At 56.8% G+C, this 461373-nt stretch carries 341 protein-coding genes, 7 tRNA genes, 1 other RNA gene and 2 pseudogenes (2 of these 351 only partly in view); 219 read left to right on the top strand and 132 right to left on the bottom strand.

Annotation, left to right across the window (positions count from 1 at the left end; all coding sequences use genetic code 11):
* Positions 1 to 1176: the 5' portion of a DUF262 domain-containing protein gene (locus IPM61_03065; GenBank protein MBK8910285.1), read on the bottom strand. The gene continues 861 nt to the left of window position 1, outside the view; 1176 of the gene's 2037 nt are visible here — the first part of the coding sequence; its start codon is at positions 1174 to 1176; its stop codon lies beyond the left edge, outside the window.
* Between the two features lie 338 nt (positions 1177 to 1514).
* Positions 1515 to 4619 (bottom strand): PKD domain-containing protein, encoded by a 3105-nt coding sequence (locus IPM61_03060; GenBank protein ID MBK8910284.1) that lies wholly within the window; start codon positions 4617 to 4619, stop codon positions 1515 to 1517.
* 312 nt (positions 4620 to 4931) lie between these two features.
* Here IPM61_03060 and IPM61_03055 point away from each other — a divergent pair.
* From IPM61_03055 to speA, 5 genes are all read left to right on the top strand, one after another.
* Positions 4932 to 5005, top strand: a tRNA-Asn gene (locus IPM61_03055).
* 146 nt (positions 5006 to 5151) lie between these two features.
* Positions 5152 to 6648 carry an Asp-tRNA(Asn)/Glu-tRNA(Gln) amidotransferase subunit GatB gene (gene gatB / locus IPM61_03050; GenBank protein MBK8910283.1) on the top strand — a complete coding sequence of 499 codons (1497 nt, stop codon included), beginning with the start codon at positions 5152 to 5154 and terminating at the stop codon, positions 6646 to 6648.
* Between the two features lie 73 nt (positions 6649 to 6721).
* A complete protein-coding gene (locus tag IPM61_03045) occupies positions 6722 to 7393 on the top strand; it encodes a hypothetical protein (GenBank protein ID MBK8910282.1) in 672 nt (223 codons plus the stop codon).
* Between the two features lie 35 nt (positions 7394 to 7428).
* Positions 7429 to 8220, top strand: coding sequence for an outer membrane beta-barrel protein (locus IPM61_03040; GenBank protein MBK8910281.1), 792 nt, complete (start codon positions 7429 to 7431; stop codon positions 8218 to 8220).
* Between the two features lie 153 nt (positions 8221 to 8373).
* Positions 8374 to 10404 (top strand): biosynthetic arginine decarboxylase, encoded by a 2031-nt coding sequence (gene speA / locus IPM61_03035; GenBank protein MBK8910280.1) that lies wholly within the window; start codon positions 8374 to 8376, stop codon positions 10402 to 10404.
* 129 nt (positions 10405 to 10533) lie between these two features.
* Here the strand turns inward: speA and IPM61_03030 are convergent, their stop codons facing one another.
* The 8 genes from IPM61_03030 to IPM61_02995 all read right to left on the bottom strand — a co-directional run bounded on the left by IPM61_03030 (position 10534) and on the right by IPM61_02995 (position 20520).
* Positions 10534 to 12135: a hypothetical protein gene (locus IPM61_03030; GenBank protein MBK8910279.1), complete on the bottom strand. Its 1602-nt coding sequence runs from the start codon at positions 12133 to 12135 to the stop codon at positions 10534 to 10536.
* A gap of 155 nt (positions 12136 to 12290) precedes the next feature.
* Entirely contained in the window at positions 12291 to 14120 is a 1830-nt protein-coding gene (glmS, locus tag IPM61_03025; GenBank protein MBK8910278.1) for a glutamine--fructose-6-phosphate transaminase (isomerizing), read from the bottom strand.
* Between the two features lie 173 nt (positions 14121 to 14293).
* Positions 14294 to 14725, bottom strand: a complete 432-nt coding sequence (arfB, locus tag IPM61_03020) for an aminoacyl-tRNA hydrolase (protein MBK8910277.1) — start codon at positions 14723 to 14725, stop codon at positions 14294 to 14296.
* 95 nt (positions 14726 to 14820) lie between these two features.
* Entirely contained in the window at positions 14821 to 15441 is a 621-nt protein-coding gene (locus tag IPM61_03015) for a hypothetical protein (protein MBK8910276.1), read from the bottom strand.
* A 127-nt stretch (positions 15442 to 15568) separates the two neighbouring features.
* Positions 15569 to 16123, bottom strand: a complete 555-nt coding sequence (locus IPM61_03010) for a sigma-70 family RNA polymerase sigma factor (protein MBK8910275.1) — start codon at positions 16121 to 16123, stop codon at positions 15569 to 15571.
* Between the two features lie 223 nt (positions 16124 to 16346).
* Positions 16347 to 17354: a signal peptidase I gene (gene lepB, locus IPM61_03005; GenBank protein MBK8910274.1), complete on the bottom strand. Its 1008-nt coding sequence runs from the start codon at positions 17352 to 17354 to the stop codon at positions 16347 to 16349.
* A gap of 164 nt (positions 17355 to 17518) precedes the next feature.
* On the bottom strand, positions 17519 to 19333 hold the full coding sequence (gene lepA, locus IPM61_03000; protein ID MBK8910273.1) for an elongation factor 4: 1815 nt from the start codon (positions 19331 to 19333) through the stop codon (positions 17519 to 17521).
* A 254-nt stretch (positions 19334 to 19587) separates the two neighbouring features.
* A complete protein-coding gene (locus IPM61_02995) occupies positions 19588 to 20520 on the bottom strand; it encodes a Ppx/GppA family phosphatase (GenBank protein MBK8910272.1) in 933 nt (310 codons plus the stop codon).
* 373 nt (positions 20521 to 20893) lie between these two features.
* Between IPM61_02995 and asnS the strand changes: the two genes are divergently transcribed.
* The 12 genes from asnS to IPM61_02935 all read left to right on the top strand — a co-directional run bounded on the left by asnS (position 20894) and on the right by IPM61_02935 (position 48824).
* Positions 20894 to 22285, top strand: coding sequence for an asparagine--tRNA ligase (gene asnS / locus IPM61_02990; GenBank protein MBK8910271.1), 1392 nt, complete (start codon positions 20894 to 20896; stop codon positions 22283 to 22285).
* A gap of 208 nt (positions 22286 to 22493) precedes the next feature.
* Positions 22494 to 24455, top strand: a complete 1962-nt coding sequence (locus IPM61_02985; protein MBK8910270.1) for a hypothetical protein — start codon at positions 22494 to 22496, stop codon at positions 24453 to 24455.
* 109 nt (positions 24456 to 24564) lie between these two features.
* Positions 24565 to 26208 carry an ankyrin repeat domain-containing protein gene (locus IPM61_02980; GenBank protein ID MBK8910269.1) on the top strand — a complete coding sequence of 548 codons (1644 nt, stop codon included), beginning with the start codon at positions 24565 to 24567 and terminating at the stop codon, positions 26206 to 26208.
* A gap of 120 nt (positions 26209 to 26328) precedes the next feature.
* On the top strand, positions 26329 to 28122 hold the full coding sequence (locus tag IPM61_02975; GenBank protein MBK8910268.1) for a hypothetical protein: 1794 nt from the start codon (positions 26329 to 26331) through the stop codon (positions 28120 to 28122).
* Positions 28123 to 28164: 42 nt separating this feature from the next.
* Positions 28165 to 29364, top strand: a complete 1200-nt coding sequence (locus IPM61_02970; protein MBK8910267.1) for a restriction endonuclease subunit S — start codon at positions 28165 to 28167, stop codon at positions 29362 to 29364.
* Positions 29365 to 29959: 595 nt separating this feature from the next.
* Complete coding sequence (locus IPM61_02965) at positions 29960 to 30724, top strand: lysophospholipid acyltransferase family protein (GenBank protein ID MBK8910266.1); 765 nt, start codon at positions 29960 to 29962, stop codon at positions 30722 to 30724.
* 721 nt (positions 30725 to 31445) lie between these two features.
* Positions 31446 to 31518: transfer RNA gene (locus IPM61_02960), tRNA-Thr, on the top strand.
* Between the two features lie 104 nt (positions 31519 to 31622).
* On the top strand, positions 31623 to 34052 hold the full coding sequence (locus IPM61_02955) for a hypothetical protein (protein ID MBK8910265.1): 2430 nt from the start codon (positions 31623 to 31625) through the stop codon (positions 34050 to 34052).
* A gap of 673 nt (positions 34053 to 34725) precedes the next feature.
* Complete coding sequence (locus tag IPM61_02950) at positions 34726 to 36795, top strand: hypothetical protein (protein ID MBK8910264.1); 2070 nt, start codon at positions 34726 to 34728, stop codon at positions 36793 to 36795.
* A gap of 136 nt (positions 36796 to 36931) precedes the next feature.
* Positions 36932 to 37975, top strand: coding sequence for a hypothetical protein (locus tag IPM61_02945; GenBank protein MBK8910263.1), 1044 nt, complete (start codon positions 36932 to 36934; stop codon positions 37973 to 37975).
* Between the two features lie 122 nt (positions 37976 to 38097).
* Positions 38098 to 43941, top strand: a complete 5844-nt coding sequence (locus IPM61_02940; GenBank protein MBK8910262.1) for a hypothetical protein — start codon at positions 38098 to 38100, stop codon at positions 43939 to 43941.
* Positions 43942 to 44063: 122 nt separating this feature from the next.
* Positions 44064 to 48824: a hypothetical protein gene (locus IPM61_02935; protein ID MBK8910261.1), complete on the top strand. Its 4761-nt coding sequence runs from the start codon at positions 44064 to 44066 to the stop codon at positions 48822 to 48824.
* A gap of 138 nt (positions 48825 to 48962) precedes the next feature.
* On the opposite strand, the gene IPM61_02930 is transcribed toward IPM61_02935, so the two are convergent.
* Positions 48963 to 49898 carry a hypothetical protein gene (locus IPM61_02930; GenBank protein MBK8910260.1) on the bottom strand — a complete coding sequence of 312 codons (936 nt, stop codon included), beginning with the start codon at positions 49896 to 49898 and terminating at the stop codon, positions 48963 to 48965.
* Positions 49899 to 50155: 257 nt separating this feature from the next.
* Here IPM61_02930 and IPM61_02925 point away from each other — a divergent pair, with 257 nt between their 5' ends.
* The 3 genes from IPM61_02925 (at position 50156) to IPM61_02915 (ending at position 52649) form a co-directional block, all read left to right on the top strand.
* Positions 50156 to 51355, top strand: coding sequence for a helix-turn-helix domain-containing protein (locus IPM61_02925; GenBank protein ID MBK8910259.1), 1200 nt, complete (start codon positions 50156 to 50158; stop codon positions 51353 to 51355).
* 107 nt (positions 51356 to 51462) lie between these two features.
* Entirely contained in the window at positions 51463 to 52095 is a 633-nt protein-coding gene (locus tag IPM61_02920) for a hypothetical protein (GenBank protein ID MBK8910258.1), read from the top strand.
* Between the two features lie 26 nt (positions 52096 to 52121).
* Entirely contained in the window at positions 52122 to 52649 is a 528-nt protein-coding gene (locus IPM61_02915; protein MBK8910257.1) for a hypothetical protein, read from the top strand.
* Between the two features lie 1160 nt (positions 52650 to 53809).
* Here the strand turns inward: IPM61_02915 and IPM61_02910 are convergent.
* Positions 53810 to 54199 (bottom strand): hypothetical protein, encoded by a 390-nt coding sequence (locus IPM61_02910; protein MBK8910256.1) that lies wholly within the window; start codon positions 54197 to 54199, stop codon positions 53810 to 53812.
* Positions 54200 to 54315: 116 nt separating this feature from the next.
* On the opposite strand from IPM61_02910, the gene IPM61_02905 reads away from it, so the two are divergent.
* Positions 54316 to 54678 carry a T9SS type A sorting domain-containing protein gene (locus tag IPM61_02905; GenBank protein ID MBK8910255.1) on the top strand — a complete coding sequence of 121 codons (363 nt, stop codon included), beginning with the start codon at positions 54316 to 54318 and terminating at the stop codon, positions 54676 to 54678.
* Between the two features lie 260 nt (positions 54679 to 54938).
* Entirely contained in the window at positions 54939 to 55748 is an 810-nt protein-coding gene (locus tag IPM61_02900; GenBank protein ID MBK8910254.1) for a hypothetical protein, read from the top strand.
* A 52-nt stretch (positions 55749 to 55800) separates the two neighbouring features.
* On the opposite strand, the gene IPM61_02895 is transcribed toward IPM61_02900, so the two are convergent.
* Positions 55801 to 56127 carry a hypothetical protein gene (locus IPM61_02895; GenBank protein ID MBK8910253.1) on the bottom strand — a complete coding sequence of 109 codons (327 nt, stop codon included), beginning with the start codon at positions 56125 to 56127 and terminating at the stop codon, positions 55801 to 55803.
* 885 nt (positions 56128 to 57012) lie between these two features.
* Here IPM61_02895 and IPM61_02890 point away from each other — a divergent pair.
* The 3 genes from IPM61_02890 (at position 57013) to IPM61_02880 (ending at position 60920) form a co-directional block, all read left to right on the top strand.
* Positions 57013 to 58401, top strand: a complete 1389-nt coding sequence (locus tag IPM61_02890; protein MBK8910252.1) for a hypothetical protein — start codon at positions 57013 to 57015, stop codon at positions 58399 to 58401.
* A gap of 771 nt (positions 58402 to 59172) precedes the next feature.
* A complete protein-coding gene (locus IPM61_02885) occupies positions 59173 to 60024 on the top strand; it encodes an LOG family protein (GenBank protein MBK8910251.1) in 852 nt (283 codons plus the stop codon).
* A gap of 14 nt (positions 60025 to 60038) precedes the next feature.
* A complete protein-coding gene (locus IPM61_02880; GenBank protein ID MBK8910250.1) occupies positions 60039 to 60920 on the top strand; it encodes a transglutaminase family protein in 882 nt (293 codons plus the stop codon).
* Here IPM61_02880 and IPM61_02875 read toward each other — a convergent pair.
* On the bottom strand, positions 60911 to 61627 hold the full coding sequence (locus IPM61_02875; protein ID MBK8910249.1) for a DedA family protein: 717 nt from the start codon (positions 61625 to 61627) through the stop codon (positions 60911 to 60913). The genes IPM61_02880 and IPM61_02875 overlap by 10 nt on opposite strands.
* A gap of 679 nt (positions 61628 to 62306) precedes the next feature.
* Positions 62307 to 62540: a 50S ribosomal protein L28 gene (gene rpmB / locus IPM61_02870; protein MBK8910248.1), complete on the bottom strand. Its 234-nt coding sequence runs from the start codon at positions 62538 to 62540 to the stop codon at positions 62307 to 62309.
* A gap of 173 nt (positions 62541 to 62713) precedes the next feature.
* On the opposite strand from rpmB, the gene IPM61_02865 reads away from it, so the two are divergent.
* The 11 genes from IPM61_02865 to IPM61_02815 all read left to right on the top strand — a co-directional run bounded on the left by IPM61_02865 (position 62714) and on the right by IPM61_02815 (position 87977).
* Entirely contained in the window at positions 62714 to 63682 is a 969-nt protein-coding gene (locus IPM61_02865) for a threonylcarbamoyl-AMP synthase (GenBank protein MBK8910247.1), read from the top strand.
* Positions 63683 to 63982: 300 nt separating this feature from the next.
* Positions 63983 to 65686 carry a DUF885 domain-containing protein gene (locus tag IPM61_02860; GenBank protein MBK8910246.1) on the top strand — a complete coding sequence of 568 codons (1704 nt, stop codon included), beginning with the start codon at positions 63983 to 63985 and terminating at the stop codon, positions 65684 to 65686.
* Between the two features lie 171 nt (positions 65687 to 65857).
* Positions 65858 to 67876: an OmpA family protein gene (locus IPM61_02855; protein MBK8910245.1), complete on the top strand. Its 2019-nt coding sequence runs from the start codon at positions 65858 to 65860 to the stop codon at positions 67874 to 67876.
* On the top strand, positions 67873 to 72951 hold the full coding sequence (locus IPM61_02850) for a choice-of-anchor D domain-containing protein (GenBank protein ID MBK8910244.1): 5079 nt from the start codon (positions 67873 to 67875) through the stop codon (positions 72949 to 72951). The genes IPM61_02855 and IPM61_02850 overlap by 4 nt, the downstream gene beginning before the upstream one ends.
* 226 nt (positions 72952 to 73177) lie before the next feature.
* Positions 73178 to 75028 carry a carboxypeptidase regulatory-like domain-containing protein gene (locus IPM61_02845; protein MBK8910243.1) on the top strand — a complete coding sequence of 617 codons (1851 nt, stop codon included), beginning with the start codon at positions 73178 to 73180 and terminating at the stop codon, positions 75026 to 75028.
* Positions 74974 to 76419, top strand: coding sequence for a TonB-dependent receptor (locus tag IPM61_02840; GenBank protein MBK8910242.1), 1446 nt, complete (start codon positions 74974 to 74976; stop codon positions 76417 to 76419). The genes IPM61_02845 and IPM61_02840 overlap by 55 nt, the downstream gene beginning before the upstream one ends.
* Positions 76420 to 76954: 535 nt before the next feature.
* A complete protein-coding gene (locus IPM61_02835) occupies positions 76955 to 80185 on the top strand; it encodes a TonB-dependent receptor (GenBank protein ID MBK8910241.1) in 3231 nt (1076 codons plus the stop codon).
* A gap of 33 nt (positions 80186 to 80218) precedes the next feature.
* Positions 80219 to 84229 carry a hypothetical protein gene (locus IPM61_02830; GenBank protein ID MBK8910240.1) on the top strand — a complete coding sequence of 1337 codons (4011 nt, stop codon included), beginning with the start codon at positions 80219 to 80221 and terminating at the stop codon, positions 84227 to 84229.
* A 147-nt stretch (positions 84230 to 84376) separates the two neighbouring features.
* On the top strand, positions 84377 to 85423 hold the full coding sequence (locus IPM61_02825) for a PorV/PorQ family protein (GenBank protein ID MBK8910239.1): 1047 nt from the start codon (positions 84377 to 84379) through the stop codon (positions 85421 to 85423).
* Between the two features lie 252 nt (positions 85424 to 85675).
* Positions 85676 to 87091, top strand: coding sequence for a GWxTD domain-containing protein (locus IPM61_02820; GenBank protein MBK8910238.1), 1416 nt, complete (start codon positions 85676 to 85678; stop codon positions 87089 to 87091).
* A 28-nt stretch (positions 87092 to 87119) separates the two neighbouring features.
* Positions 87120 to 87977 (top strand): lysophospholipid acyltransferase family protein, encoded by an 858-nt coding sequence (locus tag IPM61_02815; protein MBK8910237.1) that lies wholly within the window; start codon positions 87120 to 87122, stop codon positions 87975 to 87977.
* Between the two features lie 40 nt (positions 87978 to 88017).
* Here IPM61_02815 and IPM61_02810 read toward each other — a convergent pair whose 3' ends face one another.
* The 4 genes from IPM61_02810 to hrpB all read right to left on the bottom strand — a co-directional run bounded on the left by IPM61_02810 (position 88018) and on the right by hrpB (position 94749).
* Entirely contained in the window at positions 88018 to 89502 is a 1485-nt protein-coding gene (locus tag IPM61_02810) for a PQQ-dependent sugar dehydrogenase (protein ID MBK8910236.1), read from the bottom strand.
* 54 nt (positions 89503 to 89556) lie between these two features.
* On the bottom strand, positions 89557 to 91005 hold the full coding sequence (locus IPM61_02805; GenBank protein ID MBK8910235.1) for a PQQ-dependent sugar dehydrogenase: 1449 nt from the start codon (positions 91003 to 91005) through the stop codon (positions 89557 to 89559).
* Between the two features lie 110 nt (positions 91006 to 91115).
* Positions 91116 to 91904, bottom strand: a complete 789-nt coding sequence (locus tag IPM61_02800) for an enoyl-CoA hydratase/isomerase family protein (protein MBK8910234.1) — start codon at positions 91902 to 91904, stop codon at positions 91116 to 91118.
* Positions 91905 to 92271: 367 nt separating this feature from the next.
* A complete protein-coding gene (gene hrpB, locus IPM61_02795; GenBank protein ID MBK8910233.1) occupies positions 92272 to 94749 on the bottom strand; it encodes an ATP-dependent helicase HrpB in 2478 nt (825 codons plus the stop codon).
* 170 nt (positions 94750 to 94919) lie between these two features.
* On the opposite strand from hrpB, the gene IPM61_02790 reads away from it, so the two are divergent.
* The 3 genes from IPM61_02790 to IPM61_02780 all read left to right on the top strand — a co-directional run bounded on the left by IPM61_02790 (position 94920) and on the right by IPM61_02780 (position 98071).
* Positions 94920 to 95498: a TIGR00730 family Rossman fold protein gene (locus IPM61_02790; GenBank protein MBK8910232.1), complete on the top strand. Its 579-nt coding sequence runs from the start codon at positions 94920 to 94922 to the stop codon at positions 95496 to 95498.
* Between the two features lie 48 nt (positions 95499 to 95546).
* On the top strand, positions 95547 to 96194 hold the full coding sequence (nth, locus tag IPM61_02785) for an endonuclease III (protein MBK8910231.1): 648 nt from the start codon (positions 95547 to 95549) through the stop codon (positions 96192 to 96194).
* A 188-nt stretch (positions 96195 to 96382) separates the two neighbouring features.
* Positions 96383 to 98071, top strand: a complete 1689-nt coding sequence (locus IPM61_02780; protein MBK8910230.1) for a hypothetical protein — start codon at positions 96383 to 96385, stop codon at positions 98069 to 98071.
* 158 nt (positions 98072 to 98229) lie between these two features.
* On the opposite strand, the gene IPM61_02775 is transcribed toward IPM61_02780, so the two are convergent.
* The gene (locus IPM61_02775) at positions 98230 to 98718 is read right to left on the bottom strand and encodes a GNAT family N-acetyltransferase (protein ID MBK8910229.1); all 489 of its coding nucleotides are present in this window, start codon (positions 98716 to 98718) and stop codon (positions 98230 to 98232) included.
* Between the two features lie 240 nt (positions 98719 to 98958).
* Between IPM61_02775 and IPM61_02770 the strand changes: the two genes are divergently transcribed.
* The 9 genes from IPM61_02770 (at position 98959) to IPM61_02730 (ending at position 107722) form a co-directional block, all read left to right on the top strand.
* Positions 98959 to 99381, top strand: a complete 423-nt coding sequence (locus tag IPM61_02770; GenBank protein ID MBK8910228.1) for a CoA-binding protein — start codon at positions 98959 to 98961, stop codon at positions 99379 to 99381.
* A 224-nt stretch (positions 99382 to 99605) separates the two neighbouring features.
* A complete protein-coding gene (locus IPM61_02765; protein MBK8910227.1) occupies positions 99606 to 101228 on the top strand; it encodes a hypothetical protein in 1623 nt (540 codons plus the stop codon).
* 128 nt (positions 101229 to 101356) lie between these two features.
* A complete protein-coding gene (locus IPM61_02760; protein ID MBK8910226.1) occupies positions 101357 to 101776 on the top strand; it encodes a hypothetical protein in 420 nt (139 codons plus the stop codon).
* A gap of 176 nt (positions 101777 to 101952) precedes the next feature.
* Positions 101953 to 102651: a 2-C-methyl-D-erythritol 4-phosphate cytidylyltransferase gene (ispD, locus tag IPM61_02755; GenBank protein ID MBK8910225.1), complete on the top strand. Its 699-nt coding sequence runs from the start codon at positions 101953 to 101955 to the stop codon at positions 102649 to 102651.
* A gap of 75 nt (positions 102652 to 102726) precedes the next feature.
* The gene (locus IPM61_02750; protein ID MBK8910224.1) at positions 102727 to 103623 is read left to right on the top strand and encodes a DUF58 domain-containing protein; all 897 of its coding nucleotides are present in this window, start codon (positions 102727 to 102729) and stop codon (positions 103621 to 103623) included.
* A gap of 97 nt (positions 103624 to 103720) precedes the next feature.
* A complete protein-coding gene (locus tag IPM61_02745) occupies positions 103721 to 104218 on the top strand; it encodes a peptidylprolyl isomerase (GenBank protein ID MBK8910223.1) in 498 nt (165 codons plus the stop codon).
* Positions 104219 to 104269: 51 nt separating this feature from the next.
* Positions 104270 to 105505, top strand: a complete 1236-nt coding sequence (locus IPM61_02740; protein ID MBK8910222.1) for a class I SAM-dependent RNA methyltransferase — start codon at positions 104270 to 104272, stop codon at positions 105503 to 105505.
* 220 nt (positions 105506 to 105725) lie between these two features.
* Positions 105726 to 106271 (top strand): hypothetical protein, encoded by a 546-nt coding sequence (locus IPM61_02735; GenBank protein MBK8910221.1) that lies wholly within the window; start codon positions 105726 to 105728, stop codon positions 106269 to 106271.
* Between the two features lie 176 nt (positions 106272 to 106447).
* The gene (locus IPM61_02730; protein ID MBK8910220.1) at positions 106448 to 107722 is read left to right on the top strand and encodes a PP2C family protein-serine/threonine phosphatase; all 1275 of its coding nucleotides are present in this window, start codon (positions 106448 to 106450) and stop codon (positions 107720 to 107722) included.
* A 58-nt stretch (positions 107723 to 107780) separates the two neighbouring features.
* Here the strand turns inward: IPM61_02730 and IPM61_02725 are convergent, their stop codons facing one another.
* Positions 107781 to 108347 carry a hypothetical protein gene (locus tag IPM61_02725; GenBank protein MBK8910219.1) on the bottom strand — a complete coding sequence of 189 codons (567 nt, stop codon included), beginning with the start codon at positions 108345 to 108347 and terminating at the stop codon, positions 107781 to 107783.
* A 492-nt stretch (positions 108348 to 108839) separates the two neighbouring features.
* Between IPM61_02725 and IPM61_02720 the strand changes: the two genes are divergently transcribed.
* Complete coding sequence (locus IPM61_02720; protein ID MBK8910218.1) at positions 108840 to 111227, top strand: DUF3160 domain-containing protein; 2388 nt, start codon at positions 108840 to 108842, stop codon at positions 111225 to 111227.
* Between the two features lie 180 nt (positions 111228 to 111407).
* Here the strand turns inward: IPM61_02720 and IPM61_02715 are convergent, their stop codons facing one another.
* The 3 genes from IPM61_02715 to IPM61_02705 form a co-directional block, all read right to left on the bottom strand.
* The gene (locus IPM61_02715) at positions 111408 to 112550 is read right to left on the bottom strand and encodes a PrsW family intramembrane metalloprotease (protein ID MBK8910217.1); all 1143 of its coding nucleotides are present in this window, start codon (positions 112548 to 112550) and stop codon (positions 111408 to 111410) included.
* An 89-nt stretch (positions 112551 to 112639) separates the two neighbouring features.
* Entirely contained in the window at positions 112640 to 112894 is a 255-nt protein-coding gene (locus IPM61_02710; GenBank protein ID MBK8910216.1) for a Smr/MutS family protein, read from the bottom strand.
* Between the two features lie 292 nt (positions 112895 to 113186).
* Entirely contained in the window at positions 113187 to 114629 is a 1443-nt protein-coding gene (locus tag IPM61_02705) for a proline--tRNA ligase (protein ID MBK8910215.1), read from the bottom strand.
* Between the two features lie 701 nt (positions 114630 to 115330).
* Here IPM61_02705 and IPM61_02700 point away from each other — a divergent pair.
* Both IPM61_02700 and IPM61_02695 read left to right on the top strand, forming a co-directional pair.
* Positions 115331 to 120448 carry a hypothetical protein gene (locus tag IPM61_02700; protein ID MBK8910214.1) on the top strand — a complete coding sequence of 1706 codons (5118 nt, stop codon included), beginning with the start codon at positions 115331 to 115333 and terminating at the stop codon, positions 120446 to 120448.
* 614 nt (positions 120449 to 121062) lie between these two features.
* Complete coding sequence (locus IPM61_02695; GenBank protein MBK8910213.1) at positions 121063 to 122247, top strand: aminotransferase class I/II-fold pyridoxal phosphate-dependent enzyme; 1185 nt, start codon at positions 121063 to 121065, stop codon at positions 122245 to 122247.
* A 71-nt stretch (positions 122248 to 122318) separates the two neighbouring features.
* Here IPM61_02695 and IPM61_02690 read toward each other — a convergent pair whose 3' ends face one another.
* Genes IPM61_02690 through IPM61_02680 form a run of 3 tightly spaced genes read right to left on the bottom strand, consistent with a single transcriptional unit; the run spans position 122319 to position 125947 of the window.
* A complete protein-coding gene (locus IPM61_02690) occupies positions 122319 to 123536 on the bottom strand; it encodes a hypothetical protein (GenBank protein ID MBK8910212.1) in 1218 nt (405 codons plus the stop codon).
* Between the two features lie 27 nt (positions 123537 to 123563).
* Positions 123564 to 125102, bottom strand: coding sequence for a hypothetical protein (locus tag IPM61_02685; protein MBK8910211.1), 1539 nt, complete (start codon positions 125100 to 125102; stop codon positions 123564 to 123566).
* Positions 125099 to 125947 (bottom strand): hypothetical protein, encoded by an 849-nt coding sequence (locus IPM61_02680; GenBank protein ID MBK8910210.1) that lies wholly within the window; start codon positions 125945 to 125947, stop codon positions 125099 to 125101. Before IPM61_02680 ends, IPM61_02685 begins: the two co-directional genes overlap by 4 nt.
* A 131-nt stretch (positions 125948 to 126078) precedes the next feature.
* Between IPM61_02680 and IPM61_02675 the strand changes: the two genes are divergently transcribed.
* Both IPM61_02675 and IPM61_02670 read left to right on the top strand, forming a co-directional pair.
* A complete protein-coding gene (locus tag IPM61_02675; GenBank protein MBK8910209.1) occupies positions 126079 to 126408 on the top strand; it encodes a DUF2007 domain-containing protein in 330 nt (109 codons plus the stop codon).
* A gap of 183 nt (positions 126409 to 126591) precedes the next feature.
* On the top strand, positions 126592 to 127557 hold the full coding sequence (locus tag IPM61_02670; GenBank protein MBK8910208.1) for a phosphatidate cytidylyltransferase: 966 nt from the start codon (positions 126592 to 126594) through the stop codon (positions 127555 to 127557).
* Positions 127558 to 127648: 91 nt separating this feature from the next.
* Here the strand turns inward: IPM61_02670 and IPM61_02665 are convergent, their stop codons facing one another.
* The 5 genes from IPM61_02665 to IPM61_02645 form a co-directional block, all read right to left on the bottom strand.
* On the bottom strand, positions 127649 to 128485 hold the full coding sequence (locus tag IPM61_02665; protein MBK8910207.1) for a hypothetical protein: 837 nt from the start codon (positions 128483 to 128485) through the stop codon (positions 127649 to 127651).
* A 22-nt stretch (positions 128486 to 128507) separates the two neighbouring features.
* Positions 128508 to 129383 carry a hypothetical protein gene (locus IPM61_02660; GenBank protein ID MBK8910206.1) on the bottom strand — a complete coding sequence of 292 codons (876 nt, stop codon included), beginning with the start codon at positions 129381 to 129383 and terminating at the stop codon, positions 128508 to 128510.
* Positions 129384 to 129452: 69 nt separating this feature from the next.
* Entirely contained in the window at positions 129453 to 130724 is a 1272-nt protein-coding gene (locus IPM61_02655) for a hypothetical protein (GenBank protein MBK8910205.1), read from the bottom strand.
* Positions 130725 to 130813: 89 nt separating this feature from the next.
* Entirely contained in the window at positions 130814 to 132373 is a 1560-nt protein-coding gene (locus IPM61_02650) for an AAA family ATPase (protein MBK8910204.1), read from the bottom strand.
* Complete coding sequence (locus tag IPM61_02645) at positions 132370 to 134685, bottom strand: FAD-dependent oxidoreductase (protein ID MBK8910203.1); 2316 nt, start codon at positions 134683 to 134685, stop codon at positions 132370 to 132372. The genes IPM61_02650 and IPM61_02645 overlap by 4 nt, the downstream gene beginning before the upstream one ends.
* Positions 134686 to 135085: 400 nt before the next feature.
* On the opposite strand from IPM61_02645, the gene IPM61_02640 reads away from it, so the two are divergent.
* From IPM61_02640 to carB, 11 genes are all read left to right on the top strand, one after another.
* Positions 135086 to 135158: transfer RNA gene (locus IPM61_02640), tRNA-Ala, on the top strand.
* A gap of 21 nt (positions 135159 to 135179) precedes the next feature.
* A tRNA-Asp gene (locus IPM61_02635) sits at positions 135180 to 135253 on the top strand.
* Positions 135254 to 135398: 145 nt separating this feature from the next.
* Complete coding sequence (gene def, locus IPM61_02630) at positions 135399 to 135959, top strand: peptide deformylase (protein ID MBK8910202.1); 561 nt, start codon at positions 135399 to 135401, stop codon at positions 135957 to 135959.
* Positions 135960 to 136104: 145 nt separating this feature from the next.
* Positions 136105 to 138696: an alanine--tRNA ligase gene (gene alaS / locus IPM61_02625; GenBank protein ID MBK8910201.1), complete on the top strand. Its 2592-nt coding sequence runs from the start codon at positions 136105 to 136107 to the stop codon at positions 138694 to 138696.
* A 344-nt stretch (positions 138697 to 139040) separates the two neighbouring features.
* Positions 139041 to 142361, top strand: coding sequence for a hypothetical protein (locus IPM61_02620; protein MBK8910200.1), 3321 nt, complete (start codon positions 139041 to 139043; stop codon positions 142359 to 142361).
* Positions 142286 to 143200 (top strand): hypothetical protein, encoded by a 915-nt coding sequence (locus IPM61_02615; protein ID MBK8910199.1) that lies wholly within the window; start codon positions 142286 to 142288, stop codon positions 143198 to 143200. Before IPM61_02620 ends, IPM61_02615 begins: the two co-directional genes overlap by 76 nt.
* A gap of 34 nt (positions 143201 to 143234) precedes the next feature.
* Complete coding sequence (locus IPM61_02610) at positions 143235 to 143870, top strand: hypothetical protein (GenBank protein MBK8910198.1); 636 nt, start codon at positions 143235 to 143237, stop codon at positions 143868 to 143870.
* Between the two features lie 179 nt (positions 143871 to 144049).
* Positions 144050 to 144724 carry a T9SS type A sorting domain-containing protein gene (locus IPM61_02605; protein MBK8910197.1) on the top strand — a complete coding sequence of 225 codons (675 nt, stop codon included), beginning with the start codon at positions 144050 to 144052 and terminating at the stop codon, positions 144722 to 144724.
* 220 nt (positions 144725 to 144944) lie between these two features.
* A complete protein-coding gene (locus IPM61_02600) occupies positions 144945 to 145973 on the top strand; it encodes an aspartate carbamoyltransferase catalytic subunit (protein MBK8910196.1) in 1029 nt (342 codons plus the stop codon).
* A 63-nt stretch (positions 145974 to 146036) separates the two neighbouring features.
* Entirely contained in the window at positions 146037 to 146450 is a 414-nt protein-coding gene (locus IPM61_02595; protein MBK8910195.1) for a hypothetical protein, read from the top strand.
* A gap of 151 nt (positions 146451 to 146601) precedes the next feature.
* Complete coding sequence (gene carB, locus IPM61_02590) at positions 146602 to 149964, top strand: carbamoyl-phosphate synthase large subunit (GenBank protein ID MBK8910194.1); 3363 nt, start codon at positions 146602 to 146604, stop codon at positions 149962 to 149964.
* Here the strand turns inward: carB and IPM61_02585 are convergent.
* Positions 149941 to 150162: a hypothetical protein gene (locus IPM61_02585; protein ID MBK8910193.1), complete on the bottom strand. Its 222-nt coding sequence runs from the start codon at positions 150160 to 150162 to the stop codon at positions 149941 to 149943. The two genes, carB and IPM61_02585, sit on opposite strands and share 24 nt — an antisense overlap.
* Before the next feature lie 29 nt (positions 150163 to 150191).
* Here IPM61_02585 and IPM61_02580 point away from each other — a divergent pair, with 29 nt between their 5' ends.
* The 4 genes from IPM61_02580 to IPM61_02565 all read left to right on the top strand — a co-directional run bounded on the left by IPM61_02580 (position 150192) and on the right by IPM61_02565 (position 156895).
* Positions 150192 to 150596 (top strand): MarR family transcriptional regulator, encoded by a 405-nt coding sequence (locus tag IPM61_02580; GenBank protein ID MBK8910192.1) that lies wholly within the window; start codon positions 150192 to 150194, stop codon positions 150594 to 150596.
* 184 nt (positions 150597 to 150780) lie between these two features.
* On the top strand, positions 150781 to 154779 hold the full coding sequence (locus IPM61_02575; GenBank protein ID MBK8910191.1) for a T9SS type A sorting domain-containing protein: 3999 nt from the start codon (positions 150781 to 150783) through the stop codon (positions 154777 to 154779).
* 215 nt (positions 154780 to 154994) lie between these two features.
* Positions 154995 to 155918, top strand: a complete 924-nt coding sequence (gene mdh, locus IPM61_02570) for a malate dehydrogenase (GenBank protein MBK8910190.1) — start codon at positions 154995 to 154997, stop codon at positions 155916 to 155918.
* Positions 155919 to 155968: 50 nt separating this feature from the next.
* On the top strand, positions 155969 to 156895 hold the full coding sequence (locus tag IPM61_02565; GenBank protein ID MBK8910189.1) for a hypothetical protein: 927 nt from the start codon (positions 155969 to 155971) through the stop codon (positions 156893 to 156895).
* A 115-nt stretch (positions 156896 to 157010) separates the two neighbouring features.
* Here the strand turns inward: IPM61_02565 and IPM61_02560 are convergent, their stop codons facing one another.
* On the bottom strand, positions 157011 to 157562 hold the full coding sequence (locus IPM61_02560; GenBank protein MBK8910188.1) for a hypothetical protein: 552 nt from the start codon (positions 157560 to 157562) through the stop codon (positions 157011 to 157013).
* A 77-nt stretch (positions 157563 to 157639) separates the two neighbouring features.
* Entirely contained in the window at positions 157640 to 158071 is a 432-nt protein-coding gene (locus IPM61_02555; GenBank protein ID MBK8910187.1) for a lycopene cyclase domain-containing protein, read from the bottom strand.
* Between IPM61_02555 and IPM61_02550 the strand changes: the two genes are divergently transcribed.
* Together IPM61_02550 and IPM61_02545 are read left to right on the top strand one after the other, a co-directional pair.
* The gene (locus IPM61_02550; GenBank protein MBK8910186.1) at positions 158070 to 158993 is read left to right on the top strand and encodes a sugar kinase; all 924 of its coding nucleotides are present in this window, start codon (positions 158070 to 158072) and stop codon (positions 158991 to 158993) included. The genes IPM61_02555 and IPM61_02550 overlap by 2 nt on opposite strands.
* Before the next feature lie 53 nt (positions 158994 to 159046).
* On the top strand, positions 159047 to 161689 hold the full coding sequence (locus IPM61_02545) for an alpha-mannosidase (GenBank protein MBK8910185.1): 2643 nt from the start codon (positions 159047 to 159049) through the stop codon (positions 161687 to 161689).
* A 136-nt stretch (positions 161690 to 161825) separates the two neighbouring features.
* On the opposite strand, the gene IPM61_02540 is transcribed toward IPM61_02545, so the two are convergent.
* The 4 genes from IPM61_02540 to IPM61_02525 all read right to left on the bottom strand — a co-directional run bounded on the left by IPM61_02540 (position 161826) and on the right by IPM61_02525 (position 165522).
* A complete protein-coding gene (locus IPM61_02540; GenBank protein MBK8910184.1) occupies positions 161826 to 162359 on the bottom strand; it encodes a hypothetical protein in 534 nt (177 codons plus the stop codon).
* 557 nt (positions 162360 to 162916) lie between these two features.
* Entirely contained in the window at positions 162917 to 163426 is a 510-nt protein-coding gene (gene moaC / locus IPM61_02535) for a cyclic pyranopterin monophosphate synthase MoaC (protein ID MBK8910183.1), read from the bottom strand.
* Between the two features lie 119 nt (positions 163427 to 163545).
* Positions 163546 to 164637: a transketolase family protein gene (locus IPM61_02530; protein MBK8910182.1), complete on the bottom strand. Its 1092-nt coding sequence runs from the start codon at positions 164635 to 164637 to the stop codon at positions 163546 to 163548.
* A gap of 45 nt (positions 164638 to 164682) precedes the next feature.
* Positions 164683 to 165522, bottom strand: a complete 840-nt coding sequence (locus tag IPM61_02525; protein MBK8910181.1) for a transketolase — start codon at positions 165520 to 165522, stop codon at positions 164683 to 164685.
* Positions 165523 to 165852: 330 nt separating this feature from the next.
* On the opposite strand from IPM61_02525, the gene IPM61_02520 reads away from it, so the two are divergent.
* The 5 genes from IPM61_02520 (at position 165853) to topA (ending at position 173911) form a co-directional block, all read left to right on the top strand.
* A complete protein-coding gene (locus IPM61_02520) occupies positions 165853 to 167373 on the top strand; it encodes a tetratricopeptide repeat protein (protein MBK8910180.1) in 1521 nt (506 codons plus the stop codon).
* 87 nt (positions 167374 to 167460) lie between these two features.
* The gene (locus tag IPM61_02515; protein ID MBK8910179.1) at positions 167461 to 167781 is read left to right on the top strand and encodes a DUF3467 domain-containing protein; all 321 of its coding nucleotides are present in this window, start codon (positions 167461 to 167463) and stop codon (positions 167779 to 167781) included.
* Positions 167782 to 167960: 179 nt separating this feature from the next.
* Positions 167961 to 170255 (top strand): DUF1957 domain-containing protein, encoded by a 2295-nt coding sequence (locus tag IPM61_02510; GenBank protein MBK8910178.1) that lies wholly within the window; start codon positions 167961 to 167963, stop codon positions 170253 to 170255.
* Between the two features lie 113 nt (positions 170256 to 170368).
* The gene (locus tag IPM61_02505; protein ID MBK8910177.1) at positions 170369 to 171148 is read left to right on the top strand and encodes a hypothetical protein; all 780 of its coding nucleotides are present in this window, start codon (positions 170369 to 170371) and stop codon (positions 171146 to 171148) included.
* Between the two features lie 195 nt (positions 171149 to 171343).
* Positions 171344 to 173911: a type I DNA topoisomerase gene (gene topA, locus IPM61_02500; GenBank protein MBK8910176.1), complete on the top strand. Its 2568-nt coding sequence runs from the start codon at positions 171344 to 171346 to the stop codon at positions 173909 to 173911.
* 106 nt (positions 173912 to 174017) lie between these two features.
* Here the strand turns inward: topA and IPM61_02495 are convergent, their stop codons facing one another.
* Complete coding sequence (locus IPM61_02495; protein ID MBK8910175.1) at positions 174018 to 177272, bottom strand: PD40 domain-containing protein; 3255 nt, start codon at positions 177270 to 177272, stop codon at positions 174018 to 174020.
* 261 nt (positions 177273 to 177533) lie between these two features.
* Between IPM61_02495 and IPM61_02490 the strand changes: the two genes are divergently transcribed.
* The 5 genes from IPM61_02490 to IPM61_02470 all read left to right on the top strand — a co-directional run bounded on the left by IPM61_02490 (position 177534) and on the right by IPM61_02470 (position 183750).
* A complete protein-coding gene (locus IPM61_02490) occupies positions 177534 to 178091 on the top strand; it encodes an RNA polymerase sigma factor (GenBank protein ID MBK8910174.1) in 558 nt (185 codons plus the stop codon).
* A 3-nt stretch (positions 178092 to 178094) separates the two neighbouring features.
* Positions 178095 to 178715, top strand: coding sequence for a hypothetical protein (locus tag IPM61_02485; GenBank protein MBK8910173.1), 621 nt, complete (start codon positions 178095 to 178097; stop codon positions 178713 to 178715).
* Positions 178716 to 179007: 292 nt separating this feature from the next.
* Positions 179008 to 180681, top strand: coding sequence for an energy-dependent translational throttle protein EttA (gene ettA / locus IPM61_02480; protein MBK8910172.1), 1674 nt, complete (start codon positions 179008 to 179010; stop codon positions 180679 to 180681).
* Complete coding sequence (locus IPM61_02475) at positions 180674 to 182248, top strand: glycosyltransferase family 39 protein (protein MBK8910171.1); 1575 nt, start codon at positions 180674 to 180676, stop codon at positions 182246 to 182248. The genes ettA and IPM61_02475 overlap by 8 nt, the downstream gene beginning before the upstream one ends.
* A gap of 143 nt (positions 182249 to 182391) precedes the next feature.
* Positions 182392 to 183750: a hypothetical protein gene (locus IPM61_02470; protein ID MBK8910170.1), complete on the top strand. Its 1359-nt coding sequence runs from the start codon at positions 182392 to 182394 to the stop codon at positions 183748 to 183750.
* Positions 183751 to 183829: 79 nt separating this feature from the next.
* On the opposite strand, the gene IPM61_02465 is transcribed toward IPM61_02470, so the two are convergent.
* From IPM61_02465 to IPM61_02440, 6 genes are all read right to left on the bottom strand, one after another.
* Positions 183830 to 184117: a hypothetical protein gene (locus tag IPM61_02465; GenBank protein MBK8910169.1), complete on the bottom strand. Its 288-nt coding sequence runs from the start codon at positions 184115 to 184117 to the stop codon at positions 183830 to 183832.
* Positions 184117 to 186255 (bottom strand): hypothetical protein, encoded by a 2139-nt coding sequence (locus tag IPM61_02460; protein ID MBK8910168.1) that lies wholly within the window; start codon positions 186253 to 186255, stop codon positions 184117 to 184119. Before IPM61_02460 ends, IPM61_02465 begins: the two co-directional genes overlap by 1 nt.
* 451 nt (positions 186256 to 186706) lie before the next feature.
* Positions 186707 to 189070: a choice-of-anchor D domain-containing protein gene (locus IPM61_02455; GenBank protein ID MBK8910167.1), complete on the bottom strand. Its 2364-nt coding sequence runs from the start codon at positions 189068 to 189070 to the stop codon at positions 186707 to 186709.
* Between the two features lie 54 nt (positions 189071 to 189124).
* Positions 189125 to 189505, bottom strand: coding sequence for a hypothetical protein (locus tag IPM61_02450; protein ID MBK8910166.1), 381 nt, complete (start codon positions 189503 to 189505; stop codon positions 189125 to 189127).
* Complete coding sequence (locus IPM61_02445) at positions 189451 to 190392, bottom strand: LamG domain-containing protein (protein MBK8910165.1); 942 nt, start codon at positions 190390 to 190392, stop codon at positions 189451 to 189453. The genes IPM61_02450 and IPM61_02445 overlap by 55 nt, the downstream gene beginning before the upstream one ends.
* 130 nt (positions 190393 to 190522) lie before the next feature.
* Positions 190523 to 192403, bottom strand: a complete 1881-nt coding sequence (locus IPM61_02440; GenBank protein ID MBK8910164.1) for a T9SS type A sorting domain-containing protein — start codon at positions 192401 to 192403, stop codon at positions 190523 to 190525.
* Between the two features lie 343 nt (positions 192404 to 192746).
* Between IPM61_02440 and IPM61_02435 the strand changes: the two genes are divergently transcribed.
* Entirely contained in the window at positions 192747 to 192938 is a 192-nt protein-coding gene (locus IPM61_02435) for a hypothetical protein (protein MBK8910163.1), read from the top strand.
* Between the two features lie 296 nt (positions 192939 to 193234).
* Positions 193235 to 194008: a tRNA pseudouridine(38-40) synthase TruA gene (gene truA / locus IPM61_02430; GenBank protein MBK8910162.1), complete on the top strand. Its 774-nt coding sequence runs from the start codon at positions 193235 to 193237 to the stop codon at positions 194006 to 194008.
* 44 nt (positions 194009 to 194052) lie between these two features.
* On the opposite strand, the gene IPM61_02425 is transcribed toward truA, so the two are convergent.
* Entirely contained in the window at positions 194053 to 195207 is a 1155-nt protein-coding gene (locus tag IPM61_02425; GenBank protein ID MBK8910161.1) for a DUF2279 domain-containing protein, read from the bottom strand.
* Between the two features lie 230 nt (positions 195208 to 195437).
* Here IPM61_02425 and priA point away from each other — a divergent pair, with 230 nt between their 5' ends.
* Positions 195438 to 197963, top strand: a complete 2526-nt coding sequence (priA, locus tag IPM61_02420; GenBank protein MBK8910160.1) for a primosomal protein N' — start codon at positions 195438 to 195440, stop codon at positions 197961 to 197963.
* Between the two features lie 1020 nt (positions 197964 to 198983).
* Here the strand turns inward: priA and IPM61_02415 are convergent.
* The 4 genes from IPM61_02415 to IPM61_02400 all read right to left on the bottom strand — a co-directional run bounded on the left by IPM61_02415 (position 198984) and on the right by IPM61_02400 (position 202721).
* Positions 198984 to 199493: a hypothetical protein gene (locus IPM61_02415; protein ID MBK8910159.1), complete on the bottom strand. Its 510-nt coding sequence runs from the start codon at positions 199491 to 199493 to the stop codon at positions 198984 to 198986.
* A gap of 33 nt (positions 199494 to 199526) precedes the next feature.
* Positions 199527 to 200618 carry a TerC family protein gene (locus IPM61_02410; GenBank protein MBK8910158.1) on the bottom strand — a complete coding sequence of 364 codons (1092 nt, stop codon included), beginning with the start codon at positions 200616 to 200618 and terminating at the stop codon, positions 199527 to 199529.
* A gap of 328 nt (positions 200619 to 200946) precedes the next feature.
* On the bottom strand, positions 200947 to 201987 hold the full coding sequence (locus tag IPM61_02405; protein MBK8910157.1) for a uroporphyrinogen decarboxylase: 1041 nt from the start codon (positions 201985 to 201987) through the stop codon (positions 200947 to 200949).
* Positions 201984 to 202721, bottom strand: coding sequence for a uroporphyrinogen-III synthase (locus IPM61_02400; GenBank protein MBK8910156.1), 738 nt, complete (start codon positions 202719 to 202721; stop codon positions 201984 to 201986). Before IPM61_02400 ends, IPM61_02405 begins: the two co-directional genes overlap by 4 nt.
* A gap of 86 nt (positions 202722 to 202807) precedes the next feature.
* Here IPM61_02400 and IPM61_02395 point away from each other — a divergent pair, with 86 nt between their 5' ends.
* The gene (locus IPM61_02395) at positions 202808 to 204478 is read left to right on the top strand and encodes a DEDD exonuclease domain-containing protein (protein ID MBK8910155.1); all 1671 of its coding nucleotides are present in this window, start codon (positions 202808 to 202810) and stop codon (positions 204476 to 204478) included.
* A 119-nt stretch (positions 204479 to 204597) separates the two neighbouring features.
* Here the strand turns inward: IPM61_02395 and IPM61_02390 are convergent, their stop codons facing one another.
* The 3 genes from IPM61_02390 to IPM61_02380 form a co-directional block, all read right to left on the bottom strand.
* Positions 204598 to 205626: a hypothetical protein gene (locus IPM61_02390; GenBank protein ID MBK8910154.1), complete on the bottom strand. Its 1029-nt coding sequence runs from the start codon at positions 205624 to 205626 to the stop codon at positions 204598 to 204600.
* A gap of 152 nt (positions 205627 to 205778) precedes the next feature.
* Positions 205779 to 206873 (bottom strand): magnesium/cobalt transporter CorA, encoded by a 1095-nt coding sequence (corA, locus tag IPM61_02385; GenBank protein ID MBK8910153.1) that lies wholly within the window; start codon positions 206871 to 206873, stop codon positions 205779 to 205781.
* Positions 206870 to 207868, bottom strand: coding sequence for a tyrosine-type recombinase/integrase (locus IPM61_02380; GenBank protein ID MBK8910152.1), 999 nt, complete (start codon positions 207866 to 207868; stop codon positions 206870 to 206872). Before IPM61_02380 ends, corA begins: the two co-directional genes overlap by 4 nt.
* A 118-nt stretch (positions 207869 to 207986) precedes the next feature.
* Here IPM61_02380 and IPM61_02375 point away from each other — a divergent pair, with 118 nt between their 5' ends.
* From IPM61_02375 to IPM61_02365, 3 genes are all read left to right on the top strand, one after another.
* Positions 207987 to 208475, top strand: a complete 489-nt coding sequence (locus IPM61_02375; protein MBK8910151.1) for a metal-dependent hydrolase — start codon at positions 207987 to 207989, stop codon at positions 208473 to 208475.
* A gap of 196 nt (positions 208476 to 208671) precedes the next feature.
* Positions 208672 to 209478 (top strand): DNA repair protein RecO, encoded by an 807-nt coding sequence (gene recO / locus IPM61_02370; protein MBK8910150.1) that lies wholly within the window; start codon positions 208672 to 208674, stop codon positions 209476 to 209478.
* Positions 209479 to 209581: 103 nt separating this feature from the next.
* Positions 209582 to 211117: a Do family serine endopeptidase gene (locus tag IPM61_02365; GenBank protein MBK8910149.1), complete on the top strand. Its 1536-nt coding sequence runs from the start codon at positions 209582 to 209584 to the stop codon at positions 211115 to 211117.
* Between the two features lie 99 nt (positions 211118 to 211216).
* On the opposite strand, the gene IPM61_02360 is transcribed toward IPM61_02365, so the two are convergent.
* A complete protein-coding gene (locus tag IPM61_02360; GenBank protein MBK8910148.1) occupies positions 211217 to 212503 on the bottom strand; it encodes a DUF1015 domain-containing protein in 1287 nt (428 codons plus the stop codon).
* 126 nt (positions 212504 to 212629) lie between these two features.
* Entirely contained in the window at positions 212630 to 212851 is a 222-nt protein-coding gene (locus tag IPM61_02355) for a hypothetical protein (protein MBK8910147.1), read from the bottom strand.
* Between the two features lie 162 nt (positions 212852 to 213013).
* Here IPM61_02355 and IPM61_02350 point away from each other — a divergent pair, with 162 nt between their 5' ends.
* Positions 213014 to 213886, top strand: coding sequence for a DUF2520 domain-containing protein (locus tag IPM61_02350; protein ID MBK8910146.1), 873 nt, complete (start codon positions 213014 to 213016; stop codon positions 213884 to 213886).
* On the opposite strand, the gene IPM61_02345 is transcribed toward IPM61_02350, so the two are convergent.
* From IPM61_02345 to IPM61_02325, 5 genes are all read right to left on the bottom strand, one after another.
* Complete coding sequence (locus IPM61_02345; GenBank protein MBK8910145.1) at positions 213878 to 214198, bottom strand: tetratricopeptide repeat protein; 321 nt, start codon at positions 214196 to 214198, stop codon at positions 213878 to 213880. The genes IPM61_02350 and IPM61_02345 overlap by 9 nt on opposite strands.
* 64 nt (positions 214199 to 214262) lie before the next feature.
* Positions 214263 to 214701: RNase P RNA component class A (gene rnpB / locus IPM61_02340), an RNA gene on the bottom strand.
* A gap of 56 nt (positions 214702 to 214757) precedes the next feature.
* Entirely contained in the window at positions 214758 to 215489 is a 732-nt protein-coding gene (locus IPM61_02335; GenBank protein ID MBK8910144.1) for a hypothetical protein, read from the bottom strand.
* A 49-nt stretch (positions 215490 to 215538) separates the two neighbouring features.
* Entirely contained in the window at positions 215539 to 216348 is an 810-nt protein-coding gene (locus IPM61_02330) for a Nif3-like dinuclear metal center hexameric protein (GenBank protein ID MBK8910143.1), read from the bottom strand.
* Between the two features lie 11 nt (positions 216349 to 216359).
* Positions 216360 to 216938 (bottom strand): hypothetical protein, encoded by a 579-nt coding sequence (locus IPM61_02325; GenBank protein ID MBK8910142.1) that lies wholly within the window; start codon positions 216936 to 216938, stop codon positions 216360 to 216362.
* Positions 216939 to 216947: 9 nt separating this feature from the next.
* Between IPM61_02325 and IPM61_02320 the strand changes: the two genes are divergently transcribed.
* Complete coding sequence (locus IPM61_02320) at positions 216948 to 217109, top strand: hypothetical protein (GenBank protein ID MBK8910141.1); 162 nt, start codon at positions 216948 to 216950, stop codon at positions 217107 to 217109.
* A gap of 1 nt (position 217110) precedes the next feature.
* On the opposite strand, the gene IPM61_02315 is transcribed toward IPM61_02320, so the two are convergent.
* Positions 217111 to 217192: transfer RNA gene (locus IPM61_02315), tRNA-Ser, on the bottom strand.
* Between the two features lie 327 nt (positions 217193 to 217519).
* Between IPM61_02315 and IPM61_02310 the strand changes: the two genes are divergently transcribed.
* The gene (locus IPM61_02310) at positions 217520 to 219010 is read left to right on the top strand and encodes a hypothetical protein (protein MBK8910140.1); all 1491 of its coding nucleotides are present in this window, start codon (positions 217520 to 217522) and stop codon (positions 219008 to 219010) included.
* A gap of 13 nt (positions 219011 to 219023) precedes the next feature.
* On the top strand, positions 219024 to 219578 hold the full coding sequence (locus IPM61_02305) for a hypothetical protein (GenBank protein MBK8910139.1): 555 nt from the start codon (positions 219024 to 219026) through the stop codon (positions 219576 to 219578).
* Between the two features lie 89 nt (positions 219579 to 219667).
* On the opposite strand, the gene IPM61_02300 is transcribed toward IPM61_02305, so the two are convergent.
* Positions 219668 to 221494, bottom strand: a complete 1827-nt coding sequence (locus tag IPM61_02300; GenBank protein MBK8910138.1) for an ABC transporter ATP-binding protein — start codon at positions 221492 to 221494, stop codon at positions 219668 to 219670.
* Between the two features lie 30 nt (positions 221495 to 221524).
* Positions 221525 to 223570 (bottom strand): S8 family peptidase, encoded by a 2046-nt coding sequence (locus IPM61_02295; protein MBK8910137.1) that lies wholly within the window; start codon positions 223568 to 223570, stop codon positions 221525 to 221527.
* Positions 223571 to 223811: 241 nt separating this feature from the next.
* Here IPM61_02295 and IPM61_02290 point away from each other — a divergent pair, with 241 nt between their 5' ends.
* From IPM61_02290 to IPM61_02240, 11 genes are all read left to right on the top strand, one after another.
* The gene (locus tag IPM61_02290) at positions 223812 to 225947 is read left to right on the top strand and encodes a 2-oxoisovalerate dehydrogenase (protein ID MBK8910136.1); all 2136 of its coding nucleotides are present in this window, start codon (positions 223812 to 223814) and stop codon (positions 225945 to 225947) included.
* 119 nt (positions 225948 to 226066) lie between these two features.
* On the top strand, positions 226067 to 227401 hold the full coding sequence (locus tag IPM61_02285; protein MBK8910135.1) for a TolC family protein: 1335 nt from the start codon (positions 226067 to 226069) through the stop codon (positions 227399 to 227401).
* A 79-nt stretch (positions 227402 to 227480) separates the two neighbouring features.
* Complete coding sequence (locus tag IPM61_02280; GenBank protein MBK8910134.1) at positions 227481 to 228806, top strand: efflux RND transporter periplasmic adaptor subunit; 1326 nt, start codon at positions 227481 to 227483, stop codon at positions 228804 to 228806.
* Between the two features lie 34 nt (positions 228807 to 228840).
* Positions 228841 to 229560 (top strand): ABC transporter ATP-binding protein, encoded by a 720-nt coding sequence (locus IPM61_02275; GenBank protein MBK8910133.1) that lies wholly within the window; start codon positions 228841 to 228843, stop codon positions 229558 to 229560.
* Positions 229557 to 230798: an ABC transporter permease gene (locus IPM61_02270; GenBank protein ID MBK8910132.1), complete on the top strand. Its 1242-nt coding sequence runs from the start codon at positions 229557 to 229559 to the stop codon at positions 230796 to 230798. The genes IPM61_02275 and IPM61_02270 overlap by 4 nt, the downstream gene beginning before the upstream one ends.
* Before the next feature lie 50 nt (positions 230799 to 230848).
* The gene (locus tag IPM61_02265; GenBank protein ID MBK8910131.1) at positions 230849 to 232069 is read left to right on the top strand and encodes an ABC transporter permease; all 1221 of its coding nucleotides are present in this window, start codon (positions 230849 to 230851) and stop codon (positions 232067 to 232069) included.
* 190 nt (positions 232070 to 232259) lie between these two features.
* Positions 232260 to 232949, top strand: coding sequence for an ABC transporter ATP-binding protein (locus IPM61_02260; GenBank protein ID MBK8910130.1), 690 nt, complete (start codon positions 232260 to 232262; stop codon positions 232947 to 232949).
* Positions 232950 to 233246: 297 nt separating this feature from the next.
* Complete coding sequence (locus tag IPM61_02255; GenBank protein MBK8910129.1) at positions 233247 to 237407, top strand: choice-of-anchor D domain-containing protein; 4161 nt, start codon at positions 233247 to 233249, stop codon at positions 237405 to 237407.
* Positions 237408 to 237593: 186 nt separating this feature from the next.
* On the top strand, positions 237594 to 240932 hold the full coding sequence (locus IPM61_02250) for a choice-of-anchor D domain-containing protein (GenBank protein ID MBK8910128.1): 3339 nt from the start codon (positions 237594 to 237596) through the stop codon (positions 240930 to 240932).
* 10 nt (positions 240933 to 240942) lie between these two features.
* The gene (locus tag IPM61_02245) at positions 240943 to 241245 is read left to right on the top strand and encodes a hypothetical protein (protein MBK8910127.1); all 303 of its coding nucleotides are present in this window, start codon (positions 240943 to 240945) and stop codon (positions 241243 to 241245) included.
* Between the two features lie 29 nt (positions 241246 to 241274).
* Entirely contained in the window at positions 241275 to 241553 is a 279-nt protein-coding gene (locus tag IPM61_02240) for a T9SS type A sorting domain-containing protein (protein ID MBK8910126.1), read from the top strand.
* 109 nt (positions 241554 to 241662) lie between these two features.
* On the opposite strand, the gene IPM61_02235 is transcribed toward IPM61_02240, so the two are convergent.
* From IPM61_02235 to IPM61_02195, 9 genes are all read right to left on the bottom strand, one after another.
* Positions 241663 to 242220: a cytochrome c gene (locus tag IPM61_02235; protein MBK8910125.1), complete on the bottom strand. Its 558-nt coding sequence runs from the start codon at positions 242218 to 242220 to the stop codon at positions 241663 to 241665.
* Between the two features lie 43 nt (positions 242221 to 242263).
* Entirely contained in the window at positions 242264 to 242752 is a 489-nt protein-coding gene (locus IPM61_02230) for a copper chaperone PCu(A)C (protein ID MBK8910124.1), read from the bottom strand.
* A gap of 14 nt (positions 242753 to 242766) precedes the next feature.
* Positions 242767 to 243318, bottom strand: a complete 552-nt coding sequence (locus tag IPM61_02225) for an SCO family protein (GenBank protein MBK8910123.1) — start codon at positions 243316 to 243318, stop codon at positions 242767 to 242769.
* Between the two features lie 121 nt (positions 243319 to 243439).
* Positions 243440 to 245149: a cbb3-type cytochrome c oxidase subunit I gene (locus tag IPM61_02220; GenBank protein MBK8910122.1), complete on the bottom strand. Its 1710-nt coding sequence runs from the start codon at positions 245147 to 245149 to the stop codon at positions 243440 to 243442.
* Positions 245149 to 245706 carry a cytochrome C oxidase subunit II gene (locus IPM61_02215; protein MBK8910121.1) on the bottom strand — a complete coding sequence of 186 codons (558 nt, stop codon included), beginning with the start codon at positions 245704 to 245706 and terminating at the stop codon, positions 245149 to 245151. Before IPM61_02215 ends, IPM61_02220 begins: the two co-directional genes overlap by 1 nt.
* A gap of 2 nt (positions 245707 to 245708) precedes the next feature.
* Positions 245709 to 245870, bottom strand: coding sequence for a hypothetical protein (locus IPM61_02210; protein ID MBK8910120.1), 162 nt, complete (start codon positions 245868 to 245870; stop codon positions 245709 to 245711).
* Positions 245871 to 246113: 243 nt separating this feature from the next.
* Entirely contained in the window at positions 246114 to 246707 is a 594-nt protein-coding gene (locus IPM61_02205; protein MBK8910119.1) for a nucleoside deaminase, read from the bottom strand.
* Between the two features lie 220 nt (positions 246708 to 246927).
* A complete protein-coding gene (locus IPM61_02200; GenBank protein MBK8910118.1) occupies positions 246928 to 249867 on the bottom strand; it encodes a S8 family serine peptidase in 2940 nt (979 codons plus the stop codon).
* Between the two features lie 72 nt (positions 249868 to 249939).
* Positions 249940 to 251742: a T9SS type A sorting domain-containing protein gene (locus IPM61_02195; GenBank protein ID MBK8910117.1), complete on the bottom strand. Its 1803-nt coding sequence runs from the start codon at positions 251740 to 251742 to the stop codon at positions 249940 to 249942.
* Positions 251743 to 252317: 575 nt separating this feature from the next.
* Here IPM61_02195 and IPM61_02190 point away from each other — a divergent pair.
* From IPM61_02190 to miaA, 6 genes are all read left to right on the top strand, one after another.
* Positions 252318 to 252647 (top strand): hypothetical protein, encoded by a 330-nt coding sequence (locus tag IPM61_02190; GenBank protein MBK8910116.1) that lies wholly within the window; start codon positions 252318 to 252320, stop codon positions 252645 to 252647.
* Between the two features lie 32 nt (positions 252648 to 252679).
* Positions 252680 to 253522 (top strand): LysM peptidoglycan-binding domain-containing protein, encoded by an 843-nt coding sequence (locus IPM61_02185; GenBank protein ID MBK8910115.1) that lies wholly within the window; start codon positions 252680 to 252682, stop codon positions 253520 to 253522.
* Between the two features lie 98 nt (positions 253523 to 253620).
* A complete protein-coding gene (locus IPM61_02180; protein ID MBK8910114.1) occupies positions 253621 to 254595 on the top strand; it encodes a PhoH family protein in 975 nt (324 codons plus the stop codon).
* Between the two features lie 42 nt (positions 254596 to 254637).
* On the top strand, positions 254638 to 255510 hold the full coding sequence (locus IPM61_02175; GenBank protein ID MBK8910113.1) for a TIGR00159 family protein: 873 nt from the start codon (positions 254638 to 254640) through the stop codon (positions 255508 to 255510).
* 7 nt (positions 255511 to 255517) lie between these two features.
* A complete protein-coding gene (locus tag IPM61_02170; protein MBK8910112.1) occupies positions 255518 to 256189 on the top strand; it encodes a protein-L-isoaspartate(D-aspartate) O-methyltransferase in 672 nt (223 codons plus the stop codon).
* A 46-nt stretch (positions 256190 to 256235) separates the two neighbouring features.
* Positions 256236 to 257204: a tRNA (adenosine(37)-N6)-dimethylallyltransferase MiaA gene (gene miaA / locus IPM61_02165; protein ID MBK8910111.1), complete on the top strand. Its 969-nt coding sequence runs from the start codon at positions 256236 to 256238 to the stop codon at positions 257202 to 257204.
* Positions 257205 to 257258: 54 nt separating this feature from the next.
* On the opposite strand, the gene IPM61_02160 is transcribed toward miaA, so the two are convergent.
* The gene (locus tag IPM61_02160) at positions 257259 to 258455 is read right to left on the bottom strand and encodes a hypothetical protein (protein MBK8910110.1); all 1197 of its coding nucleotides are present in this window, start codon (positions 258453 to 258455) and stop codon (positions 257259 to 257261) included.
* Between the two features lie 491 nt (positions 258456 to 258946).
* Here IPM61_02160 and ssb point away from each other — a divergent pair, with 491 nt between their 5' ends.
* Both ssb and IPM61_02150 read left to right on the top strand, forming a co-directional pair.
* Entirely contained in the window at positions 258947 to 259411 is a 465-nt protein-coding gene (gene ssb / locus IPM61_02155) for a single-stranded DNA-binding protein (protein ID MBK8910109.1), read from the top strand.
* 194 nt (positions 259412 to 259605) lie between these two features.
* Entirely contained in the window at positions 259606 to 260556 is a 951-nt protein-coding gene (locus IPM61_02150) for an MCE family protein (GenBank protein MBK8910108.1), read from the top strand.
* A gap of 45 nt (positions 260557 to 260601) precedes the next feature.
* Here the strand turns inward: IPM61_02150 and IPM61_02145 are convergent, their stop codons facing one another.
* Complete coding sequence (locus IPM61_02145; protein MBK8910107.1) at positions 260602 to 261804, bottom strand: pyridoxal phosphate-dependent aminotransferase; 1203 nt, start codon at positions 261802 to 261804, stop codon at positions 260602 to 260604.
* A 127-nt stretch (positions 261805 to 261931) separates the two neighbouring features.
* A complete protein-coding gene (locus tag IPM61_02140; GenBank protein MBK8910106.1) occupies positions 261932 to 262678 on the bottom strand; it encodes an SDR family oxidoreductase in 747 nt (248 codons plus the stop codon).
* Between the two features lie 323 nt (positions 262679 to 263001).
* Between IPM61_02140 and IPM61_02135 the strand changes: the two genes are divergently transcribed.
* From IPM61_02135 to IPM61_02090, 10 genes are all read left to right on the top strand, one after another.
* The gene (locus tag IPM61_02135; protein MBK8910105.1) at positions 263002 to 263376 is read left to right on the top strand and encodes an iron-sulfur cluster assembly accessory protein; all 375 of its coding nucleotides are present in this window, start codon (positions 263002 to 263004) and stop codon (positions 263374 to 263376) included.
* Between the two features lie 128 nt (positions 263377 to 263504).
* A complete protein-coding gene (locus IPM61_02130; GenBank protein ID MBK8910104.1) occupies positions 263505 to 263903 on the top strand; it encodes a hypothetical protein in 399 nt (132 codons plus the stop codon).
* Between the two features lie 477 nt (positions 263904 to 264380).
* The gene (locus tag IPM61_02125; protein ID MBK8910103.1) at positions 264381 to 267158 is read left to right on the top strand and encodes a T9SS type A sorting domain-containing protein; all 2778 of its coding nucleotides are present in this window, start codon (positions 264381 to 264383) and stop codon (positions 267156 to 267158) included.
* Positions 267159 to 267252: 94 nt separating this feature from the next.
* Entirely contained in the window at positions 267253 to 267996 is a 744-nt protein-coding gene (locus IPM61_02120; GenBank protein MBK8910102.1) for a T9SS type A sorting domain-containing protein, read from the top strand.
* A gap of 253 nt (positions 267997 to 268249) precedes the next feature.
* Positions 268250 to 268879: a superoxide dismutase gene (locus IPM61_02115; GenBank protein MBK8910101.1), complete on the top strand. Its 630-nt coding sequence runs from the start codon at positions 268250 to 268252 to the stop codon at positions 268877 to 268879.
* A gap of 107 nt (positions 268880 to 268986) precedes the next feature.
* Positions 268987 to 269610: an LON peptidase substrate-binding domain-containing protein gene (locus IPM61_02110; GenBank protein MBK8910100.1), complete on the top strand. Its 624-nt coding sequence runs from the start codon at positions 268987 to 268989 to the stop codon at positions 269608 to 269610.
* Between the two features lie 17 nt (positions 269611 to 269627).
* Complete coding sequence (locus tag IPM61_02105; protein ID MBK8910099.1) at positions 269628 to 270158, top strand: GNAT family N-acetyltransferase; 531 nt, start codon at positions 269628 to 269630, stop codon at positions 270156 to 270158.
* 82 nt (positions 270159 to 270240) lie between these two features.
* Positions 270241 to 271338 (top strand): tRNA 2-thiouridine(34) synthase MnmA, encoded by a 1098-nt coding sequence (mnmA, locus tag IPM61_02100; GenBank protein MBK8910098.1) that lies wholly within the window; start codon positions 270241 to 270243, stop codon positions 271336 to 271338.
* 112 nt (positions 271339 to 271450) lie between these two features.
* Positions 271451 to 272770, top strand: a complete 1320-nt coding sequence (locus IPM61_02095; protein MBK8910097.1) for a MoxR family ATPase — start codon at positions 271451 to 271453, stop codon at positions 272768 to 272770.
* Positions 272771 to 272822: 52 nt separating this feature from the next.
* Positions 272823 to 274370, top strand: a complete 1548-nt coding sequence (locus IPM61_02090) for a VWA domain-containing protein (GenBank protein ID MBK8910096.1) — start codon at positions 272823 to 272825, stop codon at positions 274368 to 274370.
* 82 nt (positions 274371 to 274452) lie between these two features.
* Here IPM61_02090 and IPM61_02085 read toward each other — a convergent pair whose 3' ends face one another.
* From IPM61_02085 to IPM61_02070, 4 genes are all read right to left on the bottom strand, one after another.
* Positions 274453 to 275640 (bottom strand): anhydro-N-acetylmuramic acid kinase, encoded by a 1188-nt coding sequence (locus IPM61_02085; GenBank protein ID MBK8910095.1) that lies wholly within the window; start codon positions 275638 to 275640, stop codon positions 274453 to 274455.
* A gap of 310 nt (positions 275641 to 275950) precedes the next feature.
* Complete coding sequence (locus tag IPM61_02080; protein ID MBK8910094.1) at positions 275951 to 279034, bottom strand: tetratricopeptide repeat protein; 3084 nt, start codon at positions 279032 to 279034, stop codon at positions 275951 to 275953.
* A gap of 70 nt (positions 279035 to 279104) precedes the next feature.
* Positions 279105 to 280892 (bottom strand): hypothetical protein, encoded by a 1788-nt coding sequence (locus IPM61_02075; protein ID MBK8910093.1) that lies wholly within the window; start codon positions 280890 to 280892, stop codon positions 279105 to 279107.
* A gap of 205 nt (positions 280893 to 281097) precedes the next feature.
* The gene (locus tag IPM61_02070; protein MBK8910092.1) at positions 281098 to 285855 is read right to left on the bottom strand and encodes a hypothetical protein; all 4758 of its coding nucleotides are present in this window, start codon (positions 285853 to 285855) and stop codon (positions 281098 to 281100) included.
* A gap of 274 nt (positions 285856 to 286129) precedes the next feature.
* Here IPM61_02070 and IPM61_02065 point away from each other — a divergent pair, with 274 nt between their 5' ends.
* The 14 genes from IPM61_02065 (at position 286130) to phoU (ending at position 306377) form a co-directional block, all read left to right on the top strand.
* A complete protein-coding gene (locus IPM61_02065) occupies positions 286130 to 288490 on the top strand; it encodes a tetratricopeptide repeat protein (GenBank protein MBK8910091.1) in 2361 nt (786 codons plus the stop codon).
* The gene (locus tag IPM61_02060) at positions 288487 to 290028 is read left to right on the top strand and encodes a tetratricopeptide repeat protein (protein MBK8910090.1); all 1542 of its coding nucleotides are present in this window, start codon (positions 288487 to 288489) and stop codon (positions 290026 to 290028) included. The genes IPM61_02065 and IPM61_02060 overlap by 4 nt, the downstream gene beginning before the upstream one ends.
* Positions 290029 to 290093: 65 nt before the next feature.
* Entirely contained in the window at positions 290094 to 290864 is a 771-nt protein-coding gene (locus tag IPM61_02055) for a hypothetical protein (protein MBK8910089.1), read from the top strand.
* A complete protein-coding gene (locus IPM61_02050; protein MBK8910088.1) occupies positions 290861 to 292162 on the top strand; it encodes a tetratricopeptide repeat protein in 1302 nt (433 codons plus the stop codon). The genes IPM61_02055 and IPM61_02050 overlap by 4 nt, the downstream gene beginning before the upstream one ends.
* Before the next feature lie 838 nt (positions 292163 to 293000).
* Positions 293001 to 295145: a tetratricopeptide repeat protein gene (locus tag IPM61_02045; protein ID MBK8910087.1), complete on the top strand. Its 2145-nt coding sequence runs from the start codon at positions 293001 to 293003 to the stop codon at positions 295143 to 295145.
* Positions 295142 to 296155, top strand: a complete 1014-nt coding sequence (locus IPM61_02040) for a glycosyltransferase family 9 protein (GenBank protein MBK8910086.1) — start codon at positions 295142 to 295144, stop codon at positions 296153 to 296155. The genes IPM61_02045 and IPM61_02040 overlap by 4 nt, the downstream gene beginning before the upstream one ends.
* Before the next feature lie 126 nt (positions 296156 to 296281).
* Complete coding sequence (locus tag IPM61_02035) at positions 296282 to 298306, top strand: (Fe-S)-binding protein (protein ID MBK8910085.1); 2025 nt, start codon at positions 296282 to 296284, stop codon at positions 298304 to 298306.
* 169 nt (positions 298307 to 298475) lie between these two features.
* Positions 298476 to 299654, top strand: coding sequence for an acyltransferase family protein (locus tag IPM61_02030; protein ID MBK8910084.1), 1179 nt, complete (start codon positions 298476 to 298478; stop codon positions 299652 to 299654).
* A gap of 241 nt (positions 299655 to 299895) precedes the next feature.
* Entirely contained in the window at positions 299896 to 301233 is a 1338-nt protein-coding gene (locus tag IPM61_02025; protein ID MBK8910083.1) for a hypothetical protein, read from the top strand.
* Positions 301234 to 301265: 32 nt separating this feature from the next.
* Positions 301266 to 302096, top strand: coding sequence for a phosphate ABC transporter substrate-binding protein (locus IPM61_02020; GenBank protein ID MBK8910082.1), 831 nt, complete (start codon positions 301266 to 301268; stop codon positions 302094 to 302096).
* 232 nt (positions 302097 to 302328) lie between these two features.
* The gene (gene pstC, locus IPM61_02015) at positions 302329 to 303585 is read left to right on the top strand and encodes a phosphate ABC transporter permease subunit PstC (protein MBK8910081.1); all 1257 of its coding nucleotides are present in this window, start codon (positions 302329 to 302331) and stop codon (positions 303583 to 303585) included.
* A 3-nt stretch (positions 303586 to 303588) separates the two neighbouring features.
* Positions 303589 to 304722, top strand: a complete 1134-nt coding sequence (locus tag IPM61_02010; protein MBK8910080.1) for a phosphate ABC transporter permease PstA — start codon at positions 303589 to 303591, stop codon at positions 304720 to 304722.
* Between the two features lie 60 nt (positions 304723 to 304782).
* Positions 304783 to 305592 carry a phosphate ABC transporter ATP-binding protein gene (locus IPM61_02005; GenBank protein ID MBK8910079.1) on the top strand — a complete coding sequence of 270 codons (810 nt, stop codon included), beginning with the start codon at positions 304783 to 304785 and terminating at the stop codon, positions 305590 to 305592.
* Between the two features lie 68 nt (positions 305593 to 305660).
* On the top strand, positions 305661 to 306377 hold the full coding sequence (gene phoU, locus IPM61_02000; GenBank protein MBK8910078.1) for a phosphate signaling complex protein PhoU: 717 nt from the start codon (positions 305661 to 305663) through the stop codon (positions 306375 to 306377).
* A gap of 66 nt (positions 306378 to 306443) precedes the next feature.
* On the opposite strand, the gene IPM61_01995 is transcribed toward phoU, so the two are convergent.
* The 4 genes from IPM61_01995 to IPM61_01980 all read right to left on the bottom strand — a co-directional run bounded on the left by IPM61_01995 (position 306444) and on the right by IPM61_01980 (position 311947).
* A complete protein-coding gene (locus IPM61_01995) occupies positions 306444 to 306692 on the bottom strand; it encodes a hypothetical protein (GenBank protein MBK8910077.1) in 249 nt (82 codons plus the stop codon).
* Positions 306693 to 306727: 35 nt separating this feature from the next.
* Positions 306728 to 307618 carry a DUF4249 family protein gene (locus IPM61_01990; protein ID MBK8910076.1) on the bottom strand — a complete coding sequence of 297 codons (891 nt, stop codon included), beginning with the start codon at positions 307616 to 307618 and terminating at the stop codon, positions 306728 to 306730.
* Between the two features lie 33 nt (positions 307619 to 307651).
* Complete coding sequence (locus tag IPM61_01985) at positions 307652 to 310081, bottom strand: TonB-dependent receptor (protein MBK8910075.1); 2430 nt, start codon at positions 310079 to 310081, stop codon at positions 307652 to 307654.
* Between the two features lie 201 nt (positions 310082 to 310282).
* A complete protein-coding gene (locus IPM61_01980) occupies positions 310283 to 311947 on the bottom strand; it encodes a tetratricopeptide repeat protein (protein ID MBK8910074.1) in 1665 nt (554 codons plus the stop codon).
* A 146-nt stretch (positions 311948 to 312093) separates the two neighbouring features.
* On the opposite strand from IPM61_01980, the gene IPM61_01975 reads away from it, so the two are divergent.
* From IPM61_01975 to IPM61_01960, 4 genes are all read left to right on the top strand, one after another.
* Positions 312094 to 313209: an endonuclease/exonuclease/phosphatase family protein gene (locus IPM61_01975; GenBank protein ID MBK8910073.1), complete on the top strand. Its 1116-nt coding sequence runs from the start codon at positions 312094 to 312096 to the stop codon at positions 313207 to 313209.
* A gap of 248 nt (positions 313210 to 313457) precedes the next feature.
* Positions 313458 to 314231: an SDR family oxidoreductase gene (locus IPM61_01970; GenBank protein ID MBK8910072.1), complete on the top strand. Its 774-nt coding sequence runs from the start codon at positions 313458 to 313460 to the stop codon at positions 314229 to 314231.
* Positions 314232 to 314379: 148 nt separating this feature from the next.
* Entirely contained in the window at positions 314380 to 314709 is a 330-nt protein-coding gene (gene trxA / locus IPM61_01965; protein ID MBK8910071.1) for a thioredoxin, read from the top strand.
* Positions 314710 to 314848: 139 nt separating this feature from the next.
* Positions 314849 to 315565 carry an SDR family NAD(P)-dependent oxidoreductase gene (locus IPM61_01960; GenBank protein MBK8910070.1) on the top strand — a complete coding sequence of 239 codons (717 nt, stop codon included), beginning with the start codon at positions 314849 to 314851 and terminating at the stop codon, positions 315563 to 315565.
* Between the two features lie 21 nt (positions 315566 to 315586).
* On the opposite strand, the gene IPM61_01955 is transcribed toward IPM61_01960, so the two are convergent.
* The 3 genes from IPM61_01955 to IPM61_01945 all read right to left on the bottom strand — a co-directional run bounded on the left by IPM61_01955 (position 315587) and on the right by IPM61_01945 (position 319057).
* Positions 315587 to 317089 carry an amino acid permease gene (locus tag IPM61_01955; GenBank protein ID MBK8910069.1) on the bottom strand — a complete coding sequence of 501 codons (1503 nt, stop codon included), beginning with the start codon at positions 317087 to 317089 and terminating at the stop codon, positions 315587 to 315589.
* Positions 317090 to 317303: 214 nt separating this feature from the next.
* Positions 317304 to 317795 (bottom strand): phosphohistidine phosphatase SixA, encoded by a 492-nt coding sequence (sixA, locus tag IPM61_01950; GenBank protein MBK8910068.1) that lies wholly within the window; start codon positions 317793 to 317795, stop codon positions 317304 to 317306.
* A 20-nt stretch (positions 317796 to 317815) separates the two neighbouring features.
* Positions 317816 to 319057: a M23 family metallopeptidase gene (locus IPM61_01945; GenBank protein MBK8910067.1), complete on the bottom strand. Its 1242-nt coding sequence runs from the start codon at positions 319055 to 319057 to the stop codon at positions 317816 to 317818.
* Positions 319058 to 319206: 149 nt separating this feature from the next.
* Here IPM61_01945 and IPM61_01940 point away from each other — a divergent pair, with 149 nt between their 5' ends.
* Positions 319207 to 319785, top strand: a complete 579-nt coding sequence (locus IPM61_01940) for a molybdenum cofactor guanylyltransferase (protein MBK8910066.1) — start codon at positions 319207 to 319209, stop codon at positions 319783 to 319785.
* An 18-nt stretch (positions 319786 to 319803) separates the two neighbouring features.
* On the opposite strand, the gene maf is transcribed toward IPM61_01940, so the two are convergent.
* On the bottom strand, positions 319804 to 320388 hold the full coding sequence (gene maf / locus IPM61_01935) for a septum formation inhibitor Maf (GenBank protein ID MBK8910065.1): 585 nt from the start codon (positions 320386 to 320388) through the stop codon (positions 319804 to 319806).
* Here maf and IPM61_01930 point away from each other — a divergent pair.
* Entirely contained in the window at positions 320366 to 322945 is a 2580-nt protein-coding gene (locus tag IPM61_01930) for a GNAT family N-acetyltransferase (GenBank protein MBK8910064.1), read from the top strand. The two genes, maf and IPM61_01930, sit on opposite strands and share 23 nt — an antisense overlap.
* 660 nt (positions 322946 to 323605) lie before the next feature.
* On the opposite strand, the gene IPM61_01925 is transcribed toward IPM61_01930, so the two are convergent.
* The 4 genes from IPM61_01925 to IPM61_01910 form a co-directional block, all read right to left on the bottom strand.
* Positions 323606 to 324331: a hypothetical protein gene (locus IPM61_01925; protein MBK8910063.1), complete on the bottom strand. Its 726-nt coding sequence runs from the start codon at positions 324329 to 324331 to the stop codon at positions 323606 to 323608.
* A gap of 142 nt (positions 324332 to 324473) precedes the next feature.
* Positions 324474 to 325172 (bottom strand): hypothetical protein, encoded by a 699-nt coding sequence (locus tag IPM61_01920; GenBank protein ID MBK8910062.1) that lies wholly within the window; start codon positions 325170 to 325172, stop codon positions 324474 to 324476.
* Positions 325166 to 326590 carry a hypothetical protein gene (locus tag IPM61_01915; protein ID MBK8910061.1) on the bottom strand — a complete coding sequence of 475 codons (1425 nt, stop codon included), beginning with the start codon at positions 326588 to 326590 and terminating at the stop codon, positions 325166 to 325168. The genes IPM61_01920 and IPM61_01915 overlap by 7 nt, the downstream gene beginning before the upstream one ends.
* 94 nt (positions 326591 to 326684) lie before the next feature.
* Positions 326685 to 327260, bottom strand: coding sequence for an RNA polymerase sigma factor (locus IPM61_01910; protein ID MBK8910060.1), 576 nt, complete (start codon positions 327258 to 327260; stop codon positions 326685 to 326687).
* Positions 327261 to 327439: 179 nt separating this feature from the next.
* Here IPM61_01910 and IPM61_01905 point away from each other — a divergent pair, with 179 nt between their 5' ends.
* The 3 genes from IPM61_01905 to IPM61_01895 all read left to right on the top strand — a co-directional run bounded on the left by IPM61_01905 (position 327440) and on the right by IPM61_01895 (position 331222).
* A complete protein-coding gene (locus tag IPM61_01905; protein ID MBK8910059.1) occupies positions 327440 to 328246 on the top strand; it encodes a class I SAM-dependent methyltransferase in 807 nt (268 codons plus the stop codon).
* A gap of 176 nt (positions 328247 to 328422) precedes the next feature.
* On the top strand, positions 328423 to 329670 hold the full coding sequence (locus IPM61_01900; protein MBK8910058.1) for a hypothetical protein: 1248 nt from the start codon (positions 328423 to 328425) through the stop codon (positions 329668 to 329670).
* Positions 329671 to 329824: 154 nt separating this feature from the next.
* Positions 329825 to 331222, top strand: a complete 1398-nt coding sequence (locus IPM61_01895; GenBank protein MBK8910057.1) for a radical SAM protein — start codon at positions 329825 to 329827, stop codon at positions 331220 to 331222.
* Between the two features lie 27 nt (positions 331223 to 331249).
* Here the strand turns inward: IPM61_01895 and IPM61_01890 are convergent, their stop codons facing one another.
* On the bottom strand, positions 331250 to 331717 hold the full coding sequence (locus IPM61_01890) for a hypothetical protein (GenBank protein ID MBK8910056.1): 468 nt from the start codon (positions 331715 to 331717) through the stop codon (positions 331250 to 331252).
* A gap of 270 nt (positions 331718 to 331987) precedes the next feature.
* On the opposite strand from IPM61_01890, the gene IPM61_01885 reads away from it, so the two are divergent.
* The 4 genes from IPM61_01885 to IPM61_01870 all read left to right on the top strand — a co-directional run bounded on the left by IPM61_01885 (position 331988) and on the right by IPM61_01870 (position 337577).
* A complete protein-coding gene (locus IPM61_01885) occupies positions 331988 to 334012 on the top strand; it encodes a hypothetical protein (GenBank protein ID MBK8910055.1) in 2025 nt (674 codons plus the stop codon).
* Between the two features lie 209 nt (positions 334013 to 334221).
* Complete coding sequence (locus IPM61_01880) at positions 334222 to 334734, top strand: hypothetical protein (protein ID MBK8910054.1); 513 nt, start codon at positions 334222 to 334224, stop codon at positions 334732 to 334734.
* Between the two features lie 286 nt (positions 334735 to 335020).
* Positions 335021 to 335749, top strand: a complete 729-nt coding sequence (locus IPM61_01875; protein MBK8910053.1) for an esterase family protein — start codon at positions 335021 to 335023, stop codon at positions 335747 to 335749.
* A 163-nt stretch (positions 335750 to 335912) separates the two neighbouring features.
* The gene (locus tag IPM61_01870) at positions 335913 to 337577 is read left to right on the top strand and encodes a redoxin domain-containing protein (GenBank protein MBK8910052.1); all 1665 of its coding nucleotides are present in this window, start codon (positions 335913 to 335915) and stop codon (positions 337575 to 337577) included.
* An 89-nt stretch (positions 337578 to 337666) separates the two neighbouring features.
* On the opposite strand, the gene IPM61_01865 is transcribed toward IPM61_01870, so the two are convergent.
* Positions 337667 to 338029 carry a hypothetical protein gene (locus IPM61_01865; protein ID MBK8910051.1) on the bottom strand — a complete coding sequence of 121 codons (363 nt, stop codon included), beginning with the start codon at positions 338027 to 338029 and terminating at the stop codon, positions 337667 to 337669.
* Positions 338030 to 338192: 163 nt separating this feature from the next.
* Here IPM61_01865 and IPM61_01860 point away from each other — a divergent pair, with 163 nt between their 5' ends.
* A complete protein-coding gene (locus IPM61_01860; protein MBK8910050.1) occupies positions 338193 to 339875 on the top strand; it encodes a VWA domain-containing protein in 1683 nt (560 codons plus the stop codon).
* A gap of 159 nt (positions 339876 to 340034) precedes the next feature.
* Here the strand turns inward: IPM61_01860 and IPM61_01855 are convergent, their stop codons facing one another.
* Entirely contained in the window at positions 340035 to 340850 is an 816-nt protein-coding gene (locus tag IPM61_01855) for a TerC family protein (GenBank protein MBK8910049.1), read from the bottom strand.
* A 166-nt stretch (positions 340851 to 341016) separates the two neighbouring features.
* On the opposite strand from IPM61_01855, the gene IPM61_01850 reads away from it, so the two are divergent.
* Together IPM61_01850 and IPM61_01845 are read left to right on the top strand one after the other, a co-directional pair.
* On the top strand, positions 341017 to 342516 hold the full coding sequence (locus IPM61_01850) for a right-handed parallel beta-helix repeat-containing protein (protein ID MBK8910048.1): 1500 nt from the start codon (positions 341017 to 341019) through the stop codon (positions 342514 to 342516).
* A gap of 182 nt (positions 342517 to 342698) precedes the next feature.
* Entirely contained in the window at positions 342699 to 343730 is a 1032-nt protein-coding gene (locus IPM61_01845; GenBank protein ID MBK8910047.1) for a deoxyhypusine synthase family protein, read from the top strand.
* 214 nt (positions 343731 to 343944) lie between these two features.
* Here IPM61_01845 and IPM61_01840 read toward each other — a convergent pair whose 3' ends face one another.
* The 7 genes from IPM61_01840 to IPM61_01810 form a co-directional block, all read right to left on the bottom strand.
* Complete coding sequence (locus IPM61_01840) at positions 343945 to 344487, bottom strand: DNA topology modulation protein (protein ID MBK8910046.1); 543 nt, start codon at positions 344485 to 344487, stop codon at positions 343945 to 343947.
* 46 nt (positions 344488 to 344533) lie between these two features.
* Positions 344534 to 345565, bottom strand: a complete 1032-nt coding sequence (locus IPM61_01835; GenBank protein ID MBK8910045.1) for a DUF2156 domain-containing protein — start codon at positions 345563 to 345565, stop codon at positions 344534 to 344536.
* A gap of 107 nt (positions 345566 to 345672) precedes the next feature.
* Positions 345673 to 346386 carry an HAD family hydrolase gene (locus tag IPM61_01830; GenBank protein MBK8910044.1) on the bottom strand — a complete coding sequence of 238 codons (714 nt, stop codon included), beginning with the start codon at positions 346384 to 346386 and terminating at the stop codon, positions 345673 to 345675.
* Positions 346387 to 346420: 34 nt separating this feature from the next.
* Positions 346421 to 348055 carry a murein biosynthesis integral membrane protein MurJ gene (murJ, locus tag IPM61_01825; protein ID MBK8910043.1) on the bottom strand — a complete coding sequence of 545 codons (1635 nt, stop codon included), beginning with the start codon at positions 348053 to 348055 and terminating at the stop codon, positions 346421 to 346423.
* An 84-nt stretch (positions 348056 to 348139) separates the two neighbouring features.
* Entirely contained in the window at positions 348140 to 349132 is a 993-nt protein-coding gene (locus IPM61_01820; protein ID MBK8910042.1) for an ROK family protein, read from the bottom strand.
* Positions 349129 to 349443, bottom strand: a complete 315-nt coding sequence (locus IPM61_01815; GenBank protein MBK8910041.1) for a septum formation initiator family protein — start codon at positions 349441 to 349443, stop codon at positions 349129 to 349131. Before IPM61_01815 ends, IPM61_01820 begins: the two co-directional genes overlap by 4 nt.
* 9 nt (positions 349444 to 349452) lie before the next feature.
* Entirely contained in the window at positions 349453 to 349809 is a 357-nt protein-coding gene (locus tag IPM61_01810) for a hypothetical protein (protein ID MBK8910040.1), read from the bottom strand.
* 297 nt (positions 349810 to 350106) lie between these two features.
* Between IPM61_01810 and IPM61_01805 the strand changes: the two genes are divergently transcribed.
* Both IPM61_01805 and aroA read left to right on the top strand, forming a co-directional pair.
* Positions 350107 to 350538, top strand: a complete 432-nt coding sequence (locus IPM61_01805) for a heavy-metal-associated domain-containing protein (GenBank protein MBK8910039.1) — start codon at positions 350107 to 350109, stop codon at positions 350536 to 350538.
* A 250-nt stretch (positions 350539 to 350788) separates the two neighbouring features.
* On the top strand, positions 350789 to 352150 hold the full coding sequence (aroA, locus tag IPM61_01800) for a 3-phosphoshikimate 1-carboxyvinyltransferase (GenBank protein MBK8910038.1): 1362 nt from the start codon (positions 350789 to 350791) through the stop codon (positions 352148 to 352150).
* Positions 352151 to 352198: 48 nt separating this feature from the next.
* On the opposite strand, the gene IPM61_01795 is transcribed toward aroA, so the two are convergent.
* Positions 352199 to 354118 (bottom strand): hypothetical protein, encoded by a 1920-nt coding sequence (locus IPM61_01795; protein ID MBK8910037.1) that lies wholly within the window; start codon positions 354116 to 354118, stop codon positions 352199 to 352201.
* 67 nt (positions 354119 to 354185) lie between these two features.
* Complete coding sequence (locus IPM61_01790) at positions 354186 to 355754, bottom strand: PD40 domain-containing protein (protein MBK8910036.1); 1569 nt, start codon at positions 355752 to 355754, stop codon at positions 354186 to 354188.
* 645 nt (positions 355755 to 356399) lie between these two features.
* Here IPM61_01790 and IPM61_01785 point away from each other — a divergent pair.
* From IPM61_01785 to IPM61_01775, 3 genes are all read left to right on the top strand, one after another.
* Complete coding sequence (locus IPM61_01785; GenBank protein ID MBK8910035.1) at positions 356400 to 357053, top strand: RNA polymerase sigma factor; 654 nt, start codon at positions 356400 to 356402, stop codon at positions 357051 to 357053.
* 4 nt (positions 357054 to 357057) lie between these two features.
* A complete protein-coding gene (locus IPM61_01780) occupies positions 357058 to 357702 on the top strand; it encodes a hypothetical protein (protein ID MBK8910034.1) in 645 nt (214 codons plus the stop codon).
* Positions 357703 to 357862: 160 nt separating this feature from the next.
* Positions 357863 to 357934 (top strand) — tRNA-Glu (locus IPM61_01775).
* 211 nt (positions 357935 to 358145) lie between these two features.
* On the opposite strand, the gene IPM61_01770 is transcribed toward IPM61_01775, so the two are convergent.
* Both IPM61_01770 and IPM61_01765 read right to left on the bottom strand, forming a co-directional pair.
* Positions 358146 to 359756, bottom strand: coding sequence for a hypothetical protein (locus tag IPM61_01770; GenBank protein ID MBK8910033.1), 1611 nt, complete (start codon positions 359754 to 359756; stop codon positions 358146 to 358148).
* 73 nt (positions 359757 to 359829) lie between these two features.
* A complete protein-coding gene (locus tag IPM61_01765; GenBank protein ID MBK8910032.1) occupies positions 359830 to 360084 on the bottom strand; it encodes a hypothetical protein in 255 nt (84 codons plus the stop codon).
* 61 nt (positions 360085 to 360145) lie between these two features.
* On the opposite strand from IPM61_01765, the gene IPM61_01760 reads away from it, so the two are divergent.
* Positions 360146 to 360622, top strand: coding sequence for a hypothetical protein (locus tag IPM61_01760; GenBank protein ID MBK8910031.1), 477 nt, complete (start codon positions 360146 to 360148; stop codon positions 360620 to 360622).
* Between the two features lie 82 nt (positions 360623 to 360704).
* Positions 360705 to 361523: a hypothetical protein gene (locus IPM61_01755; protein ID MBK8910030.1), complete on the top strand. Its 819-nt coding sequence runs from the start codon at positions 360705 to 360707 to the stop codon at positions 361521 to 361523.
* Between the two features lie 2 nt (positions 361524 to 361525).
* Here the strand turns inward: IPM61_01755 and IPM61_01750 are convergent, their stop codons facing one another.
* Positions 361526 to 362824 carry a thymidine phosphorylase gene (locus IPM61_01750; GenBank protein ID MBK8910029.1) on the bottom strand — a complete coding sequence of 433 codons (1299 nt, stop codon included), beginning with the start codon at positions 362822 to 362824 and terminating at the stop codon, positions 361526 to 361528.
* Between the two features lie 163 nt (positions 362825 to 362987).
* On the opposite strand from IPM61_01750, the gene IPM61_01745 reads away from it, so the two are divergent.
* From IPM61_01745 to IPM61_01735, 3 genes are all read left to right on the top strand, one after another.
* Positions 362988 to 363326: a winged helix-turn-helix transcriptional regulator gene (locus IPM61_01745; protein MBK8910028.1), complete on the top strand. Its 339-nt coding sequence runs from the start codon at positions 362988 to 362990 to the stop codon at positions 363324 to 363326.
* Complete coding sequence (locus IPM61_01740) at positions 363323 to 364303, top strand: SRPBCC domain-containing protein (GenBank protein ID MBK8910027.1); 981 nt, start codon at positions 363323 to 363325, stop codon at positions 364301 to 364303. The genes IPM61_01745 and IPM61_01740 overlap by 4 nt, the downstream gene beginning before the upstream one ends.
* A gap of 179 nt (positions 364304 to 364482) precedes the next feature.
* Positions 364483 to 364974 (top strand): hypothetical protein, encoded by a 492-nt coding sequence (locus IPM61_01735; GenBank protein ID MBK8910026.1) that lies wholly within the window; start codon positions 364483 to 364485, stop codon positions 364972 to 364974.
* 129 nt (positions 364975 to 365103) lie between these two features.
* Here IPM61_01735 and clpX read toward each other — a convergent pair whose 3' ends face one another.
* From clpX to IPM61_01715, 4 genes are all read right to left on the bottom strand, one after another.
* Positions 365104 to 366369, bottom strand: coding sequence for an ATP-dependent Clp protease ATP-binding subunit ClpX (gene clpX, locus IPM61_01730; protein ID MBK8910025.1), 1266 nt, complete (start codon positions 366367 to 366369; stop codon positions 365104 to 365106).
* 207 nt (positions 366370 to 366576) lie between these two features.
* Positions 366577 to 367251: an ATP-dependent Clp protease proteolytic subunit gene (locus IPM61_01725; GenBank protein ID MBK8910024.1), complete on the bottom strand. Its 675-nt coding sequence runs from the start codon at positions 367249 to 367251 to the stop codon at positions 366577 to 366579.
* Positions 367252 to 367544: 293 nt separating this feature from the next.
* A complete protein-coding gene (gene tig / locus IPM61_01720; protein MBK8910023.1) occupies positions 367545 to 368861 on the bottom strand; it encodes a trigger factor in 1317 nt (438 codons plus the stop codon).
* A gap of 32 nt (positions 368862 to 368893) precedes the next feature.
* Positions 368894 to 368975, bottom strand: a tRNA-Leu gene (locus IPM61_01715).
* Positions 368976 to 369228: 253 nt separating this feature from the next.
* Here IPM61_01715 and IPM61_01710 point away from each other — a divergent pair.
* From IPM61_01710 to sulP, 32 genes and pseudogenes are all read left to right on the top strand, one after another.
* A complete protein-coding gene (locus IPM61_01710) occupies positions 369229 to 370404 on the top strand; it encodes a DegT/DnrJ/EryC1/StrS family aminotransferase (protein ID MBK8910022.1) in 1176 nt (391 codons plus the stop codon).
* Positions 370401 to 371522, top strand: a complete 1122-nt coding sequence (locus IPM61_01705; GenBank protein MBK8910021.1) for a DegT/DnrJ/EryC1/StrS family aminotransferase — start codon at positions 370401 to 370403, stop codon at positions 371520 to 371522. Before IPM61_01710 ends, IPM61_01705 begins: the two co-directional genes overlap by 4 nt.
* Before the next feature lie 39 nt (positions 371523 to 371561).
* Positions 371562 to 372503, top strand: a complete 942-nt coding sequence (locus IPM61_01700; protein ID MBK8910020.1) for an SDR family oxidoreductase — start codon at positions 371562 to 371564, stop codon at positions 372501 to 372503.
* A gap of 9 nt (positions 372504 to 372512) precedes the next feature.
* On the top strand, positions 372513 to 373541 hold the full coding sequence (gene rfbB / locus IPM61_01695) for a dTDP-glucose 4,6-dehydratase (GenBank protein MBK8910019.1): 1029 nt from the start codon (positions 372513 to 372515) through the stop codon (positions 373539 to 373541).
* 6 nt (positions 373542 to 373547) lie between these two features.
* Positions 373548 to 375128 carry a flippase gene (locus tag IPM61_01690; protein ID MBK8910018.1) on the top strand — a complete coding sequence of 527 codons (1581 nt, stop codon included), beginning with the start codon at positions 373548 to 373550 and terminating at the stop codon, positions 375126 to 375128.
* Positions 375118 to 375846, top strand: a complete 729-nt coding sequence (locus IPM61_01685; GenBank protein ID MBK8910017.1) for a class I SAM-dependent methyltransferase — start codon at positions 375118 to 375120, stop codon at positions 375844 to 375846. Before IPM61_01690 ends, IPM61_01685 begins: the two co-directional genes overlap by 11 nt.
* A gap of 12 nt (positions 375847 to 375858) precedes the next feature.
* On the top strand, positions 375859 to 377715 hold the full coding sequence (gene asnB / locus IPM61_01680) for an asparagine synthase (glutamine-hydrolyzing) (GenBank protein ID MBK8910016.1): 1857 nt from the start codon (positions 375859 to 375861) through the stop codon (positions 377713 to 377715).
* 12 nt (positions 377716 to 377727) lie between these two features.
* Complete coding sequence (locus IPM61_01675; GenBank protein ID MBK8910015.1) at positions 377728 to 378894, top strand: glycosyltransferase family 4 protein; 1167 nt, start codon at positions 377728 to 377730, stop codon at positions 378892 to 378894.
* 5 nt (positions 378895 to 378899) lie between these two features.
* Positions 378900 to 379895, top strand: coding sequence for a GDP-mannose 4,6-dehydratase (locus IPM61_01670; protein MBK8910014.1), 996 nt, complete (start codon positions 378900 to 378902; stop codon positions 379893 to 379895).
* 4 nt (positions 379896 to 379899) lie between these two features.
* A complete protein-coding gene (locus IPM61_01665; protein ID MBK8910013.1) occupies positions 379900 to 380625 on the top strand; it encodes an NTP transferase domain-containing protein in 726 nt (241 codons plus the stop codon).
* 43 nt (positions 380626 to 380668) lie between these two features.
* A complete protein-coding gene (locus IPM61_01660; GenBank protein MBK8910012.1) occupies positions 380669 to 381628 on the top strand; it encodes an NAD(P)-dependent oxidoreductase in 960 nt (319 codons plus the stop codon).
* Positions 381582 to 382739: a DegT/DnrJ/EryC1/StrS family aminotransferase gene (locus tag IPM61_01655; protein ID MBK8910011.1), complete on the top strand. Its 1158-nt coding sequence runs from the start codon at positions 381582 to 381584 to the stop codon at positions 382737 to 382739. Before IPM61_01660 ends, IPM61_01655 begins: the two co-directional genes overlap by 47 nt.
* Before the next feature lie 88 nt (positions 382740 to 382827).
* Complete coding sequence (locus IPM61_01650; protein ID MBK8910010.1) at positions 382828 to 383169, top strand: hypothetical protein; 342 nt, start codon at positions 382828 to 382830, stop codon at positions 383167 to 383169.
* Positions 383170 to 383235: 66 nt separating this feature from the next.
* Complete coding sequence (locus tag IPM61_01645; GenBank protein MBK8910009.1) at positions 383236 to 384288, top strand: glycosyltransferase family 9 protein; 1053 nt, start codon at positions 383236 to 383238, stop codon at positions 384286 to 384288.
* A complete protein-coding gene (locus IPM61_01640; GenBank protein ID MBK8910008.1) occupies positions 384285 to 385706 on the top strand; it encodes a hypothetical protein in 1422 nt (473 codons plus the stop codon). Before IPM61_01645 ends, IPM61_01640 begins: the two co-directional genes overlap by 4 nt.
* A gap of 29 nt (positions 385707 to 385735) precedes the next feature.
* Entirely contained in the window at positions 385736 to 386869 is a 1134-nt protein-coding gene (locus IPM61_01635) for a glycosyltransferase family 4 protein (protein MBK8910007.1), read from the top strand.
* A complete protein-coding gene (gene asnB, locus IPM61_01630; protein MBK8910006.1) occupies positions 386869 to 388803 on the top strand; it encodes an asparagine synthase (glutamine-hydrolyzing) in 1935 nt (644 codons plus the stop codon). Before IPM61_01635 ends, asnB (IPM61_01630) begins: the two co-directional genes overlap by 1 nt.
* A gap of 28 nt (positions 388804 to 388831) precedes the next feature.
* Positions 388832 to 390604, top strand: coding sequence for a hypothetical protein (locus IPM61_01625; protein MBK8910005.1), 1773 nt, complete (start codon positions 388832 to 388834; stop codon positions 390602 to 390604).
* 12 nt (positions 390605 to 390616) lie between these two features.
* A complete protein-coding gene (locus IPM61_01620) occupies positions 390617 to 391834 on the top strand; it encodes a hypothetical protein (protein MBK8910004.1) in 1218 nt (405 codons plus the stop codon).
* The gene (locus IPM61_01615) at positions 391831 to 393030 is read left to right on the top strand and encodes a hypothetical protein (GenBank protein ID MBK8910003.1); all 1200 of its coding nucleotides are present in this window, start codon (positions 391831 to 391833) and stop codon (positions 393028 to 393030) included. Before IPM61_01620 ends, IPM61_01615 begins: the two co-directional genes overlap by 4 nt.
* A complete protein-coding gene (locus IPM61_01610; protein ID MBK8910002.1) occupies positions 393027 to 394127 on the top strand; it encodes a DUF354 domain-containing protein in 1101 nt (366 codons plus the stop codon). Before IPM61_01615 ends, IPM61_01610 begins: the two co-directional genes overlap by 4 nt.
* Positions 394128 to 394233: 106 nt before the next feature.
* Positions 394234 to 395667 carry a sugar transferase gene (locus tag IPM61_01605; protein ID MBK8910001.1) on the top strand — a complete coding sequence of 478 codons (1434 nt, stop codon included), beginning with the start codon at positions 394234 to 394236 and terminating at the stop codon, positions 395665 to 395667.
* Between the two features lie 5 nt (positions 395668 to 395672).
* On the top strand, positions 395673 to 396683 hold the full coding sequence (locus IPM61_01600; protein ID MBK8910000.1) for a Gfo/Idh/MocA family oxidoreductase: 1011 nt from the start codon (positions 395673 to 395675) through the stop codon (positions 396681 to 396683).
* A 62-nt stretch (positions 396684 to 396745) separates the two neighbouring features.
* Positions 396746 to 397492 (top strand): FkbM family methyltransferase, encoded by a 747-nt coding sequence (locus IPM61_01595; GenBank protein MBK8909999.1) that lies wholly within the window; start codon positions 396746 to 396748, stop codon positions 397490 to 397492.
* Between the two features lie 95 nt (positions 397493 to 397587).
* A complete protein-coding gene (locus IPM61_01590) occupies positions 397588 to 398466 on the top strand; it encodes a thiamine pyrophosphate-dependent dehydrogenase E1 component subunit alpha (protein ID MBK8909998.1) in 879 nt (292 codons plus the stop codon).
* Positions 398463 to 399479: an alpha-ketoacid dehydrogenase subunit beta gene (locus IPM61_01585; protein ID MBK8909997.1), complete on the top strand. Its 1017-nt coding sequence runs from the start codon at positions 398463 to 398465 to the stop codon at positions 399477 to 399479. Before IPM61_01590 ends, IPM61_01585 begins: the two co-directional genes overlap by 4 nt.
* Positions 399476 to 400645, top strand: a complete 1170-nt coding sequence (locus tag IPM61_01580; GenBank protein ID MBK8909996.1) for a hypothetical protein — start codon at positions 399476 to 399478, stop codon at positions 400643 to 400645. Before IPM61_01585 ends, IPM61_01580 begins: the two co-directional genes overlap by 4 nt.
* Positions 400642 to 401761, top strand: a pseudogene (locus IPM61_01575) (NAD-dependent epimerase/dehydratase family protein). Before IPM61_01580 ends, IPM61_01575 begins: the two are co-directional and overlap by 4 nt.
* A 97-nt stretch (positions 401762 to 401858) precedes the next feature.
* The gene (locus tag IPM61_01570; GenBank protein ID MBK8909995.1) at positions 401859 to 402569 is read left to right on the top strand and encodes a nucleotidyltransferase family protein; all 711 of its coding nucleotides are present in this window, start codon (positions 401859 to 401861) and stop codon (positions 402567 to 402569) included.
* 73 nt (positions 402570 to 402642) lie between these two features.
* Positions 402643 to 403632, top strand: coding sequence for a GHMP kinase (locus IPM61_01565; GenBank protein ID MBK8909994.1), 990 nt, complete (start codon positions 402643 to 402645; stop codon positions 403630 to 403632).
* A 46-nt stretch (positions 403633 to 403678) separates the two neighbouring features.
* On the top strand, positions 403679 to 404251 hold the full coding sequence (locus IPM61_01560; GenBank protein MBK8909993.1) for an SIS domain-containing protein: 573 nt from the start codon (positions 403679 to 403681) through the stop codon (positions 404249 to 404251).
* A gap of 66 nt (positions 404252 to 404317) precedes the next feature.
* The gene (sulP, locus tag IPM61_01555) at positions 404318 to 406009 is read left to right on the top strand and encodes a sulfate permease (GenBank protein MBK8909992.1); all 1692 of its coding nucleotides are present in this window, start codon (positions 404318 to 404320) and stop codon (positions 406007 to 406009) included.
* 85 nt (positions 406010 to 406094) lie between these two features.
* On the opposite strand, the gene hemC is transcribed toward sulP, so the two are convergent.
* The 4 genes from hemC to IPM61_01535 all read right to left on the bottom strand — a co-directional run bounded on the left by hemC (position 406095) and on the right by IPM61_01535 (position 410187).
* The gene (gene hemC / locus IPM61_01550; protein MBK8909991.1) at positions 406095 to 407012 is read right to left on the bottom strand and encodes a hydroxymethylbilane synthase; all 918 of its coding nucleotides are present in this window, start codon (positions 407010 to 407012) and stop codon (positions 406095 to 406097) included.
* An 87-nt stretch (positions 407013 to 407099) separates the two neighbouring features.
* Positions 407100 to 408347 (bottom strand): MFS transporter, encoded by a 1248-nt coding sequence (locus IPM61_01545; protein ID MBK8909990.1) that lies wholly within the window; start codon positions 408345 to 408347, stop codon positions 407100 to 407102.
* 396 nt (positions 408348 to 408743) lie between these two features.
* Entirely contained in the window at positions 408744 to 409571 is an 828-nt protein-coding gene (locus tag IPM61_01540) for a phosphate ABC transporter substrate-binding protein (GenBank protein ID MBK8909989.1), read from the bottom strand.
* A gap of 157 nt (positions 409572 to 409728) precedes the next feature.
* A complete protein-coding gene (locus tag IPM61_01535) occupies positions 409729 to 410187 on the bottom strand; it encodes a DNA-binding protein (GenBank protein ID MBK8909988.1) in 459 nt (152 codons plus the stop codon).
* Between the two features lie 106 nt (positions 410188 to 410293).
* On the opposite strand from IPM61_01535, the gene moaA reads away from it, so the two are divergent.
* Positions 410294 to 411292: a GTP 3',8-cyclase MoaA gene (gene moaA / locus IPM61_01530; protein ID MBK8909987.1), complete on the top strand. Its 999-nt coding sequence runs from the start codon at positions 410294 to 410296 to the stop codon at positions 411290 to 411292.
* Positions 411293 to 411525: 233 nt separating this feature from the next.
* Here moaA and IPM61_01525 read toward each other — a convergent pair whose 3' ends face one another.
* Both IPM61_01525 and IPM61_01520 read right to left on the bottom strand, forming a co-directional pair.
* Positions 411526 to 413775: a TonB-dependent receptor gene (locus IPM61_01525; GenBank protein ID MBK8909986.1), complete on the bottom strand. Its 2250-nt coding sequence runs from the start codon at positions 413773 to 413775 to the stop codon at positions 411526 to 411528.
* A gap of 132 nt (positions 413776 to 413907) precedes the next feature.
* Complete coding sequence (locus IPM61_01520) at positions 413908 to 414363, bottom strand: hypothetical protein (GenBank protein ID MBK8909985.1); 456 nt, start codon at positions 414361 to 414363, stop codon at positions 413908 to 413910.
* A 169-nt stretch (positions 414364 to 414532) separates the two neighbouring features.
* Here IPM61_01520 and IPM61_01515 point away from each other — a divergent pair, with 169 nt between their 5' ends.
* The 4 genes from IPM61_01515 (at position 414533) to IPM61_01500 (ending at position 418205) form a co-directional block, all read left to right on the top strand.
* Entirely contained in the window at positions 414533 to 415978 is a 1446-nt protein-coding gene (locus IPM61_01515; GenBank protein MBK8909984.1) for a T9SS type A sorting domain-containing protein, read from the top strand.
* A gap of 119 nt (positions 415979 to 416097) precedes the next feature.
* Positions 416098 to 416781, top strand: coding sequence for a phosphatase PAP2 family protein (locus IPM61_01510; protein ID MBK8909983.1), 684 nt, complete (start codon positions 416098 to 416100; stop codon positions 416779 to 416781).
* Between the two features lie 192 nt (positions 416782 to 416973).
* The gene (locus IPM61_01505) at positions 416974 to 417366 is read left to right on the top strand and encodes a hypothetical protein (protein MBK8909982.1); all 393 of its coding nucleotides are present in this window, start codon (positions 416974 to 416976) and stop codon (positions 417364 to 417366) included.
* The gene (locus IPM61_01500; protein MBK8909981.1) at positions 417363 to 418205 is read left to right on the top strand and encodes an MBL fold metallo-hydrolase; all 843 of its coding nucleotides are present in this window, start codon (positions 417363 to 417365) and stop codon (positions 418203 to 418205) included. The genes IPM61_01505 and IPM61_01500 overlap by 4 nt, the downstream gene beginning before the upstream one ends.
* 50 nt (positions 418206 to 418255) lie before the next feature.
* On the opposite strand, the gene IPM61_01495 is transcribed toward IPM61_01500, so the two are convergent.
* From IPM61_01495 to dnaE, 3 genes are all read right to left on the bottom strand, one after another.
* A complete protein-coding gene (locus tag IPM61_01495; protein MBK8909980.1) occupies positions 418256 to 418576 on the bottom strand; it encodes a multidrug efflux SMR transporter in 321 nt (106 codons plus the stop codon).
* A gap of 61 nt (positions 418577 to 418637) precedes the next feature.
* Positions 418638 to 419132, bottom strand: coding sequence for an SRPBCC domain-containing protein (locus IPM61_01490; GenBank protein ID MBK8909979.1), 495 nt, complete (start codon positions 419130 to 419132; stop codon positions 418638 to 418640).
* Between the two features lie 70 nt (positions 419133 to 419202).
* Positions 419203 to 422832, bottom strand: a complete 3630-nt coding sequence (gene dnaE / locus IPM61_01485; GenBank protein MBK8909978.1) for a DNA polymerase III subunit alpha — start codon at positions 422830 to 422832, stop codon at positions 419203 to 419205.
* On the opposite strand from dnaE, the gene IPM61_01480 reads away from it, so the two are divergent.
* From IPM61_01480 to IPM61_01465, 4 genes are all read left to right on the top strand, one after another.
* Complete coding sequence (locus tag IPM61_01480) at positions 422826 to 423740, top strand: alpha/beta hydrolase (GenBank protein MBK8909977.1); 915 nt, start codon at positions 422826 to 422828, stop codon at positions 423738 to 423740. The two genes, dnaE and IPM61_01480, sit on opposite strands and share 7 nt — an antisense overlap.
* A 5-nt stretch (positions 423741 to 423745) precedes the next feature.
* Complete coding sequence (locus IPM61_01475; protein MBK8909976.1) at positions 423746 to 425095, top strand: NADH:flavin oxidoreductase; 1350 nt, start codon at positions 423746 to 423748, stop codon at positions 425093 to 425095.
* Between the two features lie 363 nt (positions 425096 to 425458).
* Positions 425459 to 425902, top strand: a complete 444-nt coding sequence (locus IPM61_01470; protein MBK8909975.1) for a YtxH domain-containing protein — start codon at positions 425459 to 425461, stop codon at positions 425900 to 425902.
* 146 nt (positions 425903 to 426048) lie between these two features.
* On the top strand, positions 426049 to 426537 hold the full coding sequence (locus IPM61_01465; protein ID MBK8909974.1) for a hypothetical protein: 489 nt from the start codon (positions 426049 to 426051) through the stop codon (positions 426535 to 426537).
* An 84-nt stretch (positions 426538 to 426621) separates the two neighbouring features.
* Here IPM61_01465 and IPM61_01460 read toward each other — a convergent pair whose 3' ends face one another.
* Positions 426622 to 427674: a glycosyltransferase family 9 protein gene (locus IPM61_01460; protein MBK8909973.1), complete on the bottom strand. Its 1053-nt coding sequence runs from the start codon at positions 427672 to 427674 to the stop codon at positions 426622 to 426624.
* Positions 427675 to 428050: 376 nt separating this feature from the next.
* On the opposite strand from IPM61_01460, the gene IPM61_01455 reads away from it, so the two are divergent.
* The gene (locus tag IPM61_01455; protein MBK8909972.1) at positions 428051 to 429580 is read left to right on the top strand and encodes a magnesium chelatase; all 1530 of its coding nucleotides are present in this window, start codon (positions 428051 to 428053) and stop codon (positions 429578 to 429580) included.
* A 41-nt stretch (positions 429581 to 429621) separates the two neighbouring features.
* On the opposite strand, the gene IPM61_01450 is transcribed toward IPM61_01455, so the two are convergent.
* Both IPM61_01450 and IPM61_01445 read right to left on the bottom strand, forming a co-directional pair.
* Positions 429622 to 430776 (bottom strand): glycoside hydrolase TIM-barrel-like domain-containing protein, encoded by a 1155-nt coding sequence (locus tag IPM61_01450; GenBank protein ID MBK8909971.1) that lies wholly within the window; start codon positions 430774 to 430776, stop codon positions 429622 to 429624.
* A 102-nt stretch (positions 430777 to 430878) separates the two neighbouring features.
* Positions 430879 to 431322, bottom strand: coding sequence for a hypothetical protein (locus IPM61_01445; GenBank protein ID MBK8909970.1), 444 nt, complete (start codon positions 431320 to 431322; stop codon positions 430879 to 430881).
* Between the two features lie 385 nt (positions 431323 to 431707).
* Here IPM61_01445 and IPM61_01440 point away from each other — a divergent pair, with 385 nt between their 5' ends.
* The 6 genes from IPM61_01440 to IPM61_01415 all read left to right on the top strand — a co-directional run bounded on the left by IPM61_01440 (position 431708) and on the right by IPM61_01415 (position 440117).
* Positions 431708 to 433837: a peptidylprolyl isomerase gene (locus IPM61_01440; protein MBK8909969.1), complete on the top strand. Its 2130-nt coding sequence runs from the start codon at positions 431708 to 431710 to the stop codon at positions 433835 to 433837.
* Positions 433838 to 433934: 97 nt separating this feature from the next.
* Positions 433935 to 435293 carry a peptidylprolyl isomerase gene (locus tag IPM61_01435; protein ID MBK8909968.1) on the top strand — a complete coding sequence of 453 codons (1359 nt, stop codon included), beginning with the start codon at positions 433935 to 433937 and terminating at the stop codon, positions 435291 to 435293.
* A 51-nt stretch (positions 435294 to 435344) separates the two neighbouring features.
* Positions 435345 to 436673 (top strand): insulinase family protein, encoded by a 1329-nt coding sequence (locus tag IPM61_01430; protein MBK8909967.1) that lies wholly within the window; start codon positions 435345 to 435347, stop codon positions 436671 to 436673.
* 65 nt (positions 436674 to 436738) lie between these two features.
* The gene (locus tag IPM61_01425) at positions 436739 to 437275 is read left to right on the top strand and encodes a DUF1572 family protein (protein ID MBK8909966.1); all 537 of its coding nucleotides are present in this window, start codon (positions 436739 to 436741) and stop codon (positions 437273 to 437275) included.
* Between the two features lie 96 nt (positions 437276 to 437371).
* Positions 437372 to 438640, top strand: coding sequence for an insulinase family protein (locus IPM61_01420; protein MBK8909965.1), 1269 nt, complete (start codon positions 437372 to 437374; stop codon positions 438638 to 438640).
* Between the two features lie 67 nt (positions 438641 to 438707).
* Positions 438708 to 440117 carry an insulinase family protein gene (locus IPM61_01415; protein MBK8909964.1) on the top strand — a complete coding sequence of 470 codons (1410 nt, stop codon included), beginning with the start codon at positions 438708 to 438710 and terminating at the stop codon, positions 440115 to 440117.
* Between the two features lie 36 nt (positions 440118 to 440153).
* Here the strand turns inward: IPM61_01415 and IPM61_01410 are convergent, their stop codons facing one another.
* Both IPM61_01410 and IPM61_01405 read right to left on the bottom strand, forming a co-directional pair.
* A complete protein-coding gene (locus IPM61_01410) occupies positions 440154 to 440912 on the bottom strand; it encodes a hypothetical protein (GenBank protein ID MBK8909963.1) in 759 nt (252 codons plus the stop codon).
* On the bottom strand, positions 440909 to 441049 hold the full coding sequence (locus IPM61_01405) for a hypothetical protein (GenBank protein MBK8909962.1): 141 nt from the start codon (positions 441047 to 441049) through the stop codon (positions 440909 to 440911). Before IPM61_01405 ends, IPM61_01410 begins: the two co-directional genes overlap by 4 nt.
* Positions 441050 to 441117: 68 nt before the next feature.
* Here IPM61_01405 and IPM61_01400 point away from each other — a divergent pair, with 68 nt between their 5' ends.
* The 11 genes from IPM61_01400 (at position 441118) to IPM61_01350 (ending at position 455507) form a co-directional block, all read left to right on the top strand.
* Positions 441118 to 441621, top strand: a complete 504-nt coding sequence (locus IPM61_01400) for a TlpA family protein disulfide reductase (GenBank protein ID MBK8909961.1) — start codon at positions 441118 to 441120, stop codon at positions 441619 to 441621.
* A gap of 198 nt (positions 441622 to 441819) precedes the next feature.
* The gene (locus IPM61_01395; GenBank protein ID MBK8909960.1) at positions 441820 to 443550 is read left to right on the top strand and encodes a hypothetical protein; all 1731 of its coding nucleotides are present in this window, start codon (positions 441820 to 441822) and stop codon (positions 443548 to 443550) included.
* A gap of 171 nt (positions 443551 to 443721) precedes the next feature.
* Positions 443722 to 444792 carry an Omp28-related outer membrane protein gene (locus IPM61_01390; GenBank protein ID MBK8909959.1) on the top strand — a complete coding sequence of 357 codons (1071 nt, stop codon included), beginning with the start codon at positions 443722 to 443724 and terminating at the stop codon, positions 444790 to 444792.
* Between the two features lie 394 nt (positions 444793 to 445186).
* Positions 445187 to 446101, top strand: coding sequence for a decarboxylating 6-phosphogluconate dehydrogenase (gene gnd / locus IPM61_01385; protein MBK8909958.1), 915 nt, complete (start codon positions 445187 to 445189; stop codon positions 446099 to 446101).
* Positions 446101 to 447558: a glucose-6-phosphate dehydrogenase gene (gene zwf / locus IPM61_01380; protein ID MBK8909957.1), complete on the top strand. Its 1458-nt coding sequence runs from the start codon at positions 446101 to 446103 to the stop codon at positions 447556 to 447558. Before gnd ends, zwf begins: the two co-directional genes overlap by 1 nt.
* Positions 447530 to 448273, top strand: a complete 744-nt coding sequence (gene pgl / locus IPM61_01375; GenBank protein ID MBK8909956.1) for a 6-phosphogluconolactonase — start codon at positions 447530 to 447532, stop codon at positions 448271 to 448273. The genes zwf and pgl overlap by 29 nt, the downstream gene beginning before the upstream one ends.
* Before the next feature lie 614 nt (positions 448274 to 448887).
* Positions 448888 to 449550, top strand: a complete 663-nt coding sequence (locus IPM61_01370) for an N-6 DNA methylase (protein MBK8909955.1) — start codon at positions 448888 to 448890, stop codon at positions 449548 to 449550.
* On the top strand, positions 449547 to 450707 hold the full coding sequence (locus IPM61_01365) for an ImmA/IrrE family metallo-endopeptidase (GenBank protein ID MBK8909954.1): 1161 nt from the start codon (positions 449547 to 449549) through the stop codon (positions 450705 to 450707). The genes IPM61_01370 and IPM61_01365 overlap by 4 nt, the downstream gene beginning before the upstream one ends.
* Entirely contained in the window at positions 450704 to 451201 is a 498-nt protein-coding gene (locus IPM61_01360; protein MBK8909953.1) for a DUF4411 family protein, read from the top strand. The genes IPM61_01365 and IPM61_01360 overlap by 4 nt, the downstream gene beginning before the upstream one ends.
* Positions 451198 to 452790, top strand: a complete 1593-nt coding sequence (locus IPM61_01355; GenBank protein MBK8909952.1) for an Eco57I restriction-modification methylase domain-containing protein — start codon at positions 451198 to 451200, stop codon at positions 452788 to 452790. Before IPM61_01360 ends, IPM61_01355 begins: the two co-directional genes overlap by 4 nt.
* 179 nt (positions 452791 to 452969) lie before the next feature.
* Entirely contained in the window at positions 452970 to 455507 is a 2538-nt protein-coding gene (locus tag IPM61_01350; GenBank protein ID MBK8909951.1) for a restriction endonuclease, read from the top strand.
* 348 nt (positions 455508 to 455855) lie between these two features.
* On the opposite strand, the pseudogene IPM61_01345 reads toward IPM61_01350, so the two are convergent.
* The 7 genes and pseudogenes from IPM61_01345 to IPM61_01315 all read right to left on the bottom strand — a co-directional run.
* Positions 455856 to 456841 (bottom strand): annotated as a pseudogene (locus IPM61_01345) (acyl-CoA desaturase).
* A 173-nt stretch (positions 456842 to 457014) separates the two neighbouring features.
* A complete protein-coding gene (locus tag IPM61_01340; GenBank protein MBK8909950.1) occupies positions 457015 to 457506 on the bottom strand; it encodes a hypothetical protein in 492 nt (163 codons plus the stop codon).
* Positions 457506 to 458663: a hypothetical protein gene (locus tag IPM61_01335; protein MBK8909949.1), complete on the bottom strand. Its 1158-nt coding sequence runs from the start codon at positions 458661 to 458663 to the stop codon at positions 457506 to 457508. Before IPM61_01335 ends, IPM61_01340 begins: the two co-directional genes overlap by 1 nt.
* A gap of 80 nt (positions 458664 to 458743) precedes the next feature.
* Positions 458744 to 459097 (bottom strand): 2Fe-2S iron-sulfur cluster binding domain-containing protein, encoded by a 354-nt coding sequence (locus IPM61_01330; GenBank protein MBK8909948.1) that lies wholly within the window; start codon positions 459095 to 459097, stop codon positions 458744 to 458746.
* A 39-nt stretch (positions 459098 to 459136) separates the two neighbouring features.
* Positions 459137 to 460039, bottom strand: a complete 903-nt coding sequence (locus IPM61_01325) for a proline dehydrogenase family protein (GenBank protein MBK8909947.1) — start codon at positions 460037 to 460039, stop codon at positions 459137 to 459139.
* Between the two features lie 66 nt (positions 460040 to 460105).
* Positions 460106 to 460723 (bottom strand): hypothetical protein, encoded by a 618-nt coding sequence (locus IPM61_01320; GenBank protein ID MBK8909946.1) that lies wholly within the window; start codon positions 460721 to 460723, stop codon positions 460106 to 460108.
* Positions 460724 to 460729: 6 nt separating this feature from the next.
* Positions 460730 to 461373, bottom strand: the 3' portion of a protein-coding gene (locus IPM61_01315; GenBank protein ID MBK8909945.1) for a glycerophosphodiester phosphodiesterase. The gene runs 607 nt beyond the window's last position; only the last 644 of its 1251 coding nucleotides appear in the window; the start codon falls outside the window, past its right edge — the gene reads right to left on this strand; its stop codon occupies positions 460730 to 460732.

Here is a 461373-nt window from a genome sequence, read left to right as displayed (position 1 = left end):
CAGCGAGGCCTCTAGCGATGGAAGATATTGGTCGGGAAGAACGTCGCGGTAAAGCGTGGCAAAAATTTTGTTCAAGGCGTTGGTGGGAAGGTCGCACAGGAACCGCCGGAAGGTGAAGGATTGCACAAGCTCCAACACCCGCACCACCTCTTCTGCCGAGATTTTCCCTTTGCCGTCGCTGTAATCGCGAAAAACCTCCAGCAAAAATGGATAAGCCACCGTTGTGGAAACCCGGTTGATAAGATGCAGCCCTTCGCGAATCGCCTCGTTCGGCTCGGTCTGCGGGTTGAGTAACCTGCCGTACCAGACCGAGTAGCTGCGTAAATCTTGCAGCAATGCCTCCAACTCCACCTCGTTGTTGATTGGGTACTTGGCCTTGAAGGTGACGAACACTTTATCCTTGTTCGGGATGTCGCGGAATTTGAAGGTGAGATAGTCGCGGATGAAGTCGGAGAGGCGCGATTCTTTGCGGTTCTGTTCCTGCGTGTTCTCCTCGATCTTGGCCCAGTAGTTTTCGTAGATGGCATCCTGCTTTTTTGGGTCAAGGTCCAGCAGCACGTAGTTGCGGATAAGGTCCGCTTGGCTAAGGTCCAATCCGGTTGAGTTCAGGCTTTGGAAGATGCGTTGCGGGTCATCCTTCCCACGTTCCAACGCCACATCAATAAACACCAACTTCTCCACCCCTTTCCGCACGGTCTGAAGCGCCTCAAGGGTGATGCTGTTGTAGAAGTATTGGAAGTTTTCGATCAGCCGGGAGAAGCCTCCGGTCCATTCGGAACGGTCGCTGCCCAAAAGGTAGCGGAGTGCGCGTTCGTCCTTTTTGATGGGACGCAATTTCATTCTGGCTCCCTCATCTTGGTACTCGTTAATCAGGAACTTTTTGCGGATCTCATCGGCCATTCGTTCGTTCCCCCATTCGTGCGCCCGGCGTTGCAAGGCAATCCAGATAAGCGTCAGGGTGGTTAGCCGTTGCTGGCCATCAATGATGGTGAGGAAGGTGGGGTTGCTGGTGATGCTGGTTTGCAGATAAACGACGCTTCCCACAAAGTGGCTTTGTGTCTCGCTGGCGGCTCCAACGGTAAGAATGTCCTTCATCAATTGCTGGCATTGCTCGTTCCGCCAGTCGTAGTTGCGCTGATAGACAGGGATCACAAACTGCGTGTCCTGCTGCTGCATGAATTTGAAAACACTGTTCTGCTTTGCTTCCATACGGTGTGTGTGTTCAGGAGGTTGTTGGAAACTATTGTGGATCGGGCCGCCAATCTACCACTGTTGCCCGAATGATCGAAGCAGGATGATGGAAGAGCAGTCTCTATCTTGAAGGAGCAGGTGGCAACGCGCTGCCGACTGAGGTGGTGTCAAAGGCTACAGATCTTTTATCAATCCCGACGAAGGTTGGGACGGCTACCCTTCTGGCGGCCATCCCCTAGTCAGGTAGCGGCCCCGACTCAGTCGGAATTGAGAACAAGTCTTTAGCCTGCCAACAGTGCTCCGATTCACCGGAGCCTTCGCCCTTACTTCACCAGCATCATGGTTTGGACTTTGTTCCAGTGTCCGCTGGTAAGGCGGCAGTAGTATAGGCCGCTTGGGAATCCGGTTGCGTCCCACGTGACTTGGTACTTCCCGGGGGAAAGGTGTTGCTTCACCAGCGTTGCAACTTCCCTTCCGCTGGCATCATGGATGGTCAGTTCCGTTGGGCCATCTAAGCCAAGCGAGAACGGGATGTCGGTGGTTGGATTGAAGGGGTTGGGGCGGTTCTGGTCCAACGCGTAATCATCAACGCCGATGGTAATCAGCCGCAAGTTTAGCCCGCACACCGAATCCAATTTCACAAAGCCAGGGGAGGTTATCACCCGCGTGCAGCCGGCCCCCACCAACTCAATGTCGAACGGTAGCTCGCTGGTTGGTGGATAGCCCAAGTAGGTTTGGAACCTCAGCTTCAGCAGCGCGCCCGCGCCGCCGCCAAGCGTTTGACCCGGCGGAGCAATCAAGCGAACCCGATACTTCCCATTGGCGGTGTCCAGCGGGATTGCCAACCATCCATCCAACAGCGTCCCGGCCAGCAAGGTGTTGGTAAGGCCAACGCCTCCGTTCACCAGTTGCAGCATTGCAGGCTCGAAGTTCACCGTGACGATGATCTCCGTTACGCCCGCGCCATCCAACGATTCATCTATCACGATCGGCACGTTGATTCGTGTGCCAGGGTATGGCCGGTAATGCCGCTCAATATGGGCATGAAGAATTGCCGGCGCAGGGTTGATTGCCACGGTGATCGTGTCGGTGTCCCAGCATCCACTTGCGTCGTAGCCGGTGACGGTGTAGATGGTGGTTTGCGCCGGTTTGGCCATTGGGTTTGCGCAGTCGGTGCAGCTTAGCCCCTGGGCAGGTTGCCACGTGTAGCGGGCTGCGCCGGATGGTTCAAGCCGGATGCTATCCCCTTCGCAGATCGTCAGCGCCGCCCCGGCATCAACGTCGGGGTGGGGTCGCGTGGTGATGGTGACGGTCCCAACGCCCGGGCATCCTGCGCCGTCGGTCACTTGGACGGTGTAGGTGGTGGTGGTGTCGGGGGTCGCGATTGGTTGGCGGCAATCGGTGCAGCTTAGCCCGGCAGCCGGACTCCAGCGGTATTCTTTCCCTTCGGTCACGGTCAGCTGCACCGGGGTTCCTGGGCAAACGGCGGTGTCGGGACCGGCAGTGACGCTTGGCGCGGGAAGCACGGTGACGTTCACCTCATCGGTATCGCTGCACCCTTCGGCGTTGGTGACGATCAATCGGTAGGTGGTGGATACCGATGGAGTTGCCACCGGCTGGGCGCAATCGGTGCAGCTTAACCCTTCGGCGGGGCTCCACTGGTAGCTTCCGTTCCCCGAACCTTCCAGCACCGTGCTGGCTGCGCGGCAGATTGTTTGATCGGGTCCGGCAGCGGCCACCGGGGTTGGCAGCACCTTCACGGTGATGTTATCGTTGGCACGGCAGCCGAACTGGTTGACGGCGGTCAGGGTGTACGTTGTCGTCACGGTTGGGCGGGCAATCGGGTTGGGGCAATCGGTGCAGCTTAGCCCCTGGGCAGGGCTCCACTGGAACGAGACTCCACCGGTGGCGTTCAGCTGGATAGAGCTTCCGGCGCAGATGCTCACTTCCTGCGCACCGTTCCCAACGGCAATGGCTGGAAGCGGGTTTACGGTGATCTGGATCCGCGCCGTGTCGGTCCCTTTTGGGCTGGATGCCACCAGCATCGCTTCATACTCCCCGGGGGTGGAGTACTCAATGTTCTGCGGATGTTGCTCGGAAGAAACCGCGGGCGATCCCCCAGGGAAAAACCATTGCCACGATGTTGGATTTTCCAGCGACAGATCGGTGAAGGTGATAGACTCGCCGGCGCAAATTGCTTGGCGGCTTGGGGTGAATCGTGCCACCGGCGGAACAAGCTGCGGGTCAATTCCGGCGGGGTCCGTAAGCAGCACGTTCGGCAGCCCCAGATAGCTGCCGCGGCGGATGTTGCTGGAGACCGCCAGCATCACCCCGTTGGCTTGGTAGTTGCACCCCAATCCCCCTGCGTTTGGCGAGTGGATCACCCCCAGCCAGACGCTGTTCCCCTGGGCCACATAGATCTTTCTATCGGGACCGATTTGCAGATCGCCTAACTCGTTCGGCGCAAAGTCGGCAATCTTGATCCGCGAGGCGATAATCAGCAGGGGGGAGTTGCTGCTGATGTCATATTGATGAATCGCGCTCCCCGAACGATTGGCGCGGCTGACGTAGAGTTTGCTGTTGTCGGGGGAGAAGCTGAGGCCATATTCAAGGCCATCGGTGGGGAGTTGGATGGGGTTGCTGACCTGGCCGGTGCGGTTGTTGAAATCAAGAAGCTCGGCCACCCCTTCGTACCAGATTGCCAGCGCCAGCTTCTTTCCGTTTGGCGAAATCTTCATCACCCCGATGTTGTTGAACGGGTCGCCAGCATGGGGATAGCCGGTGGTGGAGATCACCGGGGTGGGATTAACGCCAGCCGGGGTGACAAGGAAGGACCAGAAATTTTGGTTGCCGAACTCATGGACCACCACCCAGAAATCGCGCCCGTTCGCGTGGCGTGTGAATGCCAATTTCTCGGTGGCCTTCGGCATGATGTTGACGTTCTTCACCACAACATCCCCCAAGCCATTGTCGGCACGCATATCCACGATGGAGTAGCTGATGCCGGTGGTGGGATGCGAGCCGTCCCAGTACTCGCCGCAGTCGGCGGTGAAGATGAAGTAGCGGTTGGTGTCGCGCGGGTAGGGGACGATGATTGCCGATTGCGAGCTTGTCCAGTTTGGGGCCGAGGATTTCAGTTTCCATCCGTTCGGCATTGGGCGGTGCAGGGCGTTCCAGACCGTGTCGCCGCTGGTGTAAAACAGTAGTTTGCCGGTGCGAGGGTGGGCAATGCTGGCGCAGCCTTCCAGCTGGCGCATCATCCCGTTGCCAAGCGCAACCGGCAGCCCCGTGTTGAAATCAACCCCGGCATACTCGCCGAAGTACCAGATATTCCATTCCCGCTGGGCCTGTGCCGGCGTGGCGGCCATTGCCAGCAGCAGCAACGGCAGGAGAAAGAAACGGCGTTGTCGTAGGTACTGTTCAATCATACGCACATGGTTCGCAGAAAAGGAGTAGGCATCGTGTCGCACGGAATCGCGGCTTCGGAATGGTTGCAAACGCGGTCGGATTCTTTGCCAGCAGGAAATCGATTGCAATGTTAATGAAGAAAAGCCGATTCAAAAAACCGTTACCAAGCCTTGCCGCAGTAGGATACCTTCAACGGAAGATCGGTTACGTTTCGGTTCGCGCCAGTATCCGCCGAATTGCCGCCGCAATCCCCTAAATCTTTCAAAGTTTATCTCTTCAAAAAAAACGTTTGCGTGGGCTGATTGTGGGGCTATATTTGCAGCCCATTTGATTCCTGAGTAGCTCAGTTGGTTAGAGCATCTGACTGTTAATCAGAGGGTCGTAGGTTCAAGTCCTACCTCAGGAGCGCACAAAGCCGGCTGCCGCAACGCAGTCGGCTTTTTCCGTTCTGTGCGGCGGTTCCACCGAACTGCCGTTTTGTGGTAGCTTGCGCACGGGGCATCAACTGGAGGCATCCATGGTTATCCCCAGCACCGATCCATGCAGAGATTTATGACCGACACAGCAACCCTTCCGCTAACGCCAGAACTGATTGCCGCCTACGAGCCGGTGATTGGCTTGGAGATTCACGCGCAGCTTCTTACCAACACCAAAGCGTTCAGCCGCGCCGCAACCCAGGCCGGTCCATGGCCCAACACCAACACCGACCCCGTTGTGCTTGGCCACCCGGGGACGCTTCCGGTGCTGAACCGCCGCGTGGTGGAGTTCGCCATTCGGATGGGCCTGGCCACCAACTCCCAAATCCGCCGCCGATGCGGGTTCGCACGCAAAAACTACTTCTATCCGGACCTTCCCAAAGGCTACCAGATTTCCCAATCGGACGAGCCGATCTGCTACGATGGATGGATTGAGATTGAGCTGGATGGCGGCGCAACCAAACGAATCGGCATCACCCGTATCCACATGGAGGAGGATGCAGGGAAATCTATCCACGACCTTGACATCACCAACACTCTTGTGGACCTGAACCGCGCCGGAACACCGCTGATCGAAATCGTCTCCGAGCCGGACCTCCGTTCGGCCAGCGAGGCCTACAGCTACCTGATGCAGATGAAGAGCATCGTCACCTACTTGGAAATTTGCTCCGGCAACATGGAGGAAGGCGCGCTCCGCTGCGATGCCAACATCAGCGTGCGGCGGCGCGGTGCCGAAGCGTTTGGGGTGAAGACCGAGGTGAAAAACCTGAACTCCTTCCGCAACGTGGAGAAGGCGATTGAGTACGAGATTGCGCGGCAGATTGCGGCCATTGAATCGGGCCAGACGATTGCCCAGGAGACCCGCCTGTGGGACGCGGGAACCCGCAGCACACGCGCAATGCGAAGCAAGGAGTTCGCCCACGATTACCGCTACTTCCCCGAGCCGGACCTTGTCCCGTTGGTGATTGGCGAGGAGATGATTGAGGAAATCCGCAGCGCGCTGCCGGAGCTTGCCATTGCCCGCAAAAAACGGTTCGCCACCGAGTATGGATTGCCACTGTACGATGCTGCAATCCTGACGGAAACCCGCGAGTTAGGGGATTACTTCGAGGGCGTTTGCCGGGGGCTGCGGCAGCAATCGCCCGAGCGGTTCAAGATTGCCAGCAACATCATGATGACCGAGGTCCTGCGGGTGCTGGGGGAGCAGAAAGTGGAGATCACCCAGTTCAGCATCCCCCCCGAACGGCTTGCGGAGTTGGTGGAGTTGTTCGCCGACGACGTGGTTAGCTCAAAGAACGTGAAAGACATTTTTGCGGAGATGTTGGCCTCGCCAAAATCGGCGAAGGAGATCAGCGAGGAGAAAGGGTTTGTGCAGGTAAGCGACACCGCGTTTTTGGAGGAAGCTGTGGCGCAAGTGGTTGCCGCCAACCCAAGCCAGGCCGAGGCTTACCGCGCCGGGAAGGCCAACTTGTTCGGATATTTCGTTGGCGAGACGATGAAGCTGACGAAAGGGAAAGCCAATCCCAAAATGGTTTCGCAGTTGCTGAAGCAGCGGCTGGAAGAAGGGGGGTAAACCTTTGGAAATTGGAGGGTACTGAAGCCGCAATTCCGTTTTTGGAATCATCTCCGTCCAATCAAAAAAAAGCATGAACAGGCGTTTCTATTATTGCGCAGTGGTGGTTCTGGGGCTGGCGTTTGCCGCCTGCATGGAGGAATCCCCGAACCCCGTGGTGTTCGACCAAGTGTTGCAATCAACCACGGTGCGCAACCGGTTGCTGACGCCGGTCATCATCTTCCGAAACGGGGCCGCAATTGACACGTTGGAGGCCCGCACCGACCGCAGCTATCCATTGGGCCAGAAAGGGGTGTTCCGCCATGCGTGGCGGATTCTGGCTCCGCTTGGGATTGATGGAAAGCCAGCAGGAATCGAGCCAACCGGCGAGCTTGGAATCCAATACGCCATCAACGCCGAATACACCATCGAGTACGACGACGCTCCTGGCGGAACCATCTTCACCCCACGCATTGCCAACCTTACTGGCTACGATCTGAACCTGACGGCGAACTATCAAGAAAGCGATGAGTTCCGCAGCACGCTGGTGATCCCCCGCAACCAGAATATCCCGCTCACCCACTCCCCCTACTTTTACTGGAACAGCAACTCCAACATTGTGGTGGATGCGATTGGCGGGCCAGGGGTCTATTATTTCAAACGCGACACCGTTGGCGACCACGGAACCTCACGATACTTGCAGATAGACGATTCCACCAGCAGCTACAAAGGCGCGGGGGTGACAATGCCACTGGTGGCATTCTAAGCGAAACGATACCCTTCAATGATTTTTGTGAACCGATGATAAAGCCAGCGATCTCCCTGCTTCTTTCTGCGCTCTTGCTCACGGTGGCCGATGCCTATGCCCAGGAGGAATCTCTTCCGTTGCCAATTCCCAAGTACGAAGCAAGCCCAACAGGGGTGGTGATTGCTGCCAAAGGTGGCGCGGTGCTGACGGTGCCACGCGGAACGTTCCCCAGCATTATCGTTGGCGAAGGGGGGGAAGGGACCGGCGATTTTGCAAGCAGCAGCGCACGCACGGCAACCGGCTACCGGTGGGGCGTGGCGATGATGATCCCGTTCAACAAGTCGCTGGGGCTTAGCCTGGACGTTGGGTCGTTGCAGTATCTGGCCGAGTACCAAGCCAACTCGGCAAGGCCAACCTTGCAGTACCGTGCGCAAACGGCCCAAGTGGCGATTGGCCTGCAAGGCAACCTTTATTTTCACGAGCAAACATTCCGGGATGGAAAATCTGGAGTTGGCGGCGAGGGGTTGCGGGCCATCTATCTGGATGGTGGAATTGATATCGGCGTTGCCACCGTTGCCAACCGTGCCGAAATAACCCGCACCGATAGCCTGGGCCAGCAAACCACAAGCGTTGGAAGTTTTGAGAACAACGAGCCGCTGCGGACCCCGGTGGCCTTGCGCGCCGCTGCCGGGTTGCGCTACGCCTTCTCCCCCCACATCGAGCTGCAAGCGGAGGTTGGCTACGCGCTGGCGTTCAATAAGGTGTTCAGCAGCGTGGCGTTGCAGAACAATGACTTCGCGGTGGACCACCTGCTGGTGCAGTTGGGTTTGGGGTATCGGTGGTGATGGTTGCGGGGATTCCGTAACGGGAGGTCCGCGGGCGGATTCGTACCATTGGCCATTCTCACCAATCTTTTACTTTTGCGCCCGTCATCGGGCAGGCCATGACGGCTGCCAATTTCTCAATCACTTTTTTCAGGGCTGACACAACAGGAACGGATGAAGGAACAGACCCTTTTGGAGGCTACCGCCGCCATTGCCGAAACCCCCGACGAACCGGACGCGCAATGGTCCGTGGAAGACTCGGCACTCCTTTACAACATTGACAAGTGGGGCTATCCCTACTACCGCATCAACAAACGGGGCCACGTTGCCGTCCGTCCCGTCCATGGCGAAAGCACCGAGATTGATATCCACGAAGTGATTAAGGAAATCCGTCGCCGTGGGGTTCAGCTTCCGGTGCTGATTCGTTTTCACGACCTGCTTCGCCGCCGCGTCATCGAACTCAACGAAAGTTTCCGCAAGGCCATTGATGAGTTCGATTACGAGAACACTTACCAAGGGGTCTATCCCATAAAAGTCAATCAACTCCATGAAGTTGTGCTGGAGATTATGGAGGCCGGGGCCGAGTACAATTTTGGCTTGGAATGCGGATCCAAAGCGGAGCTGTTTGCCGCGCTGGCGCACCTTGAGCGGGACAACATGCTGCTGATCTGCAACGGCTACAAGGACATCACCATGATCCGGTCCATCCTGATGGGGCAGCAGCTTGGGAAGAACATCCTGCCGATTATTGAGAAGTACCGCGAGTTCGAGGAACTGATTGCCGAGTCCGACACCATGGGGATTGCCACCCAGTTTGGCGTGCGCGTCCGGATTGCCACCAGCGGAACCGGGCGTTGGGCCGAATCGGGTGGTGACGTCTCGAAGTTCGGCGTTTCCATCCCCGATCTGCTCCGCTTGATTGCTATCCTTCGCGAGCGTGGGCAAACCGATGCCTTCAAGCTGGTCCACTTCCACATCGGCTCGCAAATCCAGGACGTTATCTCGCTGAAGTCGGCGGTGAAGGAGATCACCCGCGTCTATGCCAAGCTGGTGAAAATGGGGCTTGGGGTGAAGTACATTGATGTTGGCGGCGGCTTGGGGGTGAACTACGATTCCCCAGAAGCAGGGCTGGAGCAAAGCATCAACTACACCCTTCAGGAATATGTGAACGGTGTGGTCTATACCATCAAGGAAATCTGCGACATCGAAGGCGTTCCCCATCCGATCATCATCAGCGAAAGCGGGCGGGCACTGACGGCCCACCATTCGATGCTGGTGGTGGGGGTGCTTAGTGCCACCCGCAAAAACGTTGCCGATGCCATTCCCGAAGTCACCGGCGACGATCAGCCGGTTGTTCGCGAGCTGTTCGACAGCTACGAAATGCTTTCCGACAAGAACACCCGCAAAACCGGGAAGGGCCAGCGGAAAGCGCGGTTCCTTGAGATTTATCACGACGCAATCGAGAAGCGGCGCGAGGCCGATCTTCTCTTCTCGCTGGGCTATCTTTCGCTGGAGGATAAGGGGAAGACCGAGCAGCTCTTCTGGGCGATTATGCAGCATCTGAACCGCGCAATGAAGAAGCTGGACCCAGAGGAATCACTCCCTTCCGATCTCTATCATGTTGAAGGGATGTTGGTGGATCAATACCTCTGCGATTTCTCGGTGTTCCAAAGCATCATGGACCATTGGGCGATTGACCAGTTGTTCCCCATCATGCCAATTCACCGTCTGAAAGAGGAGCCAACCCGGCGCGGCACGCTGGTTGACATCACCTGCGACAGCGACGGCAAGGTGGATCAATTCATCAGCGACGATGGGGAGGAATCATCGCTGCCGCTGCATCCGTTGGATGGCGACCCGTACTACTTGGGGGTGTTTCTGACGGGGGCCTACCAGGACATCCTGGGGGATATGCACAACCTGTTCGGGCGCGTCAACGAGGTCCACATCTACGCCGACGAAGATGAGCCGAAAGATTTCTACATCGAGAAAATTGTGCCGGGAACAACCGTGGTGGAGGCGTTGAAGTTGGTGCAATACTTCCCCAGCGATTTGAAGACCCGGATGGAGGCGATCATCCGCGAGAAGGTCCGCTCCAAACAACTCCGCCCGCCGCAAGGGGTCAGCTTTGCCGAGGCCTACGCGAAGGGATTGGAGGAATACACCTACTACAACTACTGGGACTCACATCCAGAAAAAGAGTAGGGGGTTGGAGTGTGGTGTGGGGATCGTCCGAAAAAAAAGCAAGGGCTTCAGCAGCGATGTTGAAGCCCTTGCTTTTGCGCTTTGGAATGGCGTTGGAATCCCGTGTGGTGCATCCACATTGCTGAAGAATTATCTGCGGCCATTGCTTGCACGGTTGATGCAAAAGGCCAGAACGCCACCCCAAAGAATCACCGCAGCAATCAGCGCGTGGCGATGCCATTCAATCACCCCAAACGCCCAAAGCACAAACACCAATATTGGAAGGATCAACGCCAGAAATGCCCCATACAAACTCCACCGTGATGCTGGCCGAAGCTGCCGATTGCGCCCCAGCCGCATGGCGTTGCGAAGAAGGAGTATCAGCCCCGCGATCCCTGCCGGCAGATACAGCAGCAACACCAAAAAACCGGTCAAGTCACTTAACAGCGATAGTCCTGTTAGGCTCATAAACAGTGCACAAATAATTCCCACAGCCCACCCTTTTACACCGAAAACTTCCGGCAGTGGGTTGTTGCTGGGTTGGGTTTCGGAATATCCCAACCGTGCTACGGATCGCCTCCATCCAATAAATCCGATAAGATGCCCGGCAAGCAGTGCCAGCCCGATCAGCGCAAACAACTCCTGCCGAATGGGGCGCAGCAACAACGTTTCAACAGTAGCTTCCGGCCGCAGTGCTTCCCAGTTGCCAACGGAGTATTGATTCCATTTCCCGGAGCTGTCGCGAACCATCACCCCTGCCCCAACTGCGGCAATCACCACGCCCGATCCGTCGTTAAAAATATCCATATCAAGCAGGTCAAGCGCGGGGCCTTCGGTTCCGCCAGTAGAGTGTTCGCAGCGGACAATGTACTCCATCCTTGAAGGGGGGATAAGAAGGTCCGAAGTCCATGTTTGGCCGCTATCGCCGGAGCGATCAATGCGGAAGGTATCGGTGTTCGTCCGCCACGGGGAGCTGCCACGATACCACACCTTCGGCAGGTCGGGATGGTGGATTGTGATAAGGGGCGAGGTCAGGATGTAGGGGATGCCAGTATCACCCGTCGGCACGGGGTGGCTGGGCATCACCACGGCAAGTGGGTCGTCGCTAACCAGCGCGGCCGTGTCCCCCAAATATGGACTCCACGTTGCGCCGTGGTCACTGCTGAATGCCACGCCATGGGTACTCCGCCCACGGTGAAAAGCGAACGCGTCCCCCTTGATCGTGCGAATCTGATAGACCCCAATTTCTTGTTTGATGGGCGAAGTGGCCATCACCCCAATTGAGGCAACAACAACGGCAGGAATAGCAGTTTGAAGCAAAAGCGGACGGTGGGCCAGCTTCATGGAACGGGACCACAGTAGCCATGCTGGGAAAAGGGCAAGCAGTGCAAGAAGATCGGTTGGATCGAGAGTGATGGAAACGCTTGCGCCAATCACCCCGGAAGCGAACTGGCCAGCAAGCTGATGCCCAAACGGAGTTGCTTTTGCGGCGAAAAACCAAGTTGTTGTGGCGGCAAAAACAATCACCCCAACGGTGCGCGGGTTCGATCGTTTCCAGATTGCACCCACCAGCAGGGCAAGCAAGAAGGGAAAAAAGAAAATCCCAGCGAAGTCACTCAGCTTGCCCGTAACCCAGCCCGGGAACGCCCCTTTCAGCAAGTGATCGTTCAGGATGAGAAGAATGATTGCTGCCAGCGATGCCGGGTGGATCAGCGCACGGAGCGCGGTATCAATCGTGGAACAGCGTGCCATGCCACCTTGAACGTTAGGGGGGTAGGGGCGTTACGGAAAAGGGTAGGGGTGGGAGGGGGCGTGGGAATCAACCGAAGAAAAAGCAAGGGCTTCACCATCATTGTTGAAGCCCTTGCCTGTTTGTCGCCAAGAATAATTTCCGCTGCTTCGGGCTTTTACTCCACCGTTACGGACTTTGCCAGGTTGCGCGGTTGGTCCACGTTGCAGCCGCGCTCAAGGGCCACGTAGTAGCTAAGCAGTTGCAACGGCAACACGTTCAGGATTGGAGAAAGGAAGGGGTGCGTTTCCGGGACGTAGATGACGTGCTCGGCAAGCGACTCGATGCGGGTGTCCCCTTCGGTGGTGATGGCGATTACCCGCCCGCTTCGCGCCCGCACCTCCTGGATGTTCGTCACGATCTTGTCGTAGATGTCGTCGTTGGGCGCGATGAACACCACCGGCATATTCTCATCAATCAAAGCAATGGGGCCATGCTTCATCTCCGCTGCCGGATACCCTTCGGCATGGATGTAGCTGATCTCCTTCAGCTTCAACGCCCCTTCCAACGCCACCGGGAAGTTGTAGCCGCGGCCTAAGTAAAGCGCGTTCTGGGTGTTAGCAATCTCGCGTGCGATTTTCTGGATCTGCTCGGCGCGGGAAAGGGTGTATTCCACTTTTTCTGGCAGCTCCACCAAGGCTTTCAAGATGTGCGATCCTTCGGCGGCGCCCATCCGGCGCATTCGCGCAATCATCACGGTCATCAACGCAAGCACCGTTAGCTGCGAGGTGAAGGCCTTGGTGCTTGCCACGCCAATCTCCGGGCCGGCATGGGAATAGACCCCGGCGTGGGTCTCGCGTGCGATGGAGCTTCCCACCACGTTCACAATCCCCAGGGTGATTGCGCCATGGCGTTTTGCTTCGCGAAGCGCGGCCAACGTGTCGGCAGTTTCCCCCGACTGCGAAATGGCGATCACGATGTCATCCTTGTAGAGGATTGGGTCGCGATAGCGGAACTCGCTGGCGTACTCCACTTCCACCGGAATCCCAGCAATCTGCTCCAGCATATACTCACCCACCAGCCCTGCGTGCCAGCTTGTGCCGCAGCCCAGGATAATGATCCGGCGTGCGTCGCGGATTTTATCGGCCACGGTGCGTAGCCCGCCAAGCCGAACGGTGCTTTCATCCAGATGCAGCCGCCCGCGCATGGCGTTGCGGATCGTCTCCGGTTGCTCGAAAATCTCTTTCAGCATGAAGTGGTCATATCCGCCACGCTCAATCTGCTCAAGCTCGAAGGTGATCTCCTCGATCTGCTTGTTGACCACTTCGTCGTCAATCGTTTTTGTGACGTAGCGGTCCCGGTCCAGGATCGCCATTTCGCGGTCGCCCAGGTAGATCACCTGGCGGGTGTGTTGCACGATTGCCGAGGCATCGCTGGCCACCACATACTCACCATCGCCAATCCCGAGGGCAAGGGGGGAGCCGTTGCGGGCGGCATAGATTCTTCCAGGCTCCATCTTGCTAAGCATTGCCACGCCGTAGGTTCCCACCACTTGCTTCAGTGCTTGGCGGAATGCGGTTTCCATGATGCCGACGCGGTCGTAGAAGAACCGGACAAGCTGCACCAGCACCTCGGTATCGGTCTGGGTGTGGAAGGTGTAGCCTTCGGATTCCAGCGTTTTTTTGATTGTCGCGTAATTCTCAATCACCCCGTTGTGGATAAGGGCAATCTCCCCCCGTTGATCGGTGTGGGGGTGGGCGTTGGTGTCGTTCGGTTCGCCGTGCGTTGCCCAGCGGGTGTGGCCAATTCCAATCGTCCCTTTCAGCGTCTCCGGGCGCAGCACCGACTCAAGATCGCTTACTTTCCCTGCTTTTTTCTTGACCGATAACTCGCCGTTCAGCAGCGCGACACCGGCCGAATCGTAGCCCCGGTACTCCAAGCGTTTCAGGCCGTTAATCAGGATTGGCAAGGCTTCCTGCGGGCCAACATATCCAACGATTCCACACATGGGAGGGTAGTCTCTCTGGTTAATTCAGTGATCAAGTGGCCAGCCGCCATTGCTGCGTGGCCTTCTGTTGGGGCACAAATTACGCAATGGTAACGTGGGAAATCCTATCCATTGATTTCGGGATACAGGAGGGAACAAAGGGGAATTCGGAAAGCCAAGATTGCCGCCGTGCGCTATTCTTCGGGCCTCCATCGCCGATCTGATTTCTTGGCTGAAATTTTTTGTTTGGCATCTATTCGCCGTGCAACGGAAGCACGGGAAGGGCGCGTGGGGATTCGGGGCTTTTCGATTTCCAGGGCATCGTTCATCAGCCGTTCCAAGCGTTCCAGCGCGCGGTATCGGTTGCCAAGTTGGGAACGTTCGGTGCTGCTGGCAACGCGGATTCGGCCAAGCGAGTCAAGGCGGTTGGCAAGTTTTTCCAGCAAGCGCTGCCGCGTGCTTTCCCGCAGCCAGCTTGCCTCGGCAACGGCAAACCGGACTTCAACTTTGGTCTCCACCTTGTTGACGTTCTGCCCCCCCGGGCCGCCGCTGCGGCTTGTGGCGAACTCAAGGGCGGAAATGGGGATTGTTTCCCCGGTGATCAGGTGCAAATGAGCATCATCCATGGTTGCTATCAAGTAAAGATGGTGGCCAACATAAGGAAGCCCGCCCGATACGTTGGCATCGGGCGGGCTTTGCGTTGTTCCGTGTGGCGTGGCGATTACTCCCCGGTGATCGGGAAGTGTGTTGGGCGTGATTTCCGCCGCACCACTTTTTTCCGTGGCTGCCGTTTTTCCGATTCGGCCTTCGCCATTTCCGCCTGAACCTCAGTCCGAAGCGAGTCGCGCAGGGCGGTGATAAGGGAGTCGCGGTTGATTGCGCTGGCAGCGGGGGGAAGCAATTGCGGTCCCGGCGTTGCAACCGTGATGACTTGCGGCTGCGGGTCGGCAAAGAAAGCTCGCTCGGCAGTGACCCCAAGCCCAACCCCCAGCACTAATCCTGCAAACAGCATCGTCACCCCGCGGCGGCTGAACCAGCCGGTTGCCCCGGTTAATGCTGCCGTGCTTGCTGGCACGCTATCGGCGTGCTGTGCGGCAATCACCGGCGTGGCGGACGGCTGCAATCCAACCGATGACCCAAGCTGCGTAAGAAGGGCTGCGTCCTCCTGGGCGGTAAGACCTTGGAACTGTTCGTTCTTGTTTAACGCGCTTTGCAAGCGGAGTTGCTGGCGGAATGCCACACGCTCCGCGCTGCTTTCGGAAAGTTGGCGGAAAAGCAATGCCGAATCGGTGTCCGACAAGTCGCCATCAAGCAATAGGTAAATATCTTCGTTCATCGGCATATCAGCAGAATACGTTGGTCAGCGTGCGTTCTCATAAGGCTGTTGGAAGGTTAGAGAGGTGGCGGCTGCATCGCATCCATCTTCTTCATCCAGCAGTGCAAGTTCTATTTCCGTGTGCTTTGGCCTTTTAGCGTGCGTCTTCCAGATAGATAGCAAGCCGTTGGCGTAGTGTGTCGCGAGCCTTGAAGATGCGGAACTTAATCGTGGAAACCGGCATGCCGACGATCTGGGATATCTCCTCGTAGGAATGCCCATGGACATCGCGCAGGACGACCGCTTCCCGGTAAATTTCCGGCAGCTTTTCAATCTCCGATGTTAGCACCTCCTGCAACATCACGTCCGGGGTAGGTTCCTGGACCGGGATTTGCAAGCCGTCAATGGGTTCGTGCACTTTCAAGGTCCGGAGCATATCAATGCAGGTGTTGCGGGTCATTCTAAACAACCAGGCTGCAACGTTGGTTCCTTGTTCGTACATGGCCGCCTTCTGGAAGGCTTTCAACAACGACTCTTGCAAGGCATCTTTCGCTAACTCGCGGTCCCCCATCATTCGGCAGCAATAGGTGAACAGCCGCTGGCGATAGCGATCGTACAGCACGACAAACGCTGATTTATCGCCAGCAACAAGCCGCCGTAGCAGCTCATCATCAGGAATAGATGCTTGGTGTTGCTTTTGTTCTGTCAATGAATGCACCGAAGTTCTCTTATGTGGTAATAAGCGATGTGAGGTCTTCCGTGGCTGGCCCACGCTTCGCTCTTTGTTTGCAAGGAACTTACGGCCAATGCAAACAACGCAAAGGCAGAAAAAAGGTTAGCAAGCCTTAACACTGATAGTGCACAGTTGCAAAAACTTCTGGATGGAGTTGTCGCTTATCAACGCGCTGTGTGATTGCGGCCATCAATCAATATCAATCAATCACGTTAAACAGGCGACCCCAACGGATGGAGGTAATTTTTTCCCAAAGCGAAGTTTGCTCGGCAGGATTTTCGGTGTTGGCAATCCCATCTCCATCGCGGTCCACGGCCACGGGCCATGACCAGTACACAATCAGCGGGGTCCCAATCACATCATCAATCGGAACAAACCCCCAGTAGCGGCTGTCCAGCGAGTTCCACCGGTTGTCCCCCATGCCAAAGCAGTAATCCCGCTCCACGGTGTAGGACGTGACCGGTTGCCCGTCAACTTTGATGATCTCTCCGTCGCGCTCAACCTCATGCCCTTCGCGCATCACAAAAATGCGCCAAGCCCGGTAGGTGGAATCGTTAAGGGGAAGCACGTCCCCTTTTTTCGGAATACGAAGCGGACCCCAGTTGTCGCGGGTGAAGCCATAGCCTTCGGGGAAGGTTTGGCTTGCATCGCCCGAGCTTGGCGTGCTGAGTAAGGGGTCGAACTTTGCCTCCTCCGGCAGCGGCTGCTCAACGCCATTGATATACACCTTGGTGTTGATAATCTGCAAGGTGTCCCCTGCGGTGGCAACGCAACGCTTCAGGTAATACTGGAAATCTCGGGCCTTGACATCGCTGCGCCCTCCGGGGAAGATGAACACAATCACATCCCCTTTCTCAGGGTCGCGCAATCCAGGCAGCGTGAAGTAGGGGAGGGGGATGTTGAAAAAAGGAATCGTCTGGGGGGAGGATCCTCCGTAGATAAACCGATTAACGAACAGGAAATCCCCAGGCAGTACCTCGTTTTCCATCGAGCCGGTCGGGACCACGAAGCTGGCAATCAGGATGCCGTTAATCACCATCACAATCAGCAGCGAACTAAGAATCGTTTTGGTCCAGGACCACACCTCTTGGCCGAACGTCAGTTTTTGCTGTGCCGGTTTCCCGGTGGCATCTGTTGCTTGGGAGTTGCCAGGGCGCGCCGCCCCTTTTTTGCCGCTTAAAATCTGCTTCCGTTCCTCGGGATTCATGTATCTGCGTTCGGTTGTTGGTTGCTCAATGATTGCTTACTCAATGGATCTGAACATCCGCCCCCAGCGGATTGCGCCAATGCGTTCCCACAGCGATAACGCTTCTGCGGGGTCGTAGGGGTTGGCAAGCCTGTCGTTGTTGCGGCTGCGGAGTATTCTTCCGCTTATTCCTCCATCGAAAGCACCGCCAAAAATGCTTCTTGTGGGATTTCCACCGCGCCAACTTGCTTCATCCGTTTCTTCCCTTCCTTCTGCTTTTCAATCAGCTTCCGTTTGCGGCTGATGTCGCCGCCGTAGCACTTGGCCAGCACGTCCTTCCGAAGCGCTTTGATTGTTTCGCGGGCAATCACCTTTGCGCCAATCGCCGCCTGCACCGGAATCTCGAACATATGCCGCGGGATCAGTTCGCGCAGTTTGGCGCAAAGTTTCCTTCCGTAGAAATATGCCTTGTCACGGTGGATGATGATCGAAAGCGCGTCCACCGCCTCGTTGCTGAGAAGGATATCCAACTTCACCAAATCCCCTTCCCGCATCCCAATCACCTCATAATCAAACGAGGCATACCCGCGCGAGGCGGATTTCAGCTTGTCGTAAAAATCGAAAATCACCTCGGCCAGTGGCAGCTCGAAAGTGATGTCCACACGGGTGGAGGAAAGGTAGCTGGTGTTTTTGTAGATGCCACGCCGCTCGATGCAGAGCTTCGTGATAACGCCGATATACTCCGCCGGGCAGATGATCTGTGCGCGGATGTACGGCTCCTCAATAATATCAATCGCCCCAGGGGGTGGAAGGTCGGCAGGATTATCCACCATCACCTGCTCCCCATTCGTTTTCGTCACCTGATACTCCACGTTGGGAATCGTGGTGACGATCGTCTGGTTGAACTCCCGCTCCAGCCGCTCCTGCACAATCTCCATGTGGAGCATTCCCAAAAAGCCGCAGCGGAACCCGAACCCAAGCGCGGTGGAAGTCTCCGGCTGGTAGGTGATGGCCGAATCGTTCAAGGTGAGTTTTGCCAGCGAGTCGCGCAGCGTTTCGTAGTCGTCCGAGACCGCCGGATAGATACCGGCAAACACCATTGGCTTCACCTCGCGGAACCCAGGGATTGGCTCGGCGGCCCCCCCACGGCTTAGCGTGACGGTGTCCCCCACCTTCGTATCCTTCACGTCCTTGATGGCAGCGGTGAAATACCCCACCGCCCCGCACGGTATCTCCTTTGTTCTAACGCGGTTCCGGTGCAGCACCCCCGCTTCCTCCACCGTGAACTCCGCCCCGGTGTACATGAACTTGATCTTCTCATCCTCCCGCAACGTTCCATCCACCACCCGAACGTAGGTGACGGTTCCCCGATAGCTATCGAACAGGGAGTCGAAGATCAGGGCGCGCAACGGTGCGTCGGGGTTGCCGCGTGGCGATGGGATCCGCTGAACAATCGCCTCCAAAATCTCCTCGATTCCAATCCCAGCTTTTGCCGAGGCAAGGATCATTTCTTCTTCCTTGCATCCCAACAGGTCAATCACCTGCTGCTTCACCCCTTCCAGAGTGGTGGCCGCCGAAGGGAGGTCAATTTTGTTGATGACCGGGATGATCTCCAACCCAGCATCAATCGCCAAGTAAAGGTTCGCAATGGTTTGCGCCTCCACCCCCTGCGTTGCGTCCACCACCAGCAGCGCGCCCTCGCACGCGGCAAGCGAGCGGGAGACCTCGTAGCTGAAGTCAACGTGGCCCGGCGTGTCAATCAGGTTCAGGCTGTACAGGGTGGTGTCGCCGGTGTGGTTGGGGCGGCGATAATCCATCTGGATAGCGTGCAGCTTGATCGTGATTCCACGCTCCTGCTCCAGCGGGTTATCGTCCAGAATCTGGTTCATGGTCATCTCGCGTGCGGTGACGCGCCCGGTGGTCTCCAGCAGGCGGTCGGCAAGCGTAGATTTGCCGTGATCTATGTGAGCAATGATGCAGAAATTGCGGATGTTGTTCATCGTGCAGAAATCGTTCAACCGAACTGAGTACCGGTGGCTGTTTCGCGGCCAAGAACCGAAACCGATAGGGATTCCCCGAACCAACCGCCATTGAATTGCAGAACCGCTGGAAAGGGAGATTGAAAAGCAAAGTGCCAAACTTACGCCCCACCTGCCGAGTGTGCAAGGTGGCGTGCGGTAACGGGTTGTCGGAAGTATAAGAAGGTTAGGGGATGGGCAAAAGTGAGTTCTTCTTCCCCCCGTTCATTCTTGATTCACTCCTGATGTTGCTCACCGCTCATTTCGCGAAGCATCACCCCGTAGCGCACCCCGCGCGTGCTGACCATCAGCTTGGGAAGCCGATACCGCTTCATAAACTCCTCCAAGATGATTGCGCCAGCCAGAATAATATCCGCCCGCCCGCTGTTGATTTGGGGGATTGCCTCGGTCTCCGCCAGCGTCAGCCCCGCAAGCCGCCCAACGGTGGTGCCGATAACGCCAGCCGGAAGCCACCCCCCGTTCAGCGATTCGGCGTTGAAGTGCTCCATTCCGGCGTGCATCGCGCCCAGGGTTGTCACGGTTCCGGCAACGCCAACGGCAACGGTCTGCGGGGGAAGATTGAACGCGCTGGCCAGTTCCTTCCGGGCAAATTCGCGGGCGTTGGAAAGTTCTGCCGCCGAAGGAGGAAGCCCCGAAAAACACCGTTCCGCCAGCCGCACCGCGCCGATGTCAAGGCTGATGCTGTGCTGAAGACTGGTCCCGTCCCCAACCGCGATTTCGGTGCTGCCGCCGCCAATGTCCAGCACGGCGATTGGCGATGGCGTTGGGGCCACCGCAAGCCCGAACAGCGCGCCACGGTAGGTCCACTGGGCTTCTTCCTGGCCGCTCAGCACCTGGATCGTGATGCCCGTTCGCTCCGCCATTTCGGCGATGAACTGCTGCTGGTTGCGTGCATCCCGAAGCGCGCTGGTCCCAAAAGCAACAATGCGGTCGGCGTGGTGCCACTCAGCAATCTGGCGGTAGCGCAGCAGGAAATCGGCCACGCGGCCAAACGTTTCCGGCAGAATGGTGCGCGAAGCATCCACCCCTTTCCCAAGCCGGGCAATGGCATGCTCATCGCCAAGAATTTGGATTGCGCCGCCGGGGTTTGCCTGCGCCGTCACCATCAATATGGTGTTGGTGCCGATGTCAATTGTTGAGAGGATCATGGAGGAAGTGAGAATCGGAGTTGATGTATGAGTTGCTGGAAGAGCAGGGAGGTCTCACAAGCATAGTTCGCCATGCCGAATATCGTCAAATGGCATCACTTGTGTTGCTGGAAGCAGTGCTTTTTGCTGGCGATTCTCCTGCAGGCATTGAGGTGCTATGCCTGCCATTCTCGTGAAGGCTGCAACCTATGGCTCAGCGGCACGGCTGCTGTTTGCAAGCATAGTTGGTATTGCCAGGATACCCAACACTCCAACAAGCTGTATCGCTGTTTGGTGTGGCAGAAGGGGAGTTCTATTTTGGGGCGCGGAAGCAAGCCGGGTGGCAATCCGGCAGCGGCTGCAGTTCTCGTTCACATCTAACGTTCATTTAACTATGATTCGAACCGGAGAGTACATCAAGGATATGTTCGCAATGGCGGTGGGGACCGCTGTTGAGGCCCGCGGATGGGTGAAAACCCGCCGCGACAGCAAAGGCGTTACCTTCATCCAGCTGAACGATGGCTCCTGCTTCAAGGATTTGCAAGCAGTGGTGGAGGCAGGAGCAATCCCCGAGGAGACGATGCGGCAGATTGGGACCGGAGCCTGCCTGAAAATCAGCGGCGAGCTTGTGGCATCGCTTGGCGCGGGGCAATCGGTGGAGCTGAAGGCCCGCGACATCCTTATCTACGGCCCTGCGGACCCCGCCACCTACCCGCTGCAACCGAAGCGTCACAGCATGGAGTTCTTGCGGGAGATTGCCCACTTGCGCCCCCGCAGCAATACCTTCGGCGCGGTGTTCCGCGTCCGCAATGCGGTCTGTTATGCCATTCATAAATTCTTCCAGGAGCGGGGGTTCCTTTACGTCCACACGCCGATTATCACGGCTTCCGATGCCGAAGGTGCGGGGGCGATGTTCGGTGTCACGACGCTGGACCTGATGAACCTTCCGCGCACCGAAACCGGCGGCATCAACTTCGCCGAAGATTTCTTTGGCCGCCCTTCCTACCTAACCGTTAGCGGCCAGCTTGAAGGGGAGATTTTCGCCAGCGCGTTCACCAACATCTACACGTTCGGCCCAACGTTCCGCGCCGAAAACAGCAACACGCCCCGCCACCTGGCGGAGTTCTGGATGATTGAGCCAGAGATGTCCTTCTGTGATCTTGACGACAACCGCCGTGTTGCCGAAGAGTTCCTGAAGTACATCATTGCCCACGTGGTGGACACCTGCCTTCCCGATCTGGAGTTCTTCAACAAATGGGTGGACGACACCGTGCTGGAGACGATCACCCACGTGGCCGAAAGCGATTTCCAACACGTTACCTACACCGATGCAATCGCTATCCTGCTGAAGGCTGATAAATCGTGGGAGTTCCCCGTTGCTTGGGGGATAGATATGCAAAGCGAGCACGAACGCTACTTAACCGAAGTGGTGTTTAAGCGGCCGGTGGTTGTCACCGATTATCCAAAGGAGATCAAGGCGTTTTACATGCGGCTGAACGACGACGGCAAAACCGTTCGGGCAATGGATGTGCTGGCCCCACGGATTGGCGAGATCATCGGCGGAAGCCAGCGCGAGGAACGGCACGATGTTCTGCTGGAAAAAATCCGCGCACAACATCTGCCGGAGGAAGCCTACTGGTGGTATCTGGATTTGCGGAAATATGGCTCGGCACCCCACGCGGGGTTCGGGCTTGGGCTAGAGCGGATGGTGATGTACCTAACCGGAATGAAAAATATTCGCGATGTCATCCCCTTCCCACGCACGCCGGGGTCGGCAGATTTTTAGGGGAGCTGGTGCGGCGGCGGTGGGGTGCTTCACGCACAACCCCATTGCCGCACGCCCGGCAGGGGAAGCTATCAGAAGAAGCTATCAGGGGGATCCATCATTGCGCCGCAGTGCGCAACACGGTGATGGACTCCCCTGTTTTGCAATCCCTTGCGGTGATGACTGCTGCGGCAACGTGAATACTTCGCACCAAAATCAATAACCATTGATGATGAACGGGAACAACAATGCTTCTGCGACCCGTGCAATCTTGCTGCTCCGTTTCGGGGTTGCGCGGCTTTGGGCCATGCTTCTGGTGGCCGCAATCGCGCCGTTGCAAGCGCAGCAATCCGACGATCCCACCAACCCCACCAACCTCCAGTTTGTTGACCTTGCTGTTGCCCATGAAACCGGAACGTGGCTTGCCCAGGATTCCGCACGGTTCGCGCTTTATCGCTCCACCGATCTTGGGGAAACATGGCACGATGTGGAGTTCCTCTGGAACCCGTTCTTGCGAACCATTGTGCCCACCAACGGCGCAATCATCGCCGCCCCGAACTCACCCTGGGCCGATGATGGTGGAAACCCCTATCCCGTCTATCGCTCCACCGACGACGGCCAAACGTGGGAGGTGCTGGAGTCGCTTGTTGGAACCTACGTCCAGCGAATCGTCACCACCGGAACGGCAACGTTTGTGATGACCACAACCGGCGAACTTTACCGCACAACCGATGCTGGAAGCTCGCTTCAGGAGGTCACGATCCCTTCCGACACGTGGGGCCAGCTTGCTTCCGTTGATGCCGCGCCCGGAGTGGTCCTTCTTACCAGCTCCCTTTCCAGCGTGTTGATTTCGCACGATGATGGAGTAACCTGGGAACCATTCATCCCCCCCGCCACCGATTGCGGCGAACCGCTCCTTTCCGGCGGGCTGCTGGCCGTCACCTGCGGCGATAGCCTGTTCACCTCCGCCACCGCCGGGCGCAGCTGGCAATCCCGAGCATCTGTCACCGATCAGTTCCAACTCCTTTCCATTGACACCCACATCTACCTTGCCTCCGGCCACGACGTGGAAGGCCTGGGCCATGCGTACTACGTGGCTCCGGCAAGCCAGCCCTCCGATTGGGTTGTGGTGGATTCGGTTCTGCCACGGAACATCGGCAACTGGTTTTGGGATCGGGATGTGATGATCGTCCGCACGGTGGACTCCATCGCCACCTCGAACGATGGCGGCGCAACGTGGCGGCGTGCGGCCTGCCAGGTTGCACCCCAGGAATCATTCAGCCTGTTCGACGATGCGCGCGACAGCGCGCTGTTCGGCTGCATCGGCATGGGGATGGTGGCCCCGTCGGGGACGCTGTTCGGTTCCTCCAGCGCGTTCATCCTGTTCAACTCGCTCGATAGCGGACGCTCCTGGGACCTGACCAACTTCCCGATTGAATCCTTCCCGGGCAGGTGGTGGTTTTCCGGCACGCAGATGATTGTGCAAACCGTCGGCAATGGTTACCAGAACATCCTGCTTGCCAGCCGCAGCGAAGGCACCGGGTGGCGGGACCTTGAGCTTCCCAGCGGCGAAATGATGCTAAGCGTGGCGAACAACTTGGGCGTTGTTGTGAAGATGAGCGATGGCACAATCCACCGGAAACAGATAGAGGAGAGCACGTGGAAAAAAGTGAAGCTGGACAGCAACGTGGCGGAGTTCGCCGCAACCCCAACGATGATGTACGCCCTGATGGGGAGTATGCCCGATAAGCGATCAGGGAAGATGAGCAAGGAGTATTGGAAAGAATCCAGCAATGGCGGCGCGACGTGGCGAACCTTGCCGATTCCCAACAACGCACAAATCCAGCAAGTGGCTCCGGTGATGGTGTGGAGCATCGAGGGAAAAGAGGTGGTGATAACCTTGCAGGAAGAAAAAAAGGTGATCCACAAGCCGTGGATGGGGGGCCAGTACGGCATCATGGAAGGGCGCGACAGCCTTTACCTGATGGGGGGCGACGATCCATCGGGGAATCAATTCTTCGTCAGCTCCATCAACGGCAGCGACGGTTGGCAGCCGATTGACGGGCGTTTCCCGCAGGGCTACGCCTCGTTCTTCGCGGTCCACAAGGACCTCCTCTATCTCACCGTCGAGGATATCGCCTATCGCTCCGAAGACCACGGCGCAACATGGCAACGGCTGGGCTGCCGATAGGGGGCCAAAAGCCGACAAACCTTTCATCAATCCCGACCAGGTCGGGGCGGCTACTTGGCGGGGGCGCGAACGCCCAGCCACGCAACTCTATCCAACAACATCATCAATCATGAATCTTTCACAATCGCTCCTGCTGCTGTTGGGGCTGCTGGTGTTTTCCGGCATGGCCACTGCCCAGGATGTTTTCACCGTTGCCAAATCGGGCGACGTTGCGGCAATGGCGAAGCTGCTGAAAAAGAAACCAAAACTGGCGCAAGCCACGCAACCCGACGGCGAAACCGCGCTGCACCTTGCCGCCCGCGCCAACGATACCGCAATGGCCGCGCTGCTGCTGCGGAACCGCGCAGCCATTGACGCCCAAAGCAACGACGGAGTAACGCCCCTGCAAGCCGCACGCTCGGCAGAAATGGCCGAACTGCTGATTGCCGCCGGTGCCAACATCAACCATGCCGACCACGTTGGGGCAACCCCCTTGCACGATGCCGCGCTGCTGCGCCACCCAGAAGTGGCCGCCGTGCTGCTGAGCAAAGGGGCCCAGGTCAACGTGGAAAACAGCATTGGCCAAACCCCGCTTTGGCTGGCGGTGGATAATGGTGATGCCGACATTGCCGAGATGCTTCTTGCTGCCGGGGCCGACCCCAACATTGCCGACAGCGACGGACGCACGCCAATTTTTTCCGCAGTCGAGCAGGAAGATATTGCCCTGACCCAAACGCTGATTGCCGCCGGGGCCCAGGTCGGGATTGAAGATGCCGAAGCTACGCTCCTGACGCAGGTTGCCCAGCAGACCGGGAACATTGAGTTGATAAGCCTTATTGATGCCGCAATGGGTCCGCAAGGCGATGCCCAAGAATATCCCGATCAGCCAGCCGATGAGGTCACGGATGAACTCACCGATGAAGCCACCGATCAGCCAACGGATGCGGCCACCGATGAACCCATCGAAGTCCCCGACCCAAGCGGGCTTGAAACCAGTATCGCCCTTTCGATAGGGGCCAATGGCGACCTTGAGGAACTGGCCGTGCTGGTTGTCCAGAACCTCGACGATGTGAGGATCAACGGCACGGCGTACATCGCGCTTGCCAAGGACCGCCGCGATGTTCTGGAACTGCTGCTTGCCAACGGTGCAACCGTCAGCTACCGAACCGGCGTTGCCGGAACAACGGCCTTGCATCTGGCCGCGGCGGCGGGGGATACCGATCTGATGGAGTTCCTGCTGCACCAACCCGATGCCCAGATCAACGCCCCCGCAGCGCTGTTTGCCGACGACGGCGCAACGGCAATCCACCTTGCCGCTGCCGCTGGCAAAACCGAGATGGTGCGGTTCCTTCTGGACCACGGTGCGGACCCAACGATTGAAGCCATTCGGAACGGCGTAACCCCGCTTCATGCTGCGGCGGAGAACGCCGACCTTGCGATGGTGCGCCTGCTGGTTGAGCGTGGTGCCGATGCCGACCCGCACAACTCCGCCGGCGAATCTTCCCCGCTCCACTACGCCGCGCAAGGGAACAAGGCGGATGTTGTGGGCTATCTGCTGGACCACGGCGCAATGATTGACCGGAAGGACCTCCGCAAACAAACCCCGCTCTTCTGGGCCGTCCGCAGCAGTGCCTTCCAAGCGGCAAGCCTGCTGCTGGATCGCGGTGCCGACCCCATGGCCATTGACTGGAATCACCAAACCGTGATTGACTTCGCACGGCAGAACGGAAAACGCGAGATGGTGGAGATGATGGAGAAAAAAATGGAGAAGTGATAAGCCCCGGCTGGCTTGGGAAATCCTTCCAATGCCACCAGCACCACACCACAACCAACCAATCCCCCCATGCCCTATCTTTGCACCCCTCATAATCTTCAACTCATAGCCATTTCACCGATGCTCCACCTTCTTCGGTTGTTCTTTCTGGGATTCCTTCTTTCCACCCCGTTATCGGCGCAGACCATGCCCCCTGCCGGCCCGTTCGGCGGAACGGTCAATGCCATTGTGGCCAACGGCGAAATGCTGTTTGCCGGCACCGAGACGGGCGATGTCTTCGCCAGCAGCAGCAGCGGCGGACCGTGGCGCGCCACCGCCGTTGGGAACAACCACCTGGAGATTCTTTCCCTTGCTGCCGACGGCGCAACCGTCTATGCCGGCACACGCAACGGGGGGATTTTCCGAACAACCGATAATGGCAAAACGTGGAAGCAACTGATCCCCCCGCGCGAAGTGATTGGCAAGAACATCACCGCGCTGCAAATGGTGGGCAAAACCCTTTTTGTTGGGACCGATATTGAAGGGCTGTTCGTTCTGGAAGGCAGCACCCTTTCCCCACGCAACAAAGGGCTTACCAGCACCAGCATCCAATCCATCATGGCCAGCGGGGGGACCCTGTACGCTGCCACCGGCAATGGCCCAGCGCGAAGCAACGACGGCGGCAACACGTGGCAGATGATCCTGAACGATCTTCCCGAATTCAACTGGGGCCACACCGTGATGATGGCCAACGGAACCTTGTTCACCGCCGGAAGCAAAGGGATTTTCACCAGCACAGATGGCGGCGACTCCTGGAACGGATTTATCCAAGCCGTGCTTGGCGATGGATACTGCGAACTGTGGCAAACCGGCAAGCTGATGATCGCCGAACTTCGCCAGTCGGGCGCGTGGACCAGCAGCAACGGCGGAACAACGTGGGACCGAATCCCCAACGCACCTTCCGACATCACCAACGTTGCCACCCACCGCGGGGAACTTGTTGCCGCCGCAATCACCGGAATCCACCGCAGCAACAACAATGGAAAGGACTGGACCCTGGCGATGGAGGGCCTGACCGCCACCGCCATTAACGCCATTGCCGCCACCAGCGCAACAACCGCCGTTGCCGCCACCGACAACGGGGTCTATGCCATTGTTGACAAGCCGGGCAAAGGGGGAAAACAGTGGGAACGCCTTGCCGCAGGACCGGACCGCTGGGTGAAAAGCATCGCCAACCACAACGGCGCTGTCTTTGCCGGGATGACCCACGGCGGAATCCAACGCACCACCGATAACGGCAAATCATGGGTTCCGCTCGAGGGGGGATTCCCTGAGAAGACGCAGGTCTCGCAGCTTGTTAGCGTGGGGGAGCGGCTGTTCGCCGTAACGTGGGGCGGATTGTTCGCCACCACCAACAACGGCGACACATGGACCAACATCCCAATCGGCGAACACACCGATGGAGTGATGACCGCATTGCTTGCCAACGGCGACACCTTATGGGCAGCACTTTCCGGCGAAGGAATTTTTGCCAGCACCGACGGCGGGAAACGCTGGCAGCCGCAAACAAAAGGCCTGCCGGAAGGGGCCGACATCAACCAGTTTGCCTGGCAGGGGAACACCCTTCATGCAATCGTCCGCACCTTCCCCTCGTTTGGGCGATTTGTGGACCGGTTGTACAGCTACAACCGTGCGTCGAAATCGTGGCGGAAAACGCTGGGCGGGCCGGCCAAAGCCGAAGAGATCACCTGCTTGATTTCCGCCGGCGAACGGCTTGTTGCTGGGACCAACCACGGGCTGTTTTCCAGCCCCATCCCGGGCAAACCGTTCGTGCCGGTGAAGTCCGATATCACCTCGGCACGGTGCGGCGTTGCGGTGGGGAACGTGCTCTGGCTTGGGACCTCCTGGAGCGGAGTGAAAGGGATCGAGTTTTAACCCACCACCACACCCCAGAAACCCATGAACTACATCGAACAAATGGTCGCCGAGCTTTGCCCGAATGGGGTGGAGTTTCGGGAGTTGGGAGAGGTTTGTACATCTATAACCGCAGGCGGTGATCTGCCGGAAAATTATCAGAAGGGTCAATCACTTCCCTCGGATGAGTTCCCGTATCCGATCTATTCAAACGGCTCAGAAGAGAATGCTCTATATGGCTACACTGATACTTTCAGAATTGCGGAGCGAGCTGTGACAATCTCTGCACGTGGAACCATTGGTTTTCATGCAGTTCGGGAAGCCAAGTTCACTCCAATTGTGCGATTGCTCGTGCTAATACCCAGCCAGATGCTGACACCAGAGTATCTCAATTACGTGTTAAGTATTACTGAGATAACTCACAGCGGTGGTAGCATTCCGCAGCTGACAGTGCCAAACGTGAGAAAGATCCGCATCCCGATCCCCCCGCTCCCAATCCAACAGGAAATCGTGCGGGTGTTGGATAAGTTCAGCCAGCTTGTGCGTGAACTTCAGGCGAACCTGCAGGCGGAGCTTGTGGCGCGGCGGAAGCAGTATCAGTATTACCGCGACCAGTTGCTCAGCTTTGAGGGTCGGAAGGATGTGAGGTGGGGGACGTTGGGGGAGATTTGCACGTCGGTTTCTTCTGGAGGAACACCCCTCTCTACTCGTCCCGACTACTACGGCGGTGATATTCCGTGGCTTCGCACTCAAGAGGTTCGTTATACCGACATTTATGATACCGAAATCAGGATTACAGAGAAGGGCCTCAAAGAGTCAGGAGCAAAATGGATTCCGGCTAACTGTGTCATTGTGGCCATATCTGGTGCAACAGCTGCCCGGTCTGCAATCAACAAGATTCCACTCACGACCAATCAGCACTGTTGCAACTTGGAGATTAACCCGGATCAAGCGAATTACCGGTACGTATTCTACTGGGTGAGCAAAGAGTACGAAAAGCTCAAAGCTCTTGGGCAAGGTACACGAAGGGATTTGAGTTCAGGTGTCATCAAGAGCTACCCAATTCCGATTCCTTCTTTAGAAGTCCAACAAGAGATCGTCTCCATCCTGGACAAATTCGACGCGTTGGTGAATGATCTTTGCATCGGCTTGCCGGCAGAGATCGCCGCCCGCCAGAAGCAATACGAATACTACCGTGACCGCCTGCTGACATTTCCGGAGGCCGCACGAACAGAGGTAGCCGTCCCGATGAATCGGGATTGATAAAAGGTCTTTAGCCTTCGGCGCCATCTTCGGTCACTGGGCCCCGATAAAGATCGGGGCCGCTACCCCGACTTCGTCGGGACACCCACCGCACGGGTAGCCGCCCCGACCTCCGTCGGGGTTAATAAAAGGTCTTTAGCCTTCGGCGCCATCTTCGGTCACTGGGCCCCGATAAAGATCGGGGCCGCTACCCCGACTTCGTCGGGATGAGCACCGGAAGAGGTAGCCGCCCCGACCTCCGTCGGGGTTGCTAAAAGGTCTTTAGCCTTCGGCACCATCAGGTCGAACCCCCGGCAACACCAGCCCTGAAGGGGCGACCCATACCAGCCCAGGGCACCGCCCTGGGAACTGAAGGGGCGACCTCCATCCGGTTAGATGTTTTGTTGATGGTGTGGATTTCCAATGGGTGCGGTCGGTGCAGGGGTGATGAATGGGGCTGCCCCTTCAGGGCGGTGGGATGTTCGGGGGACGATTCCCAGGGCGATGCCCTGGGCTGTGATAGAATGCCCCTTCAGGGCGAAAGAGGGGAACGCTTCGGGAGTTTTTGGAGGGAGCGGCTCCAACATCTATCCATCTATCCAATGCTATCCGCGTTATGATTGAAGCCCAACCCAGTGCGTTCCACCGTTGGCTGGTTACGGCGTACTTCCGCAGGAAGGCGCGGCGGCGGTTTGCGGCGGTTCTGGAACGCGGGCTTCCCCACCTTGCCGATTGGAACAACGGCGGCCCCGCCCGCACCCCGCTGATCCTTCTGGCGAACCACTCCAGTTGGTGGGATGCGGCAATGCCGTTCCTGGTCTCCTTTGGCGCGTGCCGCCACGATGCTTACGCCATCATGGAGCATCGGCAGCTGGATCGCTTCCGTTTTTTTGCGCGTGCCGGGGCGTTCTCCATCGTTCGGGAACATCCCCGCCAGGCGCTCCGCACGCTGCGGTACGGCGCGGAGCTGCTGCGGGGAAGCTCGCGGGTGTTGTGGATCTATCCGCAAGGGGTGATTGTGCCGAACGACGCGGGCCCGATTGTTGGCTATCCTGGCGCGGCGCATCTTGTTCAGATGCTGGGCGGGTGCATGGTGGCGGCGGTGGCGTTCCGCTACCAGCTGCTTCGCCACGAGCTTCCGGTGGCCTACGTCAGCATCGGGCAACCGCAACCGATGGCCGCCGCCGCGGGCCGCGATGGAATCCGCGCCACCCACGCCCAGATGATGGAGTTGCTGACCAACGAAGTGGAGTCGCTCCGCGCCGCCGTCGTGGCGGAATCCACCGAAGGCTTCCGTGAACTCCTTCGCGGAAAACGCTCGGTGGACGAATGGTGGAGCAGGGTGAAAGGGGGGAATGGGGATTCTGCGGGGATGAGCTAGCCTGTGGACTCTTGGCAGGCTAAAGACCTGTTATCAATCCCGACGGAGGTCGGGGCCGCTACCCCGACTACGTCGGGACAACCACCGCAAAGGGTAGCCGAAGGTCTTTAGCCTTCGGCGTCATCTGACTGGGCAGGCTAAAGACCTGCCGCTACCCCGACTTTGTCGGGATTGCCGCCGCAAAGGGTAGCCGAAGGTCTTTAGCCTTCGGCGTCATCTGACTGGGCAGGCTAAAGACCTGCCGCTACCCCGACTTTGTCGGGATTGCCGCCGCAAAGGGTAGCCGAAGGTCTTTAGCCTTCGGTGTCATCTTCGGCACCATCAGGCCGAAACCCCGTGCCACACCAGCCCTGAAGGGGCGACCCATACCAGCCCAGGGTACCGCCCTGGGAAAAGAACCATAACCCGGCAACACCAGCCCTGAAGGGGCGGCATCCATCCCATGTGGGTGGATATTTTTTGAGGTGGTGTGGATGTTCGAGGAACGATTTCCGGGTTCCTCGGATTCCCCGATTCCCAGGGCGATGCCCTGGGCTGTGATAGAATGCCCCTTCAGGGCGACGGAGGGGAACGCTTCGGGAGTTTTTGGAGGTAGCCGCCCCAACCTCCGTCGGGACGACCCCCACCCCCAACCCGTAAAAAAACATCTCTCCCTATATTCTGCTTGCGTTCGCGGGGCGGATGGTTCTAACTTTGCAGCCCGTTTGACAAACAATCGCCTGCCACCATAGCTCAGTTGGTAGAGCAGCTCATTCGTAATGAGCAGGTCCACGGTTCGAGTCCGTGTGGTGGCTCTCAATGCTTTCATTGTCGTTCATGCTTCAATCGCCGTCCTTCCTGAAGGATGGCGATTGTTGTATTTGGCCGAACCGCTCATTCCTCTTCCTCTCCATCTGCCATGCTGCTGCGCCTTCTTTGCCTTCTTCCTTTTTGCCTGCTGGCCACGCTGCTTCCGTTTCGCCAGGCGGCCTCCCAATCCATTTTCGACATCAATTTTGGCGGCGCGCGCTCCCATCCGTTCGACGTTCAGCATATCGCGGTTGAGCTTCGGTTCAATCTGGAACGGAAGGAGGTGATCGGGATGGTGCAGCATCGGGTCCGCTCGCTGGGGAACCCGCTTGCCTTCCTGCGGCTTGATGCCGTGGCCAACATGAACTTCACGGCCATCACGGTGGATGGGCAATCGGCACAATATCAGCGTTCCGGCGATACGCTTACGGTGATGCTTCCCACGCCCCGCCCGTACGGCGACACGTTCACCGTGGCAATCAGCTACGATGTGATCCCGAAAAAGGGCCTCTATTTTATCACCCCCAAGGGTCGAGGCGCGCGGCGGCAACGGAGCCAAATCTGGACCCAGGGTGAGGCCCAGGACAACCACTACTGGCTGCCGATGTACGATTACCCGAACGACCGCGCCACCAGCGAACTAACCGCCACAATCCCCGCCAACTGGAAGCTCCTTTCCAACGGCCTGCTCCGCTCGGCCACACCCAACCCCGACGGCACGGCAACGTGGCATTGGTCCCAAACAAAGGACCATGCCGGATACTTGATTATGCTGGCCGCCGGCGATTATTCGGTGACGCACGACACCGCCGATGGAGTTCCGTTGGAGTACTGGAGCTACCCCGATATGCCGGAGCGTGTGGCGCCAACGTTTGGGCGCACACCCCAGGTCCTCCGCTATCTGGCAGCGATGCTGGGCGTTCCCTACCCGTGGGAGAAATATGGGCAGGTGATGATTGCCAACTTCATGTACGGCGGAATGGAGAACACCACCGCCACCACCCTGAACGATTATGCGCTGGTTGACGAACGCGGCCTGGTGGATTACAACCCCGATGAACTGATTGCCCACGAGGCCGCCCACCAATGGTTCGGCGATTTGGTCACCAACCGAAGCTGGGGGCACCTTTGGATCCACGAAAGCTACGCCACCTACCTTGCCGCACGCTTCTGCGGGAACCACTACGGCGATGACGTTCTGGCAAAAGAGATGTACGATGCCGGAGCCACCGCCGAAGAAACCGACAAATGGGCCGGGCGCAACCCCATTGCCAACGGCAACGGAATCACCGCCAACATCTACCAACGGGGGGCGCGGGTGCTGCATATGCTAAGCCACTTGGTGGGGGAATCTCAGTTCTGGCGCGCAAACCGTTTGTTCCTGCAACGCCACGCCCACGGGTTGGTGGAGACGAACGACCTGAAAATCGCCTTCGAGGATGCCACCGGATTGAACCTTGATTGGTTCTTTCAGCAGTGGGTGTACGGGGCGGGGATGCCGCAATTTGTGGTGGAGAAAACGTGGGAGGATGGCCAGCTGCAACTGATCGTCCGGCAGACGCAAACCATTGATTCGCTTACCGGGTTGTTCCGCGCTCCGGTTCCGATGGAGTTCCACCTTACCGACCGCGTTGTGGCCGACACCATCTGGGTTGCGCACGCTGCCGATACGTTCCGGTTCCCGCTTCCGTCGCAACCGAAGTTCGTGATTTTTGATGCCGGCGAGGTTCTGCTGAAAACCGTGGAGTTCCGCCGCACCGCCGATGAGTTGCTGGCGCAGCTTCAATCCCCCAGAATGATTGACCGACTGCTGGCCGTGAAGGAGCTTGCCCGGATGAAGCCACCAAAAAGGGACGCAGAGAACAAAGGGAGGGGGATTGCCGAGCAGTTCCGGCGCGAGCCTTCCCCCTTTGTGCGCCGCGAGATGATTAGCCGCATTGGAACGATTGAGGAGGAGATAGGAAGGGAGATGGTTGCCCAAGCCCTTCGCGACCCCGACGCCGAGGTGCGGAAGGAGGGAGTGGAGAATGCTTGGATGCTCCAGAATGAGGAACGCCCCGCGCTGCTTCGCCCGCTGCTTCGCGACAGCAGCTACAGCGTGATTGCCGCCACGCTGGGAATGCTGGCCACCACCGACACCACCGGGCTGGAGGCATACTTGTTGGAGATGAAAGGGAAGAAAGGGCGGCGCGACCGACTGGCGCAGGGGTGGCTGAACGCCGTGACTGCGGGGAAATTTTCCCGGCTTGCGGATGCCGTGGCCGAATACACCACCGCCGACTTCAGCAACCACACCCGCGCCGATGCCTACCAGACGCTATCGGCCCTTGACACGGCAACCACCGCGACCCGCGCAGCAATCTTGGATGGCATTGTTGACGAATCGGACCGCGTGCGGAATGCCGCTGCCACCGCCGCCGCCCGCCACCTTGATGAGGACCTCCGCGCCCGCCTGCAATCCCTTCAACAAACCACCCTCGGCGAATCGCAGCAAGTCATCGAAAAAGTGCTGGAAGGGGATTGGGAGGAAGAGGAGTAAGGGAGCAGGAATTGGGAAACAGGGTAGCCGCCCCGAGCGTCGCTTCCTAAATGAGGGGTAGGCGCCCCGACCTCCGTCGGGGTTGATAAAAGGTCTTTAGCCTTCGCGGGGACACCCGCGAAACCGCGCCCATTTCCAAACCTCAGGATCAGCAACCCCCGCTGCCCAACAGAAATCACCGCGCGTTCGGCCCTTGCCCCGAACCCACCCCGCCCTGTCGGGCACCCCTCCGTTGGAGGGGGAACGCTCCGGGAGTGTTTGTGGAAAACGGGGTAGCCGCCCCGACCTCCGTCGGGACGCGGGGACACCCGCAAAACCGCGCCCATTTCCGAATTTCAGGATCACCACCGAAACCCGCCGCCCCTTCTCGGCAGGAACAATTCTCTCCCTTTTGTAATCGCCCCCTCCCCTTTCTGTTATCGCCCACCTGTAGATTATTCACCACTGGCATCCCGGCGGGGAACTAAACATTTTTGCGCAAGGTTATGGATTTGGATGGGTGGCAAGAGGGGATGGAGAACGTTGGAGAGGAAGCAAGAATAGTGGCAAAAAAACCGCAGCGGAGGCTAACCGATAACCAAAATTTGGCCAACCGAAAGGGTCCGCCTCTACTTTTAGGAGTGCGACAAACGAACATCACAGGACAAATCCACCAACCAGAAGGAACAGCACGATGAAGACGTTACGCCATGCTTTTTCCCTTGCGCTTGCCACGTTGGCACTTTGCGCAACGGGGCTTGCGCAAGCCCCCCGAACCATCAGCTACCAGGGCTTGCTGACCGATGCCAGCGGGAACCTTATTAGCGATGGGAACCACACGCTCCGGCTCAGCTTGTACGAATCGGCCAGCGGCGGCGCGGCCATTTTTAGCGAAACTCAAACGGTTCCCGTTGTGCGGGGGTTGTTCAACATCATTATTGGCGCAACCACGCCAATCCCACAAACGCTTCTTTTTAACCGTGCCTACTTTTTAGGGGTGTCGGTTGATGGCGGCACGGAGCTTGCCCCGCGCACCCCGCTGACCACCGCTCCCTACGCCTTCTACGCCGATTTGGCCGGCGGGCTTGCCCCCGGTGCCAAAGGCGTTGTCACCAGCCTGAACGGAAGTGATGGGGACCTGACGTTGGTTGGCGGCGGCGCGACCACCATCACCAAAGATGGGTCAACCATCACCATCAGCTCGGTGGGTGGGTCCGGTGCCAGCGGGATCCAAGGGGTGCAGAACACCGATGGGACGATCAGTGTGCAAAACCCAACCGGCCCGGTTGCCACGCTTGGCATCCCGAACGGCGCGATCACCACGGCGAAGCTGGGGGACGGCTCGGTGACAACTGCAAAGCTGGGCGACGGCTCGGTAACGCTCCCGAAGCTGGCTCCGAACGTGATCCCTTCCACGCTTCCGCCAAGCGGTCCGGCTGGGGGAGATTTGGATGGAAGCTACCCGAATCCAACAATCAAAAAAGGCGCGGTTGGAAGTGATGAAATTGCCGACGGCTCAATCGGTGCCGACGATCTTGCAAAAGGGGTAATCCCCGATGATCTTCCCCCCAGCGGTGCTGCCGGTGGCGACTTAACCGGGAAGTACCCGGATCCAACAATCAAAACCGGAGCGGTTGGAAGCGATGAGGTTGCCGACGGGTCCATCACTGCCGATGATCTTGCACAAGGGGTGATCCCCAGCAGCCTTCCCCCCAGCGGTGCTGCCGGTGGCGATTTAACCGGAACATACCCGAACCCAACCATTGCATCCGGCGTGGTCAACAGTGCCAAAATTGCTGATGGGACAATTGCCACTGCGGACATCGCCAACGGCGCGGTGACGCTGGCCAAGATCAGCAACACCGGGGCCACCACCGGGCAGGTTCCAACGTGGAACGGAACCTCCATCGCGTGGACAACCCCAACCGGGTTGATCCTTCCCTACTCCGCCACGCAATCCAATGCCAGCGATCTGTTCTCAATCACCAACAATGGGATCGGACGCGCCGCAGCATTCAGCTATGGTGGAACCGGTGCAACCCAAGCCATTGTCGGGCTGAACAACAGCACAACTAGCAACAGCGCAGGGGTGGGCGGGTTCGGCTACAGCGGCGGTTACGGGATTTTTGGATACTCCAGCGGCACTGGCACGGCCATCTACGCACTGGCAAGCAACTCAGCAACCAACAAGGCTGGGCATTTCATTATCAGCAACGGCCAAAACAGTGCGGATGCGTTGGTTGGTGAGACCAATGGAGGCGGCAACGCGGTGCATGGCTTGAACACAGGAACTGGAAGTGCCGGATACTTCAATATCAGCAGCCAGAACAACCGTTCCGATGCATTGGTGGCAAGTACTGTTGGCGGCGGGCGTGCCGGATATTTCGGTGGAGATGTCCACGTTACCGGTAAGATCACCCGTGCGTACAGCGGCAACACCCGGCAAGCAACGCCGATAGCGTATGGGAATATCACCTACACCCCAGGCGCGGCTGGTCCCGGAACCGTCACCATCAACAGCGGGACCGGGAACTTCACCTGCACCTACAACGGGACCAACAGCCAGTTCGAGATCGTCATCACCGGCGAAACCTTTACCACCACCGGCTACGCCACCAACGTTACAATGGCGGGCAACGCGGCAACGCCGTACGCCATTCCAAAAGTGGATGCCGCCAACGGCAAGCTGCTGGTGACGTTCTACACCTCGAGCACCGGAGGGAAAGCCGCAAGCTCCTTCCAGTTTGTGGTCTTCAAGCCGTAAGCCCTTGCGGCCACGGTGCTTGCACTGCCGCCGTTCGCGTACGTACTGATCTGCTCTCACATTTCCGTGGATGTGGGTGGGGATAGCACAGGCCCGCTATCCCCGCCTGCATCCGCCGACAAACCAGCCATGAACCATGTGTGGATACCGCATAGATCGCCGATGGATTCCTGTAGTGGTGGGCTTCATCTCCCTTTTCCTCCCTTTGCTGCTTCCGGCGCAGGGGCAAATTGGCATTGTGCTGACCCAGCCACCGCCAAACCAACTGAAGGTTGCGGATCTGTGGCGGATCCGCCTGACGAACACCACTGGGCAGACCATCAAGGTCTATCTGTACGGCACTGCCGACGAAGCAAAGGATGGCCCGATCGTTGCCGCCACCACTGCCGTGTTTGACCTTCCGCCGGGCATTAAAACCGTTACCGGAAACGACATCCAGCCGATTGATGCCGACTACTTCAACGACCGCTACAAGCAGTTTTTCCTCCGCACCGGGCAGGCCCCAACTGGCGATTACCGCGTCTGCGTTCGGGTGATTGATGCCGCCACCCGTGCCGAATTGGGGACCGATTGCTACGACCAAGTCGTCCAAATCGTCACGCCGCCGGTGCTGGTGAACCCCGACGACGAATCCACCGTGAACGACCGCCTTCCGGTCTTCAGCTGGATTGCGCCAACACCACTAAAGCCTAGCCAGCGACCAACGTATCAACTGAAAATCGTGGAGATTCTGGGCCGGCAAACGCCCTACGATGCCATGATGTCGAACCCCGCGTTCTTCACTCGCGAGCGCATCCCTTCCCAACTGTTCGCTTTCCCAATTGCTGCCCGTGGCTTCCGTGCGGACCAGCGGTACGCCTGGCGCATCACCGCCACCGATGGCGACTTCCCGCTTGGCCAAAGTGAAATCTGGTCCTTCACGTGGAAGCCAATCACCACCGACCGCATCGGCGAAGACACCACAACCACCATTGCCTACAAGGGGAAAACCAACAAAGGACCGATCATCGGGAAACCCCCAATCACCATGGTCAATTTGGAGCGTGGGGTTCAGGCGGGCGGAACCTTCTACATGCCCAACCAGGCCGAACTTGTGGAAGCGGGTGTCCTGCAAGTCTCCGATAATTTCATCCCTGCGGCGATTCTGAACGATCTGGTGAAATCATGCTTTGGGCCGTAAGAAATCAGGGTCTTCAGAAGAAACGATGAAGGGCGCGGCACCCGCAGCGAAAGGGCGGGCTGAACCGGGGGGTGAACTCTATCACCGGAACCAATGGCTACGAACCAACAGACTACGCACCAATGACTACGTACAGCATAAATATCAATGCCTTGCAGCATCGGGCAAAGGGAACCGTGCAGCAAGAATCCTCGCTTGGTGAATTGGTCCGCCGCAGCGGCAACGGGCCGGCAATGTCGCGGCGGCGCGTGCTGGCGCTTGGTGCCAGTGGGGCGGCGGCTGCAACGTGGTTTATCCCCTCGTGGCGCGCGGTTGGCGGGACCCTTGTGGGCGATTTCCAAATCGTTGGCGACGAACGCCGCGTGGCATTCCTGCTTGGTGGCGAAGAACGGTTTGTGATTGAAGCACGCCGCTTTGCGGGGAAAGCACGGATCGAGCTGAAACGGGAATCGGGAATCGTCCGCGTTCGCTTGGCCGATGCACGCTGGCCCGGGACCACCATCCCCGCCAACATGACCATCACGGTCCGCCCGGGCCTGCTCCGCCGGATGCTGAAGATTGAAATGGAGTTCGGCGGATTCAGCGCCGAAGTCCCCGCCGAAGCATGGCTGATGCGTGGCGGACCCGCCCGCAGCGGGCTTCGCGCCCAGGATGGCCGTTGCCAACTTGGCCGCACGGCCACCATCTCCTTCAACGGGCGTGCACTTGCCAGCTTCGCCCCCGATTGGAGGCTGACGCTGGATGGTGACAGCATTGCCGAGGTTGCCGGGCTTGGCCCGGTGCTCCGTTCGGACCAGGCCATGCTCCGCCTTCCCGATGATGCCGAACCGAATCTTATCACCCCGCCGTTCTTGCGCCGTTGCCACATTGCCATTGAGCGCGGCGGGCGGAATTGGCCAATCGAGCCAAACCCCAGCAACGACCCGATGTGGCAGACCGTCGCCACCGGAAGCCCGTTCGACCGATTGCTGATTGAAGCAGCCGAAAGCGGACGCGGCGGAATGCGCCACCTGTTAGTTGCCGAATCCCCCAGCACCGAGGAGCGGTTGCACGTCCGCCCCGCACCCTCCATCCGTGGCCAGGACCTGATGCCCGCGCTGCTGCCGTTGCGCGGCGCACACTACGCGGTGGCGTTTGGCGAGCATGAGGAAGCAACCGCGTTGGTTGCGCAGTTCGGTTCCCCGCGCTGGATCCACACCGACGGCGGAAGCGCGTTGGTGGGCCACAATCCCAAAGCCCGCTTTGCCTTGCAGACACGGGGGGGAAAGATTGAGCAGGTGGAGTGCGTTCCGGGGCTGCTGGCGGCAATGACCCAACCCGCCGATAGCGGGCGGAATATCGTGGAGCCGGCTCCGCTTCCCCCAACGGCGTTGTTCCGCATTGCCTCGCACACGATGGGGGACCGGGCCAACGACGATGGAGTGATGGGCGCGTTCCGGTTGGATCCGCAGGTCCCCGATGGACCCGCCGAAATCACCCTTGCTGCGCCAACATGGTTTGTGCGCCCTGAGGACCTTTTGGTGATTGGCGTGCAGCTGCACAACCTGAGCGTGCAAGGGGGGAAGCTGGTCCGTAGCGGCGGTGGCGCGGCGCATATCGTGCTGGTGTTTCCGCCGCAGAATATTGGCGAGCAAGCGTTCTTCGAGACCGACCCGAACCTGCCAAACTCCGAATCGCAAGAAAACCCGCCGCCCCCCCCAGTTTTTGCGCGCATTGCCGATCCCAGCCGCATCTCCTTCACGGTTCCGGCAAGCATGAACAACATTGATTTCACGCTGGAGAAGATTCTTGATTTGGCGCGACGGCTGAACATGAACCTTCCGCCGGCGGGCCGTCCGTTGGGCGATCCTGAGACGCTCCATTTTAACGGGAGCGGTTTCATTCAGCTTATCCCCGATGCTATTAAAGGAATGCAGATGGGGATTGGGGCGAAGTCCGTATCGGCCATGAACGTTGGGAAGGCGATCAAAAATGGAGTGACGAAGCGGATTGGAGGAGGGGGGGCGATAGGAGGGGGCGATGCCGGCGTAAGCTCCGCCGCCGATTCCAACAACAGCGTGGGCGCGAACGCAGCATTGCAGCGGTATGAATCATCGCGGTTCCGCCGGACCTCCATCTGGCGCGAAGCCTTCGGGACCGCGCAGGCGGCTGGCTCGGGGCTTACTACTGCCGATGCTGGATACTCTGGCGGAGCCATGCACGCGGGATCGGACATGGCACTGGAAATCACTCCCGAACTTCGCCAGCCATCCCCAATCGAGACGGCAATCGAGTGCCCCTTCCGGCTGATTATCTCCCCCAACAAAAACGCTGCGTGGGCGCACTCCACCACGCCGGTTGCGGGCGAACGGACCGGGCGGTTCGAGCTTTGGCACACCCGGCTTGCCATGCGTGGCCGCGACGGCATCCGCGACGACGGAAACGCCCCGACCGAGGTTGACGAGGAGGCAACGAACGCGCTAAAAGGGGTGAAGAAAGTTGGGACCAACTTCGACACCATCAATGATTTTGTGTATGAGGGGGATTCATGGATGCGGACCATCCGTGCGGTCTGGTCCCGCGATGAGCACTTCCTGCAATATCAAACGCCTGGCGTGGGCGGGATGGATGATCCTTTCTGGATTGAGGAGACCGACTTCAGCACGAACACCTTCCGCAGCCGACCGAAGCACGCCAACGACCCCTTCCGAATGTCGCTGGATGCGGTGGACCGCTTCGACGTTGTGCAGCTGTCGGCCAACTTCAAGATGCACAACTACAAGCCGCGCCCGGTGAACGTGGACCGGATTATGCTAAGCGCGCTTGGCGCGTGGATGAACGTGCGTGGCAACTGGGAGCCGCCGGGCCTTCCCTGCGACCTGACCGACGAGCAGAAAAAACAGTTCGAAGGGGAGCAAGCCGACAAAGCCAACGAGATACCCCCCGCGCCACAACTTCTGGCCGTGGAGGAGTGGCGGCACCGCGCCGTGATGGGCCGCGACAACTACGTCCGCGTGGTCTATAAAGGCTACCTGTTTCCGTTTGGCCACCGTGCCAGCTTGATTAAAGTCACCGAGCGGAAGTTCCACAAAAACAAGCCGGGGAACCCCGCCTATCTGCGCCAGCACATGTACATCATCGTGCGCGAGCCGGAGAAGAATTATTTGGGGACGGGCATCACCATCCCCGCCAATGGCAACACTCCGCTGAAGCAGCTGGACTTGGAGATGCCGATCATGCGGCTGAAACTTGGGACGCTGGTGACACCAAACATCGAGGACCCGAAGGATAGCGACATTGATGGCGAAGGGGAAAAACTCTTCTGGGTGCGGGTGAATGGTGGCGATTTCCTTTGGCAGTTCGAGGCGGAAGATTTCGACGGCCACATCTTCAACTTCACCGCGCCGCTGATCTTTGTGGAGAACGGGCTGAAGATTGTCCCGGCCAAGCTGAAGAAAGCCGTCAGCAACTACGATTTGGGGAAACAGGATGGCGGCTTCAGCGATGCAGCCCGCCCTTCCCGCGCGCTGGAAGGCTCGCAAGTTACCTTTGCTCCAACCGGATCGAAGGCGGGCGACACAACGTTCCAAACGGCCGAGATCACCTTCAGTGCCGAGGTGCTGAAGCTGGACGACCGCGCCAAGCTGGGGAATTGCGACGCGCCACTCTTCTACCCCATTGTCAAGAAGGCGCGGATTGTGATCCCTTCCATCCGAACCATTGCCGGGAACAAGGACCCCGGGCAGTTCGAGTATCACCCGGTCTTCCTTCAGCACGGAATGCCCGCGCTGAACGCCAAAGGATTGCCCGCCGACGGATCCCACAAAAACAAGGGTGAGGTCCTGTTCCGCACCGCCGAGCCGGCCAACAAGATGAAGGTCAGCTTCCAGACGCAGGGGGACCGCGCGGGGTCCTTGGTGAAGCCGAACATGGCGATTGCCGGGCTTGCGCGGAAGCTGGGACCGGTCAGCGGCGATGTCTCCATCCTTGACGACATTGCCAACGCCAATTTCAAGCCGGAGAGTTTTTTTGGCGGCGGAAGCGTCCCCGTGCCGGACCTGGACGACATCCTGCCGTTGATCTTTGGCTGCATCCCACTTAGTGCCATTCTGCAAGCCGTCGGCGATTTTGCCGATGAGCTTGGCCTTGACGCGGTGCCGAAGTTCATCAACGAGGCGATGAACACGCTGGAATCTATGCTGGCCAAGTTCCAGAAAATGGCCAACGAGGCGCAGAAGTTTGCCGACCAAGCGATGGGCTTTGCCAACAACGCCAAGTCCAAAGCCGAGCAGACGGTGAACGGGCTGGTGGACCAAGTGAATGGCGTGCTGAACGCCGCAAGCGTTGCCGCCGGGCAGATTGCCGACATCATCAACGCCATCAACACCGCGCTGGAGTATCTGGCCAACAATATCTACTCCGTGCTGGAGGATATTGCCGAGTTGGATACGGCATCGGTGGCCACCACCATCACCACGTTCAAAGGGCACGTGACGAACGTCCAAGATGCCTTCAACGCCGTCAGCAATTTGCCCGCGCCGGTGGTGGGGGTGCGGAACCAAGTGGTGGGATTCTTAACCGACATCACCGCCGCGTTGGATTGCGTGTTGGAGCTGAACGCCGTGGTTGCCGCCGCAAAAAAAGTGGTGAACGACGTGATTGGCAGCGACGACCCCGCCGACGCAAGCGACCCAAACAAGGAGGGGATTGTTGCCTTCTTTGAATCGCTGGCGGACCTTGACGAAAGCGCCATCACCAGCAAGCTCACCGATTTCAAAACGGACCTTGACGGGCTTCGCAACGCCTTCACCGCCGCCACCCATTTGCCGGAGGAATTGGCCGGGGTGAAGTCCGCCGTGGTTGGCTTCCTGCAAGATGTCTCGAACGTCCTGGCCGAGGTGTTGGATAAAATTGATGAGTTCTTCGCGGCCTTGGATATGCTTCGCGAGCAGAAGGTCCGGTTTGGGTGGCATCCGCCGTTGCAGGATTGGGGGTTCGAGTCGGGCCACCCGATTTTCATTGCGAAGGATGGAAGCAAGAAGGCCGATCTGTTCATCGGCGTGGAAGCCGGGATGCACGGCGGCGAAGGGGACAGCCCGTACTTCCAAGTTGAATGCACCCTGAAAGATTTCACGGTGGATTTGATTGCCCCGCTCAGCTTCATCGCGCTCCATTTTGAGAAGATTCAGTTCCTTGCCGGAAGCAGCATCGGGGCCGATGTCAACGTGAAGCTGCGCGAGCTGGAGTTTATCGGCCCGCTCAGCTTTATCGAGACGCTGAAGGATGCGATTCCGCTGGATGGATTCAGCGACCCGCCGGCCATTGAAGTCAGCGAAAAAGGGATTACCGCCAGCTTCTCGATCCCCATCCCAAGCATTGTTTGCGGCGTGCTGAATCTTAGCAACATCAGCATCGGCGCGGGGTTCACCATCCCCTTCATTGGCGACCCGCTTTCGGTCAGCTTCTTCTTCTGCACCCGCGATAACCCGTTCATGCTGACGGTCTATATCTTCGGCGGCGGCGGATTCTTTGGCATCACCCTGAACCCAAAAGGGATTCATCTGTTCGAGGTTGCGTTCGAGTTCGGCGCGGGCTTCTCCATTGATTTCGGCGTTGCTGGTGGCGAGGTGAAAGTGGTGGCCGGCATCTACTTCAAAATGACCACCAGCACCGAGCCGGAGTCGTGCGTTATCACCGGATACTTGCACCTGACCGGGCGGGTGTACGTGGCGTTCATCGGGGCTTCGATTGAGATGAAGCTGGAGCTAACCTACGAGAGCGTCAGCGGCAAATGCACCGGGCGCGCCTCCATCATTGTGGAGATTGACGCGCCGCTGGTCCCCAGCATCGAGATTGAGTACGAGGAGAAATTTGCCGGAAGCAACGGCGACCCCAGCTTCCTGCAGATGTTCGAGCCGTTCACGCTTTCCACCGGAAAAACCGTGGACCCCTGGGCCGAGTACTGCGCGGCGTTCGCAGGGGATTAACGTGGCCGCGTGCTTGAACAGATGTGCTTGAAGCGATGAACGTGAACACACGAGTGAGTGAATGAGCAAGCAAGTGAAAATCTAAACAACTGATTCCCGACAACTGACAACGGATTTCTGATATGGCTATCTCACAACGCATCGTCTGGACTGTGGTTCCCAACGGGTTTGGGGAATCAGGGAATCCACGGATATCCATCGTCGTGCAACCGCAACTGATGTCCGACGCGCCGAAGCCGGTGCTTGGCGATTTTGGCGATTTCCTGAATTGGCCAAAGACGCTAAGCGGGCTGGGCTTCAAGCTGAACGTTGGCGCAACCACCATTCCGCTAACCCGTGTTGGAACCAAGCCCGACCCCGAGCTTTGGGCAAAACTGTTCCCAAGCAGCACCTTCGTCCGTCCGTTTGCGTTCCCCGATTACCACACCCGGTTTATTCACAGCTATCCCATCAAAAAAGTGGTGGACGTTGTGCGGGAAACGTACGGGGAGATTGCCGGCGACGCGCAAACCGAACGCCCAAACGCCCGCGGCGATAACCCCAACCCCACGCTGAAAGGATTGATTGATATCGTTGGCCCGGTGGCCGATTACGATCGCAAATCGCAAGGGGCTTTTGAGGCAAAGGCAAAGGAGAAAACCGTGAACGGAAAGAAGCTCCGCGTGGTGAACTCCGGTGCCCCCGCCGACTATGGCCTTCCGAACAACAGCGCGGGGCAGACGCAGCTTGCGTTCCTGCAGGCCCACCGCTTTTTCAACCGCCCAGAGAATCACCCGATGGTGGGGAATAAACCGGTGTATCACCGCACCCCGGCCCATGCTAAAAAAGCTGGGGAGCTTCCGCCGCCGCGCCCAAAACTTCCTGAGGTTGATTTCCACCAGATGATTGCTGGCTTGGGGGATTACGCGCTGATGCTCCGCCGCCTCGGGATCGTTCTGGATTTTGAGCTGGCCGCGCCGCTCCCTTCTCCAACCGGGGACCTGCAGTTGCTTCCGCCGTGGAATGGCGGCGGCCACCCCGCAGCCTTCAACAAGGATACGTTCCCGATCACGAAGTATGAAAGCAACGGCAAACTGTTTCTGCCGAAGCCAAAAAGTGGCGACAGCGAAATGGCCGACGGGATGCTCCATTTGGAGAACCCGAAGATGTTCGACGTCATCCAGATTGACCCCGACAGCGCAAGCCACAAAACCTTGCAGTTTGCCAACAACATGGACCGGCTGAAGAAGCCGGAATACCGGTCCTACGCAATCCCCGACGAGGAAGGATTGGCGACGCTTCGGACCGCTGGCTTTGCGCTGATCCGGCACCAACGCGCACGCCGCACCGTCGAGCGTTTGGATGCTGTGGCCCTGATTAACAAGCAGGTGGAAATGGGGACCACCCCAACCCTTTGGGCCGAGGACCTGATGCGTGGCTACCGCATCGAAATCTGGGATGATGTCAGCAAAAAATGGCACTCGCTAAGCAAGCGTGTGGAACGGCTGACGCTGCCAAGCGCGGGGCTGGGATTTGAGGATGATGCCGAGGCAACCGTGAAAGCCACCAGCGGAACCGCCGCCCACGATGGAAGCTCAAGCGACCTCTATCTGGATGAAACCCTCGTGACGTGGGAAGGATGGAGTTTGGGGGCTTCGCGCCCGGGCCGGGTGATTGACCAGAAGAAATACGACGACGACGGAAAGCCGCTGGAATACCCCGTGGTGACACCGATGGTGAACCCGCCAAAAAAGGTCCCAGGGTTCGATCTGGAGGAGCAGGTGCGCGTTGCCCCGGGGACGCTTCCCCGGCTCCGCTTTGGCCGCAGCTACCAGATGCGCGCCCGCATTGTGGACCCCGCCGGCAACAGCATTCCGTTCGATTTGATCCCTGATGGAAAGGCTTCTGCGTTGGATAAATTCCTTCGCCACGAGCCGCTTGCCAGCCCAACGCTTCTGCCGAACGATGTCTTCCGCGAAGGTGAGTCGCTGGAGCATTTGGTGATCCGGAGCAACTTCGACAAAACGGCGGTGGAGTACTCCACGCTTCCGTACATCCTTGAGGTCCTTGCCGGGCTGGACACACGGTTCAAGGGGCTGAATGGCGGCATCGGCTACAGCTACAAAGGCTTCAACGAGCGCCACGTCCTTCCGCCAAAAGTGAGTGTGCAAATGGCGGAGCTTCATGGCGAGTTCGACAAAGCGATGGGGCCCGGGGGCGACCCCACGAAATACTACCACATCGCCGCAAAGGAGGAAGGGCGGATTGACGACATGGAGGTCCACGACCTGAACGGCGGCACGATTGACGTTTCCGCGAACGTCCGAATGATCAGCGCGCCGGAAGCGATTGACCCCAAAACCCGGCCAGGAACCGAGGCCGCAGCGAAGTTCCGGAAACTTCCGGCGGTCCCGTTAAAAGGGGGACCGCTGTCGCACGGGCAGTATGTGATCAACATCGGCACCACCATCCTGCTCCCCTATCTTCCCGACCCGCTGGCCCGCGGCGTTGCGTTCCGCGGATTGCCCGGCGCAGCCGCCGAGGGGGATATTGGCAGCGGAGCCAAAATCAAAAAAATCCCCGGGGGGAATGATTTTGTGACGCTGGTGAGCTTTGGAATGGCGTGGCCGGTGTCCCGCCCGTTTATGATCCGCATGGTGGAAGCCACCAACGACACGCCGCCGAAATGGGACGGCGCGGTCCTGACGGTGTTCGTCCACAAAGCCACGATGGCACGGGTCCAGTACAGTTGCTGGATGGAGCCTGAGGATGCTGAGCTGATGGCCGTCCCGACGATGATTGCCGACGGAGCCAAGCGCGAACGTGCAAAAAAACTTGGGACGATAGGAAGCCACTGGATGCTGACCCCGTGGCGGACCATGATCCTGACCCATGCAGTGCAGCAGCCGTTGCTGTTGCCAACGTTCATCAAGGTTAGCGCCACTAAGCCGGGGATTGGAAGCACCCACGCAATCTTCCGTGGGAACATGACGCTAAGCGCACGGAGCAGCGGCAAAGTGACGTTGCTGGCCGAGTGGAAGGAATGGGTGGATGACCTAACCATGAACGGCCCGCGCCAGGTGAAACGCCAGGCGCATGTGCTGGACCAGACGGTGGAATCGTGGATTGACCCAACAATCAACACGCCGGGAGCCAAAGAAATTCTGATCCCTTTCCCACGGCAGAACCCGAAGGACCCGCCAACCGAGTGGCGGCACGATTTTGGCGACACCCACTACCGCGCCGTTGATTACCGGATGAAGGCCACAACGCGCTTCCGCGAGTTCATGCCGATCAAGCTCTGGAACGATCCCATCAACCAGCAGCAGTTCGATTTCTGGGAGCCAAGCAACGAGGCCGAGCAGGCGCAGCTTCTGCGAAGCATCCACCGCCTGGGGCCCAAGCTAAACTTGGACATCAACAACAGCGCACGCCCCGATGCGCCGAAGGTTCTGTACATCATCCCAACCTTCGGCTGGGAACGGAGCGAGGAACCAAACCTGAAGATGAGCCGCCGTTGCGGTGGCGGATTGCGGGTCTATCTGGACCGCCCGTGGTACAGCAGCGGCGATGGCGAGCTTCTTGGCGTGGTAATTGCCAACAACAGCGGCGGGGGAAGCAGCAGTAGCAGCAGCGCAGGAGGAGCAACAGAGATGGAGATGGTGGATGGAACAAAAGATAAAGTAGTCAGCAGCCCAGGAGGAGTAATGGGGGTAGTGGATGGAATCAAAGATAAGATTGTGAAACTGCCGGGGGGAATCGGGAGCATGGGGCTGGTGGGGGCCGAGAGCAGCCTGAAGGGATTAGTGACCGAGTGGGGGATGGACCCAATCTGGAAATCGGCGTATCCGAAACCAACGCCTGCGCTTTCGGACTTCCCGCTTGCTACCGAGACGATGGCCTACTTATCACTGGACGAACTTGGTCCCGAATCCACAACGCGGGTAGCGGTGGCGGGGCATCCGGTGGAGTACGATTGGCAGCGGCAGTTGTGGTACTGCGACATCGAGGTGAACACGGGGGAAAGCTACTATCCCTTCATCCGGCTTGCGCTGTGCCGGTTCCAGCCGAAATCCCTGATGAATGCCCACCTGTCGCGGGTGGTGCAGTGCGATTTCGTGCAGATTGCTCCGGACCGCGTTGCCGCCGTGCAGCTTCCCGAGGACAAAAAAGTGAAGGTGATGGTAAGCGGTGTTGCTGGCGAGAACACCTTCACCGTGGCCGGGGTTGACATCTACAGCCACAACGACAGCAGCGATAAAAACGCGATTGCCAAGCACATGAACCAAAGCCGCCGGATTGTGGTGACGGTGGAGCAAGGAATCAGCGGCGACACCTGGACTCCGGTGATTGTCAAGAATAACCAGAACCAAGATGTTGAACTTGCTGTCGAGCTGATCCCCACCAAAAAAGTTGGCGACCGGATCGTCTGGCTAAGCACGTTGAACCTGCCGGAAAAACCGTTCAGCAAGGGGGGATCGAAGCGGTATCGGCTGAATATTCGGGAGTACGAACTGTTCGAGGCGGACCCGCTTCCCCCCGATGTGATTGATCTGCCGGAGGAAGTTGACCCCTGGGTTTCGCCCGAGGAGATGCGCGGTTATCCCAGCGATGTCGTCACCCCGGGCGTAGATATTATGACTCCCGGCGGCGAAGTGCTGACCCCTGGAGCAAGCGCCCCGGGCGGCGGCGCGCTAAAAGGGGGAACGAAGCTCAGCGAAGCAGCGAAGATAGATGTCACGACCGCCGGTGGATTAGGTGGGGCAACCCTTCCAGGTGGTGGGGCCGGGGGGACCTTCCCGGGCGGTGGCGAAGGGGGGATGCAGACGATGAGCTACAGCACCACCATCAACCACTACCGCGTTATCGAGCGGATAGTGTATGCGGAGACGGTGGAGATTTAAGATTACCAGAGAGGGGGGAAACAATGGGTGCGTTCGGAGCCATTCCGAACGCACCCATTATTCTTTTGCTGGCGGGCCAAATGCTTCCGTTGGCTCAGGCCACTTCCGCTTCCCCTTCACCTCTCTCTGCCATTCCTCTCACGGTCCCAGCCGATAGATTCCGGCAACTCTATCTATCCAGCTATAAACTCCGGTAAACCCGTTGGCGTTGCGCGCGCCGTGCAGCCCGCCGGGCGCGCTGTTTGCGCCGATGATGTTGTTGAACACCGTCCGGTTTCCGTTTGCTATCGTGATGATATCCACCTGCGCTTTCCCGTCGCTGCTTTTGGAGGAAACCACCAATGTTTTTTGGTCCGGAGTTAGGGTGATTCCTGCTGGGGAACCCATGCGTAACCCTGTGGCGATTTGGGTAATCGTCCCGCCGGATAAGCGATGCACCGTCCCCTGATCGGCAAGGTAGATTGCGCCATCGTTGGCAACCACAATGCCGGTGGGTGCGTTCAGCGGCGCACCTTTGTGGAGCACTTCCAGCCCTGCCGTGGTGATCTTGAACACGGCTTTCTCTCCATCCTTCGTTCCGCAGTAGTAGATGATATCTGCTCCAGATTCCTGCCGCAGATCTAACGCCACCGGTGCTGTTCCATTGGTGGAGGCAAGTGGGGTGGCGGCGGTGTTGGGGGGCGTTATTTGGTAGATCGCCCCTTTCCCCGTTTCGGCTGCTGGATCGGCAACGATAATGGTGCTGCCGTTGGTGGATAGCACAATGTCCGCTGGCTGGCTGAATGGATCCCCGGCTGCAACCTCAGTTGGCGTTCCTCCAGCAGCTGGAACCTTGAACACCCCGGGGCCATTTGGTTCTTTTGCCACAACGTAGATAAACTGCCCGGTGGCATCAGGCACGGAAGAGGAGAGGTCCGAAAGTGACCCCGCCGCCGCCGCAAGCGTGACGCTGGCGAACAGGTCGTTGTTGGTTGTTGGCGCGGTTACTTCCTCCGAACCGCAACCGAATAGTGTTGCGCAAACGGCAACCCACCACAGGCTGCGTGCGCGTGCAATCGTTGGTACGCTCTGCATAATTCACCTTGTTGTTTTGTTGGTAATGCTGCTCTGCTTCTTGGAAAGCAACGCATGGTGGGGATTACGCAAGCGGAGCAAGGATAGATGTTGCAAGGCTGCGGTTGCTTGCGGATGCCTGCATTCGCTCAAGCTCAATTCTTCGCGGTGGTTCCCAAAAGAGAAGGTTTTGGGGAGGGGGATGCGAAAAAAAAAAGGCCGCTATTTGTTCAGGGATAATTTATCTTGTCCCTTAAACGATACCAATCATATCCCTTATGAGTAAGCACCGAAGCCAACACGTCCGCGAAGGAGCCGATGTTTTGCTGTGGCATGAACACAAACTGAGCGGCAAGCCCCAGCAGGCAAAGATTCGTGCGTTGCAGCTGCTGGGCCGCGACCCATCGCTCACGTTTGCGGAAGCGGCGCGGCAGTTGGGGTGTTCCGAGCGGACGGTAAAACGATGGTGGAAGCAATATCGAAGCGGTGGCATTTTGGAGGTGGTGAAGGAGCCACGCACAAGGGGGCGGCAGCCCAGGTTGTCGGAAGATCAATTGTCGGAAATCGGCATCAAAGTGCGTGGTGGTCGCCTGCGCTCCCTTGCGCAAACGCAGCAGTGGATCGCGCAGGAGTATGGGGTTTCCTACAGCATCAAAGGTGTGTCGCAGTTGCTGCGCCGGATTGGGGTGGCGACTGCCGAAAAAGGCCGAATTGAGCGAAAAACGGCAAAAAGTCAACAGTATCCGCCGGGTCAGCTCCTCACATTTTTGAACTCCCTTTCAACAGAATCCGACAGCGTTGCTTGGATCACCGCCTTCCGCGAAGGGCTGTTGCAGCTGTTGGCCGATGTTGATAAAGTCGCAGTTGCCGTGAATTTTGAGTGCGACATCCTAACCCCAGGCGCAAGCGGCTACGATGTGCAGGTGCAGCAGTTTGTTGATACGGCCCAGCGTGCCTCGCAGGAGGTTGCCATGAACGAATCGCAGCAATCGCTCACCCGCTCCCAATCCATTATCCAAGCTCTACGATTACGAGGATTCACCGAAGACCTTTACCATCAGCCGATTGCTTTTGAGTATTACTTGAAAGGGGTGGAGTATCTAGGAGTGGTGGTTCTTTGGAGGGAGCAGAGCAAAACGGCTATTAGTAAGGAGACCATCGAACTGCTTACCCGGCTGGAGCCGTTTATCACGTTCGCGCTTTCGGATCTTGTGGCGCGGCATCAGTTAGCCAAGCCGCAAGAACGGCTGTTCAACGCAGCGATGGTTGCGATGCGGAACGAAGGAAAACTGACCGAGCAAGAGCGGCGGGTGGTGATCCTTCAGGTTACGGGCCACACCTACCAACAAATAGCCGACAAGCTGGAAATCTCCGTGGAAACGGTGCGGAAGCACATCTCGAACGTGTATCGAAAGACCGGAACAAGCAGTTCGGTGGAGCTGTTTGCGAAGTACTTCACCCCCCGTTTATCCCAGTAGCTTGATGCAGCGCGAATACCACGATTGTAGTATTGCTACAACGAAAGAATTGGAGGAAGTTTGTGAGGTACTAAGTCAGCATCCGTTAATTCAAGCCCCCCAGGCAAATGAAACAACGCAACATCGTTCTACTGATAGCGGGAGTGATAGCCGCCCTGTGCAACTTCAATGTTGCAACGGCGCAGCAGTTCCCGCCGCATCCTTCCGACCCAGGTGCAACGGCCTTAGGATCGTTCTGGGTCACCGTTGATCTTTCCACAGGAAAAGGGAGCAGCCTTGCTGCCGATGATGATGATGAAAAACCGTGCAGGGTGATGTTCGAGGTGATCTTCTACCGCACCTCCAACAACCGCACAGACTACGTTGTGAACACCGGGTCCATCCGCGCCGTGGGCGATTGCGCCGGGGTGATTGACAACATCCCCACCGGCCAGCTGTTTGGAATGCTTTCCCAAGTTGCGGTGGCCCAGGGGGTTGCCAATGGATATACCGTGTGTGGACCAAGTTGCTCAACCCCTACAATCACGAAAACCTATCAATCCCTTTGCGTGACGCGCACCGGAAGCGGCAACGCCACCCACTTTGAAAGCTGTGATGTGGCCGCGTGGTGCGAGAAAGAATATGCCGTCTGCTGCCCGCCCGGCGCAAGCGGTCCTTCCATCACGCTGATTGGAACAACCATGACCGGCAGCTGCGGCATTGGACCAAACGGAACTCCATGCCAAACAACGTGCCAGTAATCACTCTATCGTGGAGGACGCTTGGCATGAAACGCACGCTCATTCATTTGCTAACAACCGCCGCCTTGATGGCGACCAGCGCACCATGGCTGATGGCGCAAAACGGCGGTAATTCAGGATTGCCGGAGGATAAAATCACCGTGGTATCTGCCGAAGGGCGTTCGATACTGGTGACAGAGGATGGGGGAAAAACATGGCGTTGGGTTCGCGGAAACGAAGGGGAAGACGCACGCCAGGAAGCCATTCGGTCGCTGCAAAACGCGCTGCATGGCGGGCTGATGCCCACGGCAGTGGCTGCCGCCAGCCCCGACCCCGCAACCGGCGTGGTGGCAATCCCATTGAAAACCATGGGGGAAACAATGCTTGCCGGCCATGTGGAATTGCGGCTGTACGACAACCGCGGCAGGCAAACCGATATCCAGCAGATAGAGGTGAACCCTTCCCAACCAGCAATCCCCTACAACACGGCTTCGTTGCCGAACGGGGTTTATTCTTTCAGCCTTCGTTGTGGTGGGGTGGTGGCCGGGGTTGGAAGGATTGTAGTGGCGCGGTAAACGCGCACTTCAGGAGTGCGGAAGCCTTATTTGAAATTTCCGCACCTGTTCTTTGAAAACTGCACGATATCTGCCGGGTATGTCGGGATCTCTTCTCCGACACATCCGGAGGATATCCTTGTGATAGCTTCTGTTGGTAGTACTGGAAATTCTGGGGGGCTGAATTCCAGTCTGTTGTCCACAGAAGCGAACACTAATCGGGCGACGGCCATGCTGCCATTTCCATCAAGGCGCAGCATGGAACCCTGTACTTCCATTGTTAATGCTTGCAAACCAAATTCTCTGTGGAGCATTTGGCGCAGGCCGTCGTCCGAGTGCTTTTTCTGGGTGATAAATATTTATCTCCCGTATTTCTTTGAAAACTGTTCCTCAACAGAAAACCGTTACGCTTTGGACCAGATGCCGGCAGCATCGTGCGTTCATATAGCCAGCGTGGCGGCACCATGAGATCGGCGAAGGTTCCTTCCTTGCGCGTTCCTGCGCACCTGAGTGTACCTCCGTTCCTCAACCAGATGTTCCTTCCAACATTCTGACCAATGCCGATCTCAACACAGCTCCAGCAATGGAGCGTTGCTCCTCACCGCGTCCCTTTGGGGCGCATTGTTTCACACACGTAAAGCGGATGCGCCCGGTGATGATTGTTTGTCACCGGGCGCGTTTTTTTATGGGGGGTGTGGTGGTTTTTATCGGGGGCGAGTACTACAAGGGTAGCCGCCCCGACCTCCGTCGGGGTTGCTAAAAGGTCTTTAGCCTTCGGTGTCTGGGCCCCGACAAAGGTCGGGGCCGCTACCTCCATAAAATCGGGATCGCTTGCGCGTTGCTCCCCCTCTTGGGAGGGGGCTGGGGGGTGGGTTGGGGACACCCGCGAAATTGCATTTACCCGCGAATCTCAGGATCAGAATCTTCCGGGTCCAACGGAAAAACTTTGCTTGTTCGGTGGTTGCCCCGAACCCACCCCGCCCTGTCGGGCACCCCTCCAAGGAGGGGGAACGCTTCGGGAGGATTTTTGGGATCGGGGGGGATGAATACTACAAGGGTAGCCGCCCCGACCTCCGTCGGGGTTGATAAAAGGTCTTTAGCCTTCGGTGTCTGGGCCCCAATTAAATCGGGGTTAATAAAAAGGTGAACCTATTTATGAAAATTCCGAAGCAAATATTTTTTTAATGCTGCGCTCCTTCCTGAAAAATCGAATGCGAAAAAATGGCAAAAACGAAGAAGCATAATCGCGATTTTTCCCTTGCGCTCGCCTGTGTAATCAGCGTATCTTCGTGCAAGGTATGATAATCCTTCGTCAGCTTGTTCGCATTGCTCAACCCTGATGAATTCCCGTACCGAATCAACGTTCTTTCCCTGCTCGGCAACGTTGAAATTCTTTGAGGTCTCTTTTTTCTAAAGTTCGAGGTAGAAAAAAGGGTAATACCTGAAAACCCTCGTGAGCAGTATCGGTTGTTTACCCATATCAGCCGATCATTCGGCCCAAGTTCGTCCGCCATCTCGCCGTTCTTTTCTTTTCGCAAGAAACCGTTGCGCATTTGCGCAAACCGTTCCACGCTCTCGTTCCCTTGCTCGCAAAGGGGGAATGCGGATGGTGATTCTAAAGCAACCAACGGGCACACGCCAGGCTGCTGTTCGTTCGCACGTTTCGTTCACAACAACTGTATAACCCATGCGCACTCTTCTGGTTTTTACCGCACTGTTGTTCCTGCTGCCACCGCTTGTTGAAGCCTACCATGTTGGCGAAAAACCGAGACCTGCACCCCCCAGCGATGCAGGGAAGCCGCAGATTCTCCGGGTTTCACAAACGGAGTTGGAGTTTGGATCTGCTGTGGCCGGCCCGGTCGCCTTGCGGATTAGCGATGTGCGCGGCAATCTTCTATCAAACAACGGACGGTACGTTACCGAGGCCGAGCCAATTAACGGCAAAGGGCGGTTCGTGCTAAATCTGGATAACCTGAGAAGTGGGGTGTATTTCATCGTCCTGAGCAACAGCGCAGGGGTTTCGTCGAGAGGGGTGCTTGAGGTGAAATAGCGAAAAAATGGGAAAAAGAGCCAGAAAGGAACAATTAGGAAGGCCGAACCGCAGGATGAGACAACCACAAACCATAGAACAACAGGAGGCCCCGATGAGACCACCGTAAGCACGACGCTTCATTGCAAACCAGCAATAGGATTGCTGGAAGTACTACCACATACTTAGCAACTCCGAATCGAACAGCAGTGGCCTCTGATCGGGGCCACCGAAACAGAAGCACGACGCAAAGGTATCATAAACCTAAAACAAACAACCAGATGAAAAATCTTTTGACAGCGGCACTCTGTGCCATCAGCCTGATAACCGCCCTAACAACAACCGCCAACGCGCAATGTCCAGATCCAAATTTTAATGTTGAAGCTCAATGCCAGCCGGCTCCGGCATGGCAAGCCCATCACAAGGTCTTTGATTTGGGGAACGGCTGCTACATAGATGTAGAGTATTGCGTTCAGTGGGTATGCCGTGGTGTTGCAGGATTATCCCGTAGCCGAATGTCCATCAGCAAGTTCCGATTTATCGGGGATGGTGGGTCACCATGCTTAAATAATGGTATTGAGCCTGACGCAAACTTCCTAACAAACTATAACGCATACCTTAAGTTAGTTGTGGGCAAACTGATCGGCGAAGGGGCATTCCTAAATGATGGCCCTCCGAAGCCTTGTGTTGAAAATCCGACTGACTATCTCGTTGAGGTTATCACTGCCCAATGCGTAGCACAAGGTGCTTGGGTCGGAACAGCGGATTTTGGTAGCGGAGCGCAGAGTACCCAGGGATGGTATTTTAATTATTGCCCCTCGGAAGTCGCTTGCATTAGAAAGTACAAGGCTTGCACACAACCTGATGGCACCATTAAAACTGATATTATATCAGTAGAGCCATCAGGTAGTGAGCCTTGTGCTAATAATTATGGTTATCCACAAACCCCTACACCTGTGTATCCGTTCCCGCCCAACACTACTACGGTAGTAGCTACTGGAGGAATGCTTGCTGGCACTACGCCAAGCGTGACGATCTATACCGAGGTAATCGGTGACTTCTTCAAGTGCACGCTGTCCTGTGGGGAATAACACAACAACCATCCGGCAGGTAAGCATTTACCTGCCGGATGCTCTAACCCATTCACGAAAAACCACAACTACAATGAACGCTACAATTTCCATATCTCCCTCGCTTTTGCTCCTTCTGCTCCTCGCGTTCTTTTCCCCCGCAATGGCGCAGCAATGGGAAGTCCAGCCACTGCTCCCAGCTCCCGATAATGGAGTCTTGGATGTCGCGAAAATCCATGATCGCCTGATTTTTGCAGGGAAATTCACCGAGCTTGCCCGATGGAACGGAGGAACCGCCCTGTTCGATCTTCACACCGCACAACCCAATCCTCGCTTCTTCTTCCCACGAAATGTCGAAGCTGCCATCCCATACAACGGTGGTTGGTTGGTCTATATCCAAGATAGCGCGCTCCTCGGTAGAAATTATGGAACACTCCAGTGGCTTGGTGCAGATGGGAACGTAAAACAGAAAATACCTCTGAAATTTAAAGACTCAGGACATGGAGCCAGTGGGATCAACACAATGGCTGCCGATGGAGATACCCTGTATGTTGCTGGTGGATTTTTTTCTATGAATGACCTAGAACGTGAATATGCCGCAGCACTCCGGATATCTACCGGAGAAATACTCCGGTGGAAACCACGGGTCAATAATTTTGTACACTCCATAGTGGTGTCGAATACCGCAGTATTTATGAGCGGGTCTTTCGACACAGTCTCCGGTAGCTACCAGAAACGGATAGCACGCGTCTCCAAAGGCCAGGGTGAGTTGCAGCCGTGGCCGAAACCGATACCAGATCGGTTGACAAATCACTTTTCATTTTATATCAACAAAAAAATACTCCTATGGAAAGACCAATTATTCACTGTCAATGGAAGCATGAACATAGAGACGGCAGAGGAAGGGATATGGAAACCATCTCCACTATTATTGGAGAAGCCAGGTGATCCGTTTTTTATTGCTGACATGGCGATAGTGGGTGGGGTGATTTATACGGTTGGTTCTTTTTCATCAATGAACGATGAGCCGCGTAACGGCATGGCAGCATTTTCCGCAGAGAACGGCAAGGTGTTGCCCTGGAACCCCAACAAGGGGTGGCAACCAACGGTGCGCGAGGCTACCCCAACAGTCCACTCAATCCAGGTTGTGGATACGATTGCGTATTGCGCAGGCAGCATCAATAATATCGGGGGCATCCCGGTTCGGGGGATTGGGGCAGTTGCAACCACCACGGGCCAATTGCTCCCCTGGAATCCAAGCCTCCCCAACTATACAAGGCTATTTATGAACATAACGGCATACCTTGTACCACCTAGATTTCTTGGTGCATCGGAGGGCGGGGTGTTGATGACGATCAGCGGAATCGGTACAATCGGCCAACCGCTGACGGCACGATCCGGAATTGCTGAGGTTGACCTCCGCACAGGCGCGCTCTCGCCGTGGGACCCGGGCTTCCGCAGCCGGATGCAGTCGGACCCTTTTTATGTTCCTTATACGCACATCCATGTGTTGGCACTTCAAGGCTCAACCCTTTATGTTGGGGGTGTCTTCGATTCCGTGGGTGGCGTTCCCCGCTCGCGACTCTGTGCCTTCGATGCCACCACCCACGAACTCCTCCCCTGGAACCCATCGGTCGTCAATGGTGAGTATCCCGACAGCGTGATCCAGGATATTGTTGCCACCCCCCAAGCGATCTACATCATGGGAACCTTCGACAGCATCGGCGGGGTGGCGCAGAGGTATATCGCCGCAGTGGACCCGCAGAGCGGCGCGCTGCTGCCGTTTCAAGCAAACCCGAACCGCCCGGTAGCGGCAATGGCCTACAGCGATGGCCGGCTGTATGTTGGCGGGCTTTTCAGCACCATTGGTGGGAAGCCTCGGAACGGTTTTGCGGTGCTGGATGGGGTCAGTGGCGAGGCATTGGAGGAGGGACCGATGTTCCCGCCGCGCGCCACGGTGCAATCGCTGGCGGTGGGCGACACGCTGGTCTATGTATCGGGGATTCGGTTAGGGAAGGAGGTGACGCCGATGATCCGTCCGATTATTGGAGATGGGAGTGGTTTTGGGGGATACGACCGGACAAGCGGGGAGCTACGGTGGTTGCCGAAGTATCCAGTGCCAACGAACACCGGGGCCGCCCGTTTGGAGCTATCGCCGCGTGGATTGATGGTCTCGGGGTGGTTTAGTCGGAAATCATACCAATCCTTGCCTGGGCAGTGGGATTCCTCGAACGGCGGGATGATGCGATTGGACGCAAGAAGCGGGGAGGTAAAGGGTGAGTGGCCATTGATTGGGGGATCGAATTTTGTTGAATGGTCAGATACGTTGCTGATCTGGGAAGAGTCTCCAGACGAGCAGCAGGGGATACGGATACCGTATTTAGCATTGCTAACGAACGAGCAGTCGAGCGGGGTTGTTGTTGGGCGGGTTGCAATGGAGGGTTCGGGGGAGTTGCGTGCCTACCCGAACCCATCGAGTGGTCGTGTTCGAGTGGAGTGTGAAGGAGGATGTGAAGGGAAGGAGGTGGAAGTGGTGAACCAGTACGGAGAGCGGGTGATGCAGCAGGGATTTGGCGAAGGCGGCGAGTGTGTGTTGGACCTTGGCGGCCTAAGCAATGGAGTCTATCTGGTTCGCATCGGAACCCGCAGCGCGGCGATTGTGGTGCAGAGGTAGCGGGGGCCTAAGTCGGGGGCGAATACTGCAAAGGTAGCCGTCGAGTACTACAAGGGTAGCGGAAGGTCTTTAGCCTTCGGCGCCTATGTCTTCAATTACTGGGCCCCGATAAAGATCGGGGCCGCTACCGGAGCCTTTGGCTCCGAGAATCGGTTCCACTGGTAGCCGCCCCGACCTCCGTCGGGGTTGATAAAAGGTCTTTAGCCTTCGGCGCCATCTTGGCTCCGATAAAATCGGGGTTGCTTGTGCGTTGCTCCCCCTCTTGGGAGGGGGCTGGGGGGTGGGTTGGGGACACCCGCGAAACCGCATCTACTCCCGAATCTCAGGATTAGAATCTTCCGGGTCCAACGGAAAATCCCTGCCCGTTCGGTGGCTCCCCCGAACCCACCCCGCCCTGTCGGGCACCCCTCCAAGGAGGGGGAACGCTTCGGGAGGATTTGCGGGAGCGGGGGGGGGGGGTACAAGGGTAGCCGCCCCGACCTCCGTCGGGGTCGCTTGCGAAAGGTAGCCGAAGGTCTTTAGCCTTCGGTGCCTATCTCACACGGCAGGCTAAAGACCTGCCGCTACCCGACGTTGTCGGGGCCGAGACCGGCCATTATCGGGGTCGCTACTCAATCTTCGCAGGGGAAAAAAAGCAGGCGCCTGGTGATCGCTTTGGGTATCGCCAGGCGCGTTTATATTTGCGGCGGTCGTGGGGGGCTTCAATCTGGGCCTTCTTTTCAGAAAAAACTTCATCCCCATTCTCCAACAACGTACCACAGGATAACCCGCATGGCGGAGCAACACGAACAGCCGGAACGCCCAATCACCAAAGCCTACAACAACAGCGAATTCTTGAACAGCCCCGATGCACGGGTGATTCGGATTATGGCCGAGTATATCGAGCCAACAACGCGGTTCCTTCGGCATAACGTTTCCGGCGCGGTGGTTTTCTTTGGGTCCGCACGGATTTCCCCGCCGGAGCAAGTGGAGCAGGAGGTTGCTGCCATCGAACGGCAAATCGCGCAATCCCACGGCCAGCAACGCCAGCTTCACCTTGCCACCCTGGACCTGCTGAAAACCAAGCAGTTCATGAGCCGCTACTACGCCGATGCCGTGGAGCTTGCGCGCCTGATGACCGAATGGGGAAAGCAGCACACCCCGCCCGGAAGCCAAAAACGATTTGTGATTTGCACCGGCGGCGGGCCGGGAATTATGGAGGCCGCAAACCGTGGGGCGAACCTTGCCGGAGGGGAGTCTATCGGCCTGAATATCTCGCTTCCGTTCGAGCAGTTCCCGAATGAATTTATCTCGGCAACGCTGAACTTCGAGTTCCATTATTTCTTCATGCGGAAGCTCTTTTTCATGCAGCTTGCCAACGCGATGGTGATCTTCCCGGGCGGCTTCGGAACGCTGGATGAGTTCATGGAGTTGCTGACACTGGTGCAAACCCGAAAGGTGACGAAGCACCTGCCGATTGTGCTGTATGGAACCGATTTCTGGGATCAGATCATCAACTTCCCGCGAATGGTGGAGCTTGGGATCATCTCCCCCGATGATCTAAGCCTGTTCCACCGCTCGAACGATGTTCACGATGCCTTTGCATATTTAACCGAGACCCTTACCAACTTCCATCAACTGTAGCCTGGGCCGAACGCATGGCAGCGCACACCGATCAGCAATCCCCGCTCCTTCTCGCCTTGATGGCGTTGTTGGACGACGACGATCCCGCCGTCACCACCGCCGTGCAGCGGAAGTTAGTGGAGCTTGGGGGGGCGGCCGCCCCGGCGTTGCGTGGGGTGATGGAAACCGAATCGAACCCCGTGGCGCTGGAGCACGCACGCGCCGCGCTGGGAAACATTGCGGTTGGGGTGTTCCGTGCCGGGATTGAGCGGTTGGTGGAAGGATTGGAGGAGGAGCAAGATATTGACCTGGAAGCCGCAGCCTTCGCCGTGGCCCTGATTGCCTATCCCGAATTGGAAAGCCGGGAATACTCCCAGCAGTTGGATCGGTTCGCCGAGCGGTTGAAGTTTGTGGTGGCCAACAGCTCCGATGACCTTTCTCGAGCCAAAGCGGTTGGGCGGTATCTGTTCCAAGAGTTAGGGTTCCGTGGCGCGGCGCAGAACAGCTACTACGACCCGGCCAACTCCTTCCTGAACAACGTGATGGACCGCCGTGTGGGGATTCCTGTTTCGTTATCGGTGGTGGTGCTGCTGCTGGCGCGGCGGCTGGGGCTGCCGATTGCTGGCATCAGCTTTCCCGCCCGCTTTCTGTTGCAGTATCAGGGGCGCGACGACAATTTTTTCATTGACACCTTCGACGGCGGCGCGATCCTTAGCTACCAGGATTGCTGCGACCTTCTGCGGGTGATGGGAATCAACTATCACCCACGCTACTTGGAGCCGGCAAGCAACCGCGAGATTGTGGCCAGGATGCTGCGGAACCTTGCGGAAATCTACCGCGAACGGGAACCCGAACGCACCGCCCAGCTGCTGTGGGCCATTCGCCGCATCCTCCCCTCAATCGTCACCTACGACTGATCGCCCGGTTGCTCCGCTGGTGGTTGTTCCGCCGGTTGCTCCGCTGGTGGTTGTTCCGCCGGTTGCTCCCCGTTTGGCGTTGTGGTTGGCTGATTCTTCTGGCTACGTTTTTGCAGCAGTTTCCGGACCACCACAACCACGATGATTACCGCCAGCAGAATCGTGACGGCAATCCCGTAGTTGTCCAGAATCTGCCGGCCATACTCCCAGTTGCTTCCCAGAAACGACCCCAGCCAGATCACCCCGATATTCCAAGCCAGTGCCGAAATGGTGCAAAGGATCGTGGTGTGGAGCGGGCGAAGGTTCGACATCCCTGCAAAAAAGCTGATCACGGCCCGAGTCCCGGCCAAAAAGCGGTTGGCGATAATGACCCAGTAGCCATATTTCCCAAACCACGCATCCACTTTCTTCAGCGATTCGGGGGTAAGGAAGGGGAGCTTCCCCCACTCCATTAACCTCCGCCCGTAGTTCCGCCCCAGGTAGAACGCCGCAATAAATCCCATCACGCTTCCCGCAGTTGCCACCCCCACCGCCGGAAGAAAATCAATGGTCCCGAAGCCGATCAGTGTGGCGATAAACAGCATCAGAAGATCGCTGGGTGAGGGGGGGAAGATGTTCTCGATAAAACAAACAAACCACAGCACGGCATAGACCCCAAGCGGAGGAAGCCCTTGCAGCCACTGAATAATCGCTTCAATCTCAATCATACTGCTGGTAAATATTGATTGCCTTTGGCCCCGGAAAGTAGCACACGGGTAGCCGCCCCGACCTCCGTCGGGATTGCTAAAAGGTCTTTAGCCTTCGGTGTTATCTTCTCTCGGCCCCGACAAAGGTCGGGGCCGCTACCGGAGCTTGTGGCTCCGGGAAGCACACGGGTAGCCGCCTCGGCTGAGTCGGGTAGTACACGGGTAGCCGAAGGTCTTTAGCCTTCGGTGTCATCTTCTCTCGGCAGGCTAAAGACCTGCCGCTACCGGAGCCTTTAGCTCCGGGAAGCACACGGGTAGCCGCCTCGGCTGAGTCGGGTAGTACACGGGTAGCCGAAGGTCTTTAGCCTTCGGTGTCATCTTCTCTCGGCCCCGACAAAGGTCGGGGCCGCTACCGGAGCTTGTGGCTCCGGGAAGCACACGGGTAGCCGAAGGTCTTTAGCCTTCGGTGTGATCTTCTCTCGGCAGGCTAAAGACCTGCCGCTACCGGAGCCTTTGGCTCCGGGAAGCACACGGGTAGCCGAAGGTCTTTAGCCTTCGGTGTTTTGTCACTTGGCCCCCAAGAATCGGGGCGGCTACGGCGCAAGTTACAAGCGCGGCAAAACAAAACGCCCGGCTGGTCGCGTTTGTTGCGAAGCCGGGCGTTGCATTGTCAAGAAGCAGATGGTGGGGGGGAAGGGAATTACTTCCCGGCCTTCTGTTTCATTTCGGCCATCATTGCACGGTAGCCTTTTTTGTCAAGGGTCTTCAGTGCTTTTGCGGTGGCCTTCACCGTTATCCATTTTTTCTCATCTTCCAGCCAAATCCGCTTGGTTTGCAGGTTTGGCATGAAACGGCGGTTGCTTACGTTGTGCGCGTGCGAGATGCTTTTGCCGTAGCTTGGCCCCAGGCCCGTTAGTTCACAGCGACGTGCCATTGCTGGTGTCTCCTTTTCAGGTTCGTTGAATGTATGTTGTTGCTCTATTCGGTCGTTAGAATCATCCCAGCGAAGGGGGTACTCCAAAGAAATGAGCCACAAACATAGGGGTGAAGGGGGGCGCGGCAAAGTAAAAAGTCTTACAAACGGGGTTCCTGGCTGTATTTTCCGCCATGCAGACGATTCTTCTTGATGCCACCATCGCCGAATCCACCGCGATTGCCCAAGCCGCCCAGGCCCTCCGCGCTGGCGATGTTGTTGCCTTCCCCACCGAAACGGTGTACGGGCTTGGGGCCGATGCCTTCAATGCCGATGCCGTGGCCAACGTGTTTGCCGCAAAAGGCCGCCCCGCCGATAATCCGCTGATTGTCCATGTTGCCCTGCAGTCCGGGTTCGAACGCTGCGCGCTCCTTTCCCCGCGTGCCGAGCGGTTGATTCAGGCATTAACCCCGGGTCCCCTCACGCTGGTGCTGCCTTCCAGGCCGGAGGTTCCCGCCATTGTGCGAGCCGGGCTGCCAACGGTTGCCGTGCGGATGCCGGACCACCCCGTTGCCCACCGGTTGCTTCTGGCATCGGGGCCGCTGGTTGCTCCATCGGCCAACCGGTCTGGCCGCCCAAGCCCCACCACCGCCCAGCACGTCCTTGATGACCTTTCCGGACGGATTGCTGCGGTGCTGGATGGAGGTCCCTGCCGTGTGGGGATCGAGTCAACGGTGATTGACCTGAGCGGAGCCGCCCCCGTGCTGCTCCGCGCCGGCGCGGTCTCCCCCGAAGCCATTGCCGAGGTGCTGGGCCAGCCGGTGATTCAATCCACCACCAACCCCGACGCGCCCCGTTCCCCGGGAATGAAGTATCGCCATTACGCCCCAAGCGTCCCGCTGCGCATTCATGTTGGCGCGTTCCCGCAGCTTCCCGCCGATGGCAAACGCCGATTGCTGCTGACCAACGCAACGCCATTCCCCGCAATCCAGGAAGCACACGTCGAGCCGCTGAGCGAAGCAACATTCTACCAACTGCTTCGCCATGCCGAGGGGGAGGGGATGGAGGAGATTATTGTTCACCTCACCAACCCAAACGCAGTTTCCGCAGGCCTGCTGGACCGGATAACGAAGGCGGCGGGGGGGGAATCGCCAGGCGCGTGATTGGCAACAACAACCTAAAAAAACATCCACGGGTTGCCGCGCCGGTCTCGTCGTATCTTTGCCACTCTCTTTTCTCTTATAACAAACAGAGCCATGCTTCTTACTCAACACGCTGCCGTTCGCCTTTGCCGCGTTCTCCCCGTAGCCTTTGCGCTGGGGTGGGTGGGGATGCTTCCGTTGTTGGCGCAATCAACCGGCCAGCGGAAGCAGTTCGACGATCTTTACACCGATGTCAACCGCGTTGGCGGAAGCGATTCGGCGCGGCTGCATCACTTGTTCGAGACCGATTGGACGCGGCTGATGTTCAACTTCCCCGAGTGGGCAACCGAGGTCGGATTCCCGGGCATGGATGACCTCTGGACCGATAACTCCGCCGATGCAATCGAGCAACGCAAGCGCGAGGTGGCACTGCCGTTGCAAGCCTTGCAGCAGATCAACCGGGCGGAGCTGAACACGCAGGACCAGCTGAGCTACGACCTGTTCCGCCATAACCTGCTGGTGCAGCAGGAGGGGAACCGTTTCCCGGGCGAGCTGATGCCGATCACCCAGCTTAACGGAATCCACCAGGAAGCACCGCAGCTTCTTTCCGATATGCCCGCCGGCCAGCCCTACCAAGTCCAGGCGATTCTTACGCGATTGCAGAACCTTCCCGCCGCCGTGGACCAAACGATTGCACTGATGCGGAAAGGATTGCAGCAAGGGATTACCCCGCCGAAGATCACCCTGCGCGACATCCCCGAGCAAGTCAGCAATGTGATCCCCGACAACCCGCTGCAAAGCCCGTTGCTGGAAGCCTTCGTCACGTTGCCGCCAACCATCCCCGCCGATCAAGCCGAGGCATTCCGGGAGAAGGCAAAGAAGGTGTATCGGGATGATGTTGCCCCGGCGTTCCGCAGGCTTCACGATTTTTTGGCCGATGAGTATATCCCCAATGCCCGGACCTCCATCAGCATGAGCAGCTTGCCGAACGGCGCGGAGTGGTACGCCTTCCGCGTCCGTGAGGAGACCACCACCGGCATGACCCCGAAGCAGATCCACGAGCTTGGATTGCGCGAGGTGAAACGGATTCGCGGGGAGATGGAGAAGCTGATCCGCGAGGTGAAATTTAGCGGAGGGTTCAAGGAGTTCGTGGAGTTTTTGCGAACCGACCCACGGTTCTTTTTCGCCGATTCCGCCGCGCTGCTGCAAGGCTACCGCGACATTGCCAAGCGTGCGGACCCCGAGTTGGTTCGGTTGTTCGGGCAGCTTCCGCGGCTGCCGTACGGGGTGCTTGCTGTCCCCGCCTACGCCGCAAAATCGCAGACCACGGCCTACTACAATCCGGGGTCGCTGAAGGCCGCGCGCCCTGGCTATTTCTACGCCAACACGTACAACCTTGCCGCCCGCCCCAAGTGGGAAATGGAGGCCCTGACGCTGCACGAAGCCGTCCCCGGACACCACTTGCAGATTGCGATTGCGCAGGAGTTGGAAGGGCTGCCAGAGTTCCGCCGCGAAGGGATGTACACGGCGTTTGTGGAAGGATGGGGCTTGTACGCCGAAAGCCTGGGCTACGAGATTGGTTTCTACCAGGACCCCTATTCGCGGTTTGGGCAGTTGATGTACGAGATGTGGCGGGCCATCCGACTTGTGGTGGATACCGGCATCCATTCGATGGGCTGGACCCGCGAGCAAGCAATCAACTACTTCATGGAGAACAGCGGGAAATCGGAGCATGATATCACCGTCGAGGTGGACCGCTACATCGTTTGGCCCGGGCAGGCACTGGCCTACAAAATCGGCCAGCTGAAAATTGCCGAGCTTCGCGCCCATGCCCAGCAGGAGCTTGGCCCGCAGTTCGATGTCCGCGCTTTCCATGACCACTTGCTGGAAGCCGGCGCGCTCCCGCTGGACGTGCTGGAAACCCGGATGCGCCAATGGGTGGTTTCCATCAAAACCGGAAAAAGCTCCGCCGCCACCGGAACGCACGCCCCCGTGCAGCTTACCCCAATGCCAATCGGGAAGTGAGAAAGGAAGGCATTCGTCCCGACCTTCGTCGGGGTTGGTAAAAGGTTTTTAGCCTTCGGCGGGCATCCGCCATCACAAAAACAGCGATCCCGTATCCAAACAAACTTTTGGCGATCGTAGAAGAAAAACTCCAACGGAACCAACCCCAAAAACAGGGCTTTCCCGAACACAGTGAACGTCCATTCCCCATATCGCTTGCTTGCCGTTGCCGCGCTGGTGGTTGCGCTGCTGCTGGTTCCGCATGGCCGTGCCGTGCCGCAAGAAGGGGCGGGCAATCCTCCAGCAAAACTCTTCCAATCGTTTGGATTGTTTGGGGGGATTGGGTCGGCATGGCACAACGGTGAGTTAGCAATCCCCGATTATGCCGATTGCGCACAGTTTGCCAATGGCAACGGAACCGCAATCGTTGGCGGCGCGCTGCTTGAGCTTCAGCTTGCGGAGTGGTCCCCACTGTTGCAGCTGCGGCTTGGGGTTGCGGCCCTTTCCGGCAACTTCACCCACACGTTCGACGCCGGCCCGATTCGGGGAACCGACGGCCAGCTGATCCGCGCCATGATTGATAACGTCCTTTCGGCAACGCGGCTGGATGGAACCATTTCCCTTTCCGCCGTTGGCCAGCTTGCCGGTTCGTTGCGCGGCCATGTTGGGGTGGGGGTGCAACGGGCCTTCAGCGAGAACTACCGCTACAGCCAGCGCGCCATCACCCCGCCCAATCTGCTGCTTGCCGGGCGGCGCGAGCAGCGCATTCAGGAAGGGGTGATATTTCCCGCAGCCGGGCTTGCTGCGTATCTGTCGGGGGGGATTGGATATGGGTTCCCGATTGGGGAGAATTCATGGCTGGAACCGGAGCTTTCCGCACGCTACTCCCTGACCTCGTTGGTGGGGCCGCAAACGTGGCGAAGCCTTCAGCTTGCTGTTGGTGGGGCGTTGCGTTTTGGCTTCCCTGCCCAGCCGCCACCTCCGCCGCCGCCACCCGATACCCCGGCAGTGCCGCCACCTCCGCCTCCGCCGCCGGTGTTGGCAGCAACAATCCGCACCCACCCGGATACCGTTCAGGTAAGGATCGAGGAGCAAGACTCCATTGAAACATTGCCGTTGCTGAACCAGATTTTCTTTGCCGAAGGAAGCGACGTTATCCCGCAGCGATACCGCCAGTTGGAGGCCCAGGCGATTGAGGGATTCGGGAACGCGCAGTTGATTGGTTCGGCCCTGGACGTGTACTATCAGATGCTCAACGTGATCGGCATGAGGATGCGCCGCACCCCCGATGCCACCTTGACAATCACCGGCCACCGCAACGGGCACGAAAACCAGCCACGGCTTGGCCAGCGGCGGGCGGAAAGCGTCAAACGCTATTTGGTAGATGTCTGGCGGATTCCATCCCGCAGAATCAAAGTTGCTGGCGGGGGAATGCCGCAGAACCCTGCAAGCGAAGCAATGGCGGAAGGGGCCGAAGAGAACGCCCGTGTGGAGATCACCAGCAACGACCTGAACATCACCGGCCCGGTGATCCGGCGGCATATCCAACGGATTGCCACCCCACCCTCCATCACCTTCTACCCCCGGGTGGTGGCCGAAGCCGGATTGGCCAGATGGAGCCTTGATGTGCTGGAACAATCAAGCCGGTGGAAATCGTTTGCCGGAGGCGCGCGCCGCATGCCCGACTCGATCGTGTGGGAATGGCGCAACGACCGCGGCGAACTCCCTTCGCTGCCGATGCAACTTCAATACGCGCTTCGTGTTACCGACAGCACCGGGGCCGCCGCCGCAACCCCGCTGCGCCAGATTGACGTGGCCTACAACGCCCTGAGCGACACGCCCCAGGACGACACGACCATTGAGAACTACTCCCTCCTTCTGTTCAACTTCGACAGCCCAACCATCAGCCGAAGCGACATGGCGTTGCTGAAGGCAATTATCGAGCAAACAGAAAGCGGGGCAATCGTTCGCCTGACGGGCCATACCGATTCGCTGGGGGAGGATGGCCACAACCGCCAGCTTGCGATCGAGCGTGCTAACGAGGTCGCAAAAGTCTTCCGCTCCCTTGCCCCGGAAGGGGTCCGCGTCACGGTGGATGAAGGGGCCTGCGGCGAGCGGGAACGCTTCCCCTACAACACTCCCGAAGGCCGCTCCCATTGCCGAACGGTGATGATCGAAATCCGAACTCCAACAAACAAAAGTGGCTCATGATCCTGCTCCATCATCTTCGCTTCTTCCGTGCGTGGCGGCTGTTGCTGCTTTGCATGGTGGCATATGGAGCAGCGGCGCAAGGGGATGGGAAAGGGGGGGGAATCGGGACCGAGCAGCGGAGCAAACTCACGGGGGAAAAAGCCGGGGGGATGGCGTTCATCGCCAACCGGGGGCAGTGGGATGGTGCGGTGCGGTTCCTGCTGGATAAGCCCGGGCAACGCGTCTGGTTTGCCGATCGCGAAGTGGTGTACGATTTGGCCAACCATCGCGGCGATCGCCACATCCTTCGGCAGCGGTTTGTTGGCGCGGCGGGCGTTGCTTCCGGCCACAGGCTGCTTCCCGGGCGTTGGAATTTTTTCACCACAGCCGCGCCATTCACCAGTGTCCCAGCGTTCGCCGAAGTCCACTACTCCGCCATTGCCCCGGGTATCTCTGGCCGATTCTACCAAGCCGCGCAAGGGGAGTTGAAATATGATCTGATCCTTCAGCCCGGGGCGTTGCCGGCCAAGCTCCGCTACTTCTACGACGGTGCCGAAAACCTCCGCATCGCTGCCGATGGCGCGTTGGTGGTGGGCACCTCCGTTGGCGAACTGCGCGAGGCGGCCCCGGTCTGCTGGCAGCAGCTTCCCAACGGCACGCGCCGCTACGTTGCCGCGCGGTTTGTGTTGGAAGATGGGGGCGTGGGATTCCGGCTTGGCACGTACGACCCCACGCAGCCGCTGATTATTGACCCGTCGGTGAAGTTCAGCAGCTACATCGGCGGGGCCGGGGTCGAGCAAGGGCGCGGGGTTGCGGTGGATACGCTGGGGAACATCGTGGTGGCCGGAAGCACCCGTTCGCAAGATTTCCCCACCACTGCCGGGGCAATCCGCCGAACGATCAGCGACCCGATAACGCTTGCGCCAGACATCTTCATCGCAAAGCTGGACCCAACCGGAAGCACGCTGATCTACGGAACCTACATCGGCGGGCGCGGCGACGACGAACCAACGGCAATCCGCCTAACCCGCCGTGGCGATGCCATTGTGGCGGGGGCAACCACCTCCGATAATTTCTTCACGCCAGGGGCGTTGCAAACCGTTCGCGGTGGCGGGATGGATGGGTTTATCCTCTCCCTTTCCCCACGCGGCAACGCGCTCAATTTTATCACCTACGTGGGGGGGAAGCTGAATGAGCGAGTGGAGGATATTCGGCTTGACGGAGCCGGGAATATCTATTTCGCAGGGTGGACCTCCTCCAACGATTTCCCCGTCACGTTTGGCAGCCTTTCCACCACGCAGCAAGGGGGGGAGGATGCGATTGTGGGGAAGATGAACGCGAACGGAGCATCGCTGATGTACAGCACCTACGTGGGGGGAAGCGGGGACGAACGCGCCACCGGAATTGTGGCCGAGCCTGGCGGTGCGGTGTGGATTACGGGATGGACCTCTTCGGATAATTTCCCAACATCGGCGAACGCTGTTGCCCAGGCGTTGGCCGGGGGCCACGATGCCTTCCTGGCAAGGATTGATTTCACCGGAACCAAACTCCTGTACGGAACCTTTCTTGGCGGAAGCAACCAGGACCACGCAACGGCGATCGCCCTTGACAGCCTGCAGGCCCCGTACATCACCGGGGTGACGGTCTCGGGCGATTATCCCACCACCATCCCAACCCCCTCCGGCGCGTGGTTCGTTACGCGGCTGGATACGCTTACGGGGAAGATTGCGTGGAGCCGCTACATCGGCCCGAACGATGCTGGCGTTCCGGCAACAATCCAAGTGGATGAGCAGCGGAACACGTTCCTTGCCGGAACCACCGATAACCTTCCTGGAAACCCGTTCCCGATTTCGGCGGACGCGCCGGCGCAGCAGTTCCGTGGGGGGAAGGAGATTGCGATGGTGCAGCTTAGTTCCGATGGAAGCACCATCCGCCATGCCGTTGTTGCCGGGGGCGCTCGCGATGATTCCCCGGCACGGGTCAGCCACCTGAACCGCTACGGCGATTTGTTGATTACCGGGACCACTCAATCCGCAAATTTCCCCGTCACCCGCTTTGCGCTGGACCGCACGCTGAACGACGGCACAAGCCAAGCAACCGATGCCTTCCTGCTTCGCTACGGGTTCCAGCGCCGCCCGCACGCCATTGCCCAGCTTCCCCGCTCGATGGATACGCTCCGCTGCGAGACCTCCCGGCTGGATACCTTCTTCATCTACAATTCCGGGGAAAGCGATTTGGTGATTGACCGAAATATCTTCAAAGTAAGCAGCCAGCCAAACCCAACGTTCGCGCTGGTGCGGATTGGCAATTTCCCGGTTGCCGGGGTGGTTCGGAATCCGCCGGACACTATCAGGCCAAAAGATTCGCTGCGGTATATCGTGCAGTTCGAATCGGCATCGCAGCAGAACACGTTCCACGACACACTGCTGGTGTTCACCACCGACTCGGTCCAGGGGAACCCGCTCCGGATTCCGTTCACCGCTGTCCGCTCGGCCCCTGGGGTTGCGGCGCTTCCGGCTTCGCTTGGCTTCCGCGTGGTGCTTCCGTGCCGCGCTGGCGGGGCCGACACCTCCATCACCATCTTCAACAACGGCAGCGGCAGCGTACGAATCACCGGCATAGAGCTTCTTGCCGGAACGGAGTATTCACTGCTGAACAAGCCAACGTTCCCAAAATCATTGAAGGAGCTGGAGCAGTTGCTGCCACTGCTGCGGGTGCGGTTCAACCCCACCACAAGCGGGACCTTCCGCGACACCGTGCTGGTGCAGTTGGCCGAGTGTGGCGGCACGCTGCGAATCCCGATTGAAGGGGTGGCCGATACCGTCCGGCTCCGTTCGGTCCCTTCGGTGGTGGAGTTTCCGCAGGTCAGTTTTTGCGGCACGCAGTCCGACACCTCCATCACCCTGTTCAACGATGGGACCACGCCAATCACGATTGCCTCGGCCTCGGCATTGGTGGAGTTCCAGATTTTGAACCCGCCACCGCTGACGATTCCTCCGGCGGGGAGCGTCACGCTGCGGCTGCGGTTCCGGCCAAACGCCGGGACCAGCGATGCCACGGAAATCTTGCAACTGCTTGGCGGACCGTGCGGCGTTTCGGCAACGGTTGAGCTTCGCGGGAAACGGCTTGGGCGTGGCGGGCTGCGTGCCCCCGCCGATACGATTCGGATCCCCACCTTTGCCGCCTGCGCTGGCGACACCGTTCTGCGCGATACCCTTGTGACGCTGCGAAGCCTTGCAGCCGGGATGCTGGTTGCCGCAAACCCAACGCTGAGCAATCCACAGTTCAGCATTGTTGATCCCGCAAATTTCCCGGTCTCGGTTTTGCCCGGGGGCGATCTTCCGCTGCGGATTCGTTACCGCTCGGTTGCTTCCGGCAGCAATCTTCTAACCCTTGCAATCCCTTTCGATGCCGATGGATGTGCCGACACGCTGCGGCTGGTGGTGGTGGCCAATCGGGTGGACCTGCAGCTGTCCGCCGCGCCGGCGCAGGTGGATATGGGGTCACTGCTGCAATGCACGTCGTTCATTGATACCGTCATCACGTTTGTCAACAACTCGCTTGGGGTTGTTCGGGTTGATTCGGTTGGGACAACGCTTGGGCTGGCGCATCTGCGGCCCTTCCTTCCGTTCGATATTCCGGCGGGGGGAACGCGGCAAGTCACGGTCCGATTTACGCCGCAGAAAACCGGGGAAAACGTTGACAGCCTGCGCTACTACGTGGATGGATGCAGCACGCCGATTGTGGTGCAGGTTCGCGGCGTAAAAACGGGGTTCATCTTGTCGTTTGCCCAAAGCAAGGTCGCGCTTGGGCCGCTGCTCCGCTGCGCGATTCCTGGCACGTTTACCATCCCCGCCATTGTGCGGAACCGGGGGAACAGCCCAACGCCGGCGCGTGTTGTGGCAGTGGTTCGGGTTGCGGGGGATACTGCGTTTTCGGCAAGCCCGGCAAGCATCGGCATGGCCATTCCTTCCGGCGACTCCATCACGCTGCCAATTCAGTTCACCCCCGCGGCCCCTGGCGACGCTGCCGCGCAGTTTGCGGTGGTGCTTGCGCCGTGCAACGACACGCTTCTGCTGGATGTGTCGGCGCGGATTGTTGCGCCAACGCTTGCCGCATCGGGGGGGGATTTTGGCGCGGTTCCGGTCCGCACCGCCGCGCGCGCAACGCTGACGCTGACCAACACCACCGAGCTTCCGCTGCAACTGGATTCGCTGGGCGGGTTGCCGGGGGCGTTCCGTGTGGTTTCGGCACAACCGCCGCTGCCGCGAATGTTGCAGCCCGGGGATTCCGTGGTGATGGAGTTGGAGTTTGCCCCCGACGCACCTGGCAGCTACCAAATCACCCCGCTGGCAATGCTCAGCAATCCCTGCCGCGACTCCGTTCCGGTAAGCCTGTTGGGGGTTGGGATAGAGTTGGGGGATCAGGTCCAATTCTGCATCGGCGGGCGGACCCGAGCGATTGCGGGGGATACGGTGGAGGTTGTTCTGCAATCGCTGAAATCCTTGCAACTCTCCTCCCCAACCGATCTTGAATGGCAGGTTCGCTATCCGGTGACGATGCTCCAATTTCTTCAAGCCTTGCCCGCCGGGCTGCAAGCCGTTGCCGATGGAAGTGGCCGGTTGCAGCTGCGGCTTCAGGGGGCAACGGCGGTTCCCACGCCGGTTGCGCGGCTGAAGTTTTTGGCGTTGGCCGGGGGGAATGGCGATGCCGTGGTGAAGATTGATTCCGCCGCAAGCACTGTCCCGCTGTTGGTCCCAACCATCTGCGCCGATTCGGCAGTGGTCCAGATTGGCAGCCGCTGCGTGCTAACCAGCATCGGGCTTGGGAAGCACCACAACGCCCTGAACGACCCCGTGCCGAACCCGGCCAACGGCATTGTCACGATTGGCTTCCAGCAGCTTGAGGATGCCCGCACCACCATCCGCCTGTTCGACGCGCAAGGCCGCCAAGTGCTGATGCCGTTGCAGCAAGAACTGCGTGGCGGCCAGTACAGCCTTCTTCTTGACCTTTCGGACCTTCCCGATGGAGCCTACTTTTACACCATCGAGGCGGGCCAGTACCACCAGTCGAAGCGGATAGTGATTCAGCGGTAAGCCGAAGCTCCATCGCTTCCCTTGCGGCCTGTTTCATCACCGGCGCTGGGGTCACCTCAGTTTCAAGCAATTCCCACCAACCTTTTCTCTGCGGTTCGCAAGCAACCTTTCGCAAGCAACGTTGCGCAAGTAACCTTCCCGCCACCTGCTGGTTAGATTGTCTCGTCCCCAGGGGAGCATCAACAACGGTCTGCACTTCGAACGCTTAACGACAGGAGTTCTCGATATGAGGAACATTCTTGCGGGCGTTGGGGCATTGCTGCTATTGGCTCCCATCGCACTTACCGCACAATCTACCGGAACAATTCAAGGGAAGGTTTTTGAAGAAGAGGGCGCGCCGGCCACCGGTGCAAACATCCGCCTGCTTGGCTCCAGATATGGGGCCGTCGCAAATCAATCTGGCGAGTTTAGAATCATCAACATTGACCCCGGGCAATACACCCTTGTGACCACAAGAAGTGGCTCGGTTCCGGACACCACGGCGGTGGAGGTCCTTGTGGACCGGACAATCACCTTGCAGATTCAGCTGAGCATGTGGTCCAGGGGGCCGATTATCGTGACCGAACGGACGAACGCCACACCCATTTTTCGCGGCGACCCCATCAACCGGGAGATTCTTCCGGCCGAGCTTATCCAGGACCGGCCAACGCAAGGGGTTGGGGGACTTCTTGACGGGCTTGCTGGGGTGATCTCCACCGGGAACGGGCCATCAATCCATGGCGGGCGGCCTCAGGAAAGTGCTTTCCTGATTGATGGGGCCAACGTCAGCGATGAATTCACCGGTGGCGCGGGGACCTCCTTCGCGCTTGCGCCAACCCCGGCTTCGGTTGCCTACGCCCAGCTTGATCTTCTGAAAAGTGGCTTCGGTGCCGAGTATGATCTGGATGGGCCGGGCTTCAACCTTGTCACCCGCACCGGGCGGAACGACCGCTACGAGGCGGTTGCACGGTTCCGCACCGCCGTTCCATGGCTGTACGGATGGAGCGATCCCTTGACGGTGAAGAAAGCCGGAACCACAACCGACACCACGCTTCCGGCAGCACAGTTGCAGGGGTCGGGGCGAAGCACGTATGAGTTTGGTGTTGGCGGCCCAATGCCCGGTTGGAACGGCATGACCTTCTTCATCTCCGGCAAGTATGAAGGAATCAAGAACACTTCGCCAAGCTACAAGGTGAACGATATGTCGGCGGAATATGCGGCGGCGCGTGCTGGGCTTGCGCGCCAGGTGTGGGGCCAGCAGGTGAACCCAACAAACTTGGGGCAGCTTCCGCACCAGCAAGCAATGATCCGCGATGTCACGGCGCGGTTCAAGGCGAATCTTACGCCAATGACTTCGATAGAGTTTGGCGGCGAGATTGGCTGGACCAGCGCGGAGCATGGGGCGTGGGGGAATATCTATCAGTTCGACCACCCTCTGTTCGTGAAAACAACCGGCGAAAGCGACACCCTGTTCAGCGTGCTGGAACGGGACGCGCAGCAGACGAACGAGAATATCCTGCTACGGCGTGGCAACGTGAAGCTGGTTCATTTCCTTGACTCCCTTTCGCTGCTCCGTTTGAACCTTACGGTGGTGGATCGTGAGTATGAGTTGGGGGAAAAGGATGAGTCGCGCAGCTACGGGATGCTTGATGCGTTCCACATCTACCGCCCAAGCGATGCCAACGGGGATGTGATTCTTGACCGCTACGATCTTCCGCAGCAGGATCACCGCCCCAACCCGAACACTGCTGTGCAAGCATCACCGTACCTGCGGAACCCGCTAACGGGGTTGTATGAAGGGCCGGAGTCGGGCGGGGCAAGCATGAACCCGTACGGAATGAACAGCGGGATATTTCCGGTGCACGGAAACAGCGGTGGATATGAGTACCGGGCCTCCACCAAAATGGCCTTGAACGCCGCCTACGAAGGGATGTTCACGATTGGGGAGATTGGCGCGGAGGTTAAGGCCGGGGTTGACGCGGCCCGCTACACGTTGCGCCGCCACAGCAACTCGCTCCCTGGGATCAAAACCCGTTCTTCGATGTGTACGGAATCAGCAGTAATTACTTCACCTTCAAGGACACCACCGGAAAGCTGAACGAGTTTTTTGCCAGCCCATATCACCCGTGGGAGCTTGCTTTGTATCTGGGGACCAGCTTCCGTTATAAGTCCATTGTGGTGCAGCCTGGGGTGCGGTTCGAGGTGTTCAACCCTGGGACCTATTCGGCACCAGCGGAGCGGAGCACGTTCCGTGAGGTTCTGCGGTCGCTGGACCAGCAGGGGGATGCGGCCATGAAGTTCCAGGTTAGCCCGCGCATCGGCATTGCCTACCCGATCACCGAGCGGTCGCAGTTTCGTGTAAACTTCGCCATGCTGTTCCGCCGCCCGGAGTTCAATCTGCTGTACGACAACGCCTATGGCGATGCGCAGCGTGGGAACCAGTTGTTCGGCAATCCCGACATCCGGTCGGAGCGGCAGATCAACTATGAGATGGGGTACCAATCCGTGATTGGCGACGATTACTCCATTGACCTGACAGCCTACTACCGCGACATCTTCAACCAGAGCGGGGTGCGGTATGTTCCCGCGCTTCCCAGCCCGTATCTGATCTACGATGTCAACGAGTTCGGGAACGTTCGCGGGGTGGAGGTCACGATTCGGCGGCAGCTGAGCAGCAATTTCCGGGGTGAGGTAAACTACACTGCGCAGAAGGCGGTGGGAACGGCCTCAAGCCCTGCGGCAAACTACTCCACAGTGGTTGGCGCGCCGGACCCGTACACCGGCCAAGCAAGGACCGCACCCCTTACGGAGTATCCATTAAGTTTTGACGTGGCCCACAAAGCGAACCTGAACGTGGCGTTTGTGTGGCGGAAGGGGGAGGGGCCATCAATCGGTGGGATATTGCCGTTGGAGGGGACAACCATCAGTTTGGGGGCCAGCTTTGCCACGGGGATTCCGTACACGCTGGAGTCGTCGCGGGGGGTGCAGCTTAGCGAAATGAACGCACGGCGATTCCCCTCGCGGTTCAACACCGATGCCCATATCGAGCGGACGTTCCGGTTGGCCGACCTGTTTGGCGAGTCGTTTGGGGAGATGGAGTTGCGCTTGTTTGCCGACATCAACAACCTGCTGAACCTTACCGCCGCCAGCGGGGTGGCGATTAGCCGGAACGTTGGGGGATCGCTTTTCTCCATCAGCGGCAACGCCGATGCCGACGGGCGGACACTGGACCTGCGGATTGGCGATTTTGTTGCCACCCCATACCACAAGGATAGTGATCCGGCCCGCCCCGAGACGTTCGACGCAAACCAGTACGACCGCTTTGGCCACCGCCTGTACAACCCTTATGCCGATGTGAATCTTGATGGAGTTGTCACCCAGCAGGAGCGGTACGAAGGCTACCAGCGGTACGTGGCCACCGCCCAAAGCCTGCGTGCCAACTACCAGCAGCCGCGCACCGTGGCGGTTGGGTTCGCCGTGAAGTTTTAAGGAGGGGGAAAGCCGATCCTCACCCCGTGACGAATCGGAGTTTACGATGCCTGGCGAAAAAGCACGCACCCGCTGCATGGGGCATTGATAGAGCAAGAGAGAGGTGAAAGGGAAGTAAACTCGCGGGGGAAGACCTCCTTCCCCCGTGAGTAACTTTCACGGTGGTGGCGGTTACGTTGTTCAGTTGAGGGAAGAGATTGGGGAAAACAAGCAAAAAACGGGGGGCACGTGGAGAATGATGAGAACTTGAAATCTTGTTTTGTGGTTAGCAAGGCATGGGGCTATATTCGGCCCTGCCATTCCGAGCGAGGCATTGGCCGTTCTGGGTTACTTCCCTGCCTCGTCGTGCCATTCGGCGTTGCCGCCGTTCAGCATCTTGACAACTTTGACGCACGCCTTATTGGGGTGTTCCCAACGGGCAGATCGTGCGAATCCAACAGCATCTCATGGAAGGCGCAATCCGCGCCCACAGGCAACTGAATCCTAACACTCTCAGCAATACACATCATCAATCCATTTTGACAGGAGTGATTGAATGAACCGCAGGCTACTCTGTTTAGCAGCATGCCTTGTCCTTGCTCCGGCCACCCTGCTTGCCCAAATCACGGGCACCCTTTCGGGGAAGGTAACGGACGACGACGGCAAAGCGGTCGCAGGCGCGACCATCCGCGTTGGCGGAACCAACCAAGGAGGTATCTCCAAACCGGACGGAAAATTCCTGATTAACGGCATCCGCGCCGGTGATTACGAGATCACCGTGACCGGTGTCGGCTATCAGCCATTCAAACGATCCGTCCGCATTTCGGTGGATCAAGTCACCGAAATGAAGGTGACGCTGACCACGAAAGCTGTGGTTGGCAAGGAGATCACCGTTAGTGCCAAAAAAGATGTCATCGTCCCGGAGCAAACCGGAACCGTTCGCAAAGTGGATGGCGATGCGCTGGCCAAGGGGTCGCGGACCTCGGTGATTGATGCCGTTGCCCTAACAAGCTCGGTAAACACCACTGGGCAGAACGGCTTTGGCATCCGTGGCGGGCGCGCAAGCGAGACCTCGGTCCGTGTTGACGGGGTCAGCGTTGGCGACCCGTTTACCGGCGGGTTCGGTTCCACCAGTGCCCGGTATTACCCCACCGTTTCCGCGCTTGCGGTGCAGGAAGTGCAGGTTATCGCCTCCAGCTTCGACGCTCAGTATGGCGACATCTTATCGGGTGTTGTCAACTCGGTGACGAAGTCCGGGCGTAACGACCGTTACGAGGGGAGCATCCGCTTCCGCACTCAGGTTCCAGCATTGTATGGAATGAGCGATGCGATCACCGTCAAAAAAGCTGGCACGGTCCAAGACACCACGCTTCCTGGGTTGGAGGTGAACGGGTCGGGGCGGCAGTTATTCGATGTGGCGTTCGGCGGACCGATTACGGACGGCCTGACGTTCTTCATCACCGGTGCGTACCAGCCGGTAGATTTTACCGGTGCTAACTACAAGGTGTTCGACATGACGCCGGAGTATGCCAATAGCCGCCGCGCAATTGCCGAGCAGCTATGGGGCAAAGGGAAAGCACTTTCCCCAACGGATTTAGGCCACCTGCCAAATCAGTCAGCCCGGATCTACAACTTCAACACCAAGCTGAAGTACAACCTCTCAAACTCAATCTTCCTTGAGCTTGGTGGGGAAACTGGGTTGACAACTCGTGAGGGCGGGGACTGGGGCAGCTATTACAAAACCGACAACCCTGTGTTCTTCCGTGATTCCTCCAACGGGGTGGCGCGGTTCGATACGAACACAGCATTGGTGGAAGGGGATTGGCAGTCGGGCGATGAGAACACGATTATCAACCGCGTGCTGGCACGGTACTTCCACACCTTGGATGAAGCATCCTTCCTTGAAGTGACCGGTGCATACGTGCTGAACAAATATCGGTTTGGCCGCAAGGATGAGACGAAGTCCTACGGCTTCTTCTCATCGTTTGATATTCCTGACCCTGTGGATGCCGATCGGAATAACGCAATTGATGATTACGAGCTTCCTTCGCAAGAGATCATCCTGAATCCGTTCAACCCGGAGTCGTTCAGCAGCTTCCGCCGCAACAGCATCACAGGCTTCTATGAGGGTGAGGAAGCACCAGGGGCAAGCCGTAATCCGTACGGGCTTGCTGACGGAAACTTCCCAGTTCACGGGGCCGATGGTGGCATCGAGCAGCGCGAGTCGAACACCTTCACCTTTACGGGGAAGTACGAAACGTTCGTTGATCTTAGCGATGTCCGCACGCTTGTAAAAGTTGGCGGTGATTTCAGCTACTACACGCTGCGCCGCTACAGCAACCAGAATCCGTACGACCAAAACCCGTTCTTCGACATCTACGGGTACGAAAGTCCGTTGCTATCCTCAAAAGACACCACGGGCCGGATTGCTGATTACCTGAAAAACCCGTACAACCCGTGGAAAGGTTCTTTCTATCTCAGCACTCAGTTTAGCTACAAATCCATTGTGCTAACCCCTGGTGTTCGGTTCGACTTTATGAACCCGAACACGCAATCGGCCCCTCCGCGCCGTGGCACGCCTGGCGATGTCATCGCCTCGTTGGACTCCGTTGGCGATGCCAGCATGAAGTTCCAGGTTAGCCCACGCGTTGGCGTTAGCTATCCGATCACCGACGCTTCGCAGTTCCGCGTCAACTTCGCAATGATGTTCAAGATGCCGGACTTCAATTTGCTGTACGACAACGCCTACGGCGATGCTATCCGCGGCAATCAGATCTTCGGAAATCCTGACATTGACCCCCAGAAGGTGTTCAACTATGAGATGGGATACACCGCGCAGATTGATGGAAACTACACCATTGACATCTCGGCATTCTATCGCGACATCTATAACCAAACCGGGGTGACGTATGTCCCGGCAGTTCCTTCGCCGTACTTCCTTTATACCGTTCAGGAATATGGGAACGTCCGTGGTGTGGAGCTTCAGGCTGGTGGCAATTTGGTTGACAACCTGTCGTTCTCGTTGAACTACACGTTGCAAAAGGCAGTAGGAACTGCATCTAATCCTGGATCAAACTACGGCATACAGCAAAGCGTGGATCCATACACTGGCCAGCAGCGTAAAGCCCCGTTGTTCGAGTTCCCGCTAAGCTACGACCAGACCCACAAGCTGAACGTGCAGCTGACGGCAAACTGGGGGAACGATGCTGGGCCATCCATTGGCGGCATCTATCCGTTGGAGAATGCTTACATCCAGTTTACCACGGTCTTTGGTTCGGGGCTTCCATACACCCGCACCAACACCAAGGGGGAGCAGCTTGGGCAGTTCAACAGCGAGCGTTACCCATCCAGCTTTAACACCGATATCCATATCGAGAAAGGCTTCAAGTTGGGCGATTGGTTTGGTGAAGGCTTTGGTAGTTCGGAAATCAGCTTCTTTGCTGACATCTTCAACGTGCTGAACAATACCGCAGCCGTTAGCTACTACGCCACAACCGGCAGCCCCGATAACAACGGAACATCCTTGAACCGCCAGTTGGGCGACTTCACGGCGTTTACCTTCTTCCGTGATATTGACCCAGCCCGCCCGGAAACCTTCTCGGCAAACCAATACGACCGCTACGGCCAACGCCTGTACAACCCGTACGGCGACACGAACCTTGACGGTGTCGTGACGCAGTTGGAGAAGTATGAGGGGTATCAGCGGCTGGTCTCTACCGTTCAGAGCTTCCGTAATAATTACGCAGCACCGCGCACAATTGCCGTTGGGGTTCGCCTGACGTTCTAAAGCCAGACACACACGATATACCAGGATACACTAATGAAACTACGAACAATAACAGGCTGGTGGCTGGTGCTGCTGTTGGGGTTGTTCCTTGGGGCACCCACGCAGCAGGCTATCGGCAAAACAAAGGATGGCCAGCAGCAGCAGGGGGAGAAAACGGAGAAGGGGAACGATGGTCCAGAGATTCAACGCATCCCTTCAAGTGCGTTTGAGATTATCAAGAACAAGATTTCCAACGTTGAGTTCGTAAGCTCGAACTATGGAATCTTTGGCTTGAACGTTACCGGCAGCCGTGCCGGTGGCATTTGGCCTCGTGGATCGGGCAACGCCTACATCTTTGGTGGCGGTATTTGGTTCGGCGCGTTAAAGCGCGTTGGCGATACTCTTCGCAAGATGGCCATTATTAGCTACAACCCAAACTCTGGAGCCTCGTGGATGGTTCCGGGGCGCGTTACCTATCCGCTTAACCAGTCAACGATTGATGAAACCCAAGCAGGGGTTTCCAAAAATCGCATCTACTTCTCCAGTGATTACGACAACTTTACTGGCGAACCATCCGACAAGCGCGACCGCCTTACCGGCGGACCCAGCTGGCCACTGTGGGATACCAATCCGGCGGATACCCTAAAGGTAAACCGGTACTTCGGCTACTACGTTGATGACCTTACACAGCGGAACCGAGCAACCTACAGCAAAGGCCCTGCAGTCATTTCACAGGAAGATATCTTCTCCACGTATAAGGATACCGACTTAGGCCGCTACGAAATCGGTAAAGGGTTGGCTCAGCGTCAGGGGTATCCCCTTGGCATTCAAGTTGAGCAGACGATTTACTCGTGGGGCTTCGGTCAGTATAAGGACTTCATCTTCCTGAAGTATGATATCATCAATCGGTCAAGCGATACTCTGTTCGACTGCGTGATGGCCCCGGCCATGGATATGGACCTTGGCGCGCCCGCCAACGACCACACCTCCATTGCCATTCCCAACAAAGCTGATGACACGCTCAATCTGGGCGTGCAGTGGTCCGAGACCACGGGCGAAGGGAGCAAAGTCTTTGGATATGTCGGCATGGACTTCCTGGAAAGCCCAGCCGTAGATGGCCAAAACTTTATCCGCAAGGACAAACGCGCCTACGAACAACACGAGCAACTTGGCCTGCGCACCTTCCGGAACTGGATTATTGATATTGACCCCAAAACACCGGAAGAACGGTACGATTTTATGGCGCGTGTTCAACGCGACGTTGATAACGGCGGCGGCGATAAACGCTTCTTGATGTCCACCGGCGTGTTCAATATGCGCCCGGGTGACACGGCACGCGTGGTTTGCGCCATCCTTTGCGCCTACGGCTACGACCCACAGCAGCCAACAAAAACAATCGTTGGTGCCACCGGCGCGTGGGACAACATGAAGCGGTTGATTGAGTTGGATACCTTCGCTCAATATGTGTACGACAACAACTTCCGCGCACCACGTCCGCCCGAGCCATGCAACGTTCAATGGACTCCATTGAACGAAGGGGTGAAGCTGTCGTGGGATAACGGGTCGGAGGTTTCGCTTGACTTGTTGGAGCGCGGCCTTGATTTCGCTGGATATGTGATTCAGCGGACCCGTAAGCCAGTGGAGAACTACTCACCAACCACCAGCGACTCCATCACCGGATGGAATTTGGGATGGAAAACGATTGGGCGCATTGAGCTTCCGTTGTTGCCCGACAGTGCCATTCGGAACTCGGTATGGATCCGCACTCACCTGCAAGGGGAGACAAGCCTTGCTGGGCTGGGACCATGGTGGCGGTTGCCAATGTTAATGGACGTTGATACAACCCAAGGGAACTTGGTCCTTGATGGGCGCCGAATCGGTGCCACCCGCACGATCATCAACCGTGTGGACACTTTGCGCCGTCCAGGGTTCCCCGATTCGCTGATTCAGACGAATCGCCCGTTCGACACACTGATGACCTACCATCTCAGGTTTGATCCCTACGACGACAAGAACGATGACTCAACATTGTTCAATAACACCGAGTGGGGAAATCAAGCAGTGTGGGGAGATCGCTTCCGCAATAAGGCAATCCGCGATATCGTTCGCAATGCCATTCAGGAGGTTATGGACAGCCTGACCAATGGCAAAACCTTCATTGATGTGGGTGATGACAACGGCGACGGCCAAGTGATCTCCAACCAGGAGAAACTCAACGATAACGAACGCTTGGTCAACAACACCGACTACTACTACCGCGTGTTGGCCTTCGACGAAGGAAGCACGCTGGAGGGAACGCCATCGAAGCTCAACACCGGGATTGACGGGATCAACGAGGTTCGCACAACGCCGGAAGCCCCGGCAGCCGGGCCATTAACCACTCCGGTGGTGGTCTCATCGAACGGCTTGGCCGGTATCCGCAATGTGCGGTTCCTTACCTACGATGAACAACGGCTTGGCCAGCTGTTTGGTGGCGATACGTTGGAGTTCGAGTTCCAACCAACAGACCTACGGAAAGCCTTGTTCTATAACCTCTGGTATGCCACCGAGGTGACCGTTCGCAGCAAGCGCACTGGCAACGTGGTGCAGCAGTTCTATCTTGATTACGACCGGAACTTCAGCGACCGCGCCGATAGCGCACGCCCGAACCTTGACACCACGTTCGTTACGCGGCACGACTCGATCTTCGTCAACAACGGTGTGTTCGACCACATCGAGTTTTACGATAAGAGGAATGTGAAATCGGTCTTCAATGCCACGCATATCCCAAGCGCCCAACGTCCGCACTACGGAACGGTTGGCATCTATGCCGGAACGTTTGGCCTTGCCTTCGACTACACCTTCATCCAGTTTGGCGACTCGCTACGGTTTGGCCGATTTGGCGACACCGCAAGCACCTTGCGGCCAGCCACGATTACCACGCCAGGGCCAAACGTGAACATCGTTGCACGCAAGCAATACTTGGGGAATACCTTCTACACCGATAGCGCGGGCCGAGCCGTGAACACCTACTCCCCATTGCCAAACATTGGGCAGATCAAACTGGAAGTAGAGTTTGTGCCGGGCGGTACCGAACGGCTGACCTACACGAAGGCGGGAAAAACCTTTGCCGCCGATGTCCCATATCTGAACCTTCGGGTGAAGAACGTTGCCAGCTACGATCGTGAGTTGATTGATGAAACCGGAGCCAAGAAATCCGAGGCTATCCAATACAACTACGAGTTCCAGCCGGATCCAAACATGAGTATCTACCTTGACACTGCTTTGAACTTCAATGCAGCAACGCTACAGGTAGGGAAGTATGGGCTAACAACCTTTGGTTGGATTGATGTTGGTGGTGTAGCGCTGGATCAGCGTGTGTCGCAAACCCGCCGTCTGAACTTCTCGACAGGGAACGTCCCAATGACCGAGGGGAGCCGCTACTACGTCGGGCCAGTGACTTTCACTCAGGAAGGGGGAAGCGAGACCCACGTGATAACCTTCGGTCAGGTGCTGATGGTCAACGGTGCGGAAATCGTGTTGGATGCTGCGGGCATGGGGAACTCCATTGCACAGTTGAACGCAACGCTGAAGCAGCTTGTTCCGCAGGATCAACCCACAACCGACTTCAAGGTTGGCGATAAGTTCACCGTTGACTTTACCGGCGGGGCGATTGGATTGCCCCAGCCAGGAGCCAAAGTGTTGGTTGCTGTTCCAAGCGTCGCACCGGCGCTGGACCAGTACACCGACGATATGCTAGAGAAGATCAAAGTGGTTCCCAACCCGTATCTGATCTCCCACATCGGCCAACGTGCTAACAGCGATCGGCAGCTGTACTTCACGCACTTGCCAGAAGAGTGCAAGATTGAGATCTACACATCGGCAGGTGAGTTGCTGCAAACGATCAACCACAAAGCCAGCGACTCTAGCGGCAAAGTGGCGGTGAACGCTTGGGATCTTGTCAGCAATGGCAACCGCCAAGTGCAGTCGCAGCTGCTGATTGCCCGCATCACAACGCCAAACGGTGCCGAGACGATCAAGAAGTTCTCGGTGGTTGTTGGCGGGTTCCGGATTGTTGGCAACTAAGCACCAACAGTGATAATGGCAACGGTTGGGGAAGGAACCACCTTCCCCAACCTTCCTGCCAGATGTTGCGATGTGGCATCAATCAACACCTGCTTGCAGGCTGCATTGCCGCAGCAGCAAGCATTCAACCAGAGGAATTTATCAACTATGAAACAGGCATACAGATTCTGCATCCTTGCGGCACTTGCTGGCGGCGTATTTGCCAGCACTGCCGTTGCACAGGATAACACCGGTCTGACACCCGCACCAGAGTTCTCAAAAATCGGTGCCGGAACGGGGGTGATGCTCACCCTGCCGGTTGGCGCACGTGCCATCGGAATGGGCGGGGGCTTCACCGGTGTCTCCGATGATCCTTCGGCACTCTACTGGAATCCCGCAGGCATCACCCTTTCGCAGGGGGCCAGCGCCACCTACAGCTTCGGTTCGCTGTTCGCCGGGACCACCCACAACTTTGCTGGCGTGACGTTTCCGCTGGGAACCAACTACAAAGGGGGCATCAGCGCCAACGCCTACAGCAGTGGCGACATCGAGGAAACCACGCTGTTCCAACAAGAAGGAACTGGCGGGCGTTACAGTGCCACGGACCTTGCGCTTGGCCTTAGCTTCGCCGGCCAACTTACCGACCAGTTCTCCTTTGGCGTCACCGGGAAGCTGGTGAACTTGGGGATCGCGAACGTCTCGGCTTCGGGCCTTGCCATGGATGTTGGCACCATGTACAAGCCGGGCCTGTTAGGGCTTCGCTTGGGCTTCAGTGTGCAAAACCTTTCGGCTCCGTTCAAATACACTGGCTCGCAGCTAACCTCGCGTGGGCAAGTGGACCCAACTACCGGAAACCAAAATCCAGACATTCAGCTTGAGGCTCTTGAAGCGTCGCTTCCGCTGACCTTCCGTGCCGGCATCTCCTCCGATATTCTTGAGGGAGATGAGATGAACTCGCTGTTGGCCGCGTTGGAGTTTAACACCAGCTCATCCGCCTCGGAGCACGTCTCCATCGGTGCCGAGTATGTGTGGAATAACTTCCTTGCTGCGCGGATTGGAATGCTGCTTGGCTCCCCCGATGTGTACAACGTCAGCGGCGGAGTTGGGCTGAAGTATGAGTCGGGCTCGTTCCTGGGTCAGATTGATTACGGGGTCCGCCCCCACAGCACGTTGGGGCTGATTAATACCATCACCGCTTCGGTGCGGTTCCAGTAAAAGTCCGCTGCCGAACCAGCTGTTCGGCGCGAACACCATCAACGGGCCTCGTCAAAGGTGCGTGATGCCCCACACGGCACTCGCACACGCTTTGGCAAGGCCCGTTTTCTGTTCGCCCCATATCCTTTCTACAATCCTGTCGGGGACTTCTGCAGGTTTCATACTTTTGGCGATCACGCCGGGCAATCACGCCAGGGGATCACAACAGGAAATCACGACGGGAAATAGTGCCGGGAAATAACGATGGAAACCATGAATCGAATCCTTTTGCTTGCAATCGCCACGCTGGTCTGCGTATCGGCCGCCGCCGCTGCCGACACCCCCGGCCCAATGAACTACCTGTACACCTACAGCAACTTTGCCTACAACGATTCGCTGACGCTGGTGGAGTTCACCAGCCAATTTAGCGAGCGCGGATTGCTGGGGAAGCCAAACGAAACAGGGCGGTTATACCAACGCTTAAGGCTGCGCAACTTCCAGGGCGTTGTGGTGGCAAGCACCGACTGGATCAGCGAACTGACAATCTCCAACACCGGGCGGGTGCTGATGGGAATCCAACGGCTGGCAATCAAGCCCGGGGTCTATTCCGCACAGATCCTCTACCGCGACATGGCTTCCGGCGGTGCTGCCGACTCGCAAAGTTTCACCATGAAGGTGCGGGCGTTCAATGGGACCGCCCTGCAAGCCAGCGATATCCAAATCACCACCGAGCTTGAACCAAGTGAGGCCACCGATAACCCTTTCTATAAAAACGGACTCTTGATCCGCCCGAATATCTCCACAGTGATTGCTGCCCCCTTCCTTGTGGTCAACAGCTACGTGGAGTTGTACCGGGCCGACCGCGTCCCCACCAGCGAGTTCTTCATCCGCTACAGCATTGCCGACACGGCAGGGCGGAAGGTGAAGCAGGAGGAGGTGAAACGCCAGCGCGCCAGCTCCGGCGCGATTGTGGAGCTTCATACCATGGTGGTGGATGAGCTCCCCAGCGGCGAATATTACTTGATGGTGACGGCCTTCAATGGCTACATCAGCTCCGCCACCGATAGCTCGCAAGTGGTGATCCCCATCACCATCCGCAACCCCGATAAAGATTTTGCAATGGCCCAGCAGCAAGGAAGCGTCCTGCTGCAAGCCGATTTGCTGGATCCAATTTTTGCTGGATTGAAAGAGAGTGAGTTGGAGACGGAATTCAAGAAAGTGCGGCCAATCGCCACCGAGCCAGAGGCCAGAATCTGGGGCGAACTGCAAGGTGCCGAAGCAAAGGGAAGATTCCTGACGCAGTTCTGGCTGAAGCGGGACCAGACAATCGGCACGCCCGCCAACGAGTTCCAGGATGAATACTTCGAGCGGTTACGTGCGGCCACGGCCTACGCGTACTCAATGGCCCCCAACGGATGGGATAGCGACCGCGGGCGCGTGCTGCTGAAATATGGCAAGCCCGATAACATCGAACGCCATTTGAATGAGTTCAACCTGAAGCCGTACCAAATCTGGATTTACCAAAACCTCAACTATCAGTTTGTGTTTGTGGATCGCAGCCAAACCGAGGCCTTCAACCTTGTGCACTCCACCGCGCCCGGCGAGCCGCGCAACGATGACTGGCTGAAAGATTATGCCGAGATGCACCACGGCAACCCCAACAGCGGCACGCTGCGGGACAACCGGTAAAACGCCGATAAAAGGATAGGCTGGCAGGATGAAGTTGTTGTGGCGATTTCTGTTCGGCGGCATTGGGCGCGTTGTGCCGTTTGGGGCAGTGCGCCACCTTGCCCGCCCGCTTGCTTGGTGCTTCTACCATGCCGGCCTGCGCCGCGAAGCCACCTTGACGAACCTGCGGCTTGCGTTCCCGCAACTCACCGAGGCCAATCGGCAACGGCTTGCACGGCGTTCCTTCCACAGCACTCTTACCACACTGCTGGAGCTGCTGCCCCTGCGCCACCTTCCCGAATCCAAGCTGCGTCGCATCCTGAAAGTGGAGAACCTTGAATTGCTAACGCCGGACGGGGCAAGCAACGGCGCGCTGCTGCTGTCGGCACACCTCGGGAATTGGGAGCTGCTGGCGTTTGGGACAGCCGCAATGGCTGGCACGCCGTTCAACATCATTGTAAAACAGCAGAACGATGCGGGGGAGACCAACCGAACCCGAACCGCGCGGGGCAACCGAGTGATCCCCTACGAACGCGGGGCATTGGAAGCGGCACGCTTGCTAAACAATGGCGGCGTGGTTGCGCTGCTTGCCGACCAATCGGCCACCCCGAACGACCATCCAACCACCATGTTTGGCATCCCCACGTGGACCTTCTCAACCCCGGCACGCCTTGCGCTTCGGTTCCGCCCCAAAGTCATCATCGGGTTTGCCGTTCGCCAGCCGGATGGCAGCTATCTGGCGCGGCTACGGGAACTTCACCACAGCGATCTGCCCAACACTCCAGAGGGCGCAATCCAGCTTACCCAACGCTATGTTGACCTTCTTGAAGAAGCAATCCGGCAGCATCCCGAGCAATGGATGTGGCAGCATCGAAAATGGAAACACACCCCGGGAGTTGTGTATTAATCCGGGCGTTTGCGTTCGGGCCGGGGATACTCAATGGGAGTTACTCAATAATGAGGGTGCGTGTTTGCGGCTGCTTGCCACCGCTCAGCCGGCAGAAGTAGGTTCCTGGTGGAATTGTGCTGGCATCGAAGGCGATTTCGTGGTACCCGGCGGAGCGTGCACCGCTGAAAAGCTGCAACACCTCACGCCCGATGGGGTCGAACAGTGAGATGGTAACGGAAGCGTCGTGGCTCAGCAGGAAAGGGATGATAACGCGCCCGGTTGCCGGGTTGGGCTTGGGCGAATGGAGTAGGAAATTTCCTTGATCTGTGGAATTACCGGGAGCATCGCTGGGCAGCTGGCGGATCCGGTATATACGCCCGTTGTAGGATAGCATCAGCAATTCATTGTTTTCATCAAGCCCAAACGCGGTAAGGGAGAGCGTTTTTTGGAAGAGAAGAGAAGTAACCGGCGCAGAATCTTCAGCATAATCCAACGCCCAGACGCGGCCGCTGGTGTAATCGCCAAAAATATACTTGCCAACTAACTCAGGCAGTTGGCTGCCACGATAAACATAGCCGCCGATAACTGTGCGCCCTTCGTCGCGTGGATATTCCCAAATCGGCTGCGCAAGCCCTGCCGTATCGCAGTTCGGAGAAAAGCTGGCGCAGTGCTTCCCCTCCATAATATTCCAGCCATAATTCTTCCCTTTTTCCACAATGTTGATTTCCTCCCACGTGTACAGCCCAACATCCCCAAGCCATAATCGGTTGGTTTGCGGATCGAAACTGAACCTCCACGGATTACGAAAACCGCACGCCCAGATTTCTTCCGCATACCCTTGCTTATTGCCGATCAATGGATTGTCGGGGGGGATAGAATAATTCTTTCCGTTTGCGGCGTTGTTTACGTCAATACGAAGAACTTTCCCAAGGAGCAGGGATAAATTTTGAGCGCGATTTTCCGGGTCTCCGGTTTTACCTCCATCTCCCAAAGAAATGTAGAGATAGCCATCCGGCCCGAACCCTATTTTCCCCGCTTTATTATTGTTGTATGGCTGGTCAACCTGCAAAATAATTTCCTCGCTTGCGGTGTCGGCCACGTTGGGATTGGTGCTGCTTACGGAGTACCGGGCAATCACGCTACGCAGTGGATTTTTTGCGGTGTAGCTTAAATAAAAATATCCGTTGTTTTTGTAGTTGGGGTGGAACGCAATGCCAAGCAAGCCAAGCTCGCTCCCCACAATGATTTTTTTTCTGATATCAATAAACGTGTCGGCAGATGTTGCGGTGGGGGTGTTGGCAAACACCCGAACAATCCCTTGTTGTTCCAGAACAAATAATCGGTTGCTTCCGTCACGTGCGCTGGTTATTTCCACCGGAGCTTGAAATGTCAGGCTGTCGGAAAGTGCTTGTATTGGTTCGTACCGCTGCGCGAAAGCAGTGGAAGCGCAGAAAAAAATAAGGAGGGAGGAGAAGGAGTGAATAAGCAGGATTTTCATCACGTCGGAGCAGTGTGCGTGCAATGGCAGTATGCGGTGCGGCACGGTGATGTTTCCTGTGGTGCCACACCGCTATAAGTACCAACAAACCATCAATTGTCACTGCGGGAGGAGTAACAAGTTTTCAGTTTCGATGCGTGTTCCATCGCTCAGCCGGCAGAAGTAGGTCCCTGGTGGAATTGTGCTGGCATCGAAGGCGATTTCGTGGTATCCGGCGGAGCGTGCACCGCTGAAAAGCTGCAACACCTCACGCCCGATGGGGTCGAACAGTGAGATGGTAACGGAAGCGTCGTGGCCCAGCAGGAAAGGGATGATAACGCGCCCGGTTGCCGGGTTGGGCTTGGGTGAATGGAGCAGAAAATTCCCTTGATCTGTGGAATTATCGGGAGCATCGCTGGGCAGCTGGCGGATTCGGTAAATCTTGCCTTCGTTATAGGTTAAAAAATAGAGTTCATTGTTTTCATCAATTCCAAACGAGGAAAGTGTGTACTGCTTTGTTTGGAATAACAAAGAATTAATTGGCGCAGATTCTCCATCATACTCCAAAGCCCAAATTCGCCCGGTCACATAATCACCATAAAGGTATTTCCCAACTAATGCTGGGGATTCTGTGCCACGGTAAACGTAGCCGCCAGTAATGGAACTCCCCTGGCTATGTGGATATTCCCAGATCGGTTGGGTTAATCCTGTAGTGTCGCAATTTGCTGAAGAAAAACAATGCTTCGCTTCCATGATTTTCCAACCATAATTCCTTCCTTTTTCCAGAATATCTATTTCTTCGTATTGATTCTGTCCAACATCGGCAGCCCATAGCCAACCTGTCTCGGGGTCAAAGCAGAATTTCCAGACGTTCCGCAATCCCCATGCCCATATTTCTTCTGGATTTCCATTCTGATTTCCAACAAGAGGGTTGTCGGAAGGAATAGCATAATTTTTCCCGTTCGCGGTGTTGTTCACGTCAATGCGGAGCATTTTCCCAAGAAGGGAGTCAAGATTTTGCGCCCGATTTCTGGGGTCGCCGCCGCTCCCTCCGTCGCCTAGGGAAATATAGAGATAGCCGTCGGGGCCAAATGCCAATTTGCCGGCATTGTGGTTTTCATATGGCTGATAAACCTGCAGCAAAATCTGCTCCGTTGCGGCATCGCTGCGGTTGGGGTTTGCGGGGTTCGCCGTGTAGCGGGCAATCACCGTTCTCAGGTCTGAATTCACCGTGCCGGTGGTGTAATTCACATAAAAATATCCATTGTCTTTGTAGTTGGGGTGGAAGGCAATGCCAAGCAATCCAAGCTCACTTTTCGAAGAATTGACCCTGCTTTTGATATTCAGGAACGTATCAGCTTTTGCCACCTCGTTATCGTTGGGGAACACCCGAACAATTCCAGATTTTTCGATGACGAACAGCCTGTTGGAACCATCGCCGGCATTGAGCATTTCAACAGGGTTTTGGAAGGTGAGCGCGGGGAACGCCACGGCGGGCCCATATTGCTGCCCGTTGGCGCAGGCGGTGCAGAGAATGGCAATCAGGGCGCAAAGAATAGCATGTTGCATGGTTGCTGAAGTTGAATTGACGGATTCCGTTTTTGAGCTATCCCGTAACCCCCAAGCCTGGTGGTAGTTGCAGCTTGGGGGATGCGGTTCCAATGCTTTGCTCTGGCGGCTTAGTGCCCCATGAATTTCGCTGGCCGTTTCTCCAGAAACGCTCCGGTTCCTTCTTTGAAATCTCCGGTGTCGCAGCATTCGCCAAACAGTTTGGCTTCCAGGGCAAGGCCTTCGTCAATTGTTAGATCGGTTGCGCGGCGTGTGGCTTCCAATGTGGATTGCACCGCTTGCGGCCCTTTCGACAGGATTTTCAGCATCATCTCTTCCGCCTTTGGCATCAGCTCGTCGGCAGCGTAAACGTGGTTGACCAGCCCAATTTTTTCGGCGGTTGCGGCATCAATCATGTCCCCCGTTAGGTTGTACTCGATTGCCCGCGCCGGGCCGATTAACCGCGCCAGCCGTTGCGTTCCGCCAAATCCCGGGATGATCCCTAAGTTCACTTCTGGCTGCCCAAACTTTGCTTTTTCGCTTGCCAGCCGGATGTGGCAGGCCATTGCAAGTTCGCACCCACCCCCCAGCGCAAACCCGTTCACCGCAGCAATCACCGGGCGGTCCATCCGCTCGATGATGTTGAAGACTTTTTGGCCACGGATGCTGTACTCCTGCCCGGTGTAGCCATCCAGTTGGTTCAGCTCGGCGATGTCGGCCCCGGCGGCAAACGCCTTCGCGCCGGACCCGGTGATGATAATGCCCCGCATCGGCTCGTCGCGGGTAAGCTCGGCAAGCGCGTTGTGCAACTCCTGCAGCAGCTTGATGTTCAAGGCGTTCAGTTTATCGGGGCGGTTCAGCGTGATTACGGCATAGCCCTGGGGCTTCCGCTCAATCAACAAGGTTTCGTAGTTCTGCATGGTATGGTTGTCGGTCACGTGTTCGTTGAATGCATTGTCCGGCATTCGATGTTGGGCCGCAAGATAGCAAAGCAGACGGGTCCGGTTGGCGTGGTGCCCGGGGGGAGGAATAGGTTCTGCGATTGATCCCTTCCTCTCTCAATCTCACCCGCCACTGCGGCCAGCCCCTCCTCCAGAATTGGGGGAGGCGGGGAGGGGGCTTGCTGCGCTGGCGGGTTGGTAGGCAGCCCGATGAATCGGGATTGATAACAGGTCTTTAGCCTGCGGAGTGATAAAGGCAGATGACGCCGAAGGCTAAAGGCAGATGATGCCGAAGGCTAAAGACCTTCGGCTACCGCTTCCACCCTCTGGCGCAATGCTGCACTTCCTATTCCCCTTTCCGCTTTGCTCTTCTTGTTGGCTCGGCTTCCATTGGGTTTTCGGGCCAGTGGTGTTTGGGGTAGCGTCCGCGCAGGTCGCGGCGAACGTCGAAGTAGCTGCTGTGCCAAAAACCGGCAAGGTCCCGAGTGACTTGGACGGGGCGATTGGCCGGCGAAAGCAGATGCACCGTTAGCGGAACCCGCCCCCGGACAATGCGCGGCGTTTCGGCGCAGCCGAACATCTCCTGCAATCGCACCGCCAAAACCGGGTCCGCTGGGTTGGAGTAGTCAATCGGAATCCGCGATCCGCTTGGGACGGATAGATGCGTTGGCGCGTCCAGCTCCAATTGCCGCTGGATTTCCCACGGGATCATCCCCAGCAGCACCTTCTCCATATCCAATTTCCCTACCTCACTCAGCCGCTTGAACCCGTGCAGATGCGGGGCTAACCATTCCCCAACCGTGGCTTGCAGCGTGGCATCGGAACAATCGGGGAGCGCAGGATCGAATTGCCGAAGGAACGCCAGCCGCTGCTGCAACTGGCGCGACTGGCGGGACCACGGCAGCGGGCGCAGTTCTTCGGCAGCAATCGCGCCGGCCAGTGCCAACGCAAGATGTTGGGGTGATGGATTGGCAAGCGGTTGCTCGCGAAGCGTGATCCCCCCAAGCCGGGTTCGCCGCATGGCCCTGACCGATTCGGTCCCCGCGTCCCATTCCACCACTTCTTCCTCCTGAATCTGCTCGCCAAACTGATCTTCGATGTCGGCCAACAGCAACGGGGCTGCAAGGAATATCCGGCTTTCGCTTCGCCGCCCGTCCAGCTCGGTGGCAACAAGAAAATCGGCGCGGGCAAGGGGATCGTTCGGGTCCAGCCGCGCCGCGTTGCCGTTGCGGAGCAGAAACCGCCCTTCGGTTCCGGCACGCCGCGCCCCGATTCGGTCGGGGAAAGCGATGCTGAGAAGGGGCCCGCAGGCATCCACCTCCACCGCTTCCTGATCGCTGATTCCCAAGCTCCGCCGCAACGTCCGGGCTGCGGTGCGGATGGTGCCGATCGTGCCACGCTCGCCGCCGTTCGCCCCCCGTTGCACCGCTTCCAGCCGCAATCGTACGTCGGCACTGCGGTTCCCCTGCATCACGTCCCGTTCCGAGAGCAGCGCGGCCAGCAAACAGGCGGTTCCGCCCCATCCCCGCTCCTTCGCTTTCAGCACCATCTGGGCCAATCGTGGGTGCAGCGGCAGTCGCGCCATGCTTTTGCCGTGTGGCGTTATCTCGCCGTTCGGGGCAATCGCGCCAAGCTGGGCCAGCAACCCGCGCGATTGGGCGAATGCCGCCGCAGGAGGGGAATCCAGCCACTGAAGTTCTTCGGGGTGGCGCACGCCCCATTCGGCAAGCTCCAACGCCAGCGGAAGAAGGTCGGCCTCCAAAATTTCTGGCGTTGTGTGGGGAAGAAGCGTGGCATCGTCGGCAAGGGTCCAAAGGCGGAAGCAATGCCCGGGGCCAAGCCGTCCGGCACGCCCACGCCGTTGGTCCGCAGCGGCGCGGGTCACGGTGATGGTTTCCAGCCGGGACATCCCGTTGCGTGGTGAGAATCGCGGCACACGCATCAGCCCGCTGTCAACAACGGCGCGGACCCCTTCAATCGTCAAGCTGGTTTCGGCGATGGAGGTGGAAAGCACCACTTTCCGCTGGCCGTGTGGGGAGGGTTGGATTGCGCGGTCCTGCTGGTCCTGCGGAAGGCTGCCATGCAGCGGGGCAATGGCAATGTTTCCAGGAAGATTGCTTCCCCGCAGAACTTCTTCAACCCGCTGGATTTCGGCCACGCCGGGAAGGAAGACAAGAAGATCGCCCTGGCACTGGCGCAACGCCCGCGAAACGCCAGCGGCCACGGTTCGCTCCAGCCGTTCCTCCGTTCGCTTCTCCAGATAGATTGTCTCCACCGGGAAGCTGCGCCCGTGGCTGGTGATGATTGGGGCGTTGCCCAGCAACTGCGATACCGGCTGGCCATCAAGCGTGGCGGACATGACAAGAAGGCGCAGATCGGCGCGAAGCAGGCTTTGCGACTGCAACGCCAGCACCAGCCCCAGATCGGCATGGATGCTTCGCTCGTGGAACTCATCAAAAATCACCACGCCGAACTGCTCCAACGCCGGGTCCGATTGCAGCATCCGCGCCAGCACCCCTTCGGTAAGGACCTCAATGCGGGTTGTTGGGCCAATGGCGGTGTCCATTCGGGTGCGGTAGCCAACGGTTTGGCCAACCTGCTGGCCAAGCAGCCCGGCCATGCGGCGCGCGGCGGCGCGTGCGGCAATCCGGCGCGGTTCCAGCATGGCAATTTTTTTATCCCGAAGCCATTCTTGGCCAAGCAGCGCAAGTGGCACACAGGTGGTTTTCCCCGCGCCGGGCGGGGCCTGAAGCACAACATTGGGATGCTGGCTTAGTGCCACGCAGAGTTCGGGAAGAACCGGTTCGATTGGAAGGGAGGGAATCGGCATAGGTTGTTCACATGGGCCAGCAAATAGCACAAAGATCGGCAGGGAGAACGTGACAGTTTCTGGCTAGATGGTAGATTCGCGCCCGGCGTGGCGGTGGGCAACAGGGATCAAAGCCTTCCCGCCAGGCCGTGACGTTGCCCGCAAACCTTCAATCAATTCTGCCCATGCGCCTTTGTGTTTTTTGTGGTTCCAGCCACGGCCACCACCCTCGATATGCCGACGCAGCGCGAACCTTGGGCCAGCAGCTTGCTGGGCGGGGGATTGGCGTGGTGTATGGCGGCGGAAACGTTGGGTTGATGGGGGTTCTGGCCGATGCGGCGTTGGCCGGCGGAGGGGAAGTTGTGGGGGTGATTCCGCACGCGCTGTTCGCAAAAGAACTGGGCCACACGGCCATTACCGATTTGCGGATTGTCCAAACCATGCACCAGCGGAAGTCACTGATGGCCGAGCTTTCCGATGGGTTCATTGCCTTGCCTGGCGGTTTCGGGACGTTGGATGAGCTGTGCGAAATCTTGACGTGGGCGCAGATTGGAATCCACCACAAGCCTTGCGCACTGCTGAACGTTGATGGATATTTCGACGGATTCCTGCAATTCCTTGACTCCGCCGTTGCCGAAGGATTCCTGCGTGGTGAGCATCGCGCCTTGCTGATTGTTGCCCAGGAAATTGGGGATATGCTGGAGCAGATGTCCACCTACCGCTCCCCCATCCATGACCAATGGCTGACTTCCGACCAAACGTAAAAACGCGCCACCGCGTGCCGTTGTGGCGCGCCCAACTACCCACATGCTATGCCTGCCGAATCGCTTCAGAAAAAACGGGAACGTGCCGCCACAATCGTCCAAATCCTTGAGGCTGCGTACCCGGGTTCCGAGATTGCGTTGCAGTTCCAGACGCCGTTCCAGCTGTTAATCGCCACCATTCTTTCGGCGCAATGCACCGATGCGCGGGTGAACATGGTTACGCCCGGGTTGTTCCGGCAATTCCCCACGCCGCAAGCATTCCTGGACGCGCCGATTGAAGCGATTGAGCAAGCCATTTTCAGCACAGGGTTTTACCGCAACAAAGCCCGCTCCATCCGCAACGCTTGCGGCGTGTTGATCGAGCAGTTCGGCGGGGAGGTCCCCGGGACGATGGAGGAATTGCTGCGGCTTCCCGGGGTTGGGCGCAAAACGGCGAACGTGCTGTTGGGCCACTGCTTCAACACCCCTGGCGTGGTGGTGGATACCCACGTCAAACGGATTGGCAACCTGCTGCGGCTGGCGGATTCGGAGGACCCAGAAATCATTGAACGGCAGTTGATGCAGGTCCTTGCTGCCGAGCAATGGGTGCGGTTCAGCCACCTGATTGCCGAGCATGGGCGCGCCGTCTGCGTTGCGCGCCGCCCGAAGTGCGGGGTCTGCCCGGTGGCGGAGTTCTGCCCGTCGTGCGGGGTGTGAAAAAAAAGGGAAGGGAAGGTGATGGATTGGAAGAAAGGGGTGGTTTTCAGCACGTGATGGAGTTCTTTCCGCAGAAAAAATTTCACCATTCCTCAATCTTGGCATCATCGGCCACAAATCTTGGCATCGGGCAAGTACTTTGAATGGCGTAGGGGCAACTCCGCAATTCAAACTGAATGGTGAGCAACATGAACCGCTTGGTACTTTCCCTTTCGATCTGGACACTTCTTGCCGCAACGGCAGCGTTTGGCCAGGAACTTTCAACGATTGACCAACAGAAGCCGTTCACCCTGGGCGGTTCGGTGAACGCGCAGCTGACCGCCAGCACCATCAGCGGCGCGCCACGCCGCCAGGACCCCGTTAGCTGGACCCTGGGCGGATCGCTGACACCGGCATTGTACGGGGTTCAGCTCCCCTTCTCGTTCATCTTTTCCAGCCAGAGCAAAAGCTACACCCAGCCGTTCAACCAGTTCGGAATCTCACCCAGCTACAAATCCCTGCGGACGCATCTTGGCTACCGCTCGATGAGTTTTTCGCGGTACACCATGTCGGGGACAACATTTTTTGGGGCGGGGATGGAGTTCAATGCCGGTCCGGTCCGGAGCGCGGCAATGGTGGGGCGGTTCAAGGAGGCGATTGAGGAGGATACGCTTGCGACGGGGACGATCCCCAGCTACCAGCGGAACGGCTACGCGTTCAAGTTGGGGTTTGGCGGGGAGCGCACCTTCTTTGAAGCCAGCTACCTTCACGCCGCCGACGACACCAACTCCTTGCGGAAGGCCCCGGTGAAAGGGGATGCCGCGGCGGAGAACTCGGCACTTGGCGCAACGATGCGGTTTGGCATCACCAACAGCATTGCGATTGAAGCCGAAGGGGGCGCAAGCCTGTACACCAGCAACCTGCGCGCCGCCACGGTGCAGATAGATTCGGCCAGCAGCATCCCAGATTTTTTAGCCAGCATCTACCAGCCGCGGGTTTCCACTTCTTTCAAGATGGCGGGGCGGATAGGGGCTTCCTGGACCGGGGATAACTACGGCGTGCGGGTTGGATACGAGTATGTTGAGCCAGATTACGCAACGCTTGGAGCCTACAGCTTCACCACCGACATTTCCAACTGGACCATTGCTCCAAGCCTTACGTTGCTGAACAGCTCGTTGCGGCTTAGCGGCTCGATCGGTTTGCAAAGCGATAACGTGTTGGGGAACAAGCTGGCGCAAACCGAGCGGGTGATCGGGTCCTTCAACGCCGGGTTCAACGAGAAGGATTGGGGGGTTGATGCCAGCTACAGCAACTACTCCACCAACCAGAAAGCGGGCCGCGCACCCATCAGCGACAGCATCCGCGCGCGGAACATCATGCAAAGCGCGGCGCTGACCCCGCGGGTGACAATGCAGAGCGAAGAGCTAAGCCAGACGATCGCGCTTTCGACAGCGTACCAGGAATACAGCGACCAGAACGCCTTCACCAGCGCCTTAACCGATAACCGCTCAATCACCGCCGCTGCCAGCTACAGCGTGGCGTTCCTGAAAAGCAAAACCAATGTGGGGGGATCGCTGGTGTATGCCAACACCGAAGCCGGGCTTGCCTCCACCAACACCATCAGTGCCTCGGCCAACGGCGCAATGACCCTGCTAGAGGACGACAAACTGAGCCTGAACGGGACGCTGAGTTACTCCATCTCATCGGTGGCCGGCGTTGAGGGGGCAAGCAGCACCATCGGCCTGAACATCGGCAGCACCTACCAACTGACGAAGGAGGACAACCTCACCATGAGCGTCAACGTGACGAACAACGGGAACACGATGCCCGGCTCCGTTGGATTTACGGAGTTCAGCACAACGCTGAGCTACAGCCGCTCGTTCAACATTTTCAACTGAGCCGAACGGGAAAGAAAAAAATCGGCAGGGAGCCGCTGAAGGTTTTTTGCCGCACAACAAAGCACTGCGCACAAGGTTGATAAGGCCCTTCCTTGTGCGCGGTGCTTTTTTTTAGAAGGGAGCTTGCCCGCCCGATAGGTAGCGGCACGCACAACGGATCATGTTGTGGGAAAAGGAGATACCGGTTTTTGATAAATCCCTAACGGCTCTCCCTCATGTTGGATCCTTTCAATCAACGTCCAACCATTCCGCAGCAGCAACGATTCGGCTGTTGCTGTGCCGCAGTACAGGTGGGTGAATCCTAATCGTCCTGCTTCCTCTTCCAGCCGTTGCAGCAACCGCGCACCAATCCCTTCTCCTCGCTTCGATGCTTTCACCAATCCTGCGGCGGCCCAGGGGGAGAGGTGGCGGTGGGAAGAGATGGATTCGGCTTTCAGCGCAGCTACGCCGCAAGGTTCCCCGTGGTGGAACGCCACAATGCCAACGGGCAGCCGCCCTATTCCGGAAAAGGCGATAAGATCGGCCTCGGCATTTCCCGGCCCTTCCTTGCCGTAATACTCTGGCCATTCCGATTCAAACCATTGGCGTAGTTCCGGCAGGACCTCAGGATGATTGGCAAGGGGGGCAAGATGGATTGAAGTAAGCATAATCTGATTTCTGCAAGGCTGTTGTTGGGTATTTCAGTGGTTGCAAGCGTGCCATCAAAGTACAAAATCAGCAACGGCTTCGGACCGGAGTTTGGCGGATCGCATTCCTTTCGGTTCGGCGTTGCATCGCTATGGCTTCCAACGTTTTGTTGCATCAATTCAGCAAAGTTGCGCAAGGGTGGGGGAGTATATTCGGAGGGTTCAGAAGGTGTGATTTCCTACAGGCATTCTTCTTCGGCAATGCGGACACCCAAAGAGATTTTGGAACAATCGCGAGTGATTGCTGTGGTTGGTCTTAGCGACCAAGCATGGCGCGACAGCTATCGGATTGCCGCCTACATGAAGTTGCAAGGCTACACCATCTACCCGGTAAATCCCACCATCGAATCCGCGCTTGGCATCCCCAGCTACCCCGACGTTCAAAGCATTCCTGAGCAAGTGGATATTGTCAACGTCTTCCGCAATCCCCGCTACCTGATGCGCGTGGTGGACGACGCAATAGCCGCCGGCGCAAGCTCCATCTGGTTTCAACTGGGGGTGGTCAACCCCGAAGCCGAACGCCGCGCCGAAGAAGCCGGCATAGAAGTGATAAGCGACCGCTGCATCGCCGTTGACTACCGAATGTACGGCCTGCAAGACAGGAACAAGAAGGGAAACCACTAAGATTGGGAATCGTTCCCCCCGCCCCGCCCCCAAGCCTTGAATAACAATCAGCGCTGGCAGGAAACAGGAAGTCTCCATCTGCTTCTTTCACCACAAAAGTTTCTTCCCGCGTTGTAGCCACCGCTCCCGACCAGCAATCTGCGCCATTCTTCCACCATCGCTGAAACATCTTCCCCTTCCTGAAGGTCTTTGTTGCTGCGCCCGTCACGTGTATCCAATCTTGCATGAAGCCTTCCGATGACCTTTTCCAACTGATTAAATCGCTGACCAAAGGGGAGAAGCGGCACTTCCGGCTGACCGCTTCGCTGCAAAAAGGGGAGAAAAACTACCTGCGGTTGTTCGATGCTATCGAGCAGATGGAGGAATATGATGAGCACGCCTTGAAGGAGCAGTTCCAAACCGAGCGGTTTGTGCGGCAGTTCAATGTGGCGAAGGGATATCTGTACAATCTCATCCTAAAAAGCCTGCGCGTTTGCTACGCCAGCTACAACGCCAATGCCGAAGCAAAGGATCTGCTGAAATCCATCGCCATTCTGTTTGAAAAAGGGCTAACATCCCAATCCGCAAAATTGGTGCAGAAGGTCCTTCTGCTGGCACGCGAACATGGCTTGCAGCTGGTGCTGATCGAGGCACTTTACTGGGAAGGGAAGGTTGACGATGGGATGCTCCGCACCAGGGAGGGGGTCACGAAAAATTTTGCCGAGCTGTACGACGCGATTGACCAGCAGCGCGCCGCGTTGATGGCCGAAGAGGCGTTGTTCCGTATCCGGCTTGCGCTTCCCGATGACGCGCCCCGAACCCAAGCCCAACAGGCCGAAGCAGGCCATTGGATGGAACAGATTGCCGAAGCCAGCAAGGCGGCTCCGAACTCCCTAACCGTCCAACATTGGAGCCTGTTGGGCGATTTCCTTTACTCCATCGGCCAACAAGATTTGATGGCGGCGCACCGGGCGATTTCCCAATTAGTGGAGACCTTCGAGCGGAACCCCGCGTGGTGCCGCGAACGGGCGGGGTCCTACATCATGGTGCTTCATAACCTTGCCGCCAGCCAGCGGATGTTGCACGATGCCGAGGGACTGGAGCTAACCATCGAAAAAATGCGGAACGCCACCGAGGTGATCTGCGCCGAAACGCGGCCAGTGGGGGTGCATCTTCGGACCTACCTTTTCCTTACCACCTGCCTGCACCGGCTCCGGTTGCTGAACCGGATGGGGGAGTTCCACCAAGCAACACTGCTTGCCCCCCAGATCAATCGGGGGATTGGGGATTACGGCGATCATTTGTCGGATGAGCTAATCCACGCCTGCCACTTGGCGTTAGCCGAGGCCTACTTTGGGGCAGGCCAGTACCGCCAGGCCCTGGAGTACAATAACCGCGTGCTGATGTCGCCACCGCCGGAGCTTCGCCGGCTTGCGTGGGAGAACGCACGGCTGTTCAACCTGATGATCCACTATGAGTTAGGAAATGTTGAGTTGATTGAGCATCTGCTGCGGTCGGCGTATCGTTATTTCACTGCCCAGCCAAACCAAACCCAGTTCCACCGCATTGCCCTTTCCTGCTTCCGCCGATTGCTGCGGATGCGGGACGGGCAGGAGCTTCAAGCGATTTTTGTGCAAACCCAGAAGGAGCTTGCCATGCTGCGGCTGGACCCCTACGAATCTGCGATGCAGGAGGTCACCCGCTTTGGCCTTTGGTTGGCAGCAAAAACCACGGGGAGTGATCTTGTGGAGCTTGTGCGGCAGGAGTATGAAACCGCGAAGGCTTACTACCAACAACTGCTGCGGCAACATCAGGAAAACAAAGGGGGCGTGCCAGCCCAACAGGTGGAGTATCCTGCCGTTGCGTAAACGGTGCGTGGCGGCAAGCAACGCGGAAACACGCTTCCCGCAATTCCCCCCTTGCATTGCAACTTCACATGGCCTACCTTTGTGGCCAACACGCTGAACTGTTTATGGATTGCTCATCGAATAACCGTATGCGAACAGCCTCCAAAACCTTGATGTTCTTGATGGTCGGGATTGTGATGCCGGGCATGGTGCTGGCGTGGAGTGCCGGAATCTTCAGCTACGTCCGTGCCACGGCGCAAAGTGAGCAAGTGGTGGTGGAATGGCGCACCGGAACCGAGTCCGGCATCTACAGCTTCGACATCGAACGGAAAAGCGAAGAAACCAGCCAGTACCGCAAAATCGCCCGCGTGGACGCTCGCGGCGGCAGCAATAATTACGTGTATAACGACCGCACCGCCTTCCTGAAACCCGATGCCGCCAAGTCGCTGAGCTACCGCGTTAAAGCCGTTGGCGTTGGGACCGAATCCTACTCCTCCACCGTCACCATCTCCCAAGAAGTCTCCAGCGTCCGCCGCTCGTGGGGGATGATTAAAGAGCTGTTCCGATAACTCCGCCAGCCAATCGGACCCCGTGCTCCGGTTGGCTGCAACGATTGAGTAGCCTTGATTCAGGCAATCTTGATTAAGCAAGCAATGGGGCTTGCCACGCAGCTCAAGTGTATGGTTGGCTGAGCATCGGTAGCCTTCTTGTTTTTCCCCACCATCATTCTTATCACACGCATCTCTTGCCGTCCCTCTCCCTTTCGTTCGCTGTGATTTTGCCAGCCGCTGGCAGCGGTTCCCGCGTTGGGGGGGAAACCCCGAAGCAATATCTGCCGCTTCTGGGGAAGCCGGTGTTGTGGCATAGCATCCGTGCGTTCAGCCGGTTGGAGGGGTGTGTTGAGGTTGTTGTGGCGGTCAATCCGGCGTGGCAAGCGGTGGCGGAAGAATGCGGGGCTGGGATTGCAAACCTGACGTACGTTGCCGGCGGGGATCAGCGCCAGGACTCCATCGCCAACGCCTTGCAAGGGCTGCGGACAGTGCCCGATCTTATCCTTGTTCACGACGCTGCGCGCCCGTGCGTTTCGCCCGGGCTGATCCAGCGGGTGGCCGCCGCTGCCGCTGCGCACGGGGCCGCAATTCCGGTGCTCCCCATCCCCGAAACAGTGAAACGGGTGGACAGCTGCGGGGCAATCGTGGCCACCATTCCTCGCGGCGAACTCCGCACCGCCCAAACCCCGCAAGGGTTCCGCCGCCAGCTTCTCCTTTCGGCGTATTCCCACGCCAAGCAGCAGGGCATTGTTGGAACCGATGATTCCTTGCTGGTGGAGATGCTTGGCCACCAGGTCCAGACCGTTGATGGCGAGCTAACGAACCTGAAAATCACCTACGCCCAGGATGTCAAGAAGGCCGAGGGGATTCTTGCGGAAGGGGCTTTCGGGTGATTGCAACAATGGAGTGCGGCAAGACGCACGTTCTCGATATTTTGGCGCGTCAACCTATCCAAGCATCTATCCATCATGCCGGACCTTCGCTCATTCCTTCGCCCTGATGTCCTTTCCCGAATCGAATCCCTGGAGTTGCGGGCGCGATTGGTGGTTGAGGGCTTCATCACCGGGTTGCACCGCAGCCCCTATCATGGGTTCTCGGTGGAGTTTGCCGAGCATCGCCAGTATATGCCCGGCGATGAAATCCGCGCGATTGATTGGAAAGTCTATGGCCGCACCGACCGCTACTACATCAAGCAGTATGAGGAAGAAACGAACCTGAAAGGCTACGTGGTTGTGGATGCTTCGGCCTCGATGGGGTATGCCTCGGAAGGAAATCCCACAAAGTTCAGCTACGCCACCTCCCTTGCCGCCGCGCTTGCGCTGCTGATGATTCGCCAACGCGATGCTGCGGGGGTGGGGGTGTACGATACGGAGCTTCGGAACTACCTTCCGGCAAGCTCACGCGGGAGCTACTTGCAGGAAATTTTACGCACCCTTGCCAACGCCCGCACCGCCGGCGGAACCGGGACCGCACGGTCGCTTCACCTGATGGCCGAGCGGATACGGCGGCGTGGGTTGGTGATTGTCATCAGCGATTTTTTTGACGAACCGGCCCAGGTGATCTCCGCACTGAAACACTTCCGCCACAAGCGGAACGAAGTTGTGGCGATGCAACTGCTGGACCCGCTGGAACGGACCTTCAACTTTGGGAACGATGCTACCTTCCGCGACATGGAAACGGGGGAGGAGATGGTGACCCAGCCGTACCAAATCCGCGCTGCCTACGCCCAGGCCATGACCGACTTCACCGAGCATCTGAAACGTGAGTGCCGCGAGCATGGCATTGACTACGTGCTGATGGACACCGCCACCCCGTTCGACAAAGCGTTGGCCGAATACCTGAACAAGCGGAAAACTATGGGATAACCATGGGAGGAATGGCCGGCAATCGCCACCCCGCTTTGATACATTCCACGCGGGACATTTTTCCGATGTTTGGGTTCCCAATTTTAACTGAACAACCATGCCAGACACACCAAACACCAACCGCACTGCGGTTATCGAGACCACAATGGGAACCATCCGCTTCGAATTGCTGGAGCAGGATGCCCCAAAAACCACCGAAAATTTTGCAACCCTTGCCGGGCGTGGCTACTACGACGGCGTGATCTTCCACCGCGTTATCTCCGGATTTATGATTCAGGGAGGGGACCCCACCGGAACCGGGCGGGGTGGAGAATCGGCATGGGGCGGGCGGTTTGATGATGAGATTGATCGCAACTCCGAGGTCTATCGGATCGGCTATCGCAAAGGAACGGTGGCGATGGCCAACGCCGGGCCGAACACCAACGGGTCGCAGTTTTTCATCATGCACGTTGACTATCCGTTGCCCCCCAACTATGCGATTTTTGGCCGCGTTACCGAGGGGCTGGATGTGGTGGACGCAATCGCCACCACCCAAACCGATTACAACGACCGCCCCGCCACGCCAGTGGTGATGAACAAGGTCACGATTGAGTAATCGTTGATTGAGCAATATCTGACTGAGCAACCCCTAATCGAGCAATCCCGATTGAGCACGCCGGACCAAGCAACTCCAATCCTGATTACCGCACCCAAACGGCTGACCTCCTTCCTGGCGAAGGAGGTCGCCGCATTGGGCTATCCGGTGGTGGCCGAGCACGTGACCGGCGTGCTTACCGAAGGGGACCTTACCGACGCGATGCGGCTGAACCTGTGGATCCGCACGGGCCACCGGGTGCTCTATCTTCTGAAATCCTTCGCCGCCCCGAACGCCGATGAGATGTACCGCCAGGCCCTGGAAATCCCCTGGGAGGAATGGATTGATGTTGATGGCTACGTGAGCGTGGTCTCGTCGGTCAGCAATCCCACAATCCGCGACTCGCGGTTTGCGAACGTGCGGCTGAAAGATGCCTTCTGCGACCGGCTTCACCACGTCTGGGGTCGCCGCCCCGATTCCGGACCCGACACCAGCCAAGCCGTGGTGTTCCTCCATTGGCAGGATGATGCCTGCTCGGTCTATCTGGATACCAGCGGCCAGCCCTTGATTCGGCGCGGCTACCGCCGGATTCCGTGGCGCGCGCCAATGCAGGAATCGCTGGCGGCGGCGGTGGCAATGGCAACCGGATGGAGCGGCGAAGGGAATTTCATCAACCCGATGTGCGGCAGCGGAACCCTGGCAATCGAGGCCGCTTTGATCGCGCTTGGCAAAGCCCCCGGATTGCTCCGGAGCAACTTCGCGTTCATGCACCTGTGCTGCACCGACCAAGAGGCCGAGGCCTGGAAAACGATGCGTGCCCAAGCCAAGCAAGCGGCGCGGAAGACGTTCCCCGGCAAGATCATCGCCACCGACATTGCCCCCCAGGCGATTGAGGCCGCCCAGAAAAACGCCGCCACCGCCGGGGTGGACCACCTAATTGAGTTCCGGGTCTGCGATTTCCGCCAAACGCCGGTGGCGGAAGGGGGTGGGGTGGTGGTGATGAACCCAGAGTATGGCGAACGATTGGGGGATGAGCGCCAGCTTCAGGGGGTGTATCAGGGGATCGGCGATTTCTTCAAACAACAGTGCGCGGGCTATCGCGGATACGTCTTCACCGGCAACCTTGATCTTGCAAAGCGTGTTGGCCTTCGCCCCAGCCGCCGCATCCCAATGTTCAACACCACCATTGACTGCCGATTGCTGGAGTACGAACTGTACGAGGGAAGCAAAAAAAGAAAATGGAGCCAGGCCGAAGAAGGGGAGCCGACGGAGGAACCAACGGAAGAACCAACAGGGGAACCAACGTAAGCCGCCACGCCTGTGGCCATTGCAGCGGGGGGAAAGGGGGGATAAACAGCCGGTTTGCCACCAATAGTTCACGTTCATCACAAACCAAAAAAGTCCGTTTCACCCTGGCCCTTGCTTGCCTGTAGTTTTGCACATGTTCGATGTGGGAATTGATTCTTGTGGGAAGGGAAATCGAACAGAAGCAACACGATTAACAACACACAATACAGGCAAACAAACCATGACTACGACTTCAACAGCATCGTTCTTCCGCAACCTTATCGCCGCAGTGGCCCTGCTCACCTTTGTCGCCAGCCAGCAGGGGGTGGCGCAAGGTCGGCAACCGGTGACAACGCACCCGGGAGGCACGAAGGTCCCATGCAGCGAGAACCTCACCACGAAAGTCACCAAAACTCCGTGGAAATTTTCGGGACTTGGGTTCTTGCGCTTCAACTCAGCTTTCGACACTCTGGAAATCCAGTCAACTTCGGCGCAGCTATCAACGGCGATTGGTGGAAACTGGGGCAACTACACGCTGATTATCCAAGAGGCAGCGCAGTTATTCAACTACGAGTTCAACCTCTATGGGCAATGGACACGAACCGTGACGGTCACCACCAAAGGGACGAAGTGCGTGAACGGCCAACCGGTTGCCGTCAACGACGTGAAAACGTTCGATGAAGAAACGAAATGGACTCACCTGATGGGGCCGCTGGTATGGTCCGCACTGACCCCAACGAAGCTGAAAATCTTGGTTGACAACGCGGCGAAATCATTGCCGAAGTAACCACCATAACGGCCGCGTGCGGCGGCCAGATAGCAAACCCTTCTGTGGAACGGGCGCGAAGCAACTTCAGCTTTGCGCCCGTTGCTGTTTGGCATTTTTTGTTGCTTGTGAGGGCTTCGCCCAAAAGAGTGCTTGCAACTTCAGCCCTTTTTCCCCGAACTTGCCACCCCTTCCGAATGATACGCCAACAACCAACCCGCCGCCAATCGCTTCTGCGCCGCCCAGACAAGCGGGGCAGTGAAGTCCCGTTGTGGAAACTCCTGCTGCTGATTCCCACCGGGTTCATGGTGTTTTTCATGGTGATGAACTGGATCAATGCTGGCGTGCTGCCGGAGGCCGCCATCGTGAGGAAGTTTGCGGTGATTGTCATCATCTTCTCGGTCCCGATCACTTGCATCGCCCACCTTGCTACGCTTTACGTTGCGCGGTTCCGCAGCACCATGATGATGGGGCTGCGGTTGTTTGTGATCCCGATCGTCTGGCTGGCAAGCGGCCTTCTTGGGTCGGGGATCGGCATTGGGCTGGCGTGGCTGATTCAGCAGTTCGGATATATCACCCTGGAGCCGTTGGCGGCAAACCCCTCGGTGGCGACGCTTCTGCCAGTGTTTACGGGGAACAGCGTGGTGGCGGTTGCTATCGGGCTGGTGATCGCCTTTGTCCGCTCGGCAAAGCAGGAGGAATTGGAGGAACAGGAGGAACTGCTGACCACCGAGTTCCAAGCCGCACGCAGCGTGCAGCTAAGCCTTCTGCCCGATAACGAGGCCCGCATTGCCGGGTTCGACATCAGCGCAACCATGATTCCGGCGGTGGAGATTGGGGGGGATTATTATGACTTCCTTTCGTTTGCCAACGGAAGCAAGGGGATTATTGTGGCCGATGCCGCCGGCAAGGGAATTCCGGCAGCGTTGGTGATGGCCAAATTCCAGGGGATGACCCAGGCGCTTTCCATCCACGTCAGCAACCCCGCCGATCTGTTCATTGGGCTAAACGACACGCTGCGGGTCCGCTTGCACCGCCGCAATTTTATCACCGCCGCGCTGTTGGATATTGACTTCGACGACAACTGCACCTTCTTCCGCGCCGGGCATAATCCACTGCTGCTGTTCCGGCGGGGGAAAGGGAGTGTGGAGGAGCTTCGCCCGGCGGGAATGGCCCTGGGGTTGGCGCACGGCGCGGCGTTGGGGAACGCACTGCAACCGATGCTGTTCCGAATGGAAGCGGGCGATGTGGCGTTGATTACTTCCGACGGATTCACCGAGGCCGAGAACGCCGCCGGCGAGCAGTTCGGGGATCAACGCCTGTGCGACTCCTTGCTTGGTGCGGGGCGTTCCCTTTCCAGCGCGCACGCCATTCGCCAGCAATTGCTTGCCGACCTGAACCAGTTCGTGGCCGGTGCCCAGCAACACGACGACATCACCATTGTGGTGGTGCGGAAAATGGAGGATGAGTGAGGTGGAGGATAGAGGGTGAATGATGCGATGGAGCAGGGGGAAAGCGGGGTGGCTTTCTTTAATCGCTCGGTTCGTCGTCGGCTGTTTCCACGTCGGTGAAGGGGTTGTTGTCAATGCGCCAGTCGTTGCCAACGCGGACCAACCGAACCCCGCGCAAGTCGCTTTGGCCGGAGTCGCCAAGCGGGACATCCACGGTCACCAGCACCGTATCGCCACGCTCGACCGATTGGGTAACGTCGGCATCCTCATAAACGCTTACGTCGCCCGGGTCCGCTGCCGGTATCCACAACTTTCCTGCCGATTCTTTTATCCCTAAATCAACAATCAGCGAGTCAATGGCGTGGTTGGTGAATACGCCGGAAAGCTGCTGGCGCAATGCCTTCATCGAGGGGATTTTCGATGGGTCAAGCAGTGCCATTTGCACGCCGTTCAGGGTTGTGGTTTCCGTTCCCCGCATCGCGCTAATTCCCCAATAGAGTTTCCCCCCTTCGGTCAGAATCTCCACAACCGCATCTTGCGGAATCTTCCCTTCCTCGGCCTCACCCTGCCCCAGCGATGGTTCCTTGCAAGCGGCAATCGTTGCCAGCAGTGCGATGATGGCGTAGTATCGTGTGCAAAATCTCATGGTGTTCCTTTCGCGCAAGATGCGCAAACGTTACGGAGCCGCAGAAGCATTCTTTGGAGAATTGTGGCGGCGGCGGATGTGCAATTCTGCAACATCACGCTTCTGCGGTTTGACTTTTTCCGCAACCCTCTGTCTGCCGGCCTTGCAACTCTGGTGAAGCAGCATGAGCGGGGAGACCACGGCAATGCATGGTAGCGACCCCGACCTCCGTCGGGATTGATAACAGGTCTTTAGCCTGCCGAGTCTACAGGGGGATAGTAGCCGAAGGCTAAAGACCTTCGGCTACCGGTATGGACAGGCTACAGTGATGTTCGGCACTTTGACATGCACCCAGAGACCATGGCACAATTCTTGAAAGAGATGTTCGTGAATCAACGCAGCAAGCAACCGGCCCAGACGGGCATCAGCAAAACACACAGAACACCAGGAGTCCCCATTAGTAACTGCTTCGCCGTACTCAGTCGAATCCAACAGCTCAAGGAGAACGAGACGATGAACAAGAAGCAGTTTCTTGCGGTTGCAGCCTTTGCCGGCATTCTTATCGCAGCCGCTACCGCATCCACCGCAATCGCCCAGCAACCAGCCATTGCCGAGACGATCGCCGCGCCGATTACCACGCCATTCGGTATCTACTCCCCGTATCAACCACCCACCTTCCGCGCCGAGCTTGGGCGGAAGGAACCGGCCATTACCGGAGAATTCACCAACGTTCAAACTCCCGATCAGCTTCAGTGGGACCAGGATTTCACCCAGGCCGAGCGCGCACTGCTGCGCCGTACCAACGTGCTGGTGCGCCCCGAGGCCGCGGGAACCTTTGCCCAACTCTACGCCCAGGCCGATGGGGTCCCCGCGTTTATCACCACCGATGCGGTGCTGCATGGGCTGCGCGTGGCAATCAACGAAGCTGAACTGCGCATCCAGCGCCACTACCTTCTGCCCTCACTGCGTGATCTGATGTCACGGTTTTCGGCAGCGATGGCCGGCCAACTGGACCGCGCCCGCAACACCCCGGCCTACGAAGCAACCCGCCGCACACTTGCATGGGCACAGACCGCAAGCCGCTTGCTGGACCCTAACTTCTCCCCCGACCCTCGCGTGGCAAGCATGGTCCAGGAGCAGGCCGAGCAGATTGAGCAAGGAAGCGGCCCGGCTCAGTCGCCGATTATTCCCGGCGTGCGGGTCAATCCTTCCAATTTCCTTCCCGCACAGCAGCAGCTTGATGCCGAATCGGCGCGGTACTTCCGTGCGGTTGCGTGGCTAAGCACTATCGGGATAGAGATCGGCCCCGAGGCGGACCTGCTGCAGGTTCGGATGGTGATGATTGCTTCCCGCACGTTGGAGGTGCTGCAAGAAAGTGGATCCGCCGCCAGCTTCAACGACCTTTCGGACCTGCTGGCGTTCTTCCGCGGGCGTGCCGACCATGATGTCACACCCCAGATGGTGGGTGGGGCCTTGCGCGGATTCTACGGCAGCTACGGCTTTGGGTCCGCCGGAACCGGCACCGATGCCGAAGTCCGCCAGTTTGCCGAATACTTTGCCGAGCAGGCACCAACCCAATTGCAGGGGCGGGCGTATCAGTTTCACTTCCTTCCCGGGCCGCAATCGGTCCATGGCGCGCTGGTTGCACAAGGGAAGCTGGGTGAGTTCGGAACCGCGCTGGTGGCGGGATTGGCCGGGGAGGAAAACAGTTTTGCGGGGATGTTCCTGCGCCGCGCTCCCGAGCATTGGACCCAAGATGTAAGCTGGGTCACGCTCTACACGCTGCAATCGTACGTGGATGGGGGTGAGTTCGGCGAAGGATTCCCCCGGTTCATGCGGACCGATGCCTACCGCACGCGGTTGCGCCTAAGTGCGTTGGGGGGATGGAGCGATTTCCAGCACACCTCCACACTGCTTCCGGCCAGCACCGCCGTTGCAGCGCGGCAAGCAATCACCACGGCGCAGAAGGCCAGCACGGAGCGGGGATACGTCGAGCTTCAGCCGCGGACCTGGGGGCGGATTGCATCCATGGCTCGCTACCTGCGGAGCGGCTTGGTGGAAGGGCGGTTCGGCGATTTGCTTGGCACGCAACTGGCCAACAAACTGCGCGACATCGAGAACACCTCGGCAGCGATGATGAGAATCGCCGCGCTTCGGCTGGCGGACCAACCACTGACCGCCGCGCAGCAGGAGCTGGTGGCCACAATGCCGGAACGGATTGCCGCCTACGAGACCTTCACCGACGCATCGCTGCAACCGCAGGGAATGCCGATTGCCGCAGGGATTAGCGTTGGTGGGAAGAATCTGCGCGTGGCGAACGGCCACCCGCTGGCCATGTACGTGATTGTTCCGAACGACGACGATGCCGAGCAACCGCTGGTGCTGGCACGCGGGGCAATCTACAGCTACTTCGAGACCACGGCATCTGCCGAGCAGTGGGTTGACGCGATCACCGGACACGATGATGCCGCGCCGCAGGCTCCTGAGTGGGTTGGTGGGTTGGTTGCGCCGGGTGCAAACTTCGCGCAGGATGCCGCAGCATTCCGCACGGTTGGCGGCACACTCCGCAGCGTTGCCCCTTCCTACGAGCCGACCCTTGCCGAGCGCCGCAACACGCCAGCAACGGCCCAGGTGGAGCTGGAGTCGAACGTGGTTCGGCGGGGCGATGGCGAGCTGTGGTTCACGGTCCAGGCACCACGGATGAACGGAGCCACGATTGCCGTTGCAGTGGTGGATGCCAACGGGCGGGTGATCTACCGCTCCTCGGAAATCCGCATCGAAAACGGCCAACGGTTCGACATGGTTCCGCTTGAGAATATCACCAACGGAAACTACTTCCTGCGGGTGATTGATAGCGACAACCGGACGATAGGATCGGGACGGTTCATGGTGGTGCGGTAACGGGGCGCACGCAGCCCACGGGCGGGCGCGTGCCACCGGAAGACATTCTCTTCTCCTGAGCAATCACGCGCGGGAAGCGGCTTGGCTAGCGGCTTCCTGCGCGTGAGTTTTTTTGCGACCCGCCACCGTTGGCGGTGCGGGGAAGGGTGAGGTTGTGGGGAAGGAAGTTGGGGAAGAACCTCACTGCCGAATCTGCTGGCGCAGCGTCTGCATTTGCGCCATGTGCCCATGTTCGATCTGCCGCGATTGCTCGTTTGGTTCGGTTCCATCCCGTTCAATTCGCCAGCGGTGGAAGGCCAGTTCGCTGGCGGTTTGGTGGAAGCGTCGGCAGGCCAGCCATGAGCGGTGGCCGCCGCGCAGCAGTGCGCGCCAGCTGCGGCGCATCCGCTTCATCGAGCGGTTCAACGATTGATATTCTTCTTCGGTGAGCAACCCCTGGTGGAAATCCCCGGCAAGGTGCTGGCGGATGATATCCCCCTCCCGCTTCAGCGAGAAATAAACGACGATTCCCACGCCGAAAAACGCCGGCATCATCACCACAACATAGACTCCAAGGAAGACCTCGCCATTGGTTGACGCGGATAGATTCCAGAGGGCATGAAGAAAAATTGCGGCTGACAGACCCAGCAGTGGGCCAATCCACCGCAGCGATTTTTTCCCGGACTGCCGCGCCCATCCAAGCCCAATCCCGGTCATCACCGTGAACAAGGGGTGGCTGAACGGGGCAATCATGCCACGCAGCACAAAGGTTTGCGCGGCAGCTTCGCCCCCTTCGCTTAACGCCCGGCCGTAGTACAGGAAATTTTCCACCATGGCAAACCCCAGTGCCACCATTGCCGCATAGACGATGCCGTCGGTGATGTTATCGAACTCATCGCGCCGCCAAAAGAACAGCGCGAACAACGCCAACCCCTTTGCCAGCTCCTCAACAATCGGTGCCGAGATTGTGGCCATCAGTTGGTTGGCATCATCGGCCGAGAGCGTTGCGGCAACCACGCTCCCAAACAGCGTGTTCAGCACGTAGCTGATGAACACCGCGCCGGTTGCTCCCCACAGGAACGCATAGACCAGCAGCCGTGTCGGCTCCGACTCGAAACGGTCCAGCCAAAGCGCGATGGAGATGTAGATCGGTGCCGGAAGCATGGCAAGAATCATTCCTTGCAGAAGGTTGTTCATCCCGACTTCAGCACCGATTAAGCCCACGGTAAGCAGGCCCAAAAACATCACCACCATAAACCCGCAGCCAAACGCGCGCGAGCTTCGTTTTGGCTTTGCGGGGGCGGCTGGTTCAGGGAAAGGCAATGGCTTGGCTGGTTGCAGCATGGTTGCTCCGCAGAATATCATGTGGAAGATGCGCGAACATACAGGAGAAGAGCCAAACAATAATGCTGCCAGCGTATTTCCAGCGCAGCTTACTTCCAGCGAAAGTGAATAAACACTCGCCCAAAATTTTTGCTATCCTTTTCGATGCGGTGATACAGGGCTTTGATCTCCTTCTGTTCAAGAAACCGCAGCACGTGTTTTTTTAATTGCCCCGACCCCTTGCCCGGGATAATCTCAACCAGTGGAGCCTTTTTCTCCACCGCCTCGCGAATGATGTCGTTCAGCGCGCGGTCAATGTCGCGCCCTTTGTTGAAGATGTCGTGAAGGTCAAGTTTTAATTTCATGCTTGGAAAAATCTGAAAGTGTGCGCCCCCTGTGATTGATATAGGGCGAGCGGAAGAGTGAATATCTGGCGTAGGGCAAAAGAGTTCACGCGGTAAACACAAGGAATTCGTTGTTGGAAAGGGGTAAAGATGGTCGCATAGCAGTCCGGCCTCAGAGAGTTAAAAAATACCTCCGCTCATGCTGTCTCCTTCGGTCGGTTCAGAAATGGAGTTCAGCATGAGCAGAGGTTGTATTGCCGTGTTGTTGTTGCCGCTATCGCGGTCTTCAATCACGCTGTTTTGCTTTGGCGCGTTAGTACGACTTCGCGAACACTGCCACTTCGGTGGCTTCGGCACCGGTAAGGAAGCAGCGCCCGGTCCCGCCCGGCTGGTCCATTGGGAAGCAGCGGAGCGTTGCGCCGGTTTCATCCTTCAGCTGCCGTTCATCGGCTCCGGTTCCGGCCCACCATGCGCGCGCCCACTGGCCGTTGGCAATCACGCCCGCGAACTCCTCCTTCGTGGAGACATCAATGATATTGGCATCGCGGAATTGAATGGCGCGTTGCAGCAGCGATGCTTGGATGTCGGCCAGCCATTCGGTTGCCACCCGCCCAACGTCGTCGGCAGGAATTCCGAACTGCTTCCCTTCCTTCCCGGGGCGGTCGCGGCGGGCGAACACCACGGCGTTTTTCTCAACATCCTTCGGCCCAATCTCAATCCGCAGCGGAACGCCCCGCATCTCGTACTCGTTGAACTTCCAGCCAGCGGTCTCTTGCTCGCTCAGGTCCGCTTTTGCGCGCACCCCTGCGTCAAGCAATGCCTGCTCAACGCGGCCCACCATCTCCTTCACCGCGGCTTTCTCGCCATCATTTTTCCAGATTGGGATGATGATTGCCTGCACCGGGGCAAGCCGTGGCGGAAGCACCAGCCCTTTGTCGTCGCCGTGGGTCATAATCACCCCGCCAACCATGCGGGTGCTGACCCCCCACGAGGTCTGCCACGGGTGTTCCAGCGTCCCCTCCTGCGTTAAAAATCGGGTCCCGAAGGCTTTGGAGAAATTCTGGCCCAGGTTGTGGCTGGTTCCGGCTTGCAATGCTTTGCCATCCCCCATCATCGCCTCGATGGTGTAGGTGCGCACGGCCCCGGCAAACTTCTCGTTATCGGACTTCCGCCCTTGCACCACGGGGATTGCGGCCTCGTTATACACGAAGTCAACATACACATCCAGCATCCGCAGCGTTTCTTCTTCGGCTTCCTCGGGCGTGGCGTGGGCGGTGTGGCCTTCCTGCCATAAAAATTCGGTGGTGCGCAGGAACGGGCGCGGGCGCAGTTCCCAGCGGACCACGTTCGCCCATTGGTTAATCAGCAATGGGAGATCACGGTACGATTTCACCCACTTCTCAAACATGAAGTTGATGATCGTCTCGCTGGTTGGGCGGACCACCAATGGTTCCTCCAACTCCTTCCCGCCGGCGTGCGTCACCAGCGCAAGCTCTGGCGAAAATCCCTCAACGTGTTCGGCTTCCTTCTGGATGAAGGAGTAGGGGATGAACATCGGGAAGTAAGCGTTCTGGTGGCCGGTGGCTTTGAAACGTCGGTCCAGTTGGTCGCGGATATGCTCCCACAATGCGTAGCCGTATGGCTTGATCACCATGGTCCCTTTCACCGGACCATAATCAACAAGCTGTGCGCGTTGAATCACCTCGATGTACCATGCCGCGTAATCTTGGCTGCGCGGCGTAACCGCTTCGGACATTCGGAAACTCCAATTGATGATAAATGAATGTTCGGAATAGTGTGAGCTAAGCACCGCCACGCTATCCGCCGCCCAATATACACGAAGGGGAGCATGGGGGATTACACAAGACGTTTCCGCTGCGGCGGAAGATGCCAGGTAGATGTTGCCGTAACCCTCGCTCCCCTGCTTCGCCGCAAGCGACGAAGCGTCCCCCCAATGCTGGGGGGAAATGGGTCGGTGCTGTTGATCGTTTTCTCACTGAATCCCAAGTCATCCTCTGCCAGCCCCTCCCCCAGCATTGGGGGAGGCGGGGAGGGGGCGAGTTGGTAGGCTTGCCCGTGTTTGGTATCACCCCACCCTCCCGCAAGTTTTCCCCAAACCCTCCCGAAGCGTCCCCCTCCTTGGAGGGGTGCCCGACAGGGCGGGGTGGGTTCGGGGGAACGAGCGAACGGGCGGCGGTTTCGCGTTGGTCACCGAGGCCTTCTGATCCTGAGATTCGGTAATGAGCGCAGCTTTGGATGTGTCCCCACCCCCTCGCCCCCTCCCAAGAGGGGGAGCAACGCACAAGGCCGCGCACAGAGCCGCACGAGTGCCCCCCACCAGCGCAATTATTACTCACGCGCTCCAGCAATTTTCTTCTTTGCTGCCTGCAAGATATCCCCCATCTTTGCCGCTGATTTTCGACGAATAACCGTTCCTCATCACTGCTGCCAACCGTTATGAAGAAACTCTCCTTCTGTACTCGCGCCTCTTCACTCATCCTGCTTGCCTTGCTCTTGCTGGGCGCAACAACAATCTCCACCGCGCAAATCCCGGGGTCTCACCCGATGACCGACATCTACGGCCACATGGGGATCGGGACCATTGCGCCGGACAAATCGGCAATCCTGGACCTATCCACCACCACCGCTGGCTTCCTGATGCCACGGATGACCACTGCCGAACGCAACGCGATTGCCAACCCAGCAACAGGGTTGATGATCTTCAACACCAACTCAAAGACGATTGAGTTCAACATCGGAACCGCCTTCGCTCCGATCTGGGACACGGTGCTGACGGTCTCCACAGGGAGCGGGATATTCTGGAGCCTGACCGGCAACGGAGGGACCAATCCCGCAATCAACTTCATTGGAACCACCGACGGCCAGCCGCTGGTGGTTCGGACCAACAGTGTGGAGCGTTTGCGCGTGGCAGTTACAGGTGAGGTGGGAATCGGGACGGCAGCACCGACCGCTGGGCGGTTGCTGGAGGTTGCGGGAGCAGCCGGCGCGGCGAACGTGCGGTTCGGCTCGGCAAGCGGCGCGGCTGATGGGAGCGTGTGGGTACCTGGAGCCACCGACGGGGTTATCACCGCCGACGGAAATGGCGACCTGCTGAAGCGAACCGCAACGGCAGTGGTAGGCTCGGTAGCGTGGCTGAGGACCGGGAACGCCGGCACCACTGCGGGAACGAACTTTGTGGGAACCACCGACAACATGGCGTTTGAGATTCACGTGGATAACGGAGGCACCGCCACCGAAGGCCGCCGCCGAGTGATGCGGTATGAGCCGAACGCCACCAGCCCGAACATCATTGGCGGGTTCAATGGGAACAGCGTGACGGCCGGTGTGGTTGGCGCAACGCTGGCGGGCGGTGGAGCCAATGGCAGTTTGAATACGATCACGGATAATTATGGAGTGGTAGGTGGTGGCAATGGCAACCGTGCAGGGGATAATGGGGGGACAACGTCCGATAGTCGTTATGCCACCGTTAGTGGTGGAGGGAACAACACGGCATCAGGGCTTGTTTCGACCGTGGGTGGAGGAGCGAGCAACACCGCATCGGGGGGGGCTTCGACGGTCGGTGGCGGAGTGAGCAACACGGCATCGAATTCGTATTCGCTGGTCGGTGGCGGAGGATTCAACATGGCATCGGGGGTCTATTCAACCGTGGGTGGAGGATATAGCGACACCGCATTGGGAACTTCTTCAACTGTGGGTGGAGGATATATCAACATGGCCTCGGGGGATATTTCGACGGTGAGTGGTGGACAGAACAATACGGCCTCGGGGGGTATTTCGACGGTGGGTGGCGGACAGAACAACACGGCCTCGGGGGATTATTCGGCGGTGGGTGGCGGACAGAACAACACGGCCTCGGGGGATTCATCAACCGTCGGTGGTGGATATGGCAACCACGCCTCGGGGCTTGCCTCGACCGTGGGTGGAGGATTGAGCGACACGGCATCGGAGTTTGCTTCGACGGTCGCTGGCGGATATCTCAACAAGGCATCGGCAAATACTTCGACCGTGGGTGGCGGACGGAACAACACGGCATCGGAGTTTGCCTCGACGGTCGCTGGCGGACGGCAAAACGTTGCATCGGAGGAGTATGCAACGGTGGGTGGCGGATGGCAGGATACCGCATTGGGGCTTGCTTCGACGATCGGTGGTGGGTATCTCAACACGGCATCAAGGGATTACTCAACGGTGGGTGGCGGCCAGCACAACATGGCATCAGGTTTTACCTCGACGGTGGGTGGTGGAAGTAGCGACACAGCATCGGGGGATTATTCAACGGTTGGTGGCGGATTTACCAACACGGCATCGAGGCAGTATTCGACGGTGGGCGGCGGAAATAGCAACACGGCATCGGGAGCTGTTTCGACGGTGAGTGGAGGATTTACCAATACGGCATCGGGGGGGGCGGCGACCGTGGGTGGAGGAAGTAGTAACACGGCAGTGCAGAACTATTCGACGGTAGGTGGAGGATATACCAATGCGGCATCGCAGAACTATTCGACGGTGGGTGGCGGAAGTGGCAACACGGCATCGGGGGGGGCTTCGACAGTGGGTGGCGGAAGTGGCAACACGGCAGCTGGCCATTCCTCAGTAATCCCGGGCGGCACTGGCCTAACGCTGGATGCCGATGCCGACGGCAGCTTTGGCTTTCTTGGTGGCAATACTGGCGGCCATAACATGACGATCTCCGCGGACAACGTAGCCGTCTTCGGCAACACCAATCTCTGGCTTGCCAACAACAACAACGCACCAAGCGAGCTACGGTTCTTCGAGGCGTACAACGCTTCCGGGAACTTCCCGAACACGGCAAACTACACGGCGTTCAGAGCGCAAGATCAAACGTCGGACATCACCTACATACTGCCAGCATCGCCCGCAGCCAGCAACGGGGATATTCTCACCTCAACGACGGGCGGAGTGATGCAGTGGTCCGATGCCGATTCGATCGTGACAGCCAACGCCTGGGGCCTAACGGGCAACGCGGGCACCACCGCCGGAACGAACTTTGTGGGAACCACCGACAACGTGGCGTTTGAGATTCGGGTCAACAACACCGGTGCGGCTACTGGCGGCAACCAGCGAGTGATGCGATTCGAGCCAAACGCCACCAGCCCGAACATCATTGGTGGGTTCAACGGGAACAGCGTGACGGTTGGTGTGGTTGGTGCAACGCTGGCCGGCGGTGGGGCCAATGGCAACTTGAACAGGGTCACCGATGACTATGGCGTGGTGGGTGGTGGGCGGAACAACCATGCAGGGGATAATAGTGGGACAACATCCGATCATAATTATGCCACCGTTAGTGGCGGATTGAACAACACCGCATCGGGGGCTGGTGCAACGGTGGGTGGAGGATCGAGCAACACCGCATCGGGGATTGGTTCGACCGTGGGTGGAGGGCAATTCAACACGGTATCAAATTCTTCTGCAACGGTGGGTGGTGGACGGGACAACATGGCATCGAGGGATGGTTCGACCGTGGGTGGAGGAGTAAGAGACACGGCATCGGGGGATAATGCGACGGTCGGTGGAGGATTTACCAACACGGCATCGGGGGATGCTTCGACCGTGGGTGGAGGAGCGAGCAACACGGCATCGGCGGCTGCTTCTACGGTGGGTGGGGGACGGATCAACACGGCATCGGGGTTGCATTCGATGGTAGGTGGTGGATCGAACAACACAGCATTGGGGAGTTATTCGACGGTGGGTGGAGGAGTGAGCGACACGGCATCGGGGTTGTATTCTACGGTGAGTGGAGGATTGACCAACACCGCATCGGGGGATGCTTCGACCGTTGGTGGAGGATATAGCAACACGGCAGCTGGCCATTACTCGGCAATCCCCGGCGGCACTGGCCTAACGCTGGATGCCGATGCCGACGGCAGTTTCGGCTTCCTTGGCGGCAATACTGGCAGCAATAACATGACGATCTCCACCCCGGATGTAGCCGTCTTCGGCAACGCCAATCTCTGGCTTGCCAACAACAACAACGCACCAAGCGAGCTACGGTTCTTCGAGGCGTACAACACTGCTGGGGCATTCCCAAACACGGCAAACTACACGGCGTTCAAAGCGCAGGATCAAACGAGCGACATCACCTACACGCTGCCAGCATCGCCCGCAGCCAGCAACGGGGATATTCTCACCTCAACGACGGGCGGAGTGATGCAGTGGTCCGATGCCGATTCGATCGTGACAGCCAACGCCTGGAGCCTGCTTGGCAACGCGGGAACCACCGCCGGAACAAATTTCGTAGGAACCACCGACAACGTGGCGTTTGAGATTCGGGTAAACAACACCGGTGCGGCTACTGGCGGCAACCAGCGAGTGATGCGGTTTGAACCAAACGCCACCAGCCCGAACATCATTGGCGGGTTCAACGGGAACAGCGTGACGGCTGGTGTGGTTGGTGCAACGATTAGTGGTGGCGGCATTAATGGAGGGACAAACGTCATCTCCTCGAACTACAGCACTATTGGCGGCGGAAGGAGTAATGCTATTGGGGCTTCGTCCAGCAACTCCACGATAGCCGGAGGGGTGTCGAACCAGGTAGGGGCCAGTGCTGGCAACGGGACAGTGAGCGGCGGCTTGGGGAACGTGATTGTTTCGGGCGACCACACAACGATCGGTGGCGGATTCAACAATCGGATCAACACCGGCGCGTTTGGCTCGACGCTTGGCGGCGGCACGAACAACATCGCCTCATCGCACACCTCGGTGATTGATGGTGGGAACGCCAATTCTATCGGCACCAGCTCGCAGTTCTCCACCATCGGCGGCGGCCATCAGAACACGATTAACAACTCTGCGTTCGAGTCGGTGATTGCTGGCGGCACTACCGACACGATTGAGACGGGAGCCACCTACTCTACCATTGGTGGTGGCACAAGCAACGCTATCCGCTCAAGCTCCACCAGAAGCGTGATCGCTGGTGGCTACAACAACGAGGTTAGTGCTGACCGCTCCACGATTAGCGGCGGCGAGTTGAACGTGATTAGCGGAGCACGCTCGGCAATTCCGGGCGGACGTGGCCTGACGCTGAGCGGTGCGGGGAGCTTTGGCTTCCTTGGCGGCAATGGTGGCAGCAATGACATGACGATCTCCGCAGCCAACGTAGCCGTCTTTGGCAACACCGATCTGTGGCTTGCCAACAACGACAACGCACCAAGCGAGCTACGGTTCTTCGAGGCGGAAACAGGCACAGGGGCGTTCCCAAGCGGAACCAACTACACGGCGTTCAAAGCGCAGGATCAAACGGCGGATATCACCTACACACTTCCGGCGGCCGCGCCGGCCGGTGCTGGCAATGGTGTGCTGACTGCCAACGCGGCGGGAACAATGTCCTGGGGGTCGCATCGCCGTGTTGCGGCTGTGGCCGGAACAGCTCAGGTCATTGCCGACCCAGCAATCACCGCCACCAGCACCGTCATCGTCACGATTGAGGGAACCGTGGCCTCTGGAACTATCACCGCACGCACGGCTGGAACCAACTTCACAGTGACGACGAACGTTGCGTTAGCAACTACTGATTTTATCAACTACATCATCCTCCCCTAATCTGCGGTGCTGGCAAAAGCCAACCGAAGGTGGAGCCTGAACCCAACGCCCGTTCCGAACACCGGAGCGGGCGTTGTTTTTTTCTTGCTCCCCCTCTCCGTCAGTTGCATTGGCGTTACTCGGGAACGAAGCCACGGAGAGGGGGGTGGGGGGGGGTGAGGTCCAGTAGAGTCGGGCGGCTTCGGCCTGCCGCTGCCTTGCGCCCCCCTGCTTCGCCGCAAGCGGCTGCGCGTCCCCCCAATGCTGGGGGGAAAGGGGTGATAGAAAGATTGGTTGTTCGCTGTTGCCCGGGGCATTCTCTGCCGGCCCCTCCCCCAGAATTGGGGGAGGCGGGGAGGGGGCTACTGCGGTGGCGGCGTGGTAGGCTCCACCGTCCCTCGTATCACCCCCACCCAACCCTCCCCCGCTGGGCAGGGGAGGGAAGATGCCGCCGCCCCGACGAAGGTCGGGGCGGCTACCTCTCCGTCAGTTACATTGGCGTTGCTCGGGAACGAAGTCACGGAGAGGGGGTTGGGGGGTGAGGTTGAGGTTGAGTAGGAACCGGCGGAGGGGGATAAATTCCGAAGGCTAAAAACCTGTTATCAACGATTCTCACAAACACTATCCATTGACCAATGGCCAATATCCAAGCCCTTCCAACGGCGGCCCGCATTCAAGCGTTTGGCATCACCATTTTTAGCGAGATCAGCGCGTTAGCACGCGGCGTTGGCGCGGTGAATTTGGGGCAAGGATTCCCCGACTTCGATGGGCCAGAAGCCGTGTTGGACGCTGCCGCCGCCGCCATCGGAAAGGGGCATAATCAATATGCCATCACCTTCGGCGAACCCGAGCTGCGCCAGGCGATTGCCGAACACAGCGCACGATTCTACGCCCAGCAGGCCGACCACGAGCAAGAGATCACCGTCACCAGCGGAGCTACCGAGGCGATCTTCTGCGCCGCGCTGGCGTTCATCAACCCGGGCGATGAGGTGATTGTTTTCGAGCCGTGCTACGACAGCTACGTTCCGGCCATCACCTTCGCCGGCGGCATTCCGGTTCCGGTGGCGTTGCACGCGCCTGACTTCCGGTTCGATCCCGATGAGCTTCGCCGCGCCGTCACGCCGCGGACCCGCGCAATCATCATCAACACGCCCCATAATCCCACCGGAACGGTCCTCACAAGCGATGAGCTTGGAATCATTGCCGATCTGTGCTGCCGCCACAACCTTATCGCCATCACCGATGAGGTCTATGAGCATATCGTGTTCGACGGCGCGGCGCACCAGCGGCTGGCAACCTTCCCGGGAATGGCGGACCGGACGTTGACCATCTCTAGCGGCGGCAAAAGTTTTTCGGTGACGGGGTGGAAGATCGGTTGGGCCATTGGGCCGAAGCATCTGCAAACGGCGTTGCGCCGGGTCCATCAGTTCTCGGTGTTTGCCACGGCAACGCCGTTGCAGCACGCCATTGCCCACGCGCTCCGCCTGCCCGACAGCTATTTCCGCGAACTCCGCGCCGCCTACCAAGCCCGCCGCGACGCGCTTGCGGCAATGCTTCAGCAAGCGGGGTTTGCCACGGCGGTCCCGCAGGGAAGCTACTTCGTTGTGGCCAACGTCAGCGGGTTCGGGCGTGGCGATGCCATCGAGTTCAACCGCTGGCTGATTCGTGAAATTGGCGTGGCGGCAATCCCCGTTTCGGCGTTCTACCTCCGCCCAGGAAATGGGGATCACTTGCTCCGATTCTGCTTCTGCAAGCGGTGGGAAACGTTGGAGGAAGGGGGAAGGCGGCTGCTGAAGATTGCGGAAAAAGGGGGCGGGTAGCGCGGGCGATCCTTTTCGCGAAGTTTTTACGATTGAGGGAAATAAGGCCTTGCGGCTTCTTCCCCCCCTCCCTAAAACAAAATCACTGGCGAGAGCGCGACGGAGAATGCTGGGCGGTAAGGTTCTCGCTGGCCGAAGGTCCCGAAGAAGGTGGCTTGCAGGCCAATGGCATCGGTGAACTGCTCGCGCCAGGTTGCCACCCAGGCATTGCGCGACAGTTCCGTTAGCAGTTGCAGGCCAATGGAACGGCGCAGCATCCCCGATTCGTTCGCCAACCCGTACTCCATTCTGATCAGTGCCTTAAATCGGTCGTCGGCAGTGCCCATGGCTACTTCCCCTTCGCTGCGGTGGATCCGCTGCACGGCTTGGGTGTAGGTTAAGCCCAGGCGCGCCCGCAAGTAGCCATCCCCCAGCGGCCAGCGGCCCAGCGGAATCGCGCCATGCACCAATGCCGAACGCCCAAACGCCCAAGTGGTGTCGCCCGATAGTGGTGCGCTGCCAATGGCTTCGGCGGGATCGGACCAGGTGAGCGCGCCGCCAAACGACTCCCCCTCGAACGACAACCCCACGCCAGCGGTGGCATCTAACCCACGCGCAAAAAATGCTGTGTGTTCCATTCCAAACGGCAGCGGAATTTCCCCCCAAAATTTCACGTTCCGCCAGCCAGCACCGGCGCGGATCTTCCCGTACGATGCCGCAGGAAATCCCAGATCGTCATATCCCAAGCCTATCCAACCGCGTAACTCCTTCCCAACCTTGTAGCTGGTTTCAAACAAGGAAAGCTGGCGCGGGGGAACGTCATCCACGGCGCGGAAGGCAAGGTCGTAGGGGGCGGGGCGGAAGCGGCTGGGGTCGTAGTTCACCACCTCTTGCGGGGTCCAGGCTTCGTTCAGAACCCTGAATTGTTGGTTGCGCCAGAAGCAATTGCGCCGCACCAACGAATCCAGAATGCCACGCGGAAGGAACCGGTCGAAATCGCGATCCACCACAATCTTCCCCATCACCAACTTCATCAGCTGCCGCGACTCCTTCGCGGTGGCGGGATCCACGCTCACAAGGACGATAACCTGCAACGGGTCGTCGAGCCGTGCGGTGGGGAGTGTGATGTCGTCGCGGGTAAGCCATGTGTTGGCACTGTCAATCACGCGCCGCGCAAGCTCCTGCCGCAAGTTGAAATCTTTATCCTGAATGGTCCACGACTCAATGTATGCCTCCTGCATCTGCGCCGTAAGCGTGACGGCCCAGAAGAAAGGGATCAAGGAAACGATGGTTTTCAGAGTTCTATTCAACACGTGATGAGGTTGTTGGTGCGTGAATCACTGGCAGCTGAATTGCACATTGCGCGAGCGTCCGTTGGGGTCGCGGCTTCCCCGTTGGTCAAGGATATGCAGGGTGATTGGTGTTTCCCCCTTTCCCTTGCGCCGCAATTTCCACGTCTGCTGGTGGGCTTTGGTGCGGCTGTTGTACTGGTAATCATCTTGGATTGGATCCTCCACATTCCCTTCATCCACCACCAGCTGCCCTTTGTTGGGAATCCCCCGCACGCTGCCGTAGCTGGTGGTGCGGATGGTGATAAAATTGGCATCGGAGCAATCGGGTTGGCCGTTGAAATTTGGCGCGGGAAGCGGCATCACCGTTGCCGAGTAGCTGTCGTACCGCTTGCGGTTCACAAACCGCACAAAGGTGATGTTCCCGGTCCGCGATGGCGTGAAGTTGATGCGTGCTCCGCCGCTGGCAATCGTGTCGGTGCCAACAACGGCGGCCACCTGCACAATCTCATTCGGGACACCTTGCGAGCCGAACTCTATCACGTAATTCTCCCCAACGTACATCTGCCGCGGAAGGTCGGGACCATCCAGCGGCGATGCGTCCACGGTGAAGGTGGCGTTGAAGGTTTGGCGGTCGCTGGCGCGGATCCCCCGCAGCGTGATCTGCTGCTTTCCGCTGGCCGGAGCCACGCCGCTGATGGTTAATCCATTGGGATTCCGAATAACGCTGACGCTGCTTGGCGACGCGGTGAACGTGATGTCGGGCGAGTTGGTAAACCCGGTGAAGAAGACTTGATTTCTCCACGTTGAGCCGGGCGCGGCAATCACCGTTGGCGATTGCACTTGCAGCTCCCCGCCAATCAGCGGAATCCCCAGCGGCTGCGGCGGAACGGGGGTAAGCATCGAGAGGGCGGCAAGGCTGGTGTCAATCGCCGCGCCGCTTCCCGTTGCGGTATCGGCGGTTGAGCTTTGGCGAAGCGCGGCAACGATATCACCATTCAGCCCCATCATGGTAACGGCAAACGTTACCGAGTCGCGAATGGAGCCACGCCGCCGCAAAATTTCAATCACCCGCTGGCGCAGTTCAGGGGGGCGGATCGATTCCGGCGGGAGTGGGGTTGCCACGCCGGCCACCGTCACCAGATAGACCCCCTGGCGTTGCGGGGCGCATGGCCGCCAGCGGAATTCGGCGGTTGCGTTCCCCTGCTGCGTCAGCGAAGCACATTCCACCGGAAGCGTCTGGCCGCTTGCCGAATCGCGAATGGCAACAATGGCGAAACGAACATCGGCAAAGGTTCCGCTGGCAACAATAAGGTTGATGCTGTCGCGCCGCAGCCGAAGCCCAGCCGTATCAACCGAAGCTCCGGCAGGGATGAACGGATAGACCAACGCCGCCCGCTTTGCCCGCACCTTGAAATCGCGAAGCGAAAGCTGCACAATCGCTTCTTCAAGCTCGGTGTCGCCCCCTTTGTTCACCAGCGGCGTGGTTCCTAACAGAAGGATAATGGCCGAGAGATAGAGGACGAAGTAGAGTTCAACGGAGACCTTCCGGCGGCGTATCGGGCCGCGCTGCACGGGGGCGTTCATTGTTCCGCCCCCTCCCGTTGTTGCATCGGGGTTGCGCCCTCGGCTCCGTTTGCGCCATGCCGCAGCATCCGTTCCATTTCGCGGCGGACGTGATACTCCAATTCTTTGCCGAACATCATATCTATCCGCTGGTTCATTCCGTCAATCGCGGCGGTCAGTTGGGAAAGGAGGGTGTTGGTGGTTTCCAGCCGTTCGGCGTGCGATTCCAGCAAGTTCAATCCCTGAATCGCCGCCACCCGTTGCGCAAGCTCGCGGATGCTTTCCTCCTGCGTGCGTGCAAGCTGCTCCATTTTCATCCCAAGCGTGGCGTAGGTTCCGCCAATGTCCTCGATCTCATCCAGCACCTCGCGGATTACGTCGCGCGCGTCCTCGTCGTCGCTGGTTGCGGCGGCTTCGGGGACCTCCAACTCAACGATTTCATGGTGGTTGTCCTCGGGGGAGTAGAACAGGACCAGGAAGAGGATCAGGAGCATGCACGCCTCGATCCCAATGCCGATCAGGGCCACTTCCTCCGAGAGCAACCCAGCAAACCGAAGCCCCAAAAACACCAACAGCAGCACCGCGCCAAAATAGACCAGTGCCTGCACGTTGTTGAAGTAGTGCCGGACGACGATCTCCTCCATAAACAGCCGGAACCCATGCCGAAGCCCCAGCGGGTGGCCGATGTTGAACGATGCGTCCTTGCTGACAATGCGGACCTCCGCGCCGGAAATGGCAGTGCGGAGCAGCCGCAGCAACGAAGGGATCACCGCGCTTCGTTGCTCGATAATAAGATCATGCCACAGGTCCTGGTACAGGCGGCGACCCGATGGCGTTCCAAGGTTAGAGATGGTTTTCTGGTTCATCCGGTGCTGAAATTACGACTTTGCACGCCCCAACCGCAATCACGAACTACCGCAAAGCCTGCTTGCCGCCGTATCTTGCCCCCCAATCTTGATAATCCGCACGGCATATTCCACGCAATTCTGTTGTATCCATGCTCTCCTGCACGATCTGCCTAAATCTTGTTCCTGATGGTGTAGAAACCTGCCCATACTGCGGCAGCCAGCTTGAGGTTGATGAACTGATCGTGGCGCACCAGCAGGTGGAGTGGGCGATTATTCGGACGGTCAGCACCGACATCGAAGCAAGAATCGTTGCCGGGCGATTGCGTGCCGAAGGTATCCCCGCGTTTGTGCTCTCGCAGGTGGACACCACTCGCGGGTTTACCGTGGGTGCGCTTGCGGTGGCCAAAGTCTTTGTCCCCGAACATCTTTGCGACGAAGCCGAGCAGATCCTTGGAACCGACGCAGAGGAGCAAGAGTAAAGCCTGCGGGGACGGCTCTTCCATCTCTACTCAACCTCACTTCCCGCACACGCTTCGTGATGTTGCTCCTATCAGAGCAACGCTTCGGCAAGTGATGGAAGGGGGGGAGGGAAGAGGAAGACAAAGCAGGTGAAGGGAGTGCCTGCTCTATCCAATCAATCAACAACCTCTTGATTTTTTTCCATGAGCGATAATCAACCCACGGGGACCGCGCCTGCAATGCGGGGCTGGCCGCATGGCCCAACGGCATTCGAACAACGCCACGGCAACGGAACAATGCGCGTGGTGACAGCAATTATTGGGATACCGATTGTGCTTGGCGCGGTCTGGCTGGGGGGATGGGCATTTTTCGGATTAATCACGGCGGCCAGCGTTGGCGCGTTGCTGGAATTTTATTGGATGGCAGAAAAAAAAGGTGCACATCCAAATAAAATCCTCGGGGCGGTGGCGGTGGTTCTGCTCTGTTTTCAGTACGCCCAGATAATTTCTGTGGGGCTTGCGCTATTCACAATACGGCTCCCTTTTTCCGACCTGCTTCTTCACAGCATCCCGATGCTTGTTCTTCTGGTCCCGGTTGTTGTTTTGCTTCTGGAGATGTTCCGGCGCACCGAAGGGGCAATGGTGAATAATTCCGTGACGATAGCCGGGATTGCCTATATCGGCCTTTGCCTTCCCGCATTAATTGGAATTCAACAGCTGGGACCATTATTCGGAGCGGGCGAGAAATTTTCATTTTATATGATTATGGCCATTTTAGTCTCCATTTGGACCTGCGATTCGTTTGCGTATTACGGTGGCCGCTTATTTGGCAAGCATAAATTATTTGAGAGAGTTTCGCCAAAAAAAACATGGGAGGGAGCAATTTCTGGGGCTTTCGGCGCGGTTGGCGCAATGCTGGCAATGCGTGCGCTTGCCCTGCCATTCCTGACCGTTACCGACGCCATAGTTATGGGATTAATCTGCGGGATTTTCGGTCAACTTGGGGACCTTGCCGAATCGCATTTGAAGCGGGACGCAGGGGTGAAAGATTCTTCGCAATTAATTCCTGGGCATGGCGGCATTTTGGATCGCTTCGATAGCCTCCTGTTCGTCTCGCCGATGATCTATCTGTACTTGCTGCTTCGCCTGGCGGGAATGTGGTTTCGGTGAGAATAATTCAAGAATAATTCAAAGGGAGTGTTGAGCCAATAAAAAAATCCCGACAGCGAAAAACTGTCGGGATTTTTTGGGATCGGAATATTTATTTCGCTTGCGGCGCGGCTGTTGGTTTTTTGGGAAGCGGAGGTGCCGTCACCTTGTAACCTGCGGGCAGTGCAAACATTGAATCGGGAATTGCCACATTCACGTTGATTTCTTGAACTTTCAAAATGTGGTGCGTTTTGGCTTGGGTGAATTCCCCTGCTTCGCGCAAAATTATTCCGCGCCACAGATACCACTGCACGGGTCCCCCCGCCGCTTGCATCTGAACAATCCGGCAGCGGTAGCCGTTGATAGTAGTGTCGCCAACGTGTTGGGCGCGTTGCCGTTTCAGCAACCACTCGGCAAAGGGGATTGTTTTGGAATCGGGCGATGCTGCGTAGTCGTCGTCAATGCGGTTCGGAACCTGTTGCGCGGTTCGGCTGTCGGGGTCGGCAGCGTAGTAGTAGTCCGGCGTGACGATGGTCATGGTGTTCCGGATTGGCCCCTTTGCCCCCGGGGGATAGGTTGCGAATTTATCTTCGATCCGCTCCTTCAATCCGTAGTCATCGAACATCACAATCCGCTCCCCGCGCAGTTGTTCGCCATACCGCAGCACCAGCCGCCCCGATTTTACGCCGTACCGCGCCACGCCCCCTTCCGGCGAGCGAAGCATCAAGGAGTCGGCGGCCAGGTCCTTCGGTGCGGTTGCAATGTTATCGTTGGGTGAGGTCGTGTCAATATCCAGCACAGTCCCTGGCGGGGGGGGTGGCTGTTGTGCGGAAGTTTTTGTGGAGTCGCTTGGGTGCTGCGCAGCATCCTGCTCGCAAGCGGAACTGCCAAGCAGTAGCAGCCCCGCAAGCATCATCAACGTTCGCCGTTGCATCAGTGGTGTAGTCATCAAGAATAAGGGGTTGGCCTTGTTATTTCTGCGGTGCGGGTGCAGCTCCTGGTGCGCCTTGTGGGTTTGGCGAAGGCGGAGGTGGAGGCACTTGCACGGTGTATCCCGTCGGAACTTTGAAAAGTGAATCGGGAACCGCGATGTTCAGTTCGATCTTCTGCAGCATAAGGGTGTGATGCTTGTTCATCTGGGTGTATTCCCCTTCCTCGCGGATGACGATCCCTTTCCAATACCACCACCGCACGGGCCCTCCTTGCGAAGCGATTTCGTACATCGTGGCCGCATAGCCTTGCAAATTTTCCTCTTTTACCTTCTTGGCTCCGCTCCGTGCAAGAATATAGTCGGTTAATGACATCTTGTTGGAGGAATCGGAGGCCAGATATTCCTGCATAGCGACGTTGGGGAGTTTATAAGCAGTTTTTGTCTGGCTTTGCAGCGAGAATCGTTCGGTTGGGGTTGCAATGGACGTTCCTTCTCGAACCCCTGAGACTGCATCTGGGGGGAATTGCATGAATTGATCCACGGTGTATTCCTTCAAGCCGTAGTCGTCGAACGTGATGACCCGTTCGCCGCGCAGGTCGCCATCGTAGCGGAACGTCAGCCGCCCGGATTTCACGGCGTAGCGTGCCGGCTGGCCTTCTGGGGTGCGGATCGGCACCTCTTGGTCCACCGCAGGTGCGGTTGGCATTTTGGAGGAAGGGCGTGCTGTGTCAATGGTGGTCGGCAAGCTCTGGTCAATGTTGGCCACGGGAACCGGGGCTTTTTGGGCGTTGGTGTCCGTTGCCGCGCCCGATTGTTTTGGCGCGTCATCGGCATTGCCGCTGCCGCAGGCGGTTGCCCCCAGCAACATCAGGCCCGAAAGGAATGTTGCAAGCATGGATGAAAATGATTTGTTCATGGTTATTGTTCGGTTGGATGTTGGTATCGCTATTGACGCGAGGTTGCCTTGCTTCCTCTCGCTGTTTCTTTACACCATCTCTATTGGTTGTTTCTTCAGCAGATGGTTCAGCCACAAGTTTGCTACTTTTTCCGAAAGGCTGTTTGCCCGAAGGCGCGATTCAAGGAAATGGAAATCCACGCTGTCCAGCGGCTGGTCCTGGTTGAAGCAACTGAAGACGAACCCTTTCTCTTCCCCCGTCACCGGATCAACATGGCGCTGGATGCACTGGGCGCAGACCTCTTTCATCATGCACTGCATCGGCGAGTTGATGGAGCCGATTGCCGTGTGCGGGCCAAGATGCGGAGCCAGCACCCCAAAGCGGGCTTGCCGAACCGCGTTCATCATTTTATCGGAGCCGATCACCACCAAGCGGTGCGCGCTGTTCATCGGCACAAGCTGCTGGCCAAGCTCCCCGGTGGCGTAGGCGATCATCGCCTCCAGGATATTCCCCCGTTTGTAGGCATCCTGCGGGCGGCGCGGCACGATTTCGGCTCCGGTATCGCTGCTCCAGATCACTTGGTCGGCCGATTCCTCCACGTCTTCTTGATGGAATAAATCCTCCCCTTTCCGGTAGCCAGCAAAATAGATCACGCGGCATCCCTGGCGGCGCATTTCTTTGCCGATGGAGAAAAGCACGGCGTTCCCCAGCCCGCCACCGCAAAGGATCACATTTTCGTTCGGTTCAATTTCGGTGGGGGTTCCGGTTGGTCCCATCAGGACCACTTGATCGCCGGGTTTCAGCATTGCGCACAGGCGCGAGCTTGTCCCCATTTCCAGGGCGATGGTGCTCATCAATCCACGCTCGGTATCCACCCAAGCACCGGTCAGCGCAAGGCCTTCCATCAGCAGGGGTGTTCCCTCAATAACGGTGGCTGTGGTCTCGTAATTCTGCAGCCGGTAGAACTGCCCGGGGTGGAAATGCTGGGTTGCCGCCGGGGCATGGATGATAACCTCCACGATGGTCGGCGTAAGCCGGATAACTTGGTGGACGGTTGCGATGAACTGGCCATCGAGCATTGCGCCGAAGGCATCCCACTCGGCATCGCGGGCGGGTTGGTCGGCGGGGTCCAGCGCGGCTGCGTAATCGCTGAAAAGCTGCGCCACGTGCGGGTATCCATCCTTTGCCGAAGCCATCGCTTTCACCACGTTCCCCGCGTATCGGGGGTGGTTATCGCCGTAGTAGCTGATAAACCGCCCGGCGTTGTTGTAGGAAGTGAAGAACCCCGCCTCCCCCTTTGCCGCTTGGCGCAGAAGAACGTTTTTCAGGTTCTGATGATCGTTGCTGTTGGTCGTGTCCACTATGCTGTATGTATTGGGAGTAGCTGATTCCTGATGCTGGAAAATAAACTGCGAATAACCCGAATCAAGAAGAAAAAGTTACTTGGGGTTCAATATCTGTTCCTCCAAGCAATAATTGCATCTGACAATTCATCAACAAAAACCTTCATCTCACCTTTGTGGGATTGGCTTTCGCCAGCGGCAACAAGGCGAGCAATTTGGGGGACAGTTCGATTGAGTTCTTCGGCCAGTGTTTCCAATTTATTTTTGTTGATATTGGTTGGTTTATCGGATGCGCCAGAGTATATCTGATCTATTAATTGAATTTTTCTTTGTAAATCTTCTACAGTTGTTCCAAGCACTGTGGCATAATCATCACACTTTGCGGTAAGGATGGACCACAGCCATACTTCTGGAGATTGATTGCTTGGAAGGAACAAAAGGGAAATAGCATGGCCATGGCGCGCTCCTACGCTTCGCAAACTATTTTCAAGATTACGCGCATCGCCATCAAGAATAAACACGAATGAATCAAGCGTCTGGAATTTGGCCAACGCTTCAATATGCTGGCCAAATTGGTCTTTTCCTGTATCGCGGCCAACGGTGATGTCATCTGGAGCAATGCCAATTCTGGGGTTTAGAACGTCTAACACGCCCATAATAACCCCTTCGGCAACGTCATCTTCGCATAAAATGGACAGCTTATTTAATGATCTTCCATACAATGCTTTTTGAATAATATCACGATATGGAGTCTGAATCACAACGTTATTCTCTGTACGGTCTAAAAATATTCGTGCATCTTGGGGAACGCTTTCGATAACTACGGAACTATGGGTTGTGACAATGATTTGAAGATTATTACGCAACGCCAAACGTTGCAGTTCTAACATCATCTGTTGCTGAGTCACAGGGTGCAAGCCTGCCTCAACTTCATCAATTAAAACAAGGCTATCATTCATCTGTGAAATGTCTTTGGAGATGCGAAGGATCGCTCGCTCACCCGCTGACATGTGAAATTCCGAATAGCTCTCCTCATCGTTTTCGCGAACAGCAAATAATAAATCTTTGTTGTCTCGCCTCTTTAATAACGTCAACCCACGATACCGAACTGGCAAGATGCGGTGCGCAAAAGCAATAAGGTCCGCAGTTAATTCTTCCTGAGTAAACGTTGATTTTCCCATTTGAAGAATGCTTCGTACTTCGGATGGGTTCGTCAGGTTCGATAACGTGCGGATATAGGTGTGCCGTTCTGGTTGGATGCCCTCCCTTTTTCCAAGAAAACTTTTATTCCAAGTTTTCCCTTTGGCCCATCGCATTCTTGTTTTGGTGCTATTGCTTAAATAATAGTACTCAAATACCGTTCCTGTAGATTTATCCGAAGGGCTTGCGCTACCTTGTGTCTGCAGATTCGGAAAAAGTTTTGATGGGACGATCCCCCAAGTCTTGCTTGGTGGCCTGTAGGCACAAGCGCATGCAAAAAGAACGGTTGATTTCCCCGATCCATTCGGCCCAGCAATTACCGAAACGGGAAATGAAAAAGGAACCCTAAGATCACGTATGCCACGCAACTTCTCAATCCGTAGTTCTTCAAGAAAATCTTGGGATTGATTTTTTTTACTACGAAGCTGATCCCATATCTGCGTTAGGTTCCGGTGTAAAAAACTCATGGCTCAACCTCTTCCGGCTGAGGCACAGAAGCAGTGGTGTGCGGCGCAAAGTATTGCTGCCATTCGTCGTAGGCGAATGCCCCTGGGTTCTCGCGTTCGATAATCGTGTTCGGGGCTGTTCCGGCTGCAATCAGTACGGTGCGGGCGGGAATGGTGAACTCCTTGCCGGTGCTTCGCCATTTTCCGTTTTCGTCGGCCCCTTGCTGCTGGAACACGATCCCTTCCACCGCTCCGTGCTTGCCGGCAATGGCAGCCGTGGGGGACATATTCTCAACGAAGTAAATCCCTTCCTCCAACGCTTCGGCGATTTCCTCGTGGTTCAAACGGTAGGCGGGGGAGTCGGTGACGGATTTCCGGTACACCAGCGAGACCCCACCCCAGGAGCGGATCAGGTCAATAAAATTCGGGACGCGCCCTTCCCGTGCGGCGGCCTCCCGTTCTTGTTGCAGCGCGTGCCCGTGGCCCACCATCTCGTGCAGCGTCTCCCGCTCTTCTTCGTTGAAGCCGCTCCAGAATGTTGCTTCCCCAAGCTCTGCAATCAGGGTGTCTATCCGGCGTGCAAGCCGTTCCACTTGGATTGGATAGTAGGCCATCACTTCGGTGGCGGTATCAATTCCGGTTAGGCCGCCGCCAATCACCACTGCCGGAAGGCGCACCTCAAGGTTGGCCAGCGCGTCGCGTTTGAACGCGCCGGTAAGCTGCAACGCCATCAAGAAATCGCTGGCTTGGCGGATGCCGCGCAGCAGGTTGTTTTTCATCGGGACCAGCGTTGGTTTGCCGGCTCCGGTGGCAATGGCGATATGGTCGAATCCCATCTTCCAGGCATCATCAATGGTGATGGTTCCCCCAAAACGGATCCCGCCGTAGATGCGGAAGTTCCGCCGCCGCGCCAGCGCGATGTAGATCACCTTCAGGAAGTTCTTATCCCACCGAACAGTGATCCCGTACTCCGAAACACCACCAAAACCAAGCAGGATGCGCTCATCAAGTTGGTCAATCAGTTCGTGGTAATCGCGGATTGGCTGCGGCGGGGTGGTTTTGCTTCCAACCCAACGCTCCGGCAGCGGCTCAATCTTTAATCCATCAACCCCCACCACGCCAAAACCTTCGTTGATAAGGTAGTGGGAAAGGGTGTAGCCCGCCGGTCCCAATCCCACCACCAACACCTTCTTCCCGTTGTAGGGAAGCGCGTAGGGGCGGCGGATATTCAGCGGGTTCCAACGGGTCAGGAGTGAGTACATCTCGAAGCCGAACGGATAGTTCAGCACTTCGGTGAGCAAGCTGGTTTCAATCTGCGGGATGTTGACTGGTTCCTGCTTCTGGTAGATGCAAGCCTTCATGCAGTCGTTGCAGATGCGGTGCCCGGTTCCGGGGCACATTGGGTTATCTACCATCACCATTGCAAGGGCTGCAAGGCCGTCGCCGCCCCCCTTCAGGGTATGAGCTTCGGAGATTTTCTCACCCAACGGGCAGCCGTTCAGGGTTACGCCCAGCGGGTTTTTCTGGATGGTTCCATCTTTTGCCCGCAAGCCTTTGCTGCAGGAGTCTTTATCGCGGTTGTGGCAGTAGATGCAGTATTCCACCTCCCCCAAAATTTCGCGTGCGGTTGCGCGGTGGTCCGTCAGCTTGAACCCGTCGCGGAAGCGATAATGCTCGGGTGGGCCAACGTAGGTTCCTTCCGGCTTGTCGGCTGCTGGCTGCAAGTGAACAAGGTGGGCAAAGTTGACGTTGTGCGGAATCCGCAGCGATGCCCAGCCGCGTGTTTCGGGGCGGTGTTGGTGGTGCTGAAGGGCAATCCACCGCTCGTACAGGCCAAGCACCCCGGTAACCACCGCATGGTCGTCGGGGAGCGAATCCACGCCGGCCAGCTGGACCGCAACCGCGGGGGAGCGTTCGATTGCTTCGGCAACCCGCTGGCGAATGGTGGCAACCTCGGCAATCAACTGGGCCGATGGTTCCTCATGGTGAAGCTCCGAGTGCTTGAACGATTTCTCCAAATCAATCAAGTGGATCACCGAGACCGCCAACGCGCGCTCGGGGTCGGTTTGGGCAAAGGTTTCCAGGAAGAGGGCATTGTTCAGCACTTCGGTGGCGGCAATCACGGCGGCAGCGTCAAGCCCATCGGCGTTGGTGATTCGTTTCAGTGCCCGGCGCACCACAAATTCCCGCTTGAAGGTCAGAACCACGGTGTCATCTTCCACAACGCGCCGCAGCCGCCCATGCTCGTCTTGAACTTGGAAGAGTTCGGTGATGAAGGCCGAAAGGTGTGGCGCAACGGCAATCGCTACCTCCGAGCGTTCTTCCGGCTTCATCCCTTCGCCGCCGGTGTGGCGGTAGTGGTCGAATTTGGCCCACAGATCTGGATCGGTTGCCCGCAATGCCGCGTCGAAATGCTGGGAAAGGTCGCGCAGCCGTATGGGGTCGTACAGGTCGTGGTAGCTAAAGCCCGGGATGCCGATATGGAGTTGCTCCGGTGAACCGGTTGGTGCGGAGTTGTTCATGGTCTGTGCAAGAAGGATGGAAAGCGGATTAGAATCACCGCAAACATAACACCGGCATAACAGAGGAAAAGATGACAGACTTCAACAGCCAAAAATCGTTCACGGTTTGCGAAGTCGTTAAAAGATTTTATACCGAAAAAAAACGCTTGCACACGCCTTCGCCGTGCCCCTATCTTTGCGCTCCCTTTCGGAACCACGCCGGGATCAACAAGGGCCTGTAGCTCAGTTGGGAGAGCGCTTGAATGGCATTCAAGAGGTCAGCGGTTCGATCCCGCTCAGGTCCACGAAAAAAGGAAACACGTTTTGGGGCGGTAGTTCAGTTGGTTAGAATGCCTGCCTGTCACGCAGGAGGTCGCGAGTTCAAGTCTCGTCCGTCCCGCTTCGCTACACGATGCCGACCTTCACACAAGGTCGGCATTGTTGTTTTTAGCCCATTCGGTTCCGATGCTCCGTCGGTTCCAGCAATCGCAACGTTCCGCTTCTTTCAATCATCAACAAAGTTCCAATCAACACAGCCTTTGTTTATGGACCACATTCTTCCCATCTACACCTTCGATCATCCGATTCTGCGGAAAAAGCTGAAGGCCGTTGAAGAAATCAATGCCGAGATAGCACAGCTTGCCCAGGATATGCTGGCCACCATGGACAACGCCGATGGGATTGGCTTGGCGGCAAACCAGGTCGGGAAAAATTTGGCGATGACGGTGATTGATGTTAGCTCCTACGAAGGATTCGAGCAGCAACAGCCGCTGGTGCTGATTAACCCCGTGATCGAGGCGTTCTCCGACGAAGAAATCCCGATGGAAGAAGGCTGCCTTAGCCTTCCCGACCTTCGCGCCGATGTGATCCGCCCGGCCATGATCCAGGTGCGGTTTTACGATGTTGACATGCACGAACACATTCTGGAAACCGACCGAATCCTTGCCCGTGTGATACAGCACGAGGTTGACCACTTGAACGGCATCTACTTTTTCGACCACCTGAAACCAATCCGCCGCGCACTGCTGAAACGCCGCCTGATGGATATTAAACGGGGTGATGTTGAAGCCGATTACCCCTTGTTCAAAGGCGATGACGGAAAATAGAGATGACGGCATGATGAGTTTTGGATGCTGTGAGAGAGAGGGGAACGGAAGACCAGCAGGCAACAAAACTCAGCAGATGCCTTTGCGCACAGCAAGGGCGACCCACACAAACTGACGTACTGACCAACGGCCAATGCCCACTTCCATGACTTCACGCGAGCTTCGGCAATCGTTTCTTGAATTCTTCCGCCAGCGCGGCCATACAATCGTCCCTTCGGCTCCGGTTGTTCCCCATGGGGACCCAACGCTGTTGTTCACCAACGCCGGGATGAACCAGTTCAAGGATGTCTTTCTTGGAACCGGAACCCGCGATTATGCCCGCGCTGCCGACACCCAAAAGTGTGTGCGCGTCAGCGGGAAACACAACGACCTTGAGGAGGTTGGCCACGACACCTACCACCACACCTTTTTTGAGATGCTGGGGAACTGGTCGTTCGGGGACTACTACAAGCGAGAGGCGATTACGTGGGCGTGGGAGCTTGTCACCAGCGTCTGGGGATTGCCGAAGGATCGGATCCACGTCACGGTTTATCGCGCCGATGACGGAAGCGAGCAGGACCAAGAAGCCTACGACATCTGGCGGAACGAAACGGACATCCTTCCCGAGCATATCCACTGGTGTGGGGCAAAAGATAATTTCTGGGAGATGGGGGAGACCGGCCCCTGCGGCCCTTGCTCAGAGATCCACTTCGACCGCACCCCCGACGGCAGCGGCGGCCCGCTGGTGAATGCCGGATCGCAAGATGTGATTGAGTTCTGGAACCTGGTGTTCATCCAATACAACCGCAAAGCCGATGGCAGCTTGGAAGAACTTCCGGCCAAGCACGTTGACACCGGAATGGGGTTCGAGCGGATCTGCGCGCTGGTCCAGGGGAAATCGAGCAACTACGACACCGATGTCTTCATGCCGCTGCTGCAGGAAATCTCCCGTATTGCCGGCAAACCATACTCCGGCGGGCTGGATGACCGCCCCAGCATCGCCATGCGGGTGTTGGCGGACCACGTCCGAACCGTTGCCTTTGCCGTGGCCGATGGCGCTGCGCCGGGGAACGCCGGGCGCGGCTACGTCCTTCGCCGCCTGCTTCGCCGCGCCGTGAAGTATGCGTTTATCGAGTTGGATGTGAAAGATCCAATCCTGTGCCGCCTTGTTTCCGTGCTGGCCGACACCATGGGGGATGTCTTCCCGGAAATCGTTCGCCAGCGGGAGTATATCGAGAAGATCATTCGCGCCGAGGAAGAGCAGTTCGGGACGACAATCGAGAAAGGGGTGGCAGAGTTCCAGCAGCGCACCGCCGAAGCAAGCATCGTCAATGCTGCCGATGCGTTCTTCCTGTACGACACCTGCGGCTTCCCCCTGGACCTTACCGAATTGCTTGCCCGCGAGCGGGGAATCGGCGTGGATGTTGCGGGGTTCAACCAGCTAATGGATGAGCAGAAACGCCGCGCCCGCATGGCTCGCAAAAACGTTTCGCAGGAAGCCGTCAGCCTGAACGTGGAGGGGAGCACCGAGTTCGTTGGCTACGACCAGACCACTGCGGAGGCACGCGTCCTTGCCGTCACCGAGCATGGAGTGGTGCTGGACCGCACGCCGTTGTATGCCGAGATGGGTGGCCAAGTAAGCGACCACGGGACCATCACGATTGGGGGGGAAGCCTACCCGGTGGCCGATGTTCATAAAATCGGCACCCTGTTCCTGCACACGCTGGAATCGGAGCCTTCCGGAATCAGCGTTGGCGACGACGCAATCGTCCAGCTTGCCACCGGCTACCGCGCCCATATCCAACGGAACCACTCGGCCACCCACATCCTGCACGAGGCCTTGCGCCGTGTGTTGGGGACGCACGTTCAGCAAGCGGGGTCGTTGGTTACACCGGACCATCTCCGTTTTGATTTCAATCACTTCAGCAAAGTGAGCGATAAGGAATTGCGCGAGATTGAGGCGATGGTCAACGCAAAAATCCGGGAAGGAATTTCTGTTCAGACCGAGGAAGTTGCGATTGAGGAGGCCCGAAAGATCCCGAACGTGAAGATGTTTTTTGGCGACAAATACGGCTCGCGGGTGCGGGTCGTGACGATTGACCCTGCGTTCTCGGTGGAGTTCTGCGGCGGAACGCACGTGCGGAACACCGCCGACATCGGCTTCTTCAAGCTCACCGCCGAAAGCAGCATTCAAGCCGGAGTTCGCCGGATCGAGGCTGTCACCGGCTTCGATGCCGATGCCCTGCTGCTGGGACGGTACCACGAAATTGAGCGGCTATCGAAGCGGCTTGGGGTAAGCGACCGTGAGTTGTACCAAAAAATTGAGGGATTGCTTGAGGAGAAGAAAGGGCTGGAGAAAGAGCTGGCCCATGCGCGTTTGGCTTCGGCGGCTGGGGTGCTTGACAACATTATTAATCAGGCCAGTTCGCTGAACGGCTTCCGGGTGGCAACCGGGCAAGTGGCGGCGGCCGACATCGAGGCCTTAAAATCATTGGGTGATGATCTGCGCAATCGCTTGGGAAGCGGAGGGATCGGCCTGCTTGGTGCCGAAATTGAAGGGAAAGCGCAATTTGTCTGCGTTGTCACCGACGATCTGACCGAAAGGTTATCGGCAGGGAAGATTGTTGGAGCGGTTGCCAAGCTGGTTGGCGGCGGCGGCGGCGGGAAGGCGCACTTGGCCACGGCCGGGGGGCGGCAGGTGGAGAATTTGGAGAATGCGATAGGGCAGGTTCAAGCCATCGTGAGTGGGATGGCCTAAAAATTTTCTTTGGGAGTCAAAAAAAAATTATGTTTGGCGGAAACCTTTGGGTGAACAAGAGTGTTCTTGCCCATTGACAGCAACCTCGGAAGAATCGATCTGATACCGTTGTTGGCGATTTTGAACCGAAAATCGCGTTTTTCCCCTCCTCATACTCATTCATTACAGCATAATCTTGGCCGCACCCTTGCGGAGAACCGTTTCTTGAACCGAAGAAATGCAAGGGAAGGGCAAGGAGATTAGGCAGCCCAAGCCAAATTTTGGGGGAGTATGAGCCTTGTTCTTTGACGCTTAACAGTCTGCATTACAAACACTGTACTAACAAACCCACAGGAGCATCGGTAATGCGTAAAGTCCTTACCACACTTATTCTGGCCTTAGTGGTCGGAACCGGGCTAATGGCCCAAACGCCGGGGACTAATCCTCCCATGGTGAAGATTCCGTGGAACAACTACCTTCCACAGAGGATCCCAAACAACTTCCAAACCATCATCGGATCGGCGGGTACCTATTTGATACCTAACACATCCGGTCGGTATGGTGGTTCGCAGAACTACAACTTCAACGTTACGGCTTCGCCGTATAACGGATTCCCAATCTTCTTCCTCGGCAACTACTACTCAACCGTCCAGGTTGACGTTGCTGGGTACATTGGCTTTAACCAAGCGAACTATAATGGCTATGGTTGGGGCTTGGGTTCGAACAACCCTAACCTTAACTATCAGCAAGGCATCTGGAATCCATCATGGTATTCCTACGATGACCGTGTATTGTGGGCCTATTGGAGCGATCTCCGCTCAAGCGGTGTGACATCGCCTACCGGTGGTGTCTATTACCGTGTTGATGGAGTTTCACCAAACCGCGTGATGACCTTCGAGTGGCGCGTGATGGGTGCTTACTACCCAAGTGCTAACCCAGGGAACTTCCAAGCCAAAATCTACGAGACCCCGTCGGGAAAGATTGAACTCTTCTACGGACCAAACTCGATCAACCGCACCAAGCCAACCGATAACCCCCAATACACCTTGGGTTATGGTGCATTGGTCGGTATCAAAAACTTGGGACAGCAGACTGCACGCAGCACCAGCCCAACCACTCCCCCACCAGTGAATGACGAGAGCAAGTTCCTAGTGCTGCTCGATCCGTCGCAGGTGCCAGATACGGTTGCTATTACAACCGCTCGTACCTTCTACTATGCGAACGTCTACTACCAGTTCCCGGAACTGTATGCGTACTACATGAGCTATGCAGGTAATCCGTACGTGTACTACCGTGCTTCCCCATACTGGCACTATCAGTTCCCGACAAAGAATGGTCAGCAGATCGGCTACCGCCTGACCCCGTTGATGGATGATGTCACCCCAGACTCGTTGTGGTTCACCCCAGAACGCAAAGCCAACGTCTACCTTGGTGGTTCCTCGATCACCATTAATGCCCAGTTTACCAACTTCGGCAAGAACGTTCGCCAAAACGTTCCGGTCAAAGCCTTGATCTATCGTGACCAAGACTTGGTCAACCCCGTGGCAACCGCCACCGGAACCGCATTCACGACGGCAACCGCTCAGCTTGGTAAGTCTCAGGTAACCCTTACTCCTACCTTGACCGCACCGTTGATGGATGTTCCCGGTATCTATACCGTGAAAGTCATTTCCCTGTTGGATATTGACCAAGATATACTCAACGATACCCTGACCGGCCAATTCTTCATCTCGTTGCCAAACGACGTTGCTTCTTGGACACTGCTGCAACCGTACGAGAACAAGCTGCCGCTGAAGTATCAGTATCCTCTCGGTGTCGGCGTCCCGATCGAAGTTCGTTTCCTGAACATCGGGTTCAACTCGCAGAAAGATGTGCCGGTTGGATATTGGATTTTTGATGAGAACGGCAACAAAGTCGGCGAAGGCCAGACCATCGTCCCAGGAACATGGGATCCTTCAACCTTCCGCGACATCAACATGCCGACGTGGACCCCGACAAAGCCGGGTCACTACTTCGTCAAGATTTACACGAACCTCAGCAACGATCAGAACCGTCTGAACGATACGCTGCTGAAATGGCCAAAGCTCGGGTTCCCATTTGATGCGAACTATGAGATTGAGCTGATGGCGTTGCCGGCAGGTATTGCACCACACTCGCCGCAGGAGTTCCAGTCGTACCCTGATGGTCGTCCGATTCCGGTGCTTGTCAATGCCACCAACAGCGGCATTGCCGATGCTACGAACGTCCCGGCAACGGTAACGATCAAGAACGCTGCTGGCAATGTGGTCTATACACGCCAAACAACCATCTTGACCGTGCCAAGCGGCAACAGTACGGTTCGCCAAGAGTTCCCGGACTTCATCCCGAACGGAGCAGGCGAGTACTGCTTGACGGTGACGGTGAACGATCCGCAAGACCCGGTGACGGAGAACAACTCGACGACGTGGTGCTTCAACGTGAAGGCACGCTACGCAGGATTGTACCGCGTTGGGTTCGGCGAGCACTTCCGCACGATCCAGGAAGCCTGGGACTCGGTCAGCACCTACGGTGTTGGCGGCCCGGTGACGTTGGAACTGGTGGACGACAGCTACACGGTTCAACCAGTCAACAACGACCCATCGCAGCCAGCGTTGGATATGCGCGGATACGTCGTTGGATTGGGAGCGAACAACCCGATCACGTGGCGGCCGGTTGCCGGCAAGACGAACGTGACGGTCAACCTGAAATCGCCATCGGGCATTGGTATCTGGTACGGCCAGAAGGATACCTCGAACCCGAGCGGATACATCACGTGGGATGGTGGAACCAACAAGGTGCTGCGGTTCGTGCTGGAGAACACAACAGCAACGAACGTCAGCGGATACAAGCGTTTGGCGATCCCGTTCTATTTGGGTCAGGGTGCCTCCAACTACAAGGTGCTCAACAGCCGGATCGAGCCAGCAAGCGGGAACACGTGGAGCCTGAAGAACACGGCGAACACGGTGACGATTCCAAGCTACAACCAGTCGTTCAACACGTTCACGTTTGTGGATGATTTGGCGCAGGTGATGTCGGCCGGTGTGATGCTTCGGAACTCGGCACCGATTGACGGAGCCACAGGAACGAACTCGCAAAAGCGCGACACGCTTCGGAACCAGAACAACGTGATCAGCGGGAACGTGATCCGTGACTTCGGCATGGGAATCGCCTCGGTGGGAGCCGGACCGCTGTACGTGGTTGGCCCGGGTCCCTACGTGGCGTACACGAACCAGAACAACCAGTACACCGGGAACCAGATTTGGAACTCAGGTCGTGCGGGTGTGACGTTGGTGTATGAGAAGAACTCGGTGGTGAGCGACAACTGGATCAACGGTGTTGCGAACACGTCGAAGACGATGTTGCATGGCGTTGGCATTGCGATCACCAGCGGTGGGAACGCCTCGAACAACCGTGGGTACTCGAGCGACATCACGATTGAGCGGAACCGGATTGCAAACATCAGCACAGTTGTTGGAGTCAGCGGTGGTATCGCTGCCGACATCAACGAGAACGTGTTTGTGTCGCCATCGAACCGGACGTACCGATTCCCGAACAACGGGGCATCGAACCTGAAGGTATCGAACAACATGATTTGGAACTATTGTGGGGCAGCACCCTTGCAGCCATTGCGATCACGCCAGAAGGGACGAACCGTCTGGACTTCGTGATGACGGGGAACCAGGTCAACAACAACACGATCTACAACACAAGTGCCTGCAACATGCAAGCGGTGGAGTACGGGATTTTGATGGACCGTGCGCAAGGCTCGGTTCAGAACAACATCGTGGCGTTGACAGGAACCAACAATCCAACCGCACTTCGGTTGGTGGGATCGGAGTTGAAGACGAAGCTGATCTCGAACCACAATATTCTGTGGGTACCGAACGGGATGACGGGATCGTTGCAGAACCTGTCAGCACAAGGGTACAAGATACCATCGCCACCAGTGGCAACGAACCTGAACCAATGGCGGTACCTGACGGGCATGGACATGAACTCGATGCAGGGTGACATCACCCAAGAGTTCGTCTCGACGTACCCGGGTGGCGTTGACCTCCATATCCAACCGATGTACCGTGGTTCGATTGCGAACAACCGCGGGACGAAGGTCGCGGGGTTGACGAACGATATTGACATGGAGCCACGCGGCTCGGCAGCATTGAACGGTCGGTACGACATCGGAGCCGACGAGTTCACGGGTCACATCCGCAACCACGATGTGATGGCCGAGGACATCTTGGGACCGGTGGGGTATCGTGCCTCAAGCGGCCAGTTTAGTGATGCAGAGTACATGATGGTTGACACGGCGGTGAGCCTTGTGGGACGCCTGCGGAACGTGGGTGGCCAGCCGGTGCCATCGAACGCAGCAACGATGACGGTGCAACGGTGGACGGGGACAACGTGGGTGACGGTTGCGACAATGAACAAGAGCGCAAGTGTGGACGTGAGCGAGCAGCGGAACGTGGCGTTCGGGATGTTCATGCCGCAGACGCTTCGCGAGTGTTAGGCAAAGCGATCCATACTACGGCCAGGATGCGAACGTGAGTCCGCTGTACCGCCTGCAATTGCGGAGCGGAACGGACGACAACGTGACGAACAACCGGTACGAGAAGATCGTGCGGTTCTACGTGTTGCGTGCAACGCGCCGTGTGTTGGTGTCGGTCGAGAGCTACCAGCCATCGAACGTGACGAACAGCGGGATCAGCGATCCAGTGGTTCTTGGGAACAAACTGAACGCGGACTCGGTGATCAGCGCAATGAACCAGATCGTCTGGGATCGGACGAACGGAGTTGGGACGGAAGACTTCGACATCTTCCAACGTGATATGTGGCCAAAGGAGAACCTGGACTTCCGCCCATGGAAGACGGTGATCTGGGCACAAGGCGAGGAAGCCCAAGGGTTGGAAGCTGAAGAGCGTGCAGCATTGAAGAGCGCGCTGGAGAGCCGCACGATGAAGGACAAGACGAACCTTCTGATCGCGGGTCAGGACGTAGCACGGAAGCACGACGTGGTGTTGACGGCCGGGAACGGTCAGATTGCCGACAAGGAGTTCGTGAACAACTACCTGCGCGCAACGTACTCGAAGCCGACGCAGCCAGCGAACTACAGCGGGTTGCGGATCAAGGGGGATCGCGCTGACGCCGAACAAGTTCGAGATGATCCGGGACCGGGGTGACGAACGACGCACCACCGATGCCGGCGATCTTGAAGGTGACAGTGAACTCTGACGGAGTGGCGAAGTCATCGCATCAGTACATAGATTTGCCACCGGTCGGATCCAACGGTACGTCAAGACACGACAGCCGGAGTGGCCTCGAAGGGAGTGAAGAAGCAGGTGGTGTACTACGCGTTTGATTGGCGTCACGCCGGTCGCTTCTGGCCGGAGCCAACGCAGAGCGGAGGAAGCGGTTGGTGTTGGCAGGGTTGGACTTCTTCGGATACAACACATCGGAAGTGCTGCCGATCAAGCTGTCGTCGTTCGCGGCACAGCAGACAGGTCGCCGTCAGGTAACGGTGGAGTGGACAACAGCCGGCGAGGAGAACGTGAGCGCGATGGAGATTCAGCGAGCCGAGGTAATGGAAGCGGTGACGGGTGACGTGGTCGGGGAGTTCAGCGTGGTGGATCGCCAGGCAGGTCGCGGAACAGCGACAGTGGGAGCGGAGTACCGGACGGTGGATGGAGGAGTAGTGGGAGGCCGGACGTACATCTACCGCTTGGTGACGGTGAACACAGACGGGACGGTAGAGATCAACGACCAGCGTCAGGTGAAGGTAAGCGGCGATGAGACGATGAGCCTAAGCGTGGTGGTAGCCCCGAACCCGATGGTGGATCGTGGGAGCGTGCAAGTGGAGTTGGCCGAGGGTGGCGAAGGCCGGATCGTGATGTACGACGCAAGCGGGAAGGAGGTAAGCGAGGTGTACAGCGGAGCAATGGTGAGCGGAGTGACGGAATACTCGTTGCCAGTGAGCGAGTTGACGAGCGGAACGTACACAGTACGGATCGGGTGGGTGGCCAAAGCCCAGTGGTGAAGAGCATCGTGGTGAAGAAGTAAGGAACGAACCTTCCCTCCTCCGCAAGGGGGGAGAAGGATGAACACAATACCCAAGCGGCCACCAGGGAAACCCGGTGGCCGCTTGGTGCTTTTTGCTCAATCGTCCTGAAAAAACTCCCTTCAACATCATCAAATGTTCACGACTCGTAAGTCGGCTTGGCTTGGCACCATGATGGGTGTAATTTTGGAGCCAAAAATTGCTCACTTCTGGTTCGTCACACGCTGCGTCGCCTGCTGCTGCCGGAACATTAGGCCAGTTTAATCGGCTCTCTGTTCGGCATCTTCTCGGTATTTCCGAACTGAATCGGACCGATCTCCTGACTATCTTCCAAGCCGCTCTTCACTACCGCGATAACTTTCTTCGTCCCGGCAATCAATCGGACCTTTTACGTGGGCGCACGGTGGTCAATTTGTTCGCCGAAAACTCCACCCGCACCCGCTCGAGCTTCGAGCTTGCCGAACGCCGGCTTGGCTCCACCGTTCTGAATTTCTCCGCCCAATCAAGCTCTCTTGCCAAAGGGGAAACGCTGCTGGATTCGGTTCTCAACATCGAGGCAATGCACGTTGATGCCATTGTGATCCGGCATAGTGCCGCTGGTGTTCCGTGGTTCCTAAGCCGCCACTGTAGCTCCACATTTATCAACGCAGGCGATGGCCGCCACGAGCATCCCACACAGGCTCTTCTGGACACCTTGACCCTCTATGAACGGTGGCATGATTCTGCCAATGCCGATGCAACAGGGTTTGAGGGGAAGCGGGTTGCAATTGTGGGGGATATCCTTCATGGCCGCGTGGCGTTATCCAACATCTATGCCTTGCAAAAATTGGGAGCCGAGGTTGCCGTCTGCGGACCACCTACGCTGATACCTCGTGGCATTGCCGAGCTTGGTGTGCGGGTGTTCCATCGCCTTGCTGAAGCCACGGAGTTCGCCGACGCGCTCAATATGCTCCGCGTGCAGCACGAGCGCCAGGATCGCGCATTCTTCCCCTCGGTCGGGGAATATGCCAAGCTGTTTGGGCTGCGCCATTACATGCTTCGTAGCCTGAAAAAACATCTGCTGATTCTGCACCCTGGGCCGATCAATCGCGGGGTGGAGCTTGATAGCGAGACCGCCGACGGCCCGCACTCGGTGGTGCTGCCCCAAGTGGAAAATGGGGTGGCAGTTCGGATGGCCGTGCTTGCGCTTCTGCTGGCAAATCAATCCGAACCCATCGGGCAGCTTTGAACGGCTCCATGAAAATCCCGAGATCGCTTGCTCACCAATTGAACGCTCCAGAATGAACACGGAATGAATACCGACAACCTAAAACAGCATATCATCGAAACCGCCGACGAGTATCACGCCATTGCCGAAGAGCAGTGGGCGCAAGCGGTGGACATAGACACCGACAGCAATGAAGTCGCCTTCGAGTTCCGCCGGCTGATCCGCGCTGCAACCCTCTATTATTGCCGCGCCTGCTTGATTCTGGCGATGGTCGGAACCGATGCCGAACAGGAGCTGGAAGACCTGCTGGAAATCGTTGCCGAGCAAGATGATGAGATAGATGTGTTCTTCCGCCAAAACCGCGTTGCCGAGGTTCTGGATGAGGAGTCGCAGATGAACCTCTCCCGCGTTTTTGCCGTTGCCGAGTCGGTCCGGACGTTGCTGCTGCAACACTCCAACCAGCTTGCCGCCTCGCTGGACGCACGGTTTGAGGGGTAGAAAAAATAGAGGGGGTATTGCTGGCCGCAACCGGTGCTTCCCTTCCCGACCGGAATTTTCCGACAAGAGTTTTCGCGATTGCGAAATCGCGCCGTTACTTCAACGTTGTTGAACGCTTTTCACAGACACAGTTTTTCCATACACAGTCCCCATGCCAAAACGCACCGACATCCGTTCTGTTCTGATTCTTGGTTCCGGCCCTATCGTGATTGGCCAGGCCTGCGAGTTTGATTATTCCGGCACTCAGGCTTGCCGTGTCCTGCGCGAGGAAGGGTTGCGGGTGATTCTGCTGAACTCCAATCCAGCAACAATCATGACCGACCCCGATATCGCCGACGCTACCTACGTTGAGCCAATCACGGTGGAGTTCCTGGAGAAGATCATCGCCAAAGAACGCCCCGATGCACTCCTCCCAACCATGGGTGGCCAAACCGCGCTGAACGTTGCGGTCCAGGCCGCCGAGCAAGGGGTGCTGGAACGCTACGGCGTGGAGATGATTGGCGCAAACCTGCAGGCTATCAAAAAAGCGGAGGATCGCGAGCTGTTCCTGGAGGCCATGAACAACGCTGGCTTGGAAATGGCACGCGGCGGCTTCGTGGACACCCTGGAACAGGGGATGGAGGTGGTCCAGCAGATCGGCTTCCCCGCAATCATTCGTCCCTCGTTTACGTTGGGGGGAACCGGCGGCGGAGTGGCCTACAACATGGAGGAGTATCGCCAGAAATTGGAGTTCGGCCTGAACGCTTCGCCGATCCATCGGGTGCTGGTGGAGGAGTCCATCATTGGATGGAAGGAGTATGAGTTGGAGGTGATGCGCGACAAAAAAGATAACGTCACCATCATCTGCTCCATCGAAAACGTGGACCCGATGGGGGTCCACACCGGCGACTCCATCACCTGCGCGCCGGCCCAAACCCTTACCGATCGTGAGTATCAGCGAATGCGCGATGCCGCAATCCGGATCATGCGGGAAATTGGGGTGGAGACCGGCGGGTCCAACGTCCAGTTTGCCCAGAACCCAGCGGACGGCCGGCTGATCGTTATCGAGATGAACCCGCGTGTTTCCCGTTCATCGGCGCTGGCCTCCAAAGCCACCGGGTTTCCAATCGCGAAGATTGCCGCAAAGCTGGCCATTGGCTACACCCTGGATGAAATCCCGAACGACATCACCCGGCTAACGCCCGCCAGCTTCGAACCGACCATTGACTACGTTGTGGTGAAAATCCCCCGCTGGGATTTCCCAAAATTCAAAGGGGTGGAGGACCAGCTTGGCGTGCAGATGAAGTCGGTGGGGGAAGCAATGGCGTTTGGACGCACGTTCAAGGAGGCTCTGCAAAAAGCGATTCGTTCCCTTGAGCAAGATCGCTACGGCTTGGGCGGCGACGGAAAGGACCGCTACGCCACCGCCGCAATGGCCCCAGCCGAGTTAGAAGCCGCCCGTGCCGACACAAAAACGCGCCTGCACAAACGGACTTCCACCTCCATCTTCGACATCTACGACGCGCTGAAATTGGGAATCTCCATCGAAGAAATTTTTGAGATTGCCGCCTACGATCCCTGGTTCGTTGACCAAATGGCTCAGATTGTGGAGATGGAGCAACAGCTTCGCGATGCCGCCGCAGTGGCCAAAGAAATGACGGAGCAGAACGGATGGGCGATGCCGGAATTCAGCCCCGCAAACTCAGCTGCCGGAAACGGAGGTGAGCTTCAGGCAGCCACGGCAATCGCCACTGCCGAAGAGTTCCGGGAGCTGGTCTGGCAGGCGAAGCAGTTCGGTTTCAGCGACCGCCAGCTTGCTTGGCTGTGGGACCGGACCGAGCCGGAAATCCGCGCCTTGCGGAAATCGCTTGGCGTTGTGCCGGTCTTCAAAACGGTGGACACCTGCGCTGCGGAGTTCCAAGCCTTCACCCCCTACCACTACTCCACCTACGAGGAAGAGAACGAGTCCATCCGCTCCGACCGCCGCAAGGTGATTATTCTGGGGGGCGGGCCAAACCGAATTGGGCAGGGGATTGAGTTCGATTACTGCTGCGTCCATGCCGTGATGGCCCTTCGCGAGCAGGGGTGCGAGGTCATCATGGTCAATTGCAATCCGGAGACCGTCAGCACCGACTACGACGTTACCGACAAACTCTATTTTGAGCCACTGACCTTCGAGGATGTGATGAACATCATCGAACACGAGCAGCCCGAGGGGGTGATTGTCTCCTTCGGCGGACAAACTCCGCTGAAGCTGGCCAAACGATTGGAGTCCGCCGGGGTGCGAATCCTGGGAACATCTTCCGAAGGGATTGACTTGGCCGAGGATCGCCAGCGGTTCGGCGACCTTATCACGCAGCTGAACATCCCCGTTCCAGCCTGGGGAACCGCCACCAGCGAGGAGGAAGCGATTGCCGTTGCCGAGCGGGTGGGCTATCCGGTGCTGGTTCGCCCAAGCTACGTTTTGGGGGGGCGGGCAATGGAGATTTGCTATCGGCCCGAGCGGATCCGCGAGTACATGCAAACCGCCGCCCAAGTCTCACCCGATCACCCGGTGCTGATTGATCATTTCCTGGAAAAAGCCTTCGAGTTCGACGTTGACGCGGTGGCCGACGGAACCGACGTGGTGGTTGGGGGGGTGATGCAACACATCGAAGAAGCAGGGGTGCATTCCGGGGATTCCAGCTGCGTGCTGCCGCCGTACAACATCGAGCGGGCGCAGTTCGAGACGATAGTGGCCTACACCCGGAAGCTGGCGCGCGGGCTGAAGGTGGTTGGCCCGGTGAACATCCAATTTGCCATGCAGCGGGGGATCATCTACGTGTTAGAGGTGAACCCACGTGCAAGCCGGACCATCCCGTTTGTCAGCAAGGCCACCGGGATTCCGTTTGCCAAGATCGCCGCGCGGGTGATGGCGGGCGAGCCGCTTGCCAGCTTCAATCTGCGCGATATGCCAATGGCGATGGACCACGTTTCGGTGAAAGAATCGGTCTTCCCCTTCAGCAAGTTCCCCCGCTCCTCCATGTTTCTTGGGCCGGAGATGCGCTCAACCGGGGAAGTGATGGGGATTGACTCGATGACCGGCCTTGCGGTGGTGAAAGCCCGAATTGCAAGCGGCAACCAGCTGCCAGACGCCGGGACAATTTTTGCCACGCTCTCCGACAACGACAAACGCCCCCGCGTTGCCGAAACGCTGCGGGGGTTTGCCGAGCTTGGCTTCACCATCCTTGCCACCGATGGGACCAGCCGATTCCTAACCGAGCAAGGGATAGCCAACACCAAGATTCTGAAAATTGTGGAAGGCCAGCCGAACGTGTTGGATTACATCCGCAATGGCCAGGTTCGGTTGGTCATCAACACCCCCTCGGGCGAGATCGCACGCGACGATGAGAAAACAATGGGCGCGGTTTCGATGGAGTACAAGATCCCGTTCATCACCACCGCCAGCGCCGCCGCCGCCGCGTTAAGCGGGCTTCGGTCCCTTGCCGAATCGGATTTGCAGGTCCAATCGCTACAGGAATGGTATCGCCCGTAAGGGAAGCGGTTGCAGGGCACAATGATCTGTGAGAAAATCCAAGGTGAAAAATCCAAGGTGAAAAAAGCCAACATGAAAAAAGCCAAGAGGTGAAATCTTGGCTTTTTCTGTTTTTTTTCCCGTAGCTCTTTTTCTTTTTGCTGCTTTTTCCTGTTGCGGTATATCCCGCGATAATGTTTTGCTATATTCGGCAGCCATTCAACCAATACTACGGAGGAAAACCTACTATGGCCAAACGTCTGTCGAATGAACAATTCCAGACACTGGCGTCGTTCCGCCAAGCTCTTCGGAAACTGCTGCGCACCAGCGAGGACGCAGCACTGGCAATGGGAATGACGCCACAACATCACCAAGCACTGATTGTGCTGCGGGGCACGCCGGACCGAGCGTTGCTTACCATCGGCGATCTTGCCGAACGATTGCAGATCAAACATCACAGCACCGTCGGGCTGGTAAACCGCTTGGCCGCCCACGGATACGTGGTGCGCGAGCAAGGAAAGGAGGACCGCCGCCAGGTGTTTGTGAAGCTGACGAAGGAGGGGAATTCTGCGTTGGACAAATTGGGGGAGGTGCATCATCACGAGCTTGAGTTCATCACGCCTAAGCTGATGAGTATGCTGCCGGAGCCGTGATAGCCCAATGAGTCCGATTGCGCAGTAATTAACTCACAACGGTTCTTTGCGGAGCGGCTCATAGTGCCTGTGGGTCGCTCCGCTTTGGTTTCTGCTTGTCGCTTCCCCACCCCCGGGACTGCTGGTCCTCCTGTTCAATCACACAGCCTTCTTCTTGGTCGTTCCACCATTTCTGCTTACCGCTATGCTTTCCTTCCGCTTTTCCTTGCTTCTTCCATTGCTGCTGTGCTGCGGTTGGTCCGTTGCCCGGTCCCAGTACGTGAACCCGCTAACGCTCCCGGCCCAGCAGGCCGATATGCCCGATTGGGCGCGGTTCCTCTATCACCCCCCCATCAACGCCTTGCAGCTGGACAGTGCTTACGATGCCTACTACCGCACCCACGAGTTCAGCAAAAACAACTGGACGAAATTTTACCGGCGTTGGCGGCGGGCAGTGATGCCGTTTATGAACGCCGATGGAAGCGTGGCACAGCTATCCCCCGATGCCATCGAGGCGATGCGCCGCCCAAAAATGGAGCACTCCGCGCAGCCGCAGCGCGCCCCTGTTCCATGGAAAAATTTGACGATGGAGACGTTCTGGGAAAAATCGTCCCGCGCCGACCAACCCCCTTGCCCGTGGCAGGCCAACGTTTATGGGTTCGATATTTCCCGCAGCAACCCGTCGGTGCTGTATTGCGGGACCGAGCCGGGGGCGATATTCAAAACGGTGGATAAGGGGAAAACATGGAAGCAGATTGGGGCGGAGTACGTGCTGCAAACCGAGGCAATCAGCATCCACCCAACAAACCCTGACATCGTTTATCTGGGCGCGCCCGGCGCAATCCGCCGCACCAACGATGGTGGAACAACATGGCAAACCTTGTTCACCCTGAAGGACCTGTGGCTGAACGACATCGAGGTCCATCCATCGGCACCAAGTATGGTTTTTGCGGCGGGGAATTTGGGGCTGTTCCGCAGCACCAACGCCGGGCAAGATTGGACCCAAATCTTGCCCGATGGAATTGCCGATCTGGAAATCAACACCGCCGACCCGAACCAGATCTACGTGCTGAAATACAACCCCGACACCAAGTTCTACGAGGTGTGGAAATCAACCGACATGGGCAACTCCTTCACCCCACGCACAACGGGGTGGCCAACGGGGCTGACAAAAGGGGAGGGAAGAATGACCGTCACCCCCGCCGATGCAAAACGCATCTACGCGGTGCTGCTCACCAGTGCCGGACCCAGGGTGATGAAAAGCATCAACAGTGGTGAATCGTGGACCGTGGCGGCCATTGGCGAAACCGACAGCCTGAAGATGAACAACGGGCAAGGCTACTACGACCTGAGCATCGTTGCATCGGCGCAGAATGCGGATCACCTAATTGTGGCCACCACCACTGCCTACCGAAGCACCAACGGCGGGGCATCGTTCGCCGCAGTTGGCGGTTACACCGGCCCCTTTCCAATCCATCCCGACATCCAGGAGATGCGCGCATTGGCCGGGGAAACCTGGATTGCCACCGATGGCGGAATGACCCTTTCCACCGATTTTTTTGCCGACACCAAAAACGCCGAAGCACGCATCAACGGGCTGAATGGCTCCGACTTCTGGGGCTTTGATATGGGGTGGAACGAGGACGTGATGGTTGGCGGACGATACCACAACGGCAACACCGCAATCCACGAAAATTATGGCGGACGATTCCTACGAATGGATGGCGGAGAGGCCGCAACCGGCTACGTGAACCCGGGGAACGCACGACGCACCTACTACAGCGATATCGGCGGCCACATTATCCCCCCTGCGTTCGACCAACCGGCAACCCGCTTCCTTGTTGGCAAGTGGCCGAACGAAAGCTACTACCTGATGGAGTACAGCGAGATGGCGTGGGATCCGCGCTGCTACACCACCGTCTGGATCGGCCAGAAAAATATCCTGTGGCGAAGCCTGAACAACGGCGCAATCTACGACTCCATCTTCGCCAGCCCCGACCCTGATGCAGCCATTGAGCATATCGAGATCAGCCGCAGCAACCCTGAGGTGATCTACGTCACCGAACGTTCGAATCCCCGCGCCGATGGTGCAATCTGGCGCACCAGCGATGGCGGAACAACATGGAGCCAATGCGCCAATCCGCCCGCTACCACCGGCCGCGACCGCCGCGTTGCCGCTATCACCGTTAGCGGAACGGACCCGAACGTGCTGTGGGTTGCCTATCGCTACGCCGCAACGGGGCGGACCGTCTTCAAAACCACCGATGGCGGCCAAACCTGGGAGAATCTTACCACGGCGGTCATGCAGAATTTCTACATCAGCGACATCATCCACCAACTTGGAACCGATGGCGGAGTTTATATCGCCTGCGACGGCGGGCGGGTCTTCTACCGAAACAACGCGCTGAACAACTGGGAACCGGTTGGCACAGGCCTTCCGGTAAGCCATTACACTCGCGGGCTGAAGATCTTCTACCGCGATGGCAAGCTCCGTTCCGGCAGCAGCATGGGGATTTGGGAAACCCCGTTGTTCGAGCCGTCGAAGCCGCTGGCCCAGCCAATGGCCGACAAACGCCTTAGCACCTGCCCGCGCGACACCTTCCGCTTCGACGATTACTCCGCCTTGAACCACACCGGCGCAACGTGGCAGTGGGAGTTCCCCGGCGCGGCGTGGGTTAGCTCCCGTTCCGTCCGTAATCCAAAAGTGGTGTTTGGGAAGCCAGGCATCTACAGCGTTAGCCTTACTGTGAAAAATCCCGAGGGAATCAGCACCCGCACGATTGAGCAGATGATTGAAGTCCGCGAAAGCCAGTGCGATTTGGATACGATTGCCGGGCTGGCCCTGAACCTTAGCAGCCGCGCCGATGGAGCCACCCTGGATCCGATCCCCGAGCTAAGCGGAGCAACCGGCTTTACCGTGACGGCATGGGTGAAGCTGGACACCATCCAGCAATCGTTCTCGCAACTGCTCACCAGCTGGGGAAGCAATGTTGGGTTTGGGTTTGGGTTCGCGTTTTTGGGATACCGTGCCAACACAAACCTCACGTTCTACTGGCGCGGCGTGCCGTACCAACTCACCTCTCCCTTCAACCTTGATACCGCCAAGTGGATTCACGTTGCGATGACCGTCCATCCGGATCACGTCACCCTGTATCGCAACGGCGAACCCTGGGTGTACAATGGGGATTTCACCGGGTTCGACCTTTCGGCAACTCCGTTCGAGCTTGGCGGAGGGCTGCCCGGGCAAGGGGGGAATTTCCGTGGGGAGATTGATGAGCTGAAAATCTACAACCGCCCATTAAGCCAAGCGGAAGTGCGGGAGGCGATGCACCTGATCCCGCGGAGCGGAGCGCAGGGGCTGGTGGCCTACTATCAGTTCAACGAGCAGGACCGGAACCTGGTGTTCAACCGTGTTGGCGGAACCCACGCGGTCAACGCAGGCGGCCTGCGCGTGGCATCCACCGCGCCGGTAGCGGTTGGGGTAAGCCAACGATTGGCCGCCAGCAGTGGCGGGGCCAAAATGTTCGACACCGCCGGGCTGAGCATTTACCTTCCGGCAACCGGGGCGGTGTATCCCGATGGTGAGTTGGCGGTGTATCACCTTGCGGCCTTGCCCGACAGCTTGCCAAGCGGAACCGAACGATTTGCCAACAGCTATTGGATTGTGCGCAACTGGGGGAAGAACAGCCAGTTCACGGTGGATAGCCTGATGTTCGGCGCGTTTGCCGACGTTAGCGCAAGCGACCGCCCAACCAATTTCCAACTATGGAGCCGCGATGTTGACGATCACACCAACGGCTGGAAACCGAACCCCAGCCTTCCCCAACGCGCCGATCCCGACCGCGAAACCCTCACCTTCGATGGAACCGGAGTGACTTCGGCCCTGCAGCTGATCTTGAGCGGGAACGGCCAATCGGCGTTGGGGGTGGAGGAGGAGGAGGAAGTGAGAGAAGAGGGCCGCGGCCAGATACGGCTCTATCCAAACCCAACGGCCCAGTTTGTGGCGGTCCATTGGGAAGCCACGGCAACCGAGGGGGAATCTGCCGAATCCATTCTGCGAGTAACCGATGCGGAGGGGCGCGAACTGCTGCGGCAGCGGGTTCCACATGGCCAGCGGAGTGCCACGCTAAACCTGCAATCGCTTCCTGCCGGAACCTACTTTGTGAAGGTCCATGGGAAGCAAGGGGTGGTGGTGAAACGATAGAGGAACAACAAGGCAAAGCTGCGCGGCAAAGCCACAAAAAACGGACCGCAAAACCTTTCGCTGCGGAAGCCCGCTACCCCGTGGTGGGGCGGGTGCTTCCGCGGCGAATTGGTTGGCAAGTTCACAAAGTTTTTTTTCCCTCCATCGTTCCCTCTTGGCAGGGGAATTTGTAGCTTCGCCACCATTTTCTTCCATCCAACAGCAATATTGCCTGCATGAAAGTTTCGATTGTTGGTGCCGGGAACGTTGGCGCAACCGCCGCGCAACGGATGTACGCGCTGGAGCTTGCCCGCGAAGTTGTCCTATTGGATGTGGTTCCGGGATTGGCATATGGGAAGGCCTTGGATATGTACCAAGCCGCCCCGTTGGTGGAAAGCGATTGCCGCATCACCGGCACAACCAGCTACGATGCCACGGCGAATTCCGATATCGTTGTCATCACCGCTGGGCTGGCACGCAAGGCGGGGATGAGCCGCGACGACCTTCTTGCCCGCAATGCCGAAACCGTCCGCAACGTTGCACGCCAAGTTGTTGATCGTTCCCCAAACGCCATTCTGATCACCGTCTCCAACCCGGTGGATGAGATGACCTGGGTGGCGTTGCGCGCCACCGGGCTGCCGCGCCGCAGGGTGATTGGGATGTCGGGAGTGCTGGATTCCACACGGTTGCGGGCATTTATCGCCCAAGAGCTTCAGGCCGGGGTGGAAGATGTTGACGCGCTGGTGGTGGGGAGCCACGGCGATGCAATGGTCCCGCTGGTTCGGTACGCCTCGGTTGCCGGGATTCCGTTGGCGCACCTTCTCCCCCCCGAACGGATTGCGGCGATTGTTGAGCGGACCCGCAACGCCGGAAGCGAGATCATTGACCTTCTGAAAACCAGCTCCGCGTTTTACGCTCCGGCGGCGGCCATCACCGCAATGGTGGAGTCCATCGCCCGCGACAAACGCCGGATTTTGCCCTGCGCAACCTTGCTGGAAGGGGAGTATGGGCTTCGGGATGTGGTGCTGGGGGTTCCAACAAAACTGGGGCGGAACGGCATCGAAGAAATTGTGGAGATTGGCCTTCTGGAGGAAGAACGGATGGCCCTGAGACGCTCGGCCCAAGCCGTCCGCGATAATATTGCGCGGTTGCCAGAGTGAACGGGGTGTTATCAATCTTCGCCCCGCCGTGTCGTCACGATTGGCAGGCGATGAACGGCCCACGCGCAACCGGCGGACCGCACGCCCGGCTTCCCCTGCTGCAAGCATTCAACAGACGTACTCCATACACAAACCAACAACCAACCAACCTTAATCAACGGATGAAAAACTTCCTTGCGCTTGCTTCGGCAAGCATTCTGATGCTCGGCATTGCCGGCTGTGGCGACGACCCTGTCACCACCGAAGTCAACAAGTCGTTCACGGTAAAAGCGAACGACAAGTTCACCTACGAGGTCTATGATCGTGATTCCACCCAAGCACCGGTGGCAACCAGCAAAACCATGCGTGTCTGGACGGTGCTGGAGCTTTTGGCCAGCTATCAAGGCCAGGCCAATGTTGCCAAGATTGACCAGGTCTATCTGGATTCCACTGGCACAACCCAAACCGGGCGCGACACCATCTACCTGCAAACCAACAGCGACGGAACCATCCACCAGTACGACGCGGTTGGCGAGGTCCTGAAGCGGTTCCCAGAAACCATTCGCCCGTTTATCTCCCAGCTGGCAAAAAGCTGGGCCAAAGTTGGCGACACCAAAAGCACCAACGCGCTGACGTGGATATCATCGTTTAAGACCGCCACAACGGTGGACCTTCCGTTAATCGGTCCCACTGCCATCTCTGCCGAGATGAAGGCACAGCATTTGGGGCGGTCCAAACGACCCGCAACGGTTCCTGCCGGAACGTTCACCGGGCTGTTCAGCACGGACCACACCATGACCGCCACCGCCACAAGCGTGAGCAACCCAACCGCGCCGGCAATCCTGAGCGATTCGATGGTGCTTCACTACGACTTCGACATTGACAGCGGCTTGGTGAAGTGGGCAATGGACAGCAAAACCGTCTTGCTAAACCCGTTGGGAGCCTATTTCATCACCGGGTTTGAAATGAACTTGGTGAAAGCCGAGCGGGCGCAGTAATCGCTTCGCCGCAGCAATCCAGCAATCATCGTCAGGCCCATTCTCCAGTTTGGAGGATGGGCCTGATACGTTGGTGGGTTGTGGCTACTGTTGTTGGCATCGCCACGCTCTCTATCTATCCGTTCGGCTCCTGCAACTTCATGGAAACCACGCGCCATTGTTTGTTCTCCATCTGGGCCACCTCTGCTTCCACCGTGCCTTCGCCTGCCTTTCCGTAGCTGATGCTTCCTGTGACTCTTCTCTGCTTTTTTCCTTCAACCTCTCGTGCTGGTTCGGTGCGGAGGCGGCTTCCCCGGTGGTACATCAGGAAGTGGCGGTTGGGGAGTATCACTTCTTCAATCACCCAATCCCGCGTTGCCTGGGGTGGGGCGTAGAGCATGGCGATTTCCAGATCACCTTCGGAAAGGCTTTTCACGTAGCGTTGCACCGCGCGCCCGGCAGCGGGGCGGGTCCATGCGGCAATCAGCGTTCCCACCACAATGGTCAGCACCGCCATGGCTCCGTAGATGCTGAAGCTCTGCTGTTGCCCGTCGCCGTGGGTGCGGTAATCGTAATCAATGAACACCAGTAACGCGCCGATAACGATCAGCAGCATCCCCGCCAACCGGCGGGTGAGGTCCATGAAAATGGCTGGAAGATCGGAAGAAGCTGTTCGTTGCGGAGGCATAATCGTTTGTTGGTTGTTTGGGAAGAAGAGTTTGCGGAGAATGAAAAAGTGGGGCGAAAGGGGAGCCTTGCCCGCGCCTACTCCCGCCGGTATCCTTTTGGCAGCAGCATCACAAAACTTTGCGAGACAAGGAGGGCCGTCAGGTAAAAGAAGATCACTTCCTCCACCGGCAGAACCCCAACAGACAGCGCAAGAATCTGTTGGGGATCGAAATACCAAATCCCGTCGCGCACGGCGAACGTGTCGGCAATCACGTAGTAGGTCCCGATTATCAGCGGCGGAAGGAACACCCCGCGCAAGTTCCGCCGGAACACACGCCACGCCAACGCCCACTGGATGGCAACCACAGGAAGCATCCAAGCAAGAATGTGGAACAGGTAATTGGTTGATTCTTTCACGCCGAACCGAACATACGGGAGAGCCAGCCACAACCGCAACCAAAGAATCGCCACAAACCATCGCAACGCCCCGCCGAACGTAGGCTTCCGCTGCGTAGTTTGCAGCCCCATGGACCCTACGCAGGTATTTGATCTTCTTTCCATTGGCGAGTGCTTGGTGGAGTTCTCGCGCCGCCGCGATGGCACGTTCCGCCCGGCGTTCGCTGGCGACGCGGTCAACACGTTGTTTTACGCCGCACGGCTTGGCCTTCGCACCGCCTACGTCTCGGCAGTGGGCGACGATTTATTCACCGAGATGATCGTGAACGGAATGCAGGCCGAGGGGATTGATCTTTCCCACACGCTGCGGCTTCCCGGGCGGCGCAATGGCTTATACTTCATCGAGCTGGACGATGCCGGGCATCACCATTTCCACTACTGGCGGAACGATTCGGCGGCCACCGAAACTTTGCTCCATTACTCCACCGAACGACTGACCCAGTTCGTCCGTGGTTCGCGCACGTTGCTCCTTTCGGGGATCACTCTTGCGGTGATGAAGGAACCAGCGCGGCTGATTTCCCTGCTGGAAGCGGTGGCCGGCACCACCACCGTTGTGCTGGACACCAACTACCGCCCGCAACTGTGGCGCACTCCGGAAGAATATCACCGCCGGATCGAGGCGGTGATTCCCTACGTGGATATCCTGCTGCCGTCGCAAGCCGATCTGGAAATGGCGTGGGATGGAGTGCAGGTCGAGCATCTTCTGTGGAGCTTTGCCGAGCAGGGCGTTCGGACCATCTGCATGAAGGCTGGTGCCGACGGTTGCGCACTTTGGCGCGATGGCGAGCTGGTCTGGTTCCGCCCTCCCGAAAGCGTTACGGTGGTTGATGCCACCGGCGCGGGGGATGCCTTTAACGCCGGGTTCATTGCCGCCGTGCTCCGTGGCGATACGCTACAGGAAGCCTGCGACCACGGGCAGAAAACCGCCGCCCACGCCCTTGCCGTCCCCGGCGCGCTGAACCATGCGTTCGGCGCCGAAGAACGCCCGTACTAACCAGAAAAAAACATCTCCATTTTCAGCAACTCTCTCAATCCATGCCCAGCCCCATGTTGAACACCCCGAAACCTTCAATCCAGATGGTTGGAAACGCCCACTTGGACCCAGCATGGATGTGGTGCTGGGGGGAAGGGATGGAGGCGTTCCTCTCCACCTGCCGCGCCGCGCTGCAGCGGATGGAGGAAACGCCAGAGTTCGTTTTTACGTGCAGCTCGGCAGCGCACTATCGCTGGGTGGAGCAGGTGGAGCCGGAGCTGTTCCGGCAGATACAGCAGCGGGTGGCCCAGGGGCGCTGGGCGATTGTTGGCGGCTGGTGGACCCAGGCCGATTGCAACCTCCCTTCGGCGGAAGGATTCCTGCGGCAGGCGCTTCTTGGGCAGCGTTATTTCTTGCAGAGCTTTGGCCGCATCGCCCGCGTTGGCTACAGCCCCGACGCGTTCGGCCACACGCTTGGGCTGCCGCAGCTGCTGGCGCGGTCGGGGATGCCAAGCTACATTTTCTGCCGGCCCGACCCCACCGAGCTTCCCCTTCCTTCCCCCATTATCCGCTGGCATTCTCCCGATGGCTCAAACGTTCTGGCTTACCGCGTGCCGTTCCACTACAACATGTATGAGTCCTCCGTCCCCAAAAAAATTGCGGACCTGGCCGAGGCCTTCCATCGTCCTTCCAACCTATCCAACCCGGCCCAGCCGCTTCGGAACGTTGGCGACGTGTGGTGCTTGTTTTATGGCGTTGGCAACCATGGTGGCGGCCCAACAAAGGAGCATATCCGCCAGATTATCGAGGCCAGCAGCAACTCCCAGTTTTCGGCGGTGGAGTTCAGCAATCCCGAGCGTTTTTTTGCGACGATTCGGAACGGGGAGGACCCGCGCCAGCCGCTCCCTTCCTGGCACGATGACCTTCAGCTGAACGCCCCGGGCTGCTACAGTGCCCACTCGGAAATCAAGCGGCTGAACCGCCAGAGCGAGCATCTGCTTCTGCAAGCCGAACGCCTTTCCGCACTTGCCGCGCTTCGGGTGGGGGCGGGGTATCCGGCCACGGAGTTCCGGCGCGCGTGGGAGAACGTCTGCTTCAATCATTTCCATGATATTCTTTGCGGTGTGGCGATTCGCGAGGCGTTGCAGGAGGCGATGGAGACGTACGGCCAGGCCTTAAACACCGCACGCCAAGCGACCCGCTACGCCATTCAACGGATTGCCCGAAAGGTGGCCACTTCCGGCGGCGAAGGGACCGCGCTGTTGGTCTTCAATTCCCACTCGTGGGCCGTGCGCCACGGGGTGACGTTCGAGCTGTGGCACGACATTGATAAATCCCTCTGGACCCAGCCAATCCACCTGCGCGTCACCGACGGCGCGGGGTGCGACCTTCCGTGCCAGATCGGTTTCACCTCGGGCAAAATCGGGAAGGACCGCGTGGCCGTCACCTTCTTGGCCGATGTCCCTGCGTTTGGCTGGCGGCAGTATCGGGTGATCTATGGCCAGGAATCCCCCCACGCCGACCACCGGGGCGCAAGCATCCAGCAGCGGGAGGATTGGCTGCAGGTGGAGAACGCCCAGCTTCGGGTTTGCTTCTCGCTGCGCGATGGCTGCATCACGGAGTTGCTCCATAAACAATCGGGGATTTGCCTGCTGCATGGCGGCGGCGCGGCGGGCTTGGTGATTGACGACCCAACCGACACTTGGGGGCATGGGGCAACGGCGTTCGATGAAGTGATTGGCCGGTTTGGCAATGCCGAAGTTCGCGTGGTTCAGAACGGCCCAACCCATATCACCATCCGCTCGCGAACCTGGTTTGGGGCTTCATGGATTCAGCAAGATTTCAAGCTCTATCACCACTCCGATTATCTGGAGGTTGCGGTGAAACTGTTTTGGGGGGAGCAAAACAAGATGCTGAAGCTCGCGTTCCCTACCGGGCTTTCTGCGCCGCGTTCCGTTGCCGAATCGGCTGGCGTTGCCACGTGGAAACCCGCCGACGGAACCGAACGCCCGTGCGGAACGTGGTTTGCCGCCAGCGGAACAACCGCTGGAACAACCAACCGCCAGCCCGCCACGCTGGGGATTGCCACCGATGCCAAACATAGCTTCTCCCTTACCCCCGACGGCGACCTTCGGATGACGGTGCTGCGGTCCCCGGCCTACGCGCTCCACACCCCCCACCCTTTCCATCCCGATGAAGATTTGGACTATTTGGATCAAGGGGTGCAGCGGTTCCATTACACCCTTCATCCCGTTGCCGACGCTGCCCCAATGGAGTTGCTGGCCAAAGCCGGAATGCTCCTGAACGCCCCGCTGATCCCGCATCTGGAATCGGCCCACGAAGGCTCCATTCCGGAGGCCGATCCCAACGGTGGAATAATTATCTCCGCCACAAACGTGGCCGCAACCGTGCTGAAACGGAGCGAGGAAAGTGATGGAGAAAATGGTGGGAAAAATGATGAAAAAAATGATGGGGAAAATGAGGCAGAAAATGGTGAAGAAAATAATGGAGAGCGCGGTGGTTGGATTGTGCGGCTGCACGAGTTATCGGGGAAGCACACAACCGCGCAACTCCACTTTCCATTGCTCGGCATTGAATGGACCGCAACGCTTGCTCCGCACCAGCTTTCCACGTGGCGGCTGCGCGGCGGAACCGCCACCGAGGTGAACGCGATTGAGATGAGCGAGGAGGAGGATCGGAAATTATCGGAGGGGTAACGAAGCACGCTGGAGCGGGGTGGTTTTTTCTGTCGGGATTACAATGTGCTTCTATCAAGTGCTAAAAAAATCAGTCATTCCATATTCCTCAAACCTGAGGGTGTGGAATGACTGATTGCAAGTGCCGGACGATTATTTAATTCATTGTTGGCAAGCCAGAATAATTTGCGGGGTTCAAATCATACGTGCCAATTAATTGGCCATTTATTGGAATTAACGAGGAGCCGCCTTTCCCTTTATTGCAGTTGCATTTTTCTTGCACATCGCCATTCGGAAATTTACTGCGAATTGCCGAGCAGGAGGAAGAACTGGAATTTTCGCACCGGAATGCGTGCGCCGCACCGTAGCGATAATTCCCGCTTCCTAATGATGTCGCAGACTTGGGGTCAAATGCCAGCCCAAGTATCGAGCCATTAATCGTCCCGATTGTGAATTTGGAAACCACATAGATTTCCCCGCTTGTCCCGTGGTAGGTTACGGTCTCTGTGATTGTTGGCGCGGCACCATGCGCGGCTGTTAGGATTGCAATAAATGCGTTATTCCATCCCGCCTCTAATTGCGCCACTGTTGGATAATTCGGCACCGATACTGCCACCGTTGCTGATGCTGTATGGGCTGCGGTTATCCAAAGCATCCCGCCAAGCATGAGCATTGCTAATGTGCGAAGCATGATTTTTCCCTCCTGATTTGATGAAGATGTGAACGGTTATTGATTGAGGTCCTATTTCTTGACAAACAAACCTGAGCAAGCGCGGCCTTCCACGCAAGGGGGAATTTCGCCCCCAAATTCAGTGATAAGACCGAAGGCTAAAGACCTTTTATCAATCCCGATTCAATCGGTAGTGGCTAACTTTTACGGTGCTGCTTCCCAAAAACTCCCGAAGCGTTCCCCTCTTTCGCCCTGAAGGGGCATCCTATCACAGCCTAGGGCATCGCTCTGGGAATCGGAGGCGATTTGGGAATCGTCCCCGAACATCCACACCCTCAACAACATCTCTAACCGGATGGAGGTCGCCCCTTCAGGGCTGGTGTTGCATGGGGGGTGGTTCTTTTCCCAGGGCGTTGCCCTGGGCTGGCATGGGTCGCCCTTTCAGGGCTGGTATGGCGTGGGGGTTCGGCCTGATGGCATCGAAGATGACACCGAAGGCTAAAGACCTTTTATCAATCCCGACGGAGGTCGGGGCGGCTACCATTGCGGAGGTGACTGTCCCGACGGAAGTGAGGTGGCTATCCGTTTGGAGATGCTGGGGTGATGTTTTGCGCGCTCCACTCTCCCGACGCTCCGCCACGTTTTTCCAGCAGGCGTATTCCTTCAATCGTGATCCCTTTGTCCAGGGCTTTGCACATGTCGTAGATGGTCAGCGCGGCGATGGTGGCGGCGGTCAGGGCCTCCATCTCAACGCCGGTTTGCGATGCTACTTTCGCCAGCGCCTCAATCCTGATGGTGTTGGTTGCTTCCACCAGTTGGCACTCGACGGAGACTTTGGAAAGGGGAAGGGGGTGGCACAGTGGGATAAGGTCCGCAGTCCGTTTTGCCGCCATGATGCCCGCCACCCGAGCAACGCCCAGCGCGTCCCCCTTTTTCAGATTCCCCGCCTTCAGCGCGGCAAACGCTTCGGGGCTAAGGCTGACGGTGGCTTCGGCGCGGGCCTCGCGCTGGGTGATTTCTTTTGCCGAGACATCCACCATCTGGGCGGTCCCATCTTCGTTCAGATGCGTGAGTTGCTGATTGGGCATGGCCGGACCTCTATCGTGCGGGATTGAATGAACCGTTGGCTGATGAAAAAAAATGGGCTGGGGAAGGATAGCCCCCCAGCCCACTGGAAATCGTGTGTGATACTCTTGATGAGTAGCCGCTATTCTTCCACTGTTTGCTCGGCAGCTTGGCGGTCGGCCTCGATCAATTCTTCAATCGGGAAGACCACGCCAGGTTTGGGGTAGTTTGCGGGGTGTTCCCCTTCCATCCCAACTTCGGTCATCCGTTGGAACCCGTTCCACTGGCCGCTGCGGCGCATCAGCACTTTCTTGACGGAGTTGTAGATGTCGCTGCTGGTAAGGCCAAAGGCTTTCATCAGCTCGGTTGGTGTTCCGGACCCGCCGAACGTGTCGGTAACGCCCACGAACTCCATTGGCACCGGGTGGTTTTTCACAACCGCTTGGGCCACTGCCGATCCGAACCCGCCGATAATCTGGGCCTCCTCGGCAGTGACAATCGCCCCGCACTCGCGCGCGGCTTGGGCGATAATCTCTTCATCCAGCGGCTTGATGGTGTGGATGTTAATCACTCGCGCTTCAATCCCTTCTTTTGCCAGCTCCTGGGCAGCAACCAATCCTTCCCACACCATTGGTCCGCAGGCGATAATGGCAACGTCGTTCCCCTGGCGGAACACCTCACCTTTCCCAAGCCGGAAGGGGGTTTCCTCGGTGGTGAACATCGGCGTGGATTCGCGACCAAAGCGGATGTAGGCCGGGCCAACCATTTCGCCGATAGCGATGGTGGCTTTTTTGGCTTCAAGGTAGTCGCACGGGACCACCAACGTCATGTGGGGAAGGGAGTGAAGGAAGGCGATATCTTCCAGCACCTGGTGGGTTGCGCCGTCGGGTCCAACGGAGATGCCGCTGTGGCCGCCGCCGATTTTTACGTTGGCTTCGTTGTAGCAAACGGAGATGCGAAGCTGGTCCGCATTCCGCAGCGCGCAGAACGCGCCGTAGCTGGCAAAGAACGGAACCTTCCCGCTAAGGGCCAAGCCCGCGGCCACCGTGGTTGCGTTTTGTTCGGCGATACCCATCGAGAAGAAGCGATCGGGGAATTTTTCTTTGAAGAGGCTGGTAAGAACCGAGCCGGTGATGTCGCCACCCAGGACGACGATCCGTTCGTCGCGTTCCCCCAACTCCGCAAGCCCTTCCCCAAATCCAAATCGTGTTGCTTTCGAGCCGTACGTGGTCATTGTATCTAAAGCGTTATTGATTCTGTTGTTGATTCTTGGTCCTTTCTATGCCAGCTCTTCCAAGGCTACTTTCGCTTGGTCTTCGCTTGGGGGTTTGCCGTGCCATTCAAACTTATCCTGCATGAAGCTGACACCGTTGCCCATGTAGGTGCGGGCAATGATGCAGGTTGGTTTCCCTTTGATGGTTTTGGCTTCGTCGAATGCGGCAAGAAGTTCGGCAGTGTTGTTGCCGTCGCACTCAATCACGTGGAAGTTGAACGACTCAAATTTCTCCCGAAGCGGATAGATATTCATCACGTCGGGGACGCGGCCATCAATCTGGCAGTCGTTGTTGTCAACGATCATGCAGAAGTTGTCCAGCTGATAGTGCGCTGCGGACATCACCGCTTCCCAGATGGAGCCTTCTTGCAGCTCGCCATCGCCGGTAAGGGCGTACACGCGGGCATTGTTGCGGTCCACAAGTTTATCGGACATTGCCATCCCAACGGCAATCGAGAGGCCTTGCCCCAGCGATCCCGTGCTGCTTTCGATTCCGGGAAGGTGCATGTCGCGCCCGGGGTGCCCCTGCAGCCGGCTGCCAAATTTGCGGAGCGTCAGCAGCTCGCTTTTTGGGAAGAACCCAGCGTTTGCAAGCGTGGCGTACAGCACCGGGCACATATGGCCAGCCGAAAGGATAAAGCGGTCCCGCCCGGGTTTTGCGGGGTTTTGCGGGTCGTGGTTCATCACGCCGCCCATGTACAGGACGGCAAAAATATCGGCCGAGCCAAGCGGGCCGCCGGAGTGGCCGGATTTCGCCACCACAAGCGATCGGATGATGTCGCGGCGAATCTCGCGGGCAATCTCGGCTAACTTCTCTGGCGAGTGACGTTCGTTGGAATATGGCATGGGAACAGCGGTATGGAAAAACGGTCGTGTGAAGTTCAGACTAACGGCTGGAATCGGTTCCGGCGGCGGGGCATCGGAACCCCGGGCAGCCGCCAACTGATTGCTCTGCAAAGCTAAACAAACTTCCCACCGTCGCCAGCCGTTGGCTTTGGCCGCCTACACTTTGAGATACTGTAATATGGAAGAACCTTGCTCCGGCGCGGGCAAATGGTTAGGTTTGGCGGCCAAATTGTGGGCTGCCCCTGCGCTATTGTTGCCAAGCAGGTTGGAATAGTCAACAATTTGATTCCCAGCAACTGATTCCCAGCAACTGATAAACCGATCTGTGGTATGAACCTTTCCCGTTCCCTGCTGCTGCTGTGTGCCGCAACGCTCTATCTGGCGTTCAGCGGCTTCGAGTGCGCCTCTAGCGAAGTGACGACTGCACGGGTGGCACTGAAATCCAAAGACTACAAGAAGGCGGAAGAAGCCTTGACGAAAGAGGTTGCCGCCCGCCCAGGAAATACCGAAGCGTGGTTGCTTCTTGGCGACATCTACAACGACCAAAGCCGCTGGGTGGAGATGGACGAAGCCTACGCCAAAGCGGAGGCGACTCCATCGGCATCCATCAGCGATGGCCAGCGGCAGGACATCGCCGCACGCCGCTTTAATGGCTGGCTGAACAAATTCAACGCGGCCTTGCGGGACTACAACAACAACAGCTACTCCCAAGCCTTGAAGGAGTTGGATTCGGCAGAGATGCTTCGGAAAAATTACCCGGAGAACACCTTCCTTCGCGCCCAGGTCTATCTTGGCTTGAAGGATGAGGCGATGACCACAAAAACCTACCAGCAGTATGCCGAAGTTGCTGGCCGCGACGTTACCCCGGGCTTGGAAATGGGCCTGGCCTTGGGGCTGAACCGAAGCCAGCTTGAAGCCCGCGCCGGCAAGCCCGATGCCGCGCAAGTGGTGGATTCCGTGGGCGGGTTCGCGTTCTACAAAGCGAAAAATCTCTACGTCTATTTTGGGCCAGCGGAAAAGCCTGGCGAAGCCTCGGTGGTGGAAGGCTGGAAGTTCTACAGCACCAGCGACAAAACGCCGGAGATTATCCGCCAGCAGCTTGGCAACACCATCCGTTCATCCCCCTGGTACTCGCTTGGGGTGCAGGCCTACAACGCCGCCGAAAGCGATCCCAAGAAGTTCGACGAGGCGTTGAAGTACCTGCGCACCGTTGAGCAGCTTGACGCAAGCCGCGACGACATCGGGGAGATTGTTGCCGAAATTTATGTGGCCACCAAGCGGACCGATGAAGCGATGAAAGCCCTGGACGAGCAGATCCGCCGCGACCCCAAGAACCCGCGCCCGTACATCAATTACGGCAACCTGTATAACGAGCAAAAGCAGTACGACAAAGCCATTGAGCAGTTCGGCAAGGTTCTGACGTTGGGTTTGCCAAGCGACGACAAGGCCCTGCAGACCGCGCTGTTCAACTTGGGTGCGGTGTACAAAAACTTGGGTGCACGGAAGCAGGAAGAAATCCGCGAGGCATCGAAAGGGAAGCCCACCGCCGACCAAATCGAGCAGTACCGGAAGCCGCTTCGCGAATCCAAAAAATACTTTGAGCAGTTGAAGGCAATCCCCGCACGCCGTGGCGATTACCAGCTGTTAGGGGAGCTTGCCAACCTGTACGACGTGCTTGGCGAGACCGACAACCTGAAAAACGCAGTCCGCGAAATGGAAGCCGTGGAGAACGTTGGCGACAACGCCCGCACCGCCGATTACTGGCGCAGGTTAAGCCGCCTGTATGCCATTATCGGCGACGGCAAAAAAGCGGAAGCTGCCGACAAAAAGGCAAGCGAACTGGGTGGATAAGGATAGGAGGCAAGGACCGTTTTTGCCTAACGACTCAGCAGGTGATACCAGAGCGTGCAACACTTTCCCAATAACCAATAATCAACAATGGACAACAACAACGATCAATCACAAGGCCAGCAAATCAACATCGAGTTAGGGGAGAAAGAGGCCGAAGGCATCTACTCCAACCTGGCGATTATCAGCCACTCGCCGGCCGAGTTTGTGATGGACTTCACCCGTATCCTGCCGGGCGTTCCCCGCGCTCGCGTTCATGCACGCATCGTGATGACACCGCAGCACGCGCGCCTGTTCCTGAACGCACTGATGGACAACATCAACAAGTACGAAGCGCAGTACGGCGAAATCCAACTGAACAACGCCGGACCAAACTTCACCTTCCCCGATACTGGCGAGACCTTCCACTAAGCATCGGCACGAAGAAGGGGAACCACCCCGGGCCACAGCAACCAACGAACCTGTGGACTGAGCGGGGATGACACAAAAAAAGTGCACGGCGAGCACTTGCTACTTTGGGCAGTGCCCGCCGTGCGCTTCTTACCGCTTCGATATTTTCCTGCTCCTATTCACACAAAACGTCAACCCTTGTGGACGGCTCGTTTGTTCTCATTCTGCACACGCATCTTCCCTACGTCCTGCGGCACAGCAAATGGCCGCATGGCACCGATTGGTTATCGGAAGCGGCGGCGGAATGCTACATCCCAATCTTGAACGAGTGCTGGAATTTGGTAAGCGAAGGAATCTCGCCAACCATCACCATCTCACTCTCCCCAGTGGTGGTGGAGCAATTGGCGGACCCCGAGTTCCCGGAAATCCTGAACGAGTACTTCGACGAAAAAATCAAGGCGGCCTACGCCGATTATGAGTACTTCCTGGAACGCCCCGAGGAGAGCGGATACCTTGAGCTTTCGCAGTTCTGGCTTGGTTGGTACATGGCGCGCAAAATGGATTTCAACCTGCGGTACGGGCGCGACCTTGTGGCGGCGTTCCGCCAGCTGCTGGAGAAGGAAGCCATTGCAATCCAGACCTGCGGCGTAACCCATGGCTATCTGCCGCTGCTAAGCCGTGAGGAGAGTGTGAACGCGCAGGTGGCACTTGCCGCCCAGGTTCACGAACGCCATTTTGGGCAACGCCCGCGTGGCATTTGGATGCCGGAATGCGCCTACCGCCCAAGCTACCTTTGGACCCCGCCCGTCTTCAGCCCCGATGCCAAGCCGATCCAGCGTGATGGAATCGAACAGACCCTTGCCCGGCATGGGTTGGAATACACCGTGGTGGATAGCCACCTGACCCGCGCCGGAATCCCGCTGGACCGTTTCCTTAACCAGTTCGGCCACGAGTGGGAGCTAAGCCGCGACGGCAGCCGCTATCTGGACCTGCAGGACTCCCGCGCCGTGCACGACTTGTACCGAATCTGCTCGGCTGGCGATGATGAAGCCGGAACCGCAGTGGTCTTCACCCGCGACGCAGAAACCACGTTGCAGGTCTGGAGCGGGGCGTTTGGCTACCCGGGCGACCCTGAGTATTTGGAGTTCCACAAGAAGCATCATAACAATGGAATGCGCTACTGGCGCGTTACCGACTCGCGCGCGGACCTTGGCGACAAGCAGCGGTATCGCCCCGATTACGTTGGCGCACGCATCCGCGCCCAGGCGGACCATTTTGTGCGGGTTGTGGAAGAACGGATGCGCCGCTACCGCAACGCCACCGGGCGCGAGGGGACCCTTTCGGCTCCGTTCGATACCGAGCTGTTTGGCCATTGGTGGTTCGAGGGGCCACGGTTTTTGGGGGAGGTGATCCGCCGCCTTTCCAACAACCCAAACGTCCGGTTGCGCACCGCGCCACAGGAGTTGGACGCAAAAACACCAGGCGTTGTGATCCAGATTCCCGAGGGATCGTGGGGAGAAGGGGGGCATCATAAAGTGTGGCTGAACGAGGAAACACAATGGACCTGGCCACTGCTGTACGAGATTGAAGCAAGGCTTGTGGAGCTTATCAGCACCCACGACAAGGAGCAGTTGCTGGAAGAGCGCGTGCTGAAACAGCTTGCCCGCGAACTGCTGTTGCAGCAATCTTCCGATTGGCAATTCCTTATCTCGACCGAGTCGGCCAAGGACTACGCCACGCGGCGATTCCAGGGGCATTATGAGAACGCGCAATTCTTAATTGAGTTCATCGAGCAGCTGCGCCAGGGCTTGCCGATGACCTTCGAGCAGTTCCAGCAACTGCTTCGACTTGAAGCCCAGGATCGTATTTTCGACGACATTGACCTTTCGCTGTGGGAGCGGATGTCGTCGCTGGAGCCGGATGGCGACGGCGAAGAGAACGAAATTTTTGGCCCGGAAGAAAATGCCGTCAGCCAAGCAGGGCTAACGTCCGCAGCAAAGCCAGAGCCTGCCACGGCGCGCGTGCTTCCTGCCGTTCCGCAATCCGAGGAATCGCAGAAGGTGGAGGTCCCGCTTAGCTACCGGATTGCCCGCTCCGCCGGAACAATAGAGCAACCCCCGGCCAACGAGTCAATCGCCGAAATTGCTCCGCAAGAAATGGCAGAGCCAAGCCGCAGCGCAATCGTCCGCCCAGAGGCTCAGCTGCCTGAACACGAAGAGAACGCAGAGGCCGAATCGGAAACGGAAGCGGTGGAAGTTCAGCCCGAAGATGCCAGCCCCGGAGCAACCGAACCCGAAGCAACCGAAAAGGGGAAAGCGAAGGCCGCCCGGGCCCCCCGGGCCAGCACGCCAACCCCGGCCGCCTTGCCAGCCGAGAGCGCGCCCACAATTAGCGAGCTGTTTACCGAGCTGGAGCAGGTGATTGAGGAAGATGAGCAATCCGCCGAAGCACTCCGCAAAGCCGCAGCAACTTCAAAAAGGGAAGAGATAGAGTGAGGAGAAAACGCAGGGGGATGAGGAGGGAATAGGATTGGTGATTGATGCAGAAACGGGAGCCCATGTTCCTTCAATCTGCATATCCAACACGGGGCACACAACCAAAGGATACTATGCTTCGCTCCATTGTTGCAGCGGCTTGGCTTGCGGCATTCTTGTGCGGCTGCACGGCAATCAACACGTTGGAGCTGCAGAACGCCGAGACGCTGGGGTCCGGCAAAACAGCTGGGGGATATGGAGTTGGATTCGGCCCCGACGTGCCGAACCTCTATCGCGACTCCAGCTGGACGATGACCAACGCGCTTTCGATTCCCTACCTAATCGGAAGGGCCGATGTGGCAGTAACCAACACCACCGATGCCAGCGTTTCGGCCTGGACCGTGGCAACTCCATATCTACTATTTGGGCTTGCTGCGGGATATTTCGAGACGGTTGATGTTGGGGTGGCGGTTGGCATAAAACAGATGCTGTTTGGGCGCGAGGGCAATCATAAAATGGCGGTTCAGCTTGGCGGAATCGGCTACGGTGCGCGATGGGTGTTCAACGAGCATTTCTTTTTTGATTCCACCAGCATTGCTGGGATATATGGCAGCTACGGGCTGAGCGGAGGGATTGGCTACACCTGGGCCTTCGATTCCAGCAGTTTCTACTGCGGCGTTAAAAGCACATGGCTCTATTCGGATGAAACGTTCGTCACCGCCCGCGACTACGAAACCGTGGTGAAGCAGGTTTATGATGATCGCGTTTTCTGGACCCCGTACATCGGCTGGACCCTTGACCGCAACAACCGCCGAATCGCCCTTGAGCTAAGCGGGGTTATCGGGGGAAATCCCTCAACCAACCAGATAGAAGGAATGGTGTTTGCAGGCATTGGGGTGAGGTTTGTGGAGTAATGGCAGCGATGGAAAGTAGATGGAAAGCAGATGGGAAATGGTTCGCGCCCCCCGCACGAAACAAGAAGAGCAGAGAGGGAGGGAAGCGCAGAGGTCCAGCACCGTTCTGCGGATTGGCAATGGCATACTAACGGGAAACCTTTTCAATAAAAAAAACAGTTCGCCTGGCGACTGGATATACTGACGAATACACACATGAAGCTTGTTATCGTAGAATCTCCGACCAAGGCAAAAACCATCAAAACATTCCTTCCGCCGGAATACCAGGTGGAGGCTTCGATGGGGAGCGTGCGGGACCTTCCGGCAAAAGCTGCCGACATTCCTGCGGCCTTGAAGAAAGCAAAGTGGGCACGCATTGGCGTTGATGTGGAGGAAGATTTTTCCCCCCTCTACATCATCCCTGCCCAAAAACAAGAGGTGATAAAACGGCTGAAGGCCGCATTGAAGGAAGCCGATGAGTTGATTGTCGCAACCGACGAGGACCGCGAGGGGGAATCTATCGGCTGGCATCTTCTGGAGATTCTGAAACCGAAGGTCCCGGTGCGGCGGATGGTGTTCCATGAGATCACCGAGGAAGCAATCAAGGAAGCGCTGCAGAACACCCGCACCGTTGACGACCGTTTGGTCCGCGCCCAAGAAACCCGCCGCATCCTTGACCGCTTGTACGGCTACACCCTTTCCCCGCTCCTCTGGAAAAAAATCGCACGTGGGCTTTCCGCAGGGCGGGTGCAATCGGTGGCGGTGCGGTTGCTGGTGAATCGTGAGCTTGAGCGCCGCCGGTTCCACAGCGGAACGTACTGGGATCTGAAGGCAACCCTTGCGGCTTCCGGTGGTGAGTTCGAGGCAATCATGGTGGCACTTGGCGGGCAGCGGCTGGCAATCGGAAAAGACTTCGACCCCGACACCGGCCACATCGCCGCAGGGCGTGATGTCCTTCTGCTTGGCGAGGCGGAGTCGCGCCAGCTTCAGCAGCGGTTGCTGAATGCCGCGTGGCGCGTTGGCGATGTGGAAGAAAAAGTGGAGGTCCGCGCCCCCGCGCCCCCGTTCACCACTTCCACCATGCAGCAGGAGGCAAACCGGAAGTTGGGGCTTAGTGCCCAGGATACCATGCGTTGCGCGCAGCGGCTGTACGAGCGCGGTTTCATCACCTACATGCGTACCGATTCGGTGCATTTGTCGGAGTCGGCAATCCACGCAATTCGCGAGGCGGTGCAAGGGAAGTACGGGGCCGAGTACCTGAGCGGAAGCCCGCGCCAATTCACCACCAAAAGCAAGGCTGCGCAGGAAGCTCACGAAGCAATCCGCCCGGCCGGAACCCACATGCCAACGTCGCCAGACCTTGGTTTGGAGGGGGTTGAGGCGGCACTCTACGACCTGATCTGGATGCGGGCAATGGCCACCCAAATGGCCGAGGCGCGCATCCGTTTCACCAGCGTCGCGGTGCAGGCTGCCGACGCAACATTCCGAGCAATGGGGAAGCGGGTGGAGTTCCCCGGATTCTTCCGCGCCTACGTGGAAGGGAGCGACGACCCCGAGGCAACCCTTGAGGACCGCGACACACCGCTTCCGCAGCTTGCCAGCGGCATCCCCCTGGAGTGCCGTGACCTTCAGCCGATTGGCCACGAGACCAAGCCGCCGGCACGCTACACCGAAGCCGCATTGGTTCAATCCCTTGAGCGCGAAGGAATCGGACGCCCCAGCACCTACGCCAGCATCATCAACACAATTCAGGATCGCGGCTACGCCCGCAAAGCTGGATCGCAGCTGGTCCCCACGTTTACGGCGATTGCTGTCACATCGCTGCTGGAGCAATACTTCCCGCGCCTTGTGGACCTTGGGTTCACCGCCCAGATGGAGCAGACCCTGGACGACATCGCCAGCGGCGATGCGGAGTGGTTGCCATATCTCAAAAACTTCTATGGCGGGACCGAGGGGTTGGAGGAGCAAGTGAAAAAACAGGAGGAGAAGATTGACCCACGCGAAGCCTGCACCATCCAGTTCGACGACCTTGATGCCGATGTCCGCGTGGGGCGGTTTGGGGCGTATCTGGAGAAGCCGGCGGAGAACGGCGATGACCCGTTGCGGGTCTCGCTGCCCGACACCATCGGCCCCGCGGATCTAACCGTCGAACAAGCGGAATTGATTGTGCGCCGCAAACTTTCCGGCGCGGAAGAATTTGGCCGCCACCCGGTGACGAACCTTCCGATTTATGTGAAGACCGGCCCGTACGGGGCCTACGTCCAGTTGGGGGAGGACGATGCCCCCAAAGTTGTGCGGACCACCTTGCCGAAAGGGGTCACGCCGGAGAGCATCACGCTGGAGCAAGCGATTGGGTTGGTGGAGCTTCCCCGCACGCTGGGCTATCACCCCGAAAGCGACGAGGCGGTGAAAGTGGGGATTGGGCGATTCGGGCCGTTCGTGACGCACGCCGGGGAGTTTGCTTCGCTGAAATCCACCGACGACGTGTTGTCCATTCAGCTGCCGCGCGCGTTGGAGTTGTTGGAGTTGAAAAAGCTGGGGCAAGGGAAGCGGGGCATCCTCAGAATTATCGGAAACCACCCGTTGGATGGTGCGCCGGTGGAGGCGTACGTTGGCCGCTACGGGCCATATCTGAAGCATGGCGAGGTCAACGCGCCGGTTCCCAAAAATCGCCCGGTTGAAGAGCTAACAATCGAGGAAGCCGTGGCACTGATTGAAGAACGCCGCGCCAACCCGCCGGAGAAAAAACCGAAACGGGGAAGAGGGAAGAAAGTGAGCAGCTAATGGCAGAACGTGCGAGAGGGAGAGATTCTATCTCAGCATCCAGCTCTGCATCAACAAAAAAAAACCGCCGCACAATTCTGTTTGTGCGGCGGTTTCGTTTTCTGGCTTAGGAAGAGACCTTTCCGTTGATGTGCCGTTTGGGTAGCGGAGCGGGGGCCAGTGTTGGGCGGTCGCCGAACTCTGGCTGGTTGGTTGGATGTTCATCCAGCAATCGCAGCACCTCGGCAATGCCACGCTCAAGCTGCGTGTCGCGTCCGGCGGCGTGGTCTTGTGGGGTGATGTCAATTTCAATGTCGGGGTCGGTTCCGTAGTTCTCCACGCCCCACTGCACGTCGGTAAACCAGGTGCTGAACTCCGGCTGTGTTGTCACCGATCCATCCACCATTGGGTTGCGCGGCCAAATCCCTACAACCCCGCCCCAGGTTCGTTTGCCGATCAATGGCCCCAGTTTCATCAGCTTGAAGCAGTGGCTGAAGATGTCGCCATCGCTTCCGGCGTTTTCGTTGGTTAGGGCAACCATTGGCCCCCGAACGCTGTTGCTGGGATAAGGGCTTGGAAGCCCGTAGCGTGGCAGGCTGTAGCCAATGGTCTTGCGGGCTAACTTCTCCAAAATCAACTGCGAGACGTGGCCGCCGCCGTTGAACCGGACATCCACCACCAGTGCCTCGCGGGAGGATTCGGCAAGGAAGCCGCGGTGGAATTCGCTGTAGCCAAACGGCCCCATATCGGGAATGTGAACATAGCCCACGCGCCCGTTGGTTGCTGCGTGAACCTTCCGGCGGTTCTCGTTCACCCACTCGCGGTAACGGGCGCGGCCTTCGCTCATCATCGTCGTGATCTGGACGGTTTTTTCTTCGTCCAAGCTGCCGCTTCGGTAGGTGATGGTGACGTCGGTGTTGGCCATGTTCACCAAGTGGACTGCTGGACCGTGGTCCTTTGTTAGCCGCTTCCCGTTCATCGCCACGATTGCATCCCCTTCGGCAATGTTCACCCCCGCGCGATCCAACGGCGAGCCGAATCGGTCGCTCCAGCAATCGCCGCGAACCACGCGCTGGACCCGCCAGACCCCGGCCGATTCGTCCCACGCAAGGTCGGCCCCCAAGAACCCCTGGGCGTAGTGTGGCGATGGGCGATAATCGCCCCCCATCTCGTAGGCGTGCGATGTTCCCAACTCACCATGCAGTTCCCAGATGACATCGCTGAATTCCGAGCGTGTGCTGATCTTCTCCAGCAGCGGGAGGTAGAGGGTGTAGATGTTTGGCCAGTTCAGCCCCAGCAGGCCTTCGGTCCAGAAGTAGTCGCGTTGCAGCCGCCAGGCCTCGCGGTACATCTGCCGCCATTCTTCGCTGGGGGTGACGCTGACTTTGGGGCGGTTTAGGTCAATCCATTCGCTGTTGTCGCCGCTCTCCTTGCTGGGGTCGGGTCTGTTGTTGGTGGAGATCACCCGCAGGCGTTTTCCCGAGCGGTAGATCAGCGTGTCGGTCTCTGGAAGCAGCTCAATTTCACTGACGCCGCTGGCGTAGTTCTCGGTCTTCATCGTCTCGAAATCGTAGCAATCCAGCACTCCCGATGGGGCCGACTCGGCATAGATATTCCGGCTAAGGCTTCCCTGCGGTTGGTGGTTGACGAAGAAGACTTTCCCCTTTGCCCCTTTTACTTGCGAGTAACGCCCCTCCGGCACGGGGAAGGGAAGAATGCGCCGCGTGATCCCGTCAAAATCAATGGTGATCCCTTTGGCGGCTTCCTCCTCGGCTTGCTGGTGCTTGCCGGCCTCGCTGAACTTCTCCATCATATCCTTCATGGATTTTGGAGCCTTTGGCTGCTTGATGAAGGGGTTCGCGGTCTCCTTCTGCAAGGTCAGCAAGTACGGGCGCACGCCGCGTGGAAAGCTGAGGTCGAAGTGGAGGTTATCGTACACCGGGTCGTATTCGCGGTAGCTGAGGAAGTAGAGGTACTTCCCTTCGGGATCGAAGGAGGGGGCAACGTCCTGCAGCGTCGGCTCGGTCACCTGGTGTTTTTCGCCGGTGGTGATGTTGGCGATCATCAGGAAGCTGGTCTCGGTGTCGTCGGCATGGTTGAAGGCCAGCCATTGGCCATCGGGCGACCAAGCGATGGAGGTGTCGTGGAGCGTTGTGCTGCGGTCAATCACCTTCAGTTCGCGGCTTTGAAGGTCAACAAGAAGCACCTCGTTCCGGTTGTTGGTGATTGCCACGTGATCGTTGTTGGGGGAGGGAAGAAGCTCAATGGCATGGCCGATATCCAAATCCTCCAGGCGTTCCTCCGGCTGCTGGGAATTGCCATCAAGGATCACCAATCGTTCCTCGCCGCTGGCATCGCTGGTGGCCACCAATCGCTTGCCATCATGCAGGTATGCGGCCAGCCGATAGCGCACGCCATCTTCAATGCCGTAGTATTGGACCGCCCCGGCCTCGTTCCCCATTGTTACCGGCTTGCCACGGAGCACCAGCGCAACGGAGTGCCCTTTTGGATGGAGTGAATAATACTGCAAGTAATCGCCGCCATTGACAAACCGGCGCTGCCGTTGGGAGCGTGGGGAGTGATAGTCAATCTGGAGCTTGTTGCTTTGCTCGGTGGCGGGGTCGAACAGATACAGGTCGCCGCCGGCATGATAGACAATGCGCTGCCCGTCGGTGGAGGGGTTCCGGGCGAAGAAGTCATCATGGTCGGTGTGGCGTGTTAGGTCCTGGCCATCGGTGGTGCAGCTGTAGATATTGCCGTAGCCCTCGTGATCGCTCACGAAATAGATGCGATTGCCGATCCACATGGGGGAGGCGTAGTTGCTGCGAAGCGTCAGCAGTTTGTGGAACTCGCCGTTTCCGTTCGGGTCAATCCACAGTTCCCCTGCGGTTCCGCCGCGGTATCGTTTCCAGCGTGCGGGGTCGGTGGTGTTGCGGCCAATCACCATTCCGCCGTTTGGTCCAAATGCCACGTTGTGCGCAGGCCCCACCGGAAGCAACTGGAACTCACCGCCATTTGGCGAGATCGAGTAGGGGAGCATGGTGTGGGGAAATGGCTGGCCATGGTTGGTGACAAAGATGATCCGGCTGCTATCCGGGGTCCAAGCCACGGGGCGCGCAACCGAACCAAGCCACGTTAGCCGCTTGGCCTCGCCACCAACGGAAGGCATAACGTAGAGTTCGTAGGGGCCTTCGTCGCGGGCCATAAAGGCAATCCATTGTCCATCGGGCGAAAGGATTGGGCGGGCAACCTCGCTAACGCTGGTGGTAAGCCGCCGGGCGATTCCCCCCGATGCGGGGACCGACCAAAGGTCATCTTCGCTGATGAAGATCACCGTCTCATGGTGAATAGTAGGGTAGCGGTAATAACCGGATGAAGCCATTGTGGAACCTGTATCGTTAAGGAGTTTTGAGTTGTGATAGCACTGTGCCGCAGCAGCAGTACCGTTGCTGCCAATGTTGCCGCGCAAGATACGGTATCGGCGATATGCTTGGCGCGTGCCATACCTGTTGCACCGATGATTGTTTCACTTGAAAATTGCGAAAGTACGATGGGTGGCTGGTGCGTGCTTCGCTGCGCTGATTTCGTAACTTGCTGCAAAGCTAAGGAAACCTTCCAACCAACCTTGTGTTCTTGACCACACATGCATGAAGCCCCTCATACTGACGGGTTAAGCGATGAAGAACTGATGGAGCAATTCAAAGGCGGAAGTGAACAAGCCTTTGTCGCGCTCTATAAACGATATAACCGTCGCGTGTACGCGTATTGCCTGAAAATGCTTGGCCAGCGCGAAGCTGCCGAGGACATCTTCCAGGAGGTGTTTATTCGGGTAACCCGTAAGCGGGACCATTTCAAAAGCGGAAATTTTTCCGCATGGCTGTTCGCCATCGCTCGGAACCTTTGCCTTAACGCCATCCGGGATAATGTCCACCATGTCCCGATTGATGACGTGCACGAAAGTGCAATGGCGTTTCAGCCGGCGGAGGAATACGACCAAAGTGCCGAGATACTAAAGAAAGCCATCGAAAAATTGCCGAACGACCTTCGCGAAGCATTGGTGCTGCGGGTTTACAACGGCTTCAGTTACAACGAAATTTCAGAGATTACTAACACAAAATTAGCCACAGTAAAAGTGCGAATCTTCCGCGCAAAGCAACGACTCTATGATATTCTGGCTCCATACTTTCTTGATAAGGTATAAGACATGACAACACAGGAACTTTTTATCGGACATTTCGAGGGGGCACTCTCCCCCGAAGAATCGCTCCATTTGGAGACGATCCTCTCCGGCTCGGCAGAGCTTCGGGCGCAATTTGACCAGCATCAGCAGATTCATTCGATGATGGTTCGCGAAGCCGAGGAGACAAAGCCATCCGAGGCATTGGACGATGCAACCATTGGCGCAGCGCTGGGCCTGTTGGGGCAAACAATTGGTGGCACCAGCGTTGCCTTCTGGAGCGGAACAAAAATCGCCGCAACGATTGGCGCGGTGGTGGTTGGCGGCACGGTGACGTGGTTTGCCGTCACCAAAAATTCCGAACCTCAGCCGCCATCCCAGCCCCAGACCCCGGTGGCCACACAACCCGCTCCCGTAATCCAAACCGCTCCGCTACCACAAGTGCAGGAGCAAAAAGCCATGCCGGAAGCTGCCAAGCAGACCGGCAGCAGCAATAAGGCTTCAACAAAAACCTCCGATAAGCCCGCAGCACAAGCAAAATCTACTGAGCAGGCACAGCAGGAGAAAAAGTCAGGGATATCGTTTGATCGGCCCCCGGATGCTACGGTCAATCACGAACCAGAAATCAGAAATACAGATCAGAAATAAAGGTTCATGCTGTAGGGATGGTTACTGTAAACGGCTCTTATCAAAGGGCCGTTTTTTTTGCCCCAAGCCTTCCATCACCCCGCAAAACGCCATCCAGAAATGCCTGTGGCCTTCAAGCCCAGGACTTGCCGAACCGCACAGCACCTTACCGCAAGCCATGTTGCCCGTGCTTCGGCGTGCTGGCCATCGCAATTTCGCGGTCGCGAATGCCACAAACTTTAACCCGCCCCACCAACTCCGCTGCCGTAGTTTCGTCCCTTTCCACAACCAAACTATCTCAGAAATTTAGCCGATGAGCGATAACAAAATCATCTTCTCCATGATCGGAGTGGGGAAGGTTCATAAGCCGAACAAACAGGTTCTGAAGGACATCTATCTCTCCTTCTTTTACGGCGCGAAAATTGGCGTGCTTGGCTTGAACGGGGCCGGAAAAAGCACCCTGCTGCGGATCATCGCCGGGGTTGATAAAGATTATCTCGGGACCATCAACGCCCAGAAAGGAATCACCTTTGGATATCTATCCCAGGAACCGGAGCTGGACCCCACAAAAACCGTTCGAGAAATCGTCGAAGAAGGAGCGCAGGAGACCGTGGACCTGCTGAAACGGTACGAGGAAGTCAGTGCAAAATTTGCCGACCCCGATGCCGATTTTGACGTGCTGATGGAGGAGCAAGCCAAGCTGCAAGAACAGATCGAACAACGGAACGCGTGGGACCTTGACAGCAAGCTGGAAATGGCAATGGACGCGCTCCGCTGCCCCGAAGGCGACACCCCGGTTTCCGTCCTTTCCGGTGGCGAGCGCCGCCGCGTCGCGCTCTGCCGGTTGCTGCTTCAGGAGCCGGATGTTCTGCTGCTTGACGAGCCAACCAACCACCTTGATGCCGAGTCGGTGGCGTGGCTGGAGCAACACCTTTCGCAGTACAAAGGGACTATCATCGCCGTCACCCACGACCGCTATTTCTTGGACAACGTGGCCGGGTGGATTCTGGAGCTGGACCGCGGGCAAGGCATCCCGTTCGAGGGGAATTATTCTTCCTGGCTGGAACAGAAAAAACGCCGGTTGGAGGTGGAGGAAAAGCAGGAATCGAAACGGCAGAAAGCACTGGCCGAGGAGCTGGAGTGGGTCCGCACCAACCCGAAGGGCCGCCACGCAAAAAGCAAGGCACGCATTGCCGCCTACGAGAAATTGCTGAGCGAAGAGACCCAGAAACGGAACGAGGAATTGGAGATCGTGATCCCCCCCGGGCCGCGGCTTGGCGACATGGTGATTGATGCCACCGAGGTCTCCAAAGCCTTCGGCGATAAACTGCTGTACGAGAACCTCAGCTTCTCCCTTCCTCCCGGCGGGATCATTGGGGTGATTGGACCGAACGGAGCCGGCAAAACCACACTTTTCCGAATGATGACCGGGGAGATGGAGCCAGACAACGGCAGCTTCCGCGTTGGCGAAACGGTGCAGCTAACCTACGTGGACCAAAGCCGCCCGCTTGATCCCGATAAAACAATCTGGCAGGAAATTTCCGACGGCGAGGACCTGATCCGGCTTGGGAACCGCGACGTGAATTCACGGGCGTATGTCTCCTGGTTCAACTTCAGCGGAAGCGACCAGCAGAAGCTGGTGGGAAGCCTTAGCGGTGGCGAGCGCAACCGCGTGCATCTTGCAAAAGCGTTGCGGCAAGGGGGGAATGTTCTGCTGCTTGACGAGCCAACCAACGACCTTGACGTGAACACGCTGCGGGCACTTGAGGAGGCGTTGCAGAACTTTGGCGGATGCGCGGTGGTGATCTCCCACGATCGCTGGTTTTTGGATCGTGTGGCAACGCACATCTTGGCGTTTGAAGGGGAGAGCAGCGTCCGTTGGTTCGATGGAAATTATTCCCAGTATGAAGAGTTCCGCCGCAAGGAGCTTGGGATTGATGCCAGCCGCCCACACCGGATGAAATACAAGCGGCTGGTGCGTGAGTGAGCGCAAAGGGATAGCAATGATTGTCGGGATCGGGCTGCTGCTGCGGCTTGGGGTGGTGCTTGCCCCGTTCCACTGGCAGCTTCAGCACATTCTTCCTGACGATGCTTTCTACTATTTCACGATTGCTCGGAACATTGCCCACGGAAACGGCATAACGTTCGACGGCAGTTCGCCAACCAATGGCTTCCATCCGCTGTGGATGGGAGCCATTGTGCCGTTTTGGGGGGTGCTGCCGGATGGAGTTCTTCCAATCCGTGGGGTGCTTCTGTTGTGTGGGCTGCTGGACCTTGCCACCATCATCTTTTTCTACCGCTTGGGGGTGCTGCTTGGTTGGCGGCGTTCGCTGCGGTGGGGTGTTCCTGCGGTTCACGCTGTTTCCCCCTTTCTGATTGCTCACTTCGGCACGATGAACGGCTTGGAGACCAGCGCGACCGTGATGCTCCTTTCGTCCCTCCTCTATTTCTACGTTCGGCTGCTGCGCAGCAACAACCCAGGCGATTGGAAGTGGCTTGCCATCGCTATCGGCCTGGTCTTGCTGGCGCGTGTTGATTCCCTGTTCGTGATAGCTCCGTTGCTCCTCTATCTTTTTTGGAGCCTTCGCCCACGTTGGCGGCAAAGCTGTTGGGTGGCGATGATTCCAGCCGCGTTGCTTGCTCCGTGGATACTCTGGTCGCTGGCGACGTTTGGCACAATCCAGCAATCCAGCGGCCGAGCCTTGGAGTTTATGGCAGCGCAATTTTTATGGAGCGATTCGCCAAGCGTGTGGGAATGGTGCAGCCGGGTGGCCGATAACCTTACTGCTGTTCTGCGAACCATCCCCATTCCCTTTTTGGGAAAACCGCTCCTGCTGTTCTGTTGGGTGGCCGGCGCGGCAATGGTGGGTTGGTGGGTGCTCAGCATTCGCCGAAGCAAGCCGCAGAGCGATAGTGGCGGGGGAGCATTCAACAGCGTTCGGCTGGTGGCGGTGCTGGTTGCTGGTGTTCTGCTGTTTGTTGTTGCCCACACCATCTATGGTGGGGTGATGCGGTCATGGTATTGCACACTCCTGTATCCCTTCATCATTGTTGTTGTTGGAATTGTGTTCAACCACGTGCTGCATCGGCGAGCGTTGGGCCGCGCACGGGCGTGGCATCCGGCAATTCCTGCCATTGCTGTTGCTGGGTTGATAGGGTTGGGGTTCTGGAACGGTTGGAATCGTGAAGGAGGGGAGAACCTGAAATACCGGGGGGCAATAACGCTCCAGCAGCGTATCGAATCCATGCCCGCTCCGTTGCGGCCAACGGCAATCGGTGCTTGGAATGCTGGTGTTGTTGGATACTTCCTACCCGGGGTCTCCGTCCTAAATCTTGATGGAGTTCTTAGCCACCACGCCATTAATGCCGCCGCCGAAGAACGATTAGCGGAATATGCCCGTGCCAACAACATCACGCTGCTTATTGATGACCCCGAAACCTTTCGCGTCTGGAGCAGCCGTTGGCGCAAAGGATGCAACAACATCAGCAATGAACTGACCGATATTGACACCCTTGCCGAAAGCGGAAGGCTGTTGTTGATTGGGCATTGGTGAACCCCCACAGCCCTGCGCAAATCCGCCACATCTATTCCTACTGCAAGGGCTATTCGTGCTGGCAATAATTTCTCTTGCTCCATTGTGGGTGATGTTGTAATGTGGCGCTGCACCCGTTCACGTACTCACATCGGCGGTTTATTATGAAGCACAACTATTTTGAACGATTTCTCCTACTCTTCTGCGTGGTATGCTGCTCGCCAGCAGTAGTAGCACAACAAAAAGAATGGAAAATCCAAAGGGTGGTGGAGCGTGGAATATCATGCATTGCCTGTTTGGATGAACAGCGTTGCGTGATTGGTGGGCAAGAAATTCAATTTGATGACACCTTTATATTCCAAACAATGGATGGTGGAAAAACATGGAAAAAGGTGTACGCAGATACGGGGATGTATCCAAAGCGGGCATTGCAGCTATCCAGCCTTGCTTGGATTTCACCAGATGTGATAGTAGCCAGTGCCGACAGCAGCTACATTATTCGTTCGGTTGACGGAGGAAAAACATGGGCGAAAACTCGGGTATATGATGGCTTCGCTTATGCAAAACCGATGTATTTCTGCGATAGCCTTCACGGCGTATTGTTTGAGACGAAAGGCGTTCCGAATGAGGAGTTCAATCGTCCGATGGTGACATCGGATGGCGGAGCAACATGGCAATTAATACCTGGACCGAAAAACACAGGAGAATTAGAACAAACAATGATGCTTAGTGGTGCCTGCATTGCTCCCGGAAAATATATTGGGTTTGAAGTAAATTCCTCTGGGTTTGCAATAAATCGAACAACCGATTATGGAAAAACATGGGATCAAAAAACCAACCCTTTTTCGTTGCCAAATGGATTGCGATGGCATGGAGGATTTTTCTTCCTTGATAGCCTTAATGGGTGGTTTACTGCCCCTGGGGATTTTCAACCTGGTTATGGCTATCCGGTGATCGTTGCACGAACAAGCAATGGGGGTGAAAGTTGGACCGTTATGCTTCAGGACACCTTGCCAATGAAACTGTTCGGGTTCCAAACAATAACCTTTACCAATTTGCTGCGTGGCATTGGAACATCAGGCGGCCGAATATGCCGCACCACCGATGGCGGAGCTTCATGGAGTGTTGATAGCATTTTATTAGAGAAAGGTTCAAACACTCGTGTAGCAATGATGAAACAAGAACCACACGTAGTTGCTGGTGGTGGAGGATTGGTAGCCTATTTAGATGAAGTAAGCAGTGTGGAGCAAGCCTCCCCCGCAAGGGAAACCATGGGAGAGATTGTGGTGAAAAATGTGGGAGATTATGTGGAAGTAGAATTCACGAGTGAGAATCCCGAAGCAGTACACGCTTGGTGCGACGACCTGCAAGGGCGGCGAGTAATCACCGAGCGAACGGTGGAAGGGAGAGTAGGGAAGCAAAGTATCCAAATAGATATTCGTGGCCTTCCATCAGGAACCTATTTCATCACCGTGCAGCAGGGTGCGGGCCGACGAACGGCGGGGTTCCAGCTACCACGATAATGTGAGAACAAACGGTTGGGGGGAAACACTCCAACCGTTTGTTCTGGTGATACGGTGAAGGTGTTGTTTACGGTCGCCCTTACAGGGCTTGGATGGTGGGTTGATGGGGCAGTCCCAGGGCGTTGCCCTGGGCTTTGATGGTGCACCCCGTTGGGGTTTTTGTGGTGCGCGTGAGTGATGTTTTGGATGATGATGGTTTGATTTTTTGTGTGGTGTTTGGTTGTTGTTGCGGGATGGTTGGGGTGTAGATGTTTTGGCTTGCACGCCCCAACGGGGCATAATAACCCAGCCCAGGGCATCGCCCTGGGAACCTGGCATGGTTTGCCGGAATATTCGCCCTGAAGGGGCAATCGAATGGGGTGTTCATCAAAGGTGAATCGGAAGCACCAGCACCCCCTGGTGTGGGAATCGTTCGGTGGCGTGCCCGCCTTCGTAGAGTTCGCAGACAAAGCCAACGTGCTCAAGCATGGCCACGGTTCCGTTCAGGTGCTTCAGGGGAATGGCGACCTCGATAATCTCGGCAACGGCAGCGGTGATCCCGCCAACGGAAACACGCCCCGCTTCATCGGTCGGTGCCTCGATCCCAACATTCCCCTGCATGATATGGAGCGTCACCGCGTGCGCGCCGGAAAGTGCGATGCGGACCACCTGCCCCGGGGCAATCGCTGTGGCGGAGTCGTAGCGGAGGTAGAAGGTGGATTCATCACAGCCGTACCAAATTTTCCGTTCCAGCCCTGCGGCTTTGTGCATTGCCCCGCCAACCTCGGCAACGGTGAACCATCCGGCGCGCTCCCATTCGGCAATCGGGTTCCGCTTGCCATCCACCGTTGGGGTGATAAACCCCGTTGGCGGCTGTACTTTCGGGCGGCGGCTTGCGCGGCGGATCGGAATGGAAAGCGCGGGGGGAGCCGGCTGGCCGATCAACTGATACACCCGCGCCAGATGCGCACGGAACAACGTGTCGAAATCATCCTGGTTTGCCGCGCTGTTCTCATCGCCATACCACCAGAACCAGTCGGACCCTTCGCAGATGTAGATTGCCTCCATCGCCTCGTTGAAGGCTTCTTCGGTGATCGCGCCGCGTGCCTCCATCAGCTCGGTTCGCGCAGCAACCAGCAAGTCCCACGCCTGATTGTCCTCCTCGTGTCCAATCCAAATTTTGAAGTTGCTTCCAATCCAACTGCCGCTGTACACCCGCCCAATGGTCCGCTCCGGCGAATGATTCCGGCTGGCCAGCGCGCCGCCAATGGTCACGGTCTCAATCTCGTTCGATTCGCTAAGCAGCCGGTACAAAGATTCCAAAAATGGACGGCCGTTGGCCTCGTAATACTCCCAGCAATTTTCGCCATCAAGAATCACCGGGACCAGCGCGTCCTGCAATGCCGCCGCGCCCCGTTCTTGGATGATCCGGCTGCGAATTTCCACCAGCCGATGGTAGAAATCGGATGCCGCATCGCGCGGGTTCCAACCGCTGTACACAAAGCCGATGGCATCGCTGAGTTCGTGGTCGCGGAAAACCATCCAGAGGGGGCCGGAAGCGGTGCGAAGCAGCCACGGGAAATATTTATCAAGATTGCGGCGGCGTTCCCCTAACGTGTTGTGCAAGATTCCTTCGTCGGTTGCGACCCACGCAAACCCCGCGCTTCGCACAAGCTCCATTGCCGCATCGCTAACGCTCCCTTCGCTGGGCCAGGTCCCTGCGGGATCGGCACCGAAATGGAGGCGGAACAATTCCACCGCCCGCCGAAGGTGCGTCTGCGCATCCTCCCGAAGCTGGATTCGTTGCTCCGGCAGCGTGGCGTTTGGCATTGCCTCCAGCGCGGCGTGGCTGTCGCAAAGGATTGGGAGGATTGGATGGTAGAACGCGGTGACGGATAGCTCGATCTGCCCCTGCTCCATCATCGTCCGGTAGGTGGGGATCACCGATTGCACAATCTTCATGGTGGCATCCAGCAGCTTCTGCTTCTCTTCCTCGGTGAACCCACGCCCTTTTGCCAGCATCGCCGCGAACGGCTCCTTCCCGCGCGACATCTCCCCAACCCACGTAAGATTGTACCACACTTGAAGGTCGCGCCAGTCGGCAGGGGAGAAGGTTTGGGCGGCTTCGGCAAGCCCAGTAAGGTCGTCGCGGTGGCGCGCACCTTTGGCGAACAGCTCGGCAAAGCGGGGATAGGGGCGGATCATCCGCTCGGCATTGCAAAGGAAGAAGTTCCGCAGAATCTGCACTTTCTCTTCATCGCTCAGCGCGCTTGCCGGGCGGCGCGAAAGCTCCAGCAGATCGTCCACCGCGCCGTTGTTGACGTAATCCAGCAACTGGATCATCAGCGACGGAACCACGTTGATGGTCTGGCGGATATTTGGGAACTGGCTGGCAATCGCAGCTATGTCGAAGTAATCCTTGGTGGCATGAAGCCGCGCCCAGGGGAGCAAATACCGCTCGCCCAACTTGTAGTAAGGCTGATGCTGGTGCCAAAGAAACGCGACCTGAAGTGGCTGAGAGGACATAGCAGAGCTTGGTGATCGGTTGTTGGGAAATCAATCACATGGAAGATAATCGAAAATCCTCCTTGCCTCGTTACCAATGCGTGGGCCGTAGAGATTAGCTGGCCGGATGCCGGGCAAAAAATAAAGCAGGGGAGTGTAGATGCTCCCCTGCTGAATCTCTGCGTTCGGTGATTCCGGCGCGCTCACTTGGCCACGTTCATCATGCGGGTTAGGCGTTGGGTGGGGGTTTCTAAGATGTACAGGTACGTCCCGCTGGGGAGCACTCCTGCGTTGAACCGTACCACGTACCGACCCCGGCGCGAGACTCCATCCACCAATCGCAAGACCTCCTGCCAGCGTGCTGACCACGCTCAGCCGCGTTTGACCGCCTTCAATCAGCTCGTACTCAATCTCTGTTTCCCACGTCACAGGGTTCGGGCGGTTCGGCTTCAGGATTAGCTTCCCTTCTGCCTCAATCAACCGCAGCGTCCCGAATCGGCAGATACCATTCAGTCGGAACTCCCCAGGCTCCACTTCCACCTCTCTCGCTCCCGCTGCTCAGGTTCACATCCGTCAGCTTCAACGCCGTTGTCTCCGCGTTCCCAAGCGTCGCGACGAACTCATAACTCCCCACTTCCCCGCTCGTGAAGCCAGCAGGCAACTCGCCGCTCACTCCAATCAATCGCTCTCCATCCACCACGCTCCCCGTCGGCGTTGACCCCGCAGGATAGAGCAGGCTGCTGTTGAACCGCAGCACACCGCTGAAGCTCAATCCTCCCGCTCCTGCAAAGCCGCCATCGCCAACTTCGGCCCAAACTCCAACCTTCACTCGCTCCCCTGCCGATGCTTCAAGGCTTGGCAGCTTCAGCGTCAATCGCCCGCTCTGCTCCCCCTTCCCGCGAACGTTCGCACTTGCCGTGACTTCGCACGGAAGGCTTGTTCGCGCTGTCGCCGTTGTTGATTGCTCACCCGATTCCGGCGCGTAGCTGATCGTGGCCCACACCGTGTCCCCAGGAGCAATCTCCGCTGGCAACCCTGGCTCCGTGGACGATACTTGGAATGGCGATCCCACCCCCGCAATCCCTTCCACCCGAACCGCAACCCCGCCAACGTTCGCGAACCCAACCCGACCACTGGCCGATTGACCAACTTGCTGCGCCCCAAAATCAAGATCAATCGCCTGCAGCTTCGGCGTGACTCGCTGGCCGGTCACCACCACCCGCTTCGTGATCCCGCATGGCGAAAAACGCAACTCCATCGCTTCGGCAAACGAGCCTTCAGCCGGCGGCGCGAAGCTCACGCTTACCCCTTGCTCCACCCCGTCCGGCAGCGATTGCCCGGCAACGTTGCCAACTCCAAACGGACCTCCAACACTCGCCGAAACAATCACTCCATCGGACCCAGAAAAACGAATCGGCAATCGCTGGCTCACCGTCGAATCGCCGCACATCACCACGCGACCGAAGCTCACCGTGTCGGGAAGCTCAACGCTCACTCCTTGCTTCTGGCCCAGGAGTTGCGCGCCCAGCGATCCCCCGCATGGCTCATACTCTGCTTCGATCGTTCCCGAGTGGCTTCCGCTGCTTGATGGGCGGTAGCTCACCGTCACCGCAAGGCTGTCGCCAGGGGGGATCACTGCCGATGATGGAGCCACCAAATACTCGCCACTGCTGGAGTAGAGCCGTGTCACCCAAAGCTCGATCTCCGAGCGGTTCCGAAGCATGATCGTCGTGTCACGGCTGGTTGCGCAGCCGGTCAGCGTCCCGAAATCTATCACCCCAATCGGCGCAAGCTCCGGCGTTACCACCCGACCCGACAGCCGCAGCCGCAACGTGTCGAGGCAGCTTCCGCTGGCGTACGGAAGTCGCAAATCATCGCTGAACACTCCCGCGCCAGACGGGGCGTAGCGCAGCGTCAGCTGCAGGCTATCCCCGGCCACGACCGTTGCCGGAAGGTTCGGCGATGCCACCGAAAATGGAGCCGAGACGACCCCGGGGCTGATCGTTGCTGGCGCGGTTCCGTTGTTCCGAATCACCACCACTGTGTCGCGTGGCGTGGCTTGGCAGCTGGCCGCCAGCCCGAACTCCATCGCCCCGTGCGAGATGCTCACCAGCGATTGCTGCTTCTCCCCGCGAAGCGTGATCCGCGCCGTCGCGCCGCATTGGTCGCCGACAAGCTCCACCTCCTCGGCAATGCTCCCCGACGACTGCGGCGAGAACCTCACGGTGATCGTCCGGCTCTCCCCGGGGGCCAGCACCACCGGCAGCCCGGCAACGCTGAAGCTGGTTCCGGCAATCCGTGCTTCGGTGATCTCCATCGGCACGTCGCCGCTGTTGGTGAGGGTGATTGCTGTGTCGCGTGTGGAGGTGCAGCCGTCCAGCGTGCCGAAGTCTATCACTCCAGCGGCGCTGAGTTGTGGGCGAAGGACGCGGACCTCCACCGAGTCAACGGCGGTGCAGCCGGAGGAGTCGGTGATCGTCACCCGATAGGTGGTGGTTGCGGTTGGCCGAGCGGTTGGGTTCTGGCAATCGGCGCAGGAGAGGCTGGATGATGGGGTCCATTGGATTGCCTTTGGCGTGCGTCCGGCAATCGTTGGCGAAAGGACAACGCTGGAATCGGCGCAGATGGAGCGGCTGGGTCCGGCATCCACGGTTGGTTGGGGAGCAACGGTGAGCGTGACGGTGTCGCGCCAGATGCAGCCGTTGGAGCTTGTGACGGCAACGACGTAGCTGGTGGTGGAGTCGGGCGTGGCCAGCGGCGTGCGCGCTGCGGTGTCGCTAAGTCCCAGGCTTGGGCTCCAGCGGTAGGTGATGGGTGGAACGCCTTGCTCCAGCACACCCCCCAGCAAAACGCTGGCACCGCGACAGATGGTGGTGTCGGCACCAAGCGTTCATTTTGGCGGTGAGAGGATGACGACGTTGAGGGTATCGCGGGCGATGCACCCCTCGCGATCGGTGACAGTGAGGATGAAGAGAGTGGAGCGATCAACCTTGACGGTTTGGAGGAGTTGATTGCGGCTGGAGATGAGTGGATGGGGGTTCCACTGGTAACGGTAGGGTGGCGCGCCATCGGAGGCATTGGCACCGATGGTGATGGAGTCGCCAAGGCAGACATAGCGCGTGGACCCCAGCTCAACCTTCGGCGGCTGGCGAACGGTGATGCGGATGGAGTCAATCTTCTGAACAGTGTCGCGGCACGGCTCGGCACCAGCAATCTTCAGGGCTTTGACGATGTAGGTTGTGGTTTTCTCGGGGGTGACGGTGGGGAACATGGAGGTAGAGGGCCTTGCAAGGTGGGGGAAGGGTTCCACGTAACCTCTGTTGGGTTGCCGAGCAGGGAGAGTTGGACGGTTTTGCCCGGGCAGATGACGGTATCGGAGGCAGCGATGGAGAGGTTGAGGGTGTTGGGCTGCGCAGCCTTTGGCCAGCCGTTGGCGCGGTAGAGTGCCGAGACCTGGGCAGCGGTGAGCATGGTGTCGTAGATGTTGATATCATCTATCGCTCCTTTGAAATAGAATAATAGAGGGCTCGAAATTGATCGTCCGATCCAGAGGTCATCGGTGTTGGTATAGGTAAGAAGTTGGTCATCATCTTCAGTACCTTCCAAGACCCCATCAAGGTAGATGGAGGAATATTCTCTTGTAGGGTCACGTGTGGTTGACTCATAGACGGCGACGACATGGTGCCAGCGGCCGTCGTTCAGGTTAGAGGTGGCGGTGGTTACACTGCCAGAGCCAACTCTATAGGGGCCAAACCAAATTTTTTCTGCAGGGATGGCACGCTGGATATTATAGCCTGCTCCCTTACTCGCGCCCTTATTTATTATGACATTAACATTGGTACCAGGTCTTTGAGATACACAGAACTTGACCCAGAGGGAGATGGAGTAGGTGAAGGGGAAGTTGAGTGCGGAAGAGTGTGGGACGCTGATGTAGTCGTTGGTGCCGTCGAAGTTGTAGGCGGCGTTGGCGTTGCCGAATCGGTCCTCGGTAAGGGTGGCACCGTTCACGGTGCCGTTGTGCCCGTTGCCGCTGGCATCGCTGGCGTTACCGCTGAAGGGGTAGCTGGCAACCAATCGCTGGGCGGTAAGGCTCTGGGCAGCAAAGCAAAGGAGGGCAACGGAGAGCAAGGCAAGAACGAGCGTGTTGCGTGCAACCATGGTCAGCACCTTGTAAGGTTACGGTGAGAGGATATCGTGTAAGCTTATCTCTGTTTCTATGTCGGAGATGTTCAAGGAAAATCTGGTAGAGGGGGGGCAAGTTCCCCCCCCCCTCTATCCAGAGGTTCGATTATTCCACCACCACCAATCGGATGGTTTGCGATTGCGCCCTGCTACCTACCGAAATGATGTACGTTCCGGCTGGCAGCCCTTCCGTCTCTATCGTCACCGGGGTTCGCCCCGTTCCTGATACCCGTTCTTCGCGGACCTGCTCACCCAAAGAGTTTAAGACCCGTATGTTCAGGACCTCTTCTTCCTCGGCACTCATCACCACCGTCACGGTGCTCCCCTTTCGCACAGGATTCGGGAAGGAGCGGATCGTGTTGGCAATCTTCATCGGTGTCGGGAGCAACACGTTCTCCTCGCCATCGTTCGAGCCTTCTATCATCCGTTTCGGCGTGCAGCCGGTGCAGGCATCCTCCCCCCAATCGTGGTCAACAGCCACTGCGGAATCTTCCCGATACCAAGCCACCCATGTTGTCACCAAGCTGTTCCCGGATGGACTCCACGTTGAGATCGTTTCGCCAAGAATTTGATAATTGTCATCGCAAACTCCTGAGTTTCCTGACTGATCGGTTTTCACAAGGTAGAGGTCCTGCGGGTCGTCGGGGTTGGCACAGGCGGGGTCGCTTTGTGAGCCTCCGGCGATGATAAACCCACGGTTCCCCGCGCTGGTTACGGGGAACACCGAAACCCCCTCCTCATGCTGGCTCGCTTTTTGGTTCAAGCCATATTTCATCGTAATGTCCCCGGCTCCGATCAGCAAGGTGGTCGGATTCACCGTTATCAGGAACGCGTCCCAGTCATTGTTCTGATTACTTTTATTCGTTGCCCCTGTAACCGCCAGATGCCCGGTAAAGAGGGTATCGGTGGAGTCTATCCCGGCGGGGATGTAGCGTAGGCTCCATGCGTAGTCGTCATACTGCTCACATGCAGTACCATCACCCAGCCGGGTTTGAGTATAATCTAGCCACGGAACCGCTTGCCGTAGCCCAACCAAATAGATATCACGGTTTACGTTGGCGGTATCGTAGGTTGTTGTGTATCCACCAACCACAACATCCCCTTGCAGGCTTCCGCTGGGCGGTCCCGGGAGTTCCGCAACGCTTGTGAAGACCTCCGCTCCGTTCGATAGCGTTGGTGGGGAGGTGCAATTCAAAGTGCGTTTCTTCCCGTAGTACGCCGACCCATGAGAAAACGGCCACGTTGACAACCCGGAATTCCCATCAACCCGTACAACATACCCTTCGGCACCATAAGTGGCAGGGTCATTCAATATCCCCACGGCCATAACATCTTCCAGCACCACCCCTTGCCCAGTGATCGTGTATTGGGTTAGATCGGTAACGGCGTTGAAGAGCGTCGTGTAGGGTACGCTCGGGGTTTCGTTGTACGACCGGGTCCACACGGGCAAGCCTTCAACGCCTGCCCGGGTGTGCAGACGCATCATTAATGCCTCCTGCAAAGGTTGGCCCATTGGGTTGGTATTGAGGCTTTTGGTCCACCCCACCACATACACATCCCCAACAAATGGATAGTAGGTCCGTGTTCCAATCGTGACATTGGTGGCGTACCGGGCTTCGGCAATATCCATTGCTTGCTCCTCTTGGGCTCCGCCATAGGTTCGCGTCCAGAGGACACCACCATCGCAATCAATCTTCATCAGGAAGATATCAAAGTTGCCTGTTCCTAGGTCTGTGATTCCCGTAATCATAAAGCCGGTATTGTCCGATAACTCGATAAGGCTCCGGCCCGCATCAATGCCGTTGGCTCCACCGATGTCGTAGGTGTTCTCCCAGATTTTATTCCCGTTGTTGTCGGTGCGGACCACATAGACATCGTTGGGGTTACTGCTATCCTCTTCCCATGTGCTGTACCCCACAGAAATGTAGCCGCCCGTCACCTGCGCTCCGCCGCCACTTGGGGTTGTTGTCTGGCACGTTCCAGTCACCGGAATTGTTCGGAACCTTGCGCCTTCAGTGTGGTCATCATGGCCATAAACCCTCTGAAAAGTTGATTGTGCGGTGCCGGGTGTTGGCAGGATGAGCATGCCGACCAGTATAAGCATTGGAGCTATATTCGCGCTCCAGTAGTTCGTGGTTTTCATTGGCGTAGTTGAGTTTCATTTTTCTTGTTTTTTCGTTGTACGTCAGCTGCGGCCCTATGGGCCGTCTGGTTTCGGTTGGCTTACTATTGGCGTAGTAGCGGTGTTTACCGTATAAGCTCTTCTGAAATCATGGCGGGTCCATAGGGCCTCCTTGTGTGGATATGGGTTTGGATAGCGATAGTGGTAGATGCTTGGCAAGAATGCCATGGTCGGGATGAACATTGGCAGCGCGGCCAAGCGGCTGAGCAAGAAGCGACGTGATGAAGCGGGGAGTGCGGTGATCGAACGGGGGGCTGTGCGGACCACGCAATGGAGTCCGCAGAGGAAGAAGAAATCGGATGGCAGTGGACAGTGGCATAAAACAATCACCAATGGGTAACGGGTTGCCAATCAATCACTATTGGAGGCAAACATAGCGAGGTGCGGGATGGTAGGCAAGCATCAGGCGAAAAAAAATTTCCTTTGATAGTCAAGCAATTCGGCGCATTTATTGCTGGACATCTATCTGTTTTCCCCTGCCTGAGGAGAGCGTGAAGGGGTGCTTTCCTTGCCCTTCCCCACCCCCAACAACCCCTCACAACCCAGCAATTTCTTCCCCTCTATCTTTGCCGCGCTTTCGGGGAAGGTTCTTGGTTTTGTATCCTTCACACAGCGTCCACATATCCGCAATTCTTCATGCCCAGATATCGCTTGCTTCTTGAATATGATGGAACCCGCTACAGTGGGTGGCAGATGCAGCAGAACGCACGAACCGTCCAGGGGATGCTGATCCAAGCCGCTCGCGATGCCTTCGGAAAAGTGGGTGAGGTGATGGGGTCGGGGCGAACCGATGCCGGGGTCCACGCGCTTGGCCAGGCTGTCCATATTGACCTGCCGGAAAGCCTTCCTTCCAACCGAATCCGCATTGGGCTGAACAATAATTTGCCGGCGGACATCAACATCCTGAACGCCTTCGCCGTGCCGAAAAATTTCCACGCACGGCACGATGCCATTGGCCGCAGCTACCTGTACCAAATCTCGCGCCGGCGCACTGCCTTCGGGAAAAATTTGGTCTGGTGGATTCGGGATGATCTGGACGTTGGCGCAATGCGGCGCGCCTCGGCAATCGCCGTGGGAATGCACGACTACCGCGCCTTTGCCGACAAGGACCCCTCGGAAAAATCAACGATGGTGTTGGTGGAGTCGGTGGAGGTTGGGGAAGCTGGGGAGCTGATCGTGATCCGCATCCGCGCCAGCCATTTCTTGCGGAAAATGGTGCGGCGGATGATCGGTTGCATTGTGGAGATCGGGCGCGGAAATCTTCCGCTGGATGCCTTTGCCGCATCGTTGGAAAATCCCGACCGCACGATGAACATGACCGCCCCCCCGTCGGGGTTGTTCTTGGAGCAAGTTCGGTACAAAGGGGATGCGTACTTCACGGAGCTGAAGCCAGCGGTGATTAGCGTCTGATGCGGCACCCGGGCAGCCTTCGCGGCGCATCCCCCAACGCCCAGCTAAAACTTGAATCCGCCAACGTCGAATTTGAAGGGGTAGAGGAGGTAGAACCGCGTCCCTTCATCCCCAAAACTGATGGCCGGGGCGGGGATAATTTTGAACCAGTTCATCCCCTGCCGCACCCAGTTCCAGAAGTTCGGTCCGTCGGGCATCAGCCGCACGAAGTCGTAATCCAGCCCAATGATGAATCGGCGTTTCGGCAGCTGGAAATCGGCCCCCAGCGTGGGATCGTCGTAGCTGATGTCGCGCACGCCGTAGCCAAGTGCCAGATTCAGCCAGCTTGGCCAGTACGGTTTTAGATTTTCGGGAAGCAGGTTGTAGACATTCGCGCTCAGCCAAAACGTCGAGCTGTTGTAGTCATCAACCACGGCGGTTGGGTGGCGGATCGAACGCTCGCCAACCCACTGGGCCGGAACGTACTCCCACTTCAGATTGAAGTTCTCCAGCGCGGGGACGTAATGTTGGGTGATGAAATATGCCGCCCCAAGAAAATCCCCGGCAAAGTCCGTTGGGCTGAAACCCCATTGCGGGCCGTAGCCATCCTCCACCTCCACGTAGGTTTGGTACATCAGCCCAAGCCCCGCGCCAATCCACCGCGATGCCGTCACGCTGAAGCCGCACCCCTGGACTCCTTCGCCCAGGATGTACGACATGTAGTAGCCGCCATACGTATGCCCAACTTTGTCCACCTGCAGTGCGTAATCCCAGTCGTCTTGGATGTGGAAATCTTGGCGGTTATCCTTCCACCATGCGTTGCTTTGCAGGACGTGCAAGCCATAAATCAGCCCGCCGTAGGCAGCCCCCAACGCTGCGGTGGTGATTGGGTTGATTCTGGAGGTCCTGCGGGGAAGCGAAGCGTCCACCGTGTAGCGTTGGTTCTTGGCAAAGGTGTATTCCTGAAAGGGGATAAACTCTGCGGCGGAGTCAATCGCTGGCTCGGGTTTGGCGGGGGGAATATCGCTTGCGGCTGAGTCAGAAACGGCTTGGGCGGAAGGGGCGGTGCTGGTGCTGGCGGCGGGAAGCTGCCGAGCAATCCCGGTAACGGCCACAATTGGCAGCGGTTCCGGCCCTGCGGAATCGGCGGGCTGCCCAACCGCCGGAACCACCCCGAACAACGCAACGGAGAAGAAAGAAATAACAGAGAGTTTGAGCATGGGAGCAACCTACAAGGTGAGAGATTTCTTCGCAATGTACTTTTTGCAGGTTCAAGACACGGTAACAGATACGAACGGAACAGCAGCGGCGGATGCCAGCGTAACAAGCGGGCCGGAAGCTGAGTTGGAAAAGCTGAAAATGCCTTGCTCACTAATCGCCAATTACCCCCTATTTTCCACCAGCCGATTTCCATTAGCCGATCCCCAACAACTGATTTCCAATTTCCACCATGTCCCAATTTGTCCAGGTCGCGCTTCCGCTTCCAATCTTCAAGAACTTCACCTACTCCGTTCCGGACAACTTTGCCGATGCGGCGCATATTGGCGTGCGGGTCACGGTTCCGTTTGGCAAGCGGACGATGACCGGGGTGATTGTTGATGAGGTGAACGAAACCACCCTGCAAGGGGTGAAGCCAATCAGCGACGTGCTGGATGCCGAGCCGCTGTTCAGCGATGAGATGCTCCGCTTTGCCGATTGGATGTCCGAATATTACGTGGCCCCGGTTGGCGAAACCCTCCGCTCGATGCTCCCGCAAGGGATGTCCCCGGAATCGTCCCAGCGGGTGATGCTGGCGCACAACGGCGTGGTGGAGGAAATCCCCGAACTGCGCCGCGTGGCCCCGCGCCAAGCCGCAATCCTGACGGCATTGAGCGACCATCCCAAAGGGGTCACGGTGGCCTTCCTGAAAAAGAAAGTCGGCGCGGAAAATCTTTACTCCCAGCTGGTGGCTCTGGAAGAAAAAGGGCTGATTGAACGCTCCACCACCGAAGGGCGCGAAAGCAAGCCAAAGAAGGTGAACGCCGTGCGGATCAACCCAACGCTCCTGAACGATGAAGAGGCTCTGCACACCCTGTTCGACCAGCTTGATGCCAACGCGCCGAAACAAGCCTCGGTGATGCTGTTCCTCTACACCCAAGCCGAGCGTTCGGGGAACGAATATCTGCCGAATGCTCACGTGGCGGCTTCGGCAAAAGCACCCGCTTCGGCACTGGCGGCGTTGGTGGAAAAAGGGGCGCTGGAGCAAACCCAGATTGAGCAATCGCGTGAGGAAATTTTGGAGGACCGGGAAGATGAGCCGGAGCATGAGGCCCTGACCGATTCGCAGGCGGATATCGTCCCAAATCAGGATCAAGCCAACGCCATTGCGGCAATCACCGGGGCGATGGATGCCGGGGCATTCAAATCGTTTTTGCTTCACGGGGTGACGGGGTCGGGGAAAACGCAGGTCTATATCGAGGCAATCCGCCATGCGGTGGAGCGTGGGAAGCGGGCAATCATGCTGGTGCCGGAAATCGCGCTCACCATCCAACTTGTGGAACGCTTCAAACGTGCTTTTGGCGAGCGGGTGACGGTGCTCCACAGCCGGATGTCGGAAGGGGAACGCTACGACAGCTGGTTGCGTGCCATGCGTGGCGGGTGCGATGTGGTGATTGGACCACGCTCGGCATTGTTCGCCCCGGTGCGGGACCTTGGGATTGTGATTGTTGACGAAGAACACGAAGCCAGCTACAAGCAGTACGATGCCCAACCCCGCTACAACGCCCGCGACGCAGCAATCGTGCGGGCGCAGCTGTCGGGTGCGGTGGCGGTGTTGGGTTCGGCAACCCCTTCGATTGAATCGTACTTCAATGCCCTTCGGGAGAAATATCACCTGCTGAATTTGCCGGAGCGGGTGGACAACGCCCGCGAGCCGCGAATGGTGATTGTTGACACCGTCACGGCACGGAAGCAGAACCTGATGCGTGGGTCCCTTTCGGTGCGGCTGATTGCCGACATCCGCGCAAAGTTGGAGAAGAAGGAAGGGGTGATACTCTTCCAGAATCGGCGCGGGTTTGCCACGCGGTTGGAGTGCTCGGCCTGCGCCCACTCCCCCATGTGCCCCAACTGCGCCGTGACGCTGACCTACCACAAGCCGATCACCTCGCTTCGGTGCCACTACTGCGGCTACACCCGCAAGGCAGAAACCAGCTGCACCGTCTGCGGCAACCACGACCTTCGGCAGCCCGGCGTTGGGACCCAGAAGGTGGAAGAAGAATTGGCCGCACAGCTTCCCGAAGCCAAAGTTCTGCGGATGGACCTTGACACCACCGCCCGCAAAGGGGCGCACCGCCAAATCCTGACGGCGTTTGCCAAAGGTGAGGTGGATATTCTGCTGGGCACGCAGATGGTGGCCAAGGGGCTGGATTTCTCGCGGGTGTCGCTGGTTGGTGTGGTCTCGGCCGATACCCAGTTGCTCCTTCCCGATTTCCGCGCAAGCGAGCGGACGTTCCAGCTTATCACCCAGGTGGCTGGGCGCGCCGGAAGGCGTGGGGGGATGGAGGGTGAAGTGGTGGTGCAAACCGCCCACCCGGAGCATCCGGCAATCCAAGCCGCCTTTGCCAAAAACTACCGGATGATGTACAACGATGAACTGTACAACCGCCAGGCGTTGTTCTATCCCCCCTTCTCCCGATTCATTGTCATCGAGGTGAAATCGGAGGACCAGAAGGAGGCCGAGCAGCACGCGAAATTGTTCCGGGGATTGCTTCCGGCAAAGCATCCGGCGTTGGACATCATCGGCCCGACGCAAGCACTGATCTGGAAATTAAAGAACGCCTACCGCTACCAGATCATCGTGAAAAACAACAAGACCACCGACCCCGGGGGGCGGCAGTTCCACCAGATCTTCAGCAAGGCCTACGAGAAATACCGCGAGGACCACGGCAAGCAATCGGTCCAGATTATCGTGGATGTGGACGCGCAGGGAATGGGGTGAGAGATTGAGAGACTGAGTGAGTGGAAGTGAGCGACTGACCGAGAGTGAAGCTACCGCGAGCTTGCGCCAAGCAGCCCGCTCCAGCGAAGCATCACTCCGTTGCTGGTTGGAAGCAGAATCCAGGAGGATGATTCGGAGCCGGGCGGGGTCCCCCAGATGCACAACGCCGTAGCCGCAAGCGGTGCCGATTGCCGCGCCCAGGAAGGTATCGCTTAGCCAATGGCGGTCGCTGTGGATGCGGCTGAGGGCGGTCAGCGTGGCAAGGGAGTAAAGCGCGACGGTGGCCGCTGGGTGGTCAATATCGGCAGCAAGGGCCGAGCTGATGGAGAAAGCAACGGTGGAATGGCCCGACGGAAGCGAGAAATATTCATCCTTCGTTGAAGGGCCATCGAACACATATTCGCCATCGTTCAGGAATGGGCGGTGGCGGCCAATCAGCATCTTGGCAACGGTGGTGATGGTCCCGGCATAGAGCATCGCCTGGAAGACGTGCCGCCCTGCGCGGCGAACGCTTGGCTCGTCAAAAATCAATCCGCCAGAGTACAACCCCGCGGAGACCGCAAGGCCCGGCAGAAGCGTGCCGTAATAATTGCCAATCTCGCTTAGCCGGTTGGCAAGCGTGTCCTCCGTTTGGGTGAATGTTTTGCGGGCTTGATGGTCGGCGGTCATCATCAGCCCTGTTCCGGCAACCACTCCTCCGGCAATCCCCCACTCGGTTCCCCCAAACCGGAGCGGCGCAGAAAAAATCTGGACCCCTTCGGTGAAGACCGCTTTGGTGTCACTCCAGATGGTGTCAAACGGGCGGGGGGAATCGGGGGTTGCTGCGGAGCTATCGGCGTAACCCCGGGCTTCTGGTCCGAACTGGCCTTGCACCGCCGCCGAACAGGGGAACGCCAGCAGAAAAGGAACAACCCACACCCACCACCGGAAGGGGAGGTGTCGGCATTGCATGGTGAGCGTGCGGCTGTGGTTCTGAACGTGGCGATGTGGCATTGCTGGCTTCGTGTACCGTTCCATCTCCTACGGGCGATTGTTGGGGCGATGCTGCCAGCAGTACTCACCCCCAGCTTCCGCCTTTCGCGAGCATTGCTTGCCGCTTTTGGTGATCCCTTTGCAGCGGTGTTCGGCGGCTGTTGGTTGCTGCGTTTCCTTTTTGGGGGGCTGCAAAAGGTATGTGGGGGGTGGCGCGGATTCTCTTGCAGCCGCGGAATCGTGCTGCGGATTGTCCGATTGCCCAGAGATATCCCGAAGGTTCACCCTGGCAATAAACCCGGTGCCAAAAGGCATCAGCACCTGCGCAAACTTCCCGACCTTCCCAACCACCGCAACCATATCCCCTTTCTGCTTGTCGCCCAGGATGTTCGCGGTGTAGCTGGGGCTGTTGTAGATGGGGGTGTAGTCGTACCGGACCTCCATCGTGTCGGCAGGGGGCGCATCCTGTTGCTGGTGCGTGGCTTCGGGTTGGCCGCGAAGTGTTCCGCACCAAGCCAACAGCAGCAGCAGTATGATGGAGGAACGAAGGCTATTCATGGAAAGCGGATGAAGCCACCCGGGTCTTAAGAGTTAGGAATCTGTTGGTGAATTATTTGGCTGCGGCGTTGGGGCAATCACGTTCCCGATTGGCGCATCGTTTACGCCCGCGCCGCTGCCGTTCCTCTGTTGCGCCTCCAGATCAAACGGAGCAATCGGGCCGGTTAGCCGCGAAGGGTCGTGGGTGACCGGGGAGTGCATGGCCGCCTCCTTGGGGTGAGTAATCGAGAAGATGACGGAGGCAATAAGGATTACCGCCACAATGCCCAGCGAGACTGCGATGTCAATATGGAAATCGAAATAGGTCAGCAACATCTTCACCCCGATAAAGCAGAGCACAACCGCCAAGCCATATTTCAGGTAGTGGAATTTATCAATCACATTGGCCAGCAAGAAGTAAAGCGAGCGCAGCCCAAGAATGGCGAAGATGTTGGAGGTATAAACAATGAACGAATCTTGAGTAATGGCAAAAATTGCTGGGATAGAATCGAGCGCGAACACAAGGTCGGTGCTTTCAATCAGCACCAGCACAATCATCATCGGTGTAAGAATCCAGACACCGTTTTCCTTTACCAAAAACTTGTCTTCATGGTAGCGGTTCGAGACCGGGATCCAGCGTTTCAGCAGTTTTATCAGCGGGTTGGCCTCGATCTCAATATTCGACTCCTTCTCGGCCGCCATTCGGATGCCGGTGTACACCAAGAAGGCACCGAAGATGTAAATCGCCCATTCGAATTGCTCAAGGATAAACGCCCCCAAACCGATCAGCGTGGCGCGCATGATTAACGCGCCGATAATCCCCCAAAACAAGATTCGATGCTGGTACTTGGCCGGGACGTTGAAGTAGCTGAAAATCAGAACGAAGACGAACAGGTTATCAACCGAAAGGGATTTTTCAATCAGATAGCCGGTTAAAAACTCCGTTGCCGGGCGCGACCCAAACTCATACCAGATAAACCCATTGAACAGCAACGAAAGCGTCACCCAAATCACACTCCAGATTGCGGCCTCCTTTGGCTTCACCTCGTGTGCTTTGCGGTGGAAGACCCCTAAATCAAGCACCAGCAATGCCAGCACGAAGGCGTTGAAGCCCACCCACCACCAAACGTCAATGCCAAGTTTCACAGTGGCCTCCGGGTGGTTACGCAAGGATATGTCATGGCTGTGGCCATATCGGTCTGTCGGGAATTGCTGGAAACGTGAAGGAAGACAGAATGCGGTATCGGCTGCCGTGGAAGCTGCCGGCCTGCGCCACCATACAGTGCGCAAACAAACCGGGCAACAATAGGGGGAGGGCTTCCCATTTGATGCCTGCTTATGGAGCGGACCCACAAGACGACCACAGAATAACAAGAAGCAACAACATGGGCAACGCCAACAGGCCCAAGATTTGCTGTCGGGGAGAAAAAGTTCATGGGATTGGGGTGGGGTGATTGCTTGCCCTGCGCCGGGCTTATATCGCCGTCTCCTTCACGGCTTGGATAAAGGCTTGCGCGTGCTCCACCGGGGTGTGTGGCAAAATTCCGTGGCCAAGATTGGCAACGTACCCGCGCTGGCTTGGCACCTTCGCCAACATCTGCTGGGTTCGGCGGCGAATGGTTTCGGGGTCGGTCAGCAGCACCGTGGGGTCCAAATTCCCTTGCAGCGGGAACGTATCGGGAAGCTCCTGCGCGGCGCGGCGAAGATCCGTCTGCCAATCAATCCCAAACCCGCTGGCTCCCGATTCGGCAAAGCCATCGTAGCTGCGGACCCCTTTGGGGAAGTACAGGATCGGCACATCGGGGGCCGCACGCCGCACGCCATCCAGCACCGCCGAAGCATAGGCCAGCCCGAACGCACGGTACTCCTCTTCCGGCAACACCCCGGCCCACGTGTCGAACAACTGAAGCATATTGGCCCCGGCGCGGGTCTGCTCCACCAAGTATCCAACCAACTCCGTCGCAAGTTTTTCCAGCAAGCGGTGCGCCGCCGCGGGTTGCGCAAACAGGAACGCTTTGAACGTATCGAAATTCTTGCTCCCCTGGCCTTCAATCATGTAGGCCGCAAGGGTTAGCGGCGCGCCGGCAAAGCCAATCACCGGAACGCGGCCATTCAGCCTCCGCTTGGTTTCGGCAATGGCATCGAACACAAACTGCAGGTTTTGGGTGATGCCGCTGGCCAGCTGGTTGATGTCCCATTCCGCCCGCAGCGGGTTCGGGAATCGTGGCCCACCTTTCCCTTCTTCCACAATCAGCTCCATCCCCATCGCCTCCGGCACCACCAAGATGTCGCTAAAAATGATGGCCGCATCCACCCCCACCAAGTCAACCGGCTGGACGGTGACTTCGGCGGCAAGGTCCGGCGTTTTGCACAGGCCCAAAAAATTCGTGGTGGCGCGGATTGCGCGGTACTCCGGCAAGTACCGCCCCGCCTGGCGCATCATCCACACCGGACGGCGTTCCACCGACTGGCCACAAAGGGCGCGGATCAGGAGTGAGTTCTGTTGATCGTTCATGGTTGTTCTATCGCTTCAAGGATGGCATCGGCAAGCAGTGCCCCATTTGGCTTGGATGGAGTAATCACCTCCGCTACCCCGTTCCTCCGCAGTGCCTGGGCGGTGGTGCTTCCAACGGCGGCGAAAATAGCTCCGTGCGGTAGCTCCGGTTGAAGCGAAATGAAATTGGCCACCGCCGAAGGGGAAAAGAAGACGAAACAGAGCGGAACCCCCGCCCCCCGAATCGCCGTGCGAAGCCGCCGCGCCGCGTTGGCCGGAAGCTGCGGGCGGTACAGCGGAAGCTCCATCACCCGCGCGCCCCGGTCCCGCAATCCGTCAACAAGTTCATCGCGCCGCTGGCTGCTGCATGGGTACAGAATGGCAGGCGCAGCAAGGCCGGGGGGAATCTGGCGTAGCAGTTCGGCCCCGCTGTTGGCAAGGGCTTCAATCGGGGAATTGGGGAAGCGCGTTTGGACCAAATCACGGCTCCGCTGGCCAACAATCCAATAGCGAACGGAATCGGGAGGGATGGGAAGATTGGGGAGCGCAGCCAGCCATTGCTGGGCAGCGGCGGCGCTGGAAAGAACCACCCTGGACCCACCCGCAGCCAGCCATTGCTGAGTGATAGAAGCATCGGGGGGGATGGGGAGCAGTTCAATCATCGGCGCGCTGAACACCCGGAACCCACGCCGGCGAAACACCGGAGCCAATCGCCGGTTTTCCTGGTGGCTGCGGGTAAGAATGGCTGAGGGCATTGGTTGGATAGCTCTGGTTGGATAGCTATGGGAAGGAACCGTATGTTTGGCCAAAACGCAATGATATTGAAAGCATCCGAACAACCATGCAGCAACTGCTTTCGCACACGCAGTGCATCGTGACCGACATCGAGACGACCGGACTGTCGCCCGAGCGGAACCGGATCACCGAGGTGGCGTGCGTTGGGCTGCTGGATGGCGAGCTTACCGAACGCCGCCGAACCCTTGTCAACCCCGAGCAGTTCATCCCCCAGAACATCCAGCAGATGACCGGCATCACCAACGCCATGGTGCTTGCCGCGCCAAAAGGTGAGCTGGCGTTCCCGGAAATCCGTTCTTGGTTCCCTTCTGGCGCGGCCTTTGTGGCCCATAACGCCCAGTTCGACTACAACTTCCTGCAAGCTGCGTTCCGCCGCCACGCGCTTCCGCCGCTGGCCGTTACCCCGCTTTGCACCATGCGCCTTGCCAAGCGATTGCTTCCCAAACGGAAGGGATATTCGCTTGGGAATCTTGCCGGATATTTCGGGATAAAAATTCGCGGCCGCCACACCGCCCTGGGGGATGCCGAAGCCACCGCACGATTGCTTGCCGAGCTTCTGGACATCCTGCAAGAAGAGCATGGATGCGAGACGATTGAGGAGGCATTGGCGTTCCAGCGGCGGACCATCGGGGCGTTCCGCGAGCAGCCTCGGCATTTTGGTGGATTGGAGCCTTCGATTGCCGCACTTCCGGCACTTCCCGGGGTCTATCGGATGCTGGACCGGAGCGGTGAGATACTCTACATCGGCAAGGCAAAAAATCTGCGCGAGCGTGTTGGAAGCTACTTCCGGCCAAGTGCCGAACACACCAAGAAAATTCAGGAGATGGTGAAGCGGGTGCGGGGCATTGAGGCACGCCAAACCGGAAGCGAGCTTGAGGCCTTGCTGCTTGAGGCACGGCTGATAAAGGAGGAGCTTCCCCCGTACAACACCGCGCTGAAACGGTTCCGCCGCCACGCCTTCCTTCGGATTGACCGCGCCGAAGCCTTCCCCCGCGTTGAGCTTGCCACGGCGATGCACGCCGACGGGGCCGAGTACTTCGGCCCGTTCCGCAACCGCGAATCTGCCGAGGCAGTGATGGACACCATCACCCGGCTGTTTCGGCTGCGGCTGTGCGACGAAATGCCAACGCCAAACACGGCGGTCCGCCCCTGTTTCTACCACCAGATTGCACGCTGTGGCGCGCCGTGCGCCCTGCGCCAAACCCAGCAGCAGTATTTGCACGAGGTTGAGCGGGTGCGGCAGTTCCTTTCCGGAGCGGAGAACGGGATTCTTCGGCGAATGGAGCAAGCGATGGAGCAGAGTGCCCAGGAGCTGAAGTTCGAGGAAGCGGCATTGCTGCGCGACCGATTAGCCGAGTTCCAACGGATCTTCAGCAGTGGCGAACGCGTGGCCGACAGCATCAACGCCAACAATATGCTGGCACTGCTTCCGGCGGAGGAATCCGGGAAGCAGCATCTGTTTTTTATTCGCCACGGAAGGTTGGCCGGGCGGGTGCTGGTTGGCAATCGCCTGCCGGAAGCGGCATTGCGGAAGCAACTATCACGGCTTTACTTTGCCGCCGAGCCAATCCCGCTGCAACTTGGGCGGATTGAGATTGAGGAGGTGAGGATTGTGGCAAGCTACCTGTTCCAGCAACGGGAGTCCGGCGCGTTCATCAGGATTGCCGAGGGGGAAGGGGCCGACGATGTTCTGCAGAAACTTGCGGCAATCCGATAACCACAACCACACGCTGCCGTCACAGAAAAACAAGCAACAACAAAGGCAAAAGAAAGGGGTGCGGGAACGATTCTTCCCACACCCCTTTTTGCGTGATTGTTCCGGCGCAAGCCTTGCGGTTATCTGATGGAGAGGCTCCCCATCATTTTGTCGAACGCTGGGCCGTACAGGTCCTGCTGCGGGCGATACCAGTTCATGGTGACGCGGATGATCTTCCCCCCCGACATGGCGAAGTAGGCACGGCTGGCGACATCCTTCCCGCCGCTGTAATTGAACACGTAGCCCTTCTGCCCGCCAACGTTTGCCGCCGACGGTGCACGCCCGCCGTAGCTTTTCTTCAGCTGATCCACGGATTGCTCCAAGGTCATTCCTTTGGGATCAATCTGGTCCACCATCACGTAGCTGTCAACGCGGGTCCCGATGAACTGCTTCCCATTCCCCGCGCTGACCACTTTGAAGTTCGCCGGATAGCTGATGCTGTACCCCGCGCCGCTGAAAGATTTCATCTCCGCCGACGGAGGATCCGTGACGATGGAATCGCGGACGGCCCCGCCAGTGGTGTCGCCTGGTGCGGGGGTGGGGGCGGCGGCCTCCATCTTCCCTGGCTTGAAGCTGGCAAAGACTTGATCGAAGATTGGTTTGTAGTTTTCCCACGTTCCAATCACCCCGGCCTCAATGAAGCTGACAACGTCGCCTTCCATCACGTAGAAACGTTCGCTGGTGTACTTGGTGTTGCCGGCATCGAAGCTGTAGCTCAGTTTTTTTGCGGCCATGCCGTTCAGGTTGGCATCCTCGGGACCCTTCACCACGCCGGCATCGAACTGCCCTGCGAACTCCTTGATGTTGGCATCCATTGCCGTTTGCCCGCCGGGTAGCGCGCCCACAACGATCTTCGCGCCCCGCTCGTTCTCCGGGTTAAAGGTGGTGAAGGCATCGTACAGATTTTTCCCACTGTAGAATGCGGCGGTCACCCCTTGCTGCGCGGTTTGGGTCCAGCCTTCGGGATACTTCACCCCAAACTTCAAGATGGGGTCGTTGTACTCGGTGTAGTTTTTCACTTCCGGCTTCGGTTCTTCCGCCCCGCCGCAGCCGGCAACCAGCGCGGCCAGAACAACGGGAGGAAGGAGAAATGCTGTGAGTTTTTTCATGCCTGTGTAAACTCCTGAATGGTGTTATGGAAGGTATTGTTGAAAGGTCCAGTGCCAAGTGCGGAATGCCAAAAGAAACGTTGCGGAATTATTGCGTGCCGCGCCGCTGCGTGCCGCGCCGCTGCGTGCCGCGAAAGTACAACGCAGCAGCCTTACAGCCATCGCTTGCGGCGGAAGTAAAAGAACATCCCCACGGCGGTTGCGGCCATCACCCCCCAGGCGAACAGGTAGCCGTACTTCCATTCCAGCTCCGGCATAAAATGGAAATTCATGCCATAGACCCCAGCGATGAACGTGAGCGGAAGGAAGAAGGTGGAGAACAAGGTGAGGACTTTCATGATCTCGTTCATCCGGTTGGCGTTCATCGAAAGGTAGCCGTCCAGCAGCCCTGTCACCACGTCACGGTAGGATTCGGCAAGCTCGCTGGCGCGGACAAGATGGTCGTACACATTCCGGTAGTAAGCGATTTCAACATCGGCGATAAGGTCAAATTCCCCACGCGCCAAGCGGCTGACCATTTCGCGCTGGTAGCTGGTGATTCGGCGCAGCTGAAACAGCCGCCGCTTCATCGCCAAGATATGGGCAAGGGTCCGGCGTGAACTGCTGTGGAAGACCTCCGTCTCCAGCCGATCCATCTCTGCGTCGAACTGGTCGAGCGTCATGGCGTACTGGTCAACGATGTCGTGCAGGATGATGTGGTACAGGTAATCGGGTCCACGTTTTATCGAGCCAGGGTTCCGCTCGCAGTGGCCGATTGCACGCTCGATCGAAGGGGCCGCCTCGTAGTGGTGGGTGACGATGTAGCGTTCCCCCAGGAAGGCATTCAACTGCCCGGTGTGGATGTTGTGGCCACTGCTGGAAATCTTCCGGCGGGGTGGTTGCGGCTCCTGGTTCTGGTGTGAGTTCGCCTCGGAGCTTGCGTGCTGGCCGCGCTGCCCGTTCCGTTTCGCTGCGTCCAGATTCGTAATCGGGTTGATGATGCAGAACAGGTAGTGCTCGTAATCTTCCACTTTTGGCAGGTGGTCCTCATCCCGCTGGCTTTCGCGCTGGTGGCGGCAATCTTGGATTGCAAGTGGATGGAAGTGGAACACGTGCTCAAGAATCTCCATCTCCTGCTGGGTGGTTGGGTTTTCCAGGTCAACCCAAAGGACAAGGGAGGGATCTGCCGATTTCAACAACTCTGGGATTTCCTCAACGCCTGCGCGGCGCATCGGCTGGGCGTTGGTGCTAACAATAACGTGAATCATCCTTCCTCCACGATTACCATTCCAGCCTCATCAATGGCAATGCCCGCTGCCTTGCTACCCGATGCTGTGGCGGCTTCCAACCGCCCGTGCAGCTTGAAATAGAGTTGGGCCGTTGGCCTCCATTCAATCCGCATTCGGCGCATCACTTCTTCGATGGTGGCTCCTTTCTCCACCATCATCAGCCCTGCGGTGTGGCGAAGGGAGAAGGGGGTAAGCCGGTGGTCGCGGTCCCGTTTCACTCCGCTGGATTTCAGCCACCGGCTAACGGCTTCGCGAATCCCGCGCGAGGTCATGCGGTGGCCTTGCGTGCGGTTGCTCATGCTGGCAAACAGCGGCGCATCTTCCTGGCGAACGCCATCGGGGTAGCGGCGGCGCAGGTACTCCTCAACGGCTTCGTGAACATCGGGCGGCACGGTGACGGTTTCATCTTTTACGGTTCGCCCCTTCCCCTGCACGCTGATGTAATAATCGCCGGAAGCCCTGGGCTTGATGTCGCCAACGTCGGCGTGCAAACATTCGTGTTCGCTTAGGGCGCACCCCACCATCATCTGGATGATGACGTAATCGCGCATCCCTTGCAGGTTGCTGCGATCCACGCTTTTCAGCAGCACCTCCAACTCCTTGCCGGTAAGGAACGTGCGCGAGTGTTTCGAGGGGCGGCGGCCCCCCACCACCCGTTTTGCGGGGTTGTTGGCCAGCACGCCAACATCAATTAGATACTGGCAGAATCGGCGGAGCGCGGTCATGTAGGTTGCCACCGAGACGTTCTGCAGCTTCTTCCGCTCCACCAAGTAGCGTTTGTACCGCTCCACATCGCGCACGCGGAATCGGAATTTTTTATCCACCGGGAACCACTTGATAAAATCCCGCAAAGCGCGCTGGTAGGTCCCGCGTGTCTCGGGGCTTTTCCGCTCGCACTCTTTCAGAAATCCTTCGTAGTGGTCCACCAGTTCCTTCAACGTAAGCTGGACCGGTTCTATGGTTTCTTCAATCATTGCTGTTGAACGGTTGTTGCTCTTTGGGGGAATTGCGTGTGCGTGTGTGAGATGACCGGCGCAATGTTATCATTTTTCTGCGTTATCCGATCCCCCAGCGTGCTATCTTCGCGCCAGAATGCCAGGCTACAAAGGACATATTTCGATTGCCGTGCTGTTCGGCGCGATGCTGGTTGCGGGGCTAAGTTTCACCACGCTGGCGGCGGCGTTGCCACTGTCGGAAAAAGTGGTTCAAGGGGTGGTGATTGTTTGGCTGGCGGTGGTCTTCGCGCTGTTCCCGGACATTGACATCAAGAGCAAAGGGCAGATGCTGTTTTACCGGCTTTTCTTTCTGCTTGATCTTGGCTTGCTCTGTTTTGGGATGTGGAAGGAGGCCGCGCTGCTGGGGTTCCTTGCGCTGATCCCAATCCTAAGCCGCCACCGTGGGTGGACCCATACCGTGTGGGCAATGTTGGTGGTCCCTTCCCCAATTTTGCTGGGGCCAATGTACTTCGCCCGCCAACCCGTGGCCGATGGATTGCCCTACTATCTGGGCGCGGTGGTTGGATATTTCAGCCACCTTCTGGCCGATGGAATGCTCTTCCGAAGGCGGCAGCAACGGGGGTAAACTACGCCGGAATATGGTACGTCCTTCCCCTGGCCCGGAAAACTTCGCTCACATCTTTTTTGCTTGAGGCTATGGAACTGATACTTGGCATTGCCGTCGTAACCGTCGCGATTGTGGCCGGGTTGCGCTTGCAACAATCCCCCCGCGCCGTTCGTGTGCGCGTGCGGAACACCACTGCTGGCCGGAGCCGCCGCTCGTGATCCTGAACACCGAGGCCGTGGTGCTGCACACCCGGCGTTTCAGCGAAACCAGCTTAATTGTCACCTGCTTCACGCGCGACCGTGGGAAACTTACGGTCCTTGCGCGTGGGGCTTTCCGCCCAAAAAGCAAGTATGCATCGGTGCTGCAGCCGATGGGCTATCTGCGGTTGATATTTTATTGGAAGGAAGGCCGCGACCTTCAGACCCTTTCCTCCGCCGAAACAATCGCACGATTCCCACGGCTGGGAAGCACGCTGGAGCGGATGACCGCCGGGCTAACAATCCTTGAGCTGGTCAACGCCTGCCTGCATGACGACGGCGCGCACCAACAGCTGTTCGATTGCCTTGTTGCCGCGCTGCAAGGGCTGGACCAACCCGACGTTCAGCCGCCAGCCGTGACGTTGTGGTTTATGGCGCGTCTGGCTAACGAGTTGGGGTACGCCTTGCGGACCGACGAGTGCGGCGTGTGCGATGAACAAGTTTCCGTGCGCGAGGAAAGCGTCCCGTACAGCATCTCGATGGGCGCGCCCCTTTGTGCCGAGCATACCGAGGCAGCAAGCTATCGCCCATTGCCAACGCCCTCATGGACGCTGCTGCGCCAGGTGCTGAACGCACAGCCCGAGCATTTGAACACGATCGTGGCCAGCACGGCTGCGGCAACGGAACTCTACGATGCCTTGTCCTCCTTCATCAAGTTTCATGTTGAGGGGATGCGGCGGCTGCGAGTAAGCCCAGTTGCCGGGAAAATCTTGGCAGCCCAGGGGGCAACAACAACCGAAATCGAATTAGGACGGAGCGCGTAGCCGAACCAATTTCTACCACGTTGACAGCTCGATCTTGAACCGAGAGCAACGCACAACAACTCAGCCTAACGATCTTTTTTTTGCAAGGAAGGAGAACACAGCGATGAACAGAAAACAAGGGTTCATTGTGGGTGGCCTGATGGCCGCCTCGGTCGTGGTGGGGGCCTTGATCGCCACCGATTTCCGCCAGATACCGTTCGGCCTGGCCGGTCCCGATGTCAAGCTGGGGGCCGATGCGCCGCCGGTGGTCCCATCGAACGAAGTGAAGGCATTGAACGATGCTTTCGTTGCCGTCAGCAAAGCCGTCACCCAGCAAGTGGTTAGCATCGAAGTTACCACCCGCAGCGAACAGACATCAAATCAAGAAGACGAGGAGGATATACTGGGGGGACCGTGGGGCGGGTTCAATTTCAGAATGCCAAACACGCCGCAGCGGGGTTCGGGGTCCGGGGTAATCATCACGCCGGATGGCTATATCCTGACGAACAACCACGTTGTTGAATCGGCAGAGCGGGGAACGATTGAGGTGGAGCTTTCCGACGGGCGCAAAATGGACGCAAAGCTGGTGGGCCGCGACCCACTGACCGACCTTGCGGTGATTAAAGTTGATGCCACCGGACTTCCGGTTGCCGCGCTGGCCAACAGCGATGAAGTTCAAGTTGGCCAATTTGTGATTGCCGTCGGCAGCCCGCTGGGGCTGAACTCCACTGTCACGCAAGGGATCGTCTCGGCACTTGGCCGCGGGCAGCTGAACTTGAACCGCGACGAACGTGGCTACGGCGTGGAAGATTTCATCCAAACAGATGCGGCAATCAATCCGGGGAATTCTGGCGGAGGATTGTTCGATTTGCGCGGGGCGTTGGTGGGGATCAACTCGGCAATCGCCTCGCGCACGGGATATTATCAAGGCTACGGCTTTGCAATCCCCATCAACCTTGCGCGTGCCGTTGCCCAGGATTTGATTGAGGATGGGAAAGTAAACCGTGGCTACATCGGCGTGAAGATTGAGCCGGTTAGCCAAAGCCTGAAAAAAGCGTTGGGAATGGGAGCCGAGGATGGAGTTCTGATCCAAGAAACCATGCCAGGAACCTCTGCCGCCGATGCTGGATTGCGGCAAGGGGATGTCATCCTAACGGTGGATGGCGTTCCGGTGAAAACGCCGAACCACCTGCAAAACCTGCTTGCCCAAAAACGGGCCGGCGATGAGGTGAAACTGAAAATCTTCCGCGACGGCAGCACCTTCGAAAAAGGGGTGAAGCTGAAACCACGCGCCGAGGATGCCGAGGAAGATGCATCGGCCAGCAACAACACCCGCGAAAACCGCGATGAATCAAGCGACAGCCGCGAAAGCGCGAAACTGAGCGGCTTGGGGATGGAGGTCCAGACGCTTGATGGATCCATGAAAAAACGGCTTGGCGTTAGCAGCGGCGTGCTGGTCACCAGCACCGAGATGTACGGCGAAGCAATGACGCAAGGGATCAGCAGCGGCGATGTGATCGTCTCGGCAAACCGCAAACAGGTAAAAACCGCCGGGGATTTGGAGGGGATCGTCAGCGATGCCAGCAAGGGGGATGTGATCTTGATGCAAGTGAAAACTCGCGGCGGATCCACCCGGCTGGTTGCTCTGGAAGTGAAGTAACTTCCCCGCCAAATCACGCCAACGGAAAAAAAGACAGCCCCCACGCAGCGAAGCGTGGGGGCTGTTCTGTTTCCACCATTTCTCTCTCTTCTTGCATTCTCACCCAAGCGGATTCATCAGCAAGCCGCTGGCCAGCTTCGGGTAGAAAAACGTGCTTTTCTGCGGCATCACTCCGCCGGATGTTGCCACCTCCACAACCTGCTCCAACCGTGTTGGATTCATCAGGACCGCAAGCTGCACGCCGTTGGTTCCTGGGGCGGCCAATGCTTCGGTGGCGTTCTTGACGTAGCGTAGGTTGGTCTGCTCCAGCTGCTGTTGTTGCGTGATTCCTAACAGCCGCTCAAAAAGATGATCGTGCAGCAGGCTAACATCCAAGCTGCGAACGGCTGCGGGATTTTCGGGGGAAGTAAGGCGCGTGGCCGTTTCGGAATCCTTTGCCACCACCACCGCACAAACGTTGCCATCGGAAAGCAAGTAGCTGGGGCGCGATTCGTGTTGCTGCAGCAGTGCAAGCCCGTCGGCAGGGGCTACCGGGGTCGTCACCAAAAAATCTTCCCGAAGCTGCTCCAATACTTGGCCGAAGTTGAAAGTAGGAAGGGAATGCACCAGCCGGTGCGTCGGCAAAATCAGCAATCCGGGGTCGTTCATTGGGGCAAGGAAGATCATAATCCAATCGCAGGGCAACGCCCCAATCGGCTCATTGCTTCCTTCCCGAGCAAGTTCTTGGTATCGGAGCGCGGTCTCGTAGCGGTGGTGCCCATCCACGATAAAAGCGGGATTTCCCTGAAGGTGCGTCTTCAGTTGCTGAATCGTCTCCGCCTCGGTCATCTGCCAGACTTCGTGCCGAATGCCTTCGCTGTCCATCGCATCAATCGTTGGAAGTTCCTGCTTGGTGGCTGCGTTCAGCACCGCAGTGGTTGCCCCGGCTGGGTCGGCGTAGATTCCGAAGATTGGTTCAAGGTTGGCGTGGGTTGCCAGCATCAGCCGCAGGCGATCCTGTTTGGGGCCGCTAAGGGTGCGTTCGTGCGGCAAAATCTCCCCCGCAGAAAAAGGGGCAAGCCGCAGCGTTGCCATGAACCCGGTCCGCACAATCCGCTGGTTAGTTTGCGGGTGGGTGAAGGTTTGGCGGTAGGGATAAATGGCTTCTTGGGGGTCTTGCACCACCACGCCGCTCTGCTTCCAATCAGCCAGCAGCTGGCTTGCTTCGGCGTACGGCTGGCTGCCGGCGGGAAGAATCAGCCGGACGATGTTGAACGGGGCTTGCTCGGCCAGCTGTTCGCGGAGTGCAGGGCCAATAACGTCGTACGGGGGCGAAATCAGCAGGCCAAGATTGGAGAAGAATTCGGGATTGAAGCGAAGCGGACGGAATGGCGAAAGCGTTGGCATGGCGCGTGCTGGATAGGTTAGTAGTGGAACCCGCAAGGAACGGCGAACAAAACCGAAGGCTGAAGCGAAAACGAAAATCCCCCGCATGGTATCACCAAGCGGGGGATTGCTTCGCTGGAAGCGAACTTAGTGCTTTGCTGCGGTGTCGGCTGGCTTTGCAGCGGCCGAGTCACCGGTGGCCGGTGCTGGCGTTGTTGCTTCTGGTGCCGGAGCCGGTGCCGGAGCTGGTGTTGTAGCTGCCGGAGCTGGTGCTGCGGTCGTGTCGGCAGCAGGTGCGTCAGCTTTCTTGCCGCAGGAGACCAATGCCAGAGCGACAATTGCAGGAAGGAGAAGTGCTTTGAACTTCATGTCAGATTGAACTGTTGATGAGTTGGTTATGGTATCTTGGCGATACCTGTTTCGAAGTAACGTTTGCGAAAATACATGTTTTCGTTCCAATCCCAACAAGGGGGGCGGGAAAATGTTTTTCCGCAGAAGGAACGACAACCCTGATTCTAATAGGCCGCACACATGGCTGAAATTGCTTTACATCCGGCAGCACGGCTTGCAATTGTTGGCACCGGGCGGCTTGCCCATGCCTTGTTGCACACTTTTCAGAACCAGCGCGTTGCACTGCTATCCAGCCGAAGCGTTACGGGGAACGCGAAATTTTTTTTTGAGGCCCCGCCACTTCGGCTGGAGCAACTGGCCGAACTTCCGGTGGATTACCTTTGGCTGGCCGTCTCCGATTCGGCAATCGCCAGCGTTGCGGAGACGATTGCAGGGCTGCGGGACCAGTGGGATGGAGTAACGGTCATCCATTCCTCAGGGGCGCAGTCGGTGGAGGTCCTGCGGCCCCTTTCCCAGCGGGGCGCGACGGCAATGGTGCTTCATCCCAACGCCTCGCTGAACGGGCTGGCGGCGATTCCGGCGGGGATCACGTGGCGGATTGAGCCGCCAAGCCAAACCGCCCGCTCCGTTGCCGAATCCCTGTTGGCAGGGATTTTCCCGCGATTCGTCACCGTCCCTTCCGAACTCCTTCACCTGTACCATGCCGCAGCTTCCCTTGCCTCCAATCTTTCCATGACCCTTCATGCCGTTGCGGCGGACCTGTACCGCGCCGCCGGATTGCCCGACGATGCCGCACGCCAAACCGTCACCCGATTCCTTCAAGAAAGCGCGCAGCGAATGGAGATATCCACCCTTGCCGAAGCCTTAACCGGCCCGATTGCCCGGGGCGATCTTGAAGTGGTTCGCCGCCAATTGCAGGGGGTGAAAGAAGCGTTGCCGGAAGGGGCAGCAATGTTCCGGCAGCTTTGCCGAACAACCGTGCAACTCCGTTTTGGCGAGGTTTCGCAGGAGTGGGAGAGCGTTTTGGGAAGCGAGGAAGGGGATTCAGCGTAGCGCGTCAAGTTCGTCCAGCGCGGCCTCTATCTCGGCAGCGGTGTGGCGATCGTTGTTGCGGATTGCCACCGCGATTCCGGTACGGTAGGCCTCTTCGGCCTCCTCCATCCGCTCCGCCGAAGCGTACAACCCGCCAAGCTGATAGTAGAGCGCAACATACTCCGGGTCCCGCTGCCGAAGCTCCACCAACATGGCGATTGCGTCCCCCGATTGCTTGCGGCTGGCATACTCCAGCGCGACGGCGTATCGGGCGAAACTGTCGTTGGGGTCCTGCTCCAGGAATTGGAGCATCTGGGAAAGCCGGTCGTTCACGGTAGTTGTGCCAGAAGAAACGATGAGTGGGAACGTGAGAGAGAGAGCGAAAGAAATAAACGACATCCGAAGCGTGTTTGTACGCCGAATTCTGTCTTCCTTGCCATGCGGCAAAAGGGAGGCAGCCATTGATCTTGGCGGATGATTGCTCAATCCGCTCCAGCAGCCTACCCGGCATCGGGAACCGCTTCCGTTGGGGGAAGCGATTCAAAGGCGGGCCGCCCCGTTCCGATGCCCTATTTGGCCTTGCTCCGCGTGGGGTTTGCACTGCCGTTGCGGTTGCCCGCAACGCGGTAAGCTCTTACCTCACCTTTTCACCCTTACCCCGATCCTTATGGGACCGGGGCGGTATTTTTTCTGTTGCACTTTCCGTCGCCTTTCGCTGGCGGAAGCCAGCAATTGAACGCCCGGCCGTTAGCCGGCACGCCGCCCTGTGGAGTTCGGACGTTCCTCTGTTGCGGCCCCGTTGGTTCGGGGGCAACAGCGGCTGCCCAACACACTCCGGATGTCTGAATTGTCAAGGAGCAGAATCGGTCCGCCTGTGCGGGCGTAAAAAACGTTACTCTGTTGCCACGGTTGGCGGGGCCACCAGTTCTTCCAGCACCACAATCCGGTGGCAGTGTTGGCAGGTGAACAGTTGCTCGCCACGGCGCATCTCCACCAACGTTTGCGGCGGCAGTGCGCGGAAGCACCCGCTGCAGGCCCCTTTGCGGACCTTCACCACGGCATCGGAGTAGGCGTTGCGGATGTGTTCGTACTTGCGCAGAAGGTCGGGGGAGATTTGCCCAACCATCTCTGCCTTTTTCTCCTTCAGCGCGGTGATCTCATCGGCGTTGGTTTCGCGGATGGTGGCCATCACACTGCTTTTTTCCTCATGCTCGCGGATTGCTTCGTCGCGCTGGCGGCTTAAGGTGTCAATGTCCTTGATAACCGTTGCCTCCTGCGTGTCCAGCGTCACCAAGTAGCGCGCAAGGCGTTGCTCCTCGGCATCGGCGGCTTCAATCTCGGTGGTGGTTGCGTCGTATTCGCGGTTGTTCCTGACGGTGCGCAAGCGTTCGTTCAGGGTGCGTTTCCGTTCGGTAAGGCTTTGCATTTCGGCGTGCGTGTCGGTGCGGGATTTCCGCAGCTCGCGCAGTTTCTTCTCCTCGGTTGCAGCAGCGATTTTTAGCGCGTCGCCCCGTTTCTTCAATGCTTCCACCTCGGTCGGAAGCTCACCGCCGCGATCGTCAAGCTCATCAAGCTCCAGATCAACCCGTTGGAGCTGGTACAGTTTTTTTAGTTCTTCATCCACGGTGTTCTATGCCTCCTGAATGGTAATGCTGTTTGCGTTCTGAAAAGTATTAGCTGAGGTACCGAACCGGGTTGGTCCCCTCGTGAAGCGGGTGCACGGCAATGGCCGCTCCGGTGCGTTCCACTGTGGTTTGTAGCAATCGGGCCACGCCATCAACCACAAAGATTTCTGTCTCGAAATGCCCGGGGTCAATCACTGGGATTCGGTCGTTCGCGCTGTGGAACCCGTGGTAGCGCACGTCGGCAGTGATGAAGACATCGGCCCCGGCTTGCACCGCGCTGTCGTAAAAACTCATCCCGCTTCCCCCCAACACTCCCACTTGGCGAATCACCGCATCGGCGCGGCTTCCCGCAGGAACCGAAACGCGCACGGTGGGAACCTTGCAGACCGCGCAAACCTGCTTGGCCAATTCTTCCAGCGTCAGCGGGTGTTCCAAAGTTCCAATGGCCCCCATCCCTCCGTTCGGCAGAATCGCCACGGGTTGAAGCGGCGCAATGTTGGCGCAACCAAGCGCCTGGGCAAACAGCGCGCTTGTGCCGTTCGGGTGCGCGTCGAACGCAGTGTGAACAATCAGCAGCCCCATCCGCTCGGTAATCAACCGCGCCACGCAACGCTCCACTCGGGTTGCGCCGGTGATACGTTTCAGCGATGGATAGATCAGGGGGTGAAATGCCACAACCAGTTCGGCATGTTCTTGGATCGCGCGGTCAATCGTCGGCTCGTCCAGTTCGTAGGCAACGGCAACGTTGGTCAGCGGGCGATCTTCAACAAGAATCTGCACCCCCACGGGGTCATCGGCCATTGCCAACGACAGGGGGAGTTCTTGGTGAAATTCTTGAAGGAACTGGGAGATGAGCATTGCGTGCGGGATCAGTCGTCGCCATACCGTTTGTACAAGCCGAGAAGCGATGTTGCTTTCCGCTCCGGCTTGTCGTACATGGCCTCCATCTCGATGCGGGTGGTTCCCTCCGGCCAAAACACGACCGGCATGGTTTCGCCGCCGTAGGTCCCGTTGGAGCGGAGATAGATTTCAGGATTGAAATCACCCGGGCGGGTGAAATACATGAAGGGACCTTTTCCTTCAAAGCGGTACAGGCCAACATCTTGGTAGGAAGCGAAGTCGAAGGTGAACTCCCCGCACAGGGTTCCATTTTCTTCGAACAGGCGTTTTTTCACGTTGGTCAGCCCGGGGCGTTGGTCCTCGAACTCTGTTCCCTTCAGATAGCGTTCCTTCAGGTCGGTGAAATCCTTAACGCTGGCATCCTCCGACTCCTCCTCCACCGACATCACGTTGTAGAAGGTGATGCTGCCGCTTCCGCTGCCGTCGGGGTTCAGGGTGAAGCGGTAGATTTTCCGTTCGGCAAGCAAGCAGCCGCTAAGGGTTGCCAGGGCCAGCAACAGGGTCCCAAACAGAAGGGGTTGGCGGAAGTTGTGCGGAAGTCTGGGCATATCGAAGCAATGGATGCAGACGTTGCTGTTGTTGCTTGGCGGAAATGGCAATCGCACCGGAAACGCACCGAAAATAACAAGCCGATTGTTGCGAAACAGAAGCGGAGGCCAGCAAGCGATGAAATAGGCTGCACTGGCCGCCGCTTTGGCGATTCCAACGACGTTACGTGAGCGGAGGGCGAGGGACTCGAACCCCCACAGGCTTGCGCCCGGCGGTTTTCAAGACCGCTGCAATACCATTATGCGAGCCCTCCGTGAAAACCGGAACCCAATATACACCCATGCCCCACATCCCGCCAACAGTTGGGGAATTGCGGCTGAAGAATCTTACAAAGTCAGCTTCAGATTCAGGAGGGCATAGATTACCGACATCTCTTTGACAAAGCCATGACATTGCCGGACGTGCGATTGATGAAGTTTGTACGGGCTTCAACACGGTTCAATCTAATCTACCATCGGCTATGGCAATCACCGGCTTATCATTCACGCAAAAGGGGGCTGTGGGTTTGTGTTTGTTGATGCTTAGCGCATTATGCTGCACCCATACCCTTCAGCACACCTTCCGCAGCACTTACAGCGATGTGAACACAATGATCCATACGGCCAACCCCGCGCCTGATTATTTGAAGGTTCACATGAAAAACGGGGAGGTCTTTGTGTTCGTTTCGGGGTGGGTCGCCGACTCGCTAGGGAAAACCGTTACGGGCGCTGCCAGCCGATACGACGTCAACCGCTTGTTTATTGATAGCGGTGCAGTGGCGTTGCAAGCTGCGGACATTGCCATTATTGAGACTAACCGGCCGATTGAGTCATTGGATGGTGCGGTGACAGGATACCTAATGGAACTCACCGTTATGAATGCAGCGATCACCATTGCGTGCATTACTAATCCAAAGGCTTGTTTCGGTTCTTGCCCAACCTTCTATTCCGGACCTTCCACCAGCGTTCATTATGCCGATGCTGAAGGTTTTTCAAGTTCGATTGCGCCATCGTTGGAGGCAGCGGACACCGACCCATTGCAGCATCCGCCCATCGTTGACCGGCAAGGCAGGCATCGGCTGACGATGAAGAACGAAGCCTACGAAACCCACGTTGTGAATTCGGTGGCGCTGCTTGCGGTCCCGTGCCACAGCGGCGAGCAGATTGTGCAGGGGAGCGACCAGCAATTCTACGCTGTAACGAACATCACCCCGCCAAGCCATGCCGCTGCAAAAGAAGGTGATGCCGCGTGGTTGCTTAGCCAGTTTGATGGCAACGAACGCACCAGCCGAACCAATGGCGAAAATCTTCAATTGCGCGAGGAGATCACCCTGCAATTCCCGTATCCAACGCAAGGCAATGGCGCGCTTATCCTTGGTTTCCGGCAATCCCTTCTCTCCACATTCTTATTCTATACTGCGCTTTCTTGGATGGGGCATTCTGTTTCCGATGTCTTTGCTGCTATTGAATCGGATTCGTCCTTGCGCCATGCGTTTCGCAGTGCCGAAGACCTGTTGGGGGGAATTGATTGTTTCGTCTGGAACAGCACGGCCCAGCGGTGGGATTCGGTGGGGACCTTCAAAGAATATGGGCCATTGGCGCGGAACCTGATGCTGGTGCCAATCCCTGCAGCCGCCAACGCGAAGGATAGCCTGCGCGTGAAGTTGCGGCTAACACAAGGGCATTGGCGGTTGGATTGTGCAATGCTGGCCACCATCGTCGGGTTGCGCGTCCCCTCCGTTTTGCATCCGATAGATGTGCAGCGTAACGGCACCCCCGACACGGCTGCCATACGCCAGCTTCGCGGGGATGACCAGCAGTACCTGCTTAGCCTACCCGGCGATCAGTTCTCGTTGATCTTCCCACAACCTTCGTTTGGCACGAACGATGCCGGCAACGCACAGTTTTTTGTTCGTAGCAAAGGCTACTATCTGGAATGGATGCGCCCGGCGTGGAACAACCCTCCACAACTTCCCAAGCTAATGGCCCTGGCGGCAAACAATCCGGTTGTGTGGCGCGAATTAGCGGTGGAATTCAAAGGGATGGAAGGGGGAATGGAGCAAGAGTTCTGGTCATCAAAGGTCATTCAATAACCGAGGAAGAACGATGAAAATCAATATCACGATAGGGCTGTTGATGGTGGCTGCGTCGTTTGTGGGATGCGTGGGATACTCGCATTTACCCAAACCGGAGGCTATCATGACCCATACCAAAGGGGCCGACGTAACGCTATTCAATGCCAACAAAGACCCGATTTTTGATGGCGAACTTCTGGCTATCCAAAGCGACACACTGTACGTCCTGAGTTTCATTGCTGATTCCAGCTACATCAGCGATATCGGGCAACGGTTGTTGGTGCCCAACACATGGATCGGTGCCATTCCCAAAACGTTAATTGGATCAATAGACCTGCGGGTTGCCCGCACAACAAATTCGCCAACTACCGCTGGGATATGGTTTGCTGGATTAGTTACTCTTACTCTTAGCCATGGTTGGTATCTCATAGGTTCACTGCCAGTAACCTTGGTATGGGGGGGGGCGACAACCCTTAATGCGACCACAACAGCATTTTATGTGGAGGCACCAGAATCGGAGATGCATAAGTTTGCCCGATTCCCACAAGGGCTTCCTGCCGGGGTGGACCTGTCAAAGATCCACTGATGAAACGCACAGAACCCGCAATAGAGATAGCGCGAAAGAAATAGCACGAACATCAGTTGATACGGCAATCACACCAGCCGATCCCAAGATTATGGCGCGATCAACTCCTCGTGCAAAACATCCTCCCCCATCTGTTGTTGCAGCCGAACCAGCCGCGCAAAACGCCCGTCGGCGGCGATAAGCTGGGCGTAGGTTCCAAGCTCAACAATCTCCCCTTGCGCCATCACCGCCACCGTTGCAGCGTGGCGGATGGTGCTTAAGCGGTGAGCAATAATCACGGTTGTGCGGCCCTGCATCACCCGGCGCAATGCCTCCTGCACGGCGTGCTCCGACTCGGCATCAAGGAAGCTGGTGGCTTCGTCCAGCACCAAGATTGCTGGGTTTTTGATGATTGCCCGCGCAATCGCAATCCGCTGGCGCTGCCCCCCCGATAGCCGCACCCCACGCTCCCCAACAATCGTCGCGTACCCTTCGGGAAACCCGGTGATGAAATCATGGGCGTTGGCAAGCCGTGCCGCCTCGGTGATCTCTGCCTCGGTTGCCCCTTCCTTCCCGTAGCCGATGTTCTCCGCAATCGTTCCGCCAAACAGTGTGATCTCCTGCGGGACAATCCCAATGGCTTCGCGATACTGGCCAAGCGGGTAGCTGTGTGCGTCGCGCCCCCCCACCGCCACGATCCCGCTTTCCGGCTCGTACAGCCGTGCCAGCAACGCCGCAATGGTGCTTTTCCCCCCGCCCGACGCGCCAACAAACGCAATGCTGGAACCCGCCGGAACCGCAAAACTGATCCCCCGAATCACCTCAATATCAGGGCGGGTGGCGTAGCGGAACCGGACGTTGCGGAACTCAATATCACCCTCGTGGATTGCTTGCTCCCCCTCACGTTCCAACGCCTCAATCTCTTCATCCAGCAACAACTCTCTGGCCCGCTGGCTTGCCCCCACCGCACGTTGGATCGAGCTGTACAAATCCGCAAAGCTCCCCATTGCCCCGCCAACAAACACCGCGTACAAAATGAACGTGGCCAGCGCACCAATGGAGAGTTGGCCGGTTTGCACCAGCGTCCCGCCGTACCAAATCACCCCGGTGATGCCGCCGAACAGGATGAAGATGATAAAGCTGATAAACGCCCCACGGGAGCGCGCCACCTTCAGCGAAACGCCAACAATGTCGGCGATCTGGTGTTGGTAGCGTTCGGTCTCGCGCTGTTCGGCGGTGAAGCCTTTCACAACGGCAATGCCTTGAAGCGTTTCCTCCACCGTCACATTCAGCTGGGCGTACAGGTCCTGGACCCGCTTGCTTCCGGCACGGATTGCCCGCCCGAACCCAACGGCAATCGCAACAATCAGGGGGATTGGGACCAGCACCAACAGCGTTAGCCGTGGGCTGGTGTAGATGATAAGCCCAAGCCCGCCAATCATAATAATCGTCTGGCGGATCAGCTCGGCAGTGGTGGTGGTAAGCGTGGTGTGGATGGTGTTGATGTCAACGCTGATGCGGCTGGAAAGCTCACCCACACGGCTGGCGTTGAAGAAGTTCATCGGCATCCGGATCATCCGCGCAAACAGGTCGCGGCGAAGGTCCGCAAGGGAACGCTCGGCCACCTCGCTGATGCTGTACATCCGAATGAAACTGAAGAGCGATTGCGCCACCAAGATCCCAAACGCCAACGCCGCCACCCCCTCCAGCGTCCACCCGGGATGCTGGCTTGCGTTGGTGGCAACGCCAATCAGCAGCCCGCTAAGCCACGGGAAGGCAAGGCTGGTCCCGGAGGAAAGAAGCAACGCCACAATCGAAAAGAAAAATTTCCATCGGTAGGGTTTCAGGTAGCGGTACACGAAACGTGTGCTGGCAAAGGAGTCACGCAGCGAGAACCGTTTGCGCGGCTCCTGTTGGTCGGTAATGGTGTTGCTCATGGAGTATGGGAAGCAAGGTATGCCGTTGCCTTACGGCAGGTAGATCAACGGTGCGGAAGATGCTTCGCTTCCGGCAACAAGGCTGTAATGATATGCGCCAGAAGGAAGCCCCGCCGGATTGAACCGGACGCTGTGCCGCCCGGCGGGAAGCTGGGCATCAATCAGTGTTGCCACCTGTTGGCCAAGCGTATTGAAGACCCGCAACGCCACGTGGGTGTCGCGCTCGATGGAGAACGTAATCGTGGTTTGGCCACGAAGCGGGTTCGGCGCGGCGTTCGTGATTATCGTCTGGGTTGGAACCACCTCTCCACACAGGAAACTTGCTGGCGTGGCCGCTTCCCCTTCAATCCGTAGCCCGGTTGTGCGAAGCACCTCGGTGCCCAACGTGAAGGTCAGCACCAGCGAGTCGCCGCCGGGCGTTTTGCCCAGGTTTGGCAGGTCCAAATTCCATTGAGCGATTCCGGAGTACGGCGGGATTGCTTGGGCTTCCCATTGCTCCCCGGTTGCGGGGTTCACGGCTTGCAGGGTTATTGGCCGGGCGGTGGCTTCGGTTCCGGCGGCGTGCGGCGCGCTAACCCATCCGATAACCGCCAGCCGCCCGTTGGCGTAGCCCGCTTTTGGGAATCCAATAAACGGTTTTTGCTGGCTTAACTTCAGCAGTGCGCGCCCCACGTTGATAAGGCCGTAGCCGTAGGCGGTGTCGGGGGACGTTGCGTGGTCCGCGGTGCTGGTAAGCAGCTGGCGAACCTCCCACGGCTTCAGATCGGGGCGGGCTGAAAGAAGGAGCGCGGCGGCGGCAGTGGCCAACGGCGAAGCAAGTGAGGTCCCCTGGGCCGAGGTGATGCGTGCGGTGTCGGAAGCGTCGGCCCCAAACACTTTCACCCCCATTGCGGCAACATCAGGTTTCAGCCCCCTTCCGCGAAACCCACGGCTGCTGAACGCTGCAATCTGGCCAGCCGAGTCAACGGCGGCAACGGCCACTGCCGAATCGGCTTCGGCAGGAACGCCCACGTATCGCCAACTTTTTGCGCCGTCGTTCCCTGCGGCGTTGACGCACAGCACCCCAAGCGTTGCGGCCTTGTTGATGCCCCGCGAAGCAAACGCAGTCTTTCCGTCAAGCTCGGCATAGGTGTGGTTTTGCTCTGGTGGGTCGAACGTGGTGTAGCCAAGCGAGGCGTTGGTGATATCCACCCCTTGCGATTCCAGCCACTCCAACCCCGCCACGTAATGATCTTCCTCAATATTCCGTTCGCGGCGGATGTCCTCGGTGCGGGCAAACAGGAACGTTGCCCGCGGCGCGCCGCCGATAAATTTCCCCGGCAAGTAGCCCGCAATGGTGCTGGCAACAATGGTTCCGTGCCCCTCGGAATTGACCTCGCCCGGAAGGTCGTACGTGCTGGAGTCGCCATAAACAAAGTCGCGCTCGCCAATCACGTTGGCGTTCCGCAGCGCAAGGTGGTTGCGCCAGTCGAAGCCAGCATCCATCACTCCAATCAGGACCCCTTCCCCTGCAATTCCCATTTGGTGGGCTTGGTCGAATCCCATCACCACGTTCTGGGTTGTGGCCAGCCCGTATTGGTTGGTGATGCACTCGCCAGCCTTGGCGTGCGGGGCATCGTCGTGGGTTCGGGCTGTGGATTTGCCGAAGGGGTTCGGCATGGGCTGCAGCGTCCGCGCTGTTCGGATTGAATCAAGGAACGGAAGGGCCAGCAGCTTCTGGTACGTTGCCGAATCGGTGCGGACCATCACGCTGTTCAGCCAGCGGCTTTGCTGTGCGATTTCCGCCCCGGTGCTTCCAATCGCGTCAAGGTAGGGCTGGTAGATCGGCAGATCGTCGGTGCTGACGCGCTGGTTTTCCGGCAGCACTTTTGCGCGGCGTTGCAATGCCCGTGGGGTAAGGTGCGCGGTGGCTTGCGGGTACAGCGGATCCCCGGGTGATAGATAGCGGAACGTTATCCCAGCCCCTTTATCCTTCAGGTACAAACGGTAGTAGCGGAGCGAGTCTTGGGAAAGGGTTGCCGGCGGCGCAAGAAGGACGCAGGCGAAGAACAATCCCAGCAGTAGTGTGCGGATCATAGGCTGTGCTTCGGGTAAATTCGGAGCTGGTTAAACAGGTTCATCAATGGGGAAGCAAGGAGGAAATTCGGAGGTGCAATATGCCGAACCTTTACTGCTGGGCAAGGCATTTGGGCGGCCAAAATACCATGTAACAAATTGGCCCTTTGGCTGCACCTTTCGGCAGTGCCTAACTATATTTGACCCCCGCAAAGTGATCGCATTAACCAGCCCGAACATCTCTCAATTGTCGAATAAACCCATGAACGCAAGTCGGACAAAAGCCAAAGGAAAAGGGGGAGGGAAATCCCCTGCTGCGGTGGCGGCTTCGGCCCCAGCCAAAAGCGTAGAAGCTGTTGCCAGCGCAGCCAACGGGGCTAGCGCGCCAAGCATTGCGCACCGCCCCGATAACGCCACACTGCTTGGATGGTATCGCCTGATGCACTTGGGCCGAATCCTTGATGAAAAAGCCGCCAACTACCTGAAGCAAGCAAAGGGCTGGAGCTATCACGCGCCATGCGCCGGCCACGAAGGGATTCAGCTTGCGTTGGGGCTTGCCTTCCGGCAGGGGCATGACTTCCTGTTCCCCTACTACCGCGACCTGATGACCGCGCTTGCTGCGGGGATCACCCCGTACGAGATTATCCTGAACGGATTGTCCAAAGATGGCGACGTTGCCGGCGGTGGGCGGCATATGTCGAACCACTTCGCCAAGCCCTCGATCAACATCCAGAACGTCTCAAGCTGCACCGGCAACCACGCGCCGCAAGCGGTGGGGCTGGCCAAAGCCGTGAAGTACTACAACTCCGATTCCATTGTCTTCTATTCCGGCGGCGAATCGGCTTGCGCCGAGGGCTATTTCTACGAAGCGGTCAACGGCGCAACGCATGGCAAGCTGCCGGTGGTGTTCGTGATCCAGAATAACCGCTACGGCATCTCGGTCCCGCTGCACGACGCAATGGCCAACCAAGTGGTCAGCGACAATTTCAAGGGCTTCCCCAACATGAAGATTGTTGAGGTTGATGGAACCGACGTGATTGATTCGTGGCGCGGGTTGCAGGAGGCGATGGAGTATGTGAAATCGGGAGCCGGCGCGGCGATGGTCCATGCCGATTGCGCCCGCATCGGGTCGCACTCCAACAGCGACCGCCACGAACTGTACCGCTCCCCCGAAGAACTTGCCGAAGCCAAATCGCGTGACCCGCTGAAAAAGCTGCGCACGCTGATTGTTGCCGAAGGAATCGCCACCGACGATGAGTTGAAGGCCCTGGAGAAGGAGAACAAAACGGAGATGCTGGACGCTGCCGACAAGGCCGAGGCAACCCCCGACCCGTCGCCGGAATCGTACAAAGACTTCTTCCTCCCGGAACCTTACAACGCCACGGAAAACCGCACCGCAGCCGGCGAGGAGATGACCCTGCTGCAGGCGTTGAACGAGACGATGAAGCAAGAATTCCGCCACAACCCCGACACGTTCATCTGGGGCCAGGATGTGGCGAACAAGGAGAAAGGGGGAATCTTCAACGTCACCAAAGGGATGCAGCAGGAGTTCGGCTACGCCCGGGTCCACAACGCGCCGATTGCCGAAGATTACATCGTTGGCTCGGCCAACGGATTCAGCCGCTTCAACGACAACATCCGGATGCTGGTGGAAGGGGCCGAGTTCGCCGATTACTTCTGGCCGGCAATGGAGCAAACGGTGGAGATGGGCCATGAGTATTGGCGCACACGCGGCCAGTTCTCGCCGAACGTCACCATCCGCATTGCTTCCGGCGGCTACATCACCGGCGGGCTGTACCACTCGCAGACAATCGAGGCAACGTTGCAATCGCTTCCTGGGATGCGCGTGGTCTATCCCGCCTTTGCCGACGATGCCGCAGGGCTGTTGCGCACCTGCCTCCGTTCGCGTGGGATGAACATCTTCCTGGAGCCAAAATATCTGTACAACCATGCTTGGGCAAAGACGGTTGTTCCCAATGGATTCGAGGTTCCGTTTGGCGTGGCGCGCACCCGCCGCGAAGGGAAGCACTTGGCGATCATCACCTACGGCAACGCCGTCCACCTGTCGCTTCAAGCGGCGGAGAAGTTGGCGGCTGAGGGGATTGAGGCCGAGGTGTTGGACCTGCGCACCATCCGCCCAATGGATGTTGGGGCAATCATGGCCGCGGTCCGGAAAACCAGCCGTGCGTTGGTTGCCCACGAGGATCACATCACCGGCGGGGTGGCCGGGGAAATTATCGCCACCATCATGGGGGAATGCTTCAGCCACTTGGATGCCCCGGTAATGCGCGTTGGAAGCAAGGACACCCCCGTTGGGTTCTCGCCAGTGTTGGAAAAAGCAATTCTGCTGAATGCCGACGACATCTACCAAACAGCGAAAAAAGTGGTTGCGTTCTAACGCCGGAAACAACGCACCCAGCAAGTACGTGGAGACCTGATTGTTATGCCGGCAATCAGGTCTCCGCTGTTTTCATTCCTTCCGCAACTCTCCAAAAAACGCCCCGTAGGGGCCGACCCATGAAACTGCCACGACGCTTACAAATCCTGAGTGCTGCATTGCTGCTATCGGCTGCGTCGCAGCTTGCTGCGCAGACCCCGGGGATCCCGACAACCATCACCATTGACCAAGCGGTGCAGATTGCCCTGGACCGCAACTTGGAGGTTGAGCGTGCGCGGATCGGTGTGGAATCGGCGGGGGCGCGGCTTACCAGCGCGTTCGGCGCGTTCCTTCCAACGGTGAACCTCTCGGCGGGCTACACCAAACCGCTTACCTCGGGCGATGTGGTGATTCAGGGGACGAAAATCCCTGGCAATCAGCCCGATAATATCCTGAGCGCGAACGCATCAACCAGCGTGGTGCTGTTCAACGGCTTTGCGAACTCCGCCAACTACAGCGCGGCCCAATCATCGTACGATGCCACGTTGGAAACCCTGAACAAAACCCGCGCCGACATTGCCTTCCAAGCCCGAAGCACCTTCCTGAACGCGCTTAGGGCCGAGCAGATTATGGACGTGCGGAAGAACGATCTGGAGGTTGCCCGCGAACAACTTGCACGGCTGAAAGGCTTGGTGGAAGGGGGCGTTGGGCTGATGACCAGCGTCTATTCCCAGGAAGCAGAGGTTGCCAATGGTGAGCTTGCGCTGGAGCAAGCAATCACCGATGCCACCATCGCCAGGAACACCCTGAAGCAGCTGCTGAACGTTTCGCCACTTACCGAACTTCAGCTTTCCAACGCAGGGGTTGCCGCCACGATTGACACAAACGAGATTGCCCGCAACCGCGCAGCGTTCCGCAACGTTGGCGAGCTTGCCAAACAGCAGTTGGAACAACGGCGCGAAGTAGAGGCCGCCCGGCTGAACATTGATGCCGCCCGGTTCTTGGTGGACGCTTCCAAAGGGAGCTATTACCCAAGCCTTTCGGCAACGCTGGGCTACAGCTGGCAGAAGGTCCCGGAGTACAGCTCCGACAATGCCGACGTTAGCCTGAACCTGAGTTACTCACCGTTTGATGGATTCCGCACCAGCGAGTCGGTGCAGCTTGCCCAGGCGCAGCTGAAGCAATCGGAGCTTGAGCTGCAACAGCTGCAGGTCCAACTGAACGCCGAGCTTCAGCAAGCGATTGCCCGGCTGGACGGGGCCGAGCGGCAGCTGCTGGCGGCAAACAAATCGGTGCAGGCATCGCGCCAAAGTCGCATCGCCGCCGACGAACGCTACAAGGTTGGCGTTGGCAATTACAGCGATTACCTTCTGGCAAACGCCCAATATCTGAACGCCCAAATCAACAACGTCAACGCGGTGTTCAACTACCGCCTTGCCTTGTACGAAGTCCGCTACCAATTGGGCCAGGAATAAGCCCGCGCGTGCGCAAGCGGCAACCCAACGAAGCAACAAGCAATTCACACTTACAACGAAACCACAGATAGGCATTTTCATGGCCGAGACCAGAACAAACCGCCGACCTCCAAAAAAGAAAAGCCGCACCGGATTGATCGTTGGCATTGTCCTTGCCGTGCTGCTTGGCGGCTCCATTGCTGCCATGCTGCTTCGCGATAGCGATGGAGAAGGAATCGTGGTGGAAACCGAAAAGGTCCAACGCCGCGACATCACCCAAACCGTCTATGGCCGCGGAACCATTGACCCCGAAACCCAGCTTGTTATCTCCTCCGAAGTCAGTGGCGAGATTGTCTTCCTGGGGGCGAAGGAAGGGGACGTTGTCCAGAAAGGGCAGGTGCTGGTGAAGATCAACCCGCAATCCATGCTTGCCCAGCAAGCGGAATCGGAGGCGGCAATCTCCGCAGCGCAAGCGCGACTTGCTTCGGCAAAGGCTGGGTTGCTTCGCCAGCAAACGGAGCTTGCACGGGTCCAACAATTGTTCGACAAAAATCTTTCCACCCGGCAGGAGCTGGACAACGCAAAGTCGCAGGTCCAAATCTCCGAAGCCGAGGTGGATGCCGCTGGGTTCACCGTGGACCAAGCCCGCGCAAACGCACGCATGGTCCGCGAGTCGCTGAACAAAACCACCATCCGCGCCCCAATCAGTGGGACCATTGTGAAGCTGAACAGCAAGGTTGGGGAGAAAGTCGTTGGAGCAATCCAGATGACCGGGACCGAAATCATGACCATTGCCGATTTAAGCGTGATTGAATCCGTGGTGGATGTCTCCGAAAATGACGTGGTCCAGGTGAAGCTGGGCGACACCGCCACCGTGGAGGTTGATGCCATTGCCAACGAGAAGTTCCAAGCCTACGTCAGCCAAATCGCCAACTCGCCAAAGCAAACCGGATTGGGGACCACGGACCAAGTGACCAACTTCGAGGTGCGCGTCCGTTTCGTGAACCCGGACCCACGGCTGCGGCCCGGCATGACCGCCACCGCAACGGTAAAAACCGCAACCGCCAAGAACGTCCTTTCTGTGCCGCTGCAATCGGTGACGACGCGTGATGAGAACAAGGAAGAAGACTCCATCCGCGCCGCCGAACAGAAAGAACGGAACGTGAAGAACCTGAAGCTGGCATCGAAGAAGGAAGAAAAAGCGGAGCCGATGGTGTTCGTGAAATCTGGCGACACGGTGGTTGCACGCAAGGTGGAGTATGGCATCCGCGACGACCAATATTACGAGATCAAAAGCGGGTTGAACGAGGGTGAGGAAGTTGTCAGCGGCGGCTACAAAGCAATCTCCAAGGACCTTGAGAACGGTTCCAAAGTTCGGATTGAGTTGGAGTCGGAAAAGAATAAGAAGAAGGGGGAAAAGAAGTAGCATGAGCACCCAGCCAACAGGGGTCGGGGAGCCGATCATCGAAATCCAGCACATCTCGCGCCGGTACACCATGGGGGCCGAGACGATCCACGCCCTTCGCGATGTCTCGCTAACGATTTGCCGGAACGAGTACGTGGCAATTATGGGACCTTCCGGTTCGGGCAAATCAACGCTGATGAACATCATCGGCTGCCTTGACACCCCCTCCGGCGGCGACTACTACTTTGAGGGGGAGTTGGTCTCCAAGATGAGCGACAACGAGCTTGCGCGCATCCGCAACCAGCAGATTGGGTTCGTGTTCCAGACGTTCAACTTGCTGGCGCGGAACGATGCGGTGAAAAACGTGGAGCTTCCGCTGGTCTATGCCGGGGTAAGCCGCCAGGAACGCCACGAGCGGGCGGTTGAGGCGTTGCGCCACGTGGCGTTGGAGGACCGGATGACCCACAAACCGAACGAGCTTTCCGGCGGGCAACGCCAGCGCGTGGCGATTGCGCGCGCGCTGGTCACCCGCCCCTCCATCATCCTTGCCGACGAGCCAACCGGGAACCTTGACACCGCAACCGGCATTGATATCATGCGGCTGTTCGAGGATTTGTGGTGCAAGGGGAACACCATTGTTCTGGTGACGCACGAAGAAGACGTGGCGCGCAACGCCGCACGCATCATCCGCGTCCGCGATGGCCGGATCGAGAGCGACACCCCCAATCCACACCGTATCCAGATGAATGCCGCAACCACGCCGGCAACGCCATGACACAGTTCATCGAAAGCATCCGCCTTGCCGTTTCGGCTTTAACCGCCAACAAAATGCGCGGCGCGCTGACCACGCTTGGCGTGGTGATTGGCATCTTCTTTGTGCTGCTGATGGGGTGGCTGCTTACCGGGCTGGATAATGTGCTGGACGACACCCTTGCCACCTTCGGCGACGACATCCTGTATGTTGACAAATTCAATTGGGCCGGCGATGGCGATTGGTTCGAGAATCGCAACCGGAAGAACATCACCTTCGACCAATACGAACGCGTGCGCCAACGGCTGACCGTTGCCGAGTATGTTGTTCCCACAGCACGTGCCAACGGCGCATCGGTGCGGTATGGCGATGAAGAGCTGACCTCGGCAGTGGTGTTCGGGACCACCGCCCAGTACATTGATATGTATGGCGGCAACGTGAAAGAGGGGAGGTTTTTTTCGGAGATCGAGGAGCAATCGGGTGGGTTTGTGGTGGCGATTGGCGCGAACGTCGCCAAAAGCCTTTTCCCAAAAGGTGATGCCGTGGGCCGCGTGGTGAAAATCGAGGGGATACCGTTCACGGTGATCGGCGTTATGCCCAAACGTGGATCGCTTCTTGCCGACATGGTGGACGACCAATTGCTGATCCCCATCAAACGATTTTTTGGGCTGTACGGCAACGGCATCCGCGTGGTCATCAACGTGAAAGCCGGGGGCGTTGACCGCGTGGAGGATGTCCGGTATGCCACGCTGGGGGCCATGCGCGAGGTCCGGTCCATCGGGCTGGGGCAGCGGGATGATTTCAGCATCAACACCCAGGATCAATTCCGCAAACAGTCGGACCAGCTTCGGGCGATTGTTTGGGGCGTGGGGCTGGTGATGACCGGCCTATCCTTCCTTGTTGGCTCCATTGGGATTATGAACATCATGTTCGTCTCGGTGGTGGAGCGCACCAAGGAGATCGGCATCCGCAAGGCAATCGGCGCAACCCGCAGCTCGGTGTTGCAGCAGTTTTTGGTGGAGTCCATTCTGCTCTGCTTGATTGGAACAGCAATCGGCGTGGTGCTGACCTCGGCAGTGGCCTATGCCGGTTCCTACGCCGCTGAGAAATATTGGGAGATTGACGTGCTGGACTCCACCATCTCCATCTCGCAATTGATACTGGCGGCGGTGGTCTCGGTGGCGGTTGGGGTGCTTGCCGGAATCATCCCCGCCTTCCGTGCCTCGCGGCTGGACCCGGTTGAGGCGTTGCGTGCTGAGTAGCGTGGGTTGCCGCAGCAGAAACCAGAACAACAACAGCATTCTAACCAACTATGCAAGTCACCGAATCGGTCCGAATGGCGGTCGGGGCAATCCGTGCAAACAAGCTGCGGGCGGGGCTGACGTTGCTTTCAATCTCCATTGGGGTGTTCGCCATTGTTGGCGTGGCCGCCGCCGTCGGGGCCTTGACCGCAAGCATTGACAAGCAGCTGGAATCGCTGGGGCGCAGCACATTTATCATCCAGCGCGACCCCGCATTCGAGATGGGGGGCGCTGGCGACCGCCGCCCGCAGGTGACGCTGCGCCAGGCAATGGACTTCAAGAGCCGTTTCACCGCTGCCGAAAATATCTCGCTCACCAACTTCATCGGCGGGGTGGTGATAAAGTTCGAGGAGAAAGCAAGCGACCCAACGTTCTTCATTGTTGGCGGCGATGAATCGTACCTTCCCACCAACGATTACGCCATCGAAGAAGGGCGCTCGATTGACCCGATGGACGTGCAGAACGGATCGGACGTTGTGGTGATTGCTGCCGACATCGCCAACAAGTTCTTCAGCCACCGAAGCGCGATTGGGAAGCAGATAAAACTGAACGGCTATCCCTACACGGTGGTTGGCGTGTTGCAAAGCAAGGGGGCGGTGTTTGGCCAAAGCCAGGACAATTTTGTGCTGATCCCAATCACCAGCGCGGCCCGCCGGTTTTTTGATGAGTGGGGTTCCAGCGTCAGCATGGCAATCCGCGCCCCTTCGATTGAGAAGTTAGAGGAGGCGATGGACCAGGCCATTGGGCTGATGCGGATCATCCGGCGGCTGGATATTGGCGAAGAGAACGACTTTGAGGTAATCACCAACGAGTCGCTGAGCGAAACCTTCGGGGGGATCACGAAATACGTGGCATGGTTTGGCGCAATCTGCGGCGGGTTCGCGTTGCTGGCCGCCGGGATTGGAATTATGAACATCATGCTGGTATCGGTGAAGGAGCGGACGCGGGAGATTGGAATCCGCAAAGCCGTTGGGGCGACCTCGGGGAACATCCTTTCGCAGTTTATCATCGAGGCGGTAACGCTTTGCCAGCTGGGCGCGCTGATCGGAATCGGAATCGGCGTGGGAATGGGCCTTGCGGTGGGTGCGTTGCTTGGCATCGTGGCCCCGATACCGTGGGGATCGGTCGGCATTTCGGTGGGGATCTGTTTGTTGATCGGCATCCTCTTCGGCAGCTTTCCCGCCTGGAAGGCCTCGCAGCTGGACCCGATTGAGGCATTGCGGTATGAGTAGCCAAGGGTAGCGACCCCGACCTTCGTCGGGATTGATAACAGGTCTTTAGCCTGCCCAGTCGTTCCTCAGAATTAGACGCCGAAGGCTCAAGACCTTCGGCTACCGGTTCGTCCAGGGACGACCGAAGGGTAGCGGCGGCTCTTTCATTTTTTCGGTTCACGTTTTCCCCTTTTGGCTGTATCTTGGTTGCATGAATCATCCATCGCCTGTTGTTCGGCTTCGGGGGGTAACAAAGGAGTACCAGATTGAGGGGAAATCGCTTTCGGTGCTGCGTGGGGTGACGTTGGACATTGACCCCGGGCAAGTGGTGGCGATTGTGGGAAGATCGGGGGCGGGAAAAAGCACGCTGCTTCATATTATTGGCGGGCTTGACAAAGCAACCAGCGGCGAAGTGGAGATTGTTGGGCGACGATTGGAGGGAATGAACCCAAAGGCACTTGCCGATTTCCGCAACCGGAACGTTGGGTTCGTCTTCCAGTTCCACCATCTGTTGCCGGAGTTCACCGCGCTGGAGAACGTGGCGATGCCCCTGCTGATCCGCGGCCTCCCGATGCGCGAGGCGATGGCGCAAGGGGCTGAATATTTGGGATTGGTTGGATTGCAAGACCGCGCCGGCCACAAACCAAGCGAGCTTTCCGGAGGCGAGCAGCAGCGGATTGCCGTTGCCCGCGCCTTAATCCCCCAGCCCCAGCTTGTCCTTGCCGACGAACCTTCCGGCAACCTTGATTCCGCAACGGGCGAGCGGCTGCACGCGTTGCTTTGGGAGATCAGCCGCCGCGACCAACGGACCTTCATCATCGTTACCCATAACGATGCCCTTGCCCAGCGTGCCGACCGCGTGCTGCATATGCAGGACGGCGTGGTGGTGGATGCCGATTGACGACGCGCTATTCTTACCGCTCCGTACCGTTTGCCGCACCCCTTCCCCCCGCTTCTCTGGGGTTCTGTAACTTCTTCGGCCCTGCCAGCATCTTCTATTGAGCGGCGGATAGCGATACCAATCGCCTGGAAGGAGTATCATCTCCTTGTTCTTTGAAGAAACAGGCATTCCCATTTCTTGCCCAACAGGGGTTCCCCCCCTAACTCCGTACCCCGCTTGCTTCCCCCAAAACCTGACCGTTGCATAACTCTGAACAACCAAGAATCTATCAAACAACACTTACCGAGGGAGTCGTTCATGAAACCATTGATCCGCATTGCACTGCTGCTGCTGCTGGGTATCGGCGGAACGATGCAATTACTGGCGCAGGGCGCGCCAAGCGGGAACAAGTTTCCCGTTCCGTTTGGGCTGAACAATGTTGGGAAGGAGTTCTATCTATCGTTCCCAGCAAACTGGGAAGCAGGGACTCCTGGCGGCCAGAAATACATCCGCTTCTACATCACTTCCGGCGTTCGCACCCGCGTGAACGTCTGGGTGGGTCAGCAGTTCAAGAAGACCTTCTACACAATCCCCTACGACATCGTCACCGTTGACCTTGATAACATCGAAGGGCAAATCCTTGTTCGCGACGACCAGACTGACGTGCCGGACGACGAGGTCTATAAAAAACGCGCCGTACGTATCGAAGCCGAAGCGCCAATCGTGGTCTATGGAATCAACCGCCTGAAGTACTCAAGCGATGGGTTGCTGGCATTGCCGGTGAACGCCCTGGGCCAGGAGTACATCATCTCCACCTACGGCTCGGTAACCGACGGCACGGTGCAGAAGTTGCCGTCGCAGTACATGATCGCCGCCCCGTACGACGGGACGTTGGTCACGATCAGCCACCCGATGAGTTCGCCAAACCACCCCGCCGGCAGCACCTTCTCCATCTCCCTCGACAAAGGGGATGTCTTCTCCTCGATGTCCATCGGCTACGGTGGCGATTTAACGGGAACGTACATCTATTCCACCAAGCCCGTGGCCGTCACTGCGGGGAACAACTGCACGTACATCCCTAACGAACTCCAGTATTGCTGCTGCGACCATATCACCGAGATGCTGCTGCCGATTAGCACGTGGGGGAAGGTCTATCACGCAATGCCGATCAAAACGCGTGCGAAAGGGCCGATCTACCGGATCTTTGCCGGCGAACCCGACGCAAAGGTCTATATCAACGGAACCCTGTATGGCACCATCCCCGGAAAGGGGGGTGAGCTTGGCTACGGTTTCTTGGAAATCCGGCCGGAAGAACCGCTGCCGATGGAGTTCTCCTCCGACAAACCGATCATGGTGGCCCAGTACAACACCTCCCAGTATTACGAAGGGACCAACGGCGTTCCCACCGATCCTTTCTTTCTTGTGCTGACCCCGGTGGAGCAGTACCAGAACGACTTGGTGTTCACCACACCCAAGGATGATTTCCAGGATAACTACATCAACCTTGCGGTGGATTCGGCGGGGCTGTACCAGATTGAGATTGCCCAGGGGGGAAGCGACCAGTTCGATTTGCTGATGGCGAAGTACGCCCCAACGGTGCGGAAATATCCAACCCAATTGAACGGGAAAACATACATGGGGGCAACCTTTAAAATCCCCCCAGGAACCTACCGGATGCGCGGGCCAAATCCGTTTGCCGGCTACATCTACGGCTTCAGCAACTTCGACAGCTACGGCTACCCACTTTCGGCTGCGTTGGGCGACCTCCGGATTAAGGACACCGTTGCCCCCGACGTAACCATGAAGCAAAACTGCGACGGCACCGTGGATGGCGTGGTGAACGATATGCCGGACGAGGAAGCCTCACGTTCGAACCTTGCCTTCATCTGGCTGGACCCGGACACACTCCAGACCTACAACTATGAACTGTTCGTCCCCACAACGTTCGAGACCGGGAACCGCACAACCACGTTCCAGCTTCGGGTGATTGACCAAACCAAGGATGCCCGCGCCGTGCTGATCTCCACCGACCGCTCCGGAAATTTCCGCCGCGACACGGTCTATTATACCTCCTTCAATGTTGACATCCAGCCCGATCCCCTCAACTTTGGGAACTTGGTTCTGAACGCCACGGCAACCAGAACGCTGACGATCACCAACATGAACAGCCGCCCCGTTACCGTGCGCCAGGTGCGGCTGAAAACCGGCACCGACTTCACAATCACCAAGAACCTTTCGGTTCCGGTAACGCTTGGACCCGCCGGAAGCGGAACCGAAAGCGCGACGATTGACGTGCAGTTCACCGCCAGCCGAAGCGGCAGCTTCAGCGACTCCGTTGGCGTTGCCGATGATTGTGGGCTTCACTACATCTCGCTGGTGACCGGTAGCTCGGCAACCCCCATCATCCAAGTGACCGATATTGACTACGGCAAACAGCTTGTGGGGACCTTGGTGAACCGCCAGTTTGAAATCCGCAACATCTCCGCCGATGGTGGAGTGCTGACGATTACTGGCGGAACCACGCTTTCGGCATACCCGGGAACGAATCCGCCAATTTTCACTTCGCAGCATGGAACTCTCACGTTCCCGCTGAACCTGAACGCTGGCCAGATTATCACCGTCAACGCAACGTTCCAACCAAACGCTGTTGGGCCGTTCCAGGACCAGATCGTCTTCAGCCACAACGCGCCGCCAAATCCAAGCAACGACAGCATCTCGGTCCACAAAGGTGAGGGGATACAGGCCAGCCTGTTTGCCACCAGCTACGACTGGCCGCGCCGCCGCGTTGGGACCGGACCCTATCCCGCATCGGTTTGGATTAAGAACGCCGGAACAACGCAAGCCCGCGTGACCGGGGTGCAGGGAATCACCGGAAACACTTCCGACTTCCGCATCCTGAACCAATCGCAGTTTGTGAATGTGGATATGCAGCCAGGGGATTCGTTGGAGGTGCAAGTGGAGTTCACCCCAACGGCGATTGGCCCACGCACGGCCACCATCACCTACGACCACAACACCAATCAGACCGAGCCGGTCCAATCGGTGCTGACGGGGATTGGGACGGAGACCGGATTGGCCACGCAAGATTACGACTTCGGCACGCGGGTGATTAAAACCACCGACAGCGCAATGGCCATCAAGTTCTGGATGCCAGGCGACCCGATCTACCGCGACACCGTGGCGATCACCGGATTCCAGTTCACCAGCGACAACGACGGAACCACCGATGACTTCCGCTACGCGTTGCAACCCGGCGCAACGTTCCCAATCGTTCTGCGCCCAGGGGCCGACACGCTGACGTTCACCGGCTACTTCAACGCGCAGGCGATTGGCCAGCGGCGCGCAAGCATCCGCGCAATCACTGCCGACGGCGTTGACGCAACCAGCAACTGGGTGGGGGTTGGGCAGTTCTTTGCTCCGGCCATTATCGGCGCAACCGATTCGGTCCGCGACCTTTGCATCACCGACACCGTGGGCGCGTTGCTTTCGCCAATCATCACCAACACCGGAAGCGCGAACCTGCAGGTGATTGGGATGCGGTTCAAAAGCGGGCGCAGCACCCCCTTCACCATCCTTGATCCGAACCCCACGCTGATGTTTACGGTGTTGCCAGGGGATAAGCGGTTGATTCAAGTTCGCTACGTTCCAACGCAAGCGGGGGTTATCCAGCGCGACACCATCGTCTTCACCACAAACATCCCTGGCGGAACGGAGTATGAGTTGGAGGTTAGCGGAAGCGCGGCTCCAATCGAAAATCTTTCCACCACCACCCAAATCACTGGGCGCGGAAAGGATAACGTGGTGGAGCTTGGGAAGGAGATGGACGTGACGGTGCTGCTGAACGAGGACGTGACGGCACTGAATGCCAAGGAGTACTCGGTGGTCTTCACCTACGATCCGAATCTGCTGCAATCGCGCCCGGCAACGCTTGCCAAACTTGAGGCATTAACGCCCGCCGGGGCCACCGCAACGCTCAACACCGCCAGCAAGCCTGGGTTGCTGATTATTGATGTGGTCACGCCAACGCCATTGGTGGGAACCGGAAAGCTGCTGACGATGCCTTTTGGAGTGATGTTCACCAAGGACCCAGAGCGGAGCATGGACGTGAAGGTGACGCTGAACGACGTAAACTGCGCCGTGGTGAAAACCAGCGCGGCCACCACCGGCCTTGCGCCAATCTGCGGGCTGAATCTTCGGCTGATTGAGCTTACCGGTGCCGACTACGCGCTGGACCAGAACGCACCGAACCCGTTCAACCCCGTCACCAACATCCGCTACTCGCTGGGGTTGGATGGGTTCACCAAGATCGTGCTGTACGATGCCAACGGGCGATTGGTCCAGACGTTGGTGAACGAGGTCCAGCAACCTGGAATCTACGAGCTAACGCTGGACGTGACGAACCTCCCTTCCGGCAACTACTACTACACCCTAACCAGCGGCACCTGGAGCAAAACCAGGATGCTGACGGTGAAGAAGTAAGCAAACCAAAACAACACCAACCCGCCCACTGCCGAAGGCTTCAGCAGTGGGCGGGTTCTGTTTTTTGGGGGGGGATTACAAATCTCCCCCCCAGCTCATCTTGCGACGTATGGGAGGCAGGCCGTAAGTTCCGGTTGTCAGATTTTTCCCTCACCGTTCTTGCATCTCCATTCATCAAGAAGAGTAATGAGAACCATAGCAATCGTACTCTGGATAACACTGGCTTCCATCACCACAGGGCAGGGACAACCGATGGCTGCGTTTTACCCCTTCAACGGCAACGCCAACGATGCCAGCGGGAATGGGCATCATGGCACTGTTCATGGGGGAGCTGTGTTGGTTGCCGACCGCTTCGGCAATCCGCTCTCGGCGTATAATTTCGATGGTGTCAACGATTACATCTCCATCCCTCACTCCAAGGCGTTGGCGTTCCGATGGAGCTACTCCATCTCCCTCTGGTTCAAATCCTGCATAACTACCCGATCAGTTGGAAGAACATTGATTTCAAGTGGCATTGCCACCGCATCCTATAAAGAATTCGGATATACTATAGAGTTAAGAGACCCAACGGATGTTACCCCAGGGTATCGGATTGCATTCGCTCCACATGTAAGTGCTGGGGCTAACGATGCTACATCCTCAGGCAATGACTTTGCCGATGGACGATGGCACCATGTGGTGATGGTCTATGACTGGGCCCCAGGAAACCCTGCTGAACAAAAATATCGCTGCTATGTTGATGGAGTCAGAAACCACAAAGATTCTATGGTCAACTCCTTCGATTCGCTGACAACAACGAATGGTATCTGGATAGGGCAAGGCATTAGCCGGCTTGGTTCCTATTTCACCGGAGCGATTGATGATATTCGGCTGTACGACACAGCCCTTAACGAGAGCCAAGTCCAGAACCTCTATCACGAGGGGGGGGGGCCGATTACCCCGGCGGCCAATGTCGTCTCGCTATCGCTGAAAGCCTCCGATACCGTGATCTGCCAGGGGAGATCGGTCCAACTTTCTGCGCTTGGCAATGCAACACAAATCTCGTGGTCGCCAACCACAGGGCTAAGCTCCATCACCCCCACCACCGCCATTGCAAGCCCACTGACCACCACCACCTACAAAGTCCGCGCATTGCGAATCGCCGGGGATCTGCCCTGTCAAGATACCGCCCAAAAGATTGACTCCATCCGCATCACCGTTCGCCAGCCGCCGAAGGTTGAGCTGGGGTTCACGCGCTATGTCTGCCTTGGCGACTCCATCACCATCGGTGCCAATGCCTCCGATGGCGCGCCACCCTACCGTTACCAGTGGAACCCCCATCCACTCATCTCCAGCCGCAATCAACTCCTCCAAACCGTCAAGGTTGATCGCTCCACTCTCTTCATCCTCACTGTCACCGATCGCGAGGGGTGCATCGCCCGCGATACCCTCAACGTCGTCATCCTCTCACCGCCAAAAATGAACGCCGGTGCCGACACCACCATCTGTCGCGGTGCCAGCGTTTTGCTGGGGGGTGTGCTGGAGCAAGGCGTTCCGCCCATCACCTACCGCTGGAGCCCAAGCCTGGGACTTAGCGACACCGCAGCGCGCACCCCGCTGGCCGCGCCCGACTCCACCACCAGCTACGTCGTTGCCGTCACAAGCTCCAACGGCTGCATCTGGCGCGACACCGTCACGCTCACCGTTGCTCCCCAACCAACCGTGGATGCCGGACCCAGCCGCTCCATCTGCGCCGACTCCAGCACGGTTCTTTCGCCAATGATTGCCGGGCGCACGCCAGCGGCAATCCAATGGACTCCATCATCCAGCCTCTCCTGCGCCGATTGCCAGAACCCAACCGCACGCCCAACCGCAACCACCACCTATCGGGTGACGATCACCGACTCCTCCGGCTGCACCGCCGTTGACTCGGTGGAGGTCCGCGTCCTTCGCCCACAACTCAGCACCGCTGGAGTGATAGACTTCGGCACGCTGGACGGCTGCACCTCCACACGCGACACAGCAATCACCCTCACCAACAGCGGCGACGCGCCGATGGAGATCACCGAAGCACGGATTGCCGGAACCAGCTTCAGCGTTGCCGGGCTGCCAGTGGTGCTGGCCCCCGGGGAGAGCCGAACGATCACCGTGAGGTTCTCGCCGCAGTCGTCGGGGAGCATTGCCGAGGAGGTGGAGCTTGTCGGCGACCAATGCGGCGCGACGGCGCGGATCACGCTTCGCGGGGAGAAGCAGCAATCGCTGGTGAGCATCTCGCACGGGGCGATGGAGTTCGGGCTGGCGGCCAGCTGCCAAGCCACGCCACGCGACACAGTGGTGGTGATTCGGAACAACGGAACCGCGCCAGCAACGATCAGCCCCGGGGTCGTCTCGGCTCCATTTTCGGTGGCATCGCCGAACCTTCCAGCGACGATCGTGGCCGGGGATAGCCTGCAACTGACGGTGCGCTACGTCCCCGTCGCTGCGGGAGCTTTCAGCGATGATCTTCGGCTTGGATACGCCAGCGGAAGCTGCCTCGACACGTTGCGGCTGCGGCTGTCGGGTCGGGTGGTAACGCCGGAGCTTGCGCCGATTGGGGTGATAGATTTCGGGACGCTGACCGGCTGCGCAACCAGCCGCGACACGACGATCATGCTTCGGAACGGCTCGGAGATCGAGCTTCGGGTGACGCGACTTTACTCCAGCAGCGGCGAGTATCTGGTGGCTCCATCATCGGCGGTGATCCCCCCTGGTGACAGCCTTGCGGTGACGGTGAGCTACCGCCCGTCAAGCAGCGGAAGCCACTCGGGAACGATCGAGGCGGAGTATGAGCCATGCGGAGGTTCGCTGGGCGCGCAGCTCCTGGGCCAGAAGCAAGGAGTGAGCGTTGAGCTTCCCGACACGGTGAGCTTCGGTCGCGTGGTGATGTGTGGCGATTCGACGGTGAGCCAGCGATTGCCGATTCGTTTTTCTGGGTCCGATGGAGTGATTGTTTCGGCGAGTGTTGGAGGTCCGTTTGGAGTTGGCAACGTTGCCGGGCAATCGCTGCCGGACGGGGTGGAACAAGGGGTAAGCGTGAGCTTCGCGCCGCCGGCTGAAGGCTCGTTTGCCGAAGCGATGGAGTTGCGTTTTTCGCCGTGCGGGATCACGAAGCGGGTGGTGGTGACCGGCCAGCGAGTCACGCCGAAGCTGCAGGCGATTGATCTTGATTTTGGGGCACAGCAAGTTGGTCAATCGGCCAGTGGTCGGGTTGGGTTCGTCAACGTTGGCGGGGTTGCGGTTCGGGTGGAAGGGATTGCGGGGGTGGGATCGCCGTTCCAAGTATCGTCCACGGAGCCAGGGTTGCCAGCGGAGATTGCTCCTGGGGACACGGTGTGGGCCACCATCAGCTACGCTCCGGAATCGGGCGAGCAATCAACAACGGCGACAGCGCGAACAAGCCTTCCGTGCGAAGTCACGGCAAGTGCGAACGTTCGCGGGAAGGGGGAGCAGAGCGGGCGATTGACGCTGAAGCTGCCAAGCCTTGAAGCATCGGCAGGGAGCGAGTGAAGGTTGGAGTTTGGTCGAAGTTGGCGATGGCGGCTTTGCAGGAGCGGGAGGATTGAGCTTCAGCGGTGTGCTGCGGTTCAACAGCAGCCTGCTCTATCCTGCGGGGTCAACGCCGACGGGGAGCGTGGTGGATGGAGAGCGATTGATTGGAGTGAGCGGCGAGTTGCCTGCTGGCTTCACGAGCGGGGAAGTGGGGAGTTATGAGTTCGTCGCGACGCTTGGGAACGCGGAGACAACGGCATTGAAGCTGACGGATGTGAACCTGAGCAGCGGAAGCGGAGAGGTGGAAGTGGAGCCTGGGAGTTCCGACTGAATGGTATCTGCCGATTCGGGACGCTGCGGTTGATTGAGGCAGAAGGGAAGCTAATCCTGAAGCCGAACCGCCCGAACCCTGTGACGTGGGAAACAGAGATTGAGTACGAGCTGATTGAAGGCGGTCAAACGCGGCTGAGCGTGGTCAGCACGCTGGGCCAGGAGGTCTTGCGATTGGTGGATGGAGTCTCGCGCCGGGGTCGGTACGTGGTACGGTTCAACGCAGGAGTGCTCCCCAGCGGGACGTACCTGTACATCTTAGAAACCCCCACCCAACGCCTCACCCGCATGATGAACGTGGCCAAGTGAGCAAAGGCCGCAACAACACTGACTAATAAACAACGGGCAGCCGAAGGCTTCATAGCCTTTCCGCTGCCCGTCGTTTGTTCCGTTGTTTATTTGCTGCCGTAGCCGCGTTTTACTTCCGCGTTTTTGCGACCTCGTCCGCCGTTGTTGTCCATGCGCCGCCGCCGAAGCGTTGCACGGCGTAGTTGATCACTGCCGATGCGGCTTCGTTATCGTAGTTGCTTGGCAGCTTCACCATCACGTTGTTGTACTTCTGCCCATTGACGGTGATCTCCCCTTGCAATCCGTTGAGAATCGCATCCAACGATTTCGCTTTGTCTTTCAGGAAGTCGGAGTTGGCAAGCGGAGGAAAGACTCCGGCGGTTCCTTCGCCACCGGCCTGGTGGCAGGTTTGGCAATATTCCTTGTACACGGTTGCCCCTTTTGCCAGCACTTCATCGCTGACCCCCGCTGCTCCCTCGGCAGGTTTGGCGGCTGCGTTCTGGTCCCCGGCTGCTGCTGGCGGCTGCGCCCCGGCGGGTGCCGATGGCGTTGGCGTAACGGTTGGCTGCACCGATGGCGTGGCTGGCGATGGCGTGTGGAATTTCGGTTCCTCGCCGCCGCCGCAGGCCACAATGGCCGTCATGCTTGCGGCAAATGCAATCAGTGCGTAGTGTGAGATGGTCTTCATGATGTTGTGTCCCAGTTGGTTGATTGGTGCGTCTGTTGCGTGCTCAATGTAGGTATCTATCACCTATTGCCAACCGAACCTCCCGTTCACCCGCCCGCGCAAACCGAAGGCGTAGGGTGATGCTATCGCCAGCTTTTAGCGATTGCGGAAGGTCCATCAGCATCAGGTGTGTTCCGCCCGGGGCCAGCGCAAGGGAGTCGCCCGGGGCAATCACCACCGGCCATTTCATCCCCCGCATCCGCATCATTCCTTCCTGCTCCACCATCTGATGAACCTCGATAGAAGGGGCGGCGGTGCTGGTGATAGCTATCAGTGAATCTGGCTCCGTTCCATGGTTGGCAATTGTCCCGTAGGCTGCGCTAACACGCCCAGCAAGCCCAGGCGTTCCCCATATTTGTGTGATGGTGATGCCACGGTTTGCTCCCTCCGTTTGATGGTTCTGCGGAGTGCCACACGCAGCAAGCATCACAGCTACCCCTGCCCCCAAGCTAAGGTTGCGTCTGGCAATGGTATCGAATAGATTTTGGAGCATGATGGAGGTTCTGGTTATGGCAGTTCGCGGATTGCTTGGGCAACACGCTCGGGTTCCAGCTCGGTCCCTTTGAATCGGTCTTGGAGCGTCCCGTTGCGGTCGAACAGCACCACGGGGTCGTCGTGGTCAATAAAGTACACTTCCTGGCCGCTGGTTCCCTGTTCAATATATGATCTGCGCCGGATCAGCCCCATATCATCCAGCAGTGAATCAACGGTTGATTCCGTGCCAGTGAGGAATTGCCAGTTTTGCGTTCCGGTTCCGCGAAGTTCGGCGTATTGGCGAAGCGCGGCGGTGTCGTCGCGGCGGGGGTCCAGCGTGATGGAGACGAAAGCGACATCCCCTTTGGCCGCCTTTGCGGCAAGCTGCTGCCGGACCTTTTCAATCCCCGATGTTGTCAGGATGCATACGTCGGGGCAGTGGGTGTAGATGTAGCTAACCACCAATCTCCGCCCACGGTAGTCGTTGGGGAACATGACGGTGCGGCCATGCTGGTCGGTTAGTTGGTAGGTGCGTGATGGTTCGGCAATGGGGCTGCCGCATCCCCCAAACAATAGCAGGGCCATCAGGGGAAGCAGGAGCGCTGCCTGTGCGGATTCCCACACATTCCTGCTCCCCCTTAGGCCATAGTGCGTTGTTGTCGGCAAAAAATTCACGATCCCTGGAGCCGTTACTTCGTGTTGTCAATCACCACGTTGGGGGGAAGCTCGAACTGGCGAGCTGGGATGGAACGTGCGGGTCGTACGGCGGGGCGGTGTAGGCAGTGCTTCGCATCACGTCAATCAGCACCGGGGTGTAGCTGACCACAATCAGGATAATCGCCGCAATAACCCAGGGCTTGAAGTTTGCAAAGATCCCCGGCTTCTCGTCGTGGTACGCCTCGCTAAGTGGGAATTCCAGAACCTCTTCCTCGGTCTTCTTCCCGAACAGCGCGCCAAAGAAGACCGCAAAGTAGATGACCATTGCCAGGAACATGATCGTCCCGCCGATTGCGGTCATCATCACCCACAATTTCCACTCCGGCTGATACAGGCTGCTTTCTGGGTTCAGATAGGTAAGGCCCATGTTGGTGCGGCGTGGTTCGCCATGAAGCCCGCCACGCATCAATCCGGTGGAGAAGATTGCGATGCCGATCATCCAAAGGTAGGGGACGGCCAGTGCCAGCTTCCCTTTGATCTTTTTCCCGGTCATCTTTTGGACCATGTACAGGCTCATCCCAATGAACGCAAGGAAGACCGGCCCGGCCACCGTCATGTGGAAATGCCCTGGCATCCAGGCGGTGTTGTGGACCACGTTGTTCAGGTTGTAGGAAGCGTTGATGATTCCGGTGATTCCCCCAAAGAAGAAGATCACCAACCCCACGAACAGATAGGCAAACATGTAGTTGTCGGCCTGGAAGTACGGGAGCTTCCCGAACCAATTCAGCAGCCCTTTTGCCCCACGCTGCCGCCCCGCATACTCCAACGAAGCCGCCATGGTGAAGGCGGTGATGAAGCTGGGAATGGTTACGCCAAGCGTCAGGAAGGAGTGGAGCAGCTTCCACTGCGCGCCAATCCCCGGCTCGGCAAACTGATGGTGGGCACCAACGGGGATGGAGAGGATGATAAAGATCATCAGCGCAAGCCGTCCGGCGCGGTCGCTGAACAGTTTGCCGCCGGCCAATTTGGGAAGCATGGTGTAGAACATCACGTAGGCCGGAAGCAACCAGAAGTACACCAACGGGTGGCCGAAGAACCAGAACAGCGTCCGTGCGAACTCGATGTTGATGGTATCGGTCCACCCAAGCGACCACGGAAGCAGCAGCACGATCACCTCGTACGCCACCGGAACCGTGCAGATCTGCCAGACGATGAACGTGGTGAAGATGCCAACCACCGCCAGCGGGGTCTTCTGGCCCGGATGCTCGCGCCGCCATTGCAGGTACAGCGGAATCCAGTTCCAGAACGCCACCCAGCTTCCCACCACAAACAACGCCAGCCCGGCGTAGAAAACCGGATGCGCTTTCAGCGGGGGATAGAAGGTGTACAGAACGGAGCCTTCCCCGGCAAACACCATTGCGGCAACCATCACGGTGCCCACCAGCATCAGCCAGTTTGCCAGCCACGCAATTTTCAGATTGATGGCCACACGAAGCGAATAACTCACCAACGCGTTGCCAAACGCCACGGCAAAAAATGTGGTGAAGACAATCGCGTTGATAATGCCATGGAGCGTCAGCCCCTGGTAATACTCCAATCCCAATGCCGACGGCGATTTGATAATGCCGGCACGCATCAGCGTCTGCAACAGGCCGCCGCCGATGCCAACAATCAGCAGGGCCATTGGCACCGCAAGTTGGATTAACGTCAGCCGTTTCAGCCCGCGATCAAGGCTCATTGCTGTTTGGCGAAGACTCATCAGTGTGTACCTCCGTTCGGTTGTTTGCTTGCTGTGTCGGCGGGTTGTGCTGCGGGCGCAGCTGCGGCTGCTGGTTGCTGGATTGGCTGGTTTGTGGTGCCAAGCGCAGCGGCTGGCCAAACCTTAATCCATCCTTGCATGGCATGGTGGTTCATGCCGCAGTACTCGTGGCAGAACAGCCGAAAATTCCCCCACTCATTTTGGTCGAACGTGAGGCTGGCGTAGGTCACTTGGCCCGGAATGGCCATAAGATTGATGTTCGTCTTCTCGATATTGAAGCCGTGGGCAACGTCGGGCGAAGTAAGGAAGATGTCAAGCCGGCTTCCCGGGGGAATCGTCACTTCCGGCGGATCGAAGGACCACATCTTGGCCACGGCATGAAGCTCGTAATGCCGGTCGCTCAACTTGATAAGCTGCCCATGTTTGAACGGCTTCACATCCACGATGCAGGTGGGAACCGTTACCCCAAACCCTGTGGCGGCAATCACCACAGCAACAAAGAAAATGGCCATCAGAAGGCCCCCGCCGATTACGGCGCGTTGTTCGTACTTGTCCATCATCACCTCCGTGAAAGCATGTCGAAGTAGATGCTGAACCACATCAGCGTGTACGCCACCAGAAGAAGCAGAAAGAAGGTAATGGCCCCTTTCGGCACAAACTTCTCCTCCGGTTGGTTCCCCGATCCGACCGCAGCGCCGGAATCAAACCGAGTCTGTTGCATGGTGCAATCCCCCGTAGAATGGTTGATAGTTGGTAAGAAATCGGTGGCAATCTATACCCTTTGGCAAGGGCTGTTTTGTGATCTACATCACATTCCCCGGAGAGATTATTTCGATATGACGAAGATCAGGTTTGGGGGGGAATATTTGCGGGGAGCAAGGAAGAGGCGGGGAAGGGGAGGAAGTTGGCGGGTGGTTTGGCGAAGGCCGGTTGTTGCCCCGATGCAATCGGGGGGTGGGGTCAACTATCGGCACTTGTGGGGGAAGGCTTCGCGGAAACTGGCGTGGCGGCAGAAGAACTCAATCTGCAAGGTGTCGTCGCCGGTAAGAACCCAGCCATCGCGTAGCCGCTGGACCGCCTGAAGCTCCGGCGTTTTCCATTCGGGGAGTTTGGGAAGAAAAACGGCGACCTGCGAAGGGGGGATGTTCCATAACGCGATTGCCCCGGCACACATTGGGCATGGTTCAAAGGAGGTGATAAGGAAGATGCTGTCGCGGGGGATGGCCGAGAAATTTTTGGCCCCGCCAACCGCCGCAATCGCCTTCGTGAGTGCGTTGATTTCGGCATGGCCCGCAGCGTTGCCCTCGGACAGCGTGGTGTTGTGCCCGGTGGTGATGATCCGCCCGGCCCCAGTCCCCACCACCACACACGCGCCAACGGGGACATCGCCGGTGCGTTCCCCCTGCTCCATCGCCAATCGGACGCTATCCACCATTGCCGGAAGAAGCCACGCCGGGCGGGCAGCCTTCGCGGTTCCAGTCGCGGTTCCGGTGGAAGGGCTTTTGCCGGCATCGCAGCCAACAAGAAGAAGGAAGAGAGCGATAGGCAGTAATCTCATGGCAGCAGCGGGCAACATCATATGGAAGGATTGGGAGCTACAACGTGAGTCAATATCTGTCATCAACTTCGGATTGCAGCGCATCGGAATCTGGTGAGCGTATCAGTCAGTGGTTGGCAACATAAGCGATTTGCGCCAACCCACGGCGCAACGCAGTGCGCGGGGGCCGCCAGATTGGCAACCCCCGCGCATCTGGTGTTCCCCGGTGCGGGTTTCTCCGTTATCGTGCCACCATCAGCCGTGACGTTAGCCGCTGGTTGTTGGCAATTGCTTCCACCATGTACGCCCCCGCTGGCAAGCCTTCGGTTGGCAGAAGGATGGTGCCGATTGGGGAGACAACCCCCTGGGCGGAGTATGCCACGCTGCCACTGGCATCATACACCCTCAGCCGGACATTGCTCCCGGAAGGGACTCCGTTGAAGCTCACCGTGGCGTTGCTGGTGGCCGGGTTGGGATAGAGTTGGATTCCGCCACGTTCCTGCTCCGTTTCCCCAGCGATTGGTTTGGCGGAAGGTGTTGGCGCGCCGTCACCCCAGTGGGCTTGGTAGGGGGTTGCTTTGGTGGTGGCGATAATCGTGTATGGCTCGGTATCGCTGAAGGTGATATTCGGGTCGTTGACCCACACCTGCACGTAGTAGTTGTAGGTGGCAAAATCGGCGTTGTTCACCTTCACACTCTGCGTTCCGTTGTTGGTGATGGTGGTGTTTGGCACCACGCTAATGGTACCGCCGTTGATCGGCTGGCGGTAGATCGTCAGCTTCAATGGCTTGGAGTGGGCGTAGAACGTCACCTGCAGATTCTTCAATCCGCTGGGGTTGTAGATGATGAACCAATCTTCCTTGTCCCCCTTGCAAATCTTTCCATCGGCGTAATCCCCCACGCGGATTTTGCGTGCGTCCAGCGCGGTGTTGTTTGGCTCGTAGCTGTTGCAATCAAGCGATGTCCAGAAACCAACGCCATCGCTGTAATCGCTCAGCAAGTTGTTCGGATATTTTGTGCGGACATAGACGGCGTAATACTGGTCCGGATACAGGTTGCTGATGGTTGTGGAAGTTCCGTTCACCACCTTGCTGTACCATCCTCCCAACACGGTGTTGTCGCCGGCCACCCGCGCCCATTTCACCTCATACTGTGTTGCGCCGCTCACGGCGGACCAGTTCACAACCCCGCTGGTGGTTTTTTGCTGAGTGATCCAGACCTCGGCGGGCCGTACTGGCGTGCTTCCGTAGAACTCCACAACCGTGGTCCAAGGGCTAACCACCGCCCCATGCCGCGCCCGCACCTGCACTTGGTAGGTGGCGGCTTGAAGGTTATCGAGCTTCGCCTCCGTTTTGGAGACGTTGTTGATTGCCGTCCACGTTGGGCTGCCAACCATGCGGTATCGGACGTCGTAATGGGTTGCGCCCGGCGCGCCAGCCCACGTTACGAACGCGCTGTTGGCGGCAAAATCTGCCCCACCTTTTGGCGCGATTCTTCCGGTGGCAATTTTCACGTTGGTTGGTGGCAGCAGCACCTCGGCAGCACCGCTTACCAGCAGCGCGAAATCTTGCTTCCCTCCGGTAAGCGTCCCTTTGTGTTTGATCACCACTTTATAGACGTAGTCGAATTTGCCGGGAAGATAGACATTGTTGGCACGGAAGTAAATCTGCTCAACGTTATCAACCACGTTATCGCCCCGGTCGGCTTCCTCGGTTGGCTTTGCGGGGTCAAGAACGAACGGCGAGAACCATTCATCGGTCTTGACGGTCCCGTTGGTGAACACCTGGTACATCCGCATATCAAGATCGTTCACCAGCTTCGACGTTCGGTCGTTCAGGATGATCCTGCCGTTTGGTGTTAAAGCAATGGCGGCGGGGGGATCGGTCCATGCCATCGTTGCCCGAACCCGTGCGCCAGAATAAGCCTTGATGTAAAACTCGTACGTCTCCCCCTGCTTCAACGTCGCCTGCCGGATGGAGAAGCCGTTGTTTGTTGAGTTATGTTGGATAAGGTCTGCGGCGGTATTGGCCTCCACTTTTCCCCAGCCGGTGCGGTAGTCGGGACCGATTTTATCAATGTCGCGTGCGGTATGGATCAGCAGCCCACGCGCAATCGCAGCGGTAAACGGAGTTGTGGGATTGAACTTCTGCCAATACTGATCCAGAAGCATCAGCGTTCCCGCAACCGCCGGGGCTGCAAACGAGGTTCCCGAGCGGACGCTGTAGCCACTGTTGACGCTTCCGTTTGTGCAGACTAGCGGAACATCGCTTGCCAGGGCAACCACGTCGGGTTTCACGCGGCCGTCGTCGGTTGGGCCGGTGTTGCTGTTGGCCCATAATTGGTTCAGGGAATCAACGCCCCCCACCACAATCCCATTCTTTGCCGTTCCCATTCCGCTCAGCACGTCATATCCATTTGTGCCGCCATTTTTGGGATGCTTCACCGTTGCGGTGTTCGCTCCTTGTGGGCCGTCGTTGCTTGCATAGATGTAGTTCTCGCCGGAGCCGGGTCCAATCCCCCGCTGGTTCCCTGCGGCAAAAACAGCAACCTGCTGCGGCAGCTTGTTGATTAGCGAATCAATGCTGCGGGCCATCTGGCCGTAGTGGCCAAACGCGGGGTCCTCGCGGTCGGCTTGGTTTGGCGAGCCATCGCGGACACCTTCCCAAATCCACAATCCTTTTTTGTTGATCCATCCATAATCGGGTCCGTAGGAGTGGTTGCTGACGCGCCATTTCCGTTTGCCCACTTCTGCCAAAAAACGGTTTGGGCCGCCGTTGTCGGCAATGTAGAAATCGGCATGGATATCCCGCGCAACGCCCCGGTGGGCTGCGTCAATTCCTTTCCCCGTTATCACGCCTATCACTTGCGTGGCGTGCAGGTCCGGCTTCTGGTCCTCGGGGGCAACGTGGTTGGAACGGGGGACCAAGTGCTGAAGCTCAGGGTGGAACAGCAGTGGGCCGCCAGCAAATTCAAACAGCCCAAGCGTGTCCCCTTTTCCGGTAAGGTTGTACGGTGCGCGCCACAATTTATCCGCGCCGATATACCGTGCGTAAATCGGTGCCAGCGGCGTTGGCCCGGGCTGGCCCGCGGGCGATTGCGCAATGGCTGGCAACGCACCGAACAGGGCAATAACAACCGGCGCAGCCATCCAAATCCGGCGAAGTAGCGATGGTGTTTTCATGGTGTATTCTCCTTTCTGTATTGGCTTTCTCTGTTCTTTTTTTCTGGTATGATGTTCGCCTGTTGGCTTGCGCTATTTCAGTATCACGATTGTTCGCGTGGCGGTTCCTTCGGCGGCGCGAACCACGCACCAGTAGATGCCCGCCGGAATCGTTTCGGTTGCGATTGTGGCTGCCGTTCCCCCTGCCTCAATTTCCATTGCGGCCGCTTGCGTTCCCTGGGCCGTGAACAGCTTGATGCTTGCTCCGTGCGCCGTCCCTTCGGGAAGCTGGATGGTGATGGTTGAGAACGTTGGGATTGGATAGATGCGAGCATCCAATCCGATTGCCATTTCTTCCTCGGCTTCCACCCCTGTTGGCGTGCTGGTGAAGGTGGTGAAGGTCCAGGGCGCGGTTGGCTGGCTTTGGCCATACTGGTTTGCCCCGCGCACCCGCCACCACTGCTTTGTTCCTTCCGGCAACGTGTCCAGATACTGCGCAACGGCGGTGGTGGAGAGCTTCGTCTGCTCGCCGGCGAACTCACCACTGCTCGAGATTTCCACCACGTAGCTTTGGGCGTTGCTTGCCCCTTTCCACTGAAGCTGAACGGGGTTCATCACGTTGGTGGAGCCGTCGGGCGGGGCGGTAAGCTGCGGCATGGAAGGGAGCGCGGGTTCTTCGGCCTCGGTGGTAAACCGGAAGGGGCGGGACCACGCGCTGTTGGCGGCTCCGTTCCGTGCGCGGGCGCGCCAGTGGTAGGTGGTGGCGTTTGGCAATCCGGCAAGCTCGGCCGATGCGGTGTTGCGGATAAGGGTGGTGTCAACCGCCTCGAACGCCGGGTCCTTGCCGATCTGGACCTCGTAGTCGGCAGCCTCGGGGATGCTGTCCCACGTCATCGTGACGACAAGTGGCGCGCTGGGGGTGCCGTTCGGCGGGGTTAGCAGCTGCGGAGCCAGCAGGCTGATGGGGGATTCCGGCGCGGTGGAGAAGGTGAACACTCCGGACCAATCGCTGGCCACTTCCCCATTGTCGGCACGGACGCGCCAGTGGTAGGTTCCTCCGGCAGGAAGATTGCTTAGGCTGTAGGTTGTGTCGGTCAATCCACTGTTGGAGTAGGCAACCGTGGCGAAGGTGGGATCGGTGGCAACCTCAACGTCGTAGATCGGTTCTTGTGCGGCCACGTGGTGCCACACCAACGTCACCGATTCCGGCTGGTTCGCTTGGCCATGTGCTGGCGAAATCAGCAACGGCGCGGCCAGCGGATCGGGAGCGGGGAAGCCAGTGGAGAACGCAGCATACCGCGACCACGGACCGGGCGCAGCCGTAACCGCCCCCACGCGAACGCGCCAGTAGATTGTTGTCCCGTATCCAAGCGTAGGAAGCGGGTGCGAGGTTCCCCCAACCGTTGCCAACTGCGCGGCTCCGGAAGGGAATGCGGGGTCGCTGCTCCATTGCACGTCATACTGCCCCACCCCCGGAACGCTGCTCCATTGTAAGGTAACGCTGGTGGGCTGATCGGTTGCGCCGTCGGCTGGGGAAAGGGGCTGCGGGATTCCGGTGGCGGCAACCGTGGTGAACGATTGCGTGCCGCTCCAGGCCGTAGCCTCACCGCTTGAATCAACCCCACGGACGTGCCAATAGTAGGTGGTGGAGTAGTTCAGATTGGTGGCCTCGGTTGTGGTGGCCTCCGTTGCCAACACGTTGTAGATCTGGGTGAAGGCCTCGTTCAGGGAAATCTCAACATCGTAGCTAACGGCGGTTTTCAGCGGTCGCCAGCCTAGGGTGACGTTGATGTCAAGGTCGGTTGCGCCGTTTGGCGGTTGGTTTGGTGCTGGCTGCGCAATGGCTGCCAGTGTCATCAGCAGGAAAGCTGTAGCATGGATCAGTAGTGTTTTCATGTCGGGAATAGGTTGCCGGAAGACCGGTGAGTATGTCATGGCCAATGTTGTGGGGCGTGCGGGATGTGCTTCCCTTTGCCCACTCTTTCAATCTATTCCCGACCGGCCACGCCAACCGTTAGAAGCGGCCACAGTTCTGAGTTGCACAAAAAAAAAGTTGGTGGATTGGGGGGTGATGCTGTTTGCATGGCCAGCGTTCGGCTGCACGATGTGTGCCGCCTGCGGGTGGTGAATCCGCTACCGCTTTTCCCTGATATTTCGCTGGTGGCGGCTGTTTCAGGTGTTTGCCACAAAAGGTTGCTTGAGGTGGCTTCTGCTAACTTCTTCAATTTTTCCACCGTTGAACCTCCGTGCCGGGTAGCATTGCAGCGTTTTTTTCCTAATTTGGCGCGGCCTTCCGATGAACATGAGCAACGATACCGATAGCGATGCGCCAGCCGCATCCACATGTTGAAGACCACGATAGAGTAGTGATAACGCCTTCGCTTGATGCAAAACAATCCCGGCCAAACCGTCTGTCCTTCTTTGACAGTTCCTATCCCACATTATACAACCGGATAACGGAGGCACAATTCATGAACCGAACATTAAAGGCAGGCGCGCTGATGCTTGCCGCCGCTTGCTTCTCGGTACTGACTGGCTGCACCAGCATGATTACCGAAGAACAGCTTGCCGAAATGCGCCGGCTGCGGGCCGAGGACCGCACGCTGAACGAGCAGATTCGCATGAGAGAAAGCGAAATCAGCCAATTGAAAAGCGAGATCAACTCGCGCCAGTCGGAGCTTGACCGCTGCAACAGCACCAAGCAGTTTATTGAGGGGAAGATGGCACAATGGCCCAACGTCTGGCCTGACTGGACAGAGGTCCCGGCCCAACAGCCCACAGAATCGAAGCCACGACGCTGATCCCATCAACGAACTAACGGAGGAAACCACTAATGAGAACAATATATCTGGCGTTGATCGCCATGTTGCTTGCCGCTCCGGTGTTCGCCCAAGATGGCGACCGCGCACCGGATAGCATGGCCGATTCCCTGCTGACCAAAAAACAAGCCGAAATCCGCATCAACGAGTGGCGGCTGAAGGTGAAAGCCTTGCAGGACAAAGCCGATGCCTTAAGCGCCGAGAAAACCCAGAACGAGCAACGCCTTGCCCAAATCCGCAACGATGTCAAGGCCTGCAACGACGCTATCTACGCGATGATTGGCGCAACCGAGGCCGACGTGAACGCCTTCCGCGAACGCGTTGGACGCCTGGAAAACCGCATCCGCGAGATGAAAAACATGAGCGATGAACAGCTTGCCGACAACATCGCACAGATTGATGCCCTGCAGACCGAGATGAATGAAATCCGCCGCAACAAGATTGCAGTGTTGCCGGAGTTCTACAACAAACTGATCTCCATGCAGTCGGACATCAACCAATTGCGCGAACGCGCCGGGCGCGGCAAGAAATACTACACCGTTGGCACGTGGTCCAAGGACCGCGACTGCTTGTGGAACATCGCCGAGAAGAACGAGATCTACTCCGATGCCTTCATGTGGCCAAAAATCTGGCAGGCCAACACCGACCAGATCCGCAACCCTGACGTGATCTACCCAGGCCAAAAGCTGACGATCCCGCCACGCGGCCCGAAAAGCGACGAGGAGATGCGCGCCGAGCGGTTGTACTATCGCAAGAAAAAAATTGCCGCAGCGGCCGCCGCACGCGCCCGCCGCGCTGCTGCCGAACGCGCCCAACAAGTGGACCAACAAGAAGCTGGAAGCGGCGAGAAGAAGTAACCGCAACCAAAGCAATGCAAACCTTCAAAGCCTGCCGGATCACCTCCGGCAGGCTTTGTTCTGTGATACCCAATCCAAATTCCTATCTTCGCCACCGTATGGAAACTATCGAACGCAAAATCAAACTGAATGGCGTTGACCAGCTTGCGTTGCTGGGATTCAACGATGCTAATCTGACGATACTGGAAAACCGTTTCGACACCACAATCACCGTCCGCGGCGATGTTGCGGTGCTGCGCGGCGAACCGGCCGAGGCGCAGCTGATTGAGAAGATCATCAAGGAGATGATCTACATGGTCCAGCGCAACGGAACGCTGCACGCAAGCGATGTTGAGACCATCATGGACCTTGTGGTTGGTGGGCGTGCCGAGCAACAACAACAACTGCAGGGCCAGGACCTTGATGAAGTGATCCTGTTTGCGAAGGAGACGGTGATTAAGGCCAAAGGGGATCGCCAGAAAAAATACTACCAGCTTGTTCGCGAGAACGACATCGTGTTTGCGATTGGGCCGGCGGGAACGGGCAAAACCTACCTTGCCGTGGCAATGGCGGTGGCCGCATACCGCAACCGCGAAATCACCAAACTGGTGCTTGCCCGCCCTGCGGTTGAAGCTGGCGAAAGTCTGGGCTTCCTTCCCGGCGACCTGAAGGAGAAGGTGGATCCGTACCTGCGCCCGCTGTACGACGCGCTGGATGATATGATCCCAGCCGACAAGCTGAAGGCAATGATGGAACGCCGTGGCATTGAGGTTGTGCCGTTGGCCTACATGCGCGGGCGAACCCTGAACAATGCCTTCGTGATTTTGGACGAGGCGCAGAACGCCACCACCATGCAGATGAAGATGTTCCTGACACGGCTTGGCGCAAACAGCCGTGCAATCATCACCGGCGATGTAACCCAAATTGATCTTCCCAAAAACGTGGAAAGCGGGCTGGTGCAAGCCGAGAAAATTTTGCGCGGAATTGAAGGCATCGGCTTTGTCAACTTCGAAAAAGCCGACGTTGTTCGCCACCGGTTGGTGAAGGAAATCATTAAAGCCTACGAAGACCACGGGGTGATGGGGAACGTCTAACGCCCCCGCCAATAGCTTCCGCCAAACACCCGCGCTACCCGCATGGACGCTGAACTTTTCTCCATAGGATTCCTGCACGTTCGGGCGATTGATCTGTTCGACATCGCCATTGTTGCGTTTGTGCTCTACCGGCTCCACTCGGTGCTGCGGGGGACAATCGGCGCGCAGATTTTCCTGGGCGTTCTGCTGATTATGGCCGTTGGCTTTATCAGCCAGACGCTGGATATGAAGTTGCTTAGCTGGATACTCCGCACGGTGGGGGACATCTGGGTGATTGCGCTGATTATTCTGTTCCAGCCGGAGCTTCGGCGGCTGCTGGTGCTGGTTGGGCGCAATGGCTTATTTACCACCTTCGAGCGGTACGATGCCAGCTATACCATCAACCAAATTGTGGCCGCTGCGGAGGAGCTTGCGCTTCGCCGATATGGCGCGTTGGTGATCCTTCCCCGCACCAGCGACATTTCGCTATCGGTGGATACCGGCGTTCCGGTGAATGCACGGCTTTCCATGGAGATGCTCATCTCCATCTTTAACCCAAAATCTCCGCTGCACGATGGCGCGGTGATTGTCCGTGGCGACCAGATCCAATCGGCACGGGTGATTTTGCCGTTCAGCGTGGTGGCGGGTTCGGGGGAGTTTTCGCTGGGGACGCGCCACCGCGCCGGGCTTGGCATCACCGAACAGGCCGATGTGTTCGCGGTGATTGTGAGCGAGGAGACCGGGAACATCAGCTACGCCCAGGATGGAGTGCTTCACTACAACCAATCCACCGACACGTTACGAATGGCCCTGCTGGGCGCGCTGGAAACCACGGTCCACCGCCGCGAACGGAAGACCCTGCGGACCCGATTGAGCGGAAACGGCGCAACCGAACACAACAACCAAACAACAACCCGAACACGACAACGGGCATAACCAACGAATGTTCAACAGACCTGACTCTGCTACCGCTTCCTTGCGAACCTCACGGGAGGATTTACTGGAGCAACTCCGCCTGCGCGGCATCACCGACGAAGCGGTGCTGAAGGCCATTGCGAAAATCCCTCGCGAGGAGTTTGTGCCAGCCACCTTCCGGCATCGTGCCTGGGAAGATGGCGCGCTTCCAATCTCCTGCAACCAGACCATCTCCCAACCCTTCACTGTGGCGTTCCAGACGCAGCTGCTGGAAGCCAAACCGGGGATGAACGTGCTGGAAATCGGAACCGGAAGCGGCTACCAGGCGGCGGTGCTTTGGGCGTTGGGGCTGCGTGTGTTCACCATCGAGCGGCACGCCGACTTGCTAAACCAAGCGCGCCAACGCCTTGAAGCGATTGGCTGCAACGTTGCCATGCGCGTTGCCGATGGAACCGTGGGCTGGAGTGCCTTTGCTCCGTTCGATAGGATCATCGTCACCGCTGGCGCGCCGGCTGCACCGCCGGCATTGCTGCGGCAGCTTGCGGCAAACGGGCGGATGGTGATCCCGATTGGGGAGAAAGCAACCCAACGGATGAAAGTGTTCGCACGCCAGGGGGAAAGCGATCAGTTCGAGGAGTTTGACCACGGCGACTTCAAGTTTGTGCCGCTGATTGGGCGGGAAGGGTGGGAGAAGGAGTGAGCAACGGCCCGCAGCCGATGGTGGCCGCAGAAAGGAGACCAGCACCATGAACACCAACAACGCATTGCTGGTAATCGTTGGGCCAACGGCATCGGGGAAGACGGCGTTAAGCCTGGAACTTGCGGCACGCATTGGCCCATCGGTTGAGATCATCTCGGCAGATTCGCGGCAGATTTACACCGGGATGGATATCGGGACCGCGAAGCCAAACCCGCAGGAATTGCAGCAGGTTCCGCATCACCTTATCAACATTCTTCCTCCTAACGAACGCTACGCCGCTGGCCGGTTTGCCGATGATGCCGCCGCTGCAATCCAAGAAGTGTGGCGGCGGGGCAACATCCCGATTGTTGTTGGCGGTTCCGGTTTTTACGTGCAGGCCTTGTTCCAGGGGCTATCCGCCCCCACCGCCGACCCCGATGTTTACGCCATGCTGGAGCAGCGATTGGAAGCCGAGGGGTACGATGCCTTGCACCACCAACTCCAAGCGGTGGACCCGGTAGCGGCGGCAGCGCACTCGCCGAACAACCGCGCAAAAACGTTGCGGGCATTGGCCTGCTACATCCAAACGGGGCAGCCATACAGCGATTTCCTTTCGGCTGGGAGCGGTGATAGAGGTTCCGCATCGGGGCGATTTCTTCCCCGGTACGTGGTGATTTCCCCCGCGCGCGACCTGCTCTATCGCCGGATCAACCAACGGGTGATCCAGATGCTGGAATCGGGGCTGATGGAGGAGGTGGACCGGCTGCTTGCCGAAGGCTTCACCGCCAGCGACCCTGGGATGCGGACGGTGGGATATTCCGAAGCAATCGGCCACCGCGCAGGAGAGTTTGGTTATGAGAGGATGGTGGAGCTTATCCAGCAATCCACCCGCCGGTACGCCAAGCGGCAGATGACGTGGTTCCGGCGGCTGGCCGATGGAATGTGGCTGGAGCAAGGGGGGGAAGAATCGGTGGCGAAGGTGCGGGATCTGATGGAGTTGATGCGGGACTCCAAAGAAAAAAAGAACGGGGATTGAGTTCTTGGAAGCTCAATCCCCGTTCCATTTTGCACTGGCTGCGGCCTTTACCGATTAGCCGCGGTCAAGCTGCTGCGGGCTGTTGCCGCCGAACATCTGGCGCATTGCCTCATCAATCCGCTCGCGGATCACCTTCTCGGTGATTTCGATGCTGGTTTCTTTGGTGACGTACTCGGCCACCGCACGCTGCGCAACTTGGATGATATACTCGCGATTTGCGCCGGTGAGCGCGTCGGCCATTTTCTGCAAGTTCTCGGTCTGGCGTTGGATATAATCCACCATCGAGGCCAAGTCACGCTGTTGCTGTTGCGAGGTCCGCACCAGGTTAATCAGCTCATACTTCTGTCCTTCGGAGCTTTCCTCAAGGTCACGGATCAGTTTGTCCATGCGCTGTTCTTCTTCGGTGTAGAAGAGCGTGGTGGCCAGCAGCAGAAGCATCGTGAACTCCAGCGCGATGGCTGCAAGAAGGATTGAAGGCTGCGTTGGCGGGATAAACTTCAGACCGCGAATACCGATAATCACGATAAGGATAGCCGCGCCGCCGTAGGCAAAGCCCTGGACGTTGTTGCTGTACCGCTCGGCAAAGTGGCGGGTCATGTACAGGCGCAAGCCTTTGGTGACCAGCACTTTGTTCCGCTTCCATTTGTTGGCTTGGCGAACGTCGTTGATTTCGTTGACGATCACCGGACCGAACTCCTTCTCAATCGGCGTTAAATCATCGTGAGAGCTCGCGGCTGTGATCCGCTCGATCTCCTCGCGGGAGATTTTATCGCCGGTTTGCTCATCAATGCGGTCAATGGTGTGCTCAATCTCCCGCTCCATTTTATTGGAGACGTAGCCAATCGGTGTTGGGAGCATGGCCGTGATGATGATGGCGAAGATAAACCCGAAGAAGAGGGAGAAGACGCCGAAGGTAAGTTCCGGCATGATCTCAATCGGCTCCTCCCCTAATTTTTCGGCTTTGATAACCCAAGACCCTGCGGGCTTGTTATATCCACCATCTTTCCCTGCTTCGGACCGGACTTCATTGCTGGTCATGTCCATGATGAATTCCGGATCCACGACCGCTTTGGTTGTGGGGTCGGGGTGGTGGTTCTTCACTTCGTCGGGCGCGAACAAGCTGATGATGACCGAGGAGAAGAGGTCCGTGATGACAAATTTTTGGAAGCCGTAGGCGGCCACCAGCAAGATGCCAAAGAAGAGCAATCCCTGGACGATATTGCCCTTATACTTTTCCGTGTGTGAGCTCATACTGCGTTGTTGTTAATACTGCGATTATGTGCAAAACGCTTCCATTCAGCGAAGATGCCGACCCGCCCCGTGTGCCGATGCAGCCGGGCATTGCCGTAAAGAAGATGGATGTTGCTTGGGAAGTAGCAGGTAAGGAAAGGAGCCTACGTAGATGGCTATCTGGTTGATCTGCTGCCTGTTTGTTCTGCCGCTCTGCCGCCGGTGGCGGGGAGCAGCGGGTAGAAAAATACACCCATCGCCCCACGCAGGCAACAAGTTTTTTGCATTGGCAGAGTTCTTCTTTCTTCCAACTATCCTTCATAACGGGTGAAAGGCCCGAAACATCTCACAGAAACTTCACGCCGATAGGCTTCGGCTGTTGGTTCTTGGTATGGCATGGCGTATTTTCGACCCACGATTTCCATAACTACCAAACACCAACCATCGGGACTTGCGGCGCAAGCCCTTGTCCTTCACCAACAATATCGTAACCACACAACGGAGAGTGTACTATGGCACGGAGCTTGAACAAAGTGACAATTATCGGCAACATCCAGCCGAACGATCCCGAACTGCGCCACACCCAAACCGGAATGCCAATCTGCTCCTTCAAAGTCGTGACCGACGAGAGCTACAAGGACAAGGAAGGAAACATGGTGGAGCGCTCCGAGTGGCACAGCGTTGTTTTTTGGGGGAAAGCCGGGGAGATTATCGCCCAGTACATGAAGAAAGGGCGCAAAATTTATGTGGAAGGTCGCCTGCAAACCCGTAAGTACGAGGACAAAGAAGGGCAAACCCGCTACATAACCGAGATTGTTGGAACCGATTTCGTGTTCGTGGATGGCGGCCAGGGGGGCGGTGGCGATACCGGCGGCGGTATGTCTGGCGGGATGTCCGGCAGCACCGGCGAGTCCCAGGGAAGCTACACTTCCGCTCCGGCCAATACCTCCGTTGCCGACGACGATCTTCCATTCTAAACCGGGCCGATGCTGTTCCGGCTTGTTCCATCGAACAGCGTTCCCGTGTCAACCTTCTGCGAAGCCCCGGACGGGTTCCGGGGCTGCGCTGTTTTCGGGGGAAAAAAAGCGCGAGACAAGGCAGGCCGCCCCGCCCCCCGATTCCGGCCACAACCAATTTCCAACTTCCCATTTCTTCCTCGGCATTCACGTTTATGGCGTTATCCACAACATCACAGGAAGCCCGCGTCGGGTTGATCTCCTTGGTTGCTCTTGTTCTGCTTGTTGGCGGGATCGTGTGGGGGAAACGGGCGGCGTTCGGCGTGGAGCAACGTGTTATCGTTTTCACCGCTTCCAACACTTCTGGCGTTGATGCCGGATCGGTCATCACCGTGAATGGCGTTCGGAAGGGGAGCGTGATAAGCGTCCAGTCGGCCCCCAATGGCGTAATGATTCAGGCCGGGATTGACCCCACAGTTCCGCTGAAAGAAGATGCCACCGGAACAATCCAGATGCTGGAGATTACTGGCGGGAAAAAAATTGAGGTGAGTGTTGGAAAGTCGGAGCGTCCGCTGCCGGCCAGCGCGGCAATCCCATGCGTGGTGGCGGGGGATTTGGGAGCAGTGGTTGGAACGTTCGACCAGATTGCCCACAAAGTGGATGCCTTGCTGGTCCGGATTGACACCACCATCGGTTTTGCCAACGGATTGATTGGATCCCCGCAACTGCGGAACGGGGTGGAGCAGACGGTGGAAAACGCCGCGCAACTCACCCGCTCGCTCAACCTTCTGGTGGCCGATAACCGTGGGAAGCTGGAGCAGACAATCAGCAATTTGGATGGAACGATCACCGAGCTGCGGGGCCTTCTGCAACGCTCCTCCCCGGGCATTGAACGCTCGATTGCTGCGGTGGAGCAAACCGCTACCGATGCCCGCGCCGTCATCACCTCCTCTTCTTCGGTGCTTCGCCGTGCCGATTCCCTGATTGCCCATGTTGATGGCCTGGTTGGCGACCTTCGCAACGGAAACGGAATCGTTGCCAAACTGATTAACGACAGCACCCTGACGAACGAACTGATGCTGACCCTGAAAAACGCCCGCGGCATGATTGAGGAAATCCGCAAGTACGGGATCAACACCAACGTCAGCATTGGCCGCCTACCGTAGGAAAGGAAGAACGGAAAGATGCCCCCCGGAGCGACCGCCGCGGACTTAGCGTTGCAGGCTTGCTAATCCTTCGCCAATCCGCTTGACCGCTTCCCGAATGTCAGCTTCTGCGCAGGCGTAGCTTAGGCGGATCGCATGGTCATCGCCGAATCCGGAGCCGGGAACCGTTGCCACCAGATGCTCGCGCAGCAAGTAACCAGCCAGCGCGGCACTGTCGGGAATCTGTTCGTTGTAGAACTGCGCCACGTTCAGGAAGATGTAAAACGCCCCGCCGGGGATATGGAACCGCACGCCAGGGATTGCCTGTAGCAACTCCACAATCAAATCCCGCCGCCGCAAGAATGCTTCTCCCATTTTTTTAACATCATCGGCAACCTCTGGAATGGTCAGCGCGGCCAGCGCAGCCTTTTGGCTGACCGAGACGGGGTTCGATGCCGATTGCCCTTGGATTTTCCCCGCAGCCGCAATCACGTCGGAAGGACCGCACATGTAGCCAATGCGCCAGCCGGTCATCGAGAAGGCTTTGGAGACACCGTTGATGGTCAGCGCAAGGTTGCGAAGCTGCGGGAAGGAGCCAATGGAGACGTGCTGGTTGCCGTCGTAGGTGATCTTCTCGTACAATTCATCCGACAGCACGTAGATGCCGGCCTTGGCAATCACCTCGGCAAACGCTTCCATCTCCTGCCGGGAATAGACCACTCCGGTTGGGTTTGTGGGCGAATTGATAATCATGGCGCGCGTTCGCGGCGTGATTGCCTGGCGAAGTTGGTCCGGGGTCATCCGGTAGCCCGATTCGTAGCCAGCTTCCACCAGCACAGGGGTTCCCCCCACCAGCTTCACCATCTCCGGGTAGCTGGTCCAGTAGGGGGAAGGGATCACCACTTCATCCCCTTGGTTCACGATTGCCGCAAGGGCATTGAACAAGCAATGCTTCCCGCCACAAGAGATCAGCACCTGCTGGGCTTCCGTTGGGATTCCATTTTCGGCGGTGAACTTCTCGGCAACCGCCTTCCGCAGCTCTGGAATCCCTTCGGCCTGGGTGTACTTGGTGAAGTTGCTGTTGATTGCGTCGAACGCCGCTTCCTTGATGATTTGTGGCGTTGGGAAATCGGGTTCGCCAGTGGAAAGGGAGATCACCGGAATCCCGGCGGCCTGCATCCGTTTTGCCTCGGCAGCAATCGCCAGCGTGACGGCCTCGTTAATGGAAGTTGCCCGTTGCGCAAGCCGGTGTTGTGCGGTTCGTATCATGTCTGTGGACGGTTGTCTGTGTGATCCGGTACCTGTGGTTGGCTGCAAAGAAGGGAAAAAAATGGGAAACAGCGCGACGGAGCGGCGGCGGTTTTTTTGCACGCAAGCCCCTGCCACGTTCCCCGTGTTAATGCCGCGCCACGCCGCCATCCACGTTGATGGTTTGGCCGGTGATAATGGAGGAAGCGGGCGAAGCAAGGAAGGCCACAACCTCGGCGATGTCGTCCGGTTCATCCCCCCGTTGGACAGCCTGTTGGGGAAGCAGATGCTGCAGAATGCTTCCCACCAATTTCTCGTTTGCTGGGCGTTGGGTTGCTGTTAGCCCCACGGTGATGGCGTTGACGGTGATCCCATATTTCCCAACCTCGCTGGCCAGCGAGCGGACGAACCCAACCACCCCCATTTTGGCGGCGACGTAGTGGGTCAGGTATGGCGTGCCAAGCCAGATGGTGTCGGAACTAAGGGCGATAATCCTGCCGAATCCGTTCTCCTTCATGGAAGGAAGGGCATACTTTGTGGTGAGGAACAAGCTGTCCAGGTTCACCGAGAGCATCCGTTTCCATTCGTCGAAGCTGATCAGCTCGAACGGTTCTTCGTGGTACAGCCCCACGTTGTTGACCACAATGTCAACGCGGCCATACTTCCGAATGGTTTTTTGGAAGACTTTGCGGACCTGTTCTTCACTGGTGACATCGGCGCGGGTGGCATCAATCTGGCCGCCAATTTCCTGAACCCCGGCCATTGCCTCGCCAGCATCGGCGATGTCGGCAATCATGATGCTGGCCCCTTCCTGGGCAAGCCGGCGGCAAAAGGCTTGCCCGTTCCCAACAGCCGCGCCGGTGACAACGGCGACTTTATCTTTCAGACGTTGCATGATGATCTACTGGTGAGCGTTGAACCCCTTGCTCCGCAGGGGACCGCCAACAACATACACAGCGGAGCGGAGCTTCCCGTAGGCTTGGGCTGTTCCCATTTGTTTCCTTTCTGGGGAATCATGGCCGATTGTTTCCATTGTTGCCGATCAATACTTGCACAGATGGGCGGGGGGAACGATGTTTGTTGCGGCTGATTTCGCACCGCCGTTTGGGCGGTGGCAATCGCCGCCAATCTTGTTCGTCTTGGGGCAAGCAGAAGTTGAGTGCGGGGGGGGAATAAAGCACACAGAACACAGAAGCATCAATTTGGAGTACCATCATAATGGATGACGTGATCGTAGCCGAGCCAAGCGTTGCAGCCGCTCCTTCACCGATAACTATCACCGAGAAAGCATTGGCCGAAGTGCGGAAAATCAGGGAGCAAAACAGCATCCCCGATACCTACGGGCTTCGCGTTGGCGTGCGCGGCGGCGGATGCTCAGGGTTAAGCTACACCCTGACGTTCGATGCCGAGATGCGCGATGGAGATAAGGAGATTACGCTGGAGGATACGCGCCTGTTTATTGACAACAAAAGCCTGTTCTACTTGATGGGGACCGAGCTTGATTACACCGATGGCTTGAACGGGCGCGGGTTCGTGTTCAACAACCCGAATGCAATGAAGACGTGCGGCTGCGGTTCCAGCTTTGGCGTGTAGCCACCGCCGATTCCGCCCGCCCGCCGCTGATGATTACCGGAAAGGGCTCGTTGCTGTGCAACGCCCCTTTCCGGTGATGTTCCTTCCCACACAAACGTTCCTTTGCAGCAACCAACTTCCCGCCCTTTATGGACCCTGCACAACGCCCCGTTGCCAACGACCCGCAAGCAAACCAGCATTTAGATAACGACCCGAACTACGACGTTCTGGTGGATAAACTCCACACCCGAACGGTGGAACGGAAAATTATCTGGGAGCTTGGCGACGAGCCAGACGAATACGTCTCCAATCTGAAGGGAAAATCCTCCTTCACGATCCGGCGGATTAAGGAAAACTACAAGTACGTCCTGACGATGCGTAACGAGACGGGGGAAGTTGTGTTCCGAATCTCGCACGATAACTTGGAGGCCTCCAGCAGCGAAGCCTTGCTGCGCCTGTACAAACTTGCCGAGCGGATCGCGAAGCAGATAGATGAGGAAGTTGATAAAGCCATCCACTTGCTGGATGATTTGGGGGATGATGAGTAAGGGAAGGAGCCAACCGTAAAGAGAGAGAGTAGGTTCTAATTGATCTGTCTCATTCTCTGCTTTGCTGGCTTCGTGATTGTTTTTGGGCTTTCCTTCTCTCTCTATTCTCTTCGTTTTTGCTATTTCATTCCCTGCGTTCCATCTGTCCTGATAATTCCGTGAAGAATGCCATTGCCAGAAATGATTCTATCGGCTATTATCGCAGCCGCTCCGGTTCCCCTTCCATAGCTTCGCCCTGTTGAAACCTTTTGCGGATTGGTTGGGTTGCTTGCCTGATTGCCCCATATCAGGCCAACTGCACCAACACCGTTTTCGGGATGCTGAGATTTTTAAGGATGCGTATCCTATCTCACGCTCCTGTGTACTTCTTTCCGGGCTTCGCTTGCGGCCTCTCTCTGCTGTGGGCAAATCTGCTTTTTGACAACCTGCTTCTCCAAAAAACACATACACTAACCTCACCAATCTGAGAGTGTTTCCATGACAAACTTCTACACACGATGGAAGGGCCGGCTGCTTGCCGCAGCGATGCTCTTCGTCCTGTGCTTCGGCACAACACAAGCCCAGTGGTCCGAACTTCCGGCATTGAGCGACCAGGTAAACTTTGGCATCAATGCCATTTACGACGGCAAGCTCTACACGTGGGGCGGAGCTTCTTCAACGGAATACCTGCTTGGCGGGCGTTCGTTGGATATTCTGAACGGTTCAAGCTGGACAACCGGCGTTGTTGCCCCAATCAACGAGCCTAAAATGGGTGGATATGGTGGCGTTGTTAATGGCAAAATCTACTTGTTGGGCGGGTCGTACACTGGGGTTCAAAATGGCCAGCAGGTGACGATCTCCGCTCCGCAAGTCTATGAGTATGATCCGGTATCGAACACCATGACGGCCAAAACGCCAGTTCCAGCGTGGTGGTTCAATGGAGCCGGAGCGGTGGTCAATGGAAAAATCTACCTGATGGCTGGGGTCACCGTGGCAAACAACAGCCTTGTGTACAACACCACGGTTCGTGTGTACGATCCCCAAACCAACACATGGGCAACTGCCGGAAATGGTCCATACAATGCCCAATATCCTACGGCAACGGCTATTGGCGACACCATCTACTTGATTGGTGGAGTTACTAATTCAGGAAGCGTAGCCACTGCCTACAAAGGCGTTGTCTCGGGCGGCACCATCACTTGGACCGCGATTGCTAATTACCCAGTTGCCGTTCAACGCGCTGGCGCAGGGGTGTTGGGGGGGAAAGTCTATGTGGCCGGTGGCGCAAGCAGCGAGGAATTGGACGCAGTGTACAAGTACGACCCAGCAACAAACAAATGGGCTGCCGATTACGCTCTGCCAGTAAAAACCTACAATGTTGGCACCATGCCAAGCGATGGCAACTCCCTCTACTGGATTGGCGGCTTGAACAATGCCAAGGTCTTCCAGTTCACACCTGGCGCGCAAGTCGCGATTGCCTCGGTGGACCAAACCAACTACGTGGTGACGGTCAACAAAGGGGATAACAAGGCGATTCGGGTCCCAGTGACCAACCGTGGCGTTATTGACCTGACCGGCTCGGCCACCGGCGCAATGCCCTGGCTGACCGCTCCGCAACCGCTGACGGTTGCGCCGGGCGCAACGGCAAACCTGGTGCTGAATGTGAATTCCTCCACGCTGTCGGTTGGCAAGCACCAAACCACGGCAACGCTTACCACCAACGATGCCAAAAACAAGACCATCACCATCAACGTGATGGTGTGGGTGGTTGAGAACCTGAAGACCCAGCCATTTACCGCCGTTATCGAAGAAGGTGGCGGATCGTGGTGCCCGCCATGCTTTGCTGGTATCCAGGAGTTGGAGTCCATCAAGCAGCAACTTGGCGACCGTGTGCTGGTTCTTTCCTACCACGGAAATCAGGGTGGTTCTTCAACGAACAAGGACCCGATGCACTTCCCAGAAGGGATCAACACCATCCAAAAACTTGGGCTGGCTGGATTCCCGAACGCTTCATTCCAACGTCGGGTGTTCAAAGGTGAGCAATATCCAATGATTGGACTGGGTTCTTGGGGCGATGCCTTAAACACACTGTTTGCCGAACGTGATGTGGCCGCCGCCGCCATTGACATTGACGAAAGCAGCTACGACGCTTCCACCCAGATGGTAACGGCAAAAGTTACCGTGACAACTGCCGAAGCCATTGAAATGAAAGCCGGGCGCACGCTCCGCCTGACAGGCCTTGTAATCCAAGACGGAATCGTCTATCACCAAGCCGCTTCGCAGACCCGCACCTGGACGTTCCATGACGCTGTGCGCTCGATGGGACCAACCATTGACGGAACCCAATTGCCCGTTCCTTCCGAAATGCTGGTTGAAGGGAATATCCTTCCACCAGGAAGCGTCCTGAAAGGAACCGTCACCTTCAAAGTGACCAACGAAAACGATCAAGGGAAGCTGCCGGGCGATGACAGCTATCCAGAAATCACGTTCGACAACAACAACAAGCTGCCAATCAAATTCGAGGATTGCCACTTGGTGGTGTTGGCCCACATGAACGATGGAAACAACTACGGCGAAATCCTTCAGGGGGTGAAAGCTCCGTTCCCAACCGGCGGACCGACCGGCGCGATCATTTCGCAAACCACCAGCAAGTGGCAAGCAACCATCAAGCCAAGCGAGACGGCCAGCTACACGACCACGATCAAGAACCTGACCGATGCCCCGCAAGAACTGACCGTCACGCGGACGCAAAACAACCTTCCAACGGGCTGGAGCAGCTACATGAAACTTGGCAGCACCCAGCTTGATCCAGGAACATCCTCGGGCAACATCACGCTTCCGCCAGGTGCCTCCATTGCCGTGCAGCTGTACGTCACTGGAACAACCGAAAAGAGCAACGGCACGGTGACCCTGCAGTTCAAAGCCGGCGCAACCACGCTGGACCAGAGCTACACAACCACAACCACCGAAAGCGAGCCTTCCTCGGGGGTGAACGACCAACCAACAACTGGTGTTGGAATGACCCTTTCGGCAAACCTGCCGAACCCGGCCGCCACCACCACCACGTTCAACTACTCGCTGCTGCAAAGCGGTGAAGTCACCGTGAACGTGATTGGAATGAATGGCGAGAAGGTGATGACCCTGAACCCAGGCTTTGCCGAAGCAGGGGTTCACACCCTCCGCTTGGATGTCAGCACGCTTCCAGCAGGCAGCTACATTGTCACGCTGAGCAGCAACGGACGCTCGGCCAGCCGTTCCATGACGGTTGTCCATTAAAACAACGCTTGCAAAACTGCGCGCCCCGACGCTTGTTCGGGGCGCGCAGCTGCTTTAATTTTGCGCAACACAACTAACACCGAGGGCGATGACCATGATGATGAGAAAAATCCTTTCTACCGCACTGCTCCTTCTTGCAGGAATCTGCTCCCTTCCAGCCGCTGCTTCGGCGCAAAGCAACAGCTTTAGCGTGGATATGGAAGCAGAACCACACGTTACCGTGTTCAAGGAGTACAACTTGATTACGCTGGACTACATCTTCCATGTAGTCAACACCACGAACGCCCCCATTTCGCTTATTGCCTCACGCACAAAAAACGAGCTGCCAAGCCCCGACACTTCAACAACGGTAGTCTGCTGGGGGGACCTTTGCTACGATGCCAAACAGAGCGTGTATAACGCGAACCTCGTCGAGCCAGGGAAATCCCCGTACTGCAAAGTGACGGTGACGCTGCCGATTGGCGAAACCGAATGCGCCAACGTCCAGATGACCTTCGGCGTGGAGTTTACCTCAGAAAGCGTGGCCCGCGACATCGTTGCTTGCGCCCCAACCAGTACCACTGGCGTTGATGAAGCCAATCTGGTAACCGGCGTGAAAATCGCGCCAAACCCAGCCGCTGCCAACCCAACCATGACCCTCCCAACCGAGCTGCAAACCGCAGGCGAGCTGTCGCTGAACCTCTTCACAATCAAAGGGGCCAAAGCAAGCGAGCAACACTTCCCGGCCGGAAGCCAGTCGGTGGTGGTCAACACCAGCGAGCTTCCCAATGGAGTCTATTTCTACCAGATCGTCGCTGGCCAGAAAGAGGCTCGCGGAACCATCGTGGTGGCCAAATAATTCAGATCATCTGCGAACTACCCAACGGTGATACTCAACGGGGTGCAGGCCAATGGCGTGCACCCCGTTTGCGTTCCTTTGCCGCGCCAAAGCGGAGTTGTTGGATTGCCGCCCGGGTGGCAACATTTTCTTACCCCACCCCTTTCCGCTGCATCGGAAAAATCGGCAAGTTACCGGCCCTTCAGGGGGGGCGGGCGCAAGCTCACCCTGCCGTCTAACACGTTCTTTTCACACACTACTTCCAAACAGCACAATGGCATATCAATGGGAATTCCGCCCGCGTCCGTACAGCGATGCCGAAGCCGCAGACCTTCTTGCCCCGGTAATTGATGCCGAGACCGCCGACTGGCACTACAACAAGCACCACAAAGGCTATGTGGATGCCATGAACAAGATTGAAACCGAACTGGAAACCGCCGACCGCGCCGCCGCCAACGGCAACTACTCCCAGGTTGGCGAACTGAAACGCCGATTCACCTGGAACCATGCCGGCGCGTTGCTCCATGATGTCTATTGGGAGGTGATGGGGGGCGATGGCGACCCGTCGAAAGGACCCGAAATTAAAGCCGCAATCGAGGCTGAGTTTGGATCGTTCGAGGCCTGGCGCGCCGACTTCAAAGCCGCCTGCGTGGCCGCAAAACTCTCCGGTTGGGGGGTGTTGGCCTACGACCAACTCTACTCCGGACGCTTGATGAACCTTCAGGTGGACGAGCACCACTACGGCGCGATGTGGGGTGGAATTCCGATCATTCCGTGCGACGTTTTCGAGCACGCCTACTACCACAAAGATGGCTGGGCACGTGCCGCGTACGTCGAGAACTTTATCAATAATCTGAACTGGGAACGGATCAACGCCCGTTACCTGCAGTTCGTGCGGCGATAATGACGCTTGGCGGCGGGGCTGAAGCAGCCTTCGGCCCCGCCGCTGTCGTTTTCCTGCTCTCTCTCCAGATACTCTGCGAGCTCACACACACGACGCGCACTCCCGATATGCTGATTGGCCTATTTCCACTCAACATCGTTTTGTTCCCCGGTTCGCTCTATCCCTTGCGGATTTTTGAACCGAGGTACAAGCTGTTGGTCCGCGAAACGATTGAGAGCAATGGCACGTTCGGCATCAACCTTGTGGACCAGAGCAAAATGGCCAACGTGGGATGCTTGGCAAAGGTGGAAAAAGTGCTCCACGTCTATCCTGATGGCAAGATGGAGATTGTGGTGGCGGGCACCGATCGCTTCCGCATCGGAAGTTACCACTCGGGCGATAAACCCTACCTTGTTGCCCACGTAGAAACGTTCGACGACGAAACCACCCAGCCTCCCGATTTCGAACTTCTGGAGAGCACCATCCGCTTGTATAACCAGCTTGCCGAAGTGGTGTATGGCGAGGCCGAGCCACTGCTGGACCCGTCGCAATGGATTACCGGAGGCGCGGCCTTCCGCATGGGGCAAAAAGCAGGGTTGGAGCTAAGCCTGCGGCAGAAAATGTTGGAGATGCTTTCCGAGGACGAACGGCTGTTGTTCCTGCGCCAATATTTGCAGGAGCTGGTCCCCAAAGTGAAAGAGTACGAGACGATGCAGATGCTAAGCCGCAACGATGGCTATCTGCGGGAATAACCATAAATGCCTGTGCCATGATGATCCTTGAAACTGAACGGCTGATACTTCGGCAGTGGCAACCAGATGAGCTTCCCACCCTGCACGGCATTCTTGGAACCTTGCCGACGATGCAGTTCTGGCCTGCTCCGTTCACGCTGGAGCAAAGCGAGCGGTGGCTTCGGCGAAGCCTTGAAACCTACGCGGCAACCGCCAACACCCTGGGCCGATGGGCAACGGTGCTGAAGGAATCGGGGAAAGTGATTGGCGATTGCGGGCTGATCGAGTCGGAGGTGAACGGAGTGGTGGAAAACGATCTGGGATACATCATCCATGCCGACCATTGGCGGAAGGGATATGCCACCGAGGCAGCAACGGCAATCCGTGACTATGGCCTTGCCACGTTGCAGCTTCCGCGAATCGTTGCCAACATGGCGTGCGACCATCACGGCTCGGCAAAGGTGGCGCAAGCCATTGGAATGACGCTGGAGAAGGAGTTCCTGAACCAGAAGAACCGAGGGTTCCGAACGTTCTTGTATGCAGCGGGGCGTGCTTCCGATCATCCATAAAAAAACGCAGCCACAGCGGGCGCGGAGAAAGAGAGAGTGTGAAAGAGAAAATTCAGAGTGAAGTCATAATCCACAAAAGAGCATGAGCAAGCGCGTTGTTGTTGGGATGTCGGGGGGATTGGATTCATCGGTGGCCGCCGCGCTGCTGGTGGAGCAGGGGTACGAGGTGATCGGGATCACCATCAAAACCTACCGCTACGAAGATGTTGGCGGCAACGTCGGGAGCGACACCAGTTGCTGCTCGCTGGATGGCATCAACGATGCACGGCGCGTTGCAATGGCCCTGGGAATCCCCCATTACGTCTATGATTTCACCGAGGTCTTTGGCCGCGAGATCATTGACTACTTCACCGCAGGCTACCTTGCTGGCGACACCCCGAACCCTTGCGTGATGTGCAACCGGAAAATCAAGTGGGCCGAGATGCTCCGCCGCGCCGACTCGCTTGGTGCCGATTGGATTGCCACCGGGCATTACGCCAAACTTCGCCAGGACCCGGCCACCGGGCGGCATATTTTAAGCAAGGGAAACGACCGTGAGAAAGATCAATCCTACGCCCTGTGGGCCGTTGAGCAGAACTCCCTTGCCCGCACCATCTTCCCCCTTGCCCACCTAACCAAGCCGGAATCCCGTGCGATTGCCCATCGGCTGAACCTTCCGGTGGCGGGGAAGCGGGAGTCGTACGAGATCTGTTTTATCCCCGATAACGACTACAAACGGTTCCTTCGCGACAACGTGGAGGGGTTGGAAGAAAACGTTGCCGATGGTGAGATCGTTCGCGACGGAGAGGTGATTGGCAAGCACAACGGCTATCCGTTCTACACCGTCGGGCAGCGGCGGGGGATTGGGATTGCCGCGCCCGAGCCGCTGTTTGTGATCGGCGTGTTCCCGCAGAACAACACCGTGGAAGTTGGGACCGCGGACCAACTGATGCACCGCGGGCTGACGGCCAACAACGTCAATCTTATCAAGTACGACTCCATCCCCGAGCCGCGCCGGCTGCTTGCCAAAATCCGCTACAAGGACGACGGCGCGCTGGCAACCTGCCGAACCGATGCCGACGGAACCTTGCACGTCACCTTCGACGAACCACGCCGCGCAATCACCCCCGGGCAGTCGGTGGTGCTGTACGAAGGGGATGATGTTGTGGGTGGCGGAATAATTCGTGCGTGGAACGATTGATAGAAATGGTTTTGCTGTGTAGTTTACGGGGGTTCAATTCTGTCATCGGCAATGCATGCCACGATGATGCCCACGCAAGCCTTCCGGCAATTACCGGCCAACCGTTCTGCTTATGCCTGAATCCACACCTGGTACGCTCGACATCCAAAAAACCATCCTTGACCTGCAGGACGCGATTGAGTTCGTCAACAAGCGGGTAATCAACCGAACCGACATCATCGAGCAGCTGTTCTGCGCCATTCTTACCGGCGAACACGCTCTGATCCAAAGCCGCACCGGCGTCGGGAAAACGCTGCTGACCGAGCAGATATTCCTGATGTTCAGCGGCGCGCGCTATTTCAAGGTCCAAGCCTCCAAAGAACAACAGCCCGACACCTACTTCGGCGGGTTGGATGTTGAGGAACTGAAGCGGGGCCGCATCATCCACAACACCGCGGGGTCGTTGGTGGAAAGTGAGTTCGGTTTTATTGATGAAATCTTCGATGCCAACGATTTCACCCTTCGCGCACTCCTCTCGCTGCTGAACGAACGCCGTTTGGTGCTGGGGGTGCAGCAACAGAAGTCGGTGATCCACACCGTTTTGGCGGCCACCAACTACCTTCGCATCACCGAGATTACCGAGGCACTGCTGGACCGCTTCATCTACCAATCCGTTGTCTTCCCCGACAAGGATCCGTTCGTTCAATACCGCATCTCGCAGCAGTATTTGCAGCATGGCGGGCAACCGGCCGAGCCGCCCAAGAAAATCTCCTTCCAGGTGCTTCATGCCGTCTGGCAGGTGTGCACCGGAACCAGCCAGCAGCACACCATCACCATTGCCCCCGACGTGGTCTATTACACCAACTTGGTGATCCGCTACTACGAGGAGCTTCGCAACCGCCAGCTTGCCCAACGCCCCGACGTGCTTCCGGGCCGCGACTTCTACATCTCCCCCCGCCGCCAGATGAAGTCGTTCGATCTTCTGCGCGCCATTGCCTTCATGCACGGGCGCAGCAGCGTCACGCTGGAAGACATCGAGAAACTGTACGTGCTGTTCACCACTGTTGGAATCGAGGAGGAGCGGCAGATCTGGAACAAGGCTTGCTCAACCCTTAGCCACCAGTTCGGCGCAACCCATGCGTTCGAGCAACTCCGAACCCTGTTAGAGTTCAAGACGTTGTTGGATGAGCTTCGCGCCCATCCCGAACTGTTGCAGCAGCCGATCACCTCCATCGAAAACATCAGCGTGAAGCGGACCTTGCGGGAATGGGCGCGCGAAACGTTCGGCGCGGCCGAGATGCAGGTGGAGAACAACCGCCGATTGCTTACCGAGTTCCTGGAAAAATTCCAGCCCGCCACCGACGAAATCCGCGACCTGCGCCACCAGCTTCAGCACGAAGCCTGGATTCTGTTCCACGCCAACACCGGCGGATCGGGGTCGGCCTTCAAATAAGCATCCGGCGGCAACGCTTCCGATTCATCAATCATCCTTCATTCCTTTTCCCATGAAGCACGATGTCCTGAAACATAGCTCCTTCTTCCAGCACATGGAGGAGTTCGGGTACATGCGGGACATCACGGAGTTGCTGCCGGAGGATTTCACGGCGGTGTTCGAGATTGCCCGGGTGCTGGAGGACCCAAACTCGCCGCTGTTTAAGTCCATCGAGCCGGCCATGTCGGTTGCGCCGCAGGCCGCCGTGGAGAAACGCCTGAACGACCGCGAGTGGCAGCCAAACCGGAACGTCTCGCACGGGGAAGAGTACGAGGCCGCGCTGATGCAAAGCTACACCGACCTGCAACGGATATTCCCGCACCAGCATCTGCTGCCGGAAGAAGTGTTTATGGAGCGGTACGCGCGGCGCAGCCTTTGGATCAATATCCCCCGCTCCCCGGTGATTGTCCCGTTCGGCAACAGCAGCAGCGAGTACTCGCCGAACAACTTCAAGCAGAAGGTTTATTTGCTGCTGGACACCAGCACCTCGATGGCCTCGCACCACCGCTTCCAAATGGCCAAAGCCGTGGCCTACGTTTTTCTGAAGCGGAACCTGAAGGAGCTTGGCCATATCTACCTTCGGACCTTCGACACCGATCTTGGTCCGCTGCAAACGGCGATTGATGCCCCCAGTTTGCAGAACCTTCTTCGCTACGTGATGCGGCTTACCAAGCTGGGGAATGGAACGGTGCTGGAGCGGGCAATCTTGCAGGCCGCTGCCGACATCCGCGTCAGCGCGGCGCTTTCCGGGGCCGAGATGCTGATCGTCACCGACGGCGCGGCCCACCTGGACGTTGATAAACTCCGCGAAGCCCTGGGGGGGACCATTCGGATCAACACCATCAAGATTGGCGACGCGGTCCTCTATCCCGACGAAAAACTTCTTTCCGACCTTGCCTCGCGCGGGTCCACCCCACGCCAGCGCGATTTGAAGAAATTGGAGGAGGAGATCGGCACCATGCAGCGGCAGCTTTCTTCGGCGGGGTTCGAGCGGGAGAAGGGGCGGATGAAATCGCACCTGCAAACGCTGACCCAACGGGCGGCAACGCTGCGTGGCGAAATTGTGGAGGGATTGCGGCAGTGGTACGGGCGCGAGATTGAGCAGCTGTCGCGGGTGTTCGTCAACGTCAACGACATCTCGGCCGATTCCTTATTCGTGTTGCAGCAGAGTGAGATTGAGGAGATTCGGCAACTGCTGGCCGAGGTGGAGCAGGATTTTGATGAAGGGATGGATGCCGACAGCTTGCGCGAGGCGGCACTGTTGTACGAGCACGTTCAGATGCTGCTGAAATCGGCAACCGACAGCGCGCAACGTGCCCAGCTGCAAGCCCTTGCGCAACGCCTGAACGAGCTGCTTCACGATGTTGTGAAAGGGGGGGAGCAGAAGCACGCCGGGCTGCGGAACATCACCCGCGACGATCTTCACGACCTTCAGATGATCCTGCACATGCAAAGCAAGCAGGGGGGATCGCTGGCGGACCTGTTGCTGCTGATGCTTCGGCAAATCCTAAAACGCTTCTTCGGTCCAAAACCGAAATTCCGATTCGGGAAGAAGAAGTAATCGGGGGGGGAAGCATCGCCGCCCACACTCGTATCCATCCGCGCATCCATCACGCACACACACTCTCTCGCCCTTTCTCGCTCTACCCACCAATCCGGATTGCCCCGCAGACCACACGCCGCGCCGCGCCAGTAACCGATGGGACGTTGGCCGGGACTTCGCACAAGGCTTCGTTGGCAAGCACCGCAAAGCAGATTGCTTCCTTTGCATCGGATGGCAGCCCGCATTCATCGCTGGGAAGGATGCGGACCGTTGGCATTGCTTCGCCCAGCATCCGCATCAGCGTCCGGTTATGGACCCCACCGCCGCCAATAATCAGCTCATCAACGCTGCTGGCAAAGCCGCAATGGCTTCCGATTGCTTCGGCAATGGTGGTGGCGGTCAGCTGGGTCAGCGTTGCGATGATAGATTCCGGGGAGATTCCGTCGGCAAGTGCTTGCTGCGCAACGGCCCGCCCAACTTCCTCGCCAAAATCTTCCCGCCCTGCCGATTTCGGCGGTGGGGCTTGGAAGTAGGGATTGGCAAGAAGCTGCCACAACAGTGGCGCGTTCACGGTTCCCGTGGCGGCAACGTTTCCAGCGGCATCGTAATCGCTTCCGAACAGATGGCGCATTGCCGCATCAATCATCATGTTTCCCGGCCCGGTATCGAAGGCGATAAGGGTTTCGGCGGTGGCGCTGGTGGGGAGTGCGGTAAGGTTGGCAATCCCGCCGATATTCAGGGCCACGCGGTTGCGCAGCGGCGAGCGAAGCAGCAGCAGATCGCAGTATGGAACCAGCGGCGCGCCTTGCCCGCCAACGGCAACATCGTTCGTGCGGAAGTCGCTCACCACAAGGGTTTGCAGCCGCTGTGCAACCGCCGCCGCCGATCCAATTTGAACCGTGACACCGGCGGGAAGGCGGTTGGGGTTGTGATAGACCGTCTGCCCGTGAAGCCCCACGGCGGCGATTGCCCCCGGGGCAATCCCCCATTGCCTGGCCGCTTCCGCAATCGCGTCGGCATAGACGAGGCCCAGGTCGCTGTCCAACTCGTAGGCTTCACGAAGGGGAAGCTGGCCATCCGAGGCGCGAAGCAACTGGGAACGGAGCGCTGGTGAGTAGGGGAGGGTGGCAAAGCCAAGAAGCTGGAATTGGAGGGCCTGGCCGCATCCCTCGATCTGCACAAATGCCACGTCAACTCCATCCAGCGATGTTCCCGACATCACCCCGGCAACAAGGCGGGTGGGAAGCGAGCGGTAGCGCAAAAGGCTATGGCGGTGTTCTGGTTGCAACGGGGAAGTTCGGATAGTTGAAGATGGATTGGTTGGCGGGCAAGTTACAAGCACGCATTTCAATATGCCAAACAACGGCCATTGCTGCGGTGATGGCCGCCGCGCCCATTGCTGCGGAAAAATTTGCAAGGGCGTGACCAATCACACGGCAGCCGGATCACGAGGGACGGAAGGGCGGCGCTGCTTGCGGCACAATGATCCGCAAGGGGTGCTTCTTCCAATCTCTCAACAACGTATCCTTAGGGGTAAGAAACCAGCAACTCCCGATGCAGCGGTAATGCATCGGGAGTTGTTGGTTTATTGGGCTGGGTTAGTGGAGTGCTTCTTTCATTACTGCAATCTCCTGCTCCAACGCTTCGGCATCGTTGTTTTTGCCTAACGCCCGTAGCACCGGCACAAAGGCCTCCATTGTCTGCACCGTTTCCGGGTGGTTCCCCAACGCCGCACGCCGCACCTTCAACGCCTGCTGGAACGCCTCGGCCGAACGTTCCGGCTGCCCCATGTCGCGGTAAAGGGTGCCAAGCCCAAACCATGCATGGCCGTTCAATGGATGATCGCCTCCCAACACCTGCTCGAACTTCTGCCGTGCCACGGAGTACATCTCCTCTGCTGACTCGTAATCTTTACGATCCTGCAAAACCTCCGCAAGGTTGTACATCGAGATGACGGTGTAAGGATGTTCCGATCCTAGCAAGGCATTCCATACCTCCAACGCTTCACGGTACAGCGGCTCGGCCTCATCATAGCGGTGGGTGTGGCGCAGGGTGATGGCTAAGGCATTCAGCGCGCTGCCAGTTTTGGGGTGATGATCTCCAAAAGTCTCTCGAGCAGCATCTAGCGACTCCTGTAGCAATCCTTCTGCTTCTTCGTTCCGTTGGCTTTGTTGCAGCAGCATTCCTAGGTTGTAGATGGCATCTACTGTCCATTCATGCCGCCGCCCTAACGTCCCTTGCAGCACCCGAATCGCTTCGCGGTACAACGGCTCGGCTTCGCCATACTTCCCTTGCTCGTTCAAAACAAACGCCAGCAGATTCATCCCGCTTCCAACCAGTTTGTGGCTGGGGCCGTGCAAGGCTTGGCGCGTTGCCAGGCCTTGCCGATAGTACGGCTCGGCGCGGTCGTACTCACCTTTCATTTGGTAGAGTTTTCCCAGCTGGTTCAGCCCTTTTGCGGTCTCCTCGTGGTCATCGCCGTGCAAGGTTTGGCGGGTTTGCAGCGAGCGTTGCATCAGCGGCTCGGCGGCATCATACTCAGCGCGGTTGAACAGAAGGTCGGCAAGTTTGTACAACCGCTCGGACGTTGGTTGGCTGGTTCCGCCATGCACCTGCTCGGTAAGTTCAAGTGCGCGGCGTAACGGCTCTTCGGCGGCTTGGTAGCGTCCGCTTTTCATCAGGAAGTCGCCAAGCTCGCCAATCGCACGTGCGCGCAGTTCGGGCGAGGTCGTGCGGGCTTCATATGCCTCCATGGCCGCGCGGTATGCCTCCTCCATCCGTGCTAATTCCCCCACCGCCAGCCAGTATCCAATCAGCTCATATTCTTTATCCCCATTCCTGAACTCCATGAACAACGGGATGTCCGCAATGGCACGCTCCAACCGGTCCAGCGCGCCGGCACGTTGCAGCTGGTAGGGGAGTTCATCGGCCTTGCGTGCGGTGGTTGGGCGCTGCGCAAAGTAGTCGGCAATGCGAAGGTGAACCCCGTTTGCGCCGCTCTGGTCGTTGGGGCTGGAAGGGGCAAGGTAGCGTTCCTGGACCGCAGCACGCAGGAAGTTGTGGTAAAAATCCAACAGGCCGTCGCGGTGCATGAACTGATATTCCAACGCCAGCAGGAAGGTGCTAAGATCAATGCGGCTAAGGCCAGTGATCTCCAAAATTTCTGATTCCGCCAAGCCGCGCCGCGAAGCCCAGATCAAGGTCATCACCCCCTGCACAACCTTGCGGCTGTAATCTTCTTCCATCCGCGCCAGCAACCGCTGGAACAGGTCGCCAACGTCGCGGGCGGTGACGTAATATTCGATGCGGTCGTCCAACCCCTCGAACGACCCGAACACCCGAAGCTCTTCCAACACGGTCCGCAGAAAAAGCGGGTTCGCGCTTTTTTGGTCGCCAGCGATTCGGGCGCGCTGCTCCTGGCTTAAGGCTTTGCGGAACTGCCCCAAGTAATGCTGAATCAGCAAATCCCGCTCGGCTTCGCTCAGCAAGTTCAGATGGAGTTCTGGCCAGCCGTTCTGGCGCGTTGCCTGCAACGTTTCCCCCTCCACGGTGGAGAGGAAGACGCGGATGTTCGATGGAAACCGGTGCGGCATCCACCGCAGCGCGCTGGAACTGTCGGTAAGCTGGTTTAGCGCGTCGAACACCAGAATCAACGGCTCGCGCTGGACTTTTGCCAGCCATGCTGGGAAGTCGCGCTCCAACGCGTCGGGGGTTGTGGGGATTGATTCTTCAAGGTTGTAGCGGTTGCGAATCTCCTCCATGATCCGCCGAATCACCGCATGATGCCCGCCGCCGCTTGAGGTTGCGCCAACGTAATGTTCAACAATAAACGCATCGGGGTTGGCTTGGCGATAGCGGTCGGCCCAGAAGGCAAGAAGGGAGCTTTTTCCGGACCCAGATTCGCCAATCACCGCAAGCGGCCCGGCTTCCGAGTTGGCGTGCGAGTCCAGAGCCTGAAGGTATTCCGTGCGGGCCACGTAGGCACGGCGGCGCGTCAGCGCGAATGCTTCGTGCAACCGGCGTTCCCGTTCCAACGGGGTTGGGGCTTCTTCGGCGGGATAGAGTTCATCCACCACGGCCAGAAGGTCGCGGCGGACCCACGCGCCCAACTCTTCCGGCGAGCGGAAGTTCTCCCGAACGGGATAGCTGCTTGCGCGGACGCGATCTTTCACGGAGATCAGTTTATCAATCGGATCCTGCTCGTTCTCCTTGAACTCCTCCGCCGTGGTTGCGGCATCGCGGAAGTAAAAGAACGCTTGCTCGCGCATCGAAGGGTTGTTCAGCACCCCGTACAGAATCTCCATTTCCGTGACGCTGATGCCGTCGGCAATGCACTGCTCAATCCAGGGGTAGTTCACCACCAATTCCTGGTCCTTACTCACATCCTCGAATCGCGGGGTCCAGCCATATCGCTCCCCCAAAATGCCGATGAAGTATGGGCGGCAGCGTTCGATTTCATCAAGGCAGATCTTCAGCACTTTCCCCTGCTCGGCTTCCTCCTTTGTCACGCCCCAGCGCAAGTCAATTTCGGTGAACTCCACGCCGCGTTCGCGGCAGACGTGGCGCAGTTCTGGGAAGACGTGTTTAATCAGATACTCCCGCTCCAACTGCATGTCGCGGAAGGTACTGCTGATGAACACCCGGATTTCGGGGGATTTGGTTTCTGCAGCGATGGTATCCATATCCGTAGCTAAGTTTTTAAAGATTGCTCAGTTGTATTGCCGCCCAGTGGCGAGGCAGGGGCGCGGCTGCTCACTCGCGGTGCGGCACGATGATCGGGCGGTTGCGGTGCCGAAGCAGCCACTCGCCGTTTTCGTTCAAGGCTTCCTTCCCCAAGTCGGTCACCATCTGCTGGGCACCCTCATATTCTTGGCTGGAGAGAAGATCATGCAGGATTCGCCGGCCCTGCGCAAACAGGGTTGCCATCCGCTCGTAGCGGCGGCCATAATCTTGCATTGTGGTCCGCACCACCAGCATCAGAAGCAGCCCCACCGCCAACGGCACAAGCCATTCGGCGTAGAGGATTGCCACAAGGGGCGTTTGGTCCATCTGCTTTCCCCATAGTATCTGCAGCAGCGTCACAAAGGTTCCACTAAGCAGCACCACCACGCCGATTCCACGCGCACGGCGAGCCAGGACCTCCTCCCGTTTTGCGGCGGCGGCGTAGTAGCGTTCTTGCGTGGCAACCCACTCTTCCTCGATACTCTGCCAATGGGTGCTATCGGTGGCGCAAGATGGTGAGACCTGGAATCGCTGGCCCTGCATCATCGGAAGCGTCATCACCCGCAGGCTTTGCCGAACCCAATCCAGCTCGCTCCGTTGCTTCCCCAAATAATGCTCGGCCACCGGCTGGTGAATGCCCGCCAGCAGCCAGAAGGTCCGCACGCGAAGCCCCTCGGCCAATGCGCGGTAATCGAAATATGGAGAAACGCCCCGCAGCAGATACGCCGCCCATCCGCCAGCCATCAGTATCAGAAGCAGAGGGAAGAGCAAGGAGGTGGAGATGGAGATCAGCACAAAAATGTTCATCACCACAATCAGCAGCATCGAGGCAACACACAACGCCAGCGTTTTGCGGGAAGCACGGTTTTGTTCGGCGGTGGCCAGCTGGTCAATCAGCAGGAAACGCTGCAAGGTTTGCAAGGCTTCGTGGTTGTTGGAGCTGTGCAGTTGCGCCGCAAAACGTGGCAGCGCGGGCGCGGGCTGGCGACCAACAGCGCGGTTCAGCTGCTCAATTCGCGCCAGCATCCCCTGGAACACATGCTCCCCGTGCAGTTGGCTTCCGAATCGTTCGGGGTAGAATTTCCGCAGCGTGCCGGCGTTGCCCGGGGGCTGCGGGTTCCGCATCCTTGGCGTGACGATGTGATAGACCGGCCCGGTCTCTTCAGGCTCGAAGATGCTGTGGCGCGGGATATACGTCGGCGGAATCCCTTTCAGCTGGAACTCCACAATGAAGGCGGTTCCGCCAACCAGATCAAGCGGGATGCCATCCCACATGGCAATCAACACTTGGCTGTTGCGGGCAAGGTACGCGCCAACGTAGGCGTACTGGCGGTCGCGCGCGGGGCCATAGACGCTGATCTCCTCCTCGGTCACGCCCGGCAGCAGTGGAAGCTCGAACCAGGACCACGCTTGGGCCAGCAGTTCGGCAAACTCATGGCGCGAGGCCTCGGTTGGGAAGTCGGCTTCGTACAGATCGCGCCGCATCGGCAAGGGGACAACAAGGCGTGCGTTTTCCTGCAAAGCGATTCGCGCTGCAAGGCGGTCGGCCCCTTCGGCAAGGGCGGAGATGACGGTGATGGGGGTGCTGGGATAACGCTGGCGTACATCGCGCAACACCCCTTGCAACGCGGCTTCCAATTGTGGAAGGTCTTGCGGGCGAATATCACGGTGACCCGTGATGCCAATGGCAATCGGAATCAAATGATCCTGCGTCACCTTCCAGGAGTGGCCAAGCTGGCGTTCTTGGACATACTCCTTGCTCGGCAGGGTTCCGGTTTGCGTGGCATTATTGATGGCTTGGAAGGATACTGTGTTCATTGCGTCTCCAGACCGCACAATGAATGGAGGAGGCATCACAAAAGTGTGATGTGATGGAAAGGAACCAGCCTTGAATAGGCGCGGCAAGCAGCAGCGATGCATGGCGGGGGGCCAAAGTGATGCTTGCGGAAAGGAACAGGCAGCAATGCTATCCAACAATTAGACGGAGGAAGCCACAACGCTTCCTCCGTCCAATCGTTCGCAGTTACCAGGCAACCCAGCCTGCGGTCCCGCTGTTCACGTAGATCAGCATCAGGCGGCCGCCAGCAGGAATGGTTGTGCTGCCAGCCATTGGAACTGGAGAAAGGGTTGCCGTCGCGTTGGCATCGGCATTGTAAATCCACAACACCTGGCCCACCACCGCGCTTGGCAGGGTGATGGTGATAGCTGCCGGGTTGCTGTTGGCCGTCCCGTTCTTGATTACCGCCACCGAGGTGCCGTTCGGGATCGTTCCGTTGGCATCGCCAACCAAACTGTTGTCGTGGCTTAGCACCGTCTCGGACGTAGCCGTCAGCGTGGTGAACTTTCCGGTGGAAGCGGTGGTTGCGCCAATGGCAACTCCATCAATCGCGCCTCCGGTTAGCGTCAAGGTGTTCCCAACCTGTGCATCGGTCAATCCGTTTCCAATCCGTGCTGCGTCAATGGTTCCCGTCGCAGCATTGATTGCCGTGATGATGGAGGCTCCAGCACCAGATTGCACGGAGTTGACGCTGTACCCAGCACTCAACGAACCGCTCACATCACCAGCCGCCGGCGACTCGGTATCGCGGGAAAGGCTTGCTGCCAACTGAGCATCGTTGATCGTGCTTGTTCCACTGTTGACCGAAGCGATCAAGGCATCACCCTGCGCGGCAGTTATTGGGAATGTTTGTTCGCCGGTCCAGGTGTTGGTTTCTGAAAGATCAACTCCAAGTGGCGATCCCGTGGTTCCATCACCAACGATGGAGCTATCGGCTGAAACGCCGATGACCCCGTTGAGCGAAGCGATGGTTCGGGTCTCCAACGCGCCACTGTTGGAGGTGACGATGTTGGTGGAGGTGCTGCTTGCTGGGAGCGTGGTCCCGGTGATGGTGGTGAACCGTCCGGTGGAAGCAGTGGTTGCCCCAATCGGAGAGTTCTCGATGGTTCCAGCCGTGATGGAGAGGTCGTCGTTGACTTGCGTGTTGGTCAAGCCATTTCCAATCCGTGCAGCGTTGAGTGTTGTGGTTCCGGCATTGACCGAAGCGATCAAGGCATCACCCTGGGCGGCGGTTGTTGGGAAGGTCTGTTCGCCGGTCCAGGTGTTGGTTTCTGAAAGATCAACTCCAAGTGGCGATCCTGTGGTTCCATCACCAACGATGGAGCTATCAGCTGAAACGCCAATGACCCCGGCCAGCGAAGCAAGGGTTCGAGTCTCCAACGCGCCACTGTTGGAGGTGACGATGTTGGTGGAGGTGCTGCTTGCTGGGAGCGTGGTCCCGGTGATGGTGGTGAACCGCCCGGTGGAAGCAGTGGTTGCCCCAATCGGAGAGTTCTCGATGGTTCCAGCCGTGATGGAGAGGTCGTCGTTGACTTGCGTGTTGGTCAAGCCATTTCCAATCCGTGCAGCGTTGAGTGTTGTGGTTCCGGCATTGACCGAAGCGATCAAGGCATCACCCTGGGCGGCGGTTGTTGGGAAGGTCTGTTCGCCGGTCCAGGTGTTGGTTTCTGAAAGATCAACTCCAAGTGGCGATCCCGTGGTTCCATCACCAACGATGGAGCTATCGGCTGAAACGCCGATGACCCCGTTGAGCGAAGCGATGGTTCGGGTCTCCAACGCGCCACTGTTGGAGGTGACGATGTTGGTGGAGGTGCTGCTTGCTGGGAGCGTGGTCCCGGTGATGGTGGTGAACCGTCCGGTGGAAGCAGTGGTTGCCCCAATCGGAGAGTTCTCGATGGTTCCAGCCGTGATGGAGAGGTCGTCGTTGACTTGCGTGTTGGTCAATCCGTTTCCAACCCGTGCAGCGTTAATGGTTCCTGCCGCAGCATTGATTGCCGTGATGATGGAGGCTCCAGCACCAGATTGCACGGAGTTGACGCTATAGCCAGCCGCCAGCGAACCGCTCACATCACCAGCCGCCGGCGATTCGGTATCGCGGGAAAGGCTTGCTGCCAACCGAGCATCGTTGATGGTGCTGCTGCTGGCATTGATTGCCGCCACAATGTTTGCCCCTGCCCCTGCGGTGGTGGCAATGGTTGTTGTGCCGGTCGCCCCTGTCACGTCGCCGCTAAGGGTGATGGCACTAACGGTTCCATCCACGTAGCCTTTGGTGGTAAGGGTTGTGGCAGCATCGGCACCGACCGTTGCTGCCGATGTTGCTTTGCCGGTGATGTTGATTCCTCCAGTTTGGGTCAGCGTGAGTTCCGGTCCTCCGGTGTTATCCATGTCAATCCGAAGTTCGTTGGCAGCGGTGTTGTAGCTGACCTTTGCTTCATCGGAGGTGCTTGTCCCGATAAACAATGTGCTGGGGCCTAAGTAGAGATCCTTCCAGCGATTTGTTGTTGATCCCAGGGAGAAGACGTTGTTCAAATCGGGCTGGGTTGTTCCGCCGCTGTTGATCGGTTTATCAATCACCAGCACATCATTGGTGTTGTCGTAGCTGATGGTGGCTCCGTCGGCACTGGATTGCGTGCTGGGGCCTCCTTTAAGGTTGGCAATGCCACCAGCACTGAACCGCCCGATATGAATACTTCCACCGGTTACATATAACGAACGCCAGCGCCGTTCTGGAGAACCTAGGCTTACGGCGGAATCCACTTCCGGGACAAACGATCCTTCGTAATCCAGCGGTGCGCCGGTTGAGCGGAGGAACCGTGCACGGATTATTCCTTCGGTTGCAAACGCAAGGTCTTGGGCGTTGTTGGTGCCCAAGTAGCGCGTGGTGTCGTCGGTGATGCTGTTGCCGGCAAGGCTCCAAACGGTGTCGGCAAGGTTCTTCCAAGCCGGAGCGGTGGATGCGCCTTGCGAGGCAAGGTATTGCCCTGCTGTCCCCGCGCTTCCGGCCACGGTCAGCGGGCCGTTGATGTCAAGCCCGCTGCTGGTGAACACCTTGGTCCACCGTTTCGATGCCGAGCCAAGCGAGTAGGTGTTGTCGGTGTTCGGGCCAACGGTCCCTTCCACTTGCAGTTTGAAGTCACTGGTGGAGGTTGTTCCAACGCCAATGTTTCCTTCCACCAACAAACCGTTGGTTGGTGCGGCGGTTGTTCCGGAGTAGGTTGCGCCGATTGCCGCGCCACCTTCAACATCCAGCGTGCTTTGTGGAAGATCGGTTCCAATGCCCATGCGCCCGGCTCCGGTGATGGTGGCTTCGTTGTCGCCATCGCCGTCGGCATCCACCTGCATCCGTTTGGTGCTGCTGGAGTTGGCATAGCTCAGCACGGTTTCATCGCTGGCAGCGTTGCCGATGTGAACGCTGGTTGGGCCAACAAACAGGTCCTCCCAGCGTGTGGCGGTTGTTCCCAACGTTTTGCTGGTTCCCGATGGAGTAATGTTCCCCGCCACCGACAAGTTCCCCGATTGATCCAACGCCATGTTCTCCACGCCGCCGTTTCCGTTAAAGATCAACGTTCCGCTGCTGTCCGGCATTCCAATGTGGAAATCGTTCGCTGGACCATCCAATTTCAGCCGTGCAATCCGCTGTGAGTTTGGCGCGGCGGCCTTCGGCTGCAACACAAGCTGATCGGGGTCACCAACGATGGTTGCCGGGTTGTCGGTGGTGGTGGTTCCAACGGAGAAGTTCCCGTTGATGTCCATCACCGCTTCTGGTGTTCCATCGCCGCTTGGATTAAAGCGGAAGGAGTTTGTGGAGGTGCTGTAGCTAATAAATCCCTGGTTCGTCCCGGTTCCCATGCTCAGCCCGGTGGAATCCAGATAGAGACCGCGCCAGCGTTTTGCTGTGGAGCCAAGATCGTAGGCGTAGTCGGCATTGGGGCCAACATGGCCGGCAACTTGCAGTTTGAAGTCGCTGGGAGAGGTGGTCCCAATGCCAACGTTCCCTTCCACCAACAGTCCGTTTGCGGGTGCGGCGGTTGTGCCGGAGTAGGTTGTGCCGATTGCCGCGCCACCTTCAACATCCAGTTTGCTTTGCGGAGTTGTGGTCCCCAAGCCCGTGCTTCCTTCCACGATCAAGCCGTTTGCGGGTGCGGCGGTTGTGCCGGAGTAGGTTGCGCCGATTGCCGCGCCACCTTCAACATCCAGTTTGCTTTGCGGAGTTGTGGTCCCCAAGCCCGTGCTTCCTTCCACGATCAAGCCATTTGCGGGTGCGGCGGTTGTGCCGGAGTAAGCTGCGCCGATTGCTGCGCCACCTTCAACATCCAGCACGTTCGCTGGGGTCACGGTTCCCAATCCAACGTTCCCATTCTTGTTGAAAACAACGCGGCGGATTTCGTTCGCATCAAAGAAGAACTGGCCCGCGCTGTTGGTGTTGTCGGTTCCAACCTGCCAGTAGTCACCAAGCAGGTTGAATTTCTGGCTGACGCGGGTTGGGCTGGTGGTTTTGCGTTGCAGCACCAATTGGTCCGCATCTCCCTCGATGGTAAGGGGGTTTAGCGTGCTTGTGGTGCCAACGGCGATATAGCCATTCGCATCCATGATCGCCTCATACACGCCGTCGCCGTCCGGGTCAAACAGGAAGGATTTGGTGATCGGGTCGTAGCCGATGATCCCCTCGCTTCCATTGATGCCGATATGAAGGCTGTTCGGACCAAGAAATAAATCCTCCCAACGCCGGGTTGATGACCCCAACGAAAACAAGTTGTTGGTGCTGGGGCCAATGCCGCCAGCAACTTCCAACTTGAACGAATCAGGGCGCATGGTCCCGATTCCCATATTGCCAATCGTGTTGACCGTTGGGTGTGGCGTTGGTGTGGGTTGTGCAAGCAGCGTTGCCGTGGTTGCAAGCAACAGGAAGGCAGCGGCACGCAGCGTCGTTCGCAAAGTCTTCATCCGTAGCATTGGTAATGGTTGCTGTATTGGTTGCTGTTGAATAAGCATTGGGAAGGCAAAATGCCCGTAGTTTGCCAACGGTTGGTAGTTGAACCGCATGAAAGCATCCTATGCTGGCATCATAGAATCAGCGAATATAGTTGAAATCACTCTGCTAAGAATCTAGATTAAATATCGAGTAATGGGGAATAAGCACTTGCTTTCACCAACCATGGAGTAATCGAGATACAGGGAAAGGGGAACACCGAACATATTTTCTACATCCATCAACGAAATGAATCCAGACACAACCCTGACAGACCTGCGCGCCGCCGTGACCGCAGCCACCACGCCCGCCGAGCGCGCTGGTGCGTTGAACCAACTTGCGCAGGAGTTAGCCCAGCAAAGTCAATATGCCGAAAGCCTTGCTGTTGCCGAGGAAGCCCAGGCCGCAGCCAAGCAAGCGGGGGAGTTGGCCGCCGAGGCCGCAGCACTACGCCAGCAAGGGGTGGTGTATTGGCGGAGGGGTGAGTACCGCACGGCGTTGCCATTGCTGGAGGAGTCGTTGCAGCTGTATGAAGAGCTTGGCGATGCTTCTGGTGTTGCCGCTGCCATCACAAGCATCGGGAATACGCACTTGCGGCTTTCGGAGCACCCAAAGGCATTGGAGTATTACCACCGTGCGATTGCTTTGTATGAAGAACTTGGCGAGCGATCAGGCATTGCCAGCGTCACCGTCAACATCGGGAATGTCTATATGGATCGTTCGGAATACCCGAAGGCGTTGGAGTATTACCGCCGTGGCCTTGCCTTGCATGAAGAACTTGGCGACCGTTTCAATGCAGCGATTGCCACCCGGAACATCGGGAATGCCTACTCTGATCTTTCGGAATACCCAACAGCGTTGGAGTATTACCACCGCGCACTTGCCATGTATGAAGAGCTTGGATATCGTGCTGGTGTTGCTGGTGTTATCGGAAACATTGGAAATGTGTGCCTGCGCACAGCGGATTACCCGAAAGCGTTGGAGTATTACCGCCGTGGCCTTACTGTGCATGAGGAGATTGGTGACCGTGCCGGTGTTGCACGCGCAACAGGAAGCATCGGAACCGTGTACCGGAACCTCTCGGAATACCCGAAGGCCCTAGAGTATTACACCCGTGCGCTTGCCTTGCTTGAAGCGATTGGCGAGCGTTTGGAAATTGCCAACATCACCGTCAACATCGGGAATGTCTATGCTTCCATCTCCGACTACCCAGGGGCGTTGGAGTATTACAGCCACGGGCTTGCCTTGCATGAAGAGCTTGGGAACCGTGTTGGTATTGCTAATGCCACCGGAAACATTGGGATTGTGTACTACTCCCTGTTGGACTACCCAAGGGCGTTGGAGTATGCCACCCGCGCACTTGCCTTGCATGAAGAGCTTGGGAACCGTGCCGGTGTTGCTAACATCACCGGAAACATTGGGAGCTTGTATTCCTCCCTGTTGGATTACCCAAAGGCGTTGGAGCATTACGCCCGTGCGATTGCCTTGCATGAAGAGCTTGGAATTCGCTCCGGCGTTGCCAGTGCCATCAGCGGTCTCGGGAACGTGTACCGGGAACTTTTGGAGTATCCGAAAGCCCTGGAGCATTACACCCGTGCGCTTGCCTTGCAGGAAGAAATTGGCGATCGTTTTAGTGTTGTTAGGATCATTGGAAATCTTGGCTCGCTCTATTCCCAACAAGCATTCGCCGAGTACAACCCTGCTAAAGCCGAAGAACTCCTCTGCCAAGCAATCGCCCTGGGCGAGGAGCTAGGAACAAAAGGCTATGATGCCCACAAATCCTTAGCCACCCTCTACGAACAAGAAGGCCGCTTTGAGGAAGCACTCACCCACTTCAAAAAATTCCAAGAACTCTACCAAGAAGTCCAAAGTGAGGAAGCGAAAAAGAAGGCAATCCAAGTAGAGCAACAACGGCAGATTGCGGAGATGGAAAAACGCACCGCCGCCGAACGCGCCGATGCCGAAGCCACCAAACGGGTGCTCCACAACATCCTTCCACCAACCATCGCCGAACGTGTTGTTCGCGGCGAGGAACATATCGCTGAATCGTTCGAGTCGGTGACGGTGTTGTTTGCCGACATTGTTGGGTTCACGGTGCTTTCGCAACGGATCACACCACAGGAGTTGGTGACGGGGTTGGACCTCTTGTTCAGCCAGTTCGATGAGTTGGCGGAGAAGTATGGATTGGAGAAAATCAAGACAATCGGAGACGCGTACATGGCAGTGTCAGGATTGCCAGAAAGCCGCGAGGATCACGCAGAATCGGCGGCGCGAATGGCGATAGAGTTGGTGGAAGTGGTGGCAGGATTCGATGGGCTTGGGGATGGGATTCAACTCCAAGTACGGATTGGCTTGCACAGCGGCGAGGTAGTGGCGGGGATCATCGGGAAGAAAAAATTCGCGTACGACCTGTGGGGCGACGCAGTAAACACGGCCAGCCGAATGGAGAGCCACGGGGAGGCTGGGAAGATTCACGTGAGTGAGGAGTTTGCCGAGGAGCTTCGGCGGAGTGGAGGCGAACTCTCGATCACGCTGGAAGAGCGTGGCGAACTAACCATCAAAGGGAAAGGAACGCTTCGGACCTATTTTCTAAACCCATCAACGAAATGAATCCAGAAACAACCCTCACCGACCTGCGCGCCGCCGTAGCAGCAGCCACCACACCTGCCGAACGTGCCGGTGCGTTGAACCAACTTGCCGAGGAGTTAGGGCAGCAAGGAGAGTATGCTGAAAGCCTTGCAGCGGCGGCGGAAGCTCATGCCGCAGCTAAAGAAGCAGGTGATGGTGCTGCGGAAGCAGAAGCCTTGCGGTTGCGAGGGGTGGTTCATTGGCGGAGGGGCGAGTACCGCACGGCGTTGCCATTGCTGGAGGAATCGCTGACCCTCTTTGAAGAGATTAGCAACCGTTCCGGCATTGCCCGTTCCACCAACAATATCGGGAATGTGTACTTGAACCTTTCGGAGTACCCAAAGGCGTTGGAGCATTACAGCCGTGCGCTTGCCCTGCATGAAGAGCTTGGCGAACGTTCCGGTGTTGCCCGTGTCACTGGGAACATCGGGATTGTGCACTGGAACCTTTCGGAGTCCGTAAAATCGTTGGAGTATTACGCTCGTGCACTTGCCCTGCATGAAGAGCTTGGTGAACGTTCCGGTGTTGCCCGTGTCGCTGGGAACATCGGGGATGTGTACCGGAGCCTTTCGGAGTATCCAACAGCGTTGGAGTATTACCTCCGTGCGCTTGCCGTGCATGAAGAACTTGGTGAACGATCTGGTGTTGCCCGTTTCACCGTGAACATCGGGGCTGTGTACGCGCACCTTTCGGAGTACCTGAAAGCGTTGGAGTATTTCGTCCGTGCGCTTGCCGTGCATGAAGAGCTTGGCGACCGCTCCGGTGTTGCCACTGTCACCGGGAACATCGGGAATGTATATACCCGCCTTTCGGAGTACGCAAAAGCGTTAGAGTATTACACCCGTGCGCTTGCCGTGCATGAAGAGCTTGGTGATCGCTCTGGTGTTGCCCGTGTCACCAGCAACATCGGGAGTGTGTACGCGAACCTTTCGGAGTACCCAAAGGCGTTAGAATATGACAGTCGTGCACTTGCCCTGCATGAAGAGCTTGGTGATCGCTCTGGTGTTGCCCGTGTCACCAGCAACATCGGGAGTGTGTACGCGAACCTTTCGGAGTACCCAAAGGCGTTGGAGTATGACAGCCGCGCTCTTGCGTTGCATGAAGAGCTTGGTGATCGTTCTGGTGTTGCGATTGTCACCGGGAACATCGGGAATGTGTACGAATCCCTTTCGGAGTACTCGAAAGCGTTGGAGTATTACAGTCGTGCGCTTGCGTTGCATGAAGAGCTTGGCGATCGTTCCGGTGTTGCCCGTGTCACCAACAACATCGGGAGGTGTACGAATCCCTTTCGGAGTACCCGAAAGCGTTGGAGTATTACAGCCGTGCGCTTGCTCTGCATGAAGAGCTTGGTGAGCGTTCTGGTGTTGCCGGTGTCACCGGTAACCTCGGCTCACTCTACTCACAGAAGGCATTCACCGAGTACAACCCCAGCAAAGCCGAAGAGCTTCTGCAGCAGGCAATCACCATCAACGAAGAGCTTGGAATCAAGCAGAACCTGTATGGGAACTATCAGTCTTTAGCCACTCTTTACGAACAAGAATCCCGCTTCGAAGAAGCCCTCACTCACTTCAAAAAATTCCACGAGGTGAAAGAGGAAGTCCAGAGTGAGGAAGCGAAGAAGAAAGCCATCCAAGTAGAACAACAACGGCAGATTGCGGAGATGGAAAAACGCACGGCTGCTGAGCGTGCTCGTGCCAAAGCCACCGAGGAACTTCTCCACAAAACCCTCCCACCAAGCATTGCCGATCGGATGATCTCCGGCGAACGCCAAATCGCCGACCGCTTCGACTCCGCCAGCATCCTGTTTGCCGATGTCGTCGGCTTCACCCCAATGACTGCGCAGATGCCAGCAAGTGCTGTTCTGGAGTTCATGAACTTCGTCTTCGCCCATTTCGATGCCATCGCGGCGAAGCACGGTTGCGAGCGAATCAAAACAATCGGCGACGGCTACATGGCCGCGTGCGGCGCACCGATTGAGTGCGCGGACCACGCCGAGAGAATTGCGAGGATGGCGATGGAGATGCTGGAAGATGTGGCACTGCCGGAAAGCATCACCGAGCATCTGCCACCAAACACAGAGTTCGAGATACGAATCGGCCTACACACCGGCAGCATCACCGGCGGAGTAATCGGCACGGGGAAGCTGGCCTACGACATCTACGGCGACGCAGTAAACACCGCCAGCCGAATGGAGAGCCACGGGGAGGCAGGGAAGATTCACGTGAGTGAGGAGTTTGCGGAGGAGCTTCGGCGGAGCGGGGGCGAACTCCCGATCACGTTAGAAGAACGTGGCGAGCTAACCATCAAAGGGAAAGGAACGCTTCGGACCTATTTTCTAAACCCATCAACGAAATGAATCCAGAAACAACCCTGACCGACCTGCGCGCCGCCGTAGCAGCAGCCACCACACCTGCCGAACGTGCCGGTGCGTTGAACCAACTTGCCGAGGAGTTAGGGCAGCAAGGAGAGTATGCTGAAAGCCTTGCAGCGGCGGAGGAAGCTCATGCCGCAGCCAAAGAAGCAGGTGATGGTGCTGCGGAAGCAGAAGCCTTGCGGTTGCGAGGGGTGGTTCATTGGCGGAGGGGCGAGTACCGCACGGCACTGCCATTGCTGGAGCAATCGCTGAAGCTGTATGAAGAACGTGAGGATCGTTCCGATGTTGCTCGTGTCACCGTGGGCATCGGGAATGTGTACAACTCCCTCTCGGAATACCCGAAAGCGTTGGAGTATTACAGTCGTTCGCTTGCCATGTTTGAAGAGCTTGAGGATCGTTCCGGTGTTGCTGGTGCCACCGGCAACATCGGGATTGTGTACCAGAACCTTTCGGAGTACTCGAAGTCGTTGGAGTATTACGGTCGTGCGCTTGCCATGTTTGAAGAGCTTGGCAATCGTTTCGGTGTGGCTACTATCACCATGAACATCGGGAACGTGTACAAGTCTCTCTCACATTACCCAAAAGCGTTGGAGTATTACAGCCGTTCGCTTGCCCTGCGTGAAGAACTTGATGAGCGTTCCGGTGTTGCCAGTGCCACCAACGGCATCGGGAATGTGTACCAGAACCTTTCGGATTACCCGAAGGCGTTGGAGTATTACAGCCGTGCGCTTGCCCTGCATGAAGAGCTTGGCAATCGTTCCGGTGTTGCCAGTGTCACCAGCAACATCGGGACTGTGTACGGGGCCTTTCGGATTACCCAAAAGCATTGGAGTATCTCAGCCGTGCGCTTGCCTTGTATGAAGAGCTTGGTGATCGTTCTGGTGTTGCGATTGTCACCGGGAACATCGGGAATGTGTACGAATCCCTTTCGGAGTACTCGAAAGCGTTGGAGTATTACAGTCGTGCGCTTGCGTTGCATGAAGAGCTTGGCGATCGTTCCGGTGTTGCCCGTGTCACCAACAACATTGGGAGTGTGTACGAATCCCTTTCGGAGTACCCGAAAGCGTTGGAGTATTACAGCCGTGCGCTTGCTCTGCATGAAGAGCTTGGTGAGCGTTCTGGTGTTGCCGGTGTCACCGGTAACCTCGGCTCACTCTACTCACAGAAAGCATTCACCGAGTACAACTCCACCAAAGCCGAAGAGCTTCTGCAGCAGGCAATCACCATCAACGAAGAGCTTGGAATCAAGCAGAACCTGTATGGGAACTATCAGTCTTTAGCCACTCTTTACGAACAAGAATCCCGCTTCGAAGAAGCCCTCACTCACTTCAAAAAATTCCAAGAGGTGAAAGAGGAAGTTCAGAGTGAGGAAGCAAAGAAGAAAGCCATCCAAGTAGAGCAGCAACGGCAGATTGCGGAGATGGAAAAACGCACCGCTGCTGAGCGTGCGCGTGCAAAAGCCACTGAGGAACTTCTCCACAAAACTCTCCCGCCAACCATTGCCGACCGGATGATCTCCGGCGAACGCCAGATCGCGGACCGCTTCGACTCCGCCAGCATCCTGTTTGCCGATGTCGTCGGCTTCACCCCCATGACGGCGCAGATGCCAGCGGGTGCTGTTCTGGAGTTCATGAACTTCGTCTTTGCCCACTTCGATTCCATTGCTGCCAAGCACGGTTGCGAGCGAATCAAGACAATCGGCGACGGCTACATGGCCGCCTGCGGCGCACCGATTGAGTGCGCGGACCACGCCGAACGGATAGCGAGAATGGCGATGGAGATGCTGGAGGATGTTGCGCTGCCAACAAGCATCACCGAGCATCTACCACCAAGCACAGAGTTCGAAATCAGGATCGGCCTGCACAGTGGAAGCATCACCGGCGGAGTAATCGGGACGGGAAAGCTGGCCTATGATATTTACGGCGACACAGTAAACACCGCCAGCCGAATGGAAAGCCACGGGGAGGCAGGGAAGATTCACGTGAGTGAAGAATTTGCCGCCGCTCTTTCTTCGGCAATCAGCACTGGTGAACTCCCGATCACATTGGAAGAGCGTGGCGAGCTAACCATCAAAGGGAAAGGAACGCTTCGGACCTATTTTCTCAATCAAGTAATTCCATGAATCCAGAAACAACCCTGACAGATCTGCGCGCCGCCGTAGCCGCAGCCACCACACCTGCCGAGCGCGCCGGTGCGCTGATCCAGCTTGCCAAGAAATTAGAACAGCAAAGCCAATATGCCGAGAGTCTTGCTGCCGCCGAGGAAGCCCATAGCCTTGCCAAAGAAGCAGGGGATGGTGCTGCCGAGGTAGAGGCGTTGGGTCTGCAAGGCTTCTGCCGTTGGCGGAGGGGTGAGTACCGCACGGCACTGCCATTGCTGGAGGAATCGCTGAAACTGTTTGAAGAGCTTGGGAACCGTTCCGGTGTTGCTCGTGCTACCAACGACATCGGGAATGTGTACGGGAGACTTTCGGAGTACTCAAAAGCGTTGGAGTATTACAGCCGTGCGCTTGCCCTACATGAAGAGCTTGAGGATCGTTCCGGTGTTGCTGGTGCCACCGGCAACATCGGGATTGTGTACCAGAACCTTTCGGAGTACTCGAAGTCGTTGGAGTATTACGGTCGTGCGCTTGCCATGTTTGAAGAGCTTGGCAATCGTTTCGGTGTGGCTACTATCACCATGAACATCGGGAACGTGTACAAGTCTCTCTCACATTACCCAAAAGCGTTGGAGTATTACAGCCGTTCGCTTGCCCTGCGTGAAGAACTTGATGAGCGTTCCGGTGTTGCCAGTGCCACCAACGGCATCGGGAATGTGTACCAGAACCTTTCGGATTACCCGAAGGCGTTGGAGTATTACAGCCGTGCGCTTGCCCTGCATGAAGAGCTTGGCAATCGTTCCGGTGTTGCCAGTGTCACCAGCAACATCGGGACTGTGTACGGGGACCTTTCGGATTACCCAAAAGCATTGGAGTATCTCAGCCGTGCGCTTGCCTTGTATGAAGAGCTTGGTGAGCGTTCCGGTGTTGCCATTGCCACTGGGAACATCGGGAACGTGTACGTGTGCCTCTCGGAGTACCCAAAAGCGTTGGAGTATTACAGCCGTGCTCTTGCCATGCGTGAAGAGCTTGGTGAGCGTTCCAGTGTTGCCATTGCCACTGGGAACATCGGGATTGTGTACGCATTCCTTTCAGATTACCCGAAAGCGTTGGAGTATTTCAGCCGTGCTCTTGCCATGCGTGAAGAACTTGGTGAGCGTTCTGGTGTTGCCAGTATCACCGGAAGTCTTGGTTTACTCTACTCCAAAAAAGCATTCGCTGGGTACGATCCCACCAAAGCCGAGGAGCTTCTGCGGCAAGCAATTGCTCTCAATGAAGAACTGGGAACAAAAGGTCAGCTGTATAAAGCCCACCAATTCTTAGCCACCCTCTACGAACAAGAATCCCGCTTTGAGGAAGCACTCACCCACTTCAAAAAATTCCACGAGGTGAAAGAGGAAGTTCAGAGTGAGGAAGCAAAGAAGAAAGCCATCCAAGTAGAACAACAACGGCAGATTGCTGAGATGGAAAAACGCACGGCTGCTGAGCGTGCTCGCGCAAAAGCCACCGAGGAGCTTCTCCACAAAACTCTCCCGCCAACCATTGCCGACCGGATGATCTCCGGCGAACGCCAAATTGCCGACCGCTTCGACTCCGCCAGCATCCTGTTTGCCGATGTCGTCGGCTTCACCCCAATGACTGCGCAGATGCCAGCAAGTGCTGTTCTGGAGTTCATGAACTTCGTCTTCGCCCACTTCGATTCCATCGCGGCAAAGCACGGTTGCGAGCGAATCAAAACGATTGGCGACGGCTACATGGCCGCGTGCGGCGCACCGATTGAGTGCCCGGATCACGCGGAGAGAATTGCCAGAATGGCAATGGAGATGCTAGAAGATGTGGCACTGCCAGCCAGCATCACCGAGCACCTGCCACCCAACACAGAGTTTGAAATCAGGATCGGCCTGCACACGGGAAGCATCACCGGCGGAGTAATCGGCACAGGCAAGCTGGCGTACGACATCTACGGGGACGCAGTAAACACCGCCAGCCGAATGGAGAGCCACGGGGAGGCAGGGAAGATTCACGTGAGTGAAGAGTTCGCGGAAGAACTTCGGCGGCGCGGAGCCGATGCTTCCTCAATGATCCTGACCGAGCGCGGGATGATGGAGGTGAAGGGGAAGGGAGCGATGCGGACGTATTTTCTGCAATCTTCAATTCTTCCATGACCAACGTTCTTATCATTCAAACCGGATTTTTGGGGGATGCGGTGCTGGCAACGGGATTGCTGCGGGGGCTTGCTTCCCAGCCGGAAATCCATGTTGGAATGGTTGTGCGCCAGGCCTATGCCCAGCTGTTCCACGGCCACCCCGCGCTCCGCTGGGTCCATCCATTCCAGAAGCAAGCAAAGGGCGGGTTTGCCGCCGTGCTGGAAAGTATCACGAAGGTGGGGTATGATCTTGCCCTGATTCCGCACCGCTCCGCACGCTCGGCGTTGTTGGCGTGGCGCGCGGGGATTCCGCGCCGCATCGGATTCCGGCAAAGCGAGCTTCCGCTGCTGTTCACCGACGCTGTGGAGTATCACATTGCCCGCCACGAAACCGACCGCAACGCCGCGCTGCTGGAACGCGCCGGAATCTTTGCCGCCCCCCGGGAACCGTGGCTTCGCGCTTCCCCCCACGACTTTCTTGACCTGCTTCCCTACGCTGCCGAAGGGAAGTCGCTGGTGCTGGTTGCGCCCGGATCGGTGTGGCCAACAAAGCGATGGGGTGCCGATGGCTACGCCGCACTTGCGCGCCAACTTACCGAGCGTGGCGCGGCGGTGAAGCTGATTGGAAGCGAAGCCGAGCGGGAGCTTTGCCAACGGATTGCCGCCGAAGCCGGGCTGCCCCAGGACCACAACCTTGCCGGCAAACTCACCTTGCGCCAGCTGTGCATGCTGATTGCGTTTGCCGCGCACGTGGTGGCCAACGACAGCGCCCCGGTCCACCTTGCCGAAAGCCTGGGAACCCCGGTGACGGCAATCTTTGGGCCGACGGTTCCGGAGTTCGGTTTTGCGCCCAGGGGGGAAGGGTCCGCAGTGGTCCAGGCCGGTCCGCTTCCCTGCCGCCCGTGCGACATCCACGGCCCGGCGCGCTGCCCCGTTGGAACGCACCAATGCATGGCCAGCATCACCCCGCAGATGGTTCTTCGTAACATCTCTCTTCCCACGCTTTCACCTTCGGCTTCCGAACCGTAACTTCGGGCCAAAATTGGCAGGCCACTGCGGGGAATCCGTTGCTGGCAATCGTGCCGAAACCTTCCCTTTCTGCTGGGCTGGCGTGCGCAAACGCCGGCGGCCAGCAACCGACCAACCGAACCGATCATGCAGCACATCATCTTTGCCGTTGTTTTTATTGCCGCCTCGGCCGGCATCCTTTGGAACCTTCGCCGTTTGATCGGCTACCTGAACATCGGGAAGCCGGAGAACCGCTTCGACCGCATCGGGGAGCGGATCAAGAACGTGCTGGTGGTGGCCATTGGGCAATCGAAACTGATGCGCGAGCCAGTGGCCGGCGCAATCCATGCCATGATTTTCTGGGGCTTCCTGGCGTTGCTGGCGGCGGTGATTGAATCCATCATCGAAGGGCTGATTCCGGGCGGGAACATCGCGTGGCTGGGGCCAATCTACTCGGCCATCACCATCTCGCAAGATGTCTTCTGCGTCTCGGTATTGGCCGGGGTTATCTGGGCCTGGTGGCGGCGTTCGGTGGTGAAAGTGAAACGCTTGCAGGGGGATGCCGATGAGAAGAAAGATGCGATGCTGATCCTGGGCTTGATCGGCGTTATCGTCACCTCCCTTCTGGTGACAAACGCCGCACGGCTGGGGGCCGGCCAGGAACACGCCTGGGCAGTGCGCCCGGTGGGGATGTTGCTCCATCCGTTGTTCAGCAATCCCGCCACCGCAACGGTGGTGTTCCAGGCGGCATGGTGGATTCATATCCTCACCATCCTCGGCTTCATGAATTACCTGCCGTACTCCAAACACTTGCACGTCATCACCTCCATCCCCAACGTCTATTTCGGCAGCTTGGAAACGGTGAACTCCTTGAAGAAGATCAATTTTGAGGAGGAAGGCTTGGAGAAATTTGGAGTGGTGGATGTGGAGGATTTCACGTGGAAGCAGCTGCTGGACGGAATGACCTGCACCCACTGCGGACGCTGCACCTCGGTCTGCCCGGCGAACGTTACGGGGAAGGTGCTGGACCCGCGCGAAGTGATCCTGCAAGTGCACCACCGGACGATGGACCGCGCGCCAAAATTTGTTGAGATGATGGCCGCCCAAAACGGCGTTGCAACCGGTTCGGGAGAAACGCCGGTGATGGAGGATGAGAAGAAATTGATTGGCGATTACGTCTCGGTGGAGGCCCTGTGGCAATGCACCACCTGCATGGCCTGCGTGCAGGAGTGCCCGGTGATGATCGAGCACGTCCCGGCCTTTGTGGATATGCGCCGCTCGCTGGTGATGATGGAAGCGAACTTCCCGGCCCAGCTGCAATCGGCATTCCAGAATATGGAGAACAACTTCACCCCGTGGGCATTCAGCGCAAGCGAGCGTGCCGACTGGCGGGAAGGGACCCCGGTGAAAACCGTTGAGGAGGATAACGAAGGGGAGGTGCTGTTCTGGGTTGGCTGCGCCGGGGCGTACGACGATCGCTACAAAAAAGTCACCCGCTCCTTCTCCGAACTGATGGATATCGCCGGGGTGAACTACCGGATTTTGGGAACCGAAGAGAAATGCACCGGCGACCCCGCTCGCCGTGCCGGCAACGAATATCTGGCGCAGATGCTGATCCAGATGAACGTGGAGGCGATGAACAACGCTGGCGTGCGGAAGATCGTCACCAGCTGCCCACACTGCTTCAACACCATTGCCAACGAGTATCCTGAGTTCGGCGGGAAGTACGAGGTCCAGCACCACACCACCTTCATTGACCAGATGGTGAAGCAAGGGAAGATCAAGGCAATGACCCCGATGCAGGCCAAAGTTACCTACCACGACAGCTGCTACATTGGCCGCTACAACAACAACTACGAAGCCCCCCGCGAAATGCTGAAAAGCATCCCCGGCGTGGAGATTGTGGAGATGGAACGGAACCGCAGCCGAGGCTTCTGCTGCGGAGCGGGCGGGGCGCAGATGTTCATGGAGGAGACCGAAGGCAAACGGATCAACATCGAACGGACCGAGGAAGCGTTGGGGACCGGTGCCGAAGTTGTTGCCACCGCCTGCCCCTTCTGCATGACGATGATGAGCGACGGAGTGAAAGCAAAACTCCCCGACGGCGGCGTTGTGGTGAAAGACGTTGCGGAGCTGGTGCTGGAGTCGGTGAAAGGGAAGGAAGGGGGATAAGATTGCGGCATACCCCCCCCTTGCCAACGACCGGTAGCCGAAGGTCTTTAGCCTTCGGCGTCAAAGGTCTTTAGCCTTCGGCGTCACAACAGAAAGAACCGTGAGGTTGTGATGACCCCTTTCCGGCAACCGGCAACCTGCCGCAAAACTTGGTGTGAATGATTCCCAAATGCCACGTCTTCGCTGGATAGATCTGTTCCGTGGGCTGGCCGTGATTGGAATGATTGCCACCCACGTTGCCGGGGCGTTCCTTGCCAACCGTTGGAAGGAAGGAGGGGTGTGGAACAGTTTCAATATCGGGTTTGGTTTTGTTGCGCCCGCCTTCCTGCTCTGCAGCGGGCTGACGCTGTGGGGCGCGCTGCAACGCCGGATGGACGCGCCGGAAACGGAGGGGAAGCGGGGGGCGCAATCGTTGCTGCGGCGTGCGGCGTTGCTGCTGCTGTTGGGCTACTGGTTGCAGATTCCGGTGCTCTCCTTGCGGCAGCTGATTTGGCGGCACGACCCCACCGAGCTTGCCCGCTTGTTCGACACCAACGTGCTGCAGGTGATCGCCGTGGCGATGGGGGTGATCGTTCTGCTGGCCCTGGTTGTTCGCCCGCTTGCTTCCGTTGCTTGGGTTGCTGCTGCGCTTGCGGTTGCGATCATTATCGGGACCCCGTGGGTTTGGGCAAGCGATAGTGCTGCGGGGTTGTTCCTTCCGCTGCGGTCCTACTTCATGGCGCAGCCCGATGCCACCTTCTCCTTGTTCCCCCATGCTGCCTATCTCCTCACCGGGTTCGCCTCCGCGCCGCTGCTGCTGAAGCCGCGCCGGTACCAGTGGGTTGTCCCCGCGCTGTTCGCCGCCACCTTCTTTGCCGCCGAAGCCTTGCTTGCCGAAACGATTGGAGGTATCCCGCCGCACGATCGCTACTGGCATGGATCCATCCAACACACCTGCTTCCGGCTGGCGGTCCTGTTCGCCACCATCTCCGCGCTGAAGGCCATAACCCAGCTTCTGGAACAGCAACGGGAAACCCGCTTGGCCACACGGGCGGCAAGCAAAGTGGAGAGAAGAAAAGGGGGAGCGGTGGAAGAAATCGGGAAGCGTTCGCTGGGGATCTACGTGCTCCATCTGATGCTCCTGTACGGCTCGCCGGTGAATATGGGGATGATTGGCTGGTTGGATGGGCGTTTCCGCAACGCCTGGGATCCGCTGGCCTGCCTGCTGCTGACCCTTTCGGTTGCCGCGCTGTGCTACGGCGCACTGCTTTTCTGGGAATGGCTGCGCAAAGCATATCCAGCCGCCGCACGCTGGGCCAAGCGGCTATGGTGGTGGGTCTTCTGGGCGTTGTTTCTGTTGGTGCCGTGATCTTCCTTCCGACCCTTCCTTCCGATCCTTCACCCCCTCCCCACTTTCTTAACATTCCCGTAACACTCCCTTTACGCAGGCATAATCTTCTGCCGGTAGTTTTGCGGTTGCTAAGGGATGCGGAACGAGCGACGCGAACCGACGGGTCTTGCCCACCAAGCAGTGAACGGCTTGGAATCGCTTCCCCACCAAACATCTTCTCTCATTAGTTCCAACACAAACCCAAAACCAAAACCAAAACATGGGATCATTGGTACGCGGATTTTCAACACTGTGCGCGGTGCTTGCCTGCAGCATCGGCGTTGTGCAGGCGCAAGAAGAAGCGGACACTCCTGAGAAAAAATCGCCGGAAGAACTCCACGGCGATGTTGAGACGTTGAAGGAGCGGATGGACGTTGCCGAGGGGGCGCTGGAGAAGCTGAACCAGCTGAAAATCTCCGGCTACATCCAAGCCGAGTGGCAGCATTTTGACCAAACCACCAACCCGCAAGGGCGCGCTTTGTACAGCGACGCACGGCGCAACGCCTTCCTGATCCGCCGTGGCCGGATCAAGTTTCAGCATCGGTATCAGGGGCTAACAGCGGTGCTGTATCCCGACATCAGCGAGCGGGGAGTGGTGCTGAAGGAGGCCTATGTTGATTTCGGATTGCTTCCCGATAACGAACTGAATCTTACCGTCGGCTCGTTCAACCGCCCGAACTACGAAGTTGAAATCTCCTCCAGCAACCGCGAATCCACCGAACGCTCCCAGGTCACCCGCGCGTTCTACCCGGAAGAGCGGGACCTGGGGCTGATGTTCACCTACTATCCAACGCTTGCCCAGGGCTTCACGCCGAAGCTGCAAGTGGGGTTGTTCAACGGTGGCGGCGCAATCGCTGCATCGGAGGTGGATTCCTACAAGGACCTGATTGCCCGCCTGACATTCCCCGTTCCGTTCGGCGATGAGTCGCCTGTTCAGATTGATCTTGGGGCCACGCTCTATCGCGGCGGAATCCCCGTCACCACCGACTCGCTGCTGGAAACGGTGGATGGGAAAACCAAGCTGGTGTTCAACGATGCCACCGGCGATTGGCGCGGCTGGGGGAACCGGAGCAACGTCAACTTCGAAGGCCAAATCTTCCTTGACCTGCTTCCGATTGGCGGAACGATTATCAAAGGTGAGCTGATGTCGGGAAGCCGCCCAACGGCTGCCACCTCGGCGGGGGCTTCCACCGTTGGCATCACCAAAGGGAGCGATGGAAAGGATAGCATCCGGATTGTTCCAGGAACCGCTGCCAAGCCGGTGCAAGTCCGCAATCAAATGGGGTACTACGCCTACTTCATCCAGAACTTCGGCGCCGATGCACAGATCGCCGTGAAGTACGATTACTTCGACCGCAACACCGATATGGAAGGGGCGCAAGTCACTTCATCGGGGGATATGGCCGTTGGGGTGCTGGGCATTGGTGGAAGCATCTTCATCAAGAACGCCCGCATCACCCTGTGGTATGAAATGCCCACCACAGAAAAAGACTCCTTTGGCGGCCTGGAGGACCTGAAGGATAACAAAACAACCGTCCGCTTCCAGTATAAATTCTAACCCAACAGCAACCCCATAACTTCCAAAAAACAATGCTCAAGAAACTGCTTCTAACGTTGACACTGATTGCCGCCTGTGTTGGCCTGTATGCCTTCATGCCGGTGGAGGTCATCACGGTGAAAGGCTCGGACACAATGGTGATCCTTGCACAGAAATGGGCCGAGACGTATCAAGCCAAAAATTCCGGCGTTTCCATCCGCGTTACCGGCGGCGGCTCGGGGACCGGAATCTCGGCACTGATTAACGGCACCACCGACATTTGCAATTCCTCGCGCCCGATGACCAAATCCGAAAAGCAGCAGCTGAAAAACCGCTACGGCTCCCCTGGTGTGGAGGTCCGCGTTGCGAAGGATGGGATCACTATCTACCTCCATCCATCCAACGGCGTAAGCAAACTTTCCATCAACCAGTTGAAAGGGATTTACATGGGGACCATCACCAACTGGAGCCAGGTTGGGGGGAAGAACGCCAGGATCATCGTCTATGGCCGCGAGAACAGCTCGGGGACGTACGCCTTCTTTAAGGAGCATATTCTTGGCGGCTACGACTTTGGCGGAAGCGTCCAAACCTTGCCGGGAACTGCCGCAGTGGTGAACGCGGTGGCCAAAGATGCCAACGGCATTGGCTACGGCGGGTTCGGATATGCGAAAGGGGTGAAAGTCTGCCCGGTCAGTGCCACCGATGGTGGCAATGCCGTTGCGCCGTCGGATGCCAGCATCAACAACGGTTCCTATCCAATCAGCCGCTACCTGTATATCTATCTCAGGAACCGCCCAACGGGTTCGTTGAAATCCTACGTTGATTGGATTATCTCCGCCGAAGGTCAATCCGTTGTGAAGAAAACCGGATACTTCCCGCTGTAAAACCGTGGCAATCGGCAAATAGACCCCGATGCAGATGTGCAATCAGGCGTGGCCCAGCGTATGGCTTGGGCCGCGTCCCTGTTGAAATCGGGGTGGGATGGCAATCGGTGCAGATCAAGGATTCGTAACCGTTCACGGATTGTTCAGCAACCAACTGGTGTTCGCTGTACTTTTGCCCCGCTAACGCAACCGCGCCGATTCCGGCCACACAACCGTCTTCGTTTTCTCTTCCATGAAGCCAGAGCAACCAAAACAACAAAGCCAACCCAAGCAAACGCCTGCTGGCGCGGCCACGGGTCCGGTTGGTTCATATCCATCGCTAACCCAAAAGGAACGCCGAATCGGTGAGCGGCTGATTGAGCTTGGAATCTTCGCGGTTTCCACAACCTCCATCATCTTCATCTTCCTCATCTTCCTGTTCGTCTTCCGTGAAGCATCGCCCATATTTTTTGGGGGAGCCGAAACGGAGAAGAAGGAGGCCCCCGCCGCTGTGCAAACCCCGGGCAGCACAGCTACGGCAGTGGCCGACACTGGGGAGATTGAATCGGAACAGTACAACCCCGAAGAGAAGGATCTGCCAAGCCAATCGCCCGCCGGCGATTCCACTGGTGGGGTTGCAACCACAGCGCCGGGCGGCACTACCCCCAAGCCCACAACGCCGGAGGAGGAAGCCGAACGCGCCCGCCGCATCGTTGGCGATGATTACCCGATCTTGGAACATGAATCCCCGGTGAACATCTCCTACCTGGCCTACAGCAACTGGCAGCCGAACTCGGAGCATCCGCGATATGGCATTTATCCGATTATCCTCGGAACGCTGAAAACCACGCTGGTGGCAATGGTGTTTGCGGTTCCGCTGGCGATTCTTGCCGCGCTCTACACCGCATTTTTTGCGCCGCAATGGATTCGCGAAAAACTAAAACCGGTTATCGAGTTGCTTGCTGGAATCCCTTCGGTGGTGCTGGGCTTTTTCTGTTTGATGACGGTGGCAAGCGTGGTGCAGTCGGTGTTCGGCTTGGATTTCCGGCTGAACTCCATCGTTGGCGGCATTGGGCTTGGGCTGGCGGTGATCCCCATCGTGTACACCATCTGCGACGATGCTTTGCGTGCGGTCCCGCAATCGCTGCGCGAGGCCTCGCTGGCGGTGGGTGCAAGCGAGTGGCAAACCGCCTACAGGGTGATGTTGCCGGCGGCAACGCCGGGAGTTTTTGCGGCAATTCTGCTTGGCACCGGCCGCGCAGTTGGCGAAACCATGATCGCCCTGATGGCCACCGGAAATGCCGGAACATTTAATTGGAGTTTTACCGAGCCGGTTCGGACCTTCGCGGCCACAATCGGTGCGGAAATGGGGGAAGTGGTGTTCGGCTCGCCGCATTACCAGGTGCTGTTCTTCTTGGGTGTCTTGCTCTTTATTTTTTCGTTCATCATCAATTTTATCACTGAGTTTTATGTGAAAGAGCGGCTCATCAAAAAATTCCGGGGGGCATAATTAATGGAAATCAAGCAAACAGTTTTTCACGGCGGAAAGAAAAGCATTCTTGGCTTCTTTGCCACTGGGCTTCCGCTGCTATCTGTTATCATCATTCTGCTGTTTATTGCTGTTATCATCGGCAATTTTATCATCACCGGGTCGGGGCATCTTAGCTGGGAATTCTTGTCCGATTCCCCCCGCAACATGAACACCGAAGGGGGGATTTTCCCCGCTATTTACGGAACGGTGCTCCTGGTGCTGATTATGACCCTTGCGGCGGTTCCGGTGGGGACCATCACCGCACTCTATCTAACGGAGTACGCCAAGCGGACCTCCATTTTTGCACGGGTTATCCGCTTTGCGGTGAATACCCTGGCCGGCGTGCCTTCCATCGTGTTTGGGCTGTTTGGGTTGGGTTTTTTCATCCAAACACTTGGCGGCCAGATAGACTCCGTTCGCTACAACAGCAAAATGGAGGATTTACGTACAACGTTAGCCGTTAGCGCATCCCCATTATCCGGCGGCAAAAAATCAACGGTTGGCGATTTGAAGATTTTTTTGGAGAATAATGAATTCGATTGGAGCGAGCAGGTGCGCCAGTTGGAAGCCTATCCAGAAGGCACAACTGCTGCGGTGAACACCGAGAGAGTGATGGAATATCTTTCCGAAAAAAAAGAATTAGAGTGGGGGAAACCATCGCTGATTTGGGCAGCATTAACCCTTGCGCTTCTTACTCTTCCGGTGGTGATTGTCTCGGTGGAGGAAGCCTTGCGCACCGTCCCGCGCGAAATTCGCGAAGCAAGTTTGGCGTTGGGGGCAACAAAATGGGAGACTATCTGGCGAATTATTCTCCCCAACTGTATCCCAGGAATTTTAACAGGCTCCATTTTGGCGGTTAGTCGCGGTGCTGGTGAGGTTGCCCCAATTTTATTTACCGGAGCGGTCTATTCGCTGCAAGAACTGCCGTCGTCGTTCAGCGACCAGTTCATGCATTTGGGGTATCACCTTTATATCCTGGCCACCCAGTCGCCAGATGTTGACGCAACGCGCCCGCTGCAATATGCCACAACGCTGGTGCTGCTTGGCCTGACGCTGGCATTGAATCTTACAGCAATCATGCTCCGCTCCCGACTGCGCAAGCGGAAGTTGGTGTGATAACAATCGAACGATGCGCCTTGCCGATATTCGGCTCCCGCTTTTGCGGGCATGGCAACAATGAATGCGCAAGCACTGGCTATCAACTGCCGATTACCGACCATGAAAAAAGAAGAAATAACAAAAATCCGCACCAACAACTTGTCGCTCTACTATGGCGAGAAGCAAGCATTGAAAGATATTTCAATGAATATGTACGCCAACAAAGTGACGGCATTTATTGGGCCATCGGGGTGCGGGAAAAGCACGTTTATTCGGTCGCTTAACCGCATGAACGACTTGATTGAAGGGGTGCGAATTACCGGGGAAGTGAACATCGAGGATGTGAATATCTACGCGCCGGAAGTGAGCGTGGTGAACTTGCGGAAACGGGTGGGAATGGTGTTCCAGAAATCAAACCCATTTCCGAAATCTGTCTATGAGAATATCGCCTACGGGCCACGAATAAACGGCATCACCGATAAAGCCCAACTTGACGAAATCGTTGAGCGAAGCCTGAAAGGTGCTGCGTTGTGGAACGAAATCAAGGACCGCCTAACGGCCTCGGCGTTGTCCTTATCAGGGGGGCAGCAGCAGCGGCTGTGCATTGCCCGCGCCATTGCCGTAAACCCCGATATTTTGCTGATGGACGAGCCGTGTTCCGCCCTTGACCCAATCTCCACCAGCAAAGTGGAGGACCTAATTTTGGAGCTGAAGGAGAATTATACGATCATCATCGTCACCCACAGCATGCAGCAGGCCGCGCGCGTCAGCGATTACACTGCGTTCTTTTATGTTGGTGAATTAATCGAGTTCGGTTCAACCCGTGATATTTTTACGAACCCGAAGAAAAAACAGACCGAAGATTACATCACGGGTCGGTTCGGATAGTCGCGCAGCGGGGCGCGCCAGAAGCCTAAACAAACAACACAGCTGAACACCGAATAAGGAATAGAGAAATGACCAGAACGTTTGAAGATGAGCTTGACAAACTTCGCACCCGTATTATCAAAATGGGGAGCTTGGTGGATGAGCAAGTGGAGTATGCATTCCGCTCGCTGATTGAATGGAATCCCACGCTGGCCCGCCTGGTGATGGACCGCGACAGTAAGGTGGATAAACTCGATTTTAAGATCGAAAAACAGTGCCAGCGAATTTTTGCGTTGCAGCAACCGGTTGCGCGGGACCTTCGGTTGATTATGGCCGCGCTGAAAATTAACAGCGACCTTGAGCGGATGGGGGACCTTGCGTTTAACGTTGCGCGCGCGGTGGAGGGGCTGCTTCCGTTCCGGGCGTTTGTGGAGCAAATTGAGCTTTCGCAGATGACCGACGCGGTGCACACGATGGTGAAGCTAACGATTGACAGCTTCGTCAACAACGATCCCGAGCTGGCCATCACCACCATGAAAAGCGATATGCGGGTGGATCAGTACGAAAACCGATTGGGCCGCCACATTGTGGAGATGATGAAGCAAAACCCGGAATTTATTGAAGGTGGGGTGACGCTGATTGTTCTGCTCCGGAATATGGAGCGGCTTGCCGACCACGCAACAAATATTGCCGAGGATGTGATCTTCTTCACCGAAGCAAAAATCGTCCGTAACCGCTTTGATACCGAGGCCTTCGACGCACTGCAGCGCGAACTGTACGGCGATGAAGGGAACGACGACGAATAATAAAATAATCCAGAATAAACGCCGTGGGTAGCGGTATGGCCTTCATACCGCTACCCACGCGCCGTTTTAGCATACCCCGCCAAACTCCTTCCCGTCAACCCGCACCAGCTTGTCCAGCCGAATTTCTCTGCCTGACGATAATTGCAGGAATTCTTGAGTTTGGCGCGAGAAGACATCAACAATTTTTTCATCTGTTTGATGCTCCGTTCCGTCTGCGCCTTTCCAAACCACTGGCACAACGCGCCGCAGCGTTGCCAGCGAAAGCAGCTCATCATGAAGTGAGCAGGAAATTGGGTTGTAGGCCTCTTCAGTCATTGTTTCCTCCGCGATCGTTGTTGTAATCGTTGTTTTTACCAGCGTATTTCCGTTGCTGTTCTTGCAAAAAATGTTCCTGCGCCGTCACCGCTCACGTTCCAAGCAATGGCGCGGTCTTGGCTGCCGAACGGGTTGTCGCTATCCTCGGCAAATAGGTTGCCGTAGTAGCTGCTGAAAAAATTGTAGTATGCCTTATCCCAAGCATAGACCATAAAGCTGCCATGGTAATTCTCGCCCGATGGTTTTACGCTGTAATAATGGCCTATTTTTAGATGCACCCGATTATCACTCTGAACGTCGGCGGAACGCCGAACAGGGTCTGGATAGGTTTCATGGGAATTTAATCCATAGCCCCTTCCCTCCAGAGCATATTCAACGCTGTACACCATGTTTTCGGCAGGGACTATCACTGCTTCAAGGGTGTATTTCGGCTCTCCATTAAAATCGTAGGTTCCAGCATCCAACCAAGCGATGGTGTCAACTTTTGGAGATTGACTTGGCGACGTTGTTGTTGCCGTCACCGTTTTCCCCTGCCACGTTGCGTTAAGGCTGTAGCGAACGCTTGGCTTCACCACCAGACCCTCTGCCCGATATTCCCCGCGGCCAGTATGAACCAACGGATATTTCGTCCCTTCGGCCTCGATATAGCCCGACACGTCGGTTAGTTCAATCGCTTTGTAGATGGAGGCGGAATCATTGTTCGTGTAGTTGATTGGCAAGGTCCGCGTAAAACGGATCGCTTCTGCCGGCGTGCCCACTGTTAATTCGCCACGCACCATCACCCGTTCAACGTATGGAAGGTCCGCCGAAAGCTCTTCTTGGCAAGCGGTTGCCCCAAAAGCAAGAAGTGCAAGGATTGCGAAAAGCGCAACGCGGCTCATGGATTTCATGGAGCGGTTTTTTATGCTGGATTGGGAGTTGTTCATTGCTATTGCCCTGTTTGTTGGTTTCTGGTTGAATTAAAATTTGCAGCTAATGCCCACCGTGAGCAGTGTGGGGAATAACGTTGTCCGCTGAAGCACGTGCTTTTGGTAGGATTCGCCAGTGGTGGCGTTTTCCGCAAAATCAGTGTCAACCGCTTGCGAGAACACGTTCTGGTGGTTGTAGGCGTTGTACACGTTCAGCGACAACGCGAACGGCAAGGCAAACCACTGGAAATTATGCGTGAAGTTCAGGTCCAATTTGTGGAAGGCCGGCAGCCGGTAGCCGTTGCGCTCGATAAAATCGTAGCGGCTTTCGGGGGCGTAGGTTGCTGAACGGCCATTGTCGCGTTGGTAGATGAACTGCCCGGTTGGCACCGACACCGCTCGCCCCGTTGCATACACCCACGATGCCCCAACTTCCCAAGAATCGCTCAGCTTGTAGGTGGCAACCACCGAAATGTCGTGGCGGCGGTCGAAGGTGGGGTAGAACGTTTTTCCCCGGTTGAGTTCGGCAAACGTCCGGTCGGTCCAGGAAAGCGTGTACCCAACCCACCCCGTAAGCGCGCCAATCTGCTTGTTCAGGAACACCTCAACGCCGTACGCCTTGCCATCGCCCACGGTGAAAGAACTTTCGAGCGGAGCAAGCAACGAGAACGATGCGGTATCCTGGAACTCCAACAGGTTGTTCATGGATTTGTAGTAGCCCTCGACGCTCAGCAGCACCTGATTATCAAACAGCCGCGTTTCGATCCCTGCGGCCACTTGCTCGGCCGTTGCGGGCTTAACTCTGGCCGTTGCCGGGAACCAAATGTCGGTTGGCAGCGCGATGTCGTTCCGCGTGATCATGTGCAGGTATTGATTGTTGGCCGAGTATCCACCCCGCGCGGTGATGTTGTCGGTAATGGAGTATGCCAGCGATACCCGTGGCTCGATCCGCAGGTGGTTCCCGTTGCTGAAGTAGCTTGCCCGTGCGCCGATGTTTGCTTGCAGGCGTGGCGTAATCTGCCACTCATCTTGCAGGAAGAAACCGCCCTCGGTTCCTCCCAACGTTGTTGGCGCTGCCCCAACCTTCTCAAGCTCACTCACCACATCGCTTGCGCTTGCGCTGAACTGGTGGTTGGTTACCTCAAACCCGGTCTTGATGATATGGTCCTCCCCCGCAAACATCTGCGCCTGGCCGCGGGCCGTGATGTCGCGGATTTGGCTGTACGTTTTGAACCCACTTTGCGGCGAACTCATCACCACTTGCATCAGCGTCGAGGAGCAATCATAGTTGGTGAAGATTGCCGAGAAGTTGGTGAAGATGGTTGGGGAGACGATATGCGACCAGCGCAGATTCGCGGTGGCGTTCCCCCAGTTCAACAGAAGCTGATCGGTCCCGCTCGGGTCGGTCCGGAAGTCATCGCGACCGGAATAGCCGCTAACGAACAACTGGTCCGACTCCGACAGCCGCCAATTCATCTTTCCGTTCAGATCGTAGAAGTAGTAGTCGGGAACATCTTCCGGGTTGCCGGCCAGCTTCATTGCAAGATCCATGTACATCCGGCGTCCGGAGACCATGAAGCTGATGTCGTCGCTGATGGGGCCTTCCACCGTCAGGCGCGAGTTCAAAAGGCTGATGCCTGCGGCCCCGCTGAATTTCTCCTTGGTTCCTTCCCGCATCGTCATGTCCACCACTCCCGACAGCCGCCCGCCATACTCCGCCGGGAAAATCCCTTTCATCACTTTCACGTCGCGAATGGCATCGCTGTTGAACGTGCTCAGGAATCCGCCAATGTGCGAGGGGTTATAGACCGTCACGCCATCCAGCAGAATCAGGTTCTGGTCCGGCGACCCACCACGGATATACAACCCGCTGCTGATCTCACTTCCCGCCTTGATTCCGGGAAGCAGTTGCAGCGTCCGCATGATGTCCGGCTCGCCACCAAGCGATGGAAGTTTTTTCGAGAGCTGCGGGTCAATCGCAACGGTGCTGATGGCCGCGTCGTCGTAGCGTTCGGCCACCACCACCACCTCGCGGCCCGTCACCTGCTTTGGCTGCAAGCAGATATTTAACCGTGTGGCGGTGACGTCGGCTCCGGAATCAGCGATAAGGCTGATGCGGCATTCTGATGCTGATTCTGATGTTGACGCTGTGGTGTCACCCGATTCCACCAACGTTAGTACCCTGCTTTCTGGAATCAGGATGGATTGAACCCGTTGCTGCGCTCCAATGCTGCGGGCAACAAGGTTGTACCGCCCGGGGGCAACGTTGGGGATAGAGTAAAACCCGAACCGGTTGCTAATGCCGCCACGTGCGGGCTTGATGGAGTCCGATTCCCGAAACAACGCAACCGTTGCGCCGGTGATTGCTTCGCCGCTGTTGGCTTCGGTGATGCTGCCGGAAATTGTCACCCCTTGCGCCGCCGCGCCCGATGCCCCAATCAGCAGCAGTGCAAGGATCATTGATGGATATAAGCGTGTCATCGTTGTTCGTTGTTGAATGTGAAGTTCTGCCCTGTGGCATTTTTAATTCACTACGAACATAGATGGAGGCCCCAGCGAAGGCACTACTGAAAAACTACGGATCGGGAAGAAGGGGGGCGGCGGACGGGTGAATGGAGCACGCACAGCCAACCACCCCAATGGCCACCGCACGGCGGGCCATCGGGGAAACGGTGGTGGCGGCTACAACGCGGCAAGGTAGGCTGCAAGGTTGGTGTCGCCAGCAAGGTCCATTTTTTTGCGGATGGAGTAGCGGTGGCTTTCGATGCTCCGCAAGGAAATGGAAAGAAGGTTGGCGATCTCCTTGTTGGAGAGATTCACCTTCAGCAGTGCGCAAACCTTCAGTTCGGTTGGGGTCAGCTTTGGATAATCGTTGGCGATCTGGCGGATGAAATCTTGGTGGACGTGCTGAAACTCTTGCTGGAATCGCTCCCAATCGTCGTCGCCGCGAAGGTTTTCAACAATCTCACGCATTAACGCCTTCAGCGCGGTTTTCGCCACCGGGTGCTGGTCGGCCAAGTGCTCGGTATCCTTCCGGATTTTTTGCAGGAAGGTGTTTTTCTGAACAAGGTTCATCGCCAGGGTGGTTAGCTCCTTGTTCCGCAGCTCCATTGTTTCCTCCAAGTGCTGGTTCCGCAGCCGCAACACCTCGCGCTCCCGTTCGGCCCGCTCAACGTCGAAACGGGCTTGGGCTTCGGCCACCAGCTTCCGTTGCTGCTGGCTGGCGAGCTTCGCCAAAAGCTCAAGGTGGGAACCCAGCTGCGCGAATGCCTCGGCATGGTTCTTGGTTGCCGCCAGCGATTCGGCCAGCAGCCGCGTGGCCTCGCATTCCACCCGCAGGTTTGCCGATGCTTGCGCGGTGGCAATCCCTTCGTGCAGTATCGCCACCGCTTCGGCATGCTCATCGCGGCGGTGGTGCAGCGCGCCGATGTTCGCTTGGGCGTGGGCAAGCGTGTTCATGTCCCCAATGGCTGCGGCGATTGTTGCTGCGGCGCGGTACTGCTCCAGCGCAGCATCGGCGTGCTTCTGCAGCTCGTGCAGTGCCCCCAATTTTATCAGTATGGCGGCCTCGTACCGCTTGGCCTGCATCTGTTGGAATATCCCCAGCGATTCGTTGAGCGCGGCCAGCGCGGCATCGTAGTCGCCGCGGGTTTTGTGGTGCGAGGAGATGTTGTCCAGCGTGTGGCCAATGCCGTACAGGTCGTTCAGGCGGCGGGCAATTTCCAATGCGCGAAGGTCATATTGGAAGGAACGTTCGCTGTCCCCCAGGTAGAAGTAGATATTGCTGACGTTCCCGATGTTCACCCCAATAAGCTGCTCGTTCCCCAGCTCTTCGTTGATTCGCAAGGCCTGCAAGTAGGCGTTCAGCGATTCTGGATAGCTCCCCAATTCTTGATACACCATCCCGGTGTTGTTGAAGGCCGAGGCCAGCCCGGGCTGGTCGTCCGCTGCGGCAAAAATCTCGCGGGCTTGGGTCAGCGCGTCCAACGCCGCCGGGTAATCGCTCATGCCGTAGGCAATCACCCCAATGGCGTTCAGGCAGGTCCCTTCGCCAATCTGGTCGCCACGTTTTTGGAACAGCCACCGCGCCTTCTGTGCGGCCTCAATTGCTGGCTGGTATTGGGCCATCGTCTCGTAGCAGCAAGCCATTGCGTGCAAGGCGTGGGCACGGGTGATGTCGTCGCGCAGTTGGCGTGCGATTTTTTGGGCCTCCTCGGCATACCCCAACCCTTCCTGCGGCTCCATTCTGGAAAGGGCCATGCCCAACCTTACAAGCAGTGTTGCGCGCTGGTCGCTTTCGGTTGCTGCGGCAAGTTGGGCCCGTAATTCTTCCGTTGTTGTGCTCATGTTGGAAATCAATCTTGCTTTCCCGTTCAGGCATGGCGTGCGGGGAATCTTTGCGTTGCCCGCCGAAAAAAACTCTCCCGATTCCTTGCCATCTCCTCTTCTTCCTTTCCCCATTCCTCACGTATCTTGCGGCCAACAGAAACGCCATGAACTTATCACTGAGTATGCCTTCGTTGTGTTCTTCGCTGCTTCTTCTTGCGCTTGCGGCCTGCAGCGGTTCCGAGACGCACTCGCGTGCGCAGGACCGTCCGGCACAGGGGAAGGATGATGCGCGGCAAACCGCCCCACGCTCCGTTCCCAACCGGCCCGACAGCTACCTCACGTTCGCTTTCTACAATCTGGAGAATTTGTTCGACACCGAGGACGACCCTTTCAACAGTGGCGATGATGAATTCACCCCGGGCGGGGCCAACCAGTTTACCGAGGAACGATTGGAACGGAAAATGGCAAATATCGCCCGCGCAATTCGTGCAATGAATGAGTACCGCGGCCCCGATCTGCTTGGCGTTTGCGAGGTTGAAAATAGGCGAGTGCTGGAGATTTTAACGCAGGAGTATCTCCCCAACGGAGTCTATTCCATCGTCCATGCCGAGTCGCCGGATAGCCGCGGGATTGATGTGGCGATGCTCTACCGCACCGCCGAGCTTACGCACCTGCGAACCACCATGCACCGCGTTGACTTGGGAACCGGACGCCCCACCCGCGACATCATGGAAGCAACCTTCCAACGGCAGGGGAAAACGTTCACCGTGCTGGTGAACCACTGGCCATCGCGGCTGGGGGGTGAGGAGGAGTCGGAGCCGCGCCGCGTTGCTGCGGCCCAGACGGCGGTGCGAATCATTGACTCGCTGCGGGCGATTGACCCCAATGCCGACGTTGTGATGATGGGGGATTTCAACGACGAACCGCACAACCGCGCCATCCACGACGTGCTGGACGCACGCGCCTACAGCGGCACCGGGGCGTTCGATCACCGCATGGTGAACACGGCGGCCCCGGTGGAGGAAGAGGGGCGCATCGGCAGTTATTTCTACAAAAAAGATTGGGAGCTGATTGACCAGATTATGGTGTCGCCCGGGGTGTTGGATGACAAAGGGTTGGTGCTGTACGAAACTGCCGAGACGGTCTTCGCGCCCGATTTCCTTCGGGACCGCCGCGCCGACCGCGATGCCCGCCCGCCGTTCCGAACCTACAAAGGGAAGTTCTTCCTGGGCGGAACCAGCGACCACTTCCCGGTGGTGCTGCGGGTGGGGTGGAAGTAAGTGGGAACAACGGGATGGAGCATCCATCACACTCCATCCCCAGCTCTCCATCTTGAACTCTCTCTCTCTTTCTATCTATCTCTCCATCGCGAAAAAAAACAAGCGTTCAACAGCGATGCCTGGTGTTGATTTCCACCCAGCCCCATTGCTGTCTTCACGGCAGAATGCAAATTATGGGGGATGCGGGGTGGCGGCTTGGATCCTTCACATATTTCAGCATCCGCATTCTTTATCACAGCTGAACTTCCATGATTCTTGATTTGAACGGCGTGCGTGCGTTGGTTACTGGGGGGGCGCGCGGAATTGGGCGGGCCATCAGCATGGCGCTGGCGGCCAGCGGTGCGCGGGTGGCAATTAACTACCGGAACAACACCGAAGCGGCCGAAGAGCTTGGCCGCAAACTTGGCGAACGCTACTTTGAGCATATGCTGCTCCGCGCCGATGTCACCCAGGAACGGTTGGTGGCAACCATGATGAAGCGGATTGAGGAATCGTGGGGGGGGCTGGACCTTCTGGTCCTGAACGCCGGCATCTGGGTCCCAGGAACGTTCGGGGAGATGACCCTTGCCCACTGGCGCGAGACGATCAGCACGAACATGACCGGCGCGTTCATCGTTGCCAACGACGCGCTGCGGCTGATGACACTTGGCGAGGCCTCCGCCCCAAAACGGATGATCTTTATCTCCTCCACTGCCGGCCTTCGTGGGGAATCTGGATACAGCCACTACGCCGCCAGCAAGGGGGGATTGATCGCGCTGACGAAATCGCTGGCGGTGGAGCTTGCGCCGCTGGGGATCACCGTCAACTCCGTTGCCCCCGGGTGGATCCGTACCGAGATGACCGCCCAGGCCTTAAGCGACGCAGCAACAAGAAAAAACATCCAGAAATCAATACCGCTTGGAAGGGTTGGCGAACCGGAGGAAGTGGCCGCTGCGGTGGTGTTTTTGGCCTCGCGCCAGGCCTCGTTCATCACTGGGCAAACCCTTAGCGTCAACGGCGGCGCGGTGCTGGGCGGCGGGTGAAACATGAAACGGCGGGGGTTGTTCGTCATGGGGCGCAAGGGTGATTGTTGGATGGAACAGATGACGAACACACAACAACCCTCTCCCCATCAATCAAGTCCCAAACTCAATAACTCATAAACAGTATCCAACAGGAGAATACGACATCATGGCAAAGGAATTCACGGACGGAAATTTCCAAGCAGAAGTGCTGGATGCAAACGAGCCAGTGCTGGTTGACTTCTGGGCAGTCTGGTGCGGCCCATGCCGCATGATTGCCCCAATCGTCGAGGAGCTTTCCAGCGAATACGCCGGCAAGGTGAAAGTTGGCAAAGTGGATGTGGATGCCAATCCAGAAATCTCGATGAACTACGGCATTCGCTCAATCCCAACACTGCTGGTCTTCAAAGGGGGGAAAGTGGTGGAGCAGATTGTTGGTGCGGTCCCAAAAGGCCACATCGTCAAGGCTCTGGAAAACCATATCGAAGTTCCGGCCTAATCGGTGCAGTATTGAAAGCATTACGTCCCTGAAGAGCCACGCTCTTCGGGGGCGTTTTTTTCATGGAGATTACAAGGAGAGCGGGCGGGCATCATCTCACCTTTTTCATTCAATCACTCAATCAAGCAATCAAAAGATCATGGACCTTCATCATCGGGTAGTTATCATCACTGGTGCAAGCGCGGGAATTGGCGCGGCCACGGCGCGAATGTTTGCCCAGGAAGGGGCGCGCATCGTGCTTGCCGCACGGCGGGAGGAGATGCTGCGTGATGTTGCCGCATCGCTTCCATCCGGAACCCAGACGCTGATTGTCCCGACTGACGTTGGTGATGAATCGCACGTGGAAAATCTTGTGAACCAAACCATCCAGCGGTTTGGAACCATTGATGTGTTGGTGAACAACGCTGGCTACGGAGCTTTCGGGCCAATCACCGAGCTGACCACTGCGGAGTTCGACGACGTGATCCGCGTGAACCTTCGTGGGGTCTTCCTTTGCACCAAGTACGTGCTGCCCCATTTCTACGAACAGGGGCATGGCGCGGTGGTGACGGTAAGCTCGCTGGCGGGGAAGCACGGATTTATTGGCGGCGGGGCCTACTGCGCCAGCAAGTTTGGGGTGATGGGATTGATGGAATCCGTTTTCCACGAGGCCCGCAAACGCGATGTGCGCGTTATCACCCTGACCCCTGGCTCGGTGGACACCTCCTTTTTTGATGCCGCCGGGGTTGCGGTCCCAAACCGCGACCGAACCCCAAAACCTGAGGAGATTGCCGAGGTAATCCGCCTTGCCGTCAGCCTGCCGGAGCGGACGCTGATCCGCGAGTTGGATATTCGCCCAACGAACCCGAAAGGGTAGAAACTCCATTCCGGGGAAGCCTCACTTCTCCCGCGAACGCTTCCGATAGTACCAGTACACCGGCAGCCCAACAGCCACCAACGCCAGCCCGAACACCGACTTGATAACCGCGGGCTGGCCAGCCGCCGTGGCGATTGCGTAATCGTTCAAATCGTTGTAGATGGTCAGCCCCAGATAGAGGACCGCGAACACCACAAAGATTGCCGGAACCACCGGAAACCCCGGAACCCGGTACGGGCGCGGGTGGTCCGCCATCCGCCGGCGCAGCACGAACACCCCCCAGGCACCGGCGGCGTAAAAAATCCAGCTCACAAAAATCAGCATATCGGTCAGGGTGTCGAACGATCCGCTGAACAGCAGTGCGACGCTCCAGACGCATTGCACCACCAGCGATGCCCCCGGGGTGTGGAACCGTGGGTGAGCGTTCCCCAAAAACCGTGGGAAAACGTTCTGGCGGGCCATCGAAAAATAGACCCGTGCGCTGGCAAGAATCGTCCCGTTGGTGGTCCCGAATGTGGAGATCATCACCGCTGCGGCAATCCATGCGTCCCCGCCTTCAAAGAACTTGGAGGCAACATCGGCCGCCACCAGTTTGGACCCCGCCATTTCCTCCATTGGGAGCACGTACAAGTAGGCAAGGTTGGTCAAGATATAGACCGTTATCACGGTTGCCATTCCGTAGATCAGCCCTCGCGGAATCACCCGTTGCGGCTGGCGAATCTCACCGGCGATGTAGGTGACGTTGTTCCAGCCGTCGTAGGCCCAGAACGCTCCGTCCAACGCTTTGGCGATTGCCAGCGCGATTGCCACCGCGCCAATCCCTTGCACCGCGGTGTTGCTTGCGGCGGCGGTGAGGTTCCCCGCCGAGCCAGCCCCGGGCGTGGTGAATGCCAGAATCGCCAGCGCGGCAATGGCCGCCACTTTTGCCACCGTGAAGAAATTCTGCACCATCCCCCCGAACCTCACGCCGATGTAATTAATGGCCGTCAGCAGGATAATCAGCCCGGCGGCGGCCAGCTTGATGCCAATATCTTTCAGCGGCTGGATTGCCCCAATCCCGGGAAGCGTAAAAGCAAACGATTCGGACGCGGGGGGCAGATTTGGAAGCGAAACAAAGCGGGTGAGATACTCGGCGAACACGTAGGCAATGCTGGCAATCGAGCCGGTTTGGATAACGGCGAACACCCCCCAGCCGTACAGGTAGGCGAACAGCGGCCCGTACATCCTGTCGAAATAGAGATACTGGCCGCCGGTTTCTGGGATCATCGAGGCGATTTCGGCATTGGTCAGCGCGCCGAACAGGGTGATGATCCCTGCAAGCAGCCACACCCCAAGCAGCAGTTCCGGCAGCCCAAGCCCAAACCCCACAAGGTCGTTGGCCATCACCCCTGGCTTGCGGAAAATTCCGGAGCCGATCATTGCCCCAACAATAATCATGGTGGTGGTGAACAAGCCCAATGTTGGAAGCAGATTCCGTTTGGGCGATTCGCCTGCGTGGGTCGGTTGCGGTTGTTGCACGGGCAATGATAGGTTCCGTTGAATGATTGTTCTGCGCCTGCCATCTATCACGGTAGCGGCCCTGACTGAGTTGGAGCCGTCACGGTAGCGGCCCCGACCTTCGTCGGGATTAATAACAGGTCTTTAGCCTGCCGAAGACCGAAGATGATGCCGAAGGCTAAAGACCTTCGGCTACCATCCTTGGGGGAGGGGGCTGCTGCGTTGGCGGGGTTCCTAACCTTTACGCAAACTGCTCCAGCATGCTTGCTGGTATCAGCCACTCCAGCGCGCCGCGAACGTGGGGGCGGAAGGCTTCGGCCACCACGGCGGCCACCGCTCCGGTTCCCATCGCTGCCGAAAGCTCACCCCGCCCGCACAGCCCCGAAAGCCCTTCGCCAATGGCCGGCTGGTGGCTAACAAGCATCAGGCGTTGGGCATCGCGGTGATCTTGGATCACTTCGGAGATGGTTTCGAACGATCCGTACGGAGCCAAGCGCGGGTCGGTCAGCACCGGCTCGGGAAGCTCCAAAATCCTTGCAACGATGTCGGCGGTTTGTTGGGCGCGCAGCAACGGGCTTGCCACCACCCGATCCACCCGCACCCCCAGCCGCAGCAACCCTTTTGCTGCCAATGCGGTTTGCAGCGTTCCTTGCTGGCTTAGCGGGCGTTCGGCATCGCGTCCGCCTGGCTCGGCTGCTGTGGCAATTCCGTGGCGCATCAGGTAAATCAACATGAGTGTTTCCGAACCGATGGTTAATGAACAGGGAGCATGGTGCCGAACTCGTGGTCGCCTATCTTCAGTCGGGCCGCGTACATCCCCGCAGCAAGCTCTTGGCCATCAAGTTGCAGCCGGGCGTTCCCTTCGGAGTCGGTTTCGGCGCGGATGGTGCTTACAAGATTCCCCGCCAAATCGAAAAGCTGCAACCTTACCGGAAGCCCCGCAGCGTTGGGCGATTGCAGCACCACGCTGCGGCTGCTGGCGTTGTAGCCTACGACGGTTCCAGCAAGCGGCTCCTGCTGCGCAACGTCAGTCAGCGCGGGAATGGTAAAGCTATCGGTGGCAACCAGCACATTGTTAAGGAAATACTGAGCCCGCCACGTCCAGCCTGTGTTGCTTGGCATGCGGATGTAGGACCACCAGTAGTAATAGCGATAATCAGCAGTGTGAACATAGTCCCACTCGAACTGTTTTTCGAACGGTTCGCTGCCGGACATCGTTTTGCTGCTCCATTCAATTCGCGAGGTGTCGCCAGCATGAATCCCGTACTCCTGGATCCAAAATGTGATGAGGCGATCGTTGAAATTGAGGTAATTGTATATCCCATACATCGGATATTCCCGAATATCATCAAGTGTAGGAACCGAGTCGCTGCTTATAAGGCCATGGTTAATCACCCCGAACGAGGTGTCGTAGGCGGGTTGGTCTATCCAATAGGAGGGGGATCCGGGGTTGCATGGTCCGGCAAATGGGTCAATCACTGCCGAGTCGTTCCAGACCTCGAAATGGAGATGGGGATCGGTGGAGTTTCCGGCACTTCCCACCAGGGCAATCGGCGTTCCGGCTTCCACGCTATCGCCAATGTTGACCAACGCCGAGCTGCGCCGGATATGGGCGTAGTAGGTGTAGATTCCCCCCGCATGGGCAATCGCAATCCAGTTGCCAAACCCGCGCGAAATCACGCTAACCTTGTTCCGGTCGAACGCCGTGTCAACAACAGCAATCACCCGGCCCGGGGCCGCGGCAAGCACCCGCACGCCGCTATCCATCTGCCGGAAACTGCGCAAGACGATGTCGGTTCCCTGGTGTCCGTCGTAGGTTTGTGCCCCGCAATGGTGGTCCCGTACCACTCCGGTGGCGGTGTCGTGGTCAACATAATTGACCAGGAAGAAATCGCGTTTCAGGGTTCCTTCAACTGGCCAGTGGAACATCGGTTGGCCGGCGGCAGTGGCAACGCACAGCAGCGGCAGCAGCAAGCAGAGTAATCGGAGTATCATTGGCTCATTCGATTTGTTGGATGCTGGAATGAAGTTACGCCAACCGATCTGTTGTGGCAATGCTTGGAGAACAGTCTATCATCGAACGCAAAAATCTTGTGGGAACAGCACCGCTCGCATCAGTTATTTCATCAATCGCTCCATCAACCGTGGCAATTCTTGCCGGGGGGAAAAGCCAGCGGATGGGGCGCGACAAAGCCGAGCTCCGTTTTGGTCCGCATGGCCAGCAAACGTGGCTGGAGCGGCTTTGCGACCTGGCCATTGCGTCGGGCGCGAACGCCGTTGTGGTGGGCCGCAACCGCCCGGAAGGGTGGCGCAACCGTGACGTTGTTTTCCTTTGCGATGCCGTTCCGCTGCGTGGGCCGCTTGGTGGTTTGGCAACCGCGCTGGCTTATGCCGGAAATTCCCGGGTGGCGCTTGTTGGCTGCGATATGCCACGGCTAACCATGCGGGCCTTCCGGTGGTTGCTGGCGCAGCCGGTTGGCGCGGCCAATCCCGATGGAGTTGCCACGGTTGCTGGCGGGGAGCTTCAGCCTTTGTTTTCCATCTATTCCCCCACGCTTCTTCCCATCGTTACCGAACGGATGGAGCGTGGGGAATACTCCCTTCGCGGCGTGATTGGCGCGGGCCGTTTGGCAAGGGTTGATGTGCCCGATTGGCTTGCGCCACAACTTGCTGGGGTGAACACCCCGGAGGAGTTTGCGGCGTGGCGCGGGGAGCAATCGTAGCCAAGTTCTGGGGGCGCGTTATGGCCGTGCGCCAAGCTGCCGAAGTGCGCAATACACCTGGGCCAGTGGCAGCCCAACAACGGTGTAATAATCGCCCTGAATCTGCTGGATAAACACCGCCCCCAAATCATCCTGAATGCCGTAGCTGCCGGCTTTGTCCAGTGGCGATCCGGTGGCAACGTAGGCGGCAATCTCCTCATCATCCAGCGTGCGGAAGGTGACGTCGGCCTTTCCGCAGCCGGCAACTTCTTGTCCGCTTGCCGCATCAACGATTGCCCAGCCGGTGAGCACGGTGTGGGTGCGCCCGCTAAGGCTTCGCAGCATCCGGTGGGCATCGGAAGGGTCCGCAGGTTTCCCCAAAATTTCGTTCCCCAGCACGACGGTGGTGTCGGACCCCAGCACCAGCCCGTGGGGTTGCTGGCTGGCAACGGCGCGTGCTTTCAGGAGTGAAAGCCGCTGGACCATTTCCTGCGGCGATTCATCGGGCAGCTGTGTTTCGTCGGCATCGGGGGGGACCACCGTGAACTGCACGCCAATCTGCGCAAGCAGTTGCCGCCGCCGTGGCGAGGAAGAAGCAAGGATGATGGAAGGAAGGTGGATCATTGGCGAAATCGTTGTTGCGGAATCGTTGTTTTGCGGCAAAGGTAACGCCGAACCATCCCCGGCTCAAACCCGTTCTTACATCTGGTGCTGCGGTGGGCTTGTAAATTGGCGTGCCAGATGCACCGCCCGCTGCCCCCCGCAGCGAGCCAAATCCAAGCTCTGCCAACTCCTGAATTTCCAGTCCCCAAGTTTCCAACACTCGACTTTCCCGACAACCGACCATACCAATATGGAACGCAAACTGACCTACGATCCGCTGGTGGAACTGATGGCGTTTTACGATGGCCGCAAGGCCACCCGCCAAAGCGTTGACACCGCAACGCTGCCGGTGGACCAGCGGCTGAAGCAGCGCATCGTTGACGGCGACCAGCTTGGCCTTGATGCCGACCTTGACGAAGCACTCCGCAGCTTCGACCCCCTAACCATCATCAACACCATTCTGCTGGATGGAATGAAAGTCGTGGGGGAGCTGTTCGGCTCCGGCCAAATGCAGCTTCCGTTCGTGCTGCAATCTGCCGAGACGATGAAGGCAGCGGTTCGCCACCTTGAACCGTTTATGGAACGCACCGAGCAGAGTGCGCGCGGGACGATGGTGCTTGCAACCGTGAAAGGGGACGTTCACGACATCGGTAAAAACTTGGTGGATATCATCCTTACCAACAACGGCTATCGGGTGATTAATCTGGGGATTAAAGTCCCGGTGGAGGTGATGCTGGACGCTGCCGAAAAGCACAACGCCGACGCAATCGGGATGAGCGGGCTTTTGGTGAAAAGCACGCTGGTGATGAAGGAAAATCTGGAGCTGATGCGCGGGCGCGGAATCCAAGTTCCGGTGGTGCTGGGGGGCGCGGCCTTAACCCGCCGCTATGTTGAGCAGGACCTGCGCGGCATCTACGGCCCCAACGTTGCCTATGCCGAAGATGCCTTCTCGGGGCTTCATTACATGGAGCTTCTTGCCGAATCGGGGACGATTGCCCCGGCGGAATCCACCACGGCAGCCGCAGCGGAAACAACCGCCGCCCCCGAACCCACACCCGAACCCACACGCCGCACCGCCGCTGCCGACGAGCGCGGCGCGGTCCGGTATCGCACCGCTATTGAGGAAGAGGTGGAGGAGCTTGCAACGCTGATGCTGGCCGAGCCGGAGGACCTGCATCGGTGGGGGCTGGAGAACATCATCGTGGCTGAACTGCGCGACACGATTGTTGGCTGCGGAAGGATCATCCCAATTGGTGATTCGGTGTTTGAGCTGACCGAGATCACAGTGCTGCCGGAGCAATGGGCTGCCGGGGTGGGGATGGACCTTGTGCGAACCATGCGGCGGACCGCACGCAGCGGCAACCCGGACGCAGTGGTCTATGTGGCTTGCAATCCCGACGACGCGGACCTTGCGCGATTCTACCGGACGCTTGGCTTCGACCAAATCCCGTTGGACGACCCGCGCGCCGCCGTTGCTTCGGAGAAAATCGCCTACTGTTTGGAGGAGTACGAAGCCGCGCCCGCGCTGTTCATCAGCAAGCCGGCTTCCCAGATTAACGACCGCACCGCCGGCGCGTTGGACACCGCCTTGCACCTGATGCGCGACCAATCGCAGGGGGCCGATTTCCCGCTGAATGTTGAGGAGTACGAATCGCAGAAAAACGTCCGGCGGCTTCGCGTCACCAGCGATGTTGACCGCAACGTGCCGGTCCCCGAAGCTCCGTTTTGGGGGTCGCGAGTGGTGGAGAATATCCATCTTGAGAAGGTGTTCGAGTATATCAACGAGGTGGCGCTGATCCGTGGACAGTGGCAGGTCCGCAAAGGGAAACGCACCGCCGAAGAATACCGCCGCGAGCTTGATGAAGTGGTCTATCCAAAAATGGAGGAGATGAAGCTCCGCGCCAAACGCGAGCGGCTGCTGGATCCAAAAGTGATTTATGGATTCTTCCCCTGCCGTGCCGACTACAACTCCCTGGTGATCTATCGCCCGGCAGGAATAAGTCAAGAGGAGCTTATCGGGGAATGGAGCGGCGGCAACTCCGCCAGCCAGTGGCTTCGGGATACGGAGTTGCAGGAGTGGCTGCGGTTTGAGTTCCCCCGCCAGCCGCAGGGGCGCCACCTTTGCATCGCCGACTTCTTCCGCCCCGTGGAATCGGAGGAGTACGACGTGTTAGGGGTTCAGGTCGTGACGGTTGGGGGAAGGGCAACGGAGTACTCCAACGAGCTTTTCCGGAACAACAACTACAGCGACTATCTCTATTTCCACGGGCTTTCGGTGGAGAGTGCGGAGGCGTTGGCGGAGTACTGGCACCGTTCGGTGCGGACCGAGCTTGGGATTGCGGGGGAGGACGCGGCGGATATCCGGCGGCTCTTCTCGCAGGGGTATCGCGGCAGCCGTTACTCATTCGGCTACCCCGCCTGCCCCGATCTTGAGGAGCAGACGAAAGTCTTCCAACTTCTTCGCCCCGAGCGGATTGGCTTGGCGTTAAGCGAGGAGTTCATGTTGGAGCCGGAGCAATCCACCAGTGCCCTGATAGTCCACCACCCCGCCGCCAAGTATTTCAACGTGAAGGAGTGAGTTGATCCCGTAGCGGCGGCTCCAATGACTTGGGATTGATAACAGGTCTTTAGCCTGCCCAGACGACAAGGGTAGCGGCCCCGACCTTCGTCGGGATTGATAACAGGTCTTTAGCCTGCCCAGTGTGGAAGATAGACGCCGAAGGCTAAAGACCTTCGGCTACCGGGTGATGGGGTAGGGGGCCCGACATCCGTCGGGATTGATAACAGGTCAGTAGGCAAGGGTAGGGGCCCCGACCTTCGTCGGGATTGATAACAGGTCTTTAGCCTGCCCAGACGACAAGGGTAGGGGCCCCGACCTTCGTCGGGATTGATAACAGGTCTTTAGCCTGCCCAGTGTGGAAGATAGACGCCGAAGGCTAAAGACCTTCGGCTACCGGGTGATGGGGTAGCGACCCCGACCTTCGTCGGGATTGATAACAGGTCAGTAGACAAGGGTAGCGGCAGGTCTTTAGCCTGCCCAGTGTGGAAGATAGACGCCGAAGGCTAAAGACCTTCGGCTACCGGTTCGTCCAGGGACGACCGAAGGGTAGCGGCCCCGACCTTCGTCGGGACCCAGTCCTCCGGGAGATAAGACACCGAAGGCTAAAGACCTTTTATTTATTAATCCCGATTCAATCGGGACGGCTACCGGTTTGCCGAACGTTTTTTGGGGAGGGGATTATCGTTCCTCTCCTTCCTTCATCCCCCGCACCAGGGCCATGATTTCCTGCAGGCATCCGGCAAGGTCCGATTGAAGGCGGTTGGGGGAGAAGCGGAGAATGCGCCAAGCGTCGGTGGCCGATTCGCGTGCGGCGGCGGTGGTGGGTTCATCGGGGGCAACGATAATCCCCACGGTTTTCCCTTGCTCGAACAGCGCAAAATCCACCTCCATCATCACATCGCTGACCCGCATAAAATATTTCCGCTCCGCCTCAAGATTCTCCAACGATTTCCACAACCGCTCCTCGGCATCGGTGCCGATCACAAGGTCGTTGAGGTCCGTGGCCGCCAGCAGTTTTTCGCGGGTGGTGCGGATGAACGTCACGCGGCGCGGGCGGCGGCTAACGATTGGGCGTTCCAGGCGGCGAACCTGGGCCACGCGGATCAAGTGGTACAGCTCATCGGCGGCGGGGTGGTCCGGCTCGTTAGGAAGAAGCTCGCGGCGCAGCTTGGGAAGGACCTCTGTCACTTCGCCCCACAGCTCAATCGCGCTGGGAAGCCCAGCGGTAATGGCTCCGGTTTGGTACAAAGCAAGGGTGGATGTTTGCTGCAACGCATCGGCGGCAAGCGTCCGGCCAACGGCGCGGGCCGGGATCCGATACCACCCTTCCTCAGCAAACCGCTGAAGGTCGGTATCGTTGGTGACAACGGCAACAAGGGTATCGCGCAGTGGTTGTTCTTCCATGGCTCAGCAACCTGATCTGATGATGAATGACGGGGAAGCCGCCATGCGGCAGCGGCAGCCCAAACATACCAAACAAAACGCGGTGGATGAAGGACTCACCCACCGCGCTCACAGGATTGCCAACGGCTATCCAAGTCACACCCTAATAACCGAAGCGCAATCGCAACTGGAATGATAGCTCACGCTTGCAAGACGGAAGCGACGTGTCGGCAACATGGAACACCGCTTTGATGGCGGCGGTCGCGATCCGCTCCTTTTGCTGAACCGTCTCGATGGTGAAGGACCCGGTGTTGTCGGGCCAGGAAGTCATCAGGGATGTTTCGGTGCTGTTGTAGCTGCTGGTTCCGGGTAGCTCGTAATCCACACGCAAGCCGGCTCCCTCGTAAGGGTTCTTTTTCAACAGGATGTAGGAGTCTGGCTTCAGGATGACTTCCGGGATGTTCAGATGGAATTGCTTCGGCCAGCGCCCTTGCCAATGCAGCCCTTCTACGTAGCAGATATCTTTCGGCAGCTGGGCTTGAAGGTCCATCCGCAGTAGCAGCTCCTTGTTTTGGGTGGTGTCCAGTTTCGCCCACCAGAGCTTGACATCGAACTTCAAGGAGTCTGGCTGCGGAGTTCCCGCAACGCTGTTGTCGGTAAAGTAGATGGTGGCCTCCTTCAGCTGCGGAGCCGATGGAGCCTGGCAGGTGTCGCATGGAGTTTGGGCCGTGGAATCGGTGGAGCGATGAATCACCCGCCCGGTATCCTGGTCCACGGGGACATCGCGGCAGGAAGCAAGAAGCAGCAGAAGAAGAAGAGCAGGGAATATCACCCCCGCGTACTGTTTAGCCAAACTCACCATAGCAATGTTGAAAGGTTGAACTCCGTTCCCACGGTTGCGCCCCAGCGTCCGGAGAAGAGCCGTTGGTTATTGAACATATAGACCAGCGAACTGAACTCGAATCCCGGGGCTAGAGCCACCCCCTCGGTTAGCTGCACCGGCGCGCCCAATCGGAACCGAACCAGCGGCCCCGCCGACGTTGCCCCGCCAGTAACCTGGAAGTACATCCGTGCCGGAAGCGAAGGGATTGCCCCGAAGTCATAGCGGGCCGCTAATCCGCCCCAACCGTACTTTGGTTGTTGGTCAATGGCAAGGGTGTCGTTCCGGTTAATCAGTAAGGTTTGGGCGTACCGCTCGGTCCCGGCCTCCACCCCCAGATACCACGCATCGCTCAGCTTCACATACGCGCCCGCCGCAAAGTTTTCCGGAATCGAATACGCTGGCGACAGTGCCTGGGTTGGGATTGCATTCCGTGCGAACTGATAGCGTGCTTCGGTGATAATCGTTAGCGCGTTACCGCCATCATCAGCTTGGCCAAGAGGGGAGGATGATCCAAGCATCATGGATTGCGTTGGCCGAACCTCCACCGCTGCTGCGTTCAGCATCTCCGTTGCACGTGGGTTGCTTGCGGAAGCTCCCAAGTTGTTGGAAATCGGAAGCAGTGTGGTTTCCGCAACGCGAGGAAGCGTGTCGGCTGCTGCCGCAGCTTCGTTGCTGCTCCGTTCGCTGGCGATACCGCTGCCGCCGTTGTTGTTGGCTGGTGTGTTGGTTGATGCGCTGGCAATGTTGCTTCCGCCGCCGTTGCTGGTTGGGATTTCTTCCCCGCCGCTCAGCTTGCTTTGCGGAGCCGGCAGATAGACGTACTTGATCCGCACCCGCTCGCGCCCCGCTTCCGATTCCACACCCCTTTCGGCGGACCCGTTGGCACTGGTTGCTGCCGGAGCGATTGCCGTGGCCAACATGATCCGCTGTTGGAAATCACCACCCGTTCCATTCTGGAGTTGCGGAGCTTGCGCTTGCGGCTGAGTTTGCGATTGCGTGGCCGGAGCGGTTTGCACGGCAACAACGGGTTGGTTGCTGGCGGCATCATCGCCGCGCATCATCAGCCAGACGGTGCTTGCGGCCATCAGCGCGCCAACCACGAAGCTGGTGGTCATCATCCAAAAACGGCCTCCCCCTTGTGGCACCACCGCACCGGCCACAGCGTTGTTGGAATCGGCAGCCGGGGCAATGCCTATTCCGGCCATTAGCGCACGCTCCAAGTGTGCTGGCGGAACAAAGGCCTCGCGGTCGGAACGAACCGCATCGCCGATGTTGATGAACTGCCGAAGCTCCGAACGAAGCTCCGGTTGTTGTGCCATTTCTTGGAATAGCCCTTGCTCAACAGCGCTGTCAAGCGTGCCGTCAATGAACTCCAAGATTAATTCGCTCTTGCTCATAGGTCAGTTGAAGTACCCAGTGTCACGTGTTAAATAAGGGGGGGAAGAAAAATGTTGAAATCGGTTGGCCAACGCGGTTGCCATTCTTGCCGGGCTATCCCGACCGCCGCCGCGATTCTTCGGTGTTCTCCTCCAGATATGGAGCCAAAATTTTCCGAAGTTTTTCTTTTGCGCGGAAGATGTGGATTTTCACGCTGGCAAGGCTTTGGCCGGTTACGTCGGATATTTCTTGGTAGCTTAACCCGTCGTATTCCCGCAGCACGAACGCTTCGCGGTGGCTTGTTGGAAGAAGCTCCAGCGCGGTTTTCACCAGCTCCGCCAGCTCAATGTTCTCATGGTTGGGCTGATAGACCACTTGGTGATAATCTTCAATGCCCGTGGTGGGCTTTTGGTCGCGAATGGCGTTCAGGCAAAGGTTCCGTGCGGTTGTGAAGATGTAGGCCGAAACGTTCGTTACCACGCGCTGGTTGTTGGTGCACTGCTGATAAATTCGCATGAACGTCTCCTGGAAAATATCGTTGGCCCGGTCCCGGTCCCCCAGCATCCGCAGTGCGTAGGCGTAAATGCGGCTTCGATAGCGAGAATAGAGTTCCGCAAACGCATCTTTATCCCCCCCACAGAGCAGGGAGAATAGTTCTTCGTCGGTATACGGTGTGTACGATTTAGGCATCGCTAGAGAACTCAACAAATACGCCGTTGGCCGTTGAACACAGCACCAGAAATGAAGTTACGAGGAACCCTATCGCCGCTGGCGTGCCGCGCCTTCCGCAGTTTCCCCGCCGATGCAGCGCGGGGGATGGATGCGTTTCCCCCGATCCCCAACTACTGAATCTTTATCCCCCCCTAACCATGCCCGCTCCGTTCGATCCCGTTGCCCACCGCTACGATGCCGATTTCACCGACACTCCGTTGGGACGGCGGCAGCGCGCGCTTGTCTATCGCTACTTGGAACCGTTGGTCCGCCCGGGTGCCCGCGTGCTGGAGCTGAATTGCGGAACCGGCGAAGATGCAACTTGGATGGCCGCCCGCGGGGCCGAAGTAATGGCCACCGATTGCTCGGCAGGGATGCTTGCCGTGGCCACCCAGAAAGCGCGAAACGCCGGGGTTGCAATCACCTTCCGGCAGCTTCCCATTCAGGAGCTTGGCGGGCTGGAGCTTCCGCCGGGGCATCCCGGTTTCGATCTTGTGTTCTCCAACTTCGACGGCTTGAACTGCCTTCCCGATCTCCACTTTTTCCCCGATGCCGTCGCGCCGCTGCTGCGCCCGGGCGGCGGGGTGATGGTGGTTTGGATGAACCCCATCTGCGCGATGGAGATTGCTGGATTCGCCTTGCGTGGGCGTTTCGGAATGGCATTCCAACGGCTGCGGCGTGGTGGCACTGCGGCCCATATTGGCGATGCGGAAATGGTGCAAACGTGGTTCCATCCAATCTGGAAAATGAAACGGATGTTCGCCCAACGCTTCCGGTTCCGTACCATTGCAGCAATCGGGCTAACCACGCCGCCAACGTTGATGCGCCATTGGTACCACCGCCACCAGCGGTTGTTCCAGCGATTCTTCCCGATGGAGGAACGGCTGATGGGAACCCCGCCACTGAACCGGCTTGGCGACCACACGCTGCTCCACTGCGTGCTGAAGGGGAACGCGGGGGAATAGACCTTGCCGCAACGGCTTCAAAAAAAAATAACCTGCCGGAACTCCACGGCCTGTTGAACAACTTCTACAAAAAGCATTCGGGGGGAATGCTTGCGAAAATCTGGGCGTGTGCTTTTTGCCGTGCTATCCCCCACTCTCAATAAGCCACCGCTGGGGTGGTTTGTCGGGGCAAAACTATGATGAAGAACATCTGCACCATTGGGCGGCTTCGGATTGCCGCACTTCTTCTTCTGTGGACTCCCGCTGTTGCCAGCGCGCAAGGGAGCGTCGTCGGTTTTTCTGCGGCGGGGAAACAGCATCTGCTTCGCGTTGCCGGGGTGCGCGCGGGGTTGCTGAAGCCGGTTCGCGAGGCAGCGATTGCATCGCTGGAAGCCTATGCAAAACTGTGCGGTCCCAGCTGGGAAATGCCAACGTTGTTTATTGACTTGGTGGAAGAAAAAGCCGACGAAGACCTGCCGGAAATTGAAGCCCTTCGCGACCGCGAAGCCGAGCTTCCAGCCACCACCGATGGGGCCGTGGCGGCACGGGAGGAAGCGGACGTTTGCCGGATCACGCTGCGCCGCCACCCCAGCGGCCATGAAGAATACTCGCAGGGGAGCACTCGCTACCTTATTACCCATGCCGTTGCCCAGGGCGTTCAGCAGTTCAACCAGCACGACGTTGCCGAAGAGGGGGCATCCACCATCGAACGGTCGAAGTGGTACACCAGCGGCATTGCCGATTGGATGGCCAGCAAGGTGTACGAGCTTCCCCAATGGGGCGAACGGCTGCCAAAAATCCAGATCGGTTTTGCCGCAGCGTTGGGGAAGCCCATCACCGAAATGGGACCCCACACTTACTTCTTCTGGTCGTTTCTGGAATCGCAAGGGAGCAAGCCGCTGGAGGTTCTGCGCGGAATGCCGATGGATCCCGACGAGCATCAGGAGTATCTGCGCAAACTTTTCCCCAACCTGCAAGATTTGATGATCCGTTTTGCGGTGGCAATCTCCAAACGAACCCTATCGCCGCTTCCCGACCACGGCTCCATTTGGCGGAAGAATGAGTATGAGTACACCATGCCGCGTGCCGGAACCGCAGTGCTGGAAACCGCCCCAATTGCCGTCAGCTTCCACACGATTACCGTGCAAGAAATCCCCGAAGGGGGCGTTGTGATGGTAACGCCGGCGAACTTGGCCACAAGCCAATCGTGGGCGGCGTTGGGCGACGGAACCGTGCTGCGCGACGGGGAGACGGTTCGCATCTGCGCAAAGGATATCGAGCAAGTGGTGCGGGTGATGGTGGCACGCGGAAACGCCGACGACCCAGAGGAGTATCCACAGATCTCCGTCGCGCTGGACACCGCGCCCTGCCCCCACAAGGCTGCCCCGCCCAAACCCGCCCCAACCCCCGCGCCGCCGCCAAAGAAAAAGAAGAAGAAAAAGTGAAAGAATGCTGGGGGAAGAAACGTTTGCGCAACCGTAGGGTTGTGGGGGAAGAAGAATGCGCGGCGGCTGATTGCCATTGGCCTGTTTTGCCGATGATGCTCCGCTGCCAATCCCCCAGCAATAAACTCCTTTTCCTTCCCCCCGATACCTGCCGATGCTACTAACTCACGGATATTTTTTGGCCGAGGATCCACGCGAGCAACGGATTATGAAGCCGTATCCTCCGCTGGGGATTCTCTCCATTGCTGCATGGTTGCGCCAGCGCGGGGTGGAGGTTGAGTTGTTCGACACCACGTTCGCCACGTGGGAGCAGTTTCGGCAGCGTCTTCTTGGCAATCCGCCGGCAGTGGTGGGCATCTACACCAACTTGATGACGAAGCTGAATGTGCTTCGGGCAATTCGGTTTATCAAGGGGACGCCCGCCTTGCGCGGCACAAAAATCGTGTTGGGGGGGCCGGAGATTCGCCACCATGCCGAGCGATTCCTGCAGCACGGGGCCGACGTTGTGGTGATTGGGGAAGGGGAGCAAACAATGGAGGAGTTGCTCCGCTGCATCAATGCTGGCGGGGAGTTGGATGAGGTTGCGGGCATTGCGTTCTTGCGCGATGGCCAGCTTCTCCGAACCGCCGAACGGACCCTTCTCCGCTCCATTGATGACCTCCCGATTCCGTTCCGAGAAGGGATCGCGCTGGAGCGGTATCTGGAAACATGGAAACGGCATCATGGCACAAGCTCCGTTTCCATCAGCACCATGCGTGGGTGCCCATATACGTGCCGTTGGTGCAGCCGTGCGGTGTATGGCGGAACGTACCGGCGGCGTTCGCCAGCGGTTGTGGCCGATGAGATGGAGCAGATCCGCAACCGCTACAACCCCGACGCACTCTGGTTTGTGGATGATGTCTTCACCATCAATCACCGCTGGCTGGAGGGGTTTGCTGCGGAGCTTGCGGCACGGAACCTCCGCATCCCCTACGAGTGCATCACCCGCGCCGACCGTTTGAACGAGCGTGCGGTGGAGTTGCTGCGGGCCACCGGCTGCTTCCGCGTTTGGATTGGCGCGGAAAGCGGATCCCAGCGAGTGGTGGATGCAATGGACCGGCGGGTGAAGGTGGAGCAAGTGCGGGAGATGATTCAGCTAAGCAAACGCCACGGCATCCAGACCGGGACGTTTATCATGGTGGGGTATCCAGGGGAAACGGAGGAGGATATTTTGGAGACGATTCACCACCTGAAGGTGAGTGCTCCGGACCATTACACCATTACCATTGCCTATCCCATCACCGGCACGCCGTTGTTTGATGAGGTCCGCTCGCAGCTGGTCAGCGTTCCCGAATGGGCCGCCGCCACCGACCGCGACCTTGATTTCCAGCGCACCTACTCGCGCCGATATTACCGGTTTGCCATCAGCCGCATCACCCACGAGGTCCAGGCGCACAAGCTGGCGCAGGGCCCCGCGTTGCCGCGCCTGAAGCATCGGCTGCGTGCGGCCGGCGCAGCCCTGGCCATGCGAATAGAACGGCGTTTCGGCACGGCGGCCGGGGCAACGAAGTAGCGGCAAGGCAATACCGCGTTACTCACCCTAAAACTTGATGCTGAAGCTCCCTTCGTTCACCACCACGATCTCCCCGTTGGCATCCTTGTTCTGGTAGGCTTGGAAGGTGAAGATCCCAACGGCTCCTTTGTCATCGAACTGGGAAAGCTCGACGCTCCCCTGCACGGAGTTCAGCGTGTCAATGCTGGTGAAGTATTTCCCGGGGGCGCGATACTCGGCAACCACCCCTCCTTTCCCACCAATCACCAGCGATCCGGTTCCCTGGATTTTGGGCATATCAATCACGATGGTGTCGGATGTGGCGGCTTGCACGGCGGTAAACCGGAGCGATGAAGTAGCGTGAAGATTCGTCACGACTTGCGAGGTGAACAGCACGCCATCAACCTTTGCGTTGACGACGGTGGTTTCCGGTCCGGTTTCTTCGGCACAGGATGCCAACGCCAATGCCAGCAAGCCACTACCGGCGTAGCGTAGAAGTCTTTGCATCGTACTCATGGTTTGGATTGCTTGTGTGTGGCCAAAAATTACGGCAACGCCAGCAATTGGATGGCCATGGCAAAAAGAAAAATATCAGAGTATCGGCCCCCTGTAGCTGTGAAGCTATTATGCGGGGCATGATTTTTGCCTACGTGCGCCCTGAAATCGGTACAGCTCGCAAGGTTGCAAAAGGTTTGTTTTAGGGTACGTAAAGGTGAACTCATATCCGCTTTTGTAGCATTCCCATTGCACACAAGATCAACAACATCATATTTCCCGAGGTACATCATGACATTACGTTCACTGCTTGCGCACGGAGCCATTCTCACGGCTTTTGCAGCAACCACCGCCACCGCCCAATTACCGGGTCCGGCGGCCAACAGCGACGTTTACGGCCACGTCGGCATCGGGGTCATTGCTCCTGACCGCTCGGCACTGCTTGACCTAACCGGAACCGATGTGGGATTATTGATCCCCCGGCTAACCACTGCGCAACGGAACGGCATTGCGCTGCCAGCAAAATCCTTGCTGATTTTCAACACCGATGCAAACGAGTTCCAGTACAACTGGGGAACGCCAGCTGTCCCGAATTGGCAGCCGCTGTTGGACGGAGCCAATGCCGGAAACACCGCGTGGATACTTACCGGAAACAACGGCCCGTTCACCGATGGCACGAACAACCTGCTGGGCACCAATGCCGGCGCGGGCGATCGCCAAGTGAACATTATTGCTAACGGCCAGCGCACCATCCGCCTTGTGCCAAATGCCACAAGCCCAACCATTCTTGGCGGCTTCAGCGGCAACACTGCTTCCGGGGTGGGCATCACCATTGCCGGTGGCGGCCAGACCGGAAACGTGAACAGCGTCAGCAATAACTTTGGGACGATTGGCGGCGGATATGGCAATACCGTCAACTCCTTCGGATTCAACGGAACCATTGCCGGCGGTGAACTGAACACCGTAACCCAACTTTCCGCCACCGTTGGCGGCGGAAGCCAAAACACAGCAAGCGGCCCCGGCAGCACCGTTGCTGGCGGAAGCCAAAACAGTGCAAGCCAAACCCAAGCCACCGTTGGCGGCGGGCGCGAGAACACCGCAAGCGGATCACGCAGCACGGTTGCCGGTGGATTTCAGAACAGCGCAAGCGGCGATTACAACGCCGTTGGCGGCGGCCAAAACAACCTTGCCAGTGGTGGCGAGAACAACACCGTTGCCGGCGGAACCAGCAACCTTATCATCCCGAACGACGGGGGAACGATCTCGGCCTCGTTTATCGGCGGTGGTGACGACAACCGAATCAACTCCTTCCCTAACAGCGATGTTAGCACGGCAGCCGTTGGTGGCGGATCGGCAAACCTGATTGCTTCCATGAACGGCTTCCCATCATCCAACGTCACCATTGGCGGCGGTGGGAATAATTTCATTTTCAACAGCAACAACGCAACCATTGCTGGCGGCCAGGACAACTCCATTACCTCCGAAGATGACGGCACAAACTACTACAGCGGAAACACCATCGGCGGCGGAACCGATAACGAAATTCGCCCCGGCGATGGAGGCTTCTTGGAAGCGAACGTGATTGCTGGCGGCAGAAGCAACGAGGTGATTGCCAACGGTGGCCTGCTGAATAATAGCACGATTGCTGGTGGTGCGGAGAATGAGATTCGGAGCGGTGTGGCATCTCGAACAGCAAACACCGTTGGCGGTGGTTTCAGCAACTCCATTGAAACTTCCGACTACGCAACAATTAGCGGTGGGAACAACAACAGCATCAGCAGTGGAAACGGATCGGCAATTGTTGGCGGCCAAAACAATGAAGTCAGTGGTGACAACTCCATGGCGTTTGGCACCGGAGCCAACGTGACGCAGGATAACAGCGTGGTGTTCAACCACACCTCCGGCACGCCCACCCGCGTTGGCGTTGCGGCAAACAATCCCCAAGTGGCGATGGACCTTAATGGTGGGTTGGCGGTTCGCCCGCCCGCAGTGCTGAACTTCCCGGCCGGAGCCACACCAAAAATGTTGAACATCACCGTCGGCGACCGTTCTTACTTCCGAATTGCCTCCGATGGGGGATCATGTTCGGGATTGGGATGCGCTGTTTGCGGTGGTACAGTTCTCCGCTCTGTTACTCTCACGAATGGGCAGCAAGTTGGGCAAATGCTCATCATTGAGTGCACAAGCAATGAGTTCCGAATTGCAGATGGTGGGAACATCAATACTCTCGCTTGCTTTAATGCTACCACGAATGACATCATCACGTTCATCTGGAATGGAACAGCATGGTTGGAAGTTGCGCGGTCGGTGAACTAACCTTGTAAGCGATGTAAAAAAAGCCCCTGGCCTAACCGCCGGGGGCTTTTCTTTTTGCCGGAAATTGATTTGCCCGCAAACTGATAATCACCACGCGCCGAACCGATAACTGCTTCCGATATCTTGAACGGCAGAAGTTCGCCGTGTGCGTGCTTCGCGATGAACAACAATTAACCACAACAATCAACCACACCAAACCACACAACACCATGACCACGACCGTAGAAACCACCTTCTACCCGCTTGCCGTTGGGAACACCTGGAACTACCGGATGAACGATGGCAGCACCTTCACCAACACCGTTACGGCGGCCAACGGATCCGACAGCTTCACGATGGTGAACTCCATGATGAAGATTGACCAATTTATTCGCAAGGAGGGGGAGGCATTCCTGGCCGATAACTTCGAGGCGGGAAATTTCCAGGTGCTGCTGCGCGATGACTTGAAGACCGGCGACACGTGGGAGATACGCTACAAAGCCAATGGCTTCGACAACACCCTGGTGATGACTGTTAAGGAAACCGGGGGAAGCCGCGAGGTGGAAGGGAGCACCTACCACGACGTGACGATGATTGAAGGGGAGAGCAAAATGCTGATTAATGGAAACCTGATGGCGTTGAATTTCTTCACCCAATACTACTACTCGCGCGGGGTTGGGCTGATCCTTACCACCTCCTCCGCCGGCGATGCGATGCCGCTGGTTTCCCACACCCTGAATTAATTCCCGCAGGCGTTCGGATGAACGCTGGAATCGGAGAAAGCGATGTTGTACCTTTGCCGCCGACTACTGGATCACAGTCAGTCTGCACCGCGAATCGGCCTGGGCCAATCGGCCTGGGTCGGTTCGTTTATGGCTATTGGTGGTGGCAATCACGCTGGCAAGAAGTGCCCGGGAAAATTCTTTGAGAAAAGTCCCAACCCCCTGCTTGCGTCTTTGCCGGTTCCTGTTAAATTGGCCGCCGCTTTCCTCAGGAATCCTTCCGTTCAACACATCAACTCTTCGCATCATGCAACGATCCCTTGACTCTTGGTACAGCCCAAGCCTTAACCGCAAAATGGAGATTGCGGTGTACGGAACCTATGGTTTCGCACTTCTGATGTTCCCGTCGGCAGCGGCGGATTATTTGGAGTACGAACGGTTCTATATGATCGAATCTATCCGCCCGCACATCGAGGCGGGGAAGTGCAAGGTCTTCTCCATCAACTCCATCAATGCCGAAAGCTGGCTGAACCCACGGATGTCGGGCCGGGCAAAAGCGGTGCGCCACCAGCAGTACAACCGCTACATCGAAAACGAGGTGGTCCCGTACATCTGGAACTCGCAGCGTGGCCGCACGCCGATTGTCACCACGGGCGTTTCGTTGGGCGCGTTCCATGCCGCCAACGTCCTGTTCCGCCGCCCCGATCTGTTCGATGGCGTTATCGGCATGAGCGGTATCTACGACCTGAAGCAATACAGCGGCGGCCACTGGGATGAGGATGTCTTCTACAACTCCCCGGTTCACTATCTGCCAAACTTAGGCGGGGGCTACTTGCACGCCTTGCAGGGGAAATCGAACATCCATTTCCTAACCGGGCAAGGGGCCTACGAGGCACCAGGAGAAACCCGCCGCATCAGCGAAATCCTGAACCGCAAGGGAATCCCCCACCAAACAGAGTTCTGGGGAAAAGAGTGGATGCACGACTGGCCAACATGGCGCGAGATGCTGCCGAACTACCTCTCGCGCAAATTCTAACTCACCCCCTCTCTCCAAATTTTTTTTCGCGAATGCCTTGATCGTGAACGCGCCGAAATGCAATTTTGGCGCGTTCATCGTCTGTGCCCAAAACCATTCCTTGTTGCTGCGGCGGCGTGTGGCAACATCAATCCAACTTCCTTTATGGAGGAGAGGTAATTCTATGAAGCGTTTCCTTCCGTTCTTTCTGCTGCTGGCATTGCCAGCAATTGCTATTTCCGGGGTTAGCGTCACCGGTTCTGTAAAAACTGCGGCGGGGGCTGCTCCGCTGCTTGCGCACGTCCATCTGCTTCGCCAAAACTCCCCGGAACCTGTGGAGACGGTGGAGGTTGGCCGCGACGGACGCTACACGCTGGCGATCCCATCCGTTGGGGCTTGGAGCGTTCAGTTCACCGCTGTGGATCACGAAGGCTACACCATTCCGCTGGTGATTGGCGACGGCATGCCGAACGTCACCCTTGATGTCACCCTGGCCCAACTCCACTTCAACCGCAAGCCCGACACCGTCTGGATTATTGGGGATTGGAACGAGTTCAATTTCCAATCTGCCAAGCCGATGAAGCGGGGCAACGATGGCCGGTTTACCTTCCAGGTGCCAGCAAACGGCGGCCAGGTCCGCTACCAGCTGATCGGTATCGCAACTTCCGACGGCGGCGATGGGCTGCGCAGCGTCAACGCGCCGAACAGTGCCGGCTATGTTTATGACGGCGGCGGCGATTACCGCTCGATCATGGCGGTGAACAAAGCAAAGAAAGGGAAGGTGACGATCACCTTCGACCCCGCCATGCTCCCCGCCGAAAACAATGCCGTTGCCCAAACAATGTTCGGCCCAGAAAGCCGCGCACAGCAGCAGATGGCCGACCTTGCCGCGATGGTAGAAAAAGATTACCGAGCGATGAGAATAGCGATGATGAAAGCGTACCAAGCGGGGAAGGAATCGCCAGAACCGGCATCGCTGGCGTTGCAAAGCCTTGAGGTCCTGCCCAAAGAGATGCGGAGCAACAGCGACCCTACGGTGCGGCAGTTTGCGGCCATCCAGCTTGCGCAGTTCTTGGCCGGAAAATCCAATAGCGCTTTGGCCACCGAGGTTCTATCCATCGCCCCGCCAACATCACCGTTGTGGGCGATAAACGCAAGGGGAGCGGTGCGCATTTCGCTGGCATCGGACAGCAGCGGCGCGCCCACCACCGCCATGAAGTTCATCGAAACCAATCCCAACCGCGAAGTGCAAGCCATTGTTCTTTCCTCGTTAGTGAACGATGCGTTCCATGCCAACCGCGAAGCCGATCTGCGGACGCTGTACGCACGGCTGAAGAAAGATTACGGGGATTTGGAAAGCATGGAATATTCCCTTACCGAGTACAACCCCGATGCCGCCATTCGCGTGGGGAAGATGGTTCCCGATTTTGAGGTGACGCTGCTTTCCGGCGAAAAAGTCAGCCGCCAAACCATGATGGGGAAGACCTACATGATTGATTTCTGGGCAACATGGTGCGGCCCATGCGTGGCCGAGATGCCCAGCCTTCATGCCGCGTGGGAGAAGTACCACGGGAAGAACGGGTTCACGGTCCTGAGCTTATCGTTCGATGGGAAGGTGGAGGACATCGCGCCGTTCCGCGAGAAGAAATGGAAGATGCCGTGGCTGCACACCTTTGTGGAAAAGGGGTTCAAGAATGATTTGTCGAAACGGTTCGAGGTGATGGGAATCCCCAAGCCGATTCTTGTTGGCCCCGACGGCATGATTATCGCCACCGAATCGGACTTGCGCGGAAGCGACCTTGATGCAACGCTTGCAAAACATCTGGATGGCAAGCAAGCGATGAACTAACCCGCAGCACCAACCCAATCAGCACAACAGCCCGGGCCGCGATGGAGCGGCTCGGGCTGTTCTGTTGTGTGGCAATTTGCCAATGGAGCTTATGCCCGCTTCATACTTGTTGCGCCATGGATGCTCAGCGTCAGCACTGAAGCCGCTGTCATCCAGAGGTAAATCCCCACCCCGATAAATTCATATTTACTTATGGTGGCCATGCCTCCCAGTTCCCATGCAAGGCCACCGATAATTCCAGCACACGCGGGAATCCACCACCGCTTCAGGATATCATCCCAACTGCCGATCCAGAGTGCTGGAATGGTGAAGACGATCACCACAATGCAAGCATGAACAAGCTGAACCCGAAGGGGAGCATCGGACAGAAGTGTGCTCGCAGCAAGGAACAGAGTTGTCAGGGACAATGCCGAGACGATCCTTCGTTTCATTATCGGCTTCAGCTTCATCATCGGGTTCTTCCTTGCTTGGCTGTGTTCCTTTTGCGTGCTTTCTGTTCCGGGAAAAAATCTTCCTTGTCGGCTGTCAACTTACTCCGAACTGCTGTGTCATCAGGCGTCCGGCATCCATAAACCATATCCAGTTTGTATTTTCTTGATGGAGGTTGACAACACGATGAACAACTCTCGATTCTACATCCCGGCCACCGGGACACTCTGCGCGGTGTTGCTATCGCTTCTGCTTGCCATGCCGGCCAACGCCCAGCGGCGTTTCCCCCACCTGTTCACCCTTGACGCACGCTCGGCCGACACCCTGTTCACCCCCGACGCCACTTCCGCAAACCACCGCTATCGCATCACCGCCTGGGGAACCTACTCCATGTGGGAAGATACCGTCAACAGCAGTGTGGACCCGCTTTGGATTTACTCCTTCCCAAAAGAAGAATGGGAAAAATTGGAGTGGAGAATCTTCCCAGAAGGCTACCCGATCTACGTGGGCGACAGCCGGATGTACGACTCGCACGGGCTGCGGGTTGATGACAAACCCTTCCCCCAAATGCCCTACCGCCAGGACCACCGTTACAGCATGATTGTTCAGGGAACCGGGCGGCAGATCAGCACCGCGATTGTGGATTGGAACTTCAAGAACCTTCAGAAACGGGATGCCCACGACAACAACAGCGGCGCGTTGTATGTGCTGGTGGAGGAGCTTCCGAACTACGGGATTGACCTGTGCGGCGTGGATTCCTCCCGCTTCCCGGTGATCCGCGTTTCGGTGAAAGCCAACCGCGAAGGAATCCGCTACGAAGACTTAGCCGGCAAGCTATCACTCACCGAAGATGGAACCCCGGTGCAGATTGACAGCATCAATTGTGCCGAGCGGATCATGCCGGTCTCGGTGGCGATGGTGTTCGACCGCAGCGGAAGCATGCGCGACCCGTTCGGAGCCAGCACGCGGCTGGCCGAAACCAAAACCGCCGGAAAGAAATTCACCGCCAAGCTGGACCCGATTGATGAAGCCGCCATGTTCTCCTTCAGCGATGCCACCACGCTGGACCAGTCCTGGACCAACAACCGCGCGCTGCTGGACCGCGCCATTGATAACCTTACGGCTCAGGGCTACACCGCAATGAACGATGCGGTGATGACCGCAATCGCAGCCATTGAAAACCGGACCAACCCGCGCAAGGCAATCGTGCTGCTTAGCGATGGCGAGGACAACCGCTCGGCAGTGCAAAGCATCCAGACGGTGATCGCACGCGCCAAGCAAGCGAACGTTCCGGTGTTCGCCATTGGGTTGCTGCTGGATACCGACGACTCGCTAAAACTGCTTGCTGCCGGAACCGGAGGGAAATACTTCAGCGTGCGCGATGCCGGCGCAATGGATAGCGTCTTTGCTTCGATTGCCGAGCTGGTGTTTGAGAAAGGGTGCTGTTCGGTGTATTACACCACCCCCGACCGGCGGCGCAACGGAACGCTTCGCAGCGTTGAACCACGCTTCGCCATTCCCGACGACACCACCATCAGCGGCGGCAGCGGAAGTTATCGCGCCCCGCAAACCGGAACCAGCGTCGCCGCCGAAACCGCTGGCGACAACGGCACGGCAATCCTTGCTGTTTCCCCAAACCCATTGCGCGACGCAGCCACGCTCCGGTTCCGCATCGGCCAGCCCGGGCGCGTTGTGATTACGGTGATGAACGTTAGCGGTGAGGTGGTGAAGACGGTGGTGGAGGGGCAGATGGAAACGGGCCAGCACCAGCAAAGCATCAGCACCGCCGCGCTTCCTGCGGGCCGCTACTTCATCCGCCTTGCCGCCCCCGGAGTGACGGCCATCTACGGCGTGCAAGTGGTGAAATAAACAACGGCTTCTGGAAGAAGAGCCTGCGACGATTCTGCAAAGATTCCCCAAGCAAGGGTGCCGATTGAGTTCGGTGCCCTTGCTTCTTTTTGGGGTGGATTTCAAAGCGGCCTGGGCAGGCTAAAGACCTGTTATCAATCCCGACAGAGGTCGGGGCCGCTACCGCTTCCCCTCTTCCTGCGCCAGCGGCACGCCGGTCACGTTTTGGTGAAGGTGAACCGCCTCGGGGAGCTTCTTGCCACGGTCTTGTTGGCGTTTCTTCGCCCACAGGTTCAGCATCTCCACAAACACGCTGAAGGCCATTGCCGAATAGACATATCCCTTCGGAATCTCAACGTGGAATGATTCGGCCACCAGCGTCATCCCGATCATCAGCAAGAAGGCAAGCGCCAGCATTTTCACGGTGGGGTGGCGCATCACGAAGTCGCCAACAGGCCGCCCGGTTGCCAGCATGAACCCCAGCGAGAGCACCACAGCAATCACCATCGTCTCAATCTGGATGGCTGGTTGCAGCTGGCTGGTCATCCCAACAGCGGTGATGATGGAGTCTAGCGAGAAGACGATATTCAGCAGCATGATCTGCATCACGACGCTTCCGAACTCCGACTTTTCGGCCCCCCCGCCATGAATATCTTCCGAGCCTTCTAACTTGTTGTGAATCTCCTTCGTGGCCTTGTAAATCAGGAACAGGCCGCCCCCCAGCAGGATCAGATCGCGCCCAGCAAATGGGTGGCCAAACAGGGTGAAAAAGGGCTGCGATAAGCTGATAATCCAGCCGATCGCAAAGATCAATGCAACGCGGAGGATACAGGCCAACCCAAGCCCAATCAGCCGCGCCCGCGATTGGTCCGATTGCGGCAAACGCGAGGCCAAAATGGAGATGAAGATGATGTTGTCAACGCCAAGAACGATCTCCATTGCGGTCAATGCCGCAAGGCTGGCAAGCACTGGGCCAGTAAGGAGTGCTTCAATCATGTTGCTGGTCTGTTCAAAAATTTTGGTGATAGGTTTTGTGGAGGACAAAAGTAAGCGATAGAGGGGAATGCCAAGCCGACGGAATCGCTTTGCAACCAACAAAGCAATCTCCATGATTACCTTTGTACCGGTTCTTCCTTCACGTCCAACAACCTTTCTACGCCCGATGAAAACTCTGCTACTGGTGCTTTTCGCAATCCTTCTGCTCCCCACGCTGGGCATTTCCCGCACGCTGACTGTTGGCCCGGGAGCCGATTACTCCAACTTGGAATCCGCCGCCGCCGCCGTGCAGCCGGGCGACACCATCCTCTTCAAACTTGGAACCCATGCCGGCGGGCAATATGTGGAAGGCTTGCAAGGGCGTGCCGATGCGTGGATCACGATCATGGGGGAAGGGGAGGAAACGGTGATCCGTGGCGGAACAAACTCGTGGCAACTTTCCGACCCGGCGTACCTTCGGATCATCGGGATCAGCTTTGGCGGCCAAACTGGGAATGGCTTGAACATTGACGACGGCGGAAGCTACGACACCCCCGCCCACCACCTGGTGATCGAGCAATGCCGCTGGCTGGATATCAACGCCACCGGAAATAACGATCTTCTGAAAATGTCCGGCGTTGACAGTTTCTGGGTCAGCGATTGCACCTTCCAGAACGGTGCGACAGGGGGAAGCATGATTGATATGGTTGGCTGCCACGGCGGCAATTTCCTTCGCAATCGGTTCCAGAATGCCGGGTCCAATTGCATCCAGGCAAAAGGGGGAACAAGTGATATCCGCATTGAAGGGAACACGTTTATTGATGGCGGCGCACGCGCAATTAATATCGGTGGGTCCACCTCGCTTCAGTTCTTCCGCCCGTTGGGAACCAACTATGAGTCGGCACGGATCAAGGTTTACAGCAACGTTTTTGTGGGGGCCGATGCTGCGGTTGCCTTTGTTGGAACGGTCAACAGCGAAGTGGTGAACAACACCATCTATCTTCCAAAACGCTGGGCCATACGCATCCTTCAGGAAACCATCGAGCCGCAGTTCCTGCAATGCGGCGACAACACCTTCCGGAACAACATTGTGGTGGTGGGGAACGTGGCCGCCAACCCAACGCTGAACATCGGGGGGAACACCCGCCCGGCAACCTTCACCTTTTCCAACAACCTGTGGTTCAATGCCGAGAACGGAAGCTGGAACGGCCCGAACCTTCCGTCTGCCGAATCGGACGGCATTATTGGGCAGGACCCGCTGCTGTTGGCCGCGCCAGCGGATGTCTCGCTCCTCACGGGATCCCCGGCAATCGGCGCGGGGTTTCCCGTTGCCGAACCAACCCACGATTACAACCGCCACCCGTTCTTTCCCGTCCGCTCCATTGGTGCGACGGAAGGGGGGAGCAGCGCGATCTCTGTTGAGCAGCCGGTCAATCTTTCAACGGAACTTCAGTGCGCGGTCGTCTCCGGTCCGGACCTGGCCGCTGTGGATATCCAGTTGCCCCGTTCGGGCCGGGTGGAGCTTTCGCTGTATGACGTTCGCGGGGAATCTACCTGGAGCCACCACGCCTTGCTGGGGGCTGGCACAACAAGGCTACAGCTTCCCGCCAGTGAGCTTCGCAAAGGCTTCTACGTGCTGGTGGTTCGCTTGGGAAGCCGCGTTGTGGTGAAGGAAGTGTTCTGGTAAACATCAGGCAGAGCAATTGGCTGCGGGGATGCGTTGGCGCGGCCTGCTGTGGCGGTTGCTCGCGCTTGATTTCTTACTTCTCCGTTCCTTCTTCCCACTGTACATTTGCCGCCGTCAACGTACCGCGAAGGTACCCGGAAGGTATCCATCAACCGAACGCACAATCCTGAATTTTACCAACCATGCAGCATACACGAGAAGAGTATCTCCAGAAAAAAATCGCACCAGTTTCGCCGAAGGATGTGGCCGGCGTGAACGACTTGTTGGAACGCCTAGGGGGCTGTTCTTTCCAGGGGCGTGCGCTAAGCCGCTGCCTTGACGTGCTGGAAAACATGGTTCGCGACGAAGAGTGCATGGTGATTATGACCCTTGCCGGGGCAATGGTTCCCGGCGGAATGGAGGAGGTGGTGACGCAGTTCATCGAGCATGGGATCATTGACGCGCTGGTCAGCACCGGGGCCAACATGAGCCACTCGATGGTGAACCATGCCGACCCGGAAAATCAAGGGCATTTTGTTGGCGCAACTGCGGTGGACGATGCCGAACTTTTTGAGCATCACATCAACCGCATCTACGACACCTTCTTGCCGGAAGATGGCTACCACAAAGGTGAGGTCCTGCTGGAGGCAATCCTGACGAAATACTTTGCCGACAACGGGATTGACCCGCTTCAGCCCTGGCTTGTTCGCCCGCAGGAGCTGTTCCGCCTTACTGGGCTGGCTCTGGACTCGATGGGAAAGCGGGGAATCCTTGCCGCTGCGGCGCGCCACAACGTCCCGATTTACTGCGGCGCAACCACCGACAGCGAGTACGCCCTGAACCTTGTGAAATACAACATGAGGAACAATTGGAAGATTGTGTTGGATGAGCTTGCCGACGTTCACACGTTTGCCCACAGCCTGCTGGCAAAGGAGCGTGGCGGGACGCTGATTATTGGCGGTGGAGTGCCACGCAACTGGGCGCAACAAGCCTGGCCGTTGCTGGAGATGACCGGCGCAACCGAGCGCCACGGCTACGACCGCACCGTTCGCATTTACACCGATTCCCCAAGCTGGGGCGGGCTTAGCGGCTGCACCATCAGCGAGTCGGTAAGCTGGGGGAAATACACGGAGAACGCCGTCTCTGCCGAGGTCCAATGCGATGCCACCATCGCGCTGCCAATGCTGGCCGTTGGGCTGTTCGAGCGGCTGGGAATCGCAGGGAAAAACGGGTGAGGGGATTGAGGTAGCCGCCCCGACCTCCGTCGGGATTGAGGTAGCCGCCCCGACCTCCGTCGGGATTGATAAAAGGTCTTTAGCCTTCGGTGTTATCTGACTGGGCCCCGATAAAGATCGGGGCCGCTACCTTGATGTAGCCGGAACCGCCACCGCACAGGTAGCCGAAGGTCTTTAGCCTTCGGCGTCTTACTCTCAAAAAAGACTGGGCAGGCTAAAGACCTGCCGCTACCTTGATGTTGCCATCGCCGCCACACATCCCCTCCAAAAACTCCCGAACCTCCTTCGGTTTTCGGAATATCAGCACTTGTTTGCCGGCCTCGTGGTTCCGGATGCCTTCAATCAACAGCGGGCGCGAACGTTTGGGGAAATTCCAGATCCAACGAAGGAATTCAGGATCGAAGCGTTCGGGGCAATCGGGGGCCATGTCGGGTCGGGTTTTCCCGTAATAATGGATAATTCGCTTCACGGCACGCCACAAACAGAGGTAGCGGGAAAAATCAAGGAAAATGATGGTGTCGGCAAGTGCGGCGCGTTCGGCAATGGTGTTCCCGTAATTTCCATCCATCACCCAGCGTTCGGCGGTTAGCAACGCCGATAATTTTTCTTTCCATTCCGGGCGTGGGGTTTCTATCCACCCTGGGTTCCAGAAATGGGCATCTAAATGAATTACCGGAATATTCAGCCGCGCCCCCAACTGCCGGGCAAGTGTGGATTTTCCGGCCCCGCCACTTCCAATCAGAATAACGCGTTCCATGCTGCTGGTTGAAGAAAATAAATGGGGTTAATTGGGGCGATAAAACTCAGCGGTTTTTTTCACGATGCACCGCCCATTGCCATTCCGTCCGGATTGCGCCGGCAACCGCACGCAGCAACAACACCAGCGGCGACCCAGCACTAAATGCCGAGGCAATGGAGTACAACGTCCGTGGAGTGAATGTTGGAGTGTTGGCAATGGCATACACCGGGTCCCAAGAATGGGGACGGAATTTTGCTTTGAAAGAATCTAACCCGTCAAAATTATAGAAACGCCGCCCGTGCGCCCGCACCGCTGCCAACGTTGCTTGCAACCATAATGGATTTGTGGTTTGCGGAATGGCCGCATTGCGCGATAATGGCGCAAGGCCAAGCGTCATAAAATCGGAACCACTGTGGCGAAGTGCTTGCGCGGTCCAATAGACCATCAGCTCGGCGGTCCCGTTCGGCGCGTTGTGGCCGCGAATAATTTGCTCAATTAACCAGCCGTTCCGTTGCGGAACCGGCGAGGCAACAATAAATCCCACCACTTGCTTGCCCCGCTGGGCAACAAACACGCGCCGATCGAACAGCCGGCCCAACGTTTCCGGCTCAACCAAAAAACGCAGCGGCGGAAGGCGGCGCGTTGCCAGCCACTCCTGCAAACATTGCTCCAACACCGGATTGCGCGAAGCCTGGTGAACGCCCCACTCGCCAACCCAAACCCCTTTGTTCCATGCGCGATGCAGCTGCGCCCGCAGCGATGCGTGATGCTCAAAAATCTTTTCCCAACGCTGCAATTCCCACGTTGGCTGCGCGCCCAGCAGGACCATGGAGTGATCGGCGGAGGTGTCGAATAATTTTTCCAATCGCTGCTCCGCGCCAAAATAACAGACGCGCTCACCGGCGTTGCGTGCCTCCTGCTCGAATGCTTCCGTAATTGCCGGAAGCTCCGATTTATTGCAGACCGGCGCGCCCGCCACCACCCGCACCTTGTTGTGCCGCACAAACCCAATTACCCCTTGGTGATGTTTGGGAAACCAATGCCGAATTCCAGGATTGATAATCTGGTAGCACGTAGCATTCCACCCCCAGGCCATTACTATTTCCCGGGCGGATTGAAGAGTATCGTGGCTGCTTTCCATTATTTGGCAAGTGTCGGAAATGTGAGCAAGATCGGCTCCCCGAAAGGGAAATGGACGATCCATCAAAATTCATCCAATATCTCGGATAAATTAAAAACAATTCGATTGGGGGATGAGGAGATTGGGATGATATGGTGAGCTGCTTTTTCCGCAATCCAGATTGTGTTCATGCCAACCGCTGCTGCGCCGCCGACATCGCAACGGAGGCTGTCGCCAATAAATAGAAATTGGTTTGGGCTTGCGTCAAATTTCTCCATTGCCATCCGAAAAATCAACGGCGAAGGTTTGATTGCGCCAACCTCACGCGAGAAAATCATGCAGCGGAAATCCTCGAAAATTCCGGCGCGTTGCAATTCTTGGATAAATAGCTCTGTTCGTCCAAAATTGTTGGAGACCAGCCCAATCGGAAATCGCGCCGCAAGTTGATGAATTACCGCCGCGTGATGTTCCGGAATAATCCCAACTTCATGCCGGGCGAACACTTCTTCCAGCAATGCCCGTTCTTTCTGCGGAATATTTTCGGGTTCGCAAATTTCATCAACCCAGAATCGAAGCAGTGGGAAGGAATCGAACAGCGCGGGGTTGTGATAGCCACGGAGTGCTGCGCGAACAATCTTCGCCATCAACCGGTTGACTTCCGCCGGGGCAAGCTCAGTTCCGCCAGCGGCCTTGTAGGTTCCGGCAAAATCTTCCTCAGGGCCAAAGCGGTCGCACCCCAGCATGATGGTGTTGCACAGGTCCAGCAAAATGGCGCGGCAGGAATGGACCAAAAGCATGGTTGCAAGCGGATTGATGAATGGATTGCGGCCTTTACCGGAGCTTCTTCCAAACGCGGCCAAGCAGTGCCCGCGATTCGGCAATGCCAAGCGTTGTGGTGGCCACGGCGTAAACACCGCCAAATGGAATCAGCACTGCCGCTGCAATCGGCACGGGGTGCATTGCTGGAAGGAGCAGTTTCACCCCCCAGCCCGCGCCGGCTGCGGCAATGGCCGCGCCCCACAGCCGAAGCAGCACCGAAGCGGGCAGTCCAGAATGGCCGATGCGGCGGTTAAGCTGCCGGCGAAGCAGAAAGAACTCAACCCACCCGGCGAACCCTGCTGAAATGGTTAGCCCCGCAACGCCCCACCGTTCCTGCAAACCAAACAGCGAAGGAAGATAGAGGGCGAACGCCACCCCCAACACCGTGGTGAACGCCACCCGAGTGATGGCATATTTCAGCGGGCTGCGGGTGTCGCGCAGGGCGTAGAAGGTGGAGCTGTACAGCCGCCCCATGGTTGAGGCCAGCAGCCCAACGGAGGACCCGGCAAGAATCGCCCAGACGTAGCGGGAGTCGTCGGCGGTGAACTTCCCTGATTGAAAGAGCGCGGCGGCAATCAGGTCGCCAAAGGCCAGGAAGGCGGTGGCCGAAGGGACAATGAAAAACGCCACGCGCCGAAGCCCTGCGTTTAGCCGCGTGCGAAGCGTCTGGTGAATTTGGTCCTCACTTCCGGTTGTGCGCGACATCTCGGCCAACTCCGTGGCCGAAATCGCCATGCCGAACAGGCTGACCGGAAGGGTGTACAAAAGCTGGGCGTAGCTTAGCCCCGTGACGGCCCCGGTGCCAAGCAAGCTGGCGATCATGGCATCCACATAGGCGCTGATCTGGACCACGCCACGGCTGATGAACGCGGGGATGAAGTTCCGCAAAATGGCTGCAACACTGGTATCCCGAATGTTGAGCGAAAGGCGCAGCCCTTTTGCCAAACGGAGCACTAACGGAAGCTGCACAAGGAACTGCAACGCGCTTCCCGCAACCGATCCCCACGCCAAAACGGTGGCCAGCTCAAACTCACCAACGCGGCCTCCCCAGCCCAGCAGTGCGGCAATCATGGCCACGTTCCAGATAACCGGGGCGCTGTAGCTTAGGAAGAATCGGCGGTGGCTGTTCAGCACCCCCAGGCACCACGCGGAAATCACCAGCAGGCCGGCGCCCGGGAAAAGAATCCGAACAAGGGCAATGGTTAGCTCACGTTTTTCGCCGGTGAAGCCGGGCGCGATAAGGCCAATCAGCAACGGGGTGGCGGTGATGCCAACCAGAACGATGGCGGAGACAACCAGCGAAAGGATTGCGGCAATGGCCCCGGCAACGCGCCCAGCTTCTTCCCGCTTCCCTTGCCCCAGCAAGTTGGCGTACACCGGAATGAACGAGGCGGAAAGCGCCCCTTCGCCGAAAAGATTCTGCAAAAAATTTGGGATGCGGAAGGCGGCGTTGAAGGCATCGGCAGCGTCGCTGGTGCCGCCGAAATAGTGGGCAAACACGCGGGTTCGGACAAGCCCAATCAAGCGGCTAAGAAGAATGCCCAAGCTGACCAATGCTGCCGAACGCCCGCTCCGGCTGGGCTTTTCGGCGGCAGCGGCGGTGGATGAAGGTTGGTCGCGAAGCCGGGAGGTTGTTGGATTGGGCATGAATCGGAAATCGGTGGTTGGAAATCGGCCAACGCAGCGTGCAAGCACCGCGCCGCCCATCTTCCCCCTAAATTTTTTTGAAGCCTACGAATTACCCCTTGCCACCTTCTTTGCCAGCATTGCCGCGCCAATAATTCCGGCATTATTCTGGAACCGAGCGGTTCGCAACTGCGCATCGCGGGCGATTGATTTCAGCAGGCGTGCGCGAAGCGAGCGGCGAGCCGGTTCCAGCAGGAATTGCTCGGCTTGGGCAACGCCGCCGCCAACAATCACCACGTGAATATCCAACAGATTCATTGCCGAGGCCAACGCCGCGCCAAGTATTTCCCCCATCTCCTCCAAAAATTCCACAGCGAAGCGGTCGCCCGCTTCGGCGGCGGTGTTGATAAGTTTGGGGTCCAGTTCGTTCCCTTCGGCAATCATCGTGTGGAGCAGGGATTGGGGGAATCGGGACAACCGCAATTCGGCGGCGGCGGTCATGTAGCGTTGGCCCAGATATGCTTCCACACAGCCACGCGCGCCGCAGTTGCAAAGCTGGCCGTTCATGGCAACCGAAAGGTGGCCAAGCTCCCCCGCGCCGCCGGTTGCGCCATGCCAGATTTCCCCGTTGGCGATAATGCAGCCCCCCACCCCGGTGCCCAGCGTCACGAACAGGAAATCGCGGTCGGTTGCGCCCGGGGCTTGCGCTTCGGCGATGGCGGCAACGTTGGCATCGTTCTCGACGGCAATTGGAAGCTGGCGTGCCAGCAACGGAGCCAATCGTTTGGCCACCGGAACGACTTCCCAGCCCGGAAAATTCGGCGGGTAGCAAACATTCCCCTGCTGGTTGACAACCCCGGGAATGCCCATCCCGATGGCAGGGATTGGGTGGGGATATTCGCCAAGCAACTGGTTGACCCCTTCGGCAATGCGGGCAATCACCGCGTCAACGCCATGTTCGGCATCGGTGGGGAGGGCAAACTGGTGTAGGATGTCGCAGCTGGGCGCGTCAACAAGGCCAAACTTGAGTGTGGTTCCGCCAACATCCACGCCAATCAGTGGCTGGGGGCGGGGCTGGGTTGTGCTGATAAGGGTCATTCGGGAACGCGGTAGATAATTTCGCCGCTGCGGACCATCCCGTAGCGTTCGCGTGCAAGCCGCTCGATGGTGGCGGTATCGTTGGCGTAGCGGCTGATTTCGTGGCGCAGGGAATCGGATTTTGCGCGCTCAAGGTAAAGCTGTTGGCGGGTGTCGGCGGCTTGGGATTCAAGCTGCAGACGGCGAAAAATGCCACGGCTGCCAAACATAGCAATGGCCAGCACCGGCAACGCAACGGCCAGCACCAGGAGTGTTCGGCGGCGCATTGTTAGCGGCTTCGGGCGGAAACGGCGGCGACGGAAGAGCTTCATCGGCAAAAATCAAGGCATTGGTTCACGGTCGTATTCCCCGCGTTCGGCTGGGCCATCATCGTGCTCGCCGATGTTGTTCATCCGCTCGAACATCTCATCAATCTCCTGCTCGGCGGGGTCCTCTTCCTGCGGTAAATCCCAGATGGAGCGTACTCCAAAAGCGTCGTCCACCGTTGGCTCAAGGTGCCCTTCCTCGGCAAGCATCGTGATGGTGTAACGGCGGTCGTCGCCGAACGTCACGTAGTAATCATGGCCGGCACTGAGATGCTCGGCCAACTCCATTGTGGAAAGGTGATCTTCTTGGTCGGTTACCAGGTGCGTGATCGTCCCCTGGTCATCGGTGAGGATTCGTACAATCTCCGGCATGGTGCTAAGCTCCTACGCCGTGCGGGCGTAATTTTGTTTGGATAGAAAATCACACTGCGGGGCTGTTCGTCGTTCCCGCACAACAACCCGCAAACGGTTGCCGCAAGAAGCTGCCACAAGAAGCTGATTAGGCAATGCAGATTGACAATTCAGAGGGCATGAAGGGAGCAGCGCAACTGGCAGATTGCCGAACCGGAGATTATCCTGCCCCCTGAATTGTTCATCAATGCCATTGCTTATCAAGGCTGCTGACGAACGCCGATTCCAACTTACTCAATCACAAGGAGAAAACACACCGTGAAGAACAGTTTGATTGCAGGGCTGCTGGCCCTGACGGTGGCGCTGGGCGCCTGCGCCAAAGAAGAGAAAGCCGCCGAATCCGCCAAACCAGAAGCCGCGCCCGTTGCCGAGAAGAAAGCCGAGGCAACCCCGGCAATGGATGTGAACAGCCCAAACGTGATGAAAATTGCCCTGCCAACCATGCAATGCGAGTCGTGCGCCAAAACGATTAAGCGGGCGGTGAAAGGGGTGAATGGCTACGAGGATGCCACCATTGATGTTGACAACAAAGTGGCGTTCATCAAGGTGGCCAACAACACTCCGGAAGCCCAAATGGAGATGGAGAAAGCAATCGCCAAAGCGGGCTACAGCACCCCGAACGTCCAGCGCGACCAAGCCGCCTACGACGGCCTTGATGAGTGCTGCAAAGAAGACGGGATGAAGAAGTAAATCGGCAACCCGATTTCCCCCGTAACCATCGTTTGAAATTGAACAAGGGAGCATCGTCCAACCGAGGCTCCCTTGTTTGTTTAGGGTAGCCGGCGCACGGGTAGCCGAAGGTCTTTAGCCTTCGGCGACTCGGCAGGCTAAAGACCTGTTATCAATCCCGACGAAGGTCGGGGCCGCTACCATCGCTGGCGCGATGGGGGGAGAGAGGAGAGAGGAGAGAGGAGAGGGTGAGTTTTACAACCATAGGCTTATGATGAACAGCATCTTGATTGAACGCCCAAGCACTCCATTGCGTGGCAGGGTCCAGGCACCTGCCGATAAATCTATCACCCACCGCGCCTTGCTGTTTGGTGCGCTGAATCGTCGCGCTACTCATATCATCAACCCTTCTTCCTCTGCCGATTGCTTGGCCACGGCGAATCTTCTTCGGGGGCTTGGCTATCGGTTGGAAAGCGAAGGGGACCGGTTACATCTGCTGCCGCCAATTTCGCCGCCGCCACCTTCTTCCCAATCGCTCCTGATTGAGCACAACATTGCCTGCCGCAACATTGACTGCCACAACAGCGGCACAACAGCGCGAATGGCCATGGGCTTCCTTTCCGCCACCGCCGGAACGTTCCAACTGACGGGGGATGGCTCGCTTCGGAAACGCCCGATGGAGCGGGTGGCAGGGCCGCTTCGCCAGATTGGCGCAACCGTGGAAACCAGTGGCGGAACAATGCCGATCACGATTCAAGGGAAGGAGGGGTTGGAAGGGTGGATAGATGAACCAATTCCGGTGGCTTCGGCGCAGGTCTGGACGGCGTTGGCGTTGGCGGGCTTGCGATCCCGAAATGGCGTGCGGCTTCGCCAAACAACCCCGATGCGGGACCACTCCGCACGGATGATGCAGCACATGGGCTTGCCCCTTTCCGTTGCCGATACCGCTACCGGTCCCGTGGCAACAATCCGCCCCGGAATTCTTGATGCCGAAACCACAATCTCAATCCCCGGGGACCTGAGCGGCGCGGCGTTTCTGGTGGCGGCTGCGGTGCTGGTTCCGGGGTCGGAACTGGTGGTTGATGATGTTGGATTGAACCCCACGCGCATTGCCTTCCTGCACGCTTTGTTGGCAATGGGGGCCAGGGTGCAATGGCAGGTTGAAAGCGAGGCCAGCAACGAGCCCCGCGGCACCATCACCGCCGCCTACTCCCCGGCGTTGCGCGGAACGGTGTTCGACCCAACAACCCACCCCGCAGCCCCCATTGCCGAGATGATGGATGAGCTTCCGTTGCTTGCGCTGGTTGCCGCCCGTGCCGAAGGAACAACCGTGGTTCGCGGCGCAGCCGAGCTTCGCGTGAAGGAGTCCGACAGAATCAGCCAGACCGCAGCGGTGATTCGTTCGATGGGGGGCCAGGTGATGGAGTTGGAGGATGGCTTCAGCATTGCCGGGATCCAAGCGTTGGAGGGAGGTTGCCAGATCCATCACGCCGGCGATCACCGAATCTGCATGATGGCCGCCGTTGCCGGGTTGGTGGCCAACCAGCCGATTGAAATACTCAATCCCTCGGTCGCCGAAGTCTCCTTTCCAAAATTTTGGGAGACGTTGCTGCAGGCCAAAAAGGGAGGATGAGCATGATGTGATCTCTGCCACGCCGGCCCTTCTTTCAGGATCGCCCCGCTACGGCTCCACCCGTAGCCCTGTGCTTTTGGAGAATATCCATTCTTCCGTCAGGCTCTTCTTCTCAACTGCTTGCGCCGCAGTCCCTGCCGTCCGCGATTTCCCGACGGCTGTTGCTATCGCCTTCGCTACTTGGCTTCCCACCTCAACTTCTCGCTCCCCCACAACAACCCTGTTCCCGGGAAGCAGGTCGGCAAGGACGTAGCGAAGGACCTGCTGGTTCCCCTCCGAAACGCCCGGGAAATACTCCGCCGCAAAGAGCGTTCCGGTGGTGATGACCTTCGTCACCTCGGTGGTGTCGTGCTCGGCCAGCACCACCACCCGCAGCGTGTCGGTGGCGATTGCTTCGTTGCCTACCGAGTCTATCGCCCGCAGCGTGGCCACCAGCGGTTCGGTGGCTTCCCGTTCCCGCAGGTTACGCAGCGTCAGAAGCGTGCTGGCTGCGGGAGGAAGCGTGTCGGAACGGAGGCTGCGGTGGAGCAGTTGGCGGTCCTGCTGGCGGATGGTAAGCCTCCAATCATTGATTCCGGCATCGGCTTCCATCTCCTGTTCGATTCCAATTCCCGGGACGGCCATTCGGCGGACAATCCATTCCCAGAAAATGGGGGCAAGCAGCGCGGTGTCCTCCGTTTGCAGCATCACCCCGCTGAACTCCGGAATGTTTTGCCCTTCCATTGTTCCAATCGCCATCCTTTGCCGCGCCACGTTCCAGACCGAGGTGAGATACTCCTGCACTTGCTTGGCGCGTTCCTGGGCAAGCTGCGAAGGTTCGCCCGGGGCGGTTGCGCCAACCAGTTGCAAGGTGCTGTTCCTGTTCCGCCGCAGCCGCTGGCCGATGATGTTCAGCAAGTGGCGATGGACCTGGATGGAGTCTAATCCAGCAAGAGTGAGGTTGCCGAATGCTTCCGTTTCGGCTGCGGAAATGGTGCGGTAGTGCGCTGGCAATCGCACGTCGCCATGCTGAAAAAAAACAGCCGGAAGCAGGGGCATCGCGCAGCGGTAATGGACCCGGTACGGAACCACCTGCGCCACATCCAACCGTTGGCCATCAATGCTGGCAAACAAACCAACCCGGGCGTTGATTCGCGAGGCAGGCGCGGGGGGCGGGGCGGCTGGCACGGCGGCGGGCGATAGCTGCGGTGGCGGCTGCGAAGCCGGCGGAGGGGGCGATGCAAGGGAGGCCACCGAAAACCCAACCGCACTGCTGAACGAACGCAGCCCCAAGCCGCTGGCAATGGCGGTGGCATCACAGCGGAGGCCGAACGTGGGGGCCAGCAGCAGGCCATATCCAATCGGCACGTTGAACTCAAGTGCCGCTTGGATTCCGGCATGGATTGGCGGGGAGATTGCATCGGGGAGGAGCGGGACCGAGCGGCTTCGCTGGCCATTGGGGAAGGTGATGGAATCGGGGAAGAGGATGGCCTCGGTTGCGGCCACATCGGCGGCAAATTGCCACGTTCCCCACAGGCCCATTGTTAGCCGGTTTGCGCCCCCAATGGAAACACCAGCTTGGGCCGAAATCTGCGCCAATGCCGAGGTCCCATGAACCGTAAACTGGCGCGTTGTTGGGATCAAGCTGGCGTTGGTGGAATCCACGATGGAGAGGGGGAAGGGGGAGGAAGTGAAGCTGGAAACCGAGGGGGCAACCGCGCCCCCCAGCGACAACCGCCACCCGTTGCCAAGAAGCGAATCGTGGTGAAGTTGGGCACCAATCCAAAACGTGTGCGATTGCGAAACCCCGCTTCCATCAACCCCCAAGCTGTTCACCTTCCCCGAATCGCGACGCAGCAGCAGCGGCGCGCCGAACTCATACCCCAACGACGGCGCAATGCCAATCCCCGATTGGGCCAATGCGGGAAGGGTGAGCATCGGCCAAAGCGCGAACATCGCCACCAGAACAAGCGGAAAATAAACGGACACGGGCCTGCGCAACAGCGCAGGCCCGGGGGTGTTGTGTCGGTATCGTTGTGCCCTGTTCAGCGAAATGTTATCGCTCCCAAAAGCCTTTATAGACCCCACTGGCAATCGTTGATGGAGTTCGCGTGGCAAGGTCCACCACCTCCAACGTTCCCCCTTGCTGGAACTCCGGCAAGGTAGTGAAAGAAGTGTAGAGGACTTCTTTCCCATCGGGGGACCACTGCGGGAAGAGGTCGTGGAGCACCACGGTGATAAGCCGGTCGGGGCTGATCTTTTTCTTGGCGGACCAGCCTCCGGTTGCGGGGTCAAGTTGCGTCATGGCCACTTGATAAATGCCGGTGACGAAGGTGTTGCTGAAGGCGATTCGGGTTCCGTCTGGGGACCACACGGGCCAGAACTCGTCGGCAGCATCGTTGGTGATGTTGACAGGGACCGACCCACCATTGGCGGCAACGATGAAAATATCCCGCTCGTTTCCGCTTCCGTTCCGCCCGGTGTAGGTGATGTAGCGTCCATCGGGGGACCAGTCAAGCCCGCCGCGGCCGTAGGCGGCGTTGCTGGTGCCGGCATCCGGCCCAAGCAGATAGGCATTGTTGGCAATGGGCGTTGTTTTTCTGCTGCCGATTTCTGCCACCTCCACACTATTGTTGAACCCGTAGAAAGCGATGAATTTTCCATCGGGGGAGAACGTTGGGGTCGCGCCTAATTCTTGGATGCCGAACTGGTCAAGAAGGCCTCCATCAACATCAAAAATAAAAAGCTCATACCGGGCAAACGGCGGGACCGCAATTTTGCTCATGGTGGCAACGGCAACCCGTTTCCCGTTTGGCGAAATCGCCACCGAGGCAACATCTAGATCGTAGATGCTGTCGGTCAGGTGGATCCGCCGGTCGCTCCCGTCGGTCTTGATCGTTACCAGCGAGGACCATGGTTGGCTTGGATTCGTGGAATTGTTGGCCAAGTACGCCACGCGCCCACCACGCGGAGCCGAACTGAGCAGAACGTTGTTCTCCAGCTTGTTCAGCGTCAGCCCGCGGTCGTTGGTTCCCATCAGCGTGTAGATCGGTTCCAGCGATGATGCACCGCCGCTTGGGGGAAACTGATTGAAGAAAATCCCTTTGTTCTTTCCCGTTGGTGGCGGCGGTGGGATGATAACGGAGTCTTTGGTGTAATTCAGCACTGCCACGGTGTCGTTGGCTGCGTACAGGTGAAGCGTTGTGGTGGTCAGCTTGTAGGATGCCACGTTCAGAAGGGTGTTCAGATACATCGGCTCGATGTAAATGTCGTTGCACCACCGCTCTGTTGAGAAGATATTCCGCAGGGTCATGGCGTGGGTTGCGGTATCAATCAAGCATTCCCCACCGAACTGGTTGCAGCCGGTGTAGCCCCCCACGCTTGCGGAGTCGCCAAAGGTGATGGTGGCCTTCTGGCTGGCAACGTTCACCACGGTTCCGCTGGTGGTTTGGTAGGAGATTAATCTCCATTGCGTTCCCTTGATTGGGTTGGTTTTTGTTGGGTCCCCTTTCGTTGTGTCGGTCGGGTCGCCTGGCGATGGCGGGAACTCATCTTTGCATCCGGTGATCGCTATCATCATCGCTGCAAGGATGCCGATCACGCGCCACATTCGTTTGTTGTTCATTGTTGTTCTCCGGAAGTACACTGGTGTTTTGGGTGCGGTTGCTTCTGCTTGGGGAAAAGCCTTCCAATCAGCAAGGGAACTTTCTTCTCCACACCTAAACGACGCACCAGTTGCGCCTGGCCTGACATGGGTGATGTTGGGGAAGGATTTTTTTTTCACGAAGGGAAAGTAAGGGAAGTCTTGCTTGTCACGCGCCCCCCTGCTTCGCCCTGGCGGGCTACGCGTCCCCCCAATGCTGGGGGGAAAGGGTTTTTACTGTTGATCTTTTTCTCTCTGGGCCTCACGCATCTGCTGCCGTCCCCTCCCCCAGAATTGGGGGAGGCGGGGAGGGGGCGCGAGTGCGGTGGCGGGTTGGTTAGGGGCAATCGTTGCCCGTATCACCCCACCCAGCCCTCCCCCGCTGGGCAGGGGAGGGTTGGGTGGGGTGACGCCACAGGCTAAAGACCTGTGGCTACCTCTTCTCTTGTTCCCCTCTCCGTCAGCTGCTTTGGCGGTGCTCGCGAACAACGTCACGGAGAGGGGGATGAGGTTGAGTAACGGCGAGCGGCCTTCACCTGCTTCGCTGCAATCCGTTCTTTTTGTGGCTGTCAGGTTTGGTATTCCTGGCGCGTCATTTCGTTGTACCATTCGGAACCCGAATCGTTTATGGCAACTGACCCTGTCCCGCATAATGGGGCAACACCCCCTGCCGGGGAATCTATCACAGCCTGGTCCGGCGACGCGCTCCTTCTGAAGCGATTTCAGCAGGGGGAGGATGCCGCGTTTCTTGAACTGTTTCGGCGGCACAATCCGGGGCTGTTCCGCTACTGCGTAAAAGTGCTGGGGAACCAGGCCGAGGCGGAGGATACCGTGCAAGACACGTGGGAAAAAGTCATCGAACTTTGCCGTGCATCGCAGCCGATAAGCAATCCGCCGGGGCTGATATTTCGCATTGCTCGGAACGCCTGCATCAGCCTGCTGCGCCGGCGCGGGCGGTGGGTAACGGTGGAGGAATTCGATGAGAACGCGCTGCCCCTTTATTCCGCGCAATCGGCCTCAGAGTTGGAGGAGATAGCCCTTGCAGCATTGGAGGAGCTTCCGTTCGAGCATCGCGAGGTGCTGGTCCTCCATCTGTATTGCGGCTATCGCTACGACGAGATTGCTGAGATGATGGAGCGAACCCCAGAAGCAATCTGGGCGCGTGCTTCGCGGGCAAGGGTGCAGCTGCGGAAAATCGTGGCGGCGGCGGTTGGCAGCAGCGCGCCGAAGATCAATCACTCCCAATCAATACCTGTGGGAACATCACACGCTGGAGAATGAACGAATGAATGAGCAAGAGCGGAGCCGCTTGGTTGAGCGGATAGTGGAAAATCATCTTGATGAATCGGAGCGTGCCAGCTTGGTGGAGCAGGCGCAAGCCGATCCGCAGCTGCAGCGTGAGCTGATTGCCGAGCGTGCCATTGCCCGCGCCGTTGCTCGGGACCGCCAGCAGCTGCCCCTTCCGTCAACCGTGCCATCGGCGCAGTTGATGGACGCGCTGGCCAAAGTTCCGGCAGCGTCGCTTGCAAGCAAACTCCCCTGGTTGAAGGGGCTGGCTGCGGCTGGGACTTCGTTGATTGTGGCGACGGGGGGAGCGTTCCTGTTGTTCCCAAGTCTTTTTGGTTCTTCGGAGCAGGCTGTTCCTGCCAAACTCACATCCCCTCCGGCTGCCGTTGCCGACTCGTCGTCCATTCTGCCACACGTTGCCCCCGATTCCCTCCCCGCGCACTTCCAATCGGAGGCGGGAAGAAAGGAGAATCGGGGCGGGGCAACAAGTGGCGGAAGCTCCGTGCGGAAAGCCCCTGCCAACTCTGCATCGGAACCGGCAAGCAAGCAAGTGGAAGAGAACGCCACGAAGCATCCAGAGAAACCTCCCCAGCTTCCGGTGTTGTACGACAACAACGGAACGATGCCAATGGATCCGAAGTAAGCCTTAAAAGAAGTGGCCACCATAGGAAGCAAGGCGCACCATTGTATGGAGCGGCTGCCGGTAAAAACTTGTCGCACAGGTTGTTGTGGTAAGGGTTCGGGGCTATCTTTGCGGCCCATTCAACACAACGGCCCACGAGTGTTGAAGGAATCGGAGAGCCGCTCCCATCGACTAGTGGTTAGGTCGCCACCCTTTCAAGGTGGTAGCACGGGTTCGAATCCCGTTGGGAGTACAAAATCTAAAATCTGAGCAACTTCAAGCTCTTCAATGAAACCAAAATCTGCGATAGTTCGCGGATTTTGGTTTTTTTTATCTCCTCGTGGATGTCACACGATCAAGGCACGGGTGTTGGGAGCCAGCATGATTTTGCGTTATTGAAGCAGCGTGTGGGTGGGGATGGGATGGGCGATTGTTGGAGCAGTGGGAGGCGTGTATCCTTCTCCTTAGCGATGATGTGTGTGGGTGGTGGGAACCAGTTTTTGTTGTTGGGTTAGCTCCATCTGTTGAATCTCCGATGGTTGTTGCTCAACGTCGGTGGTGTGCTGGCATCGAAATTCGAAGGGATGGGGAAGCTCACGGACATTACCACCATACGTCGGTATCTCATCCTGTGGTGGAGCCTTCAAAAAGTGGACACGACCTTGCCATGTTGCTCCGTAGCTGATGTCACCTGTGCCATCTATATCTCCTAATCGCCGCAACGTGCCCCAACTTTCATCTGGAATGTTGTAGAGAATATCTATCAACGAATCAATGGTGCTCCCTGTGGTGTAGATGATGATGTAGGGATAGGTGTGGGCAACGACCTCGCTGGTTCCGTCGTTGTTCATATCCCCAAGGTCAAACAAGACATGTTCAGCACCGAACCAGCCATCGTGCAAGGCGTTTGGCAGCATGATCTGGGCCCACGGACGCAAGGGGAACCGCTCATTGGCACGGTCTGCGCTGTCGCGACCATCGCCGTATTGCTCTATCAATCGTTGCCCGGGTTTGCCAGCAAAGACCTTGATGCGCCCATTGGTGAAATCGCCACCGATCATGACAAGGTCTTTGACGGCATCACCGGTGACATCCTGAAAAAGGATGAACCGCCCGTTGGCTTGCCATGTGTCTATGCTTTGGATGTCGTTCGTGTCTATCCAACCTGTCTGAGGATTACCATAGGCGATATGGATTTTCTCGACCAAGCTGCCCTTATCATGGAACACCATGTCCTTCACACCATCACAATCCTGATCAAGCCATTCTACCCAATTATACTCTGGAGGATTCCACCATCGTTGGTCGGCAGTTGCCGCTTTGCCATCGTGACCAAGACGCGAACCACTCTTCCCATGATAAATATATATGCTCGCAATGTTCCGTATCGCTCCATTACCAAAACCAAATCCAGCACCCACAATTGCTATGTCGTCAATGCCATCAGCGTTGGCATCAATGGTCAACCCTCGCGATGGTGCTATCCAGATCGGTGCATCGCAGGGTAACTGTGTCGTATCGCTCAAACGGTACTTTCCTTCAGCATTCCCCCAGAAAATTATTGCGCGACCTGTTTGATATTCCCAGTTGTTCCCACCAGTGGTATCAGCGTAATGTTCAACGCCACAGACGATGTCGAAATAACTGTCAGCGTCGTAATCACCGACCGATAAGAAGTAGGTTCGTGAACCTACTTCGGAGATACCGATTCGTTGTCCACTGCTGGTTGCTGGGAGTCCTCCCTTGACACCGTAATAGAGCAATAACTCATTGCCTTTTGTTAGGCCATCAACACCAAACGCGCTATCGCAACGCTTACGTTCTATCAAAAAATCGGCGATTGCATCCCCGTTTACATCACCCACGGGGATGATGCTTCTGCCAAACTCTTCTCCCCATGTTGGCTTGCATGGCAAGCCGCTGCCTACCATAAACCCCCATTCCTGCAAGTAGGCTACCGACGGGTGGCGGGGGGAGATGCGGTTCTGCGAGTGAGTAGCAATTGGGGCAAGCAGAGCCACTGCTGTTGTCAGCAGCAGAAGGAAGGGGAGTGTGGCGTTGGTACTCTTCGACATCATTGAACTCCTAAACGGTCAGTTCTTGCATCCTGAAGCAATCATACTACTAACACTGGGGATCTACGATTTGTTAGCAGGCATTGAAAAAATACAGAGCATCTACCAGAATGATAGAGTGTTTTGCCGCACTCTGAGTAGTATTCATTATCAGCAAACGTTTTTTGAGATAGTTGAAAATCCCGTTGATGGTACCAAAGGGGAAACCAGAAATGTCGTTCCCTTCTTGCTTTTGCTGTTTTGGATAGCGGTTTTCATTCAAAATGAGTGTTCCTACCAAAACAAGGTAGCAACTGTAATTGAGGAAGTTAGGTGCAATGGTAGTCACGGTAGTATGTTAGAGATGAGGTGAACATTGCAAACGATCTCTTACCTATCAAACATTAGCTATGAAACTCTTTTTCCTTGCTCTTTCCCTGACCTTCATCTATGGCTGCCGTGTGAGGCTCACCTCCGACCAGCGAGCCTATCTGGGGACTTTGATCTCCACACCATCAGAGTTCGTAGTCCCAAAATCACGTACAGAGGAATGCCGTGGAAAAGCTCAGACATGGCTTGCTCGTTACACGAAGATGAAACCGCAGATCATCACTGAATATATTGTTGTGACCTATAACGGCGTTGCTGAAGGGGATTACAGCTACGTCGTAACATTTGAACCACGTGGTGATTCCACCCTCATTGCTGTATCATGTCGAGGTGGTGGAGCTTCGGATACTGACTATAAAATGTTAGCAGTAGCAAGTGCACTCAAAATTGAGGAATATCCTTGGAATTCTCCGACCATTAGCCTTCGCAACGAAAAAATACTTGCCTATTATTTAATGACAGGGGATAATCCGTATCCAGAGTTGATAGAATGGTAGAAGCTATTCTTGGGATGTGTGGGTCAAGATACCTACTTGCATTTTTTGGCGAAATAACTCTCTAAATACCGCCAACTTCGCTATGCCTTCCCTCCATCGTTCGGCACCGAAATACTTTGCGATCTTCCGCACCGAACTGCGGCAGATGACGACCTACGCCTGGGATTTTGTGATAGGGAATATCACCGTCGTTCTATTCTTTTATGTTTTGCTGCAAGTGTGGCAGGCAACAATCCAGCCGCAAGCGGTGGGTGGCATAAGCGGAGAGAATTTCACGTGGGAGCAATTACTCTGGTTCCTTGCGGCTGGGCAAATCCTCTATTTCTCGGTGCAAACCGAAGCTCAGCTTGAAATTGAGCATGATGTTATCAGCGGAAATATCGTCACCACGCTTGCGCGGCCGTATGATTATCTGCTTGCTCGGTTCGCTTCGGTGATGGCCCACACGGTGCTCTCGTTCGCCGTGGCGTTTCCTGCTGGAATTATTATTGCTTGGATAGCCTCCGGGGTTTTTATTCTTTCCGTGTGGGGGCTTGCGGCTTTTTTTCTTGCTTTTATTCTTCGCTCACTTCTGTTTTTTTTGCTTCAAGCATTGGCCGGGCTTGCCACATTCTGGATTGAAAAAGCCACCGCATTTGTTTGGATTATTGGCCTGCTTATTCTGGTTTTTGGCGGCGGTGCTGTCCCAATTGGATTCTGGCCCGAACCGTACCGAACATTAATTGAATTAACTCCGTTCCCTGCCATGATGTATTATCCCGCAAAATTATTGGTTGCTCCATCCCCAGAACTTTTTGCGGAGATGCTGTGGCGAAGCATTATCTGGATTGCAGTGCTTGGAGGCATCGTTGGCATGGTGTATCACCGCGCTTTGCGCCGATTAGATGTGAATGGCGGATAATTTTAATTCCGCTCCACCACAATTTCCGTTTCCGGTTGGGGATGCTCCGCAATCCGAAATAGTGCGCGCAATTCGGCGGGGTTGATGGCAGCAGCGTTTCGCCGAATAACCACGCCACACAAAGGCTGGCCCTGCTCAACATATTCCCCAACGTGGCGGTACAGGATTATTCCGGCTTCGTGGTCAATCGGCTCGCTTAATATTTTCCGGCCCGCCCCCGCTTCAATAGCGATAAGCCCCAACTGCATCGCATCTATTTCCGCAATCCATCCGCTGCGGTCGCTCAGGATTATTTCGTCCGGGGGTGGCTCAATGGCCGATTCCACCGCGCGAACGTCCCCGCCTTGTTCTTCCACCATCCGCAGAAAAACCTGATATCCGCTTCCGTCGGCAATTGCTGCGGTGGCGCGTGCAATCCCTTCTTCGTGGCTGCTGGCAATTCCGGCGGCGGTTAGGCAGGCGGCGGCCAGCGCAATCGTTACCTGGAAAATCAACGGCGGCTGTTCCTGGCCGCGCAGCATCCGCACGGCCTCGCACACCTCCAACCAATTCCCGATTCTTCGGCCAAGCGGGGCATCCATCCGGGTGATAAGGGTTTGGCAGCGCAGCCCGTTGGCAATCGCAACCGCACGGATGGAGCTGGCCAGCGCACGGGCATCGGGAAGGGTTTTCATAAACGCGCCATTCCCAACTTTAATATCCATCACCAACGCGTCAAGGTCTTCGGCAAATTTTTTGGAGAGGATGGAGGCGGTGATAAGCGGAAGGGATTCCACCGTTGCCGTCACGCCGCGCAAGGCGTAGAGCTTGCGGTCGGCAGGGGCAAGGCGTTCGGTTTGGGCGGCCATTGCCACGCCAATTTTTTGAACAAGCTGGGCGGTTTCCGCAAGGGAGAGATCGGTGCGAAACCCCGGAATGGACTCCAGCTTATCCACCGTTCCGCCGGTGTGGCCAAGCCCCCGCCCAGAGATCATTGGCACCGCGGCCCCGCAGGCAGCAACCACCGGAGCCAGCACCAGCGAGACCTTATCCCCAACCCCGCCAGTTGAGTGCTTATCCACTTTAGGGATGGCGATGTGGCCCAGATCAAGCTGGTCCCCGCTGACGGCCATTGCTGCCGTAAGCAGCGCGGTTTCGCCAGGGGTCATCCCGGCAAAATAGACCGCCATGAGGAAGGCACTTAGCTGGTAATCGGGGATCGCATCCATCACAACCCCTTCAACAAGCCGGAAAATCTCCTCGCTTGTTAGCTCCTGCCGGTCGCGCTTTTTTCTGATGAGATCAAGGATGGAGAAGGTCATGCTGCCGCCTGCCGCAAAAGGATATTCCTGAAAAAATAGATGGGGGAGAAGGGGCTGTCTGGGAAGGAAACTATCACTTCTTCTCTATCCTGATATCCATGTTCGCGGTGGTCGTTGAAAATTTTACTTGACTTATATTCCTATATAGGCATATATTTGTGCCATGCCAAGAGCACCAACAACATCCGACGCGTTCAATGCGGTTGCCGAGCCACAGCGGCGGGCAATTATCGCCCTGCTTGCACAGGGGGAGAAATCGGTCAACCAAATCGCCGAGATGCTGGGGATGAACCAGCCGCAAGCCTCGAAGCACCTGAAAGTCCTGAAAGAAGTTGGTCTTGTCACCGTGCGGGGTGCCGGCCAGCAAAGGCTCTACAGCCTGAACGGAAAGGAGCTAAAGCCGATTTACGATTGGATCACAACCTACGAGCGGTTCTGGAGCGAGAGCTTCGACCGGCTTGAGGAATACCTTCACCAATTACAACGAGAGGAGAAAAAATGAGCCAGGAACTGAGCGACGTGGCCATTGGCCAGGACCAAGAGATCGTCTTCACGCGGGTGTTCAACGCGCCGCGCCAGCTGGTGTTCGACACTTGGGCCGATCCCCAGCATCTTATCCACTGGTGGGGACCAAAGGGGTTCACCAACACCTTCCACCACATTGACGTGCGCCCTGGCGGCCAGTGGCGTTTCACCATGCACGGACCCGATGGAGTGGATTACCCGAACCTTATCACCTTCGATGAAATCTTGCCGCCGGAGCGGATTGCCTACACCCACAGCAGCGGCAAAGATGACGGCTCCGACAGCTTTCAAGTAGAGGTCAAGTTCGAAGAGCAAGGGGGGAAGACGCGGCTTACGATGACCTTCCATTTGGCCAGCACCGCTGCCCGCAACCAGAAAGTTGAGTTCGGCGTGGTGGAACGGGGAGCCGAGACGCTGGACCGCCTTGCCGAGGCACTGGCCGAAGCCACGAAACAGCCGGCGACGACGTTCATGCTGGCGTTGCCGTCGGACCGTGAGATTGTGATGACCCGGTTGTTCAATGCCCCGCAGGAATTGGTCTTCGAGGCTTGGACCAACCCGGAGCATATCGCGAAATGGTGGGGGCTGCGGTCGCAAACGGTGCTGGTCTGCGAAAACGATCTGCGCGTTGGTGGCGAGTGGCGGATCCAGCTTCAGGAGAAGAACGGGAGCATCCATCCGTTCAAGGGGGTTTTTCAAGAAATCGTTGCGCCGGAACTGCTGGTCCATACGATGGTGTACGATGTTGAGCCATACTCCAACATCGTGGCTATCGTCACCGTGACGTTCAGGGAGGAGGATGGGAAAACAAGAATGACCGAGCGCATTTTGTACGAGTCGTTGGAAGCGCGCAATGGCCACCTTTCTTCTGGCATGGAGTGGGGATCGGTGGAAACGCTGAACCGGTTGGAGGCATTGTTAGAAGATCAGCTAAGCAAGAACAAGGGGCAATAGGCATCTGGCAAAGAGATGCTGATCTTGATAAAAAGCTGGGTTACGCCAATCACACCGATGGCGTAACCCATTTTTTATGCCGATTCTGTTATCCTTGTTATCCCGTTTGGGTCTTCCCTGCCGATGCCGGCTGCATCTATCCATCCTAACGTTGAGTTCAAGCAAAAAATATGTCCCACATGAAAACCATAATGATGTATCGAAAGGCCGCCATGCTACTGCTCATTGTGTGCTGTGGTTCAATTCAGAGTAATGCCCAAACTTCCTTAGAGTACTCTGCTCATTCTGTGCGCGTTGAAGGAACGGTTGCCTTCATTCCCACAGGTTTTTTAGCATATGATTATCGCCCTGTTGATTATTTATCCGTTGCTGTTGGGTTTGGCAGCTTTGCCCTTGACGATAGTATTGATATTTATAAATATGGATACATGACAAGGGTAGGCGGGCTAATAGGTAAAAATTCAAAGTATTTTGAAATTTGCGGTGGAGTAATGTATGCAGACTCAAAATGTCCATGGTTCATTCTTGTCGGGTATCGCTATCAGCCTGACAAAGGATTGTTATGGGGTACAGGAATACGATTCACGTATATTCCTACTGACCAAGTAGGAGGTCTGGTTCCACTACTTTCCTTAGCTGGATTGAGTTTCCAATTCGGCTATGCATTTTAATTTGCTATCGCGTCTTCCAAGCAATAGATTTGATCGTTCACGCGGTACGCCAGGCAGGTACGAAATAGGGGGAATGGCACGCGCCATTCCCCCTGTGGTATCAGCAATCTTTGCTGCGCTTTTTTTTGATTATCCCGCTGCCTTCTGCTGCGCTTTTTCTTCCGAATAAATATAAATCGGTTCCCCGCTTCGCATGATGGTCTCCTGGGTGACAATCACGGTTTGCAGGTTTTCGCGGTCGGGGAGGGTGTACATCACATCTAACATCGCTTCTTCCACAACGCCGCGAAGTGCGCGCGCCCCGGTTTTCCGCTGCTTGGCTTTTTCGATAATTGCCTGGATAGCATCCTCGCGGAATTCAAGATCAACCCCTTCCATGCCGAACAGTTTTTTGTACTGCTTCACGATAGCGTTCCGAGGCTCCACTAAAATTTCCCGCATTGCTTCGTCGGTCAGTGGTTCAAGCGGGGCAATAACCGGCACGCGGCCAATCAGCTCGGGAATTAACCCGAATTTGATCAGGTCTTCCGGCTCGACATGGCGGAATAATTCTTTTTTTGCCTCCACACGATCTTGCACGTCGGTTCCGAATCCCATGGTTGAGGTTCGCATCCGTTTGGCAATAATTTCTTCCAGCCCATCGAATGCGCCACCGCAAATAAAAAGGATGTTTTTTGTGTTCACCTGAACAAGCGGTTGCTCGGGATGTTTGCGCCCCCCTTTTGGCGGAATATTCGCTTTGGTTCCTTCCAGAATTTTCAGCAATCCCTGCTGGACCCCTTCGCCAGAAACGTCGCGAGTGATGGATGGGGAATCGGCCTTGCGGGAAATTTTGTCCATCTCATCAATGTAGATAATGCCGCGCTCGGCACGCTCAACATTGAATTCGGCAGCTTGCAGCAGCGAGACAAGGATCGTCTCAACGTCGTCGCCAACGTAGCCGGCTTCGGTCAGGGTGGTGGCATCGGCAATGGCGAAAGGGACGTCGAGCAATCGCGCAAGGGTTTGGGCCAGCAATGTTTTGCCGACCCCGGTGGGGCCAATCAGCAGGATGTTCGATTTCTCGATCTCCACATCATCAAAGCCCGAAAGGGTTTGCTGGGCTTCAATCCGTTTGTAGTGGTTATAAACCGCGACCGCAAGGGATTTTTTCGCCAAATCTTGGCCAATAACGAACTCATCCAAAGCCGAACGGATGGCCATTGGCGTAAGGCGTTGGTTTTCGCCGGGGCGGAACATCCGCGAGTTGCGGCGCAGCAGCTCCACCGAGTTCTGCACGCAGATGTCGCAGATGTAGCTGGTTGGGCCAGCAATGATGGAGGTTACTTCATCCGGAGTGCGTCCGCAGAAGGAGCATCGAACGAAGTCGGAATCAAAATTTTTGTCGTCGGACATAAGCGGGAAGGAATGCCTGCGAACTTCCACCAGCGGCAGCTGATGGAAGAGCGGCGTGTTGGTACCGTGTTGGCTTAGTAGTGTTCCTCAGTTGGGTTGCGAATATACGCACAGAACTGCCAAGGGCGACCCTTCACAGGGGTCGCCCTTGGCAATAGTTGATAACAAGGGGGGGAAATCGGGGCTGTGATTGATTGGCGGCTTGATCTACTTTTCGGCCTCGGCCTTCACCGAAGTTTCCTCGATGGTGATTCGTTGGTCGGCACTGGTGCTGGGGATCTGCGGCATATCGCGGCTGATCTCCTTGCGGCTCATCAGCACGCGGTCAATCAATCCATACTCCACGGCATCTTGTGGCGACATCCAGAAATCGCGGTCGGCATCGCGGCGGATGCGATCCACATCTTGGTTGGAGTGAAGGGAGATGATCTTGTAGAGCTGCTCCCTCATGCGGATCATTTCTTTCAGGTAGATCTCAATCTCCGTCGTCTGCCCTTGCGATCCGCCGGATGGTTGGTGCATCAGGATGCGGCTGTTTGGCAAGGCCATTCGTTTGCCAGGCGTGCCGGCGCACAGCAGCACCTGGCCCATGCTTGCAGCAAGCCCCAGGCAGATGGTGGAGATATCGGGGCGGATATACTGCATGGTGTCGTAAATCGCCAACCCGGCCGAGACGGACCCGCCCGGGGAGTTCACGTACATGATGATGTCTTTGTTTGGGTCTTCTGATTCTAAGTAGATCAGCTGTGCAATCACAATGCTGGCGACTTCATCGTTGATTGGGGAATCGAGCATGATGATCCGTTCTTTCAGCAGGCGGCTGAAGGGATCCCATGCTTCCCATCCCAGGGCTGTTCTTTCGCGGATTGTTGGGACGATCATGGTGTTCCTTGTTAATGACGTTCGTTGGAAATGTTGTTCTGTGTTGCCGATCCACCGGTGATGTTGCTTTTGGAGGATCAGGGTTGCCCGTATGACGGATACCGCACGGGCTTCATGTGGTGAAATTAAGAATTCGGACGAATGGGGGAAGGGGGTGAAGCAAGAAAATTGCGGGGGAGATGGCCATCTCTTTCCCCCCCCCACCAGCAAGAAACGGAAAACGCGACGGGAAGCACATTGCTGGCACTTCCCATCGCGTTTGCGTTCATGCTTGGATTTGCGTGCGGCGGAGCTTACGATTTCTCGATGCTGGCCTGGTCGGCACTGGCTTCGGACTCTTCTTGCTGCTGCTGCAGGGTTGTATCCTCCACATACTCTACTTCGGCGTAATCTTCTAACATCACCATCACTTTCTCCGCCATAATGCGGTCGCTGGTGGATGGCTGCGATTTAAGGTAGCGAAGCACGATACCGTATTCAATGCCCATTCTCCGTGACTCAAATTCGGCAAGGTCTTCGTAGTCGGCATCCTCGACGGTGATCTCTTCTGCCTCGATGATCCTTTCGCGAATCAGCATCCATTTTGCGGTGCGTTCGGCAACGGGGTACATCTCGGTTTCAAATTTCTGGCGGTCGAATCCGGCAGGAAGCTCCTTCTTCTCGCTGCGCTTTATATCCTCGATAAAGGAATCCAACACCAGCCGAGCCATGGTTTGCGGCACCTCGAAATCGTGGTTGTTGACCAGCATAGTTACCAGGTTATCGCGGAAGCTCTTGGTGAACTGTTGGTCGTACTCATTCTTGATAGCGGCGCTGATCTGCTCGCGAAGCTCCTCAATCGTGGCGGAGGTGCTGTCCAGCACTTTCATTGCCAGGGTGTTGTCGGCATCGGGAAGCACTGCGCGGCTGATTTCCTTGACCGTGACTTCGTAGGGGATATTCGTTTCCCCACCGTCGCCGGTTGGCAGTTCAACGCGGAATGTGTCGCCCACTTTTGTGCCGCGAAGCTGGCGGCGAAGCTCAGGGTTGACGTTCTCGTGCTTCAGGAAGATCCGGATGTCACGAGAAATTTCGCCGATTACCGGCATTCCGTCGGCCAGTTTTTGAATATCTACCGTCACCACGTGGTCATCATCATCAGCGGATTCGGCTGGCTCAAGCGTGGCCAATCGCTCGCGCAGATTCGCCAGCTCGTCGTTGATTTCTTCCTCGGTAACGGTGTGGGAAATCCGCTGTGCTTTCAGCCCCTTGTATTGGCCAAGCTCAAATTCCGGATAGATTTCGTACTGGATTCTAACGAAAAGTCCGCCGTTGTCTTCTTTGCGAAGCTCGGTAACGGCAGGCGTTCCAACGATTTTCGGCTCGGTTTGGCTGGCATACTCCCGGAAACTTTCCTGGGCGGCTTCTTCCATCGCTTCGATTTCCAGCTGCTTGCCGTAGAGTTGCTTCACCAGATTCAGGGGAACCATCCCTTTGCGGAAGCCTTTCAGCTGAGCTTCTTTTTGGGCTGTGCGAAGGGTTGCCGTGATGTGAGTGTCGAACTCCTCTTTCGTCAGGACAAACTCTATTTCGCGGCGAATGCTGGAGGGTTCCAGAACTGTTGATTCCATGGTAGGAATAAGAATTGAGTGGTTGTTTACTGTGCGGATGGAGGGACTTGAACCCACACGCCTTGCGGCACCAGATTCTAAGTCTGGCGCGTCTGCCAATTTCGCCACATCCGCAATTGCTTGCCTGCAGTTCACCTACCAGCTGCAGGGCAATCTTTGTGACAAGGGGCGCAAATATACAACAGCCGTTTCCCCAGATCGCAGGCCAATGGCGGGCTGATTACAGAGAGATTCATTCATCGGCGCATCGGCTCCGCATTCAGCGATTGCAACGAATGTTCAACGGTAGGAAGTTGCCTCAGCACCGTGCTATATTTGCGCCGTCCCGCTGTATAACTTTAGCGACCGCAAGCAACGCACCGTCCGAATGACCATCCCACTGCTCGATTTACAAGCGCAATATCATGCGCTGAAAGATGATTTAGATGCCGCCGTTCTGGATGTTATCAAACGCCAGCACTTCATCCTGGGACCCGATGTCGAGCGTTTTGAGCGAATGGCAGAGGAGTATCTGGGCGTTCGCCACGCCCTGGGCGTAAGCTCCGGAACGGATGCCCTGCTGCTGGCCCTGATGGCGTTAGGGATTGGCCCCGGCGACGAAGTGATTGTCCCCACCTTTAGTTTTTTTGCCACCGCTGGTGTTGTTAGCCGCCTCCATGCCCGCCCAGTTTTCGTTGATATTGATCCAAAATCGTGGAATATAGACCCCGAAGGGGTTGCTGCGGCCATTACCGAGCGCACGAAGGCAATCATCCCTGTTCACCTGTTTGGCCAGTCGGCAGATATGGACGCGGTGATGGCCGTGGCGGGCAAGCACAACATCCCAGTAATTGAAGATGCCGCCCAAGCAATTGGAACCCAGTATCGCGATGGCCAACGGGTTGGGGGGATTGGGTTTGCCGGGTGTTTTAGCTTTTTTCCATCAAAAAACCTTGGTGGCTTTGGCGATGGTGGTCTGCTGACCACCAATGACTCCGATTACTACCACCGCGTCCGCATCATGCGAATGCACGGCGAAAAAACGCGGTATCATCATGCCGTGGTGGGGGGGAATTTTCGCTTGGATGCTTTGCAAGCTGCGGTTTTGGCGGTGAAATTGCCGCATTTACCTGCTTGGAGTGCCGGACGGCGGAGGAATGCGGAGCATTACAACCGGCTATTTATCGAAGCCGGGTTAAGCAGTGGCAGCAATCTCCAAGAATATCAAAATGGTGATCGCTTGATTACTCCAACTGCTGTTTATGCTGCTTCTGGCCATGCCGATCATCATATCTTCAATCAGTATGTCGTCCGCTGCGAACGTCGCGACGATCTGAAAAATTGGCTGGACTCCAAGGGAATTGGAACAGCAATCTATTATCCGATACCATTCCATCAGCAAGAATGCTTTGCTGATCTTGGCTATTCCGCAGGCGATTTCCCAAATGCCGAGCGTGCGGCCCGCGAAGTGCTTGCATTGCCGGTGTATCCTGAGTTATCTTCGGCACAGATTGAGTACGTTGTGCAAGCAATTGCCGAATTTTTTCAGACCGAGGCTCGATGAACGTCCCATTTGTTGATCTAAAATCGCAATACCGTAGCCTGCAGCCCCAAATGGATGCTGCGATTGCTGATGTAATTGCGAACACCGCTTTTATCGGCGGGCATCGTGTTGCGGACTTTGAAGCAGCATTCGCCAGCTATGTAGGAATGCCCCATTGCGTTTCGGTGGCGAATGGAACCGAAGCCATTGAGATTGCACTTTGGGCGTTCGGGATTGGGGAGGGGGATGAAGTAATCGTCCCGGCCAACAGCTTCATTGCCAGCTCGGAAGCCGTGACCGCAACCGGCGCAACAGTGGTGTTTGCCGACAGCGACCCGGCCACATATACGTTGAATCCTGAAGAATTTCGGCGAAAAATCACTTCTCAAACAAAGGCTGTGCTGCCGGTTCACCTTTACGGTCATCCGGCTGACATGGATCCAATCATGGCCATTGCCCGTGAGCATGGTTTGATTGTGATTGAGGATGCTTCGCAAGCGCACGGAGCACGCTACAAAGGAAGAATGGTGGGGAGTATTGGGGATGCGGCCACGTTCAGCTTCTATCCTGGGAAAAATCTTGGGGCGTATGGCGACGCTGGCGGGATTATCTTTCGCGACGGAGAAATCGCCGAACGTGCTCGATTATTTGCTAACCATGGCAGCCGAAAAAAATATATTCATGAAATTGAAGGCCGAAACAGCCGGTTAGATGGGGTTCAGGCGGCAGTGCTTTCGGTAAAATTGCCACATTTAGACAGTTGGAACGCTGCACGCAGCAAGAACGCGGCACTCTACAATCAACTTCTTGCTGATATTGAGGGGATTACGACCCCAGTAACCGCTGATTGGGGGGATCATGTGTTCCATTTATATGTAATTCGCGTTCCTGAGCGTGAAGAGCTTATTAATTTTTTAAGCGAACGTGGAATCTCAACAGGAATCCATTATCCAATTTCTCTCCCGATGGCAGAAGCCTATTCCCATTATCATCATTCTATTGATGATTTCCCAGTAGCAAATGGGCAGATGGGGCAGCTTCTATCCTTACCCATGTATGCTGAATTAACTGAAGAAATGATCTACTACGTTGCTTCTGCAATTCGTGAGTGGGTTGCAATCGCAATAGTGAATAATTAACTAACTGACTACTAAATCAGCTAAAGAGCGACCATAAGAATGGCGGTTCTTGTTACTGGCGGTGCTGGATTTATTGGATCAAACTTAGTGCGCGCCTTGCTTGAGCGTGGAGAACAAGTGCGTGTCTTAGATAATTTTTCCACAGGACGCTGGAGCAATCTGCAAGATATACACGACCGAATTGAGTTGATAGAAGGGGATATCCGCTCATATAACATCGTTCGTGAAGCGGTTGATGGAATGGATATCGTATTTCATCAAGCAGCATTGCCGTCGGTCCCACGGTCAATTAAAGACCCTATTACTACTCACGATGTAGGAGCAACAGGGACGTTAAATGTTCTTCAAGCTGCCCGTGACTGCCAGGTTGGGCGCGTTGTTTTTGCCAGCAGTTCTTCGGTGTATGGTGATACGCCAACATTGCCAAAACATGAAGGAATGATCCCTTCGCCCTTATCGCCGTATGCAATTACGAAATTGACAGGTGAATATTATTGCCGTGTATTTTTCCAGCTCTATGGTCTAGAGACAGTAGCATTACGGTACTTCAATGTTTTTGGGCCATACCAAGATCCAACGAGCCAATACTCCGCAGTAATTCCAAAATTCATTGAATTGATGCGTAATGGAAATCGTCCAACAATTTATGGCGATGGCGAGCAAACGCGGGATTTTACATTTATCGCAAACGTAGTAATGGCAAACCTGTTGGTTGCAACAGCAGAAAACGGTGTGGCGGGGGAAGTGTTTAACGCGGCCTGCCACGACCAAATCTCGCTAAATACTTTAGTGAATGAGTTGAATAACGCTTTAAAAACAGATATTCAACCAATTTATACAGATGCACGTTTAGGAGATATTAAGCATAGTTTTGCTTCTATTGAGAAATTGAAAAAAACGACCAATTATTCATCGAAAATAAATTTTTCTGATGGAATTGAGCATACTGTTGCTTGGTCGGTAAAACAGGAGCAAAGATAGGCTTTGGAGATTAAAGAATATCCATATAGTGATGATAAATCTGTTCGCCGTGTCGTTGTTACAGGGGGTTATGGATTTATTGGGTCAAATTTAATATTATACTTATTAAAGCATCGCCCCAATTGGGAAATAATAAATGTGGATTCGTTAACGTATGCTGCGAATTTGTCAAACCTTTCGGAAATAGAAAAAAATAATCGACACCATTTTGTCCAGGTCGATATTCGAAATCGCACTGAATTACAACAATCTTTCGAGAAGTATAAACCGGATGGGGTGTTCCATTTGGCTGCTGAATCTCATGTAGATAATAGCATCAATGATCCGCAGCGATTTATTGAAAGTAATATTGTTGGAACATTCCATTTGTTAGAAGTATGTCGCCAATCATGGGGTGACGGCTCTTATCATCGCTTTTTGCATGTTTCTACAGACGAAGTATATGGTTCATTAGGGGCAGCCGGTTTTTTTACTGAACAAAGCCGATATGCTCCCAATAGCCCGTACTCAGCAAGTAAAGCTGGAAGCGATCACTTGGTTAGAGCGTGGCATCGTACCTATGGCATGAATGCTATAATTACCCATAGTGCAAATAATTTCGGGCCACGGCAGCATCGGGAGAAATTAATTCCTACAGTGGTTCACGCGGCATTGTCACATCGTCCAATTCCAATATATGGTGATGGATCGAATGTCCGTGAATGGCTATATGTAGAAGATCATTGTAGTGCACTTTTACGTGTTTTTGAACAGGGAGTGAGTGGAGAATCCTATGCAATTGGTGCACGCAATGAGTGGAAAAACATAGATTTAGTTAATATGATCTGCACGGTATTAGATGAAAATGTCAGTAAAGGTTCAAATGGCAGTTATAGTAGCTTAATCACTTTTGTCCCCGACCGTCTAGGCCATGATATACGCTATGCCATCGATCCATCGAAAATTGAAAAAGATTTAAAATGGCAACCTACAGGCCAATTCCAAGATAAACTTGCTAAAACTATAATGTGGTTCGTACATAATATGAATAGAGATTGAGCGAGCATGACTTCATCTGGACAAGGCAATTTTTTTGATGATAACGATCAAAATAATTTAACTGAAAAAAATAAGATAAATGGATATTTGCGGCGTATTATTAACGGTGTAGGTGTAGTATTAGGAGGTAGCGTAATATCGCAAGTTCTCGGAGCTTTATCTGGTATAATTACAACAAATGCATTAGGAGCGACGCATTATGGTATCTATGTTCTTGCTACTAGTTGGATGGGATTGTTAGCTGATTATTCTCGACTCGGATTCGGTACTGTTATTGTCCGATTTACAGCGTCTTATAAAGCTGAGCAGAAGATAGATTATGTAAAAGGAACTTTTTTTTATGCTATTAAAATTCAATTATTAATATCTATAATATTATGTATTAGTATAATGATATGGTCTGAAGAGTTTTGCAATATGATTTTAAATAATCCAAATGCCGTTCAATATTTTCGATTTTTTTCTCCGGCAATTATATTAACTTCATTATATGGCAGTTTTGTTACATTTCTAGAGGGTATGCAGAATCAAAAATATTCTGTCATATCATCTGCTGTAGTTGGTAATTTATCAAATATAATACCCTTAATAGGGCTTCTATGGCTTGGATATGGTATTTATGCTGCTTTAAGTTCAAGCTTAATTCAAGATGCTGCAATTTTGCTTTCCGCTGCATTTTTTGCATGGAAGATATTTCCTCAATTTAGTAATCCTACCATTAATTCAAAGATTGAAGTTAAAAAGATATGGTCATTTGCCTTAACCACTTTTATTGCAAGTTTAAGCTATAAGTATGCATTCGGTTTGGCTGTACCCTTTATAGGTTATTATCGCTCAACTACCGAAGTAGGGTTATATGCTGTTGCTTTTAATCTTCAACAGTTGATTTTTGTTCCTGCCAATGCTTTTGCAACGGTCTTCAATCCGATAATAGCGGAATTATATGTGAAAGGTGAAGCAATGGAAATTAATCGTTTATATAAAACTATCACCAAGTGGATTTTAATCAGTTGTATGCCGTTCGTAATCGTTGTCTTATTATACACTAGACCTATACTTTCATTGTTTGGCTCTGCATATACTGAGGCATCAGCTGTATTAGTAACATTAACTATTGCCAGTATATTTGTTAACCTAATTGGAGTATCTGGGCATATTATTAATATGATAGGTAAAGCAAGAGTAAATATGATAAATTCTATTGTTACTGCACTATTTACCATAAGCATGTTCGCGTTATTAATTCCTTCGTATGGAATAATTGGAGCTGCTTGTGCGTATGCAATCGGATTGTTAATAAATAATATGATAAGAACGATTTATGTTTTTTTTACATTAGAAATACATCCATTTAGTTCTTCATTAGCTAAAGTGTTTTTATCTATGATAATAAGTTTATGTATAGGGATGATTATACAAAAAAATGTCAAAAATCCAGACGACATGCTATGGGGTATATCAATATTGATTATTACGCTTGCTATTTATATAGGAATGATACTATTATATATTGATGAAGACGATAAATTTATAATACACGCGATACGAAAAAAAATATACAAGAGAGCACTATCCAATGGACACTGAGCAATTGCCAGAAATCTCGGTTCGTGATGCCCAAGCTCTGCATTATGAGACAATTGTTTCAAATCGAGGGGAATCTTGGTGGTGGATTGCACACCGAACATTAATTAATGCTTTGCAAATACAGCCTAATGATATTATTTGCGATGCTGGTTGCGGTGTTGGTATATATACTCGCGAAATAGCTAGGAGATTCCCAGAAAATAAAATTTGGGCTGTTGATTTTTCAAGTGCAAGTCTCGATATGGTTAAATCAAATAATAATTCGAATAATATTCATACGGTCGTTGGTAATTTAGTCGATTTTGATTTACCTCAAACTGTGAATGCTATATTATGTACGGAAGCAATCCTTCATATTCCTTCTGAGCATCACCGAGAACTATCAATAAAAAATCTATTTTCCTTACTTGCTCCGGGAGGGCGCATAGTCATTGCTGTTGTGCCTTATACTAAAAGAAGTCAATCAAAAATAACTGATGGACGTGGGAAAGGAGGGTATTATTCCTATCGCTTTACTCCTAATGAACTTGTTAGCCTCGTGAAATCGGCCGGTTTTTTTAAAATTTCTGTTCGTGGATGTGTAAATTTTCGAGGATTTATTCGTTCTCGTTTACCTAAGTGGTTATGGTGGCTCGATGTTGCGTTTTCACATCTCCCATTCTCATCAAGATTCGGACACTTGATCTTTTGTACAGCTGTTAAACCAATAGAAAAATAAAAGGCATATTAGATGTGCGGTATAGTAGGGTTGTGGAAAAAAAATGAAAGGATTACACAATCTGAGATTGAGCTAATGCGAGACACGATGATTCATCGTGGCCCAGATGGTGCAGGATGCTACATAGATACCGTTAACAATGTCGGGTTTGGTCATCGTCGGCTTTCAATTATTGATCTAAGTGATGCAGGTGTACAGCCAATGATGAATAACAAAGAAGATATCATTGTAGTTTTCAACGGAGAAATCTATAATTATCGTGCATTGCGTCAAGAATCAGAGTCTTGGGGTTATAAGTTTAATTCTGCAACAGATACTGAGGTTATAATTGCCCTATATGAACGATATGGGATTGATTGCTTGCAGCATTTTCGTGGAATGTTCTCTTTTGCGTTATGGGATGTAAAACAGCAACGATTACTATTGGCTCGTGATAGATTAGGAATAAAGCCATTATATATATATAATGACGGATCCGCGTTCGCTTTTTCTTCCGAATTACGTGGTTTTCAACCATTGAATTTTTTTAATAAGAAAATAGATGTTTCGGCTCTTTTTGATTTTTTTAGCTATCAGTATATTCCATCCCCTAAATCCATTTTTTGTCATGTACGCAAATTAATGGCAGGACATTATGCCGTATTTTCAACTATTACAAGACAATTAACTGTAGCACCCTATTGGAAATTGCCGGAAAGTCAAAATGAGCTTCAACTATCAACCCCTCAAATTATTGATCGTGTTGATGAATTAATTAAAGATGCTGTCCGCTCACACCTCGTAAGTGATGTGCCTGTTGGTGCTTTTTTAAGTGGAGGAATGGATTCTTCGACAATTGTTACTATGGCGTCCAAATATAAATCTAATCTCACTACATTTACCGTAAATTTCAATTCGAAAAATAAAATAGATGAAGGAAATAATGCCAGAGAATTAGCTGATTTTTTACACTTACATCATAATATCCTTACTTTGAAAGGCAATGACTTTGAGCATTTTACAGATCGTTTTGCAGAGATATATGATGAGCCGTTTAGTGATACATCAGGAATCCCAATATATGAAATCTGTGGTGCTGCTGCACGGTCCGTGAAAGTTGCTCTTTCAGGAGATGGTGGTGATGAAATTTTTGGAGGGTATGTACAAAACTATATGCCATTATTAGATCATTCTCGTCGCTATTCTTGGATTGCCGGGATGGCTCAAAAGATCATGCATACTCTTCCTACTAAATTTGGATCTTCAATTCTTTATAATCAATTGTCATTACAGCAGCGAATAATTGAATCTACCCTTTTATTACGATGGGGACAAAAACGGATGATATTTAATAGGGATGTATTGCGGCAATCGAACATTAATCCTAGAAGGTATAATGATGCATGGAGGTTCTCCGATTTTCAAGATGTAGATGATGTAAATTATGTAAGAAAAAGAATAGAGATGGATGTGCTGGCATGGCTGCCAGAAAAAATGTTAACCAAGGTTGATCGAGCCTCTATGGCTCAATCTCTAGAGGTGCGTGTTCCTCTCCTAGATCATAAACTAGTTGAATTTATATTTCAACTTCCATCATTATATCAATGGCATCCAACAAGAGGCGGAAAATGGGTGCTCCGCGAAGTCTTAAGTAATTATGTTCCAGCTTCTGTAATTAATAGGCCGAAGCAGGGATTTAGTGTACCCTTGAATGAATGGCGACAACAGGTTGGATCAAGGTGGTTCGACCGGGTTCGAGAATCACGGATTGTTCGCGATGGTGTTTTTTCATGGCCTGGTATTAAGATGGCTGATACGCGATCAGTACTTGTACAGTGGATGATCGTTAATGTTGCTGTTTGGTCAGATAAATACTCTTGGAGTGTATAGTATAATTACTATATGAAAATAGCTATCGTTACAGATCACTTCTTACCTAGAGTTGGTGGAGCAGAGTATGCAAGCCATTGTTTAGCTGTAGCTTTAACTGAACGCGGCCATGAGGTAACAGTAATCGCTCCAGACCTAAAAGTATCGGAAATCGTAACGCGTTATAAGATAATTCGATCTATCAATAGTCGTTTTTTTTCGTCAACATTATCATGCGCTTTTGCGATTAAAAAGTTAAAAAAAAATAGTAAACCGGATATAATTCATGCTCAACTTTTATTTCCAGCAGGAAAAAAAATTTTTCCTTATACGCAGTATACGAATATCCCTCTAATTGTATCGCCACAAGGAGCTGATATTCATACATTTGCGCCAATGAATTATGGATTACTGTTGCAACATGGATATCAACGTAAAATTAAAAAATTATTAGGAAAATTGAACGCTGTAACGTATTCAAGTCGGTTAATGAAACAATTGATAGTAGATAATGGATTCCATGGCAAACATCTCCATTATTTACCTAATGGAACCTTTACATCATATTTTTTTCATGATGAACGTCAACGGTTTCGTGATCTTTTTAAATTTCCTAACGATTCAATCGTAATTACAGCGGTAAGTCGAAATTCACCAATTAAAGGGTTATCTCTGCTGATACAGGCTTTACAGCGATTACCTTCTGATTTGCCTGAATGGCATGCTATTATTGCTGGTAGTAATGTTGAAAAACTCACAGATGAAATTCACGAATCTGGGCTTTTGAATAAAGTACGATTAATGGCCAATTTACCTTTTGAATATGATAGTAATAATATTCCTATTATACCTTCTCCAACTATTGCTAATCTTCTCGTCGCGTCTGATATATATGCTGCTCCTGCTTTAAGTGGTGGATTTGAACTTTCTAGTGCTGATGCTCTAGCTGCTGGACTACCAACAGTTATATTTGATGAAAATGGTAGTAAAGATATTATTGAGGACACTAATGCAGGGATAGTAGTGCCTACGGGTGATATAGATGCATTCAGTTGCGCACTTGCTACAATTATTCGTGATTATCCCTTGCGTTGTGCAATGCGTTCTAATGCTTTAGCATCAGCTTCAAATTTGGATTGGCACATGATTGCACAGCAAGCAGAACAGATTTATAATAACATACTTACAACACAAGGCTAATTACTATGAGTGTAACATCAGAACAAGTTGTAGTGACAGGAGCTGCTGGGTTTATAGGGAGCCATCTTGTCGAAGAACTTATACGTCGCGGTAATCGTGTGCGGGCGGTGGTTCGTTATACATCAAGAGGTGATATTGGTAATCTCAATTGGATTGATCCTTCACTGCTCCGTGAGGTAGAAATCGTTCGGGGTGATATCAGAGATTCTGAATTTGTGTGCCGTGCTGTGAAGGGAGCCGCTACTATATATCATCTTGCTGCTGGAATTAGTATCCCATATTCATATACCAACTTCCGTGAGGTTGTTGAAACGAATATCAATGGTACACTTAACATTTTATCAGGAGCGAAAGATAGTACAGCATTGCGCCGTATAGTTACTACGTCTACAAGTGAAGTGTTTGGAACAGCGCAATATGTTCCGATGAGTGAAGATCATCCATTATGCCCTCAATCTCCTTATGCAGCAACAAAGGTGGGATCCGATAAACTTGCTGAAAGTTTCGGGTATTCATTTAATATGCCTATAGTTATTGCTCGTCCATTTAATACATTCGGCCCAAGACAATCTCCTAGGGCTGTTATTCCAACAATTATTTTGCAAGCATTATCAAGCAATTCTATTTGTTTGGGGCAGGTAGAATCTACAAGAGATTTTTTATATGTTGAAGATACAGTGAAAGCTTTTATTGCATGCGGTGATGCTGGAGCAGAAATCAATGGTCAGTATTTTAACTTCGGAACAGGGACTGAAATAAAAATTAATGATCTTAAAGATAAAATACTTAATATAGTAGGCCAGCATGCTGAAGTAGAGATAGAGAAACGAAGACTCCGCCCTACAACTAGTGAGGTAATGAGATTGTTGTGTGATCCTAGTAAAGCGTATAAATTGCTTAACTGGTCTTCCTGTGTTACGATAGAAGAAGGACTGAAGCGAACTATTTCTTGGTTCTCTGATAATAAAAAATATTTCGACAGGGAAAATCATTTAATATAAAATCATGAAAGCAGTTATACTGGCTGGTGGACTTGGGGAACGATTACGCCCGCTCACGAAAATTATTCCTAAACCATTGTTGCCAGTTGGCGAACAGTCGGTTCTGGAAATAACAATACTTTCTATGAAAAATTATGGTATTACAGAGATATATGTTGCTCTAAATTATCAGTCGGAATTATTTCGCGCTTTTTTGTCAAATGGTGAGCGTTGGGGGGTAACTATTCATTGTTCGCAAGAACAAACCCCATTGGGAACAGCAGGTCCTTTAAGATTGTTTGACAAGCAATTAACAGAACCTTTTATTGTTATGAATGGAGACATTCTAACAAGTTTAGATTTTCAAGATATAATGGATAGTCATATAAAATCCAAATCATCATTAACTGTAGCGACTAAAGAGCTTGCATTGCCACTACGTTATGGGGTTGTTCAAACTCAAGAAAAATATATTAATGATATTCAAGAAAAACCTAATTTATATGCAGAAGTGGTTGCTGGCATATATGTTTGTAATCCATCAATCATATCTATTATACCGAAAAATTCTTCATATAGCATGATTGATGTTGTAAAGTATATGTTGAATAACAATCAATTAATTCATCATTACAAACTACGAGATTATTGGCTTGATATTGGGCAGATGGATGATTATGAGCGTGCACAGGAACTTCATGCACAAGGAGCTTTTTCGGAAAAGAATATACACGCACGAAAAAATATTTAAAAACTCAATTTGAATAATGAATATAAACAATAATATGGATTTCATGAAATTTTATCATGAGCGATCAGCGATAATACTAGGAGGGTGCGGTTTTATCGGTAGTAATTTAGCATCTGCCTTGCAAGACTGTTTTGCAAGAATCACCGTTGTAGATGATCTTATTAGCGGAACTGGTGGAAATAGATGTAATCTAGATGGTATTAGTGCTGATTTTATTAAATCAAACATACAAGATGTTTGTAATTGGGGAAGTGCTATTGAACCTGACTCCGTAATTTTTCATTGTGCAGCTAAAAACACTCATAAGTGGTGTAATCTTCATATAGAAGAAGATTGTAAGATAAATTACTATCCACAATTGTCAATTGTTAAAGAGCTTCATAAGCTACCAACAACAATTAGACTTGTTTATTGTAGTACAAGAACAGTATATAAAATCACTTCCAATACTGATCTTACGGAATTCTCTGACATTGCTCCTCAAGATGTTTATAGTATTCATAGCTATGCCTCAGAGAATTTGTTCCGCCTGCTATTGCCAAAACAGCAAGTTCGTATTCTAAGACTAACCAATACCTATGGCCCTAAACAACGTCTATCGGGAGAAGAACTGGGTTTGGTTGGCGAACTTATTCATGCGGCACTTAATAACAAGAACTATCAAATATTTCATAATGGTAAGGCGATGCGTGACATCAATTATATTGACGATGTCGTTCGTGGTTTACTATCTATTGCGATGATTGATGATTTGGATTATCCCGTTATACACCTTGGTGGAAACTGGGTTCCAACGAAAGACGTTGTCCAATGTTTAAGCGATATAACCGGATGGGTAAATTATGAGTATAATGATTCGTTTTCACAAACTTTTTCTCCATTATCAATTAATCGTGCTAAACAGATTTTAGGCTGGCAACCTTTGGTAAATCTAAAAACAGGAATTGCAAATACGATTGACTATTTTCAAGAAAATAAAAATAAATATGAAGAATCAAGATAAAAAAATAGAACGCTGCAACCTAACAAGACAGGTAAATGCACTACTTCCTCAATACATTGAAGAAGTAACAAGTATTTTTCAAAGTGGAAAATATGTGCTAGGGCATAAATTGCAAATGTTTGAGAGAGCATTTGCACAGTATGTTGGTACTAGTTATGGTGTTGGCGTTGCTTCAGGTACGGATGCATTATACTTGAGTCTTCGGGCACTTGATATTGGCATCGGAGATGAGGTCGTTACTACCCCATTTACTGCCGTACCAACAATATCTGCGATTATTATGACTGGTGCCAAACCTATATTTGCAGATGTTGATCCCGATACTTTTACGATTGCTCCTGAATCTATCGAAAAAGTAATAACTAAACATACCAAGGCTATCATTCCAGTGCATCTCTATGGACTAATGGCAGATATGAATGCCATTATGAATATAGGTAATAGGTATTCTATCCCTATTATTGAGGACGCTGCACAAGCTCATGGAAGTTCATTAAACGATCAACAGGCAGGGTCTATTGGATTGATGGGATGCTTTAGTTTTTATCCAACAAAAAATTTAGGTGGATTCGGCGATGGAGGTTTAATTACAACAAACGATAAGCAAATATTTGACAAGCTGGTTTTGCTCCGTAACTATGGACAAACCTCTCCTTATACAACGATAATAAATGGCATTAATACTCGATTGGATGAAATTCAGGCAGCACTACTGCTTATTAAATTACCACACCTTAATTCATGGAATCAACGTAGAAACGAAATAGCAAATATCTATACGCGAAGATTAACAATTCCAGAGGTAAAAGTCCCAATGCTTCCTCAGCAATATAAATCGAATTATCATATCTTTACGATCACTGCTGAGCGAAGAGATGCACTTTGGCGTTACCTTGAGGATAATGCTATTCAGTCGAATGTATATTATCCTATCCCAAATCATCTCCAAGAATCCAATCAATATCTTGGATATAAAAAAGGAGATTTCCCTGTAGCTGAGTCTTTGTCTGATAGCGTTATAGCATTACCCATGTTCCCAGAGCTTGAAGATGAGGAAGTAAATATTGTAATCGATAGGATATATGAATTTTATGGGTATGATATAGGATAAAGTATAGTAGATATCCTCGGAATAAAGAAAAATGAACCATGGGAATTAAGTTAAGGGAAAAGGGTTATTCAACCGGTAGATCAAAGAGATGATAGAGCTGACAGAGGAATTACGGACACATCTGCGGAAATTGCAGCGAGTGGAGAAAGAGAAGCGTCGGTATGTGAAAATTACAACGCTGCTGATGCTCGACGGAGGATTTAGCGTTGCGAAGACGGCATTTGCATTGGGAGTTGATAGCTCGACGATTTATCGGTATGCTGAAGGGTATCGAGTTTCCAAGAGTTTTGGGGATTATATGCAAGACAGGTATGTCAGCTATAGTGGGAAGCTGAGTGATGAACAGGAGTCAGCGGTATCGAAGGAATTGGAGGGGCATCTTCATCACAGCTCGAAGGAGGTGGTGGAGTTGGTGGCCGATTTGCGTTGAGTATAATCTTATTGTCTTCATATCTAATTCTGGACTTGTATATAAAATGCTCATAAGAAAAATTTTATGAAAATTCAGATGTATTATGCCATACAACGGGTAATCAGGACATTACATCGTTGGCATCTTTTTTTTCAAAAGAACGATGGCAGCACTAATTATCGTTCTATTGCTGTGTTGTGCGGTGCAGGTATTGGAGATGCTGTTATGGCGACTCCGATTATTGAAGCAATAAAATTATATGATAATAATATAGAGATTACTGTTGTCGCTAATAATTTAAATGCTGAAATTTTCAAATTTAATCCATATATATCAAGACGAATCGTATATAAAAAAGAACCATTCTCTCTTATAAAATCGTACATTTCAATTCTTCGCATTAAATGTGATGTTTTTATTGGATCACAACCTTCAAATACAATTATACATTATTTGTACGCATTTTTTAGTTTCGCTAAACATAAAATAAAAATTGATAAAGCAGAATTAGTTGTTAAATATAGAAATTATGATTTTTTATATAACACTTTGATTCGTGACAATAAAAAGCGTCACAGAGTCGATCTGAATCTTGAGATTGTAAAAAACATAGGAGTATTCAATCCTGCACTAGAAGAGATTGTATGCAAAATACATGTCCCTCAATTATATATACTTAAGCATCCTTACTATTATACTTGGAGAGCAAAATATATAGTTATTCATATAGGAGGAGGTAGAAAGCAAAAAATATGGCAAATTGATAATTATTCTAAGATAGTAGAATACCTTTTAGAAAAAGATGTTATAGTAATTATTGTAGGAGGTATAGAGGAGCAGCATTTTGCAGCTAAAATTAATATTGATAATCCTAAAAGAATTATCAATCTAATAGGAAGGCTCAACCTAAACGAGGTGTCATTGCTGTTACGACAAAGCGAACTGTTGATTACCAATGATTCAGGGATCATGCACCTTGCTACAACAACAAATGTAAAAATTATAGCATTGTTCGGAGATACTACCCCATCACACATCGGACCTTATACTAATAGATCCATTGTGATAAAAAAAGATCATGTGAAGGATATATCAGTAGAAGAAGTGATGATTTTAATTGATAGGTGCTTAAAATGAATACAGTTGTTATCCTATTCATTTCAATACTCTTAATTAGTCGTCTATTTTCAGAAACTTTTGGTATTATTCCTAAAGTCATAGATGTAGTTGACATTATTGTAATTCCTATATTTTTATTGCTATGCACGATTCGTTCTGTAAAAACGAAAAAATCATCTACATTCCGCCATATAGTCTCTATGGTTATAATGTTTGTGATTCTTTCTTGCGTTTCAATTTTGGTGAATTGGGATAGAATCTATTTAGGTCCAGCGTCTCTGTTTATCTTTGGTATGCTTGAGGGTCCATTGCTTTACATATCTTTAAATCTTTTAATTGAAAAGAAAGATGACTTGATAAATAAGATTTATAAATTCTATAACTTTATTATAATTATCGAAATATTGGCTGTGCTTCTCATCAGTATACCTGCATTTATCACCACTCAGGATCCAGATAAGGTATCTGGAACATTCGGAAATAATTGCTATCAATTTTCTGTATTGCTATCTATTATGGGAGGAATTTGTCTAGGGCGATATTATTTACAGCAAAAGAAGAATTTCTTATATCTAATCGGATTGTTATTTTTTTTAATAGTTTTTATATTATTGCAATATCGAACAGCTCTGCCAGTTTTTTTGGCATCTTATGCAATCGGATTCGTTATTCTATATGGTAAAAAATTTATTAGATTATCAATTGTACTCGTAATTATTGGATTTAGCTTTGGATACGGTATGAGTTATGTTAGCTCTTCCGATTTTAATTTGAAATATGATGATTTGCTAGTCCTAGCTGCTAACCCATCAGTCGTCCTAAATTATGGTAAGGTTAAATCCTATATTAATACATGGCTCATGTATGAAGAGTATCCTTACATGGCTGTGGTTGGAAGTGGGCCAGGAACTTTTGTAAGTCGAGCAAATTATACTTTTACTATCGAAATGAGTGGATCTAAAGCTAAAGGAGTTGGAGCAATTTTACAGACGATTTTCGGTAATCAAAATTACTATACTGATGTGCAAATCAAATATATATTACCTTTATACAGTATGGACTTATTATTTGGTTCAATTCAAATAAATAATCCAAATTCAAGCATACTTGCAAATGCAGCTGAAATCGGTATGTCTGGATTGCTAATCATATGTATACTCTATGGTGCGTCATTGCGCCGCTGTATACAATATCTGCAATATGCTAAACTAAGAAGAGATGTTATCCTAATTCCACTATCAACAGGGTTAATGATTTCATTTATGTATTTTATTTTTATATCTCCTCTGGATAACTATATGGAAATTGCTCGTGTTTCTATACCTATTTGGTTGTTATTCTGGGCAGTTTCAAATAAAATTGAAATTGATCGACAAAATGCTGTTGATAGTAATAAACTAATCTTAAAATCAGATTGGTACGCTGACACAAGATAGGTGATTCAATCTTCAACAACTTTTCTGCAATGCACTCAGATCGTTTACTGCTGATTGGTCCTTTACCCCCTCCACATATTGGACCTGCTGCCGCTACACTCCAACTTTTAGGCTCCAAAATTTTACAGGAATCTTTTGTGGTACACTGCTTGGATATCGGTGATAGATCCGGATTCTCTGGTATAGGACAATTTAATATTCATAATATTTTTCAAGCACTTTATCATTGTAAGAACTTTGTTAAATGTGTTATTTCATATAAGCCAGCAATAATATATATATCAATTGCAAGAGGGTTCTGGGGTTTTTTTCGCGATGCTACCTTAATAATGATTGCAAGTTTTTTTAAAATTCCTACGATAGTACATCTGCGTTCTGGGCGTTTTGATATCATTCATGATAATGGATGGATTGGAAAATTTATTGCTAAAAGAAGTTTAGCTAAAGTTGCTCGGGTGCTCGTCTTATCTGAGAATTTAAGATGTATATTTCAAGACATTGTTGATCCACATAAAATTAGAATAATATCTAATGGCATTGATGTTGAAAGCTGGAAAAATGAAACTTCATTTACAGACAAAAATGATAATATTCCTTTTACAGTCTTGTGCTTATCTAACATGTTTCATGATAAGGGGACGCATGTTCTTATTGAGGCTGCCGCTTTACTCGTTAAGAATTCTTTTTCTTTTCAAATGATATTTGCGGGCGATTGGCTGAATTCAGAATATAAAGAACATTGCCTGCACTTAGTTAATATTTTTAATTTACGGAGATATATTCGTTTAGCAGGAGTCGTTACTGGTCAAGAGAAAAAGAAATTGCTCCAATCTGCTGATGTTGTAGCGTTCGTTCCCATAAAGCCAGAGGGAATGCCTTGGGTTGTATTGGAAGCAATGGCAGCAGCAAAGCCAGTAATTGGAACCCCACAAGGAGCTATGGTAGAAATGATCCAGCATGGAGAAACGGGTTTCCTTGTTCAACCTGAAGACCCCCAGCAGCTATCTGAAGCAATCTCACAGCTTATGCAAAATTCTCAATTAAGGTCTATAATGGGGAATAACGCCCGTAAACGAGTTGAGGAAAATTACTCTACTGCCATTACTCATCAACAGCTAGTATCAGTTTTGCAAGAAGTGATAAATGGAGGTAAAAATAATTAATGTGCGGTATCGCCGGTCTTGTCAAATGTGGTTCCTCTGCTGTCTTACAAAAAATGGTCTCAGTGCAGGCACATCGTGGTCCTGATGATACCGGTAGCTATTGGTTCCAAGATCAATATGTTGGGCTTGGGCATCGCCGATTATCTATCCTTGATTTATCGAAGGCTGGGCATCAGCCAATGAAAAATTCAATGGATGATTCTTGGATTGTATTTAATGGCGAAATCTATAATTATCCTCAATTGCGTGAAGAATTAAAAAGCAAAGGGTATACTTTTTCTTCTGATACTGATACTGAAATCATTCTTGCTTCCTACGATTGTTGGGGCGAGGATTGTGTAAAGCGATTGAATGGCATGTTTGCCTTTGCTATCTACAACCCTACAACTCAAGTATTATTTCTTGCCCGGGATCATTTTGGCATAAAGCCTTTGTACTATTGGCACTCTGGTGAAAAATTTGCTTTTGCCTCCGAGGCTAAAGCTCTATTTGAAGTAAAGAATATCGCCCCAATTATTGACCAGGATTCTGTAATAAGCTCACTGCTATTTCTTTGGACACCTGAGCCTAAATCAGGATTTAGAGATATACACAAATTTCCTGCTGGTCACTACGGAATTTTTACTAATGGCATATTTCAATTACATCAGTATTGGGACGTTCCTCTTATCGCTGAAAAAGAAAAACCTTGCCGCCGTGAAGATGATCTTGTTGATGAGTTACGCTCAATTCTTGAAAAAGCTGTGCAAAGGCAAATGCTGGCAGATGTTCCTGTTGGGGCGTTTCTTTCTGGGGGATTAGATTCGAGCTTGATTGTTGCACTAATGCGTAAAGTGAGCAATGCGGATATAAGTACTTATACAATTGCTTTTAGCGAAGATGATAAACGCATGGAAGCCATGCCGGATGATGCCCGGTATGCAAGAATTGTCTCTAAAATATGCAACACCACGCATCATGAAATTCTTGCAACCCATGATTTTAATCACCTTCTTCCCAAATTACTTTGGCATCTTGACGAACCCATTGCTGACGGTGCCGCAATTAATACCTACCTAATTAGCCACGGCGCAAAACAGCGCGGAACCACGGTTCTACTTAATGGAATGGGGGGGGATGAAGTCTATGGAGGATATCGAAAGCAGCTTGCTGCATTATTCATTCAGCAATACCACCGGCTACCTCGCTGGCTTCGCACAGGAATCGTTCACCCGGTGGTCAATCGCTTACCAGTGGCAATCGGTGGGAAAGGAGTTCGGCTGGCGCGTTGGGCTCAAAAATTTGTGCGAAGCGCCGAACGCCCTCCATTAGATGCCTTTATGTTCGGTTTTGCCTATTTCAACCCTGACGAATTACATCAACTGCTCTCTCAAGATTTGTCATCAATTCCCTTTGATGATCTTTACCCTATTCAGCGTTATAAGCAGATTGCAGTATCTGCGCAGCATTGTTCTTTTATTGATACGATGCTCTATCTAGACACAAAACTTTTTCTTCCAGGATTGAATTTAGCATACAGTGATAAAGCATCTATGGCTGCTTCTGTGGAATCCCGGCCTCCACTGTTAGATGTTGAACTTGTGGAATTTATGGCACGCGTGCCAAGCCGATTGAAAATTCATGGACGCACACAAAAGTATCTTCTAAAACGTGCTGCCGAAGCATATCTGCCTCGCGAAATTATTTATCGCCCTAAGGCTGCGTTCGGTACTCCTATTCGTGCTTGGATGCGAGGGTGGCTTGGCCAAGAAGCCCGTCGCGTTTTCACACATCCCGATTTTGCTGCGGCCAACTATATTCGCGCCGATTTCCCGCTACGGCTGCTAGAAGAGCATATTGCCGGAAAACGGGATCATGCGCATCGCCTGTGGGGAATCTACACAGTGATGATGTGGCTACAGGCGCAATCTCAACGGATGGATAGCAAAACATAAAACCGCGTTCGCATCGCTACTTATTCTTATGACTACAGGCAATCATACCGACTCCGTTGCCGGAATTGGAATCAATAAAAGCCACGGAGCCAGCCTTTGCTTGGTGGATGAATTGGGCAAACCGATATTCTGCGCCAGCGAAGAACGCTTTACGCGGGTGAAGTTGCAACGCGGAATGCCCCATTTGACCTACCAATTCGCTGCCAGCCGCTACCAGATTGATTCTGCCCCGATTGCTATCGGGCGCATTGACACCCGCCGCAGAATTCAGCGTGAGGCGGAGTATTACCGCAATTGTGCCAGCAATAACCTGTTTATGATTCCCCCGCTGGAACGAATCAGCGAGGTGGCACGGATGTGGTATCGCAAAAAAATCCTGCGCGACCGCGAGTTCCATCGCCTGTCGGTTGACACATCCTACTTCATGGGACGCGCTGCCGAATATGGATTCGAACACCATTTATGCCACATGGCCAGCGCGTATTACTGCGCAGGGATGAATGAAGCGGAGATTGTTTCGGTGGATGGCGTTGGGGATTTGCTGTCGGCAGTGGTGGGGAAGGGAAGCAACGGAAATATCCAGATTACTGACCGCTATTTCCAAAGCCAACATATTGCCGGGCAGGCCTACGAGGTGGTTACAGGTATGCTCGGTTTTAACCCCGACCGCCATCCCGGAAAAGTCACCGGACTTGCTGCCTATGCCGAGGCTCCCCCAGAGCTTGTAAGCGAGCTGGACCGCTGGTTTGCTGAGCAGTACCGGCGCGGCACAACGGAAAATTGGTTCTATTTAATCCACACTGCCGATGCTGATGCGAATCTTGCACGGCTGCGCGAGCTTCGGAACACGCGGTTTGGAAGATGGACCAAGGAGGAAATTTCTTCCGCCATTCAGTTCCTGCTTGAGCGGGATGTTTTGGCGCTGATTCGCAAGCATATTCCGCAGCCGGAGGGGAAGAATATCGTGCTTGCTGGTGGGGTGTTCGCTAACGTGAAGTTGAACCAGCGGGTAAAGGCTTTAGGCTTTGCCAATATCTTCATTCAGCCAGCAATGGGGGATGAAGGCACTGGGTTTGGCGCGGCAATTCTGGCTGCCCACCGGCGCACGCCGTTTGCTCCGTACCGTTTGCATGATGTCTATCTTGGCCCAGCGTTCTCACCGGCAGAAATCAGGGGGGCACTGGATGCTGCGCAGCTTCAGTACGAAGAGCTAACCTCTGGCACAATGGAGCTTCGCCTGGCCGAACTGCTCCATCAAGGGTATATCATTGCTCGGTTCCAGGGAAGGATGGAGTTCGGCCCACGGGCTTTGGGGAATCGCTCAATCCTTTATCACACCAAGGACCCCGCCGCCAACGATTGGCTCAATCAGCAATTACACCGCTCGGAGTTTATGCCGTTTGCGCCTGTCACGTTAATGGAGCATGCCCACAGCTGCTACAACAACGTCTCCGGTGCCGAACACACTGCCGAGTTTATGACCATCACCTTTGATGCCACCCCAACAATGCGGGCGCAATCGCCAGCTTGTGTTCATGTGGATGGAACCGCACGCCCGCAATTTGTGCGCCGCGAGGTGAACCCTTCTATCTATGATACGCTGACCCATTATCATCGCCTAAGCGGGATTCCTTCGCTGATTAACACCAGCTTTAACATGCACGAGGAACCGATCATCTGCACCCCAGCCGAGGCGGTGAAGGCCTTCCTTTCCGCTAATTTGGATGCGCTTGCCATTGGTGAGTATCTGGTTATCAACCATTCTCCCGATGCTATCCGCCGCCGTGCTGCCGAACAATAGCCAAGCCAAACCGTGAACATCAATGAAACAGAGTGGATGGAGGGGCGCATTGCCCAGCTTCATGCGTTGATCGCACGGCATAACTACAAAGGCCACGACCCGTTCGACCTTCCCAACTCCCCGTTGCTTTCTTGGCTCCCTGCCACATGGCGTATTCCCCAGTTGTTGCTTAGCAAGTTCGGTTCCCGCATTGCCCCGGATTGGGTTCGGCAATCATTGCGGGTTCCCCCCATTCCGGATCCCAAAATCTATTCTTGCTGCTACTTTGCCTATCGGTTGCTTGGCGCGGAGTGGGACCATGCCGCCGAAACAATGCTGCAGCGGTTGGTGGCAATGGCGGGGAAATCGGCAAGCGATGACACCATCCATTGGGGGTATGATTACACTTGGGGGACGCTGTACGATGGGGTGAATCCCCGGCGCGCCTCAACCCTTGTTCCGGGCGCGTTTGCAATGCTGGCGTTACTCCATGAGGTGATTGCTTTTTCTGGGGAAAACTACCGCCAGCCATTGGAGCAAGCCTTGCGTTGGTACGCCAGCCGCCACCGGCGTGTTGGCAATGCCGGGGCGTTTTTGGGGTACTTCACAACGTCAACAATCAATACCCACAACGCCAACGTGTTGGGCTGTTTGGCCTTAAGCATCGGGGGGAAGTTGGTTCGGAATCAGGAGTATCTAACACTTGCTGCCGCAGCAACCGAAACCACGCTTGCTGCGGTGCGTGCCGATGGTTATATCCCATACAACGATCACTCACGCGGCGGCTGGACCGATTGCTTCCACCACCTGTATGTGGTTGCCGCGTTGCAAGGAATTGCCGCAACCAACCCCTTTGTGGACCAACAGCGCGTTGGGCAGAAGGTGGGGCAGATGATAGAGTATTACCGCCAGCAGTTCCTTCGCAAGGATGGATTGGTCAACTATTTCCCCAACCGCTTGCATCCGATTGACCCCCATAACTACGCCGCCACCGCAATTTTTATGATGCTTGCCGATTCCAAGCAAGGAAGCCAGCACGCCAACGCGCTGCTTCGGCGGCTGGATGAATCCGCTTGGGATTCCGGCACGGGAAGCTACATCTACCGCCAACATCCTGGAAAGAACGACACCCGCCTCTTCCTCCGTTGGACCCAAGTGTGGATGCTGTTTGCCTTGTCCGCAGCCCGAAATCCAGAACGATTGAACGAGCAATTGAAAGCGTACAGAACGCTGACGGAGCCAGCCAAATGAACCCAGGGAACAAACCACCGCTGGAAGCCAATGCCCCGATCAACCCGGGGTCAGATGCTCACCCTGCTGGAATGCGGCAGCGGGGAGAACGCCCTGTTCCTGCGCTACTCCATCATTGCTCCGCATTGCTTCATGCCATGTATGACGGTGGCAGTGGCTTGTTTAGCTACTCCACACGGATTGTTGGCGGAAGCTACGTGAACGATTTCCAGCACCCGCTGAAACTGCGATACACCATCAACACCTTGTTGGGAATTCAGCAAGCATTGCAGTTCTATCCGTTGGATTGGGAGCTGGACCGGATGATCGAGCAATTCCTGCGCGCCAACCGTGCCGCAATCACCAATCCCGCCGATTGCGGTTTGACCCTTGCATTGCTGGCACGCGCCAACGATCCCCGCCAGCAGGAGTTCATCAACCAAATCCAAAAAATTCTGGAAGGAGGCAACGCCAACAACCTTTCGGCGCAGGACCTGGGGTGGATGCTGTTTGGTTGCACGAACGCTGCCCGAATCGGCCAACGCCAAGCGGATAAAGATTTGGCCGATGAACTCTACCGGACGATTCGCGATCGCCTTATCGTCCCAGAAACTGGCTTGCCACATTTCAGCCTAACGGGGCTGCGGCGGCGGTGCACATCGTTTGGCGGAGTGGTCTATATCCTGCAATCGCTGGCTGAGTATGGGAGCACTTTCCAGAATGAAGAAGCCGTTGCGCTGTTCCGCCACGGAGCAAGCACAGTCATCGGTCTGCAGGGACCGCAGGGGGAATGGCCCTGGTTTATTGATGCCAAACGTGGGGCGGTGTTGGATTGGTACCAAGTGTACAGCGTGCACCAAGATGCCATGGCGATGCTCTGGCTGTTTCCGGCTTTGGATTTCGGGATGGAGCAAGCGCGCCCGGCAATCGAGCGAAGCTACCGCTGGCTGTTTGGGAACAACCAGATAGGGGCTTCAATGATGAAGCGTGACCCATTTTTTATCCACCGTTCGCACCGCAGGGATGAACCGCTGGAACGCCCGCGGCGGCTGGCACGAAGCGCGGTTTCCATCCTGCTCCATCGTCCAAGCCGATTACGCGCCACAGGAATTACGCTGAACCCAGAGTGCCGCTCCTACCATATCGGTTGGATACTCTATGCCTGGGCCGGACGGGAAGGTTTTGCAGAGTTCACAGAATTGGAATTGCTGCAATGATGAACCCTAGCCAACAACCGGTTTTGGATGCTCCGCTCCATCACTCCATCGGGCTTCGCCTTTGGATTGACCTTGATAACTCCCCCCACGTTCCTCTGTTTGCTCCGTTGATCGCCTTGTTGCGTGGGCAGGGGGCAAAGGTGATGATCACCGCGCGCCGGTTTGCGCAAACTGTGGACCTTGTGGAGCAGCTTGGGGTGGATGCCACGATTGTGGGCCAGCACGCAGGGCGAAGCAAAGTCAAAAAAGTGCTAAATCTTCCGGTGCGGACCCTGCAGTTGCGGAACGCTGTGCGCCGGTTCGCGCCCCAGCTTGCGCTTAGCCACGGATCCCGAACACAAGTGCTTGCTGCGCGGCTGATGGGGGTTCGGTCCGTGGTGATGTTCGACTACGAATGGACCGAGATGCGGATCTTCAGCCGGTTGGCAACCCACCTTCTTTGCCCAGCAATGATTAGCGATCAGCGGCTGCAGGAAGCCGGGGTTCCGCTGGCAAAAACCCAGCGTTATCATGGGCTGAAGGAGCATCTCTACTTGCCGCAATTTTCCCCCGACCCGGGGTTCCGCCAATCGCTTGGCGTGGCCCCCAACCAGCTGCTGATAACGATTCGCCCCCCCGGGCTTATCGGCAACTACCACGATCCCCGCAGCGAAGCAATCTGTCAGGAAGTGATCCGGGTGGCGGCTGCAAACCGCGATGCTGTTGTGGTCGTACTTCCCAAAACACGATTGGAATCCACGTTGGTTCGTGCGGCTCTTCCCGACGTTCCCGCAGCCCGGGTGGTGATACCGGAGCGTGCGCTGCCGGGCCTTCAGTTGCTGTATCACTCCGACCTTGCCATCAGTGGCGGGGGGACGATGAACCGGGAGTCGGCGTTGTTGGGAACCCCAACATGGAGCATGTTTACCGGAAAGCGAGGGGCAGTGGATGAACACCTGTCAGGAGATGGTTCGTTGCAGTTCTTGGAGTCGGTGGAGGATGTCGCGAAGATTCCGTGGGTGCAACGCCCTGCAAACCGAAACGATTGGAAGCATCACAGCAAAGAAACGCTGCATGAAGTTGCAAGGGTGATTCGTATGTTTGCGCCGCTTTCGTGAGGAACCTGCACAACTGTCGTGCATCAGGTAGGAAGCCATTGGGCCGCGCTTCTTGCCCGCTCTAATCGGCGAGTTTCCTGTATTGACGTCAAACAAGGAGGAAGTTGTGACGACAATCATTCGCACAGTCGGCCACGCAAAACTGCTGCTTGCGATTACCGATCTATCCGTGCTGTTGGTGGTGGCGGCGCTGATTATCGGGATTCGGATCGAGTTCACTGGGTATCTGCTACAAGTCAACGAGGTACTGCTGTTTATTGCTTCGGCAATCGCGGCGGTTCCCATCTTTCGCGAAGTCAACTTATACCGCCATAAGGTCTTTGCTGCCGGTGCGGACCAAGTGGTCAACCTTGGGAAAGGGATGCTCTGGCTTGGAATTCTTCAAGCCGTGCTCCTTTTCTTCATCAAGGACCTTGATCTTCTGGCCTACAGCCGGATGAACATTCTGCTGTTCATTTTCGGCGGGTGGTTCTCCCTTTCGGTGGTGCGGATTGGGGTGGTCCGGAAGCTGTTCCGCCGGTTGATTAACAGCCACGTTATCACCCGCCACATCCTTGCTGTTGGAGCGGGCCATGCCGGCCAAAACCTTGCTACCCACATCAATCAGTCCCCAGAACTTGGCCTTAGCCTAAAAGCGTTTGTGGACGACGATCCCGCAAAAATTGGGAGGAAGTTGCTGGGGAAAAATATCCATGGCCCCATTGACCAAGTTGCCACAATTGTGGAACGGTTAAGGCCCGATGAAATCTACGTCACCATTAATTCCATTGAGTATAATCGTTTACTCACGATCGTGGAAGAGTGCCGCGCCACAGGGCTTCCGGTTACGGTGACAACAAACCATTTTAGAATTATTCAAAATAAAGTTGGGACAAGCGAATTTGAGAGCATCCCAACATTTACGCTCCGCCCGCGCGAGATGCGCCCGATTGCACGGGTTGCCAAACGGAGCATAGATATCGTTGGTGGCGGGCTTTTGACTTTGATTCTTTCCCCTTTTCTTCTTGCGATTGCCCTTGCGGTGAAAATCACCTCGCCCGGTCCCGTATTGTATAAATCGAACGTTGTGGGGAAGCATGGAAAGCTGTTTACGTGGTATAAATTCCGCACCATGCACGCAAGCATGGACGATGCCGTGCACCGCGAACATCTGCGCAAAATTATTTCGGAAAATTCTACCACAGAAAAACTGAAGAACGACAGCCGAATCACCTCCGTTGGAAAAACCTTGCGGAAGTACTCCTTGGATGAATTACCGCAGCTGCTGAACGTGCTGCGCGGCGAAATGTCCTTAATCGGTCCCCGCCCGTGCTTACAGTATGAGTATGAACATTTCGACGAATGGCATAAACTGCGATTCCAGATTACCCCTGGAATGACCGGTTTATGGCAAGTGCTGGGGCGTAATAAACAAGACGTGACGTTCAACGACTCCGTCATGCTTGATCTTTACTACATCCAGCATTGCTCGCTATGGCTGGATCTAAAAATCATCCTTAAAACAATTCCCATTGTCCTTTTTGGACGGGGAGGAGCATAAAACCCTTGAAGATCAACGTTGGTGTAATTGGGTGTGGGTATTGGGGGCCGAACCTTGTACGCAACTTTAACAGCTTGCCGAATGCAATTGTCCAAACGGTAAGCGATACCCGCCCCGGACGGCTTGAATTTATTCGCCAGCAATATCCAGAAATCCATACAACGCTGGAATTTCAAGAGATTCTGGATAACCCCGCAATTCATGCCGTTGCCATTGCAACTCCAGTTGCAACCCATGCCGAGCTTGCCACGCTGGCGTTGAAAGCCGGAAAACATGTGTTCGTTGAAAAACCCCTGACCTCCATAGCTGCCGATGCCTGGAACCTTGTTGAGTTAGCGAAATCCCTCAATAAAGTGCTTGCTGTTGGCCATGTTTTTCAGTTTGCGCCGGGCGTAAGGAAATTGCACCAAGAAATTAGCGCTGGCAAAGTTGGAAAAGTCTTTCATATTTCTTCCAACAGAATTAACCCGGGACCGCCAGGAACCACTGTGGATGTGGTGTGGGATTTATGCCCGCACGACCTCTCAATTATTCTTCATTTAGCCAACGAAATGCCGGTTGAAGTCTCAGCAGTTGGCCATAGCTATCAATGGGAAGGATTGGTGGATAATGCCCATATCAGCATGACGTTCCCAAGCGGAACCACGGCGCATATCCATGTTAGTTGGCTATCGGCCAATAAAAGCCGCCTGCTTCAAGTGTTCGCCCAGCATGGCACGTTAGTTTATGATGAAATGCTGGCATTGGATGGCAAAGTGAAATTCTTCAGCAACCCCGTTGATAACCGGATCGGTGCAAAAGATTCCGACGCGCAACAATTGTTTTATTCAGCCGGCGAAATCTCTGTGCTGCCGCTGGAACAGCATGAACCATTGAGGATGGAGTGTGATAGCTTTATCCAAGCAATCCTGCATGGCCGCTCGCTGCCAAACAACGGAGCAATGGGGGCAAAGGTTGTGGAGTTATTATCGCTGATCTCCTCCTCGATCTCCGCCCAATCCACAATTATTCGATAAACCGTAACCTCATGCGTCGCTCATTTCGGAAGTTTCTCCGTTGGAGTACCTGGAGGCACTGTATGTATCTTCCCACAATTGTGCGGACGGTGGAAAATTGGTGGCCTTTCTTAAAACTCTATATCGGTTTTGATGAACAATGCCGGACGTTTCGGTTACGGAACGGGCTTGCTATTACGTTGAACCAGGCCGTTGAATCAGAAAATATCGCCACTACGTTTATTAAAAAAGAATATGGCGATGTCCCCAATGGCGCGGTGGTGATTGACATCGGCGCAAGCATCGGCGATTTTGCGCTGCTTGCTGCGCGGCAGGGGAAGCAAACCCGCGTTATTGCCGTCGAGCCGATGCCCGCAACGGTGGAATTGCTGGAGCGGAATATCCGCCAGAATAATGCCGGTGGCCAGGTCACGATAATCCCCGGCGCAGTTGCCGGGGCCACTGGCACGCAAATGCTGATGGTTTCCGATTCCGCACTTTCGCATACGTTGGTGGCGGGCGTTTATCAGGCTGTGGACCAAATTCCCATTCAATGTTTTTCTCTTGAGGATTTGATGGATCAGCATCAGGTTCATCACTGTGATATCTTAAAAATGGATTGCGAAGGTGCGGAGTATGAGATCATGTATAATGCCGCCGAGGAGACACTGAAAAAAATCAAAGAAATTCGGTTTGAATATCACCCGCTTCCTTCGGCGACGCTTCACCCCATCCATCAATTAGTCCAGCATTTGCATGGCCTGGGATTCCGCATTGTGAATGGAACAACCAAGGAGCGAAACGCTGTAATTTGGATGCGCCAAGAATGAATGATGGGGCAATTCGCTAACCCTGCTCAATGATGACTCCTTCACATAATTTCCTTGACGAACCGCACGACCTGCCAGCGCGTTTCTACGCCCAGATGCTTCTGATTCGCCAAACCGAGCAGCGATTTCTTGACTTGTTCGCCCAGGGGAAGCTGAGCGGAACCGTGCATACTTGCATTGGCCAAGAAGCGTCGGCGGTGGCGGTGGTGAACGCCCTGGACCGCCAGCGCGATGTGATCTTCAGCAACCACCGCGCCCATGGCCATTTCCTTGCGTACTGCGGCGATGTTGAAGGCTTGTTGGCGGAAGTGTTGGGGCGCGAAGGAGGGGTGTGTGGTGGAATTGGCGGAACCCAGCATCTGCACACGCGGAACCTGTACACCAACGGCATTCAGGGGGGAATTGCCCCGTGCGCGGTGGGGGCCGCACTTGCCGAAAAAATGAATGGCACTGGGGCAATCGCTACGGTGTTTTTGGGGGATGGGACCATGGGGCAAGGGGCCGTCTATGAAAGCATGAATATCGCCGCGCTGTGGGGGCTTCCGCTGCTGTTTGTGCTGGAGGATAATGGCATTGCCCAAAGCACCCCGGCATCGCAAGAGCACGCTGGCGATTTGGCCACCCGCGCTACCACATTTGGCATTCAGACGTTTACCGCCGATTCTTTCGACCCCCTTTCACTTCATGCTACTGCCACAGCGGCGGTTGCCCTGGTGCGCCAGCAGCAATGCCCCGCTTTTCTTGTGGTGAAGTGCTATCGGCTTGGTCCCCACAGCAAAGGGGACGACACCCGCTCCTCCGAAGAAATTGCCGCCATCGGGCAGCGCGACCCGCTTCGCCAACTTGAACTTCAGCTTGGCCCGGAGCAACGGCAGGATATCCAGCAATCGGTTCAGGGGCGCGTTCAGGCGGCGGTGGAGTGGGCGCTGCAAAGCCCGTTGGCAACAGTGGCAATCAACAAGGAGGGGGAATGAGTCAGGAGCTTACCAACCTTGAGTCGCTTCGGAACGCGCTGCATGATGCAATGGGCGATGACCCCTCGGTTGTGGTGTTTGGGGAGGATATTCTGGACCCCTACGGAGGGGCATTCAAGGTAACGAAGGGGCTTTCCACGGCGTTCCCCAACCGCGTTCTCACAACGCCGATTTGCGAGGGGGCGATTGTTGGAATGGCCAACGGTTTGGCGCTGCGCGGCATGCGCCCCGTGGCCGAGCTGATGTTTGGCGATTTCATCACCCTTGCTGCCGACCAGCTTATCAACCACGCGGCAAAATTCCCAGCGATGTACAATGGCGCGGTGGCGCTGCCGCTGGTTGTCCGCACGCCGATGGGCGGGGGGCGGGGGTATGGACCAACCCACAGCCAGTCGCTGGAACGAATGTTTTGCGGCGTGCCACACCTTACGGTTGTTGCCCCAACGCTCTTTCACGACGCGGGGAAGATGCTCCGCACGGCGATTGCTTCCGATGGGCCAGTGCTGTTTATCGAGAACAAACTGCTCTATCCGCTACGCCAGCAGCGGTCCTCGACCGACAGCATCCGCCATGAAATTCTGGACCCCGAAGCGGAGTATCCCACCGTTCGGCTGCGCAACTTCGGCGATGCCGGCGCGCCGGACGTTACGTTAATCGCCAACGGAGGAGTAAGCCGCTTCCTTCCATCACTGCTGGAGCGGCTGCGCCATGAGGAAATTCGCCTGCAAGCGGTGCTGCCTGGAAGCCTTAGCCCGCTTCCTGCAACCGCGCTGTTGGCCGCCGCCGCTGCCGATTCCGGGCGGGTAGTGATTGCCGAGGAAGGCGTTGCTACCAACGGATGGGGGGCCGAGCTTGCCACACGCATCTATGAATCATGCATGGGGAAGCTGGCTTGCCCGATACTCCGTTTGGGGGCGTTGCCAACCGTGATCCCCGCCGCAAAACATCTGGAAGATGAAATTCTCCTTTCCGAAACAACAATCCTGAACGCAATCCTGAAGGTTCTTTCGTGACCGATATTCATCCGATTCCGCTTCCGCAAATGGGGGCGAACGACACCACCGCTATCATTGTTGAACTTGCCAAACAACCCGGGGAACCGGTGCGAAAAGGGGAGGTGATCTGCGTTGCCGAAACCACCAAAAGTATCTTCGACATCGAGGCCACCCGCGACGGGTTCATCACCTTCCTTGTCCAAGCCGGGGCCGAGCTTTCCGTTGGGGAACCGGTTGCGGCGGTCTGCGATTCCCCGATGAGCGTTGATGCGGTCCAGGCCATTCTTGCCGCTGCAATCCCTCCATCGGATTCCCCAAAAACTGATGGAGCCGAGCCATCGTGGACCATGAAAGCGGAGATGGTGGCGCGGCAGAATAACGTTGATATCCATCACGTAGCGGCGGCGTTCCCCGGGAAAAAAATTGCCGAAGCGGATGTCCGCCAATTCCTTTCGGAGCGGTCGGCAGCGGCGGCAACAGCGGCGGCGCACGACCTTGTGAACGACCTGTATCCCTCCGGGCGGGTCCAGCGATTGGTAATTGTTGGCGGGGGCGAAGGGGCCGTGCAGATTCTGGATGCGATCTCCAAAATCCCAGGCCAGCAAGCCGTGGCGATTGTTGACGACAATCCTGCGCTGAAAGGGCGGAGCGTTGCCGGCGTCCCGGTTGTTGGGCCGGTGGATGGGGCGGCAGTGAAGCAGATGATCGAGCAAAATCAAGCCGATGGAGTGGTGATCTCCGTCAGCACCAGCATCCCTTTTCGCCAGCGCGTTTTTGATGAGTGGACCCGGCTGGGAATCCCTTTTGCAAACGTGATCCACCCCAGCGCACAGGTTGGGATCAACGCAGCAATCGGAACCGGAAATGTGATCCTTGCCTTCTGCCAACTTGGGCCATGCGCCACGGTTGGGAACAACAATTTCCTGAGCGCATATTGCAGCATCGAACACCACAGTACGCTGGGAAATCATTGCAGCTTTGGGCCGGGGGTGATTACCTCCAGCCGCGCCAACATCGGCGACCGGGCGCGCTTCGGCACCGGGATTTTTATCGAGCCACACATCACCATCGGCCACGATTCGGTGATCGGCTCCGGCTGCATCCTGTGGAGCGATGTTCCGGCGGAATCGGTGTTGAAATCGAAGCTGAACTACGCACTACGTCCAAGAAAGGTGAGCGCATGAGCGGAACGGTTCTTGTTATCGGCGGCGCGGGTTTTATCGGTTCGCACACGGCGGACCGGATTGCTGCAGCTGGGCTATCATGTTCGGGTGTTGGATAATTTGCAGAAGCCAGTCCACACCAAAGGGAAGCCGGGCTACCTTGATCCCGCAATCGAGTTTATCGAAGCCGACGCACGCGACCCCCAGGCGATGCTTGGCGCGCTGCGTGGCGTGGATGCCGTCTATCACCTTGCGGCCTATCAAGATTATCTCAGCGATTTTTCCACCTTCTTTCATGTCAATGCCGTCTCCACCGCGCTGCTGTATGAACTGATTGTTGCCCAGCATCTGCCCATTGAAAAAGTGGTGGTGGCATCATCCCAATTTGTGCAAGGGGAAGGCCGATACCGCCGCGCCGATGGAAGCACCGTTGCGCCAACCCTCCGCACGATTGACCAACTGCAGCGTGGCCAATGGGATTGGGTGGACCCAAGCGGCCAGCCCTTGCAATGGGAGTGGACCGCCGAGGATCACGTGAACCCGCCGAACGCCTACGCCATGAGCAAGCATTCCCAAGAACAACAAGCAATTCGGTTTGGCTTGCGCTACGGAATCCCTTCCACCGCGCTGCGCTACTCCATTGTTCAAGGCGCGCGGCAATCGGTGTACAATGCCTACTCCGGTGCCTGCCGGATTTTTTGCCTGCATTACCTGCTGGGGCGTGCGCCAACGCTGTACGAAGATGGCCAGCAGTGCCGCGACTTTATTAACATCCACGACGTTGTTGATGCCAACATCCTTGCCCTGCAAGACCCGCGAACCCATTATGAAGTCCTGAATGTAGGGGGGGGGAAAGCCTACACCGTTGCCGAGTTCGACAGAATTGTGGCGCAAGCCTTTGGCCGCGAAGAGCTGGAGCCGAACATCCCTGGTGAGTTCCGGTTTGGCGACACCCGCAATGCTTGCTCCGACACCACCAAGCTCCGGTCGCTGGGCTGGGAACCGAAGCGCACCGCCCAAGACTCCGTGCAGGAGTATGTGGAATACTTGCAACGCCAAAGCGATCTTCAGCAAATCCTGGACCATGCTGAGAAGACCATGAAAGGGATGAACGTTGTGCAGGCGGTAAAGAAGTAAAAACAAGGGCGGCCAGGGCCGTACGCGGCAAGGAAATACCTTTTCACCCAACAAATTTCGCCGCATCCCTATACTCGCAGCAATTCCTGATACTTCAATGAATGCTCTTCTTCTTGCTGCTGGGTTGGGGACGCGGCTTCGGCCCATCACCGACACCCTTACCAAATGCTTGATTCCCATTCACGGGAAGCCATTGCTGGAGTGGTGGATGGACCTTCTGGAACGCCACGGAGTGCGCCGCGTTTTGGTCAATATCCATCACCTCCCCGATCAGGTTCGTGCCTTTGCTGCGGCATATCGGGGGGGCGTGCAGATCACCCTTGTGCACGAGGAACACCTGCTGGGAAGTGCCGGAACAATCCACGCTAACCAGGAATTCCTGCGTGAGGAAGAGCAGTTCTTTATTCTGTACGCCGATAATTTGACCAACGTTGATTTAACGGCACTGAAAAACTTTAATCAACGCTATCCGACTCCGCTTACCGTTGGGCTGTTTCGCCCAGAAAACCCACGCGCTTGCGGAATTGCCGAACTTGGTGCAGAAGGAATAATTGTGGGCTTTGAAGAAAAACCGCAGCACCCACGTGGCGAATTAGCCTCGGCAGGGGTGTTCGTTGGGCGGCCAGAATTGCTGGATTATTTGAATCCGGCATTCCCGCCGCCATTCGATTTTGGTGGCCACGTGATGCCACGATTAATCGGCACGATGAACGGCATGGAAATCAGCGGCTACCTGCGCGACATCGGAACCCACGAGAGTTTGCAGCGGGCGGAAAAAGAGTGGGAAGGGATAAACAGCATGGCGTAAAGTTTGATTTTTTTTATTGTCAATTACTTCCAAGTCGTCAAAAAAAGATTCTCAAAAAACCGATTTCCTGAAAATGCTCATAACACAAACTCCGCTTCGGATCAGCATTGCTGGCGGCGGTTGCGACCTTCCCGATTATTACACCAAGCACGGCGGCTACGTTGTCTCGACGGCGATTGATAAATTCATTTATGTGATCGTGAAAGCCCGCTACGATGACAAGATTTATGTGGATTATTCAAAAAAGGAGATCGTTGATTCGATTGATGAAATCCAGCATGACCTTGTCCGCGAGGCGGCGCGGCTAACGGGAATGCCGCCAGGTTTTGAAGTTGCCATGATGGCCGATATTCCATCGGAAGGTTCCGGCTTGGGGTCGTCCTCCAGCTTAACCGTTGGCTTGCTCAATGCTTTCTACCAATATCAAGGCGAGCAAGTCGGGGCCGAGCGGCTGGCGCAGGAGGCTTGCAGAATTGAGATTGAGATATTAGGCCGCCCGATAGGAAAGCAAGATCAATACATTGCCGCCTACGGTGGGTTGTGCGCCTTTGAATTCCGGATGGATGGTTCGGTCGGTGTTGAGCGGATTGCAATTTCACCTTCCGCCAAGCGGAGATTCGGAAGCAATATCCTTCTATTTTTTACCAACATCGTCCGCCAGGCATCCAGTATTCTTACCGAGCAGCGCGACCGGATTATTGACACAATCGAAGCGCACGACCAAATTAAAGCGTTGGCATTCCAGACGCGCCAAGCCTTGTACGCCGGTTCGTTCGATGACATTGGGGAAATTCTGGACCGCAATTGGCAGCTGAAAAAAGGCTTAGCCAGCGGTGTCACCAATCCCGAAATTGATTCCATGTACCAATCTTCCATGGAGGGGGGCGCATTGGGTGGGAAAATTTCCGGGGCAGGAGGGGGCGGGTTTTTAATGACCTACTGCCGCCGCCCCGATCAAGATAATTTACGCGAAGCCCTTTCCAGATACCGCGAAATGCCGTTCATGTTGGAATCGCACGGCAGCAAAGTGATGTTCAACCAAGAACGGTACAGCTGGAAGTAAGCCAATAGAACCAATTTCCGATAATCCAAACCTGAACTCTCTGAACATGAATTTTTCCGATTATCTGGCCTACACCCAGCGCGCGCTGGAATCTGTGGACCAAGCGCAGATTAACCAGTTTGTTGAAACCATCTTCGATGCCTACCAACGCCGGGCAATGGTGTTTGTGATTGGCAACGGTGGATCCGCAGCCAACGCCAGCCACCTTGCGCAGGACCTTGCCAAAGGGACCTGCCCCGATCTGGCCAGCGACCGCCGCATTCGCGCCATTTCCCTTACCGACAACGTGGCATTTATTTCCGCGTTAGGGAACGATGAGGGGTACGAGCAGATTTTTGTTCAGCAATTACGGACCTTCTGCCACCCGGGTGACGTGCTGATTGCAATTTCCGGCAGCGGCAACAGCCCGAATATTCTTCGCGCAATTGAGTACGCCAACCAAAATGGAATTACAACGATTGGGGTAACGGGGTTTGGCGGCGGAAAGTTGATGGAGATGGTGCACCAGCGTGTCCACGTCCCCTTGAACGACATGTGCACCGCCGAAAGCATCCACTCCGTAATCTTCCACTATGTGATTTTGCAGCTACAGGAAAGGATCAAAGAATCAGTGTCCTGAAAGTAGGTCTTTTCCCTACGGAGTAATGGTATCAGGTTTCTGCGAATAAACCAGCAAAGCGAAGTCATGCAGTGGCTAACATCGGTTTTTTATCCAAAACTCCTTTCCGTCCTGAAAGAAGGGTACACCCGTGATCAATTTCTAAAGGATATCAGTGCGGGCACTATTGTTGGCATTGTTGCCTTACCCCTTGCAATCGCATTTGCTATTGCAAGCGGAGTCTCGCCGGAAAAAGGGTTAATTACCGCAATCGTTGCCGGATTTTTGATCTCTGTCTTAGGTGGAAGCCGTGTACAGATCGGTGGCCCCACCGGGGCATTCGTTATTATTATCTCCGGTATTATTGAAAAGTATGGGGCGGATGGGCTTGCTGTTGCTGGGGTTCTGGCCGGGATAATCTTAATTATCATGGGGTTCGCTCGATTTGGTGCCGTAATTAAATTTATTCCTCATCCGGTTATCGTCGGCTTCACAAGCGGGATTGCGCTCATTATATTTTCAACGCAGGTTAAAGACCTGTTAGGATTAACAATTGCCGATGTCCCTGCAGATTTTCTAGAGAAATGGAGTGTCTATATTCAAAAAATTTCCACAATTAATTGGGATTCAACAGGTATCGCTCTTGGATCGCTGGCAGTCTTGATTGTATGGCCTAAAATCACTCACCGCATCCCGGGACCGCTGGTAGTGCTACTTGCCGCAACGGCCGCAGTGCACCTATTTAATCTCAATGTTGAGACAATAGGATCCAAGTTCGGATCGGTGCCATCTACTATTCCTGTACCTTCGCTTCCTGCCATAGACTTTAATACAATCCGCACGCTATTTAACCCAGCATTAACTATCGCCTTGCTTGCGGCAATCGAGTCGTTGCTATCGGCAGTGGTGGCCGATGGAATGACTGGAAGGAAACATCGTTCAAATACTGAGTTGATCGCCCAAGGGATCGCCAATATTGCCAGCCCGTTATTCGGTGGTATTCCAGCCACAGGAGCAATTGCGCGAACAGCAACAAATATCCGAAATGGAGGGCGCACCCCATTTGCAGGGATGACGCATGCAGTGGTTCTGCTGCTTATTATGCTCTTCTTTGGTCAACAGGCTACCCTAATTCCATTGCCGTGCCTTGCTGCCATTCTAACCGTGGTGGCCTATAATATGAGTGAGTGGCGTTCATTCCGTTCAATCCTTAAAAGCCCACGAAGTGATGTTATTGTGCTGATGCTCACGTTTACGCTGACAGTACTGCTAGACCTATCCATAGCAATTGAAGTCGGAATGGTCTTAGCTGTTTTTCTATTCATGAGGCGCATGACCTTGGTCACGAATGTTGGTATTATTACTCGAGAACTGCGTGATGATGATGAGGTAGAGGAGCAAGCTACATATGCCCTGCAAAAAAAGCTCCCTCCGGGTGTGGCTATCTATGAAATTAATGGACCTCTATTCTTTGGTGCTTCATTTAAATTCGAGGAGGCGATGAATGTTGTGGAGTCGGACTTGGCGGTTCGGGTGATACGTATGCGCCACGTCCCAGCTATTGATGCAACAGGGCTTCATGCTATTCAAGAAGTATATCAGATGATGAAACGCCGTGGTGTGTCTGTTGTAATTGCGGAGATACATGCTCAGCCATTAATCGCTTTCGAGAAGGCAGGCCTGCATACAATCATTGGAGAGGAGAATATCCAGCCGACCATGGAAGCGACTTTACAACGGGTACAACAAATACTATCGGAAAAACAGTCTAAAGTATAAACCTTATCTATCTGATTGCCTACCCTTGTGCGCCGCTCCTTTTCCTTTGGAAGGGGCGGCGCACTTGCTAATCGGCTCCAGCGTATCAGCTTCTCACACCCTCCAAAATTTCTTTTCCTCCAAGCTCCAATAATTCTTTGGCCAGTTGGGTTCCAAGCTCTTCGGCGTTGGCGACGGGGGCGCTTGCGTGGCGGGTGATGATGGTGCGCCCGTCCAACGATGCAATCATGGCGTGCAGGGTAAGTTGGTCCCCAGCAAGCGTTGCGTGCCCGGCAATCGGCGTTTGGCAGCCACCTTCCAACGTGCGGAGCAGTGCGCGCTCGGCATCGGTGCAGGTTCGGGTGGAGGGGTGTTCGATTTCGCGAAGCAGGGCAAGCGTGGTTGCGTCGTCGGCGCGGGTTTCAAGGCCAAGCGCGGCCTGGCCAACGGCGGGGATCATCTGCTGGGTGGGGATAATCTGGGCAATCTGTTCGGCCAACCCCAGCCGGTGCAATCCGGCGTAGGCAAGGATCATCCCATCCCACCCGTTCGTGCGGTATTTCTCCAACCGCGTTTGCACGTTGCCGCGCACGTCAACCACGTTCAGATCGGGGCGCAACCGCAGCAGTTGCGACCGCCGCCGGAGCGATCCGGTGGCAACCGTTCCGCCGTGCGGCAGCGTTTCGATGGTGGTTCCGGCGGGGGCAACCAGCGCGTCCTCGGGCCGCTCACGTTCGGTGACGGCGGCCAGCATCAGCCCGTCGGGAAGTTTTGTGGGGAGGTCCTTCAGCGAGTGGACGGCAAGGTGGATTCGGCCATCTAACAGGGCAACCTCCAACTCCTTGGTGAACAATCCTTTATCGCCGATGTTGCTAAGCGGCTTGTCCAGAATGGCATCCCCGGTGGTGTGGATGATCTCTATCCGAACATCAAGTTCTGGATACCGCGATTGCAGCATCCCCTGCACGGCGTGCGCCTGCCACAGTGCCAGCGCGCTTCCACGAGTTCCGATAATCAGTGACATGGCGGAGAGATGGAGTTTGTGATCCTTTTCGGTTTTGGTGACAACGGCGGAAAATAGCGTTTGGCGTTCTCGGGAATGATGGATGTTTTACGATGCCGATTCGGCAAGCTGGGGGCGCGCATCCGGCACGCGGAACATTAGCCCAATGCCCAGCAGAAACAGCACCCCAACAACCAGCATTGCCGGGCGTTGGCCGTAGGCCGATGCAGCTTCGCCATAAATCAGCGGGCCAAGCGTGGCCGATGCTTTCCCGAAGAAGCCATCGTAGAAGCCGAAAAACTCCGTCTTCTTATCGGCGGGGGTAAGCAGTGCCATCAGCGTTCGGCTGCACGATTGCGACGAACCGAGCGCGATGCCCGCCACGCCGCCAATCACAAAAAATCCAGTTTTGGAGTCCACCAAAAACGCTGCGATGGTGATCCCCAGCCAGATGACCAGCGTGATAATGATGGATTGCCGCGCCCCAATCGTGGCGGTGATGCGCCCAAACACCAGCGATCCAATCAGCGCGGTGATCTGGACCACCATGAAAAACAGAATCAGTTCCGACAACTCCATCTTCAGCGATTCCTTCCCATAAATTGAGGCAAAGGCGATCACCGTCAGGATACTGTCGTTGTACACAAAGAAGGCCAGCAGAAACCGCTTCACCCCCTGGTAGTTGCGGATCTGCGTGAACGTCTGGCGCAGCCGCTGGTATCCAACAACCAGCAAGGGGCCTCCATCCGGCATGGTGCGGCGATGCTCCTTCAGCCGAAGGAAAAGGGGAAGGGAGAAGATTGCAAAGAACCCGGCAGCGATGATGAACGTCAGCCGCACGTCGTCAACCGTGCGGCCCTCGGCGCTCAGGATCGGGAGGATCATCGCCAGAATCACCAGCGAGCCAAGATACCCCATGGCGAACCCGTATCCCGACACCCGGCTGTAGTTTTCTGGAGTGGTGATTTCCGGCAGGAAGGCATCGTAGAAAATCGTTCCCCCTTCGAACCCAACGTTCGCCACAATCAGCAGGCAGAACGCCAGCGCCAGCGTGCCCGGGCCGGTTCCGTACGCTGCCGCCGTGGCAACAATGCAAGCCGTGGTGAACAGGCCCAGATAGAGTTTCTTCCGGTTGGTGGCGTCGGCCATGGAGCCAAGCAGCGGGCCAATCAGCGCGGTAATCAGCATCGAGGCACTGATGGCGCGCCCCCAGTAGGCTTCATCGCCGCCGGCAATTACGTCGTTGAAAAACGTCGGGAAGACGACGCTGATCATCACCACGTAAAAGCCAGTGTTGGCAAAGTCGAACAGTGTCCAAGCAAAAATGTCGCGTGACCAAGCCGATGAACGGGGCATAGATCCCTTTCTACGTTGCGTGTGGAAATTGAGTTTGGAAAGCCGCAAGGCCGCCGCGAAGATAGGGGATGGATATGGTTCGGTTGTCTGAAAATTGACAAAAATGAATTCCGATGCGCCCGTGCTGGTGCTTTGGTGATCCTGAGATTTGGGAGGTGACACTGAGTTCGGCGGTGTCCCCGTCCTCCGTTGCGCAGGCTAAAGACCTGTTATCAATCCCGACGAATGTCGGGGCGGCTACCCCGACGGAGGTCGGGTTGGCAACCATCGCTGGCGCGATGATGGGGTTGCTTGGGCAGTTCTCCCCGCCCCCCAATCCCCGATCCCCCCAAAAAAACAGCCGCCCCGACCTTCCCAGATCGTGGCGGCTTCCTCTCTTTCAATAACTCGGTTCAGTTACTGCTTGATTGGGTAGTAGCCAACGTTCGTGACAATGGCTTGCCCTTCCGGCCCAAGAATCCAATCAAGGTATTGTTTGATCTGGCCGGTTGGCTGCTGGCGCAGGTAGATGTAAAGGCTCCGCGCCAACGGGTAGGTCCCGGAATAGACGTTCTCCTTTGTTGGAGCCACCGGGGTTCCGTCGGTGCCGGCAATGCTGATCTCGCGAATCCCTTTGCTGAACGCCGCGCCGCCGTAGCCAATCCCGTTCGGGTCCTTGCTGACGGCGTTCACCACCGCAGCGGTTCCGGAAAGCGTCTGCGTTTCTGGCGCAAAGTCCTCTTTCTTCAGGACGTGCTCCTTGAAATATTCATACGTCCCTGAGCTGTTCTCGCGGCCATACAGGATGATCTTGGCATCCGCTCCGCCAACGTCTTTCCAGTTGGTGACCTTCCCCGTGTAAATGCCGTACAGCTGTTCCAACGTCAGCGATTGGACCTTGCTCCCTTCGTTCACATACACCGACAGCGCGTCCTTCGCCACCGGAATCTCCACCGGATCGGCACCAAATTTCTGCTTGATCTGCTCCTTCTCCTGGTCCTTCATTGGGCGGGATGAGTTGCAAAGGTCGGTGGTTCCGTTAATCAGCGAGCTGATGCCGGTTCCCGATCCGCCGCCGGTAACTTGCACCTGGATGTCGGGATTGGCTGCGCCAAATTTCTCGGCCCATTGCTGGCCCAGCAGGATCATGGTGTCGGACCCTTTTTGGGTGATTACTTGCTTCTTCGACTCTGCTTTGCCCTCTTTCTTTTCGGCCCCGCCGCAACCCATTGCCATCAGGGCCATTGCCCCAACAACGATTCCTTTATTCAGGAATGATGTCATCAGAAAAATCCTTTGATTCGTTGAAAGTTCGTGCCGGATCTGCACGCCGCAAAAATACGGCCACCGGTGGCGGGGGGCATGTGAAGTTTCGGTAACATCGCCGTCGCGCTCCTTCCAGTTACTCCGTTTCTGGCGGGACCAGCAGTGCGGAAGCCTTCCAAAGCGGCAGTCCCGTTTCCATGTCGAAGTCGCGGGAAAGGCTTGCGCCGTGCAGCTCGGTGATAACAACCTCGCAGGCATGGGCAATGGTCCCCAGCGCGATGGTGCCGCCAAGCAGCTGGCCATCGGGGGTGGCAAACACTCCGTTCAACCGTGCCAGCGCGCGCCCTTTGAACTGCGAAATCGTCCCGCTTGCTGCGGCAATCTCCAATCCGCCATCCCGCTCGATTGTTTCGTTGAAGCGGGTTTCCTGGTTCTGGATGGTCAGCGCCACGCGCCGCACCGCGCCATGCACCGCAACGGTTCCAACGGCAATTCCTTCCTCGTTGGCAATGCGCGTGATGCTTCCCACAAGGTCCGCCCCGCTTGGCAATCGCCCAATGAACACCCGATTGATGGTGTGTGGTTTTCTGGTCATGGTTGTTCGGTAAGTTTTTTTTTGGAGAGAGAGAAAGAGCAACTGACAGTTTGGTGAATATATTCCGTTTGCCGCGTGCAACGGTGCGGCTATTTTCAGGGCAACAATGAACCGCTTGGTAGATCGCTATAACCGCCAACACACCTATCTCCGCATCTCGGTGACGGACCGGTGCAACCTGCGCTGTGCGTACTGTATGCCCGTGGAAAATATGGTGTGGCGGAAATCGGAGGAGATACTCAGCTTCGAGGAGATTCTGCGCGTTGCCCGCGTGGCGGTGGGGATGGGGGTGGAGAAAATTCGGGTGACGGGGGGGGAGCCGCTGGTTCGGTCAGGGGTTGAGCAACTGCTGGTTCGGCTGAAGCAGATTCCGGGATTGCGCACGTTGGCTGTCACCACCAACGGGGTGCTGCTTCGGCGCACGCTGCCGGCGATTCGCCACGCGGTGGATAGCTTCAATATCTCCCTTGACACTTTCCGCCCCGACCGCTTCCGCCAGCTAACCCGCCGCGATGCCCTGCACGACACCCTTGACGGCATTGAGGCCGCGTTGCAGGCCGGCTACCGGAACCTGAAAATCAACGCCGTGGTGATGCGTGGCGTGAACGATGACGAGCTGCTGGAGTTCGCGGAGTTCACGGCGCAACGCCCGGTGGCGGTGCGGTTTATTGAGTTCATGCCCTTTTCCGGCAACCAGTGGACGCTGGACAAGTGCGTCCCAATGGCGGAGATTTTAGAGAGATTGGAGGCCGGGTATCACCTTTCCCGCATTCCCGACGAAGCCTCGCCCATCAGCCGCGATTACCAGCTGCGCAGCCGTGCCACCGGCCACCAGCACCAGGGAACCGTGGGGGTGATTGCCTCGATGACGCAGCCATTTTGCAGCAGTTGCTCACGCCTTCGGCTGACGGCCGAGGGGAAGGTGATGCCCTGCTTGCATTCGCCGATGGAGTTCGACCTGCAAGCGGTGATGCGCGGCGGCGGCGATGATGCGGCAATCGAATCGCTGTTGCTGCAGGCGGTGGGCGCAAAACCAAAGGAGCATCTTCCCGCCGAAGAACTTGCCGGGCACGGGGTGCGCGTGATGATTCAGATTGGCGGATAGACCGCTAGCGTGGTGGTCCTGAGGTTTGGGAAAACTTGGCTGGGTTTGGAGGTGTCCCGTGCTTCCGTTGCGCAGGCTAAAGACCTGTTATCAATCCCGACGGAGGTCGGGGCGGCTACCCCGCCTTCCAATATCCAAAGGATGACGCCGCAGGCTAAAGACCTGCGGCTACCCCGACGGAGGTCGGGGCGGCTACCCCGCCTTCCCGTCCCCCAATCCCCGCTCCCCACCCCCTAATCCCCGCCTCCAAGCGTCCAGCGGATCCCGGCAAAGAACTCGCGGCCTTCCAGCGGACCCCACACGATACTTCCATCAACGGCGCGGTTGCTGGTCTCGAAGGCAAGGGGCATGGTGCGCTCTTGTTGCTGGTCCAGCAAGTTCATTGCCCCGGCATAGGCCGCCAATTTCCCAAACGCCTTCTCGATGCGGACGTTCAGCAGGGTGTAGGCTGGCGAGGTGGAAAGGTTGCTGGGATTGGCCGGAAGAACTTGCGACCCAATCCAGCTTCCCCAAGCCTCGGCAACGATTCCCTGCTCGCTGGCTTCGTACATCACCGATGCGTCAAGGTTGGCGCGGGGGGCAAGCGGAAGTTGTTGATACTCCCCGGAAGCGTCCTGCATGGCGTAGCGAATCAGCGCAAGCCCCACCGACCCGCTCCAATGCTCGCCGAGCGTTGGGCGAAGCTGCAACTCCATCCCTGTCAACCGGGTGGGGCGTTGGCTGTTGACCATGAAGAGCGTCCCCGCCGCCAGCGAATCAGCGTCTGGAATTCCTTTCCCATCAATCGCGGTCCAGTAGGCGTTGAAGTTGGCATCCATCCCTGCGGTTTCGCCAAGCATGAAGCTGTAGCTGATGTCGTAATTCAGGGTTGTGGAACGCTCGAAATCGAAGCCCGTGTTGTTCCGCCAACGGTACACGCCATCCATGGAACGATGATGTTCATCGAACAACGCCTGCCCCTTGAACCCTTGCCCGGCCATCAGCCGCATCGTCATGTTGGCCATTGGCTGATACCGCACCGATCCACGCGGCACAACGATTTCCCCCGCCAGCGAATGCTTCTCCAGCCGGAGGCTTCCCAGCAGCCCAACCTGCTCCGAAAGGTGAATTTCATCTTGCAGAATAATCGAGCCGATGGAGTAATCGTAGGCAAGGTCCGGGCGTTCCTCCGATTCCATCTTGTCGGCGCGGAACTCACCCCCCAGGGTCAGCCGGTTCCCCAGCCATTCGGTGCGGAACAGAAGGTTGGCGAACGCCACCCGCTGTTGCAGCCGCGAGGCCGCCAACTGGCCGGCATCGTGGGTGGCGTTCATCGTGCCAAGCATTGCCGCGATGCTGAGTTCGGAGGTTTCCGTGAAGGAGCGTGCGCCGCGCAGCATCAGGTCGTAGCGGGCAAGGTCAACCGTTTCGCGGAACGGGTCCTGGCCGGCAATCCCCGCAACAATCCCCTGCCGCGATTCCCCCGCGCCGATTGCCGTCAGCGTTAGCTCGGTGGCGTTGTCGGCCATCACGTTGGCCCGCGCAACGCCGCTGAATCGGGTGTAATCGCGGGCCACCGTCTCTTCCCCTGCGGCCCCTTCGTGCTGGTTGAACGCACCGAATGCGGCAATCCCAACATCGCCGGCCATTCCGGTGAAAGCAACTCCAACGTCGCGGCCTTCTGGCACGCTGGTTCCGTCGCCAGCAAGGTTTGCGGTAACGTTCAGCTCGCGTATTTCGGTGGGCTGGCGCAGCAGCAAATCCACCACACCGCTGACCGCGCCGTTTCCGTACAATCCGCTGGAGGCCCCTTCGGAAATTTTGATCGTCTGCAACGCCCCGGCAGGGATCAGGCTTAGGCCGTAGAAGGTTGATAAGCCGCTGAAGGCGGGCATTCCATCAATGAGCGTTTTCACGTAGGTCGGCTCCAATCCGCGCAGCCGGAGCGAGGAGGAATTATCAATCGAGCAACTGATCCGGGCCGAGGTGCAGGAGCTGTAGCGGCGAAGAACCTCGCCAACGCTTGGGGAGAACGGGGCGTGCTGCTGAACCTCTTCCTGCAGCGACTCCACACGGCAGCAAGCGTCCTCAACCGAGCGTTGCCGGCGGATTCCCGTTACCTGCACGGTGGGTTGCAGCGTCTCCGTTTCGGCCAGCGCGGTTGTTATCGCTGCGGTGGTGTCGGCCACGGTGATGGTTTTGGTTTCGTAGCCGATGGAGCGGATCTCAAGGGCAATGGCCACGGCAGTTGGGCGTTGCAGGGTGAAGGTCCCATCGGGGCGGGTGATGGCCCCGGGCTGGCCGGGGTAACTGCTGTCAACGCCAACAACGCGGATGGTTGCCCCGCTGATTGGCGTTCCATCCCCTGCCGAAAGTACCCGCCCCAGCAACGGCATAAGTGGCAATGCTGCGGGCGGCGACGGCGGCGTGGTGATTGGTTGTTGGGCCTGCAGCTGTGCCCAGGCTAATCCCAATAATGGAAGTATGAGTAATCGCTGGTTCATGGTTGTTCGGTTGAAGTTCTTTCCTGAATGAATCGCCCCGCCATGCCGCTATTGGAAAGCCACACGGGAAGCCGCACGGTAGGGTTGGCGCGAGATAGGGGATTGGGCCGGTGGCGCACGTGCCCGGCAGAACTACAACCAGCAGGGGGGATGGTCAATCACCACAGCGAAGGTGGAGAGCGGGGAGGGGAGATAGGGTGAGTTTGGGCGAGCAACAAGGGGAACGGGCGGGGCCGGCATGGCCCGATGCGCGATGGTCCCCACAAAACAGCAGAAACACGCGTGCGTGCTGTTGGAAGAATCGTGGGTTGGATGCTCCCCCGCATCGCCGCCCGGGGGAATGCAGCCGCTGTGGGGGGAAGGATCAGTGTGGGAATCCGCTTCCTGGGCCGCAGGTGGGCAATGGGTATCAGCTTGGGCAGCCGCCGTTGGTTGCGGCGTGCAACACGGGTTTGCCGCGTGGCTTGTAACCCCAAACGCCATCAGCGTGTTGAGCGGAGCAATGGCCACCAGCTGCAGCAGAATGGCGATATGTTGCAGGAGATTCCTCATGGCAATGTTGGGGGCAAAAATAGCGTCATGGCTCAATCTTCCAAGTAATGGCTTGTGGGCCGAACGCAGCAGATGGTGGCTTGCTTCAAGTCGGCACGCAAGATTTTTTTTTATGCCCGCTTTTCCATAACGCCTTCCGCCGTAGATTATTCCCAATCAGCAATCAGAACTGACCTTCACTAAATACAAACTCAGGTTCAACCAGATGACACAGAAATTACTTCTTGCCGGCGCAATGCTTTGCACAATGGCCGCCGCAGCCACCGCGCAAACCCGCGACTCCGTTTGGGCCGTTGGCAGTTCGCAAAACGAATACGCCTACGCCATGCAGCCCGCCAGCGACGGCGGGTTTATTGTTGTTGGGACCAAAGGGGGGACCTCCGGATCTAGCGTGGATTACTGGCTTGCCCGATTCGATGCCCAGGGGAATAAAAAATGGGAGGGAACCTACGGCCGCCCCGGTGTTGGCGAAACGGTCTGGGGGCTTGAGCCATCGCTGGATGGTGGGTGGCTTGTTGCCGGATTCAGCGGCCGCCAGTTCAGCGGCGACGAGCACGCGCTGATGTACAAGATTGACGACAACGGCAAAGTCGTCTGGGAAAAAGATATTGACTACGCCAGCAGCGACCACGCCCACATCGTGCTGGACCGCCCGGAAGGTGGCTACTACATGACCGGCCACACCGACTCGAAAGGGGACCCAAGCGGCGACGTGTGGATGATTCGGATGGATGCCGAACGGAACATCCTTTGGGAAAAACTTTTCAGCCTGAACTACGGCGAACACTCCCACGCCGCCCGCCTAACCTCCGATGGCGGCTGCGTGGTGCTGTGCCACACGGTTGTCAACAATCTTGAAAAGTATTGGGTGTTTAAGGTGGATAGCAACGGGGTGCAGCAATGGAGCAAAACCCCAACCAGCGGCAACACCATGCACGACTCCCCTTACTACATCGTAAACACCCGCGAAGGGGGCTTTGCGCTGTTTGGTGGATCCAGCAATAACAATGGGGGAACCGGATGGATGCTGGTGCTGGATTCGGCAGGGAACACCATTGTTGATAAACACTACGGCGGAAGCACCGAAGATTCCTTCCTCTGGTCAGGCCGCCAAACAAGCGATGGCGGGTTCGTTGGGTTCGGCCTTACTTCCGGGCAAACCAACGGCGCGTACGATGCCTACGTTGTGAAAACCGACGTGAAAGGGGAGATCGAATGGGAGCAACGGCTGGGGGCCGAAGGGAATGATTACGGGTACTGCGGCTACGAAACTCCAGACGGGTTTGTGGTGGCCGGCGCAACCCTCTCGAACTCACTGTTGGTTGGCGGAGGCCAGGATATGCTGCTCGGCAAAATCTTCCGCGATGGCGGGCCAGTTTCCTCGGTGGAGGAAGACGCGCTGGCCACCGAAGGGCTAAGCGTCTTCCCGAATCCTGTCTCGGGCGATCTCACCATCCGCTTGCGCCAGCCGAACAGCCTGCATGGCGAAATCCTGGACGCAGTTGGCCGCACGGTGGCCACCCTAACCAACGACCTTGCCGACGATGGCTCGGCACGGATGAGCACCGCCAACCTTCCCGCCGGCATCTACTTCGTTCGTATCGCCACAACCACCGGCGTGGCAACGAAGGCCGTGCAAGTGATTCGGTAAAGGGAAAACAAGGGAGCCACAGAGAAGCAGAGAAGCGGCCCGTGCCTGTGCCCGCACACTCTGCGCCTCTGTGGCTCCTTCACTCTCAATCTATCCTATCTTTTTTTCGATACCCACCAATGCCTTCCCAACAAACACAACCGATTCCCGGCGCAGCCAGCCGCCCGTTGCTGCTGGGGCTTGCGGTGGCAGTTGTTGCGGGGATTGGATTCCTGGCGCTTGCACATGGCGTGTTGGAAGATCAGTTCGGCAGCATCAACAAGCAGGTGTTGCTCTCCATCCACGCGTATCAATCTCCATTCCTGACGGCGATTGCCCGCGCTTTAAGTTTTATCGGCTCGGGGGTTGGGGTTACGGTGATTGGGGCCTCCGTTTGCGCCCACTGGATCCGGAAGCGGCGCGGCCTGGACGCTTGGATGCTGGGCGCGTTGCTGGTGGGTTGCGCGTTGATTACCGAAGCGTTGAAGCAGATCTATCAGCAAGCCCGCCCGCGGGTGTTCCCGCCGCTGGAGGCAATCTTCAATTTCAGTTTTCCAAGCGGCCACACGCTTACGTCGTTCGCGTTTGCGTTGTTCGTTGGGGTGCTGATGCTGCGGCGGGGGAAGCCAACGGCAAAGCGTTGGTGGAGTGCCGCGGGCCTTCTGGCCCTTGCTGCGTTGATCGCCAGCAGCCGAATGTACCTGGGCGTTCACTGGCCCACCGATGTTGCGGCGGGTATGTTGGTTGCTGTTATCTGGAGCGCGACCTGCCTTCTGACGCGCCGGTGGGTTCTGGCCCGGCGGGAGCGGCGCAAGCCACGGTAAACGGGCCGATCCACTGTTAGCTGGACCTCATTTTTTTTTCTCTCTTTTCTTTGCCCGATCGGTGTATTAATTCCAAACTTTAGCCATTTTGCAGCCGCAACCGAACAGTGGGGAACGGGAATACATGATCCGGCGGTGGTGGGTTCGGGGGCACTTGCCAAATAACAGCAACATACTGGAGGCTACGACTGCATGGCCCAGCAGGAAATCGAGATGATTCTGACGCGCCAACTTGCGTCCTATCTCGCCATTCCCATCTTCCTTGTGGATCCCGACGGCAACCTGTTGTACTGCAACGAGTTGGCGGAGCGTGTCCTGGGGGGGGTGCTTGATGAAATTGATGACCTCCCGATGTCGCGGTGGTCCACGATGTTTCACCAACAGGATGAGCAAGGGAATTTGATCCCCCCGGAGGAGCTTCCGCTTGTCACCGCCGTGCGAACCCGCAAGCCGGCAAGCCGCACGTTTATGATTAAGGGAATGGACGGCATGCGACGCCAGATCCACGTTGTGGGATTGCCGCTGATTGGGCAGGCCGATCGCTTCTTGGGGGCTGTGGGATTCTTTTGGGAGATGAGCGAATGATCCGACTGAAAGTCTGGGGTTCGCGTGGCTCCATTCCCGTTTCCGGCCCCGGCACCGAATCCTACGGCGGCAACACCCCCTGCCTGCATCTGACCGATGGCGAAGGGACGCATCTGGTGCTGGATGCCGGCTCCGGCATTCGATTGCTCGGCGCGGCACTGCTGCAACAGCAGCCAAAACGGGTGGACATCCTTCTGACCCATCTCCACATGGACCATATCCAGGGGATCGGATTTTTTATCCCACTCTACATCCCGGGATTGGAGGTCCATATCTGGGGACCGGCCAGCACCGGCATGCGGCTGTGGTCGCGGCTTGCCAGGTATATGTCGCCGCCGTTGTTCCCGGTTCGGTTGCGCGAGCTTCCCTGCAATCTTTCCTTGCATGAAATCCCGTGCGGCGAATTCTCCATCGGCTCGTTCACCATCAATTCGCAGCTGATTTGCCACCCGGGCCCCACCGTTGGGTTCAGGATTGAGCAAGCCGGAACGGTGGTGACGTACATCCCCGATCACGAACCCGCGCTTGGCGCACGCACCTTCCCCACAAGCCCAGACTGGACCTCCGGATTCGCCCTTGCCCAAAATGCGGACCTGCTGATCCACGACGCGCAGTATGACGATAATGAGTACCGCAACTGCATCGGCTGGGGGCACAGTTCCGTTCGGGATGCGTGCGCGTTTGCCCGGCTGGCCGGGGTTCGGCGGCTGATGCCGTTCCATCACGATCCTGCCCACAACGATTCCCGGCTTGAGGCCCTGGCGGACATGGCCCGCAACGAATGCGACCCTTCCTGCCAAATTATTGAAGGACGAGAGGGGACTGAGTTGGAGTTGTGAGTTGGAGGTGTGAAAACACGCAGGTGAACAAGCGGCGCACCAAGCTCAACTTAGTGCGCCGAAACCAGCTTCAGTCCGGCGATTGAACCGATCAGCATCACCAAAAAGAAGATCCGCCACGTGTCGGTTGGTTCGTCAAAAAAAAGCATTCCCACCACCACTGTTCCCGCCGCACCAATCCCGGTCCAGACGGCATAACCAGTCCCCATCGGAATGGTTTCGGTGGCTTTGGTCAGCAGGTAAAAACTGATGCTTGCGCTTGCCAAAAAGCCCAACGTCCAACGGAGGTTGGTGAAATTTTCCGAGAGCTTCAGGCAGGTGGTGAACCCAACCTCGAACAAGCCAGCAAGGATCAGCAGCAGATAGGACATTAGAGAGAGGTTTGAATAGAGATTAGCGGGCCTGTGGCGGAGCCGCGCCGGCCTGCGGAAGCTACTGCGATTGCATCATCATCCATTCTTCAAAGCGGATCCCAAGCCCCGTGATCATGTATCGCTGTAGCGAATCCAGTGCCCATTGCCAGCCGGTTTGAAGGTCGTCAGCATCGTCGCAATGGACCTGCTGGTGCAGAACCTCCACCACCGTTGTCTTCTCTTGCTCGCCCGCAGAAAGCTCCACCGTGACGATGCTCCCGGGAGCGTAATCGGGTTGCTCCCAAGTGAACTTCAATCGGTTCGGCGGCTGAACCTCAAGGTACTCACCTTCGTCGCCGTCGCTGTTGCGGTAACGCCCGCCAACGCGCAGGTCCTGCTCGGCTTCTTCGGTGAACCAGTGGGCAATTTTTATGGGGTCGGCCCATGCTTGCCAAACGTCCTCCACGGCTCCGCTAACGGTGCGCTGGACCTGGACAGTGTGATAATGCGTGGTTTCCATTGGCGTTTCCATCGGCTGCTCTGATGTTTGGATTTGTTGTTGTTTGTTCATCATCAACAATGGCGGTTACGGCCATTGCACTCCGGACTCTGGCCATTGCAAGGGGAAGGAAGCCCCGCCCCGTTTAGTTCGTCCCCACAAATTTCACATTCTCCCGCCCGTAGATTGCCCGCAATCCCTCCAGCAAATTTGGCGTTGGGGTGATGGTGAACCGGCGCGACACCCACCGGCCAACCAGCGACCGCTGCTCGTCGTACACGCGGAAAATACACTGAAGCTCCCCCTGATTATTCTTGAACAACTCCAACGTCCGGTGTGCGGCATCTTCCGGGACAAGGTCCAGCTGGACGTTCACCGCCAGGGCGTTGGCAAACCGGCTTCGCGCTTGCGCCACCGGGATAATGTCATCCACGATAATCTTGATTCCGTCGGCCCCGTTCATCTCCGCCTTGCCAAGCACAAACACAATCTCCCCCTCGGCAATCTTTTCGCCGTGCGCCCGGTAGGCATCGCTCCAGAAGATGCACTCGGCCTTCCCGGTGAAGTCCTCGATGGTGGCAAAGGCGATGCGGTTCTCGCGCTTGTCCAGCTTTGTACGGACCGCGGTGACGATTCCGCAGGCCCTGACGGCCCCCTCGAACTTGGCATCTTCCTCCACTTCCCCCAGCGAGATTTGCGAGAAGGCCTCCACCTCGGCGGCGTACTCCTGCAACGGGTGTCCGCTCACGTAAAAATTCAGCACCTCCTTCTCGCGGCGGAGCTTCTCCAGTTTTGCCCAATCGTCAATGGTGGGCAAGGAGGGTTCGGGAAGTGCTCCGGTTCCGTCGTCGCCATCGCTGGCATCGGCAAACAGCGAGGCCATTCCGCTGGCGGCACTGCTGGCGCAGGCGGCGGCGTACTGGATTGCGGCATCAATCGCCATGAAGCATTGGCGGCGGTTGGGGTGGATGGTGTCGAACGCGCCGCTAACCACCAGGCTTTCCAGCAGCCGTTTGTTGATTAAGGTGTTGCCGGCAAGCCTGCGGGTGAAATCGAAAATGGAGGTGAATGCCCCCGATTTTTCGCGCTCCTTCAAGATTGCCGCAACCGCCCCTTCCCCCACGTTGCGGATTGCCGCCATGCCGAACCGAATGCCGGAATCCACCACGTAGAAATCAATCATGGATTGGTTCACATCGGGCGGCAGCACGTTGATCTCGAACTTGCGGCATTCGTCAATCAGCTTCACCACCTTTGCCAGATCGTTCGCTTCGGCGGTCATGTTCGCCGCCAGAAATTCCGGCGTGTAGTTTGCCTTCAGCCATGCCGTTTGGTAGGCCAGATAGCTGTAGGCAAGGGAGTGGCTCTTGTTGAAGCCGTAATCGGCAAACTTCACCATCATCTCCCAAATTTCGTCGGCAGTTTTTTTATCAATGCCGTTTGCCGCGCACCCCTGGAAGTAGGTTTCCTTCATCTCCTCCATGTACTTGATCTGCTTTTTCCCCATGGCGCGCCGAAGGTTGTCGGCCTGGGCAAGGGTGAAGCCGCCAAGCTGCTGGGCTATCTGCATGATCTGCTCCTGGTACACGCAAATCCCGTAGGTCTTCCCCAGTATCGGCTCCAGCGTTTTGTGCAAGTAGGTGATCGGCTTCCGCCCCCATTTCCGCTCGATAAACTCCGGAATATTCTCCATCGGTCCCGGGCGGTACAGGGCGTTCATGGCGGTTAAATCTTCCAGCGAGTTTGGCTTCAGCTCCTTCAGGTATTTCTGCATCGGCACCGATTCGAACTGGAAGACGGCAATCGTTAATCCGCGCCCAACAAGCTCGTAGGTTTTTGGGTCCTCAAGGGTGATCGCATCAATATCAATCGCGACGTTGTGGCGCTGCTTCACCAGCTCCAACGTGCGGTCAATAATCGTCAGGGTCCGCAGCCCCAAGAAGTCCATCTTCAGCAGGCCAGCGTCCTCCAAGTAGTTCATGGTGTACTGGCTGGCAAGGCCGCTGTCGGGGGTTTTGTACAGCGGGATGTAGTTCTCCAGCGGCCCCGGCGCAATCACCACCCCGGCGGCGTGGAGCGAGGTGTTCCGGGCCATTCCTTCCAGCACCTGGCTGTACTCAATCAGCTTTCGGATTTGCGGCTCGGTGCTTTCTTTCACCCACCGAAGCTCCGGATTCTCCAACGCCTCGTTGATGGATTGCACCCGCCCAAACTTCACGGTGATTTTATCGGTGATGCTGGTGATGGTGGAAAGGGGAACCCCCAACACCCGCCCAACATCTTTCAGCACCGCGCGCGAGGAAAGGGTCCCGAAGGTGATGATCTGCGCAACCGCGTCGTGACCATATTTATCCTTCACGTAATCAATCACCCGCTCCCGCTTGTCGTCGGCAAAGTCAATGTCAATGTCGGGCATCGAGACGCGATCGGGGTTCAGGAACCGCTCGAACAGCAGGTCATATTTCAGCGGGTCAACGTTGGTGATCCCCAGCGCGTAGGCCACCAAACTTCCCGCCGCGCTGCCACGCCCCGGCCCCACGCTAACGCCGCGGTCCCGCGCGGCCTGGATGAAATCTTGCACAATCAGGAAGTACCCGCTGTACCCCATTCGGGTGATGACCTCAAGCTCGAACTCGGTGCGGTCCTTCACCCCCGCTTCCGCTTTTGGATACCGCCGCTCCACCCCTTGCCACGTGATCTCCCGCAAGTAGTCGTCCAGCGTCTGGGATCGTGATTCCGGCGGTATCGGGAAGTTGGGCATGAAGAACTCGTGGGGAAGCTCCAGATTGCATTTCTCTGCAATGGCCACCGTGTTCTCGATCGCCCCCGGGAAATGCCCCAGAAGCTCCGCCATTTCGTCGGCAGTTTTGAAGTAGTAATTGGTGGTCCCGTAGCGAAGCTCCGACTCCACATCAATCTTCGCACCGGTCTTGCTTGCGTCGCGGATATGGAGCAGCACGTTGTGGGCAATGGCGTGCTCCTTGCGGATGTAGTGGCAATCGTTGGTGGCCACCAGCGGGATTCCAAGCTCGGCTGCCAACCGGGGCATCCCCTCCAACACGGGGCGGTCAACGGGGATGCCGTGGTCCTGGACCTCCAAGTAGAAATCTGGGCCGAACAGCTCGCGATACCAAATCGCCGCCTCCCGTGCGGCCTCGTAATTCTCATTTACCAGGTGTGCCGAAACCACCCCGCCGGCGCAGGCGGACAAGGCCACCAATCCTTCGTGGTTGTTCAGAAGGAGCTCGCGGTCAATGCGGGGTTTGTAGTAGTAGCCTTCGGTGTGGGCGCGGCTGGTTAGGCGGTTCAGCGTCTGGTATCCGGCGTAATCCTTCGCCAGCAGGATCAGGTGGAAGTAGTTGCGGGTTTTCTTGGCGGCGTTGGTCCCCACGCGGTCCGTCCGCAGCCCGTCGGCAACATACACCTCGCACCCGATAATCGGCTTTACGCCAGCTTTTTTGGCCTTTTTGTAGAACTCCATGCTCCCAAAATTGACCCCGTGATCGGTCAGCGCAACGGCGTTCATGCTGTTTTCACCAGCGGCTTTGATAAGCCCGTCCGGTGTGCAAGCACCGTCCAGAAGTGAGTAGTGGGTGTGGTTATGGAGATGGATAAATTCAGGCATGGAAAGGCATGGGATTGGCCGGTTGCTGGCCGTGGTTTGAAGCTGGCCAAAGATAAACAGGGGAAGGGCAACCGCAAGTTGGCGGGGCGTAACATCCAATCGCGGCAAGGTTCCGTACCCGCTTCCATCAAACCAGATCGCAGATGCCAACAACCGATTCCCATCTTCAGCAGCCGCTCCCTTCGGTGGAAGGGGTGGACCTTCAGCACCGTTGGATTGACATCGGCGGGCTGCGGGTCCATATCGCCGAAGCTGGCGCGGGGCCGCCGCTGCTGATGCTTCACGGCTGGCCCCAGCATTGGTGGATGTGGCGCAAGCAAATACCACCGTTTGCCGAACGCTTCCGGGTGATCGTCCCGGATCTTCGCGGCTTTGGCTGGACCGAAGCAACGGCAGGGGGGTATCTGAAAGAGGAGTTGGTGGATGATCTGGTGAAGCTCATCCAAGCACTGGGCCATCAACAGGTGCGCCTGCTGACCCACGATTGGGGGGGATGGATAGGCTACATCGCCAGCGCGAAATATCCGGGGCTGGTTCAGCAGCATTACGCCACCAACATCCCGTTAATCTGGACGAAAATTGATTGGAGGATGATCCCCGCAACCCTCCGATTTGGGTACATGGTGAAAATTGCCATGCCGTGGTTCGGGAAACGCCTGCTGCAGAAAAACAACGATTTTGTTGCCCACCTGTTCACTCGCGGCGAAACCCGGAAAGGGGGATGGACGCAGGAAGAAATCGCCATTTTTGCAAACCAGTTCCGCGATGCAAAACGTGCGGTGGCTTCCTCGAAATTATACGGCCAATTTCTGCTGAAAGAATATCTGCCGGTTGGATTGTTCGGGCGGTACAAAAAACACCGAATATCCACCCCAACCCGATTGCTGTTTGGGGAAAAAGATTTTGCGCTGGCCACCAGCTGGCTGCGCGGATACCAGCCGTACGTTGATGATTTTCAGCTGGAATATGTCCCCGATGCCGGCCATTTTATTGTTGACGAACGCCCAGAGCTTGTCACCCAACGCGCCATGCAGTTTTTTCTTGAACCTCAACAATAACCGCAATGATTTTTGAACCGTTCCAACTGAAAAATCTTCAGTTTAAGCATCGAATTCTCCGTTCATCCATCGGTGGGCGGACTTCGTTTTATGATGGGACAGTGACATCGGCGTTCAAGAATTTTGAGAAACGGTTTGCGCAGCACGACCTTGCCGGAATAATCTCCGCCACCATCAGCGTGAACGATAAGCGAACCTCGCCGCTGGAATATCCAAAGCTGAGCGATGACCGATTTATAAAGCCGCTGGCCGCAGCAATCAAAGCGGTGCAGCAGTACGATTGCCGGTATATCGTGCAAATTGGCGACACCGGAGGGCACACCCACACCAGCTTGTTCCCGCAGCAGGAAGATTCGCAGTCGTCATCTTCCGTCTTCGATCTGTTCTACGGCTACCGCACGCTTCAGGCCGCCATGACGATTGAGGAAATTGAGGCCACGGTGGAGAATTTTGTCGAAGCAGCGCGCCGGGTTCAGGAAGCGGGGGCGGATGGCTTGGAGATCACCGCTTCCAAGGGGTATATCATCCAGCAATTTCTCAATCCCGGAATTAATCGAAGAAAGGATGCCTACGGAGGTTCGATAGATAAACGGTTCAAGATATTGGAAGAAATTGTGCGGGCGGTAAGAAGGAAAATTGGAGATGATTTTCCGTTGGGAATTCGGATGTCGGCAGCTGACCACAATTATCTCCCGTTAAATATCCGCTTGCCAATTCGGTTCCCGCTGAAGCATTGGTATTTTGGGAACACGATTAACGAGAATCTCTATTTCGCAAAAAAACTAAAAACGCTTGGTGTGGATTATCTCCATATTGACAAAGGGTATGGATTTATCAACCCGAAAGGAAACCCGGGGTCATTTCCGGTTCAAGAGATGAAGATGTTCTATAATTCCAATCGTCATCTTTCTGGAAAGGCATGGTGGCGTGCGGTGTTTTTTAATTCCATCCCAAATTTTTTGCTGAGGCCGATTGCAAATATTGGCTGGCACGACACGCCAGCAGTTTCGGCGGACGATGCAAAGCGATTTCGGGAAGAAGTTGGGTTGCCGGTGATTGCCAACGGGGGATTTCAGGAGCGGTCAATTATTGAAGAAACATTATCGGCGGGGAAAGCTGATTTAATTGCAATGGCACGCCCGCTTCTGGCAAACGTTGACCTTGTGGAGCAGTTCCGCCGGGGGATTAACCGCCCGGAAAACCCTTGCACCCACTGCAACCGCTGCCCAATCCGCACGGCAAATTCCCCGCTTGGCTGCTACGACCCCACGCGGTTCGCCACAACCGATGAAATGGAAGCGCAGATTATGCGATGGAGCGCAAGCTCCGACGAGCAAGAGATGGAGGAGGTGTGAGGGATCGGGGATCGGGGGACGGGGGACAGGGAGCGGGGAAGGAAGATAGATTGCGGCTTCTGTGTGTTGCTTTCCACATTTCAGGATCAGAATCTTCGGGGAAGAACTTTGAGTCCTGAACTTACCCCCCTTGCCAAAACCACCCTTTCACCACCGTAACAATGTCACGTGGTTGACGTGTGTGGGGCTGTGGACTGGCGCGGCCAACAGTGGGTGCGCTACCTGCGTACAACAGGGGCACTATCGAATTGTTTGGAGCGTACGTTACAGCCGCTGTATACTTGGGGCGTTCCAACGGCGACGTAACCCCACAGAAGTACGGCTAATCATACAGTCAACCCTTACATACACACGGAGGCTATCATGTCGGATTACTCAAATGGCGAAACCACAGGATTTGCAAAAGGGCTGCTTATTGGGATGCTGACCGGCGGCGCGGTTGGCGCGGCGTTAGCGTTGTTGTTCGCCCCAAAAACCGGGCGTGAGCTGCGTTCGGATATCCAGTACAAGACCAACCAGTACAAGGATAAAGCGGGGGAGCTTGTGGTGGCCGCTTCGGAGCGCGCCCAGCAGATTATGAACGAAGGGCGCAAACGTGCCGAGACGCTTGTTGACGACGCTCGCGAGCGCGCCAGCACCTTGATGAGCGATGCCGAGCGGATTGTGAACGATGCCCGTGCAAAAGCCACCAACACCGGCAGCAAAGCCGCCGGCGAGGTTCGCGCCTCGGCCGGAAAACTTGCCGATGCGGTCAAAGCCGGGACCGATGCTTTCAAAGAGGAGCTTCGGAATCCGTCCGCTTCGTAAAACCTGCGCGACTGGTAGTCGGGGGGCAGCAATCGGGTTGCTCCCCGCTCTGTTTTTAACGATAAGGCTTCCGGCGGGAATGCTGGCAATGCTCCCTTCCGCACACGCACACACAATTCGTCCACATTCAAACCCATACTGCAACCATGGAACTTGCGCTGTACCTCACCGCTTCCATCGCGCTGTTGGCGCTTGCTGGCCTTTTCATCTATCTCACCATTCTTCTTTCCCGCATTCGCCCGCTGATTGACACCGCCACGCGCGGCGTGCAGGACCTTGTGGGGGAAGTTCAGCAGACACGGATTGCCGTGGGCGGCGTGGTGGAAAATTTGGCCGGGGTGGCAAAGCAAGCCGAAGGAACCGTTGCACGGCTGAACACTCAGCTGGAGAACATCGAAGGAATTGTGGTCAGCGCAAGCGACATCAGCCGCGACGTTACCGAGGTTGTGGACTCGGCCAAACAAGTGGTGGTTAGCGTGCTGGATCTGGAGCAAAATATCCAACGCAAGGTGCAAGCCCCGGTGCTGGAAATCTTGAATCTGCTTACCGCTCTTAGCCGAGGCATCCATGCGTTCCGGGTGCGGTTGGCCGGGGGCGGAAACAACAACGATTACGCCGCGCAACTGCGCGAGTAACGTAGGCAACCCCCAAGCGACAGACATAACCACGGCCTGCCCGTGGTTTTTTTTTGAGCGGGTTTCAAGAGCTTGATTCCTGTGTTATCCTGCCATCGCTTTCAGCTTCTCAATAATCTCCGCAACGTGATGCGGTTGCAGGCCGATCATGCAGCGGAAATGGCCTTTTGGGCAGCGGTCCCCCCCGATTGTGGTGCAGGGGCGGCAGGGAAGGTCAGGCACTTCGGCCACCGCCATGCGCGTCCCGTACGGAGCAAACCCGAACTCTTGAACCGTCGGGCCAAAAATCGCCACCACCGTTCGCTTCCGCGCTGCGGCAAGGTGGGCGATTGCTGAATCGTTCGTCACCACAAGGTCGCATCCATCAAGGGCCGCTGCGGTTTGCAGCCACGTGGTTTCCCCTGCAAGGTTCAACGGGCTGGTTTCTGCGTGGGAATCTCCATCAATTCCGCCGCTGATTCCGTTGCTGATCCCATCGGCAATCAGCTGGCAAAGGTGGGATTCTTCCGGCGCGCCAAGCAGCACAATTCGCGCTTGGTGATGTTCGCGCAGCATCGCGCCCAACGCTATCCACCGTTCCGGCGGCCACCGCTTGGTTTGGTGGCGTGCGCCCGGGGCAAACCCAACCGTGGGCTTGCCACGAAGCGGGGGAAGGGGGTTGGATGTTTCCCCGATGAAAAGCTCCAGCCCCTGGCCATCGTTCGCCAATCCGTCACGGCTTCCAACACGCAGATAGAGTTCGGGAATTGGGACGATGGGGCGAAGCCGATTCCATTTGAACCAAACCAGCAGCCGCTTCCGCAGCGATGGTTTCCGGATCACCTCAACGCGCTGCGCAATCCCCACCCGGAACCACCTGCTCCGCAATGAGTTGTGGAGGTCGTAGGCCACGTCGTACTTGCCGCCAAGCTCGCGAATCAACGTCCGTTTACGCTGGGATAGCTCCTTGCGCCGGTCGCTGCTGTTGATGGTAATCACGCGGTCCAGATAGGGGGAGTGCGCCACCAGCGGAAGGAATTCCTGCTTCGTCAAAAAGTGAATGCTGGCATCGGGGAAACGCTTGCGAAGGGAGCGGAGGAAGAGGCTGGTAAGGAGAATATCCCCGGCGGAGCTGAAGCGGATAACAAGAAGATTCATTGCGGGCGCAATCTACGGAGGAAAACGGGAGAATGGGGGGGACGGGGAACGGGGGAAAGAGCGTGGTGATCCTGAGGTTCGGAAGGTGGCGTTGGGTTTGGTGGTGTCCTCGTCCTCCGTTGCGCAGGCTGAAGACCTGTTATCAATCCCGACGGAGGTCGGGGCGACTACCATCGCTGACGCGATGCGGCTACCCCGACTTCGTCGGGTTCAGGGGCTGGGCGTGCAGGCCTCGCTCTTTCCCCCTGCCTTCCAACTGTGCGTGGCGGGATTGTGCAATCCGGTTGCCGTGCAAGCCGTCATCCCGCCGCCGCTTGCAGCATTTCTGTTTAGCCTCAATCAAGCACATCAACCATTCAGCAAACCATCATCACGCATGATCCATACAGCATCTGGTGAGCATCGCCCAACCACGTTCGGCCAATTGAAGGATAGCGGCTACCAGCCGTTGACGGTAAAGGAGGAGATGCGGAAAAACCTGATCCGCAAACTCCGTTTGAACGAGCCGTTGTTTCCGGGAATTGTTGGGTTCGATGACACCGTCATTCCGCAGCTTATCAACGCCATTCTTGCCCGGCACGACATCTTACTGCTTGGCTTGCGTGGCCAGGCCAAAACCCGCATTGCGCGGATGCTGACGCTTCTGTTGGATGAGCATCTGCCAATCGTTGCTGGCTCGGAAATCAACGACAGCCCGTTTGCGCCCGTTAGCCAGCATTCGCGCACCCTTCTTGCCCAGCATGGGGATTCCACCCCGATTGAGTGGCTTCCCCGCGATGCCCGCTACGGCGAAAAACTTGCCACCCCCGACGTCACCATCGCCGACCTTATCGGCGACATTGACCCGATTAAAGCCGCCAGCCGCCGCCTTACCTACGCCGACGAAGGGGCGATTCATTTCGGGATTATCCCGCGAACAAACCGGGGCATTTTTGTTATCAACGAGCTTCCGGACCTTCAGCCGCGCATCCAGGTGGGGTTGTTCAATATCATGCAGGAGAAGGACATCCAGATCCGCGGCTTCAACGTCCGAATGCCGTTGGACCTTGTGATGGTGTTCACCGCCAACCCGCAGGACTACACCAACCGTGGCGCGATCATCACCCCGCTGAAGGACCGGATTGATTCCCAGATTATCACCCACTACCCCCGCACGCTGGAAGATGGAATGGCGATCACCCGCCAGGAAGCATGGATTGGGCGCGAGCAAGATGGAATGGTGGTGATGCCGGAATACATCGAGCAGATTGTGGAGATGGTGGCGATGCAGGCCCGCCGTTCCGAGTTCGTGGACCAAGGTTCCGGCGTTTCGGCACGCATGACGATCTCCACGATGGAAACACTGATCTCCAATGCCGAACGCCGCGCGATCATCAACGGCGATGAGATGGTGGTGCCGCGTATCGTGGACCTTCAGCACTCCCTGACCGGAATCACCGGCAAGGTGGAGCTGGTGTTTGAAGGGGAGCAGGAAGGTCCGCTGAAGGTGGCGCGTGCGTTAATCGGGAAGGCCGTGCGCCAGGTGTTCGCCGCCTACTTCCCGAACCCGTTGGAGCGCCCGCGCCGCTCGGAAAAAGGGGAGGCGTTGGCGGACCCGTATGCCGCAATCCTGAATTGGTTCACCGAGGGGAACGCGTTGGAGCTTGGGGACATGATGACGTTTGTGGCGTATCAGAAGGAGCTTGAGCGGGTCCCCGGGTTGCGGGATTTGACGCTGCGGCATCTGAAGATCAATCGCGGCAATCCGTGGGAGGTTGCCACCGGGATGGAGTTCGTGTTGGATGGGCTGCATCAAAACTCGAAAATCGCAAAGGAAGAGTTCGACGGGCGCACCAGCTACAAAGATTTGGTGGGGACCATCTTCACCGGGCGCGGGCGATTTGATGATGAGGAAGAAGAGCTGTAGTTGAGGGGGTGGAGTGGGTGAGGTTGCTGCGAATGCGTTCCCTAACCCCCATTCCCTAAAAACCATTTCTTCACAACCCCTTCGGCTGGTTTGCGCCGGAAGGTGAAGCCTGTGTCTTCGCCGTGGCGGGCGGCGCGGTCGGGGTCGGTGAAGGCTTTCCAGAGGAAGAGGCCTTTGAACCAGGGGCGGGCGGTTGTGGCGCGGAACATTGCTTCGTAGGCACGCCGTTGCGCGTCGTAATCCAAAACTCCACCTTCGTATTTCCACGGCTCGCGAAAGGTTCCGGTGGCTGGGCGGTATCCGGCTTCCATGAACAGCACGGGGCGGTTGGTGGCGTTGGCCAATCGCTCAATCCGTTCCAAGTGTGGCCGCCATGCTTCGGCCAGCTGCTCAACCGTTGCGGTGTCGGGGACGTTCAGCGGGAAGTAGGCAGTGATGCCGATGTAATCCAGCGCGTCCCAAAACGTGATGTCCTCCAACTCCCGATCCCAATGCGCGGCGTAGGTAAGTGGCCCGCGATAAACCTTGCGTGTGTCGGCAATCAAGACCCTCCATTCGTCAGGGTGGGTGGTGGTCATCATCACCAGCTCGGTGCCGATGCAGAAAAGGTCGGCCCCGGACTCTTGGGCAAGCCGTGCGTAATGAAGGATCATGGCGCGGTAGCTGCGCCACCAGCGTGCATGGGCTTGCGGCGTGGGCTGCGCCACCGTTCCGTGCCACTGGCTTCCATCCCAAAAATCATGGGACCAGATATGGGGCTTCAGTGCCACGCGGATTCCCCGCTGATGCGCCAGCCCAATCTCCGCTTTCAAATCATCGCTCCCCATGCTTGGGTCCAGGTCGCCCGCCTCCGATGCCGCAAAGCCCATGATCTGTTCCGCGCTTGCCCCTTCTTGGTAGCCGAACGGAGTAATCGCCGTCCAGTTGATGCCGATGGCCTTCAACGAATCCATCTCCCGCGCCGATGCCGCCGAACCATACCCCAACCCCCGCCGATGGATATGAGCAAGATTGACCCCACGGAACTCAATCGTGCGGCGGGTGGCGGTATCTGCGGGAATGGCCGCCACGTTGGTGCCAGGCTGGGGCATGGGCGCATGGCCCGATTCCGTGCGGGCATTGCTGCACCCCAACTGCAACGCCAGCAGTAGCGCGGTGATTGAAAGAAGCAAAATTGAAAGAAGCAAACGAGGCATCATGGCGATAGATAATAGCCCAGGTTGCGTGTAAGTAAAAAGATAGCAATCCGCAGCGAAGCCTTACCCAAGCACGTTTCTCAAAAATATTGCCTTCATCCCCTACGCCGATACCACCGGGCTGCGGCGCAACGACCCGTTCCCCGATTCCTCGCGCCGGATGCGGCACAGCACGCGCCAGCAAAACCCCAGAAGAAATCCCGCCGCCACAAGCTGTCCCGTTGCCGTTCCCGTGAACTCCACAAACCCCTGAATTGCGGTTGCCGAACCTTCGGCGGCTGAACTCTGGGCGGCTTCGCTGGTTGGGCTGGCAGCTTCTGCTGCGGTGTCGGCATTCACCGTCATGGTGATGCGTAGTTGTTGGTATGGCTCGCTGGCGGTGAAGCCGGGGACCATCAGCTCAATCCGTTGCCGCGTTCCTGCCGGGCGAACGTGCTCTTTCTTCCCCTGGTTGTCGGGCGTGGCACTGGCCTGCGATTGCACCATTGCGGCGCACATCAACATGGCCCAAAACAGAAAGCGAATCATGGCGGCGTAGCGTTTCATTGGTTGTATCTCCTTGCTGTTCATTCGTGATTGATCGGTTGGTCACCAACGCAGTTCCCTGCTGTTGTTGATGCAACCATACGCCGCTTTGCTGGCCAAGGTGCTACGGAAATACTACGGATGCCCCGCGCCACCCTGCCGGCGGGGGACCGCTGCTCCGTTCCGTTCCATTTCGTTCATCCCCCCTTGCTTACCTTGTTATTCCGGGTGGCCTTGTGTAAACTTGCAACCCTTCTTCAAAGATTGCCGCCGCCGATTACCGCGCCGGCTGCATCGGCGGGGAAGGGAATCGCAACGCCCGGTGCTCCCACCGTTGAGTGGGGGTTGCCCGGCGGTTTTTTTGCCAACGTCAACACGGAATTTTGCATTGCTGTCGTACCGCATGATGAGAACACCATTATTCATTCGGCTGCTGCTGGCATTGTTGCTGGGGCTGCCATTGGGGCTGCAACAACTTTCGGCACAGCCAAAGAAAAAAGGGGGGAAGAACACCCCAGCCGCTACCGAAGGGAAAACCGGAACCCCACCCCTAAGCTCCACACTGCTGGAGGTTGCCAACGAGAAATTCACCGTCCAGCAGCTTGCCGATGCCTTCCAGAAGAACGCAAATCGTGGTGGCAAAACCTTCTTTGAACTTTCGAAGGATAGCGCGCTGCAGTTCGTGAACCTGTATGCCGATTACCGGCTGAAGGTCCGCTCCGCGCTCGATCAAGGGTTTGATAAACGCCCCGAAATTGAGGCGGACATTGCCCAAAACCGCCGCCAACTTGCCGCCGCGCCCGCCCCAAACACCGGCTACTTGATTGAACGCAAAGTGGTGGACCCCGCCGTCCGCGACATCTTCAACCGCCGCAGCGATGAGCTGAAAATTGCCCTGATCTTCTCCAAAATGGATGCCTCCAATCCCGCCGATACACTCCGCGCCTACCAGCGCACCCTGGGCCTGATTGGGCAGATCCAAAACGGAGCCGACTTTGGCGGAATTGCCAAAGACTCCAGCGACGACCCCATGACCCGCACCAACAGCGGCGTGCTGGGCTGGATCACCAGCGGAATGATCCTGCGCGAAATTGAAGATGCCGCCTATGCCGCACCCGTCGGGAAACTGTATCCCGCCCCGGTCCGCGTTGCCTCCGGCTATGTGATCGTGAGGCTGATGGATCGCCAGCCGCGAATGAAAGTCCGCGGCGCGCACATCCTTCTGGAAACCGGCGACCGAAGTGCCGGAACGGTGGCTGCCGACACCACCGATGTTTGGCAACGCGCCCAGCAGACCTTGCAGCGGATCCGCAACGGCGAAGATTTTGCGGCAGTGGCGCGCCAAGTAAGCGACGACAAAGTAAGCGGCGAAAATGGCGGCGACCTGCTCAGCTTCTACACCCGCTCGTTGGGATTCGAGGCAAAGGAAGGGAAGCTGGAACCGGCGTTCGAGGATGCCCTGATGAGCTTGAAGGATGGTGAGGTTTCTGGAATCGTCCGAACCAGCTACGGCTACCACATCATCAAGCGGCTGGAAAGCCACCGCCCGACGTTTGATGAGGAGAAGGAGACGCTGCGCCAGCTGTACAAACGCCTGTTCCTTGCCGACGACCGCCACCGCTACGTCCAGATGGTGATGAAGAAGCAAGGGTTCCAGATGAACTCAACAACGTTGGAACGCCTGCTTGCGTCCGTCAACCAATCGCGCACCACTGCCGACACCGCGTGGGCAAGCGGAATCACCAACGACCTCCGCTCGCAAACGCTCTTCAGCTTCCAGGGGAACAACATCCGCGTGATGGATTGGATGGACACGATTGAAACCCACCCGGAGCTTCGCGCAACCGCACTGAACCGCGAGGGGGTGGAATCCTCCATCATCTCCGTTTTGGAAATGCCGGCATTGCTGAAAGAGGCCGAATCGCTGGAGCAAGAGTATCCAGAGTTCGGGGGGTTGATGAAGGAATTCCGCGACGGCATTCTGATCTTCAAGCTGGAAGATGAGGCCGTCTGGAGCAAGCTGAAATACGACTCAACCGAAGGCCGCGCCTTCTTCGAGCGGCACAAATCGGACTACAAGACCTTGCCGAAATATGCGGTGACGGAAATCCTTGTTTATAAAGAGAAGGAGCGCGACGAGGCGTATCGCCAGGCGCAAGCCGGGAAGATTCCGTTCGACTCCCTTGCCGCCCAATACACCCAGCGCCCGGGCTACCGCGAGAAGCGTGGGCATTGGGGGCTGGCAACCGTGAAAGGCTCGGACCTTGTGAAGCAGGTGCTGCAACGGAAACCGGACGCAAAAGCGGGGGATATCATCCCGCCATTTGAGTATCAGTCTGGTTGGTCCATCATTCGGGTGGACCAGGTGGAGCCGTCGCGCCCGATGTCGTTCCAAGAAGCCGAGAACGAGTTGCGCAGCGACTACATTGACGACCTGCAAAACCGCCTGCGCGGCGAGTGGATACAAGGCCTGCGCAAGCAATACAAAGTGAAGGTTGACGAAGGTGTGCTAACCAAAGCACTGGCCGCCAAATAAGGGGCTGGCGCACCGTTGTTCCTATTTCCAGTTTTCACGAATTGCCAACACGCTCTCGGCAGCCCGAATCGTCTATCGGGGTCCGCAAATTCATGCCATGAACATACTCTTGCAACTGATCGCGCTTGCGGCAACGTCCGCCATTATCGCCGCCGGGGCAATCCCCGCAGCGGCGCAACCCATTGGCGACGCGGCCACGATGCTTGGGGGGAAAAACCGGACGCTGGTGGATGGGGTGGCCGCGGTGGTCGGCAACGAGATTATCCTGGTTAGCGACGTTGTGCAGCGTGCCCGCTACATGGCCCAGCAAAGCCGTGGCGCGATGAACCCCGCCGACCCCAAAGTCCTGAAAGGAATTTTGCAGGAGACGATCAACGAAAAACTGCTGCTGACCCGCGCCCGCGAGGATAGCGTGGTGGCCAGCGAGGAAGAGGTCAACCGGGCGTTGGATTACCGCCTGCAGCAACTGATCCGCCAGGTCGGTTCGGAATCGCAGTTGGAGAAGGTGTACGGGATGTCCATGGAGCAAATCCGCCGCGAATCGCGCGAGCTGATCCGCCAGCAACTTCTGGTCCAGCGCGTCACCGAAACCCGATTCGACGGGCTGAAGGTAAGCGATCACGACCTGAACGAGTTCTACCAGAAATACCGCGACTCGCTCCCCAACGTGCCGGAGCAAGTGGAGCTTCAGCAGATTGTGCTGCTGGACAAACCCACCGACGCTGCCGTGGCCCGCACCATTGACCTTGCCCGCGCCATTACCGACTCGGTAAAAGCCGGGGGGGACTTTGCCGATTTCGCCCGCCGCTACTCCACCGATGCCTACTCGGCAAAGGATGGCGGGAACGTTGGATGGGTGAAATGGGGTGAGTTCGTTTCCGAATACGACAGCGCGGCAAAAGCCCTGGGGATCAACGAATACTCCGGCCCCGTGCGCTCGATGTACGGAATCCACGTGATCCAACTTCTGGAGAAAAACGACGTGGACCGGAAGTACCGTTCGCGCCATATCCTGCTGAAAATTGAGCAATCGGCTGCCGAGCGTGACACGCTTGTTGCGCGGCTAAAAAGCTACCGCGCCCGCGCGCTTGCCGGCGAAAATTTTGGCGAGCTTGCGCGGCAGTTCAGCCAGGACGACGACACCAAAGCGTTGGGCGGTGCGATTGGCCTAACCGTCCCCGACCAACTTCCCAACGACTTGAAAAAGGCGATTGAGACGATGAAGGAAGGGGAGATCACCGAGCCGCTTCCGGTGAAGTTATCGCCAACCGAAGGGGGCTATCACATCGTCCGGTTTGTTCGCCGCGTGCCGGCCCACGCCGCCGACCCCGTGCAGGACCGCAGCGTGCTGGAGCCGCTGGCCCTGAAATACAAGCAGGGGAGGGAGATGGAGAAATGGATAGAGGAGCTGCGGGAGGAGATTTACTGGGATATCAAAGCCACAGAGTTTCAGTGACGCAAGCACGCGCACCAGAAGCCACATCGGTTTGGGGCAGCGCGGCACGCCATGTTGGCCAAGCAATCGAACAAAGATTTCACGAACAAAAAAACTTCCATCGTGGACCAAGCAGTATCAACGCTTCCAGACATCACCTTCGACCGTTACCACTTGCCGAACGGGCTTGAGGTGATCTTGCACCAACGCACAGCAACGCCGATTGTGCACGTCTTGCTTTGGTATCACGTCGGGTCCAAGGATGAACCTGCCGACCGCACCGGCTTTGCGCACCTGTTCGAGCACATGATGTTCCAGGGGTCCGAGAATGTTGGCAAGACCGAACATTTCACCTGGATTCAGGGGATTGGCGGGGTGACAAACGCCAGCACCAGCCAGGACCGAACCAACTACTTCCAAACGGTCCCCCGCGAATATCTTGGCCTGGCACTGTGGCTGGAAGCGGACCGGATGCGCTCGCTGAATGTGTCGGAAGAAAATTTCCAAAACCAGCTTTCGGTGGTGAAGGAGGAGCGGAAGCAACGCTACGATAACCAACCCTACGGCCTGTTGTATCTGACGATGTTGGAGATGGTGTTCCAGGGGAGCAGCTACGGCTGGGGACCTATTGGCGACATGGCGCATTTGGATGCCGCACCGCTCCGGACCGTGCAGGAATTCCACCAACAATTCTACGTCCCCAACAACGCGGTGCTGATTCTTGCTGGCGATTTCGAGCCGGAGGAGGCGCGCCGTTTGATTGCCGAGCAGTTTGGCAACATCCCCGCCGGGGCGGCGATTCAGCGCCGGTTCAGCCCTGCGCCCCCGCTAACCCAGCAGGTTCGCCGCACCATCACCGACCAGGTCCCGTTCCCTTCGGTTACTATCGGGTTCCGCGCCGCCCCTATTGGCCACCCGGACCAACAAGCCCTGGCCTTGCTCACCAATATTTTGAGCGGGGGGACTTCAAGCCGCTTTCAACAATCCATCGTCCACGACCAGCAGCTGGCGTTGCACGCCTACGCCCTTGCGCTCCCGCAGGAACGTGATGGAATGCTCCTGATACAAGCCAGAGCAATGCACGGCGTTTCGGCGGAGAAGTTGGAAGCCGCCTTGTGGGAAGAGCTTGAAAAACTCCGCACCGACGGCTGCACCCAGCACGAACTTGACGCGGCGTTGAACCGGACCGAGGCTTCGCTGGTGCGCGGGTTGGGTTCGGCCCAAAGCGTTGCCGATATGTTGGCGCAGTTCCACGTTTTCCAGCAGGACCCGGCGCGCGTGAATCGCTTGCTGGATGAGTATCGCGCCGTCACGGTTGGGGACTTGCAGCGGGTTGCCCAGCACTACCTTTCGCCAAGCTCGGCGGCGGTGCTTCACTACTTGCCAGAGGAATGGGACTGAACATTGCAAACGCCCACTGAGTAGAAATCAGAAGAAGCATTCTTCAACAAACCTCACACAGCCCAATGGCCAACGCGCAGCATTTCCTTGATGTCATCATCGCCGATTTCCGGGCAACCAAGCGGTTGGGCGAGCGGGCAATGGCGCAGCTTCGGGATGATGAGATGGATTGGTCCCCCGATGGTGAGTCCAACAGCATCGCGATTATCGTCAAGCATCTTTCCGGCAACATGATCTCCCGCTGGACCGACATCTTCACCACCGATGGCGAAAAGCCGGACCGCAACCGCGATACGGAGTTTGAAGGGGCAGCCAGCAGCCGTGCCGAGGTGATGGAGCAATGGGAACGGGGTTGGGGCAAGCTGATGGAGACGCTGGAATCGCTCCGGCCCGAGGACCTTGAGCGGACAATCCTGATTCGTGGCGAGGGGCATACCGTGGTGCAAGCCATCATCCGGCAGACCTCGCACTACGCCTACCACGTTGGGCAGATGGTGTTCCTTGCCAAGCACCTGCGAAGCGAAGGTTGGCAAACGCTTTCGGTTCCCAAAGGGAAGTCCGAAGAGTTCAACCGGCAGATGCTGGCATCCAAGAAGCCGTAATCAAGAATCCGAACGAACGGAGCATTCGGCTCAGTTGCGGGACTCAACACAACTGGCCGCACGTTCGTACCGGCCATACATTTTTCAACACTCACATTGATTGCAACAGCAAACGAATTATTCACTGAACTTCAGCTAGAGAACGGGCTGCGGGTGATTTTGCACGAGGACCACACCACGCCGATCGTCACCATCAATGTGCTGTATCATGTTGGCTCCAAAAATGAGCAGCTTGGGCGCACCGGGTTTGCCCACTTGTTCGAGCATCTGATGTTCGAGGGGTCGCGCAATATTCCGCGCGGTGCCTACGACACGTGGTGCACCTCGGTCGGCGGCGATAACAATGCCTTCACCTCCAGCGATGTCACCAGCTACTACATCTCCTTGCCAAGCAGCCACCTGGCGTTGGGGCTGTGGTTGGAGTCGGACCGGATGGCGGAGTTCGCCATTGAGGAGACTTCGCTCCGCACGCAGCAGTCGGTGATTGCCGAGGAGAAACGTCAGACGATTGACGAAACCCCCTACGGATCGGCCCAGGTGGTGCTGCACGAAATCTCCTTCCGTGCGCCCCATCCGTATAGTTGGGACACCATCGGGAGCATGGAGGATGTGGCCGCCGCAACCATGCACGATGTTCGGGAATTCTACCAGCGGTTTTACGTCCCCGCAAACGCCGTGTTGGTGGTGGCCGGGGATTTCAACCCCGATGACGCGCTGCCGTTGGTGGAGGGCTATTTCTCCACGATCCCTTCCGGCATCCACGCCCAGCTTCCCGAGGCGGACCCTGCGCTCCGCTGCTACGGCGGCTACCGTTTGCTGAACGACCGGGCCATTGCGCACCACGCTGCGTTTCTGGCGTGGCACGTGCCGTCGCTGCGCCACGCGGACAATCCCGCCTGCGACCTTCTAACCGGAATTCTTGGCGATGGCGAAAGCTGCCGGTTGTTCCGCACGCTGGAGTATGAGATGGAGATTGCCAGCGAAACCGGCTGCTACTTGGACGAAGGGGAGCTTGGCTCGCTGATGGTGGCCTATGCCGTTGCCCAAAGCAACCGCATCCCCCCTGGCAGCCTGACCCAAGCCTTGATTGCGGCGGTCCGCGACATCGCCGAAAATGGAGTGACGGAGCGGGAGCTGGAAAAAGCACGCAACCGGAAGATGACCTCCATCACCCATTCGCTGCAATCGGTTTCCAATCGGGCCGAGCGGCTGGCAATGTGCGCCGCGTTGCTGAACGACCCCGCGCTGGCGTTCGCCGAGGCGGAATTATACGATTCCGTCACCGCCGATGATATCCAACGGGTGGCAAGGGAGTATCTTTGCAACGCCCAGCCGAACGTTGTGGAGTATCGCGCCGTCCGGTGACATCACCCCCTCTGGCGGCCGAACAGTATCTATCCAATGGCATTTCATAACGACCTTCATTGATTCCATGATCTCGAACATCAACGTGACACACCGCACCGAACCGCTTGACCGCTCCCGCCCGCCGGAGCCTGGGCGCGCAAGCCGCGCCGGATTCCCATCGTTTGCCCTGTTGCATCTGCGCAATGGCGTGCCGCTGTACATCGTGGAAAACCACGGGCAGGCCTATGCCAGCCTACAGCTGGTGCTGCGAAGCGGCTCACGAAACGATGGCAGCCTTCCCGGGCTTGCCACGTTTACCAGCGAGCTTCTGCTAAGCGGTGCCGGCCAGCGCACCATGCAGCAGATTGCCGACGATGTTGACTATCTGGGCGCGGTGTTGGATGCCGGAGCCGGGCGCGATGAGATCACGGTGCGGCTTGGGGTGCTTACCCGATTCCTTCCGCAGGCGTTGGAGATCATGGCCGATGTGGTGCTGCGCCCAACCTTCCCCAGCGATGAGCTGAACCGCGAACGCCGCCAGTCCATCGCCTCGCTGAAGCAAAGCCAGTCGGACCCGAACTACTTGGCCGCAATCCAATTCCGCCGCGAACTTTTTCGCGGGAACCCATATGGGACCGAGGTTGAGGGGACCGAGGAATCGCTGAAGAGCATCCGCCGCGAGGATTGCGTGCGGTTCCACCAGCAGCATTTCACCCCGGGCAACGCCTTCTTTGTGGCCGCCGGCGATGTGAACCCCGATGCGCTGCTGGCGATGCTGAACGAGAAATTTGGAGATTGGGAGGGGGCCGCGCCGGAGGAGGGGGAGTTCCCCGAACCCACGCCCGCGGCAACGCCACGAACGGTGATTATTCACCGCGCTGGCTCGGTGCAATCGGCGTTGCAGGTTGGCGCGTTGGCAATCAACCGCAACCACCCTGAGTACATCCCGCTGGCAATTGTGAACACCCTGCTTGGCGGATATTTCAACAGCCGCATCAACCACAACCTGCGCGAGGTGAACGGCTTCACGTATGGCGCGCGGTCGGCGGTGGATGCGCCGCTTCACATGGGGACGATTTCCATTTCCACATCGGTCCGCACCGAGGTGACGGCCCCGGCCCTGCGGGAGATTTTCAAGGAGCTGAAGCAGATTGCCACCCAGCCTGTCACCGAAGAAGAGTTGGCGATGGTGAAAAACTACGTGATTGGCTCGCAAGCATTGCAGATCGAGACGCCGGGGCAAGTTGCCAGCTTTGTGAAAGCCGTGGCCCTGTACGGATTGTCCGCAACCTACTTCGACAGCTTCCCCGACGAGGTTCGTTTGTTGGATGCCGAGCAGTTGTTGCAGGTGGCCGCCCGATTCCTGCAGCCGGAGCGGATGACCATCATCATCACCGGCGATGCCACGGCAATCCAAGATGAGTTGAAGGAGTTCGGCCCGGTGGAAGTGGTGGATGAAAAAGGAAACCCGTGCGTGCCGGTAACGGAGGGATAGAGGTTCTTGCTGGTGAGTATCGGCGGATGCTGTTTCTCATTTCGTACTCTTGCCGCCGGCCAGCATCCTCCGGTTCCAAGCATCGAACATCATGCTGGGGAGCGCGGCGGGGTGGCTGTTGAGCAGCTCAGCAAACAGTTGCCCCAGCCGGTTGGCGCGGATGTCGCGAGGGTCCTCTGCTTCGCCCGTTAGCAGCAGCCCTTCCCCGATCTCAATCCCCCAGCCAATAAGGTCGGCAGCGTGGCGGCTATCAAGGGCGCGTGCAAGCCAGGCCGATGCAAAAAAATGCTGAAGTTTATCGCGGTCGTCGCCGTTGGGAAGGTCGGCAAACAGGCGTTGCGGCAGCTTGGCAACGCGCCGGTCAAATTCGGCTTGCCCCTCGAACGTCAGCGGCAGCGTAAGCCCGATTGAGAACTGAAGTTGGCGATGCTCCATGGTGGCAATGGCCGCAGCAAGAAGCGCAAGGGTGTGGTCGCCGTCGGTTTCAAAAAGGGCGCGGCGGTAGATTTGGTCCACGGCTTCCAGGCCGTTGGTGTCGCTGCTGGCAAGTGAGTCCCGCACCCACGTTCGAGTGTTGTAGGCGGCGCGAAGGAATCCGGGGAGAAGAATATCCAAGGGGTCCAGCAAGGGGGTGATGGAGGCCGGAAAAGTGGGATTGGCGGAAGAATCGGCTTGGGCAACGCCCCTTGCCGAAGCCGCGCCAAACAGAAGGAAAACAAAGCTCATCCGCCAGATAAACCTGGCACAACGGGGGGGTGTCATCTGCCGCCGTGCGACGCTGGTATGCGGGATCATGGCCGGCAATATATCCCCGCCTGAAATGCTAACCATTGAATTGAAACTTCAGCCATTGAAGTTTTAGCTGGAACTTCAGCCATTGAAGTTTTAGTTGGAACTTCAGCCATTGAAGTTTTAGTTGGAACTTCAGCCATTGAAGTTCTTGCCAACATACTGCGTCAAGCATCCGCAACCGTTCCACTTGATAAACCGCAAGGAATCCATGAAAATCGTTCGTAGCCTTCTTCTAAGCAGCGCGCTTCTCGTTATCGGAACCGCCTGGGCCGCGGCCCAATCGCTTTCCACCTTCGGCAATATGCTCAGCACGCCAACGGGGGAACAGAAATCGGTGGCCCAGATTGGTGCCGGGAAAGTTACTATCGTCAGCTTCTGGGCAACGTGGTGCAAGCCGTGCAAAGCCGAAATGGCCGCCGTTGCCCCCAAGTACGATGAGCTGAAAGCCAAAGGGGTGGAGTATATCGCCGTCTCGATTGACAACACCAAGACGATGGCAAAAGTGGCTCCCTATCTTGCCTCCAAAGGATACCAATTCCCGGTGTTGCTGGACCCGAACAGCGAGGTCTTCCGCGCCGCCAACGGGACTGATGTCCCCTACACGCTGGTGTTCAAAAGCGACGGGACTTTGCACGCCAAACACAACGGCTTCCTTGAGGGGGATGAGGACAAATTGGTTGAGGAAGCAATCGCGCTGACCAAGCCAGAATAATGGTGATCTGCTTGATGGGGAATGGACGCAAGCCATTCCCCATCATCGTTCCAGCCATAGCCTTCGCCCAACAGCACGCAAGCTGACTCGAATCCTTCCCCCTCTGCGGATTTCTCCCATCAGATTTTTGTATTATCGCCCACGGTTCCCCGTGCGCGCGAACCCTCTTCCAGCTTCTAACCAACCTGAACAGCTATCGTGAATCTGCCACTACGCCTTTCCGCTGCTCTTCTTGCGTTTGCCCTTGCCCTTGCCGTTTCAATCCCTGCGGTGGCGCAGAACGGGACGGGCATTCCACGCATTGATTACTCCTTGTCGAACGAATTTCGTTATGGCATTGGAGAACGCTACGAAGGGGAGAACCCGTTCCGCAAGGAGTATCTGGAAAACCTGTTCAACACGCGGTTCTTTGTTGGGGATTTCACCCTCGGGTTCCGTGCGCAGATTGATAAGCCACGCGAGTACGGGCGCGACACCATTGGCATCAAAGAATACTACGCCGAGTTCCGCCGCGACGGGATTAGCGCACGCGCCGGAAACTTCTACAACCTGATTGGGCGCGGGCTGGTGATGAACTCCTTCGAAAGCCGCCCCATCGGGTTCGATGCCCCCACGCTTGGGGTGAAGCTGGGCTACGACGACGCAGACTTCTCCGCCCAAGCCTTCGGCGGGCTGATGGATTTTGCTGACATCCTGAGCAACACCCGCGTTGAGCAATATCTGCTTCGTGGGGCCTCGGGTGAGGTCCGCCCCACCACTGGGGTGGGGGTTGGCGGAAGCTACCTTGCCGTCAGCGGGCAACGCACGCCGAACGGGTTCCGCAGGCCATTCGACAGCTACTTGCGGGAGATTTTTACCCGCCTTAATTACAAGCAACTGAGTGCCTACCTGAACTACGCCGACAAGCGGAACCAGATCAGCGACTTCGTGCGGCAAACCGGGGACTCGAACGAGCGCGGGAACGGGTGGTACGGAATGCTTGGATACACCGGCGAGATGCTTAGCGTGACGGCCCAGTACAAGAGCTATCAGTTCGACCTTGTGAAGCCAAGTTTCCAGGCAACCAGCGACCGGCAGTCGCGCGCGCTGCCGTTCCAGAACGCGCCAACATTGGTCCCGGAGTACAGCAAAGCATTGCTGGACCGGAACCCGCACGCCGTTGATTTCAGCGACGAAGTTGGCTTCATGGTTGACGTGGTTCTTACGCCGATGGAGGAACTTTCCGTGACGCTGCAAGGCGCGGGGGCAAGCCGCCACAACGCCTGGCAGACGGTGATTATCCCAGCAGACACTACGCCGAATTCCAAAGAACGAACCGACTACCAGCGGCTGAACGAATCCCCCCTGAAGTTCCCCTCCTTGAGTGACATCACCTACTCCCCGTACTGGGAAGCATCGGCCCATGCGGAGTATGATGCCAGCGAGGACCTGACGCTTGGCCTGGCCGTGCAACGCCGCGACAACCGCGTCTATCGCGAAGGGGATGGCAAGCTGATTGCCCCGCACTCGGAAGATTACACGGCCTCCACCCTGATGCTGGAAGGGGAATACGCCATCACCAACCGCCATAACTTGCACGCGATCTTCGAGGTGCAAGATGTGTTCGACACCAAAAAGAAAACAGCAGCGAACGACAGCTTAGGAATCAAAGCCAGCGATGGAAATTTCAACAACGTAGCCCTGACGCTGGAGTTCACAAGCTCCCCCAAATGGTCCGTTGCCGGGCGGTTTGAATACACCACCACCGAAAGCGAGCAAGGGGGGCAGCAGCTGTGGGGAACGCTGAGCGGAACCTACCGCATTGGCGACGCGCACACCCTAAGCCTTGAGTACGGCTCCACCCGCGCCGGTATCGTCTGCACCGGCGGCGTGTGCCGGCTGGTGAACTCCTTCACGGGGTTTAGGATTGGGCTGGTAAGCAAGCTGTAAAATCGGTGGCGAGAAATGGAGATTGGGAGTTCCTTCCCCGGACCTGCCAGTGCTGGCCAAGGAGCCGTAAAAAAACTTTGGCCGCGTAGCTTTCCTGAACGTTGGGTGTTTGCTACCTTCGGCGTGGCAACGTGGCGCGCAGCATCGTATCTCACTAACTCTGGATGAACCATGAATAAACTCTCTACCCTTTTCTGCACAACTCTTCTTGCCAGCGGGCTTGTTGGGATAGCAAGCAGAGCAACAGCACAAGAAGCAACCTACGACCGCGTGGTGTTGATTGAAGAATTTATGAGCGCGACGTGCGTCCCGTGTGTGGAGGTTACGCCGATTATGAATGAAGCCGTGGATGCGGGGAAGGGGAAAGCCGTCTCCATCCGCTACCATGTCAACCAGCCTCAGCCGTACGACCCGTGGTACAAAGCCAATCCCGCAGATGTTGAGGCAAGACGCACCTACTACAGTCCGAACGATCCCCTTGAACCTCCGCACGCACGGATTGATGGAGCACTCTCATCAAAAGACTACATCATTCCTGACGCAGCCGAACGCCGAACCGTGAAAGCTCCAATCGGCATCGAAGTGACCCAGACTCCGTACGGAAGCAACGAGTACAACGTCTCGGTGAAAGTTACTGCCGGGCCGGACGGGCTGGATGGAGATTACCGCCTTCGCATTGTTGCGGTGGAGGGGTTGGTGGTGCGCGATGATTGGAAAGGGGGGAAGCCATTCCCAGGCTACAACGGCGAAGTTGAGTTCCACGACATCATGCGGAAGATGGTGAACTCACCCGATGGTGAAGCAATTACCCTGAAGCCAAACGAAACCAAAACCTTCACCGCTTCCTACACCCGCGGTGCCGACTGGCAGGCCAACCAGATGTACACCGTTGCCTTCGTGCAGAACGATGATGATCTGGCAGTGATCCAGACCGGATTCTCGCCAAAGTCGGCCAGCGGGGTTGAGCACGTTTCGGTGCGCGGTTTCTCGTTGGGAAGCGTCGCGCCGAACCCGGCCGCGAACGCCGTGGCCATTGGTTACACGCTTGGGGCAACGGCAGATGTCGCCATCGAACTCCGGAACGCCCTGGGCGAACACGTTGCCCGCGTTGAAGCAGGCACGCAGGAAGCCGGCACGTACCACAAGGGGATTGACCTAACCAACATCCCCGCCGGAAGCTACATCCTTACCCTCCGCGCCGGCGATTACGTGGCCTCGGAGCAAGTGGTTGTGGTGAAATAACAGCCCCATTCCAAGATCAATCAAACGCTGGGTCGGCGCGCAAGCACCGGCCCAGCGTTGTTGTTTTTTGGGGGGGAATCTATGCGTGGCTCCGTGCGTTGCTCCCCCTCTTGGGAGGGGGCGGGGGGGTGGGTTGGGGACACCCGCGAAACCGCGCCATTTGCCAAATCTCAGGAACACCACACCTCGTGGCCGATGGAAAATCCCCGCTTGTTCGGTGGTCTCCCCGAACCCACCCCGCCCTATCGGGCACCCCTCCGTGGGAGGGGGACGCTTCGGGAGGTGTGTTTCATCACTCCATCACATCACCCCATCACCCATCAAATCCCCCCATCCATTATCTTGCGCCTCGTACATCACACAATCAATCAATAACGATTTCAGGATCAGACAGATGGATATTGCAATGATCGGCTTGGGGAAAATGGGGGCGTTTATGACCGAACGCTTGCTGAAGGGTGGGCATCGCGTGGTTGGCTACGATCGCAGCCCCCAGGCTGTGGAGCGTGTTGTTGCCAAAGGGGCCGTGGGCGCGGCTTCGCTGGAAGAAGCGGTCGCCAAATTGGAGCCTGCGCGCATTCTTTGGATGATGGTTCCGGCGGGCGACCCCGTGGACCAAACCATCGCCGCGCTGATGCCCCAACTTCACGCCGGCGACATCTTGATTGACGGCGGCAACAGCTTCTACAAGGACTCCATCCGCCGCGCCGCCACCGTTGGCCAGCACGGCATCCACTACGTTGATTGCGGAACCAGTGGCGGCGTGTGGGGCCTTGCCGAAGGCTACAGCCTGATGATCGGCGGCGACGAAACAGCGCTGATGAAATGCGCCCCAATCTTCGAAACCCTTGCCCCAGACCCCGAACGCGGATGGGGCCGCGTGGGACCGGTGGGCGCGGGCCACTTCGTGAAGATGATCCACAACGGAATCGAGTACGGCATGATGCAAGCCTTTGCCGAGGGCTTCTCGATTATGAAACACAAAACGGAGTTCCATCTGGACCTGCAGGAGATTGCAGAAATCTGGCGGCATGGAAGCGTGGTTCGCTCGTGGTTGCTGGACCTGACGGCGCGGGCGTTGGAAGGGGGAACCAGCTTGGAGAACGTCCGCCCCTACGTCAGCGATTCCGGCGAAGGCCGCTGGACCGTGGCCGAAGCGATTGACCTGAACGTCCCCGCACCGGTCATCACCCACTCGCTGCTGCAACGCCTTCGCTCACGCGATGAAGAATCCTACACCGACCGCTTGCTTGCCGTTATGCGCGAACAGTTCGGCGGCCATGCGGTGAAACGCGAAGGAGGGGCCTGATGAAAGTCAGCGTTGAACCCCATCTGTTCATCATCTTCGGTGCCACCGGGGACCTGATGCACCGCAAACTCCTTCCGGCACTCTATCGGCTTGTCACCGGTGGGCATCTAACAAAAAAGTGTGTGATACTTGGCGTTGCCCGCACCGACCAGGACGACGCAGCATTCCGCCAGCAAGCGCAACAGACCTTGCTGGATGCGGGATTCCTTACCGAAGAAACCGCCTCCAAATGGATGCAGGAGAACCTCCACTACCTGCCGATGATGACCAGCAGCCCGGCGGAGTTCGCGGCGTTGGCAGCAAAGATTGAGGCGGTGGAACGCCAGCACGAACTTTCCGGAAATCGCATCTTCTACCTTGCGCTCCCGCCGTCGGCATTCCCCACCACGATTGAGGCGTTGGGGAGCGTTGGCCTGAACAAAAGCGCGGGCTGGACCCGGCTGGTGATTGAGAAACCGTTCGGGCGGGATCTTGCTTCGGCGCGTGAGTTGAACAACCTGGTCCACCACCATTTCGAGGAATCGCAGGTTTATCGAATTGACCACTACTTGGGGAAGGAGACGGTCCAGAACCTTCTGTTTTTCCGCTTCGCCAACGTGATGTTCGAGTCGCTTTGGAACCGCGACCGCATCCGCAGCGTGCAGATCACCGTGGCGGAAGATTTGGGGGTGGAGCATCGCGCCGGATATTACGAGACCGCCGGTGCCTTCCGCGACATGATCCAAAACCACGTCACGCAGCTGCTGACCCTGGTGGCGATGGAACCCCCGGTTGGCTTCAATGCCGATGACATTCGCGAGGAGAAGGTGCAGGTGCTGCGGTCAATCGCGCCAATCAAGCCCGGGGATTTTGTCTTTGGGCAATACGCCGCCGGAAAAGTCGGAACCGAGGCAGTGATTGGCTACCGCGACGAAGAAAAAGTCAACCCAGAATCGCTTACCGAAACGTTTGTGGGGTTGCGGCTTGAGGTGGCGAACTGGCGCTGGCAAGGGGTTCCGTTTTACATCCGCACGGGGAAGCGATTGCAGCGGCGCGTCAGCCAGATTGTGGTGAACTTCCGCAAGCCTCCGGTCTCACTGTTCCGCCCGTTTGAAGGGGAAGATTCCTCCATCCACTCCAACAAATTGGTGATCTCGATCCAGCCCGATGAAGGCTTCGATCTCCATTTCGAGGTGAAGGCCCCGGGGGAAACAAAAGTGGAGACGCAGCGGTTGCGCCACCGCTACAGCGACACCTTCACCGACATTCCCGACGGCTACCAGACGCTTCTGTTCGATGTGATTCTGGGGGACCAAACGCTCTTCGTCCGTGCCGACGAGGTGGAGGCTTCTTGGAAGCTCTATCGCCCGTTGCTGGAAAATCCCCCTGCGCCGCATCCGTACTGGGCCGGATCGTGGGGGCCAACCGAAGCGGAAAAACTGATCGTCCATGCCGACGACCATTGGCGGGTGCTGTGATATGCCAACGCCAACAAGCCACCTTCGCATCTTCCCCGACGCAAGCCAGCTGTTCCACGCCGCCGCCGCCGAAATTGCGCAGATGATTGCCAACCACAACGGGGAGCGGTTCCGGCTGGTGCTCTCCGGCGGGCGAACTCCCGAGGGGGTTTATCAACTGCTGGGAACCACGTTTGCCGATGCCATTCCGTGGGGGAAGGTGGAGCTGTTTTGGGGGGATGATCGGTACGTTCCGCACCACCACCCGGCAAGCAATTTCGGGATGGTGCGCCGAAGCCTTCTGGAGCGTGTCCCGATTCCTCCGGGGCAAGTTCATCCGATTCCAACATCGGCTGTAAGCCCCACCGCTGCCGCCACGGCTTACGAGGAGATGTTGCGGCGGGTTGTTGGTGGGCAGGGTGAGGTTCCCCGGTTCGATCTGCTGCTGTTGGGGATGGGGGATGATGGCCACACGGCTTCGCTCTTTCCCGGGGGGGATTGGCTGGCCGAGGAATCGGCGTGGGTGGTTGCAAGCCGCGCCCCCGTTCCGCCGCACGACCGTATCACCCTGACGTTCCCGCTCCTGAACGCCGCCCGCCGGACGATGATCTTGGTAACGGGGGAAACGAAGCGGCCAATCCTCCAAGAGATTCTGGACAACCCCGCCGCCGCCGCCACGCGCTACCCCATCGCCAACCTTTCCCCGCAAGGTGAGGTTCGTTGGTTGATTGGGTGATGGATAGGAAGGTCTTTAGCCTGCGGTCTCATCCTTGATTTTCCTGCGCTGCCTTTGTGCGCGGCTCCCCCTCTTGGGAGGGGGCGGGGGGGTGGGTTGGGGACACCCGCGAACCGAGCGTCAGTAACCTAATTTCTGGATCAGAGGCTTCGCGGAACCACGCCAAACCCCGCGCCATCCATCCTCGCCCCGAACCCACCCCGCCCTATCGGGCACCCCTCCGTTGGAGGGGAACTGTTGCGTGAGGTTCAGAGGGAATCTGGGGGTGGCTCGGTGCGTTGCTCCCCCTCTTGGGCGGGGGGGTGGGTTGGGGACACCCGCGAACCGAGCGTCAGTAACCTAATTTCTGGATCAGAGGCTTCGCGGAACCACGCCAAACCCCGCGCCTTGCTTCACCCGCACGGCTCCGATACTGAATTCTGCTATATTCGTCGGCATCGTTCTCGCTATCCCATTCCCCTTGCGGGGGCTGCCCGTCATCGTCCATCGTTCATTATCCATCTGCCGGCAGCTGTACATCGCCAACGCTTGCTTGTGATGACTACAACAACCCACACAATACTTCCAACCACACCGCCGCCGGGAATCCAACCAATGATTGGGGGGGCGCGCCCGTGAGCCTTGTCAAATCCAAACAACGGGTGGCCGACCACGGCGAAGTCTTCACCCCGGCCTGGATGGTCCAGGCAATGCTCGATCTGGTGAAGAACGAGGCCGAGCGCATTGACTCCCGATTCCTTGAACCAGCCTGCGGCAGCGGCAACTTCCTTGTGGAAATCCTGCGGCGTAAGCTGGCGGCTGTGGAACTCAAATACGGACCCTCCGAATTCGACCGCCAACACTTCGCGCTCCTTGCGCTGATGTCCATCTACGGCATCGAGTTGCTGGCCGACAACATCGCCGAGTGCCGCGCCAACTTGCTAGAGATCATCGCCGATTATCTGAACATTGATGAACCCGACGAACCGTACCGCGCCGCCGCCCAAGTCCTATCGCTGAACATTGTCCACGGCGACGCGCTTACCATGCGTGCCCACAACGGCCAGCCAATCACCTTTGCCGAGTGGGGCTATCTGGGAAAAGGGAAGTTCCAACGCCGCGATTTCCATTTTAGCAGCCTTACCCAATCCTCCTCCTTCAGCACCGAGGGGTCCCTGTTTGCCCACCTTGGTAAGCATGAGATTTTTACGCCAATCAAAACCTTCCCGCCAATGACCATGAGCGACATTGCTACTGCCACATCTTGCGATGACGACCCTGTAAGGTGCAGCCGATGACTCCCCCTGTCGCCGCTTCCATTCCTGTGCTGCTGTGGGCCGCACGCCGTGCCGGTTTGCATGACAACGCCCTATCTGCCCGCTTCCGCAAGTGGCCTTTATGGATCAGTGGTCAGGCGCGGCCTACGTTGCGGCAGTTGGAAACGTTTGCAGACTTGACTCACACACCTATCGGGTATTTCTTTTTACCAGAACCCCCTGTGATAGAACTTCCCGTTCCCGATTTCCGCACCCTGCGCGATGAAGCACTATCCGATCCCAGCAGCAACCTGCTGGAGACAATCTACCTTTGCCAGCAGCGCCAGGACTGGTATCGCGACTATATGCGGCTGCACGGCCTGCCTGCCCTGGATTTTATTGGCAGTGCGCACCTGCAGCAGGCACCCGAAACGGTGGCGCAGCGCATACGCGAAACACTGGAATCCTCTGCTGCTCAAGCACCGCTTCAACCATCAACCAAGGAGGCACTGCGCCAATTGATTGCAAGGGTGGAAGATGCTGGAATCATGGTGATGGTCAATTCCGTTGTTGGCAACAACACCCATCGCAACCTTGATGTGCGCGAGTTCCGAGGTTTTGCACTGGCGGATCCCCTTGCTCCGCTGATCTTCCTTAATGGTGCCGATAGCAAAGCCGCGCAGATGTTCACACTGGCCCATGAGTTGGCGCACCTTTGGTTGAATGCGCCCGGTGTCTCCAACCCACAAGCAGATTCGATTCCTGAGCAGCCGACCGAGCAATGGTGTAATCAGGTGGCGGCGGAATTCCTTATGCCCTTGCGGGACCTTCGGGCAATGTACCAACCCAAAACACCAATCCCCCAGGAAATCCAGCGCCTGGCACGCGCCTTTAAGGTTAGTACGCTGGTCGCCTTGCGCCGCCTGTTCGACGCAGGCTTCATTAACCAAACCACACTGTGGGAGCACTACCGCCAAGAAGTGAACCGGCTGCAGAATCTGGAGCAAACAAATAAAAGTGGGGGCGGCGGCGATTTCTACCATACCATGAACACACGCGCCAGCAAACGTTTTGTTCATGCTGTGGTGAGTAGCACGCTGGAAGGGCAGACGCTGTTCCAAGATGCATTCCGTATGCTGGGGCTGCGCACAACCGCAACCTTCTACCAAGCAGCACGCGAGTTAGGAGTAATACCATGACGAAGTACCTTCTTGATGCCAACGTCTTTATCCAAGCCAAGAACCTACACTACGGCATAGATTTCTGCCCCGCGTTCTGGGATTGGCTTATTGCCAATAACGCCAACGGACGCGTGTTCAGCATTGATAAAATTGCTGCCGAGATTGCCGCCGGTGCCGATGAACTCACCGATTGGGCGCAACAACATGGCCACAACCTGTTCCGCGCTACCGATACCGCCGTCGCCGCGCAGTTCGCTACGGTCAGCAGCTGGGCTACAAGCCAGAATTACGAGCCAGCAGCCATCCAGACTTTCCTGCAAGTGGCCGACTATTACCTTATTGCCCACGCCCTGGCCGGTGGCTATGTGGTGGTGACGCACGAGGTCCCCTCAAACTCCACGAAGCATATCAAAATCCCTAACGTATGCGCCGGGCTGAATCTACCATTCACGACCCCCTACGAAATGCTGCGCCGCGAAAGGGCAAAATTTATATTGGGAGAAAAACCATGACCCACCAAGCCCACTTCGCGCTTCGCCAGCGCAACCCCGATGTCCTTTCCTGCATCGCCAATCTCTCCAACGATGAAGTCTTCACCCCCCCCGAGCTTGCCAACCGGATGCTGGACACCCTAACCGATGCCTGGGCCGCCAGCAACAACGGCCAAAACCTTTGGGCCAACCCCACCGTCCGCTTCCTGGACCCTTGCACCAAGTCCGGCATCTTCCTCCGCGAGATCACCAGCCGATTGGTCCGCGGCCTGGCCCCAGCAATCCCCGACCTTCAGCAGCGGGTGGACCATATCCTTACCCGCCAGGTCTTCGGAATCGGCATCACCCAGCTTACCGCGCTGCTGGCCCGCCGAAGCCTCTATTGCTCCAAACACGCCAACGGCCACCACTCCATTGCCAACGGCTTTGCCAACCCCGACGGCAACGTCTGGTTCCAACGGATGGAACACACCTGGGAAGGAACCAAATGCACCTTCTGCGGCGCGCCACAAACCACCCTGGACCGCGGCCCAGAACGCGAAAACTACGCCTACGCCTTTATCCACACCAACACCATCCACGCTCGCATCGCCGAGCTTTTCGGAGACGATATGCACTTCGATGTCATCATTGGAAATCCACCGTATCAACTGGCCAGCGATGGTGGAACCCGAGATATTCCCATCTATCACCACTTTGTTGAACAGGCAAAGAAACTCTCCCCACGCTTCTTGGCCATGGTCATCCCGTCGCGTTGGATGGCGACAGGGCTTGGGCTAAGTGAGTTCCGCCAAACAATGCTGGCCGACCGCTGCTTGCGGACGCTGGTTGATTATCCGATTGCCAGGGAAGTCTTCAGCGGAGTTGAGGTGAAAGGGGGGGTGTGCTACTTCTTGCGTGACACCGCACACAATGGCCCCTGCGACGTAACGATGATCCGTGACGGAGTGGCGATTGGCCCAATCGCACGCGACCTTGGCGAGTATGATGTCTTCGTTCGGGATGCCCGGGCGGTCTCAATCCTCCACAAAGTTCTTGCCAAAGGCGAGCCGTCGGTGAACACCATCCTTTCGGCTGATAAAGAGTTCGGGTGGACCTCCAACTTCGAAGACTTCCATGATGAAAAAAATACGCCCGACGACGTTCCCCTCCATTACGTCCGAAAAGGAAAACGTGCCGTTGGCTACATTGCCCGCAGCGAAATAACCAAAAGCACAAACCTTATTGATACTTGGAAAGTGATGGTGCCATCAGCAGGCTCAGACGGTGCAACTGTGCCAAATTACGTGCTCAGCACCCCGGTCATTACGCCCTCGCCATCGGTCTGCACCCAGACGTTCCTGTTCTTTTACGTTGGCTCCGAAACTGCTGCGGCAAGCGTGCAATCGTACTTGAGTACCCGTTTCCTGCGGTTCCTCGTGTCGCTTCGAAAGATCACCCAGCATGCTACCCGGGCAACCTATTTTTGGGTTCCGATTCAGGAGTGGGATCGGAAGTGGACGGACGCAGAGTTGTACAAGAAATACAAGATCACGGCAGAAGAGCAAGCGTATATCGAATCTCAGATTCGGCCCGTGGCTTGGGGAACCGAAGGCCTCCATCAATCATAGCCCTGAAAGGGCGACCCACGCCAGCCCAGGGCACCGCCCTGGGAAACGGGAACCGCCCCGCAGAGCATTAGCCCTGAAAGGGCGACCCACGCCAGCCCAGGGCCACGCCCTGGGAAACGGGGACCGCCCCGGTACAACATCAGCCCTGAAGGGGCGACCTAACCAACAGCAACGCGCCGATGAGCAAACCAATCGAAGAAATTCTTGCGCCCAAGCCGGAGGCGCGACCCCGCATCTACGCCTACTCCATTGATGACGCGGCGCACCAGGGGCTGCTAAAAGTTGGGCAGACCACGCGCGACGTTCGGCAGCGGGTTGCTGAACAACTGAAGACTGCGGCAATCAAGAACTACAAGATCGTGCTGGATGAATCCGCCGAGCGTGCCGACGGCACAATCTTCACCGACCACGACGTGCGTGCGGCACTGGTGAAGAAGGGTTTTGAGAATGTGGAGCTGGAGTGGATGCGCTGCACGGTGCGGGAGGTGAAGGGGGTGCTGAAGGAGCTTGAGACCGGCCAGAAAATTTCCGGAAACCGCCACGAGACGTTCCCCATGCGTGCCGAGCAACGGGCCGCAGTGGAGCGGACCCACGCGTATTTCCATTCCATCTGGGCCGAGGATATGCACGCGGTGCCGCGGTTCCTGTGGAACGCGAAGATGCGGTTTGGCAAGACGTTCACCACCTACCAGTTGGCCAAGAAGTTGGGCGCAAAACGGGTGCTGGTGGTGACGTTCAAGCCAGCCGTGGAAGATGCGTGGCAAGCCGACCTTGAGTCGCACATGGACTTCAACGGCTGGCAGTACCTTTCGCGCAGCTCCGGCAGCAACCCAAGCCAGATTGACCGCCGGAAGCCGGTGGTCTATTTCGGTTCCTTCCAGGACCTTCTGGGCCGGGACGCGACGGGGAACATCAAGGCAAAGAACGAGTGGATTCACGAGGTGCAGTGGGACCTGGTGGTGTTCGACGAATACCATTTTGGAGCCTGGCGCGACACGGCAAAGGAGTTATTCGAGGGGGAGGAAGAAGCCGTGGCGAAGCAGGAGGCGAAGGTGGAGTATGCCAAAAGTTTAGAGGGGGTGAACGATGACCTTGGGGAACTATCGGCGGAGTTCCTTCCGATCACAACCAAGGCGTACCTCTATCTATCGGGCACGCCGTTCAGGGCGTTGGCATCGGGGGAGTTCATCGAGGAGCAGATCTTCAACTGGACCTACACCGACGAGCAGCGGGCAAAGGAGCAGCACGCCGCGGCGCATCCCGGGGAGCGGAATCCGTACGGCGGGCTTCCGCAGCTGCGGCTGCTTACCTACCAGATGCCCGATGAATTGCTGGCGGTGGCCAGCGCGGGGGAGTTCGACGAGTTTGACCTGAACGCTTTTTTCGAGGCATCGGGAACGGGGAAGGAGGCAAGGTTCCGGCACGAGAGCCACGTGCAGAAATGGTTAGAGGTGATTCGGGGTGGGGACCTGGAGCAATCGGTCCGGAACTTGCGGACCGGAACGCGCCCGCCGTTCCCCTACTCCGATGCCCGGCTGTTGCCCTATTTGCAGCATTCGTTCTGGTTTCTTCCCAACGTTGCGGCTTGCCACGCAATGGCGAACCTGTTGGGCAAGCGGCACAACACGTTCTGGCGCGGATACACGGTGATTGTGGTGGCTGGCCAATCGGCAGGGATTGGGCTTGATGCGTTGCCGCCGGTGCGGAAGGAAATCCAGAGTGGGTTTGAGACAAAGACGATCACGCTGTCGTGCGGGAAGCTGACGACCGGGGTCACGGTTTCGCAGTGGTCCTCCATCTTGATGTTGCGCAATTTGAAATCGCCGGAGACGTACTTCCAGGCAGCCTTCCGGGTGCAATCGCCCTGGGTGATCCGGAACCCGAACGGCGACAACCCAAACGAGGAGGAGGTCCTGAAGCCCGTCTGCTACGTGTTCGACTTCGCGCCCACACGTGCGTTGCGGCAGTTGGCGGAGTACGCGATTGGCCTTGCACCGAACGAGCCAAACCCGGAGAGCGCGGTCAGGGACCTTGTCGCGTTCCTGCCAGTGCTGGCCTACGACGGCGCGAACATGACGCAAATAGATGCTGGCGGAATCCTTGACACAGCGATGGCGGGAACCTCGGCCACGCTGCTGGCGCGGAAATGGGAAAGCGCGTTGCTGGTGAATGTGGACAACGGCACCTTGCGCCGCATCCTTGAAAGCCCCGAGGCAATGGCTGCCGTTGAGCGGATCGAGGGTTGGCGGGCACTTGGCGACAACATCATCGAGACGATCATCAACAAGAGCGAGAAGGTGAAGGAGCTGAAAGGGAAGGCAGCCGGTGGGGGGCTGACGAAGAAGGAGAAGGATGAGCTGACCGACGAGGAGAAGGAGTACAAGTCCAAACGGAAACTGATCCAGGAGAAGCTGATAAAGTTCGCCACGCGAATCCCGGCGTTCATGTATCTGACGGACTTCCGCGAGAACGCACTGCGGGATGTGATTACCAAGATTGAGCCGGACCTATTCCTTACCGTCACCGGCCTGACGGTCCAGGATTTTGATCTGCTGGTGAACCTGAACGTGTTCAACACCGAGCAGATGAATCAAGCGGTGTTCGCATTCCGCCGCTACGAGGACGCATCGCTCCGCTACACCGGAATTGAAAGCCACGAAGGCCTAACCCACTACGGGTTGTATGATACGGTAGTGGAGATGGGGGGCGGGGGATAGCACCGCTTCCCCACGTAGCCTCCGTGCGTTGCTCCCCCTCTTGGGCGGGGGGGTGGGTTGGTGACACCCGCGAACCGAGCGTCACCAACCTAATTTCTGGATCAGAGGCTTCGCGGAACCACGCCGAACCCCGCGCCATCCATCGTCGCCCCGAACCCACCCCGCCCTATCGGGCACCCCTCCGTTGGAGGGGGAGGCTTCGGGAGTTTTTGGTGGAGATTTGCGCGGCTTCCCTGCCTTGCCCCCTCCCCAAAAACTTCAATGGCTGCTGAAGATTTTTCTTCAGCAGCCATTGCTTTTCGTGGTTCCAATGTGAAAGGCTTTGCGGCTTTCTTGCCAGCCAATCTTTTAGGTTCTTTCCGATGCTGGCTTGCGTGGCTTGATTGCTGCGGCCAGTTCCTCGATCCCCTCGCTGATCCCTTCCTGAATTTCTGGAAGGGAAGGAAGCTCTGGCAGGTGGATGCCGTGCTTGTTTTGGCGTGCTTCGTCGTAAATCTTCTGGGGCGGCTTCCGCAAATCGTGAACCAGCCCAACCCAGGAGAGCATGGTTAGCATATAATGGGAGATGTCAATCTCCCACCAGTAGAACCCTTGCCGTTCGCTGGTCATGTAGCGGTGGTGGTTGTTGTGCCACCCTTCCCCCAGCGTAATCAGGGCAATGAAAAGGTTGTTGCGGCTTTGGTCCGTGGTGTTGAACCGCCGGCTTCCCCAAACGTGCGCCAGCGAGTTGACGGTGAACACCCCGTGATAGAGCAACGTGGTGCTGATGAAAAAGCCCCATGCAAGAAGCTGAGGTCCATCGGTCCCAAGCCCTGGGGCCTGCACCGCCAGCAACTCACCCAATCCGAACAGCCCCACGCCAAGCATGGTCAGGACCACCGCGTGGCCCCAATCCAGCATCCGAAGCTCGGGATATTTGGCAAGGTCGCGGACGCTGTTGTCGTCGTAATCAATGAATTTTTTGGAGAGAATCCACCCCATGTGGGACCACCAGAAACTTCCGGTGATCGGCGAGTGGACATCCTCCTCGGTGTCGGAGTAGCGGTGGTGATGCCGGTGTTTTGCGGCCCACACAACGGCCCGTTTTGCCCGGCCGAAGCACCAAGCAACGCCATCAGGAATTGGAAAACGCGCCCGGTTTTATACGAGCGATGCGAGAAGTACCGGTGGTATCCCGCCGTTAATCCGAACATTCGGATGAAGTAGAGGAAGCAGCAAACCCCAACCGCAAACCAGCTTACGCCGGTCCAGATAGGGAGCAAACAACCAAGATGGACAATCAGGAACCAGGAGTTCAGAATGCGGAAGCGGGTCCGCTCAGAGATAAGCGACATTGAAGCGGTGCTAGTCAACGATGATCGGTAGATGGAAGCAGCAGCGCACAAAAATGGGGGAAAAGATCGGAGTAGTGGCCACCATCCCCGGTAAATAGTTGGAACGTATCATGTTTTCACAGAAAGAGGGGGTTTTGGATAGGGTCAACCACTGTTGTGGTGCTCCCCCGGAATTACGCCTTTTTGTGGCAAGCGGCCCCGTCGGCCATGAACAGCAGGTCCCCCTCCTGCGTGCCGGTTTCGATGAAGGTTTCGTGGGGAAGATACTCGAAGTCGCGGGTCATGTTGTACAGGCCGATCTTCTCAAAATCTGGGAACGGATAGCTCACCTGCTCGGCCAGCAACGGAAGCGATTCCTCCACGGTGTCGAACGCTGAAATCTGTGCGCGGAAAATCTGGCCGGTAAACCCCTTGCAGACCAGCACGTGCATCGTTGAACAGTCGTCGAACGGCGCGGCATCAATCTCCGTCAGGCGCGGGCGGTTCCGAAGCCGCTTCTTCCGGCGCGGCACTCCGTTGCTACCTTCCTTGCTTGCTTCATCGCCGTGGTCGTGGTCGTGGTCGCCATCATCATCAAATTCATCATCAAGCTCATGGTCGTGGTGATGGTCGTCGCCATCGAACTCATGGCCGTGATGATGCTCTCTATCGTCTGCGTGTGCCATTATGGTTCCTTTGGTGTGGTAAGCGATGCTTGGTAAGCGTTGTGGATTTTCTCGGCAACCCGCAGAAGCATCGGCTGCGCAAGCTCGGCAAGGGTTTGGACGTAGTCCCGAAGAAGGTCCGAGGTCTCATACTTCAACCGCGGGTGTGTCACCTCGTTGAAGTCAACCACCAAATCCTCCGTCCGCGATTTCATAAACCGCAGCTCCAACCGGAACCGAATGGAATCCTTCCCAACGGATGTGATCCCGCCGGTGATGTAATGGTCAATGCCAACATTGTAGAGGATGTTCCGCTCTTCGGGGCTGGTTGGTTTGTAGTCATCCACGGCAAGGATTTTCCCCAGCAGATAGACCTGGTTGCGGGAAGCAAAATCAAAAGCCACCAGCGATGGAAAGTTGATGCGGGTGTATTCCCCCAACGCTTTCACCCCCTCGGTTGCAAGCTCCTGGCGATAGGTGGAGAACCGCCCCAACGCCGTGTCCTTCTCAATCACGATGCTGGTGATTACCAGCGGCGTGGTGGCCACCGGAAGGGAGTCAAGGTCGGGTCGGCCAAAGAACTTTGCGCTGCTTTTGCGAAGCACGTCGTACAGCGTCGGCCCCAGCAGCATCGTCCCTGCCGAGTCGCGGTAGCGGATCATGCTGAAGGCAAGATCGCGGTAGATCAGCCCCCCGGTGGCGGGGTCGGCAATGCGGAACTCCAGTGCCAGCACCGAGCTGAATCGGGCAATGCGGGTATACACAACTCCATCCAGATTCAGCCGCTGGGCAAGCTGCGCCACGGTCAGCTTTTGTCCAGAATCGCTTGCTTGGCGCACCAGCGAGTCGCGGTAGTTCAGGGTGAGGTACTCCGCCTGGGGGATTCCTTCCAATGCCCGCCGCAACGCTTGGTCCACAATAAACTCGGTGGCAACGGCCACGCTGTCGCGGGCTTCGGACCCGGCAAGAAGCAGCCGCATGGGGCGGGTTTGTTGCCATTGCCCGGCGGGCGTTGTGGCGTGTGGTTTCTGCTCGGTTCCTTTGTTGGTGGTTTCCGGCGCGCAGGCCACGATTGCCGCAACCAGCAGGGCAATCAGTGCCCAAAGGATTGCACGAATCAACGCGCCACGGTTTTGGTACGGGCGGTAGGAAAGTTGGTCGTTCTTCGGTTCTTCCATGATGCGTAATAGTGGGCGTGCGTTTCCATGCCGGAGCATTCATTCAGGGTTCATCGCCATCTTCATTCCCGCGCGTTCATTCACCAGTAGGTGGTGGTCACCGTCACGTCCCCCAAGATTTCGGCTTGGCAGCTGGCGCGCTCTTCTGGTTTGAATGATTGCCGCTGCATCAGCCGTTGCTCCACCCGGCTTGGCATGGAAAGATTTTGGGAGCCTTCAATCACCCTAACCTTGCACCAGGAGCAGATCCCGAACCCGCCGCACGATTGCGCCACCGGAAGCCGTGCTTCCCGAATCGCCTCCAACAGCAGCGTCCTCGCCTCCACGGAAATTGATTTTTTGGAGGGAAGGAACGTGACGGTTGCGGGGCCTGGCTTCGGCGTGATTGGCGGAAGCTCAAACAGCGGAAGTTGCTCGTTATCGGCGTTGGCCATGGCGTGTGTGCGTTGCTGGCGGTTGCCGCGCGCGGTTGGTTAATCCCCGGTGAAAATTGCTTTGAAGACGTGGCCGGCGATGGATGGATTTTCCTTCAGGCGGCGGATGGAGTAGCCGTACCAGTCGCGACCGAACGGGACGTACACCCGCAGGCGGTGACCCTGGCCGATAAGCTCGCGACGTTTGGGGTCCCGCACCCCCAGCAGCATCTGGAATTCATACTGATGGCGGTCCAGCTTCCGTTCGGCGATGATCTTCCGCGCGCCGTCAATCAGCACGTCGTCGTGGGTTGCGATGCCAACGTAGCAACCATGATCGAGGATCAAGTTCAAGCAGTCCAGATAGTTCTGCTGGACTTCCTCACGTCCCTTAAATGCAATCGTTTCCGACTCCACGTAAATCCCTTTGCAAAGCCGGAAGTGCATCCCTTCGGCGGCAAGCTGGCGGATGTCCTGCTGGGTGCGCCGCAGATATGCTTGCAGGACGATTCCAACATGACCCGGGAACTCGGCCCGCGCCCGCCGCGCAAGCTCGATGGTGCTGTCGGTGTAGGGGCTGTTCTCCATGTCAATGCGGACGAAGTTGCCGGTGCGGGCGGCGGCCCCCACAACGCGGCGCACGTTCTCCCAGCAAAACTCCTTGTCAATGTCCAACCCCAACGAGGTGAGCTTCACCGAAAGGTTGGCATCAAGGCCGCGGCGGGCCATTTCCTCCAGCACGGCAATGTTGTTGTTGGTCTCCTGGCGTGCAACGTCAGGGTTCTTGACGAACTCCCCCAGCACATCCACCGTGGCCATTGTTTCTTCACCGTTCAGCCGTGCAACGGTGGCCATTGCGTCGTTCAGCGTCTCGCCAGCAATGTACTTTTTGGCGACCACGCGAACCATGGGCTTGGGGGTGAAGGGAAGGAGAGCGGAAATAAGGGAGTCGAACAGTTTCATGGCTGCAAAAGTACCAACACGGCAGGTGAATGAGTTCGGACAAATGGTTATCGGGAAGGGTGGCGTTCAGTATTCCAGCAACGCCCACCGGACCCGCAGCCCGGCGATCAGCGAGCCAATGGGGCGGTCGGTGAACTCCACCATTTTCAGATCGGCACCAATCCCCAACCGTTCGGAGTAGTGCCACGTGTAGCCTGCGCCGAAGGTGTATCCAATCTCCCAACCTTCGCTGTGGATTTGTTCCCCGTTGGCCGCTTTTCCTTCCACCCGCAGCAGGATCATTCCAATCCCCGCGCTAAGGTCAACGCCATATTTCTCCATGGCGACCACCCCCATCACCGGCCATGAGACCAGCGAAAGGTTGGCGGAGCCTTGCCGCGAATCTTCGTTCTTGGCGTGCATTCCCGACACCGGCAAATATCCAACATCCATTCCCACGCGAAGCAGATGTTCCGGGCACCACATCAGCCGGATCACCCCGCTAACGCCGCCGCTGGTCTCCTCAAGTTCGGGCAACTGCGGCGGCGGGCTGCTGCTGATTCGGAACCCATAGCCGGCGGTAAGGCTTGCGGAAATCTGGTACTTCTGCTCCTGTTGCGGACCCTGCGCCGGCAAGGTTGTTGCTGCGGCAATCAGCAGAAGAAGCGGGAGGAGGCATTGCCCAAACGGGCGGCGGTTGTTCATCGGGCGTTACTCCTTCACGTAGTACATGTAGGCGACCATTGTTGGGTAGTTCGTCAAGATTCCATCGAAGCTCCCTTCGCGCAGGAATTGCAGGATGTAGGTTGGGTTGTCCAGCGTCCAAACAAATGCGCGGCGGTTGTTGCTGTGCATCGCTGCCACCGCTGCATCCTGGGTCCCAAGCGTCCAGCGTGGTGCCCAAATCGCAGCGTTGATGGCATCGGCCTGCTGGGTGGAAAGCTCGCACAAGGCCGGCGGGCGGGTTGCTTCGGGAAGGTTGCGGTAGGCTTGGTAAATCTCCTCGGTGGGAAGCCCCATCACAATCTCAATCTTCCGCCCAAGCTGCGTGGCCCGGGTGCGGACGGTGTCGAGCATCGGAAGAATGGCCGGAACAACGTCGGGGGTTTTAATATCCAGCCAGATAAAGTTCAAGGAGGTTTTTGTCACGGCGGTTTCCAACGCTTCGGCAAGGGTTGGTATCTGCTCCCCATTGGCCAGCGTGGTGAACCGCCGCAGCTGCCAGAAGGCGTAGTTGCTGATTGGACCAACCATGTAATCGCCGCGGACCAAGCGGGTGTTTAGGTTTTCATCGTGGTATAAAATCGGGACTCCATCGCTGGTAAGCCGCACGTCAATCTCCACGCCGCTGCAGC

It is taken from the genome of Chlorobiota bacterium (assembly GCA_016710285.1).
Classification (GTDB): domain Bacteria; phylum Bacteroidota; class Ignavibacteria; order OLB7; family OLB7; genus OLB7.
This window is presented reverse-complemented; position numbering and strand designations above follow the sequence as displayed.

What these genes read in the sequence shown, in the direction of transcription:
- IPM61_03060 (MBK8910284.1), bottom strand. Translation starts at nt 4,619, where the DNA reads ATGATTGAACAGTACCTACGACAACGCCGTTTCTTTCTCCTGCCGTTG.
- gatB (MBK8910283.1), top strand. Translation starts at nt 5,152, where the DNA reads ATGACCGACACAGCAACCCTTCCGCTAACGCCAGAACTGATTGCCGCC.
- IPM61_03045 (MBK8910282.1), top strand. Translation starts at nt 6,722, where the DNA reads ATGAACAGGCGTTTCTATTATTGCGCAGTGGTGGTTCTGGGGCTGGCG.
- IPM61_03040 (MBK8910281.1), top strand. Translation starts at nt 7,429, where the DNA reads ATGATAAAGCCAGCGATCTCCCTGCTTCTTTCTGCGCTCTTGCTCACG.
- speA (MBK8910280.1), top strand. Translation starts at nt 8,374, where the DNA reads ATGAAGGAACAGACCCTTTTGGAGGCTACCGCCGCCATTGCCGAAACC.
- IPM61_03030 (MBK8910279.1), bottom strand. Translation starts at nt 12,135, where the DNA reads ATGGCACGCTGTTCCACGATTGATACCGCGCTCCGTGCGCTGATCCAC.
- glmS (MBK8910278.1), bottom strand. Translation starts at nt 14,120, where the DNA reads ATGTGTGGAATCGTTGGATATGTTGGCCCGCAGGAAGCCTTGCCAATC.
- arfB (MBK8910277.1), bottom strand. Translation starts at nt 14,725, where the DNA reads ATGGATGATGCTCATTTGCACCTGATCACCGGGGAAACAATCCCCATT.
- IPM61_03015 (MBK8910276.1), bottom strand. Translation starts at nt 15,441, where the DNA reads ATGCCGATGAACGAAGATATTTACCTATTGCTTGATGGCGACTTGTCG.
- lepB (MBK8910274.1), bottom strand. Translation starts at nt 17,354, where the DNA reads ATGAATCCCGAGGAACGGAAGCAGATTTTAAGCGGCAAAAAAGGGGCG.
- lepA (MBK8910273.1), bottom strand. Translation starts at nt 19,333, where the DNA reads ATGAACAACATCCGCAATTTCTGCATCATTGCTCACATAGATCACGGC.
- IPM61_02995 (MBK8910272.1), bottom strand. Translation starts at nt 20,520, where the DNA reads ATGATCCTCTCAACAATTGACATCGGCACCAACACCATATTGATGGTG.
- asnS (MBK8910271.1), top strand. Translation starts at nt 20,894, where the DNA reads ATGATTCGAACCGGAGAGTACATCAAGGATATGTTCGCAATGGCGGTG.
- IPM61_02985 (MBK8910270.1), top strand. Translation starts at nt 22,494, where the DNA reads ATGATGAACGGGAACAACAATGCTTCTGCGACCCGTGCAATCTTGCTG.
- IPM61_02980 (MBK8910269.1), top strand. Translation starts at nt 24,565, where the DNA reads ATGAATCTTTCACAATCGCTCCTGCTGCTGTTGGGGCTGCTGGTGTTT.
- IPM61_02975 (MBK8910268.1), top strand. Translation starts at nt 26,329, where the DNA reads ATGCTCCACCTTCTTCGGTTGTTCTTTCTGGGATTCCTTCTTTCCACC.
- IPM61_02970 (MBK8910267.1), top strand. Translation starts at nt 28,165, where the DNA reads ATGGTCGCCGAGCTTTGCCCGAATGGGGTGGAGTTTCGGGAGTTGGGA.
- IPM61_02965 (MBK8910266.1), top strand. Translation starts at nt 29,960, where the DNA reads ATGATTGAAGCCCAACCCAGTGCGTTCCACCGTTGGCTGGTTACGGCG.
- IPM61_02955 (MBK8910265.1), top strand. Translation starts at nt 31,623, where the DNA reads ATGCTGCTGCGCCTTCTTTGCCTTCTTCCTTTTTGCCTGCTGGCCACG.
- IPM61_02950 (MBK8910264.1), top strand. Translation starts at nt 34,726, where the DNA reads ATGAAGACGTTACGCCATGCTTTTTCCCTTGCGCTTGCCACGTTGGCA.
- IPM61_02945 (MBK8910263.1), top strand. Translation starts at nt 36,932, where the DNA reads ATGTGTGGATACCGCATAGATCGCCGATGGATTCCTGTAGTGGTGGGC.
- IPM61_02940 (MBK8910262.1), top strand. Translation starts at nt 38,098, where the DNA reads ATGACTACGTACAGCATAAATATCAATGCCTTGCAGCATCGGGCAAAG.
- IPM61_02935 (MBK8910261.1), top strand. Translation starts at nt 44,064, where the DNA reads ATGGCTATCTCACAACGCATCGTCTGGACTGTGGTTCCCAACGGGTTT.
- IPM61_02930 (MBK8910260.1), bottom strand. Translation starts at nt 49,898, where the DNA reads ATGCAGAGCGTACCAACGATTGCACGCGCACGCAGCCTGTGGTGGGTT.
- IPM61_02925 (MBK8910259.1), top strand. Translation starts at nt 50,156, where the DNA reads ATGAGTAAGCACCGAAGCCAACACGTCCGCGAAGGAGCCGATGTTTTG.
- IPM61_02920 (MBK8910258.1), top strand. Translation starts at nt 51,463, where the DNA reads ATGAAACAACGCAACATCGTTCTACTGATAGCGGGAGTGATAGCCGCC.
- IPM61_02915 (MBK8910257.1), top strand. Translation starts at nt 52,122, where the DNA reads ATGAAACGCACGCTCATTCATTTGCTAACAACCGCCGCCTTGATGGCG.
- IPM61_02905 (MBK8910255.1), top strand. Translation starts at nt 54,316, where the DNA reads ATGCGCACTCTTCTGGTTTTTACCGCACTGTTGTTCCTGCTGCCACCG.
- IPM61_02900 (MBK8910254.1), top strand. Translation starts at nt 54,939, where the DNA reads ATGAAAAATCTTTTGACAGCGGCACTCTGTGCCATCAGCCTGATAACC.
- IPM61_02890 (MBK8910252.1), top strand. Translation starts at nt 57,013, where the DNA reads ATGAACATAACGGCATACCTTGTACCACCTAGATTTCTTGGTGCATCG.
- IPM61_02885 (MBK8910251.1), top strand. Translation starts at nt 59,173, where the DNA reads ATGGCGGAGCAACACGAACAGCCGGAACGCCCAATCACCAAAGCCTAC.
- IPM61_02880 (MBK8910250.1), top strand. Translation starts at nt 60,039, where the DNA reads ATGGCAGCGCACACCGATCAGCAATCCCCGCTCCTTCTCGCCTTGATG.
- IPM61_02875 (MBK8910249.1), bottom strand. Translation starts at nt 61,627, where the DNA reads ATGATTGAGATTGAAGCGATTATTCAGTGGCTGCAAGGGCTTCCTCCG.
- rpmB (MBK8910248.1), bottom strand. Translation starts at nt 62,540, where the DNA reads ATGGCACGTCGCTGTGAACTAACGGGCCTGGGGCCAAGCTACGGCAAA.
- IPM61_02865 (MBK8910247.1), top strand. Translation starts at nt 62,714, where the DNA reads ATGCAGACGATTCTTCTTGATGCCACCATCGCCGAATCCACCGCGATT.
- IPM61_02860 (MBK8910246.1), top strand. Translation starts at nt 63,983, where the DNA reads ATGTTCAACTTCCCCGAGTGGGCAACCGAGGTCGGATTCCCGGGCATG.
- IPM61_02850 (MBK8910244.1), top strand. Translation starts at nt 67,873, where the DNA reads ATGATCCTGCTCCATCATCTTCGCTTCTTCCGTGCGTGGCGGCTGTTG.
- IPM61_02845 (MBK8910243.1), top strand. Translation starts at nt 73,178, where the DNA reads ATGAGGAACATTCTTGCGGGCGTTGGGGCATTGCTGCTATTGGCTCCC.
- IPM61_02835 (MBK8910241.1), top strand. Translation starts at nt 76,955, where the DNA reads ATGAACCGCAGGCTACTCTGTTTAGCAGCATGCCTTGTCCTTGCTCCG.
- IPM61_02830 (MBK8910240.1), top strand. Translation starts at nt 80,219, where the DNA reads ATGAAACTACGAACAATAACAGGCTGGTGGCTGGTGCTGCTGTTGGGG.
- IPM61_02825 (MBK8910239.1), top strand. Translation starts at nt 84,377, where the DNA reads ATGAAACAGGCATACAGATTCTGCATCCTTGCGGCACTTGCTGGCGGC.
- IPM61_02820 (MBK8910238.1), top strand. Translation starts at nt 85,676, where the DNA reads ATGAATCGAATCCTTTTGCTTGCAATCGCCACGCTGGTCTGCGTATCG.
- IPM61_02815 (MBK8910237.1), top strand. Translation starts at nt 87,120, where the DNA reads ATGAAGTTGTTGTGGCGATTTCTGTTCGGCGGCATTGGGCGCGTTGTG.
- IPM61_02805 (MBK8910235.1), bottom strand. Translation starts at nt 91,005, where the DNA reads ATGCAACATGCTATTCTTTGCGCCCTGATTGCCATTCTCTGCACCGCC.
- IPM61_02800 (MBK8910234.1), bottom strand. Translation starts at nt 91,904, where the DNA reads ATGCAGAACTACGAAACCTTGTTGATTGAGCGGAAGCCCCAGGGCTAT.
- IPM61_02790 (MBK8910232.1), top strand. Translation starts at nt 94,920, where the DNA reads ATGCGCCTTTGTGTTTTTTGTGGTTCCAGCCACGGCCACCACCCTCGA.
- nth (MBK8910231.1), top strand. Translation starts at nt 95,547, where the DNA reads ATGCCTGCCGAATCGCTTCAGAAAAAACGGGAACGTGCCGCCACAATC.
- IPM61_02780 (MBK8910230.1), top strand. Translation starts at nt 96,383, where the DNA reads ATGAACCGCTTGGTACTTTCCCTTTCGATCTGGACACTTCTTGCCGCA.
- IPM61_02775 (MBK8910229.1), bottom strand. Translation starts at nt 98,718, where the DNA reads ATGCTTACTTCAATCCATCTTGCCCCCCTTGCCAATCATCCTGAGGTC.
- IPM61_02770 (MBK8910228.1), top strand. Translation starts at nt 98,959, where the DNA reads ATGCGGACACCCAAAGAGATTTTGGAACAATCGCGAGTGATTGCTGTG.
- IPM61_02765 (MBK8910227.1), top strand. Translation starts at nt 99,606, where the DNA reads ATGAAGCCTTCCGATGACCTTTTCCAACTGATTAAATCGCTGACCAAA.
- IPM61_02760 (MBK8910226.1), top strand. Translation starts at nt 101,357, where the DNA reads ATGCGAACAGCCTCCAAAACCTTGATGTTCTTGATGGTCGGGATTGTG.
- IPM61_02750 (MBK8910224.1), top strand. Translation starts at nt 102,727, where the DNA reads ATGCCGGACCTTCGCTCATTCCTTCGCCCTGATGTCCTTTCCCGAATC.
- IPM61_02745 (MBK8910223.1), top strand. Translation starts at nt 103,721, where the DNA reads ATGCCAGACACACCAAACACCAACCGCACTGCGGTTATCGAGACCACA.
- IPM61_02735 (MBK8910221.1), top strand. Translation starts at nt 105,726, where the DNA reads ATGACTACGACTTCAACAGCATCGTTCTTCCGCAACCTTATCGCCGCA.
- IPM61_02730 (MBK8910220.1), top strand. Translation starts at nt 106,448, where the DNA reads ATGATACGCCAACAACCAACCCGCCGCCAATCGCTTCTGCGCCGCCCA.
- IPM61_02725 (MBK8910219.1), bottom strand. Translation starts at nt 108,347, where the DNA reads ATGAGATTTTGCACACGATACTACGCCATCATCGCACTGCTGGCAACG.
- IPM61_02720 (MBK8910218.1), top strand. Translation starts at nt 108,840, where the DNA reads ATGAACAAGAAGCAGTTTCTTGCGGTTGCAGCCTTTGCCGGCATTCTT.
- IPM61_02715 (MBK8910217.1), bottom strand. Translation starts at nt 112,550, where the DNA reads ATGCTGCAACCAGCCAAGCCATTGCCTTTCCCTGAACCAGCCGCCCCC.
- IPM61_02710 (MBK8910216.1), bottom strand. Translation starts at nt 112,894, where the DNA reads ATGAAATTAAAACTTGACCTTCACGACATCTTCAACAAAGGGCGCGAC.
- IPM61_02705 (MBK8910215.1), bottom strand. Translation starts at nt 114,629, where the DNA reads ATGTCCGAAGCGGTTACGCCGCGCAGCCAAGATTACGCGGCATGGTAC.
- IPM61_02700 (MBK8910214.1), top strand. Translation starts at nt 115,331, where the DNA reads ATGAAGAAACTCTCCTTCTGTACTCGCGCCTCTTCACTCATCCTGCTT.
- IPM61_02695 (MBK8910213.1), top strand. Translation starts at nt 121,063, where the DNA reads ATGGCCAATATCCAAGCCCTTCCAACGGCGGCCCGCATTCAAGCGTTT.
- IPM61_02685 (MBK8910211.1), bottom strand. Translation starts at nt 125,102, where the DNA reads ATGAACGCCCCCGTGCAGCGCGGCCCGATACGCCGCCGGAAGGTCTCC.
- IPM61_02680 (MBK8910210.1), bottom strand. Translation starts at nt 125,947, where the DNA reads ATGAACCAGAAAACCATCTCTAACCTTGGAACGCCATCGGGTCGCCGC.
- IPM61_02675 (MBK8910209.1), top strand. Translation starts at nt 126,079, where the DNA reads ATGCTCTCCTGCACGATCTGCCTAAATCTTGTTCCTGATGGTGTAGAA.
- IPM61_02670 (MBK8910208.1), top strand. Translation starts at nt 126,592, where the DNA reads ATGAGCGATAATCAACCCACGGGGACCGCGCCTGCAATGCGGGGCTGG.
- IPM61_02665 (MBK8910207.1), bottom strand. Translation starts at nt 128,485, where the DNA reads ATGACTACACCACTGATGCAACGGCGAACGTTGATGATGCTTGCGGGG.
- IPM61_02660 (MBK8910206.1), bottom strand. Translation starts at nt 129,383, where the DNA reads ATGAACAAATCATTTTCATCCATGCTTGCAACATTCCTTTCGGGCCTG.
- IPM61_02650 (MBK8910204.1), bottom strand. Translation starts at nt 132,373, where the DNA reads ATGAGTTTTTTACACCGGAACCTAACGCAGATATGGGATCAGCTTCGT.
- IPM61_02645 (MBK8910203.1), bottom strand. Translation starts at nt 134,685, where the DNA reads ATGAAGCCGGAAGAACGCTCGGAGGTAGCGATTGCCGTTGCGCCACAC.
- def (MBK8910202.1), top strand. Translation starts at nt 135,399, where the DNA reads ATGGACCACATTCTTCCCATCTACACCTTCGATCATCCGATTCTGCGG.
- alaS (MBK8910201.1), top strand. Translation starts at nt 136,105, where the DNA reads ATGACTTCACGCGAGCTTCGGCAATCGTTTCTTGAATTCTTCCGCCAG.
- IPM61_02620 (MBK8910200.1), top strand. Translation starts at nt 139,041, where the DNA reads ATGCGTAAAGTCCTTACCACACTTATTCTGGCCTTAGTGGTCGGAACC.
- IPM61_02595 (MBK8910195.1), top strand. Translation starts at nt 146,037, where the DNA reads ATGAATACCGACAACCTAAAACAGCATATCATCGAAACCGCCGACGAG.
- carB (MBK8910194.1), top strand. Translation starts at nt 146,602, where the DNA reads ATGCCAAAACGCACCGACATCCGTTCTGTTCTGATTCTTGGTTCCGGC.
- IPM61_02585 (MBK8910193.1), bottom strand. Translation starts at nt 150,162, where the DNA reads ATGGCTGCCGAATATAGCAAAACATTATCGCGGGATATACCGCAACAG.
- IPM61_02580 (MBK8910192.1), top strand. Translation starts at nt 150,192, where the DNA reads ATGGCCAAACGTCTGTCGAATGAACAATTCCAGACACTGGCGTCGTTC.
- IPM61_02575 (MBK8910191.1), top strand. Translation starts at nt 150,781, where the DNA reads ATGCTTTCCTTCCGCTTTTCCTTGCTTCTTCCATTGCTGCTGTGCTGC.
- mdh (MBK8910190.1), top strand. Translation starts at nt 154,995, where the DNA reads ATGAAAGTTTCGATTGTTGGTGCCGGGAACGTTGGCGCAACCGCCGCG.
- IPM61_02565 (MBK8910189.1), top strand. Translation starts at nt 155,969, where the DNA reads ATGAACGGCCCACGCGCAACCGGCGGACCGCACGCCCGGCTTCCCCTG.
- IPM61_02560 (MBK8910188.1), bottom strand. Translation starts at nt 157,562, where the DNA reads ATGCCTCCGCAACGAACAGCTTCTTCCGATCTTCCAGCCATTTTCATG.
- IPM61_02550 (MBK8910186.1), top strand. Translation starts at nt 158,070, where the DNA reads ATGGACCCTACGCAGGTATTTGATCTTCTTTCCATTGGCGAGTGCTTG.
- IPM61_02555 (MBK8910187.1), bottom strand. Translation starts at nt 158,071, where the DNA reads ATGGGGCTGCAAACTACGCAGCGGAAGCCTACGTTCGGCGGGGCGTTG.
- IPM61_02545 (MBK8910185.1), top strand. Translation starts at nt 159,047, where the DNA reads ATGTTGAACACCCCGAAACCTTCAATCCAGATGGTTGGAAACGCCCAC.
- IPM61_02540 (MBK8910184.1), bottom strand. Translation starts at nt 162,359, where the DNA reads ATGCTTCGCACATTAGCAATGCTCATGCTTGGCGGGATGCTTTGGATA.
- moaC (MBK8910183.1), bottom strand. Translation starts at nt 163,426, where the DNA reads ATGCCCAATCAGCAACTCACGCATCTGAACGAAGATGGGACCGCCCAG.
- IPM61_02530 (MBK8910182.1), bottom strand. Translation starts at nt 164,637, where the DNA reads ATGACCACGTACGGCTCGAAAGCAACACGATTTGGATTTGGGGAAGGG.
- IPM61_02525 (MBK8910181.1), bottom strand. Translation starts at nt 165,522, where the DNA reads ATGCCATATTCCAACGAACGTCACTCGCCAGAGAAGTTAGCCGAGATT.
- IPM61_02520 (MBK8910180.1), top strand. Translation starts at nt 165,853, where the DNA reads ATGAACCTTTCCCGTTCCCTGCTGCTGCTGTGTGCCGCAACGCTCTAT.
- IPM61_02515 (MBK8910179.1), top strand. Translation starts at nt 167,461, where the DNA reads ATGGACAACAACAACGATCAATCACAAGGCCAGCAAATCAACATCGAG.
- IPM61_02505 (MBK8910177.1), top strand. Translation starts at nt 170,369, where the DNA reads ATGCTTCGCTCCATTGTTGCAGCGGCTTGGCTTGCGGCATTCTTGTGC.
- topA (MBK8910176.1), top strand. Translation starts at nt 171,344, where the DNA reads ATGAAGCTTGTTATCGTAGAATCTCCGACCAAGGCAAAAACCATCAAA.
- IPM61_02495 (MBK8910175.1), bottom strand. Translation starts at nt 177,272, where the DNA reads ATGGCTTCATCCGGTTATTACCGCTACCCTACTATTCACCATGAGACG.
- IPM61_02490 (MBK8910174.1), top strand. Translation starts at nt 177,534, where the DNA reads ATGCATGAAGCCCCTCATACTGACGGGTTAAGCGATGAAGAACTGATG.
- IPM61_02485 (MBK8910173.1), top strand. Translation starts at nt 178,095, where the DNA reads ATGACAACACAGGAACTTTTTATCGGACATTTCGAGGGGGCACTCTCC.
- ettA (MBK8910172.1), top strand. Translation starts at nt 179,008, where the DNA reads ATGAGCGATAACAAAATCATCTTCTCCATGATCGGAGTGGGGAAGGTT.
- IPM61_02470 (MBK8910170.1), top strand. Translation starts at nt 182,392, where the DNA reads ATGAAGCACAACTATTTTGAACGATTTCTCCTACTCTTCTGCGTGGTA.
- IPM61_02465 (MBK8910169.1), bottom strand. Translation starts at nt 184,117, where the DNA reads ATGAACACCCCATTCGATTGCCCCTTCAGGGCGAATATTCCGGCAAAC.
- IPM61_02460 (MBK8910168.1), bottom strand. Translation starts at nt 186,255, where the DNA reads ATGTCCTCTCAGCCACTTCAGGTCGCGTTTCTTTGGCACCAGCATCAG.
- IPM61_02450 (MBK8910166.1), bottom strand. Translation starts at nt 189,505, where the DNA reads ATGTTCCCCACCGTCACCCCCGAGAAAACCACAACCTACATCGTCAAA.
- IPM61_02445 (MBK8910165.1), bottom strand. Translation starts at nt 190,392, where the DNA reads ATGGTTGCACGCAACACGCTCGTTCTTGCCTTGCTCTCCGTTGCCCTC.
- IPM61_02435 (MBK8910163.1), top strand. Translation starts at nt 192,747, where the DNA reads ATGCTTGGCAAGAATGCCATGGTCGGGATGAACATTGGCAGCGCGGCC.
- truA (MBK8910162.1), top strand. Translation starts at nt 193,235, where the DNA reads ATGCCCAGATATCGCTTGCTTCTTGAATATGATGGAACCCGCTACAGT.
- IPM61_02425 (MBK8910161.1), bottom strand. Translation starts at nt 195,207, where the DNA reads ATGCTCAAACTCTCTGTTATTTCTTTCTTCTCCGTTGCGTTGTTCGGG.
- priA (MBK8910160.1), top strand. Translation starts at nt 195,438, where the DNA reads ATGTCCCAATTTGTCCAGGTCGCGCTTCCGCTTCCAATCTTCAAGAAC.
- IPM61_02415 (MBK8910159.1), bottom strand. Translation starts at nt 199,493, where the DNA reads ATGAATAGCCTTCGTTCCTCCATCATACTGCTGCTGCTGTTGGCTTGG.
- IPM61_02405 (MBK8910157.1), bottom strand. Translation starts at nt 201,987, where the DNA reads ATGAACGATCAACAGAACTCACTCCTGATCCGCGCCCTTTGTGGCCAG.
- IPM61_02400 (MBK8910156.1), bottom strand. Translation starts at nt 202,721, where the DNA reads ATGCCCTCAGCCATTCTTACCCGCAGCCACCAGGAAAACCGGCGATTG.
- IPM61_02395 (MBK8910155.1), top strand. Translation starts at nt 202,808, where the DNA reads ATGCAGCAACTGCTTTCGCACACGCAGTGCATCGTGACCGACATCGAG.
- IPM61_02390 (MBK8910154.1), bottom strand. Translation starts at nt 205,626, where the DNA reads ATGAAAAAACTCACAGCATTTCTCCTTCCTCCCGTTGTTCTGGCCGCG.
- corA (MBK8910153.1), bottom strand. Translation starts at nt 206,873, where the DNA reads ATGATTCACGTTATTGTTAGCACCAACGCCCAGCCGATGCGCCGCGCA.
- IPM61_02380 (MBK8910152.1), bottom strand. Translation starts at nt 207,868, where the DNA reads ATGATTGAAGAAACCATAGAACCGGTCCAGCTTACGTTGAAGGAACTG.
- IPM61_02375 (MBK8910151.1), top strand. Translation starts at nt 207,987, where the DNA reads ATGCCAGGCTACAAAGGACATATTTCGATTGCCGTGCTGTTCGGCGCG.
- IPM61_02365 (MBK8910149.1), top strand. Translation starts at nt 209,582, where the DNA reads ATGAACAGAAAACAAGGGTTCATTGTGGGTGGCCTGATGGCCGCCTCG.
- IPM61_02360 (MBK8910148.1), bottom strand. Translation starts at nt 212,503, where the DNA reads ATGCCAACGCTTTCGCCATTCCGTCCGCTTCGCTTCAATCCCGAATTC.
- IPM61_02355 (MBK8910147.1), bottom strand. Translation starts at nt 212,851, where the DNA reads ATGAAGTTCAAAGCACTTCTCCTTCCTGCAATTGTCGCTCTGGCATTG.
- IPM61_02350 (MBK8910146.1), top strand. Translation starts at nt 213,014, where the DNA reads ATGGCTGAAATTGCTTTACATCCGGCAGCACGGCTTGCAATTGTTGGC.
- IPM61_02330 (MBK8910143.1), bottom strand. Translation starts at nt 216,348, where the DNA reads ATGCTCATCTCCCAGTTCCTTCAAGAATTTCACCAAGAACTCCCCCTG.
- IPM61_02325 (MBK8910142.1), bottom strand. Translation starts at nt 216,938, where the DNA reads ATGCCCAGACTTCCGCACAACTTCCGCCAACCCCTTCTGTTTGGGACC.
- IPM61_02320 (MBK8910141.1), top strand. Translation starts at nt 216,948, where the DNA reads ATGGATGCAGACGTTGCTGTTGTTGCTTGGCGGAAATGGCAATCGCAC.
- IPM61_02305 (MBK8910139.1), top strand. Translation starts at nt 219,024, where the DNA reads ATGAAAATCAATATCACGATAGGGCTGTTGATGGTGGCTGCGTCGTTT.
- IPM61_02300 (MBK8910138.1), bottom strand. Translation starts at nt 221,494, where the DNA reads ATGAGCAACACCATTACCGACCAACAGGAGCCGCGCAAACGGTTCTCG.
- IPM61_02295 (MBK8910137.1), bottom strand. Translation starts at nt 223,570, where the DNA reads ATGATCCGCACACTACTGCTGGGATTGTTCTTCGCCTGCGTCCTTCTT.
- IPM61_02290 (MBK8910136.1), top strand. Translation starts at nt 223,812, where the DNA reads ATGAACGCAAGTCGGACAAAAGCCAAAGGAAAAGGGGGAGGGAAATCC.
- IPM61_02285 (MBK8910135.1), top strand. Translation starts at nt 226,067, where the DNA reads ATGAAACTGCCACGACGCTTACAAATCCTGAGTGCTGCATTGCTGCTA.
- IPM61_02280 (MBK8910134.1), top strand. Translation starts at nt 227,481, where the DNA reads ATGGCCGAGACCAGAACAAACCGCCGACCTCCAAAAAAGAAAAGCCGC.
- IPM61_02270 (MBK8910132.1), top strand. Translation starts at nt 229,557, where the DNA reads ATGACACAGTTCATCGAAAGCATCCGCCTTGCCGTTTCGGCTTTAACC.
- IPM61_02265 (MBK8910131.1), top strand. Translation starts at nt 230,849, where the DNA reads ATGCAAGTCACCGAATCGGTCCGAATGGCGGTCGGGGCAATCCGTGCA.
- IPM61_02260 (MBK8910130.1), top strand. Translation starts at nt 232,260, where the DNA reads ATGAATCATCCATCGCCTGTTGTTCGGCTTCGGGGGGTAACAAAGGAG.
- IPM61_02255 (MBK8910129.1), top strand. Translation starts at nt 233,247, where the DNA reads ATGAAACCATTGATCCGCATTGCACTGCTGCTGCTGCTGGGTATCGGC.
- IPM61_02250 (MBK8910128.1), top strand. Translation starts at nt 237,594, where the DNA reads ATGAGAACCATAGCAATCGTACTCTGGATAACACTGGCTTCCATCACC.
- IPM61_02235 (MBK8910125.1), bottom strand. Translation starts at nt 242,220, where the DNA reads ATGAAGACCATCTCACACTACGCACTGATTGCATTTGCCGCAAGCATG.
- IPM61_02230 (MBK8910124.1), bottom strand. Translation starts at nt 242,752, where the DNA reads ATGCTCCAAAATCTATTCGATACCATTGCCAGACGCAACCTTAGCTTG.
- IPM61_02225 (MBK8910123.1), bottom strand. Translation starts at nt 243,318, where the DNA reads ATGGCCCTGCTATTGTTTGGGGGATGCGGCAGCCCCATTGCCGAACCA.
- IPM61_02220 (MBK8910122.1), bottom strand. Translation starts at nt 245,149, where the DNA reads ATGAGTCTTCGCCAAACAGCAATGAGCCTTGATCGCGGGCTGAAACGG.
- IPM61_02215 (MBK8910121.1), bottom strand. Translation starts at nt 245,706, where the DNA reads ATGGACAAGTACGAACAACGCGCCGTAATCGGCGGGGGCCTTCTGATG.
- IPM61_02210 (MBK8910120.1), bottom strand. Translation starts at nt 245,870, where the DNA reads ATGCAACAGACTCGGTTTGATTCCGGCGCTGCGGTCGGATCGGGGAAC.
- IPM61_02205 (MBK8910119.1), bottom strand. Translation starts at nt 246,707, where the DNA reads ATGAGATTACTGCCTATCGCTCTCTTCCTTCTTCTTGTTGGCTGCGAT.
- IPM61_02200 (MBK8910118.1), bottom strand. Translation starts at nt 249,867, where the DNA reads ATGAAAACACCATCGCTACTTCGCCGGATTTGGATGGCTGCGCCGGTT.
- IPM61_02195 (MBK8910117.1), bottom strand. Translation starts at nt 251,742, where the DNA reads ATGAAAACACTACTGATCCATGCTACAGCTTTCCTGCTGATGACACTG.
- IPM61_02190 (MBK8910116.1), top strand. Translation starts at nt 252,318, where the DNA reads ATGAACCGAACATTAAAGGCAGGCGCGCTGATGCTTGCCGCCGCTTGC.
- IPM61_02185 (MBK8910115.1), top strand. Translation starts at nt 252,680, where the DNA reads ATGAGAACAATATATCTGGCGTTGATCGCCATGTTGCTTGCCGCTCCG.
- IPM61_02180 (MBK8910114.1), top strand. Translation starts at nt 253,621, where the DNA reads ATGGAAACTATCGAACGCAAAATCAAACTGAATGGCGTTGACCAGCTT.
- IPM61_02175 (MBK8910113.1), top strand. Translation starts at nt 254,638, where the DNA reads ATGGACGCTGAACTTTTCTCCATAGGATTCCTGCACGTTCGGGCGATT.
- IPM61_02170 (MBK8910112.1), top strand. Translation starts at nt 255,518, where the DNA reads ATGTTCAACAGACCTGACTCTGCTACCGCTTCCTTGCGAACCTCACGG.
- miaA (MBK8910111.1), top strand. Translation starts at nt 256,236, where the DNA reads ATGAACACCAACAACGCATTGCTGGTAATCGTTGGGCCAACGGCATCG.
- IPM61_02160 (MBK8910110.1), bottom strand. Translation starts at nt 258,455, where the DNA reads ATGAGCTCACACACGGAAAAGTATAAGGGCAATATCGTCCAGGGATTG.
- ssb (MBK8910109.1), top strand. Translation starts at nt 258,947, where the DNA reads ATGGCACGGAGCTTGAACAAAGTGACAATTATCGGCAACATCCAGCCG.
- IPM61_02150 (MBK8910108.1), top strand. Translation starts at nt 259,606, where the DNA reads ATGGCGTTATCCACAACATCACAGGAAGCCCGCGTCGGGTTGATCTCC.
- IPM61_02145 (MBK8910107.1), bottom strand. Translation starts at nt 261,804, where the DNA reads ATGATACGAACCGCACAACACCGGCTTGCGCAACGGGCAACTTCCATT.
- IPM61_02140 (MBK8910106.1), bottom strand. Translation starts at nt 262,678, where the DNA reads ATGCAACGTCTGAAAGATAAAGTCGCCGTTGTCACCGGCGCGGCTGTT.
- IPM61_02135 (MBK8910105.1), top strand. Translation starts at nt 263,002, where the DNA reads ATGGATGACGTGATCGTAGCCGAGCCAAGCGTTGCAGCCGCTCCTTCA.
- IPM61_02130 (MBK8910104.1), top strand. Translation starts at nt 263,505, where the DNA reads ATGGACCCTGCACAACGCCCCGTTGCCAACGACCCGCAAGCAAACCAG.
- IPM61_02125 (MBK8910103.1), top strand. Translation starts at nt 264,381, where the DNA reads ATGACAAACTTCTACACACGATGGAAGGGCCGGCTGCTTGCCGCAGCG.
- IPM61_02120 (MBK8910102.1), top strand. Translation starts at nt 267,253, where the DNA reads ATGATGATGAGAAAAATCCTTTCTACCGCACTGCTCCTTCTTGCAGGA.
- IPM61_02115 (MBK8910101.1), top strand. Translation starts at nt 268,250, where the DNA reads ATGGCATATCAATGGGAATTCCGCCCGCGTCCGTACAGCGATGCCGAA.
- IPM61_02110 (MBK8910100.1), top strand. Translation starts at nt 268,987, where the DNA reads ATGCTGATTGGCCTATTTCCACTCAACATCGTTTTGTTCCCCGGTTCG.
- IPM61_02105 (MBK8910099.1), top strand. Translation starts at nt 269,628, where the DNA reads ATGATGATCCTTGAAACTGAACGGCTGATACTTCGGCAGTGGCAACCA.
- mnmA (MBK8910098.1), top strand. Translation starts at nt 270,241, where the DNA reads ATGAGCAAGCGCGTTGTTGTTGGGATGTCGGGGGGATTGGATTCATCG.
- IPM61_02095 (MBK8910097.1), top strand. Translation starts at nt 271,451, where the DNA reads ATGCCTGAATCCACACCTGGTACGCTCGACATCCAAAAAACCATCCTT.
- IPM61_02090 (MBK8910096.1), top strand. Translation starts at nt 272,823, where the DNA reads ATGAAGCACGATGTCCTGAAACATAGCTCCTTCTTCCAGCACATGGAG.
- IPM61_02080 (MBK8910094.1), bottom strand. Translation starts at nt 279,034, where the DNA reads ATGGATACCATCGCTGCAGAAACCAAATCCCCCGAAATCCGGGTGTTC.
- IPM61_02075 (MBK8910093.1), bottom strand. Translation starts at nt 280,892, where the DNA reads ATGAACACAGTATCCTTCCAAGCCATCAATAATGCCACGCAAACCGGA.
- IPM61_02070 (MBK8910092.1), bottom strand. Translation starts at nt 285,855, where the DNA reads ATGAAGACTTTGCGAACGACGCTGCGTGCCGCTGCCTTCCTGTTGCTT.
- IPM61_02065 (MBK8910091.1), top strand. Translation starts at nt 286,130, where the DNA reads ATGAATCCAGACACAACCCTGACAGACCTGCGCGCCGCCGTGACCGCA.
- IPM61_02060 (MBK8910090.1), top strand. Translation starts at nt 288,487, where the DNA reads ATGAATCCAGAAACAACCCTCACCGACCTGCGCGCCGCCGTAGCAGCA.
- IPM61_02050 (MBK8910088.1), top strand. Translation starts at nt 290,861, where the DNA reads ATGAATCCAGAAACAACCCTGACCGACCTGCGCGCCGCCGTAGCAGCA.
- IPM61_02045 (MBK8910087.1), top strand. Translation starts at nt 293,001, where the DNA reads ATGAATCCAGAAACAACCCTGACAGATCTGCGCGCCGCCGTAGCCGCA.
- IPM61_02040 (MBK8910086.1), top strand. Translation starts at nt 295,142, where the DNA reads ATGACCAACGTTCTTATCATTCAAACCGGATTTTTGGGGGATGCGGTG.
- IPM61_02035 (MBK8910085.1), top strand. Translation starts at nt 296,282, where the DNA reads ATGCAGCACATCATCTTTGCCGTTGTTTTTATTGCCGCCTCGGCCGGC.
- IPM61_02030 (MBK8910084.1), top strand. Translation starts at nt 298,476, where the DNA reads ATGCCACGTCTTCGCTGGATAGATCTGTTCCGTGGGCTGGCCGTGATT.
- IPM61_02025 (MBK8910083.1), top strand. Translation starts at nt 299,896, where the DNA reads ATGGGATCATTGGTACGCGGATTTTCAACACTGTGCGCGGTGCTTGCC.
- IPM61_02020 (MBK8910082.1), top strand. Translation starts at nt 301,266, where the DNA reads ATGCTCAAGAAACTGCTTCTAACGTTGACACTGATTGCCGCCTGTGTT.
- pstC (MBK8910081.1), top strand. Translation starts at nt 302,329, where the DNA reads ATGAAGCCAGAGCAACCAAAACAACAAAGCCAACCCAAGCAAACGCCT.
- IPM61_02010 (MBK8910080.1), top strand. Translation starts at nt 303,589, where the DNA reads ATGGAAATCAAGCAAACAGTTTTTCACGGCGGAAAGAAAAGCATTCTT.
- IPM61_02005 (MBK8910079.1), top strand. Translation starts at nt 304,783, where the DNA reads ATGAATGCGCAAGCACTGGCTATCAACTGCCGATTACCGACCATGAAA.
- phoU (MBK8910078.1), top strand. Translation starts at nt 305,661, where the DNA reads ATGACCAGAACGTTTGAAGATGAGCTTGACAAACTTCGCACCCGTATT.
- IPM61_01995 (MBK8910077.1), bottom strand. Translation starts at nt 306,692, where the DNA reads ATGACTGAAGAGGCCTACAACCCAATTTCCTGCTCACTTCATGATGAG.
- IPM61_01990 (MBK8910076.1), bottom strand. Translation starts at nt 307,618, where the DNA reads ATGAACAACTCCCAATCCAGCATAAAAAACCGCTCCATGAAATCCATG.
- IPM61_01985 (MBK8910075.1), bottom strand. Translation starts at nt 310,081, where the DNA reads ATGACACGCTTATATCCATCAATGATCCTTGCACTGCTGCTGATTGGG.
- IPM61_01980 (MBK8910074.1), bottom strand. Translation starts at nt 311,947, where the DNA reads ATGAGCACAACAACGGAAGAATTACGGGCCCAACTTGCCGCAGCAACC.
- IPM61_01975 (MBK8910073.1), top strand. Translation starts at nt 312,094, where the DNA reads ATGAACTTATCACTGAGTATGCCTTCGTTGTGTTCTTCGCTGCTTCTT.
- IPM61_01970 (MBK8910072.1), top strand. Translation starts at nt 313,458, where the DNA reads ATGATTCTTGATTTGAACGGCGTGCGTGCGTTGGTTACTGGGGGGGCG.
- trxA (MBK8910071.1), top strand. Translation starts at nt 314,380, where the DNA reads ATGGCAAAGGAATTCACGGACGGAAATTTCCAAGCAGAAGTGCTGGAT.
- IPM61_01960 (MBK8910070.1), top strand. Translation starts at nt 314,849, where the DNA reads ATGGACCTTCATCATCGGGTAGTTATCATCACTGGTGCAAGCGCGGGA.
- sixA (MBK8910068.1), bottom strand. Translation starts at nt 317,795, where the DNA reads ATGTTGATTTACCTGATGCGCCACGGAATTGCCACAGCAGCCGAGCCA.
- IPM61_01945 (MBK8910067.1), bottom strand. Translation starts at nt 319,057, where the DNA reads ATGATACTCCGATTACTCTGCTTGCTGCTGCCGCTGCTGTGCGTTGCC.
- IPM61_01930 (MBK8910064.1), top strand. Translation starts at nt 320,366, where the DNA reads ATGATGGAAGGAAGGTGGATCATTGGCGAAATCGTTGTTGCGGAATCG.
- maf (MBK8910065.1), bottom strand. Translation starts at nt 320,388, where the DNA reads ATGATCCACCTTCCTTCCATCATCCTTGCTTCTTCCTCGCCACGGCGG.
- IPM61_01925 (MBK8910063.1), bottom strand. Translation starts at nt 324,331, where the DNA reads ATGGAAGAACAACCACTGCGCGATACCCTTGTTGCCGTTGTCACCAAC.
- IPM61_01920 (MBK8910062.1), bottom strand. Translation starts at nt 325,172, where the DNA reads ATGGTGAGTTTGGCTAAACAGTACGCGGGGGTGATATTCCCTGCTCTT.
- IPM61_01915 (MBK8910061.1), bottom strand. Translation starts at nt 326,590, where the DNA reads ATGAGCAAGAGCGAATTAATCTTGGAGTTCATTGACGGCACGCTTGAC.
- IPM61_01910 (MBK8910060.1), bottom strand. Translation starts at nt 327,260, where the DNA reads ATGCCTAAATCGTACACACCGTATACCGACGAAGAACTATTCTCCCTG.
- IPM61_01905 (MBK8910059.1), top strand. Translation starts at nt 327,440, where the DNA reads ATGCCCGCTCCGTTCGATCCCGTTGCCCACCGCTACGATGCCGATTTC.
- IPM61_01900 (MBK8910058.1), top strand. Translation starts at nt 328,423, where the DNA reads ATGATGAAGAACATCTGCACCATTGGGCGGCTTCGGATTGCCGCACTT.
- IPM61_01895 (MBK8910057.1), top strand. Translation starts at nt 329,825, where the DNA reads ATGCTACTAACTCACGGATATTTTTTGGCCGAGGATCCACGCGAGCAA.
- IPM61_01890 (MBK8910056.1), bottom strand. Translation starts at nt 331,717, where the DNA reads ATGAGTACGATGCAAAGACTTCTACGCTACGCCGGTAGTGGCTTGCTG.
- IPM61_01885 (MBK8910055.1), top strand. Translation starts at nt 331,988, where the DNA reads ATGACATTACGTTCACTGCTTGCGCACGGAGCCATTCTCACGGCTTTT.
- IPM61_01880 (MBK8910054.1), top strand. Translation starts at nt 334,222, where the DNA reads ATGACCACGACCGTAGAAACCACCTTCTACCCGCTTGCCGTTGGGAAC.
- IPM61_01875 (MBK8910053.1), top strand. Translation starts at nt 335,021, where the DNA reads ATGCAACGATCCCTTGACTCTTGGTACAGCCCAAGCCTTAACCGCAAA.
- IPM61_01870 (MBK8910052.1), top strand. Translation starts at nt 335,913, where the DNA reads ATGAAGCGTTTCCTTCCGTTCTTTCTGCTGCTGGCATTGCCAGCAATT.
- IPM61_01865 (MBK8910051.1), bottom strand. Translation starts at nt 338,029, where the DNA reads ATGATGAAGCTGAAGCCGATAATGAAACGAAGGATCGTCTCGGCATTG.
- IPM61_01860 (MBK8910050.1), top strand. Translation starts at nt 338,193, where the DNA reads ATGAACAACTCTCGATTCTACATCCCGGCCACCGGGACACTCTGCGCG.
- IPM61_01855 (MBK8910049.1), bottom strand. Translation starts at nt 340,850, where the DNA reads ATGATTGAAGCACTCCTTACTGGCCCAGTGCTTGCCAGCCTTGCGGCA.
- IPM61_01850 (MBK8910048.1), top strand. Translation starts at nt 341,017, where the DNA reads ATGAAAACTCTGCTACTGGTGCTTTTCGCAATCCTTCTGCTCCCCACG.
- IPM61_01845 (MBK8910047.1), top strand. Translation starts at nt 342,699, where the DNA reads ATGCAGCATACACGAGAAGAGTATCTCCAGAAAAAAATCGCACCAGTT.
- IPM61_01840 (MBK8910046.1), bottom strand. Translation starts at nt 344,487, where the DNA reads ATGGAACGCGTTATTCTGATTGGAAGTGGCGGGGCCGGAAAATCCACA.
- IPM61_01835 (MBK8910045.1), bottom strand. Translation starts at nt 345,565, where the DNA reads ATGGCCTGGGGGTGGAATGCTACGTGCTACCAGATTATCAATCCTGGA.
- IPM61_01830 (MBK8910044.1), bottom strand. Translation starts at nt 346,386, where the DNA reads ATGCTTTTGGTCCATTCCTGCCGCGCCATTTTGCTGGACCTGTGCAAC.
- murJ (MBK8910043.1), bottom strand. Translation starts at nt 348,055, where the DNA reads ATGCCCAATCCAACAACCTCCCGGCTTCGCGACCAACCTTCATCCACC.
- IPM61_01820 (MBK8910042.1), bottom strand. Translation starts at nt 349,132, where the DNA reads ATGACCCTTATCAGCACAACCCAGCCCCGCCCCCAGCCACTGATTGGC.
- IPM61_01815 (MBK8910041.1), bottom strand. Translation starts at nt 349,443, where the DNA reads ATGAAGCTCTTCCGTCGCCGCCGTTTCCGCCCGAAGCCGCTAACAATG.
- IPM61_01810 (MBK8910040.1), bottom strand. Translation starts at nt 349,809, where the DNA reads ATGCCGGAGATTGTACGAATCCTCACCGATGACCAGGGGACGATCACG.
- aroA (MBK8910038.1), top strand. Translation starts at nt 350,789, where the DNA reads ATGATGAACAGCATCTTGATTGAACGCCCAAGCACTCCATTGCGTGGC.
- IPM61_01790 (MBK8910036.1), bottom strand. Translation starts at nt 355,754, where the DNA reads ATGAACAACAAACGAATGTGGCGCGTGATCGGCATCCTTGCAGCGATG.
- IPM61_01785 (MBK8910035.1), top strand. Translation starts at nt 356,400, where the DNA reads ATGGCAACTGACCCTGTCCCGCATAATGGGGCAACACCCCCTGCCGGG.
- IPM61_01780 (MBK8910034.1), top strand. Translation starts at nt 357,058, where the DNA reads ATGAATGAGCAAGAGCGGAGCCGCTTGGTTGAGCGGATAGTGGAAAAT.
- IPM61_01770 (MBK8910033.1), bottom strand. Translation starts at nt 359,756, where the DNA reads ATGTCGAAGAGTACCAACGCCACACTCCCCTTCCTTCTGCTGCTGACA.
- IPM61_01760 (MBK8910031.1), top strand. Translation starts at nt 360,146, where the DNA reads ATGAAACTCTTTTTCCTTGCTCTTTCCCTGACCTTCATCTATGGCTGC.
- IPM61_01755 (MBK8910030.1), top strand. Translation starts at nt 360,705, where the DNA reads ATGCCTTCCCTCCATCGTTCGGCACCGAAATACTTTGCGATCTTCCGC.
- IPM61_01750 (MBK8910029.1), bottom strand. Translation starts at nt 362,824, where the DNA reads ATGACCTTCTCCATCCTTGATCTCATCAGAAAAAAGCGCGACCGGCAG.
- IPM61_01745 (MBK8910028.1), top strand. Translation starts at nt 362,988, where the DNA reads ATGCCAAGAGCACCAACAACATCCGACGCGTTCAATGCGGTTGCCGAG.
- IPM61_01740 (MBK8910027.1), top strand. Translation starts at nt 363,323, where the DNA reads ATGAGCCAGGAACTGAGCGACGTGGCCATTGGCCAGGACCAAGAGATC.
- IPM61_01735 (MBK8910026.1), top strand. Translation starts at nt 364,483, where the DNA reads ATGAAAACCATAATGATGTATCGAAAGGCCGCCATGCTACTGCTCATT.
- clpX (MBK8910025.1), bottom strand. Translation starts at nt 366,369, where the DNA reads ATGTCCGACGACAAAAATTTTGATTCCGACTTCGTTCGATGCTCCTTC.
- IPM61_01725 (MBK8910024.1), bottom strand. Translation starts at nt 367,251, where the DNA reads ATGATCGTCCCAACAATCCGCGAAAGAACAGCCCTGGGATGGGAAGCA.
- tig (MBK8910023.1), bottom strand. Translation starts at nt 368,861, where the DNA reads ATGGAATCAACAGTTCTGGAACCCTCCAGCATTCGCCGCGAAATAGAG.
- IPM61_01710 (MBK8910022.1), top strand. Translation starts at nt 369,229, where the DNA reads ATGACCATCCCACTGCTCGATTTACAAGCGCAATATCATGCGCTGAAA.
- IPM61_01705 (MBK8910021.1), top strand. Translation starts at nt 370,401, where the DNA reads ATGAACGTCCCATTTGTTGATCTAAAATCGCAATACCGTAGCCTGCAG.
- IPM61_01700 (MBK8910020.1), top strand. Translation starts at nt 371,562, where the DNA reads ATGGCGGTTCTTGTTACTGGCGGTGCTGGATTTATTGGATCAAACTTA.
- IPM61_01690 (MBK8910018.1), top strand. Translation starts at nt 373,548, where the DNA reads ATGACTTCATCTGGACAAGGCAATTTTTTTGATGATAACGATCAAAAT.
- IPM61_01685 (MBK8910017.1), top strand. Translation starts at nt 375,118, where the DNA reads ATGGACACTGAGCAATTGCCAGAAATCTCGGTTCGTGATGCCCAAGCT.
- asnB (MBK8910016.1), top strand. Translation starts at nt 375,859, where the DNA reads ATGTGCGGTATAGTAGGGTTGTGGAAAAAAAATGAAAGGATTACACAA.
- IPM61_01675 (MBK8910015.1), top strand. Translation starts at nt 377,728, where the DNA reads ATGAAAATAGCTATCGTTACAGATCACTTCTTACCTAGAGTTGGTGGA.
- IPM61_01670 (MBK8910014.1), top strand. Translation starts at nt 378,900, where the DNA reads ATGAGTGTAACATCAGAACAAGTTGTAGTGACAGGAGCTGCTGGGTTT.
- IPM61_01665 (MBK8910013.1), top strand. Translation starts at nt 379,900, where the DNA reads ATGAAAGCAGTTATACTGGCTGGTGGACTTGGGGAACGATTACGCCCG.
- IPM61_01660 (MBK8910012.1), top strand. Translation starts at nt 380,669, where the DNA reads ATGAAATTTTATCATGAGCGATCAGCGATAATACTAGGAGGGTGCGGT.
- IPM61_01650 (MBK8910010.1), top strand. Translation starts at nt 382,828, where the DNA reads ATGATAGAGCTGACAGAGGAATTACGGACACATCTGCGGAAATTGCAG.
- IPM61_01645 (MBK8910009.1), top strand. Translation starts at nt 383,236, where the DNA reads ATGAAAATTCAGATGTATTATGCCATACAACGGGTAATCAGGACATTA.
- IPM61_01640 (MBK8910008.1), top strand. Translation starts at nt 384,285, where the DNA reads ATGAATACAGTTGTTATCCTATTCATTTCAATACTCTTAATTAGTCGT.
- IPM61_01635 (MBK8910007.1), top strand. Translation starts at nt 385,736, where the DNA reads ATGCACTCAGATCGTTTACTGCTGATTGGTCCTTTACCCCCTCCACAT.
- asnB (MBK8910006.1), top strand. Translation starts at nt 386,869, where the DNA reads ATGTGCGGTATCGCCGGTCTTGTCAAATGTGGTTCCTCTGCTGTCTTA.
- IPM61_01625 (MBK8910005.1), top strand. Translation starts at nt 388,832, where the DNA reads ATGACTACAGGCAATCATACCGACTCCGTTGCCGGAATTGGAATCAAT.
- IPM61_01615 (MBK8910003.1), top strand. Translation starts at nt 391,831, where the DNA reads ATGAACCCAGGGAACAAACCACCGCTGGAAGCCAATGCCCCGATCAAC.
- IPM61_01610 (MBK8910002.1), top strand. Translation starts at nt 393,027, where the DNA reads ATGATGAACCCTAGCCAACAACCGGTTTTGGATGCTCCGCTCCATCAC.
- IPM61_01595 (MBK8909999.1), top strand. Translation starts at nt 396,746, where the DNA reads ATGTATCTTCCCACAATTGTGCGGACGGTGGAAAATTGGTGGCCTTTC.
- IPM61_01590 (MBK8909998.1), top strand. Translation starts at nt 397,588, where the DNA reads ATGCTTCTGATTCGCCAAACCGAGCAGCGATTTCTTGACTTGTTCGCC.
- IPM61_01585 (MBK8909997.1), top strand. Translation starts at nt 398,463, where the DNA reads ATGAGTCAGGAGCTTACCAACCTTGAGTCGCTTCGGAACGCGCTGCAT.
- IPM61_01570 (MBK8909995.1), top strand. Translation starts at nt 401,859, where the DNA reads ATGAATGCTCTTCTTCTTGCTGCTGGGTTGGGGACGCGGCTTCGGCCC.
- IPM61_01565 (MBK8909994.1), top strand. Translation starts at nt 402,643, where the DNA reads ATGCTCATAACACAAACTCCGCTTCGGATCAGCATTGCTGGCGGCGGT.
- IPM61_01560 (MBK8909993.1), top strand. Translation starts at nt 403,679, where the DNA reads ATGAATTTTTCCGATTATCTGGCCTACACCCAGCGCGCGCTGGAATCT.
- sulP (MBK8909992.1), top strand. Translation starts at nt 404,318, where the DNA reads ATGCAGTGGCTAACATCGGTTTTTTATCCAAAACTCCTTTCCGTCCTG.
- hemC (MBK8909991.1), bottom strand. Translation starts at nt 407,012, where the DNA reads ATGTCACTGATTATCGGAACTCGTGGAAGCGCGCTGGCACTGTGGCAG.
- IPM61_01545 (MBK8909990.1), bottom strand. Translation starts at nt 408,347, where the DNA reads ATGCCCCGTTCATCGGCTTGGTCACGCGACATTTTTGCTTGGACACTG.
- IPM61_01540 (MBK8909989.1), bottom strand. Translation starts at nt 409,571, where the DNA reads ATGGCCCTGATGGCAATGGGTTGCGGCGGGGCCGAAAAGAAAGAGGGC.
- IPM61_01535 (MBK8909988.1), bottom strand. Translation starts at nt 410,187, where the DNA reads ATGACCAGAAAACCACACACCATCAATCGGGTGTTCATTGGGCGATTG.
- moaA (MBK8909987.1), top strand. Translation starts at nt 410,294, where the DNA reads ATGAACCGCTTGGTAGATCGCTATAACCGCCAACACACCTATCTCCGC.
- IPM61_01525 (MBK8909986.1), bottom strand. Translation starts at nt 413,775, where the DNA reads ATGAACCAGCGATTACTCATACTTCCATTATTGGGATTAGCCTGGGCA.
- IPM61_01515 (MBK8909984.1), top strand. Translation starts at nt 414,533, where the DNA reads ATGACACAGAAATTACTTCTTGCCGGCGCAATGCTTTGCACAATGGCC.
- IPM61_01510 (MBK8909983.1), top strand. Translation starts at nt 416,098, where the DNA reads ATGCCTTCCCAACAAACACAACCGATTCCCGGCGCAGCCAGCCGCCCG.
- IPM61_01505 (MBK8909982.1), top strand. Translation starts at nt 416,974, where the DNA reads ATGGCCCAGCAGGAAATCGAGATGATTCTGACGCGCCAACTTGCGTCC.
- IPM61_01500 (MBK8909981.1), top strand. Translation starts at nt 417,363, where the DNA reads ATGATCCGACTGAAAGTCTGGGGTTCGCGTGGCTCCATTCCCGTTTCC.
- IPM61_01495 (MBK8909980.1), bottom strand. Translation starts at nt 418,576, where the DNA reads ATGTCCTATCTGCTGCTGATCCTTGCTGGCTTGTTCGAGGTTGGGTTC.
- IPM61_01490 (MBK8909979.1), bottom strand. Translation starts at nt 419,132, where the DNA reads ATGATGAACAAACAACAACAAATCCAAACATCAGAGCAGCCGATGGAA.
- IPM61_01480 (MBK8909977.1), top strand. Translation starts at nt 422,826, where the DNA reads ATGCCAACAACCGATTCCCATCTTCAGCAGCCGCTCCCTTCGGTGGAA.
- IPM61_01475 (MBK8909976.1), top strand. Translation starts at nt 423,746, where the DNA reads ATGATTTTTGAACCGTTCCAACTGAAAAATCTTCAGTTTAAGCATCGA.
- IPM61_01470 (MBK8909975.1), top strand. Translation starts at nt 425,459, where the DNA reads ATGTCGGATTACTCAAATGGCGAAACCACAGGATTTGCAAAAGGGCTG.
- IPM61_01465 (MBK8909974.1), top strand. Translation starts at nt 426,049, where the DNA reads ATGGAACTTGCGCTGTACCTCACCGCTTCCATCGCGCTGTTGGCGCTT.
- IPM61_01460 (MBK8909973.1), bottom strand. Translation starts at nt 427,674, where the DNA reads ATGAATCTTCTTGTTATCCGCTTCAGCTCCGCCGGGGATATTCTCCTT.
- IPM61_01455 (MBK8909972.1), top strand. Translation starts at nt 428,051, where the DNA reads ATGATCCATACAGCATCTGGTGAGCATCGCCCAACCACGTTCGGCCAA.
- IPM61_01450 (MBK8909971.1), bottom strand. Translation starts at nt 430,776, where the DNA reads ATGCCTCGTTTGCTTCTTTCAATTTTGCTTCTTTCAATCACCGCGCTA.
- IPM61_01445 (MBK8909970.1), bottom strand. Translation starts at nt 431,322, where the DNA reads ATGAAACGCTACGCCGCCATGATTCGCTTTCTGTTTTGGGCCATGTTG.
- IPM61_01440 (MBK8909969.1), top strand. Translation starts at nt 431,708, where the DNA reads ATGAGAACACCATTATTCATTCGGCTGCTGCTGGCATTGTTGCTGGGG.
- IPM61_01435 (MBK8909968.1), top strand. Translation starts at nt 433,935, where the DNA reads ATGAACATACTCTTGCAACTGATCGCGCTTGCGGCAACGTCCGCCATT.
- IPM61_01430 (MBK8909967.1), top strand. Translation starts at nt 435,345, where the DNA reads ATGTTGGCCAAGCAATCGAACAAAGATTTCACGAACAAAAAAACTTCC.
- IPM61_01425 (MBK8909966.1), top strand. Translation starts at nt 436,739, where the DNA reads ATGGCCAACGCGCAGCATTTCCTTGATGTCATCATCGCCGATTTCCGG.
- IPM61_01415 (MBK8909964.1), top strand. Translation starts at nt 438,708, where the DNA reads ATGATCTCGAACATCAACGTGACACACCGCACCGAACCGCTTGACCGC.
- IPM61_01410 (MBK8909963.1), bottom strand. Translation starts at nt 440,912, where the DNA reads ATGATCCCGCATACCAGCGTCGCACGGCGGCAGATGACACCCCCCCGT.
- IPM61_01405 (MBK8909962.1), bottom strand. Translation starts at nt 441,049, where the DNA reads ATGGCTGAAGTTCCAACTAAAACTTCAATGGCTGAAGTTCCAACTAAA.
- IPM61_01400 (MBK8909961.1), top strand. Translation starts at nt 441,118, where the DNA reads ATGAAAATCGTTCGTAGCCTTCTTCTAAGCAGCGCGCTTCTCGTTATC.
- IPM61_01390 (MBK8909959.1), top strand. Translation starts at nt 443,722, where the DNA reads ATGAATAAACTCTCTACCCTTTTCTGCACAACTCTTCTTGCCAGCGGG.
- gnd (MBK8909958.1), top strand. Translation starts at nt 445,187, where the DNA reads ATGGATATTGCAATGATCGGCTTGGGGAAAATGGGGGCGTTTATGACC.
- zwf (MBK8909957.1), top strand. Translation starts at nt 446,101, where the DNA reads ATGAAAGTCAGCGTTGAACCCCATCTGTTCATCATCTTCGGTGCCACC.
- pgl (MBK8909956.1), top strand. Translation starts at nt 447,530, where the DNA reads ATGCCGACGACCATTGGCGGGTGCTGTGATATGCCAACGCCAACAAGC.
- IPM61_01365 (MBK8909954.1), top strand. Translation starts at nt 449,547, where the DNA reads ATGACTCCCCCTGTCGCCGCTTCCATTCCTGTGCTGCTGTGGGCCGCA.
- IPM61_01360 (MBK8909953.1), top strand. Translation starts at nt 450,704, where the DNA reads ATGACGAAGTACCTTCTTGATGCCAACGTCTTTATCCAAGCCAAGAAC.
- IPM61_01355 (MBK8909952.1), top strand. Translation starts at nt 451,198, where the DNA reads ATGACCCACCAAGCCCACTTCGCGCTTCGCCAGCGCAACCCCGATGTC.
- IPM61_01350 (MBK8909951.1), top strand. Translation starts at nt 452,970, where the DNA reads ATGAGCAAACCAATCGAAGAAATTCTTGCGCCCAAGCCGGAGGCGCGA.
- IPM61_01340 (MBK8909950.1), bottom strand. Translation starts at nt 457,506, where the DNA reads ATGGCACACGCAGACGATAGAGAGCATCATCACGGCCATGAGTTCGAT.
- IPM61_01335 (MBK8909949.1), bottom strand. Translation starts at nt 458,663, where the DNA reads ATGGAAGAACCGAAGAACGACCAACTTTCCTACCGCCCGTACCAAAAC.
- IPM61_01330 (MBK8909948.1), bottom strand. Translation starts at nt 459,097, where the DNA reads ATGGCCAACGCCGATAACGAGCAACTTCCGCTGTTTGAGCTTCCGCCA.
- IPM61_01325 (MBK8909947.1), bottom strand. Translation starts at nt 460,039, where the DNA reads ATGAAACTGTTCGACTCCCTTATTTCCGCTCTCCTTCCCTTCACCCCC.
- IPM61_01320 (MBK8909946.1), bottom strand. Translation starts at nt 460,723, where the DNA reads ATGAACAACCGCCGCCCGTTTGGGCAATGCCTCCTCCCGCTTCTTCTG.